The sequence below is a fragment of the Aeromicrobium sp. Leaf350 genome (assembly GCF_916858655.1).
GTDB lineage: Bacteria > Actinomycetota > Actinomycetes > Propionibacteriales > Nocardioidaceae > Aeromicrobium.
The window spans coordinates 166,431-617,834 of the sequence record NZ_CAKASL010000002.1 but is presented as its reverse complement, the minus strand read 5'-3'; the positions used below and the strand labels follow the sequence as shown (position 1 = coordinate 617,834).

The 451,404-nt window shown below is 70.7% G+C and carries 441 protein-coding genes, 1 tRNA gene, 3 rRNA genes, 1 other RNA gene, 1 pseudogene and 1 riboswitch (2 of these 448 running past the window's edge); of the genes and pseudogenes, 144 read left to right on the top strand and 303 right to left on the bottom strand.

The window, feature by feature from the left end; translation table 11 throughout:
- The 28 genes from LO931_RS11925 to LO931_RS11790 all read right to left on the bottom strand — a co-directional run.
- Window positions 1-53 (bottom strand) — tRNA-Pro (locus LO931_RS11925); it reaches 21 nt to the left of the window's first position.
- Between the two features lie 25 nt (window positions 54-78).
- Window positions 79-900 (bottom strand): pseudouridine synthase, encoded by an 822-nt coding sequence (locus LO931_RS11920; RefSeq protein WP_229054290.1) that lies wholly within the window; start codon window positions 898-900, stop codon window positions 79-81.
- A gap of 105 nt (window positions 901-1,005) precedes the next feature.
- On the bottom strand, window positions 1,006-2,355 hold the full coding sequence (gene der, locus LO931_RS11915) for a ribosome biogenesis GTPase Der (RefSeq protein WP_229053813.1): 1,350 nt from the start codon (window positions 2,353-2,355) through the stop codon (window positions 1,006-1,008).
- Complete coding sequence (locus LO931_RS11910; protein WP_229053812.1) at window positions 2,352-3,062, bottom strand: 1-acyl-sn-glycerol-3-phosphate acyltransferase; 711 nt, start codon at window positions 3,060-3,062, stop codon at window positions 2,352-2,354. Before LO931_RS11910 ends, der begins: the two co-directional genes overlap by 4 nt.
- Window positions 3,059-3,724 carry a (d)CMP kinase gene (gene cmk, locus LO931_RS11905; protein WP_229053811.1) on the bottom strand — a complete coding sequence of 222 codons (666 nt, stop codon included), beginning with the start codon at window positions 3,722-3,724 and terminating at the stop codon, window positions 3,059-3,061. Before cmk ends, LO931_RS11910 begins: the two co-directional genes overlap by 4 nt.
- Window positions 3,725-3,731: 7 nt before the next feature.
- Window positions 3,732-4,829: a prephenate dehydrogenase gene (locus tag LO931_RS11900; RefSeq protein WP_229053810.1), complete on the bottom strand. Its 1,098-nt coding sequence runs from the start codon at window positions 4,827-4,829 to the stop codon at window positions 3,732-3,734.
- Window positions 4,826-5,569: a pseudouridine synthase gene (locus LO931_RS11895; RefSeq protein ID WP_229053809.1), complete on the bottom strand. Its 744-nt coding sequence runs from the start codon at window positions 5,567-5,569 to the stop codon at window positions 4,826-4,828. Before LO931_RS11895 ends, LO931_RS11900 begins: the two co-directional genes overlap by 4 nt.
- Window positions 5,562-6,257, bottom strand: coding sequence for an SMC-Scp complex subunit ScpB (scpB, locus tag LO931_RS11890; protein ID WP_229053808.1), 696 nt, complete (start codon window positions 6,255-6,257; stop codon window positions 5,562-5,564). The genes LO931_RS11895 and scpB overlap by 8 nt, the downstream gene beginning before the upstream one ends.
- Window positions 6,250-7,161: a ScpA family protein gene (locus tag LO931_RS11885; RefSeq protein WP_229053807.1), complete on the bottom strand. Its 912-nt coding sequence runs from the start codon at window positions 7,159-7,161 to the stop codon at window positions 6,250-6,252. The genes scpB and LO931_RS11885 overlap by 8 nt, the downstream gene beginning before the upstream one ends.
- Entirely contained in the window at window positions 7,158-7,532 is a 375-nt protein-coding gene (locus LO931_RS11880) for a hypothetical protein (protein WP_229053806.1), read from the bottom strand. Before LO931_RS11880 ends, LO931_RS11885 begins: the two co-directional genes overlap by 4 nt.
- Entirely contained in the window at window positions 7,517-8,362 is an 846-nt protein-coding gene (locus tag LO931_RS11875) for a ParA family protein (RefSeq protein ID WP_229053805.1), read from the bottom strand. The genes LO931_RS11880 and LO931_RS11875 overlap by 16 nt, the downstream gene beginning before the upstream one ends.
- 128 nt (window positions 8,363-8,490) lie before the next feature.
- Complete coding sequence (xerD, locus tag LO931_RS11870; protein WP_229053804.1) at window positions 8,491-9,420, bottom strand: site-specific tyrosine recombinase XerD; 930 nt, start codon at window positions 9,418-9,420, stop codon at window positions 8,491-8,493.
- A 30-nt stretch (window positions 9,421-9,450) separates the two neighbouring features.
- Window positions 9,451-10,059, bottom strand: a complete 609-nt coding sequence (locus LO931_RS11865) for an NUDIX domain-containing protein (protein WP_229053803.1) — start codon at window positions 10,057-10,059, stop codon at window positions 9,451-9,453.
- Window positions 10,056-11,771 carry a CTP synthase gene (locus LO931_RS11860; protein WP_229053802.1) on the bottom strand — a complete coding sequence of 572 codons (1,716 nt, stop codon included), beginning with the start codon at window positions 11,769-11,771 and terminating at the stop codon, window positions 10,056-10,058. The genes LO931_RS11865 and LO931_RS11860 overlap by 4 nt, the downstream gene beginning before the upstream one ends.
- Before the next feature lie 82 nt (window positions 11,772-11,853).
- Window positions 11,854-12,711 carry a copper transporter gene (locus LO931_RS11855; protein ID WP_229053801.1) on the bottom strand — a complete coding sequence of 286 codons (858 nt, stop codon included), beginning with the start codon at window positions 12,709-12,711 and terminating at the stop codon, window positions 11,854-11,856.
- Window positions 12,708-13,886, bottom strand: coding sequence for a putative cytokinetic ring protein SteA (gene steA / locus LO931_RS11850; protein WP_229053800.1), 1,179 nt, complete (start codon window positions 13,884-13,886; stop codon window positions 12,708-12,710). Before steA ends, LO931_RS11855 begins: the two co-directional genes overlap by 4 nt.
- Window positions 13,887-13,944: 58 nt before the next feature.
- A complete protein-coding gene (recN, locus tag LO931_RS11845) occupies window positions 13,945-15,636 on the bottom strand; it encodes a DNA repair protein RecN (protein WP_229053799.1) in 1,692 nt (563 codons plus the stop codon).
- Window positions 15,636-16,574 (bottom strand): NAD kinase, encoded by a 939-nt coding sequence (locus LO931_RS11840; protein ID WP_229053798.1) that lies wholly within the window; start codon window positions 16,572-16,574, stop codon window positions 15,636-15,638. Before LO931_RS11840 ends, recN begins: the two co-directional genes overlap by 1 nt.
- Window positions 16,571-17,386, bottom strand: a complete 816-nt coding sequence (locus LO931_RS11835; protein ID WP_304523508.1) for a TlyA family RNA methyltransferase — start codon at window positions 17,384-17,386, stop codon at window positions 16,571-16,573. Before LO931_RS11835 ends, LO931_RS11840 begins: the two co-directional genes overlap by 4 nt.
- Window positions 17,383-17,604, bottom strand: coding sequence for a hypothetical protein (locus LO931_RS11830; RefSeq protein WP_229053797.1), 222 nt, complete (start codon window positions 17,602-17,604; stop codon window positions 17,383-17,385). Before LO931_RS11830 ends, LO931_RS11835 begins: the two co-directional genes overlap by 4 nt.
- A complete protein-coding gene (locus LO931_RS11825; protein WP_229053796.1) occupies window positions 17,601-18,608 on the bottom strand; it encodes an HAD-IIA family hydrolase in 1,008 nt (335 codons plus the stop codon). Before LO931_RS11825 ends, LO931_RS11830 begins: the two co-directional genes overlap by 4 nt.
- 10 nt (window positions 18,609-18,618) lie before the next feature.
- Window positions 18,619-18,963 carry a single-stranded DNA-binding protein gene (locus LO931_RS11820; protein WP_229053795.1) on the bottom strand — a complete coding sequence of 115 codons (345 nt, stop codon included), beginning with the start codon at window positions 18,961-18,963 and terminating at the stop codon, window positions 18,619-18,621.
- Between the two features lie 103 nt (window positions 18,964-19,066).
- Window positions 19,067-20,038, bottom strand: coding sequence for a tetratricopeptide repeat protein (locus LO931_RS11815; protein ID WP_229053794.1), 972 nt, complete (start codon window positions 20,036-20,038; stop codon window positions 19,067-19,069).
- 72 nt (window positions 20,039-20,110) lie between these two features.
- Window positions 20,111-20,227 (bottom strand): 5S ribosomal RNA (rrf, locus tag LO931_RS11810).
- Window positions 20,228-20,343: 116 nt separating this feature from the next.
- Window positions 20,344-23,448 (bottom strand): 23S ribosomal RNA (locus LO931_RS11805).
- Between the two features lie 336 nt (window positions 23,449-23,784).
- Window positions 23,785-25,302: ribosomal RNA gene (locus LO931_RS11800) — 16S ribosomal RNA — on the bottom strand.
- Together the 16S, 23S and 5S rRNA genes form the textbook arrangement of a ribosomal RNA operon.
- A 494-nt stretch (window positions 25,303-25,796) precedes the next feature.
- Entirely contained in the window at window positions 25,797-27,053 is a 1,257-nt protein-coding gene (gene tyrS, locus LO931_RS11795) for a tyrosine--tRNA ligase (protein WP_229053793.1), read from the bottom strand.
- Window positions 27,054-27,063: 10 nt separating this feature from the next.
- Window positions 27,064-27,648, bottom strand: a complete 585-nt coding sequence (locus tag LO931_RS11790; RefSeq protein WP_229053792.1) for a DNA-3-methyladenine glycosylase — start codon at window positions 27,646-27,648, stop codon at window positions 27,064-27,066.
- 27 nt (window positions 27,649-27,675) lie between these two features.
- Between LO931_RS11790 and LO931_RS11785 the strand changes: the two genes are divergently transcribed.
- Window positions 27,676-28,131, top strand: a complete 456-nt coding sequence (locus LO931_RS11785; RefSeq protein WP_229053791.1) for a hypothetical protein — start codon at window positions 27,676-27,678, stop codon at window positions 28,129-28,131.
- On the opposite strand, the gene LO931_RS11780 is transcribed toward LO931_RS11785, so the two are convergent.
- Together LO931_RS11780 and LO931_RS11775 are read right to left on the bottom strand one after the other, a co-directional pair.
- A complete protein-coding gene (locus LO931_RS11780; protein WP_229053790.1) occupies window positions 28,124-29,449 on the bottom strand; it encodes a M1 family metallopeptidase in 1,326 nt (441 codons plus the stop codon). The two genes, LO931_RS11785 and LO931_RS11780, sit on opposite strands and share 8 nt — an antisense overlap.
- On the bottom strand, window positions 29,446-33,309 hold the full coding sequence (locus LO931_RS11775; protein WP_229053789.1) for a Pls/PosA family non-ribosomal peptide synthetase: 3,864 nt from the start codon (window positions 33,307-33,309) through the stop codon (window positions 29,446-29,448). The genes LO931_RS11780 and LO931_RS11775 overlap by 4 nt, the downstream gene beginning before the upstream one ends.
- A gap of 74 nt (window positions 33,310-33,383) precedes the next feature.
- Here LO931_RS11775 and LO931_RS11770 point away from each other — a divergent pair, with 74 nt between their 5' ends.
- The gene (locus LO931_RS11770; protein WP_229053788.1) at window positions 33,384-34,037 is read left to right on the top strand and encodes a DsbA family protein; all 654 of its coding nucleotides are present in this window, start codon (window positions 33,384-33,386) and stop codon (window positions 34,035-34,037) included.
- A gap of 115 nt (window positions 34,038-34,152) precedes the next feature.
- On the opposite strand, the gene LO931_RS11765 is transcribed toward LO931_RS11770, so the two are convergent.
- Genes LO931_RS11765 through LO931_RS11750 form a run of 4 tightly spaced genes read right to left on the bottom strand, consistent with a single transcriptional unit; the run spans window position 34,153 to window position 37,583 of the window.
- A complete protein-coding gene (locus tag LO931_RS11765; protein ID WP_229053787.1) occupies window positions 34,153-34,560 on the bottom strand; it encodes a universal stress protein in 408 nt (135 codons plus the stop codon).
- Window positions 34,557-36,062 (bottom strand): tripartite tricarboxylate transporter permease, encoded by a 1,506-nt coding sequence (locus LO931_RS11760; RefSeq protein WP_229053786.1) that lies wholly within the window; start codon window positions 36,060-36,062, stop codon window positions 34,557-34,559. Before LO931_RS11760 ends, LO931_RS11765 begins: the two co-directional genes overlap by 4 nt.
- A 1-nt stretch (window position 36,063) precedes the next feature.
- Window positions 36,064-36,597: a tripartite tricarboxylate transporter TctB family protein gene (locus LO931_RS11755; protein ID WP_229053785.1), complete on the bottom strand. Its 534-nt coding sequence runs from the start codon at window positions 36,595-36,597 to the stop codon at window positions 36,064-36,066.
- Window positions 36,594-37,583: a tripartite tricarboxylate transporter substrate binding protein gene (locus LO931_RS11750; RefSeq protein WP_229053784.1), complete on the bottom strand. Its 990-nt coding sequence runs from the start codon at window positions 37,581-37,583 to the stop codon at window positions 36,594-36,596. The genes LO931_RS11755 and LO931_RS11750 overlap by 4 nt, the downstream gene beginning before the upstream one ends.
- An 88-nt stretch (window positions 37,584-37,671) precedes the next feature.
- Between LO931_RS11750 and LO931_RS11745 the strand changes: the two genes are divergently transcribed.
- Both LO931_RS11745 and LO931_RS11740 read left to right on the top strand, forming a co-directional pair.
- Window positions 37,672-39,276 (top strand): ATP-binding protein, encoded by a 1,605-nt coding sequence (locus LO931_RS11745; RefSeq protein WP_229053783.1) that lies wholly within the window; start codon window positions 37,672-37,674, stop codon window positions 39,274-39,276.
- Window positions 39,273-39,959 carry a response regulator gene (locus tag LO931_RS11740; RefSeq protein ID WP_229053782.1) on the top strand — a complete coding sequence of 229 codons (687 nt, stop codon included), beginning with the start codon at window positions 39,273-39,275 and terminating at the stop codon, window positions 39,957-39,959. Before LO931_RS11745 ends, LO931_RS11740 begins: the two co-directional genes overlap by 4 nt.
- A gap of 24 nt (window positions 39,960-39,983) precedes the next feature.
- On the opposite strand, the gene argH is transcribed toward LO931_RS11740, so the two are convergent.
- The 18 genes from argH to infC all read right to left on the bottom strand — a co-directional run bounded on the left by argH (window position 39,984) and on the right by infC (window position 57,741).
- Window positions 39,984-41,441 carry an argininosuccinate lyase gene (argH, locus tag LO931_RS11735; protein WP_229053781.1) on the bottom strand — a complete coding sequence of 486 codons (1,458 nt, stop codon included), beginning with the start codon at window positions 41,439-41,441 and terminating at the stop codon, window positions 39,984-39,986.
- Window positions 41,434-41,946, bottom strand: coding sequence for an arginine repressor (locus LO931_RS11730; protein ID WP_229053780.1), 513 nt, complete (start codon window positions 41,944-41,946; stop codon window positions 41,434-41,436). The genes argH and LO931_RS11730 overlap by 8 nt, the downstream gene beginning before the upstream one ends.
- A 13-nt stretch (window positions 41,947-41,959) precedes the next feature.
- A complete protein-coding gene (argF, locus tag LO931_RS11725) occupies window positions 41,960-42,898 on the bottom strand; it encodes an ornithine carbamoyltransferase (protein ID WP_229053779.1) in 939 nt (312 codons plus the stop codon).
- A complete protein-coding gene (locus tag LO931_RS11720; protein ID WP_255657905.1) occupies window positions 42,895-44,106 on the bottom strand; it encodes an acetylornithine transaminase in 1,212 nt (403 codons plus the stop codon). Before LO931_RS11720 ends, argF begins: the two co-directional genes overlap by 4 nt.
- The gene (argB, locus tag LO931_RS11715) at window positions 44,103-45,095 is read right to left on the bottom strand and encodes an acetylglutamate kinase (RefSeq protein ID WP_229053778.1); all 993 of its coding nucleotides are present in this window, start codon (window positions 45,093-45,095) and stop codon (window positions 44,103-44,105) included. The genes LO931_RS11720 and argB overlap by 4 nt, the downstream gene beginning before the upstream one ends.
- Window positions 45,092-46,255 carry a bifunctional glutamate N-acetyltransferase/amino-acid acetyltransferase ArgJ gene (gene argJ, locus LO931_RS11710; protein ID WP_229053777.1) on the bottom strand — a complete coding sequence of 388 codons (1,164 nt, stop codon included), beginning with the start codon at window positions 46,253-46,255 and terminating at the stop codon, window positions 45,092-45,094. The genes argB and argJ overlap by 4 nt, the downstream gene beginning before the upstream one ends.
- Window positions 46,252-47,304: an N-acetyl-gamma-glutamyl-phosphate reductase gene (argC, locus tag LO931_RS11705; RefSeq protein ID WP_229053776.1), complete on the bottom strand. Its 1,053-nt coding sequence runs from the start codon at window positions 47,302-47,304 to the stop codon at window positions 46,252-46,254. Before argC ends, argJ begins: the two co-directional genes overlap by 4 nt.
- A 36-nt stretch (window positions 47,305-47,340) precedes the next feature.
- Window positions 47,341-48,774, bottom strand: a complete 1,434-nt coding sequence (argG, locus tag LO931_RS11700; RefSeq protein WP_229053775.1) for an argininosuccinate synthase — start codon at window positions 48,772-48,774, stop codon at window positions 47,341-47,343.
- A gap of 73 nt (window positions 48,775-48,847) precedes the next feature.
- Window positions 48,848-49,039, bottom strand: a complete 192-nt coding sequence (locus tag LO931_RS11695; protein ID WP_229053774.1) for a hypothetical protein — start codon at window positions 49,037-49,039, stop codon at window positions 48,848-48,850.
- A 238-nt stretch (window positions 49,040-49,277) separates the two neighbouring features.
- Window positions 49,278-49,712: a hypothetical protein gene (locus tag LO931_RS11690; protein WP_229053773.1), complete on the bottom strand. Its 435-nt coding sequence runs from the start codon at window positions 49,710-49,712 to the stop codon at window positions 49,278-49,280.
- Window positions 49,713-49,754: 42 nt separating this feature from the next.
- Window positions 49,755-50,432 (bottom strand): hypothetical protein, encoded by a 678-nt coding sequence (locus LO931_RS11685; protein ID WP_229053772.1) that lies wholly within the window; start codon window positions 50,430-50,432, stop codon window positions 49,755-49,757.
- 446 nt (window positions 50,433-50,878) lie between these two features.
- Window positions 50,879-53,395 (bottom strand): phenylalanine--tRNA ligase subunit beta, encoded by a 2,517-nt coding sequence (gene pheT, locus LO931_RS11680; protein WP_229053771.1) that lies wholly within the window; start codon window positions 53,393-53,395, stop codon window positions 50,879-50,881.
- On the bottom strand, window positions 53,395-54,513 hold the full coding sequence (gene pheS, locus LO931_RS11675) for a phenylalanine--tRNA ligase subunit alpha (RefSeq protein ID WP_229053770.1): 1,119 nt from the start codon (window positions 54,511-54,513) through the stop codon (window positions 53,395-53,397). Before pheS ends, pheT begins: the two co-directional genes overlap by 1 nt.
- Window positions 54,514-54,556: 43 nt before the next feature.
- Window positions 54,557-55,603: a PAS domain-containing sensor histidine kinase gene (locus LO931_RS11670; protein WP_229053769.1), complete on the bottom strand. Its 1,047-nt coding sequence runs from the start codon at window positions 55,601-55,603 to the stop codon at window positions 54,557-54,559.
- A gap of 26 nt (window positions 55,604-55,629) precedes the next feature.
- Entirely contained in the window at window positions 55,630-56,382 is a 753-nt protein-coding gene (locus LO931_RS11665) for an RNA methyltransferase (RefSeq protein WP_229053768.1), read from the bottom strand.
- A 70-nt stretch (window positions 56,383-56,452) separates the two neighbouring features.
- A complete protein-coding gene (gene rplT, locus LO931_RS11660; RefSeq protein ID WP_229053767.1) occupies window positions 56,453-56,845 on the bottom strand; it encodes a 50S ribosomal protein L20 in 393 nt (130 codons plus the stop codon).
- A 42-nt stretch (window positions 56,846-56,887) separates the two neighbouring features.
- Window positions 56,888-57,082: a 50S ribosomal protein L35 gene (gene rpmI, locus LO931_RS11655; protein ID WP_253024664.1), complete on the bottom strand. Its 195-nt coding sequence runs from the start codon at window positions 57,080-57,082 to the stop codon at window positions 56,888-56,890.
- Entirely contained in the window at window positions 57,082-57,741 is a 660-nt protein-coding gene (gene infC, locus LO931_RS11650) for a translation initiation factor IF-3 (RefSeq protein ID WP_370636126.1), read from the bottom strand. The genes rpmI and infC overlap by 1 nt, the downstream gene beginning before the upstream one ends.
- Before the next feature lie 329 nt (window positions 57,742-58,070).
- On the opposite strand from infC, the gene LO931_RS11645 reads away from it, so the two are divergent.
- A complete protein-coding gene (locus LO931_RS11645; protein ID WP_229053766.1) occupies window positions 58,071-59,048 on the top strand; it encodes a GNAT family N-acetyltransferase in 978 nt (325 codons plus the stop codon).
- 4 nt (window positions 59,049-59,052) lie between these two features.
- Here the strand turns inward: LO931_RS11645 and LO931_RS11640 are convergent, their stop codons facing one another.
- The 11 genes from LO931_RS11640 to fmt form a co-directional block, all read right to left on the bottom strand.
- Window positions 59,053-59,559: an SseB family protein gene (locus LO931_RS11640; protein WP_229053765.1), complete on the bottom strand. Its 507-nt coding sequence runs from the start codon at window positions 59,557-59,559 to the stop codon at window positions 59,053-59,055.
- Window positions 59,556-59,972, bottom strand: a complete 417-nt coding sequence (locus LO931_RS11635; RefSeq protein WP_229053764.1) for a PH domain-containing protein — start codon at window positions 59,970-59,972, stop codon at window positions 59,556-59,558. Before LO931_RS11635 ends, LO931_RS11640 begins: the two co-directional genes overlap by 4 nt.
- A 5-nt stretch (window positions 59,973-59,977) precedes the next feature.
- Entirely contained in the window at window positions 59,978-60,823 is an 846-nt protein-coding gene (hisG, locus tag LO931_RS11630) for an ATP phosphoribosyltransferase (protein ID WP_229053763.1), read from the bottom strand.
- Window positions 60,824-60,879: 56 nt separating this feature from the next.
- On the bottom strand, window positions 60,880-61,143 hold the full coding sequence (locus tag LO931_RS11625) for a phosphoribosyl-ATP diphosphatase (RefSeq protein WP_229053762.1): 264 nt from the start codon (window positions 61,141-61,143) through the stop codon (window positions 60,880-60,882).
- A gap of 12 nt (window positions 61,144-61,155) precedes the next feature.
- Window positions 61,156-61,638 carry a 6,7-dimethyl-8-ribityllumazine synthase gene (gene ribH, locus LO931_RS11620; protein ID WP_229053761.1) on the bottom strand — a complete coding sequence of 161 codons (483 nt, stop codon included), beginning with the start codon at window positions 61,636-61,638 and terminating at the stop codon, window positions 61,156-61,158.
- Window positions 61,639-61,640: 2 nt separating this feature from the next.
- Window positions 61,641-62,915 carry a bifunctional 3,4-dihydroxy-2-butanone-4-phosphate synthase/GTP cyclohydrolase II gene (locus LO931_RS11615; protein WP_229053760.1) on the bottom strand — a complete coding sequence of 425 codons (1,275 nt, stop codon included), beginning with the start codon at window positions 62,913-62,915 and terminating at the stop codon, window positions 61,641-61,643.
- Complete coding sequence (locus LO931_RS11610; RefSeq protein ID WP_229053759.1) at window positions 62,912-63,541, bottom strand: riboflavin synthase; 630 nt, start codon at window positions 63,539-63,541, stop codon at window positions 62,912-62,914. Before LO931_RS11610 ends, LO931_RS11615 begins: the two co-directional genes overlap by 4 nt.
- A complete protein-coding gene (gene ribD, locus LO931_RS11605) occupies window positions 63,541-64,575 on the bottom strand; it encodes a bifunctional diaminohydroxyphosphoribosylaminopyrimidine deaminase/5-amino-6-(5-phosphoribosylamino)uracil reductase RibD (protein WP_229053758.1) in 1,035 nt (344 codons plus the stop codon). The genes LO931_RS11610 and ribD overlap by 1 nt, the downstream gene beginning before the upstream one ends.
- An 87-nt stretch (window positions 64,576-64,662) precedes the next feature.
- Window positions 64,663-64,789, bottom strand: a riboswitch (FMN riboswitch).
- Window positions 64,790-64,862: 73 nt separating this feature from the next.
- Window positions 64,863-65,528, bottom strand: coding sequence for a ribulose-phosphate 3-epimerase (gene rpe, locus LO931_RS11600; RefSeq protein WP_229053757.1), 666 nt, complete (start codon window positions 65,526-65,528; stop codon window positions 64,863-64,865).
- Window positions 65,529-65,570: 42 nt separating this feature from the next.
- Window positions 65,571-66,842: a transcription antitermination factor NusB gene (locus tag LO931_RS11595; RefSeq protein WP_229053756.1), complete on the bottom strand. Its 1,272-nt coding sequence runs from the start codon at window positions 66,840-66,842 to the stop codon at window positions 65,571-65,573.
- Window positions 66,839-67,759 carry a methionyl-tRNA formyltransferase gene (gene fmt, locus LO931_RS11590; protein WP_229053755.1) on the bottom strand — a complete coding sequence of 307 codons (921 nt, stop codon included), beginning with the start codon at window positions 67,757-67,759 and terminating at the stop codon, window positions 66,839-66,841. Before fmt ends, LO931_RS11595 begins: the two co-directional genes overlap by 4 nt.
- Window positions 67,760-67,802: 43 nt before the next feature.
- Here fmt and LO931_RS11585 point away from each other — a divergent pair, with 43 nt between their 5' ends.
- Window positions 67,803-68,084 carry a DUF4287 domain-containing protein gene (locus tag LO931_RS11585; RefSeq protein ID WP_229053754.1) on the top strand — a complete coding sequence of 94 codons (282 nt, stop codon included), beginning with the start codon at window positions 67,803-67,805 and terminating at the stop codon, window positions 68,082-68,084.
- An 18-nt stretch (window positions 68,085-68,102) separates the two neighbouring features.
- Here LO931_RS11585 and LO931_RS11580 read toward each other — a convergent pair whose 3' ends face one another.
- The 8 genes from LO931_RS11580 to LO931_RS11545 all read right to left on the bottom strand — a co-directional run bounded on the left by LO931_RS11580 (window position 68,103) and on the right by LO931_RS11545 (window position 76,688).
- Window positions 68,103-69,848, bottom strand: coding sequence for a proline--tRNA ligase (locus LO931_RS11580; RefSeq protein WP_370636105.1), 1,746 nt, complete (start codon window positions 69,846-69,848; stop codon window positions 68,103-68,105).
- 23 nt (window positions 69,849-69,871) lie between these two features.
- A complete protein-coding gene (locus LO931_RS11575) occupies window positions 69,872-70,246 on the bottom strand; it encodes a hypothetical protein (protein ID WP_229053753.1) in 375 nt (124 codons plus the stop codon).
- A gap of 54 nt (window positions 70,247-70,300) precedes the next feature.
- Complete coding sequence (locus LO931_RS11570; RefSeq protein ID WP_229053752.1) at window positions 70,301-71,143, bottom strand: DUF4081 domain-containing GNAT family N-acetyltransferase; 843 nt, start codon at window positions 71,141-71,143, stop codon at window positions 70,301-70,303.
- A gap of 81 nt (window positions 71,144-71,224) precedes the next feature.
- The gene (gene ispG / locus LO931_RS11565) at window positions 71,225-72,373 is read right to left on the bottom strand and encodes a flavodoxin-dependent (E)-4-hydroxy-3-methylbut-2-enyl-diphosphate synthase (protein WP_229053751.1); all 1,149 of its coding nucleotides are present in this window, start codon (window positions 72,371-72,373) and stop codon (window positions 71,225-71,227) included.
- A gap of 25 nt (window positions 72,374-72,398) precedes the next feature.
- Complete coding sequence (locus LO931_RS11560; RefSeq protein WP_229053750.1) at window positions 72,399-73,697, bottom strand: RIP metalloprotease; 1,299 nt, start codon at window positions 73,695-73,697, stop codon at window positions 72,399-72,401.
- Complete coding sequence (dxr, locus tag LO931_RS11555; protein WP_229053749.1) at window positions 73,694-74,896, bottom strand: 1-deoxy-D-xylulose-5-phosphate reductoisomerase; 1,203 nt, start codon at window positions 74,894-74,896, stop codon at window positions 73,694-73,696. Before dxr ends, LO931_RS11560 begins: the two co-directional genes overlap by 4 nt.
- An 86-nt stretch (window positions 74,897-74,982) precedes the next feature.
- Window positions 74,983-75,780 carry an ABC transporter permease subunit gene (locus tag LO931_RS11550; RefSeq protein WP_229053748.1) on the bottom strand — a complete coding sequence of 266 codons (798 nt, stop codon included), beginning with the start codon at window positions 75,778-75,780 and terminating at the stop codon, window positions 74,983-74,985.
- Complete coding sequence (locus LO931_RS11545; RefSeq protein WP_229053747.1) at window positions 75,777-76,688, bottom strand: ABC transporter ATP-binding protein; 912 nt, start codon at window positions 76,686-76,688, stop codon at window positions 75,777-75,779. Before LO931_RS11545 ends, LO931_RS11550 begins: the two co-directional genes overlap by 4 nt.
- A 130-nt stretch (window positions 76,689-76,818) precedes the next feature.
- On the opposite strand from LO931_RS11545, the gene LO931_RS11540 reads away from it, so the two are divergent.
- From LO931_RS11540 to LO931_RS11530, 3 genes are read left to right on the top strand one after another with little or no spacing between them, the layout of a single operon-like run.
- A complete protein-coding gene (locus tag LO931_RS11540) occupies window positions 76,819-78,003 on the top strand; it encodes a sensor histidine kinase (RefSeq protein WP_229053746.1) in 1,185 nt (394 codons plus the stop codon).
- On the top strand, window positions 78,000-78,656 hold the full coding sequence (locus LO931_RS11535) for a response regulator transcription factor (RefSeq protein ID WP_229053745.1): 657 nt from the start codon (window positions 78,000-78,002) through the stop codon (window positions 78,654-78,656). Before LO931_RS11540 ends, LO931_RS11535 begins: the two co-directional genes overlap by 4 nt.
- Window positions 78,657-78,692: 36 nt before the next feature.
- The gene (locus tag LO931_RS11530; RefSeq protein ID WP_229053744.1) at window positions 78,693-79,685 is read left to right on the top strand and encodes an SDR family NAD(P)-dependent oxidoreductase; all 993 of its coding nucleotides are present in this window, start codon (window positions 78,693-78,695) and stop codon (window positions 79,683-79,685) included.
- A gap of 38 nt (window positions 79,686-79,723) precedes the next feature.
- Here the strand turns inward: LO931_RS11530 and LO931_RS11525 are convergent, their stop codons facing one another.
- From LO931_RS11525 to rpsB, 13 genes are all read right to left on the bottom strand, one after another.
- The gene (locus tag LO931_RS11525; protein ID WP_229053743.1) at window positions 79,724-80,176 is read right to left on the bottom strand and encodes a hypothetical protein; all 453 of its coding nucleotides are present in this window, start codon (window positions 80,174-80,176) and stop codon (window positions 79,724-79,726) included.
- The gene (locus LO931_RS11520; RefSeq protein WP_229053742.1) at window positions 80,176-80,916 is read right to left on the bottom strand and encodes an enoyl-CoA hydratase; all 741 of its coding nucleotides are present in this window, start codon (window positions 80,914-80,916) and stop codon (window positions 80,176-80,178) included. The genes LO931_RS11525 and LO931_RS11520 overlap by 1 nt, the downstream gene beginning before the upstream one ends.
- 44 nt (window positions 80,917-80,960) lie before the next feature.
- Window positions 80,961-82,121, bottom strand: a complete 1,161-nt coding sequence (rlmN, locus tag LO931_RS11515; RefSeq protein ID WP_229053741.1) for a 23S rRNA (adenine(2503)-C(2))-methyltransferase RlmN — start codon at window positions 82,119-82,121, stop codon at window positions 80,961-80,963.
- 69 nt (window positions 82,122-82,190) lie between these two features.
- The gene (locus LO931_RS11510) at window positions 82,191-83,171 is read right to left on the bottom strand and encodes a putative zinc-binding metallopeptidase (RefSeq protein WP_229053740.1); all 981 of its coding nucleotides are present in this window, start codon (window positions 83,169-83,171) and stop codon (window positions 82,191-82,193) included.
- 52 nt (window positions 83,172-83,223) lie between these two features.
- Window positions 83,224-83,745, bottom strand: a complete 522-nt coding sequence (locus LO931_RS11505) for a hypothetical protein (RefSeq protein ID WP_229053739.1) — start codon at window positions 83,743-83,745, stop codon at window positions 83,224-83,226.
- A gap of 59 nt (window positions 83,746-83,804) precedes the next feature.
- Entirely contained in the window at window positions 83,805-84,677 is an 873-nt protein-coding gene (locus tag LO931_RS11500; RefSeq protein WP_229053738.1) for a transglutaminase family protein, read from the bottom strand.
- The gene (locus LO931_RS11495) at window positions 84,674-87,133 is read right to left on the bottom strand and encodes a circularly permuted type 2 ATP-grasp protein (protein ID WP_229053737.1); all 2,460 of its coding nucleotides are present in this window, start codon (window positions 87,131-87,133) and stop codon (window positions 84,674-84,676) included. The genes LO931_RS11500 and LO931_RS11495 overlap by 4 nt, the downstream gene beginning before the upstream one ends.
- 2 nt (window positions 87,134-87,135) lie before the next feature.
- Window positions 87,136-90,504 carry a DUF2126 domain-containing protein gene (locus tag LO931_RS11490; protein ID WP_229053736.1) on the bottom strand — a complete coding sequence of 1,123 codons (3,369 nt, stop codon included), beginning with the start codon at window positions 90,502-90,504 and terminating at the stop codon, window positions 87,136-87,138.
- An 81-nt stretch (window positions 90,505-90,585) separates the two neighbouring features.
- Complete coding sequence (locus LO931_RS11485; RefSeq protein WP_229053735.1) at window positions 90,586-91,476, bottom strand: phosphatidate cytidylyltransferase; 891 nt, start codon at window positions 91,474-91,476, stop codon at window positions 90,586-90,588.
- An 8-nt stretch (window positions 91,477-91,484) separates the two neighbouring features.
- On the bottom strand, window positions 91,485-92,006 hold the full coding sequence (frr, locus tag LO931_RS11480; RefSeq protein ID WP_370636125.1) for a ribosome recycling factor: 522 nt from the start codon (window positions 92,004-92,006) through the stop codon (window positions 91,485-91,487).
- 32 nt (window positions 92,007-92,038) lie between these two features.
- Complete coding sequence (gene pyrH / locus LO931_RS11475) at window positions 92,039-92,773, bottom strand: UMP kinase (RefSeq protein ID WP_229053734.1); 735 nt, start codon at window positions 92,771-92,773, stop codon at window positions 92,039-92,041.
- Between the two features lie 71 nt (window positions 92,774-92,844).
- Window positions 92,845-93,660, bottom strand: coding sequence for a translation elongation factor Ts (gene tsf, locus LO931_RS11470; RefSeq protein WP_229053733.1), 816 nt, complete (start codon window positions 93,658-93,660; stop codon window positions 92,845-92,847).
- 41 nt (window positions 93,661-93,701) lie between these two features.
- Complete coding sequence (gene rpsB, locus LO931_RS11465) at window positions 93,702-94,649, bottom strand: 30S ribosomal protein S2 (RefSeq protein WP_229053732.1); 948 nt, start codon at window positions 94,647-94,649, stop codon at window positions 93,702-93,704.
- Between the two features lie 328 nt (window positions 94,650-94,977).
- Between rpsB and LO931_RS11460 the strand changes: the two genes are divergently transcribed.
- Window positions 94,978-95,871, top strand: a complete 894-nt coding sequence (locus LO931_RS11460) for a peptidoglycan DD-metalloendopeptidase family protein (RefSeq protein ID WP_229053731.1) — start codon at window positions 94,978-94,980, stop codon at window positions 95,869-95,871.
- Window positions 95,872-95,884: 13 nt separating this feature from the next.
- Here LO931_RS11460 and LO931_RS11455 read toward each other — a convergent pair whose 3' ends face one another.
- The 13 genes from LO931_RS11455 to rpsP all read right to left on the bottom strand — a co-directional run bounded on the left by LO931_RS11455 (window position 95,885) and on the right by rpsP (window position 105,774).
- Entirely contained in the window at window positions 95,885-96,805 is a 921-nt protein-coding gene (locus tag LO931_RS11455; protein WP_229053730.1) for a tyrosine recombinase XerC, read from the bottom strand.
- Window positions 96,806-96,858: 53 nt separating this feature from the next.
- Window positions 96,859-97,953: a DNA-processing protein DprA gene (dprA, locus tag LO931_RS11450; protein WP_229053729.1), complete on the bottom strand. Its 1,095-nt coding sequence runs from the start codon at window positions 97,951-97,953 to the stop codon at window positions 96,859-96,861.
- Window positions 97,950-99,527 (bottom strand): YifB family Mg chelatase-like AAA ATPase, encoded by a 1,578-nt coding sequence (locus LO931_RS11445; RefSeq protein ID WP_229053728.1) that lies wholly within the window; start codon window positions 99,525-99,527, stop codon window positions 97,950-97,952. Before LO931_RS11445 ends, dprA begins: the two co-directional genes overlap by 4 nt.
- The gene (locus LO931_RS11440) at window positions 99,527-99,889 is read right to left on the bottom strand and encodes a YraN family protein (RefSeq protein WP_229053727.1); all 363 of its coding nucleotides are present in this window, start codon (window positions 99,887-99,889) and stop codon (window positions 99,527-99,529) included. The genes LO931_RS11445 and LO931_RS11440 overlap by 1 nt, the downstream gene beginning before the upstream one ends.
- Window positions 99,890-99,979: 90 nt before the next feature.
- Window positions 99,980-100,291 (bottom strand): DUF2469 domain-containing protein, encoded by a 312-nt coding sequence (locus tag LO931_RS11435; RefSeq protein ID WP_229053726.1) that lies wholly within the window; start codon window positions 100,289-100,291, stop codon window positions 99,980-99,982.
- The gene (locus LO931_RS11430; protein WP_229053725.1) at window positions 100,288-100,983 is read right to left on the bottom strand and encodes a ribonuclease HII; all 696 of its coding nucleotides are present in this window, start codon (window positions 100,981-100,983) and stop codon (window positions 100,288-100,290) included. Before LO931_RS11430 ends, LO931_RS11435 begins: the two co-directional genes overlap by 4 nt.
- A gap of 21 nt (window positions 100,984-101,004) precedes the next feature.
- On the bottom strand, window positions 101,005-101,691 hold the full coding sequence (lepB, locus tag LO931_RS11425; RefSeq protein ID WP_229053724.1) for a signal peptidase I: 687 nt from the start codon (window positions 101,689-101,691) through the stop codon (window positions 101,005-101,007).
- 57 nt (window positions 101,692-101,748) lie between these two features.
- A complete protein-coding gene (gene rplS / locus LO931_RS11420) occupies window positions 101,749-102,099 on the bottom strand; it encodes a 50S ribosomal protein L19 (RefSeq protein ID WP_229053723.1) in 351 nt (116 codons plus the stop codon).
- A gap of 263 nt (window positions 102,100-102,362) precedes the next feature.
- Window positions 102,363-103,616: an ammonium transporter gene (locus LO931_RS11415; protein ID WP_229053722.1), complete on the bottom strand. Its 1,254-nt coding sequence runs from the start codon at window positions 103,614-103,616 to the stop codon at window positions 102,363-102,365.
- 175 nt (window positions 103,617-103,791) lie between these two features.
- Window positions 103,792-104,472 carry a tRNA (guanosine(37)-N1)-methyltransferase TrmD gene (gene trmD, locus LO931_RS11410; RefSeq protein ID WP_229053721.1) on the bottom strand — a complete coding sequence of 227 codons (681 nt, stop codon included), beginning with the start codon at window positions 104,470-104,472 and terminating at the stop codon, window positions 103,792-103,794.
- Window positions 104,472-105,005 carry a ribosome maturation factor RimM gene (gene rimM, locus LO931_RS11405; RefSeq protein ID WP_229053720.1) on the bottom strand — a complete coding sequence of 178 codons (534 nt, stop codon included), beginning with the start codon at window positions 105,003-105,005 and terminating at the stop codon, window positions 104,472-104,474. The genes trmD and rimM overlap by 1 nt, the downstream gene beginning before the upstream one ends.
- A gap of 11 nt (window positions 105,006-105,016) precedes the next feature.
- Complete coding sequence (locus LO931_RS11400) at window positions 105,017-105,265, bottom strand: RNA-binding protein (RefSeq protein ID WP_229053719.1); 249 nt, start codon at window positions 105,263-105,265, stop codon at window positions 105,017-105,019.
- Between the two features lie 2 nt (window positions 105,266-105,267).
- The gene (gene rpsP, locus LO931_RS11395; RefSeq protein WP_229053718.1) at window positions 105,268-105,774 is read right to left on the bottom strand and encodes a 30S ribosomal protein S16; all 507 of its coding nucleotides are present in this window, start codon (window positions 105,772-105,774) and stop codon (window positions 105,268-105,270) included.
- Window positions 105,775-105,981: 207 nt separating this feature from the next.
- Here rpsP and LO931_RS11390 point away from each other — a divergent pair, with 207 nt between their 5' ends.
- A complete protein-coding gene (locus tag LO931_RS11390) occupies window positions 105,982-106,338 on the top strand; it encodes an ArsC/Spx/MgsR family protein (protein WP_229053717.1) in 357 nt (118 codons plus the stop codon).
- Between the two features lie 12 nt (window positions 106,339-106,350).
- Here LO931_RS11390 and LO931_RS11385 read toward each other — a convergent pair whose 3' ends face one another.
- The 13 genes from LO931_RS11385 to LO931_RS11325 form a co-directional block, all read right to left on the bottom strand.
- Complete coding sequence (locus LO931_RS11385) at window positions 106,351-108,285, bottom strand: ABC transporter ATP-binding protein (protein WP_229053716.1); 1,935 nt, start codon at window positions 108,283-108,285, stop codon at window positions 106,351-106,353.
- Window positions 108,282-110,015, bottom strand: coding sequence for an ABC transporter ATP-binding protein (locus LO931_RS11380; protein ID WP_229053715.1), 1,734 nt, complete (start codon window positions 110,013-110,015; stop codon window positions 108,282-108,284). The genes LO931_RS11385 and LO931_RS11380 overlap by 4 nt, the downstream gene beginning before the upstream one ends.
- A gap of 52 nt (window positions 110,016-110,067) precedes the next feature.
- Window positions 110,068-111,450: a GntP family permease gene (locus tag LO931_RS11375; RefSeq protein ID WP_229053714.1), complete on the bottom strand. Its 1,383-nt coding sequence runs from the start codon at window positions 111,448-111,450 to the stop codon at window positions 110,068-110,070.
- Complete coding sequence (locus LO931_RS11370; protein ID WP_229053713.1) at window positions 111,447-111,986, bottom strand: gluconokinase; 540 nt, start codon at window positions 111,984-111,986, stop codon at window positions 111,447-111,449. Before LO931_RS11370 ends, LO931_RS11375 begins: the two co-directional genes overlap by 4 nt.
- A gap of 60 nt (window positions 111,987-112,046) precedes the next feature.
- On the bottom strand, window positions 112,047-113,591 hold the full coding sequence (gene ffh / locus LO931_RS11365; RefSeq protein WP_229053712.1) for a signal recognition particle protein: 1,545 nt from the start codon (window positions 113,589-113,591) through the stop codon (window positions 112,047-112,049).
- 58 nt (window positions 113,592-113,649) lie between these two features.
- Window positions 113,650-116,007, bottom strand: a complete 2,358-nt coding sequence (locus tag LO931_RS11360; RefSeq protein WP_255657902.1) for a [protein-PII] uridylyltransferase — start codon at window positions 116,005-116,007, stop codon at window positions 113,650-113,652.
- Window positions 115,928-116,266: a P-II family nitrogen regulator gene (locus LO931_RS11355; protein WP_229053710.1), complete on the bottom strand. Its 339-nt coding sequence runs from the start codon at window positions 116,264-116,266 to the stop codon at window positions 115,928-115,930. The genes LO931_RS11360 and LO931_RS11355 overlap by 80 nt, the downstream gene beginning before the upstream one ends.
- A 15-nt stretch (window positions 116,267-116,281) precedes the next feature.
- Window positions 116,282-117,544 (bottom strand): ammonium transporter, encoded by a 1,263-nt coding sequence (locus LO931_RS11350; RefSeq protein WP_229053709.1) that lies wholly within the window; start codon window positions 117,542-117,544, stop codon window positions 116,282-116,284.
- Window positions 117,545-117,651: 107 nt separating this feature from the next.
- A complete protein-coding gene (gene ftsY / locus LO931_RS11345; RefSeq protein WP_229053708.1) occupies window positions 117,652-118,791 on the bottom strand; it encodes a signal recognition particle-docking protein FtsY in 1,140 nt (379 codons plus the stop codon).
- Window positions 118,792-118,800: 9 nt separating this feature from the next.
- Window positions 118,801-120,378, bottom strand: coding sequence for a thiol reductant ABC exporter subunit CydC (gene cydC / locus LO931_RS11340; protein WP_229053707.1), 1,578 nt, complete (start codon window positions 120,376-120,378; stop codon window positions 118,801-118,803).
- Window positions 120,375-122,015: a thiol reductant ABC exporter subunit CydD gene (gene cydD, locus LO931_RS11335; protein WP_229053706.1), complete on the bottom strand. Its 1,641-nt coding sequence runs from the start codon at window positions 122,013-122,015 to the stop codon at window positions 120,375-120,377. Before cydD ends, cydC begins: the two co-directional genes overlap by 4 nt.
- Window positions 122,012-123,004 carry a cytochrome d ubiquinol oxidase subunit II gene (gene cydB / locus LO931_RS11330; protein WP_229053705.1) on the bottom strand — a complete coding sequence of 331 codons (993 nt, stop codon included), beginning with the start codon at window positions 123,002-123,004 and terminating at the stop codon, window positions 122,012-122,014. Before cydB ends, cydD begins: the two co-directional genes overlap by 4 nt.
- Before the next feature lie 33 nt (window positions 123,005-123,037).
- On the bottom strand, window positions 123,038-124,471 hold the full coding sequence (locus LO931_RS11325) for a cytochrome ubiquinol oxidase subunit I (RefSeq protein ID WP_229053704.1): 1,434 nt from the start codon (window positions 124,469-124,471) through the stop codon (window positions 123,038-123,040).
- 127 nt (window positions 124,472-124,598) lie between these two features.
- Here LO931_RS11325 and LO931_RS11320 point away from each other — a divergent pair, with 127 nt between their 5' ends.
- Window positions 124,599-124,970, top strand: a complete 372-nt coding sequence (locus LO931_RS11320) for a BlaI/MecI/CopY family transcriptional regulator (RefSeq protein ID WP_255657900.1) — start codon at window positions 124,599-124,601, stop codon at window positions 124,968-124,970.
- Complete coding sequence (locus LO931_RS11315; RefSeq protein ID WP_229053703.1) at window positions 124,967-125,866, top strand: M56 family metallopeptidase; 900 nt, start codon at window positions 124,967-124,969, stop codon at window positions 125,864-125,866. Before LO931_RS11320 ends, LO931_RS11315 begins: the two co-directional genes overlap by 4 nt.
- Window positions 125,867-125,875: 9 nt before the next feature.
- Here LO931_RS11315 and LO931_RS11310 read toward each other — a convergent pair whose 3' ends face one another.
- From LO931_RS11310 to LO931_RS11300, 3 genes are all read right to left on the bottom strand, one after another.
- Complete coding sequence (locus LO931_RS11310; protein ID WP_229053702.1) at window positions 125,876-126,301, bottom strand: thioesterase family protein; 426 nt, start codon at window positions 126,299-126,301, stop codon at window positions 125,876-125,878.
- A complete protein-coding gene (smc, locus tag LO931_RS11305) occupies window positions 126,298-129,843 on the bottom strand; it encodes a chromosome segregation protein SMC (protein ID WP_229053701.1) in 3,546 nt (1,181 codons plus the stop codon). The genes LO931_RS11310 and smc overlap by 4 nt, the downstream gene beginning before the upstream one ends.
- Before the next feature lie 76 nt (window positions 129,844-129,919).
- The gene (locus tag LO931_RS11300; RefSeq protein ID WP_229053700.1) at window positions 129,920-130,120 is read right to left on the bottom strand and encodes a hypothetical protein; all 201 of its coding nucleotides are present in this window, start codon (window positions 130,118-130,120) and stop codon (window positions 129,920-129,922) included.
- A 232-nt stretch (window positions 130,121-130,352) separates the two neighbouring features.
- Between LO931_RS11300 and LO931_RS11295 the strand changes: the two genes are divergently transcribed.
- Window positions 130,353-130,856, top strand: a complete 504-nt coding sequence (locus LO931_RS11295; protein WP_229053699.1) for a PH domain-containing protein — start codon at window positions 130,353-130,355, stop codon at window positions 130,854-130,856.
- A complete protein-coding gene (locus LO931_RS11290) occupies window positions 130,840-132,183 on the top strand; it encodes a PH domain-containing protein (RefSeq protein WP_229053698.1) in 1,344 nt (447 codons plus the stop codon). The genes LO931_RS11295 and LO931_RS11290 overlap by 17 nt, the downstream gene beginning before the upstream one ends.
- Window positions 132,184-132,193: 10 nt before the next feature.
- On the opposite strand, the gene LO931_RS11285 is transcribed toward LO931_RS11290, so the two are convergent.
- The gene (locus LO931_RS11285; RefSeq protein ID WP_370636103.1) at window positions 132,194-134,290 is read right to left on the bottom strand and encodes a type IIA DNA topoisomerase subunit B; all 2,097 of its coding nucleotides are present in this window, start codon (window positions 134,288-134,290) and stop codon (window positions 132,194-132,196) included.
- Between the two features lie 142 nt (window positions 134,291-134,432).
- Between LO931_RS11285 and LO931_RS11280 the strand changes: the two genes are divergently transcribed.
- The 5 genes from LO931_RS11280 to LO931_RS11260 all read left to right on the top strand — a co-directional run bounded on the left by LO931_RS11280 (window position 134,433) and on the right by LO931_RS11260 (window position 138,440).
- Window positions 134,433-134,660 (top strand): hypothetical protein, encoded by a 228-nt coding sequence (locus LO931_RS11280; RefSeq protein WP_229053697.1) that lies wholly within the window; start codon window positions 134,433-134,435, stop codon window positions 134,658-134,660.
- Between the two features lie 145 nt (window positions 134,661-134,805).
- Entirely contained in the window at window positions 134,806-136,029 is a 1,224-nt protein-coding gene (locus tag LO931_RS11275) for an HNH endonuclease signature motif containing protein (RefSeq protein ID WP_229053696.1), read from the top strand.
- 104 nt (window positions 136,030-136,133) lie between these two features.
- The gene (locus LO931_RS11270) at window positions 136,134-136,958 is read left to right on the top strand and encodes a hypothetical protein (RefSeq protein WP_229053695.1); all 825 of its coding nucleotides are present in this window, start codon (window positions 136,134-136,136) and stop codon (window positions 136,956-136,958) included.
- Between the two features lie 101 nt (window positions 136,959-137,059).
- Window positions 137,060-137,248: a DUF6458 family protein gene (locus LO931_RS11265; RefSeq protein WP_229053694.1), complete on the top strand. Its 189-nt coding sequence runs from the start codon at window positions 137,060-137,062 to the stop codon at window positions 137,246-137,248.
- 259 nt (window positions 137,249-137,507) lie between these two features.
- A complete protein-coding gene (locus LO931_RS11260) occupies window positions 137,508-138,440 on the top strand; it encodes a hypothetical protein (RefSeq protein ID WP_229053693.1) in 933 nt (310 codons plus the stop codon).
- A 139-nt stretch (window positions 138,441-138,579) separates the two neighbouring features.
- Here LO931_RS11260 and LO931_RS11255 read toward each other — a convergent pair whose 3' ends face one another.
- From LO931_RS11255 to LO931_RS11245, 3 genes are all read right to left on the bottom strand, one after another.
- Entirely contained in the window at window positions 138,580-140,034 is a 1,455-nt protein-coding gene (locus LO931_RS11255) for an RNA polymerase sigma factor (protein ID WP_229053692.1), read from the bottom strand.
- A gap of 106 nt (window positions 140,035-140,140) precedes the next feature.
- Entirely contained in the window at window positions 140,141-141,616 is a 1,476-nt protein-coding gene (locus tag LO931_RS11250) for a glutamate--cysteine ligase (RefSeq protein WP_229053691.1), read from the bottom strand.
- A gap of 20 nt (window positions 141,617-141,636) precedes the next feature.
- Complete coding sequence (locus LO931_RS11245) at window positions 141,637-142,680, bottom strand: DUF4192 domain-containing protein (protein WP_229053690.1); 1,044 nt, start codon at window positions 142,678-142,680, stop codon at window positions 141,637-141,639.
- 93 nt (window positions 142,681-142,773) lie between these two features.
- On the opposite strand from LO931_RS11245, the gene LO931_RS11240 reads away from it, so the two are divergent.
- The 3 genes from LO931_RS11240 (at window position 142,774) to LO931_RS11230 (ending at window position 147,316) form a co-directional block, all read left to right on the top strand.
- Window positions 142,774-144,096, top strand: a complete 1,323-nt coding sequence (locus LO931_RS11240; protein ID WP_229053689.1) for a DNA polymerase IV — start codon at window positions 142,774-142,776, stop codon at window positions 144,094-144,096.
- Window positions 144,093-146,258, top strand: a complete 2,166-nt coding sequence (locus tag LO931_RS11235; protein ID WP_229053688.1) for a S9 family peptidase — start codon at window positions 144,093-144,095, stop codon at window positions 146,256-146,258. The genes LO931_RS11240 and LO931_RS11235 overlap by 4 nt, the downstream gene beginning before the upstream one ends.
- A gap of 104 nt (window positions 146,259-146,362) precedes the next feature.
- The gene (locus LO931_RS11230; RefSeq protein ID WP_229053687.1) at window positions 146,363-147,316 is read left to right on the top strand and encodes an RNA polymerase sigma factor RpoD/SigA; all 954 of its coding nucleotides are present in this window, start codon (window positions 146,363-146,365) and stop codon (window positions 147,314-147,316) included.
- An 8-nt stretch (window positions 147,317-147,324) separates the two neighbouring features.
- Here the strand turns inward: LO931_RS11230 and coaE are convergent, their stop codons facing one another.
- From coaE to LO931_RS11215, 3 genes are all read right to left on the bottom strand, one after another.
- Window positions 147,325-147,927: a dephospho-CoA kinase gene (gene coaE / locus LO931_RS11225; protein WP_229053686.1), complete on the bottom strand. Its 603-nt coding sequence runs from the start codon at window positions 147,925-147,927 to the stop codon at window positions 147,325-147,327.
- A gap of 3 nt (window positions 147,928-147,930) precedes the next feature.
- Entirely contained in the window at window positions 147,931-148,764 is an 834-nt protein-coding gene (locus tag LO931_RS11220; RefSeq protein ID WP_229053685.1) for an SH3 domain-containing protein, read from the bottom strand.
- A gap of 162 nt (window positions 148,765-148,926) precedes the next feature.
- A complete protein-coding gene (locus LO931_RS11215) occupies window positions 148,927-149,937 on the bottom strand; it encodes a GlxA family transcriptional regulator (RefSeq protein WP_229053684.1) in 1,011 nt (336 codons plus the stop codon).
- Window positions 149,938-150,031: 94 nt separating this feature from the next.
- Here LO931_RS11215 and LO931_RS11210 point away from each other — a divergent pair, with 94 nt between their 5' ends.
- Window positions 150,032-150,181 carry a hypothetical protein gene (locus LO931_RS11210; protein ID WP_229053683.1) on the top strand — a complete coding sequence of 50 codons (150 nt, stop codon included), beginning with the start codon at window positions 150,032-150,034 and terminating at the stop codon, window positions 150,179-150,181.
- Window positions 150,182-150,230: 49 nt separating this feature from the next.
- Here LO931_RS11210 and rpsA read toward each other — a convergent pair whose 3' ends face one another.
- Together rpsA and LO931_RS11200 are read right to left on the bottom strand one after the other, a co-directional pair.
- Complete coding sequence (gene rpsA, locus LO931_RS11205; RefSeq protein ID WP_229053682.1) at window positions 150,231-151,694, bottom strand: 30S ribosomal protein S1; 1,464 nt, start codon at window positions 151,692-151,694, stop codon at window positions 150,231-150,233.
- 209 nt (window positions 151,695-151,903) lie between these two features.
- Complete coding sequence (locus tag LO931_RS11200; RefSeq protein WP_229053681.1) at window positions 151,904-153,160, bottom strand: M18 family aminopeptidase; 1,257 nt, start codon at window positions 153,158-153,160, stop codon at window positions 151,904-151,906.
- A gap of 66 nt (window positions 153,161-153,226) precedes the next feature.
- On the opposite strand from LO931_RS11200, the gene LO931_RS11195 reads away from it, so the two are divergent.
- Together LO931_RS11195 and LO931_RS11190 are read left to right on the top strand one after the other, a co-directional pair.
- Window positions 153,227-155,041 carry a hypothetical protein gene (locus LO931_RS11195; RefSeq protein WP_229053680.1) on the top strand — a complete coding sequence of 605 codons (1,815 nt, stop codon included), beginning with the start codon at window positions 153,227-153,229 and terminating at the stop codon, window positions 155,039-155,041.
- Entirely contained in the window at window positions 155,038-156,198 is a 1,161-nt protein-coding gene (locus tag LO931_RS11190) for an acyltransferase (protein ID WP_229053679.1), read from the top strand. The genes LO931_RS11195 and LO931_RS11190 overlap by 4 nt, the downstream gene beginning before the upstream one ends.
- On the opposite strand, the gene LO931_RS11185 is transcribed toward LO931_RS11190, so the two are convergent.
- Together LO931_RS11185 and LO931_RS11180 are read right to left on the bottom strand one after the other, a co-directional pair.
- Window positions 156,099-160,214 carry an alpha-(1->3)-arabinofuranosyltransferase family protein gene (locus LO931_RS11185; RefSeq protein WP_229053678.1) on the bottom strand — a complete coding sequence of 1,372 codons (4,116 nt, stop codon included), beginning with the start codon at window positions 160,212-160,214 and terminating at the stop codon, window positions 156,099-156,101. The two genes, LO931_RS11190 and LO931_RS11185, sit on opposite strands and share 100 nt — an antisense overlap.
- Window positions 160,181-160,942, bottom strand: a complete 762-nt coding sequence (locus LO931_RS11180) for a bifunctional 2-polyprenyl-6-hydroxyphenol methylase/3-demethylubiquinol 3-O-methyltransferase UbiG (RefSeq protein WP_229053677.1) — start codon at window positions 160,940-160,942, stop codon at window positions 160,181-160,183. The genes LO931_RS11185 and LO931_RS11180 overlap by 34 nt, the downstream gene beginning before the upstream one ends.
- Before the next feature lie 107 nt (window positions 160,943-161,049).
- On the opposite strand from LO931_RS11180, the gene LO931_RS11175 reads away from it, so the two are divergent.
- Window positions 161,050-162,168, top strand: coding sequence for a glycosyltransferase family 4 protein (locus LO931_RS11175; protein ID WP_229053676.1), 1,119 nt, complete (start codon window positions 161,050-161,052; stop codon window positions 162,166-162,168).
- A gap of 283 nt (window positions 162,169-162,451) precedes the next feature.
- On the opposite strand, the gene LO931_RS11170 is transcribed toward LO931_RS11175, so the two are convergent.
- Complete coding sequence (locus tag LO931_RS11170; RefSeq protein WP_229053675.1) at window positions 162,452-163,687, bottom strand: DUF6716 putative glycosyltransferase; 1,236 nt, start codon at window positions 163,685-163,687, stop codon at window positions 162,452-162,454.
- Between the two features lie 205 nt (window positions 163,688-163,892).
- On the opposite strand from LO931_RS11170, the gene LO931_RS11165 reads away from it, so the two are divergent.
- Genes LO931_RS11165 through LO931_RS11155 form a run of 3 tightly spaced genes read left to right on the top strand, consistent with a single transcriptional unit; the run spans window position 163,893 to window position 167,342 of the window.
- Window positions 163,893-165,128 (top strand): acylneuraminate cytidylyltransferase, encoded by a 1,236-nt coding sequence (locus tag LO931_RS11165; protein ID WP_229053674.1) that lies wholly within the window; start codon window positions 163,893-163,895, stop codon window positions 165,126-165,128.
- On the top strand, window positions 165,121-166,011 hold the full coding sequence (locus LO931_RS11160) for an N-acetylneuraminate synthase family protein (protein ID WP_229053673.1): 891 nt from the start codon (window positions 165,121-165,123) through the stop codon (window positions 166,009-166,011). The genes LO931_RS11165 and LO931_RS11160 overlap by 8 nt, the downstream gene beginning before the upstream one ends.
- Entirely contained in the window at window positions 166,008-167,342 is a 1,335-nt protein-coding gene (locus LO931_RS11155; RefSeq protein WP_229053672.1) for a DUF6716 putative glycosyltransferase, read from the top strand. Before LO931_RS11160 ends, LO931_RS11155 begins: the two co-directional genes overlap by 4 nt.
- Here the strand turns inward: LO931_RS11155 and LO931_RS11150 are convergent.
- Window positions 167,323-167,487 (bottom strand): hypothetical protein, encoded by a 165-nt coding sequence (locus LO931_RS11150; protein ID WP_229053671.1) that lies wholly within the window; start codon window positions 167,485-167,487, stop codon window positions 167,323-167,325. The two genes, LO931_RS11155 and LO931_RS11150, sit on opposite strands and share 20 nt — an antisense overlap.
- Window positions 167,488-167,532: 45 nt before the next feature.
- Entirely contained in the window at window positions 167,533-169,254 is a 1,722-nt protein-coding gene (locus LO931_RS11145; protein WP_229053670.1) for a hypothetical protein, read from the bottom strand.
- A gap of 40 nt (window positions 169,255-169,294) precedes the next feature.
- On the opposite strand from LO931_RS11145, the gene LO931_RS11140 reads away from it, so the two are divergent.
- The 3 genes from LO931_RS11140 to LO931_RS11130 are packed head-to-tail and all read left to right on the top strand — an operon-like array spanning window position 169,295 to window position 173,053.
- Entirely contained in the window at window positions 169,295-170,503 is a 1,209-nt protein-coding gene (locus LO931_RS11140; protein WP_229053669.1) for a lipopolysaccharide biosynthesis protein, read from the top strand.
- A 7-nt stretch (window positions 170,504-170,510) separates the two neighbouring features.
- Window positions 170,511-171,890 (top strand): cystathionine beta-synthase, encoded by a 1,380-nt coding sequence (locus LO931_RS11135; RefSeq protein ID WP_229053668.1) that lies wholly within the window; start codon window positions 170,511-170,513, stop codon window positions 171,888-171,890.
- Window positions 171,887-173,053, top strand: coding sequence for a cystathionine gamma-synthase (locus tag LO931_RS11130; RefSeq protein WP_229053667.1), 1,167 nt, complete (start codon window positions 171,887-171,889; stop codon window positions 173,051-173,053). Before LO931_RS11135 ends, LO931_RS11130 begins: the two co-directional genes overlap by 4 nt.
- Before the next feature lie 19 nt (window positions 173,054-173,072).
- Here the strand turns inward: LO931_RS11130 and LO931_RS11125 are convergent, their stop codons facing one another.
- The gene (locus tag LO931_RS11125) at window positions 173,073-174,194 is read right to left on the bottom strand and encodes a DNA recombination protein RmuC (RefSeq protein WP_229053666.1); all 1,122 of its coding nucleotides are present in this window, start codon (window positions 174,192-174,194) and stop codon (window positions 173,073-173,075) included.
- A 127-nt stretch (window positions 174,195-174,321) separates the two neighbouring features.
- Here LO931_RS11125 and LO931_RS11120 point away from each other — a divergent pair, with 127 nt between their 5' ends.
- From LO931_RS11120 to tgt, 3 genes are read left to right on the top strand one after another with little or no spacing between them, the layout of a single operon-like run.
- Window positions 174,322-174,744, top strand: coding sequence for a tetratricopeptide repeat protein (locus tag LO931_RS11120; protein ID WP_229053665.1), 423 nt, complete (start codon window positions 174,322-174,324; stop codon window positions 174,742-174,744).
- Window positions 174,735-175,412, top strand: a complete 678-nt coding sequence (locus tag LO931_RS11115; protein ID WP_229053664.1) for a M50 family metallopeptidase — start codon at window positions 174,735-174,737, stop codon at window positions 175,410-175,412. The genes LO931_RS11120 and LO931_RS11115 overlap by 10 nt, the downstream gene beginning before the upstream one ends.
- Before the next feature lie 9 nt (window positions 175,413-175,421).
- On the top strand, window positions 175,422-176,630 hold the full coding sequence (tgt, locus tag LO931_RS11110) for a tRNA guanosine(34) transglycosylase Tgt (RefSeq protein ID WP_370636102.1): 1,209 nt from the start codon (window positions 175,422-175,424) through the stop codon (window positions 176,628-176,630).
- Window positions 176,631-176,636: 6 nt separating this feature from the next.
- On the opposite strand, the gene LO931_RS11105 is transcribed toward tgt, so the two are convergent.
- On the bottom strand, window positions 176,637-177,350 hold the full coding sequence (locus tag LO931_RS11105) for a queuosine precursor transporter (protein WP_229053663.1): 714 nt from the start codon (window positions 177,348-177,350) through the stop codon (window positions 176,637-176,639).
- A 36-nt stretch (window positions 177,351-177,386) separates the two neighbouring features.
- On the opposite strand from LO931_RS11105, the gene LO931_RS11100 reads away from it, so the two are divergent.
- Window positions 177,387-178,640: a geranylgeranyl reductase family protein gene (locus LO931_RS11100; protein ID WP_229053662.1), complete on the top strand. Its 1,254-nt coding sequence runs from the start codon at window positions 177,387-177,389 to the stop codon at window positions 178,638-178,640.
- A 38-nt stretch (window positions 178,641-178,678) separates the two neighbouring features.
- On the opposite strand, the gene LO931_RS11095 is transcribed toward LO931_RS11100, so the two are convergent.
- Window positions 178,679-179,239 carry a hypothetical protein gene (locus LO931_RS11095; RefSeq protein ID WP_229053661.1) on the bottom strand — a complete coding sequence of 187 codons (561 nt, stop codon included), beginning with the start codon at window positions 179,237-179,239 and terminating at the stop codon, window positions 178,679-178,681.
- Window positions 179,240-179,367: 128 nt separating this feature from the next.
- Here LO931_RS11095 and LO931_RS11090 point away from each other — a divergent pair, with 128 nt between their 5' ends.
- Together LO931_RS11090 and LO931_RS11085 are read left to right on the top strand one after the other, a co-directional pair.
- Window positions 179,368-180,174 carry an exodeoxyribonuclease III gene (locus tag LO931_RS11090; protein WP_229053660.1) on the top strand — a complete coding sequence of 269 codons (807 nt, stop codon included), beginning with the start codon at window positions 179,368-179,370 and terminating at the stop codon, window positions 180,172-180,174.
- An 81-nt stretch (window positions 180,175-180,255) separates the two neighbouring features.
- Window positions 180,256-181,530, top strand: coding sequence for an MFS transporter (locus tag LO931_RS11085; RefSeq protein ID WP_229053659.1), 1,275 nt, complete (start codon window positions 180,256-180,258; stop codon window positions 181,528-181,530).
- A gap of 58 nt (window positions 181,531-181,588) precedes the next feature.
- Here LO931_RS11085 and LO931_RS11080 read toward each other — a convergent pair whose 3' ends face one another.
- Complete coding sequence (locus LO931_RS11080) at window positions 181,589-183,994, bottom strand: immune inhibitor A domain-containing protein (protein ID WP_229053658.1); 2,406 nt, start codon at window positions 183,992-183,994, stop codon at window positions 181,589-181,591.
- A gap of 381 nt (window positions 183,995-184,375) precedes the next feature.
- Between LO931_RS11080 and LO931_RS11075 the strand changes: the two genes are divergently transcribed.
- Window positions 184,376-184,579 (top strand): cold-shock protein, encoded by a 204-nt coding sequence (locus LO931_RS11075; protein WP_229053657.1) that lies wholly within the window; start codon window positions 184,376-184,378, stop codon window positions 184,577-184,579.
- A gap of 82 nt (window positions 184,580-184,661) precedes the next feature.
- Here the strand turns inward: LO931_RS11075 and LO931_RS11070 are convergent, their stop codons facing one another.
- Window positions 184,662-184,829 carry a hypothetical protein gene (locus LO931_RS11070; RefSeq protein WP_229053656.1) on the bottom strand — a complete coding sequence of 56 codons (168 nt, stop codon included), beginning with the start codon at window positions 184,827-184,829 and terminating at the stop codon, window positions 184,662-184,664.
- A 95-nt stretch (window positions 184,830-184,924) separates the two neighbouring features.
- Here LO931_RS11070 and LO931_RS11065 point away from each other — a divergent pair, with 95 nt between their 5' ends.
- Window positions 184,925-185,317, top strand: coding sequence for a co-chaperone YbbN (locus LO931_RS11065; protein ID WP_229053655.1), 393 nt, complete (start codon window positions 184,925-184,927; stop codon window positions 185,315-185,317).
- On the opposite strand, the gene LO931_RS11060 is transcribed toward LO931_RS11065, so the two are convergent.
- Window positions 185,318-186,139: a dioxygenase gene (locus LO931_RS11060; protein ID WP_229053654.1), complete on the bottom strand. Its 822-nt coding sequence runs from the start codon at window positions 186,137-186,139 to the stop codon at window positions 185,318-185,320.
- A gap of 103 nt (window positions 186,140-186,242) precedes the next feature.
- Here LO931_RS11060 and LO931_RS11055 point away from each other — a divergent pair, with 103 nt between their 5' ends.
- Window positions 186,243-188,834 carry a DEAD/DEAH box helicase gene (locus tag LO931_RS11055; RefSeq protein WP_229053653.1) on the top strand — a complete coding sequence of 864 codons (2,592 nt, stop codon included), beginning with the start codon at window positions 186,243-186,245 and terminating at the stop codon, window positions 188,832-188,834.
- 18 nt (window positions 188,835-188,852) lie between these two features.
- Here LO931_RS11055 and LO931_RS11050 read toward each other — a convergent pair whose 3' ends face one another.
- Window positions 188,853-189,020 (bottom strand): hypothetical protein, encoded by a 168-nt coding sequence (locus tag LO931_RS11050; protein WP_229053652.1) that lies wholly within the window; start codon window positions 189,018-189,020, stop codon window positions 188,853-188,855.
- Between the two features lie 104 nt (window positions 189,021-189,124).
- On the opposite strand from LO931_RS11050, the gene LO931_RS11045 reads away from it, so the two are divergent.
- A complete protein-coding gene (locus LO931_RS11045; protein ID WP_229053651.1) occupies window positions 189,125-189,853 on the top strand; it encodes a hypothetical protein in 729 nt (242 codons plus the stop codon).
- Between the two features lie 101 nt (window positions 189,854-189,954).
- Window positions 189,955-190,377, top strand: coding sequence for a DoxX family protein (locus LO931_RS11040; protein ID WP_229053650.1), 423 nt, complete (start codon window positions 189,955-189,957; stop codon window positions 190,375-190,377).
- A 4-nt stretch (window positions 190,378-190,381) separates the two neighbouring features.
- Here the strand turns inward: LO931_RS11040 and LO931_RS11035 are convergent, their stop codons facing one another.
- From LO931_RS11035 to nrdR, 6 genes are all read right to left on the bottom strand, one after another.
- The gene (locus tag LO931_RS11035) at window positions 190,382-190,849 is read right to left on the bottom strand and encodes a hypothetical protein (RefSeq protein ID WP_229053649.1); all 468 of its coding nucleotides are present in this window, start codon (window positions 190,847-190,849) and stop codon (window positions 190,382-190,384) included.
- 104 nt (window positions 190,850-190,953) lie between these two features.
- Window positions 190,954-191,376, bottom strand: coding sequence for an organic hydroperoxide resistance protein (locus LO931_RS11030; protein ID WP_229053648.1), 423 nt, complete (start codon window positions 191,374-191,376; stop codon window positions 190,954-190,956).
- Between the two features lie 26 nt (window positions 191,377-191,402).
- On the bottom strand, window positions 191,403-191,834 hold the full coding sequence (locus tag LO931_RS11025) for a MarR family winged helix-turn-helix transcriptional regulator (protein WP_255657895.1): 432 nt from the start codon (window positions 191,832-191,834) through the stop codon (window positions 191,403-191,405).
- Window positions 191,835-191,894: 60 nt separating this feature from the next.
- A complete protein-coding gene (locus LO931_RS11020) occupies window positions 191,895-192,254 on the bottom strand; it encodes a hypothetical protein (RefSeq protein WP_229053647.1) in 360 nt (119 codons plus the stop codon).
- A gap of 91 nt (window positions 192,255-192,345) precedes the next feature.
- On the bottom strand, window positions 192,346-195,234 hold the full coding sequence (locus tag LO931_RS11015; protein ID WP_229053646.1) for a vitamin B12-dependent ribonucleotide reductase: 2,889 nt from the start codon (window positions 195,232-195,234) through the stop codon (window positions 192,346-192,348).
- A gap of 102 nt (window positions 195,235-195,336) precedes the next feature.
- Window positions 195,337-195,828: a transcriptional regulator NrdR gene (gene nrdR, locus LO931_RS11010; RefSeq protein ID WP_229053645.1), complete on the bottom strand. Its 492-nt coding sequence runs from the start codon at window positions 195,826-195,828 to the stop codon at window positions 195,337-195,339.
- A gap of 352 nt (window positions 195,829-196,180) precedes the next feature.
- Between nrdR and LO931_RS11005 the strand changes: the two genes are divergently transcribed.
- From LO931_RS11005 to LO931_RS10995, 3 genes are all read left to right on the top strand, one after another.
- Complete coding sequence (locus LO931_RS11005; protein ID WP_229053644.1) at window positions 196,181-196,558, top strand: DUF2256 and DUF3253 domain-containing protein; 378 nt, start codon at window positions 196,181-196,183, stop codon at window positions 196,556-196,558.
- 53 nt (window positions 196,559-196,611) lie between these two features.
- Window positions 196,612-197,025 carry a VOC family protein gene (locus LO931_RS11000; protein WP_229053643.1) on the top strand — a complete coding sequence of 138 codons (414 nt, stop codon included), beginning with the start codon at window positions 196,612-196,614 and terminating at the stop codon, window positions 197,023-197,025.
- Window positions 197,026-197,107: 82 nt separating this feature from the next.
- A complete protein-coding gene (locus LO931_RS10995; RefSeq protein ID WP_229053642.1) occupies window positions 197,108-197,671 on the top strand; it encodes a Dps family protein in 564 nt (187 codons plus the stop codon).
- Between the two features lie 4 nt (window positions 197,672-197,675).
- Here the strand turns inward: LO931_RS10995 and LO931_RS10990 are convergent, their stop codons facing one another.
- A complete protein-coding gene (locus tag LO931_RS10990) occupies window positions 197,676-198,407 on the bottom strand; it encodes a type 1 glutamine amidotransferase (protein ID WP_229053641.1) in 732 nt (243 codons plus the stop codon).
- Window positions 198,408-198,543: 136 nt separating this feature from the next.
- On the opposite strand from LO931_RS10990, the gene LO931_RS10985 reads away from it, so the two are divergent.
- From LO931_RS10985 to LO931_RS10975, 3 genes are all read left to right on the top strand, one after another.
- Window positions 198,544-198,810, top strand: coding sequence for a hypothetical protein (locus LO931_RS10985; protein WP_229053640.1), 267 nt, complete (start codon window positions 198,544-198,546; stop codon window positions 198,808-198,810).
- 98 nt (window positions 198,811-198,908) lie between these two features.
- Entirely contained in the window at window positions 198,909-199,448 is a 540-nt protein-coding gene (locus LO931_RS10980) for a DUF6318 family protein (protein WP_229053639.1), read from the top strand.
- Between the two features lie 341 nt (window positions 199,449-199,789).
- Window positions 199,790-200,140: a hypothetical protein gene (locus LO931_RS10975; protein ID WP_229053638.1), complete on the top strand. Its 351-nt coding sequence runs from the start codon at window positions 199,790-199,792 to the stop codon at window positions 200,138-200,140.
- 167 nt (window positions 200,141-200,307) lie between these two features.
- On the opposite strand, the gene LO931_RS10970 is transcribed toward LO931_RS10975, so the two are convergent.
- Complete coding sequence (locus LO931_RS10970; RefSeq protein WP_229053637.1) at window positions 200,308-200,757, bottom strand: LysM domain-containing protein; 450 nt, start codon at window positions 200,755-200,757, stop codon at window positions 200,308-200,310.
- Between the two features lie 323 nt (window positions 200,758-201,080).
- Here LO931_RS10970 and LO931_RS10965 point away from each other — a divergent pair, with 323 nt between their 5' ends.
- Window positions 201,081-201,983 carry a YihY/virulence factor BrkB family protein gene (locus tag LO931_RS10965; RefSeq protein WP_229053636.1) on the top strand — a complete coding sequence of 301 codons (903 nt, stop codon included), beginning with the start codon at window positions 201,081-201,083 and terminating at the stop codon, window positions 201,981-201,983.
- Between the two features lie 31 nt (window positions 201,984-202,014).
- Window positions 202,015-202,758 carry a transcriptional repressor LexA gene (gene lexA, locus LO931_RS10960; protein ID WP_229053635.1) on the top strand — a complete coding sequence of 248 codons (744 nt, stop codon included), beginning with the start codon at window positions 202,015-202,017 and terminating at the stop codon, window positions 202,756-202,758.
- 3 nt (window positions 202,759-202,761) lie between these two features.
- Here the strand turns inward: lexA and galE are convergent, their stop codons facing one another.
- Window positions 202,762-203,721, bottom strand: a complete 960-nt coding sequence (galE, locus tag LO931_RS10955; protein ID WP_229053634.1) for a UDP-glucose 4-epimerase GalE — start codon at window positions 203,719-203,721, stop codon at window positions 202,762-202,764.
- Between the two features lie 58 nt (window positions 203,722-203,779).
- Between galE and LO931_RS10950 the strand changes: the two genes are divergently transcribed.
- On the top strand, window positions 203,780-204,283 hold the full coding sequence (locus tag LO931_RS10950; protein WP_229053633.1) for a hypothetical protein: 504 nt from the start codon (window positions 203,780-203,782) through the stop codon (window positions 204,281-204,283).
- 6 nt (window positions 204,284-204,289) lie between these two features.
- Here the strand turns inward: LO931_RS10950 and LO931_RS10945 are convergent, their stop codons facing one another.
- The 5 genes from LO931_RS10945 to trpC form a co-directional block, all read right to left on the bottom strand.
- Entirely contained in the window at window positions 204,290-206,236 is a 1,947-nt protein-coding gene (locus tag LO931_RS10945; RefSeq protein WP_229053632.1) for an ATP-dependent DNA helicase, read from the bottom strand.
- 52 nt (window positions 206,237-206,288) lie between these two features.
- Window positions 206,289-207,215 carry a prolipoprotein diacylglyceryl transferase gene (gene lgt, locus LO931_RS10940; RefSeq protein WP_229053631.1) on the bottom strand — a complete coding sequence of 309 codons (927 nt, stop codon included), beginning with the start codon at window positions 207,213-207,215 and terminating at the stop codon, window positions 206,289-206,291.
- Window positions 207,212-208,009, bottom strand: coding sequence for a tryptophan synthase subunit alpha (gene trpA / locus LO931_RS10935; RefSeq protein WP_229053630.1), 798 nt, complete (start codon window positions 208,007-208,009; stop codon window positions 207,212-207,214). The genes lgt and trpA overlap by 4 nt, the downstream gene beginning before the upstream one ends.
- Window positions 208,006-209,154, bottom strand: a complete 1,149-nt coding sequence (trpB, locus tag LO931_RS10930; protein ID WP_370636124.1) for a tryptophan synthase subunit beta — start codon at window positions 209,152-209,154, stop codon at window positions 208,006-208,008. The genes trpA and trpB overlap by 4 nt, the downstream gene beginning before the upstream one ends.
- A gap of 62 nt (window positions 209,155-209,216) precedes the next feature.
- Window positions 209,217-210,023 (bottom strand): indole-3-glycerol phosphate synthase TrpC, encoded by an 807-nt coding sequence (gene trpC / locus LO931_RS10925; protein WP_229053628.1) that lies wholly within the window; start codon window positions 210,021-210,023, stop codon window positions 209,217-209,219.
- A 127-nt stretch (window positions 210,024-210,150) separates the two neighbouring features.
- On the opposite strand from trpC, the gene LO931_RS10920 reads away from it, so the two are divergent.
- Together LO931_RS10920 and LO931_RS10915 are read left to right on the top strand one after the other, a co-directional pair.
- A complete protein-coding gene (locus LO931_RS10920; protein ID WP_229053627.1) occupies window positions 210,151-210,531 on the top strand; it encodes a DUF4190 domain-containing protein in 381 nt (126 codons plus the stop codon).
- Window positions 210,532-210,585: 54 nt separating this feature from the next.
- The gene (locus LO931_RS10915; RefSeq protein WP_229053626.1) at window positions 210,586-210,972 is read left to right on the top strand and encodes a DUF4190 domain-containing protein; all 387 of its coding nucleotides are present in this window, start codon (window positions 210,586-210,588) and stop codon (window positions 210,970-210,972) included.
- 66 nt (window positions 210,973-211,038) lie between these two features.
- Here LO931_RS10915 and LO931_RS10910 read toward each other — a convergent pair whose 3' ends face one another.
- Window positions 211,039-211,527 carry a hypothetical protein gene (locus LO931_RS10910; protein ID WP_229053625.1) on the bottom strand — a complete coding sequence of 163 codons (489 nt, stop codon included), beginning with the start codon at window positions 211,525-211,527 and terminating at the stop codon, window positions 211,039-211,041.
- A 119-nt stretch (window positions 211,528-211,646) separates the two neighbouring features.
- Here LO931_RS10910 and LO931_RS10905 point away from each other — a divergent pair, with 119 nt between their 5' ends.
- Window positions 211,647-212,111, top strand: a complete 465-nt coding sequence (locus LO931_RS10905; protein ID WP_229053624.1) for a DUF4190 domain-containing protein — start codon at window positions 211,647-211,649, stop codon at window positions 212,109-212,111.
- A gap of 16 nt (window positions 212,112-212,127) precedes the next feature.
- Here the strand turns inward: LO931_RS10905 and LO931_RS10900 are convergent, their stop codons facing one another.
- The 8 genes from LO931_RS10900 to priA are packed head-to-tail and all read right to left on the bottom strand — an operon-like array spanning window position 212,128 to window position 218,895.
- The gene (locus LO931_RS10900) at window positions 212,128-212,580 is read right to left on the bottom strand and encodes a DUF2752 domain-containing protein (RefSeq protein ID WP_229053623.1); all 453 of its coding nucleotides are present in this window, start codon (window positions 212,578-212,580) and stop codon (window positions 212,128-212,130) included.
- Window positions 212,581-212,582: 2 nt separating this feature from the next.
- Window positions 212,583-212,774 carry an HGxxPAAW family protein gene (locus LO931_RS10895; protein ID WP_229053622.1) on the bottom strand — a complete coding sequence of 64 codons (192 nt, stop codon included), beginning with the start codon at window positions 212,772-212,774 and terminating at the stop codon, window positions 212,583-212,585.
- A 44-nt stretch (window positions 212,775-212,818) separates the two neighbouring features.
- The gene (locus LO931_RS10890) at window positions 212,819-213,433 is read right to left on the bottom strand and encodes a TIGR02234 family membrane protein (RefSeq protein ID WP_229053621.1); all 615 of its coding nucleotides are present in this window, start codon (window positions 213,431-213,433) and stop codon (window positions 212,819-212,821) included.
- A gap of 1 nt (window position 213,434) precedes the next feature.
- Window positions 213,435-213,773 carry a phosphoribosyl-AMP cyclohydrolase gene (gene hisI / locus LO931_RS10885; protein WP_229053620.1) on the bottom strand — a complete coding sequence of 113 codons (339 nt, stop codon included), beginning with the start codon at window positions 213,771-213,773 and terminating at the stop codon, window positions 213,435-213,437.
- The gene (locus tag LO931_RS10880; RefSeq protein WP_229053619.1) at window positions 213,770-215,602 is read right to left on the bottom strand and encodes an ABC transporter ATP-binding protein; all 1,833 of its coding nucleotides are present in this window, start codon (window positions 215,600-215,602) and stop codon (window positions 213,770-213,772) included. Before LO931_RS10880 ends, hisI begins: the two co-directional genes overlap by 4 nt.
- A complete protein-coding gene (locus tag LO931_RS10875; RefSeq protein WP_229053618.1) occupies window positions 215,595-217,406 on the bottom strand; it encodes an ABC transporter ATP-binding protein in 1,812 nt (603 codons plus the stop codon). The genes LO931_RS10880 and LO931_RS10875 overlap by 8 nt, the downstream gene beginning before the upstream one ends.
- On the bottom strand, window positions 217,403-218,164 hold the full coding sequence (gene hisF, locus LO931_RS10870) for an imidazole glycerol phosphate synthase subunit HisF (RefSeq protein WP_229053617.1): 762 nt from the start codon (window positions 218,162-218,164) through the stop codon (window positions 217,403-217,405). Before hisF ends, LO931_RS10875 begins: the two co-directional genes overlap by 4 nt.
- Window positions 218,161-218,895 carry a bifunctional 1-(5-phosphoribosyl)-5-((5-phosphoribosylamino)methylideneamino)imidazole-4-carboxamide isomerase/phosphoribosylanthranilate isomerase PriA gene (gene priA / locus LO931_RS10865; RefSeq protein WP_229053616.1) on the bottom strand — a complete coding sequence of 245 codons (735 nt, stop codon included), beginning with the start codon at window positions 218,893-218,895 and terminating at the stop codon, window positions 218,161-218,163. The genes hisF and priA overlap by 4 nt, the downstream gene beginning before the upstream one ends.
- Before the next feature lie 91 nt (window positions 218,896-218,986).
- Here priA and LO931_RS10860 point away from each other — a divergent pair, with 91 nt between their 5' ends.
- Window positions 218,987-219,694 carry an alpha/beta fold hydrolase gene (locus LO931_RS10860; RefSeq protein ID WP_229053615.1) on the top strand — a complete coding sequence of 236 codons (708 nt, stop codon included), beginning with the start codon at window positions 218,987-218,989 and terminating at the stop codon, window positions 219,692-219,694.
- Here LO931_RS10860 and LO931_RS10855 read toward each other — a convergent pair.
- The 5 genes from LO931_RS10855 to hisD are packed head-to-tail and all read right to left on the bottom strand — an operon-like array spanning window position 219,687 to window position 223,691.
- On the bottom strand, window positions 219,687-219,995 hold the full coding sequence (locus LO931_RS10855; protein ID WP_229053614.1) for a hypothetical protein: 309 nt from the start codon (window positions 219,993-219,995) through the stop codon (window positions 219,687-219,689). The two genes, LO931_RS10860 and LO931_RS10855, sit on opposite strands and share 8 nt — an antisense overlap.
- Before the next feature lie 24 nt (window positions 219,996-220,019).
- Window positions 220,020-220,664 (bottom strand): imidazole glycerol phosphate synthase subunit HisH, encoded by a 645-nt coding sequence (hisH, locus tag LO931_RS10850; protein ID WP_229053613.1) that lies wholly within the window; start codon window positions 220,662-220,664, stop codon window positions 220,020-220,022.
- A complete protein-coding gene (hisB, locus tag LO931_RS10845) occupies window positions 220,664-221,296 on the bottom strand; it encodes an imidazoleglycerol-phosphate dehydratase HisB (protein ID WP_229053612.1) in 633 nt (210 codons plus the stop codon). Before hisB ends, hisH begins: the two co-directional genes overlap by 1 nt.
- On the bottom strand, window positions 221,293-222,381 hold the full coding sequence (locus tag LO931_RS10840) for a histidinol-phosphate transaminase (RefSeq protein ID WP_229053611.1): 1,089 nt from the start codon (window positions 222,379-222,381) through the stop codon (window positions 221,293-221,295). The genes hisB and LO931_RS10840 overlap by 4 nt, the downstream gene beginning before the upstream one ends.
- Entirely contained in the window at window positions 222,378-223,691 is a 1,314-nt protein-coding gene (hisD, locus tag LO931_RS10835) for a histidinol dehydrogenase (protein ID WP_370636101.1), read from the bottom strand. The genes LO931_RS10840 and hisD overlap by 4 nt, the downstream gene beginning before the upstream one ends.
- Window positions 223,692-223,731: 40 nt before the next feature.
- Here hisD and LO931_RS10830 point away from each other — a divergent pair, with 40 nt between their 5' ends.
- Together LO931_RS10830 and ybaK are read left to right on the top strand one after the other, a co-directional pair.
- Window positions 223,732-224,913 (top strand): benzoate/H(+) symporter BenE family transporter, encoded by a 1,182-nt coding sequence (locus LO931_RS10830; protein ID WP_229053610.1) that lies wholly within the window; start codon window positions 223,732-223,734, stop codon window positions 224,911-224,913.
- Window positions 224,910-225,386, top strand: a complete 477-nt coding sequence (gene ybaK, locus LO931_RS10825; RefSeq protein WP_229053609.1) for a Cys-tRNA(Pro) deacylase — start codon at window positions 224,910-224,912, stop codon at window positions 225,384-225,386. The genes LO931_RS10830 and ybaK overlap by 4 nt, the downstream gene beginning before the upstream one ends.
- Here ybaK and LO931_RS10820 read toward each other — a convergent pair.
- The 9 genes from LO931_RS10820 to LO931_RS10780 all read right to left on the bottom strand — a co-directional run bounded on the left by LO931_RS10820 (window position 225,330) and on the right by LO931_RS10780 (window position 236,167).
- Window positions 225,330-225,890 carry a hypothetical protein gene (locus tag LO931_RS10820; protein ID WP_229053608.1) on the bottom strand — a complete coding sequence of 187 codons (561 nt, stop codon included), beginning with the start codon at window positions 225,888-225,890 and terminating at the stop codon, window positions 225,330-225,332. The genes ybaK and LO931_RS10820 overlap by 57 nt on opposite strands.
- Window positions 225,887-229,453 carry a DNA polymerase III subunit alpha gene (gene dnaE / locus LO931_RS10815; RefSeq protein WP_229053607.1) on the bottom strand — a complete coding sequence of 1,189 codons (3,567 nt, stop codon included), beginning with the start codon at window positions 229,451-229,453 and terminating at the stop codon, window positions 225,887-225,889. Before dnaE ends, LO931_RS10820 begins: the two co-directional genes overlap by 4 nt.
- A 130-nt stretch (window positions 229,454-229,583) precedes the next feature.
- The gene (locus LO931_RS10810) at window positions 229,584-230,687 is read right to left on the bottom strand and encodes a hypothetical protein (protein WP_229053606.1); all 1,104 of its coding nucleotides are present in this window, start codon (window positions 230,685-230,687) and stop codon (window positions 229,584-229,586) included.
- A gap of 50 nt (window positions 230,688-230,737) precedes the next feature.
- On the bottom strand, window positions 230,738-231,958 hold the full coding sequence (locus LO931_RS10805; RefSeq protein ID WP_229053605.1) for a pyridoxal phosphate-dependent aminotransferase: 1,221 nt from the start codon (window positions 231,956-231,958) through the stop codon (window positions 230,738-230,740).
- 82 nt (window positions 231,959-232,040) lie between these two features.
- Complete coding sequence (locus tag LO931_RS10800) at window positions 232,041-232,859, bottom strand: ABC transporter permease (protein ID WP_229053604.1); 819 nt, start codon at window positions 232,857-232,859, stop codon at window positions 232,041-232,043.
- The gene (locus LO931_RS10795; protein ID WP_229053603.1) at window positions 232,856-233,839 is read right to left on the bottom strand and encodes an ATP-binding cassette domain-containing protein; all 984 of its coding nucleotides are present in this window, start codon (window positions 233,837-233,839) and stop codon (window positions 232,856-232,858) included. Before LO931_RS10795 ends, LO931_RS10800 begins: the two co-directional genes overlap by 4 nt.
- A gap of 384 nt (window positions 233,840-234,223) precedes the next feature.
- Window positions 234,224-235,150, bottom strand: coding sequence for an RluA family pseudouridine synthase (locus LO931_RS10790; RefSeq protein ID WP_229053602.1), 927 nt, complete (start codon window positions 235,148-235,150; stop codon window positions 234,224-234,226).
- A gap of 4 nt (window positions 235,151-235,154) precedes the next feature.
- Entirely contained in the window at window positions 235,155-235,793 is a 639-nt protein-coding gene (gene lspA / locus LO931_RS10785) for a signal peptidase II (protein WP_229053601.1), read from the bottom strand.
- Window positions 235,766-236,167, bottom strand: coding sequence for a TraR/DksA family transcriptional regulator (locus LO931_RS10780; protein WP_229053600.1), 402 nt, complete (start codon window positions 236,165-236,167; stop codon window positions 235,766-235,768). Before LO931_RS10780 ends, lspA begins: the two co-directional genes overlap by 28 nt.
- An 83-nt stretch (window positions 236,168-236,250) precedes the next feature.
- Between LO931_RS10780 and ileS the strand changes: the two genes are divergently transcribed.
- Window positions 236,251-239,409 (top strand): isoleucine--tRNA ligase, encoded by a 3,159-nt coding sequence (gene ileS, locus LO931_RS10775; RefSeq protein ID WP_229053599.1) that lies wholly within the window; start codon window positions 236,251-236,253, stop codon window positions 239,407-239,409.
- A 69-nt stretch (window positions 239,410-239,478) separates the two neighbouring features.
- Here the strand turns inward: ileS and LO931_RS10770 are convergent, their stop codons facing one another.
- The 14 genes and pseudogenes from LO931_RS10770 to LO931_RS10705 form a co-directional block, all read right to left on the bottom strand.
- Window positions 239,479-240,291 carry a DivIVA domain-containing protein gene (locus tag LO931_RS10770; protein ID WP_229053598.1) on the bottom strand — a complete coding sequence of 271 codons (813 nt, stop codon included), beginning with the start codon at window positions 240,289-240,291 and terminating at the stop codon, window positions 239,479-239,481.
- Window positions 240,292-240,381: 90 nt separating this feature from the next.
- A complete protein-coding gene (locus tag LO931_RS10765) occupies window positions 240,382-240,675 on the bottom strand; it encodes a YggT family protein (protein ID WP_229053597.1) in 294 nt (97 codons plus the stop codon).
- 9 nt (window positions 240,676-240,684) lie between these two features.
- Window positions 240,685-241,185, bottom strand: a complete 501-nt coding sequence (locus LO931_RS10760; RefSeq protein ID WP_229053596.1) for a cell division protein SepF — start codon at window positions 241,183-241,185, stop codon at window positions 240,685-240,687.
- A gap of 87 nt (window positions 241,186-241,272) precedes the next feature.
- Window positions 241,273-241,995: a YggS family pyridoxal phosphate-dependent enzyme gene (locus tag LO931_RS10755; RefSeq protein WP_229053595.1), complete on the bottom strand. Its 723-nt coding sequence runs from the start codon at window positions 241,993-241,995 to the stop codon at window positions 241,273-241,275.
- Window positions 241,992-242,669, bottom strand: coding sequence for a polyphenol oxidase family protein (locus LO931_RS10750; RefSeq protein WP_229053594.1), 678 nt, complete (start codon window positions 242,667-242,669; stop codon window positions 241,992-241,994). Before LO931_RS10750 ends, LO931_RS10755 begins: the two co-directional genes overlap by 4 nt.
- A gap of 167 nt (window positions 242,670-242,836) precedes the next feature.
- Window positions 242,837-243,812 (bottom strand): annotated as a pseudogene (gene ftsZ / locus LO931_RS10745) (cell division protein FtsZ); the annotation flags it as partial.
- A 204-nt stretch (window positions 243,813-244,016) separates the two neighbouring features.
- Window positions 244,017-244,748, bottom strand: a complete 732-nt coding sequence (locus LO931_RS10740) for a cell division protein FtsQ/DivIB (RefSeq protein WP_229053592.1) — start codon at window positions 244,746-244,748, stop codon at window positions 244,017-244,019.
- A gap of 5 nt (window positions 244,749-244,753) precedes the next feature.
- Entirely contained in the window at window positions 244,754-246,169 is a 1,416-nt protein-coding gene (gene murC / locus LO931_RS10735; protein ID WP_229053591.1) for a UDP-N-acetylmuramate--L-alanine ligase, read from the bottom strand.
- Window positions 246,169-247,257, bottom strand: coding sequence for an undecaprenyldiphospho-muramoylpentapeptide beta-N-acetylglucosaminyltransferase (murG, locus tag LO931_RS10730; RefSeq protein WP_229053590.1), 1,089 nt, complete (start codon window positions 247,255-247,257; stop codon window positions 246,169-246,171). Before murG ends, murC begins: the two co-directional genes overlap by 1 nt.
- 76 nt (window positions 247,258-247,333) lie before the next feature.
- Window positions 247,334-248,530, bottom strand: a complete 1,197-nt coding sequence (gene ftsW, locus LO931_RS10725; protein ID WP_229053589.1) for a putative lipid II flippase FtsW — start codon at window positions 248,528-248,530, stop codon at window positions 247,334-247,336.
- A gap of 64 nt (window positions 248,531-248,594) precedes the next feature.
- Complete coding sequence (murD, locus tag LO931_RS10720; protein ID WP_370636100.1) at window positions 248,595-250,076, bottom strand: UDP-N-acetylmuramoyl-L-alanine--D-glutamate ligase; 1,482 nt, start codon at window positions 250,074-250,076, stop codon at window positions 248,595-248,597.
- Entirely contained in the window at window positions 250,058-251,122 is a 1,065-nt protein-coding gene (gene mraY / locus LO931_RS10715) for a phospho-N-acetylmuramoyl-pentapeptide-transferase (protein WP_229053587.1), read from the bottom strand. Before mraY ends, murD begins: the two co-directional genes overlap by 19 nt.
- Before the next feature lie 69 nt (window positions 251,123-251,191).
- Window positions 251,192-252,553 carry a UDP-N-acetylmuramoyl-tripeptide--D-alanyl-D-alanine ligase gene (gene murF, locus LO931_RS10710; protein WP_229053586.1) on the bottom strand — a complete coding sequence of 454 codons (1,362 nt, stop codon included), beginning with the start codon at window positions 252,551-252,553 and terminating at the stop codon, window positions 251,192-251,194.
- Window positions 252,550-254,049, bottom strand: coding sequence for a UDP-N-acetylmuramoyl-L-alanyl-D-glutamate--2,6-diaminopimelate ligase (locus LO931_RS10705; RefSeq protein WP_370636123.1), 1,500 nt, complete (start codon window positions 254,047-254,049; stop codon window positions 252,550-252,552). The genes murF and LO931_RS10705 overlap by 4 nt, the downstream gene beginning before the upstream one ends.
- Before the next feature lie 93 nt (window positions 254,050-254,142).
- Between LO931_RS10705 and LO931_RS10700 the strand changes: the two genes are divergently transcribed.
- Window positions 254,143-254,481 (top strand): Lsr2 family protein, encoded by a 339-nt coding sequence (locus LO931_RS10700; RefSeq protein ID WP_229053584.1) that lies wholly within the window; start codon window positions 254,143-254,145, stop codon window positions 254,479-254,481.
- Between the two features lie 250 nt (window positions 254,482-254,731).
- Here the strand turns inward: LO931_RS10700 and LO931_RS10695 are convergent, their stop codons facing one another.
- The 5 genes from LO931_RS10695 to LO931_RS10675 all read right to left on the bottom strand — a co-directional run bounded on the left by LO931_RS10695 (window position 254,732) and on the right by LO931_RS10675 (window position 259,262).
- Complete coding sequence (locus LO931_RS10695; protein WP_229053583.1) at window positions 254,732-256,498, bottom strand: penicillin-binding protein 2; 1,767 nt, start codon at window positions 256,496-256,498, stop codon at window positions 254,732-254,734.
- Window positions 256,495-256,932 (bottom strand): hypothetical protein, encoded by a 438-nt coding sequence (locus LO931_RS10690; RefSeq protein WP_229053582.1) that lies wholly within the window; start codon window positions 256,930-256,932, stop codon window positions 256,495-256,497. Before LO931_RS10690 ends, LO931_RS10695 begins: the two co-directional genes overlap by 4 nt.
- A gap of 76 nt (window positions 256,933-257,008) precedes the next feature.
- Entirely contained in the window at window positions 257,009-257,962 is a 954-nt protein-coding gene (rsmH, locus tag LO931_RS10685; RefSeq protein WP_229053581.1) for a 16S rRNA (cytosine(1402)-N(4))-methyltransferase RsmH, read from the bottom strand.
- A 148-nt stretch (window positions 257,963-258,110) separates the two neighbouring features.
- Window positions 258,111-258,560 carry a division/cell wall cluster transcriptional repressor MraZ gene (gene mraZ, locus LO931_RS10680; RefSeq protein WP_370636099.1) on the bottom strand — a complete coding sequence of 150 codons (450 nt, stop codon included), beginning with the start codon at window positions 258,558-258,560 and terminating at the stop codon, window positions 258,111-258,113.
- A gap of 279 nt (window positions 258,561-258,839) precedes the next feature.
- Window positions 258,840-259,262, bottom strand: coding sequence for a DUF3040 domain-containing protein (locus LO931_RS10675; RefSeq protein WP_229053579.1), 423 nt, complete (start codon window positions 259,260-259,262; stop codon window positions 258,840-258,842).
- 87 nt (window positions 259,263-259,349) lie between these two features.
- On the opposite strand from LO931_RS10675, the gene LO931_RS10670 reads away from it, so the two are divergent.
- On the top strand, window positions 259,350-260,633 hold the full coding sequence (locus tag LO931_RS10670; RefSeq protein WP_229053578.1) for an NAD(P)/FAD-dependent oxidoreductase: 1,284 nt from the start codon (window positions 259,350-259,352) through the stop codon (window positions 260,631-260,633).
- Window positions 260,634-260,814: 181 nt separating this feature from the next.
- On the opposite strand, the gene metF is transcribed toward LO931_RS10670, so the two are convergent.
- Window positions 260,815-261,723, bottom strand: coding sequence for a methylenetetrahydrofolate reductase [NAD(P)H] (metF, locus tag LO931_RS10665; RefSeq protein ID WP_229053577.1), 909 nt, complete (start codon window positions 261,721-261,723; stop codon window positions 260,815-260,817).
- Between the two features lie 23 nt (window positions 261,724-261,746).
- Here metF and LO931_RS10660 point away from each other — a divergent pair, with 23 nt between their 5' ends.
- The 3 genes from LO931_RS10660 to LO931_RS10650 all read left to right on the top strand — a co-directional run bounded on the left by LO931_RS10660 (window position 261,747) and on the right by LO931_RS10650 (window position 265,507).
- Entirely contained in the window at window positions 261,747-262,835 is a 1,089-nt protein-coding gene (locus tag LO931_RS10660) for a polyprenyl synthetase family protein (RefSeq protein WP_229053576.1), read from the top strand.
- Between the two features lie 78 nt (window positions 262,836-262,913).
- On the top strand, window positions 262,914-264,947 hold the full coding sequence (pknB, locus tag LO931_RS10655; RefSeq protein ID WP_229053575.1) for a Stk1 family PASTA domain-containing Ser/Thr kinase: 2,034 nt from the start codon (window positions 262,914-262,916) through the stop codon (window positions 264,945-264,947).
- Window positions 264,948-264,973: 26 nt separating this feature from the next.
- Window positions 264,974-265,507 (top strand): carboxymuconolactone decarboxylase family protein, encoded by a 534-nt coding sequence (locus LO931_RS10650; RefSeq protein WP_229053574.1) that lies wholly within the window; start codon window positions 264,974-264,976, stop codon window positions 265,505-265,507.
- A 6-nt stretch (window positions 265,508-265,513) separates the two neighbouring features.
- On the opposite strand, the gene LO931_RS10645 is transcribed toward LO931_RS10650, so the two are convergent.
- Both LO931_RS10645 and LO931_RS10640 read right to left on the bottom strand, forming a co-directional pair.
- A complete protein-coding gene (locus LO931_RS10645; RefSeq protein WP_229053573.1) occupies window positions 265,514-266,854 on the bottom strand; it encodes a class II 3-deoxy-7-phosphoheptulonate synthase in 1,341 nt (446 codons plus the stop codon).
- Window positions 266,855-266,896: 42 nt separating this feature from the next.
- The gene (locus LO931_RS10640) at window positions 266,897-267,631 is read right to left on the bottom strand and encodes a 1-acyl-sn-glycerol-3-phosphate acyltransferase (protein WP_229053572.1); all 735 of its coding nucleotides are present in this window, start codon (window positions 267,629-267,631) and stop codon (window positions 266,897-266,899) included.
- A gap of 68 nt (window positions 267,632-267,699) precedes the next feature.
- Between LO931_RS10640 and LO931_RS10635 the strand changes: the two genes are divergently transcribed.
- Both LO931_RS10635 and LO931_RS10630 read left to right on the top strand, forming a co-directional pair.
- The gene (locus LO931_RS10635; protein WP_229053571.1) at window positions 267,700-268,500 is read left to right on the top strand and encodes a carboxylesterase; all 801 of its coding nucleotides are present in this window, start codon (window positions 267,700-267,702) and stop codon (window positions 268,498-268,500) included.
- Complete coding sequence (locus LO931_RS10630; protein WP_229053570.1) at window positions 268,493-268,906, top strand: hypothetical protein; 414 nt, start codon at window positions 268,493-268,495, stop codon at window positions 268,904-268,906. The genes LO931_RS10635 and LO931_RS10630 overlap by 8 nt, the downstream gene beginning before the upstream one ends.
- On the opposite strand, the gene LO931_RS10625 is transcribed toward LO931_RS10630, so the two are convergent.
- Genes LO931_RS10625 through LO931_RS10610 form a run of 4 tightly spaced genes read right to left on the bottom strand, consistent with a single transcriptional unit; the run spans window position 268,818 to window position 271,491 of the window.
- A complete protein-coding gene (locus tag LO931_RS10625; protein ID WP_229053569.1) occupies window positions 268,818-269,858 on the bottom strand; it encodes an ROK family glucokinase in 1,041 nt (346 codons plus the stop codon). The two genes, LO931_RS10630 and LO931_RS10625, sit on opposite strands and share 89 nt — an antisense overlap.
- Complete coding sequence (locus LO931_RS10620) at window positions 269,851-270,789, bottom strand: ROK family protein (protein ID WP_229053568.1); 939 nt, start codon at window positions 270,787-270,789, stop codon at window positions 269,851-269,853. The genes LO931_RS10625 and LO931_RS10620 overlap by 8 nt, the downstream gene beginning before the upstream one ends.
- The gene (locus LO931_RS10615; RefSeq protein WP_229053567.1) at window positions 270,786-271,058 is read right to left on the bottom strand and encodes a hypothetical protein; all 273 of its coding nucleotides are present in this window, start codon (window positions 271,056-271,058) and stop codon (window positions 270,786-270,788) included. Before LO931_RS10615 ends, LO931_RS10620 begins: the two co-directional genes overlap by 4 nt.
- Entirely contained in the window at window positions 271,051-271,491 is a 441-nt protein-coding gene (locus tag LO931_RS10610) for an SRPBCC family protein (RefSeq protein ID WP_229053566.1), read from the bottom strand. Before LO931_RS10610 ends, LO931_RS10615 begins: the two co-directional genes overlap by 8 nt.
- Before the next feature lie 87 nt (window positions 271,492-271,578).
- Here LO931_RS10610 and LO931_RS10605 point away from each other — a divergent pair, with 87 nt between their 5' ends.
- Window positions 271,579-273,306, top strand: a complete 1,728-nt coding sequence (locus tag LO931_RS10605; protein ID WP_229053565.1) for a long-chain fatty acid--CoA ligase — start codon at window positions 271,579-271,581, stop codon at window positions 273,304-273,306.
- Here LO931_RS10605 and LO931_RS10600 read toward each other — a convergent pair.
- The 3 genes from LO931_RS10600 to LO931_RS10590 all read right to left on the bottom strand — a co-directional run bounded on the left by LO931_RS10600 (window position 273,273) and on the right by LO931_RS10590 (window position 275,913).
- The gene (locus LO931_RS10600; protein ID WP_229053564.1) at window positions 273,273-274,517 is read right to left on the bottom strand and encodes a hypothetical protein; all 1,245 of its coding nucleotides are present in this window, start codon (window positions 274,515-274,517) and stop codon (window positions 273,273-273,275) included. The two genes, LO931_RS10605 and LO931_RS10600, sit on opposite strands and share 34 nt — an antisense overlap.
- 16 nt (window positions 274,518-274,533) lie before the next feature.
- Window positions 274,534-275,529 (bottom strand): C40 family peptidase, encoded by a 996-nt coding sequence (locus LO931_RS10595; protein ID WP_229053563.1) that lies wholly within the window; start codon window positions 275,527-275,529, stop codon window positions 274,534-274,536.
- Window positions 275,530-275,682: 153 nt separating this feature from the next.
- Entirely contained in the window at window positions 275,683-275,913 is a 231-nt protein-coding gene (locus tag LO931_RS10590; RefSeq protein WP_229053562.1) for a hypothetical protein, read from the bottom strand.
- Window positions 275,914-276,012: 99 nt separating this feature from the next.
- Between LO931_RS10590 and LO931_RS10585 the strand changes: the two genes are divergently transcribed.
- A complete protein-coding gene (locus LO931_RS10585; RefSeq protein ID WP_229053561.1) occupies window positions 276,013-277,674 on the top strand; it encodes a DEDD exonuclease domain-containing protein in 1,662 nt (553 codons plus the stop codon).
- Between the two features lie 10 nt (window positions 277,675-277,684).
- Here LO931_RS10585 and LO931_RS10580 read toward each other — a convergent pair whose 3' ends face one another.
- From LO931_RS10580 to LO931_RS10570, 3 genes are read right to left on the bottom strand one after another with little or no spacing between them, the layout of a single operon-like run.
- On the bottom strand, window positions 277,685-277,960 hold the full coding sequence (locus tag LO931_RS10580; RefSeq protein WP_229053560.1) for an Lrp/AsnC family transcriptional regulator: 276 nt from the start codon (window positions 277,958-277,960) through the stop codon (window positions 277,685-277,687).
- A gap of 9 nt (window positions 277,961-277,969) precedes the next feature.
- Window positions 277,970-279,007: an anthranilate phosphoribosyltransferase gene (gene trpD / locus LO931_RS10575; protein ID WP_229053559.1), complete on the bottom strand. Its 1,038-nt coding sequence runs from the start codon at window positions 279,005-279,007 to the stop codon at window positions 277,970-277,972.
- Window positions 279,004-279,438: a hypothetical protein gene (locus tag LO931_RS10570; RefSeq protein ID WP_304523507.1), complete on the bottom strand. Its 435-nt coding sequence runs from the start codon at window positions 279,436-279,438 to the stop codon at window positions 279,004-279,006. Before LO931_RS10570 ends, trpD begins: the two co-directional genes overlap by 4 nt.
- Window positions 279,439-279,507: 69 nt before the next feature.
- On the opposite strand from LO931_RS10570, the gene LO931_RS10565 reads away from it, so the two are divergent.
- From LO931_RS10565 to LO931_RS10550, 4 genes are all read left to right on the top strand, one after another.
- The gene (locus LO931_RS10565) at window positions 279,508-280,086 is read left to right on the top strand and encodes a heme-copper oxidase subunit III (protein WP_229054279.1); all 579 of its coding nucleotides are present in this window, start codon (window positions 279,508-279,510) and stop codon (window positions 280,084-280,086) included.
- Window positions 280,087-280,162: 76 nt separating this feature from the next.
- On the top strand, window positions 280,163-281,023 hold the full coding sequence (locus tag LO931_RS10560) for a cytochrome c (protein WP_229053557.1): 861 nt from the start codon (window positions 280,163-280,165) through the stop codon (window positions 281,021-281,023).
- Window positions 281,020-282,093: a ubiquinol-cytochrome c reductase iron-sulfur subunit gene (locus LO931_RS10555; protein WP_229053556.1), complete on the top strand. Its 1,074-nt coding sequence runs from the start codon at window positions 281,020-281,022 to the stop codon at window positions 282,091-282,093. The genes LO931_RS10560 and LO931_RS10555 overlap by 4 nt, the downstream gene beginning before the upstream one ends.
- Window positions 282,093-283,796, top strand: a complete 1,704-nt coding sequence (locus LO931_RS10550; protein WP_229053555.1) for a cytochrome bc complex cytochrome b subunit — start codon at window positions 282,093-282,095, stop codon at window positions 283,794-283,796. Before LO931_RS10555 ends, LO931_RS10550 begins: the two co-directional genes overlap by 1 nt.
- Window positions 283,797-284,312: 516 nt before the next feature.
- On the opposite strand, the gene LO931_RS10545 is transcribed toward LO931_RS10550, so the two are convergent.
- The 11 genes from LO931_RS10545 to LO931_RS10495 all read right to left on the bottom strand — a co-directional run bounded on the left by LO931_RS10545 (window position 284,313) and on the right by LO931_RS10495 (window position 294,729).
- A complete protein-coding gene (locus LO931_RS10545; RefSeq protein WP_229053554.1) occupies window positions 284,313-285,551 on the bottom strand; it encodes an Ig-like domain-containing protein in 1,239 nt (412 codons plus the stop codon).
- Window positions 285,552-285,574: 23 nt separating this feature from the next.
- On the bottom strand, window positions 285,575-285,970 hold the full coding sequence (locus LO931_RS10540; protein ID WP_229053553.1) for a cytochrome c oxidase subunit 4: 396 nt from the start codon (window positions 285,968-285,970) through the stop codon (window positions 285,575-285,577).
- 3 nt (window positions 285,971-285,973) lie between these two features.
- Entirely contained in the window at window positions 285,974-287,728 is a 1,755-nt protein-coding gene (gene ctaD, locus LO931_RS10535) for a cytochrome c oxidase subunit I (protein WP_255657888.1), read from the bottom strand.
- On the bottom strand, window positions 287,728-288,555 hold the full coding sequence (gene coxB, locus LO931_RS10530; protein WP_229053552.1) for a cytochrome c oxidase subunit II: 828 nt from the start codon (window positions 288,553-288,555) through the stop codon (window positions 287,728-287,730). Before coxB ends, ctaD begins: the two co-directional genes overlap by 1 nt.
- 88 nt (window positions 288,556-288,643) lie before the next feature.
- A complete protein-coding gene (locus tag LO931_RS10525; RefSeq protein ID WP_229053551.1) occupies window positions 288,644-289,651 on the bottom strand; it encodes a carbohydrate kinase family protein in 1,008 nt (335 codons plus the stop codon).
- Between the two features lie 114 nt (window positions 289,652-289,765).
- Window positions 289,766-290,140 carry an iron-sulfur cluster assembly accessory protein gene (locus LO931_RS10520; protein WP_229053550.1) on the bottom strand — a complete coding sequence of 125 codons (375 nt, stop codon included), beginning with the start codon at window positions 290,138-290,140 and terminating at the stop codon, window positions 289,766-289,768.
- 121 nt (window positions 290,141-290,261) lie between these two features.
- The gene (locus LO931_RS10515) at window positions 290,262-291,365 is read right to left on the bottom strand and encodes a glycerate kinase (RefSeq protein WP_229053549.1); all 1,104 of its coding nucleotides are present in this window, start codon (window positions 291,363-291,365) and stop codon (window positions 290,262-290,264) included.
- A 23-nt stretch (window positions 291,366-291,388) separates the two neighbouring features.
- Window positions 291,389-292,657 (bottom strand): aminotransferase class I/II-fold pyridoxal phosphate-dependent enzyme, encoded by a 1,269-nt coding sequence (locus LO931_RS10510; protein ID WP_229053548.1) that lies wholly within the window; start codon window positions 292,655-292,657, stop codon window positions 291,389-291,391.
- A 50-nt stretch (window positions 292,658-292,707) separates the two neighbouring features.
- Window positions 292,708-293,274 (bottom strand): hypothetical protein, encoded by a 567-nt coding sequence (locus LO931_RS10505; protein ID WP_229053547.1) that lies wholly within the window; start codon window positions 293,272-293,274, stop codon window positions 292,708-292,710.
- Window positions 293,274-294,176, bottom strand: a complete 903-nt coding sequence (gene htpX / locus LO931_RS10500) for a zinc metalloprotease HtpX (protein WP_229053546.1) — start codon at window positions 294,174-294,176, stop codon at window positions 293,274-293,276. The genes LO931_RS10505 and htpX overlap by 1 nt, the downstream gene beginning before the upstream one ends.
- The gene (locus LO931_RS10495; RefSeq protein ID WP_229053545.1) at window positions 294,151-294,729 is read right to left on the bottom strand and encodes a PspA/IM30 family protein; all 579 of its coding nucleotides are present in this window, start codon (window positions 294,727-294,729) and stop codon (window positions 294,151-294,153) included. The genes htpX and LO931_RS10495 overlap by 26 nt, the downstream gene beginning before the upstream one ends.
- Before the next feature lie 141 nt (window positions 294,730-294,870).
- Between LO931_RS10495 and LO931_RS10490 the strand changes: the two genes are divergently transcribed.
- Window positions 294,871-295,440: a DUF3043 domain-containing protein gene (locus tag LO931_RS10490; protein ID WP_229053544.1), complete on the top strand. Its 570-nt coding sequence runs from the start codon at window positions 294,871-294,873 to the stop codon at window positions 295,438-295,440.
- 22 nt (window positions 295,441-295,462) lie between these two features.
- Here LO931_RS10490 and LO931_RS10485 read toward each other — a convergent pair whose 3' ends face one another.
- Complete coding sequence (locus LO931_RS10485; RefSeq protein WP_229053543.1) at window positions 295,463-295,660, bottom strand: hypothetical protein; 198 nt, start codon at window positions 295,658-295,660, stop codon at window positions 295,463-295,465.
- 11 nt (window positions 295,661-295,671) lie between these two features.
- The gene (gene gcvT / locus LO931_RS10480) at window positions 295,672-296,766 is read right to left on the bottom strand and encodes a glycine cleavage system aminomethyltransferase GcvT (protein ID WP_229053542.1); all 1,095 of its coding nucleotides are present in this window, start codon (window positions 296,764-296,766) and stop codon (window positions 295,672-295,674) included.
- Between the two features lie 39 nt (window positions 296,767-296,805).
- Between gcvT and LO931_RS10475 the strand changes: the two genes are divergently transcribed.
- Window positions 296,806-298,305: a leucyl aminopeptidase gene (locus LO931_RS10475; protein ID WP_229053541.1), complete on the top strand. Its 1,500-nt coding sequence runs from the start codon at window positions 296,806-296,808 to the stop codon at window positions 298,303-298,305.
- A 200-nt stretch (window positions 298,306-298,505) separates the two neighbouring features.
- Here the strand turns inward: LO931_RS10475 and LO931_RS10470 are convergent, their stop codons facing one another.
- Complete coding sequence (locus LO931_RS10470; RefSeq protein ID WP_229053540.1) at window positions 298,506-299,027, bottom strand: hypothetical protein; 522 nt, start codon at window positions 299,025-299,027, stop codon at window positions 298,506-298,508.
- Window positions 299,028-299,231: 204 nt separating this feature from the next.
- Between LO931_RS10470 and lpdA the strand changes: the two genes are divergently transcribed.
- The 3 genes from lpdA to LO931_RS10455 are packed head-to-tail and all read left to right on the top strand — an operon-like array spanning window position 299,232 to window position 303,391.
- Entirely contained in the window at window positions 299,232-300,638 is a 1,407-nt protein-coding gene (gene lpdA, locus LO931_RS10465) for a dihydrolipoyl dehydrogenase (protein WP_229053539.1), read from the top strand.
- A gap of 20 nt (window positions 300,639-300,658) precedes the next feature.
- Entirely contained in the window at window positions 300,659-302,485 is a 1,827-nt protein-coding gene (sucB, locus tag LO931_RS10460) for a 2-oxoglutarate dehydrogenase, E2 component, dihydrolipoamide succinyltransferase (protein ID WP_229053538.1), read from the top strand.
- 3 nt (window positions 302,486-302,488) lie between these two features.
- Window positions 302,489-303,391 (top strand): TIGR01777 family oxidoreductase, encoded by a 903-nt coding sequence (locus LO931_RS10455; RefSeq protein WP_229053537.1) that lies wholly within the window; start codon window positions 302,489-302,491, stop codon window positions 303,389-303,391.
- 6 nt (window positions 303,392-303,397) lie between these two features.
- Here LO931_RS10455 and LO931_RS10450 read toward each other — a convergent pair whose 3' ends face one another.
- Window positions 303,398-303,835, bottom strand: coding sequence for a hypothetical protein (locus tag LO931_RS10450; protein WP_229053536.1), 438 nt, complete (start codon window positions 303,833-303,835; stop codon window positions 303,398-303,400).
- A 77-nt stretch (window positions 303,836-303,912) separates the two neighbouring features.
- Here LO931_RS10450 and lipB point away from each other — a divergent pair, with 77 nt between their 5' ends.
- A complete protein-coding gene (lipB, locus tag LO931_RS10445) occupies window positions 303,913-304,629 on the top strand; it encodes a lipoyl(octanoyl) transferase LipB (RefSeq protein WP_229053535.1) in 717 nt (238 codons plus the stop codon).
- Between the two features lie 7 nt (window positions 304,630-304,636).
- Here the strand turns inward: lipB and LO931_RS10440 are convergent, their stop codons facing one another.
- From LO931_RS10440 to LO931_RS10425, 4 genes are all read right to left on the bottom strand, one after another.
- Entirely contained in the window at window positions 304,637-305,827 is a 1,191-nt protein-coding gene (locus LO931_RS10440; protein ID WP_229053534.1) for an ABC transporter permease, read from the bottom strand.
- Complete coding sequence (locus tag LO931_RS10435; protein WP_229053533.1) at window positions 305,824-306,702, bottom strand: ABC transporter ATP-binding protein; 879 nt, start codon at window positions 306,700-306,702, stop codon at window positions 305,824-305,826. Before LO931_RS10435 ends, LO931_RS10440 begins: the two co-directional genes overlap by 4 nt.
- Window positions 306,703-306,857: 155 nt before the next feature.
- A complete protein-coding gene (locus LO931_RS10430) occupies window positions 306,858-307,496 on the bottom strand; it encodes a response regulator transcription factor (protein WP_229053532.1) in 639 nt (212 codons plus the stop codon).
- A gap of 24 nt (window positions 307,497-307,520) precedes the next feature.
- Window positions 307,521-308,774, bottom strand: coding sequence for a sensor histidine kinase (locus tag LO931_RS10425; protein ID WP_229053531.1), 1,254 nt, complete (start codon window positions 308,772-308,774; stop codon window positions 307,521-307,523).
- 90 nt (window positions 308,775-308,864) lie between these two features.
- Here LO931_RS10425 and lipA point away from each other — a divergent pair, with 90 nt between their 5' ends.
- The 3 genes from lipA to LO931_RS10410 all read left to right on the top strand — a co-directional run bounded on the left by lipA (window position 308,865) and on the right by LO931_RS10410 (window position 310,951).
- Window positions 308,865-309,773: a lipoyl synthase gene (lipA, locus tag LO931_RS10420; protein ID WP_304523516.1), complete on the top strand. Its 909-nt coding sequence runs from the start codon at window positions 308,865-308,867 to the stop codon at window positions 309,771-309,773.
- A 108-nt stretch (window positions 309,774-309,881) separates the two neighbouring features.
- Window positions 309,882-310,589 carry a DUF4191 domain-containing protein gene (locus tag LO931_RS10415; RefSeq protein WP_229053529.1) on the top strand — a complete coding sequence of 236 codons (708 nt, stop codon included), beginning with the start codon at window positions 309,882-309,884 and terminating at the stop codon, window positions 310,587-310,589.
- Between the two features lie 2 nt (window positions 310,590-310,591).
- Entirely contained in the window at window positions 310,592-310,951 is a 360-nt protein-coding gene (locus tag LO931_RS10410) for a hypothetical protein (RefSeq protein ID WP_229053528.1), read from the top strand.
- 17 nt (window positions 310,952-310,968) lie between these two features.
- Here LO931_RS10410 and LO931_RS10405 read toward each other — a convergent pair whose 3' ends face one another.
- Window positions 310,969-311,343, bottom strand: a complete 375-nt coding sequence (locus tag LO931_RS10405; protein WP_229053527.1) for an RDD family protein — start codon at window positions 311,341-311,343, stop codon at window positions 310,969-310,971.
- Window positions 311,344-311,530: 187 nt separating this feature from the next.
- On the opposite strand from LO931_RS10405, the gene glnA (LO931_RS10400) reads away from it, so the two are divergent.
- On the top strand, window positions 311,531-312,952 hold the full coding sequence (glnA, locus tag LO931_RS10400; RefSeq protein WP_229053526.1) for a type I glutamate--ammonia ligase: 1,422 nt from the start codon (window positions 311,531-311,533) through the stop codon (window positions 312,950-312,952).
- Window positions 312,953-313,040: 88 nt separating this feature from the next.
- Here the strand turns inward: glnA (LO931_RS10400) and LO931_RS10395 are convergent, their stop codons facing one another.
- The 9 genes from LO931_RS10395 to LO931_RS10360 form a co-directional block, all read right to left on the bottom strand.
- Entirely contained in the window at window positions 313,041-313,925 is an 885-nt protein-coding gene (locus LO931_RS10395) for a site-specific integrase (protein ID WP_229053525.1), read from the bottom strand.
- A gap of 357 nt (window positions 313,926-314,282) precedes the next feature.
- Window positions 314,283-314,486: an AlpA family transcriptional regulator gene (locus LO931_RS17580; protein WP_304523506.1), complete on the bottom strand. Its 204-nt coding sequence runs from the start codon at window positions 314,484-314,486 to the stop codon at window positions 314,283-314,285.
- Window positions 314,486-315,538 (bottom strand): hypothetical protein, encoded by a 1,053-nt coding sequence (locus LO931_RS10390; RefSeq protein WP_229053524.1) that lies wholly within the window; start codon window positions 315,536-315,538, stop codon window positions 314,486-314,488. Before LO931_RS10390 ends, LO931_RS17580 begins: the two co-directional genes overlap by 1 nt.
- A gap of 48 nt (window positions 315,539-315,586) precedes the next feature.
- Entirely contained in the window at window positions 315,587-315,961 is a 375-nt protein-coding gene (locus tag LO931_RS10385) for a helix-turn-helix domain-containing protein (protein ID WP_229053523.1), read from the bottom strand.
- Window positions 315,962-315,986: 25 nt separating this feature from the next.
- Window positions 315,987-316,931, bottom strand: coding sequence for a hypothetical protein (locus LO931_RS10380; protein WP_229053522.1), 945 nt, complete (start codon window positions 316,929-316,931; stop codon window positions 315,987-315,989).
- A gap of 304 nt (window positions 316,932-317,235) precedes the next feature.
- A complete protein-coding gene (locus tag LO931_RS10375; protein ID WP_229053521.1) occupies window positions 317,236-317,520 on the bottom strand; it encodes a hypothetical protein in 285 nt (94 codons plus the stop codon).
- A 278-nt stretch (window positions 317,521-317,798) separates the two neighbouring features.
- Complete coding sequence (locus LO931_RS10370) at window positions 317,799-318,860, bottom strand: hypothetical protein (protein ID WP_229053520.1); 1,062 nt, start codon at window positions 318,858-318,860, stop codon at window positions 317,799-317,801.
- Window positions 318,861-319,078: 218 nt separating this feature from the next.
- The gene (locus LO931_RS10365; protein WP_229053519.1) at window positions 319,079-320,173 is read right to left on the bottom strand and encodes an Ig-like domain-containing protein; all 1,095 of its coding nucleotides are present in this window, start codon (window positions 320,171-320,173) and stop codon (window positions 319,079-319,081) included.
- Window positions 320,174-320,639: 466 nt separating this feature from the next.
- Window positions 320,640-321,125, bottom strand: coding sequence for a helix-turn-helix domain-containing protein (locus tag LO931_RS10360; protein ID WP_229053518.1), 486 nt, complete (start codon window positions 321,123-321,125; stop codon window positions 320,640-320,642).
- Between the two features lie 54 nt (window positions 321,126-321,179).
- On the opposite strand from LO931_RS10360, the gene LO931_RS10355 reads away from it, so the two are divergent.
- Complete coding sequence (locus LO931_RS10355; protein ID WP_229053517.1) at window positions 321,180-322,538, top strand: MFS transporter; 1,359 nt, start codon at window positions 321,180-321,182, stop codon at window positions 322,536-322,538.
- A complete protein-coding gene (locus LO931_RS10350; protein WP_229053516.1) occupies window positions 322,535-323,314 on the top strand; it encodes an acyl-CoA thioesterase II in 780 nt (259 codons plus the stop codon). The genes LO931_RS10355 and LO931_RS10350 overlap by 4 nt, the downstream gene beginning before the upstream one ends.
- 15 nt (window positions 323,315-323,329) lie before the next feature.
- Here the strand turns inward: LO931_RS10350 and LO931_RS10345 are convergent, their stop codons facing one another.
- Window positions 323,330-323,953: a TetR/AcrR family transcriptional regulator gene (locus LO931_RS10345; protein ID WP_229053515.1), complete on the bottom strand. Its 624-nt coding sequence runs from the start codon at window positions 323,951-323,953 to the stop codon at window positions 323,330-323,332.
- A 79-nt stretch (window positions 323,954-324,032) separates the two neighbouring features.
- On the opposite strand from LO931_RS10345, the gene LO931_RS10340 reads away from it, so the two are divergent.
- From LO931_RS10340 to LO931_RS10325, 4 genes are all read left to right on the top strand, one after another.
- A complete protein-coding gene (locus LO931_RS10340) occupies window positions 324,033-324,203 on the top strand; it encodes a hypothetical protein (protein ID WP_229053514.1) in 171 nt (56 codons plus the stop codon).
- A gap of 95 nt (window positions 324,204-324,298) precedes the next feature.
- The gene (locus tag LO931_RS10335) at window positions 324,299-326,128 is read left to right on the top strand and encodes a hypothetical protein (protein ID WP_229053513.1); all 1,830 of its coding nucleotides are present in this window, start codon (window positions 324,299-324,301) and stop codon (window positions 326,126-326,128) included.
- Complete coding sequence (locus LO931_RS10330; RefSeq protein WP_229053512.1) at window positions 326,125-327,024, top strand: oxygenase MpaB family protein; 900 nt, start codon at window positions 326,125-326,127, stop codon at window positions 327,022-327,024. Before LO931_RS10335 ends, LO931_RS10330 begins: the two co-directional genes overlap by 4 nt.
- Before the next feature lie 30 nt (window positions 327,025-327,054).
- Window positions 327,055-327,741, top strand: coding sequence for a GAF and ANTAR domain-containing protein (locus LO931_RS10325; RefSeq protein ID WP_255657884.1), 687 nt, complete (start codon window positions 327,055-327,057; stop codon window positions 327,739-327,741).
- Between the two features lie 306 nt (window positions 327,742-328,047).
- On the opposite strand, the gene LO931_RS10320 is transcribed toward LO931_RS10325, so the two are convergent.
- The 4 genes from LO931_RS10320 to LO931_RS10305 are packed head-to-tail and all read right to left on the bottom strand — an operon-like array spanning window position 328,048 to window position 331,368.
- Window positions 328,048-328,809 (bottom strand): IclR family transcriptional regulator C-terminal domain-containing protein, encoded by a 762-nt coding sequence (locus LO931_RS10320; RefSeq protein WP_229053510.1) that lies wholly within the window; start codon window positions 328,807-328,809, stop codon window positions 328,048-328,050.
- Between the two features lie 20 nt (window positions 328,810-328,829).
- Complete coding sequence (locus LO931_RS10315; RefSeq protein ID WP_229053509.1) at window positions 328,830-329,504, bottom strand: 3-oxoacid CoA-transferase subunit B; 675 nt, start codon at window positions 329,502-329,504, stop codon at window positions 328,830-328,832.
- The gene (locus tag LO931_RS10310; protein WP_229053508.1) at window positions 329,501-330,187 is read right to left on the bottom strand and encodes a 3-oxoacid CoA-transferase subunit A; all 687 of its coding nucleotides are present in this window, start codon (window positions 330,185-330,187) and stop codon (window positions 329,501-329,503) included. Before LO931_RS10310 ends, LO931_RS10315 begins: the two co-directional genes overlap by 4 nt.
- Entirely contained in the window at window positions 330,184-331,368 is a 1,185-nt protein-coding gene (locus tag LO931_RS10305) for a thiolase family protein (protein ID WP_229053507.1), read from the bottom strand. The genes LO931_RS10310 and LO931_RS10305 overlap by 4 nt, the downstream gene beginning before the upstream one ends.
- Window positions 331,369-331,496: 128 nt before the next feature.
- Here LO931_RS10305 and LO931_RS10300 point away from each other — a divergent pair, with 128 nt between their 5' ends.
- Entirely contained in the window at window positions 331,497-332,585 is a 1,089-nt protein-coding gene (locus LO931_RS10300; RefSeq protein ID WP_229053506.1) for an NADH:flavin oxidoreductase/NADH oxidase, read from the top strand.
- A gap of 87 nt (window positions 332,586-332,672) precedes the next feature.
- The gene (locus LO931_RS10295) at window positions 332,673-333,341 is read left to right on the top strand and encodes a thioredoxin domain-containing protein (RefSeq protein ID WP_229053505.1); all 669 of its coding nucleotides are present in this window, start codon (window positions 332,673-332,675) and stop codon (window positions 333,339-333,341) included.
- A 78-nt stretch (window positions 333,342-333,419) separates the two neighbouring features.
- Here the strand turns inward: LO931_RS10295 and LO931_RS10290 are convergent, their stop codons facing one another.
- Complete coding sequence (locus tag LO931_RS10290) at window positions 333,420-333,983, bottom strand: dihydrofolate reductase family protein (RefSeq protein ID WP_229053504.1); 564 nt, start codon at window positions 333,981-333,983, stop codon at window positions 333,420-333,422.
- Window positions 333,984-334,095: 112 nt separating this feature from the next.
- On the opposite strand from LO931_RS10290, the gene LO931_RS10285 reads away from it, so the two are divergent.
- Window positions 334,096-335,298 carry an FAD-dependent monooxygenase gene (locus tag LO931_RS10285; protein WP_229053503.1) on the top strand — a complete coding sequence of 401 codons (1,203 nt, stop codon included), beginning with the start codon at window positions 334,096-334,098 and terminating at the stop codon, window positions 335,296-335,298.
- On the opposite strand, the gene LO931_RS10280 is transcribed toward LO931_RS10285, so the two are convergent.
- From LO931_RS10280 to LO931_RS10225, 12 genes are read right to left on the bottom strand one after another with little or no spacing between them, the layout of a single operon-like run.
- Window positions 335,284-336,006: a class II aldolase/adducin family protein gene (locus LO931_RS10280; protein WP_229053502.1), complete on the bottom strand. Its 723-nt coding sequence runs from the start codon at window positions 336,004-336,006 to the stop codon at window positions 335,284-335,286. The two genes, LO931_RS10285 and LO931_RS10280, sit on opposite strands and share 15 nt — an antisense overlap.
- Entirely contained in the window at window positions 335,999-336,868 is an 870-nt protein-coding gene (locus LO931_RS10275; protein ID WP_229053501.1) for an alpha/beta fold hydrolase, read from the bottom strand. Before LO931_RS10275 ends, LO931_RS10280 begins: the two co-directional genes overlap by 8 nt.
- 1 nt (window position 336,869) lies before the next feature.
- Window positions 336,870-337,724 (bottom strand): alpha/beta fold hydrolase, encoded by an 855-nt coding sequence (locus tag LO931_RS10270; RefSeq protein WP_229053500.1) that lies wholly within the window; start codon window positions 337,722-337,724, stop codon window positions 336,870-336,872.
- The gene (locus tag LO931_RS10265; RefSeq protein ID WP_229053499.1) at window positions 337,721-338,491 is read right to left on the bottom strand and encodes a dienelactone hydrolase family protein; all 771 of its coding nucleotides are present in this window, start codon (window positions 338,489-338,491) and stop codon (window positions 337,721-337,723) included. The genes LO931_RS10270 and LO931_RS10265 overlap by 4 nt, the downstream gene beginning before the upstream one ends.
- Window positions 338,488-339,309 carry an IclR family transcriptional regulator gene (locus LO931_RS10260; protein ID WP_229053498.1) on the bottom strand — a complete coding sequence of 274 codons (822 nt, stop codon included), beginning with the start codon at window positions 339,307-339,309 and terminating at the stop codon, window positions 338,488-338,490. The genes LO931_RS10265 and LO931_RS10260 overlap by 4 nt, the downstream gene beginning before the upstream one ends.
- Before the next feature lie 3 nt (window positions 339,310-339,312).
- Window positions 339,313-340,266, bottom strand: a complete 954-nt coding sequence (locus LO931_RS10255) for a sugar ABC transporter substrate-binding protein (protein ID WP_229053497.1) — start codon at window positions 340,264-340,266, stop codon at window positions 339,313-339,315.
- Between the two features lie 28 nt (window positions 340,267-340,294).
- Window positions 340,295-341,263, bottom strand: coding sequence for an ABC transporter permease (locus tag LO931_RS10250; RefSeq protein WP_229053496.1), 969 nt, complete (start codon window positions 341,261-341,263; stop codon window positions 340,295-340,297).
- Window positions 341,260-342,753: a sugar ABC transporter ATP-binding protein gene (locus LO931_RS10245; RefSeq protein ID WP_229053495.1), complete on the bottom strand. Its 1,494-nt coding sequence runs from the start codon at window positions 342,751-342,753 to the stop codon at window positions 341,260-341,262. Before LO931_RS10245 ends, LO931_RS10250 begins: the two co-directional genes overlap by 4 nt.
- On the bottom strand, window positions 342,750-343,019 hold the full coding sequence (locus tag LO931_RS10240) for a hypothetical protein (RefSeq protein WP_229053494.1): 270 nt from the start codon (window positions 343,017-343,019) through the stop codon (window positions 342,750-342,752). Before LO931_RS10240 ends, LO931_RS10245 begins: the two co-directional genes overlap by 4 nt.
- Complete coding sequence (locus LO931_RS10235; protein ID WP_229053493.1) at window positions 343,016-343,834, bottom strand: hypothetical protein; 819 nt, start codon at window positions 343,832-343,834, stop codon at window positions 343,016-343,018. The genes LO931_RS10240 and LO931_RS10235 overlap by 4 nt, the downstream gene beginning before the upstream one ends.
- A complete protein-coding gene (locus tag LO931_RS10230; protein ID WP_229053492.1) occupies window positions 343,834-346,044 on the bottom strand; it encodes a hydantoinase B/oxoprolinase family protein in 2,211 nt (736 codons plus the stop codon). Before LO931_RS10230 ends, LO931_RS10235 begins: the two co-directional genes overlap by 1 nt.
- Window positions 346,044-348,170: a hydantoinase/oxoprolinase family protein gene (locus LO931_RS10225; protein ID WP_229053491.1), complete on the bottom strand. Its 2,127-nt coding sequence runs from the start codon at window positions 348,168-348,170 to the stop codon at window positions 346,044-346,046. Before LO931_RS10225 ends, LO931_RS10230 begins: the two co-directional genes overlap by 1 nt.
- Window positions 348,171-348,480: 310 nt before the next feature.
- On the opposite strand from LO931_RS10225, the gene LO931_RS10220 reads away from it, so the two are divergent.
- The 4 genes from LO931_RS10220 (at window position 348,481) to dmpG (ending at window position 352,083) form a co-directional block, all read left to right on the top strand.
- Window positions 348,481-349,263, top strand: a complete 783-nt coding sequence (locus tag LO931_RS10220; protein WP_229053490.1) for an IclR family transcriptional regulator — start codon at window positions 348,481-348,483, stop codon at window positions 349,261-349,263.
- A gap of 77 nt (window positions 349,264-349,340) precedes the next feature.
- Window positions 349,341-350,138, top strand: coding sequence for a 2-keto-4-pentenoate hydratase (locus LO931_RS10215; RefSeq protein WP_229053489.1), 798 nt, complete (start codon window positions 349,341-349,343; stop codon window positions 350,136-350,138).
- Entirely contained in the window at window positions 350,135-351,076 is a 942-nt protein-coding gene (locus tag LO931_RS10210; RefSeq protein WP_229053488.1) for an acetaldehyde dehydrogenase (acetylating), read from the top strand. The genes LO931_RS10215 and LO931_RS10210 overlap by 4 nt, the downstream gene beginning before the upstream one ends.
- Entirely contained in the window at window positions 351,073-352,083 is a 1,011-nt protein-coding gene (gene dmpG, locus LO931_RS10205; RefSeq protein WP_229053487.1) for a 4-hydroxy-2-oxovalerate aldolase, read from the top strand. Before LO931_RS10210 ends, dmpG begins: the two co-directional genes overlap by 4 nt.
- Before the next feature lie 13 nt (window positions 352,084-352,096).
- Here dmpG and LO931_RS10200 read toward each other — a convergent pair whose 3' ends face one another.
- The 6 genes from LO931_RS10200 to LO931_RS10175 all read right to left on the bottom strand — a co-directional run bounded on the left by LO931_RS10200 (window position 352,097) and on the right by LO931_RS10175 (window position 358,689).
- Entirely contained in the window at window positions 352,097-352,867 is a 771-nt protein-coding gene (locus LO931_RS10200; protein WP_229053486.1) for an IclR family transcriptional regulator, read from the bottom strand.
- Complete coding sequence (locus LO931_RS10195; protein ID WP_229053485.1) at window positions 352,857-353,543, bottom strand: GntR family transcriptional regulator; 687 nt, start codon at window positions 353,541-353,543, stop codon at window positions 352,857-352,859. Before LO931_RS10195 ends, LO931_RS10200 begins: the two co-directional genes overlap by 11 nt.
- A 62-nt stretch (window positions 353,544-353,605) precedes the next feature.
- A complete protein-coding gene (locus tag LO931_RS10190; RefSeq protein ID WP_229053484.1) occupies window positions 353,606-354,946 on the bottom strand; it encodes an MFS transporter in 1,341 nt (446 codons plus the stop codon).
- 27 nt (window positions 354,947-354,973) lie between these two features.
- Entirely contained in the window at window positions 354,974-355,915 is a 942-nt protein-coding gene (locus LO931_RS10185; RefSeq protein WP_229053483.1) for a 3-carboxyethylcatechol 2,3-dioxygenase, read from the bottom strand.
- On the bottom strand, window positions 355,912-356,799 hold the full coding sequence (locus LO931_RS10180; protein WP_229053482.1) for an alpha/beta fold hydrolase: 888 nt from the start codon (window positions 356,797-356,799) through the stop codon (window positions 355,912-355,914). The genes LO931_RS10185 and LO931_RS10180 overlap by 4 nt, the downstream gene beginning before the upstream one ends.
- A 12-nt stretch (window positions 356,800-356,811) precedes the next feature.
- Window positions 356,812-358,689, bottom strand: coding sequence for an FAD-dependent monooxygenase (locus LO931_RS10175; protein WP_229053481.1), 1,878 nt, complete (start codon window positions 358,687-358,689; stop codon window positions 356,812-356,814).
- 325 nt (window positions 358,690-359,014) lie between these two features.
- Here LO931_RS10175 and LO931_RS10170 point away from each other — a divergent pair, with 325 nt between their 5' ends.
- Together LO931_RS10170 and LO931_RS10165 are read left to right on the top strand one after the other, a co-directional pair.
- Window positions 359,015-359,608, top strand: a complete 594-nt coding sequence (locus tag LO931_RS10170; protein ID WP_229053480.1) for a cysteine hydrolase family protein — start codon at window positions 359,015-359,017, stop codon at window positions 359,606-359,608.
- Window positions 359,609-359,637: 29 nt separating this feature from the next.
- Window positions 359,638-360,759, top strand: a complete 1,122-nt coding sequence (locus LO931_RS10165; protein WP_229053479.1) for an alcohol dehydrogenase catalytic domain-containing protein — start codon at window positions 359,638-359,640, stop codon at window positions 360,757-360,759.
- A gap of 15 nt (window positions 360,760-360,774) precedes the next feature.
- Here the strand turns inward: LO931_RS10165 and LO931_RS10160 are convergent, their stop codons facing one another.
- Complete coding sequence (locus LO931_RS10160) at window positions 360,775-360,942, bottom strand: hypothetical protein (RefSeq protein ID WP_229053478.1); 168 nt, start codon at window positions 360,940-360,942, stop codon at window positions 360,775-360,777.
- Between the two features lie 77 nt (window positions 360,943-361,019).
- On the opposite strand from LO931_RS10160, the gene LO931_RS10155 reads away from it, so the two are divergent.
- Window positions 361,020-362,480 carry a YdiU family protein gene (locus LO931_RS10155; protein ID WP_229053477.1) on the top strand — a complete coding sequence of 487 codons (1,461 nt, stop codon included), beginning with the start codon at window positions 361,020-361,022 and terminating at the stop codon, window positions 362,478-362,480.
- On the opposite strand, the gene LO931_RS10150 is transcribed toward LO931_RS10155, so the two are convergent.
- Both LO931_RS10150 and LO931_RS10145 read right to left on the bottom strand, forming a co-directional pair.
- The gene (locus tag LO931_RS10150; protein WP_229053476.1) at window positions 362,465-363,601 is read right to left on the bottom strand and encodes a P1 family peptidase; all 1,137 of its coding nucleotides are present in this window, start codon (window positions 363,599-363,601) and stop codon (window positions 362,465-362,467) included. The two genes, LO931_RS10155 and LO931_RS10150, sit on opposite strands and share 16 nt — an antisense overlap.
- Window positions 363,601-365,013, bottom strand: coding sequence for an APC family permease (locus tag LO931_RS10145; protein WP_229053475.1), 1,413 nt, complete (start codon window positions 365,011-365,013; stop codon window positions 363,601-363,603). Before LO931_RS10145 ends, LO931_RS10150 begins: the two co-directional genes overlap by 1 nt.
- Window positions 365,014-365,212: 199 nt before the next feature.
- Here LO931_RS10145 and LO931_RS10140 point away from each other — a divergent pair, with 199 nt between their 5' ends.
- Window positions 365,213-365,701 (top strand): nuclear transport factor 2 family protein, encoded by a 489-nt coding sequence (locus LO931_RS10140; protein WP_229053474.1) that lies wholly within the window; start codon window positions 365,213-365,215, stop codon window positions 365,699-365,701.
- The gene (locus LO931_RS10135) at window positions 365,701-366,477 is read left to right on the top strand and encodes an SDR family NAD(P)-dependent oxidoreductase (RefSeq protein WP_229053473.1); all 777 of its coding nucleotides are present in this window, start codon (window positions 365,701-365,703) and stop codon (window positions 366,475-366,477) included. Before LO931_RS10140 ends, LO931_RS10135 begins: the two co-directional genes overlap by 1 nt.
- Here LO931_RS10135 and LO931_RS10130 read toward each other — a convergent pair.
- Window positions 366,464-367,621, bottom strand: coding sequence for an epoxide hydrolase family protein (locus LO931_RS10130; protein ID WP_229053472.1), 1,158 nt, complete (start codon window positions 367,619-367,621; stop codon window positions 366,464-366,466). The two genes, LO931_RS10135 and LO931_RS10130, sit on opposite strands and share 14 nt — an antisense overlap.
- A gap of 61 nt (window positions 367,622-367,682) precedes the next feature.
- Here LO931_RS10130 and LO931_RS10125 point away from each other — a divergent pair, with 61 nt between their 5' ends.
- Genes LO931_RS10125 through LO931_RS10110 form a run of 4 tightly spaced genes read left to right on the top strand, consistent with a single transcriptional unit; the run spans window position 367,683 to window position 371,085 of the window.
- On the top strand, window positions 367,683-368,684 hold the full coding sequence (locus tag LO931_RS10125; protein ID WP_229053471.1) for a YafY family protein: 1,002 nt from the start codon (window positions 367,683-367,685) through the stop codon (window positions 368,682-368,684).
- A 34-nt stretch (window positions 368,685-368,718) separates the two neighbouring features.
- Window positions 368,719-369,492, top strand: coding sequence for an ABC transporter ATP-binding protein (locus LO931_RS10120; protein WP_229053470.1), 774 nt, complete (start codon window positions 368,719-368,721; stop codon window positions 369,490-369,492).
- Window positions 369,493-369,503: 11 nt separating this feature from the next.
- Entirely contained in the window at window positions 369,504-370,268 is a 765-nt protein-coding gene (locus LO931_RS10115; RefSeq protein ID WP_229053469.1) for an ABC transporter permease, read from the top strand.
- Between the two features lie 25 nt (window positions 370,269-370,293).
- Window positions 370,294-371,085, top strand: coding sequence for a MerR family transcriptional regulator (locus LO931_RS10110; protein WP_229053468.1), 792 nt, complete (start codon window positions 370,294-370,296; stop codon window positions 371,083-371,085).
- On the opposite strand, the gene LO931_RS10105 is transcribed toward LO931_RS10110, so the two are convergent.
- Window positions 371,082-371,735 (bottom strand): helix-turn-helix domain-containing protein, encoded by a 654-nt coding sequence (locus tag LO931_RS10105; protein ID WP_229053467.1) that lies wholly within the window; start codon window positions 371,733-371,735, stop codon window positions 371,082-371,084. The genes LO931_RS10110 and LO931_RS10105 overlap by 4 nt on opposite strands.
- A 69-nt stretch (window positions 371,736-371,804) precedes the next feature.
- Between LO931_RS10105 and LO931_RS10100 the strand changes: the two genes are divergently transcribed.
- Genes LO931_RS10100 through LO931_RS10075 form a run of 6 tightly spaced genes read left to right on the top strand, consistent with a single transcriptional unit; the run spans window position 371,805 to window position 376,681 of the window.
- Complete coding sequence (locus LO931_RS10100; RefSeq protein ID WP_229053466.1) at window positions 371,805-372,617, top strand: alpha/beta fold hydrolase; 813 nt, start codon at window positions 371,805-371,807, stop codon at window positions 372,615-372,617.
- Between the two features lie 9 nt (window positions 372,618-372,626).
- The gene (locus tag LO931_RS10095) at window positions 372,627-373,049 is read left to right on the top strand and encodes a VOC family protein (RefSeq protein WP_229053465.1); all 423 of its coding nucleotides are present in this window, start codon (window positions 372,627-372,629) and stop codon (window positions 373,047-373,049) included.
- A gap of 19 nt (window positions 373,050-373,068) precedes the next feature.
- Window positions 373,069-373,719, top strand: coding sequence for an NUDIX domain-containing protein (locus LO931_RS10090; RefSeq protein WP_229053464.1), 651 nt, complete (start codon window positions 373,069-373,071; stop codon window positions 373,717-373,719).
- A gap of 11 nt (window positions 373,720-373,730) precedes the next feature.
- The gene (locus LO931_RS10085; RefSeq protein ID WP_229053463.1) at window positions 373,731-374,147 is read left to right on the top strand and encodes a hypothetical protein; all 417 of its coding nucleotides are present in this window, start codon (window positions 373,731-373,733) and stop codon (window positions 374,145-374,147) included.
- Window positions 374,148-374,186: 39 nt separating this feature from the next.
- Window positions 374,187-375,641: a cryptochrome/photolyase family protein gene (locus LO931_RS10080; RefSeq protein WP_229053462.1), complete on the top strand. Its 1,455-nt coding sequence runs from the start codon at window positions 374,187-374,189 to the stop codon at window positions 375,639-375,641.
- Window positions 375,642-375,676: 35 nt separating this feature from the next.
- Window positions 375,677-376,681, top strand: coding sequence for a 5'-3' exonuclease H3TH domain-containing protein (locus tag LO931_RS10075; protein ID WP_229053461.1), 1,005 nt, complete (start codon window positions 375,677-375,679; stop codon window positions 376,679-376,681).
- A 12-nt stretch (window positions 376,682-376,693) separates the two neighbouring features.
- On the opposite strand, the gene LO931_RS10070 is transcribed toward LO931_RS10075, so the two are convergent.
- A complete protein-coding gene (locus tag LO931_RS10070) occupies window positions 376,694-377,659 on the bottom strand; it encodes an exonuclease domain-containing protein (protein ID WP_229053460.1) in 966 nt (321 codons plus the stop codon).
- 130 nt (window positions 377,660-377,789) lie between these two features.
- On the bottom strand, window positions 377,790-378,266 hold the full coding sequence (locus LO931_RS10065; RefSeq protein WP_229053459.1) for a hypothetical protein: 477 nt from the start codon (window positions 378,264-378,266) through the stop codon (window positions 377,790-377,792).
- Window positions 378,267-378,522: 256 nt separating this feature from the next.
- On the opposite strand from LO931_RS10065, the gene LO931_RS10060 reads away from it, so the two are divergent.
- From LO931_RS10060 to LO931_RS10040, 5 genes are all read left to right on the top strand, one after another.
- Window positions 378,523-379,680: a DNA cytosine methyltransferase gene (locus LO931_RS10060; protein ID WP_229053458.1), complete on the top strand. Its 1,158-nt coding sequence runs from the start codon at window positions 378,523-378,525 to the stop codon at window positions 379,678-379,680.
- Window positions 379,681-379,831: 151 nt separating this feature from the next.
- Window positions 379,832-380,458, top strand: coding sequence for a GIY-YIG nuclease family protein (locus LO931_RS10055; RefSeq protein WP_229053457.1), 627 nt, complete (start codon window positions 379,832-379,834; stop codon window positions 380,456-380,458).
- A 186-nt stretch (window positions 380,459-380,644) separates the two neighbouring features.
- Entirely contained in the window at window positions 380,645-381,526 is an 882-nt protein-coding gene (locus LO931_RS10050) for an SMP-30/gluconolactonase/LRE family protein (RefSeq protein WP_229053456.1), read from the top strand.
- A 74-nt stretch (window positions 381,527-381,600) separates the two neighbouring features.
- A complete protein-coding gene (locus LO931_RS10045) occupies window positions 381,601-381,984 on the top strand; it encodes a hypothetical protein (protein WP_229053455.1) in 384 nt (127 codons plus the stop codon).
- Between the two features lie 63 nt (window positions 381,985-382,047).
- Window positions 382,048-382,575, top strand: a complete 528-nt coding sequence (locus tag LO931_RS10040; protein WP_229053454.1) for a hypothetical protein — start codon at window positions 382,048-382,050, stop codon at window positions 382,573-382,575.
- 105 nt (window positions 382,576-382,680) lie between these two features.
- On the opposite strand, the gene LO931_RS17635 is transcribed toward LO931_RS10040, so the two are convergent.
- The 3 genes from LO931_RS17635 to LO931_RS10025 form a co-directional block, all read right to left on the bottom strand.
- The gene (locus LO931_RS17635; RefSeq protein WP_370636122.1) at window positions 382,681-382,779 is read right to left on the bottom strand and encodes a hypothetical protein; all 99 of its coding nucleotides are present in this window, start codon (window positions 382,777-382,779) and stop codon (window positions 382,681-382,683) included.
- A gap of 72 nt (window positions 382,780-382,851) precedes the next feature.
- Entirely contained in the window at window positions 382,852-383,289 is a 438-nt protein-coding gene (locus LO931_RS10030; protein WP_229053452.1) for a winged helix-turn-helix domain-containing protein, read from the bottom strand.
- A 43-nt stretch (window positions 383,290-383,332) separates the two neighbouring features.
- Window positions 383,333-384,709 (bottom strand): NAD-dependent succinate-semialdehyde dehydrogenase, encoded by a 1,377-nt coding sequence (locus tag LO931_RS10025; RefSeq protein ID WP_229053451.1) that lies wholly within the window; start codon window positions 384,707-384,709, stop codon window positions 383,333-383,335.
- A gap of 68 nt (window positions 384,710-384,777) precedes the next feature.
- Between LO931_RS10025 and LO931_RS10020 the strand changes: the two genes are divergently transcribed.
- From LO931_RS10020 to LO931_RS10010, 3 genes are all read left to right on the top strand, one after another.
- Window positions 384,778-385,605 carry a nuclease-related domain-containing protein gene (locus LO931_RS10020; protein WP_229053450.1) on the top strand — a complete coding sequence of 276 codons (828 nt, stop codon included), beginning with the start codon at window positions 384,778-384,780 and terminating at the stop codon, window positions 385,603-385,605.
- Window positions 385,606-385,708: 103 nt separating this feature from the next.
- Window positions 385,709-387,265: an HNH endonuclease family protein gene (locus tag LO931_RS10015; RefSeq protein ID WP_229053449.1), complete on the top strand. Its 1,557-nt coding sequence runs from the start codon at window positions 385,709-385,711 to the stop codon at window positions 387,263-387,265.
- Between the two features lie 88 nt (window positions 387,266-387,353).
- Window positions 387,354-387,617: a hypothetical protein gene (locus tag LO931_RS10010; protein WP_229053448.1), complete on the top strand. Its 264-nt coding sequence runs from the start codon at window positions 387,354-387,356 to the stop codon at window positions 387,615-387,617.
- Window positions 387,618-387,645: 28 nt separating this feature from the next.
- On the opposite strand, the gene LO931_RS10005 is transcribed toward LO931_RS10010, so the two are convergent.
- Genes LO931_RS10005 through LO931_RS09990 form a run of 4 tightly spaced genes read right to left on the bottom strand, consistent with a single transcriptional unit; the run spans window position 387,646 to window position 390,431 of the window.
- Window positions 387,646-388,836 (bottom strand): hypothetical protein, encoded by a 1,191-nt coding sequence (locus LO931_RS10005; protein WP_229053447.1) that lies wholly within the window; start codon window positions 388,834-388,836, stop codon window positions 387,646-387,648.
- A gap of 17 nt (window positions 388,837-388,853) precedes the next feature.
- Window positions 388,854-389,669 carry an NAD(P)H-binding protein gene (locus tag LO931_RS10000; protein WP_229053446.1) on the bottom strand — a complete coding sequence of 272 codons (816 nt, stop codon included), beginning with the start codon at window positions 389,667-389,669 and terminating at the stop codon, window positions 388,854-388,856.
- Window positions 389,670-389,691: 22 nt separating this feature from the next.
- Window positions 389,692-390,027 carry a hypothetical protein gene (locus LO931_RS09995; protein WP_229053445.1) on the bottom strand — a complete coding sequence of 112 codons (336 nt, stop codon included), beginning with the start codon at window positions 390,025-390,027 and terminating at the stop codon, window positions 389,692-389,694.
- Between the two features lie 23 nt (window positions 390,028-390,050).
- Complete coding sequence (locus LO931_RS09990) at window positions 390,051-390,431, bottom strand: hypothetical protein (protein WP_229053444.1); 381 nt, start codon at window positions 390,429-390,431, stop codon at window positions 390,051-390,053.
- Between the two features lie 299 nt (window positions 390,432-390,730).
- Between LO931_RS09990 and LO931_RS09985 the strand changes: the two genes are divergently transcribed.
- The 4 genes from LO931_RS09985 to LO931_RS09970 all read left to right on the top strand — a co-directional run bounded on the left by LO931_RS09985 (window position 390,731) and on the right by LO931_RS09970 (window position 395,232).
- Window positions 390,731-391,951, top strand: a complete 1,221-nt coding sequence (locus tag LO931_RS09985; protein WP_229053443.1) for an HNH endonuclease signature motif containing protein — start codon at window positions 390,731-390,733, stop codon at window positions 391,949-391,951.
- Between the two features lie 103 nt (window positions 391,952-392,054).
- Complete coding sequence (locus LO931_RS09980) at window positions 392,055-393,509, top strand: glycosyltransferase family 39 protein (RefSeq protein ID WP_229053442.1); 1,455 nt, start codon at window positions 392,055-392,057, stop codon at window positions 393,507-393,509.
- On the top strand, window positions 393,506-394,396 hold the full coding sequence (locus LO931_RS09975) for a phosphatase PAP2 family protein (RefSeq protein ID WP_229053441.1): 891 nt from the start codon (window positions 393,506-393,508) through the stop codon (window positions 394,394-394,396). The genes LO931_RS09980 and LO931_RS09975 overlap by 4 nt, the downstream gene beginning before the upstream one ends.
- Window positions 394,393-395,232 (top strand): aldo/keto reductase, encoded by an 840-nt coding sequence (locus tag LO931_RS09970; RefSeq protein WP_229053440.1) that lies wholly within the window; start codon window positions 394,393-394,395, stop codon window positions 395,230-395,232. The genes LO931_RS09975 and LO931_RS09970 overlap by 4 nt, the downstream gene beginning before the upstream one ends.
- Before the next feature lie 24 nt (window positions 395,233-395,256).
- On the opposite strand, the gene LO931_RS09965 is transcribed toward LO931_RS09970, so the two are convergent.
- From LO931_RS09965 to LO931_RS09900, 14 genes are all read right to left on the bottom strand, one after another.
- Complete coding sequence (locus LO931_RS09965; RefSeq protein ID WP_229053439.1) at window positions 395,257-395,544, bottom strand: DUF1330 domain-containing protein; 288 nt, start codon at window positions 395,542-395,544, stop codon at window positions 395,257-395,259.
- A gap of 12 nt (window positions 395,545-395,556) precedes the next feature.
- Window positions 395,557-397,215: an FAD-dependent oxidoreductase gene (locus tag LO931_RS09960; protein ID WP_229053438.1), complete on the bottom strand. Its 1,659-nt coding sequence runs from the start codon at window positions 397,213-397,215 to the stop codon at window positions 395,557-395,559.
- Window positions 397,216-397,224: 9 nt separating this feature from the next.
- A complete protein-coding gene (locus LO931_RS09955; protein WP_229053437.1) occupies window positions 397,225-399,639 on the bottom strand; it encodes an excinuclease ABC subunit UvrA in 2,415 nt (804 codons plus the stop codon).
- A gap of 54 nt (window positions 399,640-399,693) precedes the next feature.
- Window positions 399,694-401,493 (bottom strand): glycoside hydrolase family 15 protein, encoded by a 1,800-nt coding sequence (locus tag LO931_RS09950; protein WP_229053436.1) that lies wholly within the window; start codon window positions 401,491-401,493, stop codon window positions 399,694-399,696.
- Window positions 401,486-402,700: a glucose-6-phosphate dehydrogenase gene (locus tag LO931_RS09945; protein WP_229053435.1), complete on the bottom strand. Its 1,215-nt coding sequence runs from the start codon at window positions 402,698-402,700 to the stop codon at window positions 401,486-401,488. Before LO931_RS09945 ends, LO931_RS09950 begins: the two co-directional genes overlap by 8 nt.
- A complete protein-coding gene (locus tag LO931_RS09940; RefSeq protein WP_229053434.1) occupies window positions 402,697-403,749 on the bottom strand; it encodes an NAD(P)-dependent alcohol dehydrogenase in 1,053 nt (350 codons plus the stop codon). Before LO931_RS09940 ends, LO931_RS09945 begins: the two co-directional genes overlap by 4 nt.
- 57 nt (window positions 403,750-403,806) lie before the next feature.
- On the bottom strand, window positions 403,807-404,952 hold the full coding sequence (locus tag LO931_RS09935; protein ID WP_229053433.1) for a PP2C family protein-serine/threonine phosphatase: 1,146 nt from the start codon (window positions 404,950-404,952) through the stop codon (window positions 403,807-403,809).
- Entirely contained in the window at window positions 404,949-405,743 is a 795-nt protein-coding gene (locus tag LO931_RS09930) for an alpha/beta fold hydrolase (RefSeq protein ID WP_229053432.1), read from the bottom strand. The genes LO931_RS09935 and LO931_RS09930 overlap by 4 nt, the downstream gene beginning before the upstream one ends.
- Before the next feature lie 46 nt (window positions 405,744-405,789).
- On the bottom strand, window positions 405,790-406,779 hold the full coding sequence (locus LO931_RS09925) for a glycine betaine ABC transporter substrate-binding protein (protein WP_229053431.1): 990 nt from the start codon (window positions 406,777-406,779) through the stop codon (window positions 405,790-405,792).
- Window position 406,780: 1 nt separating this feature from the next.
- Complete coding sequence (locus tag LO931_RS09920; protein ID WP_229053430.1) at window positions 406,781-407,593, bottom strand: ABC transporter permease; 813 nt, start codon at window positions 407,591-407,593, stop codon at window positions 406,781-406,783.
- Complete coding sequence (locus tag LO931_RS09915; RefSeq protein WP_229053429.1) at window positions 407,586-408,755, bottom strand: ABC transporter ATP-binding protein; 1,170 nt, start codon at window positions 408,753-408,755, stop codon at window positions 407,586-407,588. Before LO931_RS09915 ends, LO931_RS09920 begins: the two co-directional genes overlap by 8 nt.
- Window positions 408,752-409,393, bottom strand: coding sequence for an ABC transporter permease (locus LO931_RS09910; RefSeq protein WP_229053428.1), 642 nt, complete (start codon window positions 409,391-409,393; stop codon window positions 408,752-408,754). The genes LO931_RS09915 and LO931_RS09910 overlap by 4 nt, the downstream gene beginning before the upstream one ends.
- Window positions 409,394-409,569: 176 nt before the next feature.
- Window positions 409,570-409,968, bottom strand: coding sequence for a VOC family protein (locus LO931_RS09905; RefSeq protein WP_229053427.1), 399 nt, complete (start codon window positions 409,966-409,968; stop codon window positions 409,570-409,572).
- Window positions 409,969-409,977: 9 nt separating this feature from the next.
- Window positions 409,978-410,415 (bottom strand): helix-turn-helix transcriptional regulator, encoded by a 438-nt coding sequence (locus tag LO931_RS09900; RefSeq protein WP_229053426.1) that lies wholly within the window; start codon window positions 410,413-410,415, stop codon window positions 409,978-409,980.
- A gap of 82 nt (window positions 410,416-410,497) precedes the next feature.
- On the opposite strand from LO931_RS09900, the gene LO931_RS09895 reads away from it, so the two are divergent.
- Entirely contained in the window at window positions 410,498-412,858 is a 2,361-nt protein-coding gene (locus LO931_RS09895; protein WP_229053425.1) for an excinuclease ABC subunit UvrA, read from the top strand.
- 6 nt (window positions 412,859-412,864) lie between these two features.
- Here LO931_RS09895 and LO931_RS09890 read toward each other — a convergent pair whose 3' ends face one another.
- On the bottom strand, window positions 412,865-413,827 hold the full coding sequence (locus LO931_RS09890) for a nitronate monooxygenase family protein (protein ID WP_229053424.1): 963 nt from the start codon (window positions 413,825-413,827) through the stop codon (window positions 412,865-412,867).
- Between the two features lie 91 nt (window positions 413,828-413,918).
- Here LO931_RS09890 and LO931_RS09885 point away from each other — a divergent pair, with 91 nt between their 5' ends.
- Genes LO931_RS09885 through LO931_RS09875 form a run of 3 tightly spaced genes read left to right on the top strand, consistent with a single transcriptional unit; the run spans window position 413,919 to window position 416,266 of the window.
- Window positions 413,919-414,323: a nuclear transport factor 2 family protein gene (locus LO931_RS09885; protein ID WP_229053423.1), complete on the top strand. Its 405-nt coding sequence runs from the start codon at window positions 413,919-413,921 to the stop codon at window positions 414,321-414,323.
- On the top strand, window positions 414,320-415,087 hold the full coding sequence (locus LO931_RS09880) for an SDR family oxidoreductase (RefSeq protein WP_229053422.1): 768 nt from the start codon (window positions 414,320-414,322) through the stop codon (window positions 415,085-415,087). Before LO931_RS09885 ends, LO931_RS09880 begins: the two co-directional genes overlap by 4 nt.
- A 54-nt stretch (window positions 415,088-415,141) precedes the next feature.
- A complete protein-coding gene (locus LO931_RS09875; RefSeq protein ID WP_370636121.1) occupies window positions 415,142-416,266 on the top strand; it encodes an acyl-CoA dehydrogenase family protein in 1,125 nt (374 codons plus the stop codon).
- Here LO931_RS09875 and LO931_RS09870 read toward each other — a convergent pair.
- The gene (locus LO931_RS09870) at window positions 416,259-416,912 is read right to left on the bottom strand and encodes a TetR/AcrR family transcriptional regulator (protein ID WP_229054277.1); all 654 of its coding nucleotides are present in this window, start codon (window positions 416,910-416,912) and stop codon (window positions 416,259-416,261) included. The two genes, LO931_RS09875 and LO931_RS09870, sit on opposite strands and share 8 nt — an antisense overlap.
- A gap of 102 nt (window positions 416,913-417,014) precedes the next feature.
- Between LO931_RS09870 and LO931_RS09865 the strand changes: the two genes are divergently transcribed.
- Complete coding sequence (locus LO931_RS09865) at window positions 417,015-417,776, top strand: 3-hydroxyacyl-CoA dehydrogenase (RefSeq protein WP_229053420.1); 762 nt, start codon at window positions 417,015-417,017, stop codon at window positions 417,774-417,776.
- Window positions 417,777-417,791: 15 nt separating this feature from the next.
- On the opposite strand, the gene LO931_RS09860 is transcribed toward LO931_RS09865, so the two are convergent.
- Window positions 417,792-418,256: a hypothetical protein gene (locus LO931_RS09860; RefSeq protein WP_229053419.1), complete on the bottom strand. Its 465-nt coding sequence runs from the start codon at window positions 418,254-418,256 to the stop codon at window positions 417,792-417,794.
- 182 nt (window positions 418,257-418,438) lie between these two features.
- Between LO931_RS09860 and LO931_RS09855 the strand changes: the two genes are divergently transcribed.
- A complete protein-coding gene (locus LO931_RS09855; RefSeq protein WP_229053418.1) occupies window positions 418,439-419,602 on the top strand; it encodes an exonuclease SbcCD subunit D in 1,164 nt (387 codons plus the stop codon).
- On the top strand, window positions 419,599-422,547 hold the full coding sequence (locus LO931_RS09850; protein ID WP_229053417.1) for an AAA family ATPase: 2,949 nt from the start codon (window positions 419,599-419,601) through the stop codon (window positions 422,545-422,547). Before LO931_RS09855 ends, LO931_RS09850 begins: the two co-directional genes overlap by 4 nt.
- Here the strand turns inward: LO931_RS09850 and LO931_RS09845 are convergent.
- The 3 genes from LO931_RS09845 to LO931_RS09835 are packed head-to-tail and all read right to left on the bottom strand — an operon-like array spanning window position 422,531 to window position 425,693.
- Window positions 422,531-423,103 carry a DinB family protein gene (locus tag LO931_RS09845; protein ID WP_229053416.1) on the bottom strand — a complete coding sequence of 191 codons (573 nt, stop codon included), beginning with the start codon at window positions 423,101-423,103 and terminating at the stop codon, window positions 422,531-422,533. The two genes, LO931_RS09850 and LO931_RS09845, sit on opposite strands and share 17 nt — an antisense overlap.
- Window positions 423,103-424,572 (bottom strand): NAD-dependent succinate-semialdehyde dehydrogenase, encoded by a 1,470-nt coding sequence (locus LO931_RS09840; protein ID WP_229053415.1) that lies wholly within the window; start codon window positions 424,570-424,572, stop codon window positions 423,103-423,105. Before LO931_RS09840 ends, LO931_RS09845 begins: the two co-directional genes overlap by 1 nt.
- The gene (locus tag LO931_RS09835) at window positions 424,569-425,693 is read right to left on the bottom strand and encodes an alcohol dehydrogenase catalytic domain-containing protein (RefSeq protein WP_229053414.1); all 1,125 of its coding nucleotides are present in this window, start codon (window positions 425,691-425,693) and stop codon (window positions 424,569-424,571) included. The genes LO931_RS09840 and LO931_RS09835 overlap by 4 nt, the downstream gene beginning before the upstream one ends.
- Window positions 425,694-425,779: 86 nt before the next feature.
- Here LO931_RS09835 and LO931_RS09830 point away from each other — a divergent pair, with 86 nt between their 5' ends.
- Window positions 425,780-426,121, top strand: coding sequence for a TraR/DksA C4-type zinc finger protein (locus LO931_RS09830; protein WP_229053413.1), 342 nt, complete (start codon window positions 425,780-425,782; stop codon window positions 426,119-426,121).
- On the opposite strand, the gene LO931_RS09825 is transcribed toward LO931_RS09830, so the two are convergent.
- Genes LO931_RS09825 through LO931_RS09815 form a run of 3 tightly spaced genes read right to left on the bottom strand, consistent with a single transcriptional unit; the run spans window position 426,099 to window position 428,211 of the window.
- Entirely contained in the window at window positions 426,099-426,581 is a 483-nt protein-coding gene (locus LO931_RS09825; protein WP_229053412.1) for a DUF1294 domain-containing protein, read from the bottom strand. The genes LO931_RS09830 and LO931_RS09825 overlap by 23 nt on opposite strands.
- A 6-nt stretch (window positions 426,582-426,587) precedes the next feature.
- Window positions 426,588-427,562, bottom strand: a complete 975-nt coding sequence (locus LO931_RS09820) for a nitronate monooxygenase family protein (protein ID WP_229053411.1) — start codon at window positions 427,560-427,562, stop codon at window positions 426,588-426,590.
- Between the two features lie 25 nt (window positions 427,563-427,587).
- Complete coding sequence (locus LO931_RS09815) at window positions 427,588-428,211, bottom strand: TetR family transcriptional regulator (RefSeq protein ID WP_229053410.1); 624 nt, start codon at window positions 428,209-428,211, stop codon at window positions 427,588-427,590.
- A 162-nt stretch (window positions 428,212-428,373) separates the two neighbouring features.
- Here LO931_RS09815 and LO931_RS09810 point away from each other — a divergent pair, with 162 nt between their 5' ends.
- From LO931_RS09810 to LO931_RS09785, 6 genes are all read left to right on the top strand, one after another.
- The gene (locus tag LO931_RS09810) at window positions 428,374-429,483 is read left to right on the top strand and encodes a ferredoxin reductase (protein WP_229053409.1); all 1,110 of its coding nucleotides are present in this window, start codon (window positions 428,374-428,376) and stop codon (window positions 429,481-429,483) included.
- 30 nt (window positions 429,484-429,513) lie between these two features.
- Window positions 429,514-430,794 (top strand): acyl-CoA desaturase, encoded by a 1,281-nt coding sequence (locus LO931_RS09805; RefSeq protein ID WP_229053408.1) that lies wholly within the window; start codon window positions 429,514-429,516, stop codon window positions 430,792-430,794.
- A gap of 68 nt (window positions 430,795-430,862) precedes the next feature.
- Window positions 430,863-432,131 carry an NAD(P)/FAD-dependent oxidoreductase gene (locus tag LO931_RS09800; RefSeq protein ID WP_229053407.1) on the top strand — a complete coding sequence of 423 codons (1,269 nt, stop codon included), beginning with the start codon at window positions 430,863-430,865 and terminating at the stop codon, window positions 432,129-432,131.
- Window positions 432,128-432,874, top strand: a complete 747-nt coding sequence (locus tag LO931_RS09795) for a DUF1365 domain-containing protein (protein WP_229053406.1) — start codon at window positions 432,128-432,130, stop codon at window positions 432,872-432,874. The genes LO931_RS09800 and LO931_RS09795 overlap by 4 nt, the downstream gene beginning before the upstream one ends.
- Complete coding sequence (locus LO931_RS09790; RefSeq protein WP_229053405.1) at window positions 432,871-434,154, top strand: cyclopropane-fatty-acyl-phospholipid synthase family protein; 1,284 nt, start codon at window positions 432,871-432,873, stop codon at window positions 434,152-434,154. Before LO931_RS09795 ends, LO931_RS09790 begins: the two co-directional genes overlap by 4 nt.
- Before the next feature lie 96 nt (window positions 434,155-434,250).
- Window positions 434,251-434,568 carry a WhiB family transcriptional regulator gene (locus LO931_RS09785; RefSeq protein ID WP_229053404.1) on the top strand — a complete coding sequence of 106 codons (318 nt, stop codon included), beginning with the start codon at window positions 434,251-434,253 and terminating at the stop codon, window positions 434,566-434,568.
- Window position 434,569: 1 nt separating this feature from the next.
- On the opposite strand, the gene LO931_RS09780 is transcribed toward LO931_RS09785, so the two are convergent.
- The 4 genes from LO931_RS09780 to LO931_RS09765 form a co-directional block, all read right to left on the bottom strand.
- Window positions 434,570-437,494 carry a bifunctional [glutamine synthetase] adenylyltransferase/[glutamine synthetase]-adenylyl-L-tyrosine phosphorylase gene (locus tag LO931_RS09780; protein WP_229053403.1) on the bottom strand — a complete coding sequence of 975 codons (2,925 nt, stop codon included), beginning with the start codon at window positions 437,492-437,494 and terminating at the stop codon, window positions 434,570-434,572.
- A gap of 448 nt (window positions 437,495-437,942) precedes the next feature.
- Window positions 437,943-439,283: a type I glutamate--ammonia ligase gene (glnA, locus tag LO931_RS09775; RefSeq protein WP_229053402.1), complete on the bottom strand. Its 1,341-nt coding sequence runs from the start codon at window positions 439,281-439,283 to the stop codon at window positions 437,943-437,945.
- A gap of 81 nt (window positions 439,284-439,364) precedes the next feature.
- Entirely contained in the window at window positions 439,365-439,520 is a 156-nt protein-coding gene (locus LO931_RS09770; RefSeq protein WP_229053401.1) for a hypothetical protein, read from the bottom strand.
- Window positions 439,521-439,549: 29 nt separating this feature from the next.
- Window positions 439,550-440,308, bottom strand: a complete 759-nt coding sequence (locus LO931_RS09765) for a hypothetical protein (RefSeq protein WP_229053400.1) — start codon at window positions 440,306-440,308, stop codon at window positions 439,550-439,552.
- Window positions 440,309-440,653: 345 nt separating this feature from the next.
- On the opposite strand from LO931_RS09765, the gene LO931_RS09760 reads away from it, so the two are divergent.
- Window positions 440,654-442,423 carry an NAD+ synthase gene (locus LO931_RS09760; protein ID WP_229053399.1) on the top strand — a complete coding sequence of 590 codons (1,770 nt, stop codon included), beginning with the start codon at window positions 440,654-440,656 and terminating at the stop codon, window positions 442,421-442,423.
- Here the strand turns inward: LO931_RS09760 and betC are convergent.
- Window positions 442,395-443,900: a choline-sulfatase gene (gene betC, locus LO931_RS09755; protein WP_229053398.1), complete on the bottom strand. Its 1,506-nt coding sequence runs from the start codon at window positions 443,898-443,900 to the stop codon at window positions 442,395-442,397. The genes LO931_RS09760 and betC overlap by 29 nt on opposite strands.
- 81 nt (window positions 443,901-443,981) lie before the next feature.
- Between betC and LO931_RS09750 the strand changes: the two genes are divergently transcribed.
- Window positions 443,982-444,857 carry a formylglycine-generating enzyme family protein gene (locus LO931_RS09750; protein ID WP_229053397.1) on the top strand — a complete coding sequence of 292 codons (876 nt, stop codon included), beginning with the start codon at window positions 443,982-443,984 and terminating at the stop codon, window positions 444,855-444,857.
- A 91-nt stretch (window positions 444,858-444,948) separates the two neighbouring features.
- Window positions 444,949-445,827, top strand: a complete 879-nt coding sequence (gene panB / locus LO931_RS09745; protein ID WP_255657864.1) for a 3-methyl-2-oxobutanoate hydroxymethyltransferase — start codon at window positions 444,949-444,951, stop codon at window positions 445,825-445,827.
- A 12-nt stretch (window positions 445,828-445,839) separates the two neighbouring features.
- Here panB and LO931_RS09740 read toward each other — a convergent pair whose 3' ends face one another.
- Both LO931_RS09740 and LO931_RS09735 read right to left on the bottom strand, forming a co-directional pair.
- The gene (locus tag LO931_RS09740) at window positions 445,840-446,133 is read right to left on the bottom strand and encodes a hypothetical protein (RefSeq protein WP_229053396.1); all 294 of its coding nucleotides are present in this window, start codon (window positions 446,131-446,133) and stop codon (window positions 445,840-445,842) included.
- A gap of 11 nt (window positions 446,134-446,144) precedes the next feature.
- Window positions 446,145-446,336 carry a hypothetical protein gene (locus tag LO931_RS09735; RefSeq protein WP_229053395.1) on the bottom strand — a complete coding sequence of 64 codons (192 nt, stop codon included), beginning with the start codon at window positions 446,334-446,336 and terminating at the stop codon, window positions 446,145-446,147.
- A gap of 50 nt (window positions 446,337-446,386) precedes the next feature.
- On the opposite strand from LO931_RS09735, the gene map reads away from it, so the two are divergent.
- Entirely contained in the window at window positions 446,387-447,241 is an 855-nt protein-coding gene (map, locus tag LO931_RS09730; RefSeq protein WP_229053394.1) for a type I methionyl aminopeptidase, read from the top strand.
- A gap of 19 nt (window positions 447,242-447,260) precedes the next feature.
- Here map and LO931_RS09725 read toward each other — a convergent pair whose 3' ends face one another.
- Both LO931_RS09725 and rnpB read right to left on the bottom strand, forming a co-directional pair.
- Window positions 447,261-447,698, bottom strand: coding sequence for a hypothetical protein (locus LO931_RS09725; RefSeq protein ID WP_229053393.1), 438 nt, complete (start codon window positions 447,696-447,698; stop codon window positions 447,261-447,263).
- A gap of 36 nt (window positions 447,699-447,734) precedes the next feature.
- Window positions 447,735-448,127, bottom strand: an RNA gene (gene rnpB, locus LO931_RS09720) — RNase P RNA component class A.
- 286 nt (window positions 448,128-448,413) lie between these two features.
- Here rnpB and LO931_RS09715 point away from each other — a divergent pair.
- Genes LO931_RS09715 through LO931_RS09705 form a run of 3 tightly spaced genes read left to right on the top strand, consistent with a single transcriptional unit; the run spans window position 448,414 to window position 450,853 of the window.
- Complete coding sequence (locus LO931_RS09715; protein WP_229053392.1) at window positions 448,414-448,995, top strand: TMEM165/GDT1 family protein; 582 nt, start codon at window positions 448,414-448,416, stop codon at window positions 448,993-448,995.
- 31 nt (window positions 448,996-449,026) lie between these two features.
- A complete protein-coding gene (locus LO931_RS09710; protein WP_229053391.1) occupies window positions 449,027-450,079 on the top strand; it encodes an SLC13 family permease in 1,053 nt (350 codons plus the stop codon).
- A gap of 9 nt (window positions 450,080-450,088) precedes the next feature.
- Window positions 450,089-450,853: a YaaA family protein gene (locus tag LO931_RS09705; RefSeq protein ID WP_229053390.1), complete on the top strand. Its 765-nt coding sequence runs from the start codon at window positions 450,089-450,091 to the stop codon at window positions 450,851-450,853.
- Window positions 450,854-450,869: 16 nt separating this feature from the next.
- Here LO931_RS09705 and LO931_RS09700 read toward each other — a convergent pair whose 3' ends face one another.
- Window positions 450,870-451,404, bottom strand: partial view of a histidine phosphatase family protein gene (locus LO931_RS09700; RefSeq protein ID WP_229053389.1) — the 3' portion only. It continues 125 nt past the right edge of the window; the window shows 535 of its 660 coding nt (coding positions 126-660); the start codon falls outside the window, past its right edge; its stop codon occupies window positions 450,870-450,872.

The following is a 451,404-nucleotide window of genomic DNA, read 5'->3' as shown; positions in this document are numbered from 1 at the left end:
CTGCGACCCCCTGACCCCCAGTCAGGTGCGCTACCAAGCTGCGCTACAGCCCGTGAACCGTCGGACACTCTATCGCAGTCACTCGGGCACCAGGGGCAGCACCCTCCGCGAACGGAACCTCCGCTCGGCGCCGTCGACCGGATCGGTGAACGCGAGCTCGTGCGCCAGGAGCTGCAGCGGTGAGCGGAAGTCGTCGACCTCGACGTCGAGCACCTCGGGATACAGCGGATCGCCCACGATCGGGAGTCCGAGCCCGGCCAGGTGCACGCGGAGCTGGTGGGTCTGCCCCGTGCGCGGCGTGAGTCGGTAGACCGCCTGCTCCCCCACCACGTGGTCCAGCTCCACCAGCGTCTCGGCGTTGACCGGGGCGTCCGGCACGACCTCGACCTGCCACGCGCCGCGGGCCTTCCGCAGGTGGTTCCGCACCACGAGAGGCAGCCGGAGCCGCGGATCGTGCCGCGCCAGCGCCAGGTACGCCTTCGCGACCGCCCGCTCCTGGAACAGGCTCTGGTACGCGCCGCGCCAGCGACGCTCCGTCGTCAGCACGAGCACCCCCGAGGTGATGCGGTCGAGCCGGTGCGCCGGCGAGAGCTCCGGCAGCCCGAGCTCGTCGCGCAGACGCACGACGACGCTCTGCGCCACGTGCCGTCCGCGCGGGATGGTCGAGAGGAACGGCGGCTTGTCGACCACCACGAGCCGCTCGTCGCGGTGCAGCACGTCCAGCGCGCCAGGAACGACCGGCTCCTCCCGCAGGTCGCGGTGGAACCAGATGAACGTGTGCGGCCGGTACGGGTCGTCCTCACGCACCGGCGACCCGTCGTCACGCACGAACCGTGCGTCGACCAGCATGCCGCCGACGTCGACGCGGTCGGGCAGCCGGTGTCGCAACCACTCGCCCATCGACTCCCACGCGGGAGGCCCCGGCGAGCGGTCGGGGGTGCGGACCCACGCGGGTCCGAGCCCGTGGCGAGCGGGCAGCGGCGGCCGCGGCGGCATGCGACTCCCCTAGCGGCGCTTGCGCTTCTCGCGGACGCGCTGCGTGAGGTGGATCGGCGTCCCGGCGAACCCGAACTCCTCGCGCAGGCGACGCTCCACGAAGCGCAGGTACGTGTCCTCGAGCTTGCCGGAGGTGAACAGCACGAACGTCGGCGGCGCGGTCTGGGCCTGCGTGCCGAACAGGATCTTGGCCTGCTTGCCGCCTCGCACGGGGTGCGGGTGCTCGGCGACGAGGCGACCGAGGAAGGCGTTGAGCTGCCCGGTCGAGACGCGGGTCTCCCACCCCTCGATCGCGGTGTCGAGCGCCCGGACGAGCCGGTCGACGTGCCAGCCGGTGCGCGCCGCGATGTTGATGCGCGGCGCCCACTGCACCTGCACGAGCTCGCGATCGATCTCGCGCTCGAGGTAGAAGCGGCGGTCCTCGTCGACGAGGTCCCACTTGTTGAACGCGATCACGAGGGCCCGGCCGGTCTCGCGGATCGACTGGACGATCCGGATGTCCTGCTCGCTGAGCGACTGGCTGGCGTCGACGATCATGACGGCCACCTCGGCCCGCTCGATCGCCGACGACGTGCGCAGGCTCGCGTAGTACTCGTGGCCCGAGGCCTCGCGCACGCGCTTGCGGATGCCGGCGGTGTCGATGAAGGTCCAGGTGCGGCCGCCCAGCTCCACGATCTCGTCGACCGGGTCGACGGTCGTGCCGGAGGCGTCGTCGACGACGACGCGCTCCTCACCGGCCAGCTTGTTGAGCAGGCTCGACTTGCCGACGTTGGGCTTGCCCACGATGGCGACGCGGCGAGGCCCGGTGGGCAGCTCGCCGTCCCACTCCGGCGCCTCGGGGAGCGCGTCGAGGATCGCATCGAGCATGTCGCCGCTGCCGCGGCCGTGCAGCGCCGAGACGGGGTACGGCTCGCCCAGGCCGAGGTTCCACAACGAGGCCGCCTCGGCCTCGGTGCGCTGGTCGTCGACCTTGTTCGCCGCCAGCACGACCGGCTTGCCCGAGGCGCGCAGGATCTTGACGACGGCCTCGTCGGCGTCGGTGATGCCCACGGTCGCGTCGACCACGAACAGCACGGCGTCGGCGACGGAGACGGCGATCTCGGCCTGGGCCGCGATGCGCTCGGCCAGACCGCGCGCGTCAGGGTCCCAGCCGCCGGTGTCGACGACGGTGAAGTTGCGGCCGTTCCAGGTCGCGTCGTAGGGCACGCGGTCGCGGGTGACGCCGGGGACGTCCTCGACGACGGCCTCGCGTCGTCCGATGATGCGGTTGACGAGCGTCGACTTGCCGACGTTCGGGCGCCCGATGACCGCGAGGACCGGGGTGGGTCCGGTGGGCTGGTCGAGCTCGATGTCTGTCATGTGAAGGTGTCCTGCTGGGGAGGCGGACCAGGAAGGTCGCGCTGGAGGGTCTCGGTGGCCCACTGGACGTGGGCTCGCATCGCATCGGCGATCTTCTCGCTGGTCGCGGAGACCGATGCAGCGTCGCGCGGCCACGGCGTGGCTGCGAAGGTCAAAGGACTACCGTAGACGACGTCCACACGTTGCCCGGGACTCGGCTTGGTCTCGATGCCCGCACCGGGCTCGCGGGTGCCGATCACGGCGACCGGGACGACCGGGCTGCCGGTGGCCAGCGCGAGGTACGCGGTGCCCCCGTAGACGTCGTGCACGAGGCCGTCGCCCCGCTTGCCCTCGGGGTAGACGAGCAGCACCTGGCCGGCCCGCAGGACCCGCAGCGCCGAGCGCAGGGCACCGGCGTCGGTCCGTCCCCGGTGCAGCTTGATCTGGGCTCCGAGGCGCAGGAGACGGCCCGCGTTGCCCTCGAAGGACTCGTGCTTGACGAGGGCGTGCACCGGCCGGTCGGACGTCAGCACGGTGACCGGGCCGTCGAGCCAGCCGATGTGGTTGCTGGCCAGGATGACCGGCCCTGCCTCCGGCACCTGGCCGATGCCCCGGACGTGGACGTCCCAGCGCCGGCCGACACGGCTGCGCAGCAGCGGCCGCAGCAGCCGGTGCGGCCACTCGCGGAGCCCCGAGCGGACCGGGCCCGCCTGGGCGATCGTCGTCACCGGCGCTCCTGCGCGAGCGCGACGATCCGGTCGATGACCTCGTCGAGGGTCAGGAAGGTCGTGTCGATCTCGACGGCGTCGTCGGCCTTCGCCAGCGGTGACGTGGCGCGGGTCGAGTCGATCTGGTCGCGACGCAGGAGCGAGGCGGCCGTGGCTGCGGTGTCGGTGCCGCCCTCCTCGGCCGCGCGCCGGGCGGCACGGGCCTGCGGGTCGGCGACGAGGTAGATCTTGACCGCGGCGTCGGTGGCGACGACCGTGCCGATGTCACGGCCCTCGACGACGATCCCGGCGTCGGCGGCGGCGATGGTCCGACGCTGCAGGTCGACCAGGTGCGTGCGGACCTCCGGCACGGTCGAGACCGGGCTGACGTGACGCACGACCTCGTCGCTGCGGATCTCCACCCCCACGTCGACGCCGTCGGCGAGGATCGTCGGCGCCGACGGGTCGGTGCCCGAGGCGATGTTGACGTCCGCGACGGCAGCGGCGACCGCGGCGGCGTCGTCGGTGTCGACGCCCCGCTGCAGAAGCGCCCAGGTCACCGCCCGGTACATCGCCCCGGTGTCGAGGTAGGCCAGACCCAGGCGCGTCGCGACACCGCGCGCGGTGCTGGACTTGCCGGAGCCGGACGGACCGTCGAGGGCGACGACGAGAGGCAGGGACACAGAACTCCTATCGGTACGCGGACCAGCCGCGTGCGGTGAGGGACGACGTGAGGTGGTCGGCCCGCTCGGCCGCGACCTCGACCTGCGCCAGACCCACGGGACGACCGTACTCGTGGTCGATGCGGAAGTCCTCGATGTTGACGCCGGACTCGCCGATGTCGGTCATGAGCTGCGACAGCACGCCCGGGCGGTCCTCGACGGGCACGAACACCGAGGCGCTCTCGGTGCGGACCTCGCCGTGCTTGCCCGGGATGCGCTGCGTGCCCGCGCGACCGGCGTCCAGCACGTCGGACAGACGTCCGGTGAGCACGTCTCCCCCGGCGGCGAGCGCGTCGAGCACCCGGTCGAGGTCGCCGCGGAGCGACTGCAGCAGGGCCGTGACGGCAGCGGCGTTGCTGTCGAGGATCTGGAGCCACATGCCGGTGGCGCTGCCGGCGATGCGCGTGACGTCGCGCAGGCCGGGGCCGGCCAGGTCGATGTGCTCGCGCGGTGCGCTGGCGAGCAGCCCCGCCGTGAGCACCGAGACCAGGTGAGGGACGTGCGAGACGAGGGCGACCGCCTCGTCGTGCTGGTCGGGGGTGAACGGGGTCGGCACGGCCTCGAGCGCCTGCACGACCGAGGTCACCAGGGCGACGGCCTCGGGTGCGGACTCCGGGAGCGGGACGACCGCCCACGGCCGACCCTCGAACAGCAGCGCCGAGCCGGCCGTGGGTCCGGAGCGCTCGGTGCCGGCCATGGGGTGGCCGCCGACGAAGCGTGCGGCGCCCGGAGTGCCGGTGACGGCCTCGGTGACCGGTCGCTTGACGCTCGCGACGTCCGTCACCACGGCGTGCGGGAACTCCTCGAGCGCCGCGAGCGCGGTCTCGGCCACGGCCGCGGGCGGCACCGCGACGACCACGAGGTCGGGGGCGACGGCCGGCTCGACCGTGCCCGCTCCGACGCTCGCCGCGACCTCGGCGACACCGGGCACCGCGTCACGCAGGTGCACCCGCACGCCACGGGCGGTGAGAGCGAGGGCCGCCGAGGTGCCGATCAGCCCGCAACCGATGACGAGGGCCGTGCTGGGGAGCGCGCCGGCGTCCTGCGTGGGAGGCGTCGCGGTCATGCCTCCACGCTATCGAAGAGCGCCCCGAGCTCGTCGCGCGTCAGGTCGCGGGTGCGCCCGCTCTTGAGGCTCCCCAGGTGCAGCGGGCCGAACGCCGTGCGCGTCAGCTCGATGACCGGGTGGCCCACGTGGTCAAGCAGGCGCCGCACGATGCGGTTGCGCCCCATGTGCAGGTCGAGCTCGACGAGGGACCGGTCACCGCTGACGTCCTTAACCTGGAAGCGGTCGACCTGGGCCCGGCCGTCGTCGAGGTCGACACCGGCCTGCAGCCGGGCGCCGAGCGTGTCGGCGACCCGCCCCTCGACCAGTGCGACGTAGGTCTTGGTGATCTCGAACGAGGGGTGCGCCAGCTTGTGGGCCAGGTCGCCGTCGTTGGTCATGACGAGCAGTCCGGAGGTGTCGGTGTCGAGCCGCCCGACGTGGAACAGACGGTCGTCCCGGTCGCCCAGGAGCGTGTTCAGGTCGGCGCGCCCGCGCTCGTCGCTCATCGACGTCACGACGCCTCGCGGCTTGTTGACGAGCAGGTACGCGTGCTCGCTGGGCGGCGGGAGGCGACGTCCGTCCACCCGGATGACCGCGCGCAGCGGGTCGACGCGCATCCCCATCTGGTCGACGACCTCGCCGTCGACCTCCACGCGTCCCTCGAGCATGAGGATCTCGCAGGCGCGGCGGCTGCCGAGACCGGCCTTCGCCAGCACCTTCTGCAGGCGGATGCCCTCGTCCGAGGGGCCCTCAGTCATGCGTCGCCGCGTCGTCGGTCGCTGCGTCGTCGTCGGCCGCCGCGGTCGTGGCCGGCTCGGCCTCGGCGACGGGAGGCTTCGCCGGTGCGAAGAAGTCGTCCTCGACCTCGTCGAGCTCGGGCAGCATCGGCGCGATCTCGGGAAGCTCGTCGAGGCTCCCCAGGCCCATGCGCTCCAGGAAGTAGCTCGTGCTGCGGTACAGGATCGCGCCGCTCTCGGCGTCGGTGCCCGCCTCCTCGATGAGCCCGCGCGAGACCAGGGTGCGCACGACGCCGTCGACGTTGACGCCGCGGATCGCCGAGATGCGCGATCGACTGATCGGCTGGCGGTACGCCACGACCGCGAGGGTCTCGAGCGCTGCCTGCGTCAACCGGGCCTGCTGCCCGTCGAGCACGAACCGCTCGACCGCGGCCGCGACCGTCTCGCGGGTGTAGAACCGCCATCCGCCGGCGATCGAGCGCAGCTCGAAGCCGCGCTCCTGCTCGTCGTACTCCGCCGCGAGCGCCGCGAGCGCGTCCTCGACGTCGGTCGGCGGGTGACCCACGGCCTGGGCGAGCGTCAGGTGGTCGAGGGGCTGGTCGGCCACCATCAGCACGGCCTCGAGGGCCGGACGCAGCTCGAGCATCTCGAGCTCCAGCTCGTGGGGGCCCCGAGGGAGGTTGCGCTGGGGCAGGCTGGCGTCACTCATCGGGGGTGTCCTTCTCAGACGGGTCGGCGGAGGTCTCGGGGGCGTCGAGGTCGGCGTCGAGCAGCTCGGCCGGGACGACGTGCGCCTCACCGGTGTCGGGCGGTGCGTCGAACTCGATTCCGACCTCGACCTCGCCGTCGTCGCTCCCGGTCCAGCGCAGGTGAAGGTCGCCGAGCGGGGTCGCCTGCTCGAACGCGACCATGCCCTCGCGGAAGAGCTCCAGCAGGGCCAGGAAGCGGGCGACGGTCGTCATCAGATCGGGTGAGTCGGACGTCAGCGTGCGGAACGTGAGGCTGCGCTCGCGGCGCAGACGGTCGACCACGACGTGGGCCTGCTCGCGCACGCTGACCTGCGGCGCGTGCAGGTGGGCCAGCGACAGGATCATCTCGGGCTTCGGCGTGAGGGCCGCCGCGGCGAGTCGGGCCAGGTCGTCGGGCGTGGCCGAGATCAGGATCTCCGGCAGCAGCTGCGCGAAGCGCGGCTCGAGCGGCACGGCCCGCGGGTAGCGCCGCTGCTCGGTCTCGAGCTTCGCGGCGATCTGGGCCGCGACCTGCTTGAACGCGCGGTACTGCAGGAGGCGGGCGAACAGCAGGTCACGCGCCTCCAGCAGGGCGAGGTCCTCCTCGTCCTCCACCTCGGCCTGGGGCAGGAGGCGAGCCGTCTTCAGGTCCAGCAGCGTCGCCGCGACGAGCAGGAACTGGGTGGTCTGCTCCAGGTCGCCCCCGAGCTCGCCGATGTAGGCGATGAACTCGCTCGTGACCTCCGAGAGCGCGACCGCGGTCACGTCCATCTTGTGCCGGCTGATGAGCTGCAGCAGCAGGTCGAACGGACCCTCGAAGCCGTCGATGCTGATCGAGAACCCGGCCTCGGGTGCCGGCTGGGTCAGGGCCTCGGGCTCGCTCACCGCTGGTCCGCGGCGCCGTCGATCCGGCGCACCAGGTCGCTGTCGGTGCCGTTCGCCTCGAAGTCCTCGAGCGCGGCGGCGAGGGCCGCACGCACGATGCGTCCGCGGTCGACGTTGCGCCCCACGGCCGATCGCACCGCCAGGCGGGTCTGCTCGAGCGCCAGGAGCTCCTCGGCGGTGACGTACACCGTGATCTTCTCGTCGTGCTTGACGCGTCCGCTGGCCGCCGGCTTGGCCGGCTCGGCCGCCTCCGGCTGCGGGGCCGGCGCCGGGTCCGGGGCGGACTTCGCGGTCGAGCGGAACAGCTCGTCGGCGCCCGGCATCGCCGGACGTCGACCGGTGCCGGTCGGCTTCTTCACACCGTCGGGCATCGCACCAGCACTTCCCGCGCCAGCTGGCGGTAGGACGCGGCGCCCGGCGACGTCGTGGCGTACTCGGTGATCGGCTCGCCGGCGACGGTCGAGTCGGAGAACTTCACGGTGCGGCGGATGACCGTGTGGAAGACCAGGTCGCCCCATCCCTGCACGAGGGTCTGGAGCACCTCGCGGCCGTGCAGCGTGCGGCTGTCGAACATCGTGCCGAGCAGACCGACGATCTGCAGGCGCGGGTTGGTGCGCTCGCGAACCTTCTCGATCGTCTCCTTCAGCAGCGCGACGCCCCGCAGCGCGAAGTACTCGCACTCCAGGGGGATGATGACGCCGTCGGAGGCCGTCAGCGCGTTGACCGTCAGGAGTCCGAGCGAGGGCTGGCAGTCGACCAGGATCACGTCGTAGTCGTCGCGCACCTCGTGCAGTGCTCGCGCGAGCGCCTGCTCGCGCCCCACCTCGGTCACGAGCTGCATCTCGGCGGCCGAGAGGTCGATGTTGGCCGGCGCGAGGTCGAGACCGGGCACCGACGTCGGGTGGATGATGTCGCGCAGCGTCAGCGAGCGGTCCATCAGCACGTGGTAGATGCTCTGCTCGAGCTCGTGGGCGTTGAGGCCCAGGCCGACCGTGAGCGATCCCTGGGGGTCGAAGTCGACCAACAGCACCTTGCGGCCCGCCTCGACGAGCGCGGCGCCCAGGCTGATGGTCGTGGTGGTCTTGCCCACCCCGCCCTTCTGGTTGCACATCGACAGGACCGTCGCCGGACCGGGGCGCCGGGGCTGCGGCTCGCCGAAGCTGGGAGTCGGACGCCCCGTGGGTCCGGTTTCCTCACTCATGCTGTTCCTGTCCCGTCCGATGTCGACAATCTTGCTCACCCTACCGCCGCTGCCACGACCCTCCACACCGTTCGCGGCAACACGTCAGGGTACCCGTCGCCGGGCCCCGTCCGGGTCCCGCCCAGGCGTCAGCGCTGGGCGCGGGGATGGGCCGCCGCGTACACCTCGCGGAGCCGGTCGACCGTCACGAGGGTGTAGATCTGGGTCGTCGTGACGGAGGCGTGCCCGAGCAGCTCCTGCACGACGCGGACGTCCGCCCCGCCGTCCAGCAGGTGGGTCGCGAACGAGTGGCGCAACGTGTGGGGCGAGACGTCGACGCCGACGCCGGCCTGCCTCGCGGCGCGGGTCAGGACGGTCCACGCGCTCTGGCGGGACAGGCGCCCGCCGCGGGCGTTGAGGAACAGTGCAGGCGTGGAGACCGTGGCCGAGACCAGCAGGGGGCGCGACGTCGTCAGGTACGCCTCGATCGCGGCGAGCGCGTAGCTGCCGACCGGGACGATGCGCTGCTTGCCGCCCTTGCCGCGCAGCAGCAGGGCTCCCTCGTCGCGGTCGAGGTCGTCGACGTCGATGCCGACGGCCTCCGAGATGCGGGCTCCCGTGCCGTAGAGGATCTCGAGCAGCGCCCGGTCACGGCGCGCCAGGGTGGTGCCCGGGGCGCCAGCAGCCTCCAGGATCGCCTCGACCTGGTCGAGCGGGAGCGCCTTCGGCAGCCGTTGGTCGGGACGCGGTGGCCGGACCTCGGCCGCGACGTCGACCATCACGAGCTGCTCGCGCAGCCAGAACCGGTGCAGTCCCCGCACCGTCACGACGTGCCGCGCCACGCTGGCGGGCCCGAGCGGCGGGTGGTCGTCGTCGCCCGTGCGCAGCACCGCGACGAACGCCTGGACGTCGGCCTCCTCGACCTCGGCGGGCACGGCCCGACCGATGGTCCCGAGGTGCTCGAGGTAGCGCCGCAGGTCGCGGCGGTACGACGACAGCGTGTTGTCGGCCAGCCCGCGCTCCACCCCGAGGTGGGCCAGGTAGTCGAGGATCGCGCGCTCGAGGTCGCCCTCGGTCATCGCCCCACCGAGGTCGTCACGCGGGCCCGTTCATCGCGTCCGCCGGGCGTGCTCGGCCAGGATCGCGCTCACGGCGAGCCCGTTGGTGATGCGTCCGTCGAGCACGGCCCCGACCGCGTCGGCGAAGGGCAGCCACCACTGCTCCATGTCGGCCTCCTCGGCCTCCCGCTCGGTGCGCTGGTCTTGCGGCACCGGCGACAGGCCCGTGGCCCGGTAGACCGTGAGCTTCTCGCTCGTGTAGCCCGGCGAGGAGCGGATGACCAGGAGGTGCTCCCAGTGCGCCGCCTGCACGTCGGCCTCCTCCGCGAGCTCCCGCGCCGCGGTGTCCTGCGGCACCTCGCCCTCGACGTCGAGGACCCCGGCCGGAAGCTCGACCATGCGATGGCCCACCGCGTGGCGGTACTGGGAGACCAGCAGGAGCCGGTCGTCGTCGTCGAGGGCGAGCACGCCCACCGCGCCGCGCGGCTGCACGACCGCCCGTGGGTGCTCCCCGCCGGACGGGTCGACGATCGTGTCGCGCCGCAGCGAGACGTAGACGGTGTCGTAGAACGTCTCCGACCCTGTGACGGGCCAGGCCGCCTCCTGGTCGGCCAGTCCGGCCGGTGCGAGCCGACCCGGCAGCGTGGGGTGCGCGCTCACTCGGCGACGGCCGAGTCGGACGCCGGGACCTCCACCGGGAGGCGCGTCTCCCGCTGGCGTCGCAGCGCCGCCTTGACGAGTCCGGCGAACAGCGGGTGCGGACGGGTCGGACGCGACTTCAGCTCCGGGTGGGCCTGCGTGGCCACGTAGTACGGGTGCACCTCGCGCGGCAGCTCGACGAACTCCACCAGGGTGCCGTCCGGCGAGGTGCCGCTGAAGGAGAGTCCCGCGGCCGCGATCTGGTCGCGGTAGCCGTTGTTGACCTCGTAGCGGTGCCGGTGGCGCTCCTCGACCTTGTCGCTGCCGTAGACCTCGGCGACGATGCTGCCGGGCGTCAGGGCGGCCGGGTACGAGCCGAGGCGCATCGTGCCGCCCAGGTCGCCGGCGCCCTCGACGAACGCCTGCTGCTCGGCCATCGTGGCGATGACGGGAGCCGCGGTGTTGGCGTCGAACTCCGTCGAGCTGGCCTCGGCGATGCCGGCCTCGTGGCGGGCGAACTCGATGACCATGCACTGCAGGCCGAGGCAGAGCCCGAGCGTCGGGATGCCACGCTCACGCACGTACTTCAGCGCACCGATCTTGCCCTCGATGCCCCGGATGCCGAAGCCACCGGGCACGCAGACCGCGTCGACGTCGCCGAGCATGCGAGCGGCACCGGCCTCCGTGGCGCAGTCGTCGGACGGCACCCAGCGCAGGTGCACCTTCGCGTCGTTCGCGAAGCCACCGGCGCGGAGCGCCTCACCGACCGAGAGGTACGCGTCGGGCAGGTCGATGTACTTGCCGACCAGCGCGATCGTGATCTCGTCGGCGGGCTCGTGCACGCGGCGCAGCAGGGCGTCCCACTCGGTCCAGTCGACGTCGCGGAACGGCAGGTCGAGACGGCGCACGACGTAGGCGTCGAGGCCCTCGCGGTGCAGCAGCTTCGGCACGTCGTAGATCGACGGGGCGTCGCTGGCCGTCACGACGGCCTCCTGGTCGACGTCGCACATCAGCGAGATCTTCCGCTTGACGCCCTCGGGGATCTCACGGTCCGAGCGGCACACGATCGCGTCGGGCTGGATGCCGATCGAGCGCAGGGCGGCCACCGAGTGCTGCGTCGGCTTGGTCTTGAGCTCGCCCGAGGGTCCGATGTACGGCACCAGCGAGACGTGCAGGAAGAAGACGTTGGTGCGGCCGATCTCGTGACGCACCTGGCGGGCCGACTCCAGGAAGGGCTGGCTCTCGATGTCGCCGACCGTGCCGCCGATCTCGTGGATCACGACGTCGACGTCCGTGCCGCCCATGGCGAGCATGCGGTCCTTGATCTCGTTCGTGATGTGCGGGATCACCTGGACGGTGTCGCCCAGGTAGTCGCCGCGACGCTCCCGTGCGATGACCTCGGAGTAGACCTGTCCGGTCGTGACGTTGGCACGACCCACCAGGTCCTCGTCGAGGAACCGCTCGTAGTGACCGATGTCGAGATCGGTCTCCGCCCCGTCGTCGGTCACGAAGACCTCGCCATGCTGGAACGGGTTCATCGTGCCGGGATCGACGTTGAGGTACGGATCCAGCTTCTGCATCGTGACGCGCAGACCTCGCGACTTCAGCAGGCGACCCAGGCTCGAGGCCGTGAGCCCCTTGCCGAGCGACGACGCGACGCCTCCAGTGACGAAGACGTGCTTGGTGACGGTGTTCCCGTACGACCTGTTGGCTTCCGACCCGCTAGCGGCCAAGGCGACTCCCGTGGTTCAGTGCCCCGTCAGGGGCCGGATGGACAATCCACCACGGGATTCCAGCCTACACCCCGCGAGCCCCCTACTGAGGCAGCTGGCCGTCCGCGCTGCGTGTCGTTCCCCACGACCCGTTCTGTCCGGCGGCCGAACGCACGAGGGCGAGCACCGACACGAGTCGCCCGGCGGCCAGGTCCGTCACGTCGACGGTCGAGAACGAGCCGGCACCGTCGCTGGAACGCACCTGGTCGAGCACTCCCCCGTCGACGCTGGTCGTCGAGGGTCCGACGAGGGCCGCGCCGGCGCCGGAGGTCGAGAGCTGCGAGGTCACCGCGGCGAGGATCTCGCCTCGCGCGCTGTCGGCCGACGTCGGGCCGATCACGACGAGCGCCAGGTCGGCCCGCTGGGTCGGCGCGCTCGGCAGGTCGATCAGACCGCCCTGCTCGAAGGCGGAGCGGATGGTCGAGGCCTGCTCGTCGAGCTCCGGGTCGCCCGTCAGCGCCCGCGCGAGCGCCGCACCGATGCGGCTGTAGCTGTCGTCGCCGGACTGCACGCCCGGGACGTCGGCCGCCGACTGCTCGGCGATCTGCTCGGCGAACTGACGGTTGGCCGAGTCGAGCAGCTTCGTCGTGAGGGTGACCTCGCCGACGACGGTGCCGCCGGCGTCGGAGATGCGGGCCGTGAGGTCGTCGACCTCCGAGGACCGGGCGCCCGGGGTCGTCACGACCACGACGCGGCGGTCGGTCAGGCCCTGCCCGACGAGGCCGGAGGACGCGTCGGCGAAGGCGTTCTCGAACGCCTGCTCGGCGGCGTCGGCCCGAGAGTCTCCCCCGCCCGCGCCGGCGTCGTCGGAGTCGACGAAGGCGACGCCCAGGGCGACGCCGACGGCCAACGCGAGGAAGACCGCCGCGAGCGAGACGACGTGGTAGCGGAAGTTGATCACGACCTGAGTCCTTCGATCCAGGAGCCGAGGTCGCCGAGCTGGTCGGAGACCCACCCGGTGACGTCGCCTCCGGTGGTGGTGAGCGAGAGCGCGACCGCCATGGCGACGATCGCGCTGAGGATGAGAAGGACGATCGGCCAGGCCGAGATGCGTCCCGTGGTCACGTGGGCGACGACCTTCGCGTCGACGAGCTTGGCCGCCGAGCGGAGGCGCACGACGAAGGCCGGACCGACGAGGCCGGGGCTCTGCCCCAGGAAGTCGCCCAGCGTCGGTGCCGCACCGGCGTGCACGATGACGGAGGCGCCGTTCGCGTCGGCCAGCAGGATCGCCAGGTCGGCGTCCTCGCCGTCGGCGACGAAGCGGACGACGTCCTTCTGGTGCTTCTCCAGGCGTTCGGGCGTCTGGATCTGGCCGGAGGCGGTCGTGACCACGAGCTCGCGGGTCGAGTCGAGCACCGCGGAGCTGAAGCCCTCGACCGAGCCGACGACGACGTCGGGCTGGTAGCCCGCCTTCAGGATCAGGTCGGCACCCTTGCCGGCCCCGACCATGACCGGGTCGCGGTCGAGGACGAAGCGCTTGAGCGCCTTCAGGTCGGCGGCCGCGTCGAACGAGTCCGAGACGACCACGACGGCGCGGCCCTTGAGCCGGGTCGACAGGCGCGGCACCCGTGCACCGTCGAGCAGCATCGCGTGCTCGCGACGCAGGTGCTCGGAGGCGTTGACGGACAACGTGTCGAGGCGGGTCGTGAAGTCGCTGGAGGCCTCGGAGTAGTCGGCACGGACCTGGTCGCCGTCGCGCGCGATGCCGCTCGCGACCAGCACACCGTCGCGGAAGATCTTGCCCTCGTGCACGCGCACCAGGTCGCCGCTGCGCAGCCGGGTGACCACGCCCTCGCCCGCCTGGTCGACGAGCGGGATGCCGGCCTCGGCCAGCAGCTCGGGCCCGACCGAGGGGAACTTGCCGGTCGTCGACGCGGCGACGTTGACGACCGCAGCGACCTTGAGCTTGACGAGCTCGGCGGCGTCGTCGGCGTCGAGGTCGGTGCGGTCGATGATCGCGACGTCGCCGGCGCGGACGCCGGCGGTCACCTCGGCGCCGCCCCGCGCGATGCGCGCGGGGCCGGACACGCCGGGGGCGTCGGAGGAGCGCCCGCCGCCACGCTTGAAGATGGACATCGTCGTCCATCGTGCCACGGGGGCCCCGGTCATCCCGGGACCCGGACGGGCGGGTGTGTCAGGCGTGTCCGGCGAGCTCGAGGAGCTCGCGCGCGTGCTGCTGCGCGGCCGAGGAGTCCTCCAGGCCGGCCAGCATGCGGGCCAGCTCGTCGACGCGGTCCTGCCCCGTGAGCCGGACCACGGAGCTGCTCGTGACGTTGCCGTCGTCGTCCTTGAGCACGCGGAAGTGGTGCCGCGCGAAGGCCGCGACCTGCGGCAGGTGGGTCACGGCGAGCACCTGGGCGTTCTCGGCCAGCACGGCGAGACGGCGACCCACCTCGACCGCTGCCCGACCGCCGATGCCCGCGTCGACCTCGTCGAAGACCAGCGTAGGGACGTCGGAGCGGTCGGCGAGCACGACCTCGAGCGAGAGCATCAGGCGCGAGAGCTCACCACCGCTCGCCCCCTTGGTGAGCGGTCGGGGGGCGGCGCCGGAGTTCGCGGCGAAGAGCAGCTCGACGGTGTCGGCGCCCCACGGCCCCAGCTCGGCCGTGCCGATCTCGACCACCAGGCGGGCGGACTTCATCGACAGCGCCTCGAGCTCCGACCCGACCTCGGTCGCGAGCCGCGCTCCGGCCTCCGTGCGGACCTCGGTGAGCCGGGCCGCCAGCTGCAGCAGCTCGGCGTGCAGGGCGTCGCGCTCGGCCTCCAGCGCGGCGACGGTGTCGTCATCAGCCCCGAGGTCCAGGACCCGGCGCCGCGCGTCGTCGGCCCAGGCCAGCACCTCGTCCAGCGAGGGCCCGTACTTGCGCTGCAGCTGACCGAGCCGCGAGCGGCGCTCCTGGATCGTGGCCAGACCGGCCGGATCGAGGTCGACCGACGCGAGGTAGCCCGCCAGGTCGGCCGCGAGGTCGGTCAGCGAGACCGAGAGCTCGCCCACGCGGACGGCCAGGGCCTCGAGCTCGGGATCGTGGGCCGCCTGGGCGTCGAGCTCGGCGGCGGCCTGCGCGGCCAGCGGCGCGGCTCCCTCGGGCCCGACGGCCTGCTCGACGTCACCCGTCAGCAGGTCGTGCGCGACCTGCGCCGCCCGAGCCAGGGACTCCGCGTGCGCCAGCCGCGACTCCACGGCCTCGAGCTCGGCGTCCTCCCCCGCCACCGGGGCGACCTCGTCGATCTCGGCCAGTCCGTGCTCGGCGGCGTCCAGCTCGCGCGCCCGTTCCTGGGTGGCGGAGCGCAGACGCTGGAGCCGGTCGTCGATCTCGCGCCACCGCCGGTGGGCCGGGACGTAGCGCTCGAGCAGGGTCGCGACCGCGGGGCCGGCGAAGGCGTCGAGCGCGGCCCGCTGGTGAGCCGGGCGGCCGAGCCGGTGCTGGTCGGACTGTCCGTGCACCGCCACGAGCTCGTCGGTCAGCTCGGTCAGGAGTCCGGCCGGCACGGAGGTGCCGCCGGCGTAGGCCCGCGAACGGCCCTGGGCCGAGACGGCCCGCGCGATGACGAGCTCGTCGTCGTCGACCGCTCCCCCGGCGTCGTCGACCTTGCCGGCCAGGCCGGCGCGCCCGGCGACGTCGATGATGGCCTCGACCCGTGCCTGGTCCGACCCGTGGCGCACGAGACCCGCGTCGGAGCGCTCGCCCCGCAGCAGACCGAGCGCCGTGACGACCATGGTCTTGCCCGCGCCCGTCTCACCCGTGATGACGGTGAACCCGGCGTCGAGCGGAAGCTCGGCGTGCTCGATGACGCCGAGCGATCGCAGCTCGAGATGGCGCCACATCAGGCGCCACCCCCGGAGTCCTCGTCGACGACGGCGGCCATGCGACGCGCCGCCTCGCCTCGCCACCCCTCGACCGGGAGGTCGAACTTGCGGACGAGCCGGTCGGCGAACGTCGCCTCCCGCAGGCGGGCCAGGCGCACGCTGTGGGCGCCGCGGCGCACCTCGACCCGGGCGCCTGAGGGCAGATCGGCAGCACGACGTCCGTCGCACCAGAGCACGCCCTCGCCCCGCTGGTCGACGATCTCGATCGCGAGCGTCGAGTCGGGTGAGACGACCAGGGGCCGGGCGAACAACGCATGGGCACTGATCGGCACCATGAGCAGCGCGGCCACCTCGGGCCAGACGATCGGCCCACCGGCACTGAAGTTGTAGGCCGTGGACCCCGTCGGGGTCGCGCAGACGATGCCGTCGCACCCCCAGCGGGAGACGGGCCGACCGTCGATCTCGACGACGAGCTCGACCATGCGCTCCCGGGACTGCTTCTCGACCGTCGCCTCGTTGAGCGCCCAGTTGCGGGCCACGACGTGCTTGCCGACCAGCACCTCAACGTCGACGGTGAGGCGGTCCTCGACGGTGTAGGTGCGGTCGATCACGCCGCGGACGACGTCGGCGGCGTCCTCGGCGTCGGCCTCGGCCAGGAACCCGATGTGGCCCAGGTTCACGCCGAGGATCGGGGTCTCGTGGTCGCGGCACATCTCGGCCGCCCGCAGGATCGTGCCGTCACCCCCGAACACCACGGCGAGCTCGCAGCCGGCCGACGCGGAGGTACCCGGATCCACGGGATCCATGTCGGTCAGCCCGGCTGCTCCGAGCCGCGCTGCCTCCGGACCGAGCACACGGATGGCCATGCCGGCGTCCTGCAGCTCGCGAGCGACCGAGACCGCCAGGGTGTCGGCCTCCAGACGGCTTCCGTGCGTCACGACCAGGACGGTCCTCATGAGCCCACCTCCAGCGGGCCGTCGGCGACGGCCCGCTCGGCCGCGACGGGGTCGACCGGGGCGGCATCGGTGCGCAGCCAGCAGAAGTACTCCACGTTCCCGGCCGGCCCGGGCAGCGGGCTGGGAGCCAGGGCACGGGTGCCCCACCCCTCGACCTGGGCGGCGTGGCAGACGTCGATCACGGCCTGCGCGTGGAGCTGCGGATCTCTCACGACCCCATTCTTGCCCAAGCGTTCACGTCCGACCTCGAACTGCGGCTTGACCATGAGCACCAGGTCGCCGTCGGACCGCGCGCACGCGGTCAGTGCGGGCATCACCAGGCGCAGCGAGATGAACGAGAGGTCGGAGACGACGAGGTCCACGGGACCCCCGATCGTCTCGGGCGTCAGGGTCCGGACGTTGGTGCGGTCGTGCACGTGGACCCGGTCGTCGTTCTGGAGCTCCCACACGAGCTGGCCGTACCCGACGTCGACGGCGACGACCTCCCGCACCCCGCGGTGCAGGAGCACGTCGGTGAACCCGCCCGTCGAGGCGCCGGCGTCGAGACAGCGCCGACCCTCGACCGTGAGGCCCTGGGGCTCGAACTCGGCCAGCGCGCCGAGGAGCTTGTGCGCTCCGCGAGAGGCCCACGACGGCCCCGCGGGCTCACGCACCACGACGGCGGCGTCGGTGCCCACCTGGGTCGCGGCCTTGGTGGCGACGGAACCGCCCACGGTCACCGCGCCCGACTCGATGAGTCCGGCAGCCTGGTCCCGCGACCGGGCGAGTCCGCGGCGCACGAGCTCGGCGTCGAGCCGCACGCGTCGGGTCACGGCGATTCGGGCACTTCCGCGCGACCTGCCTCCGCGAGGGACGTGCGCACGACCTGGTGGATCGCGTCGAACACGACGACGTGCTCGGTGACCGGCTGGTCGGCCAGCAGGGAGAGGGCCGACAGCGCCTCGTCGATGGCGGCGTGCCCGGTCGGCTCGACGGCCGGTGCGACCACCTCGTCGGACACCTCGCTGCCGTGCTCGATCGCGTCGTTCATGCCCTCATCCTCACATCCGGGACGGTCGCCGGGGTACCTCGGTCGCGTGTCGCCCACGCCAGGGCCACGATCGCGCGCAGGGCCGGGACGCTGTCCTGATCGGCGCCGTTCACCTCGATACGGCCGCCCACGACCTCCGCCGTCGCCGGGCCGCACGTCGCGCGGTCCTCGTCGACCTCGACCGGCGGGTGCACCGCGAGCAGACCTCGCAGGTCCGCAGCGACGTAGCCGGGGCGGGCTCCGACGGGCAGGCAGGCGATCTCGTCGAGCGTGCCGACCCCGGTGAGCACGACCATGCTCTCGATGTCGGCGCCGATGGCTCCGTCGATGTCGGTGTCCGGGCGGTCCCCGACCATGAGCGGCGACGTCGCACCGGTGCGGCGCTGCGCCTCGTCGTAGATGGGGCGCTCGGGCTTGCCGGCAACGACCGGACGGGTGCCGGTCGCGAGGGAGACGGCGTTCACCATGGCGCCGTTGCCGGGCGCCAGGCCCCGCGGGGTCGGGAACGTGAGGTCGGGATTCGAGGCGAACCACGGCAGGCCGGCCGTCACGGCGTAGGAGGCCTCGGCGAGCTCGCTCCACCGGACGTCGATGACCCCGCCCTGCACCACGGCTCGGGGTTCGTCGGAGAGGGCCGCCACGACCCGGAGGCCGGCGTCCTCGAGCGCGGTACGCATGCCGTCGGCGCCGGCCAGGAGCACGGCAGCACCGTCGCCGACCTCGCGACGGACGAGCTCGGCGACGACCTGCCCGGCCGTCACGACCGCCTCGTCGTGCAGCTCCAGCCCGAAGGATCGGAGGTGGTCGGCGACGTCGGCGGCCGACCGCGTCGCGTTGTTGGTGAGGTACGAGACCGAGGGTTCCAGGGAGCCGATCGCCTCGACCGCGTGCGGTACCGCGTCCGGTCCGACGTACACGACGCCGTCGAGGTCGAGCATCACGAGGTCGTGGGCGTCGGCAAGAGAAGACGATGCGCTCGTGGAGAGTCCGTGGCCCCGTGTCATGGGGACGAGGCTAACGAGCCGGCGGCTCCGGCCTGACACGGCGGCATGCCGTGAGGTCGACGCCCATGAACGACTGCGCTCCCCCAGCACCCCGCGCGAAGCGCCGGCGGAGCTCACCCGACACCTCGACCACGTCGCCGGACGACAGACGCCCGACCGTGCGGCGCAGGGCCGCGGTCCACGCCGTCAGCTCGATGGTGTCGACGGTCGCCTTCGACCGCTTGCGGGCCGCGGCACTGCGGGGAACCACGAGCCGCAGGCTCACGAGCTCGTCGCCGCTCGGCAGCACTCGTGTCTCCGGGTCCCCGGACACGCGTCCGCGAAGTCGTACGTCGTTGATCGTCGTCTCGTCCATGCTCCGAGCCTGGACGTGCCAGTGCCCCGCCGCCACACGCCTCGAGGACGTTGTGGACGACGGGGTCCTGGGGACATCGGTGGACGTCAGCGGGGCGGAGCGGTCACTCCAGCTCGGCGACACGCTCCTCGGCGTCCGTGGCCTTCTCGCCGTCGACCGCGACCGTGCGGTGGAACCACTCCACGGCCTCCTCGCGGCGTCCGGCCTCGGCCAGGGCGTCGGCGTAGGCGTAGCGCAGGCGTGCCACCCACGGCGCGCGCGACGCCGAGCTCAGCGGCTCGGTCTCGAGCAGACGGATCGCCGCCTCGACCTGACCGAGGTCACGCCGGGCACCGGCGATGACGATGCTCAGCTCGATGTTGCCGGCGTCGTCGAGGTTCTTGCGGACGTCCGCCGTGTCGTAGGCCAGCGCCTTCTCGGGGCGACGGAGTGCGCGCTCGCAGTCGGCCATCATTGGCGCGTACATCTGCTGTCCGCTCAGCCGCTTGGCAGCACGGAACTCCGCCAGTGCCTCGGAGAACTTCCCGGCGGCATAGGCGGTCTCGCCGCAGGCCTCACGGATCAGGGCGTTGCGGTTCGCACGAGCCTTGGCGGCCAGGGCGTGGAGGTACGCGGTCTCGGGATCGCTGGCCATCAGCAGGCCGGCCATCACGAGGTGACGCGAGACCCGCTCGGCCAGCTTCTCCGGCAGACCCTGGAGCGCCTGACGAGCGTGCTTGTCGAGATCCTTGGCGCTGATGTCGTCAGGGATGTCGGGGCCGTCGTAGATCTTCTGGTCGGCGGAACGCTCTTCGCGACCCGGGCGCTCACGCCACGGGCGGTCGCCTCCGGCACCTTGGGGCCGGCCTCCCTGGGAACGGCCTCCGCCTGACTTGCCGCCGCGGCCTCCGGTGCCCTGCTGGCGACGGTTGTCGGCCGGACGGCCTCCCTCGGAGCGCTCGCCCGAGCGACCTCCGGAGGACGAGCGACGATCACTGCCGCCGCTGCTGCTGCCACCGGCGCGCGGGCGGTCTCCACCGTGCGAACCACCGGGACGTCCTTGGCGATCGCCACGTCCTGGACGGGAATCCACCATTGTCCTACCTCCGAAATTGCAGATGAAATGCAGCGAGGCCGCTCCCGAAGGAGCGGCCTCGCGCTAAAAATTGTCCGGCGACGTCCTACTCTCCCACACCGTCTCCAGTGCAGTACCATCGGCGCTGAAGGGCTTGACTTCCGGGTTCGGAATGTAACCGGGTATTTCCCCTTCGCCATGGTCGCCGAAACTCTATTGAGCTGACAAAACCAAGCGAGACGCTGCCACCGATCAATGATCGGCGCAGTTCTCATGGTTCCCGGCCGTAGCTCAGGAACCTCACAGTGGACGCGACTTCGTAGTGGTGAAACAAGCCCTCGGCCTATTAGTACCGGTCGGCTGCATGCATTGCTGCACTTCCACCTCCGGCCTATCAACCCAGTGGTCTGCTGGGGGCCTTACCTGGTTAATCCAGTGGGTAACCTCATCTTGAAACGTGCTTCCCGCTTAGATGCTTTCAGCGGTTATCACTTCCGAACGTAGCTAACCAGCAGTGCTCCTGGCGGAACAACTGGCACACCAGAGGTTCGTCCACCCCGGTCCTCTCGTACTAGGGGCAGCCTTTCTCAAGTTACCTACGCGCGCGGCGGATAGGGACCGAACTGTCTCACGACGTTCTAAACCCAGCTCGCGTGCCGCTTTAATGGGCGAACAGCCCAACCCTTGGGACCTGCTACGGCCCCAGGATGCGACGAGCCGACATCGAGGTGCCAAACCATCCCGTCGATATGGACTCTTGGGGAAGATCAGCCTGTTATCCCCGGGGTACCTTTTATCCGTTGAGCGACGCCGCTTCCACATGCCAGCGCCGGATCACTAGTCCCGACTTTCGTCCCTGCTCGAGCTGTCACTCTCACAGTCAAGCTCCCTTGTGCACTTACACTCGAAACCTGATTGCCAACCAGGCTGAGGGAACCTTTGGGCGCCTCCGTTACATTTTAGGAGGCAACCGCCCCAGTTAAACTACCCATCAGGCACTGTCCCTGATCCAGATAATGGACCTAGGTTAGATATCTAGTACAACCAGAGTGGTATTTCAACGTTGACTCCACCTGAACTGGCGTCCAAGCTTCACAGTCTCCCACCTATCCTACACAAGTTGAACCAAACACCAATACCAAACTATAGTAAAGGTCCCGGGGTCTTTCCGTCCTGCCGCGCGTAACGAGCATCTTTACTCGTAGTGCAATTTCGCCGAGTCCATGGTTGAGACAGCGCCCAAGTCGTTACTCCATTCGTGCAGGTCGGAACTTACCCGACAAGGAATTTCGCTACCTTAGGATGGTTATAGTTACCACCGCCGTTTACTGGGGCTTAAGTTCTGTGCTTCGCTTGCGCTGACACGTCCCCTTAACCTTCCAGCACCGGGCAGGAGTCAGTCCGTATACGGCGTCTTTCGACTTAGCACGGACCTGTGTTTTTAGTAAACAGTCGCTTGGGCCTGGTCTCTGCGACCTTCAACGCTTCTAGGAGCAAGTCCTATAACGAATCCGGTCCCCCTTCTCCCGAAGTTACGGGGGCATTTTGCCGAGTTCCTTAACCATGGTTCACTCGATCACCTTAGTATTCTCTACCTGACCACCTGAGTCGGTTTGGGGTACGGGCGGCTCTGAATCTCGCTAGATGCTTTTCTCGGCAGCATAGGATCACTCACTTCGACTAAAACGTCTCCGCATCGGCTCTCAGGCATGTGAGTGACGGATTTGCCTATCACTCGCCCTACGACCTTGCCCGTGGACTACCATCGCCACGGTTGAGCTACCTTCCTGCGTCACACCATTGCTTGCTTACTACCAGATCGGGTCGTGCGCTCTGCCGGCCAGTGACTCCGAAGAGTCTGAAGGCCGGTTTCGGGCACTTAGCATCACTGGATTCTGCATGGGCGATTCAATGCCGGTACGGGAATATCAGCCCGTTGTCCATCGACTACGCCTGTCGGCCTCGCCTTAGGTCCCGACTTACCCAGGGAAGATTAGCTTGACCCTGGAACCCTTGGTCATTCGGTGGAGGAGTTTCTCACTCCTCATTCGCTACTCATGCCTGCATTCTCACTCGTGTGGCATCCACGGCTGGGTTACCCCGCCGCTTCGCTCGCCACACGACGCTCCCCTACCGATCCATACGGCTGGACCACGAAGGCCTACCTATTATATGAATCCCATAGCTTCGGTGGATTGCTTGAGCCCCGCTAAATTGTCGGCGCGGAATCACTTGACCAGTGAGCTATTACGCACTCTTTCAAGGGTGGCTGCTTCTAAGCCAACCTCCTGGTTGTCTCTGCGACTCCACATCCTTTTCCACTTAGCAATCTCTTTGGGACCTTAGCTGATGGTCTGGGCTGTTTCCCTCTCGACTATGAAGCTTATCCCCCACAGTCTCACTGCTGCGCTCTCACTTATCGGCATTCGGAGTTTGGCTGAGTTCAGTAAGCTTGTAGGCCCCCTAGCCCATCCAGTGCTCTACCTCCGACAAGAAACACGCAACGCTGCACCTAAATGCATTTCGGGGAGAACCAGCTATCACGGAGTTTGATTGGCCTTTCACCCCTATCCACAGGTCATCCCCCCAGTTTTTAACCTAGGTGGGTTCGGTCCTCCACGCGGTCTTACCCGCGCTTCAACCTGCCCATGGATAGATCACTCCGCTTCGGGTCTAGATCCAGCAACTCAATCGCCCTGTTCGGACTCGCTTTCGCTACGGCTACGGCTCTACGCCTTAACCTTGCTACTGAACGCTAACTCGCAGGCTCATTCTTCAAAAGGCACGCTGTCACAGTTCCGAAGAACCGCTCCAACGGATTGTATGCACATGGTTTCAGGTACTATTTCACTCCCCTCCCGGGGTACTTTTCACCTTTCCCTCACGGTACTAGTCCGCTATCGGTCATCGAGGAGTATTTAGGCTTAACGGGTGGTCCCGCCAGATTCACACCGAATTTCAGGGGTTCGGTGTTACTCGGGGTGACGCAAAAGAGCCATGAGCTTACGTGTACGGGGGTCTCACCCTCTGTGCCGCGACTTTCCAGTCGCTTCAACTTCACTCATGGTTTGTGACTCTTTGCTGATTCGGCAGAATCGGCCATGCGGCCCCACAACCCCCCAGTGACAACGCCTGCCGGCTATCACATCACTGAGGTTTAGCCTCTTCCGGTTTCGCTCGCCACTACTTCCGGAATCACGGTTGTTTTCTCTTCCTGTGGGTACTGAGATGTTTCACTTCCCCACGTTCCCTCCAAACGCCCTATGTGTTCAGGCGCAGGTACCTGGACTTTCCTCCAGGTGGGTTTCCCCATTCGGACATCCCCGGATCACAGGTCGGTTGTCACCTTCCCGGGGCTTTTCGCAGACTCCAACGTCCTTCATCGGCTCTCGATGCCAAGGCATCCACCATGTGCACTTAGTAGCTTGTTGTTCATTACTACAAAGATGCTCGCGTCCACTGTGAAGTTCTCAAGATACGGCCGGTACCGTCCCAATGATCCACGCCTACGAGCTGGTGCTCGTGGTTCGAGGGGTGGGCGGTCCGAGAGATCAGCGTAAAGCCTGATCCCTCAGGACCCAACAGTGTGCCTGATTCGATGACGTCGTGCTCCGAGGTTCCGTCCTGGCAAGCCAGGTGTACTGGCGGAGGTTGATCATCACCGAGCCAAATAGTCGACGTCCACTAGTGAGCTGCACTGCGCAAGACATTCGCCTGCGATCAGCGCGCCTGGACCAGGTCCGAAGGCCTGGCCAGTTGCTCCTTAGAAAGGAGGTGATCCAGCCGCACCTTCCGGTACGGCTACCTTGTTACGACTTCGTCCCAATCGCCAGCCCCACCTTCGACGGCTCCCTCCACAAGGGTTGGGCCACCGGCTTCGGGTGTTGCCGACTTTCATGACGTGACGGGCGGTGTGTACAAGGCCCGGGAACGTATTCACCGCAGCGTTGCTGATCTGCGATTACTAGCGACTCCGACTTCATGGGGTCGAGTTGCAGACCCCAATCCGAACTGAGACCGGCTTTTTGGGATTCGCTCCACCTTGCGGTTTCGCAGCCCTTTGTACCGGCCATTGTAGCATGCTTGAAGCCCTGGACATAAGGGGCATGAAGACTTGACGTCATCCCCACCTTCCTCCGAGTTGACCCCGGCAGTCTCCTATGAGTCCCCACCATTACGTGCTGGCAACATAGGACGAGGGTTGCGCTCGTTGCGGGACTTAACCCAACATCTCACGACACGAGCTGACGACAGCCATGCACCACCTGTATACCGACCACAAGGGGGGCTACATCTCTGCAGCTTTCCGGTATATGTCAAACCCAGGTAAGGTTCTTCGCGTTGCATCGAATTAATCAGCATGCTCCGCCGCTTGTGCGGGCCCCCGTCAATTCCTTTGAGTTTTAGCCTTGCGGCCGTACTCCCCAGGCGGGGCGCTTAATGCGTTAGCTGCGGCACGGAGACCGTGGAAGGTCCCCACACCTAGCGCCCAACGTTTACGGCATGGACTACCAGGGTATCTAATCCTGTTCGCTCCCCATGCTTTCGCTCCTCAGCGTCAGGTAATGCCCAGAGAACCGCCTTCGCCACCGGTGTTCCTCCTGATATCTGCGCATTCCACCGCTACACCAGGAATTCCGTTCTCCCCTGCATCCCTCTAGTCTGCCCGTATCGGAAGCACGCTCAGGGTTAAGCCCTGAGTTTTCACTCCCGACGCAACAGACCGCCTACGAGCCCTTTACGCCCAATAATTCCGGACAACGCTCGGACCCTACGTATTACCGCGGCTGCTGGCACGTAGTTGGCCGGTCCTTCTTCTGCAGGTACCGTCACTTTCGCTTCGTCCCTGCTGAAAGAGGTTTACAACCCGAAGGCCGTCATCCCTCACGCGGCGTTGCTGGATCAGGCTTTCGCCCATTGTCCAATATTCCCCACTGCTGCCTCCCGTAGGAGTCTGGGCCGTGTCTCAGTCCCAGTGTGGCCGGTCACCCTCTCAGGCCGGCTACCCGTCGTCGCCTTGGTGGGCCGTTACCCCGCCAACAAGCTGATAGGCCGCGAGCTCATCCTCCTCCGCCGGAGCTTTCCACTTCCTGCCATGAGGTAGGAAGTCATATTCGGCATTAGCCATCGTTTCCAATGGTTATTCCGATGAGAAGGGCAGATTGCTCACGTGTTACTCACCCGTTCGCCGCTCGTGTACTCCCGAAGGAGCCTTACCGCTCGACTTGCATGTGTTAAGCACGCCGCCAGCGTTCGTCCTGAGCCAGGATCAAACTCTCCGTTGAAGTTTTTCCCAGCCGAAGCTGGGTAACAACTTGAGTTGATACTGACAATTTTGATTGCTGACAATCTAATTGTCGGAATTGTCCTCGACGACATTGGACCGAAGTCCTCCGTCGACGGGGGTTTTGTACTGATAATTCGTCGACTTTTGGCACACTGTTGAGTTCTCAAGGATCAGACGCTCACCTGCGGTTCACCCTGGAAGGGCTACCCGCTCGGGGCAACTGTTCTAACCTACACGCTCTGTCTCCGCCCGGTCAAACCGGGTTCGTTTCCCGTGTCACTCTCCGTTGTCAGCGGCCAGTTTCCGGATCTGCCCCAGAGTCAATGCTCCGGGAGGCGTTCCTGGCGTTGGCCGTTTCGGTTTGAGTGGCTGCTAGCTCCGATCGCCCGGCGTTCCCGCCTTGCGCTCCGTCGTGCTGAGCAACAAGAAGAACATTACGCGGCTGTTTCCCGAACCGTCAAATCGAGATGGCGTGACGCCGGTCACAGAATTTCACGGATGTAGTTTCACGCCTGCAATTTGGCGCTTTCCGCGCCGGACGACGAGCCAGGAACCGTGCAGCGGCGTGGTGGCGCCCAGCGTCTGCTCCGGATCGTCCACGCGCACGTTGTTCACGTAGGCGCCCCCCTCGGTCACGGCGCGACGGGCCGCGGAACGGCTGTCGGACAGTCCGGCCGCCACCAGGGCGTCCGTGATGGTCGCCTCCGCCGACAGCTCGGAGACGCCCGCGCCGGCGAGGGCCGCCGCCAGGGTCGACTCCGGGAGGTCCTCCAGCTGCCCTCGCCCGAACAGGGCCGTGGCGGCCAGCTCGGCGGCGTCGGCCTCTGCCTCCCCGTGCACGAGCGTCGTGAGCTCGCGGGCGAGCCTGCGCTGGGGCAGGCGGCGTCCCGGGGCCTCGGCGTGCTCGGCCATCAGGGCGTCCACCTCCTCGACCGGCAGGAAGGTGAACTGCTTGAGGTACTCCCCCACCTTCGTGTCCTCGGCCTGGATCCACGCCTGGTGGAACGCGTAGGGGCTCATGAGGTCCGGATCGAGCCAGATCGTGCCGGACTCCGTCTTGCCGAACTTGGTGCCGTCGGCCTTGGTGATGAGCGGGGTGGCCAGTGCGTGGGCCTTGCCGCCGTCGGAGCGCCGGATCAGCTCGACGCCGGCCGTGAGGTTGCCCCACTGGTCGCTGCCGCCCGTCTGCAGCACGCAGCCGTGTCGGCGGTACAGCTCGAGGAAGTCCAGCGACTGCAGCAGCACGTAGCTGAACTCGGTGTAGCTGATGCCGGACTCGAGGCGACTGCTGACGACGTCGCGGGCGAGCATCCGGTTGACCGGGAAGTGCTTGCCGATGTCGCGCAGGAAGTCGATCGTGTTGATCTGGCTGGTCCAGTCGAGGTTGTTGACCACCGTGGCCGCGTTCTCGCCCTCGAACGAGACGAACTGCGAGACCTGCTCGCGGATGCGTTCGACCCAGCCCGCGACGGTCTCGGGGCTGTTCATGACGCGCTCGCCGGACTGCTTCGGGTCGCCGATCAGCCCCGTCGAGCCGCCGACCAGGACGAGCGGGCGGTGTCCCGCGAGCTGGAGCCGCCTGGCGGTCAGGAGCTGCAGCAGGTTGCCCACGTGGAGGCTCGGCGCCGTCGGGTCGAATCCGACGTAGTAGGTGATCGGTCCGTCGTCGAGTGCCGCGCGCAGGGCGTCGGCATCGGTCGTGTGCGCGAGGAGGCCGCGCGCGTCGAGGTCGTCGAGGACGTGGGTCATGCTCGCGAGACTATCGAGGCGCGCGCGGGGATCGGCGGTAGGCCGAGACGGTCGGGTCGCCGGCGATCCAGAAGCGCCAGGGCACGTCGGCAGCGAGCGAGACGCCGACGCGAGGGCCGGCCACGACGTCGGGGTCCTCGACGCGCTCGCCGAGGCCGAACCCGTCCCCCTCGGTGACGGGCGTGCCGAGGTCGGCCAGCGTGATGCCGAGCGCCTGGGCGAGATTCCCTGGCCCGCGGGCCAGGCGTGGATCGGCGACGGGGCCGCGACGCTCGCGCGCGAGCTCGAGGCCCTCGACGACGCGGCCCGCCCTGAGCAGCACGGCGGCCGCCTGCTCGGTGGGTCCCGTCACGACGTTCGCGCAGTGGTGGATCCCGTATGAGCGGTACACGTACAACCGGCCGGAGGCGCCGTACATGATCTCGGAGCGTGGCGTGCGCGTGAAGGCGTGGGAAGCCGGGTCCTCGGTGCCGCCGTAGGCCTCGACCTCGGTCAGCACGACCGTGACGCCGTGGGCGGTGAAGGTGCGCCCGAGCAGCTCGCGGGCCCGCACGTCCACCGGGCCGTCGAGGCGGACCCGAGCCGTTGCGTCCATGCCCCCACTGTGCCGGACACTGGACAGGTGGAGACGAAGCGCCCGGTCCGCGTCGAGGTGACGTGGGGGCACGCGGACGACGAGCAGCTGCTGCGGCGCGCCGTGGCCACCGCTCTGGGCACCGGCCTCGACCAGGTGGTCGAGAGCCGGGTGTGTCCGGCCTGCGGCGCCAGCGACCACGGACGGCCCGTCGTGCGCCTCGCCGGTCCGGCACCGAGCCCTCGCGCCGGGCACGTGAGCCTCTCGCGCCACGACGACGTCGCGGTCGTCGCGTGGTGCGAGGACGCCGCGGTGGGGGTCGACGTCGACGGCCCCGGCCGCGAGGGATGGGTGCAGCACGAGGCGCGCGGCAAGTGCGCCGGCAGCGGCATCACCGCGCCGCCTCCGGAGCACCTCGTGGCCCGCTCGCTCACGACCCCACCCGGGTGCGTGGCCGCCGTCGCCGTCGACACCGACGGCCCCTGGGAGGTCGTCGTCAGGTGAGCGGCGGCAGCGCCGTGTGGTCGAGCCATGCGCCGAAGAAGTCGGCGCCGTCGACCCCGGTCGTCTCCGCCACCAGGTCGACGAAGTCGTCGGTCGTGACGTTGGCGTGCCGGAACCGCTCCGACCAGGTGCGCAGCAGCTCGAAGAAGGCCTCGTCGCCGAGCCTGAGTCGCAGGGCGTGGAGCATGAGCGCGCCCCGCTTGTAGACCCGGTCGTCGAACATGTCGTCCGGCCCGGGGTCCGACAGCACCAGGTCCTGACGCAGGCCGGACAGGAGGTCGTGGTGCTCCTGCGCCTGCGCGTCTGCCGTGAGCCCCCCGGACTCCTCCGACCAAAGCCACTCCGCGTAGCAGGCGAAGCCCTCGTGCAGCCAGATGTCGCGCCAGTGCTGCAGCGTCACGCTGTTGCCGAACCACTGATGGGCCAGCTCGTGCGCGATGAGGCGCTGGGCGGCCCAGTCGCGATCGGCGAGGTTCGACCCGAAGATCGACAGGCTGTGCGCCTCGAGCGGGATCTCGAGCTCGTCGTCGGTCACGACCGCCGCGTACGTGTCGAACGGGTACGGGCCGAAGAGCCGACTGAAGGCCTCGACCATCGCGGGCTGGTCGCCGAAGGCGTCGGCGACCTGGGACTTGCGCCCCGGCGGGCACCAGGTCGTGAGCTCGACCCCGGCGGCCTTGCCCGTCAGCGCCACGTAGCGACCGACCTGCACCGTGGCGAGATAGCTGGCCATGGGCGACGACTCCGTGTACGACCAGCGGACCGTGCTCCCCCGCCGACGCGTCTGGCCGGCTCGACCGTTCGCGACGGCGGTGTAGCCCTGGGGCACCGTGATCTCGAAGCCGTAGGTGGCCTTGTCGTCCGGCCGGTCGTTGCACGGGTACCAGCTGGGTGCCCCGTGCGGCTGCGAAGCGACGATCAGGCCGTCGGCGAGCTCCTCCCAGCCGGCCTCGCCGTCCGGCCCGGGCATCGGCTGCGGCGACCCGTGGTAGGCCACCTGGACCGTGAAGTCGGTGCCGGCCGGGATCGTGCGCCGGGGCCTCACCACGAGTCGGTGCTGGCGCTGCGTGAACTTGGCCGGGGCGGCGCCGTCGACCTTGATCTTCGAGACGCGCAGCCGGTAGAGGTCGAGCGCGAAGTCGTCGAGGTCCTCGAGCGCGTGGCAGGACAGGGTCGCGACGCCGGACAGCGAGTTCGTGACGAGCACGATCGTCAGGTCCAGGTCGTAGTGCCGCACGCGGAACGTCGGATCACCGTGGTGCGGCACGTAGACGTCGTTGCCCCGGGGGCCCCGCAGGCGACTGAGCGGACCCCTCATCCGGCATCGACCCACGGGCCGATGGGGTTGCCGATCCAGCGGGTCTTGGCCGGGACGCCCTCGCCCCGCATCACGAGCGAGACCGGTCCGACGGTGGCGTGGCGACCCAGCGACGCGGCCGGGAGCACGACGCCGTGAGGTCCGAGGGTGGCTCCCGCAGCGAACCTGACCGTGTCCATGCTGAGTATCCGATCATGGAACAGGTGGGTCTGCACCACGCACCCTCGATTGACCGTGCTGCCGGCGTCGAGCCGGACGAGGTCGGTCTCGGGCAGCCAGTAGGACTCGCACCAGACGCCGCGCCCGATCCTTGCGCCCAGCGAGCGCAGCCACGCGTTGAGCAGGGGCGTCGCCAGGACGTGCCGCGTGAACCAGGGTGCGGCGACGACCTCGACGAAGGCGTCCGCCAGCTCGTTGCGCCAGACGAACCCGCTCCACAGCGGATGACCGCCGGCGCGCACGCGACCGACGAGTGACCACTTCGCGAGCGTCGACACGGACGCCGCGAGCAGGCCCGCGCCCGCGAGCACCAGGCCGCCCACGAGCGCTGTGACGCCGACCGACGTCCGGTCCAGCAGGAGGAGCAGCGCGGCGACGACGAGCACACCGATCCAGGCCGACACCCAGACCGCGGTGATGCGACAGGTCTCGACGAGCGCCCGCAGGACCCGCAGACGTCGCGCCGGGGCGAACGTGCGGGAGGCGTCGCTCTCGCCCGCCGACCGGCGCAGCTGCGTGGGAGGGCTGCCGAGCCACGAGGACCCCGCCTTCGCGGTGCCGCGTCGAGGAGCCGCCGACAGCACGGCGACCAGCCCGCCCTTCGGCACCTTGCGGCCCGGAGCGGTCATCCCGGAGTTGCCGACGAAGGCCCGGCGACCGATCTTGACGCGTTCGACCCGCAACCAGCCACCGCCGAGCTCGTACATCCCGAGCATCGTGTCGTCGGCGAGGAAGGCGCCGTCGTTGACCGTGGTGAGGCTCGGGATCATCAGCACGGTCGACGCCTCGACGTCGTCGCCGATCTTGGCGCCGAGCAGCCGGAGCCACGTCGGGGTGAGGAAGCTGGAGTAGAGCGGGAAGAGCCAACTGCGGGCCTCGTCGAGCACGCGAAGGACCGTCCACGCGCGCCAGGCCTGCGAGCCGTGGATGGGATGCGTGCCGGGCTGCAGGCCGTGCGACTGCAGCCGCACGACGGCGATGATCGCGCCGGCGAGGAGCACTCCAGCGGCGAGGGTCACGAGAGGCACCGCGATGCCCGCCGTCAGCAGCGCCGACCCGAGGTCGTCGGGGAACCCCGCGACGGCGACCCAGGCCAGGGCAGCCACGGCCACGCACAGACCCGGAAGCGCAGCGAGCGCAGGTGCGGTCACGGCGTACGCAACCATCCAGGCGGGACTGCGGCGGGCCTTGGTCGACACCGCCGGACCTCGCGCCGGGCCGACGGCCTCCGCCGGCGCCCCGGACCAGTACTCGCCCTCGGGCACCGGTCCGAACACGGCGGATCCGGGCGCGATCTCGGCGCCCGCCCCGACGCTCGCTCCCCCGGCCAGCGTGCTCCGGGTGCCGACCCGGGCGTTCTTGCCGACCGTGACCCGACCGAGGTGGAACGTGCCGCCGTCGACCCAGTGGCCGGCCACGTCGACCTCGGGCTCGAGCGAGCAGTGCGCACCGAGCGTCAGCAGGCCCGTCACGGGCGGGATCGTGTGGAGGTCGACGCCACGCCCCACCGAGCAGCCGAGCAGCTTGGCGTACACGGTCGTCAATGCGGCGGAGGACAGGCTGGTGGCCCCGACCTCGTCGGCGAGCCGTTCGGCGAACCAGACCCGCACGTGGGTGGCCCCGCCTCGACGATAGGTGCCCGGGCGCACTCCGAGGAGGACGGCGCGGACGAGGGCGGCAGCCACGAGGATCCGGCCCGGCGGCAGCACGAGCAGGACCCAGAGGACCGCCACCCAGGCCCAGGACAGGTCCGGCAGCCACGCCGCGTCGAAGGCCGACCGGGCGGCGAGCACGCCGACCCCCGTCCAGGCGAGCCACCGCAGCCCGCCCACCGTCCGGGCGACCACCGTGGCGACCGAGAGGGCGATCTGCGACCCGACCGGCACGGGGTGGACCGTCTCGTTGGAGCGCGAGTCGCGACCGCGCAGCGACTCCAGCACCGTGGCGAGGTCGCCGAGCGTCGGGTGCTCGTAGACGTCCGCCACGGTCAGCTCGGGGACCTCCTCGCGGACCCGCGCGACGAGCTGGGCCGCTGTCAGGCTCCCGCCGCCGAGGTCGAAGAAGTCGGCGTCCGCCCCGTCGGGGCTGGCCCCCAGGAGGTCGCGCCAGATCTGGGCCAACCAGGTCGCGCCCGGACCGAGATGGGCCGTGGCCGACTCGTCCGCAGGGAGCGGCCACGGCAGCGCGTCGCGGTCGACCTTGCCTGACGTGCGCGTGGGGATCGTGTCGACCTGGGCGAGCCGCGGCACGAGGGCCGCCGGCATCGTCGCCCGCAGGTGCTGGGTCGCCGCGGCGCTGTCGAACGCGTCGTCGACGCGCACGTAGCCGACCAGGACCGTGTTGCCGGCCGCACTCTTGCGAATGGCCGCCGCAGCGGCCACGACCCCCGGAAGGCCCAGCAACGCGCTGTCGAGCTCGCCCAGCTCGATGCGGCGGCCACCGATCTTGACCTGGTCGTCGGCCCGGCCCGTGAAGAGCAGGCCCTCCGGGTCGTTCACGACGACGTCGCCGCTGCGGTACGCGCGGTCCCAGCCGAGCGTCGGCATCGCCGCGTACTTCTCGGCGTCCTTGGCCGGGTCGAGGTAGCGGGCCAGGCCGACCCCGCCGATGATCAGCTCGCCGCTCGCGCCCTCGGGCACCGGGCGGCCCTCGGCGTCGACCACCGCGAGGTCCCAGCCGTCGAGCGGCAGACCGATGCGGACGGGTCCCTCGGGACCGAGCCGGGCGCCGCAGGCGACGACCGTGGCCTCGGTGGGGCCGTAGGTGTTCCAGACCTCGCGGTCCGGCGTGGCGAGCCGGGCGCCGATCTCGGGCGGGCACGCCTCGCCGCCGAGGATCAGCAGGCGAACCCGGTCGAGGGCCGAGGTCGGCCAGAGCGACACGAGGGTCGGGACGGTCGAGACGACCGTGATGCCGTTGGCGACGAGCCAGCCGCCGAGCTCGGCGCCGCTCTTGACGAGCGAGCGCGGAGCGGGGACGAGGCACGCGCCGTGGCGCCAGGCGAGCCACATCTCCTCGCAGGACGCGTCGAAGGCGACCGAGAGTCCGGCCATCACGCGGTCGCCCGGCCCGAGCGGGGCGTCCGCGAGGAACCAGCGGGCCTCCGCGTCGACGAACGCGGCCGCGTTGCGGTGCCGCACGGCGACACCCTTGGGCGTGCCGGTCGAGCCGGAGGTGAAGATGATCCAGGCGTCGTCCTCCGTGGTGGGGAACGCCCGCTCGTCCTCCGTGAGCTCACGGGCCGGACGGCGCAGCGCGACCTGGAGCCCGTCACCGACGACGGCGGCGACCGCCGCCTCGCCGAGCACCGTGCGCGCGCGCTCAGCGGGGTCGTCCACGTCGACCGGGACGTAGGCGGCCCCTGCGACGAGGACCCCGGCGATCGCGGTGTACAGGTCGACGGTCCCGGAGTCGATGCGGACGCCCACACGGTCACCGCGCCCGACCCCGAGTGCGTGCAGCTCGTCGGCCAGGAGCGAGGCACGCTCCCAGAACTCCGCGTAGGTCAGGACCTCGGCCCCGTTGTCGACCGCGGGCGACTCGGGGACCGTCTCGGCCGTCGTGCGGAGCACCTCGACGAGAGTGCGGGGCGACGGGGCGGTCGCGGATCGAAGCAGCGGCGAGGCCGCGGGGTCGGTCACCGGCCGATGCTCCCACGCGCAGGTGAACGCCCGGTGACGGGAACAGGCGCGTCGATCGTGCTGTTGGACGAGTCATGAGCAATGTGGTGAAGGTCGACGTGTGGTCCGACATCGCCTGCCCCTGGTGCTTCGTGGGCAAGCGTCGCTTCGAGCAGGCCGTGGCCCGCTTCGACGGGGAGGTCGAGGTCGAGTACCACTCCTTCGAGCTCTCCCCCGACACGCCCGTCGACTACGCGGGCACCGAGGCGGAGTTCCTGGCGAAGCACAAGGGGATGCCCACGGCCCAGGCCGAGCAGATGCTGGCGCAGATGACCGAGCTCGCCGCGGGCGAGGGGCTGGCGTACGACTTCGGCTCCCTGCAGCACGCGAACACGGTGCTGGCCCACCAGGCCCTGCACCACGCCAAGGCCCACGGGCTGCAGGCCGAGCTCAAGGAGCGGCTGCTCGCCGCGTACTTCGAGCAGGGCCGCAACCTCAACCACGCCGAGGAGCTCGCCGACCTGGCGGCCGAGGTCGGCCTCGACCGTGACGCGGTGCTGAAGGACCTGGCCGACGGCACCTACCTGACCGCCGTCCGGGCCGACCAGGAGCAGGCGATCGAGTACGGCATCGGCGGCGTCCCGTTCTACGTGTTCGACGGTCGGCTCGCGGTCTCGGGCGCCCAGTCCCCCGACGTGTTCGTGTCGGCCCTGGAGCGCGTCGTCACCGAGGCCGGAGCCAGCGCGTGAGCGGCCCGTTCGAGCTCGTGGGCGACGCCGACGCCCCGGTGTGCGTCGACGGCGTCTGCGCGATCCCGGGGGCCGACGCGGAGGCGTCCGAGGACGCCCCCGCTGCCGACTGAGCTCAGATCAGGTCGGCCTCGGGGTCGGGCTTGACCGCGAGGACCGGGCAGGGCGCGTCGAGGATGATGCGCTGCGCGACGCTGCCGAGCAGCATCTTGCCCACCGGCGAGCGGTGGCGGATGCCGACCACCGCCAGCGAGGCCCGCGTCGTGCGGATCTCGTCGACCACGGCCGTCGGCACGTCGTCGACGACGCCGTGGACCACCCGCACCTCCAGGCCCAGCCCCTTCACGGCGGCCGTGACCCGGGCGATCTCCTCGTCCGCGGCGTAGCGCCGGTCGACGTAGGCGTCGCCGCGCGTCACGTTCACGACCACGAGGTCCTCGTGCTTCTGCTCCGCCTGCGCCGCCCCGTGGGCGAGCGCCGCGGCGCCGTACTCGTCGGCTGACCAGGCCACCACGACCGTCATGCGGACACCTCTTCCTTCTTCTCCGGACCCGGGGCGGCAGCGCCGGCGCGCCGGCCCGCCACGATCGTGCCGACCAGCAGCAGCGCCATCACGACGTAGACGACGACCGCGACCGGCTCGCTCCACAGCGTCGAGACGTCGCCCTGCGAGATCGCCAGTGCCTCCGCGAGCTGGTTCTCGACGCGGGGGCCGAGGATCACGCCGATGATGAGCGGCAGGACCGGGAGGCCGAACCGCCGCATCGCCAGCCCGAGCAGACCGAGCACGCCGAGCAGGGCCAGGTCGAACGCGTCGAAGTTGACGCTGAAGGCGCCCAGCGAGGCGAAGAACAGGATCCCTGCGTACAGGTAGGGACGCGGGATCTGCAGCAGCTTGGCCCACACCGGCGCCAGTGGCAGGTTGATGACGAGCAGCAGCGTGTTCGCGATGAACAGGCTCGCGAGCAGGCCCCAGACGAGCTCCGGGTTGGAGTCGAGGAACTGCGGACCGGGCTGCAGGCCGTAGCTCTGGATGGCCACCAGGATGACCGCGGCGGTGGCCGTGGTCGGCAGGCCGATCGCGAGCAGCGGCACGAGCGTGCCTGCGGCGGACGCGTTGTTGGCCGCCTCCGGACCCGCGACGCCCTCGATCGCACCGTTCCCGAACTCCTCGGGATGCTTCGTCAGCCGACGCTCGGTGATGTACGACAGGAAGGTCGGCACCTCGGCGCCACCGGCAGGCAAGGCACCGAACGGGAACCCGAAGGCGGTGCCGCGGAGCCAGGGCTTCCACGAGCGACCCCAGTCGCTGCGGCTCATCCAGGGCTGGCCGACCGGGATGATGTCGAGCGGCTTGCGGCGCAGGTGCGCGGCCACCCAGAGCGCCTCGCCGATCGCGAAGATCGCGACCGCGACGACCACGATGTCGATGCCGTCGGCCAGCTTCGCCTCGCCGAACGTCAGGCGCGCCTGGCCCGTCGTCGTGCCGATCAGTCCGATCGACAGGCCCAGGAACAGGGCGATGAACCCGCGCAGCTTCGAGGTCCCGAGCACCGCGGTCACGGCGAAGAGCGCCAGCAGCATGATCGCGAAGTACGAGGGCGCCCCGAGCTTCACGACGAGGTCGGCGATGTTGGGCGCCAAGATCACGAGCAGCACCGTGCCGATCGTGCCGGCGACGAACGAGCCGATCGCCGCGGTGGCGAGCGCCTGGGCGGCGCGCCCCTTCTTGGCCATCTTGTTGCCCTCGAGGGCGGTGACGACCGAGGACGACTCCCCCGGTGTGTTGAGCAGGATCGACGTCGTCGAGCCGCCGTACATGCCGCCGTAGTAGATGCCGGCGAACATGATCAGCGCGCTGCTCGGCTCGACGCTGTAGGTGACGGGCAGCAGCAGCGCGACCGTCATGGCCGGTCCGATGCCGGGCAGCACGCCGACGGCGGTGCCCAGCAGCACGCCGATCACGGCGAACAGCAGGTTGGTGGGGGTCAGCGCGGTGGCGAACCCTTCGAGGAGGAGATCCATGTCAGAGCACCCCGTCCAGGACGCCGGCGGGGATCGGGATGCCGAGGCCCACGTAGAAGCCGTACCAGGTCAGCAGCGAGAGCGCGGTGCCGATCGCGACGTCGAGGATCAGCGTGCGGCTGCCGAGGACACGAGCGGTCCCGGCGAACAGGAACGCACCGACGATCGCCCAGCCGAGCCAGCTGATCGTCAGCACGACGATCACGAAGACGACCCCGAGCTTCGCGACGGTGGCCCAGTCGCTGCCCTGCGTCAGGTCGATGTCCTCGCCGTCCTCCGCCTCCGCGACGTCGCCACGCCAGGTGGCGACGGCCAGCAGGGCGGCCAGCGCGACGAGCACGCTGCCGATGACGAAGCCGAAGGCGTACGGCTGGACCGGCTGGTCCGCGAAGCCCTTCTCGAGCCCCGCCGCGTCGACCAGGACCACCACGCCGACGACGAGCAGGAAGGCCGCGAGGCCGTACTGCGCGGTGTCGACGACCCTGCCGCGGGAGGGCCCGCTCTCCTCGAGCCTCTGCTCGGTGTGCGCGCTCATGCCAGCCCCAGCTCCTTCAGCGTCGACTCGACGCGGTCGTTCTGCTCGATCAGGAAGTCCTCGAACTCCTGGCCGACCATGAAGTTGTCGATCCATCCGTTGCGCTCGAGTGCTTCCTCCCACTCGGGCGTGTCGTGCATCTCGGTCACGAGGTCGACCAGCTCCTGCCGCGCCTCCTCCGAGATCCCCGGCGGGGCGAGGATGCCGCGCCAGTTGAGGAACTCCATGTCGACGCCGCCCTCGCGGAGGGTCGGCGCGTCGACCGTGTCGAGGCGCTCGGCGCCCGACACCGCCAGGACGCGCAGCTCACCACTCTCGATCTGGCCGGCGAACTCGCCGAGGCCGGACATGCCGACGTCGATCTTCTCGCCCAGGAGCGCCGTCGTGAGCGGTCCGCCACCGTCGTAGGAGATGTAGTTGACGTCGTTGGGGTCGATGCCGACGGTCTGGGCGAGCTGCATCGGGAACAGGTGGTCCGGGCCGCCGGGTGACGAGCCTCCGCCGACCGTGATGCTGCGCGGATCGGCCTTCCAGGCCTGGACGAGGTCGTCGAGCGTCTGGAACGGCGAGTCGGCGGGAACCAGGATGCCCTCGGCCTCGGCGACGAGGCCGGCGATCGGCGTGGCCTTGTCGACGGTCGCGTCGGACTTGTTGGTGAACACCGCTCCCACGACGCCGAGCCCCATCAGGAGCATCACGTCCTCCGAGCCCTCCTCGTTGAGGAGGCGCTGCATCGCGACGGTGCCGCTGGCGCCGATGACGTTGTTGATCTCGAAGCGGCCGGTCAGGCCCTCCTGCTCCATCGTCTGCGCTGCGGCGCGTCCGGTGAGGTCGTAGCCGCCACCGGGGCTGTTGGGGATCATCATCCGCAGGCGCTGGTTGTCGGGGTCGCCGCCGTCGCGGGTCACGCCACACGCAGAGACGGTGGCGACGAGGACGGCGGCGAGGGCCAGCGCGAGTGCGCGGCTCCATCGACGTGATGTCATGGTTCCTCCTGGGTCGGGACCGATCCTGCGCGAAGATGTGGTCTGCGTCACTCTTGTGGACGCAAAGGAGGTTGTGGTCGTTGTGGTCGTGCGTCGGACGCGGTTGACGCTGGCGGGTCAGGTGCTGGTCCTGCAGCTCGTGGTCATGACGGTCGTGCTCGTCGTCGTCGCGATGATCTCGGTCCGCCAGAGCACCACGACGTTCCAGGAGGAGCGCGGCAGCGCCATGCGCTCGGTGGCCGAGTACATCGCGAACGTGTCGGTCGTGCGTGACCAGGTCGACGAGATCGGTGCCACGCGCGCCCTCGCACCGACGGTCGACCGCGGCCTCCAGCTCTCCGGAGCCACGACCGTCGCGATCGCCCGCATCGACGGCACGGTCGTCGCCTCGTCCGACCCGAGCGAGGTCGGCTCGCGCACCGAGCTGGGCGACAGCCGCATCGCGGAGGGGCGGGGCTGGAGCGGCGACCTGGAGGTCGACGGCAACCGTGTCGTCGCGGCTCACGCCCCCGTGATCGCCGACGACGGCACCCTGCTGGGCTTCACGATCGCGACCCAGGAGTACCCGCGGCTCTGGGACCGCCTCACCGACGACGCCACCGACCTGGCGCTCTTCCTCGGCATCGGCGCGCTGGCCGGAGGCCTGGGGACGTGGTGGGTCTCGCGCGTCCTGAAGCGCCGCACCCGCGGCCTGGGCAGCGCGGAGATCGCGACGCTCGCCGACCACCGCGAGGCGTTGCTGCACAGCATCGGCGAGGGGGTCGTGGCGGTCGACACCGACGGCCGGGTCACGCTGCTGAACGACGGCGCCCGGGCGCTGCTGGGCCTGAGGGGCGACGTCGTCGGCCGCCGGGTCGCGTCGCTCGACCTCCCGGCCGACGTGCGCACGCTGCTGGGCGACCACGACGACGCGCACGACGAGGTCGTCGTGGTGGGCGATCGGGTGCTCGTGGCGAACCGCCGAGCGGCCCGGAGCCAGGGTCGGGGCATCGGTAGCGTCACGTCCATGCGCGACCGCACCGAGCTCGTCTCCCTCCGCAACCAGCTGAGCTCGAACCTGTCGATCAGCGACACGCTGCGGGCCCAGACGCACGAGTTCGCGAACCGGCTGCACACCATCTCGGGCCTGGTGGAGCTGGAGGAGTACGACGAGCTCGCGCAGCTGCTGGGGTCGCTGACGCGCGAGACCGCCGACCTCGACGCCAGCATCCGCGACCACGTGGCCGACCCCGCCGTCGCGGCGCTGCTCGTCGCCAAGTCCTCGGCTGCGAGCGAGGTCGCCGTGCGCCTCGTGCTCGACGACGCCTCGACCCTGCCCGAGCTCGACCGCGACCTCTCAGCGGACCTCACGACCGTCATCGGCAACCTCGTCGACAACGCGATCGACGCGTGCCGCGGGCACGATCCGGCCGAGGTCGTCGTGCGCATCGCGCGAGCCGGCGCGGACGTCGAGGTCGTCGTGACCGACACCGGTCCGGGTGTTGCCCCTCAGCTGCGCGACTCGATCTTCGTGCGCGGGTTCTCGACCAAGCCTGAGGTGCTCGGCGGCCGGGGCATCGGACTGCCGCTCGTGCGGCTCATCGCCACGCGCCGAGGTGGCACCGTCGAGCTCACCGACCCGGCCGAGGGCGGCGCCCGCTTCGTCTTCACCGTCCCGCTGCTCACGAGCACGCCGGGGCAGGTGCTGGCATGACGGGCCGGGACCTGCGCGTGCTCGTCGTCGACGACGACTTCATGGTGGCGCGCATCCACGAGAAGTTCGTCGAGCGCACCCCAGGCTTCGAGGTGGTCGGCACCGCCCGCACGGGCGCCGAGGCGATCTCGCAGGTCGAGCACCTCGTGCCCGACGTGCTGCTGCTCGACGTGCACCTGCCCGACTTCGACGGTCTCGAGGTGCTGCGCCGTCTGCGCGGCGACGGCCACGAGGTGGGCGTGATCATGGTGACCGCGGAGCGTGATGCCGAGGTCGTGCGCGCCGCACTGCTGGGCGGCGCGCAGCAGTACCTCGTCAAGCCGTTCGAGCACCCGGCCCTCGCCACCCGTCTGGAGGCCGTCCGGGCGTCGATGGAGGCCCTCGGCGCGCTCGAGGACGTCGACCAGGGCGCGGTCGACCAGGCCTCGATCGACCGGGCCTTCGGCGCGACCCTCATGGCGACCTCCCTGCCCAAGGGCCTGAGCCAGGAGACCGCGGCGGCCGTCGTCGAGGCGCTGCGGGTGCGCGGCGAGCTGTCGGCCCGCGAGGCCGGCGACGCGGTCGGCCTGTCACGCGTCAGCGCACGCCGCTACCTCGAGCACTTCGTCTCGGTGGGCCGGGCCACGGTCCGCCTGCAGTACGGCGCCACGGGCCGCCCCGAGCGCCGCTACTCCCCCAGCTGAGGGGGCGCCGGCTGCGCCCGGGCCTCAGACCCGCCCGCGCAGCTCGGCGAGCTGCTCGGTGACGCGCACCAGGGCGGTGCCGCCGCGGCTGTCGCGCGAGGCGATCGAGCCCTCGACCGTCAAAACCTCGCGCACGCTGTGCCCGTCCCGGGGCGCCAAGTGGGGCGAGATTGCGGCGAAGTCGTCGTCACTGAGCTCGTCGAGCTCGATCCCCCGCTGCTCGCACGCCTGCACGCACGCACCCGAGAGCTCGTGGGCGACCCGGAAGGGCACCCCCTGACGCACCAGCCACTCCGCCACGTCGGTCGCGAGGGCGAAGCCCTGCGGTGCGAGCTCGGCCATGCGGTCGGTGTGGAACGTGAGAGTCGCGACCATCCCGGTGAAGGCCGGCAGCAGCACCTCGAGGGTGTCGACCGAGTCGAAGACCGGCTCCTTGTCCTCCTGCAGGTCACGGTTGTACGCCAGCGGCAGCGCCTTGAGGGTCGCGAGCAGACCGGCGAGGTTGCCGATGAGACGACCGGCCTTGCCCCGCGCCAGCTCGGCGATGTCGGGGTTCTTCTTCTGCGGCATGATGCTCGACCCGGTCGAGTACCCGTCGTGCAGCGTGACGAAGCCGAACTCCTTGGTGTTCCAGAGGATGACCTCCTCGGCGAGCCGGGAGACGTCGATGCCGATCTGCGCGGTCACGAACGCGAACTCCGCGACGAAGTCGCGCGACGACGTGCCGTCGATCGAGTTGGGCGTCGAACCCGTGAAACCGAGGTCGGCGGCGACCGCTTCTGGGTCCAGGCCCAAGGACGTGCCCGCAAGGGCCCCCGAGCCGTACGGCGACTCGGCTCCGACCCGGGCGTCCCACTCGCGCAGACGGTCGAGGTCGCGTACGAGCGGCCATGCGTGGGCCAGGAGGTGGTGCGAGAGCAGCACGGGCTGCGCGTGCTGCAGGTGCGTGCGCCCGGGCATGGCCGCACCCAGGTGCGCTTCGGCCTGGTCGGCCAGGGCCCGCACCAGGTCGCCGACCAGGCGGGCGACGATGCGCGCGTGCTCGCGCAGGTAGGCACGGAACAGGGTCGCGACCTGGTCGTTGCGCGAGCGGCCGGCGCGCAGCCGTCCACCGAGCTCCGGGCCCAGGCGCTCCATCAGGCCGCGCTCGAGCGCCGAGTGGACGTCCTCGTCGCCCGGCTCGGGCCCGAAGGCGCCGGAGCGGACGTCGGCCTCGAGGGCCGAGATACCCGCGATCATGGCGGTGAGGTCGTCGGCGGTCAGGAGCCCCGCAGCGTGCAGGACCCGGGCATGCGACCGGGAACCGGCGAGGTCGTACGGCGCGAGGCGCCAGTCGAAGTGGGTCGAGCGCGACAGCTCGGTCAGCTCCGGTGAGGGCCCGCTGGCGAATCGCCCACCCCACAGCCGCGAGTCGGCGGCCTCGACCTCTCCGCCGGTCTGCGTGTCGATCTCGGTGCTCTTCGGCGTGGCGTCGTCAGTCATCGGTGGGCACCTTACGGGCGAGGTCGGTGAAGAAGGAGGCCAGGTCGTCGCCGCCCGACGGGTCCCGGCAGATCATCATGACGGTGTCGTCCCCGGCGATCGTGCCGAGGATCGCGGGCATCGACGTGTGGTCGATGGCCGAGGCGAAGTACTGGGCGCCACCGGGCGGCGTGCGCAGCACGACGAGGTTGGCCGAGGCCTCGGCACTCACCAGCAGCTCGCGGCAGATCCGGGCCAGCCGCGCCTGGGACGCCGCGCTGTCGGTGGCGGGCTGGGGCGTGCGGTCGCCGCCCTCGGCGGGCACCGCGTAGACGAGTCCTCCCCCGGAGTGACGCACCCGCACCGCGTCGAGCTCGACGAGGTCGCGCGAGAGGGTCGACGGCGTCACCGTGACGCCGCGTTCCTCCAGCAGGGCCACGAGCTCTCCCTGCGATCGCACGGGATGCCGCTGCAGCAGCTCGATCACGAGCTGCTGGCGTCCCACTTTCGTGTCGGGCACGCTCATGAGTGACGCTCGCTCACGATCGCGCCTTCTCCAGCAGCCAGGTCAGGACGGCCTTCTGGGCGTGGAGGCGGTTCTCGGCCTCGTCCCAGACGACGCTCTGCGGGCCGTCGATGACCTCGGCGGCGATCTCGAGGCCCCGGTACGCCGGGAGGCAGTGCAGCACGATCGCATCGGGCTTCGCGAGGGCGAGGGCCTCCGCCGTCAGCGAGTACGGGCCAAACACCGCGAGCCGCTCGGCCTTGGTGTCCTCCAGGCCCATCGAGACCCAGGTGTCGGTGATGACGACGTCGGCACCCGTCAGCGCGGCGACCGGGTCGTCCGTGATCGTGATCGACCCACCCGTCTCGGCCGCGATCCGCTGCGCGTCGGCGACGACGTCGGCGGCGGGCTGGTAGCCGGCGGGCGACCCGATGCGCAGGTGCATGCCCGCGGTGGCGCCGCCCAGCACGTAGGAGTGGCCCATGTTGCAGGCGCCGTCACCCACGAAGGCGACCTGCAGACCTGCGAGGGCTCCCTTGTGCTCGATGACGGTCTGCCAGTCGGCCAGGATCTGGCACGGGTGGAAGTCGTCGCTGAGCGCGTTGACGACGGGCACGCCGGACAGCGCCGCCATCGTCTCGAGGTCGGTCTGGTGGTACGTGCGCCAGACGATCGAGCTGACCATCCGACCCAGGACGCGGGCCGTGTCCTCCACCGACTCGCCCCGACCCGCCTGGGTGGTGCCGCGGTCCATGACCAGCGGGGACCCGCCCAGGTCGGCGATGCCGACGGCGAACGAGACGCGGGTGCGGGTCGAGGACTTGTCGAACATGACCGCCACGGTCTGCGGGCCCTCGAGCGGCCGGCGGCTGTAGGGAGCGGCCTTGAGCTCGGCGGCGAGCGCCAGGACCTCGGCCTGCTCGGCCGGGCTCAGGTCGTCATCGCGCAGCAGGTGCCGCACCGCGGCCGTCATGCGAGCACCTCGTCGAGCACCGCCGAGATCGTGGCGACGGCGTGCGCGGCCTCGTCCTCGGTCAGCACGAGAGCCGGGGCGAGCCGCAGCCGGTCGGGGGTCGGGGCGTTGACGATCAGGCCGGCGTCGTAGGCGGCGGTGACGACGTCGGCGGACCGCGGTTCCGTGAGCACGACACCGCGCAGCAGGCCACGGCCCGTGACCTTCTCGACCCGGGCGTGCCGCTCCAGGCCGTCGGCCAGCTGGTCGCCGCGGGCGACGACGTGGGCCAGCAGGCCCTCGGACTCGATCGTCTCGATGACCGCGAGGGCTGCCGCGGTGGCGACGGGATTGCCGCCGAACGTCGTGCCGTGCTGTCCGGGACCGAGCAGCGTCGCGGCGTCGCCCAGGGCGATCATCGCCCCGATCGGGATGCCACCCCCCAGGCCCTTCGCGAGCGTCACGAGGTCGGGCACGATGCCCGCCGCCGTGTGCGCGAACCAGTCGCCCGTGCGGCCGACACCGGTCTGCACCTCGTCGACCCAGAGAAGGGCGCCGTGGCGGGAGGTGATCTCCCGCGCCGCCCGGAGGTAGCCCTCGGGGGCGTCGACGACGCCGGCCTCGCCCTGGATCGGCTCCACGACGAAGGCCGCGACGGAGTCGTCGACGGCTGCCTCGAGCGCCGCGACGTCGCCGTAGGGCACGAACGTCACGTGACCGGGCAGCGGCTCGAACGGCTCGCGGTACTGCGCCTTCGACGTCAGCGCCAGCGCACCCATCGTGCGGCCGTGGAAGCTGCCCTCGGTGGCGACGACCTTCGTCCGGCCCGTGCGGCGGGCCGCCTTGAACGCGGCCTCGTTGGCCTCGGCGCCCGAGTTCGCGAAGAAGACTCGACCGTCTGCCCGAAGAAGACTCAGCAGCTTCTCCGCGAGCCGCACCTGCGGCTCGGAGATGAAGAAGTTCGAGACGTGGCCGAGTGTCTGCAGCTGCGTCGTGACGGCCTCGACGATCGCCGGGTGGGCGTGTCCGAGGGAGTTCACGGCGATGCCGCCGAGCAGGTCGAGGTAGCGGTTGCCGTCGACGTCCCACACCGTGGAGCCCTCGCCGCGCGCGAGCACCCGCGCGGGCACGCCGAAGGTGTTCATCACGGCACCCTGGTAGCGCTCCGTCAGCTCGGCCCCGGTGACGGGGGTGCCGGCCCAGCCGGCCGGCCGCTCCGCCGTGCTCACGGCTGGTCCTTCTCGACGCTCGTGGAGTACAGCGCCGTGCGCACGCGTGTCTCGGCGCCGGGCACCACCTGCGTGCCGACGCCCTCGTCGGTGAAGATCTCGAGCAGCACGGCGTGCGGCTCGCGGCCGTCGATCACGGTCGCGCGCTCGACGCCGCCCTGCACGGCCTTGAGGCAGGCGGTCATCTTGGGGATCATGCCGCTCGCGAGCGTCGGGATGAGCTCCTCGAGGCCCTCCGGGCTGATCTCGCCGATCACGTCGGTCGAGCTCGGCCAGTTCGCGTAGAGCCCCTCCACGTCGGTCAGCACCAGGAGCTTCTCGGCGCCCAGCGCCACGGCGAGGGCGGCAGCAGCCGTGTCGGCGTTGACGTTGTGCACCTGGCCGTCCTTGTCGGGCGCGACGCTGGACACGACCGGAATACGACCCGCGTCGATGATGTCCTGCACGGCCTCGGGACGGACGTCGACGACCTCGCCGACCAGACCCACGTCGACCGGCACTCCGTCGACGAGCGGCATCGTGCGCTCGGCCGTGAACAGCCCGGCGTCCTCGCCCGAGAGCCCGACGGCCATCGCGCCGTGGCGGTTCAGCAGTCCGACGAGCTCACGTCCGACCTGACCCGTCAGCACCATGCGGACGACGTCCATGGTCTCGGGGGTCGTGACCCGCAGGCCGCCACGGAACTCCGACTGGATGTCGAGCTTGTCCAGCATCGTGCTGATCTGCGGCCCGCCGCCGTGCACGACGACGGGCTTGAAGCCGGCGAGGCGCAGGAAGACGATGTCCTCGGCGAACGCCTGCTTGAGCGTGTCGTCCGTCATGGCGTTGCCGCCGTACTTCACGACCAGGATCTTGTCGTGGTACTTCTTCAGCCACGGCAGGGCCTCGGCGAGGATGCCGGCCTTGACGGTGGCCTTCTTCCAGTCCTCGGGGTGCCACTCGTCGGGCGAGCCGTCCGTGCTGGTGGGAGTCGATTCGTACTCGCTCATGAGCTGTAGGCGGAGTTCTCGTGGACGTAGGCCTGCGTCAGGTCGTTCGTCCAGATCGTCGCCGCCTCCTTTCCTGCCTTGAGGTCGATCGTGACGCTGACGGAGCGCTGCTCCAGGTCGACGGTGGTGGGGTCCTCGGCGGGGCCGCTGTTGCGGCACACCCAGACGCCGTTCAGGGCGACGTCGAGGTCGGCCGGGTCGAAGGCCGCGTCGGTGGTGCCCACGGAGGCCAGGATGCGGCCCCAGTTCGGGTCCTTGCCGAAGATGGCGCACTTGAAGAGGTTGCTGCGGGCGACCGAGCGACCGACGGCCAGCGCGTCCTCCTCGGTCGCGGCGTTGACCGTCTCGATCGCGATCTCGTGGTCGGCGCCCTCGGCGTCGGCGAGGAGCTGCAACGCGAGGTCGCGGCACAGCTCGGTCAGCTGCTCGGTGAACTCCGCGAGGTCGGGCGTGACCTCGGACGAGCCGCTGGCCATCAGGAGGACGGTGTCGTTGGTCGACTGGCATCCGTCGGAGTCGAGCCGGTCGAACGACTGGCCCGTGGCCACGCGCAGCGCGGCGTCCAGGTCGGTCGCCGAGAGGTCGGCGTCGGTCGTGATGACGACGAGCATGGTCGCCAGGGCGGGGGCCAGCATGCCGGCGCCCTTCGCCATGGCGCCGATGGAGTACGAGGCTCCCCCGACCGACGACGTGCGCACGGCCTGCTTGCTGACCGTGTCGGTCGTCATGATCGCCGTCGCGGCCGCCGCTCCCCCGTCGCCACTCAGCGCGGACGCGGCCTCCCGCACGCCACCGAGCAGGTCGTCACGGTCGTTGAGCAGACCGATGAGGCCCGTCGAGCAGACCTGGACGTCGATCGGACCGACGCTCAGGAGCTCTCCGGCGAGCTCGGCCGTCGCGTGGACGATCTGGAAGCCCTCCGCACCGGTGTAGCAGTTCGCGCCGCCGGAGTTGAGCACCACGGCCCGGGCGCTGCCCGTCGTGATGGCCTGCTCGCTCCACAGCACCGGGTTCGCCTTGCAGCGGTTGGACGTGAAGACGGCCGCGGCCGAGGAGATCGGTCCGTCGTTGACCACGAGGGCGACGTCGGGCGCGCCGCTGGTCTTGAGTCCCGCGGTGACGCCGGACGCGCGGAAGCCGAGGGGTGCAGTCACGCTCATGGGGCCACGCCTTCGGTCGGGAGGCCCGTGGTCTCGGGGAGACCCAGGGCGAGGTTCATGGACTGGATGGCACCGCCGGCGGTGCCCTTGACCAGGTTGTCGATCGCCGTGACGGTCACGAGGCGGCCGACCTTCTCGTCGACGGCGACCTGCAGGTGGACCTGGTTCGAGCCGAGGGTCGCGGCCGTCGTGGGCCAGACGCCCTCCGGCAGCAGGTGGATGAACGGCTCGGCGTCGTACGCCTTGACGTACGCCTCCCGCACGGCCGCCACATCGGTGCCGGGACGCAGGCGCGCCGTGGCCGTGGCGAGGATGCCGCGGGACATCGGCACGAGGGTCGGCGTGAACGACAGGCTGACCTCAGCAGCACCGGCACGGGTGAGGTTCTGCACGATCTCGGGGATGTGCCGGTGGGACCCGCCGACCGCGTACGGCACGGCGGACCCGAGGCCCTCGGACGCCAGCAGGTGCGGCTTGGCCGCCTTGCCCGCGCCGGAGTAGCCGTTCGCGAGGACCGCGACGATGTCGGTGCTCTCGACCAGGCCGGCCGCGACCGCCGGCTGGAGCCCGAGCGTCACCGCGGTGACGTTGCAGCCCGGCACGGCGATGCGCGAGACGTCGGCCAGCGCCGCGCGCTGCGTGACCCCGTCGCCCGTGAACAGCTCGGGCAGTCCGTAGGGCCAGGTGCCGGCGTGCTCGCTGCCGTAGTACTCGACCCAGTCGGCGGCGTTCTCGAGCCGGTGGTCGGCTCCGCAGTCGATCACGAGCGTGTCGGGACCCAGCGCGGCCGCGACCTTGCCGGACTCCCCGTGCGGCAGTCCGAGGAAGACGACGTCGTGACCCGCGAGGGTCTCGGGCGTCGTCGCCTCGATCACGCGGTCGTGCAGGGCGACGAGGTGCGGCTGGTGCTCGACCAGGCGCGATCCGGCGCTCGAGGCAGCGGTGAGGGCGCCGATGCGGACGTGGGGGTGCTGGAGGAGGAGGCGCAGGACCTCGCCGCCGGCGTACCCACTCGCGCCGGCGACGGCGACGGTGTACGTGGTGCTCATGTTCTCAACCCTTGCAGAAGTGGTGGGTGTGTGCGCTCAGTCGGCGCCGAGCTCCATGGCGGCGGCGTCGAGGGCCTGGTCGGCCTCGGCGGTCGCGGCCGGGTTCGCCTCGATGCGGACGGCACCGCCGGCCGGGAGCTCGCCGAACAGCGTGCCGTTCTCGACGAGCACCTGGCCCTGGTCGAGCGGCTGCTCGGCGTACATCTCGAGCTTGGCCCGCGAGTCCGCGATGTCGAGGTTGCGCATCGTCAGCTGGCCGATGCGGTCGGTCGGACCGAACACGGCGTTGTCGGTGCGCTCCATGGAGAGCTTGTCGGGGTGGTACGAGAAGTTCTCGCCCTGGGTGTCGAGGATCGAGTAGTCCTCGCCGCGCCGCATCCGCAGCGTGACGCTGCCGGTGACGAGCGAGGCGATCCAGCGCTCGACCGACTCGCGCAGCATCATCGCCTGCGGGTCGAGCCAGCGACCCTCGTACATCAGGCGACCGAGGCGGCGACCGTGCTGGTGGAAGTTGGCGATCGTGTCCTCGTTGTGGATCGCGTTCACGAGCCGCTCGTAGGCGATGTGCAGCAGAGCCATGGCCGGCGCCTCGTAGATGCCGCGGCTCTTGGCCTCGATGATGCGGTTCTCGATCTGGTCGGACATGCCGAGGCCGTGACGGCCGCCGATCGTGTTGGCCTCGTGGACCAGGGCCACGGCGTCGCCCTCGAAGGTGTTGCCGTTGATCGCGACCGGGCGGCCGGCCTGGAAGGTGATCGTGACGTCCTCGGTGTCGATGTCGACCGACGGGTCCCAGAACTTGACGCCCATGATCGGCTCGACGGTCTCGAGCGAGACGTCGAGGTGCTCCAGCGTCTTGGCCTCGTGCGTCGCGCCCCAGATGTTGGCGTCCGTCGAGTACGCCTTCTCCTGGCTGTCGCGGTACGGCAGGTTCCGCTCGGTGAGCCACTGGCTCATCTCGGTGCGGCCACCGAGCTCGCTGACGAAGTCGGCGTCGAGCCACGGCTTGTAGATGCGCAGCGCGGGGTTGGCCAGGAGGCCGTAGCGGTAGAACCGCTCGATGTCGTTGCCCTTGAAGGTGGAGCCGTCGCCCCAGATGTCGACGCCGTCCTCGTGCATGGCCCGCACGAGGAGCGTGCCGGTGACGGCGCGGCCGAGCGGCGTCGTGTTGAAGTAGGTGCGGCCGCCGGAGCGAATGTGGAAGGCGCCGCACGCCAACGCGGCCAGGCCCTCGTCGACGAGCGGCTTCTTGATGTCGATCGCCCGCGCCAGCTCGGCGCCGTACTGCATCGCGCGTCCCGGGATGCCGGAGATGTCCGGCTCGTCGTACTGGCCGATGTCGGCGGTGTAGGTGCAGGGCACGGCTCCCTTGTCGCGCATCCACGCGACCGCCACCGAGGTGTCGAGACCTCCGGAGAAGGCGATGCCGACCCGCTCGCCGACGGGCAATGACGTGAGTACCTTGGACATGCCTCACATTCTTGCACACCCATGCAAGACCTTGCAGTCGGGGTTCTTCCGTCAGACAGTCACCTCCCCGCCGTCAGCTTTTCGGCCCGCCCCCTCGTCGACGCAACCAGGAGACAGAGACCGACGCCGCCAGGACCGCTGCGCCGGAGAGCCCCATTCCCGACCAGAAACCGTAGCCCTTCGGCATCACGAAGAATCCCACCAGGGCTGTGAGCACGACGATGCTGAAGACGGCGGCACATTCGAGGAGCCGAGTCTTCAGCATGAGACCACCTTCCAGCCGACCACCGCGTAGACGGCCGGCGGAACACCCATGAACCCGCCACCACCCCGCAGGCGTACCGCTCGCGAGAGACTTTGTTGCCCCTCGCGAGAGAGCTTGTCTGTGGTCAGGAGACAACAAACTCTCTCGTGACCACGAACAAGGTCTCTCGCGAGGGGCAACGAGTTCGGCACACCGGCCGGGGTGGCGGGACTGCCCGCCACCCCGATGCCGCGCCAGGTCAAACGGCGGCCGATCCCAGTCGCCGCTGGAGCACGCGCTCCCCGACGATGACCAGCATCACCGCACTCCAGACCCACACGAGGTCGCCCCACGGTCCGACGCCGTCGTCGACGAGCCACGCCATGGCGAACACGAGCGCGACGATACTGGCACTCAGAGCCACACGACCCCGTCGATAACGCCGATGCCAGACAACGTCGGATCGATCGGGGACGGGATGACTTGAGCCCCACCAACCGTCGATCTCAAGAATCGCAGCACCGATCGCGGTCGAGACAACGAGGACCCAGAGGGTTGCTCGACCGTCGAAGGCCAGGAGACCCACCACGCCGACAACCACCAGTGCAAGCAGCTCCAACTGGATGCGGGAAGTCCGCCTCGACAGCGACCTGCCGATCACCTCAACCGCGCCCACGAACTGCACCTCCCTCACACCATGACTTCGTCCGCCACGCAGACGACCTGGAGATTCGCGTCAGCACGAGACCACCTTCCAACCGATCAGAGCGTTGACCGCCGGGGGGATGCGATTGAACTTGAGCTCCACGCACTTCCCCTGCGAGGAGCCCATGTTGAACGTCGACTTCACGGAGTTCACCACAGGTCTCAGCACCACAGCGCACCCCACCTTGAGTGCAGGGTTCGGGACGATGGCGCAGATCGCCTTCGTCACCGCTGAGACCCCTGACAGTCCAGCAATGTTTCGGACCTCCCCCTTGGAGAACGTCACACACGTCGCCGTGTAGAGGTTGCAGTTCTTGATCGACGGGTCGGCCGTGATCGGGTAGGCGTAGTCGCCGCTCGTGTGGTCGACGACCTGGATGACGGAGCTGCCCCGCACCTCGAAGTGGGTGGGGACGGCGGCGCCATTTGCGTCGTAGGCCCAAGGCGCCTCGATGAGACCCAGGTCCCGCCCCGACTCGCTGGTCAGCGCGACCTCGCCCGAGTTCAGCAGGGTCGGCAGCACTCCGCCTTCGGAGGCGAAGGTGAACTGGAACTCGGTCGGCGCATCTGACGCGGCCACCTCGACCACGATCTGGACGCCATCGCTCAGCGGGCTTACCGAGAGGCTCACGCCGGAGGCCGGGTCGTCCGTGACGTACCTGCCATCCTCGAGCCGCAAGGGGCCCTCGACCGGGAGGCCGATGGCCACGTCGTCGCTCCCGCCGTCTCCAAGGACGACCTGTCCGCGGAGATGGAGTCCCGCACCGGCGAGGAGGCGAGCGGGACCGGTTCTTGCACGCGCTCGTCGAGGACTTCAGGGTTGGCGACCGAAGCGGGCTCCGGCTCGGGCGGTGTCGCAGCGACGGCCGGAGCGACCACCACCATGACGCTACTGATAAGTATCACGATCGAGCCAACTAGCTGGCTTTTCCGTTGTCGCTTCATGGCGTCCGCCCTCATGCGTCGTGGATGTCGCAAGCAGCATGCGCCTGTCCTGCATCACTCCACAACGACCCGACGCCACCCCGCAGGCATACCGCTCGCGAGAGACTTTGTTACCCCTCGCGAGAGAGCTTGTCTGTGGTCAGGAGGCAACAAACTCTCTCGTGACCACGAACAAAGTCTCTCGCGAGCGGTAAGGGGTGCGAGGGGTGATTAGCGGAGCGTGGCGGAGTGGTGGGTGGCGGCGGCCTGGACGGCGGCGTCGCGGGCCGCCTTGATGTCTGCGTCGGTCAGCGTGCGGTCCGGGGCGCGCAGGCGCAGCGAGAACGCGAGCGAGCGCTGGCCCTCCGGCACCTGGTCGCCGGTGTAGACGTCGAACAGGCGCACCGACTCGATCAGCTCGCTCGCACCGGCCAGCGTCGACCGGAGCGCCTCGGCCTCGACCTCGGTCGCGACGAGGAACGCCAGGTCCTCCTTGGCGACGGGGAACGCCGAGAACGACGGCTTCGGGCCGATCGCGGGCGAGGCCGCCAGCAGCTGGTCGAGGTCGATCTCCAGCACGCCGACCCGACCGGGCAGTCCGTGCTCGGCCGCCACCGCGGGGTGCAGCTCGCCGGCGTGACCCACGACGGATCCGTCGGCGAGCACGAGCTCGGCGCACCGGCCGGGGTGGAACGGGGCGACCTGCGCCGCCCGCACCTGCACCTCGACGTGCAGCGTCCCGGCCACACGGCGCGCGATGGCGACCGCGTCCGACCATGCGACGGCGCGCCCCGGCCCGTCCCAGCCCGAGCGCTCACGCTCGCCGACCAGGACCGCGCCCACGTGCTGGGGCTGGTAGGGCAGCGCCGCGTCGAGCGCCGCGATCTCCTCGGGCGTCGGACGCCGGTCGACGCCGTAGATCGGCGCCGCCGCAGCATCCGGTGACGGCAGGAAGACACGGCCGATCTCGGTGATCTCGACGACGTCGTGGCCGCGGCTCACGTTGAGCGAGGCCGCGCGCAGCAGACCCACGAGCAACGTGGTCGTGAGCCCCGGCTCCTCGGCGGACAGCGGGTTGGCGAGCAGCACCTGACGACGTCGCTCGTCGTCGGCCGGCAGGCCCAGGCGGTCGAGGTCGGCCGGACCCACGAAGGGCAACGTCGTGACCTCGGTCAGACCGGCACCCGCCAGCACGTGACCGACGCGTCGCCGCAGCACCTGGTTGCGGGACAGCCCGCGTCCTCCGGTGGGCGTGGGCAGCACCGACGGAACAGTGTCGTACCCGGCCGAGCGGAGTGCCTCCTCGACGAAGTCGTAGGGGTCGTTGAGGTCGAAGCGCCAGGTGGGAGGCGTGACCGTGAACGTCTCGCCGTCCACCTGCACGGCGCAGCCGTTGCGCTCGAACACGTCGCGCGCGAAGTCCGGCGTGATGTCGACGCCCGAGATGCGCGTCGGCAGGTCGACGGCGAACGACACGGGCACCGACGCGGGCACCGCGCCGACGTGGGTGGCGCCGGGCTCGACCGTGCCGCCGCCCAGCTCGGCGAGCAGCTCGGCCACCCGGGCGGCACCGGCGAGCGTCAGTGCGGGGTCGACCCCGCGCTCGTAGCGCTTCGCGGCCTCCGACGGCAGCTTGTGCCGCCGCTCGCCGCGGAAGATCGTGACCGGGTCCCAGAACGCGGCCTCCACGACGACGTCGGTCGTCTCGGGGCCGATCTCGGTCGAGGCTCCGCCCATGACCCCCGCGAGGCCGATGATGCCGGAGTCGTCGACGATCACGAGGTCCTCGGGCGTCAGCGTGCGCTTCACGTCGTCGAGCGTCGTGACCGTCTCCCCCGCCGCGGCCCGGCGCACGACGATGTCGCCACTGACCTTCGCGCGGTCGTAGCAGTGGTTCGGCTGGCCGAGCTCGAGCATGACGTAGTTGCTGATGTCGACCGTCAGCGAGATCGACCGCATGCCGGCCTGCGTGATGCGCCGGACCATCCAGTCGGGCGCCGTGCGCGTGGGGTCGATGCCGGTGACGACGACCGTCGTGAACACCGGACACCCCTCCGGGTCCTCCACCCGCACGGGGTACCCGCCCTCGCCGACCGGCAGCGTGACCGCGTCGGCCGGGTCGGAGAACGGCAGGTCGAACGCCAGGGCCGTGTCGCGAGCGACACCGCGCAGGCTGAGGGCGTACGCGCGGTCGGGGTTGACCTCGAGGTCGAGCGTCTGGTCGGCGAGCCCGAGCAGCTCGGTCGCCGAGTCGCCCGGCTCCGCGGACCCGGGCTCGAGCACGAGGATGCCGGCCGCGCTGGTCTCGTCGTCGGGAAGCCCCAGCTCCGTGGTCGAGCAGATCATGCCGTCCGACACGTGGCCGTAGGTCTTGCGCGAGCCGATCTCGAAGCCGAGCTCGGGAAGGAACGTGCCGGGCAGCGACACGACGACGAGGTCGCCCACGGCGAAGTTGTGCGCACCGCAGACGATGCCGCGGGAGGGCACGTCCTCGCCCGGCGCGTCGGGCACCGACGCCTCGTTCTGCGCCCCGACGTCGACCCGGCACCAGTTGATGGTCTTGCCGTTCTTCTGCTGCTCGGGCGAGATCGCGAGCACGCGACCGACCGTCAGCGGGCCGGAGATGCCGCCGCCGATGATCTCCTCGAGCTTGAGGTCGTACATCGTCAGGCGGTCGGCCAGCTGCTCGGTCGTGACCTCGGCCGGCAGGTCGACGAGAGTGCGAAGCCACTCGACGGGCACGCGCATCAGAGACCAACTCCGAACGGCTCGGTGAAACGGACGTCGCCGTCCCAGAGGTCACGCAGGTCGGCGATGTCGTAACGGCTCGTGACCGTGCGGTCCAGGCCCATGCCGAAGGCGAAGCCCGAGTACCGCTCGGGGTCGACGCCGCACGCGACCAGCACGCGCGGGTTCACGACGCCGCAGCCGCCCCACTCGATCCAGCCCTCGCCGCCGCACGTGCGGCAGGAGCCGACCTGGGCCGGGTCGTTGTGGCAGACGTAGCAGAGCAGGTCGACCTCGGCGCTCGGCTCGGTGAACGGGAAGTAGGACGGACGGAACCGTGTGGTCATGCCGTCGCCGTAGACGGCCTGGGCGAAGTGGTCGAGCGTGCCCTTGAGGTGCGCCATCGACAGGCCCTCGTCGATCGCGAGGCCCTCGACCTGGTGGAAGACCGGCATGTGCGTCGCGTCGGCCTCGTCGGTGCGGTAGACCCGCCCGGGGCACACGACGTAGATCGGGGGCGTGCGCGTCAGCATGGAGCGGGCCTGCACGGGCGACGTGTGCGTGCGCAGGACCTTGCCGGAGCCCTCCGGGGCGTCGTCCTCGGCCGCGACCCAGAAGGTGTCCTGCATCGTGCGTGCCGGGTGATCGGGCCCGAGGTTCATCGCGTCGAAGTTGAGCCACTCGGCCTCGACCTCCGGCCCCTCGGCGACCTCCCAGCCCATCGCGACGAAGATGTCGCCCACGAGCTCCTGGATCGTCGTGATGGGGTGACGCGCGCCCACGACCTCCCGGTCGACCGGCAGCGTCACGTCGACCGTCTCGGCCGCGAGCTGCGCGGCCGACTCGACCGCCTCGAGCTCCTCGGTCCGCGCCGCGACGGCGCGGTTCACCTCGCCTCGGGCCTGACCGATGCGCTGGCCGGCCTCCTTGCGCGCCTGGGGCGGCAGCGCGCCGATCTCGCGGTTCGCGAGCGCCAGGGGCGACCGGTCGCCGGCGTGGTCGAGCCGGGCCTGCTTGAGGTCGGCCAGCGTCGACGCCGCAGCGACGGCCTCGAGGGCCTCGCGGGTGACGCGGGCGACCTCGTCGGGGTGCAGGGGCGTGACCTCGACGGGGTCGTAGTCGGAGTTCGGTGCGGACACGGAAGTCGAGTCTAGTGGCGACGGGCCGACCGGCCGCGACGGCTCAGTCGGTGAGGGCGTCGGGCTCGTTGACGGGCAGCCACACGTCGATCTGCGCTCCCCCGCCGTCGGCGTCGTCGATCGTCACCACACCGCCGTGCTGGGTCACGATGCCACCGACGATGTACATGCCGAGACCGCTGCCCGCACCGGGTCCGGCCTTCCAGAACCGGCTGAAGACCCGCTGGCGCGACTCCTCGGGGATGCCGGGCCCCTGGTCGACCAGACGGACCCGCACCCCGGCCTCGCCGTCGCGCTTGGCCTCGCCGACCTCGACGCGGCGCAGGCCGTGGCCGTGGCGCATCGCGTTCTCGACGAGGTTCGTCATGACCTGCACGATGCGGTCGGCGTCGCCCCACACGACCTCGACCGGGGAGATCGCGGTGGCCCACGACGGCTCGCTGCCCGCTGCAGACACGCTGCGCAGGACGCGGTCGACGAGCTCGTCCAGCCGCACCGGCCCCCGCTTCAGGGTCAGGCGTCCGGAGTCGATGCGGGCCGCGTCGAGCAGCTCGGTGATGAGCCTCGTGAGGCGGTCGGCGTCGGCGTCGACCGTCTCGAGCATGAACTGACGCTGCTCGTCGGTGAAGCGGTCCCACTTGCTGAGGAGCGTCGCGGTGAAGCCCTTGATGCCCGTCAACGGAGAGCGGAGCTCGTGCGCGACGGTCGCGACCAGGTCGGAGCGCTCGCGGTCGCGCTGGTTGCGGGCGCGGGCGCTGCGGATGCCGACGACGACCTGCTGCACCGGCCCGGCGGGACGATCACGCTGCAGCGACGCGGTGATCAAGTACTCGGAGCCGCGCGGCGAGTACCAGGACTGCTCGGAGATCGCGGTGCGGGTGTTGAGGCCGTCGTAGGGCCTCATGCTCGCCATCCACGTGTGCCCGTTGAGGTCGTCGAACGGCAGGGCGTCGTCGAGCGGCATGCCGATCATCTCGTCGCCGTGAGCGCGGGCCAGCTTGCGCACCCGCTCGTTGACGTACGTGACCCGTCCGTCCGGACCGGCCACGATGAGGCCGTCCGGGAAGTCGGCGAAGTCGTCGTGGCCCACGGACTGACCCTAACCCGGCCGGAGACCTACGCCCGCTGAGCGCGAGCGCTCGCGTACAGGCAGACGGCGGCGGCCGTGGCCAGGTTGAGGCTCTCGGCCTGCCCGAAGATCGGGATCGACACGACCGTGTCGGCCAGCGCTCGGCGCTCCGGGGGCAGCCCCCAGGCCTCGTTGCCGAGCAGCCAGGCCGTCGGGGCCGCCAGGTCGAGATCGGCGTCGAACAGGCCCGCGTCTCCCCCACCGTCGGCTGCCAGGACCCTCAGCCCCGCGGCGCGCACGGCGTCGAGGGCCGTGGCGACGTCGCGCTCCACGACGACCGGCAGGTGGAACAGGCTGCCCGCGGTCGACCGCACGACCTTGGGGCCGAGCGGGTCGACGCAGTCGCCGGCGAGAAGCACGGCATCGGCGCCCACGGCATCGGCGCACCGGATGACGGCGCCGGCGTTGCCCGGGTCGCGCACGTCGGCGCACACCACGACCAGGCGCGCCCCGGCCAGGTCGGTGCCCTGCAGGTCGCGCACCACGCTGCGGCACCGGGCGACCATGCCCTGCGGCGCCACCGCGTCGGCGACCTCGGCGACGACGTCCTCGCTCACGACCTGCCAGTCGGGTGAGGCCGCGACGATGTCGGCGTAGCGCTCGGTGGCCTCCGCGGTGGCGAACACCTCGAGCACGACGCCCGCGGCGACCGCCTCACGCACGGCCTGAGGGCCCTCGGCGACGAACTCGCCGACCTTGGCCCGGAACGCACGAGTAGCGAGCCGCCGAGCATGTCTCACGCGCCCGCTCTGCGGGGTCAGTGCGTGGGACGGCTCAGGGCTCGCCACGGGTGCAGGTTCGACGGTCGCGTCAGGCGACGGCGTCGTCCTTGGGGGCGTTGACGTCGGCCGGCAGGCTGTCCTTGGCCAGCTTGACGAGCGCGCTGAACGCAGCCGGGTCGCTCACGGCGAGCTCGGCCAGGTTCTTGCGGTCGACCTCGAGCTCCGCGGCCTTGAGGCCCTGGATGAAGCGGTTGTAGGTCATGCCCTCGGCACGGACCGCAGCGTTGATGCGCTGGATCCAGAGGCGACGGAAGTCGCCCTTCCGCGCCTTGCGGTCGCGGTAGTTGTAGACCAGGGAGTGAGTGACCTGCTCCTTGGCCTTGCGGTACAGGCGCGACCGCTGACCGCGGTAGCCCGAAGCGCGCTCGAGGGTCTCGCGGCGCTTCTTCTGTGCGTTGACAGAACGCTTGACGCGTGCCATCTGGAACTCCTTAAAACGGGGGGTGTGGGGACGAGCGAGCGGTCAGAGACCGAGCAGCTTCTTGACCTTCTTGGTGTCGGCCTTCGACACGTCGGTCGTGCCGGCGAGGCGACGGGTCCGGGTCGAGGACTTGTACTCCAAGAGGTGACGGCGGTTGGTCTGCTCGCGGCGGAGCTTGCCCTTGCCGGTGATCTTGACGCGCTTCTTCATTCCCGAGTGGGGCTTGAACTTCGGCACTATGCCTCCATGTCTGGGTCGAGGTTCTCGGAACGTCGACGGGGCTTCTTGGGTGTTGCGGTCTCCTGGGCCTGCTCGCGGTGCGCCTTCTCGAAGGCCTCGTCGGCCTCCTTCTGCGCGGTCCGCTCCGCCGTGACCTTGGCCTTCTCGGCCTTGACCTCGGCCTGGGCCTCGGACTTCTTCTTCAGGGGGCCGAGCACCATCGTCATGTTGCGGCCGTCCTGGCGCGCGTTGCTCTCGATGAAGCCCAGGTCCTCGACGTCGGCGGCGAGCCGCTGGAGCAGGCGGTAGCCCAGCTCGGGGCGGTGCTGCTCACGACCACGGAACATGATCGTGATCTTGACCTTGTCGCCGGCCTTGAGGAAGCGCACGACGTGACCCTTCTTGGTGTCGTAGTCGTGCGCGTCGATCTTGGGCCGGAGCTTCATCTCCTTGATGACGGTGTTCGTCTGGTTGCGCCGCGACTCGCGAGCCTTCTGGGCTGCCTCGTACTTGAACTTGCCGTAGTCCATGAGACGGCAGACGGGCGGACGCGCGGTCGGCGCGACCTCGACGAGGTCGAGGTCGCTCTCGGCGGCCAGTCGCAGGGCATCCTCGATACGGACGATGCCCACCTGCTCTCCGCCGGGTCCGACGAGCCGGACCTCCGGTACGCGGATGCGGTCGTTGACGCGAAGCTCGGTGGTGATGGGTCCTCCTGGGGGTCGTGGTGAGGGCCCGAAAACAAAAGGCCCCCGTCAGAAACGGAGGCCACCAGGGGACGCGCAGCGCCACCGCCGTAGCGGTGCACGACACGGGTCGTGGGCCGGACGGATCCGGCCGAACCCCAGGACGGTGAGCCCTGCAGGTGGGAGATGGCCTCCACTTCAGTGCAACAGCGTAGCAGCGCCCATGCTTCCCGCACAAAATGCGGTCTGCTCGCGGCGGGCTCACAGAGCCGTGACACCGGTGTCGCCGACGCGAAACACCCGTGACGCACGATGGTCCCATGCCCTGGCGCGTACGCACGACCCTCGACGACCGACCCGGCATCCTGGCTGAGGTCGCGCAGGCCTGCGGACGCGCCGGCCTGAACATCGTCTCGATGCAGGTCTTCGGGATCGCCGACCGCGTCACGGACGAGTTCGTGGTCGACGGCCCGCTCGACGAGGTGGCGGTGGCCGAGGTCTTCGCCCAGGCCGGCGGCACCGACGTCGCGGTGACGCGGATCGACGACGGGGTCATCGTCGACGCCCCGACCCGCTACCTCGAGGCTGTGCACCAGGTGCTCGAGGAGGGGCGCGACGTCGAGGAGGTCCTGCGCGAGCTGCTCGCCACGGAGCCGCCGGACGTCGCCGACTACGCCGGTCACGACGTGCTGGACCTGGTGCGGCGCGGTGGCACGACGCTGCGCATCAGCCGCGCGGTGCCCTTCACCCCCGCGGAGCGCTCCCGGGCGCAGGCCCTGCTCTCGCTCGTCAGCGACGCCGGAGCCGACCTGCCGCTCATCGCGCCGTCGACGACCCATCCGATCCCGCTCGTGCGCGAGGCGACGCTCGCCGACATCGACGCGGTCGCGGCGCTGCACAGCCGGTGCAGCGTCGAGACCCTCTACGCGCGCTACCAGACCCCGCTGCGGATGCCGATGACCACGCGGCTCGCGCGACGGCTCGTCGTGCCGGAGCAGGGGGTGGCGCTCGTGGCCCAGGCCGGGCTCGACGTCGTGGGACACGCCGTGCTGGAGCCGGGTGAGCCCCGCTGGACCGCCCAGGTGCTGGTGGAGGACGCCTGGGCGCACCGCGGCATCGGCACGATGCTGGTCCGTCAGGCCGCGGCCGCCGCTCGCGCGGCGCACTCCGAGGCGCTCACGTTCCTCTCGGCCGGATCGAACGACGCCCTGCTGCGGTCGGTGGGGAGCGCGGGATTCGTCGCGCGGGTCGAGCGCCGCGACGAGGTCGTCCACATCACCGTCCCGCTGCGCGGCTAGGAGCTCAGGCCTGGGGGCGGACCCACGCCGTGCCGGCGGCGGTGCGGGCCAGGACGTCGCCCACCGCGAGGTGCTGCAGGTCGTCGGTCTCGACGACCTGCCAGTGGGGCTGGCCGAGGTCGAGCACGATCGCCGACGCACCCTCCGCGAGCGCCGACTGGGCCGCTGCCTGCCCGTGCACCGGGACGGGACGCGACTGCGGGTTCCAGGCCTCCATCGCCGCGACGCTCGTGAACGCGAGCAGCGCCTGCCGACCGTCGGCTCCGGTCATCAGCACCGCCGCCATGTCGGCGTTCTTGTCGCTGCCTTCTGCCGCCCGGGGCCCGGCACCCCCGCCGGGGCCTTCCGCCGCCCGCTCCCCCAGCACCGCCACGATCGGCACGAAGACACGCGCCTTGCCGAGCAGCGCCAGCAGCGCGTCGCGGTCGCCGAGCGCGGGACGGAGCGCCGGATCGACCTGGCCGTCGTCGCCGGGGAACGCCGGCTCGGCCAGCGAGCGGTCGTGACTCATGCCGCCCAGGCGCGCAGCTGGGTGATGACCTCGCGGCCGTCGCCGTCGGACGACTGGATCGCGAACAGGATCACGCGGTCGTCGTCCTTCGTGACGAGGGTGGCCCACGGCGCGCCCGACTTCATCGAGATGCCCTCGACCTGGTCCCACGTCAGGTGGTGACGGCGGTAGCCGTTCAGGACGTCGATGCCCTCCGCGTCAGCCTTGACGCTGCTGCGTCCGACACCGTGCAGCAGGGCGAGCACCGCCAGGAGCAGGATCCACATCGTGATCTTCTCCGAGAGCGAGAAGTAGACGTAGTCCGGAAGCGCGCGCCCGATCGCGACGATGCAGACGATCATCAGCACCGCCACGCCGTAAGCGACGATGCGGGGGCCCTGCGGGCGGACCACGAGTCGGTCGTCGGTCGTCATGGGCGTCAGATCCTGCACGCGAGGATGTCGGTGACGAGGATGCCGCGGGCACCCAGCGCGTAGAGGTCGTCCATCACGCGCTGCGCACGGTCGCGCGGGACCATCGAGCGCACCGCCGACCAGCCCTCGCTGTGCAGCGGTGACACGGTCGGCGACTCGATGCCGGGCGTGAGGGTGACCGCCTGCTCGACCTGCTCGGTGCGGATGTCGTAGTCCATCATCACGTAGGAGCGGGCGACCAGGACGCTGTCGAGGCGCCGCTTGAAGACGTCGAAACCAGCGGGGTCGTCCGACCCGGACCGACGCGCGAGCACCGCCTCGGAGTCGAGGATCGGGTCACCGAAGACCCGCAAGCCCGCCTGGCGCAACGTGGTGCCGGTCTCGACGACGTCGGCGATCGCGTCGGCGACGCCGAGACGGATGGAGGACTCGACGGCCCCGTCGAGCCGCACGACCGAGGCCTCGATGCCGCGCTCGGCCAGGTGGGCCTGGACGATGCCGCGGTACGAGGTCGCGATGCGCCGACCCTGGAGGTCCTCGACGGTGTCGATGCCCCCCTCGGGCGCGGCGAAGCGGAAGGTGGAGGCGGCGAACCCGAGGGCCATGACCTCGTCGGCCTTGGCCCCGGAGTCGAGCAGCAGGTCGCGGCCCGTCACGCCGATGTCGAGGGTGCCCTCGCCGACGTAGATCGCGATGTCACGCGGGCGGAGGTAGAAGAACTCGACGTCGTTCTCGGCGTCGACGCAGACCAGGTCCTTGGCGTTGCGGCGCTGGCGGTAGCCCGCCTCGGCCAGCATCAGCGCGGCGGACTCGGCCAGCGATCCCTTGTTGGGAACGGCGACCTTCAGCATGGGTGAACTCTTTTCGGTGGGGGTGACGTGCGGCATCGGCATCGGGGGTCTCCCCCTCACAGATGCGCGTACACGTCGTCCAGCGAGATGCCCTTCGCAATCATCATGACCTGCGCGTGGTACAGCAGCTGGCTGATCTCCTCGGCGGCCCGGGCGGCGTCCTCGTGCTCGGCAGCCATCCACGACTCGGCGGCCTCCTCGACGAGCTTCTTGCCGATCGTGTGCACGCCGGCGTCGAGCTCGGCGACGGTGCGCGAGCCCTCGGGGCGGGTCGTGGCCTTGTGGCTGAGCTCCGCGAACAGCTCGTCGAACGTCTTCATGGCGCCCCCAGTCTAGGGGGCGGTCGAGACGAGCCCGCGCAGCACCTGCCACGCACCCAGCGCGGCCTCGGCCGCCTCACGGCCCTTGTCCTCGCGACTGCCCGGGAGACCGGCTCGGTCGAGGGCCTGCTGGTCGTCGTCGCACGTGAGCAGGCCGAATCCGACCGGCACGCCCGTGTCGAGCGCGACGCGGGTCAGCCCGTCGGTCGCCGCGGTCGAGACGAACTCGAAGTGCGGGGTGCCGCCGCGGATGATGACGCCGAGCGCCACGACGGCGTCGAAGCCGGCCACGGCCGCCCCCTGCGAGACGAGCGGGAGCTCGAAGGAGCCGGGCACGCGGATCAGCTCGACCTCGGTCACGCCCGCCTCGGCGAGGGCGGTCTGCGCGCCGGCGATCAGGCCGTCCATGACCTCGGTGTGCCACAGCGACGCGACGATCGCGACGCGAGCGTCGCTGCCGTCGACCGCGAGGGAAGGTGCTCCGTGTCCGGCCACGATCAGGCCTCCTCGGTCGTCGCGATGGGGAGCGGCAGGTCGTGACCCATCCGCTCGGCCTTGGTCGTGAGGTACCGCAGGTTGTGCTCGGTCGGGGCGATGTGCACGGGGATGCGCCCGGACACCTTGACGCCGTAGCGCTCGAGGGCCGCGGACTTCTCCGGGTTGTTGGTCAGCAGGCGGACCGACCCGATGCCGAGGTCGCGCAGGATCTGGGCGGCCGCGGCGTAGTCGCGCTCGTCCTCGCCGAAGCCGAGCTCGAGGTTCGCGTCGACCGTGTCGCGGCCGCGCTCCTGCAGCTCGTAGGCCTGCAGCTTGTGCAGCAGCCCGATGCCCCGACCCTCGTGGCCACGCAGGTAGACCACGACGCCGGCGCCCTCGTCGGTCAGCGCCGCGAACGAGGCCTGCAGCTGCGGACCGCAGTCGCAGCGCTGCGAGCCGAAGACGTCGCCCGTGAGGCACTCGCTGTGCACCCGGACCAGCACGTCCTCGACGTTCTCGTGGCCGGCGCCGGCGAGGTTGCCGACCTCGCCGTGCACGAGCGCGATGTGCTCGGCGCCGTCGATGCGGTCGCGGTAGCCGAGAGCCTGGAACGTGCCGAACTCGGTGGGCAGCTGCGTGCTCGCGAGACGCTCGACCTGCTGCTCCTCGCGGCGCAGGTGGATCTGCAGGTCCTCGATCGAGACCAGGGCCAGCCCGTGCTCGTCGGCGAACTCCCGCAGCTGCGGCAGACGCTTGAGCGTGCCGTCGTCGTTCATGACCTCACCGATCACGCCGGCCGGCGTCAGACCGGCCAGGCGGGCCAGGTCGACCGCGGCCTCCGTGTGGCCGGGACGCTCCAGCACTCCCCCGGGCTTGGCGCGCAGCGGGACGATGTGGCCCGGCTGCGTGATCTCGAAGGGCTCCGTCGCGGAGTCGGCGAGCACGCGGCACGTGCGCGCGCGGTCGGACGCCGAGATGCCGGTCGTCACGCCGTCACGGGCGTCGATCGAGACCGTGTACGCCGTGCGCAGCCGGTCGCGGTTGTGCGGGGTCATGAGCGGGATCGCGAGGCGGTCGAGGATCTCGCCGGTGATGGGCGCGCAGACCAGGCCGCTGGAGTAGCGCACCAGGAACGCCATGAGCTCGGGCGTCGCCTTGCTCGCGGCGAAGATGATGTCGCCCTCGTTCTCACGGTTCTCGTCGTCCACGACCACGACCGCGCGGCCGGCACGGATGTCGTCGATGGCGCGCTCGATGGGGTCGAGGGCGATGGTGATGTCCGGGGTCTGGGTCATGACGCCTCGGGTCCTTTCCGGTGGCCGAGCATGCGCTCGACGTACTTGGCCAGCACGTCGACCTCGAGGTTCACGAGGTCGCCCTGGCGGAGGTCGCCGAGCGTGGTGTCGGCGAGGGTCGTGGGGATGAGCGAGACGGAGAACCAGGACCCGCCCGCGGCCGGGTCGTCGTCCACGACGTCGACCACGGTGAGCGAGACGCCCTGGACCGTGATCGAGCCCTTCTCGACGAGGTACCGGGCGATGTCGTCCGGCAGCGTGAACCGCAGGACCTCCCAGTGCTCGCTCGGGGTGCGGTCCAGCAGCCGGCCGGTGCCGTCGACGTGACCCTGCACGAGGTGGCCGCCGAGGCGGTCCCCGGCCGCGAGGGCACGTTCGAGGTTGACGCGGGAGCCGACGGCCAGCCCGCCGAGCGACGTGCGGTCGAGCGACTCGGCCATGACGTCGGCGGTGAAGGTGTCGGTGGTGGGGTCGACGACGGTCAGGCAGCAGCCGTTGACGGCGATCGAGTCGCCGTGCCCGGCGTCGGAGGTGACGACGGCGTCACGCACCGTCAGACGCACGGCGTCACCCTGCTGCTCGATCGCGCTGACGGTGCCGATCGACTCGACGAGTCCGGTGAACATCAGACGTAGGTCTCCCTGGGAGCGGCACCGGGGGTGCCGATGATGCGGATGTCGTGACCGACCGTGCTGAGGTCGGTGATCTCGATGGGTCGCAGGTCGGCCAACGTGGCCGCCTCGCCCTCGAGCGCGGCGCGGCCCGAGCCCAGCATCGACGGCGCGATGTAGCCGATCACGCGGTCGATCAGGCCGGCCTTCCAGAAGCCGCCCGCGAGGCGAGGACCCCCTTCGAGCCAGGCGTGCTTGATGCCGTTCTCGCTGAGCTTCGCGAGGACCTCGTCGGGCTCGCGCGACTGGATGAGCAGCGTCGGTGCGACGCGGTCGAAGACCCGGTAGTAGTTCGGGATGCGGGTCTCGCCCACCACGACGCGCAGCGGCTGCAGGTCGTACGGGAGCGGCAGGTCCTCGGCGTCGCGCACCGTCAGACGCGGGTCGTCGGCCAGCACCGCGCCGGTGCCCGCCACGATCGCGTCGCACTGGGCGCGGAACGTCTGCACGTCGCGACGCGCGTCCGGGCCGGTGATCCACTTGCTGGAGCCGTCGGGCGCGGCGCTGAGCCCGTCCATCGTCGCGGCGTACTTCCACGTCACGAAGGGTCGACCGTGCACGACGGCGAAGCGCCATGCCCGGTTGTGCGGCTCGGCCTCGTCGGCCAGGACACCGGTCTCGACGTCGACACCGGCGGCCCGCAGGACCTCGGCACCTCCCCCGGCCTCGGCGTGCGGATCGGTCTCGGCGATCACGACGCGCGCGACGCCCGCTGCGATCAGGGCCTCGGTGCAGGGTCCGGTGTTGCCGACGTGCTTGCACGGCTCGAGCGTGACGACGGCGGTGCCGCCCCTCGCACGGTCGCCGGCGGCGGCCAGCGCCTCGATCTCCGCGTGCGCGCCCTTGCGGACCGTCGCTCCGACCCCGACCTCGCGTCCGTCGGCGTCGAGCACGACGCACCCGACGGTCGGGTTGGGCAGACAGTTGCCGCGCTCACGCGCTGCGTCGATCGCGCGGCGCATCGCCTGCAGCTCGATCTCGCTCGCCATGGGTACCTCCGGTCGGGCTCACCGTTTCCGGGGCGACGGGAGGGCGGAGGACGGCGGCCGTCCACGGTCGACGCACACGGCGCCGACACTCGACTCTTCCCATCCGGACTTTCACCGTCGGTCCCGGAGTTCCACCAGGTCAACCGCGTCCAGGTGGACACGGGTCGCGGACTGTCACCGCCGGCTCGGAATTACACCGACCCCAGAGTCTTGTGAGCGATTTCTCGTTCTCCGAGATTCTACTCAGCCCGTTCCAGGCGCCGACCAGTGCCCACGAACCGAGACGGTCAGGCCCCGCAGGCCGCGGCCGCGGAGCTCCGCAACGCCTCGACCATCGCGTCGGGGTCGTCGGCCCCGAACACCGCCGAGCCGGCGACGAAGACGTCAGCACCCGCCTCGGCGCAGCGCTCGATCGTCTCGAGCGACACCCCGCCGTCGACCTGCAGCCACACGTCAGCGCCGCTGGCCGCGATCAGCTCACGGGTGCGACGGATCTTGGGCAGGCACAGGTCGAGGAACTTCTGACCGCCGAACCCCGGCTCGACCGTCATCACGAGCACCATGTCGAGCTCGGGCAGCAGGTCCACGTAGGGATCGATGGGCGTCGCCGGCTTGAGCGCCATCGAGGCACGGGCGCCCTGGGCGCGGATCTCGCGGGCCAGGCGCACCGGCGCCGCGGCCGCCTCGACGTGGAACGTGATGCTGCCCGCGCCGGCCTCGGCGTACGCGGGAGCCCAGCGGTCAGGATCGGCGATCATCAGGTGCGCGTCGATCGGCTGCGGTGCCGCCTTCGCGAGCGACTCGATGACGGGCAGCCCCAGCGTCAGGTTGGGCACGAAGTGGTTGTCCATGACGTCCATGTGCAGCCAGTCGGCGCCGGGGATGCGGGCGGCCTCGTCGGCGAGGTGCGCGAAGTCGGCGTTGAGCAGGCTCGGGGTGATCTGGAGGCCCATGGTGGGCAGCCTAGTGGTGCCCCGCCACACCCCCAGGCGGGGTCAGCGCTTGCGCAGCAGGGCCACGAACATCGCGTCGGTGCCATCGCGGTGTGGCCACCAGCGGTCGACGCGCTCGAGCACCGCGACGCCTCGCCCGACCGTCTCGATGACGTCGAGCGTCTCCGACGGCGACGGCGAGCAGGTCGCGTAGGCGATGACCCCGCCCTGACGCAGCAGCTCGATGCCGCGCCGCAGCAGCGCCTGCTGCAACGGCACCAGGGCCTGCAGGTCCTCGGGGGTCCGGCGCCAGCGCGCCTCCGGCCGGCGGCGGAGCGCACCGAGGCCCGTGCAGGGAGCGTCGATCAGGATGCGGTCGAACGACCCCGCCTCCCACGGGCCCTCCCGGCCGTCGTGACACGTGACCTCGACGTCGGGCAGCGCCCGGAGCGACTGGCGCACCAGCTCGGCCCGGTGGGGCTGGACCTCGTTGGCCACCAGGTGGGCGCCGCGCTCGGCGGCCAGGGCACCGAGGAGAGCCGCCTTCCCGCCCGGACCCGCGCACAGGTCGAGCCACCGCGTCCGCGGCGGCTCGAGCGGCAGGTCGACGAGCGCCTTCGCGACGAGCTGCGAGCCCTCGTCCTGGACGGCAGCGCGGCCCTCCCGGACGGCCGCGATCTGCCCCGGGTCGCCACCGTCGAGCACCACGGCCCACGGCGAGAGCAGTCCCGGCGTGCCGGGCAGCTCGGCGACGGTGGCGAGCCGGGGTCGCGCCACGAGGGTGACCTTGGGGGCCACGTTGTCGGCCGCGAGCAGCTCCTCGATCTCGTGGGACGCGTCGACCGCGAGCAGCGCACGGCGCAGCTCACGCACGACCCACACGGGGTGCGAGTACCGGACGGCCAGCGCCTCGTCGGTCGCCAGGCCCTGCGTCAGCAGCTCGATCCACGCGTCGAGGTCCCGCTCGGCGACGCGGCGCAGGATCGCGTTCACGAACCCGGCCGGCTTGTGGCCGACGACGCGACGAACCAGGGCCACGGAGGTCGAGACCGCGGCGTGGTCGGGCACGCGCATGGCCAGCAGCTGGTGGGCGCCGAGACGCAGCACGTCGCGGACGGGAGGGTCGAGCTGACGCGGGGCGAGGTGGTCGATGATCGCGTCGTAGGTGCCCTGCCAGCGGATCGTCCCGTGCGTCAGCTCGGTGGCGAACGCCGCGTCACGACTGTCGAGGTTCTCATCGCTCAGCAGCCGCGGGAGCAGCAGGTTGACGTACGCGTCGTCGTCCCGGACCGCCGCCAGGACGTTGAACGCGACACCGCGCGCCAGGTCGCTCACGACAGGTACCCGGCCGGATCGGTGAGGCCGCGGCCCCAGTCGGCAGCCGCCATGGGCTTCTTGCCGTGCGGACGCACCGTGCCGAGGACGACGTCGGTCGTGGTGGTGCCGACGCGCACCTCCTTCTTGCCGAACACGATCTGCCCGGGCTCGAGCGTCGACTCCTCGGCGATCGTGACGGGCTCGATCTTGACCCGAAGGTCGCCCAGCTCGGCCCAGGCGCCGGGTGCGGGCGTGCAGCCACGGATGTGGCGGTCGATCGCGAAGGCCGGGCGGTTCCAGACCACGCGCGCGTCCTCCGTCGTCAGCTTGGGCGCGAGGCTCACGAGCTCCTCGTCCTGCTGCTGCACGCCGATGTCGCCGTCCTCGATGTGGTCGAGCGCGTCGACCAGCAGCCTCGAGCCCTCGACCGCCAGGCGCTCCAGGAGCGTGCCGGCGGTGTCCTCCGGCCGCACGAGCTCGGTGATGACGCCGAGCACCGGCCCCTCGTCGAGCCCCTCGGTGAGGCTGAAGACGCTGGCCCCGGTCACCTCGTCACCCGCCATGATCGAGCGCTGCACGGGCGCGGCACCCCGCCACGAGGGCAGGACCGAGAAGTGCAGGTTGACCCACCCGAACTCGGGGATGTCGAGTGCCGCGCGACGGATCAGCGCGCCGTAGGCCACGATCGGGCAGCAGTCGGGGGCGATCTCGCGCAGCCGGTCCAGGAACTCCGGGTCGGACGGCGTCGCGGGCTTGAGCACCTCGATGCCGTGCCTCTCGGCGACCTGGGCCACCGGCGAGGCTGCCAGGGTGCGCCCGCGACCGGCACGGGCGTCGGGGCGGGTCACCACCGCGACGACGTCGTGGCGGCTGGCGATCAGGGCCTCGAGCGAGGGGACGGCGGTCTCGGGGGTACCGGCAAAGACGATTCTCATCGCGGCCGAGTCTAGGGACTCCGCGCTGTGGCACGATCCCCGCATGAGCTTCCAGGCGTACATCGACGCGATCGAGAAGAAGACCGGCAAGATCCCGCAGGACCTCGTCGACGAGGCCCACGCCCGCGGTTTCGGGCCCGACACGAAGTCGGGCGAGATCATCACCTGGCTCGCCGACGAGTACAGCCTCGGGCGCGGGCACGCGATGGCCCTCGTGCACGTCGTGAAGAACGGTCCGCAGATCTCCGACAAGCACGTCGGCACGGACGGGACCCACAGCGACGAGTCGAACCTGCTGCGCCTGGACGGCATCGCCCACCGCTAGCGGTTCAGTGCTAGCGATTCAGGGAGTCGTCAGGTACCCCACCAGGTCGGCGACGGCGACGTCGCGCCGCTCGCCCGAGGCGCGGTCCTTGACCTCGACCAGGCCGTCGACGTAGCCGCGGCCCACGACGACGATGGTCGGCATGCCGAGCAGCTCGGCGTCCTTGAACTTCACGCCGGGCGAGACCTTGGGTCGGTCGTCGAACAACACCTCGATGCCGGCGGTCTCCAGGTCGGCGACGACCTGCTCCGCACCGGCACTCGTGACGTCGTCCTTGCCGGCGAGCACGACGTGGACGTCGTACGGCGCCAGCTCCTTCGGCCAGACGATGCCGAGCTCGTCGTGCGAGCCCTCGATGACGGCGGCCACGGCCCGGGAGACCCCGACGCCGTAGGAGCCCATCGTGATGGTGGCGAGCTTGCCGTCCTCGCCCTGCACCTGCAGCCCGAGCGCCTCGGCGTACTTGCGGCCGAGCTGGAAGATGTGGCCCATCTCCATGCCGCGAGCCAGCTCGAGCGGACCCGAGCCGTCGGGGGCCGGGTCACCGGCGCGCACCTCGGCCGCCTCGATCGTGCCGTCGGCCGTGAAGTCGCGACCCGCGACCAGGTCGAGGACGTGGTGGCCGGGCTGGTTGGCGCCCGTGACCCACCGCGTGCCCGGGACGACCCGGGGGTCGAGCAGGTACCGGATGCCGGTGCCGCTCTCGGTGCCGAGCGAGCCGGGTCCGATGTAGCCCTTCACGAGGCCGGGATGCTGCCTGAAGGCGGCCTCGTCGAAGGGCTCGACCTCGGCGGGCGAGACCTGCGTCTCGAGTCGCTTCGCGTCGACCTCACGGTCGCCGGGCACGCCGATCGCGAGCGGCTCGGTGGAGCCGTCCGGGTGCCTCAGCATCACGAGCACGTTCTTCAGCGTGTCGGCGGCCGTCCAGGGGCGGTCGTCGCGGGGGAAGCGCTCGTTGAGGTGGTCGACGAGCGTCTCGATCGTGGGCGTGGAGGGCGTGTCCTCGACGTGGGACTCGGGGAGTCCGTCGAGCGGGATCGCCTCGGGCACCACGGTCGTGACGGCCTCGACGTTCGCCGCGTAGCCGCCGGGCGAGCGCACGAAGGTGTCCTCCCCCACGGCCGTGACCGCGAGGAACTCCTCGCTCGCCGAGCCACCCATCGCGCCCGAGTCGGCCTGGACGATGACGTACTCCAGGCCGAGGCGGTCGAAGATCCGGATGTAGGCGTCGCGGTGGTTGCGGTAGCTCGTCTCCAGGCCCTCGTCGGTGACGTCGAAGGAGTAGGAGTCCTTCATGACGAACTCGCGGCCGCGCAGGATGCCCGCGCGGGGTCGCGCCTCGTCGCGGTACTTCGTCTGGATCTGGTACAGCGTGACCGGGAGGTCCTTGTACGACGAGAAGAGGTCCTTGACCAGGAGCGTGAACATCTCCTCGTGCGTGGGGCCGAGCAGCATGTCGGTGCCGCGCCGGTCCTGCAGCCGGAAGAGGTTGGGCCCGTACTCGGTCCAGCGGTTCGTGGCCTCGTAGGGCTCACGCGGCAGCAGCGCCGGGAAGCGGACCTCCTGCGCACCGATCGCGTTCATCTCCTCGCGCACGATCTGCTCGACCTTGCCGAGGACCTTCAGGCCCAGCGGCAGCCAGGTATAGATGCCCGGGGCCGCGCGGCGGACGTATCCGGCCCGGACGAGCAGCCGGTGGCTCGCCACCTCGGCGTCGGCCGGGGCGTCGCGGAGCGTTCGGACGAACAGCTGGGTCATGCGCATGCCGACGACCCTACTGACCCGCTTCACTGGGGCGAGCGGGCAGCCTTGCGCGCGATGGCGATCAGCGGGACCTGCAGCGGCAGACGGGCCACGGTGCCGATCTTGAACCACGTGGGTGCCTTCGTGCTACGGAGCACGTCGGCGGTCATCTGCACGTTGGCCGGGAACACCGAGAGCAGGAGCAGCGCGGCGATCCGTCCACCCCAGTGCCGGGTCTGCGGGCGGGCGAGCAGCACGGCCGAGCCGACCTCCACCACGCCCGACGCGTAGACGAGCTCCTTCTTGTACGGCAGCGCCTTCGGCACGATCTTCTCGAAGGGCTCGGGCTTCACGAAGTGGAGCACCCCGGCGATGCCGAGCAGGACGGTCAGGAACGTGATGTCACGGTTGCGAGCCATGGCGCGACTGTAGTGGTCACCGGCAGCGACGGCAGCGGTGCGCAGGCAGGGGGCCTAGAGCAGGACCGTGGCGAACGTGTCGTGCTGGCGGAAGCCGGCCCGCAGGTAGGTGCGGTGCGCGCGCTCGTTGTGGCGGTTCACGTAGAGGCTCACCGTCGGCGCGACCTCGTCGCGGACCAGGTTCACGACGCCGGCGACCGCCGGTGCCGCGAGGCCCGAACCACGCAGGGCGGGGTCGACCCAGACGCCCTGCAGCTGGCACGTGCCGGGGCCGGTGGCTCCGATCTCGGCCTTGAACAGCACGCGACCGTCCTCGACGATCGCGAACGACCACCCCTGGGCGATGAGCTGGGCGACCCGCGCCCGGTAGAGGTTGCCGTGCGTCGCCTCGGGGTCGACACCGACCTCCTCGGTGAACATCTGCACGCAGGCCGGGTACAGCAGGTCGAGCTCGTCGACCATGACCCGCCGAACCCGAAGGTCGGGCGCGATCGTGGGAGCGTGGTCGATCAGCAGGAACGGCTGGTCGGGCCGCACGGAACGGGCGGGGCCCCACTCGGGCTCGAGGCTCGCCCACAGGCGCAGCACGGCATCGCGCGGTCCGGCGATCGAGGCGGGACGCACGGGGCTGGCACCGATGAGCTCGGCGAAGGCGTCGACCGCGACGTCGTCGGCCTCCCCCGGCACGACGTTGGCGCCGCAGTGGCACACCGACCGCAGACGCCCGTCGACGAAGAACCCGAGCACCTGACCGCCGAGCCAGCGGGGCTCCAAGCGGGTCAGGTCGCCGCGGTGGCGCAGGAAGACGTTGACGTGCGGATCGGCCTCGATGACACGACGGAACTCCGGCAGGTCGTACGGCGTCAGCGGCCGTACCTCCGTGCGAGTGCCGAGCACGACGCGCTCCTCTGGTGGACCGACGCCACCAGGACCGGCCCGGCAGGGGCGCCGAGCGCTGGGCGGCACGATGAGTACAGCCTAGGTGACGGTGACCTGGGCCGCGCCACCCTCGACCGGCTCCATGTCCTCGGCGATGCGCATGGCTTCCTCGATGAGGGTCTCGACGATCTTGCTCTCGGGGACGGTCTTGATGACCTCGCCCTTCACGAAGATCTGTCCCTTGCCGTTGCCGGAGGCGACGCCGAGGTCGGCCTCACGGGCCTCACCCGGACCGTTGACGACACAGCCCATGACCGCGACGCGCAGCGGGACCTCCATGCCCTCGAGGCCGGCGGTGACCTCCTCGGCGAGCGTGTAGACGTCGACCTGGGCTCGTCCGCACGACGGGCAGGAGACGATCTCGAGCTTGCGCGGTCGCAGGTTGAGCGACTGCAGGATCTGGATGCCGACCTTGACCTCCTCGACCGGGGGCGCCGACAGCGAGACGCGGATCGTGTCGCCGATGCCCTTGCCGAGCAGGTAGCCGAAGGCCACCGAGCTCTTGATCGTGCCCTGGAAGGCCGGGCCCGCCTCGGTGACGCCGAGGTGCAGCGGCCAGTCGCCCCGCTCGGCGAGCATCTCGTAGGCCTGGCTCATGATGACCGGGTCGTTGTGCTTGACCGAGATCTTGAAGTCGTGGAAGTCGTGCTCCTCGAACAGCGAGGCCTCCCAGACGGCGGACTCGACGAGCGCCTCCGGGGTGGCCTTGCCGTACTTCTCGAGCAGCCGCTTGTCGAGGGAGCCGGCGTTCACGCCGATGCGCAACGAGACGCCGGCGTCGGCGGCCGCCTTGGCGATCGCGCCGACCTGGTCGTCGAACTTGCGGATGTTGCCCGGGTTCACGCGCACCGCGGCACAGCCGGCGTCGATGGCCGCGAAGACGTACTTGGGCTGGAAGTGGATGTCGGCGATGACGGGAATCTGCGACTTGCGCGCGATCGCCTCCAGCGCGTCGGCGTCGTCCTGGCTGGGACACGCCACCCGCACGATGTCGCAGCCGGCGGCGGTGAGCTCGGCGATCTGCTGCAGCGTGCTGTTGACGTCCGAGGTCAGGGTCGTCGTCATCGACTGCACCGAGACCGGCGCGTCGCCGCCGACGTCGACCGTTCCCACCTTGATCTTGCGCGAGACGCGCCGCGGCACCAGCGTGGGCGGCGGCGCTTCCGGCATCCCCAGATCGATGTCCATGCTGACGAATCTAGCGCGGACGACCTCAGGTCACGCTGACGGGATTGACGATGTCGGCGTAGATGAGGATCACGCTCATGACGATCAGCGTGATGCCGACGACGTAGGCGACCGGCAGCATCTTGGCGACGTCGACCGGGCCCGGATCAGGCTTGCCGTGCAGGCGCGCCCAGCGCGACCGCGCGCCCTCCCACAGGGCACCGGCGATGTGACCGCCGTCGAGCGGCAGCAGCGGCACGAAGTTGAACAGCGCGAGGAACAGGTTGAGGCTCGCCAGCAGGGTCAGGACGCGCTGGGCCCGCTCCGCCCAGGTGGGCTCGTCGACCGTCACGAGCTCGCCCGCGACCCGGCTCGCGCCGACCACGCTGATGGGGCTGTCGTCGGCCCGCTCGGCGCCGAAGGCGGCCCGGACGACGTCGACCATGCGCGAGGGCAGGTGTGCGATCGCCTCGGCCGTGCGCTTCGTGGTCTCCCACATGACCTCGCCGACGTAGAGCGGGCCCTGGCGCTGGTAGGTGAACTCCGGGGAGACACCGAGGAAGCCGACGTCCTCGACCCGCTCGGGGTCGTCGACCGCCAGACGCTCGATCACCGAGGTCGTGACCGGCACGGTCGCGGTGGAGCCGTCGCGCACGTAGGTGATCGTGGAGGTGTCCGAGCCGTTGGCCCGGATCAGGCTCGTCAGCTCGTCCCAGGACTCGACCGGCGTGCCGCCGAACGCGGTGATCTCGTCGCCCGGCAGGAGCCCGATCTCGCTGGCCGGGGTGGGCGGGTCGTCATCGGTGCACGCGCGCCCGGCCTCGGCGTCGCTGATGGCGCAGTCGGAGACGGACGACACGGTCGTGGTGGGCTGCTCGACACCGAACCCCATGATCACGACGGCGAACAGGAACGCCGCGATCACGACGTTCACCATGGGCCCGCCGGCCATGACGATGACCTTCTTCCACCACGGCAGCTTGTAGAACAGGCGCGGCTCGTCGGCGGTGGTGATGGTCTCGTACTCGGCCTCGCGCGCGTCGGTCACGAGCTGCGTGAACAGCCCCGTGTTGGACGAGCGCACGGCGTGCGGGTCGTCGCCCGGCCCGGGCGGCAGCATGCCGACGAGCTTGACGAATCCGCCCAGCGGGACCGCCTTGAGCCCGTACTCGGTCTCACCGCGTCGCGTCGACCACAGCGTCTTGCCGAAGCCCACGAAGAACTGGGTGACCTTCACGCCGAACTTCTTGGCGGGGTACATGTGGCCACACTCGTGCAGGGCGATCGAGATCGCGACGCCCAGCAGGAAGGCGATGACGCCGAGGGCGTAGATCACGGCGGTCATGCGGTCTCGATCCTGTGTCGGGCGCTGGACCGTGCCCACGCGTCAGCGTCGAGCACGCCCTCGAGCGTGAGGTCGGTGGCCTGGGTCCCGGCGGAGGCACAGTGCTCCTCCACGACCGCGGCCACCGTGTCCACGATGCCGAGGAAGTCCAAATCGCCGGCGACGAAGGCGTCGACGCAGACCTCGTTGGCCGCGTTGAGCACGGCCGGGGCCGTGCGCCCGAAGCGTCCGGCGCGCCGCGCGAGCTCGACGGCCGGGAAGGCGACGTCGTCGAGCGGCTCGAACAGCCAGGTGACGGGCGACGTCCAGTCGCAGCCGTTCGCCGCGCCCGGCACGCGCCGCGGCCAGTCGAGGCCGAGCGCGATCGGCAGACGCATGTCGGGCGGCGACGCCTGCAGCATCGTCGAGCCGTCGACGAACTCGACCATGCTGTGCACGACCGACCCGGGGTGGACGACGACGTCGATGCGGTCGTAGTCGATGCCGAACAGCAGGTGGGCCTCGATGACCTCGAGCCCCTTGTTGACGAGGGTGGCCGAGTTGATCGTGATCACCGGACCCATGTCCCACGTGGGGTGCGCTGCCGCCTGCTCGGGCGTGACGTCGGTGAGCTCCGCCCGGGAGCGCCCGCGGAACGGGCCGCCGCTGGCGGTCACGAGGAGGCGCCGCACGTCGGCCGGGTCCTCCCCCTTGAGCGCCTGCGCCAGCGCGGAGTGCTCGGAGTCGACCGGCACGAGCTGACCCGGCCTCGCCGCCGACATCACTAGGTCGCCGCCGACGATGAGCGACTCCTTGTTGGCCAGGGCGACGGTCGTGCCGGTCTCGAGCGCGGCGAGCGTCGGCCCGAGCCCGACGGCCCCGGTCATCGCGTTCAGCACGACGTCGCACGGGGTGCGGGCGACCTCGGTCGCCGCGTCGCGCCCGGCCAGGAGTCGTGGGATGCGGTGGTCGCCCTGCTCCCAGCCGCGACGCTGGGCCTCGGCGTAGAGCGCGAGCTGCACGTCCTGGGCCGCCGTGGCCTGCGCCACCGCGACGACCTCGACCTGGTGCGCGATCGCCTGACGGGCCAGGACCTCGGGCTGTCCCCCGCCTGCGGCGAGGGCCACGACGTCGAACCGGTCAGGGGTCGCCTCGACCACCTCGAGAGCCTGCGTCCCGACGGACCCGGTGGAACCAAGAATGGCGACACGCTTGCGCATGTCGCCATTCTGGCTCACGGGTACTCTCTGCCGCCCGGAGCCCGGCACCCCCGCCACCAGTTCCCCCGAAGCGGTGACGGGAAGTTCTACTTGACCTCGGCCCGCAGGACCGACCAGACGCCGACGATCATCGGGATCACGAACCAGATCGAGCCGGAGACCGCGAGCTGCGCCCACTGCTCCCCGCTCAGTCCGCCCTCGAACAGCGGGGTCTGCGCGAAGCCGAAGTCGACCCACGGCTGCAGGTCGCGGAACCAGTCCTGCAGCTCGGCCAGGATGCTGAGGATCGCCGGCAGCACGAACGAGTACACCAGGTACGCGACGACCGCGGCGGCCGAGTTGCGCAGCAGCACGCCGAACATGAAGCCGATCAGCAGGCCCAGGACGTTGCCGAGGAACAGGTAGAACAGGTCCAGCGGCTCGAGGTTCCACACCGGGTCGATGCCGTTGACCGCGGCGCCCACCACGTTGCCGAGGGCCCCCACGGCGAAGGCGAACAGGATCGCGACGATCGCGACGATGATGGAGGCGACCGCCTTGGCGCCGATCACCGCGCCCCGGTGGGGCGCCAGCGTGAAGGTCACCAGGCCCGAGCGCTGGCTCCACTCCGACGTGACCGCGAGGGCGGCGATGATCGGCAGGAACAGCGCGAGCGGCGTGCCGAACGCGGCACCGAAGAGGCCGAACGTCAGCGACTCGTCAGGCACCACCAGGATCACGATGATCGCGGCGATGACCGAGATGATGAGGCTGCTGGCGATGAGCCAGAAGCCCGACCGGGTGTTGAACATCTTGCGCAGCTCGACCAGGACCAGCCGCGTGAACGGCACGCCGGGACGCTGCGTGTGGATCGTGACGGGTGCGGTGGGGGTTGCGGCGCTCATGCGACACCTCCGGTGGTGACGACACCCTCGCGCTGGGTGGTGGCGGTCAGCTGCAGGAACATGTCCTCGAGCCCGGCGCTGTCGGCGCCACGGAGCTCGACGAGGGCCAGGCCCGCAGCTGCGGCGACCTGACCGATCTGGGCGGGCTCGGCGTCGACCGAGAGTCCGTCACCCTTGGCGCCGGCCGTGAAGCCGGCCTGGGCCAGCGCGGCGGCGAGCGCGGCGTTGTCGGCGGCCTGCACGTACGCACCGGCCCCCTCCAGCAGCTCGGCCTTCGTGCCCTGGGCGACGATCTTGCCGTTGCCGATGACGATGATCTCGTCGGCGATGATCTCGATCTCGTGCAGCAGGTGCGAGGAGAGCAGCACGGTGCCGCCCTGGTTCGCGTACGCCCGCAGGAGGCTGCGCATCCAGTGGATGCCCGCCGGGTCGAGACCGTTGGCCGGCTCGTCGAGGATCAGGATCTTCGGGTCGCCGAGCAGGGCGTTGGCGATGCCGAGGCGCTGGCGCATGCCGAGCGAGTAGTTCTTGACGCGGCGCTTCGACTCCGACGGCGAGAGGCTGACGAGGTCGAGCATCTCGTCGACGCGCGACTTCGGCAGGCCCATCGTGAGGGCGCTGAGCGTCAGGATCTCGCGACCCGTGCGGCCCGCGTGCTGGGCGGAGGCGTCGAGCAGGACGCCGACCTGGGTCCCCGGGTTGGGGATGTCGCGGTAGTTGACGCCACCGATCGTGGCCGACCCGGAGTCAGGGATCGTCAGGCCGGCCATGATGCGCATCGAGGTGGACTTGCCGGCGCCGTTGGGGCCGAGGAAGCCCGTGACGGTGCCGGGCTTGCAGGAGAAGGAGACGTCGTCCACGGCGCGGAAGGCGCCGTACGTCTTCGTGAGGTGTTCGACGGTGATCATGGACCTCACTCTGCCGTCGCCGACCGGCCGAGCACATCCGTCACGGGTCCACGTCTGCCCGCCGAAAGTATGAACCTGCCCGAGCCTCATGGCCGGTCTGCCCAGCCGGCGCCTCACCTAGGCTGACCAGGTGCGTCAGCTCCTCCCCAGCGACCGGCAGCCGGTCTTCTCCCCGCTGCCGATCTCGCGCTGGGGGCACACCTGGCGCATCCTCCTGGTCATCGTGCTGGCGGCCGCCTCGTGGATCGAGGCGGGGATCTGGCAGTGGCAGAACCTGCGCTGGTGGTTCTGGGTCGACCTCGCGATCGGGGTCGCGATGACCGTCGTGGCGCTCGGTCGCCGCCGTCACCCGCTGACGGTGGCCCTCGTCACCAATGCCGCCACGTTCATCTCCTTCTCCTCCGGTGGCGCCGCGACGCTGGCGCTGTTCTCCCTCGCGACCCGGCGTCGCTGGCGCGAGATCGTGCCGGCCGGCCTCGTCGGGCTGGGCGCCGGGCTGGTCAGCCTGCGCAGCGCCCCCGGCTCGCAGGAGGACGACTTCATCGTGACGGGCCCGGCCCTCGTGGCGATCCTGGGCATCATCATCGCCTGGGGCATGTACGTCGGCTCGCGGCGCGAGCTCCTCGGCACCCTTCGCGAGCGTGCCGAGACGGCCGAGTCCGAGCAGGCCGCGAGGGTCGCCCAGGCGCGCACCGGGGAGCGCACGCGCATCGCCCGGGAGATGCACGACGTCCTCGCCCATCGCATCTCGACCGTCACGATGCACGCCGGAGCCCTGACCTACCGTGAGGACCTCACCCCGGCCCAGATGCGGGAGACCGCCGGCGTCATCCAGCAGAACGCGCACCAGGCGCTGGTCGAGCTGCGCGAGGTGCTGGGCCTGCTGCGTGAGGGGCCGGGCGACGCCGCACCCGAGCGGCCACAGCCCGATGCCACGGCCGTGCACGACCTCATCACCGAGGCTCAGTCCACCGGCCTGCGCGTCGAGGCGTCGATCGACATCGACACCGGCGCCGTGCCGCAGGCCACGGGGCGCACCGTGTACCGCGTCGTCCAGGAGGGCCTGACGAACGTGCGCAAGCACGCGACCCACACCGCCGCGGAGATCTCGATCACCGGCGCGCCGGGAGAGGGCCTGAAGGTCGTCGTCCGCAACAAGCTGCCCATCGGTCAGCCCGTGAACGCGCTGCCGCCCTCGGGCCTCGGCCTGATCGGCCTGCGCGAGCGGGTCGAGCTCGCCGGTGGTCGGCTCGAGCGGCACGTCACCCCGAGGCGCGACTTCGTCCTCTCGGCGTGGATACCGTGGCCCGCATGAACGCGGTCAAGGTGCTGCTGGTCGACGACGACGCACTGGTGCGCGCCGGCCTGGCCCTCATCCTCGGCGGGTCGGAGACGATCGACGTCGTCGGTGAGGCCGGCGACGGCCGCGAGGCGGTCGACCGGGTGCGCCGTGGCGGGGTCGACCTGGTACTGATGGACATCCGCATGCCCGTGCTGGACGGCATCGAGGCCACGAGCACCATCCTGGCCCTGCCGGACCCGCCCAAGATCATCGTGCTGACGACCTTCGACGCCGACGACTACGTCGTGCGGGCGCTCGCGGCGGGTGCCCACGGGTTCCTGCTGAAGGACACGGCCCCGGCGGCGATCGTCGACGCGGTCAGCCGGGTCTTCGACGGCGAGCCGATCCTGTCGCCCACCATCACCGCCCAGCTGATCCGCCAGGTCACCGACGCAGCGCCCTCCTCGGCCGTCGACGCGGCGCGGGTGCGGGTCTCGGCGCTGACCGAGCGCGAGCTGGAGGTCGCGATCGAGGTGGGCCGCGGTGCCTCCAACGCCGAGATCGCCGATCGGCTGCACCTGAGCCTGGCCACGGTGAAGGCACACATCGCGCACATCTTCACGAAGCTCGGCGCCACCAACCGCGTGCAGGTGGCGATCAGCGTGCACGACGCCGGCCTGCTCTGAGAAGCCAACTGCCCGGCCCTGACCTAGCGTGGAGGCATGAGCCGCCCCTCCCCCGTCCTCGGAGCCCTCGACGCCGTCCTCGACAAGGTCGTGCCCGCCGGGTACTCCTCGATCGGACCGGCCCTGCGTCGCCGCTGGTGGCCGGCTGACCCGCCTGCGCACGCCCTCGTCGGCAAGCACGTGCTGGTCACGGGCGCCAGCCGCGGACTGGGTCTGGCAGCAGCGACCGACCTCGCTCGGCTCGGTGCCGTTGTGCACCTGCTCGGACGCGACCAGTCGCGCCTCGACGAGGCCGCGGCGGGGCTCCGGCTCGCCGTGCCGAACGCCGACGTGCGGCCCGAGACGTGCGACGTGAGCGACCTCGACGCCGTGCGCGCCTATGCAACACGCACGCTGGAGCAGGTGCCGGCCCTGCACGCGCTCATCCACAACGCCGGGGTGATGCCGGAGGAGCGCAGCGAGTCCGCGCAGGGCATCGAGCTGACCCTGGCCACCCACGTGGTCGGCCCGCTGCTGCTGACCGAGCTCCTGCGTCCGGCGCTCGCCGCTGCCGACGACTCGCGGGTGCTGATCATGTCGTCCGGGGGCATGTACTCCGCGCCGCTGAACGCGGCGCTGGCCGACGACCTGCAGTACCGGGAGGGCACGTACCGCGGCATCCGCGCCTACGCGCGCACCAAGCGCCTGCAGGTCCTGCTGGGCGAGCAGCTCGCCACCCGTCTGGCGGGCGACGGCGTCGTGGTGCACAGCATGCACCCGGGCTGGGCCGCCACCGAGGGCATCGCCGAGAGCATGCCGGGATTCGCCCGCGCGATCCGGCCGATCCTGCGTGACGCGAGGTCCGGGGCCGACACCCTCGTCTGGCTCACCGCAGCGCCGGAGGCCACCGCCACGACGGGCCTGTTCTGGTCGGACCGGCACCCTCGGTCGACGACCTACCTGCCCTGGACCACCGAGGACCCCGTCCTGCGCCGGAAGGTGTGGGACGCCGTCGCCGCCCTGGCCGGCATCGACCACGCCCCGGCCTAGACCTGCAGCCCCATACCTGCAGCGCTAGACCTGCAGCCCTAGACCTGCAGGGTCGCGCCCGCCAGGAGGGCGTCGAACACGTCGGGGTGCTGCTCGCGCCAGACCTCGACGCCGTCCAGGTCCACCGCGGGGGCCGGGAGCGGGTCCGTGCGGCCGATCTGGCGCAGCGACTCCCACGGCACCTGCTCCTCGCCGACGGCAGCCACCACGGGGTCGCCGCCGAGCGTGGCACCTCCCGTGCCGGGCACGACCTGGAGTCGCACGGCGGCCAGCACGGCGAGGACGCGGTCGCGCCCGGTGAGGTCGAGGTGGAGCGGGTCGCCGTCGCCCAGGCCCAGCAGCCGCAGGGCGCCGGCGAGCGAGGCCACCTGGTCGAGCAGCTGCGCGAACGTCAGGCTCCCGCGGCCATCGACGAGGGCGAGCTCGTCGGCCCGGCCGTGCACGACGTGGTGGTCGAGCGTCAGGAACGCCAGGCCCGAGGTGCGCGACATCAGACGCCCCGGAAGACCGGCCGGCGCTTCTCCGCCCGGGCCGCGGCGGACTCCTTGACGTCCTCGGACGCCCAGACGTCGCGGAAGCTCTGCTCGATCCGGTCGTCGTCGTGGTGCGTGCCGTTGAGCACGAGCTTGTTGTGCGCGATCGCGAGCGGGGCCAGCTCGGCGATCTCGCCGGCCCAGACCAGGGCGTCGTCGAGCGTCCCGGCGCGGTCCGCGAGCCCGCAGTGCAGCGCCTCGTCGCGGTCGAGCGACTCCCCCGCGATCATCAGGCGGCGGGCGCGTCCGGTGCCGGCGAGGTCGGCCAGGGTGCGGATGGTCCAGGCGTCGACCGCCATCCCGTTGCGCACGGTGGGGACGGCGAACTTCGCGGACGCGTCCGCGACCCGCAGGTCGCACGCCATCGCGAGCTGCGTGCCCGCTCCGATGGCCGGTCCGTTCACGGCCGCGACGATCGGGACCGGGACGGCGGCGAGGTGGTGCAGCATGCCGTACAGCGCATCGAGGAACTCGTCGCCGTAGACGCCGCCGAGGTCGGCGCCGGAGCAGAACGACGACCCCTCACCGGTCACGACGACGGCACGGGCACCCGTGCCGACGGCCTCGTCGACCGCGCCGTCGATGGCCAGGCACAGGTCGGTGTTCAGCGCGTTGCGCCGATCGGGACGGGTCAGGGTGAGGACGGCGACGTCGCCGTCGCGGCGCGCGTCGAGGACGCTCGTGTCGAGATCCGGCATGGCGATCACGCTAGCGGGACCACCCACCGGACCACCCCCGGGCTCTACTCGGTGGCGGCGAGCTGGCCGCAGGCGGCGTTGATCTCGTCGCCGCGGGTGTCGCGGATGGTCGTGCTGATGCCCTTGGCCTCGAGCCGGCGGACGAACTCGCGCATGTCGTCGCTGCGGGAGCGGGTGAAGACCTGGCCGTTGAGCATGGGGCCGCTGTCGGTCGGGTTGAGCGGGATGAGGTTGACGTGGACCCAGCTCCAGTCGCCGTACGCGTTCAGGACGTCGGCGAGCAGGTCGGCACGCCAGGCCTGGTCGTTGATGTCGCGCATCATGGCGTACTCGATCGAGACGCGGCGCTTGGTCTTCTTCGCGTACTCCCACGCCGCCTCGACGGTCTCGGCGACCTTGAAGTGCGTGTTGATGGGGACGAGCTGGTCGCGCAGCTCGTCGTCGGGCGCGTGCAGCGACACCGCGAGCGTGACCGGGATGCCCTCCTCGGTCAGCTGCTTGATGCGCGGCACCAGGCCGACGGTGCTGACCGTGATGTTGCGGGCCGACATGCCCAGGCCGTCGGGCGCGGGAGCCACCATGCGGCGGACCGCGCCGATGACCGCCTTGTAGTTGGCCATCGGCTCGCCCATGCCCATGAAGACGACGTTGGAGAGTCGGCCGGGGCCACCGGGCACCAGACCGTTCGCCATCGCCGCGGCGCCGTCGACGACCTGGTCGATGATCTCGGCCGTGCTCATGTTGCGCTGCAGGCCGCCCTGGCCGGTCGCGCAGAACGGGCAGGCCATGGCGCAGCCGGCCTGGCTGGACACGCAGATCGTGGCGCGCTCGGGGTAGCGCATCAGCACCGACTCGACCAGCGCACCGTCGAACAGGCGCCAGAGCGTCTTGCGCGTCGTGCCCTTGTCGGCCTCCATCGTGCGGACCGGGTCGAGCAGCGTCGGAAGCAGCGCGGCCGCGATCGCGTCACGGTTCTTCGCCGGCAGGTCGGTCATGTTCGCCGGGTCGCGCTCGAGCCGCGCGAAGTAGTGGTGGGCGACCTGCTTGACGCGGAACGCGGGCTCGCCCAGCTCGGCGGCGGCAGCGACGCGCTCCTCGGCCGAGAGGTCGGCGAGGTGGCGCGGCGGCTTCTGACGCCTCCGCGGCGGAGCGATCACGAGCGGCAACGCGCGCGTGGTGGCGGGCTCCACCTGCTGGTCGGACATTCCCCCAGTGTCTCATCCGACCCCCAGCGCGGCCGAATCCTGCACCGGTGGCTGAGGGCGCGGAACTAGCTAGCGCTGACGGAGGGAGTCGACGAAGTCGAGCTTCGCGAGCACCTTGGGCGGGATCACGAACGGGTAGAGGTCGTCCGAGCCCATGCTGCGGTTGATCTGGTTGAGCGCGTTCGACAGCGGCACCCACACGCCGGTCACGAGGTCGCTGAAGATGCTGAACGCATCGGGCTCCACCGTGATGAGGCCGTTCCAGCGGGCCGTGTCGACGGTGTCCTGGATGTGCAGGGTGTGCGCGAACGACTCCGCGAAGTCCTCGAACGGGTGCATCGTCGCGTAGGTGCTGATGTAGCTCTCGGCCCAGTCCGCGGGCGGGCCCTCGTTGTAGTGGCGCTCGATCTCGTCGGCGTAGGAGATCTCCTCGTTGCCGAACAGCTCGCGCGCCTGGCCGATCCGGTCGCCGCGGACGTGCTGGGCCTCCATGTAGTGGCCGACCTCGTGCCGCAGGTGGCCCAGCATCGTGCGGTAGGGCTCGGCCAGCTCGGCCTGCACCTTCGCGCGGTGGGCGTCGTCACCCTCGGCGAGATCGATCGTGATCAGGCCGTCCTCGTGGCCGATCACGACGTTCTCGTCGACGCTGGACAGCATGTCGAACGCCAGCCCCTGCTCGGGGTCCTCGTCGCGCGTGACCCACCCGAAGCCGAGCCGCGTGAGCTCGATCAGCAGGTGCCGCTTGGCCGCCTCCGCCACGGGGAGCTGCGCCAGGCCGATCGCGTCGTCGTCCGCGGGCCGGGTGCGCGTGAGCGCGCACGACTCGCACGGCTCGCCCTCGATGCGGGTCAGCCAGGTGCAGCCCGAGAGGTTGAGGTTCGGGCACACGTGCCAGACGTAGCCCTCGGCGTCGACGTACTTGCCCTCGTCGTCGACCACGACGATGTCGGCCGTCTCGCGCCAGTAGCCGAGCGCGGACCCGCATGCGACGCAGAGGCTGTTCTCGAGGTAGAGGCGGTTGTCACAGGTCGAACAGCTGAAGTTGCGCACCCGCTCAGTCTGACGGGTGCGGCCCGGTTCCGCGCTCCGGGAGGAGCCTGCGTCAGACGGTCGTCTCGTCGCCGGAGTACAGGAAGCTGGCGTCGTCGATGAGCCACCGGCCGTCGGTGAGCACGAGGTCGTAGGTGTACGTGTCGGAGGTCTCGCGCTCGCGACCGTCGTCGAGGTACTCCCAGCTCTCCTCGGTCGTGATGCGGGCGGTGTCACCCGTGATGCTGACCTCGACGATCTCGATGTCGTACGTGCGCCAGAAGTCGGCCGGCTTGCCGTCCTCGATCTCCTCGAGACCCTCGTAGAACCCGTCGCACGTCGAGTAGTCGGCCTCGGCCTGGCCGTAGTCGGCGCGGAACGCCGCGGTGGTCGTGTCCTGGAACGACGAGCAGTCGCCGATCTTGAACGCCCGGTCCCACAGCAGCACGGCCTGGCTCGGGTCGGGAACCCCCGCCGGCAGTGCACGCCCGTCGCGGCTCGCGAGCCCGGCGACGAGACCCAGCACCACGCCGAGCACGAGCATCGCCAGGCACACCAGGGCCGTGGCGTACGGCCAGAGCGGGCGGGCATGCATGGGGAACATGCTGGCAGATGCCGGGTCACTCGTGGGACGACACACGGTGGAGGGTCGACTCAGACGGGCGCGACGTCGACCTCGACGTCCAGGAGCGAGGTCTTGGCCTCGCTGTAGATGACGCCCTTCACCGGGGGCACGTCCGCGTAGTCGCGGCCCCAGGCCGTCGTGACGTACCGCTCCCCCGCGAGCTGGTCGTTCGTCGGGTCCAGCGCCAGCCACGTGCCCCCGGGCACCCACAGCGACACCCAGGCGTGCGACGCGTCCGCCCCGACGATCCGCTCCTTGCCAGGCGGCGGGTCGGTCGCGAGATAACCGCTCACGTACCGCGCGGCCAGCCCGTGCGACCGCAGGCAGGCCAGCGTGAGGTGCGCGAAGTCCTGGCAGACGCCGGCCCGCGCCTCGAAGAGGTCGTCGATGGTGCTGGTGACCGTGCTGGCGCCCTGCTCGTAGGTGAAGTCGGTGTGGATGCGGTGCATCAGGTCCATCGCCGCCTCGACCAGCGGGCGTCCGGGCCGCAGGGACTCCGCACCGTAGGCGTGGGCCAGCGGGGCGTGAGGGACCAGCTCGGAGCGCAGCACGAGCTCGGTGGCCGACCACGCGTCGACCACGTCGCGGCGCCCTGCGGGCCGGCACGCCTCCCAGGGCTGGGCGTCGGCCTCCTCGTCGCGGACCTCCGTCAGCACCTCGACGTCCGAGACCGCCTCGACCTGCAGCACGCGGTGCGGCTGGTCGACCTGGAAGTACGTGCGGGTGTTGCCGTAGTGGTCCGAGGTCGCCCACTGGTCGGTCGCGCCGGGATCGACCGTGACGTCGTGCTGACCCACGTGCTGCCAGGGCAGCTCGCGCGGCGTGACGTGGGCGATGCCGTAGCTGTCGCTGACGTCCTCGTCGTAGGTGTAGGTCGTGGTGTGGCGGACCCGGTACCTCACGGTGCCACCTCCCGGGTCGGGCGCGTGAGGTCGAACGAGCGCGGGGTCGGCGCGGAGGCGAGGTGCACCTCGAGGACCGCGTCGGCGAAGCGGGAGAGCAGCCCCCGCACCGTCGCGACGGCCTGCTCCAGGTGCGGGCGTCGCTCGCCCTCGATGACGACGAGGCTCGCGAGCTCCAGGCTGGCCAGCTCGCCCTGCAGGTCGGCGAGCAGGCGCTCGGGCCGGGTCGAGCCGGTCGAGGCGGGCAGCGCGCGCAGCAGCTCGGCGGCGCGGTCGACGTTGAACGAGATCGAGCGCGGGTTGTCGGCGTCGAACATGAGCAGCTCGACGACCCCGGCGGGGCGCACGTAGCCCCGGTAGCGCCGACGGTGGGTCACGGCGCTCTCGGCCACCATCAGCACGGTCGTGAGGACGTCGCGGTCGACGTCGATGCCGCGTCGCTCGGTGACCGTGCCGTCGAGCAGGCGGACCACCTGCTGGCACCGCTCGACCGCGCGACCGACCATGATCATGCGCCAGCCGTCGTCGCGCATCATGCTGTCGCACACGCCGTGCAGGGCCGAGATCGCCGTCAGCATGCGGCCGGCCGTGTCGGTCACCTGGTGGCTCAGCGCCGAGTCGGCCAGCGTGCCGGCCGCGCGGTCGATCGCGCCGAAGACCCGCCAGACGTCCGGCGAGAGCTGGTCGCGCACGGCCTGGGCGGCGTCGCGCAGCGAGGCGACGGACTGCGCGACGCTGCCGGGTCGGAACGGGTCGAGCAGCAGCGAGCGCAGCTCGTCGTCGAAGGCGTCCTCCTCGAACGGCGAGGGGCTGAGGTCGCGCAGCTTCCGCGTCAGCACGCGCAGGGTCTGCCCGCCGGCCGACCACGGGCGCGACCGGAAGTCCTGGGCCAGGCCGTGCGCCGAGATCACGAGGCGCAGCGTGTCCTCCGCGCGCTCGGCGTAGCGTCCGAACCAGAACATGTCCTCGAGGACTCGCGGGACCATCGCCGCCGGAGCGCGCACATTGGTCATCGGCAGCACCTCGAGGAGGCGCTGGTCGGGCTCATCGGGCCGTGCCTTGAGCACCCAGACGTCCTTGCTGCGCGGCACGCGGCCGGTCTCCATGATCGACCCGAGGCCGCCCAGCAGCGTGCGGTACGCGGAGCCGTGGCGCACCGTGAAGGTGCGGATCACGACCGGCTCGGGCTGGACGCCGAAGGGGCCCAGCGCGGGCGCCTGCGAGTGGTGCGGACGTTCCTGCGCGACGAACCGGTGGGGCTCGGCCTCGACGCGGCGCAGCAGGTCGTCGCCCTCGAGCGCGCCGGTCGGGTCGGTCCGGTCGATCGTGCGCACCGTGAGCTCCTCGAGCCGCGGTCGTACCTGCTCGAGCTCGTCCGGGTCGCCCAGCCAGTACGAGCGGATCGACGGGAGCCGGAGCGGCTCGTCGAGCAGCACCTCACACGCCCGGGCCAGGAACGGCGCCAGCCCGAGGTTCTCCACGACGCCGGAACCGAGACCGTTCACGACGCGCACCGTGCCGCGACGCACCGCCTCGACGAGGCCGGTCACGCCCAGGTGGGAGTCGCCCCGCAGCTCGAGCGGGTCGGTGTACGAGGCGTCGACGCGGCGCACGATGACGTCGACCCGCTCGAGGCGCCCGAAGGCGCGCATCCAGACGATGCCGTCGCGCACGACGAGGTCGCTGCCCTGCACCAGCGGGAAGCCCAGGCTCGAGGCCACGAAGGCCTGGTCGTAGGCCGTCTCCGACTGCGGGCCCGGCGAGAGCAGCACGACCCGCGGGTCGCTCGCCTCCCCCGGTGCGGCATCGATCATCGCGGCCCTGACGGCCTGGAAGAACGGCGCGACGCGGTGCAGGCCGGCGCCGCGGTAGAGCTCGGGGACGACGCGGCTGATCACGCGGCGGTTCTCCATCGCGTACCCGATGCCGGACGGGGCGCCGGTGCGGTCGGCCAGCACCTGCCAGTCACCGGTCGCCGTGCGCGTGACGTCGCTCGCGCTGACCAGCAGCGGGTGCTGGTCGACCGGACCGCCGCGCAGCTCGCGGAGGAACCCGGCGTGACCGAAGACGAGCTCCGGGGGGATCACCCTCGACGAGAGAAGCGTCTGCGGCCCGTAGAGGTCGACCAAGATCGCGTTCAGCAGCTCGGTGCGCTGCGCGAGCCCCACCTCGAGCGGCGCCCACTCCTCCGCCGAGACCACGATCGGCACGGGGTCGAGCCGCCACCACGAGGGCGACTCTCCCGGCCGCGAGTACCGGACGCCGTCGTCGCTCAGGAAGCGGACGACGTCACCACTGATGCGCTGCAGCTCCTCGCGCGTGAGCCCGATCGCGGCACCCGCGAGCGCCTTCCACGCAGGCCGCAGCGAGCCGTCGGGGGCGACGACCTCGTCGTACCTGGGTGGGCCGGCGGTCAGCGTCGGCTGGGCGACCGCCGCCGAGTAGTCCTGCAGCACCGTCAGTCGCGCTCCCGCTGAGCGCTCCGGGCGCGCTGGCCCGTGAGCTCGTCGGCCGGAACCCGACGCAGGTCGAGCGTGCGCGGGTACTCCGGAGCCATCGCCCGCGCCGCCCGCTCACGCGCCGCGGCGACGTCGATGCGACCGGGCGTGTGGCCGAACGGCTCGAAGCGCGTGGCCCGGCGGGCCTCCGCCTCGGCCGCGTTCACCGGCGGGTGCTCGTAGGCGCGACCGCCGGGATGCACGACGCGGTACGTGCAGCCTCCGAGCGAGACCTGGGCCTGCGTGTCGACGAGGTCGAAGCGCAGCGGCGAGTGCACCTCGATCGTGGGGTGCAGCGCCGACCACGGCTGCCACGCGCGATAGCGCACGCCGGCGTAGTACTCGCCGGGCGTACCGGTGGGGGTCAGTGGCACGGGGACACCATGGCACGTCACGAGGTACCGATCGAGGTCGACTCCCCGCACCAGGACCTGCAGTCGTTCCACCGAGGAGTCGACGTACCGGGCAGTGCCGCTGCCAGTCGCCTCCTCCCCCAGGACGTGCCACGGCTCGATGGCGCTGCGGAGCTCCAGCTCGACGTGCGTGCCCCGTGCCTCGATGAGGGTGCGACCCAGCCGCGGGAACCGGAACTCGACGAAGGGGTCGAGCCAGGTGCGCTCGAACTCGATCCCGTCGGCGCGCAGGTCCTCGACGACGCGACCGATGTCAGCGACGGCGCCCTGGGGCAGCAGGAAGTCCTCGTGCAGCGCGGTCCCCCAGCGCACCAGCGGATCGGTGTTCGGCCGTCGCCAGAACATCGAGACGAGCGAACGCACCAGGAGCGCCTGCACGAGGGCCATCTGCGGGTGCGGCGGCATCTCGAAGCCGCGCAGCTCCAGCAGCCCGAGACGACCCCGGGAGGAGTCGGGGCTGTAGAGCTTGTCGATGCAGAACTCGGCACGGTGCGTGTTGCCCGTGAGGTCGGTCAGCAGGTGCCGCAAGATGCGGTCGACGAGCCACGGCCGGGCCGGGAGGTCGCCGTCGTCCTCGCCATCGGCAGAGCCGTGGGCCAGACGCGAGAGCTCGCGCAGCGCGATGTCCATCTCGTACACGGCCTCGGGTCGACCCTCGTCGAAGCGCGGCGCCTGGCTCGTGGGGCCGATGAAGCGCCCGGAGAACAGGTACGAGAGCGACGGGTGCCGCTGCCAGTACGTGATGAGGCTGCCGAGCACGTCCGGCCGGCGCAGCAGCGGCGAGTCGGCGGGCGTGGGCCCGCCGAGGGTCAGGTGGTTGCCGCCACCGGTGCCCGTGTGGGACCCGTCGAGGTCGAACTTCTCGGTGCCCAGGCGGGTGCGCCGGGCGGCGTCGTACAGCGTGTCGGTCAGGTCGCGCAGCTCGCCCCACGTGCGCGTCGGCTGCAGGTTGACCTCGATGACGCCCGGGTCCGGCGTGACGACGAGCTGGGTGAGCCGGGAGTCCGGCGGCGGCGCGTAGCCCTCCAGCACGACGGGCGTGTCGAGGTCGGAGGCCACCTTCTCGATCGCCGCGACGAGCGTCGCGTAGTCCTCGAGCCGTTCGGTCGGCGGCAGGAAGACGTACACGAAGCCCTCACGGGCCTCGACCGTCAGGGCCGTGCGCGGGGCGTCGTGGGGCTCGACCCTCATGGCGCTCGGCAGCACGGTCGACAGCGGCGGTCCGGCCTCGAGGTAGGACGGGTCGCCCGAGGGCTCCGGCGGCTCCCACGAGACGGCGTCCAGGGGAAGCCGCAGGCCGACGGGCGAGTCGCCGGGCGCCAGGACCAGGCGGCCGCGGCGGAAGGTCCAACGCGGGCTCGTCCAGGTCTCTCCCGTCACGACCGGGACGACCCAGCCGGACGGCTCGGGCACGCCCGCGTCGAGTCCCGCCGCCCAGGTCGGGTCGAGGTGCTCGGGGACGTCGGCCGGCGGCTCGCCGTCCGGGCTGCGGAGGGCGGCCGTGAACGGGACGAGCGGGTCCTCCCACGCCGGGATCACGCGGTCGTCGCCGATGCCCACGGCCGCGGCGAAGGCGCGCGCGAGCGCCTCGGCCCGCGTCGGGGCGTCCGGGAGCGCCTCGGACTCCTGCCACGGGTCGGCGAGCAGCTCGGGACGCGACCAGAGGTCCTCCCCGTCGGTGCGCCACTGCAGGGCGACCTGCCAGCGAGGCAACGGCTCCCCCGGGTACCACTTGCCCTGGCCCCGGTGCACGACGCCGCCGCCGGCGTACGTCTCACGCAGGCGTGCCGCGAGCTCGCCCGCGAGGCGGCGCTTGTCGGGGCCGTCGGCGTCGGTCGTCCACTCGGCCGCCGTCATGTCGTCGATCGACACGAACGTGGGCTCGCCACCGGTCGTGAGCCGGACGTCGTCGGCCAGGAGCCGCTCGTCGACGAGCTCGCCGACTGCGTCGACACGAGCCCAGGCCTCGTCGGTGTACGGCAGCGTGACCCGGGGATCCTCGTGCACCCGGCGCACCACGTTGGAGAACGAGAACTCGACCTCGGCCGGCTCCATCTGGCCCGTGATCGGGGCGGCCGACGCGGGGTCGGGGGTCGCCGACAGCGGGATGTGGCCCTCCCCGGCGAACAGCGCCGACGTCGGGTCGAGACCGATCCAGCCGGCGCCGGGCACGTAGACCTCGGCCCAGGCGTGCAGGTCGGTGAAGTCCTCGACCGCACCCGTGGGTCCGTCGAGGGCCTGCGCCGCCAGCAGCGGGTCGGTCTTGAGCTGCACCAGATACCCGGAGACGAACCGCGCCGCCAGGCCGTACTGGCGCAGGAGCGAGACCAGCAGCCAGGCGCTGTCGCGGCACGATCCGATCGCGCGGGTCAAGGTCGTGTCGGGGGTCTGAACGCCGGGCTCCATGCGCACGGAGTACTCGACGTCGTGGTGCACGGCCGAGTTCAGGCCGACGAGGAAGTCGACGATCGGCACGCCGTCCTCGGGCAGCGCCGGGAGCGCCGACCGCCAGCTCGTGACGACCGGGCCGGGGCCCTCACCTGCTGACTCGGGCACGGGCGCGAGGTACGGGGCCAGGTCGGCGCGCAGGCCGGGCTCGTAGTCGAACGGGAAGCGCTCGGCGTACTCCTCGACGAAGAAGTCGAAGGGGTTGATGACCGTCAGGTCCGCGATCAGCCCCACCGTGACGTCCAGGTGGTCGACCGGCTCGGGGAACACGAGTCGGGCCATCCAGTTCCCGAACGGGTCCTGCTGCCAGTTGATGAAGTGGTTGGCCGGCTCGACCTGCAGCGAGTAGGCCTCGATCGGGGTGCGCGAGTGCGGTGCGGGCCGCAGGCGCACGACGTGCGGACTGAGGCGCACGGCGCGATCGAAGGTGTACGTCGTGCGGTGCTCGAGTCCGACCTTGATCGCCATGTGTCCACCCTGCACGACGCGCGTTACCTCCGCGTGTCGGGGGGAAAGGCAAGCCCGAACCGGTCCACCGGTGGTGGCGACTCAGGCGACGTCGACGAGGTAGTGCAGGACGACCCAGGCCACGGGGGCCACCATGATGAGGGAGTCGAGGCGGTCCATCAGGCCGCCGTGACCCGGCAGCAGGTCGCCCATGTCCTTGATGCCGATGTCGCGCTTGATGAGCGACTCCGACAGGTCGCCGAGGGTCGCCATGACGACGCTGGCGACGCCGAGCAGCACCCCGACCCACCAGTGCCCCTCGAGGGCGAGCACCACGACCGCCACGCCGGCGCCGATGCCGAACAGCAGCGAACCGGTGAAGCCCTCCCAGGACTTCTTCGGGCTGATCGTCGGCGCCATGGGGTGCTTGCCGAACAGGACGCCGGCGATGTAGCCGCCGGTGTCGGAGGCGATCGTTGCGACGATGAACGCCACGATGCGCCACGGGCCGTCGTCCTCGGCCAGCATGAGCAGCACGAAGACGCCCATGAGCGGCAGGTACGACAGGACGAAGAGCCCCGAGCTGACGTCGCGCACGAAGCCGTCGGCACCGTCGGTCAGGCGCCAGACGAGGGTGGCGATGACGGTGAGCGCCATCGCGAACGAGGCGGCCTCCATGTCGGTGTAGTACGACGACAGGAGCATCGCCGTGCCACCGACCGCGACCGGCAGGATCGGGATGCGGATGCCGGCGGTCGCGAACGCGCGCTTGAGCTCCCACATGCCGACGAGCAGCGCGACGACGACGACCGCGACGAAGAGGTCCTTGACGAAGAACAGCGACGCGACGACGGTCGCACCGAGGGTGACGCCCACGCCGATCGCGGCGGGAAGGTTGCGCCCGGCGCGCCCGTGGTCCTTCAGGGGCGCGACCGGGTCCGGCGGCGTGTCACCCGCGGACGGGGTCGAAGCCGCTGCACTCGAGTCGGTCATGGATCGACTCAGACCTCGAGGAGCTCGGCCTCTTTGCCCTTCAGCAGCTCGTCGATCGTGTCGACGTACTTCTTCGTGAGGGCATCGAGTCGCTTCTCCGCGCCGGTGTTGTCGTCCTGCGAGATCTCGGACTCCTTCTCGGCCTTGTCGAGCGTCTGCTTGGCGTTGCGGCGCACGGCGCGGACGGAGACCTTGCCCTCCTCGCCCTTCGTGCGGGCGAGCTTGATGTACTCCTTGCGGCGGTCCTCGGTGAGCTCCGGCAGGGTCACGCGCAGCACCTTGCCGTCGTCGGAGGGGTTCACGCCCAGGTCGGAGTCGCGGATCGCCCTCTCGATGGCAGCCTTGGCGCTCACGTCGTACGGGCTGATGATGACGGTGCGCGGCTCGGGGACCTGGAAGCCCGCGAGCTGCTGCAGCGGAGTGGGCGTGCCGTAGTAGTCGGCCGTGATCTGCGCGAACATCGCAGGGTGCGCCCGACCGGTCCGGATCGCCGCGAACTCCTCGCGGGTGTGCTCGACGGCCTTGCCCATCTTGTCGTCGGCCTCGCGGAGTGTCTGGTCGATCACGGTGCTTCTCCTGTAGTCGTTGCGGATCCTGCGTGGACCAGCGTGCCGATCCTCTCACCCCGCAGGGCGCGGGCGATATTTCCTTCGCCCTCCATCCCGAAGACGATCATCGGGAGCTTGTTCTCCATGCAGAGCGCGAACGCGGCCGCGTCGACGACCTTGAGGCCCCGCTGCAGGGCCTCGTCGAACGTGACGTCGTCGTACTTGCGGGCGTCGGGGGTGGTGCGGGGGTCCGCGTCGTAGACGCCGTCGACCCCGTTCTTGCTCATGAGGACGATGTCGGCCTTGATCTCGAGCGCACGCTGCGCCGAGACGGTGTCGGTCGAGAAGTACGGCATGCCGGCGCCAGCGCCGAAGATCACGACGCGCCCCTTCTCGAGGTGGCGCACCGCGCGGCGCGGGATGTAGGGCTCGGCGACCTGCGACATCGCGATCGCGGACTGCACGCGGGTCTCGACGCCCTGCTTCTCGATGAAGTCCTGCAACGCGAGGGCGTTCATGACAGTGCCCAGCATGCCGATGTAGTCGGCGCGTCCGCGCTCCATGCCTCGCTGGCTCAGCTCGGCGCCGCGGAAGAAGTTGCCACCGCCGACGACGATCGCGACCTCGACGCCGTCACGCACCGCCTCGGCGACCTGGGCCGCGATGCGGTTGACGACATCGGGGTCGATTCCGATGGCACCGCCACCGAAGACCTCACCGGACAGCTTGAGAAGGACGCGGCGAGCCATGGGACGAAATCCTATCGGACGCAGGAACGCCCCCGCCGGTGGCGGGGGCGTTCCTGGAGGGCCTGAGGGACTCAGGAGCCGATCTCGATGTGGGCGAAGCCGCTCAGCGTGACGCCGGCCTCGTCCAGGACGGCCTTGACCGTCTTCTTGTTGTCGGTGACCGACGGCTGCTCCAGCAGGACGACGTCCTTGAAGAAGCCGTTAACGCGACCCTCGGTGATCTTCGCGATCGCCTGCTCGGGCTTGCCCTCCTCGCGGGCGGTGGCCTCGGCGATCTCGCGCTCCTTGGCGACGACGTCCGCGGGGACGTCCTCACGGGTCAGGTAACGAGGACGCATCGCGGCGATCTGCATCGCGGCGCCGCGGGCGGCGTCGACGTTCTCGCCGGCGAACTCCACCAGCACGCCCACCGCGGGGGGCAGGTCGCTGGCGCGGCGGTGCAGGTACGTCGCGACCTGGCCGTCGAAGGTCGCGACGCGACCCAGCTCGAGCTTCTCGCCAATGACCGCGGCGAGCGAGCTGATCGTCTCGGCGACGCTCTTGCCGTCGTCGAGCGTGACCTTCGCGAACGCCTCGGCATCGGCCGGACGCTCGGCGTCGGCCGCCGCAGCCAGCTTGGTCGCGAGCTCGATGAACTGATCGTTCTTCGCGACGAAGTCGGTCTCGGAGTTGAGCTCGACGATCGCGTTGCCGGAGGCGGCGACCAGGCCCGAGGAGGCCTCGCGCTCGGCACCACGCTTGGCGGCCTTGGCCGCACCCGTGATGCGCAGGATCTCGACCGCGCGGTCGAAGTCACCCTCGGCCTCGGTCAGAGCCTTCTTGGCGTCCATCATGCCCGCGCCGGTGGCGTCGCGGAGCTTCTTGACATCTGCGGCGGCAATCGCCATGTGTCTCTACCTCGTTTCGGAGAAGTGAGAAGTGGAGTGGATCAGGACTCGGTGGTGGCGGCGTCCTCGGCGGGGGCGGCCTCGGCCTCGGCGGCCGGAGCCTCCTCGGCGGGAGCAGCCTCGACCGGAGCAGCCTCGGTGGCGGCCTCCGCAGCGGGAGCCTCCTCCGTGGCGGCCGGAGCGGCGGCCTCGGCGGCCGGGGTCTCCTCGGCGGACGTCAGCAGCTCGGCCTCCCACTCGGCCATCGGCTCGTTGGCGCCGAGCTCCTCGCCCGCCGACTCCTCGCCGGTCTTGGCGCCACCGCGGGACACGAGGCCCTCGGCGACGGCGTCGGCGATGACGCGGGTCAGCAGCGCGACGGAGCGGATGGCGTCGTCGTTGCCCGGGATCGGGTAGTCGACCTCATCGGGATCGCAGTTGGTGTCGAGGATCGCGACGATCGGGATGCCGAGCTTCTTGGCCTCGTCGACCGCGAGGTGCTCCTTCTTGGTGTCGACGATCCAGAGGGCCGCCGGCGTGCGCGACATGTCGCGGATGCCGCCCAGGGTGCGCGAGAGCTTGTCGAACTCGCGGCGCATCTGGAGGAGCTCCTTCTTCGTGCGACCCGAGCCCGAGACCTGGTCGAAGTCGACGTCCTCGAGCTCCTTCATGCGCTGGAGGCGCTGGTGCATCGTGGTGAAGTTGGTGAGCATGCCGCCGAGCCAACGCTGGTTGACGTAGGGCATGCCGACGCGGGTGGCCTGCTCCTGGATCGGCTCCTGCGCCTGGCGCTTGGTGCCGACGAACAGGATCGTGCCGCCACGGGCCACGGTGTTCTTGACGAACTCGTAGCCGGCATCGATGTACGCCAGCGACTGCTGGAGGTCGATGATGTAGATGCCGTTGCGCTCGGTGAAGATGAAGCGCTTCATCTTGGGGTTCCAGCGGCGAGTCTGGTGCCCGAAGTGGACACCGCTCTCGAGCAGCTGTCGCATGGTCACGACGGCCATGGTGATCTCTCGTTTCTGGGCACGACGGCCCGATCCTGGTTGACGCACAGACACGGTGCCTGCGCCCTGGTGTCGTGACGGGGCCCACCGAACCCTGAGCTGCGGGGGACGGACCAGGACCTCGCCCGCGGTGACCCTGCTCCGGGCGGGGCCCGGGCAGCATCGGTGCGGATGACGACACGCGAAGTCACCTCCGAGGGAGGTGCTGAGGCCATCGTAGGCCACGAGACCGGGCGGAACGAAATCCGCAGGCGTCCACAGGGCTCCTGCGTCCACAGCGGAGACGGCGGACCTGGCGTCGACCCGCGTCGCGCGCTGACGTGGACCCATGAGATTCCTGCGACCCGCCGTGGCTGCCGTGCTCGTCGCCGCGCTCGCGGGCGGCGCCGCTCCGGCGGCCGGCTCGGACGACGCGTGGACCTGGCCGCTCGCCGGGCGCGCGGTCGATCGCGGGTTCGAGCCGCCCCCGGGGCCGTACGCGGCGGGGCACCGGGGCGTCGACCTGCGCGGCACGCCCGGCGAACCCGTGCTCGCGGTGGCGCCCGGCACCGTGGCCTTCGTGGGCGAGGTCGCGGGGACCCCGGTCGTCACCGTCAGCCACGGCACGGAGAGGTCGACCTACCAGCCCGTGCGGGCGACCGTCGAGGTCGGACGCAGCGTGGACGCCGGCCAGACGGTCGGCACGCTGCTGCCCGGTCACCGCGGCTGTGGATCGTCCGCGTGCCTCCACCTCGGTCGCGTCGAGGGCGAGACCTACCTGGACCCGTCGCTCCTGCTGGCCGGTCGCTATCGCCTCATCAGCCCGGACGGCCCTCCCCCGGCCCCGCCGCGGACGGGCACCGGAGTACTGGCCCTGCCGGTCGACGCACCCGTCACGTCGGCCTTCGGCCTGCGGGTGCACCCCGTCACCGGCGAGTCGCGCCAGCACGACGGTCTCGACCTCGGCGCACCGTGCGGCACCCCCGTGGCCGCCGCCGCCGCAGGAACGGTGCGCAGCGCCGGCCCGTCGGGCGGCTACGGGCTCCGCGTCGAGATCGACCACGGCGGAGGCCGCGTCACCTCCTACAGCCACCTGAGCTCGGCCCAGGTCGCCGCGGGCGGCAGCGTCGCGGCCGGCCAGCCCGTCGCCCGGGTCGGCATCACCGGCACCTCGACCGGCTGCCACCTGCACTTCTCGGTGCACGACCACGGCGCCGCCGTCGACCCGGCCCCGCTGCTGTGAGCCGGCGGCGCCCTCACGCCCGGGGGTGTGCCTGACGGAAGGCGGCGCGGAGGCGTTCGTTGCTCACGTGCGTGTAGATCTGGGTCGTGCCGATCGAGGCGTGCCCCAGCACCTCCTGCACCGAGCGGAGGTCGGCCCCGCCCTCGAGCAGGTGGGTGGCCGCGGTGTGCCGCAGGCCGTGGGGCCCGAGGTCCGCGATGCCCTCGACCTCCCCCAGGCGACGGTGCACGACCTCGCGCACGGTGCGCGGGTCGATGCGCCCCCCGCGCACGCCGAGGAACACGGCCGGGCCGCTGGACTCGGTCACGATCTGCGGTCGCCCGTGCTGGAGCCACGCGTCGAGGGCGTCCTGGGCGGGCAGACCGAACGGCACGGTGCGCTCCTTGCGCCCCTTGCCGAAGACCCGCACCACGCGGCGCCCGGTGTCGATGTCGTCACGGTCCAGACCCACGAGCTCGCCGACGCGGATGCCGGTCGCGTAGAGAACCTCCAGGATGGCGAGGTCGCGAGTGCCGGTCACGGCATCGGTCTCGATGCGCTCGGCCGCCGCGTCCAGGACCGCTCGCACGTCGGTCGCGCTGAGCGTCGCGGGCAGCTCGCGTCGGGCGGCAGGTGAGGCCAGCAACGCCGCCGCGTCGTTCTCGGCCCGGCCGGTGCGGCGGAGCCAGGCGGTGAAGACGCGCAGCGACGTGCTGCGCCGCGCCAGGGTCGAGCGCGCGCGGCCGAGCGACTTCTGCTGCGCGAGATGGCTGCGCATCGTGCGGATCGTCAGGTCGGCGGGGTCCCGGACCCCGAGCCGCTCGGCGTGCTCGGCGAGGCCCCTGACGTCGGTCACGTAGCCGCGGACGGTGTGCGGGGTCAGGTCGCGCTCGAGCGTCAGGTGACGCTCGTAGTCGTCGATCACCCGGTCCCAGGCCGCCTCGTCCTCGCTCACGACACCAGCATGGACGCGCCGCTCGGAGACCGGGGACCGCCACGCCGGGCCCGTCACGCGGGGACGTCGCGCGCGACCACCCACCCGCCGGAGGTCCGTCGGGCACAGCCGCGGCGCTCGAGCATCGAGAGACCTGCTCGCACCGTGCGGACCGGCAGCTCCAGGACGACCGTCAGGTCACCGATGCCGAGCCCGCTCTCGCGAGCGAGGGCCTGGTGGATGAGCCGGGCCTCGTCGGTGAGGGCGTCGCTCGGCGCCTGGTCGGCCCAGCCGAGGCCGTCGAGCTCCTCGGCGACGTCGTCGGACGAGGTCACGAGGACCGCCTCGCCACGCCGGACGGCCAGGTGCGTGCCGCTCGACTGCTGCGAGAGCACGGGTCCGGGGACCGCCATCGAGGCGCGACCGAGCCGGTCCGCCCAGCGCAGGGTGTTGAGCGAGCCGCTGCGTGCCGCCGCCTCGACCACCACCGTGCCCGCCCCCAGGGCGGCGATGATGCGGTTGCGCGTCAGGAAGCGATGTCGCAGCGGCTCGGTGCCCGGTGGGTGCTCGCTGACGATCCAGCCGACCTCGGCGATGCGGTCGAGCAGGTTCGTGTGCGCCCGGGGGTAGGCGACGTCGACCCCGCAGGCGAGCACCGCCACGGTGCGTCCGGACACCCCCAGGGCACCGCGGTGGGCGCAGCCGTCGATGCCGAAGGCGGCACCGCTGACCACCGTCCAGCCGCGGTCGGCCAGGTCGGCCCCGAGGTCGCTCGCGACCTCCGCTCCGTAGGTCGTGCAGGCTCGGGCGCCGACGACGGACACCGCGCGCGTCAGCTCGGGCCGGCCCTCGCCGCGGACCCAGAGACCCCATGGCGCCAGCCCCGGGTCGTCGACGGCGTCGAGGTCGTCGAGCGCGACGGGCCACGCCGACCGCCCGGGGACGACCCAGCAGGCACCGGAGTCGGCGCCAGCCGCGAGGACCCGGTCGGGCGGTGACGACCGGAGGCGCTCCCGCCACTCCCCGGGCACCTCCGGAGTGCCCGACTCGCCGCGGCACGCGGCGGCGACCGCGGTCACGCCGTGCGTGCGGACGACCTCCCGCATCGTCACGTCGAGCGGCTCGGTGGCGATCGACAGCGTCAGCAGGTCGTGCTCGCGGCTCGTCATGCGGCCACCAGAGCCCTCATGGCGGCGTCGAGCGGGAGGTCCGAGCGCAGGCTCAACGCCGTGCGCACGTCGTTGGCGTCAGGTCGGTCGTGCTCGTGCAGGTCGGCGACGCTCCAGGCCAGCCGCAGGACCCGGTCGGCCGAGCGCGGGTTGAGCTTGTCGGCGCGGAGCTGTCGGTCGAGCAGGAGCCGCGCGTCGTCGGTGAGGGGCCAGGAGCGGCGCAGCTCGGGACCCGGGACGTCGGCGTTGACCCGCCACGGCGTGCCGTCGTAACGACGGCGCTGCCGTGCACGCGCCGAGAGCACCATCCCGGCGAGATCGTGCGTGCCTCGGCTCGTGGCGAGCGTCTCGACCAGCTCGGGCCGGCTCGGCGTCGTCAGCGTGCGTCGGATGTCGATGCGGTCGCGGATGGGCCCCGAGATCTTCTCGCCGTACCGCCGCCGCATCGCGGGACTGCACCGACAGGTCGATCCTCGGGTCGCCCCCTGCCCGCACGGGCAAGGGTTCGCGGCAATGACCAGCTGGAATCGCGCGGGATACACGATGGTCTGCGCGGCCCGGGCGACCACGATGCGACCGCTCTCGAGGGGTTGCCGGAGCGCCTCGAGCACGTTGATCGCGAACTCCGGCGCCTCGTCGAGGAAGAGCACGCCCCGATGGGCCAGGCTCATCGCTCCCGGCCGCACCAGGCGGCTGCCCCCGCCGACGATCGCCGCCGCGCTGGCCGTGTGGTGCGGGTCGAGGAACGGCGGGCGGACCAGCAGGGGCACGTCGGACGGCAGGAGCCCGGCCACCGAGTGCACCGCGCTCACCTCGATCGCGTCCGATCGCTCGAGGTCGGGCAGGAGGCCCGGCAGCCGCTGCGCCAGCATGGTCTTGCCCACCCCGGGCGGTCCGACCATCGAGAGGTGGTGCCCGCCCACGGCGGCGACCAGCACCGCGAGGCGGACGTCCTCGTGACCCGCCACGTCGGCGAGGTCGAGCCCGGTGAGTCGTTCGATGGAGCCCCACGGCTGGGCCGACGGCGGGTCGATCGGCGGCACTGGCGGGTCGTCCGGGACCTCGTCGCCCGTCATCATCGCGACGAGCTGACGCAGCGAGCGGACGCCGGTGACGACGATGCCCTCGACCAGCTCGGCCTCGGGGACGTTCACCTCCGGCACGACGATGTGGGTGCACCCGGCCTCCGCTGCCGCCAGCGTCGCGGGCAGCACGCCCGGCACGGCGCGCAGGCGGCCGTCGAGGGCCAGCTCACCCACGAAGGCGGTGCCGACGAGCTCGTCGGCCGGGACGGCGCGTTGCGCTGCCAGCACGGCGATCGCGATGGGCAGGTCGTAGTGCGACCCCGTCTTGGGCAGCGTCGACGGAGCCAGGTTGACCGTGATGCGCTGGTCGGGCCACGGCACTCCGGAGTTCATGACCGCCGACTTGCACCGGTCGCGCGCCTCGTTGACGGTCGCGTCCGGGAGTCCCACGATGACGGTGCGTGGCAGGCCGCCCACGATGTCGGCCTCGACCTCGATCGGCCGACCGGTCAGCCCGTCGAGCGTGACCGAGATGGCACGCCCCGACATCAGGCCACGCCCCGGATCAGGTCGACCTCGGCCGCGCCGCTGCGGGGCACCAGCACGCTGACCAGGTCGATGCGCACGGCGGGCGGGTGCACGTCGTGCGTCTCGAGCCAGGCCTGGGCCAGACGGCGCAGCCGGTTGGCCTTGTGCGTCGTGACCGCCTCGGTGGGTGGTCCGAACGTCAAGTTGCTGCGCGTCTTGACCTCGCAGATCACGAGCGTCGTGCCGTCGCGAGCCACGATGTCGATCTCACCGAACCGGCACCGCCAGTTGCGGTCGAGGATCACGAGGCCGGAGGCCACGAGGTGGTCGGCCGCGATGCGTTCGCCGTAGGAACCGAGGGCCTGGTTGCGCGCGTAGGTCATGCACCGAGCGTCGCTGCGCGCGCGGGCCGGCACGAGGACCCGGAACGGCGCTGTGGACGCCCGAGCCCTGTGGAGGACGAGCATCGCGGACTAGGAGTTGGGCGGCACCTTGAAGTCGGAGTCCTGGAGCTCCTCGACGTTGACGTCCTTGAACGTCAGGACCTTGACCTGCTTCGCGAAGCGCGCGGGACGGTAGATGTCCCACACCCACGCGTCGGTCAGCGTGACCTCGAAGTAGGCGTCGCCCGTCTCGGAGCGCACCTTCACGTCGACCGCGTTGCAGAGGTAGAAGCGCCGGTCGGTCTCGACGACGTACTTGAAGATCTTCACGACGTCGCGGTACTCGCGGTACAGCGCCAGCTCGGCCTCGGCCTCGAACCGCTCCAGGTCCTCGGTGCTCATGTCTGGCTCCCCTGCTCGTTCTGGACGGTCCCGGTCGTGGTGGTCTGGGTCTGCGCCTGGGTCAACGCTCGCACGTTGGCCCAGGTGGCGCGGTGCACGGGGCAGGGACCGTGCTGCTGCAGCGCCGCCTCGTGCAGCGCCGTGTTGTACCCCTTGTGCGTCTCGAACTCGTAGTGCGGGTACTGCTCGTGGAGGTCGACCATGAGCGCGTCCCGGGTGACCTTCGCAACCACCGAGGCCGCAGCGATCGAGGCGGCGACCCTGTCGCCCTTCCACATCGCGAGCCCCGGCACGCCGAGACCGTCGACCGGAAACCCGTCGGTCAGCACGTAGCCCGGGCGCACGTGCAGCCGGGCGAGGGCGCGACGCAGCGCCTCGATGTTGGCGGGCTGGATGCCCATGCGGTCGCAGTCCTGCGGCGAGATCACGACCACGGCGACGTCCACGGCGCGCTCGAGGACGAGCTCGTAGCAACGCTCGCGCCGCGCAGCGGTCAGCAGCTTGGAGTCGGCCAGCCCGGGGATCTCGCGGTCGAGGACCACGGCCGCTGCCACCAGGGGGCCGGCACAGGCGCCACGCCCTGCCTCGTCGACACCGGCGACGGGGGTCAGGCCGCGCCGCTCGAGGGCGCGCTCGTAGCCGTACAGGCCGGCGTCACGACGGATCGTGCGTCCACGCAGACGGGTCGTCATCGCGGGTCAGCCTCGCCCCGGTCAGCTCGGCGGGGAGTCGGGCACGTCGTCGAACGCGTCGACGTCGCCGAGTCCCCCGAGGCGATTGAGCGGCCACACCCGGACCCAGGCGATGCCCACGACGTCGTCGACCTGCACCTGGCCGCCGCCCGGGTCGCCCAGGTGGGCGACCGAGTCGGCCGAGTTGTCACGGTTGTCGCCCATGACCCAGAGGTAGCCGTCCTTGACGACGACGTCGAACTCGCGATTGCGGATGACGGTCGGGTCGAGCACGTACGGCTCGTCGATCGGCTGGCCGTTGACGATGAGGCGGCCGCTGCCGTCGCAGCACTGCACGTGGTCGCCGCCGACACCGATGACGCGCTTGATCAGGTGGTTGCCGGTGGGGAAGAGACCGATCGTCTCGAGCCCCTTCTGCACGAAGTTCGGGTCGGACGGCTCGACCTGACCGGCCAGCCATCCCCCGGGATCGTCGAAGACGACGATGTCGCCGCGCTCGGGCTCACCGGTCCAGAGGGAGACCTTCTGGACGAGGAGCTTGTCGTTGACCAGCAGCGTGGGCTGCATCGACTCCGACGGGATGTAGAACGCCTGGAGGAAGAACGACTTGACCACGATCGCCATGACGGTGGCGATCGCGACCAGGAGCAGGGACTCCTGCCAGATCGGCAGACCGCGCCGCTGACGGTGCTCTTTGCTCGTGGCCACCGGGGAAGCGTAACGGGGCGGGCCGAAGGCCCGCCCCGTGACACACGCTCTGCGCGATCAGATGTCGCGCTTCTCCTTGATCTTCGCGGCCTTGCCGCGAAGGTTGCGCAGGTAGTAGAGCTTCGCGCGGCGCACGTCGCCGCGGGTGGCGACCTCGATCGACTCGATGATCGGGGTGTGGAGCGGGAAGGTGCGCTCGACGCCGACGCCGAAGCTGACCTTGCGGACCGTGAAGGTGCGGCCGATGCCCGAGCCCTGCACCTTGATGCAGACGCCCTGGAAGACCTGGACGCGGGAGCGGTTGCCCTCGACGACCTTGACGTTCACCTTGAGGGTGTCGCCGGCGCGGAAGTCGGGGACGTCGTCGCGGCGGGACTCCGCGGCGAGCTGGTCGACGATGTTGGTCATGATGTGCTCCTCGTGGGTGCCACAGGTCACCGACGGTCGGTCAGAAGATGGTCGCCTCTCGCGCTGGTGGCGAGAGGGAGGTCGGCGTGAGTGGTCGCGACCCCTGTGGCAGAGGCGACCACGCCGAGGGTCAATGTTGCCACACCGCAGCGTTCCCGGAGAAATCGGGGCGTCCTGCGGGTGGACGGCGGAACGCCCGCCGGAGCGTGTCCGACGGGCGTTCCTGATCCAGATCGGGCCCGAGCCCGTTCAGGTGTGTGGGGTCAGTCGAAGGCGTAGCCCTCGCCGTGCAGCACCGTGTCGATGCCGGCGATCTCGTCCTCCTCCTTGGCGCGGAAGCCGATCGTCTTCTCGATCGCGAAGCCGATGATGTAGGCGACGACGAACGAGAACACGATGATCGTGAGCGAGGACAGGATCTGGGCGATCAGCAGGTCCGTCTCGCCACCGAAGAACAGGCTGCCACCCGTGAGCGTCTCCGAGCCGAAGAAGCCGATGTAGACACAGCCGATGAAGCCGGCGACCAGGTGGATGCCGACGACGTCGAGCGTGTCGTCGAAGCCGAGCTTGAACTTCAGGTCGACCGCGAGGGCGCAGACGACACCCGAGACGACGCCGAGCACGAGGGCCCAGACGGGGGTCAGGAAGGCGCAGGCCGGCGTGATGGCGACGAGACCGGTGACGACGCCCGAGGCGGCGCCGACCGCGGTGGCCTTGCCGTCACGGAAGGTCTCGACGACGATCCAGCCGATCAGCGCGGCGGCCGGGGTGATCAGCGTGTTGAAGAAGATCAGCGAGGTCTGGCCCTCGTCGGCGCCGTAGACGCCGGTGTTGAAGCCGAACCAGCCGAACCACAGGATCGCGGCACCGATGAGCACGAGCGGCACGTTGTGCGGCTTCGACTCCTCCTTGGAGAAGCCGACCTTGCGCTTGCCGAGCACCAGCGCCAGCGCCAGGGCAGCAGCACCCGCGGACTGGTGGATGATCGTGCCGCCGGCCCAGTCGAGCGCAGCGCCGAAGCCGAAGACGTCGTTGGCGAGCCAGCCGTAGAAGTTGCCGTCGGCGTCGACGCCGAAGAGCCAGCGGAACGTCGGGAACACGACGAAGGTCGCGAACAGGGCCGCGAAGAGCATCCAGGGCCAGAACCGCGCACGGTCGGCGACGGCGCCCGAGACGAGGGCCACCGTGATGATGCAGAACGCGACGAGGAAGGCGTGGCCACCGAAGAGGTTGCCGGCGTCGCCGCTGCCGGCCGACGTCACGAGGTCGGTCATGCCGAAGTCCTCGAACGGGTTGCCGAAGTACTCGCTGCCGCCGCTCGTGCCGTTGCCGGCGATGCCGGTGCCGCCGTAGAGCACGTAGAGGACCGTGACGACCGCGATCGAGCCGAAGCTCAGCATCATCATCGACACCACGGACTTGGCCTTGACCAGTCCGCCGTAGAAGAACGCGAGTCCTGGTGTCATAAAGAGCACGAGAGCCGTGCAGATCAGCTGCCAGGAAAGATCGACTGACATTTCAACCTCATTTGCCTATTGGGGGAGAGCCATCGTCAGGGCAGCGTCCTTGCTGCTCTCACTGCGCCGTCAGTCTGGCGGCGCGAGATTCCCTCAGGCTTGCCTCAGCATCACGCTGGTGTTACGACATCCGAACCTGTGTGAACAGGAGGTAACGCCGGGCGGTGACGGCGCGTCAAGGCAGGAGGTCGGGGCGACGCTCGCGCGTCCGCTCCAGCGACTGCTCCCGGCGCCAGGCGGCGACGTGGCCGTGGTGGCCGGACAGGAGGACCTCGGGCACGTCACGCCCGCGCCAGGTGGCCGGCTTGGTGTAGACGGGGTACTCCAGCAGGCCGTCGGTGCCGTGCGACTCCTCGGCGATCGACTCCGGGTTGCCCATGAAGCCCGGCAGCAGGCGCACGACGGCCTCGATCACCGCGAGCGCGGCGACCTCTCCCCCGTTGAGCACGAAGTCGCCCAGCGAGACCTCCTCGACGCGCCACCGCGTGCCGGCCTCGTCGATGACCCGCTGGTCGATGCCCTCGTACCGTCCGCACGCGAACACCAGGTGATGCTCATGGCTCAGTCGCTCGGCGTCGGCCTGGCGGAAGGGGCGTCCCGACGGGGTGGGCACGAGGACGACGCAGTCGTCGGTCGTGACGGCGTCGAGCGCCTGTCCCCAGGGCTCGGGCTTCATGACCATGCCCGCTCCCCCGCCGTAGGGGGTGTCGTCGACCGTGTGGTGGCGGTCGGTCGCCCACTGCCGCAGGTCGTGGACACCGAGCTCGATCAGTCCGCGCTCGCGAGCCTTGCCCGGCAGGGACAGGTCGAGCGGAGCGAGGTAGTCGGGGAAGATCGTGACGACGTCGATGCGCATCAGGTCTCCACGACCTCCGCGGCACCCGGGTCGAGCAGGCCGGGCCGGTCGACGACGACCAGGTGGCCGGCGTCGAGGTCGACCTCCGGCACGAGCGCCGTCACGAACGGCACGAGCACCTCCGCGCCGTCGACGTCGACGACCAGGAGGTCCTGGCTCGGCAGGTGGTCGACGCGGACGACCGCGCCGATGGCGGGGCCGTCGGCGCTGCCGACGCGCACGGCGAGGCCGACGAGCTGCCGGTCGTAGTAGGCGTCGTCGTCGGGCACGTCGGCCTCGTCGACGACCGACTCCAGCACCTGTCCGTGCAGGGTCTCGGCGTCGTTGCGGTCAGGCACCTCGGCGAAGCGCACGACGAGCTTGCTGCCCTGCTGCCGCGTGGCGGCGATGGTCAGCGTGCGTCCCCCGGACGCGACGACGGACGAGCCCGGCGCCAGGCGGCGCTCGGGCTCGTCCGTGCGGACGTCGACGGCCAGCTCACCACGGATGCCGTGGGCCCGGCCGATGCGGCCGACGACCACCGAGACGGTCATCGACTCAGACCTCAGCGACGTCGGTCGACGTCGACGAAGTCGATGCGGGCGGCGTCGCCGGCGACCGCGGCGGTCACGGTACGGATCGCCGAGGCCGTGCGGCCCTGGCGTCCGATGACCTTGCCGAGGTCCTCGGCGTTGACGCGCACCTCGAAGAGGTCACCACGTCGGGTCTGCTTGGCTCGCACGTCGACCTCGTCGGGGTGAGCGACGATGCCGGCCACGAGGTGCTCGATGACCTCGACGATGGGTGCAGCCACGATCAGGCCTCGGCGGGCTTGTCGTCGGCGGCGGGCTCCTCGGCCGTGGGCTCCTCGGCGGGGGTCTCCTCGGCAGCAGCCTCGGCGGGCTCCTCGGCCTTGGGCTCCTCGACCTTCTCGGCCTTCTCAGCCTTGTCGGCCTTCTTGGCGGCGGCCTTCTTCGTGGTCGCGTCGGCCTTGGGCTCCGCGTGGAGCTCCTTCAGCGCGGCGTCGAACGCGAGGGCCTTGTCGGCCTTCGCCTCGGGCGACTTCAGGGTGGAGGTGCCACCGATGTCGCCGGTGATCTTGAGGATCGCCGCGACCGACTCGGTCGGCTGCGCGCCGACGCCGAGCCAGTACTGCGCGCGCTCGGAGTTGACGTTGATCGTCGACGGCTCGGTCTTGGGGTTGTAGGTGCCGATCTCCTCGATCACGCGACCGTCGCGCTTGGTGCGCGAGTCGGCGATGACGATGCGGTAGAACGGGGCGCGGATCTTGCCCATGCGCTTCAGACGAATCTTGACGGCCACGGTTGTGGTGTCTCCTTGGTGCTCGGTATGAGTGGACGTCCGTCGCGGGTGGGGAACACACACGTCGGGTGAGTCGAGGGGCCGAGGTCGGTTCGGGTGAGAGGGTCCTCACCGTCCTTCGGACACAAGGAGACATTGTGCCACGCGTCCGCGCGGGCCTCCAAGTCGCCACACGGCCGGGCGCCAGGGGCTGGCACCATGGACCCCATGAGCGACGTGACCGTCCTGCACCACGCCCAGTGCTCCACCTCCCGCCACGCCCTGACGGTGGCCGAGGAGGTCGGCGCCGACGTCGAGGTCGTGCAGTACCTCAAGACACCCCTGACACGGGAGCAGCTCCTCGAGCTGGTCGCGAAGCTCGAGGACTCCCCCGCCGACCTGGTGCGCAAGGACTCCTTCTTCCGCGACCAGGGACTCAGCGCCGACGACTACACGTCGCCCGAGGCCGTGGCCGACCTGCTGGTCGAGCACCCGCGTCTGATGGAGCGGCCCGTGCTCGTGCGCGGCGACCGGGCGATCATCGGCCGCCCGAAGTCGCGCGTCGCCCCGTTCCTGCAGGGGTAGCAGCGACCTCCCCTACTCGACAGGCGCTGCGAACTGGGCCGCGTACAGCCGCTCGTACGCCCCGCCGGCCGCGCGCAAGGAGTCGTGGGTGCCCTGCTCGACGATGTGGCCGTCGGCCATGACCACGATGTGGTCGGCGTCGCGGATGGTCGAGAGCCGGTGCGCGATGACGAAGCTGGTGCGACCCGACCGGAGACGCTCCATGGCCTGCTGCACGAGTGACTCGGTGCGGGTGTCGACCGAGCTCGTGGCCTCGTCGAGCACGAGGATCGCCGGATCGGCGAGGAACGCGCGCGCGATCGTGAGCAGCTGGCGCTGCCCGGCGCTGATGTTGGAGCCCATGTCGTCGATGTGCGTGTCGTAGCCGTCGGGCAGCGTGCGCACGAAGTGGTCGACCGACGCGGCCTCCGCGGCGCGCACGACGTCCTCCTCGGAGGCGTCCTCCGCGCCGTAGGCGATGTTCTCGCGGATCGTCCCGGCGAACAGCCAGGTGTCCTGCAGCACGACACCGAACTGGTCGCGCAGCGCGTGCCGGTCCATCGCCGCGAGGTCGACGCCGTCGAGGGTGATGCGGCCCCCGTCGAGCTCGTAGAACCGCAGCAGCAGGTTCGTGAGCGTGGTCTTGCCGGCGCCGGTGGGCCCGACGATGGCGACGGTCTGACCCGGGTCGGCGGTGAGGTCGAGCCCGGAGATGAGCGGCTCGGCCGGGTCGTAGGCGAACGTCACGTCCTCGAAGGCCACCCGGCCGCGCACCGGCGACGGGAACGGGGCGTCCGCCGGCTCCGGGGACTCCTCGGCCTCGTCGAGCAGCTCGAAGACGCGCTCGGCCGACGCGACGCCCGACTGCACCAGGTTGACCAGGGCCGCGATCTGCGCGAGCGGCTGGGTGAACTGCCGCGAGTACTGGATGAAGGCCTGCACCTCGCCGATGCTGAGCGTGCCCGACGCGACCCGCAGACCACCCACGACCGCCACCAGGACGTAGTTGAGGTTCGACACGAACATCATCAGCGGCTGCAGCGCACCGCTGAGGAACTGCGCCTTGAACGCGGCGTCGAACAGGTCGTCGTTGTGCCGCCGGAACGTCTCGCGCGCCTCGGCCTGGCGGCCGAACACCTTCACGACGTCGTGGCCCGTGAAGACCTCCTCGACGTGACCGTTGAGGCGACCCGTCGCGCCCCACTGCGCGACGAAGTGCGGCTGCGACCGCTTGGCCACGAACCGCATGACGACGGCGACGACCGGGATGGTCACGACCGCGATCAGGGCGAGGAGCGGCGAGATCGTCACCATCATGACGAGCGTGCCCACCATCATCAGCACACTTCCCAGGAACTGGGAGATCGCCTGCTGCAGCGACTGGGCGACGTTGTCGATGTCGTTCGTGGTGCGCGAGAGGATCTCGCCGCGCTCGGACCGGTCGAGGTAGGCCAGCGGCACGCGGTGGAGCTTGGCCTCGACCTCGTCACGCAGGTCGGCGACCATGTGCTGCACGACGGTCGTCGTGGTGCGGCCCTGCAGGTACATGAACCCGGCGCCGATCGTGTGGAGCACCATCACGAGGATCAGCACGAGCGCCAGGGCGCCGTGGTCGATGCCTTCGCCGGGACGCAGGTCGACCGACGAGACGAGCGAGGCGAGCTGGTCGTTGCCGTCGGCCCGCAGGCCGGCGACGACCTCCGACTTGCTCGCACCGGAGGGGAACTGGTTCGACAGGTAGCCCGTGAAGACGATGTCGGTCGCGTGGCCGAGCACGCGGGGCCCGACGACCGCCAGGGCGGTGCCCACGACACCGAAGGCGAGGATCGAGCCGGCCGCGAGGCGGTTGGCCAGCAGTCGCGTGACGAGGCGACGGAAGGTGGGGCCGAACTGCGTGGCCTTCTGCGCGGGTGGGGCCATGCCGGCTCCGGGTCCGCGCATCGGAGGAGCGGCCTGTCGGTTGCTCATGACGCCTCCTCCTCGGTCAGCTGCGAGAGCACGATCTCGCGATAGACCGTGCAGGTCTGCATGAGCTCGGCGTGGGTTCCCGTGCCGGCGACCCTGCCCTCGTCCAGCACGACGATGCGGTCGGCCTGGCGGATCGTGCTGACCCGCTGGGCCACCACGAGCACGGCTGACTCCGCCGTCACCGGTCGCAGCGCGGCGCGGAGCGCGGCGTCGGTGCCGTAGTCGAGGGCCGAGAACGAGTCGTCGAACAGGTACACGGCCGGTCGCTTCACGACCGCACGGGCGATCGCGAGTCGCTGCCGCTGGCCGCCCGAGACGTTGGAGCCGCCCTGGGAGATCGGCGTGGCCAACCCCTCGGGGCGCTTCTCGACGAAGTCGCGGGCCTGCGCGATCTCGAGTGCCTCCCACAGCTCCTCGTCGGTCGCGTCGGGCCGGCCGTAGCGCAGGTTGGAGGCGACGGTCCCGGAGAACAGCAGCGGCTTCTGCGGCACGAGCCCGATCGCCGCCCACACGTCCTCGAGCCGCAGGGTGCGCAGGTCGTGACCGTCGATCTCGACCGTGCCGCCCGTCGCGTCGAACAGCCGCGCCACGAGTCCGAGCAGCGTGGTCTTGCCGCTGCCGGTGGAGCCGATGATCGCCGTCGTCTCGCCAGGGCGGGCCACCAGGTCGATCTGCTGCAGCACGTCCTGCTCGGCCCCCGGATACCCGAAGGAGGCGCCGCGGATGTCGACGCGGCCGCGCGACAGGGTCACGGGCTCCGCGTCCGCCGCGCCGAGCACGCTCGGCTCGGTCTCGAGCACCTCGGTGATGCGCTCGGCCGAGACCTCGGCGCGCGGCCACAGCATGAAGATGAACGTCGCCATCATGACCGACATGAGGATGAGGACCAGGTAGTTCTGGAACGCCGTCAACGTGCCGATCTGCAGGTCGCCGTTGCCGATGCGGTAGCCGCCCAGCCAGGTGGCGAGGGCGACCGAGAGGTTCATGACGAGCATGACGATCGGGAACATCGTCGACATGAGGCGTCCGGCGGCGACCGCGACGTCGCGGTACTCGGCGTTGGCGTCGGCGAAGCGCGCCGTCTCCTCGTCCTCCTTGACGAAGGCGCGGATCACCCGGATGCCCATGATCTGCTCGCGCATGACCCCGTTGATGCGGTCGACGCGTCCCTGCATGAGGCGGAACAGCGGACGCATCTGGCGGATGACCAGGCCGATGCTGAGGACGAGCGCCGGGATCACCACGACCAGCAGTCCCGACATCACGACGTCCTCGCGCAGCGCCATCACGAGTCCGCCGACCGCCATGATCGGCGCGGTCACGAACATCGTCAGCAGCATGAAGCCGAGCAGCTGCACCTGCTGGACGTCGACCGTGGAGCGGGTGATGAGGGTCGGGGCCCCCAGCTCGGCCATCTCGCGGGCCGCGAAGGTCTCGACCCGGTCGAACAGCGCGGCGCGCAGGTCGCGTCCGAGCGCCATCGCGACGCGAGCGCCGACGTACACGGCGGCGACGGTCGCGACGACCTGCAGCAGCGTGACCGCGAGCATCGTGCCGCCCAGGCGCCAGATCAGGTCCGTGTCGCCCTCCACGACGCCACGGTCGATGATGTCGGCGTTCAGGCTGGGGAGGTAGAGGCTCGCGACGGTCTGCGCGAGCTGCAGGACGAGCACCACCAGGAGCGACGCCCGGTAGGGGGCCAGGTAGCGGCGGAGCAGCGGGACGAGCACCGTTGCACGTTACAACCCTCTGCCCACACCCAGGCCGCTAGCACCAAGGCCGCTAGACGACCAGGTCGATGCCGAGCACCACGACCAGGCCCGTCACCGAGAGCACGGTCTCCATGATCGACCAGGTCTTGATCGTCTGGCCGACCGTGAGCCCGAAGTACTCCTTGACGAGCCAGAACCCCGCGTCGTTGACGTGGGAGAAGAAGACCGAGCCCGCGCCGATCGCGAGCACCAGGAGCGAGACCTCCACGCCGGCCAGGTCGCCCGCGACGGGCGCCATGATGCCGGCGGCGGTGATCGTGGCGACCGTCGCCGAGCCGGTCGCGACGCGGATCAGCACCGCGACGAGCCAGGCGAGCAGCAGCACCGAGACGCCCGAGTCGCGCACGAAGTCGGCCATCACCTCGGCGATGCCGGTGTCGACCAGGGTCTGCTTGAAGCCGCCGCCGGCGCCGACGATCAGGATGATGCCGGCGATCGGCGGCAGCGCGTTGTTGAGGACCGTCGCGACGTCGTCGCGGCCCATGCCGGAGCCGCGGCCGAGGGTGAAGATCGCGACGATCACGGCGATCAGCAGCGCCACGAACGGCTCGCCGATGAAGTCGAGCACGGCCCGGGTCGTCGTGCCGTCGTCGACGAGCAGGTCGGCGAGCGCCTTGCCCATCATCAGCACGACCGGCAGCAGCACGGTGGCGAGCGTGACGCCGAAGCTCGGGCGGCGCTCCCGCGTGCTGGTCTCGGGCTCGAAGAGGTCCCCGGCCGGCACCGGCACCCACCGGTCGGCGAACCGCGCGAAGACGGGGCCGGCGACCACGATGGTCGGGACCGCCACGAGGATGCCGAGGCCCAGCGTGATGCCGAGGTCGGCCTTGAGCGCGTCGATCGCCGCGAGGGGGCCGGGGTGCGGCGGCACGAAGCCGTGCATCGCGGACAGGCCGGCGAGCGCCGGGATGCCGAGGGCGATGACCGACCGCTCCGCGCGCTTGGCCACGAGGAAGATCACCGGCATCAGAAGCACGAGGCCGATCTCGAAGAACATCGGCAGGCCGATGATGGCGCCGATCGCGGCCATCGACCACGGCAGCATCCGGGGGCTCGAGCGCCCCACGATCGTGTCGACGATGCGGTCCGCTCCCCCGGAGTCGGCCAAGAGCTTGCCGAACATCGCGCCGAGGGCGATCAGCACGCCGACACCCTTGACCGTGTCGCCGACGCCCGTGCTGAAGCTCGCGACGACGTCGAGCATCTCGCGTCCGGCGATGGCACCGACGACGAGCGAGCCGAGCGTCAGCGCGAGGAACGGGTGCAGCTTGAACCAGGTGATGAGCAGCACGAGCACGGCGATGCCGATGAGCGCTGCGGTGAGCAGCACGCCGGTGCCGGCGACGGCCTCGACCGGATCCCCGGTGGCGGCGACGAAGGACGAGCTGTTCACGGTGTCTCCTCGGGCTCGAGCGCCGACAGCCCGGCGCGCTCCACGAACTCATCGACGATCTGCTCGATCGGCGGCGCGATGTCGAACGACCACCCGCGCTCGTCGTCCTCGAGCGGCTCGAGGGTGCGCTCCTGCGACTCCAGCAGGGTGGCCGGCATGAAGTGGTCGCGCTTCTCCATGCGTTCCTGGATCAGGTCGTGGTCACCCTCGAGGTGCAGGAAGAGAACTCCCTCCGCCCCGCGACGCAGGACGTCGCGGTACGAGCGCTTCAGGGCCGAGCAGCTGATGACCCCACCGCTGTCGGCGTGCTCGGTGAGCCAGCCCGCGACGAGCTCGAGCCACGGCCACCGGTCCTCGTCGGTCAGGGGCGTGCCGGCGGACATCTTCTCGATGTTCGACCGGGGGTGGTAGTCGTCGCCGTCGGCGTACGGCAGGCCGAGCCGGTCGGCGACCGCGCGACCCACGGCGGACTTGCCGGTGCCCGAGATCCCCATGGCCACGACGAGGGGTCGGACCTCGACGGCGTTGTCACCCATGGCCCGGACGTTACGCCCGCTCCGGCCGATCGGCATCGCGGGAGGCGCACCCTGCGAGCCCTACAGCAGGTCCTTGAGCTCCTTGGGGAGCTCGAAGTCGGTGTCGCCGCCCTGGCCGAAGCCGAAGGCACCTGCACCGCCGCCCTGCGAGGGAGCCGGCTTGCCCTGCGCCTCGGCCGCGCGCTTGGCCGGGTTGCCGGAGGTGCGCTTGCCCTTCTTCTTCTGCTGCGGCTTCTGACGGGCGCCGGCTCGCTTGCCGGGCATGCCCGGGAGTCCCTGCATGCCGGGCATGCCGGGGACGCCGCCCCCCTTGGCCATCTGCTGCATCATCTTGGACGCGTCGGCGAAGCGGGAGACGAGCTGGTTGACGTCGCTGACCTGACGGCCGGATCCGGCCGCGATGCGGGCGCGGCGCGAGCCGTCGATGATCTTCGGGTTCTCGCGCTCCTTCGGCGTCATCGACAGGATGATCGCCTTGATCTTGCCGAGCTCCTTGTCGTCCAGGGCCGCGATCTGGTCCTTGAACTGACCCATGCCCGGCAGCATGCCGAGCATCTTGCTCATCGAGCCCATCTTGGAGATGGCCTCGAGCTGCGCGAGGAAGTCGTTGAGGGTGAACGCGCCGCCTGCGAGCTTCTCGGCCGCCTTGGCGGCCTCGTCGGCGTCGAAGGCCTTCTCGGCCTGCTCGATGAGCGTCATGACGTCGCCCATGTCGAGGATGCGCGAGGCCATGCGGTCGGGGTGGAAGACGTCGAAGTCGGTCAGCTTCTCGCCCGACGAGGCGAACATGATGGGCCGGCCGGTGACCTGTCGCACCGAGAGCGCCGCGCCGCCTCGGGCGTCGCCGTCGAGCTTCGTCAGGACGACACCGGTGAAGTCGACGCCGTCGGCGAACGCCTGCGCGGTCTGCACGGCGTCCTGACCGGTCATCGAGTCGATGACGAACAGGACCTCGTCCGGGTCGACCGCGTCGCGGATGTCGGACGCCTGCTTCATGAGCTCGGCGTCGATGCCGAGGCGGCCGGCGGTGTCGACCACGACGACGTCGTGCAGGGTGCGGCGCGCCTCGGCGATCGAGGCCGTGGCGACCTGCACGGGGTTGCCGACGCCGTTGCCCGGCTCGGGCGAGAACACGGTGACCCCGGCCTGCTGGCCGACGACCTCGAGCTGCTGGACGGCGTTGGGTCGCTGCAGGTCGCAGGCGACGAGCATGGGGCTGTGGCCGTTGTCCTTGAGCCACCGACCGAGCTTGCCCGCGAGGGTCGTCTTGCCCGCGCCCTGGAGGCCGGCGAGCATGATCACGGTCGGCGCGGTCTTCGCGAACCGGACGCGACGGGTCTCGCCGCCGAGGATCGTGACGAGCTCGTCGTTGACGATCTTGATGACCTGCTGCGCGGGGTTGAGCGCCTTGCTGACCTCGACCCCGTTGGCCCGCTCGGTGACCGAGGCGACGAAGTCGCGGACCACCGGGACGGCGACGTCGGCCTCGAGCAGGGCGAGGCGGATCTCGCGCACGGTCGCGTCGATGTCGGCCGGGCTCAGCTTGCCCTTGCCGCGCAGCGACGTGAACGCGGACTGCAGGCGGTCTTGCAGAGAGTCGAACACGGAGTTCCTCAGGGAAGGTCGGGATCGTCGGACAGCCCTCCCAGCCTAGCCGAGGGGGTCAGGCCAACGCGTCCGCGACGGCTCCCCGCACCTGCTCGGAGGCCGCCGGGTCCAGCGGGTCACCCGCGTCGTCGACGACGTAGAACACGTCGCGCACCTCGGCCCCGAACGTGCTGACGTGGGCCGAGCGGATCGAGGCGCCGGACGCGTGCACGGCCCGCGCGACCAGGTAGATGAGTCCGCGGCGGTCGAGGGCCCTGACCTCCAGCATCGTGGCGGTCAGGTTGGCACGGGCCACGAGGCGCACGCGGGGGTCGTCGTCGCCCTTGGCCGGCCGGTCGAGCCGCAGGTCGAGGTCGACGTCGCCGGCCAGCACGAGCCGCACGCGGTCGGCCACGATCTGGCGGTCGACGTCCGACCGGGGCGTCTCCCACATCGACACCGCGAACCCGTCGCGCGTGACGGTGCGCAGCGAGTGCAGGTCGATGCCGGCCAGCGCGAGTGCCCCCGCGAGGCGGGCGAGCAGGCCGGGGGCGTCGGGCGCCACGATCGTGAGGAGCGAGCCGCCCTGGTGCTCGACCACCTCGACCCGGACCCCGTCGACTCCCGTCAGCGACGGGAACGGCAGCTGGTCCGGCCAGCCCTCGTAGGCGTCGACCTTCACGTCGCCCTCACCCGTGAGGACCACCCGCACCTTCTCGACGAGGCCGTCGATCAGGCCGCGACGCCAGCGGGAGCGCGCCTCGCTGCTGGTCGCTGCACCATCGGCGTGCGACAGGGCGGCCAGCAGGTCCAGGAAGCTCTCGGTGCGCACGATCTCGGCGACGTTCATGGCCGTCGACGGGTCCTCGATGTCGCGACGCGTGGCGACCGTGGGCAGCAGCAGGTGCCATCGCACGAGGGCGGCGACGACCTCGGCGTCTCCCTCGGTGAACCCCCAGCGGAGCGCGACGTCGCGCGCCATGGGCTCCCCCACCTCGCTGTGGTCACCCTCCCGCCCCTTGCCGATGTCGTGCAGCAGCGCTGCGACGGTCAGCAGGTCGGGACGGTCGACGGTTCGCAGGTGAGCACCGGCCTGGACGCAGGTCTCGATGCTGTGCCGGTCGATCGTGTAGCGGTGCACGGGCGACGACGAGCCCCGCAGGCGGATGTCGGCCCACTCGGGGAGCCAGTGGTCGACCAGTCCGACCACGTCGAGCTCGTGCCAGACGTCGACGAGGCCGGGGCCGGCCGTGAGCAGGTCCACCAGCGCGCGGCGGGCCCGCGCGTCCCACGGCGTGTCCGTCGCCGAGGCCGTGGGCGCCGCCGCGGCCAGGGCTGCGGCCGTCGTCGGGCTGAGCGGCAGACCGGCCTGCGCCGCCGTCGCCGCGGCGCGCAGCGCGAGGACCGAGTCGGCCGGATCGGCACCCGCGGTCAGGACGATCTCGCCGGCGACCTCGTCACCGTCGCGCCCGACACCCGGCGCCACCTGGGCCGTCCGCGCCACGTCGCGCGGCGAGCGGGACGCCGAGAGCGACAAGGTCTGCTGCAGGCGGCGCCAGGTCAGGCGACCGACGTGGTCGAGCCGGCGTCCGGCATCGCGGACCCGGACCTGCAGCTCGGCCCGGGTGACCCCGAGCTCGGCCGCGACGTCCTCGGCGAGCTGCGGGTCGAGTCGGTCGGTCGCCCGTGCGGAGACGGCATGCAGCACGTCGCGCACGTCGAGCAGCTCGCTGCGCAGCGACTCGACCTCGCCGAGGGGCGCGTCCACGAGCCACGTGGCGACGAGCCCGCGCAGCACGACCGCGTCACGCAGGCCGCCGGCGGACTCCTTGAGGTCGGGCACCGCCACGTACGCGAGCCAGCCCGCCCGCTGCTCACGGCGCGAGCGGTCCAGCCGCAGCTCCTCGACGGTGGTCCGCGCCCCGGCGCGCCAGTCGGCGAGCACCTCGGAGCGGAGCCGCAGCACCAGGCCGGTGTCACCCGCCACGGTGCGGGCGTCGAGCCAGCCCATCGCGACCTTGAAGTCGCTGCGCGCCGCCTCCCTCATCCCGGAGGCCGACCTCACGGCGTGGTCGAGCTTGAGCCCCTGGTCCCACAGCGGATACCAGAGACCCTCGGCGAGCCGGTCGACCTCGGCGGTCGGCACCGCGTCGTCGTGCACCAGCACGACGTCGACGTCGCCGTACGGCGTCAGCTCACCCCGGCCGTAGCCCCCGACCGCGACGACCGCCACGCCGGATCCGATCCGCGCGTCGCCCCCGGACGGCACGAGGGCGCTGTACGCCGACCGCACGCACCGGTCGACATCGAGCGTGCGGTCCTGACGCGCGGCCCGCAGGTCCGCGCGCGCGCCGTCAGACAGCGGCTTCGTCGGTCTCGCCGGTGCGGACCCGCACGACCGAGTCGACCGGGATGACCCACACCTTGCCGTCACCGATCTTGCCGGTCTGGGCGGCCGAGGTGATCGTGCCGACCACGGTCTCGACGTCGGCGTCGTCGACGACGACCTCGAGGCGGATCTTCGGCACCAGCGAGACGTCGTACTCCGCGCCGCGGTAGACCTCCGTGTGGCCCTTCTGCTGGCCGTAGCCGCTGGCCTCGGTGACGGTCATGCCCGCCACGCCGGCCGACGCGAGGGCCTCGCGGACCTCTTCCCACTTGTGCGGCTTGATGACCGCGGTCACGAGCTTCATCCTGTGCTCCGATTCTCAGAAGTGCGAGCTGCCGGTGTTCGTGGCGATGTCGTAGGCGGACTCTCCGTGCTCGGCGAAGTCGATGCCCTCGACCTCGTCCTCCTCGTCGATCCGCCAGCCGATCGTGTACTTGATCGCGAAGGCGATCAGGGCCGTGAGGACACCGGTCCAGACGATCGCGAAGGCCGCGGCGCCCGCCTGGTCGCCCAGCGACCCCAGTCCACCACCGTAGAGCAGTCCGTCGATCCCGCCAGGCGCGGACGCCGAGGAGAACAGGCCGATCAGCACGGTGCCGATGATGCCGCCGACGAGGTGGACGCCGACGACGTCGAAGGAGTCGTCGAAGCCGAGCTTGTACTTCAGGCCGACGGCCCAGGAGCAGACCGCGCCGGAGATCGCACCGATCGCGATGGCGCCGACGGGCTCGACCGCACCACAGGCCGGCGTGATGGCCACGAGGCCCGCGACGATGCCGGAGGCCGCGCCGAGCGAGGAGGCCTTGCCGTGCAGGAGCTTCTCGACCGCCAGCCAGGCCAGCAGGGCCGCCATCGTGGCGATGGTCGTGTTGAGGAACGTCACCCCGGTCTCGGTGAGGAACTGAGCGGTGTCGAGCTCGCCGCCGTCGCCTTCGACGAACACGATCGAGCCGACGTTGAAGCCGTACCAGCCGAACCACAGCAGGCCGGCGCCGATCATCGTGAGCGGCAGGTTGTGCGGCTTCATGGGCTCCCGGCCGAAGCCGAGACGCTTGCCGATGATGAGGGCCAGCACGCCGCCCGCGACACCCGCGTTGATGTGCACGACCGTGCCGCCGGCGTAGTCCTGCGCCGGGAAGATCGAGTGCAGGTAGCCGAGGCCGAAGACCATGTGGGCCAGCGGGAAGTAGCAGAGCGTGACCCAGATCGGCAGGAACACGACCCAGGCCGAGAGCTTGACGCGATCGGCGATCGCGCCCGAGATCAGCGCGGCGGTGATGATCGCGAACGTCATCTGGAAGCAGACGTAGATCAGGTCACCGGCCTCGACGCCCTTGAGACCGAAGTGCGTGAACGGGTTCGAGAAGAGCCCACCGAGCAGCTCGTCCTCGCTGAAGGACATCGACCAGCCCCACAGGACGTAGACCAGGCCCACGACCGCCGCGGCGACGTAGGACATCATCAGCATGTTCAGCACGGACTTCGCGCGCGACATGCCGCCGTAGAACAGCGCCAGGGCGGGCACCGTCATGAGCAGGACGAGTGCCGTCGCGACCAGCATGAAGGCGTAGTAGCCGTCCATCGATCCCTCTACTTCCACATCGAGTCAGGTGACGCGACTCTAGGAAGCACACATTTCACGCGCCTGCACGAAGTGTTACGGGCGTGTGACGCGGGGCAGGGACCGGATCAGTCGCCGAGCAGCGCGTCGACGAACTCGGCGGCGTCGAACGGCGCCAGGTCGTCCGGGCCCTCGCCGAGGCCCACGAACTTGACCGGCACGCCGAGCTCACGCTGCACGGCGATGACGATGCCGCCCTTGGCGGTGCCGTCGAGCTTGGTCAGCACGATGCCGGTGACGTCGACGACCTCGCCGAAGACCCGGGCCTGCGTCAGGCCGTTCTGACCCGTCGTCGCATCGATCACGAGGAGCACCTCGGTCACGGGCGCCTGCTTCTCGATGACGCGCTTGACCTTGCCGAGCTCGTCCATCAGTCCGGACTTGGTGTGGAGGCGACCGGCCGTGTCGACCACGACGACGTCGGCCCCGTTGGCGATGCCGGCCTTGACGGTGTCGAAGCCGACGCTGGCGGGATCGCCGCCCTCAGGGCCCCGCACGACCTCGGCGCCGACGCGCTCGCCCCAGGTCTGGAGCTGGTCGGCCGCGGCGGCGCGGAAGGTGTCGGCCGCACCGAGCACGACCCGGCGGTCCTCGGCCACGAGGACGCGAGCCAGTCGGCCCACCGTCGTGGTCTTGCCCGTGCCGTTGACGCCGACGACCAGCACGACTCCGGGCACGCCCTCGTCACCGGTCGTGTGGAGGCGTCGGTCGAGGTCGGTGCCGACGAGGCCGATCAGCTCCTCGCGCAGGATCTCGCGAGCGCGAGCCGTGTCGGTGGAGCCCTCGACCTTCAGGCGGGTGCGCAGGTTGTCGACGAGCTCGGTCGTGGGGCCGACGCCGACGTCGGCGGCGAGCAGCGTCTCCTCCAGCTCGTCCCAGGCGGCCTGGTCGAGGTCGGAGCGGCCGAGGATCGCCAGGAGCCCCTTGCCGAGCGTGGAGTTCGACCGCGCGAGCCGTGCGCGAAGCCGTACGAGGCGACCACCCGGCGCCTCGGGGCGCTCGAGCGTGGCGGTCTCGGCGTGGTCCTGCTCCGGTTCCGGCTCGTCGCCGGTCCCGAGCGCTTCCGGGTGGAGGATCTCCTCCTCGGTCTCGAGGTCGGTCTCGAGCGTCGGGGGCAGCTCGTCGCCCCGTCGCATCAGGAACGTCGCGGCGAAGGCGAACACGACGATCGCGGACAGGGCGATGATCAGCAGGAGCTCGGTCGACACGGTTTCACCCTAGGCGACGGCGGGCGACCGGGCGTCGCGGCGCTCCACGGCGACGACACGGTCGCAGCGGGACAGCACCGCGGGATCGTGCGAGATCAGCACGACGGTGTGCTCCGGCGCCAGCGTGAGGACGTCGTCGACGAGGGCCCGCGCCAGGGGGCCGTCGAGGTGCTCGGTCGGCTCGTCGAGCACGAGCACGCGATGACCGCCGAGGAGGAGCCGGGCGAGCGCGAGCCGCTGGCGCTCGCCGCCCGACAGGCGGTCGCCCTGCTCCCCCGCCGTCCGGTCGAGGTCGAGGTGCAGACCCACGCGGCACATCGCCTCGTGCAGTCGGTCGTCGTCGGCGTCGGGGCGGGCGATGCGCAGGTTCTCCCGCACGGTCGTGTCGAACACCGCCTCGTCCTGCCCGAGCACGCCGACCACCGCCCGCACGTCCTCGGCCCGGAGCTCGGCCAGGTCGGTCCCACCCAGGCGCACCACGCCGTGCCGGGGCGCCACCAGGCGCGCGAGGGTGAGTGCCAGGGTGCTCTTGCCGGAGCCGCTCGGGCCACCGACGCCCACGACCTCGCCCGGGCGAAGCACGAACGAGAGGGGCCTGGTCAGGTCCGTGTCCCAACCGACGGTGACGTCGTCCACCGCGATCGTCGGGTCGTCGGGCACCGGCGCAGGGACGACCGGCGCGCTCACGGCCGGAGCGGCGTCGACCAGGTCCCGGACCCGGCGCTCGGCGGCCTCGACCACCGGGCGTCGTCGCTCGGCGTCGGCCACGGGGTCGAGCGCCTCCGCGAGGGCCAGCGGGGCCAGGAGCACCACGCCCACGAGGAGCGGCGCGATGCCACCGCTCGCCATCGCCGGAGCCAGCACCAGGGCGACCCCGCCCAGTCCGGCCGCCGTCAGGGCCAGCACCACGGCACTGCCACCGCCGCCCGCGTGGGCCTGGCGACGGTCGGCCGCAGCACTGCGCGCGATCTCGCTCCGGGCCCGCTCGACCGCCTCGTCGGCGGCTCCGAGGGCGACGAGCTCGGCGGCGTTCCTCGCCGCCTCGGTCACGTCCGGCGCCAGCGACGAGGCCACCGACCGCCCCGACCACCGCGGCACCGCGAGTCGGAGCACCAGGAGCGTCAGACCCGCCTGGGCGGCCAGCACGCCTCCGGCCGCCGGATCGACCAGCCCCACGACGACGGTCAGGACGACGACGGTCGTGAGCGCCGACCACCACGGCAACCGGATCCGCAGCAGCCGGTCCTGCACGGTGTCGACGTCCTCGACGGCCTGCTGCACGACCTCGCCGTGGCGTCGGCCCGCCAGGCCGTGGGGCGCCAGACGCGCAACGGCGGCGTAGACCGCGACCCGCGTGCGGATCGCCGTCTCGAGCGCGACGTCGTGGGTCAGGAGGCGCTCGGCGTAGCGGGCCGCAGCGCGACCGACGCCGAAGAAGCGCACGCCGACGATCGCGATCATGAGGTAGAGGACGGGGGGCTGCTGCGCTGCCCTCACGATGAGCCACGCCGAGGTCAGCAGCAGGCCCGTGGCCGCGAGCTGGGCGACCGCGGCCAGGAGCACCCCGAGCGCCAGGCGCGCCCTCATCGGACCGGCTCCAGCTCGACGACCCGGTCGGCGGACCTGAGCACCACGGGGTGGTGCGCGACGACGAGCGTCGTGACGCCCAGCTCGCGGATCGTCGCGAGCACGTGCCGCTCACGGTCGGCGTCCAGCCCGGCGGTGGGCTCGTCCAGCAGCAGGAGGTCGATCCCGCCGGAGCGGGCGCGCAGCAGGGCCCGCGCGATCGCCACGCGTCGCCGCTCCCCCGCGGACAGGTCAGCCGCGTCCTCCCGGACGACGCGGTCCGGATCGAGGTCGGCCGCTCCCGCGTCAGCGAGTGCACGGACGACGTCCGCCCGCGAGCCGCTCGCGCCCAGCAGCACGGCCCCCTCGATCGTGCCGGCGGGCACGGTCGGCACCTGGGGCACCCAGGCGACGCGGCGACGCCAGGCCACGACGTCGAGGTCGCGCACGTCGACGCCGCCGACCGTGACGCTCCCCGAGGCCGGCGTCACGAACCCGAGGACGACGTCGAGCAGCGTCGACTTCCCGACCCCGGACGGGCCGGCGACCGCCACCAGCTCGCCGGGCAGCACGACGGCCTCGTCGAGCCCGACCTCGGCGGCGCCGCTCCCGCGATCGACACGCAGTCCGTCGACGACGACGGCCGGCGCGTCCGGGACCGTCGCCGTGCCGGCGTGGCGAGGAGCGTCGAGCAGGTCGAGCGCCTCTCGGGCCGCCGCGACGCCGGCGTCGCTGTCGTGGAACTGCGACCCGAGACGCCGCACCGGCAGGTACGCCTCCGGCGCGAGCAGCAGGACGAACAGTCCTGTCTGGAGGCCGAGCCCGCCGTCGACGATGCGCAGACCGGTCGCCACCGCCACGATCGCCATCGACAGCGTCGAGAAGAGCTCGAGCACGAGTGACGACAGGAAGGCGCTGCGCAGGGCCTCCATCGTCGCGCGCCGGTGCCGCTCCCCTGCGACCCGGATTCCGCGCTCCTGGCGGCTGCCCAGCACCAGCAGCGTCCGCACGCCTCCGACGAGGTCGGAGAAGTGGCGGCCGAGCCGCGCCAGCTCGCCCCAGCGTGCGGACGTGCGGTCCTGCGTCGCCAGGCCCACGAGCACGAGGAAGCCGACGACCAGCGGCACCGTGAGGCCGACGATCACGGCCGACAACGGGTCGACGACGAGCAGCACGAGCACCACGACGGGCGGCACGATCGCCGTCACGACGAGCTGCGGCAGGAAGCGACCGACGTAGCCGTCGAGCGGCTCGAGCCCCGGACCCAGCAGCGTGGTGAGGCGGCCGGACGACGGCCTCGGTCCCAGTCGTCTCGGGTCGAGCACCTCGGCCACGACGGCCTCCCGCAGCTCGGCACGGACCCGCACCGCCGCGCGAGCGGCGACGGCGGCGCTCGCCCACGCGAGCACCGCGCGACCGACCACGCAGCCCACGGCCAGCACGAGCACCCGGGTGTCGAAGCGCTGGTCGACGAACGCATCGTCCACCAGCCGGGCCAGCCACCAGGCCTGCCCGACCAGCAGCAGGATCCCCACCAGCGCCAGGCCCACGCCCGCGGCCAGGATCGTGCGGACCCCGCGCGACCGCCTCAGCAGCCGCGGGTCGACCGGAGGTCCGCCCGATCGTGCCGCCCCTTGCCCGGCACCCCGGCCACTCATGCGGGGATGTGGTGCACGCCGATGCGGCGGCGGAACACCCAGTAGGACCACGCCTGGTAGCCGATGACGATGGGGGTGAACGCCGAGGCCACCCACGTCATGATCTCCAGCGTGTACGGCGTCGAGGCCGCGTTGGTGGTGGTGAGCGTCCCGGTCGCCAGGGTCGACGGCACGACGTCCGGGAACAGCGCCAGGAAGAGCATCGACGAGACCCCCATGATCGCGAGCGCCGTGCCGGTGAACGCCCAGCCCTCGCGTCCGGATCGAGCCGCGAGCATCCCGGCCACGAAGGAGAGGGCCGCGAGGCCGCCGGCCACCCAGACCGCGAGGTCACCGTCGCGAGCGGCGGTCCACCCGACGAAGGCGACCGCGGCGACGGCAGCCACCGCTCCCCAGCGCAGCCCGAGCGCCCGCGCCCGGTGGCGGATGTCGCCGACCGTCTTGAGCGCGATGAAGAAGGCGCCGTGCGTGACGAAGACGCTGAGCGTCACCAGCCCGCCGAGCAGGGCGTAGGGAGTGAGGAGGTCCGCGACCGATCCGACGAAGTCGTGGTCGGCGTCCAGCGGGATGCCGTTGACGAGGCCCGCCAGGGCGACGCCCCAGAGCACGGCGGGCACCGCGGAGCCCCAGAAGATCGCGTGGTCCCAGCCGCGCTTCCACGCGTCGTCGGTGCGCTTGTGCCGGTACTCGAAGCCGACGGCGCGCACGATCAGCGCGACCAGGATCGCGAAGAGCGGCAGGTAGTAGGCGCTGAACAGCGTCGCGTACCACTCGGGGAAGGCGGCGAACGTCGCCCCACCGGCGACGATGAGCCACACCTCGTTGCCGTCCCAGACCGGACCGATCGTGTTCAGCAGGACGCGCCGCTCGCGGTCGTCGCGCGCCAGCACCCGCGTCAGGATGCCGACCCCGAAGTCGAACCCCTCGAGCACGAGGTAGCCGGTCCAGAGGAAGGCGATGAGGACGAACCAGACGGTCGTGAGCTCCATGGTGGTCTCCTTCTCCGGGTTCTCGTCGGGCGGTCAGTAGGCGAACGCGAGGGGCGCGTCCGGGTCGTGGCTCGGCTCGGTCGGTGGGGGGTCGGCGGCCGGCAGCCCCGTGCGGATCGTGCGGAGCATGAGCTTGACCTCGATCACCGCCAGCACGCCGTAGAGGGCGGTGAACCCGATCAGGCTGAACAGCACCGTGCCGGCCGAGACGCTGGGCGAGACGCCGGCCGAGGTCGGCAGCAGCCCGAACACGAGCCACGGCTGGCGGCCCATCTCGGTGAAGATCCAGCCGAAGGAGTTGGCCGCGAGGGGCAGCAGCGGCAGCACGACCGCCCACCGCAGCATCCAGCGGCCCGAGAACGTCGACAGCGACGGCGAGCGTCCGCCACGGGTCGCCCAGAGCATCCAGGTGGCCAGCAGCATCGACACGCCGCCGGCGGTGATCATCGCGCGGAACGTCCAGTACGTGACCGGGATGTTCGGGGCGTAGTCGCCGGGGCCGTAGAGCTGCTCGTACTCGGCCTGCAGCGAGTTGATGCCGCGGATCTCGCCGTCCCACGTGCCCGTCCCGAGGTAGGACAGCAGGTGCGGGATCTTGATCTCCACGAGCGGCTCGGAGCCGTCGAGCGTGCCGACCGTGAGGGCCGAGAAGGCCGCGGGAGCCTCGTCCTCGTACAGGCCCTCGGCCGCCGCCATCTTCATGGGCTGGACCTCGGTCATGACCTTGCCCTGGAAGTCGCCCGAGATCATCGTGCCGAGTCCGGCGACGAGCAGGACGACGGCGCCGAGGCGGAACGACGTGCGGAACGCCCCGTCGTCGTCACCGCCGTCGTCGCCCGGGTGACGCAGCATGCGCCACAGGCTCACGCCGGCCACGAAGGCACCGCCGACCATGAAGCAGGCGAAGATCGTGTGCGGGAACGTCGCGAGCACGACGGGGTTGGTCATGACGGCCATGAAGTCGGTCAGCTCGGCACGACCGCTCTCGGCGTTGAACGCGAAGCCGACGGGGTTCTGCATGAAGGAGTTCGCCGCGAGGATGAAGTAGGCCGACAGCACGGTGCCGAACGCCGCGATCCAGATCGTCGCGAGGTGGATCGCGGGCTTGAGACGGTCCCAGCCGAAGATCCACAGGCCGAGGAACGTCGACTCCATGAAGAAGGCGAGCAGGCCCTCGATCGCGAGCGGGGCGCCGAAGACGTCGCCGACGAAGCGGGAGTAGTCGCTCCAGTTCATGCCGAACTGGAACTCCTGCACGATGCCCGTCACGATGCCCATCGCGAAGTTGATGAGGAAGAGCTTGCCGAAGAACCGGGTGAGGCGGAGGTAGCGCTCGTCGCCCGTGCGGTGCCAGAAGGTCTGCAGGATCGCGACCAGGAAGATCAGGCCGATCGTGACCGGCACGAAGAAGAAGTGGTAGACGGTCGTGATGCCGAACTGCCACCGCGCGATGTCGAGCGCTTCCATCGGGAGACCTCGATCCGACGTCGGAACTACTACCTGATGTAGTAACTACTACAGATCGTAGTACACGGCAGGACCCGCGGACGAGCCGGAACCCAGTGAGTCCTACGTCACGTAGTAGACTTGGACCGTGCCCCGATCCACGACCCGCCCCGGTGAGCTCGAGCGCTCCGTCATGAACGTCCTCTGGGACGCCGACGAGCCGCTCTCCGTGCGCGAGGTCCAGGACGCGCTCGACGCCGACGGAAGCGGTCGCGACCTCGCGTACACGACTGTCATGACGGTGCTGGACCGCCTGGGGGCCAAGCACATGGTCGACCGCGAGCGCGACGGTCGGGCCTTCCGCTACACGCCGAGCCAGACCCGCGAGTCGGCGGCGGCCGAGCTGATCGACGCAGCGCTCGACGCCTCCGGGGACCGCACGTCAGCCCTGGTCCACTTCGCCAGATCGGTCGATCCAGCGGAGGCGGCCGCCCTGCGTCGGGCGCTCGACGAGATGTGACACCGTTCCTGCTGGGCCTCATCGGCATCGCCTTGAGCCTGCCGGTGCCGGCCCTGCTCGGCCGCGCCGACTGGCCCTACCGCTCCCCCGCGGCGGGCATCGTGATGTGGCAGTCCCTCGCACTCGCCGCGATCCTCGCGACGTCCGGCGCGGGTCTCTCGACCGCCCTGTGGCTCGTGTCCGAGGACGACCCCCAGCCGTGGCGGGTGGCCCTGCACGTGCTGCTCCTGCTGGTCGGCGTGCTGATCTGGGCCCGGTTCTGGTGGGCCGTCTGGACCGTCTGGCGCCGCACGGGCGCGCGCCGTCGGCGGCAGCGTCACCTGGTCGACCTCCTCGCCGAGCCCGAGGGCGACGTCTCCGACCGGGTCGGGCCGGCCCTGCGGGTGCTGCAGCACGAGTCCCCCGTCGCCTACTGCCTGCCGGACCGCACCAAGTCCCGCGTCGTCGTGACGAGCGGGGCGATCGAGCACCTGAGCGCCGACGAGCTGCGCGCCGTGCTCGAGCACGAGCGTGCCCACGTGAGCGCCCGCCACGACCTGGTGCTCGAGGGCTTCGAGTTCCTGCGCGCCGCCTATCCGCGCGTCCTGCGCACCGACGCGCCCCTCGAGCAGAGCCGCGTCATGGTCGAGCTGCTCGCCGACGACGCAGCCCGCCGCGTCGCGGGTGACCGCGCCCTCGCCGGGGCGATCGTCGCTCTCGCCGGCTCGCAGACGCCGGCCGGCACCCTGGGCGTGGGGTCGGCGGCCACGATCCGGATGGCGCGCCTGCGCGATCCCCGCAGCGGCTGGTGGGCCGCAGGCCTCGCGTGGGCCATCTCGGTCGTCGTGCTCGTCGTGCCGACCGTCTTCCTCGCGGGGCCCTGGATCTTCCACGCCATCGACGTCCTGCGCGGATAGGGCGCGTCCTCAGACCGCGAGCGGCTCCAGGACGGCGCGGATGAGGTCCGGCACCGGCGTGACGGTGCGATCGGCACCGGTCACGTACACGTGGACGAATCGGCCGACCGCGGCCGGCGTCTCGGCCTCGCCCTGGAACAGGCCGATCTCGTAGACGACGCTCGAGGAACCGAGCCGGGTGACGCGCAGGCCGGCCTCGACGTCGAGCGGGAAGCGCAGCTCGCGCAGGAACCGGCAGCTGGTCTCGGCGACCACGCCGTAGGCGTCGAGCTGGCGCGTGTCGGTGCCGGTGGCCTCGATCAGGTAGCCGTTCACGGCCGTGTCGAAGTACGAGTAGTAGACGACGTTGTTGACGTGCCCGTAGACGTCCTCGTCCTCCCACCGCGTCGTGATCGTGCGGATCACCGGGAAGTCGGACCGGGTGGGCTCCGTCATGCGTTCTCCTGCTCCCGCAGCCGCTGGCTGATGACGGCCGAGACGCCGTCGCCGCGCATGGAGACGCCGTACAGCGCGTCGGCGACCTCCATCGTGCGCTTCTGGTGCGTGATGACGACGAGCTGGGAGTTGGCCCGCAGCTCCTCGTAGATCTCGAGCAGCCGCCCGAGGTTCGTGTCGTCGAGCGCCGCCTCGACCTCGTCGAGGATGTAGAACGGGCTCGGCCGAGCCTTGAACAGCGCCACGAGGAACGCGACGGCGACGAGCGACCGCTCTCCGCCCGAGAGCAGCGAGAGGCGCTTGACCTTCTTGCCGGGCGGACGGGCCTCGACCTCGATGCCCGTCAGGAGCATGCTCTGCGGATCGGTGAGGACCAGACGACCCTCGCCGCCGGGGAAGAGCCGGCTGAAGACGTCCTCGAACTCGCGCTCCACGTCGTACCAGGCCTCCGTGAAGACCCGTTCGACCGTCGCGTCGACGTCCTCGACGATGGCCATGAGGTCGGCGGTGGTCTTCTTGAGGTCGTTCATCTGGTCCGAGAGGTACTGGTGCCGCTCCTCGAGGGCACTGAACTCCTCGAGCGCCAGCGGGTTGACCTTGCCCAGCATCGCGAGGCCGCGCTCGGCGGTGCGCAGCCGCTTGGTCTGCTCCTCGCGCACATAGGGGCGCGGGTCGAGCGGCTCGCCCTCGTCGTCGTGCGTCGGCACGAGGACCTCCGGGCCGTACTCGCCCACCAGGGCGTCGACCTCGAGGCCGAGCTCTTCGAGCGAGCGCGACTGGAGGGCCTCGAGCCTCATGCGCAGCTCGGCGCGGGCCATCTCGTCGCGGTGCACCGAGTCGGTCAGCACCTCGTTCTCCTCGCTGAGCTCGCGCAGGCGGGCGCGCACTTCTCGCAGCTCGGTCTCGCTGCCGGACCGCGACTGCTCGATCTCGGCCCGCAGCGTGGCGGCCCGGTCGATCGAGATGCCGAGGTGCACGAGCACCTGATCGGTCGCGGCGATCACGACACGGGCGACCTCGGCCTCGCGGATCTGACGTGCGCGTCGCTCGGCGGCACGGCGACGGGCCTGGCGCTCGGCCTCGGCCGACTCCACGAGGGCCCGGACCTGCCCCTCCAGGGCGCGAGCCCGCTCCTCGTTGGTGCGCAGCGCGAGACGCGCCTCGGTCTCGGCGCGGCGCGAGGCGGAGGCCGCCTCGGCCAGGGCCTCGAGCTCGGTCGTGTCGGGCTCGGTCTCTGGGGCGGACTCGGCCTGGGCGAGACGGTCCTCCAGCTCGGCGAGCCCCTCCTGGTCGCGCTCGCGGGCCGCCGTGGCCTCCGCGATGGACTGGGCGGCACGCTCGGCCTCGGCCCGCGAGGCCCGGGCCGAGGAGCCGAGGCGTCCGAGGGACTCCGCGACGGCGGCCATCTCGGCGTCCGACTCGTGCAGCTGCTCGAGCACGGCATCGACCGCGGCCTGCGCCTTCTGCCGCTGGTCGGCCAGGGCCTGCTGGCGGAAGCGGAGCCGCTCGAGCTCGTGGCGCGTGCGCTCCAGGTCGGCCACGGACTCGTCGACGGCGGCCTTGACCTCGATCAGGCTCTCGGTGGTCGTGGAGCCGCCCGAGGCGAAGTGGGCACCGAGCATGTCGCCGTCGAGCGTCACCGCGGTGACGTCGGACGCCTGGCGCACCAGGGCTCGGGCGCGGTCGAGGTCGTCGACCACGGCGACCTTGAACAGCAGGCGCCGCAGCGCGGACGTGAGGGTGGCCGGACCGTCGACCACGTCGACGGCATAGGTCGCGAAGTCGGGCAGACCCGGCCAGCCCGAGTCGTCCCCGGAGTCGTCACCGCCGCCGAGCAGCAGGCCGGCCCGTCCGAGGTCCTCGGACTTGAGCTTCTCCATCGCGCTGACGGCCGTGTCGAGGTGGTCGACCGCGACCGCCTCGGCGGCCGAGCCGAGCGCCGACGCGATGGCACCCTCGTAGCCGGAGCGCACGGTCAGCAGGGCCGCGACCGACCCGAGCAGACCGCTGAGCTCGTCGGAGGCCGCGAGCAGCGCACCGGCGCCGTCCTTGCGGGCCAGGCCGATCTCGAGCGCCTCCTTGCGGGCGACGAGGCCCGCCTCGGTGCGCTCGAGCTGCTGGACCTGCGTCGCGATCTCCGCCACCTCGGCGTCGACGCCGTTCAGGGTGGTCTCGGCCGCGGCGAGCTGGTCGTCGAGACCGGACTCACCGGCCGAGAGCCCGGCGATCTGCGACTCCAGCGCCGTGAACTCCTGCTGCGCCGCGTCGGCGCGGGCGACGGCGTCGTCGCGCGACGTCGTGAGGCGGCCCAGCTCGGCCTCGGTGGCCTCGCCGCGCAGCTTGATGGCGTTGACCTGGCCGTGGAGGCGCGCGAGTCCCTCGCGCTGGTCGGCCGCGGCGCGGAGCAGCCCGGCGATGCGGCGCTCCTCGGTCGTGTAGGCCGACTCGGCCTCGCTGCGGGCCGCGACGACCTCCTGCAGGCGGGTGGTGGCCGCGGCGACCTCACGGGCGAGCACGTCGTGCTGCTCCTGGGCGCGGCGCGCGTCGGCCTCGAGCTCGTCAGGGTCGCGGCCGTGGTGCTGGTCGTCGGCCTCGACCGCGGCCAGGCGCACGCGCTCGGTGGCCAGCCCGGCCGTGCCGCGCAGGCGCTCGCGGACGCCCGACAGCGCGTACCAGGCTTCCTGGGCGGCCGACAGGCGCGGCGAGTCGTCGCGCAGGCGGTCCTCGAGCTCGGTCTCGGCACGTCGGGCGTGGGCGATGGCCGCCTCGACCGCGGCGCGCCGCTCCTTGAGCGCCGACTCGTCGGCCAGCTCGGTCGCGATGACCTGCTGCGCGCTGACGACGTCGTCGGCCAGCAGGCGCGCGCGGGCATCACGGACGTCGGCCTGGATCACGGCGGCTCGACGGGCCACCTCGGCCTGCCGGCCGAGCGGCTTGAGCTGCCGGCGCAGCTCGTTGAGCACGTCGGCGAGGCGCGTCAGGTTGCCCTGGGTCGCCTCGAGCTTGCGGACCGCCTTCTCCTTGCGCTTGCGGTGCTTGAGGACGCCGGCGGCCTCCTCGATGAAGCCGCGGCGCTCCTCGGCGGTCGCGCGGAGGACGGAGTCGAGCTGTCCCTGACCGACGATGACGTGCATCTCGCGCCCGATGCCGGAGTCGCTCAGCAGCTCCTGCACGTCGAGGAGGCGCACGGTGTCGCCGTTGATCGCGTACTCGGAGCCGCCGTTGCGGAACATCGTGCGCGAGATCGTGACCTCGCTGTACTCGATGGGCAGGGCGCCGTCGGAGTTGTCGATCGTGAGGACCACCTCGGCGCGGCCCAGCGGGGCGCGCCCGGAGGTGCCGGCGAAGATGACGTCCTCCATCTTGCCGCCGCGCAGCGACTTGGCGCCCTGCTCGCCCATGACCCAGGCGAGGGCGTCGACGACGTTGGACTTGCCGGAGCCGTTCGGGCCGACGACACACGTGATGCCGGGCTCGAGCTCGAGCGTCGTGGAGGAGGCGAAGGACTTGAACCCGCGGAGCGTCAGGCTCTTCAGGTACACAGCGGCTCCAGGGTCACGTCAGGGTCGACCGGGACCGGTCGAACGGGTGGGAGCCACCCTAGTGCGGGTCGGGCTCTCAGTGAGAGACCGGCTCGAGCAGGTCGGCCGTGGTCACGGCGTCGACCTGGTCGTGCAGGGCCTTGAGCAGGCCGTCGTTCTCGATCTTGAGGCGCAGGACCTCGGCCTCGAGGTCGGCGACGCGGCGCTTGAGCAGCGCCGTCTGGTGAAGCTGGGCGGGCGTCGGGCCGCCGAGGTGACCCATGAGTGCCTTGGCCATGGAGATCATCCACGCTTTCTGATGAACACGAGTGAGGTGAACCAGCGATCGCCGCACGACTGCGCCGCGTGATGACGACGGTGCCGGAGCGAGGGGAGCGCCGGTGGGCGCCCGCGGGGCCGGAAGATGAATTCCTGCGTCTCCGAGTGTCCCACCGCGCCTCGGCGTCCGTCAAACCTCGAGGACCCGCGCGCCCCGGGACGACGGCTCTCGTGCGCGTAGGTTGGGCACCATGGCTGATCCCTTCGATCCCGGCGAGCCGGGCTGGTCACCCGTCTCACCCCGGCTCGCCACGGCCCGTCTCCTGATCGGCTCGGTCACGACGCTCGTGGCGGTGGTCGTGGTCGCGGCCCTGCTCGGCATCATCGCCGCGACCACGACACTGCCGCCGTGGTGGGTCGGCCTGCCGGTGGTCCTGGGTCTGCTCGTCCTGGGGTGGCTCGCCTGGTGGGCGCCGCGGAACCAGCGTTCGTGGGGCTACCGCGAGCAGGAGGAGGAGCTCGTGGTGCGGCGTGGGCTGATGTTCCGGCGCGTCGTGTCGGTGCCGTACGGCCGCATGCAGTTCGTCGACCTGCAGCAGGGCCCGCTCGCGCGGCGGTTCGGGTTCGCGAGCCTGAGCCTGCACACCGCGAGCACCAAGACGGCATCGACGATCCCGGGCGTCCCCCACGACGAGGCCCTGCGGCTGCGGCTCCGGCTGACCGAGCTCGGGGAGTCCCGTGGCGCCGGGCTCTGAGGTCGCTCCCCTCGATGCGGGGCGCCGCACCCACCCCCTGACGTCGGTCGTGCTGGGCCTCGGCTGGTCGGCAGCGGCCATCGTGGGGCTCGTGAGCTCGCTCGTCCAGGGTGGCGGGTTCGAGTCGTGGGGCCTGATCGCGCTGCCGGTCGCCGCCGTGGGCGGTGTCGTGGTGGGTAGCATCATCGGCTGGATCAGCTGGCGGTTCACGCTGTTCGTGATCAATGACGCCGAGGTCAAGGTCGACAGCGGCATGCTGTGGAAGAAGTCGCGTCGGGTGCCGTTCGAGCGGCTGCAGTCGGTCGACATCCACGAACCCTTCGTGGCGCGTCTCTTCGGGCTCGCCGAGCTGCGGCTGGACTCGGCCGGCGGCTCCGAGTCGCGGACCGCCGTGCGGTACCTGAGGCTCACCGAGGCCCAGGAGCTGCGCGCCCTCCTCGTGCGGCGGGCGCACGCGAGGGCGACCGGCACCCCGGAGGAGTCGTCGGGAGACGTGGCACCTCCGCCCGATGCGCTCGCTCCCCCGCTCGAGGTCGTCGCCGAGGTGCCGCCCTCGCGGGTCGTGATCGGCACGCTGCTGTCGCTCGACCTGCTCGCCGCCGTGACCGCAGCCGTGCTCGCGGTCGCCGCGTCCATCTGGTTCGCGGAGCCGCTCGCGTTCTTCGGTGGTCTGCTCGGTGCCGGTGGCTGGGCGGTGCAGATCGTCGGCAGTCGGGTGCTCGACCAGTGGGGCTACCGCCTGAGCCGGGTGCCGCACGGGCTGCGGGTCGAGCGCGGCCTGTTCACTCGGACGTCCGAGACGATCCCGTTCGACCGCGTGCAGGGCGTCGCGGTGGTCGAGCCGCTGGTGTGGCGCCAGCTCGGCTGGCGCCAGGTGCTGGTGGCCGTGGCCGGTGCCGGTGGGCAGGGCGAGTCCGGTGAGCAGGACAAGGCCGCCACGGTGCTGCCCATCGCGGACCCGGAGCTCGCCCGTCTGGTGGTCGACCTGCTGGTGCCGGGCGCTGTCGAGCAGCTCGACGAGCGCCACACGCCGCCGCGCTCGGGCTGGGTCTTCGCCCCGATCGGCCGTCGCTTCCGCTGGATCGGCGCCGACGACGTCGCGATGGTCTCGAGCACGGGATGGGTCACGCGGCGCACCAGCATCGTGCCGCACCGCAAGAACCAGTCCGTCGCGGTCGAGCAGGGTCCGCTGCAGCGACGCCTCGGCGTGGCGTCGGTGTCGGTGCACAGCCCCGACGGCCCGGTCGACGTGGCCGGCCTGCACCTGGGCCGCGACGACGCGTTCGCGGTGGCGACCGAGGCGTCGAGGCGGTCTCGCTCGCGGTGACTGCTGCCGTTCAGGCGTCGATGCGGTCGGGATCGAGCTCGTAGGCGCCGGCGACGATGAAGTCCTTGCGCGGCGCCACCTCCGAGCCCATCAGCAGCTCGAAGACGTCGCTCGCCTCCTCGGCGTCGTCGACCGTGAGCCGGCGCAGCGTGCGGTGACGCGGCTCCATCGTGGTCTCCGCCAGCTGGTCGGCGTCCATCTCACCCAGACCCTTGTAGCGCTGCACCGGGTCCTTCCACGACACGTTCTTCTTGCGCAGCTCCGCGAGGGCTCGCTGCAGCTCGGCGTCGGAGTAGGTGTACCGGTACTTGTCCTGTCCCTTCTTGGGGCTCGAGAGCTCGATGCGGTGCAGCGGCGGCACCGCGGAGTACACCCGGCCCGCCTCGACGAGCGGACGCATGTAGCGGAAGAACAGGGTGGCGAGCAGGCAGCGGATGTGCGCGCCGTCGGAGTCGGCGTCGGCCATGAAGATGATGCGTCCGTAGCGAGCCGCGTCGAGATCGAACGTGCGACCGGAGCCGGCGCCCACCACCTGGATGATCGAGGAGCACTCGGCGTTCTTCAGCATGTCGCCGATCGAGGCCTTCTGGACGTTGAGGATCTTGCCCCGGATCGGCAGGAGCGCCTGGAACGCCGAGTCGCGCGCGCTCTTGGCCGTGCCGAGCGCGGAGTCGCCCTCCACGATGAACAGCTCGGAGCGCTCGACGTCGGTGCTGCGGCAGTCGGCCAGCTTGGCGGGCAGGGCGCTGGACTCCAGCGCGTTCTTGCGGCGCTGGGTGTCGCGCTGCTGACGCGCCATCAGCCGGGTGCGGGACGCACCGACGACCTTCTCCATCACGAGCCGGGCCTGCGCCTTGTCGGCGCCGCGCGTGGTGGTGAGGAAGCTGCGCAGCTGCTCGGTGACGACCTTCTGCACGATGCGGGTGACCGCAGGCGTGCCGAGGACCTCCTTGGTCTGCCCCTCGAACTGGGGCTCGGCCAGACGCACCGTCACGACGGCCGAGATGCCCTCGAGCACGTCGTCCTTGATGACGTCGGGGTCGCCGGTCTTGAGCAGACGTGTGCCGCGCAGGACCTCGTTGAACGTCTTGGTCATGCCGCGCTCGAAGCCCTGCACGTGCGTGCCGCCCTTGGGCGTCGCGATGATGTTGACGAACGAGCGCAGGTCGGTCTCGTAGCCCGTGCCCCAGCGCAGCGCGACGTCGACCCCGAGCGTGCGGTCGACGTCCTGCGGCGTCATGTGGCCCTTGCCGTCCAGCATGGGGACGGTCTCGGTGAAGGTGCCCTCCCCCTGCAGCCGCACGACGCCCGTGACGGGCTCGTCGGGGGCCAGGTACTCGACGAACTCGGCGATGCCGCCCTCGTGCTTGAACGACTCCTCCACGACCTCGTCGGTGCGCTCGTCGCGGATCGCGATCTCGAGCCCCGGCACCAGGAAGGCCGTCTGCCGCGCGCGGCGCGTGAGGTCCTCGTAGGAGAACTTGGCGCCCTTGATGAAGATCTGCGGGTCGGCCCAGTAGCGGACCCGGGTGCCGGTGCGGGCCTTCGCGACCTTGGCCACCTTGGCGAGCTCACCGTCGGGTGCTCCGCGCCGGAAGGTCAGCGCCCACGTGGCACCGCCCTTGTCGACCTCGACGTCGAGCCGCTCGGAGAGCGCGTTGACGACGGCCGCACCCACGCCGTGGAGGCCGCCGGACGCGTTGTACGCACCGCCGCCGAATTTGCCGCCGGCGTGCAGCTTGGTGAACACGACCTCGACGCCGGTGAGACCGGTCTTCGGCTCGATGTCGACGGGGATGCCTCGCGCGTTGTCGTGGACCTCGACGGAGCCGTCGGCGTGCAGGATCACGTTGATCTTGTCGCCGAAGCCCGCGAGCGCCTCGTCGACCGCGTTGTCGATGATCTCCCAGAGGCAGTGCATGAGACCGCGGGTGTCGGTGGACCCGATGTACATGCCGGGCCGCTTGCGGACGGCCTCGAGGCCCTCGAGGACGAGCAGGTTGCGGGCGTCGTACGTGCTGATGTCGGGTCTCCTCGTCGTCCCACGTGGCGGTCGTGGCTGATCGTCAGCGTATCCGCGCGGAAGAATGTCACGTGGTTGTGACACGCGTTCGCGCGTGGCTGCCGCAGTCTTGTCGTGATCAGGCAGTATCAATGAGGTACGTCACCAAGACCGGCGAGGAATACCGCCTCGTGATTGGATGTTGGTGGCACTGAAGGCAATTCCCCCCGAAGGAAAGTAGGTCACCGTGACGGCTCTAGCTGAACGCCCCGCGTTGAACGCGACCGACCGCTGCGATCGCTGCGGCGCCCAGGCCTACGTCCGAGTCGAGCTCTCGAGCGGGCTCGAGCTGCTGTTCTGCGCCCACCACGCGCGTGCGTACGAGGACAAGCTGCGCGACGTCGCCGCCTCCATCCACGACGAGTCCGGACAGCTCGCCTCGACTCCTGCGGCGGGCACCGACGCAGAGGTCTGAGACAGACCGCACTCCCAGACACCCACGAACGCCCCGGCCCTCGCTCGGCCGGGGCGTTCGTCGTCTCCTGACGGTTCTCCCCGGTTGTCCCCAGGGCTCTTCGTGGCCGGGGGCGGGTGTCGGTGGGGGCGGGTTGGCTGGTCTCATGTTCGAGGACCTGGCACCGGCGGAGGTGCTCGCCGCCGTGGCGGGCACGGACCTGTCGATGGCCGATCCGGTCGACGTGATGGGTGGCAAGCGGATCGACGCGATCGCCGCTCTGGAGCGTCTGGTGCGTGCGGCGCAGGCCATGCTGGCCGAGCAGACCGCGCTGCTGCTGGCCGAGCGCCGCAGTGCGACGCCGTTCGGGATGGGTGATCCGTTCGTCTCGGTCGCGGCCGAGGTCGCGATGTCCCGCGGCATGTCCCCCAGCTCGGGGATCGCGCTGCTGAACGTGGCCCTGGGGCTGCGGCCGATGGTCAACGTCCGCACGGCCCTGACCAACGGGGTCATCAGCGAGGCCACGATGCGCGCGATCGTGCGCGAGTCCGACACGCTCGACCCGGCAGCCGCCGGTGACCTGGATGCGGCGATCGCCGAGCACCTGCCCGGCCTGACGCCTCGGAGGGCGGCCGAGCTGACGCGCTCGTTCGTGGTCACGATCGACATGGAGGCCGCCATCGAGCGGGAGAAGCAGGAACGCAAGAACCAGTACGTGACCTACGTCGGTGAGGCGCACGGCATGGGCACGCTCATCGCGCGGGGGCCGGCCGAGCAGCTGCTGCTGATCCGCGACTCGCTGCAGAAGCATGCCGACACGCTGCGGGCCAAGGGCGATCCGCGTGATCGGGGTCAGATCATGCTCAACAGCCTGTTCGAGCGCGCCACCGGTCAGGTCGTCCTCGACGGCCCCGATGTCCACCTGGACATCCTGATGCCGATCAAGGCCATCGGCGGCCAGCCGGTCGCGGCCGAGATCGCCGGCCACGGCCCGATCACCCCGCATCTGGCGGCCGAGCTCGTCGACCAGGCCGGCCAGGCGTGGTTCCGGCGCCTGTTCACCGACCCCACCGGCACCCTGGTCGGCCTCGACACGAGAAGACGCTGCTTCACCGGCCTGCTGGCGAAGTGGATCCACACCCGCGACCACCACCGCTGCCGACAGCCGGGTTGCGAATGTCGTTCGAGAGAGATCGACCACATCCAGGCTCACAGTCGAGGCGGACCCACCACCCAGGCCAACGGGCAGGCCGTCTGCACGCTCTCCAACCAGCTCAAGGGGCTCCCCGGCTGGACAGCCGCTCCCGGAACGGATGGCGAGATCACCTGGACCACCCCCACGGGGCACCAGTACGTCTCATCGGCACCGAGACCGAGGCAGCAGGAGTGACCCGGTGGGGTTTTCCCGCAAGCTCGCACGATGTCTCCCGCGCCGCAGCGGCCGCGCTCATAGTGAGCCGACGGCAGTGGTGCCGTCCCGTGAGAGGAGGCCTCATGAAGAAGACGTCTGCCGTGATCATCGCCCTGCTGATGGTGCTCGCGACCGGAGCGCCGGGCGCGGCCGCTCCGTCCCGCACGCTCTACTCCGACTACCCCGGCTGGAAGGCACCCGGCTACTACGGCGTGGCCTACTCCGGCGAGATCTGGCGCGTCGAGCCCGGCGCCGAGCAGGCCTACGCCCTGACCTATCCGCAGTGGGTCTCCGCGGGCCAGCCGGCCCCGATCCCCGCCCAGACCGACTACGTGAAGTACCCGTGGTCCGACCGCATCTACGGCGTCACCTACTTCGGGTCGCACGGCACGCAGTGGCTGTGGGACCACCTCACGGCCGCGCAGTGGTCGGTCGTCGGCAAGCCGAAGCCACGCGCGGCGGGTTTCATCGCCGGGTCCACCTACTACCGCTTCAACGGCACGACCGAGCTCTTCGTCTCCGAGGCCGCAGACCTGCCGGGCCATCGGCTGACCTTCGCGGAGTGGCAGGCGGCCGGTTCACCGAACGTGCCGCCGGAAGCCATGCTCGGCGACGTCTTCCGCCTGTCGTGGGACTCCAGCGGCACCTTGCTGTTCGACGACTTCGACGCCGACGTCTACCCCATCCATCCGCTCACGTACGCGAGCTGGCGACAGCTCGGGTTCCCGACGCCGCAGTCCTACCTGCGCGGCACCGGCGACGTCGCGCCCCACTTCAACGTCTACCGCACCTCGCCGTCCGACCCCACGCTGAGCTACATCAACAACGCCATGGACTACAGCAAGGTGCTGACCTTCGCGGAGTGGAAGGCGCTGGGCTCCCCGCCCCCGGCTGACTACTACCACTGACCCGGGGACGCTGCCGACGTGCGCGGTCGGGCCGCGCGTGCCATCGTCAGGAGGTCCGGTCCCCCGCCGCGCTCGCGCGGCCCGTTCCCCCTGGAGGCATCATGCAGATCGGCGGATCCCTGTTCCTGCTCGCGGTCGGCGCGATTCTCGCGTTCGCCGTCCGCGATTCCATCGACGCGGTCGACCTCACGATGGTCGGCTACATCCTCATCGCCGTGGGCGCGCTCGGCCTGATCATCTCGTTGATCGTCAACGGCCAGCGCCGCGACCGCGAGCCCCCCGTGCGCTGAGCTCGAGCACCAGCGACAGCGGCCCATCCCTCACGGGGTGGGCCGCTGCTGCGTGCAGGCGGCGGTACCCAGCCAGGACCAGCCAAACTGGTTCATCAGGACCATTTACGACTGATCCCTCCGAGTGATCTTTGAGCCATGTATGGCCGACAGGACGCCTGCGTTCCTGATTGCGGGGCACGCGCGTGTGATCCATGTCACGGTGAGAATCGGCGGCCCGCCTGGACCGTCAACTCCCTTACAAGGACAGGTGCAGCAGATGAGAAAACTTGCACTCGTGGCCGCGGGCTTGATGCTGGCGGCCTTGGCGTCCCCGGCTCAGGCACTCGAGCCCCAGGACCCGCGAGCCCTCGAGACGTCGGGGCAGTACATCCCCGACGGCTTGTACCGGGTCGCCTACACCGGAGAGATCTGGCAGGTCGAGAACTTCGACGGTGGCGGCTACACCCATGCCCTCACCTTCGAGGAGTACAGCGCCCTCGAGGACAAGAGCTTCAAGCCCGCGCCCACGGACTACGTCAAGTACCCCTGGTCGCAGAAGCTCTACGGCGTCACGTTCTTCGGCTCCAACCCCGAGTCGTGGCTGTGGGACCCGCTGACGCTCCAGCAGTGGCAGGCCGCCGGTTCACCGGCCCCGCGCAACGCCGGCTACATCAAGGGCTCGGAGATCTTCAAGTTCAGCGGCTCGTCCGAGCTGTTCCTCGAGGAGGACACCTCGATCTACGGTGAGGAGAGCGAGGAGGAGATCCTCGCCTCGATCCCGGCCCACAAGCTCACGTTCAACGAGTGGGCTGCGACCGGCTTCCGCGGACCGGTGGAGCTCACGGCCGAGATCAAGCGCCTCTCCTGGGACTCCTCCGGCGCCATCTTCATCGACTACAACGGCTACGGAGACCAGCTGACCCTCCAGGAGTACCAGTCCATCGGTTCGCCGACCCCCCAGGTCGTCGCCCACCTCCCGGGTGACAACCCGGCGAGCTACAGCGTCTACCGCCAGGAGAACCCGGCCGACGCGCGACTCGTGTACTACAACGGCAACTTCGACTACAAGAAGATCCTGACGTTCAACGAGTGGAACGCCTCGGGTCGACCGACCCCGGGCAGCCCGGTCGGATCCTGCAGCGAGGCCGACGCACCGATCGACGACTGCAACTACTGGGATGCCAGCATCCCCGAGCTCGCGCTCGAGTGATGTCGCCTGACGTGACCTGACGTCACGTCTCGCAGGTGCCCCGGACCGCTTCGGTCCGGGGCACCTGTCGTTCAGCCGAGTGGCACGTCGAAGGCCCCGGTCCAGTGGACCGGGGCCTTCGTCGTGGAGCGGGTGCGACTCAGTCGAGGTAGTCGCGCAGCACCTGCGAGCGCGACGGGTGCCGCAGCTTGCTCATCGTCTTGGACTCGATCTGGCGGATGCGCTCGCGGGTGACGCCGTAGACCTTGCCGATCTCGTCGAGGGTCTTCGGCTGGCCGTCGGTCAGGCCGAAACGCATCGAGACGACGCCCGACTCGCGCTCGCTGAGCGTGTCGAGCACCGCGTGCAGCTGCTCCTGCAGGAGCGTGAACGAGACGGCGTCGGCCGGGACGATCGCCTCGGAGTCCTCGATGAGGTCACCGAACTCGCTGTCGCCGTCCTCGCCGAGGGGCGTGTGCAGCGAGATGGGCTCGCGGCCGTACTTCTGGACCTCGACGACCTTCTCGGGCGTCATGTCGAGCTCCTTGGCCAGCTCCTCCGGCGTGGGCTCGCGGCCCAGGTCCTGGAGCATCTGGCGCTGGACGCGCGCGAGCTTATTGATGACCTCGACCATGTGCACCGGGATGCGGATGGTGCGGGCCTGGTCGGCCATGGCGCGCGTGATGGCCTGACGGATCCACCACGTGGCGTAGGTCGAGAACTTGAAGCCCTTGGTGTAGTCGAACTTCTCGACGGCGCGGATCAGACCGAGGTTGCCCTCCTGGATCAGGTCCAGGAAGAGCATGCCGCGACCGGTGTAGCGCTTGGCCAGCGAGACGACGAGTCGCAGGTTGGCCTCGAGCAGGTGGTTCTTGGCGCGGCGACCGTCCAGGACGATCCAGTCGAGCTCCTCGCGGACCTTCTCGGAGATGCGGCCGCCGGCGGCCAGCTTCTCCTCGGAGAACAGGCCGGCCTCGATGCGCTTGGCGAGCTCGACCTCCTCGCCGGCGGTCAGCAGCGAGACCTTGCCGATCTGCTTCAGGTAGTCCTTGACCGGGTCGGCGGTGGCGCCGGCGACCATGACCTGCTGGACGGGCTCGTCGGACTCGTCGGCCGCGCTCAGCGTGAAGGCGGACTGCTCGTCCTCCTTGATGGTCGGATCGTTCTTGACGTCCTTGACGAACTGGTCGTCGGAGATGTCCGGCAGGATCTTCTTGCCGTTCTCGTCGACCGCGACCGGCTGGCCGACCTCGACCACGACCTCGTCAGCGGTGATCTCGACGGAGATCTCCTGCTTCGTGCTGCCCTTCTTCGCCGGAGCCGCGGAGGCGGCCGCGGCTGCCTTCTTCGCGGGCGCCTTCTTGGCTGGAGCCTTCTTCGCCGTGGTGGTGGCGGAGGCGGGCTTCTTGGCGGGGGCCTTCTTGGCCGGCGCCTTGGCCGAGGTGGAGGAGGATTTCGTCACAGTGTCTTCCGGGGTCGAACGGGACGGATCAGGGCCAGGGCTGGCAGCGGTGTCGTCGGCGGCCGAGGTGGCCGCTCCCGCTGCATCCTTGATCGTCTTCGGGATGAGCCTGCCCACCGTCTTCATGGCTGAAGCAGCTGGATTCACCGGCATGTTTCCACCTCTCGAACGGTTCAAGGGCGCGACGAGGAGACCTCTGGTCAACCTCAGGTCCTAGTCTGCCACGAGCCTGCAAGGCGCGTGACGCCGCCACGGCCTTTCAGGCCGGCAGGGACCAGGCGTGCACGGGTTCGCCCCCGTGCATCCGCTCCCGGTACGCCACCACGAGACGGCGCATCGCACCCTCCGGATCGCTGGAACGGTCGAAGGCGTCGGCCGCGTCGATCTGCCAGGTGGCTCCGTTGACGCCGAGCGCGCACCGACGCTCGATGATGCCGAGATTGCGGTCGCGGACGTCGCCGTCGACGCCGAGCCGGTCCAGGCCCTCGGCGGCCAGGGGCAGCAGGTGGTGCAGCACGAGGTCGCGCACCCGCACGGTGCCGAGGCCCGGCCAGCGCTGCTCGGCCTCGATGCCCCGCCGGGCCGCGGCGTAGAAGTTGTCCGAGGCCACCGCGAACGGCATGCGCGACCACACGGGGCGATCGGCGGAGGCCATCGCCGAGACGAGGCCGTAGAACAGGGCCGCGTTGGCCACGGTGTCGGCGACCGTGGGTCCGGCGGGGAGCAGCCGGTTCTCGACCCGCACGTGCGGTCGCCCGTCGACGACGTCGTAGATCGGCCGGTTCCAGCGGTAGATCGTGCCGTTGTGCAGCCGCAGCTCACCCAGCTGGGGCACCCCGCCCGCCGCCATCACCTCGAGCGGGTCCTCGTCGTCGACGATGGGCAGCAGCGCCGGGAAGTACCGGACGTTCTCCTCGAACAGGTCGAAGACCGAGGTGATCCACCGCTCGCCGAAGAACACGCGCGGTCGGACGCCCTGCGCCTTGAGCTCCTCGCTGCGGGTGTCGGTGGACTGCTCGAAGAGCGGGATGCGCGTCTCGTGCCAGAGCTGGTGGCCGAGCAGGAACGGCGAGTTCGCCGCGGTCGCCGCCTGCACGCCGGCGATCGCCTGGGCGGCGTTCCACACGGCGGCGAACCGCTCGGGCGCGACCTGGAGGTGCAGCTGCGTGCTGGTGCAGGCAGCCTCCGGCATGATCGTGTCGGTCCGCATGTCGAGGCGGTCGACGCCGTCGATGAGGATCTCGATGTCCTCGCCGCGGGCCGCGAGGATCTGCTCGCTCAGCAGCGTGTAGCGCGGGTCGGGCGCGATCGCCTCGCGCGAGAAGTGCTGCTCCTTCACGGTGGGCAGGATCCCCACCATGACCAGTCCCGATCCCGTGGCCGCCGCCTTGCGCTCGGCCTCGTTGAGGTCGTCGCGCAGGGTCTTCTCGAGCTCGGCCAGGCCCTGGCCCGCGATCGGCTTCGGCGGCACGTTGATCTCGAGGTTGTAGCGACCGAGCTCGGTCTGGAAGTCGTCGTCCGCGATGGCCTCGAGCGTCTCCGCACTGGTCATGGCGGCGTCGCCGACCTCGTCGGCGAGGTTGAACTCGATCTCGATCCCCACCTGCGGCTCCCCCACCGAGAAGTCGCGCTCGGTGAGCATCCGCGCGAGCACGTCGAGGCACCGGCGCACCTTGGCCCGGTAGCGCCGGCGGTCCTCGCCCGTGAAGTCCTGGTGGTCGACGTCCTGACCCATGCCGCCAGCGTAGGGCCGGGTCAGGCAGAACGCTCCCGCTGCGACTCCAGCTCCATCGCCTCGGCGATCGTGAGCTGCCCGAAAGCCACGTACTGCTCGGGGGACACCCCACCTTGGACGAGCTGCATCAGGAGGCCCGACATGCGGTGCGCCGGATCGGCCTCGAGGGCCCGCTCGAGCGCAATGACCGCCTGCGCGCCGTCGCCGACCATGTAGGCCGCGAACCCGGCCAGGCACAGCACGGAGGGAACAGGCGGGCCGAGGACGCGCCCGGAGAGGTCGGTCAGGACCCGGAGCCAGTCCTCGGCGTTGTCGAGGTCGATCCGTGCCCAGAGCTCGTCGCGCACCATGACGGAGGTGCACCACAGCGAGACCAGCGCGACCTCCTCGTCCGAGAGCCGCTGCTGGTCGCGGAGCGCCCGGTCGAGGACGGGGTCGATCTCGGCCGTGGCAGCGCTCACCAGGCTCGCGTCGGTGGGGTTCTGCCCGAAGAGCCGGAGCACGCGGTCGAGGTGGACGGCGTACGCCTCGACCATCCGGTCGGCCACGTCGCCGTCGCACGGCGCGAAGCGACGCACGAGCTCACCACGGTCGGCGAGGATCTCCTGACCAGCGGCGACGGCCTGGACGATCGCGAGGTCGTGGCGCGAGGCCTGGTAGCGGACCCCGTGGCGCGGGAACCGCGGCAGCGGCTGCCAGTAGCGGTGCCCGTCGGCCCAGACCACGACGATCGGCTCGATGTCGGGCTCCAGGCGCTCGTAGGCCGCCCGCACCATCGCCTCGGCGCGTTCGTGGTCGCTCGACAGCGCGATGAGCATCGCGCCCTCGGCCCCCTGTCGGCGCAAGTGGTGGAGCGCCAGGTCGGCCGCCACGTCGACGTCGTCGAGCTCCGGGAGGTCGATGCGGAGCCGGAACCCGAAGCGGTTGCGGGGACCGGACGTCGCGACGGCGATGAACGACTCCTCGGGCACGAAGCCGAACAGGATCGGGACGGCGGCGAGCACGTCTCCGACGCTGTGGGCGGTGAAGACGGACTCGGGTTCTGCGCGGCGGCGTCGGCTCATGCCGTCCACGTTCGGCCGTCGCGGCTGACCTCGGGGCGGTCGACGTCGTGCCTGTGGACGGCCGGGGCCTGTGGAGGGAGGGACAATGGACCCATGCGGTCCACGGCCTCGATCCTCCACCTGGATCTCGACGCCTTCTTCGCCTCGGTCGAGCAGCGCGACAAGCCCTCGCTGCGCGGAAAGCCCGTCGTGGTGGGTGGCGTCGGAGCCCGCGGCGTCGTCTCCACCGCCTCGTACGAGGCCCGGAAGTTCGGGGTCCGATCGGCGATGAGCTCGGCCGAGGCGCGGGCGCGATGCCCGCACGCCGCTTTCCTCAGCGGACGCTTCGAGGCCTACCGCGAGGCCAGCGGCATCGTCATGGCTCGCCTGCGTGAGCTGTCGCCCGTCGTGCAGCCGCTGTCGCTGGACGAGGCGTTCGTCGACCTTGCGGCCGACGAGGACTTCGACCCCGAGCGCATCGACGACCTCGTGGCCGAGCTGCGCGCCGACGTCACCCGCCTCACCCACGGCCTGACCGCCTCGGTCGGCGTCGCCTCCAGCAAGCTCATGGCCAAGATCGCGAGCGAGATCAACAAGCCCGACGGCGCCTTCGTCGTTCAGCCCGGCACGGAGGCCGACGTGCTGGGTCCGATGCAGGTCACCGCGATCCCGGGGGTCGGACCCGCGACGACCGAGCGACTGCGCCGCCTCGGCGTGGCGACGGTCGAGGACCTGCGCCGGTTCACGGCCGACGACCTGGGCGCCCACGTCGGCCCGACGACCGCGACGTCGCTCTACCGACTGGCCCGCGCCGACGACGACCGCCCGGTCGAGGCGTCACGCGAGACGAAGTCGATCAGCGTGGAGGACACCTTCGAGACCAATCTCGTCGACCGTGCGCAGCTGACCGCGATCGCGGAGCAGATGGCCCGCCGCGTCGCCCAGCGGCTGCGCAAGAACGGCCTCTCGGGACGCACCGTGACCCTGAAGGTGCGCTACCACGACTTCGAGACGCACACCCGGTCCACGACCCTCAGCGGCCCCACCGACCACGGCGGCGTGCTGGCGGAGACGGCGCGTCGCCTGCTCGACGCGGAGGACCTCGGCGGTGGGCTGCGGCTGCTGGGCGTCGGCGTCAGCGGGCTGGCCGACTGGGTGCAGGACGACCTGTTCAGCGAGCCGGAGCCCGAGGAGGACCTCGTGCCGCTCCCCTCGCGCGACGACCGCAGCCGCAGTCGTGGGTGGTCGCCAGGCCAGGACGTGACGCACGCCGAGCACGGCGACGGCTGGGTCTGGGGCAGCGGGCTCGGACGCGTCACGGTGCGCTTCGAGACCCGGGAGTCGCCCTCCGGCCCGATCCTCACCTTCGCCGCCGACGACCCGGCCCTGTCCCACCGCTCCGCCGTCGTGGGCGGTACGGCTAGCGTCGACCCATGACCGGTACTCCCGACCTGCCCTCCGTCGTGGCACCGCCCGTCGCGGACGTCCGTCCGACCGTGCGCCGCTTCCACGGTGACGAGTTCACCGACGACTACGAGTGGCTCCGCGACGTCGAGGACCCGGACGTGCTCGCGCTGCTCGAGGCCGAGAACGCCTACACCGAGGCGCGGACGGCGCACCTGGCCGACCTGCGCGAGACGATCTTCGGTGAGATCAAGGCCCGCACGCGTGAGACCGACCTCTCGGTCCCGGTGCGGCACGGCGACTGGTGGTACCTCACCCGCACGGTCGAGGGCCTGTCGTACGCGATCCGCAGCCGCTGCCCCGCCACCCCGGCCGACTGGACTCCCCCGGCCGTCGAGGCCGGTGTGGAGGCGCCGGGCGAGCACGTCCTGCTCGACTCGAACGTGCTGGCTGATGGCCACGAGTTCTTCTCGCTCGGCGCGTTCAGCCTGACCGACGACGACGCGATGCTGGCGTACAGCACCGACACGACGGGCGACGAGCGCTACACGATCCGCTTCCGCGACCTCCGCACGGGCGAGGAGCTCGCCGACGAGATCCCGGGCACCAGCGGTGGCGCCACGTGGTCCGCCGGCGGCACGCACGTCTTCTACACGACCGTCGACGACGCCTGGCGGCCTCATCGCGTCTGGCGCCACCGGCTCGGCACGCCCGTGAGCGACGACGTGCTGGTGCACGAGGAGACCGACGAGCGGTTCTTCACGGGCATCGGCCGCACGCAGTCCGAGAAGTACCTCGTGATCGTCGCCTCGTCGAAGGTCACGAGCGAGACCCGGCTCCTGCCGGCCGACGACCCCGAGGGCGACTTCCGCGTCGTGCTGCCCCGCGCCACCGGTGTCGAGTACTCCGTCGAGCACGCGATCGTCGGCGGGCAGGACGTGCTCCTGCTGCTGCACAACGACGGTGCGGCCGACTTCGAGCTCGTCGCCTTCGACCTCGAACCCGTCCTGACCACTCCCCTGTCCTCGGCCCGCGACGGCCGCGTGGTCGTCGCCGCCGATCCGGGCATGCGCCTGGAGGACGTCGACGTCTTCGCCCGCCACCTGTTCGTGTCGTACCGCCGCGCGGCGCTGACGCGTCTCGGCGTGCTGAAGATCGACGCGGAGCGCACGGAGACGGGTGGCTTCGGCGAGATGCGCGAGGTCGACTTCGACGAGGAGCTGTTCTCGTGCGGCCTCGGCGCGAACGCGGAGTGGGACCAGCCACTCATCCGCATCGGCGTCGGCTCCTTCGTGACGCCGTCGTCGGTGCTCGACCTCGACCCGGACACGTTCGAGACGCACCTGCGCAAGCAGGCCGAGGTCCTGGGCGGCTACGACCCGGCCGACTACGTGCAGCACCGCAGCTGGGCCACCGCCGACGACGGCACTCGCGTGCCCGTCTCGGTCGTGGCCCGGGCCGACACGCCGCGGGACGGCACGGCACCCGCCCTGCTCTACGGCTACGGCGCGTACGAGATCAGCATCGATCCCGGCATGTCCGTGGCCCGCCTGTCGCTGCTCGACCGCGGCTTCGTGTTCGCGGTGGCCCACGTCCGAGGTGGCGGCGAGATGGGCCGCGCCTGGTACGACGGCGGGAAGATGGCGCAGAAGCGCAACTCCTTCACCGACTTCGTCGCTGCGGCGCACCACCTGGTCGACGAGGGCTGGACCAGCCACGACCGGCTCGTGGCCGAGGGCGGCAGCGCCGGAGGCCTGCTGATGGGCGCCGTCGCGAACCTCGCTCCCGACGCGTTCCGGGGCGTCCTGGCCGCGGTGCCGTTCGTCGACGCCCTCACCACGATCCTCGACCCGTCGATGCCGCTGACGGTCATCGAGTGGGACGAGTGGGGCGACCCGCTGCACGACCCGGAGGTGTACGCGTACATGAAGTCTTACACCCCCTACGAGAACGTGCAGGCGCGCCCGTACCCGGCGATCCTCGCGGTCACGAGCCTCCAGGACACGCGCGTCAGCGTGGTCGAGCCCGCCAAGTGGGTAGCCCGTCTGCGGGCCACCGCCACGGGCGACGCACCGATCCTGCTGAAGACCGAGATGCACGCCGGCCACGGCGGTGTCAGCGGCCGGTACGACTCCTGGCGCGAGCGCGCCTTCGAGCTGGCGTGGATCATCGACACCGCCGCGGCCCCGGGGTGAGCCGCGACACGCCTCGAATTCCGGCCTAAGAACCGGCTGAGAGGGGAATCCTCCGGGCACCCTGTGCGTTGACCCCCCGTAGAGACACCACCGGGAGGCGCATCATGAGCACGAAGACCGACACCCGAGTTCGCGAGTCCGAGGGCAAGGACAGCGTCGGCATGTACCTGGCCGAGATCGCCCGTACGCCGCTGCTGGACGCCCAGCGCGAGGTCGAGCTGAGCCGCACGATCGAGGCCGGCCTGTTCGCGCACCACCTGCTCGAGACCGGCCGCATCGGCCGCGCCAAGGGCGGTGCGCCCAAGCGCGCCGAGCGCGAGGAGCTGGAGTGGATCGTCGCCGAGGGCGAGCGCGCCATGCAGGAGTTCGTCCAGGCGAACCTGCGACTGGTCGTCTCGATCGCCCGCAAGTACGGGCGCTCCGCGATGCCGATGCTCGACCTGGTGCAGGAGGGCAACACCGGCCTGATCCGCGCCGTCGAGAAGTTCGACTACAGCAAGGGCTTCAAGTTCTCGACGTACGCCACGTGGTGGGTGCGTCAGGCCATCACCCGCGGCATCGCCCAGCAGGCGCGTGTCGTGCGGCTGCCCGTGCACGTCGTCGAAGAGCTCAACCAGGTCACGGCCGCGCGCCGCAACCTCGAGCGCGAGCTCGGCTACGACCCCGACCCCGCCGAGATCGCGATGGTCCTGGACATGGACGTCGACCGGGTCATCGACCTCATCTCGTGGGGCCGCGACCACGTCAGCCTCGACACGCCGGTCGACGAGGACGGCGACACCTCGCTGGGCGACCTCATCGCCCGCGAGCAGGCGCCGGGTCCTGACGAGAGCGTCATGTCCGACGCCACGCGCCAGCTGCTCGGCGGTCTGATCGACCACCTGGGCGACCGCGAGGCCGACATCGTGCGCTCGCGCTTCGGCCTGGTCGACGGACGTCAGCAGAAGCTGGCCGACATCGGCAAGCGTCACGGCATCAGCGCGGAGCGCGTGCGTCAGCTGGAGCGCGAGTCCCTCGCGACCCTGCGTCGCATCGCCGATCCTGACCTGGCGGCCTGACGAGGTCGCTAGCGTCCGACGAGGTCCCGCCAGACGTCCCCCACCCTGGCGGTGAGCTCGTCCACGGAGCCGCTGTTGTCGACGATCACGTCGGCGACAGCGGCTCTGTCGTCCCTGGAGGCCTGCGTCGCGATCCGCGCCTGCGCCTCCTCGGGCGTCATGCCCCGGTCGCGCACGAGGCGCTCGACCTGGACCTCGACGGGCACGTCGACGACCACCACGACGTCGCACGCGGTGTGGGCGCCCATCTCGATGAGCAGAGGGTTGTCGTGCACCACGACGGCCTCGGGGCCGGCCTCGTGCTCACGACGGGCCGCCAGATCGCGGATCGCCGGATGCGTGATGCCCTCGAGGTCGCGGCGGGCCGACTCCTCGGCGAACACGATCGCGCCGAGCGCGGGACGGTCGAGCGTGCCGTCGGCGGCGATCACGCCGTCACCGAAGCGCTGGGCGATGGCCTCGAGCGCCGGAGCCCCCGGCTCGACGACCTCACGGGCCAGCAGGTCGTAGTCGACCACCACCGCCCCGTGCTCGCGGAGGAGACGACTCACGGTGCTCTTGCCGGAGCCGATGCCGCCGGTCAGGCCGACGCGCAGCGCGACAGGAGCCACGGGTCAGCCGGTGGCGGCGTCGCCGGACGTCGTGACGTGCACGTGGTCCATGTGGTTCGCCGTGGCGCTGCCCCGGCTCTCCATGCCACGCCAGCCCGAGCCCGGCTCCCAGATGCGCTGGCGCCAGATGACCTGCGTCACGCCGAGCTTCTCGTGGTTGTCGATCGCGAACTGCGCGATCGCGTCGCCACGGGCCTTGTCGGAGTTCATGATGTCGAGCGCACGGCCCGTCGGGTGGCCGGAGCTGTTGGACCGTGCGGCGCGACCGCCGTAGGTCGTGATCTCGGGGAACTTCGCGCAGACGGCGCGGTACACCTTGATCGTGTCGGGCTGGAGGCCCTTCTCGACACCTGACCCGTGCGAGCACGGCGCCGTGCCCAGGGGCTCCTCGGCGGTCAGCGTGCTGGTGGCGACCCATCGCGGCACGTCGTTGTAGAGCACCTGCGTCCAGTCACCCTCGACGACGCCAGTGACGAGCACCTGGGTGCCGCTCTCGGCCTGGCCGAGGACGACGGCGTCGGGAGCTGCGTCGGAGCGGATGTCGGACGTGTCGGCGACCCAGAGGGCGCCGGCGGCCTGCTGCGCCGTGGCGGCCGGGGCCGCGAGCACGGGACGCTCTCCACCGCGGCTGACCTCGCTGGCCGCGACCGAGACCCGGTCGGGGCCGACCGGCAGGTCAGCGCTCGGGCTCGTGGCCACGGCAGCCGTCGCGATCGCGATGGCGCCGACGCCCAGCGTCGGCAGGACCACACGCCGGATCTGCTGCTGCCAGAAGGTCGAGCCCCGGCGATCTGGGGTCGCTCGTACGTCCGCCCGTCGCTTGCCGGGAGAACCCACTGTCGAACCACCTTCGTACATCGAGGACATGGAACGAGGCGCGGACCGATGTCTCGGCCGCCCCTCGACTGAACCATACTGCCATGCCCCTGGTGAGCCCTGGGGTCGTTTCAGGCGAAAGCACGTGATGCACGTCACGCGATCTCGGTAGTTTTCAGGCCCTCACGCCGTCTCGAGACAGGTGAACTGCTTGCGGTACGCGAGCGGGGCCAGCCCGCGGACCTGGGTGAAGTGGTGGCGCAGGGTCGCGGCGTTGCCGAAGCCGACGCGGGTCGCGATCTGCTCGACGCCGAGGTCGGAGTTCTCGAGCAGCTCCTCGGCGACCGCGACACGCTGCCCGGTGACCCACTGCAGCGGGGTCGTGCCCGTCTCGTCGCGGAAGCGCCGCGCGAAGGTCCGGGGTGACATGTGCGCCTGCCGGGCAAGCCGGTCGACGGTGAGGGACTCGTCAAGGTGCTCCGTGGCCCAGGCGAGCAGCGGAGACAGGGTCTCGGCCTGCTCGGCCCGGACGGGTGCGCGGACGAACTGGGCCTGTCCACCGTCGCGGTGCGGCGGCACCACGATGCGTCGCGCCGTGGTGGCGGCCACGCGGGCGCCGTAGTGGCGCCGCAGGAGGTGGAGGGCCGCGTCGATGCCGGCGGCCGATCCGGCGCCGGTGACGATGCGGTCGTCCTCGACGTAGAGCACGTCCGGATCGACCTTGGCATCGGGGAACGCCGCCTGCAGCCGCTCGCCGTAGCGCCAGTGCGTCGTGCAGCGTCGGCCCTGGAGGAGGCCCGCATCGCCCAGCAGGAAGCTGCTCGAGCAGTGCGCGTAGATCCAGGCGCCGCGCGCGTGCGCCCGAGCGACCGCCTCGGCGACGACGGGCGAGTGGTCGAGGTAGTCGTGCTTCGGCGCGATGCAGACGAGATCGGCGTCCTCGAGCTCCTCGAGCCCGTGGTGCACGACCAGGTCGAAGCCGGCGCGCCCCTTCACGACCCCGGGGTTCTCGGTGCACACCACGAAGTCGAAGACCGGGTTGTCGTCGTCCGGGTGGTACGGCTCGGCCCAGACCTCGCAGATCGATCCGAGTCCGAACGGCTCGACGCCGTCCTGCACGACGGCCACGACCTTGCGCAGCGGGCCCGAGGGCGCGGGCACGTGGCGGGGATCTCCGTACGGCTCGATGTCCATGGACCCCATCGTGCCACAGAGATGGCAGTTATTCGATGGGCGCTGTCATTGCTGCCACTGGTGGCAGGAACTGGCTGGGAGAAGAATTACTGCCATGATCCTTCTCACCGCGCTCCTGTTCCTGTCCTTCCTCGTGCTCGTCGAGGTCGTGCTGCTGCTCGTCCGCGGCGACGGCCTCGGCCACCGCACTCCCCCGCGCAGCCACCATGCAGACGCGTTCGAGCCCGGCCACCGCGTGCGGTGACCGGGCTCGGACGGAACTGCATCAGGGCTGAGGCTGGCTCAGCCGGCGATCACTCGCCGCCGGTGAGCTTCTCGCGAAGCGCCTGCAGGGCCTCGTCGGACGCCAGCGAACCGGCACCGCCGCCGTCGGCGGCCTCCGGGACCTCCGAGGAGTAGTTGCTGGCCTCGCTGGCCTCGATCGCCGCCTTCTCGGAGTCCGCGATCTGCTTCTTGTGGGCCTCCCAGCGCTCGTGCGCCTCGGCGTACTGCTTCTCCCACGTGGCGCGGGCCTCTTCGAAGCCCTCCTGCCACTCGCCGGTCTCCGGGTCGAAGCCGTCGGGGTAGATGTAGTTGCCCTCCTCGTCGTACGAGGAGGTCATGCCGTAGAGGGTCGGGTCGAAGTCGTCCGCGACCGCGGCCTCGGTCTCGTTGGCCTGCTTGAGCGACAGCGAGATGCGGCGACGCTCGAGGTCGATGTCGATGATCTTGACCATGACCGAGTCGTTGATCTGCACGACCTGCTCGGGGATCTCGACGTGACGCTCGGCGAGCTCGGAGATGTGCACCAGGCCCTCGATGCCCTCCTCGACGCGCACGAACGCACCGAACGGGACGAGCTTGGTGACCTTGCCGGGCACGATCTGACCGATCTGGTGGACCCGGGCGAAGTGCTGCCAGGGATCCTCCTGCGTCGCCTTCAGCGACAGCGAGACGCGCTCGCGGTCCATGTCGACGTCGAGCACTTCGACCGTGACCTCGTCGCCCACGGCGACGACCTCGTTCGGATGGTCGATGTGCTTCCAGGACAGCTCCGAGACGTGCACCAGGCCGTCGACGCCACCGAGGTCCACGAAGGCACCGAAGTTGACGATCGAGCTGATGACACCCTTGCGGACCTGGCCCTTCTTGAGCTCGGTCAGGAAGTTCTGGCGGACGGCCGACTGGGTCTGCTCGAGCCAGGCACGACGCGACAGGACCACGTTGTTGCGGTTCTTGTCGAGCTCGATGATCTTCGCCTCGAGCTTCTGGCCGATGTACGGGTCCAGGTCGCGCACGCGGCGCATCTCGACGAGCGACGCGGGCAGGAAGCCACGCAGGCCGATGTCCATGATGAGGCCGCCCTTGACGACCTCGATGACGGTGCCCTCGACGACGCCGTCCTCTTCCTTGATCTTCTCGATGTCGCCCCAGGCGCGCTCGTACTGTGCGCGCTTCTTGGACAGGATCAGACGGCCTTCCTTGTCCTCCTTCTGGAGGACGAGGGCCTCGACCGCGTCGCCGACGGTGACGACCTCGTGGGGGTCGACGTCGTGCTTGATGCTCAGCTCGCGGGAGGGGATGACACCTTCGGTCTTGTAACCGATGTCGAGGAGGACCTCGTCACGGTCGACCTTGACGATGGTGCCTTCGACGATGTCGCCGTCGTTGAAGTACTTGATGGTCTTGTCGATCGCAGCGAGGAAGTCTTCCTCGTTGCCGATGTCGTTGACCGCGACCTGCGGTGCGGCAGCAGGTGTAGCGATACCAGAAGTCATAGCCGGTGGGCTCCGATGGATGGATGGAATTGGTGGACACGTCGAAGGCCCCGGATCATGGGGACCGAGGTCCCCGGAGAAACACGAGCGCCAGTCTGCTCAGGTCCGAGACGGACGCAGGCCATCAACGCCCCTCCAGGGTACGCGACGCCCCCGCCTCCGGTACATCCGGGGCTGGCCCGAGTTCCCGGGCAGATCGACCCGTCCGGTCAGGCGATCGGAGCGAGGAACGCGGCGAGCGCCCGGACGTACGGCGTGACGTCGGCCACCGCCATCTGCTCGCGGGCCGAGTGCATGGCCAGCTGGGGCGCTCCGACGTCGACCGTGGTGATCCCGGTGCGGGCCGCGCTCATGGGTCCGATGGTCGAGCCGCAGGGCAGATCGGCACGGTGCACGTACCGCTGGAGCGGCACGCCGGCCTGCTCGCACGCCAGCGCGAAGGCCACGGTGCCGCGCGTGTCGGTGGCGTAGCGAAGGTTCTGGTTGACCTTGAGCACCGGTCCCCCGCCCGCGACGATGCGGTGCAGCGGCTCGTGGCGCTCGGCGTGGTTCGGGTGCGTCGCGTGGGCCATGTCGCCCGAGGCGCAGATCGACCCGGCGACGGCGCGGTGCACGTCGTCGCGCGTGCCCCCGGCGGCCAGGACGGTGCGTTCGACGACCGTGGCGAGCAGGTCGGACTGCGCGCCGCGCTCGGAGGTGCTGCCGACCTCCTCGTGGTCGAACATCACCAGGACGGGGCGGACACCCTCGACGGCAGGGGCGTCGATCAGCGCCTGCACCCCGGCGAAGCACGTGGCCTGGTTGTCGAGGCGCGGCGCGGCCACGAAGGAGCCGTCGGCACCGACGCGACGGCTCGGCAGGGTGTCGGTGGTCATGAGCTCGAACCCGAGCACGTCGTCCGGGTCGAAGCCCTCGCGCCGGCCGAGCCACGTCAGGAAAGGCTCGTCGCCCGTGCCCCACACGGCGTCGAGGTGACGCTGGCGGTCCGGGGCGTTCGCGGCGTCGCGGTCGAGGTGGATGGCGAGGTTGGGCACCCGCAGCACCGGCTCGTCGACGTGCACGAGGCGTTCGCTCCCGTCACGCAGGCCGATGCGCCCGGCGATGCCGAGGTCGCGGTCGAGCCAGGTCGTCAGCAGGGGCCCGCCGTACGGCTCGAGCGCGAGGACGGCGAGGTTGCCGAACGTGCGGTCGTGGTGCTGCTTCAGACGCAGGTTCGGACTGTCGGTGTGGGCGCCGACGACGCGGAAGGCATCGGCCGGAGCGGTCGCGGAGACCGTCGACCACGCCGCGAGGGAGCCACCGCGGCGCACCAGGTAGCGACCCGGCTCGGTGGGCCACGGGTCACGCTCGTCGACCTCGACCCAGCCCGCCTCGGTGAGCCAGGCGGCAGCGGTGGCGCAGGCGTGGAACGGCGAGGGCGAGGCATCGATGAACTGCAGCATCCGGTCGACGGCGTCATCGCTCATGGGAGCCGAGCCTAGCGCCGCCGACGCCGCCTGCCTGCTCCAGTGGTGTGCGACGATTTCCGCACGATGACCGAACAGTGGACCGGAGCGGCGCGCACCGTGCTGCGCGACCTCGATCTCATCGACCGGGTCCGCCTCGCGAGCTGGCTCGCGATCCTCGCCCACGCGGCGATCACCGCCTGGGCCCTGGCCGGCAGCTGGTTCTACAGCGACGACTTCATCTTCCTCGCCGATGCCCACGGAACGCCCCTGAGCCTGGACTTCCTGTTCACCCCGCACGACAGCCAGCTCATGCCGATCGGCGTGCTGGTCTCGTGGATCGTGGCCCAGGTCGGTCCGTTCTCCTGGACCGCCGCCGTGGTCTCGAGCGTGGTCCTCGCGACCGTCGCCGCCTGGGCCTGCGCCCGGATGCTGCGAGTCCTGTTCGGCGAGCGACCGCTGGTCCTCGTGCCGCTCGTCTTCTACGCGATCTCCCCCATGGCGATCGAGGGCTGGGTGTGGTGGGCGGCAGCCCTCAACACCCTGCCGCTCCACATCGCCTTCTTCCTCGCGATCACGGCCGTCGTGCAGTGGTGGCGCAGTCGCCGTCCGGTGCACCTCGCCACGACGCTCGCGGCGGTGGCCCTGGCCGCCCTGAGCGGCCCCCGGGGGCTCGTCGCCGTGGTGCCGCTCGGACTGCTCGTGCTGCTCCTGCTCGTGCCGCCTGCGACGTGGCGCACCCCGGGCCGGCTGCTGCGCGACCTGTGGTCGCTCGTGGTGCCGGGCGCAGCGGTGGCCGTCGCCTACCTGCTGGTGTACCGGGCGACGACGCCCTCACCCGTCGCCGTCGACGGGTCGGCCCCGGCGGCGGGCATCACCAGGAACCTCCTCGTGGAGTCGTGGCTGCCCGCGCTGATCGGCGGTCCGCTGCGCTGGAACGAGAACAACCCGCCCATGAACCAGCCGACGGCACCGGTCGTCGTCACGGTGGTCAGCGCCCTCGTCGTGGCGGCGTTCCTCGGGTGGAGCTGGCGCCGCCACCGCCGGGTCACCGTCGCGGCCGTCCTGATCCTGCTCGCCCAGCTCACCGCGACGACGCTGGCGCTGATCTTCGGTCGCGGCCTGCAGCTCGGCACCGACGCGGGACTGATGACGCGGTACCTGACCGACACGCTTCCGGTCACCGTGCTCGTGCTGGGACTGCTGCTGATCCCGCTCGCGACCACCGACGGCGAGGCGGTCGGCGTTCCCGCGGTCCGCTGGCCCCGCTGGGCCACGGTGGTGACCGCCGCGGCCTTCACGGCGATGTGCCTCACCACCACGGTCACCTACATGAACAGCTGGCACGCGGACTACCCGGCTCGCGCCTTCGTCGAGAACGCCCGGGACGGCCTGGCCGAGGACCCCGGCCCCGTCGCCGACATCACGGTCCCCGCCCTCGTGCAGTCGCCCCTGAGCTATCCGAACAACCTCCCGTCGTACCTCCTCGCGCCCCTGGGCGACGCGGTCGACGCCGTGACGATGGGCACCAACCTGCGGGTGCTGGACGACGAGGGCATCCCCCGCACCGCCACGGTCTTCGCCTCGACCTCGGCCGAGCCGGGCCCGGAGCCGGGGTGCGGCTACGCCGTGTCGGACCGGTGGACGCGTGTGACACTGGATCCGGATCGGACCAACTTCTTCTGGTGGGTGTCTGTGGGTTACCTGGCGTCGAGCGATGGTGAGGTCGAGGTCCGCGTCGACGACCGCGACCCGTTCACGATGCCGATCCTGCAGGGCCTGAACACGGGCTTCTTCTCCGGCGAGGATCCCGTCGAGACGGTCATGATGCGCTCCCTGACCCCCGGCCTGACGGTGTGCGTCGACACGCTCGCGCTCGGCGACCTGGTGCCGCTGCCGTGACCGCGCGTCCGACCTTTCCCGGCCTCGACACGATGCGGGCGATCGCCGCGGTCGTCGTCGTCGCGACCCACACGTTCTTCTGGTCGGGCTTCTACTCCCGCGGGACGCTGGGCGTCGCGGCCCACCGCCTCGAGGTGGGTGTCCCGATCTTCTTCGTCCTGAGCGGGTTCCTGCTCGCGTACCCCTACCTGGCCCGCCTGCAGAACGGCGCACGGCACGACGACCTCGGGCAGTACGCCGTCAAGCGGGTCGCCCGCATCGTCCCGGTCTACCTGGTCACGGTCGTGCTGGCCCTGGCGCTCGTGCACCAGGACACGGGCCCCGCCGTCCGCACCTGGTTCTCCAACCTCCTGATGTACGACTACTACCTGAGCGAGAACCTCCCGCGCGGGCTGGCGCAGATGTGGAGCCTGTACATCGAGGTCGCCTTCTACGCGGCCCTCCCGGTGCTGATGTGGCTCGCCGCCGTCCTGTGCGGTCGCCGCTGGCAGCCGCGCCGCCTGCTGCTCCTGCTCGCCGCGCTGACCCTGGTCAACGTGGCCTGGCTGCTGGCCGACCAGTCGCTCCGGGCCCTGCCGGGCTACCTGCTGTGGTTCAGCGTCGGCATCGCCCTGGCCGTCGGGCACCTGCAGCTGCGAGCAGCCACCGGGGATCCCGGTCGGTCCCTGCGCGTGCTCACCGCACTGGCGGCTGCCCCCGGCATCTGCTGGCTCATGGCGATCGCCGCCTTCGCACTGGCGAGCACCCCGCTCACGGGGCCCGCGTCGCTCGCTCCGCGGTCGACCGGAGAGCTCGTCATGCGGCTCGTGCTCTACGCCGCGGTGGCCGGACTGATCGTGCTGCCGAGCGTCCTGGGCCCCACCGACACCCGCTACGCGCGAGCCATGGCCACACCGTGGGCGCGCCACCTCGGGCACATCTCCTACAGCCTGTTCTGCGTCCACATCGTCGTGCTGGAGCTCGTCGCGCCGGCCCTCGGCTTCCGGCTGTTCGACAGCAACCCGCTGCTGCTGTTCGTCGCGGTGCTCGCGATCAGCCTGGTCGCCGCGGAGCTGCTCTACCGACTGGTCGAGAAGCCGGTCATGGACCTCGTCCACCGGCGACGCCGGAGCCACGGCGCCAGGACGGCACCGATCAGCACCAGCACGCACGCCTGAGGGAAGGCCTCGACGCCGGCCCAGCCGGCCGGGTCCCCCCACGGCCGGACCAGGTAGGCGACTCCTCCGGCGACCACGGCCCCCGCAGCCACGGCAGGTCCCGCTGACGTGCCCCTCCAGCTGACGAAGCCCGCCAGGGCACCGCCGACCGCGAGCGCGACGCCGACCCAGCCGCCGAGGAGACCCGCCACGGCGACGAGCACGACCCAGCCCACGTACCCCGCCTGCTCGGTGGACGCGGCCTCAGGCACCTCGACCGGACGCTCGCGACGACGCCACAGCACCGTGAGGCCGACCAGGGCGAGCAGGGCCACCGCACCGCCGGCGAGCCCGGCCCGGAACGGCAGCTGCGGCGAGAACGATGTCGACACCGGGGCGTCCCCGTCGAGGACCCACCCCTGCTGCCAGCCGTTGAGCACGAGAGGCGTCAGCGCGCGGCCGTCCTGGGTGGCCGTCCAGCCGGTGTTCGTGTTGTGGGTCCTCACGAGGGCGTCGGTCGCCGCACCGCTCGACGCGCTCGCTCCGGCCTCTCCGCCCGTGGCGTCCAGCAGCAGCGCGGTCGCCTCGACCGCTCCTGCACCGGTCACCTGCACCCGGTTCTCGCCGGCGGTCAGCTCGATCGGAGCCGGGTCGCACAGCTCCACCCCGACCGCGCGGCCGGAGAGGAGGTCGGAGGGGGAGGTCACGAGCCGGCTCTGGACCAGGCGCTCGCCCACGACGATCGTCGGTCCCGAGCCGCACTCGTACGCGCGCGCCTCGAGGGACGGACTGATGCCGCCGCCGGTCACCCCGGGGACCCCGATCTCGACCAGACCGATCGGGAGGGTCTCGAGCGAGCCGTCGTGGTTGACCGACGTCGTCTCCGTCGCGGACCCGAGCGTGACCCGCACCCAGGTCGCCTGCGACGCCGGGAAGGTGGCTCGTCCGTCCTCGACCTCGACGTCGTGGACCGACCCGTCCGAGAGCTCGATGCGTGCGCTCAGCGGGGTCGCGGCCGCCAGGGCACCGGTCTCGAGGTCGACCGCCGACACCTCCTGGGGCGCGGCCCAGCGGACCGTGACGGTCGGCGCCGGGTCGTCGGGATCGGCACTCCATCCCGTGCCCTCGTCACCGTCGATCAGGCTGGCCGCGCCGGCCTGCGGGGCATCGCTCGCCCGCGAGGAGACCGTGGCCTCGATCGGCAGGCCGCTCTGCACCAGCCGGTCGAGCTCCGGACCACCGACGGCGGCCACCTCCAGGTGGGCGTCCAGCTGCTGCGGCTCGCGCAGGGCCACGACCCGGTCCAGCAGCGAGCCCTCGTCGCCGCGCACCTGCGAGCCCGGCCGGCACTGGGTCACGTCCTCGAACACCAGGCACCCGGTGCCGACCGGGACGTCACGACTCAGCAGGATCGCCGACGGGTCCGCCAGCGACTCCGGCGGTGTCGGCAGGACGAGGGGACGGCTGACGTCCACACCCGAGAGCGTCACGTCGACCAGGTGCAGCGGCCTCTCACCGCTCGACGGACCCGACACGCGGACCCGCGCGACCGTGCCGACCTCCACCTCGGTGGGCTGTCGTCCCTGCACCGTCACGGTGCGGTCGCCCTGCTCGGTCGTCACGACGAGGTCGAGCCGCTCGTCGGACGCGAGGTCGGCCGTGATGCTGGCGGTGCCGACGTCACGCCGCTCCCCGATCTCGAGCTCGACCCACGCCTCGGTGTCGCGGGATCCCGGGTCGGCGCTCCACAGCGTGGTCGGGTCGCCGTCGAAGGCCGCCCAGGTGCCGCGGTCCGACCGCGGGAACGGGAAGGCGTCGACGTCGGACTGGGACGACGACGACGAGATGCGCTCGGCGCCGACGAGCCGCGCCACGGTCTGGAAGGGCGAGCCCTCGTGGTAGCCGTGGATGCGCCGATCGGCCTGGAACGGCTCTCCGTCGGTCAGCGTGGCCGACCGTTGGTTGAACACCGCGCCGATCTTCGTCTCCTGGCTGCGCTGCCCGTCGGTCAGGACGACCGGACCCTCGGTGACCGACGACGGATCGTCGGGGTCGACCAGCACGACGTCGAGCCCCGTGGGCAGTCCCATCACGTCGAAGCCGAAGCGGTCCAGGGTCGCCAGGGTGCCGGCATCGCCGATCACCGTCGGAGCCGTGTCGAGGTCGATGCGTCGCTCGTCCGGGACGCTCGCGTCGAGCTGGAACACCTCGACCGCCGACCGCGTCGTCTGCCAGCCGTGCTCGACGAACAGCGTCTCGCCCGCCTGGCCCTCCAGAGTGGGAGGTCCACCGACCAATGGACCGAACTCCGCGACCCGGTCGATGCCCGGTGTGGAGGCGAGCGTCGCGCGAGCGAGCTCCGGGTTCGGCACGTCCGAGCTCAGGGCCAGGTCGTTGCGCACCACGATCGTGCCGATGCCGGCGCGGCGCAGGGTGTCGGCGAGCGCTGGACTCCCCTGCCCCGTCAGGAACTGGTCCGAGAAGGCGTCGAGCTGCTCGATCGTGCCGGTCGGGGTCAACGGCACCAGGTTGCGCACGATCCACGGCGACTCGGCCAGGGGCTGCAGCGGCTCGTCGCCCGTCCTGCCCCAGAGGTAGTCGCCGAACGGCGAGGCCGGAGCCAGCAGCGTCGCACCGTGCGGATGGTCGGCGAGCCAGTCCGTCGTCTCCTCCCAGTAGGGAGGGATCTCCACGAAGGACCGCTCCGGTGCCAGGGAGGCGGACCAGGCGGGAACTGTCGCGCCCCACACCGCCGCGAGCGCCAGGACCGAGACCCCGACGAGCCGCGCCGCAGCACCGGAGTCGGCGTCGTCGCGCTCGCGTGCGTCCAGGAGGTGCTGCAACAGGAGGCCGGCACCGAGCACCAGCGGCAGGCGCAGCACCAGGTCGAACTTGTGCGTGTTCCGCAGGGGGGCCAGCGTCCCGTCGAGCAGGTCACCGATCGTGCCGGCGCCCCAGCCGGACAGCTCGCTCGCGTGCCCGGCCGTGACGGCGAGCAGACCGATCAGCACGCCGCCGACGAGGAACCGCCGGTGCGGCGTCCCGCGCCGGGCCAGGGCGACGACCCCGAGCGCCAGCACCGCGACGCCGTTGGCGATGAGCACCGGCTCGCTCACGAGCCGTCGACCCGCGTCCGCGTTCCCGTCGACGTAAGGGACCCAGTTCGAGGTTCCGCGGAGGGCGTCGAAGGCCGTCGCCGCGAGGGACGCGTTCGACGCGCTCTCGATGAGGTCCAGGAAGGGCGGGCTGTACGCACCGAGCACGACCAGCGGCACGATCCACCACAGCGTCGCCATCAGCACGCAGACCGGCCACCACAGCATCAGACGCCGCCGCACCCGCCCGGCCGGTCGGGTCAGGATCCACCACGCCGCCAGCGGCACGACCGCGAAGGTCGCGGCCGCGTTGACGCCGCCGACGCAGGCCACCGCGAGGGCCGACAGGGCTGCGCCGGTCCGGACACGACCCGAGGTCGACGCCACCACCAGTGGGATCAGCACCCACGGGGCGACGGCGCTGGGCCAGACCTCGATCGAGGACGCGCCGATGACGCTCATCATGCGTGGCGACAGGGCGTAGAGCAGCCCGACCACGATGCGCACCCACGGGGCGCGGACGCCCAGGAGGCCCGCCAGCTTCACCGCGCCCAGGAACGCCACGACCATCACGAGGCTCCACCACAACCGCTGCACGACCCACGGGTCGAGGCCCAGGGAGTGCCCGAGACCGAAGAACGGGCCCATGGGGAAGAGGTAGCCGTAGGCCTGGTTCTGCAGCTGGCCGAGGGCGCCGTTGGGGTCCCAGGCGCCCGTCGCGCGCCCCAGGAACGACCAGGGGTCGACGACGAGGTCGAGCTTGGTGTCGGTGACGACGCGGCCCGGCGCCTGGACGAAGGCGAGCGCGGTCAGGGCCACGCTCCAGGCCACGAGTCGAAGCCGCCACGTGAGGGCGGGGTCGCGCCCGGTCGGGTCGCTCGGTGCCGGGTCGTTCGGTGCCGGGTCGCTCAGTGCTTGCGCATCACGATCGCGAGATTCCATGTCACCGCCTCGCGCAGCAGCGGGACCCGGACGACCCAGTGGGCCCATCGCGGGAGGTACCGCGGCGCGAGGGAGAGCAGCTCGACGTCGGCGCGTCCCCTCGCCCACCGGATGCCGGGGGCGGCCTTCGCCGGGAACATCGACTCGCCGTACACGTTCTTCGGCGGGTGCCCGTGCTTGCGCTCGTAGCGTCGCCGGGCTCGATGACCGCCCAGCACCAGGTGCCACGGCGAGGTCTCGTGCCCCCCGTGCGGGCCGAACCAGAGCGTGTAGGAGCAGAACACCAGGCCGCCCGGTCGGGCGACCCGCACCAGCTCGTCGGCCATGACCCACGGCTCGGGCACGTGCTCGAGCACGTTGGAGGAGTAGACGACGTCGAAGGAGCCGTCGGCGAACGGCAGCTGCATCCCGCTGCCGATCACGGTGCCGGGCTGCAGCGACCCGAGCCCGGAGAGCTCGCCGACGTCGGAGTCCAGCGCCGTGTACCGCGCTCCGGCTCCCGTGAACGCGTCGGCGAAGTAGCCCGGTCCGCCGCCGACGTCGAGGACCCAACGACCGTCGAGACCGTCCGGAAGGAACGCCGACACGTGGGCGACCGAGTCCTGCGCCAGGAGCCCGTAGAACGCTGCCGGGTCGGTCTGCTCGAGCTTGAAGCCGCGCCAGAGTCGCCACGCCCGCGAGGTCGTGTGGCGGAACGGACGAGCCGCCGCCGGGTCTGGATCGGGCACCGCGACACGATAACCCGACGAGGACCAGGCGGGTGTTACGGTGGTCCCCAGGTCGTGACCTACGTCACGACCGGCGCCGAGTTGAGGGACTCGGATGCGCAGTGTTCTTGAGGGAGAACCCCATCACCATGCACGTGCTGTTCTGCAACTGGCGCGACACGCACCACCCCGAGGGTGGCGGCTCCGAGTTCTACGTCGAGCAGATGGCTCGCGGCCTCGCCGAGCGCGGGCACCGCGTCACGATCGCGGCCGCCGGCTTCGAGGGCTCCCCCGCCGACGAGACGATCGACGGGGTGCGCTTCGTCCGCAGCGGCGCCAAGTTCGGCGTGTACCTGCACATCTTCGCCCGCCTGCTGACCGGTCGCTACGGCCGCGTCGACGTCGTCGTCGACGTGCAGAACGGTCTGCCGTTCTTCACCCGCTGGGCCACCCGCAAGCCCGTCGTGGTGCTCCTGCACCACGTGCACCGGGAGCAGTGGCCCGTGGTCTACCCCGGCCTCGTCGGCCGCGTCGGCTGGTGGATCGAGAGCCGGCTCGCGCCGCGGCTGTACCGCCGCTCGCGCTACGTCACGGTCTCGCAGGCGACGCGGCTGGAGCTGGTCGACCTGGGCGTCGACCGCGACCGCATCGCGATCGTGCACAACGGCACGATCCCCGCGCCGCGCCTGGGCGGCCCGCGCAGCACCACGCCGCGGCTGTGCGTCCTCGGGCGCCTGGTCCCGCACAAGCAGGTCGAGCACGCGATCGACACGCTCGCCGACCTGGCCGACCTCCACCCGGAGCTGACTCTCGACGTCGCCGGCGACGGCTGGTGGGCCGACGAGCTCCGCGCCCACGCCGAGGCCCGAGGCGTGGCCGCACGCGTCACCTTCCACGGCTTCGTCGACGACGCCACGAAGCACCGTCTGCTCGCCGAGGCCTGGGTCATGGCGATGCCGTCGCTCAAGGAGGGCTGGGGCCTCGTCGTCGGCGAGGCCGGCCTCCACGGCACCCCCACCGTCGCCTACGCGTCGGCCGGCGGCACGCAGGAGTCGATCGACCACAAGGACACCGGCATCCTGGTCGACACCCCCGAGCAGCTCACCTCCGCGGTCCACGACATCCTGTCCGACCCGAGCTGGCGGCGCTTCCTCGGTGACGGCGCCCGCACCAAGGCGGCCTCCCTGTCCTGGGAGGCGTCGCAGTCCCGCTTCGCCGAGGAGATCGCCCGCGCCGCTGGCGAGTAGGTCCGCACCTGACCGCTCCCGTCGGATCCGACAAGCGGCATGGACCAGGAGCGGTGGGCTCCGGCTCTCGTTCGCCCTCCGCCCGCCGTGGCGTAACCGGAGATGATGCATTGCGGCAGCGATCACAACCCGCATGCATCATCGCTTCTCGGTCAGTGGCCGGGCATGATGCTTCGGGGTAGCCAGAGGGCCCTCGATGCATCATTGCCGGTCCCCAACGACGGTCAGCCGAACGGCGGCGGCCCGACCGCACCCTCGTCCGTGCCGCTTGTCCCCCACCCACCTACAGTGCGCGTCTGACCAGCCGCCGCACGTCGCCCGTGGCCTGCACGACCTTCCGGCGCCCGGCGGACGGCACCCGGCGCCACAGGGGCGCACGCCGCGACGGCGCCGAGGCGCCCACGGCGTCGCGGGCCGCCCACACGCCGCGCACGTAGGTGCTGGCCCAGACGTCGCGCGAGGGTCGCTCCGCCGTCGCCAGCAGCTTCTCGACGCGGTCGGCGAGCACCTGCGCGGGCGGGAGGTCCCGCCCGCCGAAGTAGCTGTCGCGGAAGCTGTCCGACATCGAGCCGATCTCGTCGGCCGCGACCTGCTCGAAGGTCCGCAGCAGACCGCTGTCGAGGAACACCTGGTTGCCGTACCGCTCGTGGATCCCGAGGTCGGCGACGAGCGCGACGTCGAGTCCGCGGTCGAGCGCCTCGAGGCACGCGGTCGAGGAGACCGTGAGCAGCAGGTCGGTGTCGTCGAGGAGCTGCGTGATCGGGTCGTAGACGATCGCGAAGTTCTCGGGCGTCGGCACTCCCTCGAGCACGTCCTCGGGGTGGTGCTTCATGCGATGGAACGTGTCCTCGCCCGGACGGTGCCGCGGCTTGAGCATCACCGTGCGGTCCGGGTGCTGCTCCGCGTAGGCGATGAGGCGGTCGTAGACGTGGCGGCGCTCGCGCGGAGCTGCGGGCACGGTCGGCTGGTCGGCCCACAGCACCGTCCGGGGCGGGCGCTGAGCACGCGGCGCCGCCGGTCGGCTCGACAGGAACGGCAACCCGGTCAGCACCAGGTTCTCGCTGCCGATGCCCAGCGCGGCGCCGACCTCGGCGAAGTGCCGCAGGTCCGCGCCCGAGTTCACGGCCACGACGTCGGTGCAGGCGCGGTCGAGGTAGCCGGCCGTGATCTTCTCGATGATGATGCCGACCCAGCCGGACACCAGCACCGGTCCGACCTCGCGCGAGCTCTCGAGCTGCTCCGCCAGGTCGTGACAGAGCCGCTGCACGAGCGGACCGGCGAGCGCGACCACCACCACGTCACAGCCCGCGGCATCGCGCACGATCTCGTCCCACGGCCGCAGGTCGACGTGGTCGAACCCGGCGTCGGCGATCTGTGTCGGCGACAGTGCGGACTTCAGGTCCGACGGGGCCACCGCCTCGCACGTGAAGCCCCGCTCGGCCAGCTCGGTGCGCAACGACGAGCACCACTTCAGCTGGGAGTCGTAGGCGGCGATCAGCAGCGCGCGCGGAGTCGTCATTCTCCCCACGGTACGGGCGGATCCGCCGAGGACGCCGTCGTGCCGCGAACCGTTCACCGAACGTTCCCCGATCCCGCCGCGACACGCCGTGAACACGCCGTAAATGCCAGTCCTAGCAAGGATTTCGATGCCTCGTGCGCTCGTTCGCCGCGGGTTGCCGTGCCGTTCATCGCGCGGACGTCGGGCGCTCGTAGCGTGCCGAAACATGACCCACCTTGCCCCGGCTCCCTCGCCGGCAACCCCCGTGGAGTCCACGGGCGGCGTGGTCGCGGTGATCCCCGCCCGGGGAGGCTCCAAGGGCGTCCCGCGCAAGAACCTGCGCGAGCTCGGGGGCGAACCGCTGATCGGTCGGGCCGTGCGCACGCTGCGCGAGGTGCGCGGCATCAACGCGGTCATCGTCTCCACCGACGACGAGGAGATCGCCGACGCCGCCCGCGGCTACGGCGCCCTCGTGATCGACCGTCCCCGCCGGCTCGCCGGCGACCTGGCGTCGTCGGAGTCCGCCCTGCGGCACGCCCTCGACGAGCTCGGCAGCTACGGCTCGGTCCCCGAGGTCACCGTCTTCGTGCAGGCGACGAGCCCCTTCATCGAGCCCGCCGACGTGGACCGCGCGATCTCCGTGGTGCAGCAGGACCTCGCCGACGTCGCCTTCAGCGTCGCCCCCAGCCACGCCCACCTGTGGACGACGAGCGAGGACGGTCCGGTCGGCATCAACCACGACTCCTCGACCCGCCTGCGCCGCCAGGACCGCTCCCCCGAGTTCGTCGAGACCGGCGCGTTCTACGCGATGCGCACGCGCGGATTCCTCGAGCACGACCACCGCTTCTTCGGTCGCCTGCACATGGTGGAGGTCGACCCGGCCGACGCGATGGAGATCGATACCACCGACGACTTCTCGCTCGCCGAGCTCGCCCTCGCCCACCGCGAGGCCAGCCGCCCCACCCCGCTGCGGGTCAAGGCGGTCGTGACCGACTTCGACGGCGTGCACACGAGCGACCGCGTCACGGTCGACGAGAACGGCATCGAGTCCGTCACGGTCAACCGCTCCGACGGCATGGGCGTCTCGATGCTCAAGAAGGCCGGCATCGAGCTGCTGATCCTGTCGACCGAGACCAACGGCGTCGTCGCCGCCCGGGCGGCCAAGCTCGGGGTCGAGGTCATCCACGGCTGCGACGACAAGCCGACCGCTCTTCGCGCCTGGGCCGCCGAGCGCGGCCTCGCACTGACCGACATCGCCTACCTGGGCAACGACGTCAACGACATCGGCTGCCTGCGCCTCGTGGGCTTCCCGGTCGCCGTCGCCGACGCCCACCCCGCCGCGCTCCATGCGGCCCACATCGTGCTCCGACGCCATGGCGGCGACGGAGTCGTCCGCGAGCTCGCCGATCGCGTGCTCGCGGGGACCACGTCACACCATCGAGAGGGACGAGACCATGGCTGAATGGCAGCAGATCGGCAGCGAGATCGTCGGCCCGAAGCGCCCCACCTACGTCATCGGCGAGATCGGCATCAACCACAACGGTGACCTCGACGTCGCCAAGAAGCTGATCGACGTCGCGGCGCTCGCCGGCGCCCAGGCGGTCAAGTTCCAGAAGCGCACGCCGGAGATCTCCACGCCGCCGGCGATGCGGGACACGATCCGGGAGACCCCCTGGGGCGAGATGACGTACCTCGACTACCGCTACAAGGTCGAGTTCGAGAAGGACCAGTACCTCGAGATCGCCGAGTACGCGCACGGCAAGGGCGTCGAGTGGTTCGCGTCGCCGTGGGACGTGCCCTCGGTCGACTTCCTGGAGGACCTCGGCGTCGTGACCCACAAGGTCGCGTCCGCCTCCGTCACCGACCTGGAGCTCCTGCGCGCGCTGGCCGCGACGGGCAAGCCGATCATCCTGTCGACCGGCATGAGCACCCTGGAGCAGATCGACCGTGCGGTCGAGACGCTCTCGACCGACCGCCTCGTGCTGATGCACGCGACGTCGACGTACCCGCTGCCGGCGCAGGAGGCCAACCTCCGCATGATCCACACGCTGCAGCAGCGCTACGGCGTGCCGGTCGGCTACTCCGGCCACGAGCCGGGTCTGCAGATCTCGCTCGCCGCGGTCGCGATGGGCGCGTGCTCGGTCGAGCGTCACATCACGCTCGACCGCACGATGTGGGGATCGGACCAGGCCGCGAGCCTGGAGCCGCACGGCTTCATGAGCCTCGTGCGCGACATCCGCATCCTCGAGATGGCGTTCGGTGACGGCGTCAAGCGCATCATGCCGGGCGAGGAGGCCCCCATGAAGCGCCTGCGTCGCGAGCCGGCACCCGCACCGACGGCGTGACACGCGTCCTGGTCCTCACGGACTCGGACTCCTACGTCAAGTGGGGGGCGGCACTCGCTGGTCGAGTGCCGCCCTCGTGGCACGTCCGCTTCGCCATCGCGCGGGGCTCGGCGGAGCCCTCGGCGCGACAGGTGGCCGAGGCCGTGGCGGGAACGGTCATCGAGCCCGACACGATCGAGCGGGTGGGCCTGGAGGACGTCCGCACGATCCTGCAGACGTGGCGCCCTGACGTGCTGGTGACCGCCGCCCGCGGACTCGCGGTCCAGACCGTCGTCGAGCTCGCCGTCGACAACCGTCCCGACCGCCCCGTCATCGTCAGCGGCCTGCCGGGCATCGCCCTGCCCGTGCTGCCGTACGGGCTCGGCTTCCGACGCTCGGTCGACCTCTTCGTGCTGCACAGCCACCGCGAGGTCCGCGCCTTCGCGGAGGCGAGCCGGGCCCTCGACATCCCGCACCGGTACGCACTCGCGCGGCTGCCGTTCCTCCCGGACTGTGCTCATCCTTCCGCCCAGGGCCCGGCATCCCTGCCGCGCTCGCGGATCGTGTTCGCGGCTCAGGCGCTCGTGCCCGAGACGCGCGAGGACCGCGTGCGGATGCGTGACGCGCTCGTGCGCACGGCGCGTGCCCACCCCGAGCTGGAGGTCGTGGTGAAGGTGCGGGGCACGGTCGACGAGCCCCAGACCCATGCCGACCAGCACCCCTACCCGGCGCTGCTCGCGGAGATCGACGTCCCGCCGAACCTCGTCGTGGAGTCGGGCCCGATGGCCGGCCACCTGGAGCGCGCGGTGGGGCTCGTGACGGTCAGCTCGACGGCGCTGCTGGAGGCCGTGGCCTCCGGCGTGCCGGCCCTCGCCCTGACCGACTTCGGCGTCGAGGCACGCCAGATCAACCTCGTCTTCGAGGACAGCGGCCTGCTGCACGACTCCTCGGAGCTCGTCGCGGGGCGTTTCCACCACCCGGATCCCGCCTGGCAGGCCGACAACTACTTCCACGACCCGGCAGACGACACGTGGCTCACCGAGCTCGCCGCCCTGCTCGAGCAGCGAGAGCGCGAGGGACTGGCCCCGTACCCGACGGCGCCCGACGGGCTGCGCAAGCGGGTGACGATGCTCTTCTACCGCCACCAGGCGTTCGCCGGGGACTCCGGACCCGTCATGCGGGTCGTCGAACGAGGGGTCGTCGCGATCGCGCTCCGCGTGTCGCGCAGCTCGTGGGTGGTGTCACGACGCTTCAAGCCGGCCCGGACCGCCCCGATGGGCGACTCCGGACCGGCTGAGACAGGTCCTGCTGACCGTGGGGCGGGCCCCAGCGTCAGTTCGAGCCGTAGTTGACCGACTGCACGGTGTCGGAGCCAGACCCTCCGTCTGAGCTCGACGCCGTCTGCACGGACTGACCGATGCCGTAGGCCGTGGCACCTGCGAGGAGCAGGCCGACGGCGAAGGCAACGATGGCGATGGAACGCTTCGGAAGTGTCACGTTTTCTCCCTCTCTATGACGGAGATCACGATACCAGTCGCGAGGTCACTCCCCGTACGGCCGCGAGAGTGCGCGGGCCGCGGCGCGCAGGCGCCGCGGCAACCGGCTGAGCGCCAGGAGCAGGGCCAGGCCGACGGTCAGCGCGGCCAGGCCCCAGGCGACCGTCACGGCGGTGCGCACCTCCTCGGTGCCGGCGATGCGTCGGGCACCGTCGATCTCCAGCACGCGCAGGTCGTCCGAGGCCGCTCCGAGCTCGCGTGCACCGCCGACGGCGGCTGGGAGCACGTCGCCCCCGGGCGCCTCGACGTCGACCACGACCAGGCCGATGCCGAGGCGTGCGAGGTCGGCGGTGGTCGCAAGCGGGTCGTCCAGCACAACCGCGACGTCCATCGCTCGGGGGTTCTCGGAGGCGAGCGTGACGCCGGAGACGGTCAGCGCGTCGTCGACGACCGTCTCGCGGTCGAAGTACCGCCCGGCCGGGTCGAGGACGCTGCGCCCGTCGTTCCACGAGGGCGCGCGGTAGGGGTCGAAGGGCAGCACCAGCAGGTCGCCCGGCACCTGACTGGCCTCGATCGTCGCGGCAGCCGAGTCCCAGGAGTCCGGGTACTCGACAGGCGTGAGGCGTCCGCCCACCCCGTTGGCCAGGTCTGGGAGAGCGGCGAGTGGGAGCGCCAGCACCGCGACCACCCCGACCGTCGACCAGCGGACGTCCTCGGCGAGGGCCGCGACGCGCGTGCCGAGGTAGCCGGCACCGTGAGCCAGCGCGAGCGCGTGGAACGGCACGGCGAGGGCGAGGTAGCGCGTGCCGTCGCGCAGCACGCCGGCCGCGCCCTGCCAGGCGATGAGGTCCTCGAGGGTGCCCGGCGCGAGCCAGCCCCAGGCGGCGAGGGCGTGGCCCAGCACGGCGAGGACGGCGAGCGGCACGAGCAGACGACGGTCGGTGCGCCACCAGCGCACGGCGCCGAGCGCCACCACGAGGAGGAGGACGACGACGAGCACCGCCGTGACCACCGACGTGCGTGACGTGGGCACGACCTCGGTGTTCCAGATGCCCCCTAGGGACGCGAGCGCGCCGAGACGTCCGAGCGGTCCCTCGGGCTGGGCGGCGAAGGCCGTCACACCGCCGGGGTCGCTGGTCACGGGCTCGAACCGCGCCACGGTCGCGACGATCCACGGCGCGTTCACGAGCAGGCCCAGCACCGCGATGCGGAGCACGCCGGCGCGCCACCCGGCGACCAGGGCCACGACCAGGCCCATGAGGCCCGTCGCGATCGACAGCGCCGTGCCGGCCAGGGCGAGCGTCAGGACGACGCCTCGCACCGCCTTCGGGTCACGCACCGCGACGACGATCCACGGGAAGCAGGCCAGCGCGACGAGCACGGGCCACTGGCCCAGCACGAGGCGCTCGGCGACGAACGGGTTCCAGAGCGCGTAGGTCGCCGCGACGAGCCGCACCCCGAGACCGCAGTGGTCGAGCAGCCGTGCGGCACCGACGCCGCCGAGGGCGATCGCGCCGATGAGCACGACCCGTTGCAGCACCACGGGGTCGACGACCTCGGAGAGCACGGCGACGACCCCGTCCGAGGGAACGGCCCGTGGGACCGCGCTGCCGACGCCCCACAGGTCCTCGCGCTCCAGCGTCCAGTGCGGGATCCAGACCATGTCGTACGACAGCAGGAATCCGGGGCCGCGCCACGGCAGGGCCACGACGAGGGCGAGCAGCAGGGACCACTGCACCACGACCAGGTCGCGCCACCGCTGCATCACGGCGCTCACCCTAGACCCGGACGTCCTCTACCGTGGGGCCGTGAGCCGAGCCAGGGGGATGCTGTCCGGCAGCACCGCCGTCGCCGCCGGCATGATCGGGTCGAACGTCGCCGTCTACGCCACGACGATCCTGGCCGCCCGGCTGCTCGTGCCGGCCGATCTCGGCGCCGTGACGGCGCTGCTCGGCATCATGCAGATCGGAACGGTCGTCTCGCTGGGCCTCCAGGCCGTGACCGCTCGACGCATCGCGGTCGATCGGGCCCACCAGGACGCCACGATCAACACCGTCGGTCGCGTCGCCCTCGGCGTCGCCGCCGGCACCGGGCTGGTGGTCGGAGGTGCCAGCGCGATCCTGAGCGGGCCGCTCGAGCTGGGGTCGATCTGGCCAGGGCTGCTCGCCGGCGCGACCCTGGTGCCCTTCACGATCGTCGGAGCGATGGCCGGAGTCGCCCAGGGCGCCGAGCGGTGGCGGGACCTGTCCCTCATCTATCTCGCGAACGGCCTCGGGCGGCTGCTGTTCGCCGGCACCGCGATGGCGATCGAGCCGTCGGTGACTGCCTGCCTGATCGGCATGGCGATCGGCGGCTGGGTGCCGGTGCTGATGGGTCTGTCCCAGCTGCGCGGGTCGTCCGACGGCCCGCGGACCAGTCGCCGGCCGTTCGTGCGTGAGGCCGTGCTCGGCTCGCACGCCCTGCTCGCCTACTACGCGCTCAGCAACGCCGACGCCCTTCTCGCCCGGCTGCTGCTGAGCCCGCACGACTCGGGCCTCTACAGCGCGGGCCTGATCCTGTCGAAGGCCGCGGTCTTCCTGCCGCAGTTCGTGACCATCGTGTTCTTCCCGCTGCTCGCCCGCGACGAGACGTCCCGCTCCCGGCACCTGGCCGTGCTCGGCGTGGCGGGCCTCGGACTCCTCGCGACCGTCGCGACGGCGCTCCTCCCCCGGCTCGCCCTGGTCGCCGTCGGCGGCGACCAGTACGCCGAGATCGCCGACCGGCTGTGGATGTTCGTGCTGGCCGGATCGCTGCTCTCGATCGTCAACCTGCTGGTGTGGGAGGCCATCGCGCGCCACGCCCACGGCATCGTGACGTCGGTCTGGATCGCCCTCACCTCGCTCGTCGTGGCCGTCGCCGTGCTGCAGGTCGGGATCGTCGGCCTGGTGGGCAGCGTGACGGTCGTGGCCCTGCTGCTCGTGGCCTTCGTGCTCGTCGCCCCCACCGCGCGGACGCAGGTGAGCACGCCGGGGGCATGATGGAGCCATGCGCATCGCGAACCACGTGGCCGACCTCATCGGCGGCACGCCGCTGGTGCGGCTGAACCGGGTCGTCGCACCCGGTGCCGGCGTCCTGGCGGCCAAGATCGAGTACATGAATCCCGGCGGCAGCGCCAAGGACCGCATCGCCGTCAAGATGATCGACGCGGCCGAGCAGTCCGGTGAGCTGAAGCCCGGCGGCACGATCATCGAGCCGACCTCCGGCAACACCGGGGTGGGCCTGGCGATCGTCGCCCAGCAGCGCGGCTACCGCTGCATCTTCGTGTGCCCCGACAAGGTCAGCGAGGACAAGCGCAACACGATGATGGCCTACGGCGCCCAGGTCGTCGTGTGCCCCACGGCCGTCCCGCCCGAGCACCCCGACAGCTACTACAACGTCTCGGACCGTCTGGTGCGCGAGACCGAGGGCGGGTGGAAGCCCGACCAGTACTCCAACCCGGCCGGCCCGCAGTCGCACTACGAGACGACCGGCCCGGAGATCTGGGCCGACACCGACGGCCGGGTCACGCACTTCGTGGCGGGCATCGGCACGGGCGGCACCATCAGCGGTGCCGGCAAGTACCTCAAGGAGGTCTCCGAGGGCCGCGTGAAGGTGATCGGCGTCGACCCGGTGGGCTCGGTCTACTCCGGCGGCACCGGTCGTCCGTACCTCGTCGAGGGCGTGGGCGAGGACTTCTGGCCCAGTGCCTATGACCCCAGCATCCCCGACGAGATCATCGCCGTCAGCGACGCCGACTCCTTCGACATGACGCGGCGTCTCGCCCGTGAGGAGGGACTTCTCGTCGGCGGCTCCTGTGGCATGGCGGCCGTGGCTGCCCAGCAGGTCGCGGAGCGTGAGGGACCCGACGCGGTCGTGGTGGTGCTGCTGCCCGACGGTGGCCGCGGGTACCTCTCGAAGATCTTCAACGACGACTGGATGAGCTCCTACGGCTTCCTGCGCGAGCCGCTGGACCCGACCCGCTCCCCCACCCCGACCGTGGGCGCGGTGCTGCGCCGCAAGTCCGGCGAGATGCCCGACCTGGTGCACACGCACCCGCAGGAGACCATCCGCGACGCGATCAGCATCCTGCACGAGTACGGCGTCTCGCAGATGCCCGTCGTCGGTCCGGAGCCGCCCGTCGTGATCGGCGAGGTCGCGGGCAGCGTCAGCGAGCGCGCCCTGCTGAGCGCGGTCTACGAGGGCCGTGCGCAGCTGACCGATCCCGTGTCCCAGCACATGGAACCGCCGCTCCCCCTCCTCGGTTCCGGTGAGAGGCTCGACGCGGCCCAGGAGCTGCTCTCGGAGAACGACGCCGTCATGGTGATCGAGGACGGCAAGCCGCTCGGCGTCCTGACCCGCCACGACCTGCTGGGAGTGCACGTATGAGCGACGAGTCGACGGAGCGTCTCGAGGCCGAGGGCTTCGCCACCCGCGCGATCCACGCCGGGTACACGCCTGACCCCGGGCACGGCGCGGTGAACCCGCCCATCGTCGCGAGCTCGACGTTCGCGCAGGACGGCGTGGGCGGCTTGCGCGACGGCTTCGAGTACGGCCGCACGGGCAACCCCACCCGCACGGCGCTCGAGGGGGCCCTGGCGTCGCTCGAGGGCGCCGCCCACGGGCGGGCGTTCGCCTCCGGCATGGCCGCCACCGACACCGCCCTGCGCACGCTGCTGCGCCCCGGCGACCACATCGTGATCCCCGACGACGCGTACGGCGGCACGTTCCGCCTGATCGACAAGGTCTTCTCGCAGTGGGGCATCACCTACACCCCTGCGGCGGTCGGTGACCTCGACGCGATCGCAGCGGCCGTCACCCCCGCGACCAAGGTCGTCTGGATCGAGACGCCCACCAACCCGCTGCTCTCGATCGGCGACATCGCCGCGATCTCGAGCATCGCGCAGAGCGCCGGGGCCCGGTTCGTGGTCGACAACACCTTCGCCTCGCCCTACCTGCAGCAGCCGCTCGCGCTGGGCGCCGACGTCGTGCTGCACTCCACGACGAAGTACGTCGGCGGTCACTCCGACGTCGTCGGCGGAGCGCTCCTGACGTCCGACGAGGAGCTCGACGCGGGCTTCGGATTCCTGCAGAACGGCGCGGGCGCGGTGGCCGGGCCCTTCGACGCCTACCTGACGCTGCGTGGCGCCAAGACGCTCGCGGTGCGCATGGAGCAGCACTGCACCAACGCCGAGGCCGTCGTCGACGACCTGACGCGCCACCCCAAGGTCGCGCAGGTCCTGTACCCCGGTCTGCCCGACCACCCCGGCCACGTCGTGGCGGCGCGGCAGATGCGCCGCTTCGGCGGGATGATCTCGATCCGCCTCACGGGAGGCCGCGAGGCGGCCCTCGACCTGTGCCGGCGCGTCCAGCTGTTCACCCTGGCCGAGAGCCTCGGCGGCATCGAGTCGCTCATCGAGCACCCGGGCGCGATGACGCACGCCTCCACCGCCGGCTCCGCCCTCGAGGTTCCGGACGACCTCGTCCGCCTGTCGGTCGGCATCGAGGACGTCGTCGACCTGCTCGCCGACCTCGACCAGGCCCTGCGCTGAGCGAACGGAACGCGACCCGTCAGCGCCCCAGCTCGCCCGGGACGAGCTCGGGCTGGACGAGTGCCTTCGGCTCGACGTCGACCAGGCCGGGCGTGCCGATGACGGTGGACTCGTCGAGGACGTCGAGCTTGCGCGCCGTGACGAGGACCCGGGACTCCAGGGAGCTGGCGAACCGGTTGTAGCTCTCGACCGTGGTGGTGAGGGACCGCCGCAGCTTGTCGGCGTGGTCGCTCATCGTGGACAGGCGCCCGTAGAGCTCCTTGCCGACCGTGAGGAGCTGACGGGCGTCGTCGCTGAGGGCCTGCTGCTGCCAGGTCAGCGCGACCGTCTTCAGCACCGCCCACAGGCTGACGGGCGAGGCCAGGACGATCCGTCGGGCGAAGGCGTGCTCGAGCAGGGCCGGGTCGCGCTCGAGCGCCGCAGCCAGCACGGGCTCGCTGGGGATGAAGGCGATCGTGAACTCCGGGCTGGTCTCCAGCCCCGTCCAGTACTGCTTCGCGGCCAACGCGTCGACGTGCGCCCGCACGGCTCGGGCGTGCTCGGTCAGCAGGCCGTCGCGGTCGACCACGCCGTCGCCTGACGCCTGCAGGTAGGCCGTGAGCGGTGCCTTGGCGTCGACCGCCATGCACTTGCCGCCCGGCAGGCGCAGCACCATGTCGGGTCGCCGCTGACCGGTCTCGGCCGTGATGGTGGTCTGCGTGTCGAAGTCGACCCGGTTCAGCAGGCCGGCGGACTCCACGAGCGTGCGCAGCTGGGTCTCGCCCCACACGCCCCGCGTGCTGTTGTTGCTCATCGCCGACGCCAGCGCCTCGGCCGCCTCGCGGGAGCGCTCGGCCGTGGCCTGCGTGTGCCGCAGCTGCTCGGCGAGCTGACCGTGCTGCGCGTGCCGCTGCTGCTCGAGGTCGCTGACCGTCTTCTGCATCGTGCGCAGCGTCTCGTGCACCGGTGCGAGCGCCTGCAGCACGAGCCCCTCCTCGGCGTCGACCTGGGCCGCCCGTCGGGCCTCGGCGTGCAGGGCGTCGACCTGCTCGCGCAGCCCCGCGGCCGTGGCCGAGGCAGCCGCGGCCCGGGACTGGACCACGAGCGCTCCGAGGGCCGCGCCCAGCACGAGCCCGATGACGAGTCCGATCACGATGTCCATGGCGTCAGTGTGGTCGTGCGCACCGACAGTTCGGCCCGTCGACACTCGTCGGCGCGGCGGGAACAACCCGGGACGTCGCATGGTTGGACGGGTCGAACCCCTGAAGCGCCTCGGAAGGAGGAGCACCATGACCATCTACATGAAGCCCACCATCACCGAGGAGAAGATCGCCTCGCTGGAGGTCTACGACGCCTACCGGTACGGCGAGGAGCTGCTCTCCTCGCGCTTCCCGCGCGAGGCCGCGATGGTGCTCGCCAAGGTCGTCGACGCCGAGCCGGAGCACGCCGGTGCGTGGGAGCTCGTGGGTCGCGCGCACTTCGCGGCGGCCCACCTCGAGCCGGCCGAGCAGGCCTTCCGCCGGCTCGTGGAGCTCGAGCCCACCAGCGCGTGGGCGCGCACCGCGCTCGGCCTGTGCCTCGACCGCCAGAGCCGTCACCGCGAGGGTGCCGCGCAGCACCGCATCGCGGAGGGCCTGGGCGTGACTCCTGGTGACGCCCACCGCATCGAGCTGGTCGATCCTGCGCCCAGCGATCCGACCCTGTGGACCTGACCCAGCTGCTCGAGAGCCGATGGCTCCCGACCGTCGTGGGCGCGGCCCTCGTGGCCGTGCCCACGGCGTGGCACTACACCCGCCACGCCGTGACGCTGGTGCACGAGCTCGGCCACGCCGGCGTCGCCGTGCTGACGGGACGGCGCCTGAACGGGATCCGTCTTCACGCCGACACCTCGGGCCTGACCGTCTCGCGCGGCAAGCCCCGAGGCCCCGGCATGGTCGCGACGGCGGCCGCGGGCTACCTTGCCCCCTCCACCGTCGGCCTCGCCCTCATCGGGGCGGTCCACGCCGGATGGGTGCAGGAGGCGCTCTGGGTCGCGCTCGGGCTGCTGGCGCTGACCCTCGTGTTCATCCGCAACGGCTTCGGCCTGCTGGTCGTGCTGCTCGCCGGCGCGGCCGTCGGCCTCACGGCGTACCGCGCGGACCCGCTCTGGCAGGTGCGGGTCGTCGAGACGGCTGCCTGGTTCTGGCTCCTCGCCGGGCCTCGCACCGTGGTCGAGCTGTTCTCGCACCGCCGGCGCAGCCGCACCGCGACGAGCGACGCCGACGTCCTGGCCCGGCTCACCCACGTGCCTGCCGTCGTGTGGAACCTCCTGCTCCTGGCGCTGACCCTCGCTGCCGTGTGGCCCGCGGTGGAGCGGCTGCTTGACTACGGTGCTGATTGAATCGTGGGCATGTTCGAGATCACCGGCCAGGCCCACGACTCCCGTGCCCGCGCGGGCGTGATCTCGACCCCACACGGCGACATCGCGACACCGGCGTTCGTGCCCGTCGGCACGCGCGCGACGGTCAAGGCGGTGCTGCCGGAGACCATGACCGAGCTCGGCACGCAGGCTCTCCTGGCCAACGCCTACCACCTCTACCTGCAGCCCGGGGCCGACGTGATCGACGAGGCGGGCGGGCTGGGCCGCTTCATGAACTGGCCCGGACCCACCTTCACGGACTCCGGCGGCTTCCAGGTGCTGAGCCTGGGCGCCGGGTTCAAGAAGACCCTCGCGATGGACGCCACGGGCGTGACGTCCGACGACGTCATCGCCGAGGGCAAGGACCGGCTCGCCGTGGTCGACGACGACGGCGTGACGTTCAAGAGCCACCTCGACGGGTCGAGACACCGGTTCACCCCCGAGGTCTCGATGCAGATCCAGCACCAGCTGGGCGCCGACATCATCTTCGCGTTCGACGAGCTGACGACCCTCATGAACACCCGCGGCTACCAGGAGCGCTCGCTCGACCGCACCCAGGCGTGGGCACGGCGGTGCGTGGTCGAGCACCAGAAGCTCACCGAGCAGCGCGCGGGAAAGCCGTACCAGGCGCTGTTCGGCGTGGTGCAGGGCGCGCAGTACGAGGACTTGAGGCGCAAGGCCGCCCGCGACCTGGCCGCCCTCGAGGTCGACGGCCGCGGCTTCGACGGGTTCGGCATCGGCGGCGCGATCGAGAAGGAGAACCTGGGCACCATCACCGGCTGGGTCACCGACGAGCTGCCCGACGACAAGCCCCGCCACCTGCTGGGGATTGGCGAGCCCGAGGACTTCTTCACGGCGATCGAGTCCGGCTGCGACACCTTCGACTGCGTCAACCCGTCGCGCGTCGCCCGCAAGTCGCGCCTCTACGCGGCCGACGGCTGGTTCAACCTCAAGGTCGCCGCCAACAAGCGGAGCTTCGACCCGATCGACGCCGAGTGCGACTGCTACACGTGCCAGAACTACTCCCGCGCCTACCTGCACCACCTCTACAAGACCGGCGAGTACCTGGGCTCGACGCTCGGCACGATCCACAACGAGCGGTTCGTCGTGCGCCTCGTGGACCGCATCCGGGCCAGCATCACCGACGGCACCTACGCCGACCTCAAGGCCGACTTCCTCGGGCGGTACACGCGGGCGTGAGGTTCCTCAGTACGTCGGCTCGCGGCGCTTCAGCCAGCCGATGACGGCGACGGTCAGCGGCATCACGATCAGCTCGACGCCGATCTTGTAGACCACGCCCACGACGAAGTAGTTCCAGAACACGCCCATCGACGTGATGCCGATGGCGCTGGCGGCGATGGCGCAGAACAGGAACGTGTCGGCCATCTCGCCGACGCCGGTCGAGGCGGCGAGGCGGCCCACGAGTCCGCGCTCCTTCGTGCGCGCCTTCATCCTCACGAGGACCCACGAGTTCAGCAGCTGGCCGACGACGTAGCCCGCGACGCTCGCGAGCACGATCTGGGCGACCGGCCCGGCGACGCTCTCGAACGCCGCCTGGTTCTCGTAGAAGCTGGCTCCCGGGGCGATCTCGACGAGCCAGAAGGTGAAGGCGGCCAGGATCGCCATGGCGAAGCCCATCAGCACGGCCCGGCGGGCGGCCTTGAAGCCGTAGACCTCGCTGATGACGTCGCCGACGATGTACGCCAGCGGGAAGAGGAAGGCGCCGCCGTCGGTCACGATCGGCCACAGCTGGACCGATCCGATCGAGAACGAGCCGGAGCCGAACTCGATGCTTTTGGTCGCGGCGATGTTCGAGACCACGAGGACCACGACGAACAGGGCCAGCAGGACGTCGAAGTGCGAGGAGCCGCGGGAGGCGAACCGGGCCTCGGTCGGGGGTGCGGCGGTCGGGGTTGTCACCGCCACATCTTCGCAGGCTCTGGAACAATCGCTCACATGTCCCTGCCGACCCGTACCGACGTCCTCGTGATCGGCGCCGGGCCGGCGGGATCGGCCGCCGCCGCGTGGGCCGCGCGCGCCGGCCTCGACGTCGTCCTGGTCGACGCCGCCGAGTTCCCGCGCGACAAGACCTGTGGCGACGGGCTGACCCCGCGAGCCATCGCCGAGCTCGACCGGCTGGGCCTCGGCGACTGGGTCCGCTCCCACACCCGCAACCGCGGCCTGCGCGCGGCCGGCTTCGGCGTCGAGCTGCTGCTCCCCTGGCCCGGCGGCTCGCTGCCCGACCACGGGTCGGCCGTGCCCCGCACCGAGCTCGACGACCGCATCCGCCAGGTCGCGCTGGAGTCCGGCGTCACCGGCGTCGACCACGCCCGCGCGATCGACGTCGACCGCGACAGCCGCGGACGCGTCACCGCCGTCCACCTCCACCTGGGTCGCGAGCGCGTGCCGCACACGATCTTCTGCGACCGGCTGGTCGTGGCCGACGGCGTGAAGTCGTCGCTCGGCAGCGCGCTCGGTCGCGAGTGGCACCGCGAGACGGCCTACGGCGTCGCGGGACGCTCGTACGTGAAGTCGACCCGCGCCGACGACCCGTGGATCAGCTCGCACCTCGAGCTGCGCGACGCGAACGACGAGCTGCTCCCGGGCTACGGCTGGATCTTCCCCCTGGGAAGCGCCCAGGGGGAGGTCAACCTCGGTGTCGGCGCGCTGGCCACGGCCAAGCGTCCGGCCGACCTGCAGATCCGTCCGCTGATGGAGTACTACGCGACGCTGCGCCGCGACGAGTGGGACCTGGCCGGCGAGCTGCGCGCGCCCAAGAGCGCCCTCCTGCCGATGGGCGGCGCCGTGTCCGGCGTGGCCGGACCCAACTGGATCCTGATCGGCGACGCCGCAGGATGCGTCAACCCGCTCAACGGCGAGGGCATCGACTACGGGCTCGAGACCGGCCGCGTGGGTGCCGAGCTGCTCCTGAACGAGGACCGGCTCGACCTCGCCTGGCCGCACCTGCTCACGACGCACTACGGCGAGGCGTTCTCCATCGCCCGCCGCCTGGCCGGGCTGCTCACGCTCCCCCGGCTCCTCCCCCTCGCCGGACCGGTCGGCATGCGCTCGCACCGACTCATGACCGTCGCCCTGCGCGTCATGGGCAACCTCGTCACCGAGGAGGACCGCGACGTCACCGCCCGGCTGTGGCGCTGGGCCGGCCGTCAGTCGCTGAAGATGGACGAACGCCCGCCCTTCACGGCGTGAAGGACGGGCGCTCGGTCAGCGTCTAGCTGCGACCAGGCTCAGGGAGCCGGGGGCGCGGGCGGCGTGGGGCCGGCCGGCGGAGCAGCGGGCGGGGTCGGACCCGAGGTCGGCGGCGCCGGAGGCGTCGGACCCGCGGGCGGCTGGCCGCCACCGGCGTTGTAGTTCGGGAGCTGCTCGCCGGACTCCTTGAAGCCCAGCGCGGCGAGCACCGTCAGCGCGATCGACGTGATGAAGACGGCGAAGGCCGACCAGCCCGGGCCCACGTCGACGCCGAAGCCGCCGTCGTAGGTGAACGCGCGCAGGATCAGCAGCAGCGTGCCGAGACCCGCAGCAGCAGCGGCGACCAGGTTGATCGGGATGGCGGGCGGCAGCACCTGCGGCGCGAACACCTTCACGGCGATGGCAGCCGTGGCGATGAGGATGAGCAGGACGCCGAGGACGCCGAGGCCGGAGTCCCACGCGTTGACGCCGTCGGAGAAGTCGGCGCCGCCGAGGTCGGCCGAGATCGTGACGAAGGACGGGATGAACGAGAGGATGAACGTGAGCCCACCGGCGACCAAGGCGCCGAGGTTGAGCGGATTGATCTTCGAGAGATCCACGGCTTTACCTGATTTCTTCCTGAGGATGAGGTCGGTCGGGACCTGACAGTACCGCTCAGGACGGCCCGAGTCACGGGTGCTCGCCCCTCGGACGCGGCGTGTCCGACGGACTCGTTACGGTGGGGCGCGTGCTTCGTCTCGCCACTGTGAACGTCAACGGCATCCGTGCTGCCTGGAACAAGAACCGCGGACAGACCTCCGGGCTGTCGGAGTTCCTCGCCGAGCGCGAGTGCGACATCGTCACCCTCCAGGAGGTCCGGGCGCCCGACGAGCTCGTGCGCGAGATGCTCGCTGACACGGGCTACCACGTGGCGCACACCGAGGCAGCGGCCAAGGGGCGAGCCGGCGTGGCCGTGCTGAGCCGGCACGAGGCCACCGCCGTCCGCGTCGGTGTGGGTGAGGGCTTCGACGACGCCGGGCGCTGGATCGAGGCCGACGTCCCGCACGGCGACACGAGCGTCACCGTCGTCTCCGCGTACGTCCACTCGGGCGAGGCGGGCACGCCGCGCCAGGAGGAGAAGTACCGGTTCCTCGAGAACATGACCGTGCGACTGGCCGAGCTGCGAGCCGCCGGTCACGCCGTCATCACGGGCGACCTCAACGTGGCCCACACGCCGCTCGACATCCGCAACGCCAAGGGCAACGTCAAGAAGGCCGGCTTCCTGCCCGAGGAGCGCGCGTACTTCGACCGCTTCTTCGGCGAGCTGGAGTGGGTCGACGTCGCGCGGCGCCTGGCCGGTGAGGTCGACGGTCCGTACACGTGGTGGTCCATGCGCGGGCAGGCGTTCGACACCGACACGGGCTGGCGCATCGACTACCAGATGGCCACCCCGGAGCTCGGGGCGTCGGCCACGTCGGCCGTCGTCGACCGCGCCGTCAGCTGGGCCGAGCGCTGGTCCGACCACGCGCCGCTCGTGGTCGACTACGACCTCTGAGAGCACCCCCGGCGTGTGCGGAGGTCGTTGCCGTGGTTAAGTAGTTGCGTAACGCAACCTCATTGCCATGACAGGAGTCGCATGTCCTCCGAGCGGTCCTCCCTCACCTCACAGCCGGCAGCGGTCTACGCCGTCGCCTTCGCCTGCGTCGTGTCCTTCATGGGCATCGGCCTGGTCGATCCCATCCTCCCCGCGCTCCGCGACGATCTCGAGGCCAGCGAGAGCCAGGTGACGCTGCTGTTCACCAGCTACCTGGTCGTCACCGCCGTCGCGATGCTCGTGACGAACGCGGTCTCGAGCCGGCTCGGCGCCAAGCGCACCCTGGTCGTCGGCCTCGTGCTGATCATCGTGTTCGCGGCGGCCGCCGGCTCCTCCGGCTCGATCGAGGGCATCGTGGCGTTCCGCGCCGGCTGGGGCCTCGGCAACGCGCTCTTCATCGCCACCTCGTTGTCGGCGATCGTCTCGAGCGCCCGCGGTGGGTTCGCCGGGGCGATCATCCTCTACGAAGCCGCCCTCGGGCTCGGCATCGCCGCTGGCCCCCTCCTCGGTGGCGCCCTCGGCAACGTCAGCTGGCGCGGACCGTTCTACGGCGTCGCCGTGCTCATGACGATCGCCCTGGTCGCGATCGTCTGGCGCCTGCCCGACACGGGCCGGCCGCCGGAGCGCACCTCGATCACCGCTCCCCTGCGCGCCCTGCGCCACCGGGGCCTCCTGACGATCAGCATCGCCGCGCTGCTCTACAACTGGGGATTCTTCACGATGCTCGGCTACGCGCCGTTCCCGATGGACCTCGGCATCACGCAGCTCGGCCTGGTGTTCTTCTGCTGGGGCCTGCTGGTCGCGTTCTTCTCGGTCGTCGGAGCGCCGTGGCTGCAGGACCGCCTCGGAACCGCCACCACGCTCTACCTCGCCTTCACGGCCTTCGCGATCGACCTGGCAGCCATGGCGATCTGGACGACCCACGCCGGCATCATGGCGGGCTGCGTCATCGCCGCCGGCATCGCGATCGGCATCAACAACACGCTCACGACCCAGGCCGTCATGTCCGTCTCACCCGTCGAGCGTCCGGTCGCGTCGGCCGCGTACGGGTTCGTGCGCTTCATCGGCGGCGGGCTGGCGCCGTTCGCCGCCGGCCGGATCGTCGAGCACAGCTCGGTCCACGTGCCGTTCGCGATCGCCGCGGTGGTCGTGCTCCTCGCGGTCGGCGTGCTCGCGACGGCGCACCGCATCCTGGCCGAGGCCGATGACGACCTGAGGCACCCGCACGCCGAGGCCGACGAGGACGTCGCGGGCGAGGTCGCCGACGAGTTCGGTGGCGCCGCGGGTGCGATCGACGAGGTCGTCCACACTCGCTGACCCCGGACGCACCCCGACGCCGGCCCGTGAGGACCGGCGTCGGGACACCCCGAGGGCTCTACTTGTTGAACTGCACCGTCATGTTGGTGCCGTTCTGCTTCGTCACGGTGACGGTGAACCCGGTGGCCGGGAGCTTGACGCCGTGGTTGGGCAGCGACTCGTAGAAGTACTTCCCGGTGTCGTCGAAGGTCGGCGCCGCGGCGTCACCGCGGATCCTCGACTCCTTGCCGTTGTGGTGCAGCACCAGGGTGTCGGCCGCCTTCTTCGAGAACGGCGCGTCGTACACCTGGATCCGGGCCCGCCAGGGCGCACCCGTCCACAGGTTGATGTCGGGCACCGGGCGGGAGTCGATGATCAGGTTGCGACCCTCACCCGGGTGCGCGCTCGTGTTGTTGTCGAGCTGGGACGTGTCCCAGTACGAGATCAGCAGACCCTCCTGGTACGCGTAGTGCTCGACCCAGTCGGGCTTAGTGTCGGCGTACCCGAAGTTGTACGGGCCCGTCTTGAGGTACTGGTCGTAGTCGACGTACGACCGGCTGCCCATGATGTAGAAGTGGTCGAACAGCTGGGTGGTCGACGCCCCGACGACGGAGAACCCGTCACCCACCCAGGCTCCGCCCTCGGCCTCGGCGCCGTCCTTCGACACCTCCGCACCGTCGGCGCTCACCACGATCTCGTCGGCGTAGAAGCCCGGGAGGGCCAGACCGCCGTCGGTCTTGTAGTAGAAGCGCACCTGCACCGACTGTCCTGCGTAGGCGTCGAGCGGCACCTCGAGCGGAGCCCACTCGGCCTGCTCGCCGTCGATGCCGGGGCGGCCGGAGGTGTCGTTGCCGATCGGCTCACCACCGATCGTCCCGCCGAGCGCCGTCCAGGTCGCGCCACCGTCGGTGGACGCCTGGAGGTACAGGTAGTCGTAGCCCTCCTCGATCTCGTACCGCACCTGGGCCGAGAGGCTCGCCGTGGTCTTGCCGGTGAGGTCGACCGTGGTGGTCAGGGAGTTCGCGAGATCGTCGCCGGAGCCTGAGAAGAACTGCTTCTCCCCCGCGAACGGGGCGCCGTTGTCGGTCGTGACCTCCTTGTCGGGCAGGGGCACGACCGCGGCCTGGGGACGGTTGGAGTTGTACTCCTGCGGACCGAGGTCCAGCGATCGCGTGTCGTCGTGGGCGACGACCTCGTAGTCGAGCCAGCCGAGCTGCAGCTTCTCCCACGCCCCGAAGTCGCCGGGGCGGGTGCCGAGCGGTTCACCCTCGGCGTTGAGGCGGCTCTGGGCCATCAGGGTCCAGTGCTCGTTGTTGTTGTCGCCTCCACCGGACGTGTCGTACGCGTCGGGCAGGCCCAGGTCGTGCCCGTACTCGTGGACGAAGACCGACAGACCGCCGTTCTCGGGCTGGATCGTGTAGTCACCGACCCACACGCCGGTCGTGCCGACCTGCGTGCCGCCGAGCTTGTTGTCGGCCGGACCGGTCAGGCCGGCGTCGGTCAGGAAGGCGTACCAGCGGTGCGACCAGATGGCGTCCTCGCCGTAGGAGGAGTCACCGTCCTCCTCGCCGGGGCCGGCGTGGACGATCTGGAAGTGGTCGATGTAGCCGTCGGGCTCGTCGAACACGCCGTCACCGTCGAAGTCGTAGCGGTCGTAGACGTCGTACTCCGCGATCGACGCGGCGATCTGCTCGTCGGTCTGGCCCTTCGCCTTCTGGTCGGCGATCCAGGCCTCGAGCGCGTCGGCGACGAGCTGCCAGGTGTCGGCGTCCTCGCGGCCGTAGCGCGCGGTGTTGAACGGCACCTTGACCCAGTCCGAGACCACCCCGTCGACCGTGTAGCGGCCCGAGGACTGCTTCTCGTAGTACGTCTTGACCGACTCGACGCCGTCTCCGGTGCCGAAGTACAGGCCCTGGTAGTGCTCGCGGTTGTAGTCCGCCTGCCACACCGTGGTGTTGTCCTTGGTGCGGTCGGGCTCGGCGATCGTGTTGTGCAGCGGTCCGTCGAACTTCTCCGGACCGGGCGTCTCGGGGTCCGTGTCGGCGTCCGGGTAGTCGGGGTGACGCTCGTCGCCGAACTCGGCGAGGATCACGAAGACCTTGTCGGCGCGCTCCTGGCTGAGCTCGACGTACTGCGCCTGCTTCGGCTTGGCCTGCGCCTCGGAGCGCTTGGCCTGGGGCGCGTCCTCGTTCAGCGCGAGCGCGGCGTCCTGCGGTGCGGCTCCCTCGCCGACCTGCACGACCTGCGTGCCGGCGACGGTCTGCGGTGCCAGCTCGCCGTCGACGACGGCCGCCACGGCCTGCTCGCGCAGCGCGGTGCGCTTGTCCTCCAACGGGTGCGGCAGGTCGGGCTCACTGGCCTTCTCGACTGGCGCGGTGGCGGGCACGCCACCACCACTCGGTGCTGCGCTGACTGACGTGGAGCCCAGGACGGCCATCGATGCCGTCAAAGCCACGCCGGTCGTCGCGATGATGAGTCGCTTCACGAACGGTTCCCCCCTCGGGATGTCCGGTGGGGACCGGGTTGCCCCACCAGGCTGGCCCGCCGGAGTGGGGCGCGTCAGCACTGAGGACAAAGTAAGGAGTTCCTGAGGGCAATGACAGTCTTGACTTTGGTGCCAAGTGACTATACGGAACTAGTCCTTTCGAACTAGGTCGAGCTCCCTGGTCGTGTTACCCAACTTTCATCTGATGACGTGTTCTGAGGGTGCCGCGACGGGCTTCCTGTGCTCTAGGCTGTTCGCCAGTTGCAAGGTTTGACTGTTCGGCGACGATCTCGGGATGCCCCTTCGGTCGGTTCGGTGGAACGTGAAAGCTGCGACCACCGGGCGGAAGTGCCGCCCGGAACTCGCTGAAGGAGAAAGACAATGGCCACCGGTACCGTCAAGTGGTTCAACGCCGACAAGGGCTTCGGCTTCATCGCGCCCGACGACGGCGGCGCTGACGTCTTCGCGCACTACAGCGCGATCCAGACGTCCGGCTTCCGCACGCTGAACGAGGACCAGAAGGTCGAGTTCGACGTCGAGGAGGGCCCGAAGGGCCTGCAGGCCGCGAACGTCCGCGTGCTCTGAGCCACTCACACCACGACGAAGCCCCCCGCCATCGGCGGGGGGCTTCGTCGTTCTCGCTCCGATGCGTGATCGGACCGGTGGTCTAGTGGCCGCTCTCGTCCCAGGCGTGCTCGCCGAACGAGGTGGGGGTGGCGAGGTAGGCCAGGCCCGGGGACGTGTGCACGCGCTCGGGCGCGGGTCGGTGGGCCGGGAACCGTCGCGAGGCGGCGGCGAGGTCGGACTGGTCGACGTCGAAAGCGGTGTCATCCATAACTTGAGGATACCCTCATGTTTGCCGTCCGACCACCCCTACGCGTCGGTAGTGTTGGTCGGAATGTTCCGGCGCGGCGTTCGGTTGACCCCTGCATGAGCACCGTGAACCTGACCCAGGCCACGATCGACGACCAGCTCGGCGGTGAGGGCATCACCCTCGTCGACTGGTGGGCGTCGTGGTGTGGCCCGTGCCGCCAGTTCGCCCCGGTCTACGAGGCCGCGAGCGAGAAGAACCCGGACATCACGTTCGGCAAGATCGACACCGAGGCCGAGCCGCAGCTCGCCGGCGCGGCGCAGATCTCCTCGATCCCCACGATCATGGCGTTCCGCGACGGCGTCCTCGTCTTCGCCCAGCCCGGAGCCCTGCCGGCGCCGGCCCTGGACGACCTGATCGAGAAGGTGCGCGGCCTCGACATGGACGACGTGCGTCGCCAGATCGCGGAGCAGGAGAAGGCCCAGTCCGGCGGCCAGGCCCCCCGGGCCTGATCAGACCGTCAGGAACGACCGCATGCCGATCGATCCCATGTCGATCTGCTCGTTGAAGAACGACAGGTCCTCATCGGGGTCGAGCAGCGACAGCGCCGCCACCATCGGGCGGTAGTGGTCGTCGGTGGGCACGGCGATGCGCGCCGTGTCCCACGTGCGGAACGGATCGAGCAGCTGGTCGACCCGGCGCTCGCGCAGGGCCTCGCCCGTCACGCGGTCGAACTCGGCGGCCCAGTCCCAGGCCTGCGCCTGCGGCTCCCACCGGGCTCGGCCGAGCGCGTGGACGATGTTGCCGCTGCCGATGAACAGCACACCGCGGTCGCGCAGCGCGCGCAGACGAGCGAACATCGCGTGCAGCTCCGGCAGCGGCATCGCGTAGTCGAGGCTGATCTGCAGGATCGGGACGGTCGGCTCGGGCTCGAGGTGCACGAGCACCGACCAGGTCCCGTGGTCGAGACCCCATTGCGCGTCGAGCTGCGCCTCGTAGTCGAGGAACTGCTGCTGGATCGCACGGGCGACGAGCGGGTCGCCCTCGCTCGGGTACGGCACCTGCGACAGCGCGTCCGGGAACCCGCCGAAGTCGTAGATGACCTTGTTGCGCGGCGCGTCGGTGATGTGCGTCGAGCCCGGTGTCAGCCAGTGCGCGCTGATGACGACGATGGCCTGCGCCTCGGGAAGGTTCGCGCCGATCCGGCTCCACTCCCGCGTGAAGGCGTTGTCGCTGATCGCGTGCATCGGGTTGCCGTGGCCGACGAAGAGCACGGGCATCCGTGGGCTCGGCTTCAGGCGGGACTCGAGATCCGCGATCGAGTACTGGCGCATGTCGGGTCCTCGGGCCAGGATCGGGTCACGATCCACTGTAGTTGATGGTTCAACCATACCATGTCGGCGACCGCCATTGGGAGGCGTGCGTCAGAATGGTCGGATGACCACCCGGGACGAGCTGGTGCCCCTGCTGCGCCATCCCGTCCGGTTCGAGGTGGCCGACGAACCGGCCAAGTCGCACTTCGTGATCGACGCCCCCGACGGCGAGCACCAGGTCTCCGCGTTCGACGCCGTCGGGCCGCTCAGCCAGGGCATCCGCCTCGTGAACGCGCACGCCTCCGTGCGGGCCTGGGCGACCCCCGCGATCATCGCGCTGCGCCTCATGACCACAGGTCATCTGCTGCAGCCGCCCGGCTCCTCCGTCGACCAGCTGCGCAACGCCGGCAACGCGATCGGTCCCGACGCCGGCTCCGGACAGAAGTCCGTCTTCGCCTTCCTCGAGGCCCTCGCGGTCGACGCCCCCACCGTGGCCACCACGCCGCAGGAGCCGGCACCACGTACCGTGCTGCCCCGGCAGCGTGAGACGACCTTCTCCTACGCGTTCGAGGTCACCTTCCTTGAGACCCCGACCGACACCGAAGCAGCGGTCGTGCGCCTGCGCATCATCCCCCGCGCCCAGGTCTCCTCCCCCTTCGACGCCTCCGAGCTCACGAGCGGCCCGGAGCGTCCGATCGTGGTCGACGCGCGTGAACCCACGCGCGAGATGCTCGAGCGGGTTGCTCGCTGGTGGGAGCCCGCGGCGCGACTGGCCGAGCCGCACGCCCGCGGTGGTGTCACCGTCGGCGCGGACGCCCTGGCCGAGCTCGGCAGCAGCCGCCTCACGGCGACTCTCCTGGCCAACCGCATCGACGTCCGGTGGCCCGAGTCGCTCGTGCGCCAGCTCGACACGCGCGCCGTGCTGCGGGCCGACGAGTCGCCGCGGCACGACCGGCCGGCCGCATTCACGCACCAGCAGCTCTTCCGCTTCAACTGGCAGGTCGCCGTCGGCGACCAGGTGCTCAGCGAGGCGGAGGTCGAGCAGCTCGCCCGCGACCACCGCGCCGTGATCCGACTGCGCGACTCCTGGGTCATGGTCGACCGCGCCAAGCTGCAGCGCGCTCTCCACGGCGGGTCGACGGAGGTGCGGGCGGGCGAGGCACTCCGCGCGGTCGTGACGGGCGAGATGCTCGTCGACGGCCGGCGCACGGTCGTCGAGACGGTCGGCTGGCTCGACGACGTGCGTCGCCGTCTCTCCACGATGGACCGCGATCTCGTGGCCGCGCACCAGCCCGACGCGCTCTCCGGAGCCCTGCGTGACTACCAGCTCCAGGGCCTGCGCTGGATGAGCCAGCTCACCGAGCTGGGGCTGGGCGGATGCCTCGCCGACGACATGGGCCTGGGCAAGACCGTCATGCTGATCGCGCTCCAGCTGCACCGCGCCGAGCGCGCCGCCGCGCTGGGCGTGCCGCACGGCCCGACGCTCGTCGTGTGCCCCGCCTCGGTCATCGGCAACTGGGAGCGTGAGGTCGAGCGCTTCGCCCCCGACGCCGAGGTGCACCGCTTCCACGGTCCGCGCCGCTCGCTGGCCACGCTGCGCAGCGGCTTCGTCATCACGACCTACGCGACGATGGTCAGCTCCGCCGCCGAGCTGAGCGACATCGGCTGGGACCTCGTCGTCGCCGACGAGGCGCAGAACGTCAAGAACCCGCGCACCAAGGCGGCGCGCGTCCTGCGCGGCATCGAGGGGCTCTCACGGCTGGCGCTCACCGGCACCCCGGTCGAGAACCATCTCGGCGAGCTGTGGTCGATCCTCGACTGGACGACCCCCGGCCTGCTCGGCTCGTGGGAAGAGTTCCGAGCCACCTGGTCGCGACCGATCGAGTCGGGTCGGGAGCCGCACCGGGCCGCCGAGCTGGCCGAGCTCGTGCAGCCCTTCGTGCTGCGGCGGCGCAAGACCGACCCGGGCATCGCTCCGGAGCTGCCGCCGAAGATCGAGACCGACTACCGCGCGAACCTCACGCGCGAGCAGATCGGGCTGTACGAGGCCGCGGTGCGCGAGACGATGGCGGAGATCGAGGCGGCCGAGGGCATGAAGCGCCGCCAGCTCGTCGTCACGATGCTGACCCGCCTCAAGCAGATCTGCAACCACCCCGCCCACTTCCTGCGCGAGGCCGACGGCAAGCTCGAGGGCCGCTCCGGCAAGCTCGCGGTCTTCGACGAGCTGCTCGAGGAGATCGTCGACGAGGGTCGAGCCGCGCTCGTGTTCACGCAGTACACGACGATGGGCCACCTGCTCACCCGCCACCTCACCGATCTCGGCATGTCGCACCGGTTCCTGCATGGCGGCACGGGTGTCCGCCAGCGCGAACGCATGGTCGAGGACTTCCAGGCCGGTGAGTTCAACGTGTTCGTGCTGTCGCTGAAGGCCGCAGGCACGGGCCTCAACCTGACGCGGGCCGACCACGTCATCCACTACGACCGCTGGTGGAACCCCGCCGTCGAGGACCAGGCCACCGACCGCGCGCACCGCATCGGGCAGACCCGAGCCGTCCACGTGCACCGTCTGGTCAGCGAGGGGACGATCGAGGAGTCGATCGCCGAGCTCATCACGAGCAAGCGCGCCCTGGCCGACGCGGTGGTCAACGCCGGCGAGACGGCCCTCACGGAGCTGAGCGACGACGACCTCGCCCGCCTTGTGCAGCTGCGTCGCTAAGCGGTCCGTTCGCCGACGTCAGCCGCGGCGGAACCAGCGCCGCTTGTCCGAGTTGCCCTGCTCGTCCTGGGGCCCCTCTGGCGGCGGGGGCGGACTGTCGACCCGACGGTGTCGCCCCTCGCGTGCGACGCCGGAGTCGACGGGCACACCGGCGCGTCGTCGTCCCTCGTTCACTGTGTCGTTCATCGGGTCTCCCTCCCTCGACGTCTCCCGATCATGCACCGATCGGGGGTCACCGCGGCCGAAGCCGGTCTAGACTCGCCGGGCTGTCGATCGTGAATGAGGTGCCCATGAGCCTGCTGCCGTCCCTGTCACCCGGACCCGTCGGACTGCTCCGTGAGCTGGCCGGGATGCCCGTGACGTTCGCGCGGCTGGCCGCAGGACTGAGTGGACTCACCAACGCCAGCCCCCGCGGGGACGGCCACATGGTGCTCGTGCTGCCGGGCTTCACGGCGACCGATCACACGACCCTGCCGATGCGGCACTACCTGGAGGACCTGGGCTACCGGACCTCCGGCTGGAACCTCGGGTGGAACCTGGGCATCACGCCCGACGACGAGCTCAAGCTCGAGCAGCTCATCGCAGACCTGGCGGACGAGCACGGCCCGATCACCATCGTGGGCTGGAGCCTGGGCGGCGTGTACGCCCGCGAGGCCGCACGACGCCGCCCGGAGCTGGTGCGTGCCGTCGTCACGATGGGCACCCCGATCCGAGGCCGCGAGGGCACGGAGTGGATCGTGCGGTGGTTCCGCCTGCTGAACCCGGCGGCTGCCGACGACCTGACGCCGGAGGGTGCCGAGCGCCACGCCCAGCCCCTCCCCATGCCGATGACGGCCATCTGGTCGCCGCGCGACGGCGTGGTCTCCGGCCCGGCCTGTCGCGTGCGCGAGGAGGACGAGGGACCCCTGGCCCACAACGTCAGGGTCGACGCCGCCCACTTGGGCATGGGCTTCGATCTGGGTGTGCTGCGGGCTCTCTCAGAGGCCCTGGCTGCTACGGCCGCCGTCGCCGCTGCCTGACTGAGACCTGTCTCACGCTCCCGGCCGAGGCGGAACTCTCACTTACACTCGCTCGTCGTCTCATGGGGCACGAGACACGTGCCTGGATGCGGAGGGGTGCCATGTCCGCAGCAGCTCGAAGCCTGACCACGCCGCCCAAGGGAGGCGCCGACCTGGGTCTGCTCCTCGGCCGGGTGGTCGTGGGAGTCGCGTTCGTCGCGCACGGTTGGCAGAAGTGGAGCGACGGGATCGGCAGCACGCAGGCCGGTTTCGACGCGATGGGGATCCCGGCTGCCGACGCGGCCGCGATCGTGCAGGCGTCGCTCGAGGTCGGCGGCGGAGCGCTGCTCGTGCTGGGGGCCCTGACACCGCTGGTCAGCGGGTTGCTCGGGCTCTCGATGCTGGGCGCTGCCTGGTTCGCGCACCGTGACGCGTTCTTCGTGGCCGACGGCGGAGCGGAGTTCGTGCTGGTGCTGGCGGCCGCCTCCTTCCTGTTCGCCCTCGTCGGGCCAGGTCGGTTCAGCGTCGACGCAGCCCGCACCTGATCGCTCAGGCGGCATCGCGAGCGTCATAGACTGACTGCCGGGCCTCGTAGAAGGCGCAGGCGACCACCGACATGTCGATGAGTCCGCGCCGACGCAGGTACTCGAGCAGGCGTCCGGTGAGGGCGATCTGAGCCCGCCGTTCCGAGGGGACCGGCAACAGCCAGCTGGGGTCGAGGAATCCCGGGAGGCAGCACACCAGGCCCTCCAACCCGAAGATGCGGAGCAGCGCTCCACGGGGTGCGAACTGGCGCTCCGCCTCGAGGATGGCGGAGTACTGCCCTCCGATGTACGGCGTGATGTCGACCGAGGCCAGATAGGCGTCGAGCCGATCGACGACCGCGCCGTAGGTACGGACGGTGCGGCGCGTGACGCGGGCTGCTTCGATGGCGAAGAATCGCTCGACGATGTCGATGGGGGCGAGCTCCAGCTCCTCGCGGGGCGGCTCGGCGTCGGGATGGCGGGTGACGGTCATGGAAGGTCCTCTCGTCTGTGTGGTGAGAGAGACGCTAGGAGCCGGCACTGACACGCGGCACAGCCCCGACTCCGCGGGAGTCGGGGCTGTGGAGAACGGCGGGATCAGTCGTCGACGACGGTGACCTCGACCTCGATGTTGCCCCGCGTCGCGTTCGAGTACGGGCACACCTGGTGGGCCTTGTCGGCGAGCGCCTGGGCCTCGTCGTGGGGCAGGTCGGGGATGACGACCTCAAGCTTCACGGCCAGCTGGAAGCCGCCCTCGCCGTTCGGGCCGATCGAGACCTTGGCACCGACCGAGGAGTCACCCAGCGTCGCCTTCTCGGCGCGCGCCACGGCCTGCAGGGCGCCGTGGAAGCAGGCGGAGTAGCCGGCAGCGAAAAGCAGCTCGGGGTTCGCGGCGCCACCCTTGCCACCCATGCCCTCCGGCACGGCGAGGTCGAGATCGAGCTGGCCGTCGCCCGTGCGGACGTGGCCGTCGCGGCCGCCGCCGGTGGCGAGGGCTTCAGCGGTGTACAGGGTTTCCATGGTGATCTCCTTGGGTTGGTTCGTGGTCAGGACTGGAGTGGTTCGAGGTCGGCCACACGGCGGGCCAGGGCGCGGAGCGCGACGAACTCGTCGGCGTCGAGGTCGATGGCGTCGGCCACGCACTGCTGCAGACGACCGACTTCCGCGCTGAGCTCTCGGCCGGCATCGGTGAGGTGCACGTGCACGCGGCGCTCGTCCTCCGTGGACGGACGACGCTCCACCAGACCCTGGACCTGCAGCCGCTTCAGCAGCGGCGAGAGCGTGCCGCTGTCGAGGCTGAGCCGCTCCCCCAGGGCCGAGACGGTGATGCCGTCGTCCTCCCACAGCACCATCAGGGCGAGGTACTGCGGATAGGTGAGTCCGAGCTCGGTCAGCGTGCCGCGGTACGCCGTCGTCAGCCGGCGCGATGCCGCGTACAGCGCGAAGCAGAGCTGGTCGTCGAGGCGTGCCGTGGTCATAAAAGAAAGCATTGCACGCAATTCGATTGTGCGCAACTCATTATCGACGTGGCTGCCGACTCACCAACCGGGCGGCCGCACCACGTTCGCGGGCGCCTCGGCGAACCAGTGCTTGACCTGGTCCTCGTCGTACCCGGCGATGCCGCAGCCGACCTTGGTCAGCAGGAACGTGAGGTGCGGCAGGGCCGCGGCGACGTCGAGGAAGTGGGCAGCAGCCGACCTGAAGGCGGCCTCCCCCTCCATCGTCGGCAGGGCGTACGTGCGACCGGTCAGCCCCTCACCCACGCCCCACTCGGCGCCGAAGCGCTCGTGTGCGACCTTCGCCGCGCCTCCCCCGTGCTCGCCGGTGACGTTGCTGCCGAAGACGAAGACCTCGTCGTCGGCCAGCTCGGTGATGTCTGACGGTGTGGTGCGAACCATTCCCCCATCGTGCGCCGGGATCGGCCGGTGCGCACGCACGACAGCGCCTGCGGTCCGGCCGAAGCCGATCCGCAGGCGCTGTCGGGCTGGCTCAGCTGCAGCCGCTGGTCGAGCCGCAGCCCTCGCACACGTGGCAGGAGCCGGCGGGGCGCATCTTGGTGCCGCAGGTCATGCACAGGGGCGAGTCGACCGCGGAACCGGTGATGACCTCGAGCAGCTCGGCCGAGGTGTGAGCCTGGGCCGGAGCCGCCTTGGCGGTCTCCTCGACGACGTTCTCGACCGGGGTGGCCTCCGCGGCCGGAACCGGGGAGCCCTTCTCGGTCGGCGCCGACTCGACGAGCTCGGCGGCGGTCGTGCCGTCGTTGATCGGCTGGTACGAGCCGGTGTCGAGGTGACGCTGACGCTCGTCGGCCGAGAAGATGCCGAGGGCCGAGCGGGTGTCGAAGTCCAGGTAGTCCAGCGCCAGGCGACGGAACACGTAGTCCATGATCGACTGCGCCATCCGGACGTCCGAGTCGTCGGTCAGACCGGCCGGCTCGAACTTCAGGTTGGTGAACTTGCTGACGAAGGTCTCCAGCGGCACGCCGTACTGCAGGCCGATCGAGGTCGCGATGCTGAAGGCGTCCATGACACCGGCCAGCGTCGAGCCCTGCTTGCCGAGCTTGAGGAAGACCTCGCCCAGCTCACCGGTCTCGTGCGCACCGGAGGTCATGTAGCCCTCCGCGCCACCGACGCTGAAGCTCGTGGTGATCGAGGCGCGCGACTTCGGCAGACGGCGACGGATCGGCTTCTCGACGACGACCGTCTTGACCTCGGTCGCGGCCGTGGCCGACGCGTTGGTCTTGTCGTCCTGCGACTTCTGGCTGGACAGCGGCTGGCCGACCTTGCAGTTGTCGCGGTAGACCGCGAGCGCCTTCAGGCCGAGCTTCCAGCCCTGCAGGTAGACGTCGGCGATCTCCTCGACCGTGGAGGTCTCGGGCATGTTGACCGTCTTGGAGATGGCACCCGACAGGAACGGCTGGGCCGCCGCCATCATGCGCACGTGACCCATGGGCTTGATGGCCCGCTCGCCGACCGCGCAGTCGAAGACCTCGTAGTGCTCGGTCTTCAGGCCGGGGGCGTCGATGACGTGACCGTGCTCGGCGATGAACTCGACGATCGCCTCGATGGTCTCGTTCGTGTAGCCGAGCTTGGTGAGCGCGGCCGGGACCGTCTGGTTGACGACCTGCATGGAGCCGCCGCCGACGAGCTTCTTGAACTTGACCAGCGAGAAGTCCGGCTCGATGCCGGTCGTGTCGCAGTCCATCATGAAGCCGATCGTGCCGGTGGGCGCCAGGACGGAGGCCTGGGCGTTGCGCCAGCCGTTCTTCTCACCGATCTTGAGGTTGTCGGCCCACTGCTTGGTGGCCTCGCGGTGCACGGCGATGTCCATCGAGTGCAGCGTGCGGATGTCGTCGTTGGCGGCGAGGTGCTTGCGCATGACCCGCGTGTGCGGGGCGGCGTTCTGCGCGTAGCCGTCGTAGGCGCCGACGATGCCGGCCAGCTCGGCCGAACGGCGGTACGAGGTGCCGGTCATCAGCGAGGTGATGGAGCCGGCCAGGGCGCGACCGCCGTCGGAGTCGTACGCGAGGCCCGAGGCCATCAGCAGCGCGCCGAGGTTGGCGTAGCCGATGCCGAGCTGGCGGTAGGCCCGCGTGGTCTCGCCGATCGGGTCGGTCGGGAAGTCGGCGAAGCAGATCGAGATGTCCATCGCGGTGATGATGAGCTCGACGCTCTTGACGAACTTCTCGACGCCGAACGAACCGTCCTCGTTGAGGAACTTCATCAGGTTCAGGCTGGCCAGGTTGCAGCTCGAGTTGTCGAGGTGCATGTACTCCGAGCACGGGTTCGAGGCCGTGATGCGGCCCGCCTCCGGCGTCGTGTGCCAGTCGTTGATGGTCGAGTCGTACTGGATGCCCGGATCGGCGCAGGCCCAGGCGGCCTTCGCGATCTTGTCCCAGAGCTCGTTGGCGTCGATCTGCTCGATGACCTCACCGGTCATGCGACCACGCAGGCCGAAGTCGGTCTTCTCCTCGACCGCGCGCATGAACTCGTCGCTGACGCGGACGGAGTTGTTGGCGTTCTGGTACTGCACCGAGGTGATGTCGGAGCCACCGAGGTCCATGTCGAAGCCGGCGTCGCGCAGGACGCGGATCTTCTCCTCCTCCTTCTCCTTGGTCTCGACGAACTCGACGATGTCGGGGTGGTCGACGTCCAGGACGACCATCTTGGCCGCGCGACGCGTGGCGCCACCGGACTTGATGGTGCCGGCGGAGGCGTCGGCGCCGCGCATGAAGGAGACCGGGCCCGAGGCGGTGCCGCCCGAGGAGCGGAGCAGCTCCTTGCTGGAGCGGATGCGCGACAGGTTGAGGCCGGCGCCGGATCCACCCTTGAAGATCAGGCCCTCCTCGCGGTACCAGTTGAGGATCGAGTCCATCGAGTCGTCGACGGCCAGGATGAAGCAGGCGCTGACCTGCTGCGGGCTGGACGTGCCGACGTTGAACCAGACGGGGCTGTTGAAGCTGAAGACCTGGTGCAGGAGCATGTGCGTCAGCTCGTGCTCGAAGACCTCGGCGTCGGCGTCGGTGGCGAAGTAGCCGAAGTCGCGGCCGGCCTTCACGTAGGTGAGCACGACGCGGTCGAGGAGCTGCTTGAGGCTCTGCTCACGCTCGGCCGAGCCGACCGCACCACGGAAGTACTTCGTGGTGACGATCGTGGAGGCGTTGACGCTCCAGAAGTCGGGGAACTCGACGCCCCGCTGCTCGAAGACGTTCTCGCCGGTCTTCCAGTTGGTCTGGACGACGTCGCGACGCTCCCACGTGACGGCGTCGTACGGGTGCACGCCCTCGGTCGTGTAGATGCGCTCGATCTTCAGGCCGGCGCCGGCCTTCGAGGCGTTCTTGCGCTGGGATCCGGTGGATCCGCTGACCGTTTCCGTCATGGGGTGCTCCTGTGCTGAAAAAGGGTGATGGCTGCTGCGTGCGAGGTGGTGCGGCGTGCGGTGACGTGCGGGGTCGACACCACGACGGGTGCCGGCCCTGGACTACGGGGTGGTGCGGCTGGCGGCCTCTTCGGCGAGCTCGCCGTCGGCCGAGCGGGACATCAGGCTGGCGATCTCGGCGGCGAAGTCGTCGGCGGAGTCGAAGGCCTTGTAGACGCTCGCGAATCGCAGGTAGGCGACCTCGTCGAGCTCCTTCAGGGGTTCGAGAACGGCGAGGCCCACCTGGTGGGCCTCGATCTCGGCGCAGCCCGAGGAGCGCAGCGCGTCTTCCACGCGCTGACCCAGCCGGGCGAGGTCGTCGTCGGAGACCGGGCGGCCCTTGCAGGCCTTGCGGACACCGGCGACGGCCTTCTCACGGGCGAAGGGCTCGGTGGCCCCCGACCGCTTGAGGACCATCAGCTGCATCTGCTCGATCGTCGTGAAGCGCTTCTCGCAGGACGAGCAGGTGCGACGGCGACGGATCGAGCCACCCTCGTCGGCGACCCGGCTGTCGAGCACTCGGGTGTCGGTGTTCTTGCAGAACGGACAGTGCATGTCGGGCCTCCTCGGGGGCTGGTTTCGAGCGACGGGCTGTGGATGGATCTGGGGACTTCCTGTGGAGCAGTGGCCCGAACATGTGGGTAACACCGCCTGGGCTGTGCACCTATATGTGGAGAACTACACGCGTGTAAGTCCCAGATGTAGTGGCTACCGTACGTGGTCAACCCAGGCCCGCGCAAGCATCTTCCCGCGCGCCACTGACTATTTTTGGGACGGACGTATCTGTGCAGGTCAGGGCCCTGGAGCCGTCACATCCGTCACACGAGCCTCAGGAGTTCGACCCCGCGATGGCCCGTCCGGACCATGCCGGCGAGCCTCTCGGCACCTCCGCGCCCACACTGGAGGGGTGACTCCCCCACCCAAGACCTGCGCCTCGTGCGGGCGCACGATCGAGTGGCGCAAGAAGTGGGAACGCGACTGGGACTCCGTGCGCTACTGCAGCGACGCCTGCCGCCGGCGCGGCGTGAGCGAGGAGGACCGTCGACTCGAGCGCACGATCGTCGAGCTGCTCGACCAGCGAGCCGCCGACGCGACGATCTGCCCGTCCGACGCCGCTCGCGCCGCCGGCACCGAGGACGGCTGGCGCGACCTCATGGAGCCGACCCGCCGCGCCGCCCGCCGCCTCGTGGACGCCGGGACCGTGGAGATCACCCAGGGCGGACACGTCGTCGACCCGTCGACCGCGAAGGGCCCCATCCGCATCCGGCTCGTGCGCCGCGGCTGATCGACCCCGGAAGGACCTTGTGGACTGTCGGTGTCCGGGTGGACGCTGTCCACATGGCGATCCGACTGAACCCGTACCTCAACTTCTCCACCGAGTCCCGAGAGGCGCTCGAGTTCTACCACGCGGCGCTCGGCGGCGAGCTGACGATCATGACCTTCGGCGACTCCGGCATGAGTGACGACCCGGCCCAGGCGCACCTGGTCATGCACGGCCAGGTCGACACCCCCGTCGGCCTCACGCTCATGGCCTCCGACACCCCTCCGGGCGGTGACCAGCCGCAGCACGGCACCCACGTCAACGTCTCGCTCAGCAGCGACGACACCGACCTGCAGCCCTATTGGGACAGGCTCACCGAGGGCGCCGAGATCGTCGAGCCCTTCGCGCTGGCACCGTGGGGCGACAAGTTCGGCCTGTTCAACGACAAGTTCGGCATCGCCTGGCTCGTCAATCAGGCTAGCCTCGGCTGACCCGAATCCACCGGAATCCCGGCGTTTCAGAGGTTGGACCGCTCGGCTTGCGTAACGCGATCCGCGGCGTAACGTCGAAGGCATGAGCACCCCCAAGTTCACGATTCCCGGACTCACCGACGCCGAGGGCGAGAAGCTGGCAGGCATCCTGCAGGAGCGCCTCCACGCCCTCAACGACCTGGCCCTGACGCTGAAGCACGTTCACTGGAACGTCGTCGGCCCGCACTTCATCGCGGTGCACGAGATGATCGACCCCCACGTGGTCGAGGTCCGTGACGCCGTCGACGAGACCGCCGAGCGCATCGCCACGCTGGGCACCTCCCCCAACGGCCTGACGGGCGACCTCGTCAAGACGCGCACGTGGGAGGACTACTCCCTCGGCCGCGCCACGACCAACGAGCACCTCGGTGCCCTCGATCTCGTCTACCAGGGCGTCATCAAGGACCACCGCAAGGCGCAGGAGGCGGTCGCCGACCTCGACGCCGTGACCGAGGACATGCTGATCGCGCAGCTCCGCGCCCTCGAGCTGTTCCACTGGTTCGTCCGCGCCCACCTGGAGAACACCGGTGGCGAGCTCAGCAGCGCCGGCGCCGGCTCGGAGAAGGCGGCCGCCGACCAGGCCAGCGCCGCCGACACCGTCAGCTGATGCGCTAGCGCGCCGACGCACCACCGCCGCCGCCCTCGACCGCCTCGACACCGAGGTAGTCGAGGGCGGCGTCCGTCAGGGCGAACGCGCGCGTGCGGGCCTGCGGCGCGAGTCGCTGCGCCTCACGCTTCAGGCCGTCGCCGTCGGCCTCCGCGGCTCGCACCGTCGAGGCGTCCTCGTCCACCCATCGCGCGTAGACCTCGGGGACGACCTCGGGATGGAACTGCCACGCGATGGCCTTGGCGCCGTGGGTCTCCTCGATGAAGCACTGCGGGCCGTACCAGGTCGAGCCGAGCACGCGGGCGTGCTGCGGCGGCACGAACGTGTCCTGGTGGAACTGCCCCCACGGACCCGGCGGGCACAGCACGTGGTCGGTCGAGTCGACGCGCACCCAGCCCACCTCGGGCTCCGCCATCCGGTACGAGTGGCCGCCGAGCGCGCGGGCCATCAGCTGCGCGCCGAAGCAAATGCCCATCACCGGCGTGCCGGCGGCCAGTGACTCCCAGACCCAGTCCGACTCCGCCATCACCGCGTGCACGTGCCGCGGATCGTGGGCCGAGCGACTGGAGCCGAGCAGCAGGAGCAGGTCGACCTCGGGCCCCTCGGCGACGTAGTCGGAGCGGGCCGGCAGGTCGCCGCGGTCGACGAACTCCACCGCGGCCCCGTGCTGGCGCAGACGCTCGGTGACGTAGCCGCCCTCGCGGTCGGTCTCGTCGGCGATCACCACTACGCGCATGCCGCCATTCTGTCGTGTCCGCCCAGAACGTCGTCATCCACAGGGGTTCGTCGTCCACAGGGCGCTCGATCTCACCCTCGAGGTCGTCCGTCGCTTCCTACGTTCGGGTCTCACCCGACCGAGAGGAACGACGATCATGAGACTCGTACGACTGCTGGCGGCCACCCTTCTGAGCCTGACCCTCGTCGGCGCTTGCGGCCCCGAGGAGACGGTGCCGACGGACGGACTCCTCAAGCACGTCCGACCCTCCGGTCCCGCCACGGAGCGCGGATCATCCTGGTGGACCGATGCCGCCGGCCCTGGTTGTGGCGCCTCCATGGGCAGCGCCTCGCAGCACGACGGCGACCCCGCCCTGTGCTCGCCGGCGGAGGAGCCGACCGCGCCCCCGACGCCCGCGCCGTGATCCGCTCCCGCGGGTTGTCCACAGTCCGGACGTCGGGTGGCTGACAAGTGCGACCACCGCTGCCTACGTTGCTCGATGCCACGACATCGGGGGATCTCATGGGCCGAACACGCCTCGCACGATTCGCAGCCATCGGGCTGATCGCCGCACTCACCACCGGGTGCACCAGCGACCCCGAGCCGAAAGAACCCGATTCGACAGCATCAGCGACGGCCCTCACGCCGCCAGAGCTCCCCGAGGCCGCCACGGAGGCAACTTCCGAGGGCGCCTCGGCCTTCGTCGGCCATTACCTACAAATGATGAACTTTGCCGCTCACTCCGGCGATACGACTCAACTACGAGAGTTGAGTGGTCCGGAGTGTGGCTCGTGCAGGAGGTACATCGAGGCCGTTGATGCAACCCACAACGCGGGCGGTGAATACCTCGATGGTGACTGGTCAGCCAAGAACCTCGACGTCTCTCAGATGGACGGCTACTGGGCGGTCACCGGAGATGTGACTACGGCTGCAGGTCGCCAGAAAGACAACGCTGAGAGCGACTACAGGGAGACCAGCATGAGCGTGACGCGCATGGAGTTCATAGTCCTTCCAGACCAGCACGGCTGGACTCTCTATAGCTTCGCTGGAGTAGCCCGATGATGGGTACGACGGTCGGCCTTGTCGTTGTGTTGATTCTCGCTCTCACGGGACAGGACTCGAACGTCAGCCCGTCCGATCGAGATGGCGCAGTGATCATCGAGGGTCAGACGCAGACCCTTCCGCGAGCCCACCCTGGCCCCGATGGCGGTTCCTCGTCGATTGGCACATGTCCGGACTATCGGGCTCCGGGGTGCGGCGCCGGCATGGGCGACGCGTATGTCGATGGCTCTCCGGCCACCGGTCCTGGCGGTCCGAGCACTGCATCGGAAGTCCTCCGGGCGGTGGAGGAGGTGGGGCTGCCGGCATTGGCGGTGCGGATCCAGCCGGGGAGCCGGACGCTGGTGAACGCCGAGACGATCTTCTTCACCGAGGCTCCCGAGTTCCGGCACTCCACCGTGCTGCTCGGGCAGGCCGTGGAGATCGTGGCCGTGCCCGCGTCGTTCACGTGGCACCACGGGGACGGCACCAGCCAGGTCACCTCCAAGGCCGGAGCGCCGTACCCGGCGAAGGACGTCACGCACACCTACGCCAAGGTGGCCACCGGCCTGACGCCCCGCGTCGACGTGGGCTACCGCGTGAGCTATCGCGTCAACGGTGGGCCGTCGCTCGAGATCGACCAGCTCATCACTGCAGCCGGTCCCGCCGCTCGCCTGGACGTGGCCGAGGCGCGGCCCGTCATCGTGGCTCCCTGACCCTCAGGGGACGAGGACTGAGTCGCGACGCGACGCGACACCGGGCAGTCGCGGCCTTCCCCAGCGCGTGACTGCCCGGTGTCGGGATCCGGGTCGATGACCCGGGGTCGTGCCGGTCGGCGGGCGTCAGTCTCAACCCAAGGCCCGCCGACCAGATCGTGGCGCCGTCAGTCGGCGTACACCGGAAGGGCGAGCTGCGTGCCCATCTGGAGCGTCTCGCCCTTGACGAGCGAGTTCAGCTGGACGATGTCGTCCATCGTGTCGCGGACGTCGCCGCCCGGGTTGGCCTCGCCGGCGATCGACCACAGGGTCTGCCCCGGCTGCACCGTGATGGTGGTGGTGCCGGTGATCTCGGCGGCGTCGCTCGTGGCGGCAGTGCCCGAGCCGAACACGACCATGAGCGCCGTGACGACGAGGAGCGCGAGCACCGTGAGCAGCACCCGACCGCGGCGCGTGAGGCGCAGGCCGCCCGTCGTCGCGGGACGCGGCGCGCGCGCCGTGCGGCCCGGGACCGCGGTGTGCGGGACCAGAGCGAGGTGACGGTCGCGGGCCTCCTCGGTGCCGCGGGAGTACGGCGCGAGGTCGATCAGCGGAAGCTCGTCGTGGGTGATGCTCATGGTGGTCTCCGTGGGGAAGAGGAGGAAGTTGGTGTGTTCTCTCGAACGTCCGCTCGGGCCTCAGCCGAGGGATGTCATTCGATCGGGGGTTGGTGCGAACGGACGTTCGATCGAACACATGAACGACCATACGGGCAGGGTCGGACAAAAGTGAAGACCTGATTCGAACAAATTTGCGAACGATTGCTCGAGAAGCCTCTGACCTGGGCAAATGGGGCGACTGTGACCTGTGGCACATGCCAGAAGCGGCCGATCGCGCGTCGAACAGAGCCGTGGCGACCGCCGAGAGGCGCGGCGCGGAACTCCCGCCTAGGGTCGAAGACATGTCCGCCGTCACTCGCCTGAAGACCGCCTGGAAGCTCGCGTCCGAACGCAACGCCTCGCTGCTGGCGGCCGGGGTGGCGTTCTACGTCTTCCTGGCCCTCTTCCCCGCGATGATCGCCGGCCTGCTCACGTACGGCCTGGTGGTCAGTCCCGAGACCGTGGCGCGACAGTCCGACAGCATCGCCGACGCCCTGCCCGCGGACGCCGCCTCGGTCATCACCGGCCAGCTCGAGTCGCTGGCTCAGACGTCGTCGAGCTCGCTCAGCATCGGATTCCTCATCGCCGTCGTGCTCGCCGTCTACAGCGCCAGCGGCGGCATGGCCAACCTCGTCACCGCGATCAACGCGATGCTCGGCAACCTGCAGACCCGCAACTTCCTCAAGCAGAAGCTCCTCGCCCTGGGCCTGACCGTCGGCGCCGGAGTGTTCCTCGCCGTCACGGTGACCCTCGTCGCCGTCGCTCCCCCGATCCTCGACAGCCTGATCGACGTCCCGGGCACCCGCGTGCTCCTGGACGTCGGACGCTTCCTCCTGCTGGCCGTGGCGATCGTGCTCGGGTTCGGCCTGGTGATCCGCAGCGCGCCGGACGCCGAGTCGGGCCAGGAGAAGCCCAAGCTGTGGTCGCCGGGCGTCACCGGTGCGGCCGTCGCGTGGCTCATCGCCTCGGTCGGCTTCTCGCTGTACGTCGACAACTTCGGCAGCTACGGCAAGACCTACGGCGCGCTCGCCGGCGTGGTCGTGCTGCTCCTGTGGCTGTGGGCCGGGTTCTTCGCCCTCCTCATCGGCGCCTCCTACGAGGCCGTCGGCGAGGGCGAGCGTCCGCGCGACGCCGAGGCCGACTCCCTCGAGCGCGAGCTCCAGCGGGACGCCGTCGCCGACACGCCCACTCGAACAGATGTTTGATCTCGTCGAACATCTGTCCTAGCGTTGCCCCATGAGCACCGAGGACACCGACGAACTCTCCAACGTCAGTGAGCTGCCTGACGGACCGCCCGACGCCGACGGACTGACCGCGCGTCAGCGTCGCGTCCTGGAGTTCCTGCGCGACGAGGTGGCCCAGCGGGGCTACCCGCCGAGCATGCGCGAGGTCGGTGCCGCAGTCGGTCTGCACAGCACGTCGTCGGTCTCCCACCAGCTCAAGCAGCTCGAGAAGATGGGCTACATCCGGCGCGATCCGTTCCGCCCCCGCGCGATGGAGATCTTCCTGCCCGACGGCATCGGCGCACGCCCGGCCGTCAGCCCCGCGGTCAGCTCGGCCGACGAGACCGTGGTCGACGAGACCGGCATCCGCGACTCGTTGCCCACCGCCACCTATGTGCCGATGGTCGGCCGCATCGCCGCCGGTGGGCCGATCCTCGCCGAGGAGCGGGTGGAGGACGTCTTCCCCCTGCCCAAGTCGCTCGTCGGCGACGGCACCCTGTTCCTGCTCGAGGTCAGCGGCGACTCCATGATCGACGTCGCGATCTGCGACGGCGACTACGTCGTCATCCGTCAGCAGCCCGTCGCCGAGAACGGCGAGATCGTGGCCGCGATGCTCGACGGCGAGGCCACGGTCAAGACCTTCCAGCGCAAGAACGGCGAGGTCTGGCTGCTGCCCGCCAACCAGGAGTACTCCCCCATCGACGGCACCCACGCCACGATCCTCGGCAAGGTCACCGCGGTCCTGCGTCGGGTGTGATCCTCAGGCCTGCGGGCCCGCGTCCCAGGCGCTGCGGAACATGTCGACCAGCGAGTGCCGCACCTCCCAGTCGAGGTCGCGAGCGGCGAGCTCGCCGGCGGCCACGATGCGGGCCGGGTCACCGGGCCGACGGGGGCCGATCTCCGGCGTGAAGTCGATGTCGGAGACCTCGCGGGCCGCGTCCATGATCTGACGCACCGAGACCCCGTCGCCGCAGCCGAGGTTGTAGACCCGCTCCAGGTCGCGACCCTCGAGCAGCGCCCGGGCGGCGACGACGTGCGCCTCCGCGAGGTCGGCCACGTGCACGTAGTCGCGCACGCACGTCCCGTCGGGCGTGTCGTAGTCGTCGCCGTTGATGCGCGGCGTGCGACCCTCGCGCAGCGCCTTGATCACGACCGGGAAGAGGTTGTGCGGGCTGGAGTCGTAGAGCTCCGGCACGGCCGAGCCGACGACGTTGAAGTACCGCAGCGACGTGTGGCGCGTGCCGCCCGACCGCTCGGCGTCACGCAGCAGCCACTCCCCGATCAGCTTCGTCTCCCCGTAGGGCGACTCGGGAGCGGTGGGCGTCTCCTCGGTCACGATGTCGACGTCCGGCGTGCCGTACGTGGCTGCGCTGGAGGAGAACACGATCGCGTCGACCCCGCTGCGGTCCATGGCCTGAAGCAGGCTCACGGTTCCCTGCACGTTCTGCTCGTAGGTGTGCAGCGGACGCTCCACCGAGACCCCGGCGTACTTGTAGCCCGCCAGGTGCACGACGGCCTGCACGTCGTAGTCGGCCATCGTGGCCTCGAGCGCGGCCGTGTCGAGCAGCGACGCCTCGACGAACGGCACGTCGGCCGGCACGAACTCCCGGTGACCGCTCGACAGGTCGTCGACGACGACGCAGTCCAGGCCGGCGAGCCCGAAGGCCCTGACGACGTGCGATCCGATGTAGCCGGCGCCGCCGGTGACCACGATGCTCATAGAGGGCGAGTCTAGGAGGTCGGCAGACACGCGGGCCCCAGGCACGTACGGTGCGTCCATGGATCGCCGGCTCGTCGCAGGTCTCGGTGTCGCCGGCATGCTGACGCTGGTGGCGTCGTGCAGCGTGCCGAGCGTCGGTGAGATCGCGATCAGCCGCGACCCCGACGGTGGCTTCGTGGCGCACGTGCGCATCTGCGACGGCTCAGATCGGGTCGATGGCCTGACCCTCTACGACTCGGACGACACCACGATCGACGTCGAGCCCGTGATGGGGCTGTCCGACCGGTCCGCCTGGAGGATCGGACCGATCATTCATCGACACGCGGGCATGGGGGCCGTCGTCCCGGACGGGGAGCTCACCGTCTACGGCTGGACGCGCGACAACACCGGCTCGCTCGACGGTCCGGGCGCCGACATCCAGACGTGGCTCGGGCTCGGTCCCGGCGACCTGATGCACCTGGAGGTCGTCGACCACGACGGTCTGGACCTGCTGGAGTCGACGATCAGCCGCGGCAAGACCGCCGACGAGTGGTTCGACGAGGCCTGCGAGGGCTGGGACTGATCCCGCTCAGACCCGTGCCTCCGAGGCGACCTGGTCGAGACGCTTGAGGGCGCCGATCACGGTGGCCTTGTCGGTCGTGCGCCACATCGGCGGCAACGAGGCCGCCAGGTAGCTGCCGTAGCGGGCGGTCGCGAGGCGGGAGTCGAGCACGGCCACCACGCCGCGGTCGTCGACGCGACGGATGAGGCGGCCGGCACCCTGGGCGAGCAGCAGCGCGGCGTGACTGGCGGCCACCGACATGAAGCCGTTGCCGCCGTGCTTCTCGACGAGCCGCTGCCGAGCCCCCATGAGCGGGTCGTCGGGTCGCGGGAACGGGATGCGGTCGATCAGCACGAGCTGGCACGTGGCGCCCGGGACGTCGAGCCCCTGCCAGAGGCCGAGCGTGCCGAACAGGCAGCTGTGCTCGTCCTCGACGAAGCGCTGCGTCAGCTCGCTGAGATGGGCCTCGCCCTGGACGAGGATCTCGAGGTCCGGGAGCCGGTCGCGCACGATCTCGGCCGCAGCCTCGGCGGCGCGTCGCGACGAGAACAGCCCGAGGGTGCGCCCGCCGGCGGCCTCCACGAGGTCGACGAGCTCGTCGGCGAGCTGCGTGCTGGGGCCCTCGCGGCCCGGGGGCGGGAGGTGCTTGGCGACGTAGAGCACGCCCTGCTTGCCGTAGTCGAACGGCGAGCCGACGTCGATGCCGGTCCACTCGTGGTCGCCGAACCCCAGACCGACCGACCGCACCACCGCGTCGAAGCTGCCCCCGAGGGAGAGCGTGGCGCTGGTCAGCACCACCGTGCGGTCGGAGAAGACGCTGTTGGCGAGCATGCTGGCGACGTCGAGCGGCGCCAGGTGCAGCCGGGCGCCGGAGCGTCCCTCAGCCGCCCACAGCACGTCCGAGGCGCTGCTGGCCGCCATGCGCTCGGCCACCAGACGCACGTCGTCGACAAGTCCGCGTGCCTGCTGCCGGGCGGCGTCGGGCTCGCCGCCCTTCTCGGAGCTGAAGTCGGACATGCAGGCGCGGGCGGAGTCGCGCACGAGCGAGAGCACGTCGAGGAGCTCGTCGGTGGGCCGGTCGATGCGACCCGGCTCGGTGCGGGTCAGCACGTCGGCGAGGGCGTCGGAGGCGTCGGCCAGGTCGTCGGCGGCCCGTCCGCCCTTGAGATGGCCGCGGGCCCGCCGGGCCGCTCGCTCGACGACGACCGGCTCGAGCTCGACCGTGGCGGCCTGCGTGACGCGCGAAGCCAGTTCGTGGGCCTCGTCGATCACGACGACGTCGTGCTCCGGCAGCGTGGGGACGTCGCCCTGCGCATCGATCGCGAGCAGCGAGTGGTTCGTGACGACGAGCTGGGCCGCGTGCGCCTTGGCCTTGGCCTTCTCGGCGAAGCACTCGAGCGCGAAGTCGCACTTGGAGGCGCCGAGGCACTCACGAGCCGTGACGCTGACCTGACGCCAGCCGCGGTCGGTGTGCGAGGGCGCCGACTCCCGGTCGCCCGGACCCGCGTTCTCGGCCTGGTCCTCGGCCCACTCGCGCAGCGAGACGACCTCGGCACCGAGCGTGCCCTCGGGGATCTCGACGAGCGTGCCCTGGTCGTCGGGCACACCGACCCGCAGCCGGTGCAGGCACGCGTAGTTCGAACGCCCCTTCAGCACGGCGTGCGACGGGACCTCGTCGAGCACGTCGGCCGCACCGCTCAGCAGGGCCGGGATGTCGCGCTGCACGAGCTGGTGCTGCAGGCCCAGCGTGGCCGTCGCGATGACCACGCGCTTGCCGTGCAGCAGGCTCGGGACGAGGTAGCCGAGGGACTTGCCGGTGCCGGTGCCCGCCTGCACGAGCAGGTGGCGGCCGTCCTCCATCGCGGCTGCGACGGCCTCGGCCATCTCGACCTGGCCCGGTCGCTCGACGCCTCCCACGGAGCCGACGGCGGCGTGGAGCACGTCACGGACGCGGCTCGTCTCGGCTTCGGGCATGCGCGTCACCCTAGCCGCGGACCGGCGGGCCGCGGCGTCGTCGTCCACATGGTCAGGGCGTGTCGGGGCGACGCGGCGCGTCGGCGTCGGCCGAGGGGGAGTCGTCGTCGACGGAGCTGTCGACCTCGACGTCGTCCGAGGTCTCGGCGTCGGTCGTGTCACCCGACTTCTCGACGTCGCCGCCTGCCGCGCCGCGCGAGCGGAGGAAGAGGAACGTCGCGACCGCGAACACGATCAGCGAGGTCCAGACGTTGAGGCGCCAGAACCCGATCTCGTTGACGTCGTCGATGCGCAGCTGCTCGATCCAGAAGCGCCCCGCGGTGTAGAGCATGACGTAGAGCCAGAACGCCCGGCCGCCCGTGAAGCGGTACTTCTTGTCGAGGTAGACCAGCAGCGCCGCGGCTGCGAGGTTCCAGAGCAGCTCGTAGAGGAACGTCGGGTGGAACGTCGCGTACTGGATGTAGTCGAGCGGACGGTTGCCCGGATCGATCTCGAGCCCCCACGGGAGCGTCGTCGGCTTGCCGAAGAGCTCCTGGTTGAAGTAGTTGCCGAGCCGGCCGACCGCCTGCGCGACGAGCAGTCCCGGGGCGACCGCGTCGGCGACCGCCGAGAACGACACGCCGGAGCGCTTCGCGGCGATGATCGCGCCGATGGCACCGCCGGCGATGGCGCCCCAGATGCCGAGACCGCCCTGCCAGATCTTGAGCGCGTCGATCGCGCTGCGCCCCTCGGCGAAGTAGAGCTCCGGGTCGGTGGCCACGTGGTACAGGCGGGCGCCCACGATGCCGAACGGGATGGCCCAGATCGCGACGTCGGCGATGACGCCCTCCTGGCCGCCGCGCGCCTGGAACCGGCGCTCACCGATCCAGATCGCGAGCAGGGCACCGATGATGATGCCGAGCGCGTAGGCACGGAGCGGGAAGGGACCGATCTCCCAGACGCCCGTCTCGGGGCTGGGGATGTAGGTCACGAAGTTCACGATCGCTCCATTCCGGCACGCAGGTCTCGGGTCAGGGCCGCCAGCGCGTCGAGGCCCTGCTGCTCGTCCTCGGCGTCCAGGAGGCAGCGTACGAGGGCGCTCCCCACGATGACGGCGTCGGCGAACGCGGCCACCTCGGCGGCCTGGGCGCCGTTGCTGACGCCGAGGCCCACGCCGATCGGCTTGTCGGTGACCGCACGGAGGCGGGCGACCAGCTCCGGCGCGAGGCTGGAGGTCTCGGTGCGCTGGCCCGTAACGCCCATCACGGCCGTGGCGTAGATGAATCCGCTGGCCGCCTCGGCGGTCAGCGCCATGCGCTCGTCGGTCGACGACGGCGACACGAGGTAGATGCGGTCGAGACCGTGGGCGCGCGAGGCGCGGTCCCACTCGGCGCCCTCGTCGGGGATGAGGTCGGGCGTGATGAGGCCGGCTCCCCCGGCGTCCGCGAGCAGGCTGGAGAAGAGGTCGACGCCGCGGCGCTCGACAGGGTTCCAGTAGGTCATGACGACCGTCGGCACCCCGAGGGCCGCCGTGGCCCGCACGACCTCGATGACGTCGTCGACCTTGGTGCCGCCCGCCAGCGCGGTCTCGGCGGCGGCCTGGATCGTGGGACCGTCCATCACCGGGTCGCTGTAGGGCAGCCCCACCTCGACCAGGTCGACACCGTTCTCGACCAGGGTGGCGATGGCGCGCTTGGACTGCTCGACCGTCGGGAAGCCGGCCGGCAGGTAGCCGACCAGGGCGGCGCGGTTCTCGGCGCGCGTGCGCGCAAAGAGGTCGTCGATGAGCGTCACGGGCGGTCCTCGGCCAGCAGGCCGAAGTACTCGGCCGCGGTGTGCACGTCCTTGTCGCCACGGCCCGAGAGGTTCACGAGGATCGTGGCGTCAGGACCGAGCTCCTGGGCGAGGTCGATCGCCCCGGCCAGCGCGTGCGCGGACTCGATCGCCGGGATGATGCCCTCGGTCTTGCAGAGCAGGGCGAAGGCCGACATCGCGGCGTCGTCGGTGGCCGGCACGTACTGCGCGCGGCCGGTCTCGGCGAGATAGGCGTGCTCGGGCCCGACGCCCGGGTAGTCGAGGCCGGCACTGATGGAGTGCGACTCGATCGTCTGGCCGTCGTCGTCCTGCAGCAGGAACGAACGGGCCCCGTGCAGCACGCCGACCTGACCGCCGGTGATGGTGGCGGCGTGGCGGCCGGTCTCGACGCCGTCACCACCGGCCTCGATGCCCACCAGGCGCACCTGCTCGTCGGGCACGAACGCCGTGAACATGCCGATCGCGTTCGACCCGCCGCCGACGCACGCCACGACGGCGTCCGGGAGGCGGCCGTCGAGCTCGAGCACCTGGGCGCGCGACTCGTCACCGATGCCACGGGTCAGCTCGCGCACCATCGACGGGAACGGGTGCGGCCCGGCAGCGGTGCCGAAGAGGTAGTGCGTCGTGTCGACGGTCGTGACCCAGTCGCGCAACGCCTCGTTGATGGCGTCCTTCAGCGTGCGGCTGCCGGTCGTGACGGGGATGACCTCGGCGCCCAGCATGCGCATGCGGGCGACGTTCAGCGCCTGGCGCTCGGTGTCGACCTCGCCCATGTAGACGGTGCACTCCAGGTCGAGGTACGCGCAGGCCGTGGCCGAGGCGACCCCGTGCTGCCCGGCACCGGTCTCGGCGATGCAGCGCGGCTTGCCGATGCGCTTCGCGAGCAGCGCCTGGCCGATCACGTTGCGGATCTTGTGGGCGCCGGTGTGGTTGAGGTCCTCGCGCTTGAGCAGGATGCGGGCACCCACCGCAGCACTGAAGCGGTGCGCCTCGTACATCGGGCTCGGCACGTTGGCGTACTCGCGCAGCATGCGGGCGAGCTCGGCCTGGAAGACGGGGTCGACCTGCGCGGCCTCCCACTCCCGGGTGATCTCGTCGAGCGGGGCGATCAGTGCCTCGGGCATGAAACGACCACCGAAGCGGCCGAAGTGTCCGGGGCCGTCGGGGAGGACTGCACTCACCAGCGTCAGCTCCTGTGCTGCAGGGCGGGGTGCGAACCGGCGGCGACCAGGTCGGCGACGGAGGCTCGCGGGTCGTCGTCGCGCACGAGGGTCTCGCCCACGAGCACCACGTTGGCACCGTGACGGCCGTACTCGATGACGTCGTGCGGACCGCGCACGCCCGACTCGGCCACCGACACGGCGGTCGACGGGATGCGCGGGGCGAGGCGCGCGAACGTGCCGCGATCGACCTCGAGGGTCTTGAGGTTGCGGGCGTTGACGCCGATGAGGTCGGCTCCCGCACCCACGGCGCGGTCGACCTCCTCCTCGTCGTGCACCTCGACGAGCGGCGTCAGGCCGATCGAGACGGCGCGCTCGATCAGGCTGACGAGCGCGTTCTGCTCGAGGGCGGCCACGATGAGCAGGGCCATGTCGGCGCCCGCGGCACGGGCCTCCCACAGCTGGTACGAGGTCGTGATGAAGTCCTTGCGCAGCACCGGGACGTCGACCGTGCCACGCACCGCGCGAAGGTCGTCGAGGGTGCCGCCGAAGCGGCGCTGCTCGGTGAGCACGCTGATGGCGGCCGCGCCGCCGGCCGCGTAGTCGGCCGCGAGCGACGCGGGATCGGTGATCGTCGCGAGGGCGCCCTTGCTGGGGCTGGACCGCTTGACCTCGGCGATGACCGAGACGCCCTCGGCACGGAAGGCCGGCATCGGGTCGCGCGCCTCGGGCTGACGTGCCGCCTTGGCCTTGAGGTCGTCGAGCGTCGTGACGGCCATGCGCTCCTCGAGGTCGGCGGCTGCGCCGGCGAGAATCTCGTCGAGTACGGACATGGCACCTCCTCGGGCTTCGGTCGATCGGGCCACCTCGTGGCACGAGGGGCTCGCCTTAGCGTAAACCCGCGCCGGGGTCGTTCCCGCACGGGTGCCCTGGGGCGGGATCTCCACTACTCTCCCGTGCATGTCGACCAGCGATCCGAACAGCAACGCCGGCCTGCCCAGCTACGGCTCCACGCCGCCTCCCACGGGTGGCTACCCGCCCCAGGCACCCGGCGGATACGGGATGCCGGCCCAGAACAACAGCAAGGCCGTGGTCGCGCTGGTCCTCGGCATCCTGGCGTTCGTGTGCTGTGGCCCGTTCACCGGCATCCCGGCCTTCATCGTGGGGCGCAAGGCGAAGCGCGAGATCGAGCAGTCGCAGGGCACCCAGTCAGGTGCCGGGCTGGCCACGGCCGGCTGGATCCTGGGCCTGGTCTCGTCGATCCTGTTCGTCCTCGGAGCCATCCTCTGGGGCATCCTGCTCGCGACGGGCAGCGCCGAGTTCACGTTCGAGACGTACTGACGGCCATCTGCGGAGCGGATGCCGACCCACGCGACGTCCACTAGTCTCCCGAGCATGTCGACCAACGACCCGAACAGCTCCTCGGACCTTCCCAGCTACGGCTCCACGCCGCCTCCCGAGGGCGGCTACCCGCCCCAGGCTCCCGGTGGCTACCCGCCCCAGGCTCCGGGTGGGTACGGCGCTCCGCAGAAGACCAACGGCAAGGCCACGGCCTCGCTGGTCCTCGGCATCGTCAGCTTCTTCTGCTTCGGCCTGGTGACCGGCATCCTCGCCATCGTGTTCAGCCGCATGGCGACGCAGGAGATCCGCAGCTCCAACGGCACGCAGAGCGGTGAGGGACTCGCCAAGGCGGGCTTCATCCTCGGCATCATCGGTCTTGTCCTTTGGGCGGCGTACCTGCTCCTGGTCCTGACCGGCGCGCTGGACAACGCGTTCGCCTGATCCACCCCACGACGAAGAACGGGTGCCGGACCTCGGTCCGGCACCCGTTCTTCGTTCGTCGGCGGCTCAGCGCGGCTGGGGCGCCGTGTAGAACGCGTTGCTGTCAGGCCGCCAGAGGAAGACCAGCACGGCGACGCTGACGACGAGGCTGACGATCCCGAGCAGCAGGAGCGCGACCGGCTGGCTGCCGAACAGGCCGTAGATCCCGAAGAGGATGCCCAGACCGGTCAGCACCGAGTAGACGATGCGGGCCCAGTTGGCGCCCTTGTTCAGGAAGTAGATGAACAGGATCGCGATGCCGACGCCGAACGCGATGCCGACGACGGCGCCCACGATGACGCTGACCCGCGCGGTGTCGTCGCTGATCGTGCCGTCGCCCCCGTTGACGAGGTCGTGGACGAGGTCGTCGAGAAAGACGATCGTGAGGATCGTCGAGAGCACGCTGAGGCCGACGTTGACCCAGATCAGCTTGACGGCCGTCTGGACGGACGCGGGGGCCGGTCCCTTCGTCGGCGGGACGTACGGCTGCTCGGGTCCAGCGGGGTAGGGCTCCATCGGACGGTCCTCTCGATCTCGGGAGTAGGGCCATGCGGCCCGGCCCGATCGTCTCGCAGAAGCTGGGCGGATGCACCTCTTCGCGCCTGCTCGACACCGCGATCCACTACGGTCCTGCCATGTCGACGCACGAGCCGGACCAGCCCGAGCAGCCCGAGCAGCCCGCCCCGCCGAACCCCTACGCCCAGCCCGACCAGCACGCCCAGCCGCCGCAGCAGCCCTACCCGCCGCAGGGCTACTACCCGCCGCAGGCCTACGGGTACCAGCAGCCGATGTATCCGTACTACGTCCAGCGCACCACGAGCCAGAAGGCGATCTGGGCGATGGTGCTCGGGATCGTCTCCATCTTCGGCACGGCGTGCTTCTACATCGGCGGATTCGCGATGGGCATCCCCGCGATCGTCCTGGGCGTCATCGCCCGCAAGGAGATCGCGGCCTCCAACGGTCAGCAGGAGGGCGGCGGGTTCGCCGTCGCGGGCCTGGTGACCGGCATCGTCGGACTGGTCCTCAACCTGCTGATCGTCGGGTTCCTCATCCTCGTCTTCGCGACCGAGGGCTTCGGCGACCCGTCCTGGGACTACTGAGCGGAGCGACGGGGCGTCAGGGCCGGAGCCCGACGCCCCACGGGGTGTACCGCAGGATCGCGAAGGCGGCCATGCAGACCGCGGCCGCGATCGCCCACGGCTTCGACAGCCGGATCCAGGGGACGTCCTGACCCTGCCAGCGGCGCACGACCCAGAGCACCCAGGCCACGCCCATCACGACCACGAAGACCACGGCGGCGGCGTTGCTGCTGAGGGCGGCCGCGACGTCGCCGCGCGTGAGGTCGTTCATCGCGCGCAGACCACCGCAGGCCGGGCACGGCTCACCCGTGACCAGCAGGAACGGGCAGAAGCCCCAGGAGCCCGAGGCGTGAGGATCGCGGAAGTGCAGAGCCACGATCGCAGCAGCACCGGCGGCGCCGATCGCGAGCGGCACCCGGACGAGCTCGGCGCGCGAGCGCTCCGCCCGAGGCGACCCGGGCGGTGAAGGCGGCAGGACCGCCTGCGACATCGTCAGTGGCTCTTCGCGCCGCGACCGGACTTGGACATGATCAGACCGACCGGGCCGGCGAGGACCGCGAGCACGCAACCGATCGTGAAGACGACCCAGTTGGGCTCGGGCACGAGGCCGATGCCACCGATCGTGGTGCCGAGGAGGGCGAGCAGGACGGCGGTCCAGGCAGCGGGCGAGGATCCGTGCGACATGGGCGAATTCTCCTGGCGGTATCGATCGGGAGGACGGGGTCAGCCTACCGGTCGCCGGTGGGGTCCTCGCGGTCAGCATCCGACTCGGTCGGGTCGACTCCCGCGTCCATCGCCTTCCAGAGGTCGGAGCCGTCGGGATCGGCAGCGACCGGTGCCGTACCCGCCGTCGGCGCGTCGTAGCGGCTGCTCATGGTCGGCCAGGCCGCCCCGTAGCGGATCACGAGCAGGCCGAGCAGCGCGGCCACAGCGAAGGCGGCGGCCGCGAGCCAGGGGCCCTGGTGGGTCACCGACGTGACGTCGACGCCCTGGCCGAACGCCACGCTCTCCTGCACGGCCGCGTCGACGACACCGTCAGGATCGGTACGGGTCGCGACGACGCCACCGACGGCCGAGACCACGATCAGCGCCCCGACGACCCGGCGGAACCAGCCGCTGGAGGCCAGCACCGCCAGCGCTGCGGCCACCACGACGATGGCGAGGCCCGGCACCAGCGGGCTCACGTCCGAGCCCTTGGTCAGGATCGTGGCGCCGGCGCCCTGGCCGTCACCCAGCGTGGTGGTGACCCACGTCCGGCGTCCGGCGACGAAGGCGCCGCCCCCGGCGGCGAGGACGCCGAGCACGGTCGGGCCGTACCAGCGACGGGGGTTCGAGAGCGCCACGTCAGAGCAGCCGGTCGGCGTCGAAGCAGGTGGTGGCGCCGGTGTGGCACGTCGGACCCGCGGGCACGGCCGTCACGAGCACCGTGTCGCCGTCGCAGTCCAGGCGCACTTCCCGCACGGCGAGCGTGTGGCCGGACGTCTCGCCCTTGACCCAGTACTCGCCCCGGCTGCGGCTCCAGAAGGTGGCGGCACCGGTCGTGAGCGTGCGGTGCAGTGCCTCGTCGTCCATCCAGCCGACCATGAGCACGTCGCGCGAGTCGGCGTCCTGGACGACGGCGGCGACGAGCCCGTTCGCGTCCCGCTTCAGCCTCGACGAGATCGCAGCATCCAGTGAAGTCACGGTGCCAGTGTCCCAGCCGGGGTGACGCCCCCGCCGAGGGAGGCCTGGGCGACCCAGCTGGCGTGAAGTCGCTGGTACACCCCTCCGGCGTCGACGAGGTCGGCGTGGGATCCGTCCTCGACCAGACGTCCTGCGTCGAACACCAGCACGCGGTCGGCGTTCTCGGCGGTCGAGAGGCGGTGCGCGATCGTGACGCTGGTGCGGCCGTCGAGCAGCACCTCGAGCGCGCGGGTGGCCCGCAGCTCGGTCTGCGGGTCGACGGCGCTGGTGGCCTCGTCGAGCACGAGGAACGCGGGGTCGGCGAGCGCCGAGCGCACGAGCGCGACGAGCTGGCGCTCCCCCGCCGACAGCGACTCGCCCCGCTGGCCGACGCGGGTCTCGAGGCCCCGCGGCAGCGCCTCGAACCAGTCGACCAGGCCGAGGTCGCCGATCGCGGCGACGAGCTCGGCGTCGGTCGCCGAGCGGCGTCCGTACCGGAGGTTCTCGGCGAGGGAGGAGTCGAACAGGAAGCCCTCCTGCGGCACCATCACGACGTGCCGGCGCAGGTCGGCGAACGAGACCTGGGCGATGTCGGCCCACTGGTCGTCACGCCCGAGAGAGACGGTGCCCTCGACGGGGTCCATGAGGCGGGTGAGCAGCTTGGCGAACGTGGTCTTGCCCGACCCCGTCTCCCCCACGACGGCGACGCGCTGTCGCGGCTCGATCGTGACGTCGAGGTCGGCCAGCACGGTGGGGCCCTCGGGATAGGCGAACCGCACGGCGGAGAAGCGCGCCCCGAGGTCGCCCGTCGGCAGGGCGGCGACGCCCGGCCCCGGGTCGACGACGTCGGCCGGCGTCTCCAGCAGCTCGATGACACGACGCCACGACGCGACCGCGTTCTGCGCCTCGGTGATGACCTGCGTCGCCATCTGCGCCGGACCCACGAACAGCGTGATGAGGAAGATGAACGCGATGACCGTGCCCATCGACAGGTCGCCGACGACGCCCAGCCAGACGCCGACGCCCAGCGCCGCGGCGTTGGCGACGCCGCCGACCAGGATGGCCGACGCGAACGTCACCGAGACGATGGTCTGGGCCTTGACGTTCGACCGGTAGTTGGTCTGGATGGCGTCGTCGATGCGCTGCTGGGTGCGGCGCTCGATCGCGTAGGAGCGCACGACCGAGGCACCGACGACCGGTTCGGCGATCGTGGTGAGGAGGTCGGCGACCGTCTGGCGCACGCGGTCGTACGCGATCGACATCCGCTCGGCGAAGATCTTCAGGCTCAGCGCCAGCGGGATGAAGACGCCGATCACGACGAGCGTGAGCTGCCACGACAGGAAGGCCATCACGACCGTGGCCACCAGCATCTGGCCGGCGCTCAGCACCAGGATCATGCCGGTCGACTGCAGGAACAGCGAGATCTGGTCGATGTCGGAGGTCACCCGGGAGACGAGCGATCCCCGACGCTGCGTGTTTTGCGTGAGCATCGACAGGTCGTGCACGTGGCGGAAGGCGCGCACGCGCAGCTGCGTGAGACCACGCTCGGTGCCCGTGAAGATGCGGACCTTCGCGGCCCAGCTCGCGACCCCCGAGACACCCAGCAGGACGGCCGCGAGCACCACGACCAGCACGATGCGACCGGAGTCGACCCCACCCTGCGTGTCGCCGAGGCCGGAGTCGACGGAGCGCTGGACGACGATCGGCACGAGCGAGCTGCCGGCGGTCCCGAGCAGGGCCAGCAGCACGGTGCGCCGCCAGCCCTCGACGATGGCCGGGCTCAGCGAGAGGCCGCGCCGGATGATGCGGAGGCTGCCCTCGCGCGGGTCGGACTTCTTCTTCTCACTCATGGTCGACCTCCTCCCGGGCCTGGTCGTACGCATCGACGAGGTCGCGGTACGCCGCGGACCTCTCGCGCAGCTCGGCGTGGGTGCCGCGGTCGGCGATCCGCCCGTCGGCCAGGTGCACGACCTGGTCGGCCAGCGCGATCGTGGCCTTCCGGTACGCCACGACCAGGACGGTGGGGCCGCCCTCGCCCTGCGACCGCTCGGCGAGCGCCCGCAGGATGCGCTGCTCGACGGCGGGGTCGAGCGCACTGGTGGCGTCGTCGAGCACCAGCAGCCGCGGGTCGCGCACCAGGGCGCGGGCCAGGGAGAGTCGCTGGCGCTGGCCGCCCGACAGGGACGTGCCCCGCTCCCCCAGCTGCGTGTCGAGCCCCTGGGGCAGGGCCTCGACGAAACGGTCGGCCTGCACCGTGCGCAGGACGTCCCAGACGGCCTCGTCGCTGATCTCGGCGTCGAGCGTCACGTTGCTGCGCACGGTGTCGTCGAAGAGGAAGGTCGCCTGCGGCACGAGCGCGACCGCTGCCGCGAGCTCGTCGTGGTCGATGTCGGGCGCCGGTCGGCCGTCGAGCAGGACCTGGCCCTCATCGGCGTCGAGGAGCCGGGTGACGAGCGACGCGAGCGTGCTCTTGCCGCTGCCCGTGGACCCCACGACGGCCGTGACGCTGCCGGGCGTGATCTCGAGGTCGAGGTCGGCGAGCACCGGCTCGCCGGGCTCGTAGGCGAACCCGAGACCCTCGGTGCGCAGCCCGACGGGGCCGGATCCGGGCAGGTCAGCGGTGCCGTACGGGAAGCGGGTCGGGTCGTCGAGCACGCCCCGCACGCGGTCCCAGCCGACGACCGTGCGCGGCAGCTCGGCCAGCACCCAGCCGATCGCCCGCACCGGCATCGCGACGATCGTGAACAGGTAGGCGATCTGGACGACGTCACCCGGGTCGGTGGCGCCGGACTCGATGCGGCCGATGCCGAGCAGCACGACCAGCAGCACGCCGATGCTGGGCAGGGCCTCGAGCACCGGCTCGAACACCGCACGCACGCGCCCCACGGCGATGTTCGCGTCGCGCAGCTCCTCCGACGCGCTGGCGAACCGGGCGGTCTCCTCGTCCTCGCGGCCCAGCGACTTCACCACGAGTGCGCCGTCGAAGGACTCGTGCGCGACGGACGAGACGTCACCGCGCAGGCTCTGCGCCTGGGCCATGCGGGGGCCCTGACGGCGCTGGTAGACCACGTTGAGGACGAACAGGAGCGGGAAGACCACCAGTCCCACGAGCGTGAGCACCAGGTCGGCGGCCAGCATCGTGGCAACTGCGACGACCAGCATCGCGATGACGCCGATCGCCATCGGCAGCGGCATGAAGACGCTCCAGATGGCCTCGACGTCCGCGTTGGCGTTGGACAGCAGCTGACCCGTGGGGTGCGCCTGGTGCCAGGAGACCGGAAGCCTCAGGTACTTCCGGGTGACGCGGCGACGATCGCCCGCGACGAGGCGGTAGAACACGATGCCGCCGACGAGGCGCCGCCCGACGACGCCGATCATCCGCAGGATCGACACGCTGATGAACAGCAGGACGCCCGTGACGAGTGCGCCGGTGGCCACGTCGCCGTCCTCGAACGACGGCCGGATCACGTGGTCGGTGGCCCAGCCGAGCACCCAGGCGTCGGCGACGGTCGTGGCGCCGAACAGCACCGAGAACACGATCGACAGCGTGAACAGGGCCTTCTGACGGCCGATGCCGATGCCGAGCACACGGAAGCCCCGACGGGTCAGGTCGGTGGTGTCAGTGCCTCCGAGGTTGTCCAGGGAGGTCGTCATCGAACGGTGTGGCCGGCGGCGCGCAAGGTGCTCTTCACGTCCTGGATGGTCAGGCTCCCGAAGTGGAACACACTGGCGGCGAGCACGGCGTCGGCGCCGGCCTCGACCGCTGGGGGGAAGTGTTCGAGCTTCCCGGCGCCGCCACTGGCGATCAGTGGCACTTGTGTAACGCTGCGGACCGCCCGAATCATTTCCAGGTCGAAGCCCTGTCTCGTGCCGTCGGCGTCCATCGAGTTCAGCAGGATCTCGCCCGCGCCCAGCTCACTGGCCTGACGCACCCACGCGACGGCGTCGATCCCGGCGCTCTGGCGACCTCCGTGGGTCGTGACCTCGAAGCCGCTCGGCTGGTCGGGCGCGCGGCGTGCGTCCACGCTGAGCACGAGCACCTGGTTGCCGAACCGCCGCGAGATCTCGCCGATCACGTCGGGGCGCGCGATCGCGGCGGTGTTGATGCCGACCTTGTCGGCGCCGGCGCGCAGCAGGCGATCGACGTCGTCGGGCGTGCGCACGCCGCCGCCGACGGTGAGCGGGATGAAGACCTGCTCGGCGGTCTGGCCGACGATGTCGTAGGTCGTGCTGCGGTCGCCGCTGGAGGCCGTGATGTCGAGGAAGGTCAGCTCGTCGGCACCGGCGGCGTCGTAGACGCGCGCCATCTCGACGGGGTCACCCGCGTCGCGCAGGTCGACGAAGTTGACGCCCTTGACGACGCGGCCCGCGTCGACGTCGAGACACGGGATGACACGGACGGCGAGGCTCACACGGCGCCCTTGGTGAGCGCGAGCGCCTCCTCGAGCGTGAACTGGCCCGTGTAGAGCGCGGTGCCCGCGATCGCGCCCTCGACCCCGAGGTGCACGAGGCCCGAGAGGGCCTTGATGTCGTCGAGCGTGGTGACACCGCCGGAGGCGACGACCGGGCGGTCCGTGCGGGAGCAGACGTCGCGCAGCAGGTCGAGGTTGGGGCCCTGCAGCATGCCGTCCTTGTTGACGTCCGTGACGACGTAGCGGGCGCAGCCCTCCCCGTCGAGGCGAGCGAGGGTCTCGTAGAGGTCGCCGCCGTCGCGGGTCCAGCCGCGGGCCGCAAGGGTCGTGCCGCGGACGTCGAGGCCGATCGCCACCCGGTCGCCCCAGGTCGCGATGGCCTTCGCGCACCACTCGGGCTGCTCGAGCGCGGCGGTGCCGATGTTCACGCGCCGGCAACCCGTCGCCATCGCGGCCTCGAGCGACTCGTCGTCGCGGATGCCACCGGACATCTCGACCTGGATGTCGAGGCGGCCGACGATCTCGGCCTGCAGCTCGCGGTTCTGGCCGTGGCCGAACGCGGCGTCCAGGTCGACCAGGTGGAGCCACTCGGCGCCGGCCTCCTGCCATCGCAGCGCAGCCTCGATCGGGTCGCCGAACGCCTTCTCCGACCCGTCGACGCCCTGCACCAGCTGGACGGCCTGACCACCCTTGATGTCGACGGCGGGCAGCAGCTCCAGGTAGTCACTCACGCCCGCGAGCCTATCGCTGAGCCCTCCCGCCCCCGCTGGGCGGTGAGCCGAGGGTGGTGGGTTGTCGGTGGGCGGTCGTAGCGTCGGCGGCATGACCACCGTGATCCTCGTGCCCGGGTTCTGGCTGCAGGCCGACTCGTGGAACGACACCCTCCCACCGATCGTCGAGGCCGGCCACACCGCGGTGCCGCTGACCCTGCCGGGCCTGGAGTCCGCCGAGGCCGACCGGTCCGGCGTCGGGCTGGCCCAGCACGTCGCCGCCGTCGTGGCCGAGATCGACCGCCACGACGAGCCGGTCGTGCTCGTGGGGCACAGCGGCGGCGGCACCGTCATCCACGCGGCCGTCGACCAGCGGCCCGACCGCGTGGCCCGGGCCGTCTACGTCGACTCGGTGCCCATCCCCCACGGCCTGGCCACCAACGCGAACCTGCCCGCGGCGGCCGCTGACACCCCGCTTCCGCCGTGGGACCTCTGGGGCGGCACCGACGCCAAGGACCTCGACGGTCTCGACGACAGCGCGCTCGCCGCGTTCCGTGCACGGGCCGTGCCCCACCCCTCCGCGGCCGCCACCGACGTGCAGCAGCTCTCCGACGAGCGACGCTACGACGTCCCGGCCACGGTCATCCTCTCGACCTTCACGCAGCAGCAGATCGACGAGTTCGTCGCGGCGGGCGAGGACGAGGTGGCCGAGCTCCCGAAGGTGCGCGACCTCACGTACGTCGAGCTCCCCACGGGCCACTGGCCCCAGTTCTCGCGTCCCGACGACCTGGGTCGGGCCATCGCCGACGCGATCAGCTGAGTGCCGTCACCACCAGCACGACGGCGACCACCATCTCGAGGCCTGCTGCGACCCGGAAGGCGGTCGTGCGCGAGAGCATCCAGACGACTCCCGGGCCCACCAGGGTCAGCGCGATGCCGACCCACATGACCGTCCGCCACAGCACGTAGTCGCCCGAGGCCACCGGGTCTCCGTCGAAGCTGGTGCTCGACAGCCCGCCGATCACCACCAGGAACGGGCCGGACACCCACACGACCAGCAGCACCAGGGCCACGGTCTCGCGCACCACCGAGCGAGGACGCGTCGGCTCGGGCTCGCTCATCCGTGAAGCGTAGGCCGCGATCGGCTAGAGCGTCGCGATCCAGTTCTCGAGGAGTCGGCGGCCTGCGTCGGCGGACTTCTCCGGGTGGAACTGCGTGGCCCACAGCGGACCGTGCTCGACGGCCGAGACGAAGCGATCGCCCTCGTAGCCGGTCCACGTGACCTCGGGCTGCTTGACCGGACCACCCGGCGTGATTTCCCACGACCTGACGCCGTAGGAGTGCACGAAGTAGAACCGCTCGTCCGCCAGGCCCGCGAACATGCGCGAGCCCGCGGGCGGCTCGACGGTGTTCCAGCCCATGTGCGGCACGATCGGCGCCTGCAGCCGCTCGACGGTGCCAGGCCACTCACCGCACCCGGCCGTGCGCACGCCGTGCTCGATGCCCTCGGCGAACAGGATCTGCATCCCCACGCAGATGCCGAGCACCGGACGGTTCGCGATGAGTCGACGCTCGATGAGCCGCTCGCCGTCGACCGCCGACAGCCCGTTCATGCATGCCTCGAACGCACCGACGCCCGGCACGAGCAGTCCGTCGGCCTCGTACGCCAGGGTCGGGTCGGCGGTCAGCGTGACGGTGCAGCCGCGGGCCTCACCGGCACGCTCCACCGCGCGCACGGCGGAACGCACGTTCCCCGACCCGTAGTCGAGGACCGCGATCGAGACCGGCACTACAGCGCACCCTTCGTGGAGGGAATGCCCGTCTCGCGCGGGTCGATCTCGACGGCCTCGCGCAGCGCGCGCGCCAGTGCCTTGAACTGGCACTCGGCGATGTGGTGCGGGTCGCGCCCCGAGGTCAGTGTCATGTGCAGCGTGAGACCCGCGTGGTGCGCGATCGACTCGAACACGTGTGAGGTCAGCGAGCCGGAGTACTGGCCACCGATCACCACGGTGATCTGTCGCTCGGGCTCGCCGGTGTGCACGAAGTAGGGGCGTCCGGACACGTCGACGGTGCACGTGGCGATGGCCTCGTCGAGCGGCACGGTGGCCGTGCCGTAGCGACGGATGCCGGACTTGTCGCCCAGGGCCTCGCGCAACGCGTCGCCGATCGCGATCGCGGTGTCCTCGACCGTGTGGTGGGCGTCGATGTGCAGATCGCCCTCCGTGCGCACGGCGAGGTCGATCAGGGAGTGACGCGACAGCGCGGTGAGCATGTGGTCGTAGAAGCCGACGCCCGTGGAGATGTCGTGGTGTCCGGTGCCGTCGAGGTCGACCTCGACGACGACGTGGGACTCGGAGGTCTTTCGCTCGATCCGAGCACGGCGGGGTCCGCGCTCGGGGGCGGTGTCGGCGCTGTGGCTCATGTCGTGGTCACCTCCTGGAGGGCTGTGTGGAACGCATCCATCTCGTCCGGCGTGCCGATCGAGACGCGCAGCCATCCTAGGGGGCCGGTCTCCCGGATCAGGACGCCGCGGTCGACGAGGGCCTGCCAGACGGCGTGCCGGTCCTCGAAGGTCCCGAACAGGATGAAGTTCGCGTCGGACTCGGCGACGCGGAAGCCCGCATCCCGCAGTCGCTCGGCCGAGCGGTCGCGCCCGACGCGCAGCGCGTCGACCTGGGCCAGCAGCTCGTCGGTGTGCCGCAGCGCCGCCTCCGCAGTGGCCTGCGTGACCGACGACAGGTGGTACGGGAGCCGCACGATGCGCAGCGCGTCGACGATGGCGGGGTCGGCCGCGAGGTATCCGAGCCGGCCGCCGGCCAGCGCGAAGGCCTTGCTCATCGTGCGTGTCACGACGAGCCGCGGGAACTCCGCCAGCAGCTCCAGCGCCGACGGCGTCCCTGCCCTCCGGAACTCCGCGTAGGCCTCGTCGACCACCACGAGGCCAGGGGCCGCCTCCAGAACGGCCCGCGTGTGAGCGGGATCGAGCGAGGTGCCGGTCGGGTTGTTGGGCGAGGTGAGGAACACGACGTCCGGGCGCTCGGCCTCGATCAGGGCCACGGCGGACTCGGCATCGATGCCGAAGTCCTCACGACGCTGACCCGCGACCCAGCGCGTGTGGGTGTTGCGCGCGTACTCGGGATACATCGAGTAGGTCGGCGCGAACGACAGCGCCGTGCGCCCGGGGCCCCCGAAGGCCTGGAGGATCTGCTGCATCACCTCGTTCGAGCCGTTGGCGGCCCACACCCCCGCCGCCTCGATGCCAGGGGTCTCGCGCGACAGGTAGGCCGCCAGCGCGGTGCGCAGGCCCCACGCCTCACGGTCCGGATAGCGGTTGAGCCCCAGCGTCGCGGCCCTGACCGACGTGGCAACGTCGCCGGCCACCGTCTCGCTCGGGCCGTAGGGGTTCTCGTTGGTGTTGAGGCGCACCGGCACGTCGATCTGCGGCGCGCCGTACGGCTCCTCCCCCCGCAGCTCGTCACGCAGCGGGACCCACTCAGGCACGCTCATTGGGAGATCCGGACGGTGACCGCCGCGCCGTGCGACGGCAGGTTCTCGGCCTCCGCCAGCGTCACGACGTGCGGACCGACCTCACGCAGCGCGCCCTCGGAGTACGTGATGACCTGCATGTTCTTGCAGAACGCCCGCACCGACAGTCCCGACGAGTGGCAGGCACAGCCCGCCGTCGGCAGCACGTGGTTGGAGCCGGCCGCGTAGTCACCGAGCGACACCGGGCTGAACGACCCGACGAACACCGCACCGGCGTTGACGATCAGCTCGGCGACGGCCGAGGCGTCCTCCGTCTGGATCTCCAGGTGCTCGGCGGCGTACGCGTTGGCCACGTCGACGGCCTGGTCGACGTCACGCACCAGGACCGTGGCGGACTGCGGGCCCGACAGCGCGGTGCGGATGCGATCGACGTGCCGGGCAGCGGTCACCTGGGCGGGCAGGGCGGCGTCGACACGGTCGGCGAGGTCCTCGCTGTCGGTGATGAGCACCGAGGCGGCCATCGGGTCGTGCTCGGCCTGGCTGATCAGGTCGGCGACGACGAGCTCGGCGTCGGCCGAGACGTCGGCGATGATCGCGATCTCGGTCGGGCCGGCCTCGGAGTCGATCGCGACGGTGCCCTGCAGGTACCGCTTGGCGGCCGCGACGTAGATGTTGCCCGGGCCCGTGATCAGGTTGACCGGGGCGCACTCGCCTCCGCCGTACGCCAGCAGCGCGAGCGCCTGCGCGCCTCCGGCGGCGTAGACCTCGTCGACGCCGAGCAGCGCGCACGCCGCCAGGATCGAGGGGTGCGGCCAGCCGTCGTGGTGCTTGCTGGGCGGGCTGGCGAGCGCGATGCCGGTGACGCAGGCGACCTGGGCGGGCACCGTGTTCATGACCACGGTGCTGACGAGCGGAGCCAGGCCGCCCGGGACGTAGAGACCGACGCGCTGCATCGGCACGATGCGGCGCTCGACGACCGCGCCGTCGGCGACGGTCGTCGTGACGCTGTGCTCGAGCTCGGCCTCGCACGTGACGCGCAGCCGCTCGATCGAGACCTCGAGCGCGGCCCGGATCTCGGGATCGAGACCCTCGAGCGCGGCGGCCAGCACGTCGGCGGGAACCCGCAGCTGGGACGGTCGCACGCCGTCGAACCGCTCTCCGGCGTCCAGGACGGCCTCGACGCCGCGTTCACGGACGTCCTCGCAGATCGGACGGACCGCCTCGAGCGCCTGCTCCACGTCGACCTCGGCCCGCGGCACCGCATGGCCGTAGACCGACGCCCGTTCCTGGGGCTCGGGGGTCAACTGGCGCAGGTCGAGACGTCGCATCACGGGCTGAAGTCTACGGAAGCGGCGGCGTAGGCTGCGCCCCGTGTCAGACGCACCCTCCCTGCGCCAGCCCGTCGTGGCCGGACTCGTGGCCGCCCTGGTCGGGTTCACGTCCTCCTTCGCAGTCGTGATCGCGGGTCTGCGGGCCGTCGGGGCCGACCAGGCGCAGGCGGCCAGCGGCCTGCTGGCGCTGTGCCTCGTGTTCGGTCTCGTGATGCTCGTGCTGGCCACCTGGACCCGCCTGCCGCTGTCGTTCGCGTGGTCGACGCCCGGCGCCGCCCTGCTCGTGAGCACCGGGACCGTCGAGGGCGGCTGGGCCGCCGCGGTCGGCGCCTTCCTCGTCACCGGCGTGCTCCTCGCGCTGACCGGCCTGGTCCCGGCCCTCGGTCGCCTCATCGGGCGCATCCCGGTGCCCCTGGCCCAGGCGATGCTCGGCGGGGTCCTGCTGCAGCTCTGCCTCGCCCCGTTCGTCGCCGTGGCCGACTCCCCCGCCCTGATCGCCCCGATCCTCGTCGTCTGGCTGCTGGCGACCCGCTGGGTCCCGACCTGGGCCGTGCCGATCGCCTTCGGTGTCGCCCTCGTCGTCATGGCGACCGACCTCGCGGCCTCCGGGGCGTCCGTGCCGCGCAGCGAGCTGGTGCCCGCCCTGACCTGGACCTCGCCGACGTTCACCGTGGCCGCCGTCGTCGGTATCGCCGTGCCGCTGACCGTCGTGACGATGGCGTCGCAGAACATCCCGGGCGTGGCCGTGATGTCGTCCTACGGCTACCGCGTGCCCTGGACGCCGAGCATGGTGGCGGCGGGTGCGGGCACCGCGGTGGTCGCTCCGCTCGGCGGGCACGCGATGAACCTCGCGGCCCTGTCGGCAGCCCTGACCGCGGGAGACGGTGCCGGCCCGAGAGATCGCCGTTGGATCGCGGCGGCTACGGCCGGCATCGCGTACCTCGTGCTTGGACCGTTGTCCGGAGCCCTGGTGGCGCTCTCCGAGGCCGCCGCCCCCGGGATCGTCGAGTCCGTCGCGGGGCTCGCCCTGCTCGCGGCCTTCGCCGCGGCGCTCAAGGGCGCCCTCGACGACGCCGAGCACCGCACCAGCTCGGCCGTCGCCTTCCTGGTCGCCGCCTCCGGGCTGACGATCCTGGGCGTCGGCGGCGCGTTCTGGGCCCTCGTGCTCGGGCTCGCCGTCCGCTGGGGCATCGAGCGGCCCCGCACGGAGGAGCCCGTATGACGAGCACCGGCACCCCGGCCACCGAGGCGGTCCGCGCTGCGGGGGTCGCTCACACGCTGCACACGTACGAGCACGACCCGCGCGCGACGTCGTACGGCCTGGAGGCGGCCGAGGCGCTCGGGATCGACCCCGACCGGGTCTTCAAGACCCTCATGATCGACGTCGACGGCGCGCTCGCCGTCGCCGTCGTGCCGGTCAGCTGCACGGTCGACCTCAAGGCTGCCGCAGCCGCCCTCGGCGGCAAGAGGGCCTCGATGGCCGACCCGAGCGCCGCCCAGCGGGCCACCGGCTACGTGCTCGGCGGCATCTCGCCGCTCGGCCAGAAGCGACGGCACCGCACGGTCGTCGACGAGACGGCCGAGCTCTGGGACACCGTGCTGGTCTCCGGAGGCCGGCGCGGGCTCGACCTCGAGCTGTCAGCGACGGACCTGATCGCCCTCACCGAAGGGATCGTGGCGGGCATCGGCCGCTGAGACGGCCGCCTGCCACCGGAGCTCGTCGTCCTTCGCCTCGGCACGGGCCGCCGGGTTGAGCGCGACACCGGGCAGCAGCCCGGCGATGGTCGCGATGGGCCAGGCGAGGAATGCCGCCGGGAACGTCAGGGCGAGGACGTCGGGCACGGTGTCGCCCTGCGCCAGTCCGGTGACCGAGCTGGGATCGGGCGGGCCCCACAACAGGCCGAGCTGCCAGCTGATGAGGGTGGCGACCACGCCGGCGACCGCAGCGATCGGCACGAGCGGCCACGACACCGGTCGGGCCAGCACGCCCAGCAGGAACCCGAGCACCAGGCCTCCGACGACGGCGACGAACACGAAGGTCAGCGTGACGCCGAACTGGGCCGCGACGGCCACCTGGTCCATCTGCAGCCCCTGCTCGGCCACGGTCCAGCGCGCCGGGTCGGCGATCTGCGACCAGGCCACGGCGCCGGCGACACCGGCGAGCACCGTCGTGACGAGCGCGGTCAGCGGCCACCTCATGCGAGACAGTTCGGGCCGAGGAGCTCCTTGAGGTCGGCGATGAGCGCCGACGACTGCGTCACGCGATAGGCCTTGTCCAGGCGCATGACACGGGTGCCCGAGGAGCCGACGAGGCGCAGGTGCACCTCGCTCGCCCCGGGGTGGGCACCGAGAACCTGCTTGAATCGCGCGATCATGTCTGCGGTACAGCGTGCCACCGGCATGGTGACGGCGATGGGCATCTCGCTGCCGCCGGTGCTCATGGCCGGCATCGTGACCTCGGTGGCCATCAGGTCGATGCCTTCGTCCTTGCGCCGCACGCGGGCCTTGACCGCGACCACGGTGTCGTTGCGGAGCACGTCTGCCGCCAGCGCGTAGGCGGCCGGGAAGACCATGACCTCGATCGAGCCCTCGAGGTCCTCGATCGTGACCGAGGCCCACGTGTCGCCCTTCTTGGACAGGCGTCGCTGGACCCCGGTGATGAGTCCGCAGAGCTTGACCATCGAGCCGTCGGCCCGCTCGGTGTCGGTGACCAGGTCGACGATCGAGACGTCGCGGCTGGCCTGGAGCACGTGCTCGAGCCCCAGCAGCGGGTGGTCGGAGACGTACAGGCCGAGCATGTCGCGCTCAAACGCCAGCAGCTGGGTCTTGTCCCACTCCGGCACGGGCGGGATCGTGATCGTGACGCCGCCACCGGAGTCGTCGTCGAGCCCGCCGAACAGGGAGTCCTGACCGATCGCGGCGTTGCGCTTGAGGTCGAGGTGCTGGTCGACGGCCTCCTCGGCGATCGTGACCAGCGCACGGCGGCCGTGCTTCATCGAGTCGAACGCCCCGGCCTTGATGAGCGAGTCGAGCACGCGCTTGTTGCAGACCGTGAGCGGCACCTTGTCGAGGAAGTCGGCGAAGTCGACGTACGCGCCCTTCTCCTCGCGCGCCTCGATGATGCCGCCGACGACGTTCTCGCCGACGTTGCGGATGGCGGTCAGGCCGAAGCGGATGTCGGTGCCGACCGAGGCGAAGTTGGCCTGCGACTCGTTGACGTCGGGCGGCAGCACCTGGATGCCGAGGCGGCGGCACTCGCTGAGGTAGATGGCGGACTTGTCCTTGTCGCCGCGCACGCTCGTGAGGAGTGCCGCCATGTACTCGGCCGGGTAGTTGGCCTTGAGGTAGGCGGTCCAGTAGCTGATGACGCCGTAGGCGGCGGAGTGGGCCTTGTTGAAGGCGTAGTCGGAGAACGGCAGCAGGATCTCCCACAGCGCCGTGATGGCCTGCTGGGAGTAGCCGCGCTCGAGCATGCCGCCCTGGAACCCGGCGTACTGCTTGTCGAGCTCGGACTTCTTCTTCTTGCCCATGGCGCGACGCAGGTTGTCGGCCTGGCCCAGGCTGAACCCCGCCAGCACCTGAGCGATCTCCATGACCTGCTCCTGGTACACGATCAGGCCGTACGTCTCGCCCAGGACCGTCTCGAGCGGCTTCTCGAGCTCGGGGTGGATGGGCTCGATCGGCTCGCGACCGTTCTTGCGCCGCGCGTACTTGTTGTGCGAGTCGGCGCCCATCGGGCCCGGACGGTAGAGGGCACCGACGGCCGAGATGTCCTCGAACTTGTCGGGGCGCATGCTGCGCAGCAGGGCACGCATCGGACCGCCGTCGAGCTGGAAGACCCCGAGCGTGTCGCCGCGGGACAGCAGGTCGTAGGTGGCCTGGTCGGTGAACTCCAGCTCCTCGAGCACGACCTCCTCGCCCCGGTTCAGGCGGATGTTCTCGAGGGCGTCGTCGAGGACCGTGAGGTTGCGCAGGCCCAGGAAGTCCATCTTGACCAACCCGAGCGCCTCGCACATCGGGTAGTCGAACTGCGTGATGATCGCGCCGTCCTGGTCGCGCCGCATGATGGGCACGATGTCGATGAGCGGCTCGCTGCTCATGATGACGCCGGCCGCGTGCACGCCCCACTGGCGGATCTGGCCCTCGAGGCCGAGCGCGGTGTCGTAGATCGTGCGGACCTCGGCGTCCTGCGAGTGCATCTCGCGGAACTCCTTGGCGTCGTTGTAGCGCGCGTGCTGGTCGTTGAAGAGGTCGCCGAGCGGCACGCCCTTGCCCATGATGTCGGCGGGCAGCGCCTTGGTGATCTTCTCGCCGAGCGGGAAGTCGTAGGAGAGCACGCGCGTGGCGTCCTTGATGGCCTGCTTGGACTTGATGCGGCCGAACGTGGCGATCTGCGCGACGCGCTCCGAGCCGTACTTGCGCGAGACGTAGTTGATGACCTCGCCGCGGCGACGCTCGTCGAAGTCGATGTCGAAGTCGGGCATCGACGGGCGCTCGGGGTTGAGGAACCGCTCGAAGATCAGGCCGTGGGTCAACGGGCAGAGGTCGGTGATGCGCAGCGCGTACGCCGCGATGGAGCCGGCGCCTGAGCCACGACCCGGGCCGACGCGGATGCCGTTCTCCTTCGACCAGTTGATGAAGTCGGCGACCACGAGGTAGTAGCCGCAGTAGCCCTTGGTCTTGATGACGTCGAGCTCCATCTCGACGCGCGCGCGGACGGCGTCGGTGAGCGCGTCACCGGGGTAGCGGGCCTCGATGCCTCGCCACACCTCCTCGACGAACCAGGACTCCTCGTCGTGGCCTGCCGGGACGTCGGCCTTGGCCATGTAGCCGCCGGTGTTCTCGCTGAACTCCATGTCGCAGCGCTCGGCGATCAGGAGCGTGTTGTCGCACGCCTCCTTCATGCCGTAGGAGTCCTCCCAGAGGGAACGCATCTCCTGGGCCGACTTGATGTAGTAGCCACCGCCGTCGAAGGCGAAGCGCTTGCCACCCTGCGCGTACGTGGGCTCGGAGAGGCGGCTGCCGGAGTTGACGCAGAGCAGCGCCTCCTGGGCGTCGGCGTCCTCGGGGTTGTTGTAGTGCGAGTCGTTGGTCGCCACCGGCGGGATGCCGAGCTCCTTGCCGAGGCGCAGGAGGTCGTCGCGCACGACCTTCTCGATCGAGAGGCCGTGGTCCATCAGCTCGAGGAAGAAGTTCTCCTTGCCGAAGATGTCCTGGAACTCGGCTGCGGCGGCCCGGGCCTCGGCGTACTGGCGCAGGCGCAGGCGGGTCTGGATCTCGCCCGACGGGCAGCCCGTGGTGGCGATGATGCCCTTGGCGTACTGGTTGAGCAGCTCGCGGTCGGCGCGCGGCTTGAAGTAGTAGCCCTCGAGGCTCGAGCGCGACGACATGCGGAACAGGTTGTGCATGCCCTCGGTGCTCGTGGCGAGCATCGTCATGTGGGTGTACGAGCCACCGCCCGAGACGTCGTTGCCGCCCTCCTCCTCGGAGTCGCCCTTGCCCCAGCGGACCCGGCGCCGCTCGGAGCGGTGCGTGCCGGGCGTGAGGTACGCCTCGAGGCCGATGATGGGCTTGACCCCGTGCTGGCGCGCCTTCGACCAGAAGTCGTAGGCGCCGTGGAGGTTGCCGTGGTCGGTCATCGCGATGGCCGGCATGCCGAGTCCGGCGGTGCGCTCGAACAGGCCGTCCAGCAAGGACGCTCCGTCGAGCATCGAGTACTCGGTGTGGACGTGCAGGTGCACGAAGGACGAGTCACTCGGCATCGCGTGGACGGCCTCCTCGACACTGGCGCGCGACGGTGGTCGCGGCGGGGCTCACGGCAAGGGTGTCAGCCTAGTCGAGGCCACTGACGGGATGCGGGCGCCACGCCTGCGGCGGGCGCCGACCGGGCGTTCATGCCCGACGCATCGCCTCGAAGTCGGCCACGACGGCGGCGACCTCGGCCGCGTGCCGCTCCTCCGTGGCGAGCAGCAGGTTCTGCAGCTCGGCGATCTCGGCCGAGCTGCGGCGCTCGGACTCCGAGAGGTGCCGCTCGACGGTGTGGATCTGGACGTCGCGCGTGGCGAGCTGGGCCCGCAGGTCGTCCACCTCGCGGAGTCGGCGGGTGGCGTCGGTGAGGTCGTCCTCGCGGTCGGACAGCGTCCGCAGCAGCACGCCGACCCGCGACTCGAGGTCGGCGATCGTGTCGCGCGAGCGGGTCAGGTCGGCCGTGACCTGGTCGGCCCGGCCGGCCTGCGCGATGAGCTCGGAGATGCGGGTGTCGCGCTGCTGCACCTCGGTGCGCAGGGTGCTGACGACCTCGGCACGGCGGGCGAGGTCGGCGCGGAGCTCGGCCACGACGGCCTCGCGGTCGGTGTCGCCCGAGCGCAGCTCGGCGAGCACGGTCTGCTGCTCGGCCATCCGCCGCTCACGGTCGCCGAGCCGGGCGCGGAGGTCCTCGATCTGCTCCTGCTGGTCGGCGAGCCGACGCTCGCGGTCGGCCAGTCGGACGCGGAGGTCCTCGAGCTCGTGGGAGCCCGCCGTGGCGCCGGCCTGCTGGGTGTCCAGCTCGGCCCGGAGCGCACGGATCTGGGCGTCGCGGTCGACCAGGAGCGACTCCCGCTCGTCGAGGAGGCGCTGGACGCTGTCGACGGCCGCACCGCCGTCGACCATCGCGGTCTGGGCACGCTGCAGGTCGCCGTCGCGCTCGTCGAGACGTGAGCGGAGGTCGGCCGCCTCGCCGCGCACCCGCGCGAGCTGGGCGTGCAGGTCGGTCTCGGCCCGGCGCATGCCGTCCAGCTCGGCGCGGAGGCGATCGACCTCGCCGTCGACGACGGGCTCACCGGCCCGTCGTGCCCCGTTGGTCGGGGCGGGCGCGGGGGTGCGCGCGAGGTCCGCCGGGGCCGCATGGCGACCCGGGTCGGTGTCGTGCAGGCGCGACTCGGTGTCCTGCGGCTCGTCCAACGCCATCAAGGCGCGTCGCAGGATCAGGTCGTCGGCGTTCACAGGCTGGTTCACGGGTGCTTTCTCGGGTCGTCCCTCCCCTGGCCCATGGTAGGGCTCGGGTGTCAGGTCTGTCGGTAGGTCGACAGAAATTCGCCGAGCCGGCCGATGGCCTCGGCCAGGTCGCGCGACCACGGCAGCGTGACGATGCGCAGGTGGTCGGGGTCGGGCCAGTTGAACCCGGTCCCCTGGGTGATGAGGATCTTCTCCGACTCCAGCAGGTCGAGGGCGAACTGCTGGTCGTCCTTGATCTGGTGCACCTCGGGGTCCAGCCGCGGGAAGACGTACAGCGCGCCGCGCGGCTCCACGACCGAGACGCCCGGGATCTTGCGCAGCTCGGACACTGCGGTGTCGCGCTGCTCGAGCAGGCGTCCGCCGGGCAGGATCAGCTCGCGGATCGACTGGTAGCCGCCGAGCGCCACCTGGATCGCGTTCTGCGCCGGCACGTTGGGACACAGCCGCATCGAGGCCAGCAGCGTGATGCCCTCGAGGTAGTCGCGGGCGCGCTCCAGCGGTCCGGTCACGGCGAGCCACCCGGCCCGGTAGCCGCACACGCGGTACGCCTTCGACAGGCCGTTGAAGGTCAGCGTCAGGACGTCGGGCGCGAGCGTGGCCAGGGCGTGGTGCACCGCGTCGCCGTAGAGGATCTTGTCGTAGATCTCGTCGGCCATCAGCACGAGGTCGTGCTTGCGGGCGAGCTCGACCATGCGCTCGAGCGTCTGCTGGCTGTAGACCGCGCCGGTCGGGTTGTTCGGGTTGATCACGACGATCGCGCGGGTGCGGTCGGTGATCTTCGCCTCGAGGTCGTCGAGGTCGGGGTTCCAGTCGTTGTCCTCGTCGCAGCGGTAGTGCACCGGGGTTCCGCCGGCCAGGTTCGTGACCGCGGTCCACAACGGGTAGTCCGGGACCGGGATCAGCACCTCGTCGCCGTTGTTGAGCAGCGCCTGCAGAGCAATCTGGATGAGCTCCGAGACGCCGTTGCCGATCCACACCTGGTCGATGTCGAGCGGGGGGAAGCCCTCGATGAGCTGGTAGTGGTGCACCACGGCGCGACGCGCGGACTGGATGCCGCGGGAGTCGGAGTAGCCCGCCGAGCCCGGCAGCCCGGCGATGACGTCCTGCAGGATCTCGGCCGGCGCGTCGAAGCCGAACGGCTGCGGGTTGCCGATGTTGAGCTTGAGGATGCGGTGCCCCTCGGTCTCGAGCCGGGCGGCTCGGGCGCTGACGGGTCCCCGGATGTCGTAGAGGACGTCTCTCAGCTTCTCGGACTGGCGCACCACACTCATGTCGCCATTGTGGCAGCACCCCCGCCGCTCCCCGTGCCCGCGCAGGAGGCCACCTGCGAACCCGTGGCCTCCTGCGGGGACCTCAGCGGCTGCTGGCGATGCGGTACTGGCGCACCGACAGCGGCACGAAGACCACCAGGATGAGGGCGACCCAGATCAGCGTGTAGAGCACGGGGTTCTGCATCGACCACGCGTCGGGCACCGGCACGGCGGCCGAGGTGTTGCCGAAGAGCTCGCGCACCGCCTGGGTGACCGCCGAGACCGGGTTCCACTCCACGACCGTGCGCAGGCCGTTCGGGAAGGACTCCAGCGGCACGAAGGCGTTGGACACGAAGGTCAGCGGCATGATGACGAGGAACGAGGCGTTGTTGATGACCTCGACGCTCGGCACGAGCAGCCCGATGTAGCCCATGACCCAGCTGATCGCGTAGGCGAACAGGATCAGCAGCGCGAACGCCGCCAGGGTGTCGAGCACGCCCTCGCGCGCCCGCCAGCCGACCAGCAGGCCGGTCAGCGCCATGATGACCAGCGACAGCACGTTGTAGATGATGTCGCTGGTGGTGCGGCCGACCAGGACCGCCGAGCGCGACATCGGCAGCGACCGGAAGCGGTCGATGATGCCCTTCTGCATGTCCTCGGCCAGACCCGCGCCGGTGAAGGTGGCACCGAACACCACCGTCTGGGCGAAGATGCCACCGATCAGGAACTCCTTGTAGTCGAGCCCGGCGCCGGCGTCGATCGCGCCGCCGAACACGTAGGCGAACAGCAGCACGAACATGATCGGCGAGAGCAGGACGAAGACCAGGATCTCGGGGACCCGCTTGATCTTGATGACGTTGCGCTTGGCCACGACCCAGCCGTCGGTCGCGACGCGCAGGGGGCTCGTGCGGGTGGTGCTCATGAGCGGACCTCCTCGGTCTCGGAGTCGGACGCGTCGTCCTCGGCGGCACGTCCGGTCAGGGTCAGGAACACGTCGTCGAGGGTCGGCCGCCGCAGTCCGACGTCGAGCAGCTCGACGCCCTCGTCGCGGAGCGCCTGCAGCGCCTGCATCAGCCGGCCCGCACCGTCGTCCTCGACGGCGGCCGTGACGGAGCGTCGTGCGGCGTCGCGCTGCACCTCGCCGTGGGCCACACCGGCGAGCGCCCGCGCGGCGTCGTCGAGCCTCGCCACGTCGGCCACGACGGCCTCGATGCGCTCGCCACCGGTGTGCGACTTCAGCTCGTCGGCGGTGCCCCGGGCGATCTCCTTGCCCTGGTCGATCACGACGATGTCGTCGGCCAGGAGGTCGGCCTCCTCGAGGTACTGCGTGGTGAGCAGCAGCGTGGTGCCGTCGGAGACGAGGTCGCGGATGACGCTCCACATCTGCTGCCGGCTGCGCGGGTCGAGGCCCGTGGTGGGCTCGTCGAGGATCAGCACGGGCGGCTCGGCGACGAGCGCCCCCGCGAGGTCGAGACGCCGACGCATGCCGCCGGAGTAGGTCTTGGACGGGCGGTCGCCGGCGTCACTGAGCGCGAACCGGTCGAGCAGGTCACGCGCCCGCGCCGAGGCCTTCTGCCGGCTCATCCCGTAGAGCCGCCCGACCATCTCCAGGTTCTCGAACCCGGTCAGGTGCTCGTCGACGGCCGCGTACTGGCCCGACAGGCCGATGCGGGCCCGCACTCCCATCGGGTCGGCCAGGACGTCGATGCCCGCCACCTCGGCAGAGCCCTCGTCAGGCCTCAGCAACGTGGCGAGGATGCGCACGGCCGTGGTCTTGCCCGCACCGTTCGGGCCCAGCAGGCCCAGCACGGTGCCCTCGGGCACGACGAGGTCGAGCCCGGCCAGGGCGGTGGTGTTCTTGTAGCGCTTGACCAGTCCGGTCGCGCGGATCATGTCAGCCATACGGACAGACTGCCGCAGTGCGCGGACAGTTTCCTGCGGTTTCGGGGTGGATTCCGCGGAGCACGGTTGGCGGGGGCGGGGTCGGGGTCGAGGCGGGGCCGGGATCCGACCGCTGCTCGTGGATCCGACAAGCGGCCACGGACCACACGGCGGGGCGGACCGGCGATGATGCGTTGCGGCAGCTCCAGCCACCGAAAAGCCTCATTCCCCGCCTCCGACGACGAAAGTCGAGGGAATGCGGTTGCCACAGCAACCACGACCCCTCGAGTTCCGTCGCCCGGCAGCGCGCGGGCACGACGTCACCCCTCCGCCGCTGTCCTTGCCGCTTGTCGGATCCGACCAGAGCGTTCAGACGACCGCGGTCAGCCGACGCGGCCGAGTCGCTCAGTCCAGGTCGCGGATGGTGTCGAGCGCGTGCTGGAGGTCGGCGGGATAGTCCGACAGCAGGTCGACGGGCTCGCCGGTGCGGGGGTGGACAAAGCCGAGGCCGACCGCGTGCAGCCACTGGCGCTCGAGGCCCACCTTCTTGGCGAGCGTGGGGTCGGCGCCGTACAGCGGGTCGCCGACGCACGGGTGCTTGAGCGCGCTGAGGTGCACGCGGATCTGGTGCGTGCGACCCGTCTCGAGCTTGACGGTCAGCAGCGAGGCGTAGCGGTGCGCCTCGAGCGTGTCGTAGTGGGTGATGCTCGGGCGGCCGTCGGCCCGCACCGTGAACTTGAAGTCGTGCTTGGGGTGCCGGGCGATCGGGGCGTCGATCGTGCCGGTGTGCGGATCGGGGTGGCCCTGCACGAGCGCGTGGTAGGTCTTCTCGACCACCCGGTCGCGGAAGTACTGCTTCATCACGGTGTAGGCGTGCTCGGACTTCGCGACCGCCATGAGGCCGCTCGTGCCGACGTCGAGCCGGTGCACGATCCCCTGACGCTCGGGGGCGCCCGAGGTCGAGATGCGGTAGCCCCGGGCCGCGAGCGCGCCGAGCACGGTCGGACCGGTCCAGCCGACACCCGGGTGGGCGGCGACGCCGACGGGCTTGTCGACCACCACGAGGTCGTCGTCCTCGAAGACGATCGTCAGGTCGTCGACCGGGATGGCCTCGACCTGCACCGGGGCGACGGTCGGGATCGTGGCCTCCAGCATCGCGCCCTCCCAGACGCGGTCGGACTTCGCGGGCGCCGAGCCGTCGAGCACGACGTGACCGTCGGCGACCAGCTCGGCGGCGCGGGAGCGCGACAGACCGAGCAGTCGCGCCAGGGCGACGTCGACCCGTTCTCCCTCGAGACCCTCGGGGACGGAGATCACCCTGTGTTCGCTCACGGGGTCATTCTCCCCGATGATCGCCCACGCTCGGACCGTCGGTGTCCGCATCGTCGTCCGAGGCCCGGTGCAGGGTCTTGGCGCCGCGCTGCGTGTCGGTGAGCCCGTCCAGGCCCACGCCCTTCCAGGACTGCCACAGGATCAGCACCGCCGCGACGGTCAGGTAGATGTCGGCGACGTTCCCGACGAAGAGCCCGCCGTAGTCGATGAAGTCGACCACGTGCCCGTGCAGCGGCTCGGGCTCGCGCAGGAGCCGGTCGGTCAGGTTGCCCGTGGTTCCGGCGAGCAGCAGACCGAGGGCGACGGTCCACCCGCGGTCCTGCAGACGCGGTGCGAGCCGGATGACCATGACCGCGACGCCGATCGCGATGAGCGTCAGCACGATCGTCATGGAGTCGCCGAGACCGAACGCCGCTCCGCCGTTGCGCAGGAAGCGCAGCTCCAGGACGTCGGGCACCAGGCGGATCGGGTCGCCGTCCTCGAGCCGGGCGACGGCCCAGACCTTGGTGAGCTGGTCGATCGCCCAGGCGGCCACGACCCCGATGGCGAAGCCGATCAGCAGGCGTCGGTGCGACCCTCTCGCGCCGGCACCGCTGCCCCCGGGGGCCTCCGTGCTCAGCGACGCTCCTCGCGCTGCTTGCACGGGATGCACAAGGTGGCGCGCGGGAAGGCCATCAGGCGGTTCTTGCCGATCGGCTCGCCACAGGACTCGCACTTGCCGTACGTGCCGTCGGCGAGGCGGTCGAGCGCCTTCTCGGTCTGGTAGAGCAGCTCGCGCTGGTTGGCCGCGAGGGACATCTCGGCGTCGCGCTCGAGGCCCTTCGAGCCGACGTCGGCCTGGTCGTTGCCCGCACCCTCGACCCCGTCGTCGAGGATGTCCTGCAGGTCGCGGGCGGTCTGCTCGAGCTCGCCGCGCAGACGATCGCGATCGGCCTCCAGCTCGGTCTTGACCTCGGCCAGCTCGGCATCGGACCAGGGGTCCTCGTCGCTGCGGACCAGGAGCGTCGTCTTCGGCATGCGCCGAACAGTAGAAGCCTGCGCCAACCCTGGCAACTCGGCTCCCCGTCGGGCTCCGAGCACCGCTCCGTAGAATCGCGCGTGTGACCTCTCCCGCCTCGCCCGACACCGGTTCCGCCACCCGCTATCGCGCGGTTCCTGCACAGATCGACCTCCCGGGGCTGGAGCGCGAGATCCTCGACCTCTGGGAGCAGCAGGGCACCTTCGCCGCGAGCCTGTCCGAGCGGGCCGACGCGCCCCGCTGGACGTTCTACGAGGGACCCCCGACCGCCAACGGCGTGCCGGGCACGCACCACGTCGAGGCCCGCGTCTTCAAGGACGTCTTCCCGCGCTTCAAGACGATGCAGGGGCACCTGGTCGAGCGCAAGGCCGGCTGGGACTGCCACGGCCTCCCGGTCGAGATCGCGGTCGAGAAGGAGCTGGGCTTCAACGGCAAGCCCGACATCGAGGCGTACGGCATCGCGGAGTTCAACGCGAAGTGCCGCGAGGCCGTGCTGCGCAACGTCGGCCAGTTCGAGGACATGACCGACCGCATGGGCTACTGGACCGACATGGCCCACCCCTACCGGACCATGGACCCCGAGTACGTGCAGAGCGTCTGGTGGGCGCTGCGCCAGATCTGGGACAAGGGCCTGCTGGTCGAGGACCACCGCGTCGCCCCGTACTGCCCCCGCTGCGGCACCACGCTGTCCGACCACGAGCTGGCGCAGGGCTACGAGACGATCGTGGACCCGTCGGTCTACGTGCGCTTCCCGCTCACGAGCGGCCCGCACGCCGGCACCGACCTGCTGGTCTGGACCACCACCCCGTGGACGCTCGTGTCCAACACGGCGGTCGCGGTGCACCCCGACTACACCTACGCCGTCGCCAGCAACGGCGACGATCGCGCGATCGTCTTCGAGGGACTCGTGGCGAGCGCCCTCGGCGAGGGATGGACCGTCGAGGAGACCTTCACGGGCCGCGACATGGAGCGCTGGACCTACCAGCGTCCCTTCGAGCTCGTCGAGGTGCCCGACGCGCACTACGTCGTGCTCGCCGAGTACGTCACGACCGACGACGGCACGGGCCTCGTGCACCAGTCCCCCGCGTTCGGCGCCGAGGACATGGCGGTCTGTAAGGCGTACGGCCTGCCGGTCGTCAACCCGATCGAGGCCGACGGCCACTTCCAGGCCGACGTGCCCCTCGTGGGTGGCGCGTTCTTCAAGGAGGCCGACGCCACCCTGGTCGCCGACCTGAAGTCGCGTGGCCTGCTGCACGCCAAGCTCGACTACGAGCACTCGTACCCGCACTGCTGGCGCTGCCACACGCCGCTCATGTACTACGCGCTGCCGGCCTGGTACATCCGCACGACGCAGATCAAGGACCAGCTGCTCGCCGAGAACGAGGCCACGTCCTGGTTCCCGGAGACGATCAAGCACGGCCGCTACGGCGACTGGCTCGACAACAACATGGACTGGTCGCTGTCGCGGTCGCGCTTCTGGGGCACTCCCCTGCCGATCTGGCGCAACGACGCCGACCCGTCGAAGGTCGTGTGCGTCCAGTCGCTCGCCGAGCTCTCGGAGCTGACCGGCCGCGACCTGGCCGATCTCGACCCGCACCGCCCGTACATCGACGACGTGACCTTCGAGGTCGAAGGCGAGTCCGGCACGTACCGCCGCGTGCCCGAGGTCATCGACGTCTGGTTCGACTCCGGCTCGATGCCCTTCGCCCAGTGGGGCTACCCCCACGCCCCCGGCTCGGTCGAGAAGTTCGAGCGCGCCTACCCGGCCCAGTACATCTGCGAGGCGATCGACCAGACCCGCGGCTGGTTCTACTCGCTGATGGCCGTCGGCACGCTCGTGTTCGACAAGTCGTCCTACGAGAACGTCGTGTGCCTGGGCCACCTGCTGGCCGAGGACGGCCGCAAGATGAGCAAGCACCTCGGCAACATCCTGCTGCCCATGCCGCTGATGGACGAGCACGGCGCCGATGCCCTGCGGTGGTTCATGGCGTGCTCCGGCTCGCCGTGGTCGGCGCGCCGCATCGGCCACGTCACCCTCACCGAGATCGTGCGCAAGGTGCTCCTGACGTACTGGAACACGGTCGCCTTCCACGTGCTCTACGCGCGTGCGGCCGACTGGTCGCCGGGGCAGGACGCGCCGGCCCCGGCCGACCGCGACGTGCTCGACCAGTGGGTGCTCTCGCAGCTGCAGGTGCTGACCGCCGACGTCACGACCGACCTCGAGCAGTTCGACACGCAGTCGGCGGGCGCCCGCATCGCGCGCTTCGTCGACGACCTCTCGAACTGGTACGTCCGTCGCTCGCGGCGCCGCTTCTGGGCCGGCGACCCCGCCGCGCTCGCGACGCTGCACGAGACGATCGACGTCCTGACCCGTCTCATGGCCCCGCTCGTCCCGTTCATCACCGAGCGCGTCTGGCAGGACGTCGTGCGGCCGGTCGACCCGTCCGCGACCAGCTCGGTGCACCTGGCGGCGTGGCCGGTCGCCGACCCGAGCCTGGTCGTCGAGGGCCTCGACGCCCGCGTGCACCTGGCCCGGCGCATCACCGAGCTCGGACGCGCGGCCCGGGCGGAGGCGAAGGCCAAGGTCCGCCAGCCCCTGCGCCGTGCGCTCGTGGCGTCCTCCGCCTGGCGTGCGCTGGGCGAGGACCTGCGCGCCCAGGTCTGCGAGGAGCTCAACATCGGCCGCCTCGACGCGCTCGGCGAGGACGGCGGCGCCCTGGTCGACCACTCCGTCAAGGGCAACTTCCGCGCGCTGGGCAAGCGCTTCGCCAAGCAGACGCCCCGCGTCGCGGAGGCCATCGCCGCCGCCGACCCGACGGCGCTGGCGACGACGCTGCAGGCCGGTGGCCCCGCGACGGTCGAGGTCGACGGCGACACCGTCGAGATCACCCTCGACGACGTCATCATCTCGGAGCGTCCTCGCGAGGGCTGGTCGGTCGTCAACGACCAGGGTGAGACGGTCGCGCTCGACCTCGAGCTCGACGACGACCTGCGCCGCGCCGGGCTGGCCCGCGAGGTCATCCGCGCCGTGCAGGAGGCCCGCAAGTCCTCCGGCTTCGACATCACCGACCGCATCACGCTGCGCTGGAACGGCTCGGACGCTGTCACCGACGCGTTCGCCGTGCACGGCACGGAGATCGCCGAGGAGGTCCTGGCGACCGAGGTGACCCGTGACGACGCCGAGGGCCTGACCTTCACCGAGGACGAGATCGACCTGGCGTTCGCCGTGACGAAGGCCTAGCAGCAACGACGAAGGGCCCCGACCAGCGAGTGCTGGTCGGGGCCCTTCGTCGTTCAACCCTGGTGCGGCTCAGACGTCGTCGTCACCCAGCAGCGAGCGCATGCGGCGCGGCTGCGGCTCGGCGGGGGCGCTGCTCGGGTTCGAGCTCACGCCGTTGCCGTTGGCGGCCGGGGCCGCGTTGGCCTCGGGGGTGTTGTCCGACGACGCGAGCTGCTCGAGCTGCGTCTGGAAGTAGTTCTTCAGACGGGCGCGGTACTCGCGCTCGTAGGCACGCAGGTGCTCGACCTCGCGCTGGGCCTCGTAGCGCTCGCGCTCGATGCTGGCGAGGGCCTGCTCGCGACGCTGCTTGGTCTCGTCGTCGAGCTTCTGCGCGCGGATGCGGGCGTCGGTCTCGAGACGGTCGGCCTTGCCACGCGACTCGGTCTCGAGGCGCTCGGCCTTGGCACGGGCCTCGCCCACGATGCGGTCGGCCTCCTCCTTCGCCGCCTCCATCAGCTGGTCGGCGTTGGTCGAGGCGATCTCGAGCAGGCGCGCCGCAGCCGAGGACGCGTCGGCGACCGACGGTGCTCGCGTGGCGACCGGCTCGGCCGCGACCGGAGCCGGCTCGGGAGCCGGCGTGGGCTCGGGGATGACGGGGGGCGCGGTGACGGCGGGCGCCGGCGGCTCGTGCACGGGCGGAGCGACCTGCGGGATGAGTCCCGTGGGCTCGCCGGTCGACGCCGCGGCCACCTTCGCTCGCAGCTCGTCGTTCTCCACGGTCAGGCGCTCCAGCTCGGACTCGACTTCGTCGAGGAACTGGTCCACCTCGCCCATGTCGTAGCCCTCGCGCAGGCGCACGGGCGTAAAGCGCTTGTTGCGCACGTCCTCGGGAGTCAGGGGCATCAGTTCACCTCAGGGTCGGGTTGAGACTTTCGATCGATCCTACGCTACCCGTGGGTCGGCCACTCCTGCCACACCCGTCCCACTGGTGACTCAGACGGTGGTGGCGCGCACCACGCTGATGAGGATCTGGATGACGATCAGCAGGATCAGCGGAGACAGGTCCAGAGCGACCTGTCCGAGCCGCAGCGGGGGGATGACACGACGGATCGCCCGCAGGGGCGGATCGGTCACGACGTAGATGCCCTCGCACAGGACGGCGACCCAGCCACGGGGCGCCCAGTTGCGTGCGAAGACCTGGATCCACTCGATGACGAATCGCGCCAGGAGCAGGACGATCGCGATCCAGAGGACCAGCAGGACGATGTCGGCGACGCCGGCAGGCATACGTCGGCGTCAGTTGTGGTCGTAGAGGCCACCGCCGGCGATGCGCTGCTTGTCCTCGTCGGACACCACCACATTCGCCGGGGTGAGCAGGAAGACGCCCGCGGTGACGCGCGTGATGGCACCGTGCACCGAGAACACCAGGCCGGCACCGAAGTCGACCATGCGCTTGGCATCGGCGTCGTCCAGCTCGGTCAGGTTCATGATGACCGGGACGCCGCTGCGGAAGTTCTCGCCGACGACGCGTGCGTCGTTGAACGTGCGGGGCGTGACGGTCTCGATGCGCGTGACGTCGGAACCGACGGCCGCGACCTCGCGGCGGCGACGGTCGTCGATGTTGGCGACGGCAGCCGGCCGGATGACGGCGGGCGTGCGCGCAGGGCGCGACGGCGCAACCTCGGCACGGGGCTCCCGCTCCCGGGTCGGGGTGGGCTCCTCGTCGTACATCTCGTCGTAGTCGGCCTGCTCGACGAGGCCGAGGTACTCGCCCATCTTTCGCATTGCGCCAGCCATGACTGCCCCTCAGGTGTGTGGTGCGGCGGGGCCGCACCGTGGTTCGTGGTGGAGACCTGAGAATTCACTCAAATCACATCAGTGACATTACCCGAGCGGTGCCCGTTCGCCGAGGATCGCGCGCCCGACACGCAGGTGTGTCGCGCCGGAGGCCACGGCGGCCTCGAGGTCGCCACTCATGCCGGCCGAGATCGTGGTGGCGCCGGGGTGGTCACCGCGGAGCCGTTCGGCGATCGACGCGAGGCGCTCGAAGACCGGCACCGGGTCGATGCCGATCGGCGCCACGGTCATGACCCCGCCGAGGCGGAGCCACTCCGTCGCGGCGACCGTGTCGGCGAGGGCAGCGAGGTCGTCCGGGGCGGCGCCTGATCGGCCGTCGGAGGGCTGGTCGAAGTCAGGGCCGAGGTCGACCTGCAGCAGGACCTCGAGGTCACGCTCCGCGGCCACGGCACCGCGGCCGAGCGACGCGACGAGCTTCGCGCGGTCGACCGAGTGCACGACGTCCGCGTAGCGCGCCACGGCGCCGGCCTTGTTGGTCTGCAGACCGCCCATGAAGTGCCACCGCACGGCGGCGTCGACGCCCATCTCGCTCACTGCCGCGGCCTTCTCCCCCGCCTCCGGGTGACGGTTCTCGCCGACCTCGGTGACGCCGAGCTCGGCGAGGAGCACGACGTCGGCGGCGGGATAGGTCTTGGTGACGACCACGAGCGTGAGCTCCGAGCGGTCGCGTCCGGCGTCGGCGCAGGCCGCAGCGATGCGCTCCTCGACCGCGGCCAGGTTGGTCCGCAGCTCCTCGAGCCGGTCGCTCATCGCACGACCACCACGACCCCGTGGCGGCCCGCGGCGTCGCCGTCACGGCGGTGCGAGTGGTGCCGGCGATCCTCGATCGTGCAGCCGCCGAGGTCGACGACCTCGACCCCGGCCGCCTCCAGCTGGGAGATCACCCCGGCACCGATGTCGAGCGCGGAGGTGTCCCACGACGTGCGTGAGCGGGTGCCGGGCACGGCAGCGTCGACCTCGGCCGCCATCGCCTCGGGCACCTCGTAGCAGCGACCGCAGGCGCGCGGGCCCACCCAGGCGCGCAGGCGCACGGACCCGGACTCGCGCAGGGCGTCGACCGCAGCCGGCACCACGCCTGCCACGAGCCCCACGCGCCCCGCGTGCACGACGGCCCCGCGGGCGGAGTCGAGGTCGAGGATGCCGATCGGCACGCAGTCGGCCGCGCGCGCGACGGCGGCTCCCGGGGCGTCGACCAGCACCGCGTCGGCGTCGGTCAGCTCGTCGTCGAGCTCACCGCCCCGGATCGGGAGCGTGGCCCCGAGCGTCGCGACCGTGCGGCCGTGCACCTGGTGCACGGCCCCGACCGTCTCGACGCCGAGCTCGCGGGCCAGCCGCGGGTACGACGCCGGGTCACGCAGGTCGAGGCTGGCGTCCGTGAACGCCACCTCGACCCCGTGCGCCAGGCGCTCGTGCCGGAGGAACACTCAGCGCAGGAAGTCGGGGATGTCGAGGTCGTCGTCGTACTCGACCTCCACCGGCTCCAGCGGGCCGTCCAGGTGCGGGTCGGGCTTGAGGTAGTCGGACGCCTTGGTGGGCGTCGACTCCGCAGCGGCTGCAGGAGCGGCCGCCGCAGCGCCACCCTCCTTGAGCAGGGCCGGCTGCGACGCGTCGCGCACCTTGGGCTCGCCGCCGTCGAAGCCGGCGGCGATGACGGTCACGCGGACCTCGTCGCCGAGCGCGTCGTCGATGACCGCACCGAAGATGATGTTCGCCTCGGGGTGCACCGCGTCGGCCACCAGGCCGGCCGCCTCGTTGATCTCGAACAGACCCAGGTCGGACCCGCCCGCGATCGACAGCAGCACGCCGCGCGCACCCTCGATGGAGGCCTCGAGCAGCGGGCTCGAGACGGCCATCTCGGCCGCGACCGCGGCACGCTGCTCACCGCGGGCCGAGCCGATGCCCATCAGCGCCGACCCGGCGTCGGACATGACCGACTTCACGTCGGCGAAGTCGAGGTTGATCAGGCCCGGCGTCGTGATGAGGTCGGTGATGCCCGAGACGCCCTGGTGCAGCACCTGGTCGGCCTGCCGGAAGGAGTCGAGCAGGCTCACGTTCGGGTCGCTGATCGACAGCAGCCGGTCGTTCGGGATGACGATGAGGGTGTCGACCTCCTCGCGCAGCGCCTGGATGCCGGCGTCGGCCTGGCCCGAGCGGTTGCGACCCTCGAACTTGAAGGGCCGCGTGACGACGCCGATCGTGAGGGCGCCGAGCGAGCGGGCGATGCGCGCGACGACCGGCGCACCGCCGGTGCCCGTGCCGCCGCCCTCGCCGGCCGTCACGAAGACCATGTCGGCGCCCTTGATGGCCGCCTCGATCTCCTCGGCGTGGTCCTCGGCGGCGCGCTTGCCGATGTCGGGGTTGGCGCCGGCGCCGAGCCCGCGGGTCGAGTCGCGGCCGACGTCGAGCTTGACGTCGGCGTCGCTCATGAGCAGTGCCTGGGCATCGGTGTTGATCGCGATGAACTCGACACCCTTGAGCCCCACCTCGATCATGCGGTTGACGGCGTTGACGCCGCCACCGCCGATGCCGACGACCTTGATCACGGCGAGGTAGTTCTGGACCGCCATGGTGTTCCTTCCGGGCGATGTCCACCGAGGCGGTGGAGGTGCGGCTGGGGTTCGAGTGACTGGTGGGAGGTGGCCTAAACTGTGACCCTCACGTGGAGAGTTATAGTTATGTCAACCTCGTGCTGGTCCGACGGTACGTGTCTGCGCCTGACCGCATCGGGACGACACGCCGAGCACTCCCACGCTGATTGGCGGGTCTGCGTCTCACTCGCGCGTGGTGGGCTGCTCGGGGGCGCTGACGTCGTACTCGGTGGCCTGCACCGACGCCAGCAGGGCCGTGATGACCTCGAGCTTGCGCTCGGAGTCCTCCGAGCTCCCCCACCGCACGCTGCGACCGTCCAGGAGGTGCAGCGTCACGGAGTCCTGGCTCTCGGCCTCGCCGTACGCGACCTGGGCCAGCAGGTCGGGCGCCTTCTCCCGCAAGGTCGAGACGACCGACCCGAGACCCTCCAGCGACTGCTGGCGGTCGCGCGGGTCGTTGGTCTCGATGCGGATCTCGGTGAGCTGGGGCGGCTCGTCGAACGACCGGAAGTCGGCTCCGAAGCGGTCGACGCCCCGGATCTCGCCCTGCGCCTCGATCCAGGCCACGGCCGTGCGCTCGGTGACGCGGATCGTCACGGTCCCGGGCCACGAGCGCGAGACCTCCGCGGACTCGACCATGGTCAGGGTTCGCACCCGCTCCTCGATCGCGTCGAGGTCGAGGCGCGCCAGCGGCCGGCCGAGCGGGACGTCGGCGGCGGCCTCGACCTCGGCCTCGCTGAGCTGCTCGGTGCCCGTGACCTCCACCTCGTCGGCCGCGAGGAGCGACGAGAACGCGACCACCCACGCACCGGCTCCGAGGACCAGCAGCACGACGAGCACGATCAGCACGCGCACCGCGCGGTGCAGGCGCGCCTGTCGGCGGCTCCGGCCGAACAGGCCTCGGGTGTCGGACATCGGCGTCAGCCCCCGGTGGGGGCGGCGCCGAGCCTCTCGAGCACGCGCGGCCCGACCGTCGTGATGTCACCGGCACCGAGGGTCAGCAGCACGTCACCCGGTCGCACCAGGTCGACGAGCACCGTGTCGAGCGTGTCGATCGGCCCGCCCTCGCTGGCGGGAGTGCCGACCACGGCGGAGACCACGAGTGCAGACGTGACGGCGGGGTCGGGATCCTCGCGAGCGAGGTAGAGGTCGGCGACCACCACGCGGTCGGCGCTCGAGAGGGCCGCGCCCATCGCCCGACCGAAGATGCGGGTGCGGCTCACGAGGTGCGGCTGGTAGGCCACGACCAGGCGGTCGTCGCCGGCCACGGCACGCGCGGCGGCCAGGTCGGCGGCGATCTCGGTGGGGTGGTGGGCGTACGAGTCGTACACCCGGACCCCGCCGGCCTCGCCGAGCAGCTGCATGCGCCGCGCCGCGCCTGTGTAGGTGGCGAGGCCCGCGGCCGAGGCCAGGAGGTCGGCACCGAGCCGGTGGCTCGTCGCGAGCGCCAGCAGGGCGTCGCGGGCGTAGTGGGCGCCGACGACCCCGAGGACGACCTCGACCCGCGCACCGCCCGGCCCGGTCGCGGTGAAACGCGTGCCGGCGGCCGAGATCTGCAGGTCCGAGCCGTGCCAGTCGGCGGCCGGGTCGCCGAAGCCGCAGGTGAGGACGTCGAGCCCGCGAGCCGTGCCCGTCGCGACCAGCGCGGCGGATCCCTCGTCGTCGACGTCAAGCACGAGGAACTCCCCCACCGTGCCGACGAACTCCTCGAAGGCACCCGCGTAGGCCTCCGGCGTGCCCCAGACGTCGAGGTGGTCGGCGTCGACGTTGGTGACGATCGCGCCCGCGGGGCGGTAGACGAGGAAGGCACCGTCGGACTCGTCGGCCTCGACCACCAGGTCGTGGCCGCCACCGAGGCGGGCGTTGGTGCCCAGCCGGGCGACCTCCGCGCCGATCGCGAACGAGGGGTCGACACCCGCCTCGAGGAGGGCGCAGGTGAGCATCGCGGTGGTGGTGGTCTTGCCGTGCGTGCCGGCGACCGCCGTGGTGCGGCGCCCCGCCATGAGCGAGGCGAGCCCCGCGGAGCGCGGCCACAGCCGGACCCCGGCCTCGCGGGCGGCGACGACCTCGGGGTTGTCCTCGCGCACCGCGGTGGAGACCACGACGGTGTCGGCGCCGGCGACGTTCTCGGCACGGTGGCCGAGGTGCACCGTGATGCCCTCCTCGGAGAGCGCTCGGGTGATGGCCGAGCGCGCCTGGTCGCTGCCGCTGACCTCGACCCCGTGCTGCCGCAGCAGGCGGGCGATCGCGGACAGACCGGCGCCGCCGATGCCGACGAGGTGGACGTGGCGGAGTGCCGAGGCGGGCTCGATGACCTCCGGGACGGGAACGCGCATCAGGGGATCCCGGCCGACGACCCGGCGGCGAGCACCATCTCGGCCAGGCGACGGTCGGCGTCGCGCGGGAGCTCGTGCTGGGCGGCGTCGCTCATGGTCGCCAGGCGGTCGTGGTCGCTCAGCAGCGGCACGACGACCTGCTCGACCCAGCGCGACGTGAAGGCCTCGTCGTCGATCAGGAGGGCGCCGCCGGCCTGCACGACGGGGTGGGCGTTGACGGCCTGCTCGCCGTTGCCGATCGGCAGGGGGACGAATGCGGCGGGCAGGCCCGTGACCGCGACCTCCGTGACGGTGTTGGCTCCGGCGCGGCACACGATGAAGTCGGCCGCCGCATAGGCGAGGTCCATGCGGTCGACGAAGCCCTCGACGACGTACGGCGCGTCGCCGTCGCGGCGGTCGGGCAGCGCCTCCTCGACGCGACCGGCCACGTGCAGCACCTGGATGCCCGCCGCGGCGAGCTCGCGGGCAGCACCGGAGACCGCGAGGTTGATGCGACGGGCACCCTGCGACCCTCCGGTCACGAGCAGCGTCGGGCGGTCGGGGTCGAGACCGAAGAACTCGCGGGCCTCGGCCCGCAGGGCGGCACGGTCGAGCTGCGAGATCAACCGGCGGATCGGCAGGCCGATGAGCCTCGCGTGCGGCAGGTGCGTGTCGGGGAAGCTGGTCGCGACGTGGGTCGTGAAGCGGGCACCGAGCTTGTTCGCGATGCCGGGCCGGGCGTTGCCCTCGTGCACGACGATCGGCACGCGCTTGCGCGCAGCGAGGTAGGCCGGGACGGACACGTAGCCGCCGAACCCGCACACGACGTCGGGCTGCACGCGCTCGATGATCTCGCGCGCGGCAGCCACGGAGCGGCGCAGGCGGACCGGCACCTTCGCCAGGTCGGCCCCGGGCTTGCGCGGCAGCGGCACGGGCGGGACGAGCTCGAGCGGGTAGCCGGCCTGCGGGATCAGCGTGACCTCGAGACCGCGCGGCGTGCCGAGGCACGTGACCTCCGCCCCGGACTCGCGCAGCACCTCCGCGGTCGCGAGCAGGGGCGAGGTGTGTCCGGCGGTTCCACCGCCGGCGAGCAGGACCTTGAGGGTCATCGTGCCGCCCCCGTGAAACAGCAACGATACGGAGCCATCACGCTGACAATCCGATGGTTCACTCGCTGGCGCTCGTTCATCGTGCCTTCCGCTGTCGTGAGGCGAGGGCGCGCTCGGCGCCCGGTTCGGTCAGGGCGCACCTGGCCAGCAGGCCGAGTGCGGTCATCGTGACGAGCAGGCTCGACCCGCCGTACGACATCAGGGGCAGCGTGATGCCGATGACGGGCAGCAGGCCGAGGACCATGCCGATGTTGATCGCGGCCTGGACGCTGATCCACACCGTGATGCCGATCGCGAGGTAGTGCGCGAACTGGTCCTTGGTGCGCAGCGCGATGCGGACCCCGGTGACGACGAGCACGACGAAGAGGATCAGCACGATGAGGGTGCCGAACAGGCCGAGCTCCTCGCCCACGACCGCCAGGATGAAGTCGGTGTGCGCGTTGGGCAGGGCGCCCCACTTCTGGCGGCTGCCACCGAGGCCGACGCCCCAGAAGCCGCCCGTGGCGAGCGCCATCATGGAGTGGATGGCCTGGTAGCCCGTGCGATCGGGGTCGGACATCGGGTCGAGGAAGTTCATGAGGCGGTCCATGCGGTGCGGCGCCGTGGCGACCAGCAGGACCAGGGCCACGCCGAGCAGGGCGACACCGCTCGCGACGAGCTTGCGCGGCAGCCCGACCGCCAGGAGCATCCCGAAGATCACGGCGAACAGCACGAGCGCGGTGCCGAGGTCCTTCTGCAGGACCACCAGGCCGGCGACGAAGCCGGCCACGGGCAGGACCGGCATCAGCATCGCGTGGGTCGAGCGGCGACCGTGCAGCGCCTTCTGCCGGTTGGCGTAGAGCGCCGAGATCCAGATGATCAGGGCGAGCTTCGCGAACTCCGACGGCTGGAGCCGGAAGCCCCCGACCAGCGGCAGCCAGTTGCGGTTGCCGCCGACCTCGACGCCGATGCCCGGCACGAGGGTCAGCAGCATGAGACCCAGCACGGCCACGAGCAGGATCGTCGCCAGCTTCTTGATGACTGCCAGCGGCATCTTCAGGGCGATGTACGCCCCGCCGAGCCCGAGGACCGCGAACAGCCCCTGCTTGATGACGATGCCGTAGGAGTTGCCACCCGAGCGGTAGGCCAGCACCGAGCTCGAGCTCAGCACCATGACCAGGCCGAGCCCGACGAGCAGCGCCGAGGCACCGAGCACGAGCTGGTACGACGCGAGCGGACGCTCCAGCACACGACGCAGGGCCTCGGCGGGCCGACGTTCGGTGGAGGTGCTCACGAGGTGCTGCTCCTGGTGCGCGCTTCAGGCGGGGTGCGTGGGGAAGGGTGCGGTCCAGGTCCGGTCAGGAGCGGGTGAGGCGCCTGGCGGCCGCAGCGAACGCTTCACCGCGGTGGGCGTAGCTGCGGAACTGGTCCATGGACGCGCACGCGGGGGCCAGCAGCACCGTGTCGCCCTCGCGGGCGAGCGACGCCGCAGCCCGGGCGACCGCGTCCATGAGGTCAGTCTCTACGCTCTCGACCTCGATCACGGGCACATCGGGCGCGTGTCGCCGCAGGGCCTCGGCGATGAGCTCGCGGTCGCGGCCGATGAGCACGACGCCCCGCAGGCGGTCGGCCACGTCGAGCACGAGCTCGTCGAACGTGGCTCCCTTCGCGAGTCCGCCCGCGACCCAGACGACGTCGTCGCTCGAGCGGATCGCCGCACGGGCCGCGGAGACGTTGGTGGCCTTGGAGTCGTCGATCCAGCGGACTCCGTCGGCCTCGGTCACGAACGCCATGCGGTGCGCGTCGAGCCGGAAGGCCCGGAGACCGTCGCGCACGGCGCGCTGCGACACGCCGTGGGCGCGCGCCAGGGCCGCGGCGGCCAGGGCGTCCGCGACGACGTGCGGGGCCGCGGGGACCCCGTCCCGCTCCAGGTCGGCGAGGGTGCCGATCTCGGCGGCGCTCGTGTGGCGGTCCTCGACGAACGCGCGGTCGGCGATGACGTCCTCGACGAGCCCGATCATGCTCGGGCCGGGCATCGCGAGGGTGAAGCCGACGGCGCGGCAGCCCTCCACGACCTCGGCGTCCATCACGAGCTGCTCGGTGACCGGGTCCTGGGCGTTGTAGACGCAGGCGACCTGCGTGTTCTCGTAGATGCGGCCCTTCGCGGCCGCGTAGGCCTGCTCGTCGCCGTGCCAGTCCAGGTGGTCGGGCTCGACGTTCAGCACGACGGAGGCCTCGCACGAGATCGACGAGCTCCAGTGGAGCTGGTAGCTCGACAGCTCGACCGCGAGGACGTCGTACGGCTCGGGGTCCATCACGGCCTCGAGGACGGGGCGGCCGACGTTGCCGACGGCGTCGCTGCGCAGCCCCTCGGCCAGCAGGATCGCGTTCAGCATCTGCACCGTGGTGGTCTTGCCGTTGGTGCCCGTGACGGCGAGCCACGGTGCGGCCCCGGGTCCGCGCAGCCGCCAGGCCAGCTCCACCTCGCCCCAGACCGGGACGTCGTGGGCCGCCGCCTCGACGAGCAGGGGGCTCGACGGCGGCCAGCCGGGCGAGGTCACCACCAGGTCGACGTCGCCGAACGTCACCCCGGCGTCCGGGCCCATGCGCACGTCGACGCCGAGGATCTCCAGCAGCGTGGCCTGCTCGCGCTGCCGGCCCTCAGGCACCGCGTGGTCGACCACGACGACGTCGGCACCCAGGTGCTGCAGCGTGTCGGCCGCCGCGTACCCGCTGGCACCGAGCCCCGTCACGACGGCGCGCACGCCGGACCAGGAGGACTCCCGGCCGAGCGTCCGGGGGTCCTTGCGGGGAACGAGGCTCACAGTCCGGTGACCCATTCCCAGTAGAAGATGCCGAGGCCCGTCGCGACGCACAGGCCGCTGATGAGCCAGAATCGCACCACGATCGTGATCTCGGCCCAGCCCAGCAGCTCGAAGTGGTGCTGCAACGGAGCCATCCTGAAGATCCGTTTGCCGCCGGAGAGCTTGAAGTACCCCACCTGCAGGATCACCGAGGCCGTGATGATGACGAACAGGCCGCCGAGCACGACGAGCAGGAGCTCGGTGCGGGTCATCAGCGCGAAGCCGGCCATCGCGCCGCCGAGCGAGAGCGAACCGGTGTCGCCCATGAAGATCTTGGCGGGCGAGGTGTTCCACCACAGGAAGCCGAAACAGGCTCCCGTGAGGGCCGACGCGACGATCGCGAGGTCGAGGGGGTCACGGACGTCGTAACACTTCGCGCCGCCCTCGATCGCGCAGCTCTGGTTGAACTGCCAGATGTTGATGAGCACGAACGCGCCGAACACCATGACGGACGCCCCGGTCGCGAGGCCGTCGAGCCCGTCGGTCAGGTTGACGCCGTTGCTGGTGCCCGCGATCAGGATCAGCACCCACACGACGAGCAGCACGGTCGGCAGCTCCCAGCCGGCGAGGTCGCGCGTGAAGCTGATCGCGTGGGTGATCGGCGTGTCGCCGTCCTCGTTCTCGAACCGGATCGCGAGGAGCGCGAAGACCAGGCCGACCGCCACCTGACCGATCATCTTGGCCTTGCTGCGGAGCCCGAGGCTGCGCTGGCGCGAGATCTTGATGTAGTCGTCGAGGAAGCCGATGGCACCGAGCCCGACGAACAGGAAGAGCAGCAGCAGCGCGGAGGCACTGGGCACGTTGCCGACCTGGAGGCGTCCGGCGGCGTAGCCGAGCACGACGCCCACGATGATGACGAGGCCACCCATGGTCGGCGTGCCGCGCTTGACGTGGTGCGAGGTGGGTCCGTCGTCGCGGATCAGCTGCCCGTAGCCCTTGGAGACCAGCACCTTGATGGCCAGGCGCGTGCCGAGCAGCGTGCTCATCAGCGCGACGGCTCCGGCGATCAGGATGGCCAGCATCGGGGGTGGTGTTCCTCTCGATCGAGCGACAAGCAGGTCCAGTGGTCCCCAGGCAGTATGCCGGGTCCGTCAGCGAAGGGCGTCGGCGACGCGCTCCAGACGGCAGCTCCTCGATGCTTTCACGAGCACCACGTCGCCGCGACGCAGGCTGGCCCGGAGGTGGCTGACGGCCTCCGTGACGTCGGCGACGACCGTGCCGATGGAGCCTGCGGCCTCTGCGATGGGCGCCGCCTCGGGTCCCACCGCGACGACGGCGCGCAGCCCGGAGCGGGCCGCGAGCTCGCCGACCGCCCGGTGCAGCCCCTCCGACTCCGAGCCGAGCTCGAGCATGGGTCCGAGGACGGCGACACCGCGCTCCCCCGCCGCAGCGGCGAGCCAGCTGACGGCGGCGGCCATCGACTCCGGGTTGGCGTTGTAGGCGTCGTCGACCACGACCACGCCGTCGTCGGTGACGTGGCGCGCCATGCGGTGCGGGGAACGGGCGGCGGCCGAGGCCAGCCGCTCGGCGGCGACGGTGAAGTCGATGCCGACCGCGACGGCCATGGACACGGCAGCAGCGGCGTTCGCCCCGTGGTGCAGGCCCAGCTGCGGCAGCACGACGTCGACCGTGCGGCCACCGTGCTCGAGCGTCAGGGCCGGGAACCCCGACGGATCGAGCTCGAGCCTCGTGAGCCGGACGTCGGAGGTCGGGTCCTGGCCGAAGCCGAGGACGTGAGCCCTCGTGCGGCCAGCCATCGCGCGGACCCGCACGTCGTCGAGGTTGAGGACGGCGGTGCCCGTCGGCGCGAGCGCCTCGACGATCTCGCCCTTCGCGCGCGCCGTGTCGTCGAGGCCGCCGAACTCCCCGACGTGGGCCGAGCCGACGTTGAGGACGGCCGCGACGTCGGGCGGGGTGATGGCGCAGAGCGTCGCGATGTGGCCAATTCCCCGCGCTCCCATCTCGACGACCAGGAACCTCGTCGCGGGCGTGGCCCGCAGGACCGTCAGCGGCACGCCCCACTCGTTGTTGAACGATCCCTGCGGGGCGACCGTGGGGCCCTCGGCCTCCAGGAGGTGCGCCAGCAGGTCCTTGGTGCTGGTCTTGCCGGCCGAGCCGGTCAGGGCGATTGTCGTCAGCCCGCCGGCCGACAGGACGTCGTGCACGTGTCTAGCCAGGCGTCCGAGCGCGGCCGTCACGTCGCTCACCACCACCAGCGGCATCGTGGAGCCGGGGAGCTCGCGCTCGACGAGGGCCACGGCCGCGCCGCCCGAGGCCGCCGCGGCGACGAAGTCGTGGCCGTCGGCGTGCTCGCCCGACAGGGCGGCGAACAGCCCGCCCGGCTGCACTTCGCGGGAGTCGATCACGGCGGGCGCCGTGACGGCGGTCGAGCCGTCACCGACCACCCGGCCGTCGACGACGCGTGCGAGGTCGTCGATCGTCAGCGGGATCACGCGGGACCACCCCGACCCTCGAGCACCGCTCGGACGACCTCGCGGTCGTCGAAGGGGTGCACCACTCCGTCGATCTCCTGCCCCGTCTCGTGCCCCTTGCCGGCGACCACGACGGTGTCGCCGCGTCGCGCCAAGGAGACGGCGTGGGCGATGGCCTCGGCCCGGCCCCCGATCTCGATCGTCTCGGCGGGTCCGGCAGCACCCGCCAGCACCTCGCGCCGGATGCGTGCCGGGTCCTCCGACCGGGGGTTGTCGTCGGTCACGACCAGGACGTCCGCGAGCTCGGCAGCGGCCGCACCCATGATCGGGCGCTTGCCGGCGTCGCGGTCGCCGCCAGCCCCCAGCACGACGATCAGCCGCCCTGCCGTGACCGGCCGCAAGGCGTGCAGGACCGCGGTGACCGCATCGGGCTTGTGGGCGTAGTCGACCACCACCGTGAAGTCCTGCCCGGCCTCGACGTGCTCCATGCGTCCCGGCACCCCCGGCGACGACGCGAGCCCTGCGGCCAGCTCGTCGAGGTCGCGGCCCTCTCCTGCCAGGGCGACGAGCACGGCCACGGCATTCGAGACGTTGAAGGCACCCGGCAGCGGCACGGTGACGTCGACGGCCTCGCCGTGCGGACCCACGAGCTGCAGCTCGGACCCGAGCCGGTGGGAGCGCACGTTGACGGCACGCCAGTCGGCGGGCGACCCCTCGGTCGAGTAGGTCGTCATCGGCACCCCGGCGGTGCGCGCCAGCTTCCGTCCGTGCTCGTCGTCGAGGTTCACGACGCCTCGGCGGGCGTGCTCGGGCGTGAAGAGCATCGCCTTGGCCGCGAAGTAGTCGTCGACGTCGACGTGGAAGTCCAGGTGGTCGCGCCCGAGGTTGAGGAACACGGCCACGTCGAAGGCGAAGCCGTCGACGCGCTGCTTGACCAGCGCGTGGCTCGAGACCTCCATCGCGCACGTGCGCACGCCCTCCTCGCGCATGACGGCGAACAGGGCCTGCAGCTGGGGCGCCTCTGGCGTCGTCAGCGAGGAGGCGACGGGGCGGCCGAGGATGCGGGTGCCGATCGTGCCGACCACGGCCGACGGCGAGCCCGCCGCGGCCTCGGCGAGGTAGGTCGAGGTCGTCTTGCCCTGGGTCCCGGTGACGCCGAGCGACGTGAACGACCGGGTCGGGTGGTCGAAGAGCTCCGCGCTGAGGCGGCCGAGGGCGGCCCGCGGGTCGTCGAGCACCACGACCGGGACCTCGGTCGCGTGCGGGCCGATCTCCGCCGCACCGGCGGGATCGGTGAGGACGGCGACGGCGCCGGCCGCTGTCGCGTCGGCGGCGAACCGGGCTCCGTGGGCACGCGCACCGGGCAGCGCCGCGAAGAGGTCCCCGGGCACGACCTGGCGGCTCCCCAGGCTGATGCCGCTGATCTCGACGCCGGCCGGGGCCGTCGCGGTCGGATCGACCGTCCGGAGAAGGTCGGACAGGTCTCGTCGGGGCGACTCCTGCGGTCGGTCACGCATCAGATCAGCCACCGCTCGAGACTACCGGTCGGCCGGACCGACCGAGCGGCGCCTGAATTGTCGAATTCGTCGATAAACCGTATTCTCGCGTTTATGGCAAAACGCACGATTGCGAAATACTTCTCCGACCTCAGCGGTCAGGAAATCGAGTCGAATTCCCCGACGGTGCATTTCGCGTTCGACGGCGCGAGCTACGAGATCGACCTGACCGACGCCGAGGGAGCCGAGCTGCGTGAGGCCCTGGCGCCCTACGTCGCCGTCGCCCGCCGGGCCTCCGGCACCCGTGCCGCGCGCAAGGCCAGCAGCACCGGTGGCCCGAGCCCGAAGGACGTCCGCGCCTGGGCCGTTGAGCAGGGCCTCGACGTGCCCGCCCGCGGCCGCATCCCCGCGACCCTCACCGAGGCCTACGAGTCCGCCCACTCCGGCGGCTGAGCGCTTTCGAGGCACGCGACCACGCCCGCTTGACTTCGTCCTGTGGTGACGGACAAGCGGCATGGACCAGGCGCGGTGGGCTCCGGCTCTCGGTTGCCTGCGGGCCGTCCGCCGCCACAACCCTCAGATTGCGTCCCAGCGGACCGGGAATGAGGCATTGCGGTAGCTCGGGCAGCCGAGGCGCATCATCGCTCCCCCGCCGCCCTCGTCTGTCCCTGCCGGCTTGTCCTCAGCCGCCAGAGGCCGCCGTCTACCAGGTCTGCGGAGTGCCCGGGTTCGCGGCGCCGGTCGGCAGGATGCCGAAGCGCTGCAGGGCCATCGACATGATGTCGCGGAAGACCGGGGCGGCCGTGCCGCCGCCGCTGGCCGCGGCCGTCGGGTTGTCGATCACGACGTAGGTGAGGAAGCGCGGGGCGTCGGCCGGGGCGAACCCGACGAACGAGACCGTGTGCTCGCCGCTGACGTAGCGACCCGTGTCGGGGTCGACGCGCCAGGCGGTGCCGGTCTTGCCGGCCACGCGGTAGCCGGGGATCTGTGCGACCGGGGCCGAGCCGTCCTCGGTCACGACGGCCTCCATCATCGTGGTGACCGACTTGGCCGCCTCCGGCGAGATGATCTGCTGCGGCTCGTCCTGCGCCGTCGCCGTCGTGGTGCCGTCGGGCGCCTCCAGACCGCTGACGACCGTCGGGTCGCAGATCTGGCCGCCGTTGGCGATCGCGCCCACGGCCCGCACCATCTGCATCGCGGTGACGGAGATGCCCTGGCCGAACGAGATCGTCGCGTGGTTGGCCTTCGACCAGCCGGCCGGATCGGTCAGGATGCCCACCGACTCACCCGGGAGGTCGATGCCGGTCTTCTGCCCGAAGCCGAACTTGCTCAGGTAGGAGTGCATCGTCTCGTCGTCCATCTGCTGGGCCGCGAGGATCGTGCCCAGGTTGGAGGACTTCGCGATGACGCCCGCAGCGGTCAGCTGCAGCACGCCGTGGTCCCAGGCGTCGCCGATCGTGAAGCCGTCGATCGTCATCTCCGCGGGCACCCGGATCGGGGTGGTCGGCGAGATCTTGCCCTGGTCGGCGAGCGCCGCCATCGTGACCGTCTTCATGACCGAGCCGGGCTCGTAGACCGTCTGCAGGCCGCGGCTCACGGTCATGGCGTCGGTCAGGTCGGTCTTCGCGTCGGCGTCGAACGTGGGCACCTGCGACATCTGCATGACCTCGCACGTCTGCACGTCGAGCGTCACGGCCAGGCCCCAGTCGGCACCGGCGGACTGCACGGCCTGCGAGAGCACGTCGTCGGCGTACCACTGCAGGTCGCTGTCGATCGTGGTCGTGACGTCGCTGCCCGGCACCATGTCGGTGACCTGGCTCTCGGCGAGCGGGATCTTCTCCCCCGTCGGCGAGACCGAGTAGGTCGCGGAGCCGTCGGTCCCCGACAGCAGCTCGTCGTACTTCTGCTCGAGTCCTCCGACACCGTCCCCGTCGGCGTTCAGGCGGCCGATCAGGTTCGCCGCGACCGAGCCGTTGGGGTAGGACCGCAGGCTCTCGTGCTGGACGAAGACCCCGTTGAGGTCCTCCTCCTCGAGCTGGTCCATGACCTGGTCGGCCTGCCAGGCCGGGATGTCCTTGACGACGTACACGAACCGGCTGTCGGGCTTGCGCAGCTGGTCGATGACGTCGAAGTAGTCGATGTCCGAGCCCAGCACCTCGCGCAAGATGCCCGCGATCTGCGGCGCGTGCTCGCCCGTCAGCTTGGGGTCGGCGGTCAGCGTGATGCCGTCGTAGCTCGTCGCGAGGGCGACGCCGTTGCGGTCGAGGATCTCGCCACGCTCCGCGGGCACGACGGTGGACCGGGTGCCCGCGTCGCTCGCCATCGCGGCGTACGCGCTGGTGTCGAAGCCCTGGATCTGCAGGAGGCGTGCACCGAAGGCGAGGAAGACGGCCAGGACGATCACGAGGCTCATCCGCACCCGCTTGCGCACGATGCCGGCGCGCCGGGTGCGCGTCGAGGCCGCGCTCATGGCTGGGTCCCAGCCGGGGTCGGGACGCCGATGATCTCGCCCGTGTCGGGCTTGAGGAAGACAGGGGTCGCGTTCGGCACCATGCCGAGCGCCGTCGCCGCGGCAGCCAGCGAGGCCGGGTTGCTGAGCCGGTCGGCCTCGTACTCCAGCTGCTGCTGCTGCACCTCGAGGCTCTGCGCCTCGGACTGCAGCCGCGCGAGCTCGAACGCCTGGTCCTGCAGCGCCGTGCTCATGACGACCAGGCCCACCAGGCCCGCCGAGAGCATCGTCACCACGACCACCACGAAGGGTGCACGGCGTGCGCGGGCGCGGGCCGGTGCGACGATCCGGAGGGCGCGCTCACGGGCCGCACCGGCGCGGGACAGGTCCCGGGTCGGAGCGGCGGCAGTGCGGGCGGACGACCGCACCGTCGACCGCGCAGGCGAAGCGCTCATGCCGCCACCGCCTGGAAGTGCGTCAGGGTAGGCGGCAGCGTCATGAGGAGACCCACGTTCACTCGCTGGCGCTCGCTCATGCCGCCGTCCTCTCCACGGCCCGCAGACGCACGGAGGCGGCGCGGGGGTTGGCCTCGATCTCGGTGGGAGACGCCGTCTCGGCGCCTCGGGTGAGCAGACGGAACCGGGGGCGCTGGTCCTCCGGGACGATCGGCAGGTCACGCGGCGCGGTGCTCGTCGTGACGGTCGCGAAGCCGCGCTTGGTGATGCGGTCCTCCAGCGAGTGGTACGACAGCACCACGACTCGCCCGCCCACGCCCAGGACGCCGAGCGAAGCCGGGAGCGCGCGCTCGTACACCCGCAGCTCGTCGTTGACCTCGATGCGCAGCGCCTGGAACGTGCGCTTCGCCGGGTTGCCGCCCGTGCGACGGGCCGCCTGCGGGATGCTGTCGCGGACCAGCTCGACGAGCCGGGCGCTGGTGCTGAACGGCTCGATCGCGCGAGCCCGCACCACGTTGTCGGCGATGCGCTTGGCGAACTTCTCCTCGCCGTAGACCCGCAGCACGCGGGCCAGGTCGCGGGCGTCGTACTCGTTCAGCACGTCGGCCGCGGTCAGCGGTCCGCTCGCGTCCATCCGCATGTCGAGGGGTGCGTCCTGGGCGTACGCGAAGCCGCGCTCGGCCTCGTCGAGCTGCATCGAGGAGACCCCGAGATCGAAGAGGATGCCGGCGACCGACGTGACGCCGGCGTCGGCGACCACCTCGGCGATGTCGTCGTAGACGGCCTCGGCCGCGGTGAACCGCGCGCCGAACGGGGCGAGCCGCTCGGTCGAGAGACGCAGCGCGTTCGGGTCCCGGTCGATGCCGATCACGCGAGCCTGCTCGAAGGTCCGGAGGAAGGCCTCGGAGTGCCCGCCCAGACCCAGGGTCGTGTCCACGACCACGGCTCGCTCCCCTGCGGCCTCGACGGCAGGCGCCAGCAGCTCGAGCACACGCTCGAGCGCCACCGGCACGTGGGTCGGGGTGGTCATGGCCGCTCCTGGGGGAAGTCAGGTCGTACGGGGAAGAGGTGCTGCGGGTGCGGCCGTGGGTCCAGACCCCCGGCCGTGCAGGTCTGGCGCCGGGGAAGTGCGCCAGAACCGCTCGGTCGGAGATCTCGCTCCACGGACGGGGTCGTGGTCAGAACAGGTCGAAGTCGTCCTCCTCGCCGAGGTTCGCGAAGGCCTCGTCCTGCTCGGAGGTGAACTGCGTCCAGCGCTGCTCGTCCCAGATCTCGATCCGGTCCATCGCACCGATCACGGCGCAGTCGCGCTCCAGGGAGGCCCACTCGCGCAGCAGGCCCGGGATCGCGATGCGTCCCTGCTTGTCGGGCACCTCGGTCGAGGCGCTGGCGTACAGCGAACGCTGGAAGAAGCGCACCTGCCGGTTCGTGAACGAGGACGCCCGCAGCTTCTGCGTGAGCTCGGAGAACGTCTCGGGCTTCCACCCGTAGATGCAGTTCTCCTGACCCTTCGCCAGCACGACGCCCTCGTGGAACATCGCGCGGAACTTCGCCGGCAGGAAGATCCGGCCCTTCTCGTCGAGCTTCGGGGTGAACGTGCCGAAGAACTGCGCGGACTCGACGGTCACGGCGCACCTCCTCGACATCGCGTCGCGTCACCGCGACTGCTCCCTTTTGCTCCACAGTACTCCACTTTGCACCACTCGGGGTCGGATCTGCGGGCATGACAGGACGTTCGACGTCGGCGTGTCGCCGCGACGACGGCGCAAGGGGCCCGGGAACACGCGAAAAACCCGTCCCGGGAAGGGACGGGGAGGACCGTGGAGGGGCGATGGACGCAGAACGCCCCCGCCGACCGGGCTCAGCCGGTCACGGGGGCGTCAGGTGGTGCGGGGTGGAGCGCGGGGTCAGCGGCCGCCGTCATCGTCGCGACGGTGCTGCCAGCGCTGCTCCATGCGCTCGACGAAGTTGCCGGAGCGTTGGGGCTTGGCCGACTTGCCACCGCCGCGCGGCGCCTTGGGGCCTCCGCGACCCGCGGGGCCCGAGTCGGAGCCGGAGCCGAGGCCACGACGCCAGGCGGTCACGACCAGGTAGCCGCTGCCGATCATCAGCACGAAGCCGATCACGGCGAGCCACGTGTAGGTGAGCATCGTGCCGTAGAACAGGACACCGAGGCCGGCGAGGAAGCCGATGCCGGCGACCACGGCGATCCGCCGGTTGCGGGCCTCGAGTGCGGACCCGCGCAGTGTCGAGGCAAAGGCCGGGTCCTCGGCAGCGAGCGACTGCTCGAGCTGCTGGAGAAGTCGGGCTTCCTCGTCTGACAGCGGCACGGTTTGCCTCCTGGGCGAATGGCTTTGGTCAAAGTCTAGGTCCCCATCGGTCAACGGACCACCCGGATGCCCGACTAAGGTGCTCGCATGGCTCGGATCGTGGTCGTCGGAGCGGGATTCGCCGGGCTGTCAGCGGCCGCTCGGCTCGCCAAGGCACGCCACGAGGTGACCCTCCTGGAGGCGTCCGACCGCCTCGGCGGTGCGCTCCACGGGCTCGAGATCGACGGGCACCGCTGGAACCTCCACCCCCAGACGGTCACGACCCCCGGCGTCTTCCGCGACCTGTTCCGCAAGTCCGGTCGCACGATGGAGGCCAGCCTCGGGCTCACGCCGGCCGGCCCGCACCGGCACGTCTTCACCGACGGCTCCGTGCTGGACCTCCCCCACGGTCGCCGCAGCGAGCAGCACGACGCCGTCGAGGAGCTCGCCGGGTTCGACACCTGGTCGCCGTGGGTCGACTCCCTGGCCGAGGTCTGGGAGGTGCTGCGCCGCCAGGCCTACGACCAGGTGCTCACGGGGCCCGACGCGTTCGACCGCGAGGCACGCCGCCTCCTGCACCCGCGCCGGATGCTGTCCTCGTTCGGCAAGCGCAGCTTCGGGGACCCGCGCCTGCTCAAGCTCGTCCTCGACCCGGTGCGGCACGCGGGCCTGGACCGCGGCTCGACCCCCGCGTTCGTCTCGGTCTGGCACTACGTGGAGCGCGCGTTCGGGCACTGGTCCTTCGACGGCGACTGGCTCGGCCTCGCCGCGGCGCTCGAGAAGCGCATCACGGAGCGCAAGGTCGACGTGCGCCTGAACACCCGGGGGCTCGCCCTGGTGCGCGACGGCGGCCAGGTGGTGGCGGTCGAGACCGAGAACGGTCGCCTGGAGTGCGACACCGTCATCTGGTGCAACCGCTCGGTGCCCGCGGGTGAGCAGCGGGCGCCCGGCATCCCCGCGGTTCCCGCCTCGCGCACGCTGCTGCGGCTCGACGGCGACCCGCCCGAGCTGGCGCACGAGACCACGATCCACGCCAACCCGCCCGTCGTCGCCCACCGCACCGCCCCGGGGTTGTGGACGCTGGAGCACCGCAGCGGCGAGAACGTCCTCACGGCCCTGGCCCGCGTCGGCGTCGACCTGCGCGATCGGGTGATCGAGCGCCACGACCTCCGCCCGGCCCAGGTCGTGGCGCACGTCGACGACGGGTGGACCTGGACCGGTTGGACCTCGATGTTCCGCCGACCCGGCGTCGCCCCGCGCGGCGGCCTGTTCCACGCCGGTGCCCACGCGCACCCGGGTCCGCGCCTCGAGCACATCGGCATGGCGACGGCCGCGATCGCCGCCGCCCTGGGCGACGTCCCCCGCGTCCCCCGGAAGCAGGACCAGGTCTAGAAGTCCGACCGGCCCGGCTCATCCGCGGGTCATCGGCAAGATGTGTGCACCAACCGGCCGCTATGGCGCAGATCGAGGTCGGTTAGCGCACACATCGTGCGGCTGAGGGCTGCCGTGGCGCGCCGCTGCTGTCCATGCCGCTTGTCCGGCACGTGCGCCGGGCAGCTCCAGCCGAAGCGCCCTAGAGCACGCCGTCGGCGCGGAGGGCGTCCCAGATCTCCCGCGTGGCCTTGGAGCGGTTGAGCGTGATGAAGTGCAGGCCCGGTGCTCCGCCGGCGATCAGGTCGCGGCACAGCTGCGTGGCGAGCTCGATGCCGGCCGCGCGGACCTTGGCTGAGTCCTCGGCGAGCGGCTCGATGACGTCGAGCACCTCACGCGGCATCTCGGCGCCCGACAGCTCGGCCATCCGGGCCACCTGGCCGAAGTTCAGGATCGGCATGATGCCCGGGATGATCGGCATGTCCGAGCCGTGCGCGCGCACGCGCTCGACGAGGTCGAAGTAGTCCGAGGCGCGGAAGAACATCTGCGTGATGGCGAACTCGGCGCCGGCGGCACCCTTCTCGGCCAGCACACGGGCGTCGTCGTCGAGCGATCCCGCGTCGGGGTGGCCCTCGGGGAAGGCGGCGACACCGACCGTGAAGGTGCCACGCTCGCGCGCCATCTCGACGAGCTCGATCGCGTAGGTCATGCCGCCGGGGTGCGACTCCCACTCCGCGCGCGGACCGCCCGGCGGGTCACCGCGCAGGGCCAGGACGTGCTCGACCCCCGCCTCGGCGTACTGGCGCAGGACGTCGTCGACCTCGTCGCGGGTCTGACGCACCAGCGTCAGGTGCGCGACGGGGCACAGGCCGGTCTCCTGCGAGATGCGCGAGGTGACGCGGACCGTGCGGTCCTGGCTCGTGCCGCCGGCACCGTAGGTGATCGACACGAACGTGGGCTGCAGGGCCTCGAGCTCGGTGATGGTGTCCCAGAGGACCTCCTCGCCGGCGTCGTCCTTGGGCGGGAAGAACTCGAAGGACACGGTCGGCTCGCTGCTGCTCAGGTGGTCGAGGAGCTCGCGGTTCCGGTCGGGCACGAAACGGTCAGGCACGGGGCAACGGTATCGTCCGCCGCGTGAGTCCGACGGACAACTCCCCCCTCGATCTCGTGACCGTTGACACGGCACTGGCCGAGTTCGTCGACCGACAGCGGGCGCGTTGGGCGGGCGTCGATCCCGAGCTGACCGGCTTCATCGACGCCGCGGCCGACTTCGTCGCGGACGGCAAGCGCATGCGACCGTTGTTCTGCCTGGCCGGCTGGCGGGCCGCGTCGGGCACCCCGGCCGACTCCCCCGCTCCTGCGGGCGTGGTCACGGCCGCGGCCGCGTGGGAGTGGCTCCAGGGCAGCGCCCTCGTCCACGACGACCTGATGGACGCCTCCGACACGCGCCGGGGTCGGCCGAGCGTGCACCGGGCGTTCGAGCAGCGCCACCGTGACGAGCTGCGGGTCGGCGACCCGGTGGGCTTCGGCGCCGGCACCGCGATCCTGCTCGGCGACCTGATGCTGTCGTGGTGCGACGAGATGCTGCGTCACGCGGCCACGGTCGACCCGTCCCTCGCGAGCGGCGAGGGCGCCCTGCGTCTCGCCGAGGCCTTCGCCGTGCTCGACACCTGCAAGAGCGAGGTGACCTTCGGGCAGTACCTCGACATGGTCGCGCAGACGCGGGCCGAGGTCGACGCGGACGCGGCGATGCTGGTCGTGACGTTCAAGTCGGCCAAGTACACGATCGAGCGCCCGCTCCACCTGGGCGCCGTCCTGGGCGGGGCCGACCAGTCCCTGCTCGACCGGCTCAGCGCCGTGGCGATGCCGCTCGGTGCCGCGTTCCAGCTGCGCGACGACGTCCTCGGCGTGTTCGGCGACCCGGCGACGACCGGCAAGCCCGCAGGCGACGACCTGCGGGAGGGCAAGCGCACCCTGCTCGTCGCACGAGCCCTCGCCCGCCTGCCCCTGCAGGACGCAGAACGGCTCTCCACCGTGCTGGGCACCCCCGAGGGCGTGGGCGAGGCGACCGCCCTCGTCCTGGCCAGCGGAGGGCTCGACGACGTCGAGGCCGCGATCGATCGGCACGCCGCCGAGGCGACCGCAGCACTGTCCGCGCTGCCCGACGTGGCACGGGCGACGCTCGAACCGCTCATCGAGCGCTCGGTCCGCCGAGATCGCTGACCCACTCACTAGACTCGCCCGACAGGGCCGTCTGACCGTCGGCTCATCGGATCGCGCTCGCGGCAAGGAGGTGGCGGCATGGCAGTCGTGGGTGACGACGCGATGATCGGCCAGCTCGTCCACGGCCGGTACCGCATCGTCGAGTTCATCGCGCGCGGCGGCATGGCCAGCGTCTTCCGCGCCCAGGACACCCGCCTGGACCGCGAGGTCGCCGTCAAGATCATGCACCAGGGTCTCGGCGATCCGGAGCAGTTCACCGAGCGGTTCCAGCGCGAGGCCAAGTCGGCGGCGCGACTCAACCACCGCAACGTCGTGGCGGTCTTCGACCAGGGCAGCGACGGACCGATCACGTACCTCGTGATGGAGCTCGTGCCCGGCCGCACCCTGCGCGACGTCATGCGGCACGAGTCCCCCATGCCGACCTTGCGGGCCCTCGACCTGGTCGAGCAGGTCCTCATCGCTCTCGTCGCGGCGCACGACGCCGGCATCGTTCACCGCGACATCAAGCCCGAGAACGTGCTCATCACGCCCGATGGCAACGTGAAGGTCGCCGACTTCGGCCTCGCCCGCGCGGTCAGCGCATCCACGACGGCGACGGGCAAGACCCTGATCGGCACCGTCTCGTACCTCGCGCCCGAGGTGGTCGTGAACGCCGGCACGGACGCCCGGTCCGACGTCTACGCGGTCGGCGCCATGACCTACGAGATGCTCACGGGGGTCAAGCCGCACCACGCCGACACCCCCATCCAGGTCGCGTACAAGCACGTCCACGAGGACATCGGTCCCCCGTCGGACGCCCGACCCGGACTCCCCGACTACGTCGACGCCCTCGTGGCCCGCGCCACGAGCCGCGACCGCGACCGCCGCTCGGCCGACGCTCGGGTGCTGCTGCAGCAGCTGCGCCAGGTGCAGCACGCGCTGCGCGAAGGCGTCGAGGACGACCCCGAGCTCGCTGCAGACCTGCGCCCCTCCCTGGTCCCCCCGCCGTCGGTCGACGGCGACGAGGACACCGCTCCCGTCGGGCCGGCCTCCGGCGCCGGTGAGGGCGTCGACACCGAGCTGGTCGCCGGGTCCGCAGGCGTCGGCACGTCGACGATGGTGCTGGGCGGCGCGACCGCTCGCCCCCCGGCGCCTCCCGGCCAGGACCCCAGCCGCGGAGCGCCGTCGCCGCCGCGTCGTCCCGAGCCCCGCACGGCCGCTCCCCAGCCGCCCGGCAACGACCGCCAGCACTCCAAGCGCGGCCGGGTCCTGCTGGTCCTGGCCCTCCTGCTGACCCTCCTGGCGGGCCTCGGCGGCTGGTACTTCGGCATCGGTCGCTACGACCCGGCGCCGAGCCTGGTCAACATGTCCGAGCAGCAGGCCAAGGCGGAGGCCGAGGAGGCCGGGTACTCGTTCTCGGTCGACTCGCGCGACTTCTCCGAGACCGTGCCGCTCGGCACCGTGATCTCCACGAGTCCCGGCCCCGGCGACCGCATCCTGCCCGGCGACACGATCGACGCCGTGATCTCCAAGGGCCCCGAGCGCTACGTCGTGCCGGACCTGCGCGGTCAGACGCCGGAGGCCGCCGAGACGATCCTGGCCGACACCAAGCTCGAGCTCGGTGACGTCGCGGAGTCGTACGACCAGGAGGTCCCAGCCGGCCAGATCATCGGCGTCCAGGGCGTCGCCGTGGGCGACCAGGTCAAGCGCGACACCGCCATCGACGTCATCGTCAGCCTCGGTCGTGAACCGCTCGACGTGAACGACTACACCGGTCAGAGCAAGGACGCCGCAACGTCCGGGCTCACCTCCGACGGGTTCGTCCCCCAGGTGCAGGAGCAGTTCAGCGAGACCGTCGCTGCCGGCATCGTCATCAGCCAGAACCCCAACGGCGGCCAGGCCCTGCGCGGCGACCCGGTCACGATCGTCGTCTCGAAGGGCCCGGAGCTCTTCGCGGTTCCGAATGTGGTCGGCATGAAGAAGGACGAGGCGATCAGGACCCTCGAGGCCGCCGGATTCGTTCCCGATGCCGCCTCCTTCGGCAACAACCGCAACTACACGGTGATCGGCCAGACGCCCAGCGGCGGCTCGCAGCAGAAGAAGGGCACGACGGTCAGCTTCTTCGGCGTCTGACCTGGACGATCGTCTAGGATTTGTCCATGGACGAGACCCCGCGGATCGCACCCGGTGGACTGCGCGAGCTCGGGCTCGTGAACCACGGCATCAGCACGATCGCCGGCAAGGTCGTGGGTGGGCCCCGGCCGAACATCTTCACGACCCTCGGTCGCCAGCGCGGCCTCTTCCGCGCGTGGCTCTGGTACTCCGGTCGGCTCATGCCCGGCGGCAAGCTCCCCCGTCGAGAGACCGAGCTCGTGATCCTGCACGTCGCCTCCACCCGCGAGTGCGCCTACGAGCTGAACCACCACCGCCGCATCGGCCGCCGGGTCGGCCTGACCCGTGAGCAGGTCGACCGCGCCGGCGACCGCGACTGGACCGGGTGGACCGACCGCGAGCGCGCACTCCTCGAGGCCGCGCACCAGTTCGTCACGACGCGCGACATCGACGACGCCGCGTGGGCCACGCTCCGCGACCACCTCGACGAGGCGACCGCGATCGAGTTCTGCCTGCTCTGCGGTCAGTACGACTCGCTCGCCACGACCCTCATGACCCTCCGCGTCCAGCCCGAGGCCTGACGAGCGTCAGTCGGTCGCCTCGCCCAACATCTGGGCGACCAAGAACGCGAGCTCGAGCGACTGCGCGCGGTTGAGGCGCGGGTCGCAGAGGGTCTCGTAGCGCGTCGACAGGTCGGCGGCCGACAGCCGGTTGCCGCCGCCGATGCACTCGGTGACGTCGTCGCCGGTCAGCTCGACGTGCACGCCGCCGGGCCACGTGCCGAGCGAGCGGTGCACCTCGAAGAAGCCCCGGACCTCGTCGATCACGTCGTCGAACTCGCGCGTCTTGTAGCCGTTGTCGGTGGCGAACGTGTTGCCGTGCATCGGGTCGCAGACCCACGCGGCCTCGATGCCGGCAGCGGTGACCTTCTCGACGATGCCCGGGAGGCCGTCGCGGATCTTGCCCGCGCCGAAGCGGGTGATGAAGGTCAGCTTGCCCGGGATGCGGTCGGGGTTGAGCTTCTCGGCCAGCGCGATCGCGTCGTCGGCCGACGTCGTCGGACCGAGCTTCACGCCGACCGGGTTGGCGATGCGGCTCAGCAGCTCCACGTGGGCGCCGTCGAGCTGCCGCGTGCGCTCACCGATCCACAGGAAGTGGGCCGACACGTCGTACGGCTGCTCGGTGCGCGAGTCGATGCGCGTGAGGGCGTGCTCGTACTCGAGCAGCAGGGCCTCGTGCGAGGAGTAGAAGTCGACCGTGTGCAGCTGGGCGGGATCGACGCCGATCGCGTCCATGAACGACAGCGCCTTGTCGATCTCGCGGCCCATCGACTCGTACCGCTGGCCCAGGGGGCTGCTGCGGACGAAGTCGTTGTTCCACGAGTGCATCTGCCGCAGGTCGGCGTAGCCGCCCTTCGTGAAGGCACGCGCGAGGTTCAGGGTGGCCGAGGACGCGTTGTAGACGTCGACGAGGCGCTGCGGGTCGTGCGCGCGACTCGCCGGGTCGAAGTCGAAGCCGTTGACCGCGTCGCCGCGGTACGCGGGCAGCGTGACGCCGTCGCGGGTCTCGGAGTCGGAGGAGCGCGGCTTGGCGTACTGGCCGGCCAGGCGGCCGACCTTGACCACCGGCACGCTGGCCGCGTACGTCAGGACGACGGCCATCGACAGCAGGACCCGCAGCTTGTTGCGGACGTTGTCGGCGGTGACGCCCTCGAAGGTCTCGGCGCAGTCGCCACCCTGGAGCAGGAACGCCTCGCCCCGTGACACCTGGGCAAGGCGGTCGCGCAGGGCGTCGCACTCGCCGGCGAACACCAGCGGCGGCATGCGACGCAGGGTGTCGACGGCCGCGTCACGCGCGACCGGGTCCGGGTACGTGGGCTGCTGCGCCGCGCCGATCGCGTGCAGGTCAGCCAGGGTGGGGATGCTCACGCGCCCAGGATATCCGCCGGGCGAACCGGCCGACGCCGCGGCTCAGCGCCCGCTGCCCAGCTCCTCGTGCACCTCGGCGGCCTCGGCGTCCTCCTTGGCCTTGCTGGCGAGCTTCTTCGCGTCCTGCGCGTACAGGTCGACGTACTCCTGGTCGGAGAGCCGCATGATCTCGTACATGATCTCGTCGGTGATGGCGCGCAGGATGTAGCGGTCGCCCTCCATGCCCTCGTAGCGGCTGAAGTCGAGGGGCTGACCGAAGCGCACGCCGGGACGGATGCGCTTGCCGAAGACCTTGCCGGGCGGCGCCACGACGTCGGTGCCGATCACCGCGACGGGGACGACCGGCACGCCGGACTCCAGCGCGATGCGGGCAACACCCGTGCGGCCCCGGTACAGCCGGCCGTCGTGCGACCGGGTGCCCTCGGGGAAGATGCCGCACATCTGGCCCTCGTCGAGCAGGCGCAGCTGGGTCTTGATCGCGCCGGCGGCGGCGGAGCCGCTCGTGCGGTCGATCGGGACCTGGCCGGAGCCGGAGAAGAACGTCTTCTGCAGCCAGCCCTTCACGCCCGGCCCCTCGAAGTACTCGGCCTTCGCGACGAACGTGACACGGCGCGACAGCACGAGCGGCATGAAGAGCCAGTCGCTGTAGGACAGGTGGTTGCAGGCCAGGATCACGCCGCCGTCCTTCGGCACGTTCTCCAGTCCGTCGGCCCACGGTCGGAACACGACGCGCAGCAACGGTCCCAGGGCAAGAAACTTGAGGAACCAGTAGAACAACGCGGCCTCCTTCGGCGGGTCCGCGCCGACTCTACTCCGACGTGACGTCCGCGACATACGATGGCGTCATGGCGAGCCGATCAGCAGCATCCAGCACCGCGGTGCGATCCGAGGCGTACCCGCTCGTGCACGACGGCGGGTCGGTCGGATTCCTGCTCAGTCACGGCTTCACCGGCTCCCCTGTCTCCATGCGTCCGTGGGGCGAGCACCTCGTCGAGCAGGGCCACTCCGTGCGCGTCCCGCGCCTGCCCGGCCACGGCACGACGTGGCAGGACATGAACCGCACGCGGTGGGAGGACTGGTACGCCACCGTCGAGCGCGACCTGCTCGACCTCCGCGAGCGCTGCGACCACGTCGTGGTCGGCGGCCTGTCGATGGGCGGCTGCCTGGCCCTGCGGCTGGCCGAGCAGCACGCCGACAAGGTCGACGCCGTCGTCGTCGTGAACCCGGCCGTCGCGTCGCTCCGCAAGGACATCAAGCTCGTGCCGCTGCTGCAGCACGTGCTGCCCTCGATGCCGGGCATCGGCAACGACATCAAGAAGTCGGGTGCCGACGAGTACGGCTACGACCGCACCCCCCTGAAGGCGCTGGCGTCGATGACGCAGCTCTGGAAGGACGTCCGCGACGGGCTCGGGTCGATCACCGCTCCACTGCTGTTCTTCCGCTCCACCGACGACCACGTCGTCGATCCCCTGAGCCGCGAGCTCGTGCTGGCCGGCATCTCGTCGAGCGTCGTCGAGGACGTCACCCTGCACGACAGCTTCCACGTCGCGACGCTCGACCACGACGCGCCGTTGATCTTCGAGCGCACCGACGCCTTCGTGCAGCAGCACGTCACGGGCGCGCCCACGGGAGGGTCCGGTGCCTGACGACGCCGACCGCATGCGCACGCGCTTCGACGAGATCGTCGAGGGGCTCGAGCTCGAGCTGCCCGACGACCTGACACCGGCCGAGCCCGTCCGCCCTCCCGAGCCGAGACGGGCCGAGGTACCGCCCGAGCTCGAGGTCGAGTTCGACGACCTGCCGGACGAGCAGTTCTACCGCGACGTCGAGCCGCTGCACCTGCCGAAGATGGCCTGGCCCACGACCCTCGCGTGGGTCGCGGCGGTCGGCGTGCCGGCGCTGCTGGTGGTCTGCACCATGATCGGCGTCTTCCTGCCGCGCGGCGTGGTGCTCGGGGCCGGCTTCATCGCCGTCGCCGGGGCGACCTACCTGTTCTCGCGGCTACCCGCGCGCGGCCGGCCGGATTCGCCGGACGACGGCGCCGTGCTCTGACCCTGGCCATGTCGGCCGCACCCACGAGTCCGGCGTCGGGCCCCAGGTGGGCGCGCACGATGCGGGCCTCCGACCGGAAGCCGCGTCCGACGAGCTGATCGGCGTGCGCCGCGCGCGCCGGACCGAGCAGCATCTCGTCGGCGTCGCTCAAGCCACCGCCGATCACGAACAGGCCCGGGTCGATCGAGGCCGAGAGGTTCGCGAGTCCGACGCCCAACCACCGTCCGACCTCGGCGATCCACTCCAGGGCCGTCTGGTCGCCGGCGGCGGCGAGGCGGGTGACGTGGGTGCCGTCGACCTCGGTGGAGGCGGGGTCGTCGAGGCGGGCCAGCTCGAGCAGGCGAGCCCCCGCAGGGGTACCGGCGGCCACCTCGGCGGCGGCGCGGCGCGTGAGCACGCGGCCGGAGGCGTACTGCTCCCAGCAGCCCCGGTTGCCGCACTCGCACGGCAGCCCGTCGGGCACGACCTGCTGATGACCGAACTCGCCGGCCATCCCCTGGGCCCCGCGGTACGGGTGCCCGTCGATCACGATCGCCCCTCCGATGCCCGTGCCCAGCGTGACCGTCACGACGTCCGGCACGTTCTGGGCGGCGCCGAAGCGCCACTCCGCCCAGGCGCTCGTGTTGGCGTCGTTGTCGACCAGGACGGGCAGTCGGGTGCGGCGGGCCACGCGGTCACGCAGCGGCTCGTTGCGCCAGGCGAGGTGCGGCGAGAACATGACGGTGGACTGCGAGACGTCGATGAAGCCGGCCGCACCGATGCCGACGGCCTTGACCGGGTACTCCGCCCGGAGCTCCTCGGTGAGCTCGGCGATCGCCGTGAGCACCAGCTCGGCATCGGTCGACGGGGTCGAACGACGTCGACGGGCCAGGATGCGGCCGTCCTCGTCGACGACCCCGGCCGCGATCTTGGTGCCGCCGATGTCGATGCCGACGGCGAGCCGATCAGGCATGGACGTCGCTCGGGCGACCGACGGGGATCCCCGCGAGGTCGGAGGCGCCGACCAGGCCCGCCTCGTTGCCGAGCTCGGCCGCCACGACCCGTGGGCCGGGCCGGTCCGTGCCACCCGTGATCGAGGCCGCGAGGCCCTCGCGCACCGGATCGAGCAGCAGGTCCCCGGCCTCGGCCACCCCGCCGCCGATCACGACGACCTCGGGATCGAGCACCGCCACGAGCGTCGCGATGCCCTCGCCGAGGTCGCGGCCGAACTCCGCGAGCAGGTCGCACGCCTCGGGGTCGCCGGCGATGACCAGGCGGGTGATCTCCGGGCCGGACACGGGTCCGCCGTCGGCGGACGTGAGCCGCCCCTGGGCGCGTCGCACCAGGGCCGTGCCACTGGCGTACTGCTCCAGGCAGCCGTGAAGTCCGCAGCCGCACAGCAGGCCGTTCCGCTCGAAGCGGACGTGCCCGACCTCGGCGGCGATGCCATGGGCGCCGCGCACGAGCTGGCCGCCCACGACGAGCCCGCCACCGACACCCGTGCCCACCGTGACGGCGAGCATGTGGTGGGTGCCGCGGCCGGCACCGAAGCGGTACTCGCCCCACGCAGCGGCGTTGGCGTCGTTCTCGACCACGACGGGGACGTCGAGCAGGCGCGCGACGTCCTGGCCCAGCGTGGCGTCGTTCCAGTCGATGTTGGGGGCCGTCAGCACCGTGAGCCGGTCGGCCGAGATGAATCCAGCCGCACCGATGCCCACGCCCGCGACCGTCTCACCGTCGGCCACCTCGGCCACGAGCTCGGCGATCGCGGCGGGGATGTCGGGCGCGTCCGGGGTGGAGCGCCGGGCCGAGCGGTGGATCACTCCGTCGCCGTCGACGATGCCGGCGGCGATCTTCGTGCCCCCGACGTCGACCCCGATGCGCAGTCCGCCCTGCTCGCTCATGGTTGCTCCTCCCGGCTGCCGGTGGCCTTCTCGACCGCGTCGCGCACGACCTTCAGCAGCTCGGCGCCCGCCACCAGCACCTGCGCCACGACCTCCGGGTGCTCCTGCAGGTAGTCCGCCGCCTGGCAGAACGGGCACCACCCGTGCGGGCACGCATGGCTCGACGCGCTGGCGGCATCGGAGGCGGGCTCGCCGCCGGTCACGACCGCAGCGAACAGGCGCGCCGCTTCCTCGGCGAGGCTTCCGACCGGCTCCTCGGAGTCAGGCACCGGCGGCCTCGACGTGCTGCTTGAGCCCCTTCAGGGCGGAGTCGATCACGACCTTCTCGGCCTTGCGCTTCAGCATGCCCAGCAGCGGGATCGAGACGTCGACCCGCAGCTGGTAGGTGACCTTGGTGCCGCCGTCAGCGGGCTCGAGCACGTACGTGCCGTCCATCGAGGTCAGGACCTCTCCGGCCTCGACGATCTCCCACGAGACGCTCGCGTCGCCGTCCCACGTGTACCCGAGCGTGTACTCGTCGCGGATCGGCGTCGCGTCCAGCGCGAAGCGGACGGTGCCGGGGCGGCCGTCGGCGTCGGTCGTGAGCACCGCGCTCGATCGCACGCCGGTGGCCCAGTCGGGGTACGCCGCGAAGTCGGCGATGACGGCCATGACGTCGGCCGCGGGTGCGGCGACGACGATGTCACCCGAGGTGCGCGCCATCGTGAAACTCCTGACTCGTGGTCCTGGGTGGTCACTCTATCGGCGGGCTCGAGCAACGGGGGCGCGCACTCCGAGTAGCCTGCCGGAGTGAGCTCCGATCCCTTTCTCGGCAACCTGACACTCGACGTCATCGACCGCCTCGGGGAGCCCGACTCCCCCGCTCTGTCCCGCCGCACGGCGAACGGCTGGAGCGAGGTCTCGATCGGGACGTTCCACCGTGAGGTCACGGCCGTGGCCAAGGGTCTGGTCGCCAGCGGCGTCCAGCCCGGCGACCGCGTCGCCATCCTGTCCAAGACCAGGTACGAGTGGACGCTGCTCGACTACGCGATCTGGTGGTCCGGTGGCGTGACGGTGCCGATCTACGAGAGCTCGTCCACGGCGCAGATCGCCTGGATCCTCGGCGACTCCGGAGCGGTCGCGTGCGTCGCGGAGTCGTCGGCCCACGTCGAGCGCGTCAACGCCGCGAGCCCCGAGGCCCCGGACCTCCGCTCGGTCTGGTCGCTCGAGTCCGATGCCGTCGCGGCCCTGACCGCGGCCGGGCACGACATCAGCGACGCCGAGCTCGAGGCGCGTCGCTCCACGCTCACGCCGGAGACGCCCGCCACCCTCATCTACACCTCGGGCACCACGGGTCGCCCCAAGGGCTGCGTGCTGACCCACGGCAACTTCCGGGCCGAGCTGGCCGGCGCGCTGGAGCGGCTCCCGCAGCTGTTCAGCGTCGAGGGCGCCTCGACCCTGCTGTTCCTCCCGCTCGCCCACGTGTTCGCGCGGATCATCCAGATCGGCTGCATCCGGTCCGGTGCGGTCCTGGCCCACACGGCCGACATCACCGACCTCACGACGCACCTCGGCGAGTACCGGCCCACCTTCGTGCTCGCCGTGCCGCGCGTGTTCGAGAAGGTCTTCAACACCGCCAGCACCCGCGCGTGGGCCGACGGCAAGGGCAAGATCTTCGACAAGGCCGTCTCGGTCGCGATCGCGGTCAGTCGTGCGGAGTCCGACGGCCGCAAGGCGTCCCTGGCCCTGCGCGGCCAGCACGCCCTGTTCGACCGGCTCGTGTACGCCAAGCTCAGGGCCGCGCTCGGCGGCCGCGCCGAGTGGGCCATCTCCGGCGGCGCGCCGCTGGGCGAGCGGCTCGCCCACTTCTACCGCGGCATCGGGGTCTCCGTGCTCGAGGGCTACGGGCTCACCGAGACCACGGCGGCCCTCACCGTCAACACGCCCGACGCGCACCGCGTGGGGTCGGTCGGCCAGCCCTTCCCCCGCACCGAGGTCCGCGTCGCCGAGGACGGCGAGCTCCACTTCCGTGGCCCGCAGGTGTTCACCCGCTACTGGAACAACGACGAGGCGACGGCCCAGGCGCTCGACGCCGACGGCTGGTTCGCCACGGGCGACCTCGGTGACGTCGACGCCGACGGCTTCGTGCGCATCACGGGTCGCAAGAAGGAGATCATCGTGACCGCCGGCGGCAAGAACGTCGCCCCGGCCGTGCTCGAGGACCGCGTGCGCTCACACCCCGTCGTGAGCCAGTGCCTCGTGGTGGGCGACGGCAAGCCGTTCATCGCGGCGCTCGTGACGATCGATCCCGAGGGCTGGGAGGGCGACCTGGACGCGCCCGAGCTCAAGGCCAAGGTGCAGGAGGCGGTCGACGACGCCAACACCCTGGTCTCGCAGGCCGAGTCGATCCGCAAGTTCGTCATCCTCGACGAGGACTGGACCGAGGAGAACGGCTACCTGACCCCGTCGTTCAAGGTCAAGCGCACCGCGGTGCTGCGCGACTTTCACGACACGGTCGAGGCGCTGTACGTCAGGTAGTCCTGCCACTCGGTCGTGAGCTCGGCGAGCGAGGTGTCAGCCGCTGCGAGCGCCTGCTCGAGCGGCGTGCCGGCGATGACGGCGTCGTAGACCTGCAGCACGGTGGCGTCGCCTCCGTGCTCGCGCCCGAGGACGTCGACCGCCAGCCAGGCACCCTGGTAGGCCGCGCCCGACGTGGGGCCGGCGAGGTCGGCTGCCGCGGGCAGCGCGCCCGGTGCACCCGCGCCCGCCACCTGCTGCAGGAGCGCCCCGGCGGCGATGCTCAGAGGCGTCGTGTCCTCGCGCAGCGCCACCCAGTCGGCGAACCCCTCGACGATCCAGGGCTCTGCCGTGGACCCGACCGCGCCGGTCATCGCGTGGGTCAGCTCGTGGGTGACGACGAGCTGACGACCCCGGGCGTCCATGCGGTCGAACTCGCCGGGGTTGAGCACCACGACGGGCACGTCGCCCCCCGGCAGGTCGATCGCCACCCCGGCCACCGGTCCCAGCGCGTCGACCGTGCGGCCGAGCACGGCCGCTGCCAGGTCTGCCGTCGGCGGCACGACCACGACGGCAGGACCGGCCTGCCCCGTCAGACGCGCGACCTGCGCCTGCGCGACCTCCACGAGTGCGGGCGCCTCGGGGATGCCCGCACCGTCGACGCCGTCGACGGTCACGAGCGTCACGCTGCCGGCCGTCTGCAGCGTCAGGCTCCCGCTGAGCCACAACGGAAGGGGGTCGGTGCCGGCACCGTCCGCTCGAGGCTCGAAGCCCAGCAGGTCGACCGTCTCGGCTCCTGCGGACGGCCGGACCCTGAGGCCGAGCGTCGCGGTGACCTCGTCGGACGCGCCCAGGACCGCGCCGGGTGCGACCGTCCATCGGACGCGGACGACGGCCGACCTGCTGCCGTCGCTGCGGTCGGCGGCGTCGGCCAGGCTGACGAGGGCCACGTCGACGCCGTCGACCCCGAGCGACTGGCGGGCCTGCCAGGTCGTCGCCGCGAGGTCACTGCCTCCCGGTCCGAACCCCTCGGCCCAGGTCGACGGGTCGACCGCGTCGGCCAGCGACACGAGCTGCGATCGCAGGCTCGTGTCGAGGTCGGACTCGTCGCCGCCGGCGGCAGCGTCGTCCGACGACCACGGTTGCTGCCAGACCAGGAGCACCGCGACCAGGGCGACCAGCACCGCGGCCGCGACGACCGTCGGCGTGAGGCGACGCGGCGTGGTGCTCACGGGCGAGCGAAGCGGGTCAGCCGACCCGGCCCGCCTTGGTGAAGTTGCTGCGCAGCGACGCGACACGCACCGAGCTGCCCGAGCTGGGTGCCTCGACGACCTGGCCGTTGCCGAGGTAGATGGCGACGTGCGACATGTCGCCGTAGAAGACGAGGTCGCCCGGCTGGATGTCGCTCATCGAGATCTGCTGCGAGGCGCCGTACTGGGTGCGAGCGGTGCGCGGCAGCGAGACGCCGGCGGCCGCGAACGACGCCTTGGTCAGGCCGGAGCAGTCGTAGGAGTCGGGGCCGTTGCCGCCATAGCGGTACGGGGTGCCGATGCGCGAGAGGGCGAAGTCGATGGCCGAGCCGGAGAACCCGCTCGGCGCGGCGGCCGGGTTGGCGGGGATCGAGGCGTTGTTGGCCGTGTCGAACTGGGCCCGCTGCGCCTCGTCGAGGGCGGCGAGCTGCGACTGCGCGGCGTCGTAGGCGTTCTGGACCTCGGCCTGCTTGGCGTCGGCGTCGGCCTTGTCGGCGTCGAGCTGCGCCTTGAGCTGCTGGAGCTGGGACTGCCGGCTCTGCAGGTCCGCGGAGGTGGCAGAGAAGGACTCCAGCGCCTCGACCTGCGTGGAGTTGAAGGCCTGGACGGCGCTGAGGCCCTCCAGGAACGTCTCGGGATCGTCGCTGCCGAGGAGGCTGGCGGTGGCGCCGAGCGGGGTGTCGATCTGCTGCTGCACGATCACGGCACCGAGGGCGGCGCGCTGCTCGTCGTAGGTCGACTGGATCGTGGCGATCTCGGTGTCCAGCGCGGCGATCGAGGCCTCGGCGGCCTGGATGTCGCTCGTGAGCTGGTTGACCTCTTCGTTGACGGCGGCGGCGGTGTTGAACGCCTGCTCGACCTGCGCGACGGCGTCGGCGCGATCAGGCTCGGCCTGGGCCGTTCCGCCGACGAGGCCGGCACCGAGCACGATGGCCGTCAGGGCCACGAGGAGGCGACGAGGGGTGTTTCGGGCAGGGTGGTGAGTGGAGGCCACGCACTTCTCCAGACGATCGGACACCGTGCCGCCTCGGGCGTCTTCCCCACGCCCGTCCAGCACGATGGTGCGTCCGACGCCGATCGGGGGGATCGGCGTTCTCCGGACGCACAAGGAGTCACCTTACGCGCCCGACGGTGGGGTCTTCAAACTTCAGGCGGAATCGGTGCGGCGCTCGGGGATGCCGACGACGAGACGCAGCGGCGGCACGAGACCGCCCGCCGCGAGGGCGTCGAGCGCTGCCTGCTCGTCCGCCGCGATCTCGATGCCGACGGGCGGTCCGCCCAGCAGCACCGTGACGACGCAGTCGCCGCAGGCGGCCGGACTGCGCACGACGCACCGGTCGCAGTCGATGCCGACGGGCTCGTGGGGTTCTGTGTTCATGTCGGCGACGCTAGGTCGCCCCTCGGACAGTTTCGCCTGGCGACGGGCCGTGACCAGGACGCACGGAACTGTCCGAGCCGGCGCCTACCGTGACGCTCCATGAAGGACGCGCGATGGCATCAGGGCGCGATCGACGACCTCGGACGGCTGCTCTCGGACATCACGTTCTGCGTCGTGGACCTCGAGACCACGGGCGGTTCGCCCGCCGGAGGGTCGAAGATCACGGAGGTCGGCGCGGTCAAGGTGCGCGGAGGCGAGGTCCTCGGCGAGTTCCAGACGCTGGTCAACCCCGACGAGTCGATCCCCGCCTTCATCACGGTGCTGACCGGCATCACCGACGCCATGGTCATCAGCGCGCCCCGCATCGCCGAGGTGCTGCCGAGCTTCCTGGAGTTCGCGCACGGCACGGTGCTCGTGGCCCACAACGCCCGCTTCGACACCGGGTTCCTCAAGCACGCCGCCCGCGAGCTCGAGATCCCGTGGCCGAAGTTCGAGGTGCTCGACACCGTCGTCCTCGCTCGCCGCGTGCTGCTGAAGGACGAGGTGCGCAACGTCAAGCTGTCCACCCTGGCCGCCCACGTCGGCGCCACCACCACCCCCAACCACCGCGCCCTCGACGACGCCCGAGCGACCGTCGACGTCCTCCACCACCTGATCGGCCGGCTCGGCTCGTTCGGCGTGCACTCGCTCGAGGAGACCCGCGACTTCACCTCGACCGTCACGGTCGAGCAGCGGCGCAAGCGCCACCTCGCCGACAAGCTGCCCCACACCCCCGGGGTCTACCTGTTCCGCGACCGGCGCGACGAGGTGCTCTACGTCGGCACCTCCGGAGACGTGCGCACGCGGGTCCGCTCGTACTTCACGAAGGCCGAGACCCGCACGCGCATGGGCGAGATGGTCAATCTCGCCGAGCGGGTCGAGGCCGTCGTCTGCGCCACACGGCTCGAGGCCCAGGTCCGTGAGCTGCGGCTGATCGCCCGGCACCGCCCGCCCTACAACCGGCGCTCGAAGTTCCCCGAGCGCACGACGTGGATCCGCCTGACGAACGAGCCGTGGCCCCGACTCTCGATCGTCGGCACGGTCACGGCCGACGCGGTCCACGTCGGCCCCTTCCGTGGTCGGGCTGACGCCGTCAGCGCCCTCGACGCCCTGCACGAGGAGTTCCAGGTCCGCCAGTGCACGCAGCGCCTCGGCCGCGCTCCTCGCTCCTCCCCCTGCGTGCTGGCCGCGATGGGCCGCTGTCTCTCGCCGTGCGACCAGTCGGTCACGCCCGAGCGCTACGGCGAGGAGGTCGAACGGCTGCGAGCCGCGCTGGAGTCCGACCCCGAGGCCGTCGTGACCCGGCTGGGCCAACGCATGAGCGCACTCGCAGGCGAGGAGCGCTACGAGGACGCCGCGGTCGTGCGCGACCGCCTCGCGGCCCTCGTGCGCGGCGTCACGCGCACCCAGACGCTCCTCGAGGTCACCCGCGAGCCCGAGATCGTCGCGGCCGCCCGGCGGGCCGACGGCTGGGAGATGCACGTCGTGCGGCACGGTCGGCTGGCCGCTGCCGGGGTGCTCCCCCACGGACGCCCGTACGAGCCGTGGCTCGACCAGCTGCTCGCGACGGCCGAGTCCGTCGAGCCGGGCGACGGGCCGGTGCCGGCCTGCACCGTCGAGGAGGTCGAGGTCGTGCGCCGGTGGCTCGTCTCCCCGGGCGTGCGCATCGTGCGCGGCGGCTGGCACGCCACCTTCCCGGGCGCGGGCCGGCACGTGCGCTGAGGCAGGAGCCTCAGAGACCGATGCTGAAGGCGGCGTCGAGGTCGTGCTGGCTCACGGTGCGGAAGGCGATCTGGGTCTGCGTCGCCTCGACGCCGTCGACCGTGTTGATGCCGTCGGTCACGGTGGTGGCGACCGCGTCGATCGAGCGCACGCGCACCATCGCCACGAGGTCGAGGTCACCCGTCACGGAGTAGACCTCGCTGACGCCCTCGACCTGCGAGATGGCGTCGGCGATGCTCGACAGGCGAGCGACGTCGGCATGGATGAAGACGATCGCGGTGATCACGTCAGCAGCCTACGCCGACAGCTCGGCGGTGGCGGCCGCCCACTTCGTCAGCACCTCACGGGCCGCGCCGGAGTCGATCGACTCGCGGGCGCGCTCGATGCCGGAGGCCAGCCGCTCGGTCAGCGTGCCCGGCTCCGCGGCGTGCGCGGCGATGCCGGCGCCGGCGTTGAGCAGCACCGCGTCGCGAGCGGCACCCTCCTCGCCCTCGAGCACGCGCACGAACACGTCGGCGTTGTAGGCGACGTCCCCACCGGCCAGGGCGCCGGCCGGAGCGAGGGCGAAGCCCAGGTCGGTCGGGTCGAGCGTCTCCTCCGCCACCTCGCCGTCTGCCACCACCCACACGCGCGAGGTGGTGGTGGTGGTCAGCTCGTCGAGGCCGTCGTCGCCGCGGAACACCAGCCCGTCGCAGCCGCGCTCCGCGAGCACGCCCGCCATGAGCGGCGCCATGCTCACGTCCGCGCAGCCGATCGCGATCGCCGACGGCGACGCCGGGTTGGTCAGCGGGCCGAGGAAGTTGAACGTCGTGGGGATGCCCAGGGCCGAGCGAGCAGGACCGATGTGGCGGAACGACGGGTGGAAGACCCGCGCGAAGCAGAACGTGATGCCGGCGCGGTCGTAGACGTCGACGATGCGGTCGGCCGGCACGTCGAGCCGCACGCCCAGCGCCTCCAGGACGTCGGCCGAGCCGCTCGTGCTCGACGCCGAGCGGTTGCCGTGCTTCACGACGCCGGCGCCGGAGCCTGCCGCCACGACCGCCGACATCGAGGAGATGTTGACGGTGTTGGCGAGGTCGCCGCCGGTGCCCACGATGTCGAGCACCCGGTCGGTGACGGTGAGCCGCACGGCCGACTCGAGCATCTGGTCGGCCAGGGCCTGCAGCTCGGCCCGGGTCTCACCCTTCGTGCGCAGCGCCACCGCGAAGCCGGCGATCTGCGGGTCGGACGCCTGCCCGTCCAGGATCTCGCCCATGGCCCAGCGGACCGCGTCGGGCTCGAGGTCGCGACGCGCCGTCAAGGTGGACAGCACGTCGGGCCACGTGAAGGTCATGAGGTCTGTGCGACGACGGTGCGGAGCACGCCGATGACCGTCTCCGCGAAGGTCAGCGGATCGATCGGGTGGCTCGCGACGGCATCGGCCCGCGACCAGTGCGCGAGCCAGGCGTCGCCCGGCCGCCCCGTCACGACGACGACGGGCGGGGCGTGGAAGATCTCGTCCTTGATCTGTCGAGCGATGCCGAGTCCGCCGACGGGAACGGACTCGCCGTCGAGGATCACGAGGTCGACCTGGTGCGACGCGCGCTTCTCGTCGAGGTGCTGGAGGACGACGGCCTCGGTCGCGACCTCCACGAATTCCAGGGCTGGCAGATCGGGGTGGGGCCGCGGTCCGAGCGCCTGCAGCACGGAGTGTCGGACGTCGCGGTCGTCGCTGTACACGAGGACACGCAGGGGTCGGTCATGAGCCACGTTCGGATCGTACATAATGATCGCGTGGCGACTACTTCTGCGATCCCCGCGTCCCGACTTCACGGCCAGGAAGGCCGCCCGTCCATGGTGACGGTCGGCACGATCATCTGGCTGGCGAGCGACCTGCTGTTCTTCGCGGCACTGTTCGCCGCGTACTTCACGGTCCGCAACGTGACTCCCGAGCTCTGGGCGCAGGAGACCGAGCTGCTCAACGTTCCGTTCGCCACGGCCAACACCACGATCCTGGTGCTGTCCTCGGTCACCTGCCAGTTCGGCGTCTTCGCCGCGGCACGGGGCAAGGCCGGCCGCAGCGGCTCGATCCTCAACGTCGGCCAGTGGGGCATGCGCGAGTGGTTCATCCTCTCCTTCCTCATGGGCTCGATCTTCATCGGCGGCCAGGCCACCGAGTACGCCGAGCTCGTCGAGCACGGCCTGACGCTCGACTCCTCGGCCTACGGCAGCCTCTTCTACCTCGCGACCGGCTTCCACGGCATCCACGTCGTGGCCGGTCTGCTGTGCTTCCTGCTGGTCATCGGACGCACGTTCGTGACGCGGAAGTTCACGCACGAACAGGCCATCTCGGCGATCGTCGTGTCGTACTACTGGCACTTCGTGGACGTGGTCTGGGTGGCGCTCTTCGCCTCCATCTACCTCCTGCAGTGAGCAAGGCTCACCTAACCCGTTCTACCCGCCCTCGCGGGGTTAGTCTTGGTCCACGACACGCTGTAGTAGTCATGACATGGAATTGAGGTTCCCGGTGCGCACCTTGTCGACCCGGCGGCGGCATCCCCTGGCCAACGTCCTCGTGATCCTCGGGGCGCTCGCGGTGGCCGCCGTGCTCTACATGGCGTTCGCGCCCAAGGGAGCCACGGCGGAGACCTCGTCGCTCGACGATATCGAGGCCGGCCGCGACCTGTTCGTGATCGGCTGCGCGAGCTGCCACGGCCAGAACGCCGAGGGCATCACGACGACGAGTGACGGCAACTACGGTCCGTCCCTGATCGGCGTCGGCGCGGCCGCCGTCGACTTCCAGGTCGGCACGGGCCGCATGCCCATGGCGCAGAGCGCTCCGCAGGCGCCCCGCAAGAGCGTGGAGTACACCGACGAGGAGATCACCCAGCTCGCGGCGTACATCGCCTCGCTGGCGCCCGGCCCGGCGATCCCCGAGGACGAGTACCTCGAGTACGAGAGCGCCTCGGCCGAGGAGATCAGCCTCGGCGGCGAGTTCTTCCGCACCAACTGCACCGCCTGCCACAACTCGGTCGGCGCCGGCGGCGCCCTGCCCGACGGCCGCTACGCCCCGACGCTCGAGAACGTCAGCGCGAAGCACATCTTCGAGGCCATGCAGACCGGCCCGCAGCAGATGCCGGTCTTCTCCGACGACGTCATCACGCCCGAGGACAAGCGCGCCGTCATCTCCTACATCAAGGCCGTCCAGGAGCAGCCCAACTACGGCGGCTTCGGCGGCGGCGGCATCGGCCCGGTGGCCGACGGCGTCTGGGTCTGGCTGTTCGGCATCGGAGGCCTCGTGGGCTTCGCGATCTGGATCTCCGCTCATGGCACGCGTTCGAACAAGAAGCCGAAGGGGGCCGAGAAGTGACCGACCTCGACCAGCACACCTCGAACCTCCCCGCGGCCGAGCCGATCGCCGACCCGGGTCTGCCCGAGCACACCTACCGCGTCACCGACGTCGACGAGTCGCAGGCGCGTCGCACCGAGCGCCAGATCTCGCTCATGTTCGGCATCGCCACGGTGCTCGCCCTGGGCTTCGCGGTCGCGTACTTCACGATCGACTTCGACCAGACGTTCCTCGGCTGGTCGGCGCAGAACTTCGCCCTGGGCTTCACGTTCGGCGGCGCGCTGCTGCTGATCGGCATCGGCATCATCCAGTGGGCCAAGAAGATCATGCAGGACCACGAGATGGTCGAGATGCGTCACCCGGCGAAGTCGTCCGACGACGACCGCCTGGCGGTGCTCGAGGACCTCAACGCCGGCATCAAGGAGTCGCAGATCGGACGCCGTCCGCTCATCCGCAACTCCCTGCTCGGCGCGGTCGGCGCGCTCGCCATCCCCGGCGTCGTGCTGCTGCGCGACCTGGGTCCGCTCCCCCACGGCCAGTCCCACACGGTCTGGAAGAAGGGCATGCGGGTCGTCAACGACATCTCCGGCCTGCCGATCCGTCCGGCCGACCTCGAGGTGGGACAGCTCGTCAACGCCGAGCCCGCCGTCTTCTTCCCCGCCGAGGGCGAGGAGGAGGCCGAGATCCACGGTCACGAGCTGCTCGCGGCGAAGTCGAAGGCCGCCGTCATCGTCGTGCGCATGCGCCCCGACGACATCACCCCCGACGCCGAGAAGGCGAACTGGGGCATCGACGGCATCCTCTGCTACTCCAAGATCTGCACGCACGTCGGTTGTCCGATCTCGCTGTGGGAGCAGCAGACGCACCACCTGCTGTGCCCGTGCCACCAGTCGACCTTCGACCTCGCCGACAACGGCAAGGTCATCTTCGGGCCGGCGTACCGTCCGCTCCCCCAGCTCCCGCTGGGCCTGGACAGCGAGGGCTACATCATCGCGATGAGCGACTTCCTCGACATCGTGGCCCCGAGCTACCCCGAGCTGGCGCGTGACCAGAAGAAGCTCGACGAAGAGAACAACCGGGACGGTGCGTGATGGCGACTGACACCTACACCGACATCCAGGACACGAAGGTCGGCCAGAAGGCCGCCGGACCTGTCGGATGGATCGATGACCGACTTGGCGTGGCCGGCATGGCACGCAAGAACATGCGCAAGATCTTCCCCGAGCACTGGTCGTTCATGCTCGGGGAGATCGCGCTGTGGAGCTTCGTGGTGCTGCTCATCAGCGGCACGTTCCTGACGCTGTGGTTCCAGCCCAGCATGGGTGAGACGGTCTACAACGGCTCCTACGAGCCCCTCAAGGGCATCGAGATGTCGCAGGCGTACGCCTCGACGCTCGACATCTCCTTCGACATCCGTGGCGGCCTGCTCATGCGGCAGATCCACCACTGGGCCGCCGCCCTGTTCGTCGCGGCGATGATCGTGCACATGCTCCGTGTGTTCTTCACGGGTGCGTACCGCAAGCCGCGCGAGGTCAACTGGCTCATCGGCGTGGGCCTGCTGATCCTCGGCATGGTCGAGGGCTTCGCGGGCTACTCGCTCCCCGACGACCTGCTCTCGGGCACGGGCCTCCGCTTCGTGGACGGCCTGATCCGCTCGATCCCGCTGGTCGGCTCCTACGTGGAGTTCTTCCTGTTCGGCGACGAGTTCCCCGGCGAGCTCATCATCCCCCGCCTCTACATGGCGCACATCCTGCTGATCCCGGCCCTGATCCTGGGCCTGATCGCGGCGCACATGCTCCTGCTCGTCTACCACAAGCACACGCAGTGGCCTGGGCCCGGACGCACCAACGACAACGTCGTCGGCTACCCGATGCTCCCGGTCTACGCGGCCAAGGCGGGCGGCTTCTTCTTCGTCGTCTTCGGCTTCACGGCGCTGTTCGCGGCCATCATCCAGATCAACCCGGTCTGGGCGTACGGCCCGTACAACCCGTCGGAGGTCACGGCCGGTTCGCAGCCTGACTGGTACATGGGCTTCTCCGAGGGCATGGTCCGTCTGATGCCGGGCTGGGAGAGCACGTTCTTCGACCGCACCTGGAGCTGGAACGTCGCGATCCCCGGCCTCGGTGGTCTGGGCATCCTGTTCACCTCGCTCATGCTGTGGCCGTTCATCGAGCGCTGGATCACGCAGGACAACCGCGAGCACCACCTGCTCGAGCGTCCGCGGGACGCTCCGACGCGCACGGCGCTCGGCGTGGCCGGCATGACGGCGTACGGCGTCGGCTGGGCCGCGGGCGGCAACGACATCATCGCGATCCAGTTCGGGCTCGACATCTACACGCTGACGTGGATCTTCCGGATCGGCCTGTTCGTCTTCCCGGTCATCGCGTTCCTCATCACGCGTCGGATCTGCATCGGTCTGCAGCACCGTGACCACGACAGCGTGCTGCACGGCTTCGAGACGGGCGTCATCGAGCGGTCGCCCTCGGGCGGCTACAGCGAGCGTCACGCCCCGCTGCCGGTCGCGACGCAGTACACGCTCACGACCCGCGAGCGCCTCCCCGAGCTGGAGGCGGCCGAGACGGTCGACGCGAACGGTGTGGCCTCTCCGGCCGGGCGCAAGGACAAGCTGCGCGCTCGCCTGCGGCACTTCTACTACCAGGGCGTGCTCGACAAGCCCACGGTCGAGGAAGTGCACCACGCCGAGGAGCACCTGGGCGACTTCCAGGGTCACCCGAACCAGATCGGCGACGAGTTCGGTGGCGTCTCCGACGCGGGTGTTCCCAAGTCGCACTGACCCCAGCGTCACCACGGTCGAAGGCCGGCTCCCCCACCGGGGAGCCGGCCTTCGCCGTTCCCCACCCCACCCCCGGGCGGTGAGCTAGTCGCCTGTCCCGACCCCGGGCGGTGAGCTCGTCGCCCATCCGGCCCTGCGAAGGACGACTCACTCACCGCTCCCCCGGGAAAAGGGGACTAGCTCACCGCTCCCGGCCCTGCGGGCGACCAGCGGCCCGCACAGAACCGCCCACCGACCACCGCCCCGGGCGGTGAGATAGCGACCAGTGCCGAGGCCGGGCGGTGAGTGTGGGACCTGTCCAGAGGCTCCACTGGTCCCACACTCACCGCCCGGCGCCGGCACTGGTCCGAGACTCACCGCTCCCCCGGGCTGGTGGTTGGGCGGTGAGTGAGAGGCGGCTCGCGGGTCCGGGCGGTGAGCCTGTGACGTCTCAGGGGCGTTGAGACGTCCCTAGTTCATCGCCCTGCGAGCGCAGACGCCTCTATCTCACCGCTCGGGGCGGCGCGAGGGCGAGGGTCAGGCGGCGGGGGGCTGGTAGAGGGCGGAGCCCTTCTGGTACTCCTCCCACGGCACGTTCCAGTCGGTCCAGCCGTTGTTGGCCTCGAGCTGACGGGTGCCGTTGACGAAGTTGACGACGTCACCGCGCAGCGCACTGGCGAAGACCGTGCCCGCGTTCTCGGTGCTCATGCCGACGCAGCCGTGGCTCACGTTCGCGCGGCCCTGCTGGGCGACCGACCAGGGCGCGGCGTGGATGAACTCCCCCGAGTACGTCAGGCGCATCGCCCAGCGGACGCCCTCGACCCGGTAGTAGTTCGGGTCGCTGCTGTCGACGCCGGTCGTGGCCGCATCCATGTCGATCGACTCGTGCTTCTCCATGATGATCTTCGTGCCGATGCGCGTCTGGTGGCTCGAGTCACCTGTGGTGATCGGGTACGACGCGGACGCCTGGCCGTCGCGCTCGACCGACATGGTGTGTCCCGCGATGTCGACCGTGAAGATGTTGGAGGCGCCCACCGTGAAGTCGATGACGCGGCTCTCCTGCCCGTACATGCCCTCGCCGGCCGGGACGCTGTTGAGGTCGAGCTGCACCTGTACGGACGAGCCGGCCTGCCAGTACACCTGCGGGCGCCAGTGCGCCTCGGAGTCGTTGAGCCAGTACCAGCTGCCCGCCTGCTGGGGCGTGCTGACGACGTTCATGTGCCGCTCGAAGGCGGCGTGGTCGGTCACTGGGTGGTCGAAGAGCACCACGACCGGCATGCCGACGCCGACGGTCTCGCCCGCGAGCGGCGCGACGGAGGGGAAGATCTCGTTGGCCTCGGCCACCGCCACGGACGTGAAGGTGCGGCTCAGCTCGACGGGCTCGCCGTCCTCGCCCGTGGCCACAGCGGCGAGGGTGTAAGTCGTACCCGGCTCCAGGCGGTCCGCCGCGGCCCAGACGACCTCGCCCTGCACCGGAGCCGGCTCGTCGGTCGGCGCGGCGCTGGCACCGGAGGTCGTGTCGCTGCCGCCCTCGGTCATCGGCGCGCCCTCGATCACGGTGCCGTCGGCGGCCGTGAGGCTGACCGAGTCGAACGTGCCGTGGTCGAGACCGACCTCGACGACGGTGGAGACGTCCACGTCAGCGGCGGCGTCGTCGACGTTCGCGGTGAGCACCGCGGCAGCCTTCGCGTCACCGCGGCCGGACTCGGACGAACCGCTCGTGCAGGCAGCCAGGACCAGCAGCGTCGCCAGCAGGACGAGGGAGAGCTTCTTCACCCGACCATGCTACGTGGCAGGTGTCAGTGCTTGTGGACGCCGCGGTAGAACTCGAAGACCCAGCCGACCAGCGCGACGGCACCGACGCCGGCACCGATGATGAAGAGCCACCAGCCGAACACGACACCCAGCACGATCGTCGCGAACGCCAGGGCCGCGAACAGCGGCCACCAGCTGGAGGCCGGGAAGAAGCCCAGCTCGCCCGCTCCGTCGATGATCTCGGCGTCACTGCGGTCCTCGGGACGCTCCGGGATCTGCCGGGCGACGACCGCCAGGTAGAAGGAGATCAGGACGCACAGCAGGGTCGTCATGACGAGCGCCACCGAACCGGTGACGTCGCCGGACAGCACCCAGTAGATCGGGGCGATCAGGGCGAAGAACACGCCGCACGACAGGATCGTCCAGAGCTCGGCCTTCATCGATCAGGACTCCTTGGACTCGGTGGTGCCGGGCTTGCCGTTGACGTCCGGTGCGTCGGCGAACGCCGACTGCTCGTCCGGGTTGTCCTGCAGCTCGAGCGCGGCGATCTCCGGGTGGTGCAGGTCGAACGCCGGGCTCTCCGACCGGATGCGCGGCAGCGAGTGGAAGTTGTGACGCGGCGGCGGCGAGCTCGTGGCCCACTCCAGCGAGCGACCCCAGCCCCACGGGTCGTCCAGGCCGACCTTCGGGGACTTGCGGGACTTCCAGACGTTCAGGAAGAAGGGCAGCATCGAGGCGCCCAGCAGGAAGGCACCGACCGACGAGATCTCGTTGAGCGTCGTGAAGCCGTCGCTCGGCGAGTAGTCGACGTAGCGGCGCGGCATGCCCTCGACGCCCAGCCAGTGCTGCACGAGGAAGGTCAGGTGGAAGCCGATGAACAGCAGCCAGAAGTGGATCTTGCCCAGCTTCTCGTCGAGCATGCGCCCGGTCATCTTGGGCCACCAGTAGTAGAAGCCCGCGAACATCGCGAACACCACCGTGCCGAACACGACGTAGTGGAAGTGCGCCACCACGAAGTAGGAGTCGGAGAGCTGGAAGTCCAGGGCCGGCGAGGCCAGGATGACGCCCGTCAGACCACCGAAGAGGAAGGTCGTGAGGAAGCCGAGCGAGAAGATCAGAGGGGTGTCGAATGACAGAGATCCCCCCCATAGCGTGCCGATCCAGTTGAAGAACTTCACGCCGGTGGGCACCGCGATGAGGAACGTCATGAAGCTGAAGAACGCCAGGTCGACCGCGCCCGTGACGTACATGTGGTGAGCCCAGACCGCGACCGACAGGGCGGCGATCATCAGCGTCGCTCCCACGAGCCCGACGTAGCCGAAGATCGGCTTGCGGGCGAAGACCGGCAGGATCTCGGTCACGATGCCGAAGAACGGCAACGCCAGGATGTACACCTCTGGGTGTCCGAAGAACCAGAACAGGTGCTGCCACATGATGGGTCCGCCGTTGGCGGCGTCGAACACGTGCGCACCGAACATGCGGTCGGCGCCCAGGGCCAGCAGCGCGGCACCGAAGATCGGGAAGGCGATCAGGGCCAGGAGGCTCGTGACGAGCGCGTTCCAGACGAAGATCGGCATCCGGAACATCGTCATGCCGGGCGCGCGCATGCAGAAGATGGTGGTCGTGAAGTTGACGGCACCGAGGATCGTGCCGACACCCGACATGTACAGGCCCATGACCCACAGGTCACCGCCGACGCCGGGCGAGTTGATGCCGTCCGACAGCGGGGCGTAGGCGAACCAGCCGAAGCTCGCGGCACCGCTCGGGGTGAAGAAGCCGGAGACCGCGATCAGCGAGCCGAACAGGTACAGCCAGTAGCTGAACATGTTGAGCCGCGGGAACGCGACGTCGGGCGCACCGATCTGCAGCGGCATGATCACGTTCGCGAAGCCGAAGAACAGGGGCGTCGCGAACATCAGCAGCATGATCGTGCCGTGCATCGTGAACAGCTGGTTGTACGTCTCGTCGTCGACGAACGTGGTGCCCGGGCGCGCCAGCTCGGCGCGGATCACCAGGGCCATGACGCCGCCGATGATGAAGAACGCGAACGACGTGACCAGGTACATGTTGCCGATGACCTTGTGGTCGGTCGTCGTCAGGCAGTTCACGATCTTCTGCGGGATCGTCTTCTCGACATGGCCGTGCGCCGGAGCCGCTGCGTGAGCGTCACCGATGTCGAAGGTCGCGGTGGTGGCCATCAGTCCTCGGCTCCTTCGGGATCAAGTCCGGCGATCGTGTCGGCCTCGGCGGCGCCCGTGGGACGGCCGGTCTGGCCGTCGCTCTCGAGCTCGGCCAGGTGGGCGTCGTACTCGGCCCGCGAGACGACGTTGACCTTGAAGATCATCCGCGAGTGGTACAGACCGCAGAGCTCCGCGCACCGTCCGGTGAACGTGCCCTCGCGGGTCGGCGTGACGTCGAAGGAGTTCACGCGCCCGGGGACGACGTCCATCTTGAAGTAGAACTCGGGGATCCAGAACGAGTGGATGACGTCGGGCGACTTGAGGTCGAAGCGCACGGACTCGTCGACCGGGAGCCAGAGCTCGGCCGGCGCGTCGGGCGTGCCGAAGTCGTAGACGTCGACGCCCGAGGTGGCGTCTTCCTCAAGGTAGTTGAACGCCCACTGCCACTTGGAACCCACGACCTCGATCGTGTGGTCGGGCTCGTCGACCTTCTCGAGGATCGCGTTCTGGGCGGTGACCGTGTGGAAGAAGAAGACCGCCACGATGATGACCGGCGCGAACGTGTACAGCGCCTCGATCGGGAGGTTGTAGCGCACCTGGATGGGGATCTCGTCGTCACTGCGACGGCGGTATCGGATCATGCACCAGACGAGCAGGCCGAAGACCAGCACGAAGATCACCGCGGTGGCGATCCACGCACCGAGCCAGAGGTCCCAGACCTCGTCGGTTCGGTCGCTTCCGGCCACCGGCAGCGCCAGGCGCTTGATGTCGGAGTCGTCGACAGGAGAGCAGCCGCTCAGCACGACTGCCACAAGGGCGAGAACCGCCAACTTCAATCGACCCACGGGGCGCCTTTCTGGTTCAAGATCGTCACGTGATGACAGGTGCACACTACTCCAGCGGATGCCTGTCACCGAGGTAAGGGCAGCCTATCTACGACAAGATGTCGGACACGGCTCGCGACACCGCGACGGCCGCACCGACGCGCTCCGCCGCGGGCTCGCCGTAGGCGCTCTGCAGGCGGGCCAGGAAGGCCTCGCGATCCAGCGTGTACTCCTGCGTGCCCGTGGTCTCGACGACGCTGGCGGCGATGGTGCAGCCGATCTGCGCGCACGTCGTGAGGTCGAGTCCGGCGGCCAGTCCGGCGAGGAATCCGCCGCGGAAGCTGTCGCCGACACCCGTGGGGTCGACGGCCTCGACACCGGCGATCGCCGGGACGTCGAAGCGGGTGCCGTCGGTGTCGATGACGGTCACGCCGTCCTTGCCCCGCGTGATGACCTGGACGCCGACGGCGGCCTTCACCTCGTCGGCGGACCAGCCCGTCTTCTGCTCGACGAGGGCGGCCTCGTAGTCGTTGGTGAACAGGTAGGCCGCACCCTCGATGAGCTGGCGGATGAGGTCTCCGTCGGCCCAGGCGAGCTGCTGCGACGGGTCGGCCACGAACGGCACGCCGATCTCGCGGGCGGTCTGCGTGTGGCGCAGCATCGCGCCCGGGTCGTCGGGCCCGATCAGCAGAAGGTCGATCGGCGCCTCGGCGTGCAGCGCGGCGACGTCGATGCTGCTGGCCTCGGCCATGGCGCCCGGGTAGAACGTGACGATCTGCGCGTGCGCCTCGTCGGTCGTGATGGTGCACAGCGCGGTGTGCAGGCTCGGCGAGACGTGCACCCGCGAGCAGTCGACGCCGGCCGACTCGAGCCAGCCCTGGTAGCCCTGCTCGGCGAAGTCGCGGCCCACGGCGGCGACCAGCGTCGGACGCTGGCCGAGGTTCGCCAGAGCGAAGCTGATGTTGCCGGCGCAGCCGCCGCGACGGATGTCGAGGTCCTGCACGAGGAACGAGACCGACAGCTTGTCGAGCTGGTCGGGCACGAGCGAGTCGGAGAACCGACCGGCGAACGTCTGCAGGTGGTCGGCCGCGATGGAGCCGGCGATGGCGAGATGCATGGGAGCGAGCCTAATGCGTGCCGATGACGGTGACGTGGCGGCCCGGTCACAACGCAAACGGCTCCCCGCACCACCACGAGGGTGGAACAGGGAGCCGTCGGCTCGTGGCGTCGATCAGTGGAAGGAGTCGCCGCAGGCGCACGAACCCGTGGCCATGGGGTTGTCGATCGTGAAGCCCTGCTTCTCGATCGTGTCGACGAAGTCGATGGACGCGCCGTGCAGGTACGGGAGGCTCATGCGGTCGACGACCACGTTGACGCCGTCGAACTCACGGATCTCGTCGCCGTCGAGCGTGCGCTCGTCGAAGAAGAGCTGGTAGCGCAGGCCGGAGCAGCCACCGGGCTGCACGGCGATGCGCAGGGCCAGGTCGTCGCGACCCTCCTGCTCGAGGAGGCTCTTGACCTTGGCAGCCGCGAACTCGGACAGCGTGATGCCGTCGGCCGGGGGGCTGGACTGGATCTCGACGTCGGTGGTGCTGTCGACGCTCATGTCATCTCCTGCGAGGTGGGGTACGGGTGTCACGAATCTGGTGCTCACGGGGGTCAACCGCGTGCTGCACGATTCTGTTCCCGCTTGTCCCCATCGTACGCCCCAGGCGTGACAGGACGGCTCACGGCGACCACGTGCGAGCCACGCGCGCGGCGAGGTCGGCCAGGTGGCGGGCCGGATCGCGCAGCGCCGCCTCCTCCCCCACGACGTCGGCGACCGCGTAGGCGGACTCGACGCCCATGGCCCGCATCTCGCGGGCGCCGACGTCGACCCGCCCCGCGAGGACGATGCACGGGCGGGCCCGCTGGGCTGCCGCCTCGGCGACCCCGAAGACCGCCTTGCCCGATCGCGACGTGATGTCGTACGCGCCCTCGCCCGTCACGACGAGGTCGGCCTCCGCGACGTGGGCGTCGAGGCCGATCGCGTCGAGCACGACGTCGGTGCCCGGCACGAGGGAGGCGCCCAGGACCGCGAGCGCGAAGCCCAGGCCCCCGGCGGCGCCTGCACCGGGCTCCTCGGCGACGCGACGCTCGTGGGGGGCGCTCCCGCACACGGCCTCGACGAAGGCGTCGAGGATGCGGTCGGCACGCCAGATCTGGTCGTCGTCCATGCCCTTCTGCGGTCCGAAGGTGCGTGCAGCGCCGAACATGCCGAGCAGGGGCGCCGTCACGTCGACGGCGGCGACGAGGTCGATGCCCGCCAACGCCTCACGCACGGCCGAGAGGTCGACGTCGCCGACGCCCTCGAGGCCCTCCGGACCTGCGTCGAGGCCCACGTCGGCGGTGGCGCCGAGGGCGGCCAGCATCCCGGCTCCCCCGTCGGTCGTGACCGATCCGCCGAGTCCCACCACGACGCGGCGTGGGCGGAGGCGGGTCGCCGCGAGGATCGCCTCGCCGACGCCCACGCTGGACGCCCGCATCGGTTCGACGGTGGGCTCCAGCCCGTGACCGCACGCCTGCGAGGACTCGAGGTAGACCGTCCCGGCGGCCTCCACGAGCTCGATCGGCACCGGCGTGCCGAGCGGACCGCGCACGACCACGGCCTCGAACCTGCCCCCGAGCGCCTCGGCGAGCACGCCCGCGAATCCCGGACCGCCGTCCGCCACCGGGACGCACGTGACGACGTCGTCGGGGGCGTGCCGCTGCCAGCCCTCGGCGATCGCCGCCGCGGCCTCGGCGGAGCTCAGCGTGCCGGCGAACTTGTCCGGCGCGACGAGCACCCTCATGTCGGGCCCACGTCAGGCCGGGGTCACGGCGTCAGGGCCTTCTCGGCGGCGGCGAGGAGCACGCAGGTCGCGAGCGCCTCCATGGCCGCCTCGACGTCGGCGAGCGACGGCAGAGTCGGGGCGATGCGGATGTTCTGGTCGCGCGGGTCGGTCTTGTACGGGAAGGACGAGCCCGCAGGCGTCAGCGCAAGGCCGACGTCCTTGGCGAGCTGGACGACCCGGTTCGCCGTGCCCTCGGTGACGTCGAGGCTGACGAAGTACCCGCCCTTGGGCTGCGTCCAGGAGGCGACGTCGTGCGGTCCGAGCCGCTCGGAGAGCACCCGCTCGACGATCGCGAACTTCGGCTCGAGGATCGCGCGGTGCTTCTCCATGTGCGCGAGCACTCCGTCGGCGTCGCCGAAGAAGCGGGCGTGACGCAGCTGGTTGACCTTGTCGGGACCGATCGTCCGGAAGCCCAGGTGGCCGAGGTACCAGGAGACGTTCTCGGGCGAGCCGCCCAGGAACGAGACGCCGGAGCCGGCGAACGTGATCTTCGAGGTCGAGGCGAACACGAGCGGACGGTTCGGGTGTCCCGCCGCCGAGGCGAGCCCGAGGATGTCGGGGGTCTTGACGCGCTCGGCCGTCAGGTGGTGCACCGCGTACGCGTTGTCCCAGTAGATCCGGAAGTCCGGGGCGCCCGTCTCCATCGCCGCGAGCTCGGCGGCGACGGCCTCGCTGACCACGCCTCCGCTCGGGTTGGCGTAGGTCGGGACGATCCAGATGCCCTTGACCGCCGGGTCGGCCGCGTGCTGACGCACCTGGGCGACGTCCGGGCCGTCGTCGTTCAGGTCGACCGGGATCAGGCGGAAGCCGAGGTGCTCGGCCAGCGCGAAGTGCCGGTCGTAGCCCGGCGAGGGGCACAGGAACGCGATGTCCTGTCCCGCCCACGGCGTCGGCGACTCGGGCGTGCCGTGCAGCAGCGCGAAGGCCAGCGTGTCGTGCATCAGCGAGAGGCTCGCGTTGTCGGCGGCGAGCAGCTGGTCGACGGGCACGTCGAGCAGCTCGGCGAAGATCGCGCGCAGCTCGGGCAGGCCGTGAAGTCCCCCGTAGTTGCGGGTGTCGGTGCCGTCGGCGGCCCGGAAGTCGTCACCAGGCAGCGTCAGGAGGGACTGGGAGAGGTCCAGCTGCTCCGGGGAGGGCTTGCCGCGGGTGATGTCGAGGGACAGTCCCGCGGATCCGAGCTCCGCGTAGGCGGCCTCCTGCTCGGACTTGAAGGCGGACAGCTCGTCGGTGGTCAGTGACGTGAGGCTCACGCTCGCCAACCTACAAGGCGCCCACGGCTCCCGACAGGGGTCCCTGGGCCTCAGGACAGGTGGGGCGCGCCCCACAGGGCGAGCCAGCGCGAGAGGTCCGACTCGACCGGCACGTCGTTCGCGACGGCGCCCCGTACCTGCAGCTCGAGCGCGTTGTCGCGCTTCTGGTCGCCGCGCGGCGCGAACGGGTAGAACGTGCCGCGCTTGAAGAGGTAGACGAGCCCGAGCGGTCCCCCGTCGGGCGCCGTGAACACGACGGTCGAGCACAGCAGGGAGCTGCCGAAGCCGGCCTGGTCGAGGCCGGAGTTGACGGCGTGGAGGTCGGTGCACAGGCCGGGCGCGTCGCCCGGACGCGTGACGGTGATCCAGTGGAAGCCGAAGTCGTCGTCCGAGCGCTCGACGGTGGCGGCACCGTCCAGGCGCACGAGCTGCTCGGCCTCGTCGACCGAGACGTTGTCGGCGTTGCCCTCGACGTCGCGGAAGCACACGCCGCCCGAGCCGGTGAACGTGAAGCCCTGCGCCTCGAGCGACAGCACGGCCTGCGGCACCTGGAAGAGGATGTCGAGGTCGGCCTGCGGAGGCTTGCTTCGGCCGAGGATCGAGTCGAGGAAGCCCATCACTGCTCACCCAGCTCGGCGCTGATCTGGGCCAGCTGGGCCAGACGCTTCTCGAGCGGCGGGTGGGTCGAGAACATCGCCGAGACTGAGTCGCGGTTCAGCGCGGGGGCGAAGAAGAAGGCGCTCACCGCACCCGTGTCGCGCAGGTCGCGCGAGGGGATCTGCGCCATCTCGCCGGAGATCTTGCTCAGGGCCGACGCGAGCTGCGAGGGACGGCCCGTGATGTAGGCGCCGGAGCGGTCGGCGCTCAGCTCGCGGTAGCGCGACAGCGAGCGCGTCAGCACGAAGCTGATCGCGTAGACGACGATGCTGACGAGGAAGACGATCAGGAACCCGATGGCCCCGTTGCGGTCGCGCCGCCCGGCGCCCAGATACATGCCCCAGCGGGTGATGAAACCGGCGAGCAGACCGAGCGTGGAGGCGACGGTCATGACGGTGACGTCGCGGTTCGCCACGTGCGCCAGCTCGTGGGCCAGGACGCCCTCGAGCTCGTCGGCCGTGAGCCGCTTGAGGATGCCGGTCGTGACGCACACGGCCGAGTGATTCGGCGTGCGTCCCGTGGCGAAGGCGTTGGGGATGTCGGTGTCGGCGACGGCGACGCGCGGCTTGGGCATGTCGGCCAGGGCGCAGAGGCGGTCGATCATGGCGTGCAGCTCGGGAGCCTGGTGCGGCTCGACGACCTGGGCGCGCATCGACTTCAGCGCGAGCGTGTCGGAGAAGTACCACTGGCCCCAGGCCAGGCCGAGCACGATGGCGAGCACCAGCACCGCGGCACCCGGGGAGCTGCCGAGGGCGAAGAACAGCACCAGGCCGAACACCACGTAGAGCAGGCCGAGACCGAAGGTCACGCCGCCCATGCGCAGCGTCAGTCCGCGGTCACTGCGGAAGCGACTTCGGGCCACGGCCGTCTCCTTCGTCGAGGGATGGCTGGGAGCCGGCCTCGAAGGCCTTCTCCCAGTTGGCGGCGTCGGTGGGGTCGGCCAGCTCGTCGTAGGCCGCGGCGGTGGCCTCGGCCTCGCGGGTGTGACGCTCGACGTCGTCCAGGTCGCCGGCGATGGCGCCCTGGTCACGGTTGATGCGGTGCATCTCGGTCTTCGCCGTGGCGGCAGACTCGCGGGCCACGAGGGTGTCCTTGCGGATGCGGAAGTCCTCGATCTGCGTCTGCACCTGGTCGGCCGTCGCCGTGAGCTTCTGCTCGTCGGCCTGCAGGGTGGCGTGCCGCTCGGCGAGGTCGGCGATCGCCTTCTCCATCGTGACCTTGCGGGTCAGGGCGGACCGCGCACCCTCGTCGTCGCCGGCGGCGACCCGCTCGGCAGCGGTGGCCTCGAGCTGGTCGGCCTGCTGCTTCAGACGGTTGAGCTGCAGCTCCACGCGGCGGCGGTTGGTGGCGAGGTCGGCCAGGGCCCGGCGCAGCTGCGCGAGTGTGCCCTGCTGGTCGCGCACGGTGGTGTCCATGCGCTCGCTCCACGCCTCGTTCCCGTCACGACGTGATCGGCTGATGCGGCGTACCCGGTCCCACAACCCCATGGCGGCAGCCTACGGGGCTCGGCGAAGCCTGCGCCGGGACGACTCGTGCGCGACAGATAAGGTGACGCCGTGACCGACCACGAGCAGACGCCCGAGGCCGGCGGCAAGGGCCGCCCGACGCCGAGCCGCAAGGACGCCGAGATCGCGCGTCGCCAGGAGCGCAAGCCGGCGATGACGCGCAAGCAGCGTGCCGAGCAGGACCGCAAGCGGCGCCAGGAGATCCGCACCAAGCAGCGCGAGGCGCTGAACACGGGCCGCGGCGAGTACCTCCCCCCGCGCGACCAGGGCCCCATGAAGGCCCTCGTGCGCGACCACGTCGACCGTCGTCACAACATCGCGGAGTTCCTGCTCCCGATCCTGGTCTTCATGCTGCTGTTCAACATCGTGGGCCCCAACTTCCTCAACGCGGCCGCGGTCGGCTCCGTCGTCGCGGGACTGTGGTCGTTCACGATCATCGGCACGGTCTTCGACGAGATCCTGCTCGTGCGCAGCCTGAAGAAGGAGCTCCGCTCCCACTTCCCCGACGCGACCTACAAGGGCACGACCTCCTACGCGGTCCTGCGCAGCAGCCAGATCCGTCGTCTGCGGCTGCCGAAGCCCGTCATCAAGCGCGGCGAGCCCCTCAAGAACCGCTACTGAGGTTCACGGCACGGCGGGGTTGCTAGTCCCCCGGGCTGAGGGACATGGGGCCGTAGACCTCGGTGCCGTCCTCGAGGAGGCGCACCTGCGCGACGCCGTCGTCGACGAGGTCGGGGAACGCCTCGCCGATCCACGACTCGGCGTCGCCGCGGGCGTCGAAGGTCTCGGACGTGCCGACGGTGTCGCCGTCGGCGTTCTCGTAGGTCCAGCTCCAGGCCATGGGGGTCTCCTTCAGCTTCCGCTGGTGGTCGCGGTGACGAACGGGGGCTTGACCACGGTGAACGCCTCCGAGCGCTTGCGCACGTCGACCGTGACGGCGGCACCGTCGGGGACGCCGGGCTCGATCAGCGCGAGGCCGATGCCCTGGCGCAGCGTCGGCGAGAAGGTGCCGGAGGTGACCTCGCCGATCGCGGTGCCGTCGGCGTCGCGCACGACCATGCCGGGGCGCGGGATGCCGCGGCCGTCGGATCGCAGGCCGCGGAGGGTGCGGACGGTCTTCTCCTCGCGCTGACGCTCGAGTGCCGCCTTGCCCCAGAACTCGGGCTTCTTCCAGCCGACGGCCCAGCCCGCGCGCGCCATGACCGGGCTGATCTCGTCGGAGAGCTCGTGGCCGTGCAGCGGGTAGCCCATCTCGGTGCGCAGGGTGTCGCGGGCGCCGAGCCCGCACGGCGCGATGCCGTGCGGCTCCCCGGCCGCGAGCACCGCGTCCCACACCGCGCCGGCACCGTCGAACGGGACGACGAGCTCGTAGCCGCGCTCGCCCGTGTAACCGGTGCGGCAGACGGTGAGCTCGTGGCCGTCGATCGTCGCGGAGTCGAAGGACATGTACTCGTGGTCGACGGGCAGGCCCAGCGCGGTGAGCACCTCGTCGCTCTTGGGACCCTGGATCGCGATGACGGCGAGCTCGCGGTGCTGGTCGACGACCTCGATGCCCTCCGGAGCGGCGGCCTTCAACCGTGCCACGACGGCTGCGGTGTTGGCGGCGTTGGGGATCAGGAAGACCTCGAAGTCGCTGCGCAGGTAGACGATCAGGTCGTCCACGGTGCCGCCGTCGTCGGAGCAGCACAGCGTGTACTGGGCCTTGCCGGGCGCGATGCGGCCGAGGTCGTTGGTCAGGCACGCGTTGACGAACTCGGCGGCGCCCGTGCCGCGCACGACGGCCTTGCCGAGGTGGCTCACGTCGAACACGCCGACGGCCTCCCGCACGGCGGTGTGCTCGCTGACCACACCGGTGTACTCCAGGGGCATCTCCCAGCCTCCGAACTCGGCGAGCTTGGCGCCGAGGGCGACGTGGCGATCGTGCAGGGGCGAGTGCAGCAGATCCATGCCGGTCAACCTACTAGCGGGTCAGGCTAGGTTGAGGACATGGCTGCCGCTCCCCAGAACAGCACTGCCCGCACCGACCTGCCCGGCGTCTCGCTGAGCACGGCCCAACCGCTCACCGCGAAGGCCGACGTGCTCGTCCTCGGCATCCGCGGCGACGGGGCCGACACCGGTGACCGCGAGGGCGTCTCCGAGGCGCTCGACCTGCTCGGCTTCGCCGGCAAGGACGACGAGGTCGTGGTGTTCCCCGCCGGCGACGCCGTCGCCGCGAAGGTCGTCGTGGCCGTCGCGCTGCCCGCCGAGCCCACCGCGGCCGACCTGCGTGCCGCCGCGGCTCGCGGCGTGCGACGCGCCCCGAAGGGCTCCGTCGCGGTCGCGCTGCACCCGGCGAGCATCGAGGAGACCGTGGCCGTGGCCGAAGGCGTGCGCCTGGGTCGCTACCGCTACACGGCCTACCAGACCCCGTCCCCCGACTCCCCCGCTCCCGTCCCGGCCGAGCACGTCGTGCTCAGCTCGTTCGCGCGTCAGTCGGCCGCGACGCACGCGGTCGAGGACGCGGCCGTCGTGACCGAGGCCGTCGCGCAGGCTCGCGACTGGGTCAACACGCCCCCGGGCGACCTCCGTCCGCCCACGTTCGCCGACTCCATCGCCGAGCTCTCGGCGAGCGTCGCGGGGACCGCGGTCAAGGTCGACGTCTGGGACGAGAAGCGTCTCGCGAAGGAGCGTTGCGGCGGCATCCTCGCCGTCGGCCGCGGCTCCGAGACCCCGCCCCGCCTCGTCACGCTGACCTACGCCCCGCGCGGGGCGAAGCAGCACCTCGCGCTCGTCGGCAAGGGCATCACCTTCGACTCCGGCGGACTCTCGATCAAGTCCGGTCCCGGCATGTCGACGATGAAGATCGACATGGCCGGCGCCGCCGCGGTCGTCACCGCGACCCTCGCGATCGCAAGGCTCGGGCTGCCGATCAAGGTCACGGCGTACGCGTGCCTGGCCGAGAACATGCCCAGTGGCACGGCCACCCGTCCGGGCGACGTCCTCACGATGCGCAGCGGCGCGACGGTCGAGGTGCTCAACACCGACGCGGAGGGACGCCTGGTCCTGGGCGACGGTCTCGCTCTCGCGACCGAGGGCACGCCCGACCTCGTGGTCGACGTCGCCACGCTGACGGGCGCCTGCGTCGTCGCGCTCGGTGAGCGCACCAGCGGCATCCTCGGCAGCGACGACGCCACGATCGAGCGCCTCGCCTCGGCCGCCGGCACCGCGGGCGAGCCGATGTGGCCGCTCCCGATCCCGGCCGAGATCGGCGCGGCGGTCAAGACGTCGAAGATCGCCGACCTGCGCCAGCACAACCCGAAGCCGTACGGCGGCACGCTGTTCGCCGCGGCCTTCCTGCGCGAGTTCGTCGGCGACACTCCGTGGGCCCACCTCGACATCGCGGGCCCGTCGTTCAACGACGGCGCTCCCTACGGCGAGATCCCCAACGGCGGCACGGGCGTCGCCGTCCGCACCCTCGTCCAGCTCGCGCGGGACCTGGTGGGCTGAGCGTCTGATCCGGCCGCTCCGGGTCGCTCACGACAAGCGGACACGGACTACCCGGCGGGGCCGGGACCGGAGATGATGCATTCGGGCGCCCCTGGCAACCCCGATGCATCATCGGCGGTCACCGGACGGTGGGCCGGACCCGGCTGGGTCGTCCATGCCGCTTGTCGCCCGCCGCGCAGGGCGGTCGGGGAACGCAGGACCTAGCTGTCGAGCCCCAGCGCGCGGGCAGCGCTCTCGACCTTGTCCCACGCGTCGCGCTTGCCGCCACGACGATCGGGGTGGGCCTTCGAGCGGGCCTGGCGCCAGAGGTGCACGAGCTCGTCCCTCGAGGCGTCGTCGGCCAGGGGGTCGACCCCGGCGATGACCTCGAGGGTCATGACGGCGGCCTTCTCCTGCGGCGTCAGGTCGGGAGCGGGCGACGGGTTCACCGTGGCACGCGCCGTCGGGTTCTGCCGCTGGCGCTGGTCGAAGTCGCGCATGCGCTGCGGGTAGCCCACGCGGTTGGTGTCGTAGACGGGGATCTCGAGCTTGCGCGCCAGGTCGGCGGCGGCCTTCGCCGACGGGATGCGCCGCCGCGTCCACTCGCCGTCGCTCGCGACGAGCACGACCGTGATCTGCGTGACCGAGGTCGCCGGCTCGACGAACGCCTCGACGCCGGAGCGCGAGCGTGCGAACTCCCGGAGGTGGTCGAGGTCCGCGCGACTTGCGTCACGGTCCGACACAGCAGCACCCGATGCCGTACGCGAGGCTCTGCGCCTGCTCCACCAACCCATGGCAGACAGTGTGCCGGACGGGCGGTCGAGAAGTGACTCCGGAGTAGGTGCGAGAGGCCTCCAGCCCCCTCGCGCGACGTCACCGACGGAGTGCAAAGATGGCTGTCAGGTGAGTGATCACCACTCGACGACGACGCTTCAACGGAGGACATCGTGGCGGACGCCCCGAACGGCCCTGGCACCTACGACATCGTGATCCTGGGCGGCGGGAGTGGCGGGTACGCCGCTGCGCTGCGCGCCACGCAGCTGGGGCTGACGGTGGCCCTGGTCGAGAAGGGCAAGCTGGGCGGCACCTGCCTGCACAACGGCTGCATCCCGACCAAGGCGCTGCTGCACTCCGCGGAGGTCGCCGACGCGGCCCGCGAGGGCGAGACCTTCGGTGTGCAGTCCTCCTTCGAGGGCATCGACATGAAGGGCGTCAACGCGTTCAAGGACGGCGTCGTCGAGCGCCTCTACAAGGGCCTGCAGGGCCTCCTGAAGTCGTCCAAGGGCCTCACGGTCGTCGAGGGCGAGGGCAAGCTCACCGCCACCAACCCCGACGGCGGCGGCACGGTCGAGGTCAACGGCGAGTCCTACACGGGCAAGAACGTGATCCTCGCGACCGGCTCCACCGCCCGCACCCTGGGGCTCGAGATCGGTGGCCGCATCGTCACCTCCGACGAGGCCCTCACGATGACCGAGGTCCCCGAGCGGGTCGTCATCATCGGCGGCTCCGTCATCGGCGTCGAGTTCGCGAGCGTCTGGAAGTCGTTCGGCGCCGACGTCACGATCATCGAGGGCCTCAAGACCCTCGTGCCGCTGGAGGACCCGTCGCTGAGCAAGCAGCTCGAGCGCGCGTTCCGCAAGCGCAAGATCGCCTTCAAGACCGGCGTGAAGTTCAAGGGCGTCGAGCAGACCGACAACGGTGCCACCGTGACGCTGGAGAACGGCGACACGATCGAGACCGACCTGGTGCTCGTCGCCGTGGGCCGTGGCCCGCGCAGCGAGGGCATGGGCTACGAGGAGGCCGGCGTCACGGTCGACCGAGGCTGGGTCCCCACCGACGAGCGTCTCGCCACCAACGTCAAGGGCGTCTTCGCCGTCGGCGACCTGGTTCCCGGCCTGCAGCTGGCCCACCGCGGCTTCGCGCACGGCATCTTCGTCGCCGAGGAGATCGCGGGCCTGAACCCGCAGCCCGTCATCGACTCCGGCATCCCGCGCGTCACCTACTGCGAGCCGGAGATTGCCTCCGTGGGCATCACCGAGCCGCAGGCCAAGGAGAAGTTCGGCGACGACAACGTCGAGATCGTCGAGTACAACCTCGGTGGCAACGGCAAGTCGCAGATCCTCCAGACCGCCGGCAGCGTCAAGCTCGTCCGCGAGAAGGATGGTCCGATCGTCGGTGTGCACATGATCGGCACGCGTCTCGGCGAGCAGGTCGGCGAGGCGTCGCTCATCGTGAACTGGGAGGCGTACCCCGAGGACGTCGCGCAGTTCATCCACGCGCACCCCACCCAGAACGAGTCCCTCGGCGAGGCCGCACTGGCTCTGGCCGGCAAGCCCCTCCACTCCCACGCCTGAGCCGGCAGAAGGAACACATCATGGCCACCGAAGTCACCCTGCCCGCACTTGGCGAGAGCGTCACCGAGGGAACCGTCACCCAGTGGCTCAAGGAGGTCGGCGACACCGTCGAGGTCGACGAGCCCCTGCTCGAGATCTCCACCGACAAGGTCGACACCGAGATCCCCTCCCCCGTCGCCGGCACCCTGCTCGAGATCAAGGCCGCTGAGGACGACACCGTCGAGGTCGGCGCGATTCTCGCGATCATCGGCGACGCCGACGAGTCCGGCAGCGACGACGCCCCCTCCGAGGAGCCCGCCGCCGAGGACGAGGCTCCCGCCCAGGAAGAGGCTGAGCCCGAGGAGACCGAGGACGCGGCGGTCGAGAAGCCCACCGAGGACGCGACCGACGAGCCCGAGGCCGCGGCACCCGCCAACGAGGCGGACGAGCCGGCCGAGGCCCCCCAGGCCGAGACGAAGCCCGCCTCCGGTGACACCGAGGGCACCTCGGTCACCCTGCCCGCGCTGGGCGAGAGCGTCACCGAGGGAACCGTCACCCAGTGGCTCAAGGAGGTCGGCGACACCGTCGAGGTCGACGAGCCCCTGCTCGAGATCTCCACCGACAAGGTCGACACCGAGATCCCCTCCCCCGTCGCCGGCACCCTGCTCGAGATCAAGGTCGCCGAGGACGAGACCGTCGAGGTCGGCGCCGAGCTGGCCATCATCGGCTCGGGCGACGCCAAGCCCGCCGAGCCGAAGGCCGAGGAGAAGGCCCCCGAGCCGGAGCCCGAGAAGGAGCCCGAGCCGAAGGCGGAGGAGAAGGCCCCCGAGCCCGAGCCTGAGCCGGAGCCGAAGGCCGAGGAGAAGGCGCCTGAGCCCGAGCCGGAGCCCGCCAAGGCCGAGTCGTCGAGCACGAGCTCCTCCAGCAACGAGGGCGAGGGCTACGTCACGCCGATCGTCCGCAAGCTCGCCAAGGAGCACGGCGTCGACCTCTCCGGGGTCACGGGTTCCGGCGTCGGAGGCCGCATCCGCAAGGCCGACGTCCTGGAGGCTGCCGAGAAGTCCAAGGCCTCCGCGCCCGCCGCGGAGGACAAGCCCGCCGCCGCAGCACCGGCCGCCAAGGCGCAGGCCCCCGAGCCGTCCGCGCTCCGCGGCAAGACCGAGAACCTCTCGCGCCTGCGCAAGGTCATCGCCTCGCGCATGGTCGAGTCGCTCCAGGTCTCGGCGCAGCTGACGCAGGTGCACGAGGTCGACGTCACCGAGGTCGCCCGTCTGCGCACCAAGCACAAGAACGCGTTCCAGGAGCGCGAGGGCGTCAAGCTCACGTTCCTGCCGTTCTTCGCCAAGGCCGCCGTCGAGGCACTCAAGGCGTACCCGCAGCTCAACGCGGCGCTGGACGTCGAGGCCGGCACGGTCACGTACCCCGACGGCGAGCACCTGTCGATCGCGGTCGACACCGAGCGGGGTCTGCTGGCGCCGACCATCCGCGACGCCGGCGACCTGTCGATCGCGGGCCTGGCCCGCAAGATCGCGGACGTCGCGGATCGCACGCGCACCAACAAGATCAAGCCCGACGAGCTGTCCGGTGGCACGTTCTCGATCACGAACCTCGGCAGCAACGGGGCCCTGTTCGACACGCCGATCATCAACCAGCCGCAGGTCGCGATCCTGGGTGTCGGTGCGGTCGTCAAGCGTCCGGTCGTCACCACCGACGAGCAGGGTAACGACAGCATCTCGGTGCGCAGCATGGCCTACCTCGCGCTGACGTACGACCACCGCATCATCGACGGCGCCGACGCGGGTCGCTTCCTGCAGGCGGTCAAGCAGCGCCTCCAGGGCGGCCAGTTCGAGGCCGAGCTCGGGTCCTGACCCATGGCTGACGCGCTGCGGATCGTCGTCGGAGGGGCTTCCGGGTTCCTCGGCGGCCCGCTCGTCGACGAGCTGCGTGACCGCGGACATGCAGTCACGCGGCTCGTCCGCGGCACGGCGCACGACGCGGACGCGTCTCACTGGGACCCCTACGGGTCCGACCTCGACCAGCGGCTGATCGACGACGCCGACGTCGTCGTCAACCTCAGCGGCGCGCCGATCCAGCGGTGGCCGCGCACGGCGAAGTACCGCGAGGAGATCCTGCGGTCACGCCTGGCGGCGACGTCCACCCTGGCTCGCGCGGTGGCCCGCTCCAAGCGGCCCGCCGCCCTGCTCTCGGCCTCCGGCATGTCGTACTACGGCGCCGACCGTGGCGACACGCTGCTGCCGGAGTCGGGCTCGGCCGGCGACGGCTTCCTGGCGTCGGTCTCGCAGCAGTGGGAGGCCGCCACCGCCCCGGCCGTCGAGGCAGGCGCGCGCGTGTGCCTCCTGCGCACCTCGCTCGTGCTCGACGAGTCCGGTGGCGCGCTGAAACTGATGGCCATCCCGTTCCGTCGCTACGGCGGAGCGGTGCTGGGCTCGGGCGACCAGTACATGTCGTACATCTCGCGCGTCGACTGGGTGCGCGCCGTGGTCCACCTCGCGGAGGGCACCGCCTCCGGACCGGTCAACATGGCGACGGCCGACCCGGTCACCAACCGGCAGTTCACGGCGGCGCTCGCCGAGGCGGTCGACGCCAAGGCGTTCCTCAAGGCTCCGGCTCCCGTCCTGAAGCTCGCCCTCGGCGGCTTGTCGGACGAGCTGCTCGGCTCGTTGCGCCTGGAGCCGCTCGCCCTCTCGCAGTCGGGCTTCACGTTCGAGGCACCCGACATCGGGTCGACGCTCAGGCTCGGCCTGAAGGACTGACCGGCCTCAACCCCCCAAGGTCCCACCGGCGTAGCGCCAGCGTCCGTCGACGTGGTGGAGCACGACGGAGCGCCGTGACCAGTCGTCCTGAGGAAGGTCGGTGAGGCCGCCGAACGTGTCGACCGCGCGGGTCGGCGCGAGGCGGTCGACCACCTCCAGCACCACCTGCCCGGCATCGCCGGCGGCCACGGTGCACGAGCCGACGACGAGCATCGCCGACTCCAGGACCATCCCGCGGTCGCTCCACTGCCGCAGAGCCGCGAGGTCCGGAGCGGCCGCGGCGTCGTCGACGAACAGCTCGGCCAGGCCCTCCGGCGACACGGAGCTGATCGCCTGGCTGCGCTGCAGGTCGAGCCCGGCCAGCGCGAGGCACTCCGGCCCGCCCGACGCAGCCCCGAGCAGCGACAACAGGTAGGCGACGGCGGTGAGGCCCCAGGGATCCATCCCCCGAGGGTGGGCCGCGACGCAGCCACGACCAAGCGCCCATCCACAGGCAGGGTGGCAAGCGTACGCTGGACGACGTGAGCGAGCTGCTGGTGCGCGACGACTGGTTCGGTGAGAACGCCCTCGACTACCAAGAGGCGTGGGACCTGCAGCGTGCGCTGCTCGACCAGCGCGCGGCGGACGAGATCGGCGACACGGCCCTCTTCCTGGAGCACCCGCCGACCTACACGGCGGGCCGTCGCACCGAGCCGTTCGAGCGACCGCAGGACGGCACCCCCGTCATCGACGTCGACCGCGGCGGGAAGATCACCTTCCACGGTCCGGGCCAGCTCGTCGGCTACCCCATCACCAAGCTGCCGTCGCACGTGCTCGTCGTCGACTACGTGCGCCGCGTCGAGGAGGCGCTGATCCGCGCGGTCGCCGACCTCGGCGTGACTGCCGGTCGGGTCGAGGGTCGCTCGGGCGTCTGGCTCGCCGCCACTCGCGGCCGCCAGGAGCGCAAGGTCGCCGCGATCGGCATCCGCGTCTCCCGCGGCATCACGATGCACGGCTTCAGCCTGAACGCGAACGTCGACCTCGGCTGGTACGACCGCTTCGTGCCGTGCGGCATCGCCGACGCCGGCGTCACGACTCTGTCGGCCGAGCTGGGGCGCGACGTCACGGTGGCCGAGGCGGCCGCCGCAGTGCGTCCGCACCTGGTCGAGCTGCTCCGCTGGGAGCCGTACGTCTCGAGCCCCGACGTGGACCGTGAGCACGAGCACCTCGCGGTGCCCGTGCTCACGCGCCGGGTCTGACTCGGACTCAGTCGGCCGAGAGGCTCAGCGCCTCGCGGTAGCCGAGCTTGTTGCCGGTCCGCAGGAGCGAGCGCTCGTAGATCCGCACGCCCAGCTTGACCAGCAGGATCGCGGCGACGATCGTGCCGCCGATCGCGACGCCCAGCTGCCACACGGGCACGGTCTCCGTCGCGAGCCGCATCGGCATGACCATCGTGGCCGAGATCGGCAGCATCGAGAACACCTCGGTGATGGAGTCGTTACCCGCGAACACCGCGAAGTACGGCAGGAACAGGAGCCCCTGGATGGGCAGGGTCGTGGAGTTGATGTCCTGCACCCGGGCCGCGAGCGAGCCGGCCACGGCCCAGAGGGTCGCCATCGCGATGAAGCCCAGCAGGAACAGCACCAGGAACCACACGAGCGACCAGCCCACGTCCCCGATGAACGCGGTCTCCCCCATCGCGATGCCCGCACCGACGCCGGCGACCACGACCAGCAGCACCTGGGACAGCGCGAGCACCGTGTTGCCGGCGATCTTGCCCCAGAGCAGGGCCCGGATCGGCACGGCCGCGGCGAGGATCTCGACGACCCGGCTCTCCTTCTCCGAGGTGACGCTCTGCGCGATCTGCAGGCCGAAGATCATGACGGTCAGCAGGAACAGCACGACCATGACGGTGGCGATGGCCGTGCGTGCGCCGTCGTTCTCCGGCGCGGGCTCGAGGACGCTCGTGGTGGTCGTCGTGCCGGCGCTCAGCTCCTCGAGGTCGATGTCCTGCGCCGACGCGTTGTTCTGCAGCACGGTCTGCGACACGGCTGCGGTGATCGCCTGCTCGGTCACGCTGTCGACCGAGGTCAGGCCGATGATGCGGTAACCACCGTCGTCGTCGGGCACGAGGGCGGCATCGACCTTCTCGGTCTCCACGGCCCGCTCGGCCTCGCCGACAGAGTTGTACTCGGTCGGCTCGAACGAGGTGTTGTCGTTCTCGGCGATCGCTCCGCCGTCAGCGGTCTGGACGATCGCGGAGGCCTCGGGCCCGACCACGCCGATCTGCTCGGTGCTCGCGCGGCCCGACAGGAGTGACGCGGCCACGACGGCGCCGGCGACGATCACGACCGTGACGGCCACGCCGATCAGGAAGGACTTCTCGCGGACGCGGGTCGTGATCTCGCGCTCGGCGACAAGGCGCCAGGCGCCGCGGACAGGTGTCGTGGTGCTCATCGGATGACCTCCCGGAAGATCTCGGACAGGGGCTGGCGGGCTCGGCTGATCTCGACGATGGGGCCGCGCTCGACGGCTGCGCGGGTGAGCTCGGTCGGCGAGATGCCGTCGAGGTCGACGAGGGCGGTGCTGCCGTCGACGTCACGCACGGTGATGCCGCGCAGGTCACGCAGCCAGGCGGCGTCGCTGCCGTCCATCACCACGCGGTAGCGGTCGGCGCCCTGGCCGCGCAGCTCGTCGACGGCTCCGTAGGCGACGAGCTTGCCGCCGGACAGGATCACGAGGTCGTCGCAGAGGCGCTCGACGAGGTCGAGCTGGTGGCTCGAGAAGAGCAGCGGGAGGTCCTTGGCCTCGCGGCGCAGCAGGTCGACCATCGCGTCGACCGCGAGCGGGTCGAGGCCGCTGAACGGCTCGTCGAGCACGAGGGCGGACGGCTGGTGGATCAGGGCCGCGGCGATCTGGATGCGCTGCTGGTTGCCCAACGAGAGATCGTCGAGCAGGTCGTCGGCGCGGTCGATGATGCCGAAGTGCTCCAGCAGGTCATCGGCGCGCGCCGTGGCATCGGTGCGATTGAAGCCGTGCAGCCGCGCGAAGTAGACGAGCTGCTCGCGGATCTTCATCCGCGGGTACAGCCCGCGCTCCTCGGGCATGTAGCCGAAGGTGCGGCGCGTGTCGGCCGTGATGGGTTCCCCGTTCCAGAGCACCTCCCCACCGCTGGGCGCGAGGACACCCATGATCATCCGCATGGTGGTGGTCTTGCCAGCGCCGTTGGCGCCGACGAAACCGGTCATGCGGCCGGGTCGGACACTGAAGCTCACGTCGTCGACGGCGAGGTGGTCGCCGAACTGACGGCTGAGGGAGGTGACGTCGATCATGGTTCCAACCTAGGAGGAACGGCGCCGTGCCACATCGGCCGCGAGAGCGGTTCGTGACGTCACCCGTGCCGCCGAGCTGCCTCATCCTTTCGACGGAGGGAACCCACCGATGGTTGCCGCCAGGGTCGGCCGACCGCGACCGGCTTCGCCGGTGTCTACTGCATCAGGCCGGCGCGGTAGGCCGTGATGACGGCCTGCACGCGGTCACGCGCGTCGAGCTTGGCGAGCACGTGCGAGACGTGGGACTTGACCGTGGCGGGGCTGACGAACAGCTCCTGTGCGATCTCGGCGTTGCTCATGCCCTTCGCCATGGCGACGAGCACGTCGCGCTCCCGCTCGGTGAGCTCGTCGATGCGCGGGTCGGCGGTGACGCTGCCGCGCGCTGATCGCGCGATGACGCGCTCGGTGACCTCGGGAGCCAGCAGCGAGTGCCCGCCCGCGGCCAGGCGGATGGCGCTGATCAGGTCGTCGGCCGGGCAGTTCTTGAGCAGGAACCCGCTGGCGCCGGCGTCGAGCGCGTCGAACAGGTACTGGTCGTCGTCGAAGGTCGTGAGGATGACGACCTTCGTGTCGGGGTGGGCCTCGACGACGCGACGCGTGGCCTCGATGCCGTCGACCCCGGGCATCTGCACGTCCATCAGCACGACGTCGGGCTGGAGGGCCTCGACCTTCGCGACCGCGTCGGCACCGTCGCTGGCCTCACCGATGACGTCGATGTCGTCCTCGACGCCGAGGATCATCGTGAAGCCCTTGCGGATGAGGTCCTGGTCGTCGACCAGCAGGACCGTCGTCATCGTGTCTCCCTCATGTGGTGGTGCTCAGGCCGTCTCGCGGGGCGCGCGCACGCGCACCCGGTAGCCGCCGTGGGGTCGGTTGCCGATCTCGAGCTGCCCGCTCAACATCGCGGCTCGCTCGCGGATGCCCGCCAGGCCGAAGCCGCCGTGCTCGGAGGTGGACGTCGGGGCGTCGCTCGCACCGATTCCGTCGTCGACGACCTCGACCTCGACGGAGTCGTCGAGGTACCGCAGCGTCACGAGGACGCGCTTGGCGCGGGCGTGCCGCCGGGCATTGGTGACGGCCTCCTGGGCCACGCGGAACAGGTTGAGCGAGATCGTCGCGTCGATGTCGCGTCGATCGCCCACGAGCTCGACCTCGACGCGGGGCGTGCCGTGCGGCTCGGCCAGCGTGAGGATGTCGCACAGGCCGGGCTGCGGCTCGCGGGAGGAGTCCTCGTCGCCCTCGCGCAGCAGCCCCACGAGCTGGTGCATCTGCGCGACGGCCTGGCGCGAGGCGGACTCGATGGTCTCGAGCGCGTCGGCCGCGCGGGCGGGGTCGCGCTCGAGCACGCGGCGCGCGCCGGTGGCCTGGATGCCCATGCCGCTGACGTGGTGCGCCACGACGTCGTGGAGGTCGCGGGCGATGCGCACGCGCTCGGCCTGCACGGCCTGACGACGCTCGGCCAGCTGTCGCCCTCGCTCACGCTCGAACTGGGCCTCGAGCAGGCCGCGGCGACGCGCGCTCATCCAGGCGGCCTGGCCCCAGGCGATGGCGCCGAAGAAGTAGAGGATGTTGATGGCGGTGCCGTAGACGATGATCGCGGCGTTGCGCGATAGGAACGAGACCCCCTCGCCGCCGGGCAGCATGTCGGCGCGCGAGTAGTCCCAGGCGATCCAGGCGAACATCCCGACCACGACCAGCACCGTCGTGACGTGCAGCGCGCGCGAGTGGCGTGACCAGGCCCAGGCGGCGTAGATCGAGGCGAACAGCGTCATCTGCACGGTGATGTTGCCCGTCAGGTCGCTGAACCGGATGCCCACCACGGCGAAGATGACGGCGCCGCTGACCATCACCGCGAGGGGGAACCGGCGCCGGAACGCGAGCAGCGCTCCCCCAGCGGCGAACCAGAGGTAGGCCTCGTTGCCGTGCTCCGGCGAAGCGGAGCCCGCGGCGCTGCGATACACCGACAGCGAGAGGATCGAGAGCAGCGTGAGGACGACGCCCACGACGAGGTCGTTGCGCAGCTGACGGGGTGTCGGCAGGGGCCGCTGCCAGTCGCGTGTCAGCCAGGTCACGATCCGAGACTACGGGTTCCGGCCGACGTCCCGCGGCTGGAGTGCAGGCGTACAGTTGAGCGCGTGACCATCGCACCTGACGGACGCAAGATGCTGCGACTCGAGGTCCGCAACGCGGAGACCCCGATCGAGAAGAAGCCCGAGTGGATCAAGACCCGCGCCAAGATGGGTCCTGAGTACTCCGAGCTCATGGGGCTGGTGAAGGGCGAAGGTCTTCACACGGTCTGTCAGGAAGCCGGTTGCCCCAACATCTACGAGTGCTGGGAAGACCGCGAGGCCACGTTCCTCATCGGCGGCGAGCAGTGCACGCGCCGGTGCGACTTCTGCCAGATCGACACCGGCAAGCCCTCGGCCCTGGATCGTGACGAGCCGCGCCGTGTGGCCGAGAGCGTGCAGAAGATGCAGCTGCGGTACTCGACCATCACCGGCGTCGCCCGCGACGACCTGCCCGACGGTGGCGCGTGGCTGTACGCCGAGACGGTCCGCAAGATCCACGAGCTCAACCCTGAGACCGGTGTTGAGAACCTGATCCCCGACTTCAACGGCATCCCCGAGCTGCTCACCGAGGTCTTCGAGTCGCGCCCCGAGGTCCTGGCCCACAACCTCGAGACGGTGCCGCGCATCTTCAAACGCATCCGCCCGGCGTTCCGCTACGAGCGCTCGCTCGACGTCATCACCCAGGCCCGCGACTTCGGCCTGGTCACCAAGAGCAACCTGATCCTCGGCATGGGCGAGACCCGCGAAGAGGTCTCCGAGGCCCTCCAGGACCTCCACGACGCCGGCTGCGACCTCATCACCATCACCCAGTACCTGCGCCCCTCCAAGCGCCACCACCCCGTCGAGCGGTGGGTCAAGCCCGAGGAGTTCGTCGAGCTCTCGCAGGAGGCCACCGACATCGGCTTCGCCGGCGTCATGTCCGGCCCCCTGGTCCGCTCGTCGTACCGCGCCGGCCGCCTCTACCAGCAGGCCATCGAGGCCCGCGAGGCCGCCCGCGCCTGACCGCCACCCCCGGTGGTTGAGGTGCGAGTGCCGCCCGCGGCGCGAGCCTCGAAACCTCCATCTGCGGCCGCACTGAGCGCTGTCTGGGCCACCACCTAGACTGACCTCATGTCTGCAGGTAATCCCGCCCCGGCCACTGGTCGTATCGCCCAGATGCGTCAGGCCTACCGCATCACCAAGGCCTCCGACCCCAACATCGGGCTGATCCTGCTGCTGTGGTTCCTCGTCGTCGGTGGCCTGATGGCGACCGCGAGCATCCTGTTCATCAGCAACGGCGTGCTGAGCATCGTCCTGGCCGTCGTGTTCGGCCTCCTGTCGGGCACGCTCGCCGCCCTGATCGTCTTCGGCCGTCGCGCAGAGCGGGCCGCGTACGCGCAGGTCGAGGGACAGCCGGGCGCCGCCGCCAGCGCGCTGCAGATGCTGCGTCGCGGCTGGAACGTCAAGCCGGTCGTCGCGTTCACGAAGAACCAGGACATCGTGCACCGCGTCATCGGCAAGCCCGGCGTCGTGCTCGTGGGTGAGGGCAACTCCAACCGCGTGAAGTCGCTGCTGGCCTCCGAGCGTCGCAAGCACCAGCGCATCCTCGGCGACGAGGTGCCCGTGCTCGAGGTCGTCGTCGGTCGCGAGGAGGGGCAGATCCCGCTCCCCAAGCTGAACCGTCATCTGCAGAAGATGAAGAAGAACCTCAAGCCCGCCGAGCAGACCTCGATCATCAACAAGCTCAAGGCGCTCGACGCGATGCGCCCCGCCGCGCCCATGCCGCGTGGCCCCGTGCCGACCTCGATGAAGGCGGCGCGCAAGATGATGCGCGGCTGACCGTGATCCGTCGGGTGATGGTGCTCGCCGCCGTCATCGTCGCCCTCGCCGCCTGTGGTGGCACCGCGTCCGAGCTCGAGCCCGGCGAGATGACCTCACAGAGCTACGTGGACCTCATCTCGCAGGACGACCTCACCATCAAGGACGTCGAGGACGCGGGTGCCATCGTGTCCGAGGACCTGGAGAGCACGTTCGTGGACGAGGGCGGTCTCGCCGCCAGGGACGTGAACCAGTGCCGATACGCGCGGACGCTGGACCTGAGCAAGGACGACGACGAGCAGTACCGAGGCACGGCCCGCTTCTGCTTCGACGAGCAGGGACGCTCGGTCGCCGTCGAGCGGAACCCGCTGGACGAGGGCTGACCTGGACGGGGGCTGGCTCAGCCCTTCGGCACCCGCACGACCCGCGATCCCGCGGCGAGGTCGTGCAGCCCGCGCTTCTCGTTGGTCATGAGAATGGCCGGCAGCACGAGGCACAGCAGCGCCGTGCGGAGCGCCGCGCGCGGGAGGCCGATGGGGCGTCCGTCGCGGTTCTCGATGCGCAGCCCGACGAGCCGCTTGCCGATCGAGAAGCCCAGCAGTCCGGTCAGGATCGTGATCTGTCCGAAGAAGAACGCCGTGATGATGACGTTCTCGGCGATGTCGGCCGGGGGGTAGCTGACCCCGGTGAACAGGGACGCGGCGAGGGCGGCGACGATCCAGTCGATCAGCAGCGCCAGCAGTCGCCGGCCGAGGGAGGCTTCTCTGTCGTCCACGTCGGAAGCCTAGCGAGGCGCGCGCAGCCGGTCGGGCGGGGCCGGACGGTCACATGTAACTTGGCCGAAACAAATCGTTGACGGTCGGGAAACTGCTTCTGCCTACATTCGTCATCAGGCAGGGGCTCCGCGCTCCTGGCACGTGAAACCCGACTACCTGAGCCGCGGGAGCGGCCGAGGAGGCCCAATGTTCGGCAATGCCGACGAGTTCTTCAAGTTCGTCAAGGACGAGGGTGTCGAGTACCTCGACGTCCGCTTCACCGATCTTCCCGGCATCCAGCAGCAGGTCACCCTGCCGGCGTGGACGTTCGACGCCGACGCCGCAGAGAACGGCGTGGCCTTCGACGGCTCGTCGATCCGTGGCTTCCAGAGCATCGACCAGTCCGACATGGTGCTGTTCCCGGACTTCGGCACGGCGTACCTCGATCCCTTCAAGCGCCGCAAGACGCTGGCGATGGAGTTCTTCGTCCACGACCCGATCACGGGCGAGGCCTACTCGCGCGATCCCCGCAACGTGGCCCGCAAGGCGGAGGCCTACCTGGCCACCACCGGCATCGGCGACACGGCGTTCTTCGCCCCTGAGGCCGAGTTCTACATCTTCGACCGCGTCAGCTACGGCACCAGCGCGAACAAGTCGTTCTACGAGATCCAGTCGGCCGAGGCTGCCTGGTCGACCGGCAACGAGATCGACGACAACCGTGGCTACAAGGTCCGCTACAAGGGCGGCTACTTCCCCGTCGCGCCGACCGACCAGACGGCCGACCTGCGCAACGACATGATGACCAACCTCTCGAACGCGGGCCTCGTGCTCGAGCGTGGTCACCACGAGGTCGGCACGGCCGGCCAGGCGGAGATCAACTACAAGTTCGACACGCTGCTCAAGGCGGCCGACGACGTCATGAAGTTCAAGTACCTCGTGCGCAACACCGCGTGGGCGAACGACAAGACGGTCACCTTCATGCCGAAGCCGCTCTTCGGCGACAACGGCTCGGGCATGCACGTGCACCAGTCGATCTGGAACAACGGCGAGCCGCTGTTCTACGACGAGGCCGGCTACGGCGGACTCTCGGACCTGGCGCGCTACTACATCGGCGGCATCCTGAAGCACGCCCCGAGCCTGCTGGCGTTCACGAACCCCTCGGTCAACTCGTACCACCGTCTGGTGCCGGGCTTCGAGGCCCCGATCGCGCTCGTGTACTCGGCCCGCAACCGTTCGGCCTGTGTGCGCATCCCGATCACCGGCTCGAACCCGAAGGCCAAGCGCATCGAGTTCCGCTGCCCCGACCCGTCGAGCAACCCGTACCTGGCGTTCTCGGCGCTGCTGCTCGCCGGTCTGGACGGCATCAAGAACAAGATCGAGCCCGCCGCCCCGATCGACAAGAACATCTACGAGCTCCCCGCCGAGGAGTACGAGGCCATCGACATGGTCCCGACCTCGCTCAACGCGGTGCTCGACAACCTCGAGCAGGACCACGAGTTCCTGACGGCTGGCGGTGTCTTCACCCCCGACCTGATCGAGACGTGGATCGACTACAAGCGCACCGAGGAGATCCTCCCCGTGCAGCTGCGGCCGCACCCGCACGAGTTCGAGCTGTACTACGACATCTGAGTCGTCAGTAGCGAGAAGCCCTGCCACATACGCTGTGGTGGGGCTTCTTGCTGCAATGGCAGACATTTGGGCTGTCCATCGTTTTCCATCATCGACCACCACTTGCCGTGGTCTCGTGCGCCGACGGTGCGCCAGCGATGGGAGCGGCTTCGGCGGGCCTCCGGCCCTGGCCGAATGCCGCTTCCATCGCCATGCGCGCCCGGTCACCGGACGAGGGCATGACATGGGTGTAGACCCGAAGCGTAAACCCCGGATCCGCGTGGCCGAGGTACTCGGAGACAGCTTTGATGCTCACTCCCCCTTCGAGCCACATCGATGCGCAGGTGTGCCGGAGTGCGTGCATTCCGTTAGCTCGGCCCCTCGGGACGCCGGCAGCATCCAGGGCTGGACGCCACACGTGGGTGTTGAAGTAGTTCTTGTTCAGCGGTTTCCGATGCCGGCTGTAGAACAGCAGACCACCGAGGGACGGCCCGGTTGAGAGGGCTCCCTCGAGCGGCTCCTGTCGATCCAGATGAGCGGCGAGCTCCTCGAGAACCCACGTCGTCGCTGGGACGATCCGCGTCCTTTGGTACTTCGGCAGCGCCGGGAGAGGCAGTCCCGCTTGGAGCGTGATCTGTTGATGTACTCGAATCTCGGCACGGTCAAAGTCGACGTCCTGCCGCCTCAGCCCGAAACACTCCCCCTGGCGAAGTCCACACGTGGCAGCAACGACACCAAGCGCGCGGACTTCGGCCGGAAGCTGATCGAGAACCGCCTCGACGCGCGCGGCTTCCCACGGCTGAACTTGCCGAGGCTGGGACTTTGGGAGCTTCACCAGCCGCGATCGCACCGGATTCGAATCGAGAAGTCCTTCTTCCACGGCAGCCGCAAGAGCGGCTCCGAAGTTGACGAAGATCAACCGGACATAGCCGGGCGAGAGCGTGCGGCTGAGCGTGATGAGCCAATCCTGAACGTCGACCGGGCGGATGTTCACGAGCGGAACGTCCGCCCACGTCGGGAGCACATGCACTCGAAAACGCATCTCCACAGCGGCGCGTGAGGTCTCACTGAAAAGCTGTCTCCGAAGCCATGCCGACGCATACTCACCGAACGGGATGCGGCCTCGATTGCGATCCACATACGAGCCTTGAAGCAGGCGACCGGCGAGTTCGACCTGGAATCGTTCCGCATCGGACTTGCGATCGAACGAGCGATTCCGCGATTGGCCGGCAGGATCCCGGTACCGGACTTGCCAGCGCTTCCCAGTTCCGTACCGAGCGGACCGAGTCTTCCGACCGGTTGCCCGGTCCGTGATGTGCCAACGGTCAGAGATCGATGCCACCGCTCCCCCCTACGCCATGTCCGGAAGGAACGTGTGCCGCCGAAGCCATGCAGCCACGTCTCGCGGGTCGTACCGGCAGCGCCTACCCACGCGGAAGAACGCCGGAACGGTTCGCTTGTGGTTGAGCTTGTAGAGCGTCGACACAGGTATGGAGAGGAACGTCGCCGTCTCCTCAAGAGTCCAGAGCCGGTCGGGCAGCGAAGGGCTGCTCATCACGCCAGCCCCAACTCAAGCGCCTTGCGAGAAAGACGATCCCCGAACGCGATGCCGGTGCGATCTTCCTCCAGCGCCAGGAGCCTACGGACCCTGGACATCGTGTCCTCGAGCGAGCCGGCTCCGAGAAGCGCCCCGGCCGAGGTCAGGTAGCCCTGCAGAGCGGGAAGCAGCTGCCGGATCGATCCTGCGCGGGCCTGCTCGTACACGCGCTCGAGCCCGATTGCCGATCCACGAAGCTCGGCCTGTTGAATGTGCGTCCACTCCGGCGACAGAGGCCATCTCGACCTGGTGGCGTCCGACGAGACCGAGCGAAAAGTGAGCCACTCGTCGGTCAAGTACGCCCAGAGTCTCGGCAGCTCCCGCAGTACATCATCGGGAGCGCTCAGACCGACTTGCCTGATGACCTGACGCCGTACCTGAAACTCGACTCGCAAGACCCGTTCAGTTGGCACGAACGACTCGCCCCAAACCGTTGGCCACCAATCTGTGCCCTTTTTTCGGGACTCCTCGGTCTTGTCGTAGATGCGAGCCATCACCGACTTGCCCGATCCGAACGCGAGGCCGGTCATCTCAGCGTCGCGCTCGTACACCTGGCGGTCGCGTGCCCGGCACACAAACTGGTCCCGATCCTCGGCGTCCAGATCCCAGCCCTGCGAGTCCATGAACAGATCGACTCGGCTGACGTTCCAACGGACGGTACCGGCGATACCTTCAACCAACTCCGTGAACCATGCCGTGGCCGCCTCTATCCCCACGGCATGGATGAAGCTAGCGCGAGGCTGAACGTAGACGGGCGGCAGCGACTGACTGGGGGTGCAGGCAAGAATGCCGTTGCTGTGCTCAAGTGCGAACGCGTACTTCTGAATACCGCGCCCGCTTACGGCGAACCTCGCGTCGCCAAGATGAATGTCTGTTGCTTGCCCCGACTCGCCCGCGTCAGCCCGAGCAGCCGCGAGGTCCTCGAGGAACGGGATCGGCAGAACGCACGCACCCGTGAGGTAGAAGGCGTCCACTCCAGACGCCAACTCCACGAACGCATCGAGTCTCATATGTGAGACTCTAGAGATCCGATCGCACCTTGTCTACATTATGCGACTTCAGTCGTCGTCGGGCGTCGCTTTCGCTCTCGTTGACTCCACATGCTCCCGGTACGCCGCGAAGTCGATCGTGAGGCCAGGAAAGTCGAACTCATCGGGGTGCATCTTAAGATACTTCCGGCAGGCCGCGATCTTGCGGTAGATCGAGGCTCGACTCATGCCCAGCTTCTCGAGACCTTCGAACCCACCCTCGAGCTGCCAAACGACTGCGAATCCGATCAAGTCCGCGACCTTGTTCGCCGCGTAGCTTCCGAACAAGACACGAACGCCAGGATCGAGAATCTTGTGAGCCTGACGCTCGTATGCCTCCCACGCCTGCCGGGCTATGCCCCGGCCTTCGGCAGAAGGCATCCGGTCGGATCTGAAGTCGCTCACCGACCCACCGTACCGATCGTTGCAGTCAAGACACTGAAGGTCTGCCAGGTGTGAGGTCGCGGCTGATCGCTGAGAAGGTCGGCTTCAGGTTGTCCGGGATCTTGGTTCGCAACGCCACCACCGCTGACGCTTCGATCCCGTAGCTAGCCGGAGGCGGCCAGGGGGCTAGCAGTAGGGAACCAGCAGAGCGACCAATCTCCGAGAGGACAACTTGGCGGGCGCCATAGTCATCAGCAGACTGGGATGGCAACTCTTCAAGGAGACCTGAGTCAATCAGGGGTTGATCAGCCATGTTATGGCTCAAGCCCGGAGCAGATCCGGCGATTCTTGACCTGACGTAGTCCACAACCGCGATACAGAAGTTGAAGTAAGACCCATCGGGCACTTCTTCCAGCTTCCGGAGCGCCAAGGACATATCTTCGTCACCCTTCGGCCAGGCCGCAGGCGGGAATCTCCTTACGCGGGTAACGCGGAATGCCTCGTCGGAGGCCAGGTCGGGCTTCGGGGCACCGAGCGAGACCGACGGAGTCGATTCAGCGACCGGAAGCGGTGCGGTGATTGGGGCCGGCTCCTGCAAGTCGGACTCGGAGTCACCGCCTTCCAGCTCTCCGGGATCAACATCGTGATTCTTCAGGGCCTCAATCGAGTCCTTCTCACGGGAGAGTCGGAGCATCTCCTGATGCTGCGACTGCACCATCGTGTGCGTGTCCTCGATGCGCACACGTGCATCACTGATGAGCCCCGCCGTCGCCGAATAGAGGTCCTCGGCGCGCCGAAGCTGCTCACTACCTTGCCAAGTTTGGACGGTGTAAACGATCAACTGGCACACGAAAGCAATCACAGCCAACGACAATGCGACTGTGTTTAGTGCTCCCGCGTTGTTCGTAACTGCGACCGTGCTCACAACCGCGATGGCCGCCAAGTTGAACAACAGGCTGCCGATAGCGATCGTCCGCCACCTGATGGTCATCCGACCGTGATCATCTGAATCCGTCACCAGTCCACCGATCGCTGTCGTCGCCGAAAGTCTCCAGCGAAGCCTACGCCCGCGCGAGGACGCGCGAGGAGTTTGAGATCGGCATAGATAGGAGCCCGGCGCGATATTCGGTTCACACAGGCACGCAGTTTGCGGGTGCTGTGTTACAGGAACGCACCCGCAGGACGAGGCGCTGACCGTGCGCGGGCTGGGGCAGGCCGCGCCCCTCCACACGCCGCAAAGAACGCGGCGCGCGGAGCCTCTGCGCACCCGAGACGCCCCACCCCATCCCGCGCACTCACACGTCGAGCATCAGCCGCTCGACTCGATCGATGAAGCTCTGAATCTCAAACGGCCGTAATTCAACGGCAGGATCGAGGAACCGAACCTCATCGGCCTTTTCAGATGTGATCGCACGCCACTTCTCCAGCGAGGCCAGACGGTGCTCGCGGCAAAAGCCAAGAATCGAAACATCCGTGAAGGATTCGTCGCCAGCGACGTAGACCGCGGCAGCGCCCCAGAACCTTGCTACACGCCGGAAGCAGATCAAGCAGGCCTCGGGGTGTTCAAGTGTGGCGCTCACATGCCCCCCAACCCATCGTCGCCGCCGCCTCTCGTGCGCCGACGGTGCGCCAGCGAGTAGATGCTCGCCACATCACTGCAGGTCAGGAAACGATTCATCTCGCGACACTCCTCTACTACGACATCTGAGTCGTAGGGACTGAGATTGCGGCGTTTTCCTCACGCAGGATCACCCGCAGTCCGCGAATAGTCCGCAACGATCGGCACCTGGGCCGCGATCACGTCATCGATCGCGGCCCAGGTGCTGTCGTAGGACTTAGCGCGGAGACATGTTCCGCGTCACCACTCCGGCTCCGGTCGTACTGGTCGGTGCTCGAGGTTCGGCTGCGGCTGCACCACGGGTCCGACGCTGGTGACCCAGGCGGGGTCGACATCCTGTGCCTTCGCGACGTGCAAGGTGATGTCTGCCTTGAGGGCGTTGCCCCGAAGCGTTGCTCGGCCGACGGGCACGTTCCCGGACGCGTGAACGTGCTTCACCAAGGGCAGCAGGTTGTCAGAGGAGACCTTCGACAGAACGCCGACCGCCTCACCGTCGACCCTGACCTGGACAGTTTCGACGGCGCTGCGCGGCCGGATGTCCGTGATGGCATGCAGCGTCGCCGCTAGAGAGACCTCCCCGCCGGCAGGATCGAGCCATGGCGTGATGGCCTCCATGTGCTCGTCCTCTTTGGTGACTTGGATTGCGCTTCCCACCGGCAGATGAATGCCAGCCGGGACGTCGTTGTCAGGGAAGATCCCGTTAGCGTCAGGAAGGCGCAGCGATACGCGGGCACGGATGGTCCCGGTGTGGTCGATGCGAGCCCACTGCCGGGAGTCGACCACAAGACTGAGACCGAGCTCTCCGAGCGCGGAGACGTGCGGGAAGTAGGGGTCAGCATCTTCGCGGGAGAGGTAGCCGACGTGCAGACCGCTGACGAAGATCGCGACCGCACGGCCGTGATACGTGTTGCTTGGATCCGCTGAGAGCACGGCGCCATGGGCAAGCTCTAGGCCACGATCACCATGGAGCGGGTGGCCGCGGAAGAGCCGAGCCAAGTTCTCGCGTCTATAGGATTCGCCCACCACCTCGACGTTCCGCGTTCGCGTGGACCATGCCTCGTACAACTCGCCCCGTGGTGGCGGTGGGCCATGTCGGTCCACGACGTCAGCGGAGTACGCGCGAGGGCTCGGCGGTGGCGGCGGGGTCACAAGCGCAGGAGGTGGAGGCTGGCCGTTCCTGCTCGCCTTCGCCGCCTTGTGTGCGGCGAGTTCTTCCGGCGTCACGCTCCTTACCTGCCGCACGATGAACCAAATGAGCCCGACGATCGCCGCGATGCACAAGAACCCGAGGAACGCATCCATGACCGGAGCGTAGAACGCGACAGGGTCGACCGGACACGTCCGACGCAACGCAGGGCGCCGATCCCCCGTGGAACGGAGGGGCGCCCTGCTGGGTCAATCATACGCCGATACGGCTGGCTCCGAACGTGACGACAGGGTGCCAATCCCCCGCGGAGCGGAGGGGCACCCTGTCGAGTTCAGTGCACCGAGGAGCAGCGGGTGCGCTTCTCGGTTTGGTGTCAGGCGGTGCGGGCGTTCCTGCGTGAGCGCCCGACCACGAAGGCTGTCGCGCCGGCCATGACCAGCGCCGCGCCACCGAGGAGACCGATCAGACCCGGGCCACCGGTTCCCGGCAGCAAGCCGCCGCGGTCGACCTGAGCAGCAGGACCAGCAGGCGGTGCGGCCGCTCCAGGCCCAGCGGCAGGCGGAATGACCTGGATGACGACGGACCCGGTCAGCCCCGTGACCGGGTGGGTCCCGGTGATGGTGTGCGGTGATGCTGTCGGGAACGTGACCTGGTTGCCGACGACCACGTCGGTTGCGACGTTCGAGGTGAAGACCACGTCGTCAGTGACATTCTCGATCGGCTCGCCGTCGGCATCGAGGGTCGAGGCGGTCAAGGTGACGGCGCCGCCCTGGTCGACCGACGGCGCCGAGGCCGTCACGAGCAGCGTCACGGCTGCCGGGAGATCGACGTCGATCGACACGCTGGCGGTCGAGGTCGCTCCGTCGTTGTCGGTCAGCGTGTACTCGAGCGAGTCGGTCCCCACGAAGCCGGTGTCGGGCGTGTAGGTCACCGTGCCATCGTTCTCCAGCACGGCGTCACCGTTGGTCGGGGCGGTCGCGATGGCGACTGCCGTGCCGCGGTTGGCGATGGGCACCTCGGTCAGGTCGTCCTGCGTCGCCAGCTCGGCGGGCGTCGGCCGGACGGACGCGATGACACCGGAGTCCCAGGTCGCGTCGTCGTTGGCGAGGACGTCGATCGTGATGGGCTCGTCGCGGGTCGTCGCGTCGGTGTCGTCGACCGTCGTCGGCGCTGCGTTGACGTAGAGACCGACGATGCCCTCACCCGGAGCCGTCGTGCAGGTAGCGGTGGTGCCGAGGTACTCGTAGTAGCGTGAGTCAGCGCGGGCCTCGATCACGGTGCCGTCGGCGTTGGCCGGCACGACGAAGTTGGTCGACGCGATCGTCGCGCCCGTTGTGTGCCCTGGAATGGCTCCGCCCTCGACCGTGGTGTTCTGCGTTCCGAGGCTGAAGGCGACGCGGTTGACTGTCGTCGGAATCTCGCCGTCGGTGAGGACCAGTGACAGGTCTACCCCGTCGCCGGTGTTCACGTCGTTGTCGCCGTCAGGGCTGGGGTCGAAACTGGCCCGTGTCCCGAAAGCCGGAACGCTGTCGTAGTACCCGCCGACACACTGCGCCTGCCCGTAGGCGAACAGTGACGATGTCACCGGCGGGGCAGCCCCGGCACCAGCCCCTGCCACTACGAAACCCAAGGACGCCAGCGTTGCCACAGCAACACGAAGAACACGCACGAAAACTCCCACCAGCAGTGACTACCTATGAACAGCCGGAGCATAGCCTCTTACAGGCGCACCGTCGGCCGATCGGCTGCAACATCGCGAGGAGTCTTGAGGGTCATCGGTGGGAGAGGCTGCGAGGCGAAGTCTGGTTCAGCAACGCGACAACGCCCCGGGACAAAGTCGGGGCGTTGCGGATCCTGGCGAAGGGATCGAACTGACGGTTCGAGAAGGAGGGCCCCGGCATCGCCGGGGCCCTCCTTGCCGTTGCGCGCGAGCCTTAGCCCGCCAACTCCGGCACCAAGGGCGTGTCGCCCACCACCCAGCCGGGCCCGTGGCGGAGCGTCTGGTCGCGCCCTCGGAGCGGCTCGTCGCAGTGGGTGCACTCCAGCCGCGCCTGCAGCACGTGACCGCACGCGTCGTGCACCGTCTCGACCGGGGCACCACCCGGCGCGAGCCACTTGTCGCCCCACTGTCGAAGCATCTGGAACGTCGGCCACAGCTCACGACCCATCGGCGTCAGCAGGTATTCGTGCCGCACGGGGCGCTCCTGATACGGCACCCTCTCCATAAGCCCGTGCTCGACCAGTGAGTCGAGTCGCTGGGCCAGGACGTTGCGGGCGACGCCCAGACGGGTCTGGAACTGCTCGAACCGCGTGATGCCCATCAGCGCGTCACGCAGGATGAGCGGGGTCCACCACTCCCCCATGATCTCCAGGCTCTGCGCCACGGAGCAGTTCATGTCCGAGAAGCTCGTCCGTCTCATCCCCCGAGAGTAGTGGGTTGCGTGAAGAAACGCACGTGCCCTACTGTCCGTTGCGTGACGCAACTCAGCGAGTCGACCCGCACCCATCGGTTCGTGATGCCGATCGTCGCTGTCGGCGTCCTGCTCTCCGGATTCGACCTCTTCATCGTGAACGTCGCGATGCCGGACCTCGCCCGCGACCTGGGGATCGGGCCGCTCGCCGAGCTGTCGTGGATCCTCAACGCCTACACCGTCGCGTTCGCCGCCCTGCTCGTGCCCGCCGGACGCGCCAGCGACCGCCTCGGCGCCAAGCGCGCCTTCCTGACCGGCCTTTCCGTCTTCGTGATCGCCTCCGCGCTCTGCGCCGCGAGCCCCGGTCTCGGCCTGCTGATCGCCGCCCGCGTCCTCCAGGCCGTCGGTGCCGCCGTCATGATCCCGGCGTCCCTGGGCCTTCTGCTGGCCACCACCCCCCTGGAGCGCCGCGGCAGCGCCGTACGACTCTGGGCCGGGCTGGGCGGGGTGGGTGCCGCGCTCGGTCCTGTCATCGGCGGGGTGCTCGTGGCGATCGACTGGCGCTGGGTCTTCCTCGTCAACGTGCCGGTCGGTCTGGTCGCGATCGTCGTCGGATGGCGGACCCTGCCCCACGTGCCCGGCCACGCCGGTCCGCCCCCGCGCCTCGGCGGCTCCCTGCTGCTCGTGGCCACGGTGGCTGCCGCGGTGTCGGCGCTGGTCAACGGCCCGGAATGGGGCTGGGGCTCGACCACGACGATCGCCTTCGCCATCGGTTCCGTCGTCGGGGCGGTCCTCGTCGCGGACTCGACCCTGCGTGGCAGGGATCCGATCGTCGACCTCGCGGTGCTCCGCGCCCCAGCGTTCGTCTCCTCGACCGTGACGCTCCTGGTGTTCCACGTCGCCTTCGGGGCGATGCTGCTGTCGGTCGTGCTGTGGATGCAGGGCGTGTGGGACTTCTCGGCCCTCCAGGCAGGGCTGGCGATCGCGCCCGGGCCCCTGCTGGTGCCGTTCGTCGCCGTGCTCGCCGGTCGGCTGGGGGGATCGCTCGACGTCCGCCTGCTGGTCGTCGCCGGGGCCACCGTCTTCGCTGTCGGCGTGGCGTCGTGGGCCGCACTCGTCGGTGCCGACACGTCGTACGCCGGGACGCTCCTCCCGGGCATGATCCTGACCGGGGTGGGAGTCGGACTCGTCGTGCCCGCCTCGATGGCCCGTGGCACCGCGCACCTGCCCGCCCACCGGTTCTCGACCGGCTCGGCCGTGCTGTCGACGGCGCGACAGGTCGGCATCGCCCTGGGCGTCGCCGTGCTGGTGGCCGTCCTCGGACCGACCCCCGACGACGCAGCCTTCGCGACCGCCTGGTGGGTCACGGCAGGGGTCTCCCTGGCAGCGGCAGCGACCACGACCACCAGGAGCGCGCGATGAGCGTCAGCACCGACCCGTCCATCGCCGACGTGCTCGCGGGCACGGTGACCGACCTCGGCCCCTTCCACGGATTCGGCGGCCTGCACGGTGGCTTGATGGCGGGTCTCCTGCTGCGCGAGGCGCGCCGACGTGCCGGATCCGGACGCGTCCCGGTCGAGACCACGGTCCACTTTCTGCGTCCGTCACTCACGGTCCCGGACCTCACGGGCGATCTGCTGCTCGACGGACGCAGCACGGCAGTCGCGACGACCTCGGCCACCTCGAGCGGCGCCGTGACCGCGACGGCGACGTCCGTGCTGAGCACGCCTCGCGCCGGCTCGACCCCGGGCGTGACAGCAGGAATCCCGGAAGACATCGTGCCCCTCGACCAGGCGGAGCTGTTCGTCATTCCTGCGGAGTTCGTGCCGATCTCGACCCGGATGCAGGTCCGGCCGGCCACACCCGCGCTCCCGTTCACCGGCGCGCCACACCCTCGGCTGTCCGCCTGGATCCGACTCACCGAGCCGGTGCCCGACCCGTACGAGCGCCTGCTCCTGCTGGCCGACACGCTTCCCCCGTCCTACGCCGCCATCCTCACAGAGATGCATCTCGTCCCGTCGGTCCGCATCACGGTCAGGTTCACCCCCGCCGTCGCGACCACCGCCTTCGAGTGGGTGCTCGTCAGCGCCGAGACGGTCGAGGCCGACGACGACGGATGGCTCAGCGAGGAGCTCAGGATCTGGGCCGCCGACGGCACCCTCCTGGCGACCTCGACCCAGCTCCGCGCCGTGAGGTGAGACGCGCGATGACGGTCACGACCGCCCACCACCGATCGTGGCCGCGGCCTGGACGCCGACCGCGACCATGTGGTCGACCAGCTCGTCGCGCGTGAGGTCGAGACGGCCCTGCAGCCACAGGGCGACGACGTGGGTCGAGCCCGAGACCAGCAGGTGACCGGTGACCCGGTCTGCTGGCACGATCGGATCGCCGGCAGCGAGCTGCTGCAGGAGCTGGTCGACGAAGCCCTCGACCGCCCGGTCCCGGGTGGCCAGCAGAGCAGCATTGCCGGCCGACTCGAGATACAGCCGCGCGACCCGCGGATCGTCCATCGCGTCGATCGCGCCGCCCACGGCCGCTCGGACCAGCTCCTCCGGCGTGGCGCCTGCCCTCAGCGCCACTGACGCGATGGCTTCCCCGACCCGGTCGAAAACCTGCTGCAGAGCCGCGGACAGCAGCCCGTCGAGCGAGTCGAAGCTCTCGTAGACGTAGCGCTTCGCCACTCCGGCGCGCACGCTCACGGCTCCGACCGTCAGGGCGACGACGCCCTGGTCACCCACGGTGTCGAGCGTGGCCTCCAGCAGCTTCTGTCGGCGGTCGGAGCGACGCGCCTCCTCCGAGACTCCCCCGTACATCCGGGCCGGTCCATCGGTGGGCATGGCCTCATCTTGACAGCGCCAACCGGTCGTGCCAAGTTGATCAGGAACTGCTACGACACAGTTCCTGATTGGAGCTCCCATGGTGTGCTGCATCGCCGCGATCGCCGTTCTCGCCGCGTTCGGCAAGGTGACCCGTCGCCCGTGGGCCTGGATCCGAGGCCGCGACGTCGCTCCGCCCGAGGGCACCATGCCCCCGCCCGCGCGGTACGACGTCGTGCCGACCGACACCGGACGGGTGGCGGCGCGATGACCGCACCCTCCCTGGACCGTGTGCAGACTCAGCCGGTATCGGCACCACCCCTGGACGATCACGCTCCGACCCTCTCCCCCGTCACGCGTCGCGCCATGGGTCGGATGCTCGGCCTGTACGCCGTCGTCTGGACCGTCGCCACCGGCATGGTCGCCACCGGCCGGCAACCGCTGGTCGACATCGGCGCGAGCCTGTACCTCCCGGGCGGCGCACACCTGGCACACGGACACGTCCTGCACGCCGCCGTGGTGCTGGCCGGCTTCGCCGTCTGCGTCCTGCTGTGGTGGATGATCGGCGCGTTCGCCGCTCCCCTGGCCGCGTGGGTGCTCGACGTGGTCGTCGTGTCGTTCGTCAGTCACGGCGAGGCGAGCGGCGTGGGCCTCGTGCTGGTGGCGGCGTCGCTCCCGGCACTGGTCCTCGCCTCGTACGTCGGGCACGCCGTCCGGCACTGCCGACGACTCCACCGAGCCGGGCGGCTCAACGAGCGCCTCGCCACGCAGTCGTTCTCCGTCGCGACGATCCCCTCGCAGACCACCCTGCCCGTCCGGGAAGCCTCGCCCGACGACCTGACGCGACTGAGGTTCGCCCTCGACCTCGCGCTCCAGCCGCTCGACGAGTTCGCCGGGTTCGACCGTCGCGACCAGTTCCGCGAGGCGGCCCTGCGGTACCAGCTGTGCATCCTCGGCTACGCCCTGTCGGCGTTCCAGTACAACTACACGCCGGCGTTCGGTGGCTACCTGACCGAGGCCCACGCTCGTTCCATCGCCAAGATGAGCGACCGTCGCGTGTGGGGCTACTGGGCACTGGAGAACGCCTGGGGGCGGTTCTCGCTCGGCCGCGACCCGGTCGAGAACGACGACAACATCATGCTCACGGGCTGGCAGGGCGCCTCGGTCGGCATGTTCGAGACGCTCTCCGACGACCGGTTCTCCCGGCCCGGCTCCCTCACGTACCGCTGGTCCGACCAGGAGGAGTACGCCTACGAGTTCGGCTCCCTCGCGTCATCGATCCGGCGCAACATGGAGCGCTCGGAGTACACGCTGTACTCCTGCGAGCCGCGGTGGATCTACCCCGTGTGCAACACCTTCGGCGTGAACACCCTGGCGCTGCACGACCGCCTGCGCGGCACGACCTACTTCGACGAGCTCCAGGACCGGATCCGGCACGCCTACCTCGAGGAGTTCCACCGTCCCGACGGACGGGTCATCGGCGTGCGGTCGGAGACCCTCGGACTGTCGTGGAGTCCCTGGTCCGGCGACGGCGTGTGGCTGCCCACGACCTACTGGATGCACCCGACGATGCCGGACCTCGCCCACCGCTCGTGGTGGCTCATGCGCGAGACCGTCCTGCAGGAGGACGACGGCCGCTTCTCGCTTCCGCCCAGCCTGGCCAACCGGTGCGACTCGGGGTCGTACGTGTTCGGCAAGGCCACCTTCGGTCAGATCCTGCTGGCGATGGCTGCCCGCGAGATCGGCGACGAGCAGGTCGCCGCCAGCGTCCTGCACCACCTCGACCAGGACGAGTCGATCGAGCGCTCCGGCGGCGCTGCCCGCTACACCGGTGTCTCGACGCAGGGAAACCTCTACGCGCTCATGGCCCGGTTCGGACGTCACGCCGGAGTGCGCGACCTCGTCCGCCACGGCCTGCCCGAGACGTGGCAGACCGGCCCCCGGCTCGCCGAGGCCACCTACCCGGACGTGCTCGTGGCCAAGGCCGTGACCGATGGCCGGGCGCTGGACTGCGTGCTGCTGCCCGGCGACGGACCGGTGCGCACCCGCGTCCAGGTCGACCGGCTCCGCGCAGGTGCCCGCTACCTCGTCCGCGGCGCCACCCCGACCGAGGTCGTCGCTGACGACCAGGGCACGGTCGTGCTCGACGTCGACCTCGGCGGTCGGACCGAGCTCACGGTGGAGCCGGCATCGTGACGCGCCTCTCCGGCCGAGGGCTCCGGCGCCGAATCGCTGCCCTCGACCCCGACCGCGACGCCGACGAGATCGCCCGACTCTCCCTCGTGACCCTGCACGGGCATCCGACGCTGGTGTACGCGCTGTTCACGGTCGCCTTCATGAAGCAGGTCGCGGTGCCGACAATGGCCCGGATCCTGTATCGCCGTGGCACCGGCGACATCGTCGTCGAGACGATCCGGCGCAACGACGACACGCTCGTGTTCTTCGGCCAGCTCCTCGACCACGGCCCGGGCTCGCCGACCGGACGGGAGTGGATCGAGCGCCTCAACCGGATCCACGCCCACTTCCCACTTCGCAACAGCGACTCCCTCTACACCTTGGCCACCCTCGCGCTCGACGCCGAAGCCATCACCGCACGTGCGGGCATCACCCTCTTCTCGCCGTCAGAGCTCGAGGCCCACTGGCAGTTCTGGCGCTCCGTGGCCGAGCACCAGCACCTGACCGACATCCCGGACACTCGCGAGGACCTCCGGGCCTGGGCCGCCGACTACGAGGCGACCGAGTACGCGACCACCCATGACGGCCGGGAGATCGCGACCGCGCTCGTCACCGGCTTCGGCGAACGGTGCCTCCCGCGAGCCCTGCGCCGCTGGGACGGACAGATCATCGCCGCCCTCTGCCCACCCCGACTGCGGGAGGTGCACGAGCTCCCCGCCCCCTCGATCGTCGTCACCTCGCTCGTCCGCGTGGCCCTCCGCCTCTACGCCCTCACCGTGGACGTTCGCCGTGTCCCGGCCGAGCGCTCGATGGCACAGGACTTCGGTACCGCCCGCTACGGCGAGCGGCCGCCCGAGGACGTGGGATACCAGCGTCACCCCACCCAGGGCGCGACCCGGAGCAGGTCGCATCGCTGATCGCGAGATCGTGTTCTAAAGTGCCGCCTCATGGACAGCTTTCGGGATCGGTTCGGTGATGTTCCTCGCGGCCTCAGCGGCGCCGGAACGTTGGAGGAGACGATGCAGTACGCGGTCGAGGCGGCGACCCAGCTGATCGCGGGATGCGAGTGCTCAGAGATCTCCGTCGTCGAGAACAAGAAGTCGTTCGTCACCATCGCCACCACGAGCGACGCCGTCCGCCGCAGCGCGGAGATGCAGCGGGAGCTGAACGAGGGACCCATCCTCGACGCCCTGGGCGACTCCGAGATCATCTACGTCGCCGACCTCAGCGACGACGAGCGCTGGCCCGTCTGGGGACCCAAGACCTACGACCTCGAGCTCCGCAGCATGATCGGCATCCAGCTCTACGTCGGCGAGCGGACCTACGGGACCATGAGCTTCTACTCCGAGGAGGTCGACGGGTTCTCACCCACCGACCGTGACGCCGCGTACGTGTTCGCCTCGCAGGTCTCCGCCGCGATCGCCTCCGTCAAGAACACCGAGAACCTTCAGGCCGCGCTGGCGAACCGACTCGTCATCGGACAGGCGCAGGGCCGGCTCATGCAGCGCTTCGGCGTCACCGCCGACCAGTCCTTCGCGATCCTCACCCGTGCCTCGCAGGACCGGAACCGCAAGCTGGTCGACATCTGTCGCGCGATCGTGGTCAGCGGGCCCGAGGCCACGTTCGGCGAGTAGGACCTTCTCGCCGTCACGATCGCCGTGCGGCCCCGCGACGGCGGCGCGGCTTGGCGGGTCGAAGGTAGATCGCACACGCGATGCTGACCGGGAGGCCACTGACGCCCACCGCGAGCGCCCACCAGGGTCCGGAGCCGTACCCCCACCACGCGACCAGGAGCAGGACGACGGCGAGTATCGCGGCGCCGGCTCGTGCGTATCGATACCTGACCTCGACCGACTCTGGGGCACTGATGTTCACCCGGACAGCATCCGCCCGATCGTGCCCTGCCGCGCGTCGAGCACTGCGTCACCACGGCCCTGGGCTCAGGTCGTGCTCGCCAGGTCCGACGTGATGGACGCGGCGGCCGCGAGCAGGTGCTCGAGGTACTCGGCGGCGGGGTCGTGCGCCGTGGTCGAGGAGACGTTGACGGCGGCGACGACCTCGGACCCGCGACGGATCGGTGCGGCGACCGAGCGCAGGCCGGGTGCCAGCTCCTGGTCCGTCGCGGCCCAGCCCTGCTCGGCCGCGACGCGCAGCGCATCGCGGACAGCAGCCTCGTCGCCGGCGGGGCGCTCGGCCGTGCCCGAGAGGTCGGCCCCGGCGAAGTAGACGTCGAGCTCGGCGGGCGGGAGCGCGGCGAGCAGCACACGGCCCATCGAGGTCGCGTGCGCCGGGAACCGCGTGCCGACGGTGATGCCCACGCTCATGATGCTGCGGGTGGCGGCACGGGCCACGTAGACGATCTCGGCACCGTCGAGCACGGCGACCGACGACGACTCCCCCACGCGTGCGGTGAGCACCTGGAGGTGCGGCTGGGCGATCTCGGGGAGGCCGAGACCCGAGAGGTAGGCCGTGCCGAGACGAAGCACCTGCGGGGTCAGCGCGAACTCGCGTCCGTCCGACCGCACGTACCCGAGCTCGACCAGCGTCAGCAGGAACCGGCGAGCCGCCGCCCGGCTCAGACCCGTGGTGGAGGCGACCTCGCTGAGGGTCATGCGCGGACGGTCGGCGTCGAACGCGCGGATGACGTCGAGCCCGCGGGCGAGCGACTGGACGAACTGGTCGCTCGCCGCCGGTCGCTCCACGCGCTCGAGCATAGTGACCGTCAGCCCTTGGCCCGGCGGAGCGGGACGTCGAGGCGTTCGGCCAGCTCGTCGACCGTGAGGCTCCAGGTCTCGAGCACCGTGACGCCGTCGGGGCCGACCTCGAACAGCGCGAGATCGGTGTAGACGCGGCTCACGCAACCCACCCCGGTGAGCGGGTAGGTGCACGACGGCACGAGCTTGGAGGAGCCGTCCTTCGCGAACAGCGTCATCATCACGAGCACGTCCTTGGCGCCGATCGCGAGGTCCATCGCGCCACCCACCGCGGGGATCGCGTCGGGGGCGCCGGTGTGCCAGTTGGCGAGATCGCCGTGCTCGGAGACCTGGAAGGCACCGAGGACGCAGACGTCGAGGTGGCCGCCGCGCATCATCGCGAACGAGTCGGCGTGGTGGAAGTACGAGCACCCGGGCGTCTCGACGACCGGGACCTTGCCGGCGTTGGTCAGGTCGGGGTCGATCTCGTCGCCCTCGGCGGCGCGGCCCATGCCGAGCATGCCGTTCTCGGTGTGCAGCACGACGCCGCTGTCGGCGTCGAGATGGTCGGCCACGAGCGTGGGCTGCCCGATGCCGAGGTTGACGTACGACCCGCTCGGGATGTCACGCGCGATGATCGCTGCGATCTCGTGCTTCGAGAGCGGCTCCCGGTCGGTGTGCTCGATCGTGCTGGTGGTGGTCATGCAACGGCCTCCCGGATCGCGGCGAGGTCGAGGACGTGGTCGACGTAGATGCCGGGCGTCACGACGTTCTCGGGATCGAGGGCACCGGTCTCGACGACGGCCCGCACCTCCACGATCGTGCTCGCCGCGGCGGTCGCCATGACCGGACCGAAGTTGCGGGCCGTCTTGCGGTAGACGAGGTTGCCCGTCCGGTCGGCGCGATGGGCGGCGATCAGGGCGACGTCGCCCTTGATGGGCAGCTCGAGCACGTAGTCGCGGCCGTCGATCGTCCGGGTCTCCTTGCCCTCGGCCAGGGGCGTGCCGACGCCGGTCGGGCTGAAGAACGCCCCGATGCCGGCTCCCGCGGCGCGCATGCGCTCGGCGAGGTTGCCCTGGGGCACGACCTCGAGCTCCAGGGCGCCGGAGCGGTAGAGCTCGTCGAAGACGTACGAGTCGCTCTGGCGAGGGAACGAGCAGACGACCTTGCGCACGCGGCCGGCCTTGAGCAGGGCTGCGAGACCGGTGTCGCCGTTGCCGGCGTTGTTGCTGACGACCGTCAGGTCCGCGGCGCCGTGGCGGATCAGCGCGTCGATCAGCGTCACGGGCATGCCGGCCATGCCGAAGCCGCCGACCAGCACCGTGTCACCGTCACGCACGCCTGCGACCGCGGCGTCGGCGTCGTCGTGGAACGCGGTGCGGCTCATCGAGTGGCTCCCGAGTTCTCGAGGACCACGGCCAGACCCTGGCCGACGCCGATGCAGATCGCGGCGACGCCCCAGCGATCGCCGCTCTCGCGGAGCCGGTGAGCCAGGGTGCCGAGCACGCGGGCGCCCGAGGCGCCCAGCGGGTGGCCGATCGCGATGGCGCCACCCTTGGCGTTGACGATCTCCGGGTCGATCTTCCAGGCGTCGACGCAGGCCAGCGACTGCACGGCGAAGGCCTCGTTGAGCTCGACCGCACCCACGTCGGACCACGAGATGCCGGCCCGGGCGACGGCCTGGTTCGCGGCCTCGACCGGCGCGAAGCCGAACCGCTGCGGGTCCAGCGCCGTGGCGCCGCGACCCGCGACGCGCGCCAACGGGTCGACGCCGACGCCGGCCTTCTCCGAGCCCATCACCAGCGCTGAAGCGCCGTCGTTGAGCGGCGACGCGTTGCCGGCCGTGATCGAGCCGTCGGGCCGGAACGCGGGCTTGAGGCCGGCCAGCTTCTCGGCGGTCGTGCCGACGCGGATGCTCTCGTCACGCTCCAGCTCCACCCCCGGCACCGCGACGACGAGGTCGTCGTAGAACCCGGCGTCCCAGGCCGCGGCCGACAGCTCGTGCGAGCGGGCCGCGAACGCGTCCTGACGGTCGCGCGAGATGGAGAGCTCCTCGGCGAGCTGCTCGTTGCACTCCCCCAGCGAGATCGTCCACTCCTTCGGCATCTGCTGGTTCACGAGTCGCCAGCCCAGCGTGGTCGAGACCGCCTCGACGTTGCCCGCCGGGAACGCGCGCGACGGCTTGGGCAGCACCCACGGCGCCCGGGTCATCGACTCCACGCCACCGGCGATCACGACGTCGGCGTCGCCGGACTCGACCGTGCGCGACGCCATCATGGCCGCGTCGAGGCTGGAGCCGCACAGACGGTTGACCGTCGTCGCGGGCACGCTCGTCGGCAGTCCGGCGAGCAGCACGGCCATGCGGCCGACGTTGCGGTTGTCCTCGCCCGCGCCGTTGGCGTTGCCCCACACCACGTCACCGATCGACGCCGGATCGAGGTCGGGGGTCTTCGCGAGCACACCGGACAAGGCGGTCGCAGCCAGGTCGTCGGGGCGGACCCCGGCGAGGGCGCCGTTGAATCGGCCGAAGGGCGTGCGGGCGGCGGCGTAGACGTAGGCGTCAGTCATCGTTCCTCGTGTTCGTGATGCGAACGAGCGTTCATCATGCGAACAGCCTACGCGGGAGTGACCGAACCGACAACCCTGCGAGGCCCTCCTCTCGGAATCGTCCCGCCCCGCCGCCGGTTGACCCCGACGTGACTTCCCTCTTCGAGCCCCTGACCCTCCGCGGCCGCACGGCCCGCAACCGCATCTGGCTCTCCCCCATGTGCCAGTACTCCGTGCCGAAGCAGGACGGCGTGCCGACCGACTGGCACCTGGTCAACCTCGGCCGACACGCGACGGGTGGCTTCGGGCTGGTCACGACCGAGGCCGCCGCCGTCGTGCCCGAGGGGCGCATCAGCCCCGAGGACGCCGGCATCTGGAACGACGATCAGGCCGACGCCTGGGCGCGGGTCGCGAGCTTCGTCCAGTCGCAGGGCGCACTCGCCGCGATCCAGATCGCGCACGCCGGTCGCAAGGCCAGCACGTACGCTCCGTTCGCCGACGGCGACGGATCCGTGCCGGAGGCCGAGGGCGGCTGGGAGACCCAGGCGCCGTCCGCCGCCGCGTTCGAGGGATACGACGAGCCCACCGAGCTGACGACCGCGCAGATCGCCGACCTCGTGCAGGCGTTCGCCGACGCCGCCGTGCGCGCCGACCGCGCCGGCTTCGACGTCCTCAACGTCCACGCCGCCCACGGCTACCTGCTGCACGAGTTCGTCTCGCCGCTCGCCAACCACCGCACCGACGAGTACGGCGGATCGTTCGAGAACCGCACCCGCGTCGTCGTCGAGGTCGTCGACGCCGTGCGCGCCGTGTGGCCCGACGACAAGCCCCTGTTCGTGCGCATCTCGGCCACCGACTGGGCCGACGGCGGCTGGGACGTCGAGCAGTCGACCCGCCTCGCCGCGGTCCTGAAGGAGCACGGTGTCGACCTCGTCGACGTCTCCTCCGGCGGCGCCGTCGCGCACCAGCAGATCACCGTCGAGCCGGGCTACCAGGTGCCGTTCGCTGCCGATATCCGCAAGGGCGCCGACCTCCCCGTCTCCGCGGTCGGCCTCATCACCGAGCCCGCGCAGGCGCAGGCCGTGCTCGACGACGGCTCCGCCGACGCGATCATGCTCGCCCGTGTCGCGATCCGGGAGCCCTCCTGGCCGCTGCGCGCCGCGCACGAGCTCGGCATCGCCCCCGCCGACGCCCCGTACGCGCCCCAGTACGAGCGCGGAGCCTGGCGCAAGGGCTGACCAGGCGCCCGGAGGTCGGCAGCGACGACGCTCGGGAACTCCGCCGACGACCGCGCCGTTGAAGGTGTCGACGCCCGAGGAGAGTCCATGACGTCATCCACCGCCCGCCGCACCACCATCACGACCTCGCTCGTGGCCCTGAGTCTCCTCGTGCTGGGAGTGTTCGTGGCCCTGGAGGTCCGCGACCAGCCCGAGGTCCAGGAGTCCACCGGCAGCACGGACCCGCGCATCGTCCGCGACGACAGCCACGTGCTCCAGGAGGCACCGGCCGGGTCTCCGGTCGTCGTCGAGTTCCTCGACTTCGAGTGCGAGGCGTGCGGCGCGCTCTACCCCGCCATCGAGCAGCTGCGCGAGGACTTCGCCGGCGAAGTCGAGTTCGTCGTCCGCTACCTCCCCCTGCCCGGCCACCTGAACTCGCGCAACGCCGCCCACGCCGCGGAGGCGGCGGCACGGCAGGGCAGCTTCGAACCGATGTACCGGATGCTGTTCGAGAACCAGGCCATCTGGGGTGAGAGCCAGGACGACCAGTCGCCCCTGTTCCGCAGCTACGCGGAGGAGCTCGGGCTCGACCTCGCCCAGTACGACCGCGACGTCACCAGCGACGACGTCGCGGCCCGGGTGGAGGCGGACTTCCAGGACGCCCAGTCCCTCGGCCTCAGCGGCACACCGAGCCTGTTCCTGGACGGTGATGTCCTCCAGCCGCGCACCTTCGGCGACTTCAGCGACGCCCTCGCCGCCGCCGTGGCCGCGAGCTGAAGCTGCACGCCCTCATCGAGGAGTCCGACCGCTCCTCCGCTCGCCTGCGCTGCCTCGAGCTGTCGAAGGCCCTACGAGTCAGCCCGCAGCAGCCCGGCGGTAGTGGAGGGCCACGGCACCGTTGCTGAGCGGCTGCGCCGAGACGAGGTCGAGGCGCCGACTGCTGGGCAGCCCTCCCTGGTAGAGCGTCGGACCGTGGCCGGCGACGACGGGGTGCAGCAGCAGCCGGTACTCGTCGACGAGGCCGAGGCGATCGAGCTCCGTCGCGAGCAGGCCGCTGCCGAGGAGCACCCCGCCAGGGGTGCGGTCCTTGAGGTCCTGCACCGCCGTCCGGAGGTCGCCGTCGAGGTGGTGACTACCGGACCAGGGGAAGTCGCTCCGTGTCGATGACACGACGTACTTCAGCTTGGCCTCCAGCTTGACGGCCCAGTCGACCAGCGCCGGGGGTGCGTCGACATCGCCCCGGGCGACCGACGGCCAGTAGCCCTCCATCATCTCGTACGTGGTGCGCCCCCACAGCATGGCGCCGCTCTCGTCCATCAGCCGGGTGAAGAGGGCGTGCGTCTCGTCGTCGGCGATGCCCTCCTCGTGGTCGACGCAGCCGTCGAGGGTGACGTTGATGCTGAAGGTCAGAAGTCCCATGAGCCGATTGTGCCGCGAGGGGGCTCTGTAGATCTGCAGTTCCCGCCCAGATCAGTATCGTCGTGAGCGCCACCGCCCTGGTCGAGACCCCGTGACGCTCGAGGAGCACTGCATGACGGAGCTGAAGCGTGTCCTGGTCACCGGCGCCAGCGTCGCCGGACCCGCAGCCGCCTTCTGGCTGGCGCGCGCCGGCTACGACGTGACGGTCGTGGAGCAGGCTCCCGAGCTGCGGCCCGGCGGTCAGAACATCGACATCCGCGCGAGCGGGCGCGACGTGCTGCGCCTGATGGACCTCGAGGACGCGGTGAAGGACCGCAACACCGGCGAGATCGGCACACGCTTCTACGGCGAGGACGGCACGGTCGTCTCGGAGTTCGCCGTCCAGGACGGCGACGGGCACGAGGGTCCGACCGCCGAGCTCGAGATCCTCCGCGGCGCCCTGGCCCAGATCCTCGTGGACGCCTGCCCGAGCGAGGTCACGTGGAAGTTCGGCGTGAGCGTCGTCGCCGTCGACGGCCAGGCGGACGGCGTCACCGTCGACCTCTCGGACGGCTCCACGGAACGGTTCGACCTGCTCGTCGTCGCGGAGGGCGTCGGCTCCCACACCCGCGCCCTCGTGTTCGGCGACGAGCCGCGCGAGAAGCCCCTCGGCATGTACATCTCCTACGCGACGATCCCCCGCACCGCCGACGACGACCAGTGGTGGAACTGGCTCATCGTCCCCGGGGCGCGTCAGGCCGGGCTCCGCCCGGACGACGAGGGCACCACCCGGGCCATGCTGAACTTCCGGACGGACACGCCGGTGCTGGAACGCCTGCGCGGGGCCGAGCTCGTGGAGGCCCTCCGCCGGGAGTTCGCCGACCTCGGCTGGCAGGTCCCGCGGATCCTCGACGCCCTCGCGGACTCCGACGACCTCTACGTCGACTGGTCGCGCCAGGTGATCGCGCCCACGTGGCACCGCGGCCGGGTGTGCCTGCTGGGCGACGCCGCCTGGTGCGTGACCTCCCTCGGAGGTGGCGGCACCTCGCTCGCCATCACGGGTGCCTACGTGCTCGCCGCGTACCTGACCCAGCACGAGGACCACGCGGACGCCTTCGCCGCCTACGAGGACTGGATGCGCCCGATCGTCGAGGACGCGCAGGACCTTCCTCCCGGCGTGCCCCGCATCGCCACCCCCACCAGCCGCGCCGGGGCCGAGCTCCTCAAGTGGGGCACCCGGCTCGCCGCGCTGCCCGCGGTCCAGACCGTGGCGAGCAAGCTGACCTCGGGCCCGACCGCCGACCGCGAGCTCCCGACGTTCTCACCGCGCCCCTGACGCCTCGCCACCACCGTCGAGCATGCGCCGCAGGTAGCCGGCACCGTGCTCCATCTGCGTCGGCGAGTAGCACCGGTCGCGCTTCGCGAGCGCCTCGTCCTCGGACGAGACGAGCAGGCGTGCGCCCGGAGCAGCGGACATCGCCGCGAGCTGCATGCGGCACGCCTTCTCCAGCAGCACGGCCGCCAGCACGGCCTCGTCGCAGGACGACCCGACCACCACGATGCCGTGGTTGACGAGCAGCAGGGCGTTGCGCGCCCCCAAGGACGTGGCGACCGCCCGACCGAGCTCGGCGTCCCGGATCAGGTCGCCCGTCGCCGTGAACCTGGCGACGTCCGGCGGAGCGAACAGCGTGGCCTCGTGGGCGATCGCGACCAGAGGGACCCCGAGCGAGGCGAAGACGACCGCCGCCTCGGGATGGGTGTGGAGCGAGCACGTCACGTCGGGCCGGGCCCGCATGACCTCGGTGTGGATGTGGTGCTCGAGATGGACCGACCCGTGGCCGTCGAGCAGCGAACCGTCCCAGCCGACGAGCTGCACGTCCTCCGGCTGCACCTCCTCGAACCCGATGCCGGAGCGCTTGATCCAGATCCCCTGGCCCGCGGGGTCGCGCAGGGCGACGTGCCCCCAGACGAGGTCGGAGTGTCCGTGGCCGGCCAGGACCCGGCCGGCCACGGACACCTCACGCCGACACTCGTCGTCAGTCACGCAGGAACTCGCCCACGATCGCGTTGAACTGCTCCGGCTGCTCGAACATGGGCCAGTGGCCCGCGTCGGTGATCAGGTCGAACCGACCGTTCGGGAGCAGCTCGCTCGCTCGGCGACCGACCTCGGCCGGCGTCGTCGGGTTCTTGTCGGACCACAGCACCAGCACCTCGTGCTCGATCTTCACGAGGTCGTCCTCGGTCAGCAGGTAGGCCCGGTTCTCCTCCGACGGCTGCTCGGCCACCAGCTTGGGCATCGCCTCGCGGCTGTCCGGGAGCGTGTAGATCCGGTGCCGGGCCTGCACGAGCTCGTCGGTCACCGAGGCGGGATCGGCCATGAGCCACTCGAGCCGGGTGCGGACGCTCTCCAGCGTCGGGGCGTCCACGGCCTTCTTGGTGACGCTGCCGACGCGGGCGTGCACCTCGGCGCTCTGCGCCCGGCTCGCCTCGTCGTCCAGCAGGATGCCCGCGCCCGTCGCGAACACGATCTTGCCCAGGCGGTCGGGGTTCGTCCTGGCCGTGTGGAGCGCCGTCCAGCCTCCGAGGCTCTGGCCGACCATGTGCGCCTTCTCGATGCCGAGACCGTCCATGAAGGCCAGGAGGTGCTCGGTGAACAGCGGCGCGTGATAGGTCACGTCCAGCGGCTTGTCGCTGAAGCCGTGGCCGATGGCGTCGATGGCGTGGACCTGCAGTCCCAGCTCGGCGAGCGGGACGACGTTGCGGACGAATCCTTCGACGTGGCCGGTCAGCCCGCCGATCATGATGACGTGCTCGCCCGAGGTGCCGGCCTCCAGCGAGCGGGTGCGCCAGGGTCCGGCCTGGTGGTAGCGGATCTCGGCGCCGAGGGCGCTGCTCCAGAAGGTCATGTCAGTTCTCCAGGTAGGTGAGGATGTGGCGGTTGACGGTGGACGATTGCTCGTAGTGCGGCCACTGCTTGGCGTCGGCGACGGTGGCCAGGGTCGAACCGGGTGCGGCGTCGAGGCAGCGCTCGAAGACCGCCGGCGGGATGTGGCCGTGCTGGCCGCGGATGAACAACAGCGGCCTCGCCAGCGACGTGAGCTGGTCGGTGGAGACGAGATGGCGGGAGTTGTCGGCGTTGCGGACCGCGCGGTGGACGTCGGTGGCGCCGGGGATCGCGTAGAGGCGACGGCGCAGCTCGACCATCTCGTCGTCGATCGTCGACGGGTCGTGCAGCAGCTGCGCGAACCGGCGTCGGACGCTGTCGGAGCTCGGGTCGTCGAAGGCCTTGCCTCCCTCGGCGAACGCCTGCTTCACGCGGGGGTCGGCCATGCGGTCGCCCTCGGGCTGGAGACCGGCCGGCTCGATCAGCGCGATCTTGCCGAACGCGTCCGGCGTCCGGCTCGCGGCGTGAAGTGCCGCCCAGCCGCCCAAGGACTGACCGACCAGGTCGAACCCCCGGCCGTCGTCGAGGTCCTCCGCCACCGAGGCGACGTGGTCGGTGAGCTCGCCGACGTCGTAGGCGACCCCGGCCTGCTCCGTCAGCCCGTGGCCCAGGAGGTCGATCGCGACGACCGGGCCCCGCTTGGCGAGCACGCCCAGGTTGCGGGCGAACGTCTCGAGGTGCCCGCCCCGACCGTGCAGCATCAGGACGGGCCTGGCGGTCGACGCCGGGTCGCCCATCGTCACGGTGCGCGTCAGCACGCCCCGGACGTTGATGCGCCGGACGACCGCGGTCTGGAAGGCGTCCCAGAGGAGGCTCACCGGAGATGCGTCCGCAGGAACTCGAGCGTGCGGTCCCACGTCAGCCGAGCGGCGTCGGGATGGTGGTTCGGGTGGGTCTCGTCGTGGTACGCGTGTCCGGCTCCCTCGTAGCGGTGGAAGTCGGCTCCCTGCGCCGCCGTGGGACACGCCTGCTCGAGCAACGAGATCTGGTCCTGCGGGATCGCCTCGTCCGCGCCGCCGAAGTGGAACTGCACGGGCGCCTTCAGCGTCGCGAGCAGCGGGATCCGTGAGTCGGGCTCGCCGGTCGGCGAGTACTCAGGAGGCAGCACGGGGATGCCGTAGAGCGAGACGATCGCGTCCAGGTCCGGCGTCTGGCTCCCCCAGACCAGGACGGTCCCGCCGCCGAGGCAGAACCCGAGCGCGGCGGCCCGGTCGGGCAGCGCCTCGGGCAGCGACCGGGCGAAGTCCAGGCCGGCCTGGAGGTCGGGCACGGCGCGACTGTCCCGCGCGGCGAGGAACGCCATCGACCGACGCTCGTCGACGCTCGAGAAGTTCTGCGGCGGCATGCCCCCGAAGCGGCTGAAGAGGTCGACCGTGAGGCTGACGAATCCCTCGCTCGCAAGGGCGCGGGTGACGCCCTGACGGTGCGGGGTCACGCCGAGGTTCTCGTGAGCGGTGATCACGACCGGGAACTGGCCGGGCCGGTCAGGGACGGCGAGGAAGCCCCGCACGAGGTCCGTGCCGGAGGTGAAGTGGACCCACCCCGCGCGCACGCCCTCTCCCGTCGGCTGGATGTTGACCGTCATGGCAGCTTCCTTCCTGCGCCGGACGACTCCGCGTCCTGCGCTGACTTGATGGCTCGTTGGACCAGCCCACTGAGGTTCTTGCCGAGCTCGTTCAGCCGCGTGGCCGACGCCCTGGCGGTGGGCAGGATGATGGAGACGGCCCCCAGGGGTCGTCCCCCCAGTCCCACGGGGACGGCGATCCCCGAGACACCGGCGATGTACTCGTCGGACTCCGACGCCCACCCCCGCTTGCGGGCGCGGTCGACGTGTCGCCGCAGCTCGTCGGAGTCCGTGATGCTGCGGTTGGCGCGCTTCACGAGGTGGATGTTCGGGAGCAGCAGCTCCACCTCCTCCTCGGGGAGCCCGGAGAGCACGGCCTTGCCGATGCAGCCGGACCCGAGCCCGGACCGCTTGCCGACCGGCGACGTCACGTTCAGCTCGTGGGTCGACTCCCGCTTCTGCGTGATCAGCACCGTGTTGTCGATCCAGTCGACCTCACCGAGCAGCAGCGCCTCCCCCGTGTGGTCGGCCACCGTCCGGATCACGCCGGCGCTCAGCCGGCTCAGCGTGCTCGTGTTCGACACGAGGCCGCCCAGCTCGAGCAGGCGCGATCCGAGGGCGTACGCCCCCTTCTCGTCCTGCCGCAGGAACCCGCGCTCGACGAGCGTGCGCGCGATCCGGTGGGTGCTGGAGAGCGGAAGGGCCACCGCGTCGGCCAGCTCGCCGAGCATGAGGGCGGGGTTGGCCGCGGTGAACGCGAGCAGGATGTCCGCTGCGCGTTCGACCGACTGGACGGGCGGCACCGAGCTCTGGCTCGGTGCCGCCGACTTCAGCACCATCGGTCAGCCGCAGTACGACGGCGCGTCAGCGACGTTGTCCTTGGTGACGACCGTCAGCGGGATCTCCCCGATGGCCGGCTCCGGGGCATCCGCCTCGAGCTGGTCGACGGTGGTCTCGAGCGCCTTCTTGCCGAGGTCGGCCGGCGAGCTGGCGACGAGCATCGCGAACTGGCCCGACTCGACGGCCTCGAGGCCCTCGGGAGTTCCGCCGTTGGCGATGATCTTGATGTCGTCACGTCCCGCGTTGGCGAACGCGGTCGCGGCGCCGAAGGCCATCTCCTCGTTCGGCACGAAGACGTAGGACACGTCGGGGTTGGACTGCAGGAGGTTCTCCGCGACCTCCTGGGCCTTGGCCCGCTGGAACATGCCGGGCTGCTCGAAGACGACGTCGACGCTGTCGGGCAGCGCCTCGCGGAATCCCTTCACGAACAGGTCGGAGGCAGCGCCGGGCGCGCCCGCGATGATGGCCGCGTCGACGTCGTCGCCGGCCGCGTCCTCCTCCAGCCACTGCGCCGCGAGCTCGCCGTTGTGGAAGACGTCCGAGAGCTCGGCGCCGAGGATCTTGGTCTTGTCGGGCCCGCTCACCGAGGTGAGGAAGATCGGGATGCCCGCGGCGTTCGCCTGCGCCACGGCGCCGGTGAGCGAGTCGATGTTGACGGTCTGCAGGATGATCGCGTCGACCTGACGGACGATCATGTCCTCGATGTTCGACTGCTCCTTGCCGGGGTCGCGGGCCGAGTTGGCCGAGATGACCTCGACGGACGCACCGTCGGCGGCCTTCGTCAGGCCCTCCTCGAGGCAGGTGTGGAAGTCGAGCGTGTCGGAGTTGACGAACCCGATCGTGTACGAGTCCTCGCTCGACCCACCTCCTTCGCCGGAGTCGGTGCCGCACGCGGCGAGCGAGCCACCGGCGAGGGCCATGCACGCGAGCACGCGGGCGGTGAGGTTGATCTTCATGATGGTGCCTTTCTTCGGGGGTCTGGTGTCAGTGCGCGCTGCGGTGCCGGAGGTGGTTCACGATCGCGGCGACCAGGAGGACCACGCCGACCGAGACCGGCTGGTAGAACGAGTCGATCTGGAGCAGGTTGATCCCGTTCGCGACGACGCCGAGCAGGACGACGCCGAGCACCGTGCCGAGCACCGTGGCGCTTCCGCCGTAGAGCGCGGTCCCGCCGATCACGACGGCCGCGACGACGGTGAGCTCGAGGTGCAGACCGGCCGTTCCGGGGCTGGCTGCGCCCAACCGGGAGAGCAGCATGATGGCCGCGACCCCCGCGAGAACTCCGTTGAGCACGTAGAGCGAGATCGTGTGGCGCATGACGGCGATGCCGCCGAGCCGCGCGGCGACGTGGTTGCCCCCGATGGCGAGCGCGTCGCGACCGAACCGGGTCCAGCGCAGGACGACCGCGGCCGCGGCGCAGACCACACCCGCAATGACCAGCAGCAGCGGGAGCCCGAGGACCTCCCCCGTCCCGAGCCACGTGAGCTGGTCGCTGATCGAGATGGCCTGACCCTGCATCGCGACCAGCGCCACGCCGTCGAGGATCGTCGCGGTCGCGAGGGTCGTCACGAAGGGCGCCACCCCGAAGAACGTGATGACGAACCCGTTGACCAGCCCGAAGACCGCACCGAGGGCGAGCCCGCAGACCATGGCGACCGGCGTGCTGGTGCCGTTCGCGATGAGCTGGGCGGCGACCGCGGTGATGACCGCCACCTGGCTGCCGAGCGAGAAGTCGAGCCCACCGGAGGCCATCAGGAGCGTCAGACCCGCCGCCAGCACGCCGATCACGGCCACCTGACGCAGCACGTTGATGATGTTCGGCGTGGTGGCGAACACCTCGGTCGAGACCGAGAGGTACAGACACACGGAGACCAGGACGGCGAGCAGCCCGCCGTGCTGGACCAACCAGTCCGGGACGGCGACGCGGCGGCGCGAGATCGTGAGCGCGGTCATGAGATTCCTCCGAGTAGTGCGTGGTTGATGTCGTGATGGTTGGCGTCGTCGGCGTCGTGCTCGTCGATCACCACGCCGCCCCGCAGGACGATGACGCGGTCCGCGAGGCGCAGGACCTCGTCGACGTCCGAGCTCGCGAGGAGGACGGCGACGCCGTCGGCCGCCATGGCCTCGATCAGCTCGTGGATGTCGGCCTTGGCGCGCACGTCGACGCCTCCGGTCGGCTCCTCGAGGAGGCAGGCCCGGAGCCCCTCGCCCGAGAGCCACTTCGCGAGCAGCACCTTCTGCTGGTTGCCGCCCGACAGGCTGGTCACCGGCGGATCGGCGTGCAGGGTCACGACGTCGAAGCGCTGGCGGAGCTCGAGGGCCTCCCGGCGGATCCGCGACCAGCTGATGAGTCGTCGCCGCGAGACGGGGGCCAGCGCAGCGATGTTCTCGTTGACGGTGGCGAGCGGGTTGAGGCCCGATCCGAGGCGGTCGCCCGACACCGATCGCAGGCCCTGCTGGAGCGTGCGAGCGATGCGGCGAGGGTCCACACGATCGCCGTCGAGGGTCACCGTTCCGGCGTCGGCCGGAGCAAGACCGCTGAGGTGGCGGAAGAGTGCCGTCTGGCCGTCACCGGCCGGCCCGAGCACGGCCACGATCTCACCGGCACCGACCGTGATGTCGAGCGGCTCGAGGACGCCGCGGACGGCGAGGCCCGTGATCGTCAGCATCGGGCGTCGCTCTCGGCGCGGGCGCGAGGGTCGCTCGACCACCACGTCGGAGCCGACCATGGCCTCCACCAGGTCGCGCATGGTCAACGAGCTGGTGGGCGACGTCAGCGCCACCTCACCGTCCCGCAGGACCGTGACGCGGTCGCTGAGCTGCATGACCTCCTCCAGGTGGTGGGAGATGTACACGACGGCGCGCTTGCGCTCGGCCAGACGACGGACCAGGTCGTGGATGAGGGCGGCATCGGCGCCGCCGAGCGACGCCGTGGGCTCGTCGAGGATGATCACGTCACCGCCGCGGCGGACCTCGCGGGCGATCTCGACCAGGGTCTGCTGACCCGGACCGAGCCGGTCGACCCGCGTGCGCGGGTCGATGTCGATGCCGAGGTCGGAGAGCGCCTCGCGAGCGCCCTCGACGACGCGCCGCCAGTCGACGGCCCCGGATCGACGCGGCAGCTCGCCGAGGAAGATGTTCTCGGCGACGCTCAGGGACGGGACGAGCGTGCGCTTCTGGTAGACGGTCGAGATGCCGGCCTCGCGGGCGCCTCGCGGCCCTGCGTGGTGCAGGTGCGTGTCGCCCAGCTGCACGGAGCCGGCGTCGGCCCGGATGGCTCCGCTGAGCACCTGCACGAGGGTCGACTTGCCGGCGCCGTTCATGCCCAGCAGCGCGTGGATCTCGCCCGGCGCGGCGTCGAAGTCGACGTCCTGCAGCGCCACGGCGCCGCCGAAGCGCTTCGCGATCCCCCTCATGGCGAGGGCGCGGGGCTGCGAGCTCATGAGTCGGCCCTGTCCAGCAGGCTGGTCGAGTGGGTGTACATCTGCCCGTGCGGGATGCCCAGGAGGACCAGCAGGTTGCGCAGTGCCACTGGGTTCATGCCCAGCTCCAGGAGGGCGGTCGCGTCGAGCTGCTCGACGGCGCGGGCCTCGGTGTCGCTCACGTCGTAGCGGCTCATGAAGGTGCGGGGGTCGCCCAGGAGCTCGTCGACGTGACCGTCGAGGTGCTCCAGGTCCCACGTCATCTTCGTCAGGCCGAGGACGCTCATGCGCCGACCTCCATCCGGACGATCCCGATGCCGATGGCCCAGTCCGGCATCGGCTCGTAGGCGTAGGTCTCGGCGCCGGTCGCACCAGCGCAGGCGAGGGCGGCCACCCACGTCCGGATCTCGAGGGCGCCGTTGCCGGCCTCCTCGAGCACCTCCTCGTCGGACAGGGACACGATCGCGTCGAGATCGCCCTCGTCGACGGTCGCGAGGAACCGGCGGTCCCAGGCGTCGTTGACCTGACCGAACTGCGGCAGACCGACCCAGTGCGAGACACCACCGGTCGCGATGACGGCCACGCTCACGTCGCCGGGCAGCGACTCCACGGCTGCGCGCAGCGCCGAGCCCAGCTGCGCCGCACGGTCCAGCGTCGGCAGCGGTGCCGTGTTGCAGTTGACGAACAGCGGGAGCACCGGACGGTCGACGAGCCCGAGCCGGATGATCGGCACCATGAACGCGTGGTCGAGCAGCATCTCGTGGCTCCGCGACACGTCGAAGCCGTGCCGGACGAGGTCCGCGAGGATCGCGGCTCCCGTCTCCGGGGCACCGGCCACGGTCCCCTCCGGGTTGCCGTACTCCCCCCACGCGTCGTACGACTCGGCCAGACCCAGGCAGAAGGTCGGGTAGTGCTCGAGCCGGAACGTCTCGTAGTGGTCCGTCGCGATCACCAGGACCACGTCGGGGTCGGCCTCGGAGATCTCGGCCGCCATGCGGTCCCACGCAGCGTGGAGCCGCACCGACGACTCCGGATGGGCGTCGGGGTTCTTGAGGATGGCACCCACGTGGGAGGTGGCTCCCGCGAAGACGAGGCGCCCCATCAGCCGACGACCTCGATGTCGTGGGCCACCGGCGCGCCGGGGCGCGCGACGTCGGTCGACAGCAGCGTGCCGCACGACGGGCACGCGTACTGGCGCACCTCGAGCTTCTCGGACAGACGGGTGGCGAGGCTGACCTCGTGCACCTCCCTGATGCGACGCTCGCCGGCACGCTGACGCCACGGGCCGCTGCCCTCGGCGAGCACGTGACCGCACCGGCACCGCGTGAACTCGGCTCCGTCCGTGCCGGCGGCGAGCTCCAGCGCGTGGCCGAGCGGGCGCACCCGCTCGAGGTCGCCCGGAGCCGTCACGTCCTGCTGCTCGGCGCGGGACCAGGAGCGACGATCCGTGCGGATCTCCTCCCGCCGGCTCGCCGTGGCCGCGTCGTCGAGATGACCGTCGGCGTCGAGGACCGCGCCGTAGAGACGCACGGCAGCCTCGGGCGAGATCGCCCGCGTCCGCAGGTCCTCCTCGAGCGCACTCGTCGCACGGGCGATCGGGTCTCCCCAGCCGCCGCCCGACTGGTGCACCGAGGCCAGGACGTCACCCGTGCTGAGCGGGAACGCGCCCTGACGCCCGTGCATCGTGGGGCGCTCGCCCTCGATCGCGTGGACGTCCTGGGGCACGGACCCCTCGGCGAAGGTCGCCGCGACACCGCTGTCGACCACCAGGTCGCGGATGTTCTGCGTGCCCGGCAGGCCACCGAAGATGCCCGTCGAGTTCGGGGCCTCCCAGCCGTGGCCGTTGCACGTCGCCTTCAGCGAGGAGCCACGGTGCACGAGGAAGGTCGAGCCCATGCTCTGGCCGCCGCGGTACTCGCCGGCTCCACCGGAGTCGGTCACGAGACCCCGCCGCAGGTACAGCAGCGGCGTCTCGAGCTCCATGTCCTCGGCGTTCGAGATCTTCTGGCGCTCGATGTTGTGCTGACCCTGCGTCCAGACTCCGTCGCGATGGGCGTAGGCGCCCCCGCCGGTCGCCAGGCAGTCGAGGATCACGTGGGTGAACGGGTCACCGTGCGCGTTGACGCCGCTGAGCACGAACTGGTCGGGACCTCCCGCGGGTGCAGCCTGGGCCTCACCGATCAGCTCGTCGGAGCAGGCCACCAGCTTGGACAGGGCCTCCACGGCCGTCATCTCCACGAGCCAGCCCGCCTCGAGCGCACCGCCCGAGACCGCGGCCGGACGCTTCGCGTTGCAGATCAGTCCCTCGGGGGCGTGCACCTCGACGGCCCGGAACAGGCCCTCGTTCCAGGGCGCGTCGTACGCCAGGGTCGGCAGCAGGGCGGCGTTGATGCCCGCCATGAGCCCCGACGACGTGCAGTTGATGTAGCCCTCGACCTGGGGTGAGGAACCGGAGTAGTCGAAGTGCAGGGTGTCGCCGGTCTTGGTCAGCACCAGGTCGACCTCGTAGACCTCGTTCAGTCCTCCGTCGTTGTCCAGGTAGGCCCGGCTCCGCACGACCGCGTCGGGCAGCGTCTCCAGACGGTGGCGGAGGCGGCGGTCGGACAGGTCGATGAGTCCACCCATGACGGCCTTCACCGTCTCGACGCCGTAGCGCTCGGCCAGCTGCGTCATGGCACGCACGGCGGTGTTGTTGGCACCGATCAGGCCCCGCAGGTCGAGGTTGACCGCGGGAGCTGCTCGCGTGTGGGCCATGATCAGGTTCCACACGTCGCTGCGGATCTTGCCGTCGGCGATGAGCTTGGTGGGCGTGAGCTGCAGCCCCTCCTGGTAGCACTCGGTCGCGTCGTTGCAGAAGCTGCCGGGGCGCGAACCGCCCACGTCGGGCATGTGGCACATCGCGCCGGTCCACGCCAGCAGCTCGCCGTCGAAGAAGATCGGCGCCACGACGCCCATGTCCTGCGCGTGGATCGATCCCTTCCAGGGGTTGTTGACGACGAACATGTCGCCCGGGTTGATGCCCGGATCGTCCTCGCAATCCTCGATCACGTGGCGGGTGATCAGCGCCATCGAGGCCGAGTGCAGCAGGATCGTGCGTCCCATCGCGGCGACGGAGCCGTCCGGCAGGTAGAGGCCGACGTTGAAGTCGTTCGCGTTCACGACGTGCGGCGACCCGGAGATCGCGGCCAGGGTCGCGCCCTGCTCGTCGGTGATCGCGAGCAGACGGTGACGGATGACCTCGAAGGTCACGGGGTCCACGTCGACCGACGGGCCCACCGGATCGCTGGGACGGTCGAGGATCTCGGTGTTCATCAGTTTCCTTTGCAGTTGATGACGATGTTGGTGCGCGCGTCGACGTGCAGCTCCTGGCCGGGGCCGACGACGATGGTCGTGCCCTCGAACTCCAGGACCGCCGGACCGATGAGCTGCGCGCCGGGGCCGACCTTCTCGCCGCGCAGGACGGGGACGTCCACGCGACCCGCGTCGGCGAAGGTGACCTTGCGGGTGCCGATCCGTGCGTCCTCGACGGTGCCGCTCGGCGGGTCCTCCCCGTCGTCGAGCCCGGCGACGGCGACGCGCCCCTCGACCCGGAGCGTGTTCAGCTCGAGTCCCGCGCTGCGCAGGGCCGTGCCCTTGCCGTAGATGCGCTCGTACGTCTCGAAGAACTCCTCGACGACCGCGCGGAGCGTCTCCACCGTGACGGGCCCGTCCGGCAGCACGACGGGCAGCTCGTGGGTCTGACGGCGGAACTTCAGGTGCACGGACCGGCTGAACCAGGCTCCGCTGTCGCGGTCGAGGTCCTCGTGGCAGCGGGCGACGAGGTCGTCCAGGTTGCGCGTGAGCCGGGCCAGGTCGATGTGGGCGGCCGGGTCGTCCGCGCCCGCAGGGGTGCGCTGCAGGTCGGTGACCTGGAGCGAGCGGAAGCGGTCGGCCGTGACCGTGCCGTAGGCGGAGTGGACCGTGGAGGTCGGCGGCACGACCAGCGTGTTGATGCCCGCCGCCTGCGTGTAGGAGCAGGCGTGGGTCGGGCCCGCACCGCCGTAGGCGAAGACGGCGAAGTCGCGAGGATCGCGCCCCTGCTCGACCGTCACCTTGCGCAGCAGGTCGGCCATCTGGTTGTCCGCGACGGTCCGGATGCCGAGCGCGGCCTCCTCGACGGTCATGCCGAGCGGCTCGGCGATGTGGGTGCGGATCGCCTCCTCGGCGAGGTCGCGGTCGAGCTTCATCCGGCCGCCGAGGAAGTACTCGGGGTCGATGATCCCGAGCACCACGTCCGCATCGGTCACGGTGGGCCGCAGGCCACCCCTCGCGTAGCAGGCCGGGCCGGGGACGGATCCTGCGCTCTCAGGGCCGACCACCAGCGCGCCGACCTCGTCGACCCAGGCGATCGAGCCGCCGCCGGCGCCGATGGCCGTGACCTTGATGCGCGGGATCGAGAGGTGGTAGTTGCCGACCTCGCTCTGCCGCTCCACGAGCGGCTCGCCGTCCAGCACCAGGCCGACGTCGAAGCTCGTACCGCCCATGTCGCTGGTGATGACGTTCTCGAAGCCCAGGGTCTCGGCGAGCTTCGACGTGGCCAGCACGCCGCCGGCGGGGCCCGAGGTCAGCAGCGACGCGGCGCGGTAGGCCGCGTCGATCGCCTTCATCACGCCGCCGCCCGAGTCCATGACCGAGAGCTCGCCGACGAAACCCGTCTCGTGGAGCCGTCCCTCGAGGTTCTCCATGTAGTCCCGGATCACGGGGCCCAGGTAGGAGTTCACGACCGTCGTGGCCGTGCGCTCGTACTCCCCGATGACCGGGGCCACCTCGTGCGACAGCGTCAGGTAGACCTCGGGCCACTCGGCCTCGACGATCTCGCGCACGCGGGCCTCGTGGTCCGGGTTGAGGAACGACCAGAGGAACGAGACGGCGAGCGCCTCCACACCGGCGGCTCGCAGTCGCGCGATCGCGTCGCGGACCTGCGACTCGTCCAGCGCCACGAGCGCCTCGCCCGAGGAGTCGATGCGCTCGTCGATCTCGATGATCAGGTCGCGGTCGACGATCGGGGTGGGGTTGCTCCGCTGGCTGTAGTGGCCGGTGTTCGCCCCCATGCCCACCCACGACGTCATGCTCCGCTGGATCAGCATGGTGTCGCCGAAGCCCGCGGTCGTCAGGAGAGCGGTCCGTGCACCCTTGCGCTCGATGAGCGCGTTGGTCGCCGCCGTCGTGCCGTGGGCGAAGTACCGGATCTCGGAGGCGAACTGCTCGAGCGGCTTGCCGACGGCATCGGCCGCGAGCCGCAGGGCGTTGAGGATGCCTTCGGAACGGTCGCTCGGAGTGGTCGGGGACTTGAACAGCCGGGGGCGGCTGCCCTCCTCCAGGAGCACCAGGTCGGTGAAGGTGCCGCCGATGTCGGTGCCGATGAGGTACCCCCCGTGGGGGGTGGATGCTGAGCTCACAGTCGTGTCTTTCGCCGGGGGTCGGGAACGCGTGCTCAGCCTCAAGCGCACGAGAATGTGACGCAAGGCACATTCCGCGTAGCGGAAAGCAGGGGGGTCTCCATCCCCACTTTCGAGCATGCGCCGCAGTGACACCGACCAGGCGAAAGCACTGTCATTGCAGCGCTTTCGCGGATCTGATGCATTGCGCGGCTCGTGTTCCGGAAATGTTTCCTCACGCGTCTCGACGCCGATCGGCGCCGGCCAGGCACCGACTCGCGTTCCGCAGAACGGAAATCGACGCCCCTCGGATTCTGGTAGACACGGACCCATGGAGCAGCCGCCGCAGCGACCCGGCGTCCAGTCGGTCGATCGGGCGCTCGACATCCTCCTGGCGTTCAGCTCGGAGCACCCGGCACTCACGCTCGGGGAGCTCGCCGCGGCGGTCGGCCTCCCGGGATCGAGCACCCACCGGCTCGCTCGCAACCTGGTCCAGCGCGGGTTCATGCGGCAGGAGCACGACGGCCGCTACTCGCTGGGCGCGCGTCTCCTCGAGCTCGGCGGCCTCGTGTCGAACTCGAGCGTGCTGAGCACGATGTGCCGCAACCTCCTGGAGGAGCTGTCGGCCGAGCTCGACGAGACCGCACTGCTGGCCGAGGTCGACTGGATCGACTCGACGGTGACCATCATCCACAAGTGCGAGGCCGACCAGACCCTGCGCGCCACGTCCCCGGTCGGGCGCCGATCGGGCATCGGCTCGGGATCGCTCGGGATCGCGATCCTCTCGAGCCTTCCGGAGACCACCTTCGAGACGTTGGCGCCCCAGCTCTACCTGGCGGCCCGGACACCGCACAGCCTCACGGAGGTCGACGACCTCCGGACGGCGGTCGCCCTGGCGAGACGCAAGGGGTGGGCGGCTCGGCGCAACGACTACATCGACGGCATCTCCGGCGTCGCCGTGCCGGTCAGGATCTCGGACATGACCCTGGGAGCCATCGCGATCGTGGTCCCGACCGTGCGCGGCAGCCACCGCCGCCTGAGCGAGATCGGCGCCCTCATGGCGCGACTCGTCGGCGACGCCCAGGCGCGGTACGAGTCGACCCAGTTCCGCTGAACGGAACTCCCTCCTCGTCGACTCCCCCACCTGGTCGGAGACTGACACCTGACACCCGCACGAGGCAGGAGAGCCGCATGACCCTGACGGCATACCAGATCGAGGCCGCCGACCGACTCGACCAGGCGCGCACCGGCATCAAGCCGACCGCGCCCGTGCGGGACGTGCTCGGCTCGACGGACGTGGACAGCGCCTACGTGGTCCAGGCTGAGCTGACCCGTCGCCGCGTCGAGGCCGGTGGTGTGGTCGTCGGGCGCAAGATCGGCCTGACGTCACCGGCGGTGCAGAAGCAGCTCGGCGTCGACCAGCCCGACTTCGGCGTGCTGTTCGCCGACATGCACGTCGCCGACGGCGGCACGGTGCCGACGGCGACCCTGCTGCAGCCCAAGGTGGAGGCGGAGGTCGCCTTCCTCCTCGGTGCCGATCTCGACGGTCCGCTCGACCTGGCCTCCGTGCGCGCCGCCGTGACCCACGCGGTACCCGCGCTCGAGATCGTCGACAGCCGAGTGGACGACTGGGACATCACGATCGTCGACACGGTGGCCGACAACGGCTCGAGCGCGGCCTTCGTGCTCGGCGAGACCGCTGTCCCGATCGCGGAGGTCGAGCCTCGCGAGGTCCAGATGCAGCTCACCGTCGACGGTGACGTCGCCTCCTCCGGCGACGGTGCCGCCTGCCTGGGCGACCCGTTGGAGGCCCTGCTCTGGCTGGCCCGCGCAGCGCAGGACCTCGGCGACCCGCTGCGTGAGGGGCAGATCATCCTGTCCGGCGCCCTCGGACCGATGGTGCCGGTGACCCCGGGCAGCACGGTCCGCGCCGTCATCACCGGCCTCGGCGACGTCTCGGTCGCGTTCGACCAGGAGGTCCGTTCATGAGCACGACGAAGGTCGCCGTGATCGGTTCCGGCAACATCGGCACCGACCTGATGCTGAAGGTCATCCGTCTCTCGGACACCCTCGAGATGGACGTCATGGTCGGCATCGACCCCGAGTCCGACGGGCTCGCCCGCGCGCAGAAGAACGGGGTGCGCACCACCGCCGAGGGCGTCGCCGGGCTGATCGCGATCGACGGCTTCGACGACATCGACATCATCTTCGACGCCACCTCCGCCAAGGCCCACGAGGCCAACGCGACGGCACTCGCGCCCTACGGCAAGCAGCTCATCGACCTGACCCCCGCGGCCATCGGCCCGTACGTCGTGCCGCCGGTGAACCTCGAGGAGCACCTCGATGCGGACAACGTGAACATGGTGACCTGCGGCGGACAGGCGACGATCCCGATCGTCGCCGCGATCGCCCAGGTCGTGCCGGTCGCCTACGCCGAGATCGTGGCGTCGATCGCCTCGCGGTCGGCCGGGCCCGGCACTCGCGCCAACATCGACGAGTTCACCGAGACCACCTCGGCGGCCATCGAGGCCGTCGGCGGCGCCGGTCGCGGCAAGGCGATCATCATCCTGAACCCGGCCGAGCCGCCGCTGATCATGCGTGACACCGTGCTCGCCCTGGTCGGCGACGCCGACGAGAGCGCGATCCGCGAGTCGGTCAGCGCGATGGTGGCCAAGGTCGCCCAGTACGTGCCGGGCTACCGCCTCAAGCAGGAGGTCCAGATCCGCAAGCTCGAGGGCGACGAGCCGGTCCACACGCTCGTGCCGGAGGGCTCCGCGCCGGTCACGACGCAGGTCTCGGTGTTCCTCGAGGTCGAGGGCGCTGCGCACTACCTCCCGGCCTACGCCGGCAACCTCGACATCATGACCTCCGCCGCCCTGCGGGTCGCGGAGTCCAAGGCCGCACGCACGCAGGGAGACGCCCGATGACCCAGGTCTTCATCCAGGACGTCACGCTCCGTGACGGCATGCACGCCATCCGCCACCGCATCGACCCGAAGGACGTCCGCCGCATCGTCCGTGCCCTCGACGACGCCGGGGTCGACGCCCTCGAGGTCGCCCACGGCGACGGCCTGGCCGGCGGCTCGCTGAACTACGGCCCGGGCAGCCACACCGACTGGGAGTGGCTCGAGGCCGCCGCCGACGAGGTGAAGAACGCCCGGCTCACGACGCTCCTGCTGCCAGGCATCGGCACGATCCACGAGCTCCAGCGCGCCTGGGACATCGGGGTGCGCTCGATCCGCATCGCGACGCACTGCACCGAGGCGGACGTCTCGGCCCAGCACATCGCCTATGCCCGCGAGATCGGCATGGACGTGTCGGGATTCTTGATGATGAGCCACATGGCCGAGCCCGCGAAGCTCGCCGAGCAGGCGAAGCTCATGGAGTCCTACGGTGCCCACTGCGTCTACGTGACCGACTCCGGTGGACACCTCACGATGCGTGCCGTCGCTGAGCGCGTCACGGCCTACCGCGACGCGCTCGACCCGTCGACCGAGATCGGCATCCACGCCCACCAGAACCTCAGCCTCTCGGTGGCGAACAGCGTCGTCGCGGTCGAGAACGGCGTGACCCGGGTCGACGCCTCGCTCGCCGGTCTCGGCGCCGGGGCGGGCAACTGCCCCATCGAGCCGTTCATCGCGGTGGCCGACCTCGAGGGCTGGGAGCACGGGTGCGACCTCGCCGCCCTGGAGGACGCCGCCGACGACATCGTGCGGCCCCTCATGGACCGCGCCGTGCAGGTCGACCGCGAGACCCTCACGCTCGGCTACGCCGGTGTCTACTCCAGCTTCCTGCGCCACGCCGAGAACGCCTCCCGCCGCTACGACGTCGACGTGCGCGACATCCTCACCGAGGTCGGGCGCCGCAAGCTCGTCGGCGGCCAGGAGGACATGATCGTCGACATCGCGCTCGATCTCGCCGGCTCACCGTCCTGATCCGGGCGTCGAGTCAGCGACGCCGTGCGGACCGGCGACCGTAGGTCGCACCGATGCCCAGCGCGGCCGACCTCACCGCTGCCGCATGGGTCGCGGGGTGGAACCGGGTCACGGGTCCGGCGACGCTGACGGCAGCGATGACCGCACCGGTGGCATCGAGCACCGGAGCCGCGACACAGACGACGCCGACCGCCGACTCCTCGTACTCGAAGGCCACACCGCTGCGGGCGCACTCGTCGAGCTGCTCGCGCAGGAGTCCCGGTGAGACGACGGTGCGCGGCGCACGGCGCTCGAGCGGACCCGACAACAGGGCGTCCTGCTGCTCGCGCGGCGCGTGCGCCAGCAGCGCCTTGCCGATCGCGGTGGCGTGCAGGGGCATCCGGCCGCCGAGCCGGGACGGCGCCGCGGCCTGCTGGTGCCCCGACATCTTCAGCACGTAGACGACCTCGTCCCCGTCGCCGACGCCGAGATGCACCGTCTCGTGGGTGCGCTCGTACAGGTCCTCCAGGAACGGGGTCGCGACCTCGATGAGGTTGCGACCGACCGACGCCCGCATGCCGAGCTCGAAGACCAGCATCGACAGGCGGTACCGGTCGTCACGGCGGTCGATCAGTCCCACAGCCTGGAGGTCCGAGAGGTGGCGGTGCAGCGTCGCCTTCGGCAGGCCCGTCGCAGCCTGGAGGTCGGAGAACGTCAGTGCGGTGCGGTCGACGGTGAAGCTCTCGAGGATCGCCATGGCCTTGCCGAGCACGCTCGGGGGCGGGGGCGACTCGTCAGACGCCATCGCCGGACTCGAAGATCGCCACGGTCTCCTCGATGTGGGCCTGCATGGCGACGCGGGCGATCTCGGCGCTGCCGGTCCGGATCGCGCCCCGGATGACGTCGTGGTCGTGGTTGCGATGGTCGACGGCGTTGCCGATGGCGACCTTGCCACCGACGGTGCTGATGAAGAAGTCGCTCATGTCCCACATGCGCTCACTCAGCTCGGCCATCACGCGCGAGTGAGCCATTCGGTGAATGGCCAGGTGGAACTCCCGATTGCGGAATCGGTACTGCCGGGATCGCTGCTCCGCCGGCATCTCGTCCGAGAGCTCGGCGATGGCGTTCCAGGCCCCGTCGAGCTCTGCGATCTGGGCGTCGGTCCGCCGGCTCGCCGCGGCTGCGGCGATCTCGCCCTCGAAGCGTCCGAAGAGCTTGAAGAAGTCTCGGATCTCGCGCGGGGAGTACTGCGCGACGCGGCAGCCGCTCTGGGGGACGATCTGGACGATCCCGATCGCCTCCAGGCGGCGCATGGCTTCCATGACCGGCTGCTTGCTGACGTCGAACTCTGCCTTGACGTCCTCGATCGAGATGCGTGACCCGACGGCGTAGTCCCCGTCGAGAAGACGCTCCTTGAGCACGTCGAGGACGGCGACCGAGAGGCGCTGGCCCCGGTCGCGGACCGGTCCGGCATCACTCATCGGAGGTCACCACATCGAGCGAAGCTCCGTGTGCGTCGTCGCAGTTCGACCATGACCATGCCTCATTGTGTCGCGAGCTCGCGCTCCGACCGCTTCAGGTCACCATCGAGCACGTCGGCGTGTCCCAGCTTGCCGGGCATGAGCGACACCGAGGCGACAGAGATGACGGCGACGACCACGAGGTAGAGGACGACGAGGTCGGTCGAGTCGTTGACGGCGAACAGAGCAGTGGCGATGGTCGGTGCGAAGGCGGCGCCTGCGACCTGAGAGATCGTGTAGCCGACGGAAGCGCCGCTGTACCGGACCTCAGGAGCGAAGGCCAGGCTGAACAGGGACCCGGTCACTCCACCGGCGGGCGCCATGGCGATGCCGAACACCAGCGTCAGGGCGATCGCGAAGTTCACCGGGTTGGCCGTATTGATCAGCTCGAAGGCCGGGACGATGACGACGAGCATCGAGACGGCACCGAGGAGGTAGATCGTCTTGCGTCCCCATCGGTCCGAGAGGGCGCCGAAGACGGGGTACAGGAGCGTGGCGATCACCGCGGCGACGAACACGCCCATCAGGACCTGGTTGCGGTCCATGCCCAAGCCGTTGCTGCCGTAGCCGACGAGGTACGACATGCAGATGTAGGCGAAGACGCCCTGCGACAGATAGGTGCCGGCGACGAGGAAGATCTCCTTCGGGTGGCGCCGGAAGGCCTCTGCGACGGGCAGCTTGACCTGCTTCTCCTGCTTGCTGCGGACGGCCTCGAACTCCGGGCTCTCGTCGACCGATGCGCGGATGACGAGGCCGACGATCACCAGGATCGCGGAGGCGAGGAACGGTAGGCGCCATCCCCACGACTCAAAGGCCTCGGGCGAGAGCTTCGAGGCGAAGTAGAAGGCGATCGTCGCCAGCCCGACGCCTGCGGGAGCGCCCATCTGCGGGAAGGCGCCAAAGAATCCGCGGCGACCCTTCGGGGCGTGCTCGACCGCCATCAGGGTGGCTCCACCCCACTCACCGCCGACCGCGAAGCCTTGGATCAGCCGCAGCAGCGTCAGCAGGATCGGCGCTGCGATCCCGATGGTGGCGTAGGTCGGCATCAGGCCCATGAGGACCGTGGCCGAACCCATCAGCACGAGCGAGATGACGAGCATCTTCTTGCGACCGACCCGGTCTCCGTAGTGGCCGAAGACCACGCCACCGACGGGGCGCGCGAGGAAACCGACACCGAGCGTGGCGAACGACAGCAGCGTGCCGACGAGGGGACTCGAATCCGGGAAGAAGAGCGTGGGAAACACCAGCGCCGCGGCGGTGCCGTAGATGAAGAAGTCGTAGTACTCGACCGTGGTGCCGATGAAGCTGGCGAGGGCGACCTTGACCGGCGAGGTCTTGGTGGGCCGATCTGCGGTGGTGGTCATGATGGTGCTCTTTCGGTCGGTCCGAGCTCAGTCGAGCGTGACGGTGGTGAGGGCGAAACCGGCGATGAGTTCCTTGATCGGCCGGTAATACGAGTGGGTGACGGTGTACGAACCGGCCGCTGACATCGCCGCGTAGCCGGCGATCCAGGTGCGCACCTCGTGCGAGGAGTTGCCGGCGATGCGGGTCATCTCGTCGGGCGACCACGCGTCGAGTGGCGTCAGGTCACCGGAGGCGACGATCTCCAGGAACTCGCGGTCCCACTCCGGTGCGAGCTCCTGGATCGTGGCGGTCCCGGCGGCGAAGTCCTTCGCCGCCTGGATCACGCGCTGCTGCCGTACAACGCGAGCCTCGGGGCTCAGAGGCCCGCCCTCACCCATGAGCATCCTGCGCTGCTGCTCGGTGGCCGTCGCGATCCGCGGCACGGGCGGGTCATGCGAGAGGCCACCCGATGCGATGAGTAGGACCTTCTGGTCCAAGGTCGCGAGGTGGCGCCCGACGGACTCACCGAGCTGCCGGACTCTTTGTACCGGCGTGAAGGGAGGCGCGACCGAGTTGATGAAGATGGGGACGAATGGCTTGGCCGTGATGTCGCCGTAGACGATCTCCATCGGTTGGACGGCGCCGTGGTCGACCTCCATCTGCAGCGACACCGACAGGTCGATGCCGTCGGCGATGACGGCTTCGGCGAGCGAGCGAGCGAGGTCTTCCGGGACATTCAGCGGGCCGGCCTGGCTGCCGTAGTCACCGATGCTCGTTGCGGCGTAGCCGATGCAGAACGCCGGCATGAGGTTGTAGAAGAACCCGTTGTAGTGGTCCGGTCCGAAGTTGATCACGACGTCGGGGTCGTAGTCGGCGACGAACTTCCGAGCGATGTCGAAGTTCTGCTCGAGCTCGTCGGCGACCTCCTTGTCGAGGTCGGCGTACTCCAGGAGCGGACTGTGGCTCGTGGCCAGGAGGGCAAGCGTCACGACGGGTCACCGCCGTCTCGACCGAGCAGGAAGTCGAGGTGGATCCGGTTGAACGTCGGAGCATCCTCGTACTGGGGCCAGTGGCCGCACTCCTCCATGACGGCCAGCCGGCCGTTCGGGATGAGCTCGGCGATGCGGCGTCCCTCGTCGACAGGGCCGGACGGGTCCTTCGTGGTCCACACGACGAGCGCCTCGGCCTGGATGGCCCGGAGGTCGTCGTCGGAGATCATGTTCCGCTTGCGGGTCTCGAGATCCTGCAGGGCCATGTTCGACTCGGCGGCCTTGAGCCAGTCGGACTGCTCGAAGATCGCCTGGCGCGTGCGGATCAGGTCGTCGGTCACCATGGTGGGATCGGCCATCAGCCATTCGAGGCGAGCCTTGACCCGCTCCCAGGACGGATCCTTCGCCGCCTCCATCGACAGGGTGTAGAGCCGCTCCATCACCTTCGGGTTGGCCATCGTGCCGCCCATGGTGTTGAGCACGATCTTGTCGACACGCTCGGGGTGGAGCTGGGCGAACTTGGCGGTGACCCAGCCGCCGAGGGACTCTCCGCTGAAATTGGCCTTCTCGACGCCGAGGGCATCGAGGATGGCGCTGACCTGGTCGATGTAGTGGGGGATCTCCAGGGGGTGGTCGGGCTTGCTCGAGTAGCCGTGTCCGATGAAGTCGATTGCGTAGACGTTGAAGTGCTCGGCGTGGACCTGCAGGTTCCGGACGTACGCCTCGGCGTGACCGGTGATGCCGTGCAGGAAGAGCAGGAGCGGCTTGGAGGGGTCACCTGCGTGCAGGTACCGGGTGCGGTAGTTGCCGGCCTGGAGGAATCCCTGGCTGAACTCGACCTGGTTCAGGTCGTTCCAGACGCTCGTGTAGGGGCGCGTGGTCATGTGGGGTGCTCCTCAGCGGGATTCGGACGTGGTCTGCGGGACGGTGATCGGTCGCGCACGGGTGCTGTAGTCGGGGTTGTCGGTGGCGCTCGTGGCGTCGTGACGGTGAGGTCGGTCGAGCACGCTGGACAGCGCGTCCTCGAGCTGGTGCAGGGCATCGGTGTCGTCCCAGACGGCGTCGGTCTGTCGCCAGGCGATGTATCCGTCGGGGCGGACGAGAAGCGCGCCGGCTTCGTCGATCTCCCGGACCTGGCGCCAGTAGCCGTACGGATCTGTTGCGCCAGGCGTCCCGACCACGACCGTGCGAAGGAAGGGGAGGTCGAGCTTCTCGGCGGCGGTGACCCAGGCGGCTCCCGACAGACCCGTCAGGAGCGTCATTCGGCCGTGGCCGACGACGTCGAGGGTCGAGACGCGCTTGCCTTCAGTCCCGACGAGCCATGCGTGGGGGATCTTCGCGCCCGGCCGGGTCGTGGCCTGCAGGTAGAGCTCGCGGTCGCGGGCCCACACCTCGTCACCGTCTGCCGGGACCACAGCGGTCGAGATGTAGCGCTGGTTCAGCTCCACGCCCTGGGCGTTGAACTCGGTGTTCTTGAGTTCGAGCGCCTTGTAGAGCTGCTCGCGTGCGGCAGCGCCCTCCGGCGTCGGTGCCTTCAACTTCTCAAGCCCGGCGGTGACGGGGTCGTCAGCGTCACGGTCGAAGAACTCGCGCAGGCCTGCGTAGTCCTTGCGGGACTGATTGGCGCGAGCGACGATCTGCTTGCCCACGGGGACTCGCTCGTCGCCGTAGGTCTCGAGCAGGTCAGCGCCGGCGTAACCCTTGACGCTGTAGGCGACCTTCCACGCGAGATTGAAGGCGTCCTGCATGCTCGTGTTCGAGCCGAGTCCGCTGCTCGGAGGGTGACGGTGCACGGCGTCGCCGCCGCAGAGGACGCGACCCCTCGAGTACTGCGTGGCGTGCTGTTGGTTGACGTACCAGAGCGACTTCGTGACGATGTCGATCTCGAGGTCGGGGTCTCCGACGAGCGTCCGGATCTGCGCCTTGACCACGTCGTCGTCGAGGTTCGGCTCACCAGCGGCCATGTCGAATCCCCACCCGGCGATCCACTGGTTCCACGGCTTGATGGCCCGCAGGAGACCCATGCCGATCTCTCCGAAGCCGGCCTTGGAGTTCATGACCCAGTGCAGGATGCTCGGCCGGTGCTCGACGTAGCGGCTCAGGTCGGCGTTGAAGAGGATGTACGCGGTGCCGGCTCGGGCGAGCTCGCCCTCGAAGGGCAGCTCGATCTGCTCCGCGATGACTGAGCGCGCACCGTCGAAGCCGAGCAGGTAGCGGGCGCGCTGGGTGAACACGTGGCCTGAACGGTTGTCGCGAAACCTGACGGTCACGCCGTCGGCGTCCTGCTCGTGGTCGAGGTACTCGGTGTCGAAGCTGACGATCGCGCCGCGCTCGGCTGCCTTGTTGATGAGGATCGGCTCCATCAGGGGCTGCGGAATGTCGAGCATGGTGCACGGGCTGCCGGTCAGGTAGTCCCCGGAACGGCCGTCGCCAGTGCCCCACGTCTGCAGGCGGACGATCTCCTCACCGGCCAAGCTGGTGGTAAAGAGGGTGTCGCCCATCTGGTCCCAGGGTGTAGCGAAGCGTCGCGCCTCGCCCTCGAGCCCGAGGTCGCGGAGCACCTCGACGGCCCGCTGGTTGGTGATGTGCGCTCGAGGCGAGTTCGCCACCCACGGGAACATCGAGACCGCGTGGACGCGCACGCCATAGGTGGCGAGAGCCACGGCGGCGATCCCGCCTCCGGGGCCCAGGCCGACGACCACGACATCGGTGTCGTAACCGCTCCCGTCGTCGGGGAACGGCTCGAAGATCGGGCTGGGCAGCTGCTGCGTCATGGATGGCTCCGCGTGTCGGCCGGTCAGGGGGTGAGGGAGGTCGAGGTGATCGCCGTCACGTCATCTTTCTAGCATGCTAGTTTGCGCGATGGCAATACCCCGCCATGCCTACAGTCCGGCCAGGGACAACGACTATCGACTGCTATTGCAGAGCAACTGGCACCTTCCGTGTGACGGATCGCAGGAATGGGGTTGTGGTCCCGGTCACAACGCTCTACCGTGACTGGCACGCCAGTTATCGAGAAGGCGTGACTGACACCACCCCCGCAGCCCGGTTCGGTCACCGCGAGCGGCGTTTCCTACCCACTCCAGAACGGACAGCACCATGGATCTCAACGCCTCCACCACGGCGTTCATCGCCTGCCACTTCGAATACGACATCGTCGGCCCCGACGGAGCCTTCGCCCCGTTCTTCCGTGAGCAGATCGAGCAGCGCGGCGTCCTGTCCGTTGCCAAGCGTCTGGTCGAGGGCGCCCGCGCCAAGGACGTCCGGGTCGTCTACACCCGGGTCGCGTTCCAGGCCGGCCACATCGACCTCGTCACGAACATTCCGCTCCTCGGCGCCGTGGGACAGCAGGGCTCGCTCCTCGACGGCAGCCACGGCGGCGACATCGTCGACGAGGTCAAGCCCGGCGGTGACGATTGGGTCGTCACCAACCCCAAGGTCAGCGGGTTCGCCAGCAGTGATCTCGATGCTCGCCTCCGAGAGGCCGGCATCGACACGGTCGTCCTCTTCGGCGTCGCGACCAACCTCTCGGTCGAGAGCACTGGCCGCTCCGCAGGCGACCTCGGCTACCGCGTGGTCGTCGTCTCCGACGCATGCTCAGCCGCATCGGACGCCGCCCACGACGCGACGCTCGAGACGTTCGGCCTCCTCGGTGAGGTCGCCACCGCTGACGACGTCCTCGCCGCCCTCTGAACCGCACCGCTCACCCAAGGAGAATCCAGATGACTGACATGCTTGCGGCCCGCCTCCACGAGATCGGTGGAGCCATGCAGCTCGAGAGAGTCCCTCGCCCGACGGCCGGCGCCACCGACGTCGTCGTGAGGGTCGAGGCCTGCAACGTCGTCCCGAACCTGAAGAACGTGCTCGCGACGTACGCCGAGTGGTTCCCGTACCTGCCCCTGCCGAAGCTCCCGGCGATCTTCGGACTCGACTCGGCCGGGGTCGTCACTGAGGTCGGCGACCAGGTCTTCGACGTGCAGGTCGGGGACCGGGTCTACGTCAACCCCGGCGTCTCGTGCGGGTCCTGCCGAGCATGTCGCCGGGGCGAGGAGCCGAACTGCGACCGTTACACCTTCATCGGATACTTCTCGTTCGGACCCGACGGCCAGAAGATCTTCGACGCCTACCCCTACGGCGGCCTCGGCGAGTACCTGACCGCTCCGCAGCGCAACGTCGTCAAGCTCCCCGACAACGTCTCCTTCGAGGAGGGTGCGCGATTCGGCTACCTCGGCACCTCATACTCCGCGCTCAAGAAGGCCGGCGCGGGCCCGGGCAAGACCGTCCTGATCGACGGTTCCAGCGGCACTCTCGGCATCGGTGGGGTCCTGAACGCGCTTGCTATGGGCGTCACCAAGGTCTTCGGCACGGGCCGCAACGCCGACCTGCTCGCGGACGTGAAGGCGATCGCACCCGACCGCATCGAGGTCCACGCCACCGGAGACGGCGATCTCGGCGAGTGGGTCCGCGCGAACAACGACGGCTACGGCGTCGACATCGTCATCGACGCCCTCGGCCCTGGGGCTCCCGCCGAGACCTTCCAGGAGGCCATCGGCGCCCTCGCCCGCGGAGGCGTGGCGGTCGACATCGGCGGCATGATGGAGCATCCCCCGCTCAACCTGTTCGAGATGATGTGCAGCCAGCAGTCCGTGCTCGGAAGCCTGTGGTTCACGACAGGTGAGGCACAGGAGATGTCAGACCTCGCCGGTAGCGGGGCGCTCGATCTCTCCGTGCTCGAGCACCACGTCTTCCCGCTCGAGAAGATCAACGAAGCACTCGACGAGGGTCTGCCCGCGCGCCATGGAGGCTTCACGAACTTCATCTCGAAGCCCGAGCACTCCGGCTGACCAGACCGGCAGGGGCTAGCGACCTCGCTTGCTCCTGCCGGCCTGCCAGGACGGCGTGATCAGGAACAGCACGCCCGCCAGCGCCAGCAGGGCGGCCGGTACCCAGTTGCCGGTCGCGGCGTTGACGGCGGCGGCCACGAGCATCAGCACGCCGGCCAAGAACCAGATTCGCTTGTCGTTCATGAGCCGACGGTAGATCGGAACCAGGGGGCGCGCCCGTCGACCGCGCGCCATGCGTGCCGCGTCCGTAGGCTCGACGGGTGACGACGACTCCGGAGACGATGCGGGTCGCGAGCGGCTTCGCGACCGACCTGCCCGAGCTCGCCGTGCCCTGGCAGGCCGAGGAGGCCCCGGACGCTCGGGTCGTGGTGCTGAACGAGGCCCTGGCGACCGAGCTCGGCATCGATCCGCAGGAGCTGCACGGATCGACGGGTGCTCAGCTGCTCACCGGCAACCTCCTGCCGCCCGGGTCCACCCCCGTCGCCCAGGCCTACGCCGGCCACCAGTTCGGCGGGTACTCACCGCGCCTCGGCGACGGTCGGGCGCTGTTGATCGGTGAGCTGACCGATCGCGACGGCACGCTCCGCGACCTCCACCTGAAGGGATCGGGACGCACCCCGTTCTCCCGTGGCGGCGACGGCCGCGCCGCGGTCGGGCCGATGCTGCGCGAGCACGTCGTCAGCGAGGCGATGCACGCCCTCGGCATCCCGACGACCCGGTCCCTCGGGGTCGTGGCGACCGGACGAGCGGTGCGCCGCGAGACCGACCTGCCGGGTGCGGTCCTCGCCCGCGTGGCGAGCAGCCACCTGCGGGTGGGCTCGTTCCAGTACGCGGCGTCGACGGGAGACGTCGACCTCCTGCGGCGTCTCACCGACCACGCGATCGCGCGTCACCATCCCGCCGCCGCGTCCGCCGAGCACCCGGCCCTGGCACTCCTCGAGGCGGTCGCCCGCGCCCAGGCCGACCTCGTCGCCCGCTGGATGCTCGTCGGCTTCGTGCACGGCGTCATGAACACCGACAACATGACGATCTCCGGCGAGACCATCGACTACGGGCCGTGCGCGTTCCTCGAGGCCTACGAGCCCAGCACCGTGTACAGCTCGATCGACACGGGCGGTCGCTACGCGTACGGCAACCAGCCGGTCGTCGCCGAGTGGAACCTCGCCCGCTTCGCCGAGTCGCTGCTCCCGCTGATCTCCGACGACCAGGACACCGCGGTGGCGCTCGCGACGGAGGTGCTCGGCACCTTCCGCTCGCAGCACGGCACGTCCTACGCGAGAGGTCTCCTCACGAAGATCGGGCTCACCTCGCCCACGGACGACGGCGCCGCCGTCGAGCTCGCCGAGCAGCTGCTCGCCCTGCTGCGCGAGAGCCACGTCGACTGGACGAGCGGGTTCCGCGCCCTCGGCGCCGCGGTACGCGGCGATGCCGAGCCGTTCCGCGGACTGTTCCTCGACCTGCCCGCGGCGGATGCGTGGCGGATGCGCTGGCGACAGCACGGGCCCGACGCTGCTCTGATGGACCGCACGAATCCGCTCTACGTCCCGCGCAACCACCTCGTCGAGGAGGCGCTGCAGGCCGCGACGGCTGGTGACCTCGGCCCGGTCCTCCAGCTCGTCAGCGTGCTGCAGCGCCCCTTCGACGAGCGGCCCGGCCTGGAGCGCTATGCCGCGCCTGCACCGCAGGACTTCGGGCAGTACACGACCTACTGCGGCACCTGAGAGGGCGGCCACGGTCCGGCGAGGGCCGAGGTCGGCAGCGCCGGGCTGCGGTGGCCGTCACGACCCACGGTGGTGCGCGCGGCCACCAAGGCGTTGAGCACCGACTCCTCGGTGGCCTGGACGACGGCCTCGTAGAGCGGGTCCATCGCTCCCCAGGGCAGGAACTCCAGGTTCCTCAGCTCTGAGCCCTGGTCGTGGATGGAGCTGTCGAGACTGCCGGGGTTGGCCGTCGAGAACGCCAGGAAGATGTCGCCGGAGAAGTGACTTCCCGTCGTCCCCGTGCGGGCCAGGCCGAGCCCGACCCGGCGGGCGAGGGCCTTGCACTGCCCCGGCAGCAGGGGTGCGTCCGTCGCGACGATGCCGATGCACGAGCCCGCGCCGGGCGGGGCGAGCCAGGAGTCGTCCTCCATGGGGTTGTCGTCGAGCAGGTCGCGCCCGACCCGCCGCCCACAAACGACGAGCTCCTTGCGCGACCCGAAGTTGGCCTGCAGCAGCACGCCGACCGTGTACTCCGACCCGCCCATCCGGACGCGGCGTGAGCTCGTGCCGGTGCCGCCCTTGAAGGCGTAGCAGTTCATGCCCGTGCCTCCGCCGACCGAACCCTCCTCGATCGGGCCGCTCGCGGCGGCATCGAGCGCAGCCACCGCGTGCTCCGGCTGGACGTGGTCGCCGTTGATGTCGTTCAGGTAGCCGTCCCACGTCTCACCCACCACCGGCAGGTGCCACGCGGGCTTGAGGGCGGGGTTGGTGCGGAGCGACCACCCGAGGATGCCGCGGTGCGCCGCCCCGACCGAGTGCGTGTTGGTGATCCCGATGGGCAGCGACAGGCTCCCGGACTCCTCGAGCCAGTGGCTGCCGGTGAGCTCGCCGTTGCCGTTGAGCGAGTGGAAGCCGGCGGCGCACGAGGTGCCGACTCCCTCACGGCCGCGGGGCAGGATCGCCGTGACGCCCGTGCGGACGGGTCCCTCCCCCTCGCGCAGGTCGCCGTCCCCGGCGACGAGGGTCCGGAAGCCGACCTCCACGCCGGCGACGTCGGTGATCGCGTTCCACTCCCCCGGCTCGCCCTCGAGCGGAAGACCGTGGTCGCGGGCCCGCCGCGTGTCCTGGGGGCTGCTGCTCATCAGATGTCCTCCTCGGGTGCACCGGCCAGCATGGTCCACCGATCCGCGTGACGCGGCCGCAGGTAGACCTGGTGGTAGACGAAGCCGAGACCGAGCGCACTGAGAGCGATGACGATCTGCCACGGGTTCACGTCCCACACCTGGTAGGTCACGTAGGCCAGGGCGACGATGATGGCCAGCGGCGGCAGCGGGAACAGCGGCATCCGGTACTGCGCCCCGGCGGTCGACCCCGTGCGACGCCCGACGAGAGCACTCGTCGCGACGAACACGTACACCACGATCAGCGTCGCGCCGGTGGCCGTGATGAGCGAGCCGATGGGCACGAACGCGGCCAGCGTGGCGGCGACGACGCCGATCAGGATCGTCGCGAACGGCGGGGTCTGCAGCACCGGGTGCACGTAGGCGAGGCGACGACCCACGGCGTCGGGGAAGGCCCGATCACGAGCGGCGCTGTAGAGCGTGCGTCCGCCCTGCAGGATGATCGCGACGGTCGCGTTGATGATCGCGACGGCGATCGCCAGGCTGACCGCGACGTTGACCGCCTCCGACCCGCGCGTGGTCATGAAGTACTCCATCGGGTTGCCCGCACTGACCAGGTCGGTCAGGTCGGGGGCACCCAGCAGCACCGCGGCCAGCGGGAGCATCTCGGCGACGACGGTGACGCCCAGGCACACGAGGATGACCTTCCCCATGACCTTGCGTGCACCCTGCGTCTCCTCGGCGAAGTAGATCGCCGCCCCGTAGCCGTTGTAGGCGAACAGCGCCGTGGCGGTCTGTCCGGCGATCAGGCCGAGACCCACGCCGACCAGGGTGCCGTCGTCGCCGATGGTCTGGGCGTCGAAGAGGGTGCTGACGGGACGCGACACGTTGACGAAGCCCAGGATGGAGACGACGACGATCGCCGCCATCTCCAGCGCCAGGAACACACCGGTGATCCAGGCGTTCGTGCGGATGTTGAGGATCGCCACCCCCGAGCAGACCAGGATCACCGCGACGCCCACCCACTTGGAGTCGGCGCCGTCGAACGCGGCCGCCAGGTACTCCCCCGTGCCGAGCGCGATGACGCCGATGATCATCGTGAGGCTGAACGCGTTCATGAGGAACAGCGAGAAGCCCGCCGCCTTGCCGAGCACGCGGCCCGCGAAGGAGTACTCCCCGCCGGCGATCGGGAACGCGGACGACAGCTCGGCGTAGCAGAGCGCCATGCAGGCGGCGACGGCCGCTGCCATGAGGAAGGCCAGGAACGACGCTCCCCCGACCGCGGCGATGACGGTCGGGATGATGATGAAGACGCTCGACGCCGGCGTGACGGCCGAGAGCGTGATCAGCACGTTGCCGCGCAGGTTCAGGGAGCGGGACAGCTCCTGCTCGTAGTGCTCGCTCGTCCCGGGTGGGGGCGTGATGGGTGACATGGCTTCCTCGTTCGTTCAGGTGACGCAGGACACGTTGGTCGACTCACCATCCCGGCGTCCCGGAGGTTCTCGGGCGACAGATCGTCAGACGTTGTGACTCGTGCCTGACACTTCGTCGGCAGGGCGGTGCGGCCCCCGCCTCGATGCTTCTGGGAGGCGCCTCGGTCGAGGAGCCCACCACCCCGGAAGGACTCGTCCCGTGACCCGACCTGCCCGCCCCGCCCCTCCGTTCCCGGTCCTCCTCGTGCTGGCTGCGCTGACCCTGGCCGGCTGCTCGTCCGAGCCGGAGGACGACGCCCCGCAGCCGGACGCGACCGCCACCAGCAAGCAGCTCGTCACCGACTTCTACACCCAGGCCTTCGTCGAGGGCGACGTCGAGGGGGCCGCAGCCGCGTACGTCGACGACGACTACGCCCAGCACAACCCGCAGGTCGACGACGGACGCGACGCGTTCGTCGAGGCTCTCGGCCCGTACCTCGCCGAACCGGGCGTCGAGTTCGTGATCGCCCGAGTCGTGGCCGAGGACGACCTGGTGGTGGTGCACGCGCTCAACACCGTCGAGGGCGGTCCCCCGACCGCTGTCGCCGACGTCTTCCGCGTCGAGCGCGGCAAGATCGTCGAGCACTGGGACGTCCAGCAGGAGGTCCCCACCGACTCGGTGAGCGGCCGCGACATGGTGCTCGACTGATGGTCGCGGCGACGGGGCGCCTCGCGGGCAAGGTGGTGCTGATCTCCGGCGGTGGCTCCGGCATGGGGCGCGCCTCGGCCCTGCTGTTCGCCGAGGAGGGGGCGAGCGTCGGCATCGTCGACATCGACGGCGACGCCGCCCAGGCCACCGCTCGAGACGTCACGAGCGCGGGCGGGCGGGCCGCGGTGGCGGTCGCCGACGTCTCCCAGGAGAACCAGGTCCGCAGCGCCGTGTCGTCGATCTCGTCCGAGCTCGGCGCCGTGACGACCCTGTTCAACCACGCCGGCACGATCATCGTGAAGCCGTTCCTCGACCTCACGGTCCAGGAGTGGGACTGGCTGCACGGCATCAACGTGCGGTCGATGTTCCTCATGACGCGGGCCGTGCTGCCGCAGATGCTGGCGAACGGCGAGGGCTCCATCATCTGCACGTCGTCGATCTCCGCCGTCGCCGCGACACCCAACGAGGTGCTCTACGACACCACCAAGGGCGCGTGCCACATGTTCGCGCGCGCCATCGCCGTGGAGTACCGCGACCGGGGGATCCGCTGCAACGCGATCTGCCCGGGGTTCATCCGCACCCCGCACGGCCTGCACGAGATCGAGGCGCTCGGCGAGCACGGCGTCGACACCTCGAGCAGCGCACTCGCCGAGCAGCAGGGGCGCATCGGTGAGCCGGAGGACGTCGCGAGGGCCGCGCTGTTCCTGGCGAGCGACGACTCCCGGTTCGTGAACGGCCACCACCTGTTCGTCGACAACGGGTTCACCGCGGTGTGACCGCCGGCGACCCACCCTCGAGCTCAGCGACGAAGGCCCGGACGTCGTCGACGAGGAGCTCCGGCTCCTCCAGGGCGGCGAAGTGCCCGCCTCGGTCGTCGACGTCCGTCCACCGCACGATCGTGTTGCTCTGCTCGGCCAGATGACGCAACCCGATGTCGTGCGCGAACTGGATCGCTGCCGTCGGGACACCTGAGCTCTCCGGCACGGCGCCCCAGCCCTGCTCCTGCGCGTAGCCGACGTAGGCAGCCGATCCGGCCGACGCCGTCAGCCACCACAGCGTGGCGTTGGCCAGCACGAACTCCTCGCCGAGCACGTCCGTCGCGGCGACCTCGGCCGGGTGGCTCCAGGCCTGGAGCTTGTCGAGCATCCAGGCGAGCTGCCCGACCGGGCTGTCTGCTGCCATCGCCCCGACCAGGCCCGGCCGCGTCGACTGGACCGCGATGTAGCCGAACTCGTTCTGCATGAACTCGCCCACCCGCCGCATCCGATCGACCTCGATCGGCGTCATGCGGGCCGCGGTGTCGTCGTCGAGCTCGCCCGCGAAGGCGCCGAGGGCTCCGTTGACGTGCACGCCGCGCACGCGGTCGGGGGCGAGCCGTGCGATCTCCGGAGCCACACCCGCACCGACATCGCCGCCCTGGACGACGAACGTCTCGTGGCCCACTCGGGTCATCAGCTCGAGCATGACCCGGGCGATGCGATCGACTCCCCAGCCTGCGTCGGACAGGGGCGTCGAGAAGCCGAAACCGGGCAGCGACGGGATCACGACGTCGAAGGTGTCCACCAAGAGATCGATGACCTTCTCGAACTCCAGGAACGACCCGGGCCAGCCGTGCAGCAGCAGGAGGGGTGTCGCGCCCTCGTGACGGGACGGCACGTGCACGACGTGGATCTGCTGTCCGTCGATGTCGGTCAGGTACTGCGTCCGCGCGTTGAGTCGCTCCTCGGTAGCGCGCCAGTCGTGGGTGGCCCACCGGGCGGCGTGGTCACGGAGGACTTCCACCGGCACGCCGGTGTCCCAGCCGTCGCCGGGTAGCGGAGCGGGAAAGCGGGTCCGCCGCAGGCGGTCTCGCAGATCGGCGAGGTCGGCCTCCGGCACGTCGATGCGGAAGGGAATGAGTCGGGCGTCATGTGGGGTCATGGCTCCACCCTCCCCCCTATTCCGGTCACAATACGGCCGGAATCTGGTCCATGATGGAACTATGTCGAGGACGACCGGACGCACGATGCAGCTGCTTAGCCTGCTCCAGGCTCGGCGGGAGTGGACGGGTTCCGAACTGAGGGACCGCCTCGAGGTCAGCGACCGCACGCTCCGCCGCGACATCGATGACCTGCGCGAGCTCGGCTACGGCGTCGAGGCAACGCGGGGCGTCGGCGGCGGCTACCGGCTCGGAGCGGGCGCATCGGTCCCGCCACTCGCGCTCGCGCAGGACGAGGCCGTCGCGATCGCCGTGGGCCTGCGCAGCGCGACCGGTCATCTCGTCACCGGCCTGGAGGAGGCGTCGGCCCGAGCGCTCGGCAAGCTCGAGCAGTCGCTGTCGAAGCACACGCGCGACCACATCGTCGCCGTCGGACGGTCAATGACGGTCCTCACCTCCCCCGGCGACCCGGTCGACGTCGACCTCGTCGCGGACCTGGCGGCGGCGATCGGAGACACCCGGGAGCTCGACCTCGAATACCGACGAGGCGATGGCACCGATCGCCGCCTGCGCGCGCAACCGCACCGCATCATGCGGACGACCCGTCGGTGGTACCTCGTCGCCTGGGACCCCGAGCTCGGCGAGTGGCGAACGCTCCGGATCGACCGCATCACGTCGGCGCGGACCCTGCGGACGACCTTCGCGGCTCGCGACGTCCCCGAGGACGAGCTGCGCCGTTTCACCACGCGCAGCATCACGACCGATCCCTACCCCGTGCGGGCTACTGTGCGAATGCACGCCCCCGTCGACGTCGTGCGGCGCGCCTTCGGGCCGACCGTCGCCCAGGTCGAGGAGATCGACGCCGAGTCGTCGATGCTCACGGCCGGCACCCGACGCGCCGAGGAGATGGCCCTGTACCTCGGCACCAGCGGGATCGCCTTCGAGGTCGTCGAGGGTGATGAGCTGCGCGAGGCGTTGCTGCGGCTCGCCGACCTCTTCCGAGTCGCCGCGGAGCAGCCGTCCCTGCCCTTCGCGACCGGAGGGAGTCCCACCGACGACGCTTGACCTTGACGCTGGGTCAACCTCCCAGACTCGCGTCATGACCACTTCTCCCCCACTCACCGCCACCGCCATCGCCGTCGCCGGACTCACGAAGTCCTACGGTGACCAGCGCGTGCTGGACGGCGTCGACCTGACCGTCCGGTCCGGCTCGATCCACGCGCTGCTGGGCTCGAACGGAGCCGGCAAGACCACGGTCGTGCGCATCCTGTCGACGCTGCTCAAGGCCGACGGCGGCACGGCGACGGTCGCCGGACACGACGTCGCGACGCAGCCCGCGGAGGTACGTGCCGCGATCAGCCTGACCGGCCAGTTCGCTGCCGTCGACGACATCCTGACCGGGCGCGAGAACCTCGTGCTCATCGCGAAGCTGCGCCACGTCGACGACCCGCGCGGCGTCGCCGACCAGCTCCTGACGCGCTTCGACCTGGTGGACGCCGCCGATCGTCGGGCAGCGACGTACTCCGGCGGCATGCGGCGCAGGCTCGACATCGCGATGAGCCTGATCGGCGACCCGTCCGTGCTGTTCCTCGACGAGCCCACCACGGGGCTCGACCCGCAGGCTCGGCTCGAGGTGTGGCGCACGATCGCCGAGCTCGCCGCCGGCGGGACCACGGTGCTGCTCACGACCCAGTACCTCGACGAGGCCGAGCACCTGGCCGACCGGATCGCGATCCTGCACGGCGGCCGCATCATCGCCGACGGCACCTTCGCCGACCTCCAGGCGCTCCTGCCTCCGACCGAGGTCGAGTACGTCGAGAAGAAGCCCACGCTCGAGGACGTCTTCCTCGCCCTCGTCCGTCACGAGCAGTGAGGACGACCACCATGACCACCACCGCACACCTCAGCGACACGACGACCCTGCTCGGCCGCTCCCTGCGCCACATCTCGCGCAGCCCCGACACGATCATCACCACCGCGATCACGCCGATCGCCATGCTGCTGCTCTTCGTCTACGTGCTCGGCGGCTCCATCTCGGTCGGCCAGGAGAGCTACGTCAACTACCTGCTGCCCGGCATCCTGCTGATCACGATCGCCTCGGGCATCAGCTACACCGCGTTCCGCCTGTTCACCGACGTCTCCACCGGACTGTTCGAGCGGCTCCAGTCGATGCCGATCACCCGCTCCGCCGTGCTCTGGGGACACGTGCTCACCTCGCTCGTGGCGAACGCCGTCTCGCTCGTGCTGGTCGTGCTCGTCGGCCTGCTGATGGGCTTCCGGTCGGGTGCGGGCGTCGTCGCCTGGCTCGGCGTGGTCGGCCTGCTCGCGCTGTTCACGCTGGCGCTGACGTGGCTCGCGGTGATCCCGGGCCTGACGGCGACGTCGATCGACGGGGTGAGCGGATTCTCCTACCCGCTGATCTTCCTGCCGTTCGTGAGCTCGGCGTTCGTCCCGACCGACGGCATGCCCACCGCGGTGGGGTGGTTCGCCGAGCACCAGCCGGTGACCTCGATCGTCAACACGCTCCGCAACCTGCTCGCCGAGCAGCCCGTCGGCGACGACGGGTGGATCGCGCTGGCGTGGTGCGTGGGTCTGCTGCTGGTCGCCTACGCCCTGGCGATGAGAACCTATCGACGACGCATCTCGTGAGCGGCCGCTGCTGGAGGAGGACATCGTGCTGACGATCAGCCAGCTGGCCTCCTACGCCGGGGTGACCGTCCGGGCGGTGCGGCACTACCACGCGAAGGGCCTGCTGACGGAGCCTCCGCGCGACCACTCCGGCTATCGCCGCTACGACGCACGCGACGTCGTGCGGCTGATCCGGATCCGCACCCTCGCCGAGGCCGGGGTTCCGCTGTCGCGGGTGCAGACGATGCTGGACGCGGATCCGGACGCGTTCGCCGCGTCCGTGGCGGAGATCGACCAGCGCCTGCGCGACGAGGTGCGAGAACGGCAGGAGCACCGCCGGCGCATCGCCCGCCTCGCAGCGGGTGACAGCCTCGCGCTGCCTTCGGAGGTTGCTGAGTTCGTGGCCCGCATGCGGGAGCTCGGGTTCCCCGAGCGCGTGATCGAGATCGAGCGCGACAGCTGGATCCTCATCGCGGCGCAGATGCCCGAGGCGATCCCCGCGCTCATGGACATCAAGCGCGCCCAGATCGAGCTCCCCGACCTGCGGCGGCTGTACCTCGACTTCGACTTCGACGGCTTCCTCGCGGTCGACCTCGACGACGCCTCGATGTCGGCGCTGGTCGACCGGGTCGTCGCCTTCGTCGAGGCCGCCAGCGCATCGGCGCACGGACTGGCCGACCCGGAGACCGTGCCGGTCGTCGGCGACGACCTCGTGCGGCTCCTCGACGAGGCCTTCATCGCCACCTTCCCCGGCGCGAGCCGCATGCTCGAGCTGCTCGAGGAGCGCGGCTGGGTCGGCTGGACCGACATGCGCTGGGTCGGACCCTCGCAGGACTAGTGGTCTGCCGCCCGGTGGTCGTCGAAGGCCGTCAGGAGCTGCCGCAGCAGCTCTCGGTCGCCCTCGACACTCACTGTTCCGCCGCGAACGGACTCGTCCAGGTCTGCCCCGTCGAACACCAGGTCCTGCACGGCGCGGACAGACGACATCAGGACGGCATCGGTGTCAGTCTCACCCCGCTTCGCCTCCAGCCGGCCGTCGACGACGGTGAGGACGAACGCGTCGCCCGGCAGCCGTAGCTGCACGGTGCCGCGCAGCGACGACGCCGCCCCGGCGTCGAAAGTGGTGCGCAACGCGGTGACCAGCGCGTCCGGACTCAGCTCCTCGGCCGAATCAGCTTGCGGCGGACGAGGGCTGCCCCAGCGCCCCAGCGCCAGGAGAACCGGCTCGAGCGCCCGGCCACTCTCGGTGAGCTCGTAGATCAGTCCCGCCGCCGGGGGCAAGGCGCGGCGGCGCACCAGCACACCGGAGTCCTCGAGCTCGCGGAGCCGCTGGGTCAGCACGTTCTGGCTCATGCCGGGCAGCCCGCGGTGCAGGTCGGCGAACCGCTTGGGGCCGAGCAGGAGCTCGCGCACCACCAGCAGCGCCCAGCGCTCCCCCACCACGTCGAGCGCACGAGCGATGCCGCACAGGTCCCGGTAGCTCCGCATGCCAGCAGCGTACCTTGCATTCGACACCAGTTACTCCTACTTTAGGAGTACCTCGACCCAGGAGATCCGATGGCACACGTGAACTCAGCCGACGGCACGCCGATCGGCTACGACCGACTCAGCGACGAAGGGCCCGTCGTGGTGCTCGTCGGCGGCGGTCTGGACGACGGCTCCGAGAACCTCCCGCTGGGTGAGCACCTGACGGACGGGTTCACCGTCGTGAGCTACCGCCGTCGCGGTCGTGGCGACAGTGGCGACCACCAGCCGTACGCCCTGGAGCGCGAGGTCGAGGACCTCGCGGCGGTGATCCAGGCCGTCGGCGGACGCGCGCATCTCTTCGGCGCCTCGAGCGGCGGGGCGCTCGCGCTCGAGGCGGCCGCCGCCGGACTCCCGGTCGACCGCCTCGCGATCCACGAGGTGCCGTACCAGGTGCAGGACGCGATGGTCACGACCTGGCAGACCTACCGTCACGAGCTCGACGAGGCGCTGGACGCCGGCGACCCGGACCTCGCACTCCGTCTGTTCATGCGCCTGGCGGGTTCGTCCGAGCAGGACATCGCCGGCGCGGAGGCCGCTCCCGTGTGGCCCGCCCTCCGCGAACTCGCGCCGACACTGCGCTACGACGCGGCGTGCCTCGGCGACGGCCCGGTGCCCGTCGACCGCCTGGCCACGGTGCAGCAGCCGGTGCTCCTCACGACCGGCGTCGTGATCGACCCGCACATGGGTGGACTCCCCCTCGACTTCTTCGGTGCCGCGGCAGACGCTGCAGCGGCTGCGCTGCCCGATGCCCGGCGGGACACGCTCGAGGTCCAGGGACACGTGGCCGACCCGACCGTGCTCGGTCCCCTGCTCCGTGGCTTTTTCGACGGTGCGCGTGACTAGGTTGTCGGCATGACGCCTCGCACTCATCTCGGCCAGGTGGCCACCGTGGTGGTCCCGGTGACCGATCAGCAGCGGGCCCTCGAGTTCTACACCGAGGTCCTGGGCATGACGAAGGTCAACGACTTCACCTACCCCTCGGGCGAGTGGTGGCTGGAGGTCTCGCCCGCCGAGGGAAGCTCCAACCTCTGCCTCGTCGCGGCAACCACGTCGCGACCCGCGGGAGTCGAGACCGGCATCGTGCTGTCGAGCACCAGCGTCGAGCAGGACCGCCGGGCACTCGCCGAGCGCGGGGTCGACGTGAGTGACGCCCTGCTGCCGACCGACCAGGTGACGACCTGGAGCGGTGCGCCGCTGGCGGGTTTCCCCGACCAGTTCCTGCTGCGCGACAACGACGGCAACTCGTTCCTGGTCGTCGCCGCTCCGACCGCCTGACCATGGCAGGCTCGTGCGCGTGACTGCAGGAATCGACGAGCCCGACCGCCGCGGACGCACAGGGCTGCACCTGACCGGCCGTGACCTCACCCGCAACCCCGACATCGTCGTGCGCGACGTGGAGGTGCTGGCGAACGACTGGTACGTGCTGCGGGCGACGACGTTCGACCAGCGTCATTCCGACGGCACCTGGCGGACCGAGCGCCGCGAGACGTACGACCGCGGCGACGGCGCGACGATCCTGCTGTACGACGTCGAGCGTCGGACCGTGCTGCTCACCCGGCAGTTCCGGTTTCCCGTGTACGTCAACGGCCACCCCGACGGGATGCTGCTCGAGACCGCCGCCGGGCTCCTCGACGAGGACGACCCGGTGGCCGCCATCCGCCGGGAGGCGGTCGAGGAGACCGGGGTGGAGGTCGGCGAGGTGCAGCACGTCTTCGACGTCTTCATGAGCCCCGGTTCGGTCACCGAGCGCCTGCACTTCTTCGCCGCCCCGTACCGTCGCGACGACCTCCGCGGGTCGCACCACGGCGTCGCTCACGAGGGCGAGGACATCCAGACCGTGGAGCTCGACGCCGACGACGCCCGCGCCCGCATCGGCACGGATCTCGTCGACGCCAAGACCGTGATGCTGCTGCAGTGGGCCTTCCTCGACGGCCCCTTCGCCTGAGATCATCGACCGTGGTCGGAACGCCGCGCTCCCGCACAGGCACGGCGCTGCTGGCCGCCCTCGTGGCCGTGGCCGTAGCCGTCGACGGATGCTCGTCTGACTCCGACACTGGCACCGACGAGCCGCGCGACACCGTTCTCGTGGCACCCGGGACGACGTGCGACCGCGAGCTCAACACCGACAGCGCGGCGACGACCAACGAACAGGTCGGCGGCCTCCGGAACGACGACTTCAGCGTGCGCTTCTCGCAGACGACCCGGCTCGGCAACGTCGCCCTGGTCACCGGCGACCTGCAGAAGGCGTTCCGTCTGCTCACCGAGGAGTACGGGGTCGCCCTCGTCGCGGAGTACGAGCCTGACGACTCCGGACTCGTGGTCGGCTTCGCGCAGATTCGTGCGCTGGTCGACGAGTACTGCGCCGAGAGCTGACCAGCGGGCGCGACCGTCGTCCCGGTGATGGGATGAGGTGTGCGCCGCGTCCACCTCGTCCTCCCCCACCAGCTGTTCGTGCAGAACCTCGAGGTCGAGGCCGATGCGTTCGTGCTGGTGGAGCACGACCTGCTGTTCCGGCAGTACCCGTTCCACGCGCACAAGCTGGTGCTGCACCGCGCCTCGATGGAGCACCACGCGAGCGAGCTCGCCGACGCCGGGAAGACCGTCGAGTGGGTGCGCACGGACGGCCGGACGAGCAGCAGACTCGCCGTCGCTCGAGCCCTGGAGGGTGCGGACGTCGTCACCTGGCACGACGTCGTGGACGACTGGCTGGAGCGTGACCTGCGCGGTGCAGCCGAGGATGCGGACGTGGAGGTCGAGGTGCTGCCGACGCCCAACTTCCTGACCTCGGCCGAGGACGTCGCCGAGCAGTTCAAGGGCAAGCGGACGCGCATGGCGCACTTCTACTCGTGGCAGCGCCGCCGACTGGAGGTGCTGGTCGACGAGGGCGAGCCGGTCGGCGGCCAGTGGTCGTTCGACACCGAGAACCGCAAGAAGCTGCCCAAGAACCATCCCGTTCCCGAGACCACTCGGCCTGAACCGGACGCGATCACACAGGAGGCCATCGCCTTCGTGCGTGACCGCTTCCCCGACGCGCCGGGCGATCCCGCCCGCTTCGCCTGGGCCGTCACGCGTCAGCAGGCGGACGAGATGCTGCAGGAGTTCCTCGAGCAGCGTTTCCACGAGTTCGGCCCGTACGAGGACGCGATCTCCGGCGACCACGGCTTCGTGTTCCACGCCGTCCTCACGCCCGCCCTGAACGTCGGTCTGCTGGATCCTGCTGAGGTGCTGGACCGGGTCGTCCACCATGCCGAGCGCAACAGCGTGCCGATCGCCTCGTACGAGGGATTCGTGCGTCAGCTGATCGGGTGGCGCGAGTACATGCGCGGCAGCTACGTCTCGCGCGGACGGAAGCTGCGCACCGCCAACGCCCTCGACCACTACCGCGAGCTGCCGCCCGGGTGGTGGACCGCCGAGACCGGGCTCGAGCCCGTCGACACGGTGCTGCGCCGGGTGCTCGACACCGGTTACGCCCACCACATCGAGCGGCTCATGGTGCTCGGCAACGCGCTGTGCCTGCTGCGGGTCGACCCCGACGAGATCTACGCGTGGTTCATGGCGATGTTCGTCGACGCCTACGACTGGGTCATGGTGCCCAACGTTTACGCGATGAGCCAGTACGCGTCCGGCTCCGCCATCACGACCAAGCCTTACGTGTCGGCCAGCAGCTACCTCCGCAAGATGTCGGACATCCCCACCGGCGAGTGGACCGACGTCTGGGACGGCCTCTTCTGGACGTTCGTGCGCGACCACCGCGACGTCTTCGAGTCGAATCCGCGCAGCACGATGATGGTGCGCCAGTGGGACGGCTTCGACGACGCGAAGCGGAGGAAGCTGGTCGCGTCCGCGAGGCCGTGGTTGAAGGACTGACGGTCCGGCGGCGGCCCGTAGGATGACGAGCGCTCATGCCTGCCCCTGAAGATCGCCCCCGTCGCCTGCTGCTCGTGGTGGATGCGCCGTCGCTCCTGCACCGCAACCACCACGCGCGCGCCCACACCAAGATCGTCGACCGGGCCGGGCGTCCCGCGTGGGCGCTGCACGGCATGCTGCGCCAGATCCTGGAGGCGATCGACGGGTTCGCGCCCGACGCCGTGATCTTCGGGCTCGACGACCGGACCGCGTCCGTGCGGCGTGACTTCTTCCCCGAGTACAAGGCGGGGCGGACCGAGAAGGACGCGGCGCTGGTCGAGCAGCTCGACCGCGCGGGCGCGCTGCTCGACGCCCTTGGTCTCGCCACACTCACTCCCCCGGGCCTCGAGGCGGACGACGTCAGCGCCACGGCCGCCACCTGGGCAGGCGACCACGGCTGGGACTGCGTGATCATCACGTCCGACCGGGACGCGTTCGCCCACATCAGCGACCACACGCAGGTGCTGCGCCTGATCAACGGCGGCATCAGCGGATCCCCGCTGCTCAACCCGGCGCGGCTCCTCGCCCTCTACGGCGTGCCGGCCGACCGCTACCTCGACTTCGCGGCCCTCCGCGGTGACGCCAGCGACAACCTGCCCGGCGTCGACGGCATCGGTGAGAAGACCGCAGCGGCCCTTCTCACGCAGGTGGGTCCGATGCAGACCGTCTGGGCCGACATCGACCACCAGGAGGGAGTCGCCGTCGCGGCGACCCTCGACTCCTGGGCAGCCGAGGTCGGATCACGCCGTATGGGCTCCACCGTCGTCCGCCGGCTGACCGCGCCGGGCGCGCGCGAGCGGTTCGACTTCAACGTGCGGGTGATGACGGGCCACGACGACCTCGACCTGGGCATCACCCCCGACATCCCGGGGACACCGGGACTGCTCCCGCTCGACACCCACCGCGTGAACAAGGTGGTCAGCTTCCTCGACGTGGAAGCGACCACCGCGCTTGCGGTCCGCGTCCTCAGCACCGACCCGGCGTCAACCGCCGCCCGCTGAGCGATATGAAGCTCAGGGCACGACGATCGGCGAAGCAGCGCCGATCGCGTCCGCACTGTCGAGTACAGCTAGAAAATCCGACTCCGTCAGCAGCTCGATCTGCTGACCTTTGCTCTGGAGAGCGAACGCCTTCTGCGCCTTGCCTGAGTAGTCAGCACCCGGCCGCAGGTTTCCAGGGTTGAAGCTTCCGAGGACGAGGACGTTGGTGCGCTTGGTCATGTTCTCCTCGGGGCGACCACCAGCGCGCACCACCTCATCCCATGCTTGCTGCCGGACCATCGCGGTCAGTGTCCCCGTGAACACCACGACGCGTCCGTACAGGTATCCATCCGGATCGGCCTCCGGATTGGCTTCAGCCGCGATCAGGTCGCGTCCTCCGCCAGCGGCGATGCTGGCGGAGCCCTCGTACATTCCTGACGCCATCGCTCCGAGCCGGACCCCGTGCAGGCTGGCGATGCCGCCCACATCCGAGGCACCTCCGGCGCCCGCAAGCGCCAGAACAATGTGCACCACAGCGCGAGCGTCCGCCAGGGCATGGTGATGATCGAAGGCGAAGTCACCGCACGCCTCGACGACGAACGGCAGACGGTAGGAGGGTAGAGCGAAGGCTCGGCGAGCAGTCACCAGCGTGCAGAGAAACGTCAGCGAGGGCCACTCGATCTCGTCTGCCACGCAGGCGAAGCGGATGACACCAGTGTCGAAGGCGGCATTGTGGGTCACCACGACGTCTTCCCCAATGAACTCCACGATCTGAGGAAGAACATCACGCCAGGCGGGCGCACCGGACACCATCGCCGCAGTGATTCCATGAAGGCGCACGTTGAAGGGTTCGAAATGGGCGACCCGCTCTGGCGGCCTGATGAGCCAATGTCGTTCGTCGACAATCGCTCCATCGCGCACCTTGACCAGACCGACTGAGCACGGCGAGCCCCGGTATGAGTTCGCAGTCTCGAAATCGATAGCGGTGAAGTCGAGCATCCGGCCCCCAGTTGTCGTGACCTACTGCCGCCGAATCGACGGTGCACGCAGGCTAGTCCGACATTCGCCCGCGCACAGGAAATCGACAGATTCGGTTGGCCCACAGGCCGCCCGCTGAGCCGGGACGCACTCAGCGCTCGCGCGTCAGGTTTCCCACCGCGTCGCGCTTCCAGCGCTTCCCGTCAGCGTCGCGGAACGCCACGGCCGCCACGATGTCGCTGAAGGCGCGGTCGGGCTCGCCGCGGTCCTCGCCCTGGCGGTCGCGGAAGGCTGTCTGCGTCTCGCCGTTCAGCGTCACCACGTCGCGTCCACCACCGGGCACGGTCTGTCGCACGCGGGTCTCGCCGATGAGGTGGTCCCGGTAGTAGTACTCGACGTGCCAGTCGTAGATCGGCTGACTGCTCTGGTTCGCGACGACCAGGCACGGCGCCCCCACTCGCGAGGAGGCGACCAACTCGTCCGGCTCGTGGTACGAGACCCACGCCGAGATCTGCTGCGCCTGGGCCGACCGGTCACGACGGATCGTGCGAGCCAGCGCGACGATCGAGACGACGAGGGCAAGGGTGGCGATGACCGCCGAGGGCCAGTCCGTGTTGCCGAGGTTCACGTGAGTGATGCTCCCACTCACGGGAGCGTGGGTCATGCACCGTCACGACACATCGACGCGATCGACTACTCGTCGGCGGCGCTCAGCAGGAGGGTCGTGCGGCACGGGCAAGTCCGAATTGTCACCTTCTGAGCCTGACCGTTCAGTAGGCAGTTCCGCGAAGGCACCGACCATCTGCCGGCCGGCCCGGGCTTGTCCAACGATAGCGCGGCGAGCCTGGCGAAGACTGTCTGAAGCCCCACCTAGAATCGATCGTATGTCTCGTCCAGCCAGCCTGATAGAGCTGTTCAGCGGTGATTCTCAGGCCCCCCGGGTGGCGGAGTTCTTCGCTGGCATTGGGCTGGCGAGACTCGGCCTCGAAAAGGCTGGGGCCGAAGTCGTGTGGGCAAACGACTTCGATCCGAGCAAGACGCTGATGTACACGTCACAATTCGGCAGCGATCACTATCACGAACGGGACATCGCAGGGATTCTCGGGGACGACGTGCCCGACGTCGAGATCGCATGGGCAAGCTTTCCATGCACTGACCTCTCCCTCGCCGGGAACCGTCGCGGCTTGAGCGGGAAGTCGTCATCGACTTTCTGGCAGTTCACTCGGATCCTCGAGGAGATGGGATCGCGTCGACCGAGCGTGGTAGCCCTCGAAAACGTTACTGGTTTCGCAACCTCGCACGGCGGCGATGACATGACGGCCGCGATCGGCGAGCTCAACCGATTGGGGTATTCGGTCGATGTCGTCACCTTAGATGCGAGGCGCTTCGTACCACAATCTCGCCCCCGCCTGTTCCTCGTTGGTGCGACGACACCCCCGCCAAGTTCTCACAACTCTGGCCGAGAGCTCCGACCGGACTGGCTGCAGACGGCTTTTGGCGATCCGGCGTTGTTAACGCATCAGGCGACTCTGCCGGCCCCCCCGGCACCGATGACGTCTGGCCTCATTCGGGTGATCGACCGTGACGCGGACGACTGGTGGGACGAGCAGCGGACTGAGGCATTTCTGCAATCCCTATCCCCACTGCAGACGGAGCGCGTGCGCGCACTACGCAACGGAACGGAGGTCTCGTTTCGGACTGCTTATCGACGGACCCGCAAGGGCGTCGCGACGTGGGAAGTCCGTGCCGACGACATCGCCGGCTGCCTTCGGACAGCCCGTGGCGGATCTTCCAAGCAGGCTGTCGTAGAAGCCGGCGCTGGGCGGGTAAGAGTTCGGTGGATGTCAGGTCTGGAGTATGCCCGCCTGATGGGGGCCGACGACTACGACCTCAGCTCCGCTCGCCCTTCGCAGGCACTCTTCGGGTTCGGGGATGCTGTGTGTGTGCCTGCTGTCAGCTGGCTCGCGGAGAATTACCTAGTGCCTCTCGCGAGCGGCGCCTTGACCGACGAGATGCCCGTACTGGAACTAATCAATGGCTAGCACAGGTCGATCGTCCGCGAACTACTCAAGTTCTAAGCCCAGCCGGAAATCGCTGCCCGCGAATGATGTGCGGGATTTTCGCACTCTCCTTACCGAGGCGCTGGCGCATCCCGTTCCGGGCAGCGGACGCGTTCGGGAGTCGCAGTGGGGCGTGTACGCCTTCTATGACTATGACGGCGAGCCGATTTACGTGGGGCAGACGAAGGAAGGGCTCGGAGTTCGCGTTAATCGTCACTTGACGAATCAGCGAACGGATGCGGTGGCGATGCGCATCCTCGACACATTCGAGGTGGCGGAGATCGAGCTCTGGCCACTCTGGGATCTCGCTGCAGCGATAGGGAGCCGATCTGCAGCGCAGGTCATCTTGGACGCGACGGAGTACACCGCCTACATCCTTGCGATCGAGGGCAGCAGGTTCCGAGCGATCCTCAACGAGAAAATTCCTCCCGTGAGTGAGCCGGTGGAGATGCCCACTTCATATCGCTTCACGTTGATCTCGGACGAGACTCGCGCTGACCGAGGGCATCCAGATATTCGAATCGCGCGTCGCGCGGAGACTCTGTCTCGACTGGCCGCCGTGGCGCGGGAGCGGGGTGAGGTTAGCGAAGGCCTCCGACGGGTCCTTGTGATTCAGGCCGTTCGACTCGCCTACTTGTCCGCGGTGCGGCTGGCCTACGCGGAAGGTAGACCCGAGCCATCGGCATCTGCAATCTCGGTCGAGGGGCTGGTCGGCTCGGTGCTCTGGGACGCTGAAGAAGACGACGAGCAGTTTGGATAGCAGTCCTGTCGTTTGATCTCTGCGGCGACATTGCCGGCCCGGAGAACGCGCCGGCATTGAAGAACTGCTGTGCGAACCCGGCAAGATGAGTAACAGCAGAGTGGAGCCCTTTCCTCCGCTCGAGGCACCAGGCACGATCGGGGCACGGGCCTCAACGCGGCGGTCCGTCGGGAGGAGCAGTCACCCATGTCCCACGACATCACGACCGTCATCGACGGACTCAGCTTCAGCGAGTGCCCCCGGTGGCACGAGGACCGGCTGTGGTTCTCCGACTTCTACACGTCCGAGGTCTCCTCGGTACTCGCCGACGGCAGCGACCGCCGGCTCGAGGCCACGGTGCCGAACCAGCCCTCCGGTCTCGGCTGGCTGCCGGACGGACGCCTGCTCGTGGTGTCGATGCGCGACCAGAAGATCCTGCGCCGTGAGCACGACGGAGCGCTCCTGCTGCACGCCGATCTCTCGCAGCACGCGCGTGGGCACCTCAACGACATGACCGTCGACGCGCAGGGCCGCGGCTACGTCGGCTGCTTCGGCTTCGACCTGATGGGTGGCGAGCCGTCCGCCGCTGCGCCGCTGCTGCGCGTCGATCCGGACGGATCCGTCACGGAGGTGGCGACCGATCTGTGGTTCCCGAACGGGATCGTCATCACGCCGAGTGGCACGCTGCTCGTCAACGAGACGTTCGGCAACCGGGTGACCGGGTTCGACGTCGCTCCTGACGGCGCGCTGGAGAACCGGCGCGTGTGGGCCGAGCTCGGCCCCCTGCCGACGGAGCGCGAGTTCGAGAAGGTGCTCCCCCAGGTCGTCGTGGCGGCCGACGGCTCGTGCCTCGACGCCGGCGGTGGGCTGTGGGTCGCGGACGCCACTGGCGGTCGCCTGCTGCGGCTCGTCGACGGGGCGATCGACACTGAGATCGAGACCGGCACGCCCGTCTACGCCTGCGCTCTCGGAGGTCCTGACGGCACCACGCTCTTCGCGTGCGCCGCTCCCGACTTCTTCGAGCACGCCCGCCGCGACGTGCGCGAGGCCTCGATCATCGCCCTGACCGTCGACGTGCCTGCGGCCTGATCTGACAGGCTGTCCACAGACGAGCTCGATCGCCGGGAGCGGTTCCCAGCGGCTGGTGCGGAAGTGGGTCGCTGATGACGAACGCAGTGTCGGGGGTTCTCCGGCTACTCGGACCGAAGGTCGCCACGATCGTCGGGCCCGCCGTGGTGGCCTGGCTGGCGCGACCGGAGAACCGGGAACAGGCCGCCGAGGTCATCCGCGGCCTGCAGGCCCGGAGCGCGACCCAACGACTGCTCGCCCGGATCGACCTGGCCGTCGTCTCGTTCCACGAGGTCGCCCAGACCACCGAGGCTGGCTCCGACCGGTTCGAGCTCGCGTCCTCGGCGATCAAGGAACTGCACTCGCTGCGCCTGCGCCTGCAGCTGCCGTTCTCGTCGCTCAAGGCCCGCCGCGACAACCGCCGGCTCGTGGCCTCCCAGCTCGACGACCTGCTGCTCCGCACGAACAGGGCGCTCTGACGCCCGAGCTCGAACTTCGCCGAAACGCCAACATGAGCACGTCGCCGGCTTCAAGCTTTGCAGATGCCAACCCTGCGCCACATCTACGTGAACCCCGAGTTCGAGGCCACCGCGGAGTACACACAGGTCTCGCGGGTTAGCGATGCGCTACTCGCTCACCTGAACGAAGACGATGCTCGCGCGCTGCTGGCGGCCGCGAACCTTCCTGGCATATCGAGCGCGATGGTCCAGAACTCGTTCGCAAAGTTCACCGATGGCCTTGGATTCGTGAGCGAGGCAAAGGGGCTGTTCTCAACGTATGAGAACAAGGCATTGAGGCCAGACTTCTACCTCGATCTCGGGAGCAACGGGATCCTAATGGAGGTGGAACGCGGTAAGACCACCACCAACAACATGGATCTGCTCGATGTCTGGAAGACGCACCTATGCCTGCACGCGGACTACCTCTTCCTGATGGTTCCGCAGGCGCTCAAGCACAACGACACGATGAGCCCGAAGAAGGAGTACGCGTCGGTCGTCAAACGACTGAGCTCATTCTTCGTGCCAGGGAACTTCATCAATGTCCGCGCGCTCCACATTTTCGGGTACTGATCCTCCGGCACCTGAACGAAGTCGAACATCCCCTCACGCTTGCGCGACCATCAGCGCGTGCGCGTTTACGAACTCCTTGAACCAGGCTTCGCCGTGCTCGCGGCCCTAGCCGGAGTCCTTCACGTCGCCGAACGGCAGGTTCGGCCGGGCAAGGTTGAAGCCGTTGATATTCACCATGCCCGTGTCGAACTCGGTGCGAGCCAGTTCGATGGCGCGCTTCTCGTCGCGCGAGAAAGTGCCGCCGCGAAGGCCATGTCGGGTCAGACGTCAACGACCTCAGGCCTCGGTGAGACCTGACGGCGTCAGCTGCCAGACACCACGTTCGATCACCGGCTCGATGAGACCGGCCTCGACCATGCCCTTGCGCTCGAACCGGGCAGCACGCCGCCAGCGCGCCTCGCCCTGCACCTCTTCGTAGTCGCCGTCGCGGAGGCGGGGGGCCAGACGACGTTCGACCTCGGCGAGGATCTCGTCTGCCTCGCCCCGGCCGCCCATGTCCCGCATGACCTCGAGGATCGCGAGACGGTAAGCCGTCGTGGCCGTGCGCTGGGCAGTCGGGACCCGACGAGTCTCGACCCGCGGCTGCGTCGGCTTGGCCCGCCGGGGTGCTGGCGGCTTCTTCAGCTCGGCGGCCTTCGGCACCACGACCGGCTCGGGGCGACCGTGAACGCACTGGTCGAAGGCCAGGTCGCACAGATCGCAGTACTCAGGCACGACCCTAGTGTGCCGCGTGCCTACGAACGGTCGGGTTCGCGGGTCACGCCTCCGCGATCATCAGCGTCTTCACGTTCACGAACTCCGTGAACCCGGCCTCGCCGTGCTCGCGGCCGTAGCCGGAGTCCTTCACGCCACCGAACGGCAGGTTCGGCTGGGCGAGGTTGAAGCCGTTGATGTTGACCATGCCCGTGTCGAACTCGGTGCGGGCCAGCTCGATGGCGCGCTTCTCGTCGCGCGAGAAGATGCCGCCACCGAGGCCGTAGCGCGAGTCGTTGGCGATGCGCATCGCGTCCTCGTCGTCCTTCGCGCGGATCAGCGCCGCGACCGGGCCGAAGAGCTCGTCGTCGTAGGCGGGCTGGCCGGGCTTCACGTCGTCGATCACCGTGGCCGGGTACCAGGCACCGGCGCGATCGGGCTTCTCGCCGCCCAGGAGGAGGGTGGCGCCGTCCTTGACCGACTCCTCGACCTGGTCGTGGAGCTCGTCACGCAGCTGCTCGCGCGACATCGGGCCGAGGGCCGTGCCGTCCTGCATTGGGTCGCCCAGCTCGACGGCCTTCATGGCCTCGACGTAGGCGTCACGGAACTCGTCGTAGATCGCGTCGACGATGATGAACCGCTTGGCGCCCACGCACGTCTGACCGTTGTTGGTGATGCGGCCCTGCACGCTGACCTCGACCGCGAGGTCGACGTCGGCGTCGGAGAGCACGAGGTAGGCGTCGTTGCTGCCCAGCTCGACGACCGACTTCTTGAGGTTCTCCGCCGCCTTCACGGCGACGTGCTTGCCCGCCACGTCGGAGCCGGTCAGGGTCACGCCTCGCACCTTCGTGTGGGCGATGACGTCATCGGACTGGTCGTGATCGATGAGCAGCGCACGGAACGCGTTCTCCGGCAGACCCGCCTCGCGGTAGAGCTCCTCGAGGCGCAGCGCCGTGCCGAAGACCGAGTTGGCGTGCTTCAGCAGCACGGTGTTGCCCGCAACGAGCTGCGGGACGCTGTAGCGGATGACCTGGTAGATCGGGAAGTTCCACGGCTGGATGCCGTAGATGACGCCGATCGGCGAGTTGGTGATGATCGCCCGACCGCCCTCCATGGGCTGGTCCTGGTCGGCGAGGGCGTCAGCGGCGTTGTCGGCAGTCCAGTCGCAGATCGCGGCGCAGAGCTGCACCTCCTGCGCACCCTGGTCGATGGGCTTGCCCATCTCGGCGGTCATCAGCTCGGAGAGCTCGCGCTCGTTCTTGCGCAGCCGCTCACCGATGGCGCGGATCGTGTTCGCACGCTCTTCGATCGGCACCGTGCGCCAGGACCGGAACGCCTGGTGCGTCGCCTCGATGATCTGGCCGACCTCCGCGTCGGTGTGCATCTCGTAGGTCTTGAGGTCCTCACCTGTGGTGGGGTTGATCGTGGTGGTGGAAGCCATGCGGGAGGAGTACCCGTCGACGGAGGGCGCACGCGTGAGGTGACCCTCTTCACGACTACCGTCCGCTCATGGAGAGGGAGACTCCGGCCGGTGACAAGCGCATGCGGCTGCGGTACGACGGCGTGTGCCGTGTCTGCGAGACCGCGCTGCCTGCCCAGACCGAGGCCATCTACGAGCGATCCAGCAAGACCGTCCGCTGCCCCACGCACGAGGCGGCCGTCGCTGGGCCTGCTGCCGGACCTGGACCCATCGACATCGGCGTCCCGGGCGCGTCCGCCCGCCGCGAGTTCGAACGTCGCAAGGCGTCGCGCGAGAAGCGCATCCGGGCGAGGAACCCGCGGATCGGCGGTCTCATCCTCGCTCTGAGCGACGCCCCGCAGAGCACCACCTCGTGGGAGACCGGAGCAGTCGGCGAGGAGCGGGTTGGCCAACGACTCAACGAGCTCGCGAACGACGATCTCCGAGTGCTCCACGACCGACGCGTCCCCGGCTCTCGGGCGAACATCGACCACGTCGTCGTGACCGGCAACGGCGTCTTCGTCATCGATCCCAAGCGGTACCAGGGGCGGCCGAGGCTCCAGGTCGAGGGCGGCCTCATCCGCCCGCGCGTCGAGAGGCTGATGGTTGGCTCACGGAACTGCAGCAAGCTCGTCGACGGTGTCCTGAAGCAGGTCGCACTGGTGGAGAGCCTCGTCTCCGAGGACGTGCCGGTCCGCGGTGTCCTTTGCTTCGTTGAGGCGGACTGGCCTCTCTTCGGCGGCGCCTTCGCCACGCAGGGCGTCGACGTGCTCTGGCCCCGGAAGCTCTACCCGCTTCTCGAGGCCGCCGGCCCCCTCGACACCGGCTCAGTCCGCGAGACTCATGAGCGCCTGGCCCGAGCTCTTCCTCCCGCCTGACGACAAGAATTTGCTCAATAGTTTCCCGATTCCTGTGACGCGCCAATGAGGTACATGAGAACGTTCCGCTGGGCATGGGGAGTGCCCGGGACGGGAGATCTCGATGTTCAGCCGCAAGCTGGCGATGGCGCTGTCCAGCGCCGTGCTCGCCACCGGGTTCGTGTCCGTGCTCGTCGCTCCGACGGCGGTCGCCGCGACCAGCACCGCGCGTGATGTCGTCGCCTCGCTGCCGGGCGCACCGGCCGAGACGCAGGGCTACGACCGTGAGCTGTTCCAGCACTGGATCGACGCCGACAGCGACGGCTGTGACACCCGATCCGAGGTGCTGCAGGCCGAGTCTGCCGTCGCGGTCACGTTCGGGAACGGCTGCACCGTGGCCACCGGCCAGTGGACCTCCCCCTACGACGGCGCGACCTGGACCCAGGCGAGCCAGGTGCAGATCGATCACGTCGTCGCGCTGAGCGAGGCGTGGAAGTCCGGTGCCTACGCCTGGACACCCGAGAAGCGTCGCGCGTTCGCGAACGACCTCGACGTCCCCTACGCGCTCGTCGCCGTGACCAGCTCGGTGAACTCGTCCAAGGGAGACAGGGACCCGTCCGCCTGGCTGCCGCCCCTCGCGGCGGCGCGCTGCCAGTACCTCACCGACTGGGTGCTGGTGAAGTACCGCTGGAGCCTGGCGGTCGACGACGGGGAGCGCAGCTCGATCCAGACCGCCCTCCAGTCGTGCCCCAACGTGGCGGTCGAGCTGCCGCAGCAGGTCGACACCTCGAACGCCGATGCCCGTTGGCCACTCCGCATGACCGCCTACGACGGCGCCATCTACGAGCTCGTGAACGGCTCCCAGCCGACACCGCTCTCCTACCAGCGCTGGCAGAACCACTACGGCTTCCAGTCGCCGTCGCCTGCACCGACGAGCTATGTCCGCTACCCCTGGTCACCGGCAATCTATGCGGTGACCTTCTGGACCACGCAGGAGTCGACCTGGCTCTGGCAGCAGCTGTCCTTCGGGCAGTGGCAGAAGGCCGGACAGCCCGCCGCCTGGGCGGCCGGCTGGATCCAGGGCAGCACTTACCACCAGTGGTCCACCTCGTCGGAGCTGTTCGTGCGTGAACCCGCCGGGATCACGCACAAGCTCAGCTACGCCGAGTGGCAGGCCTCCGGGTTCCGTCGCTTCGACGTGATCCAGAACCAGGGCTTCCAGAAGCTCAGCTGGGCCGATCCGATCGCGCACATGAACAACGTCGCCGGCGGCCAGGGCGGGCCGATCACCTACGCCATGTGGGGCGGCGAGGACTTCCCGAGCCCGCAGCCCGTCCAGCGCTTCCCGGGCGATCGCTTCTCGCGCGACGCCTGCAGCGACCAGGTGATCTACCAAGGTCCGACAATGTTCCGTGCGATCAACTTCAACGAGTACCGCGCTGCCGGTTCTCCGGCTGTGGCGATCGACAACCCGCGAGCCTGCCCGCCCCCGCCCTCGCCGGGAGGTTCGGTGCCACCCGTCTCGCGGTACGACTGCCCGGGGTATGCGCCGATCAAGGGAAACCAGTCCGGCATCTATCACGTGCCCGGCGGTCAGTTCTATGCCCAGACGACGCCGGAGAGGTGCTTCCGCACTCCGGCCGACGCCGCCGCAGCCGGTTATCGTCCGTCGCAGCGCTGAGACTCTGACGAAGTGAGCATCATCCGACGTGCCGAAGTCACACACGCTCGTCCTAGATTCGTCGCACGCGACGGCTTCAGGAGGGTCGATGAGCGACGGAGACTTCGGCGGCTATTACGGGCGAGGACCGACGACGACGTGGGGCCACTACCTCTTTGCGGCGGGGAGCGTGGCGGTAGGTGTTGCTGTCATCGTGATGGCGCCCGACTCGTGGTGGCTGGGTCTGCTGTTCTTCGTCGTGGCTGCGCTTTTCATCGTCATGGCGCACACACGACATCGCATCCAGGCCTGGGCCAAGGAGAAGCGCCGCCGCAAGCCCGGCGATCCACCGACTCTGTACGACCTGGAGTGACACCGCCGGGAACGACGACTGAGTGGCGTCAGACCGGGGGCATCGCGGCGACGACCGTGCCGTCGGCGGTGAAGCCGGCGATCACCACGTCGGGCAGGAAGTTGTCGGTGCCGACCACGGTGGGGACCACGATCCCGGCTCCCACGACCGCGGTCGAGGTCGTCGCGACCCTGACCTCGATGCGCTCGGTCCCATCACCCCCGGCCACCACCAGGTAGGGCGCGGTCTCCTCGGACGTGATCCAGGCCGACCCCACCCAGGCATCAGTGCCGTCGTCGTAGCCGAGACGCGCGACGACGAGCTCCGAACCCGGCTCGCCGGATGCCACGGCCACCACGGCACGCGACCAGCGCACGCCCGTGCCGGTCGCCTCGAGCACCAGGACCAGGGCACCGTCCGGGGCCTCCAGCTCGCCGGCGATGCCGACCTCGGGCAGCTCCAGACGGCCGCCCTCTTGGTCGGACCGCGGCCCGACGACCTCACGCAACCCCGCCCGCAGCGCCTCGGCGCGGTCGGGATCAGTCAGCAGGCTCCAGATCCGGTCGAGGTCGTCGTCGACCCGGATGACGCGTCCCTCGACGTAGACGCCGGGCCGATCGCTGCTCGACGAGACGCTGGTCTCGTCGAGCCGCAGCGCGAGGAACTCGTTGGACTCCGTGGAGCTGATCAGACCGTCGTCGGACTCGGCTGTCAGCTCCGATCCGTCCAGGTCGGCCGCCTCGTACGAGCTCGGCATGCCGGACGCCGCCAGGGCCAGGTTCCCGGCGAGCGGGATGATCGGGCTCGGGTAGCTGCTCAGCTCGCGGATGCCGAGACCGTCCACGTCCTGGCCGTCGTCCCTGATGACGAACGTCGCGACCTTGGATCCCGACCGCAGCACCACGACCGGCACCGATTCCGGCGTGTCGTCGCCGACGGACACGCCGTCGACCACCTCCGCCCGCACCTCGCCGGCCCAGAGCAGCTCGATCGCGCCCTCGGGCTCGGTCCGCACGTCGCGACTGTCACCGCTGCGCCAGGCGTCCGCGGCGGCGTCGACCAGATCGGTCTCGTCGGCGAAGTCACCGCGCGTCGGGAAATCGCGGTCCGACGACTGGGCGACACCCTCGTCGGCCGAGTCGCCCTCCCACGGGGCGACCACGACCAGCGCAATGACCACGGACACGACCGCGATGGCCGCCAGCACGACCAGACCGCGGCGACTCCCCTTGAGCGACATGGGGAGACCGTACGCGGTCAGTGCGGGAGGTCGAGATCCCGCAGGCTCCGAGAGGACCGGCCGGTGAGCCGCTCGACGGTGTCAGTGACAGGTGCGAAGCGGCCTGCGGTGACACGCTCGAACGTGAGCGCGTCGAGCTCGCGGGCGAACCCGGTGGAGTCGCCGAGGGCCTCGTCGATCGACAGGTCGCGGTGCACGACCTGCCGGCCCAGGAGCGTCGAGAGCACCTCGGCAGTCTCCGGAAGCGTGAGGGCCTCGGGGCCGGTGATCTCGTACGTCTGGCCGTCGTGACCGTCCTCCGTCAACGCGACCGCAGCGACGGCGGCGATGTCGCGGGCGTCGATCCAGGCGACCCGCCCGTCACCGGCCGGGAACGGCAGCTCGCCGTCGTCGAGCACGGCGCCCGCGAACAGGCGCGGGTCGGTGAAGGACTGCGAGAACCAGCTCGGCCGCAGGATCGTCCACGGCCGACCACTCCCCCGCACGGCCGCCTCGTTGCGGGGCGACCAGCCGTCCGGTGCGGTGTAGTCGGCGTCCTGCTCCGACAGGAACACCACCCGCGTGGAGGGCTCGGCCTCCGCAAGGAAGGCCTCGATGATCTCGGGCGCGTTCTCCCAGTCGGGGCGCACGAGGTAGACCGCGTCGACGTCGCGGAGTGCCGGCGCCCAGGTGTCGGGCTCGTCCCACGCGAACCGGACCGGCGTGACTCCCGCCAGGCGCAGCGCCTCAGGATCGCGGGTGCCGCCCAGCACCTCCGCGCCTCGCTCCACCAACAGCGCCGACAAGGGCGCCCCGGTCTTGCCACGGACCTGCGTCACCAGTACTTGCGTCATTGCACCACCCCACCACGGCGGATCAAGCCTCCTGGCGTCGCGTCAGCGCGACCACCCCGCTGGCGGCGAGAACCCCCGGCACCAGCGTCGCGAGAGCCCATGGCTCGCTCCGACCAGCCACGGTCAGACCGGTGGCACAGACGCCGGTCAGCACCACGAGTCCGAGGAGGTAGGAAACCGTGGCGCGACGCGAGGCCAGGAGAGCCACCCATCCGAGCACGACGAACACCGCCGCCGGCCGGGTCGTGTGCTCAGCCACCAGGAGCATCGCGACGATGCAGGCGACAAAGGCGACGGGCGCCACGATCGGCATTCCGCCGGTCCAGGACCGCGTGGAGGATGGGATGCGTCGGATCATGATCGCCAGACCGCCTCGGTCGCTCACAAGTACTTCCAGACGATGCCACCCATGCACGACACCGCGCCTACGACGCCCAATCGTCGGACCACGAACTTGACGGCCTTTTTCCAGCTCGTGAGCTGCTCCACGATGGCTGCCCAGAAACCGGTCGCTGCAACTGACACGCCCAGGCAGGCCGCCACGACTTCCTTGATCTTCTTCGGAATCACCCCGCGAGCAGCGGTTGCAGGCTCGTCTTCCGCCGTTCGCTCGACCAACGACCCTGCCGAGGTCACCGCCGCGAACGACTCACCGCTGTCGCGAAGTGCAACGGTGTCGGTTGGGAGGGGAGCTCGACCAGCCGTCGTGAGCCCCGCGTTGATCATCAGCAGCTCGCTCGCGGAGACCGGCAGATCGGCCACGTTCGCGCCCTCGTCTTGGGCTGCCGCCGGGACCGCGGTAAGCAAGGTTGCAGTCACAGCTCCTGTGAGGGTGCTACTCAGCACGGTCTTCGTCCACGTTCGCATGACATCTCCTCGATTGTTCATTCGCCCGGCCGGTCACAAGACGCCCTCCACGTCATTCCGCCACCGTAAGGAGAGGTTCGCCACCACCAGCGCCACGAACGTCATCTGACTGCGGTGCGCGGCAGTCGGCGGGATTTCCACAGCCCCTGTCGGCGACTTCGGGCGTTGTCCGAGGGCGCTTCTAGGTTGGAAACATGGCGAAAAGGACTGGTCCGTGGGTGGAGGTCACCCGTGCGCGCGCCCGTGCCGAGTTCGCCGAGTGGGACTGGCTGCTCAACGAGTACGAGGCCGGGGTCGCCGCCATCCACGACACCTCCTCGTGGCGGCAGCGGTCGGAGGAGATGGGCGTGGTGAAGGACCTCGCGCTCGCCACCGGCCTCAGCGACCGGCAGGTCGAGGCCCGCGTGTCGGCGATGCGCATCGCCCGCGACCAGCTGCCCATGACCTGGCTGGCGTTCCGCAGCGGGCACCTCGACTCGGTCCGCACCGTGCAGCTCAGCAACGCGGCCGCGAAGCTCGAACGCCCCGACTCGCACATCCCGCTCGACCAGCGCGGGTCGGAGTACGCCGCCACCCACACCGCGGCAGAGCTCCGTCGCTGGCTCATCCGCTTCTGCGCCAAGATCGAGCCGCTCGAGACCATCGAGGCCGCCGAGAAGGCGTACAGCCTGCGCCACGTGAAGGTCGACCACGACGGCGACGGCATGGCCTGGATCGGCGCCTTCATCCCCTCGCCCATCGCCCAGGCCGCCGACAACCGGCTCACCCAGGCGGCACGCCTGCTCGACGACCCCGACGACGACCGAACCCTCGCCCAGAAGCGCGCCGACCTCCTCGGCTCCTGGCTCAGCAACGGCGACGCCTCCGTCTGCGAGCCGCGCGTGCACATGGACATCGCCGTCACCGTTCCCGTCGAGGCGCTCGCGGGCCACACGCAGATGCCGGCCGCCGCCGACGACCACAGTTGGACCATGCCCGTCGACTGGCTCGCCCAGCTCGCCGCGACCGCCAACCCGCTCTGGCACCGCATCGTCCACGACCCAGCGGGAGGCGTGCTCGACCACACCTACCTGGGCCGATTCGCGCCCACCGTCCTTTCCACCGCCCTCGCGTTCCGCGACGGCGTCTGCACCACCGACGGCTGCACCACGCCGGCCCGGCGATGCGAGAAGGACCACCTGATACCCCACCCCGAAGGCCCCACCGCCGGGCACAACCTCGACTGCAAGTGCAGACGCTGCCACCGCATGAAGGGCAGCGGCGTGCTCTCGTCATCCGGCCTCACCCGCCGGCGACACAGTCAGCCCCGTGCCCCCGACGACCCAGAACCAGCCGTCTGCAGCTCGCTGCTCGACCACCACCTCGCCGAGAGCATGGTCGAGGCCCTCAACAGCACCCTGCGCACCGCCGCCTGACGTGCCGGTCCCGAACCTCCTTCACCCCGACGACGTGTTCGCGTCACCGGCCGGACCCCTGGCGGCTAAAGTGCTGCACGTCCACCGAGGGGAAAGGGCACGCATGCAGCAGGAGCGTCGCGCGTCGCTCCTGACTGTCCTCGGCCTCGCAGCCCTCACCGTCGCCCTCCGCCTCCCGTTCCTCGGAGCGCCCGCCGGGAACGACGAAGCCGGCTACCTCATCGTCGGCGACTCCTGGGGGTCCGGCAGCTCCCTCTACGGCGACTACTGGGTCGACCGCCCGCCGCTGCTGCTGTGGATCTTCGACGCCGCCGGCGACCTCACGACCATCCGCCTGCTCGGCTGCCTCGCCGCCGCGGTCACGGTGCTGGCCGTCGGTGCGACCGCGGCCGTGGCTGCCGGACGCCACGCAGCGCCCTGGGCCGCCGGCACGGCCGCCGTCCTGTGCGCCTCGCCCTGGCTCGGCACCGTGCGGGTCAACGGCGAGATGCTCGCCGCACCCTTCGTCGCCCTCGCCCTGCTCTGCACCGTGCTCGCCCTGCACCGACCGCGCGACGCGTGGTGGGCCGCCACTGCCGGAGTGCTCGCGACCTGCGGACTGGCCGTCAAGCAGTCGACCGTCGACGGCTTCGTCTTCGCCGTCGTCGCGATCAGCGTGCTGGCCCTGACGCAGCCGAGCGACCGACACCGGTCGCTCCGCGTCCTGGCCGGCGGAGTCGGTGGTGCTGTCGCGACGACCGCACTCCTCGTGCTCGGCGCCGCGCTGCGTGGCACCGATCCCGGCGAGCTGTTCGAGGCCCTGATCGTCTTCCGGGTCGACGCCGGCCGGGTCATCGGTGACGCGGCCAGCGAGGCCACGACCGAACGCTTCCTCGTGCTCGTCGGTACCTGGGCCGTGAGCGGTCTCGCGATGGTTAGCATCGCCGTGCTGGTGCTCGCGGTCAGGCGTCGACGGGAGCCCGTGATCGTCGCCACCGCCGCGACGATCCTCGCGGTGAGTGCCGTGGCGGTGCTCGGCGGCAGCTACTGGGCCCACTACCTCCAGCAGCTCGTGCCGGCCGTGGCGCTGGGAGCCGGCCTCGTGGCCGCGGCCGTCGCGCCCTGGCTGCGGCGCGCCGGAGCCGTCCTCGTCGTCGCAGGACTCGTCGTCACCATGACGTACTCCGTCGCCGCCGGCAGCCAGGCCAACACCGACGCCCAGGACCTGGGACAGGCCGTCAGGGACGTCAGCGAGCCCGGCGACACGATGGTCGTCGCGTACGGACAGCCGAACGTGCTGCTCGCTGCCGAGATGCAGAGCCCCTACGAGAACCTCTGGAGCCTGCCGATCCGCGTGCGCGACCCCCAGCTGACCGAGCTCGTCGACGTGCTGCGCGGTCCGGACGCCCCCACCTGGGTCGTCGAGTGGTCCGACTTCGACACCTGGGCCGTCGACGCCGAAGAGCTCAAGATCGCCGTCGCCGACCGCTACCGTCCCGTCGCGACGCCCTGCGGTCACGTCGTCTGGCTGCGGCAGGACCTCGACCGGGGCACCGTCGAGGAGAGGGACTGCGGATGAGTGTGCGCGTTCTCGCGATGACCGCCTACGCCCTCGCCCTGTCGGCCTGGATCGTGCTGGTCGGTCTGCCGTCGGACCCGTTCCAGATGTTCGTCTGGCTCTGGCTCGCGGCGATCGCCTGGTACGCCGGCGAGCCCGGCGCCAAGCACCTGCAGTTCCTGCGCGACTGGTGGCCCGCGTTCGCCGTCCTCGTGCTCTACCTCTACAGCCGCGGCCTGTCCGACGAGGTCATCGGCATGCCCGTGCACTGGACCATGCCGATCGACGTCGACCGCTGGATGTTCGGCGGCCACCTGCCCACGCAGGAGCTGCAGCACGCGCTGTGCGGCGACCCGTGCCTGCGCACCGACGACCCCCGTTGGTACGACGTGCTGCTCACGACGGTCTACTTCAGCCACTTCGTGGTGGGCCTGGGCCTCGCGTTCGTGCTGTGGGTGCGCGACCGTGCCGCGTGGGCCGGATGGCTCACGCGCTACCTCGCCATCAACGTCGCCGGTCTCGTGATCTACGTGCTCTACCCGATGGCACCGCCCTGGCTCGCCGCGAAGGAGGGCTACCTGACGGAGGCCACCCCGCGGCTCACCGGCCGCGGATGGGAGGTGCTCGGGCTCGACAACTTCCACGTCGCCCTGGCTGCCGTCGGCAACCCGGTCGCCGCGATGCCCTCGCTGCACAGTGGCATCGCGATGCTCGTGGCGCTCTGGTTCATCGCCCGGCTCCGCTCACCGTGGCGGTGGCTGATGCTCCTGTACCCGGCAACGATGGGCTTCGCGCTGGTCTACTACGCCGAGCACTACGTCATCGACCTCATCGCCGGATGGGCCCTTGCCGGGCTCGTGATGGTCGCGGTCGCGCGCTGGGAGCATCGTTCTACGGTGGATGCATGACCTCCGCGCCTGCTCTGACCCTCAACGACGGCAACACCCTCCCGGCCCTCGGCCTCGGCACGTACTCGCTCGACGACGCGGACGGCGTCACCGCGATCCGCTCCGCCCTCGACGCCGGCTACCGCCTCCTCGACACCGCCGTGAACTACGGCAACGAGGAGACCGTCGGCGAGGCCCTCAAGGCGTCGGGTCTCCCCCGCGACGACGTGAAGATCACCAGCAAGATCCCTGGCCGGCACCACGGCTACGACGACGCGATCACCTCCACCAAGGAGTCGCTGCAGCGCCTCGGCCTCGACCACCTCGACCTGCACCTGATCCACTGGCCGAACCCGAGCGTCGGAAAGTTCACCGAGGCCTGGCAGGCGCTCGTCGATCTCCAGAAGCAGGGCCTCGTCCGCTCGATCGGCGTCTCCAACTTCACCGAGGCCCACCTCGACACGATCATCGCCGAGACCGGCGTGACCCCTGCGGTGAACCAGATCGAGCTGCACCCCTACTTCCCGCAGGAGCACATGCGCGCGGTCAACGCCTCTCGCGGCATCGTCACCGAGTCCTGGAGCCCCATGGGCAAGCGCCAGGCCCCGTTCGACGAGGCCCCCGTGGTGGCCGCAGCGCAGGCTCACGGCGTCTCCCCCGGGCAGGTCATCCTGCGCTGGCACGTCCAGCTCGCGGCCCTGCCCATCCCGAAGTCGGCCACCCCGGCCCGCCAGGCGGAGAACATCGACGTGTTCGGCTTCGAGCTGTCGGACGACCAGGTGGCCGCCATCACGGCGCTGGGTCGCCCTGACGGACGTCTGTTCGGCGGCGATCCCGACACCCACGAGGAGATGTGAGTCGGGCAGTCGTGTCCTGAGTCGTCAGACCCCGGGAACGATGCGCAGGTCGCGCGTGACGCCGTCGCCGAGCGCGGCCAGGGCCGCCTGGTAGGCCTCACCGTCGTGCGCGGCCACGGCAGCGTCGACGGAGTCGAACGCGATGACGACCGAGCGCTCGGAACGCCCCTGCTCGTAGTAGGCCTGCGGCAGGCCGCGAGCGAGGAACGTGCCGCCGGCGGCCGTGAGGGCCGGGCCCGCGAGCTCGGCGTAGGCGGCGAGCTTGTCGGCGTCGTGCACCTCGAGGTACGTGCTGATCCAGTAGGCAGTCATGCCTCCATCGTGTCAGGCCGTGCCCGCGCCGAGGTGGGCATGCACGAGCGACACGACCGAGGCGCCCTCGCCCGTCGCCGACGCGACCCGCTTCATCGAGCCCGCGCGCACGTCGCCTGCGGCGAACACCCCCGGCACCGAGGTCGCCAGGTTCGCCGGCGGAAGACCGTCGACCCAGCGCTCCTTGGGCACGTCGCGCCCGGTCAGCACGAACCCGTCGGCATCCTTCGCGACGACGTCGGGCAGCCACTCGCAGTGCGGCTCGGCGCCCAGCAGGAGGAACAGCCCGCCGGCCTCGACCCGCTCGCTCCCGCCCTCCACCTCGGCGATCTCGAGCCACTCGAGGCGCCCGTCACCTCCGCCGTCGACGACGCGGCTCGACGGGCGCACCGAGATGCGTCGGTTCAGGTCGATCTCGTCGACGAGGTAGGACGACATGGTCTCCGCGAGGTCGGGGCGCCGCACGACGATCGTGACCGAGCGGGCGAACCGCGCCAGGTGCACCGCGGCCTGGCCGGCGGAGTTGCCGCCGCCCACGACGAACACGTCGCGACCCTCCATCTCCCGGGCGGCCGACATCGCGGCGCCGTAGTGGACCCCGAGACCCACGAGCTCCTCGAGCGGCTCGACGCGCAGCTTGCGGTAGGCGACGCCGCTGGAGATCAGGACGGCACGGGCCCGCACCTCACCGGTGTCGGTGCACAGCACGTGCGGCTCGTCGCCACCGACCCTCAGCTCCTCGACGACCTGCCCCGCGAAGAACCGGGTGCCAAACCGGAGCGCCTGGTTGCGGGCCCGCTGCGCGAGCCGCATGCCCGAGATGCCCCGCGGGAAGCCGAGGTAGTTGCGGATCATCGAGCTCGTGCCGGCCTGCCCGCCGATCGCCTCGGCCTCCAGCACGATCGTCGACAGTCCTTCGGACGCGGCGTAGACGGCCGCCGCGAGGCCCGCCGGCCCGCCACCGACCACCGCGAGGTCGACGACCTGCTCGACGTCGATCGCGGTGGGCTCGCCGTACACGGCCCGGGCCACGTCGCGCACGCTGGTGGGCTGGATGACGCGGTGATCAGTCGTGGTGACCAGCGGATACACCGGCTCGCCGTCCCACAGGTCCAGGACGTAGCGGCCCGCGTCGGAGTCGGGCTCCCACTGCCGGTTCGGCAGACCCATGCGGTCGAAGAAGTCGCGGATCGCGAGCGTCAGTCCGTCGCGCACGGGCGAGATGATCTTGACCGAGACCACCTCGGGATCGGGCACCGTGGCCCCCCAGTCCGAGAGCAGCTCGGTGACGGCGTAGTGGAACTCCTCGTCCCGGGTGCCGCGCGGCATCAGGAGGAAGGCGTCGAACTCGCCTCGCGCCATCGCCGAGCGCAGGGCGGGAGCGTCGGTGAGGAACCGGTCCCAGTGCGCAGCGATGAGCCGGCGGGCCGTCGGGACCTTCTCGCGCAGCTTCGCGAAGCAGTGCAGCACCTCGGCGTCCGGCAGCACCGACTCGCTCGCGACCAGGGCGACGGTGCCCCCGGCCACGAGGATGTCGCGGGTCGTCACGAGCGCCTCGACGCAGGAGCCCGTCACGCGGACGTCGTACTCCTGCACGTAGCGGGCGAACCCGGCGAGCATCTCGTCGGGATGATCGGGGGCGATGAGCACGATCGCGGGGCCTGAGGTCACGGCACCAGCCTAGGAGCCGAGGTCACGCGCTGTCGTGAGAAAGCGGTCGAGATACGGCGCGGTGACGCTGGCCTCGAGGTGGCGGACGTCGTCCGGCGTGCCGGTCGCGATGACGCAGCCCCCGCGGTCCCCGCCGCCGGGCCCGAGCTCGATCACCCAGTCGGAGGCCGCGATGACCCGCATGTCGTGCTCGACGACCACCACGGTGGCGCCCGTGTCGACGAGTCGCCCGAGCACGCGCACGAGGTCGCGGACGTTGACGGGGTGCAGCCCACCGGTCGGCTCGTCGAGCACGAACACCGTGCCGTCGCGGCGCGGACGCTGCAGCTCGGTCGCGAGCTTGATGCGTTGCGCCTCACCGCCCGAGAGCTCGGTCGCCGGCTGCCCGAGGGTGAGGTAGCCGAGGCCGACGTCGAGCAGCGTCGTCAGCGACCGGCTGATGGCGGGGACGTCGTCGAAGAAGGTCGAGGCCTCCTGCACCGTCATCGCGAGCACCTGGCCGATGTCGCGACCCTCGTACTGCACCTCGAGCGTCTCGGGGTTGTAGCGGGACCCGTGGCAGGTGGGGCACGAGGAGTAGCTCGTGGGCAGGAAGACCAGCTCGATGGCGATGAAGCCCTCGCCCTCGCAGGTCGGACAGCGGCCCTCGGCGACGTTGAACGAGAACCGGCCGGCAGCCCAGCCCCGCTCCTTCGCCTCCGGCGTGGCGGCGAACAGGCGTCGCACCGCGTCGAACAGGCCCGTGTAGGTGGCCAGGTTGGATCGCGGCGACCGGCCGATCGGGCGCTGGTCGATCGCGACGACGCGACGGTCCTCGCCCTCGAGACGCTCGGCCACGGCCGTGAGCAGCGACGACTTGCCGGCACCCGACACGCCGGTGACGGCCGTCATGACACCCAGGGGCAACCGGACGGTCACGTCCTGGAGGTTGTTCGTCGCCAGGTGGTCGAGCTCGCGCCACTCGTCGGGCTCTCGCGCCACGTGCTCGGGCGTCTCGTCGCGGCCGAACATGAACTCGGCCGTGGCCGAGTCGTCCACGGACGCCAACGCGTCCGGCGGACCGCTGTGCACGACCAGCCCACCGAGCACTCCCGCACCTGGCCCGACGTCGACGACCCAGTCCGCGCTGCGAGCGATCGACAGGTCGTGCTCGACGACGAACAGGGAGTTCCCGGACGCCACGAGCTCACGCAGTGCGGTGTACAGGGCCTCGGAGTCGGCGGGGTGCAGGCCGGCCGACGGCTCGTCGAGCACGTAGAGCACACCGAACAGACCGGCTCGCAGCTGCCCGGCCAGGCGCACGCGCTGCAGCTCGCCCGCCGAGAGCGCGGTGCTCGAGCGGTCCATCGACAGGTAGCCCAGCCCTAGCGAGATGATCGCCTCGACGCGGGCGCCGAAGTCCTTCACCAGCGACCGTGCCGCAGACGACGCGGCGGCGCCGTGCCGGTCCGTGCCCCGGGCCTGCTGCTCGAGCCCGTCGTCGAGCAGCTGGCACACCGTCGACAGGGGCATCGCGGCCATCTCGGCGATGTCGACCCCGGCGAACGTCACCGCCAGGGCCGCCGGTCGCAGCCGCTTGCCGCGGCACGTCGGGCAGGGGCCGTCGGCGATGAACGCCTCGAGCTTCTCGCGCTGGGTGGCCGACTGCGTCTTGGCGAGGTTGCGCATCAGGTAGGCCTCGGCCGAGGTCCAGTGGCCGTGGTACGCGCTCGCCTCGCCCTGCTTGTTGCCCTGCAGCAGCATGCGAGGGGTCTCGTCGGTAAACAGCAGCCAGTCGCGGTCGGCCTGCGGAAGCGTGTGCCACGGGGCGTGGATGTCGATGCCGAGCTTCGTGACCATGCGGCGGACGTTGAGACCCACCCAGGCCTTCGTCGCCCACACGCCGATCGCGCCCTCGTCGATCGTGAGCGTCGGATCGGGCACGAGCAGCGCCTCGCTCGTGCGGCGGGCGACGCCGCTGCCCTGGCAGGTCGGGCAGGCGCCGACGGCGGTGTTCGGGGAGAACGCGGAGGCCGGGAGGTGGTCGGCGCCCTCGGGGTAGGTGCCGGCGCGGCTGTAGAGCAGACGCAGCACGTCGGACAGCGAGCTCAGCGTGCCGAGCGTCGACCGCGAGCTCGCCGCACCGCGGGACTGCTGCAGCGCCACGGCCGGCGGGAGCCCCTCGATCGTGTCGACCGCGGGCGCGCCCACCTGCGAGAGCAGCCGACGCGCGTACGGCGCCACCGACTCGAAGTAGCGGCGCTGCGACTCGGCGAAGATCGTGCCGAAGGCCAGGGACGACTTGCCCGAGCCGGAGACGCCCGTAAACGCCACGAGGCAGTCGCGCGGCAGGTCGACGCTGACGTCCTGCAGGTTGTGCTCCCGGGCACCGCTGACGCGGATCCATCCCGACGAGCCGGCGGGCAGAGCAGGTTTGTCGGGCATCTCGCCAACGTAGTCCGGGCCACCTCGCGGCGCGCTCCGAGTGGATCGGCCGGCCTACCCCAGCGCCTTGTCGAGGTTGATCGCGGCGCTGATCATCGACAGGTGGGTGAACGCCTGCGGGAAGTTGCCGAGCTGCTCGCCGGTCGCACCGATCTGCTCGGCGTACAGCCCGACGTGGTTCGCGTAGGTCTGCATCTTCTCGAAGGCGATCTCGGCGTCGCGCAGACGACCCGCCCGGGTCAGTGCCTCGACGTACCAGAACGAGCAGAGCGTGAACGTGCCCTCGTCGCCCGCCACCCCGTCCGGCGACTCGTCCGAGTCGTAGCGGAGCACGAGGCTGTCGGTCACGAGGCGCTCCTCGATCGCCTCCAGCGTCGACAGGAAGCGCGGGTCGACCGGGGAGGTGAACTTCACCAGCGGCATCAGCAGCACGCCCGCGTCGAGCGCGGTGCCGCCGGCGGTCTGGGTGAACGTGTCCCCGTTCCAGGAGTCCGCGTGGATGCGGTCGTAGATCTCGTCGCGGACGCGTGACCACGTCACCAGGTCGCCGGGCAGTCCGCGCTTGTGGGCGATGCGGATGGCACGCTCGAGCGCGACCCAGCACATCAGCCGCGAGGTCGTGTGCTCGCGCACGTCACCACGGATCTCCCACATCCCCGCGTCGGGGCGCTCCCAGTTCTCGGCGACCCAGTCGACGACGCGCGCGACGTCCTTCCACGCGTCGTGGCTGATGCCGGGGCCGTGCTTGTCGAACAGGTAGACCGAGTCGATGATCTCGCCGTAGATGTCGAGCTGCAGCTGGCCGGCGGCGGCGTTGCCGACACGCACCGGGGTGGAGTCGCGGTAGCCGCGCAGGTGGTCGAGCTCGATCTCCTCCGCGGGCGGCTTCCCGTCGATGTCGTACATGACGCGCAGCGGACCGAGGTCGCCATCGGCGTCCTCGCCCAGCCGCTCGGAGAGCCAGCGCATGAAGGCGTCGGCCTCCTCGGTGAACCCGAGCGAGAGCAGGGCGTAGAGGCTGAAGGCGGCGTCGCGGATCCACACGTAGCGGTAGTCCCAGTTGCGCTCGCCGCCGATCTCCTCCGGCAGGCTCGTCGTGGCCGCGGCGACGATGGCGCCGCTCGGCTCGTGGGTCAGCAGCTTGAGCGTGATGGCCGAGCGGTTGACGGCCTCGCGCCAGCGTCCCCGGTACGTCGACCCCGCGAGCCACGTGCGCCAGAAGTCGGAGGTGGTCTCGAACAGCGTCGCGGTGTCGGGCGCCTCGCAGGGGTCGAGCTCCGCGTCCGGCGGCAGGACCTCGAGCACGTAGAGCGCGGTCTCTCCCTGCTCCAGCTCGACGTGGCTGACGACGTCGTCGCCGTCGATCTCGAGCTCGGCCGTCGCGCTGATGCCCAGACGGGTGGTGTCGTCGGTGATCATCAGCCCGCCCTCGACGGGCCGCAGCTCCGCGCTGCCGCGGGCGTAGTCGGGTCGCACCGCCAGACGGGTGCGGACGGTGGCCGAACCGCGCACGACCTGCACCCGACGCACGATGCGCTGCCGGTGATGAGGGTCGCGTGCGCACGAGATGGGCATGAAGTCGTTGACCTCCACCACGCCCGCGTCGGTCAGGAAGCGGGTCGCGAGCACGGCGGAGTCGGGCAGGTAGAACTGCTGGGTCCGGCGCACGGTCTCGTCGGGCTGGATCGTCCAGCTGCCACCGCGCTCCTCGTCGAGGATCGATGCGAAGACGCTGGGCGCGTCGAAGCGTCCCGGGCAGAACCAGTCGATCGTGCCGTCCTCCGCGACCATCGCGGCGCTGCGGAGGTCGCCGATCAGGCCGTGCGCGGCGACGTCGCTGTCGTCGTCAGTCACGCGCGAGGCTCCACCCGGCGGCTCCCGGCAGCTCGTCGGCCTCGGCCGGTCCCCACGAGCCGGGCTCGTACGGCACCGGCGGGCGGTCGTCGTCCAGCACCGGGCCGACGACGCGCCAGAGCTGCTCCGCGTGGTCGCCGCGCACGAAACGGCTCGCGTCACCGGCCGCCACGGCCGCCAGCAGCCGCGCGTACGGATCGAGCGCCTCGCCCTCCTCGGCGGCGTCGACGTCGATGACCCGCTCGGACCCGTCCAAGCCCAGGACGGTCACGACCGAGCGGTTCACCGCGAGGTTCTTGCCCGTGCGCACCACGAACGGAATTCCGGACCACGGGCCGTCCTGCAGGTGGAGGATCGTGGCGGCGTAGGTCTCGACCGTCGAGCCGTCGTCGACGTCGTCCTCGTCGCGGTAGCCGACGTACTGGCCGAGCACCGTGTCGTCGTCCTTCAGCGCGGCCATGGCCTCGAAGACCTCGGCCCGGGCGTCACGCCAGGCCTCCCCCTCCGCATCCTCGGCGGCGATGACACCCACCAGCTGGGCGAGGTGCGTGACGACCATGTCGCGCAGGCAGCCGGTGGACTCGTAGAACCCGGCCCGACCCTCGAGCCCGAGCGTCTCGGGCACGTCGACCTGCACCTCCTGCACGCCGTCGGGCGTCAGGGCGGCGAGGTCGGCGATCGCGGCCGAGCCGAGGAAGTGGTCGATGCGGTACACGCGGTCCTCGTCCACGACGCCGTGCAGCGCGGCGTCGAGCGAGCGACCGGACGCGGCGTCGAGGCCGTACGGCTTCTCCACCACGATGCGGGCTCCGTCGGCCAGCCCGGTGTCGCCGAGCATCGCGAGGAGGTCGACCATCGCGGTCGGGGGGACCGACAGGTAGATCAGACGGTCGACGTCGCCGAGCTCCTCCTCGGCGTCGGCGACCTCCCGGGCGAGGTCCTCGCCGTCGTCGGCGCTGGACACCACGAACGAGATGCGGTCGACCACCGGGTCCACGGAGTCCTTCGCCTCGTCCGGGACGGCATCCGCCGCGGCCTCGCGGAGGTCGTCGACCCAGCCGTCGTCCGGAGCGTGCCGTCCGGTGCCGATGACCCGCACGTCGCCAAGGCGGCCCTGGGCGTGCAGGCGCACGAGCGACGGGAGGAGCTTGCGGGAGAACAGGTCTCCCGTGGCCCCGAACATGACGAGGACCAGCGGGCGCGTCACGCGGCGGAGATCGTGTCGGCGTCGATCACGACGCGGTAGCGGGCGTCCCCGTCGACGACGCGGTCGTAGGCGGCGTCGACCTCGGAGGCGTCGATCAGCTCGATCGTCGCGGTGATGCCGTGCTCGGCGCAGAAGTCGAGCATCTCCTGGGTCTGCGGCAGGCCGCCGACCATCGAACCGGCGACGGCGCGGCGCTGGGTCAGCAGCGAGAACGCGCCGACCTCGAGGTTCTCGCTCGGCGCACCGAGGTTCACCATCGTGCCGCCGCGGTTCAGCAGGCCGAGGAAGCTGTCGAGCGGGACGGCCGAACCCACCGTGTTCACCAGCAGGTCGAACGTGCCGGCGAGCTCCTCGAACACCGACTCGTCCTCGGTGGCGTAGTAGTGCGTGGCGCCGAACGCCAGGCCGTCGTCCTTCTTGGCGTCGGTGCGGCTCAGGACCGAGACCTCGGCACCCAGGGCGGCGGCGATCTTGACCGCGACGTGCCCGAGGCCTCCCATGCCGATGACGCCGACCTTCGAGCCCTCGCCGACGTCGTAGCGCTTGAGCGGCGCGTACGTCGTGATGCCCGCGCACAGCAGCGGGGTCGTGGCCGCGAGGTCGACACCGTCGGGCACCTTCACGACGAAGTGGTCGCGCACGACGACCTCGCCGCTGTACCCGCCGTAGGTGATCTCGCCGTCGTAGCCTTCGGCGGAGTACGTCTGCACGACACCCTTCTCGCAGAACTGCTCCTCGCCGTCGCGACAGGCCTCGCACTCGAGGCAGGAGTCGACGAAGCAGCCGACCCCCACGGTGTCGCCCACGGCGTGGCCGGAGACGTCGTCGCCGACCTCCTCGACGGTGCCGATGATCTCGTGGCCGGGCGTCATCGGGAAGACCGCCTGGCCCCACTCGTCGCGGGCCTGGTGGATGTCGGAGTGGCAGATGCCGGCGTAGCGGATCTTGATCCGGACGTCGTTCGCGCGGAGGTCGCGGCGGTCGATCTCGACGGTCTCGAACGACTTTCCGGCGGCCGGGACGGACAGGGCGGCGGTAGTTGAAGTCACTACTTCACGGTAGGACGGAGCGACGGTGTCCGCAGATCGAGGAGGGCGTGAGGAGTCTCAGACGTCCTCGACGCCGTGGTCGGCGGCGAACGTGACGACCGCGATGTCGTCGGCGGCCACCCCTCCCTGGTGGCGCAGCGCCTCGTGCGCGAACTGTTCGGCGATGACCTGCGGGTCGTGCGGGAGCTCCGCGAGGAGGTCGTGCAGGCGGGTCTCGCCGAACAGGCCCGCGGGGCCGCGCGCCTCCGTGACGCCGTCGGTGTAGAAGGTGACGCTCTCGTCGCGCAGGTCGTGGTGCACCGTCGTGAACGACGGCTCGTCGATGAGGCCCACGGGGGTGCCGATGACGCCGAGCTCGATCACGCGGCCGTCCGTGCCGCGCACGAGGGCGGGCGGATGACCCGCGAGCGAGAGGCACACGGTCCATCCCGTCGCCGTGCGCGTCAACCGAGCCAGCACGACGGTGCAGTAGTGGTCGGTGCCGTCGAGGTGCATGGCGCGATCGAGGTGGTGCAGCAGGTCAGCGGGGTCCGGGTGGTCGAAGGCCAGCGCCCGCACGGTGTAGCGCACGAACGAGGTCACGGTCGCGGCGCGGATGCCCTTGCCGCTCACGTCGCCGAGCACGACCCACCAGTCCTCCGCGCCCACCTGGAACACGTCGTAGAAGTCGCCGCCGACGGTGCTGCCGTCGCCCGCCGGCCGGTACGCCGCCGCGATGCTCAGGGAAGGGATCTCCGGTGGCGCCGGCGGGATCAAGGTCTGCTGCAGGGCGTTCGCGAGCGCCAGGGCCTCGCGGGTCGACTGCTCGGCGCGGGAGGTCGCCGACCGGAGGTCCTGCTCGTAGCGGTGCCGCTCCCTCGTCTCGACGACGACCACCCGGTACTCGAGTCCCGTCGCCGGGTCGCCGCCCGTCACGTCGGCGTTGAGGAGCACCGGCACGCGCGAGCCGTCCGGACGGACCAGGTCGAGCGAGACCTCGCGGACCGATCCGTCGTGCTCCAGCACCGGGCGCAGGTGAGTCTCGGTGTAGATCCGCCCGCCCGTCGACATCAGCGACGGCAGCGTCGCGACCCCCTCGAGCTCTGCGGTCGAGCGCCCGACCAGACGGCGGAACTCCGCGTTCGACCGGTCGACGAGCCCGTCCGCGCCGATCAGGGCGTAGCCGCAGGGCGCGAGCTCGAAGAGGTCGTCCGGGTCGTTCACGGGCGCAGGAACTGCGCGATGGCGGCGATGGTCGCGTCCGGAGCCGTCAGGTGCGGGCAGTGGCCGCGGGTCTCGACGACCTCGTAGGCCGCGCCCGGGATCGCGTCGCGCACGTACTCCCCCGCGGACTCCGGCGCGATGACGTCGTCGCTCGACTGCAGCACCAGCGTCGGTACCGACACGAGCGGGAGGTCGGCGCGGTTGTCGCCGCGGAAGGTGACGGCGGCGAACTCCGCGGCGACCTCGGGGCGGGTGCGGCAGAACGCCTGCTCGAGCTCGCCGTGCGTGGCGGAGTCGGGAGCGCCGGCGACCATGGTGGCGAGGGGGTCCTGCCATCCCAGGTGGTTGCGGCTCATGAGGTCGAGCAGCTCGTCGATGTCGGTCTCGGAGTGACCGCCGACGTAGGCGCCGGCGTCGATGTACCGCGCCGACGGCGTCACGAGCACCAGGCGGCTCACGAGATCGGGGCGGGCGACCTGCAGCAGCACGCCGATCATGGCCGAGACGGAGTGACCGACCAGGGTGACGTCGCGCAGGCCCAGCTCGTCGAGCAGTGCGGCGAGGTCGTCGCGGTACCCGTCGAGCGTGCCGTGCCGACCCGAGTCGTAGGCGTCGTCGGCGGCGTCGCCGGACCCCGGGAGGTCGAGAAGCACCACCTGGTGACCACCCTCGAACGACGGGGCGACGTGGCGCCACATGTGCTGGCCGCACCCGAAGCCGTGCACGAACACGATCGCCGGGGCGCCGGCCGGTCCGCGCACGGACGCGTTCAGCAGGTCCGCTCGGCGCATGAGCCGGATCCTAGCGCGGCGGCAGGTCGGGACTAGCGCTTCCGGCTCACGAGACGAAGCCTTCGTTCTTCAACCACTCGTAGGCCACGTCGACCGGCTCGCGGCCCTCGACGTCGACCTGGGCGTTGAGCTCGATCAGGACCTCGTCGGTGAGGGCTTCGCTGACCGGGGCGAACAGCTCCTCGATCTCCGGGTGCTCCTCGAGGACGCCGTCGTCGATCACGAGGGAGACGTTGTACTTCGGGAAGTACTGGCGGTCGTCCTCGAGCACCGTGAGGTCGAGCGCGAGGATGCGTCCGTCGGTCGTGAAGACCTCGCCGAACGTGCACTCGCCCTTGTCGGTCGCGCTGTAGATCGCGCCCGTCTGGTAGGTCCTGAGATTGTCCTCCGGCACCCCGTTGGGGTCACCGAGCGGGATCTCGTACGTCTCGAGCATGCCGGGGAGGCCGTCGGGGCGGTTGGTGAACTCGGACTCGACGCAGAACGTGCGCTCCTCGACCGGGACGTCCTTGATCTGCGACAGCTTCGTGATGCCGAGGCGGTCCGACGTCTCCTGCGTGATCGCGAAGCCGTAGGTGTTGTTCATCGGCGCTGGGGTCAACCAGGCCAGACCGTTGGTCTCCAGGTCCTCGTCGCGCACGGCGACGTACTGCTCCTGCTCGTCCGGGATCGGGTCCTCGTGACCGAGGTACGTGATCCAGCCCGTGCCGGTGTACTCCCACATCGCGTCGATCTGGCCGTCGAGCTGGGCCTGCCGCGCGGCGGCGCTGCCCGGGATGTTGGTGAGGTCGTTGACGTCGGCGCCCGCGGAGGCGAGCAGGCTGACCGCCATCTTGCCCAGGATGATGTTCTCGGTGAAGTTCTTCGAGCCCACCGAGATCTCGAGCCCCTCGAGGTCGACGTCGGAGACCGCTCCGTCGAGGTCGCCCGACAGGATCGGGCCGGCGGCGGTGCCGAGGCCGCAGGCGGACAGGGTCGCGGTCATCAGCGCGGCCGTGGCGACGGCGGTGCGGCGGATCAGTCGGGTACGGGTCATGTCAGATCCCCTTCGGCCGGGTGGCGAGCTCGAGCACGCGTCCCAGCCACTCGATGAGGAGCGCGATCAGCGCGATGAGGACGGCGCCGGTGACCATGAGCGAGAAGCGGAACAGCGTGATGCCGGTCTGCAGCACCTCGCCGAGCCCGCCTGCGTCGATGAAGCACGCCAGTGAGGCGGTGCCGGCGATCAGCACGAGTGCGGTGCGCACGCCCGACATGATGACCGGGACGGCGAGCGGCAGCTCGACCTTCACGAGGGTCATCGCGCTGGTCATGCCCAGGCCGCGGCCCGCCTCGACGAGCGTCGGGTCGATGCCCTGGATGCCGACGATCGTGTTGCGGAGCACCGGCAGGATGCCGTAGAGGCTCAGGGCCCAGATCGCGGTCCAGAAGCCACCGTCGAGCCACAGGAACAGCAGCACGATCAGGCCGACCGACGGCGCGGCCTGCCCGGCGTTCGCGATGCCGATCACGACGGGCGAGGCGGCGCGGAACTTGCCGCGGGTGAGGAGGATGCCGAGGGGCACGGCGATCGCGACGACGATGAGCGCGGCCACGACCGTGAGCTGCACGTGCTCCCAGCCGAGGGACCGGAGCTCCGACCAGCGCAGCTGCTGGGCCTCGACGGAGTCGAGCTCGGCCGTCTGGCGCCACCACACGAAGATGCCGAACACGATCGCCACGAGCACGGGCGGCACGACGAGCATCAGCACCATCTCGCGCGTGATGACCCGCGCCGAGGTCGCGGGGGCGACGTCGTCGTCGCCGACGATCTCGTCGGTGTCCGGGTCGACCGGGCGCGTCTCAGGCATGGTCCTGGGCCTCGCGCTCGGTCTTGCGCATGTGCTCGGTGACGGTCTCGAAGTCGAGCACGCCGAGGTACTTGTCGCGGTCGCCCGTGACGATGACCTTGGAGTGCGCGGCCGTGAGCATCGTGTCGAGCGCGTCGTTGAGGGTGGCCGCCTGGTCGAGCGTCACGAGGTTCTCGCGCGGCTCGCCCTGCACCTTGCCGTGGCTCCGGACCTGCCGCAGCCACGGCCACGCCACCGGTCGGTCGCGGTCGTCCAGCACGACGATCGTGTCGTCGCCGGCCTGCTCCGCGCGACGCACGGCCGGGCCGGTGTCCTCGCCGATCTTCGCCGTCGTCGGATGGATCAGCTCGAGCGACCGCACGCGGGCGAGCGAGAGCTGCTTGAGCGACGACCCGGCCCCCACGAAGTCGTGCACGAAGTCGTTGGCGGGAGCCGCGAGGATCGCGTCGGGGGTGTCGTACTGGGCGATGTTCGCGCCCTCCTGGAGGATCAGGATGCGGTCGCCCAGCTTGATGGCCTCGTCGATGTCGTGCGTGACGCAGACGATCGTCTTGCGCAGCTCGCGCTGGATGCTGATGAGCTCGTCCTGCAGGCGCTGGCGGGTGATCGGGTCGACCGCGCCGAACGGCTCGTCCATCAGGATCACGGGCGGGTCGGCCGCCAGACCGCGGGCGACGCCCACGCGCTGCTGCTGACCGCCGGAGAGCTCGCGCGGGTAGCGGTCGCGGTACCGGTCGGGGTCCAGGCCCACGAGGTCGAGCAGCTCGTCGACGCGCTTGGTGATGCGCTTGCCGTCCCACCCGAGCATCTTCGGCACGACCGCGATGTTGGACGCGACGCTCATGTGCGGGAAGAGGCTGCCGCCCTGGATGACGTAGCCGATCTTGCGCCGCAGGCTCGTGGCACTGTCCTTGCGGATGTCCTCGCCGTCGATCAGGATCGTGCCCGAGGTCGGCTCGATGAGCCGGTTGATCATCTTGAGCGACGTCGTCTTGCCGCAGCCCGACGGTCCGACGAACGCCACGATCTCGCCCGCGGGGATCGTCAGCGAGAGCGACTCGACCGCCGGCGTCTTCTGCCCGGGGTACTTCTTGACGACGTTCTCGAGCCGCAGCTCGGCACCGCTGATGTCTCCCGAGGCGGCCTGGTCGGTCTGCGTCATGCGCGGATTCCCTTCGAGATGGTGACTCGCCCCAGCAGGAGCATCAGCAGGTCGGCGACGAGGGCGACGAGCACGATGCCCACCGTGCCCACGACCGCGTAGTTGACGGCATTGACGCCGCCGGCCTGCGACAGGCCGGTGAAGATGTAGCCGCCGAGGCCCGGGCCGAGGACGTACGCGGCGATCGCCGCGATGCCCATCGACATCTGCACCGAGGTGCGCACGCCGGCGTGGATGACGGGCCAGGCGAGCGGGATGCGGATGCGGAGCAGGACGCCGGCCTCGGACATCCCGAGACCTCGAGCCGACTCGATCAGCGTCTTGTCGACCTGCGCCAGGCCGACCACCGCGTTGCGCAGGATCGGGAGCGTCGCGTAGAAGGCGACGCAGATGAAGGCCGTCAGTGCACCGATCATCGTGAGCGGCAGCAGGAGGCCGACGAGGGCGAAGGACGGGATCGTCAGGCCGATGGCCGAGACCGTGTTCGCGATCGGGTCGAGGAACCGGAACTTGTCGACCACGACGGCGATGCCGACGGCCAGGACGGTGGCCACGAGCACCGCCTGGAGCACGAGATTGGCGTGCTGGAGAGCGTTGTAGGCGATGATGTCGCCGCGCTCGGAGATGAACTCCCACATGCGTTCGGAATCCCCTCGCCGTGCGTTCTTGGACGATTCACCCAATCACGGGTTCGTCGAGGGCGCGAGGCAACCGAGGCGTCCCGGCGGCCGTCGACACCTCGCAGCACCGGCGTCCTGCCCTGCAATCACGGGATGCGTCCGGCGCTCAGGCCGCTCTCAGAATTCTCGACGAGTCACGCCTGGTCGATGCGCACCAGGTTGCCGGACGGGTCGCGGACCGCCCCGTCGCGAACGCCCCACGGCTGGTCCGCGGGCTCGTCCACGACCTCGGCTCCGTGCTCGACGAGCCGGGCGAACGTCGCCTCGAGGTCGGTCGCCCGGAAGTGGACGCCCCCGAAGGCGCCCTTGGCGACGAGGCCGGCCACGGTCGACCGGTCGTCGTCGCTGCCGTCGACGTAGTTCGACAGGATGATCGCGACGTCGGGCTGGTCGGGCGCCACCACGGTGACCCAGCGGAAACCGTCGTTCGGCACGTCGAGCTGCACCTCGAGACCGAGGGCGCCGGCGTAGAACGCCACCGCCGCATCGACATCGGTGACCTGGACGAAGCACTTGGAGATGGAGAGGCTCATGCGGCCAGACTAGGAGCGCGCGGACGCCGGTGGCTTCTCCGAAACTGCTCGGTACACGGGTCGGGTGCCGTACTTGGCGACGCACGTCGGCAGGGCGTCGAGGTCGCCGTGGTCGCGGGCCCGGTAGGCCGTCGGCGTCTCCCCCACGACCTGCGTGAAGCGGGCGCTGAACGAGCCGAGCGAGGTGCACCCGACCGCGAGGCAGACCTCCGTCACCGTGAGGTCCGGCTGCCGCAGCAGCGACTTCGCCCGCTCGATCCGGCGCATCATGAGGTGGGCGTGGGGCGTCTCGCCGTAGGCGGCGCGGAACCGTCGCGTGAAGTGGGCCGGCGACATCAGGGCCACCCGGGCGACGTCGGGAACCCCGATCGGCCGCGCGAACTCCCGGTCCATGAAGTCGCGGGCACGGCGCAGGTGCGCCAGCTCGCTCAGCTCCGCCGGGGTCACGGGTCCAGCGTAGTGAGGATCGAGCAGCATCCGAGAAGTCGAAGGCTCCCGGACTGTCCGCCTGCTCGGGCAGGATGTCGCCATGGCTGAGACGCACCCCGCTGACACCCACGACCTCATCCGCGTCGACGGAGCGCGGGTCAACAACCTCAAGGACGTCAGCGTCCAGATCCCGAAGCGCCGACTGACGGTCTTCACCGGAGTCTCCGGCTCGGGCAAGAGCTCGCTGGTGTTCGGCACGATCGCGGCCGAGTCGCAGCGCCTCATCAACGAGACGTACAGCGCGTTCCTCCAGGGCTTCATGCCCACGATGGCGCGCCCCGACGTCGACCTCCTCGACGGGCTGACCACCGCGATCCTCGTCGACCAGGAGCGCATGGGCGCCAACTCGCGGTCGACGGTCGGCACCGTCACCGACGTCAACGCGCTGCTGCGCATCCTGTTCAGCCGCCTGGGCGAGCCGCACGTCGGCGGGCCGCAGGCGTACTCGTTCAACGTCGCCTCCATCAGCGGGGCCGGAGCGGTGAAGTTCGAGAAGGGCGGCGAGACCGTCAAGGAGCGCCGCGAGTTCAGCATCCAGGGCGGGCAGTGCCCCACGTGCGAGGGCATGGGCCGGGTCAGCGACTTCGACCTCACCGCCCTGTTCGACGCCGACAAGAGCCTGAACGAGAGCGCGATCCTCATCCCCGGCTACACGATGGACGGCTGGTACGGACGCATCTTCCGCGGGGTCGGCTGGTTCGACCCGGACAAGAAGCTCGGGAAGTACACGAAGTCCGAGATGGCCGACCTCCTGCACAAGGAGGCCACCAAGATCAAGATCGAGGGCATCAACCTCACGTACCTCGGCCTCATCCCGCAGATGCAGAAGTCGATGCTGAGCAAGGACCCCGAGGCGATGCAGCCCCACATCCGGGCGTTCGTCGACAAGGCGGTCATCTTCACCGCGTGCCCCGACTGCGAGGGCACCCGGCTCAACGCCCAGGCGCGGTCGTCCCGGGTCGCCGGCATCAACATCGCCGAGGCCTGCGCGATGCAGATCAGCGACCTCGCCGCCTGGGTGCGCGACCTCTCCGAGCCGTCCGTCGCGCCGCTGCTGAAGGGACTGCGCGAGACGCTCGACTCCTTCGTCGACATCGGCCTGGGCTACCTGAGCCTCGACCGCTCCTCCGGGTCGCTGTCCGGGGGCGAGGCGCAGCGCACCAAGATGATCCGCCACCTCGGCTCGTCGCTCACCGACGTCACGTACGTCTTCGACGAGCCCACGATCGGGCTCCACCCGCACGACATCGACCGCATGAATGCCCTGCTGCTGCAGCTGCGCGACAAGGGCAACACGGTGCTCGTGGTCGAGCACAAGCCGGAGACCATCGCGATCGCCGACCGGGTCGTCGACATGGGCCCGAAGGCCGGCACGGCGGGCGGTCAGATCGTGTTCGAGGGCTCCGTCGAGGAGCTGCGGAGCGCATCGACGCTGACGGGCCAGCACCTCGGCTACCGCGCCGCGCTCAAGGACGAGGTGCGCACCGCCACCGAGCACCTGAAGATCCGCGGCGCCGACTCGCACAACCTCAAGAAGGTCGACGTCGACGTCCCCCTGGGCGTCCTGTGCGTCGTCACGGGCGTGGCGGGCTCGGGCAAGAGCTCGCTGATCCACGGATCGGTCGTGCCGACCGAGGGCGTCGTGGCGATCGACCAGGGCGCCATCAAGGGCTCACGCCGCAGCAACCCCGCCACCTACACGGGCCTGCTCGAGCCGATCCGCAAGGCGTTCGCGAAGGCCAACGGCGTCAAGCCGGCCCTGTTCAGCGCCAACTCCGAGGGCGCGTGCCCCACCTGCAAGGGTGCCGGCGTCATCTACACCGACCTGGGCGTCATGGACACCGTGTCGACCCCGTGCGAGGACTGCGAGGGCAAGCGCTACAACGCCGACGTCCTCCAGTACGCCTACGGCGGCAAGAACATCGCCGAGGTGCTGGCCATGCCCGTCGCCGAGGCCGAGGCGTTCTTCGCCGACGGCGACGGCACGCTGCCGGCCGCCCACAAGATCCTGCAGCGCATGAACGACGTCGGCCTCGGCTACGTGAGCCTCGGCCAGCCGCTCACGACGCTCTCCGGCGGCGAGCGCCAGCGCCTCAAGCTGGCCACGCACCTCGGCAACGACGGCGGCGTCTACGTGCTCGACGAGCCCACGACCGGCCTGCACCTGGCCGACGTCGAGAACCTGCTCGGCCTGCTCGACCGCATCGTCGAGTCGGGCAAGTCGGTCATCGTCATCGAGCACCACCAGGCCGTCATGGCCCACGCCGACTGGATCATCGACCTCGGCCCCGGCGCCGGCCACGACGGCGGCACGGTCGTGTTCGAGGGAACCCCCGCCGAGCTCGTCGCCGACGCGAAGACCCTCACCGGCCATCACCTCAAGGAGTACGTGGCCGGCTGAGGTGCCTCACGCCAGCTTGGCGTCCAGCCCCGCGCGGGCCTCGTCGAGCTCCGAGCGGAGGCGACCGACGAGGTCGGCGACGCTGACGACGCCCTCCACGGCACCGACACCCTGGCCGGAGCCCCAGATGTCGCGCCACGCCTTGGAGTCGGTCGAGCCGAAGCTCATGGCCGACGGGTCGGACGTCGGGAGGTCGTCGGGGTCGAGGCCGGAGGCCACGATGCTGCCCCGCAGGTAGTTGCCGTGCACCCCCGTGAAGAGGTTGCTGTAGACGACGTCGTCGGCGTGGGAGTCGACGATCATCTGCTTGTAGCCCTCGACGACGTTGGCCTCGTGGGTGGCCAGGAACGCCGAGCCGACGTAGGCGAGGTCGGCACCGGCAGCGAGAGCGGCCAGGATCGACCGCCCGTGCGCGAGGGCTCCCGAGAGCAGCAGCGGCCCGTCGAACCAGGTGCGGATCTCCTGCAGCAGCGCGAACGGCGACAGCGTGCCCGCGTGCCCGCCGGCACCGGCCGCCACGGCGATGAGGCCGTCCGCGCCCTTCTCGATCGCCTTGTGGGCGAAGCGGTCGTTGACGACGTCGTGCAGCACGATGCCGCCATAGGAGTGCACGGCCTCGTTGATCTCGGGCCGCGCCCCCAACGAGGTGATGACGATCGGCACCTCGTGCTTCACGACCATCTCCATGTCGGCGTCGAGCCGGTCGTTCGAGCGGTGCACGATCTGGTTGACCGCGAACGGGCCGACGGGGAGGTCGGGGTTCGCCGCGGCGAACGTCGAGTTGCTCTCGCGGATCTCGTGCAGCCAGTCGTCGAGCAGCGCCGCCGGGCGCGCGTTCAGGGCGGGGAACGAACCGATCACGCCGGCCTGGCACTGCGCCGTCACGAGCGCCGGCCCGGAGGCGATGAACATCGGCGAGGCCACGACGGGCAGCGCCAGCCGGCTCCGCAGGACGTCGGGAAGCGACATGGGGACTCCTCTAGACAGGGACAGTGCTTGCTAGCCTACAGTCAGTGTTGACTGCGGATCGAGACCGGTCGGCAGACGAGGAAGGCTCACCATGACGACAGACCGGACCCCGACCGTCGTGCGCGCGTGGCACGCGCTGGTCGCGAACCCCGACGCCGGCGCGCTCCGCGGGCTGCTCGCACCCGACGTCACGTTCCGCTCCCCCGCGGTCCACACGCCGCAGGAGGGTCCGGCGCTGACGTTCGCCTACCTCTGGGCCGCGCTCGCGGTGCTCGGGCCCGGCCTGACCTACCACCGCGAGTGGTTCAACGAGGACTCCGCGGTGCTCGAGTTCACCACCACGATCGACGGCAAGGACGTGCACGGCGTCGACATCGTGTCGTGGGACGCCGACGGGCTCATCACCGACTTCACCGTCATGGCCCGACCGCTGCGAGGGCTCGAGGCCCTCATCGCCGCGATGGGTGCCGAGCTGCAGAAGGGACAGTCCTCGTGACTGATCACGCCTTCGTCGCGGGCGGCACGAGCGGCATCAACCTCGCGATCGCGCGCGCCTACGCCGAGCGCGGCTGGTCCGTCTCGGTGCTCAGCCGCTCCCAGGACAAGGTCGACGCCGCCCTCGCGACGCTCGGAGAGGGCGCGCTCGGCTACGCCGCCGACGTGCGTGACGCCGAGGCCGTCGCCGCCGCGATCGCCTCGGCCGCCGAGCAGCACGGGCCGATCGACGCCCTCGTGTCGGGCGCGGCCGGCAACTTCGTCTCCCCCGCCGCAGACCTGAGCCCCAACGGCTTCCGCACCGTCGTCGAGATCGACCTTCTCGGCACCTTCAACGTCATGCGCGGCGCGTGGGACCACCTGCGCAAGCCCGGGGCCTCGATCGTCAACATCAGCGCCGCCCAGTCGTGGCTTCCCGTGCCCGGTCAGATCCACGTCGGCGCGGCCAAGGCCGGCATCGACCAGGTGACCCGCACGCTCGCGATGGAGTGGGGGCCCGAGGGCGTGCGCGTCAACTCCGTGGCGCCGGGCCCGGTCGAGGGAACCGAGGGCATGCGCCGCCTCGCCCCGACGCAGGCCGCGGTCGACGCCTGGACCGAGGCCGTGCCCCTGCGCCGGTTCGCCACCACCGACGACGTCGTCAACGCGGTCACGTGGCTGACGTCGCCCGAGTCCGCCTACGTGACCGGGGTCGTCCTCAGCGTCGACGGGGGCCTCGCCCTCGGCGGCTCCGGAATGATCCACCGTGCCATGCACGCCGAGTGAAGCCGTGCGATGCACGCCGAGTGAAGGAGAAGCCCCGTGCCTGCTGAGCGACTGATGCCGACCGAGGAGTCGGAGGACCTGATCGCGCTGACGCGCGACATCGTCGACAAGGAGCTGCGGCCGATCGTCGACGAGTACGACCGCGAGGCCCGCTTTCCCCGCGAGGTGTTCCGCACGCTGGGGCGTGCCGGACTGCTGGGCCTGCCGTACCCCGAGGCGGTCGGCGGCGGCGAGCAGCCGTACGAGGTCTACCTCCAGGTCGTCGAGGAGATCGCCTCGGCCTGGGCCGCGGTCGGCGTGGGCGTCAGCGTGCACGCCCTGAGCTGCTTCGGACTCTTCGAGCAGGGTACGGCGGAGCAGAAGGAGCGCTGGCTGCCCGAGATGCTCGCCGGCGACCAGCTCGGCGCGTACTGCCTCTCGGAGTCGCACGCGGGCTCCGACCCGGCCGCGATGCGCACGAAGGCCGTGCGCGACGGCGACGAGTACGTGCTCAACGGCGCGAAGGCCTGGACGACCCACGGCGGGCAGGCCGACTTCTACAAGGTCATGGCCCGCACGAGCGACGAGGGCGGCAAGGGCATCTCCTGCTTCCTCGTCCCGGCGGACACCCCCGGCCTCAGCGCCGACACTCCCGAGCAGAAGATGGGCCTGATGTCGTCGACCACCACGACGATGCTGTTCGACGACGTGCGCATCCCCGTCGAACGTCGCCTGGGCGCCGAGGGGCAGGGCCTGCCGATCGCGCTCGCCGGTCTCGACGCCGGTCGCCTCGGCATCGCTGCCGTCGCCACGGGTGTCGCGCAGGGGGCGCTCGACGCCGCGATCGCCTACGCCAAGGAGCGCGAGGCGTTCGGCAAGGCGATCATCGACCACCAGGGCCTCGGGTTCCTCCTGGCCGACATGGCCGCCGCGGTCGAGTCCGCTCGGGCGACCTACCTGGCGGCAGCCCGTCTCAAGGACGCCGGCCGGCCGTACGGACGTCAGGCCTCGATCGCGAAGCTCGTCGCGACCGACAACGCCATGAAGGTCACGACCGACGCGGTCCAGGTGCTCGGCGGCGCGGGGTACACCAAGGACTTCCCGGTCGAGCGCCACATGCGCGAGACCAAGGTCATGCAGATCTTCGAGGGCACCAACCAGATCCAGCGACTCGTCATCAGCCGCCACCTGGCTAGGTGAGCAGGTCGAGCTCCCGGAGGGCCAGGTTCGTCCACGTCGTGAGGTAGGTGTCGACCTCGGGGTCGCGGGGGTCGAAGGAGTACGTCAGGGCGACGCCGCGCATGCTCGAGTTCAGCACCTCGCGGAGCGAGGAGTAGCGCGGGTGCGCCGTGACCTCGGGGCCGAAGAGCTGGTCGACGGCCTCACGGATCGCGGCACCGAGGGCGTGCTCGCGGGGGCGCAGGGCCTCGGCCAGGGCCGTGTTCTGGCGCGCCGCGAGCCACAGCTCGGTGGCGGCCCAGAAGTAGCCCTGGTGGTACGTCGACCACATGGAGCGGATCGCGGCACGCACGCGCTCGGCGGGCTCGGTGGGCCAGCCGCTGCTGCTGTGCGTGGCCAGCACGCGCCCCTCGGCGATGTGCTGCACCGCGGCGACCAGCAGGGCGTCGCGGTGCGGGTACTGGTGCAGCAGTCGTCCGCGGCTGACGCCGGCCCGCTGCTGGATCTTGAGCGTCGAGGCGCCGCTGTAGCCGTGCTCAATGAGCACCTCCACCGCGGTGTCGAGGAGGTGCTGCTGGGTCACCCGGCTGCGCGCCGCGTAGTCGGAGTACGCGATCTCGCCGTCGGCATCGGGCCCGGGGTCGGACGCCTGCTCGGACGGACTCATCACACCTCGATCCTGGTCGCGAGCTGATCGCGCGACCTGTTACAGTCACCGCTGACTGTACCAGCGATCGTCTGCCTGAACCCTAGAGCGAGGACCCTCATCATGGACATCTCGAACACTGTCGCCCTCGTCACCGGTGGCGCCTCCGGCCTCGGCCGCGCGACCGTCGAGGCCCTCGTGGCCAAGGGCGGCAAGGCCGTCGTCCTCGACCTGCCCGGCGCGGGCGACGAGATCGCCGCTCAGCTCGGCGACTCCGTGCGGGTCGTCGGCGCCGACGTCCGTGACGCCGAGCAGGTGCAGACCGCGATCGACGCCGCCGCCGAGCTCGGCGACCTGCGCATCGTCGTGAACTGCGCCGGCACGGGCGACGCGATCAAGACGGTCGGCCGCGACAACGCCCCGTACCCGCTCGAGAAGTTCCAGCGCATCATCGAGATCAACCTGATCGGCACGTTCAACGTCACCCGGCTCGCCGCGGCCCACATCGCCGGCCTCGACCCGGTCGGCGAGGAGCGCGGCGTCATCGTGAACACCGCCTCGGTCGCGGCGTTCGACGGCCAGATCGGCCAGGCCGCGTACTCGGCGTCCAAGGGCGGCGTCGTCGGCATGACCCTGCCGATCGCGCGTGACCTCGCGAAGCTGCAGATCCGCGTCAACACGATCGCGCCCGGCCTGTTCAACACGCCGCTGCTCGCCTCGCTGCCGCAGGAGGCCCGCGACTCGCTCGGCCAGCAGGTGCCGCACCCCTCGCGCCTCGGCGAGCCGTCGGAGTTCGGTCAGCTCGCCGCGCACATCGTGGAGAACCCGATGCTCAACGGCGAGACCATCCGTCTCGACGGTGCGATCCGGATGGCGCCCCGCTGATCGTTCTGGGCTGAGTCACACCGGCGGCGCCGGGAGCGGGGTGACCTGCTCCCGGCGTTCGTCGTTCGCCAGGACCCAGGCCCACACGTGGGAGATCGCGGTCAGGATCACCACGAACGCCAGCGCCAGCATCAGCGCCCCGCCCGTGCCGAGGCTCGGCTCCGGCGTGCTGCTGTACGGCTTGGTGAGCAGCAGGTAGACGCCCGGCAGGCTCAGCACCGCCGCGATGCCCGGCAGCACCGGCACCGACTCGGCGAGCACGGCGCTCGCGACCAACGACGTCACCAGCAGCAGCGCGAGCATGAGCCCGAACGCGGCGATGTCGCCCCCGTGGTTGCCGATGACGGCGCCCTCCCAGAGGCTCATGGTGTCGAACAGCTCGACGTCGGGCGACGACCAGAGCGGCAGGAAGGTCGCGACGAACGCGAGGATCGCCGAGGTCGTGTAGACCTGGGCGAAGAGGCTGTTCAGGCGGGTCATGACGGCTCCGATCGTGGTGGGTGAACCGGTGGCGGGACCGCTCCCGAGTGGTACGGCCCCGCCATCGGCCCCGATGGCCTGGCCGGCTCCCCGGTGGGCCGGCCCGACAACGCTCAGACGCACCGACCGGCGCAGATGTTCCCGGTCCTCACGATGTCCGTGCCTCCGCCTAGGGTTCAGGCATGCGGATCTGGCACACCTCCGACTGGCACGTGGGCCGCACCTTCCACGGCCACTCCACGCTGGAGTCGCTCGAGACCGTGCTGGCCGAGACGGCCGCCACGGTCGCCGAGCTGGGCGTCGACGTCGTGGTGGTCGCGGGCGACGTCTACGACTCCTCCACCCCGTCGGCCGAGGCCATCGGCGTGTTCAACCGCAGCCTGCGCCTGATCCGTGACGCGGGCCCCGAGGTCGTCGTCACGGCGGGCAACCACGACTCCCCCACGCGCCTGGGCTCGATGTCCGACTTCGTGTCGGCGGCCGGCGTGCACGTCATCACGCGGCCCGAGCAGATCACCTCGCCCGTCACGCTCACCGACGAGCACGGCCCCGTGCACCTCTACGGCATCCCCTTCCTCGAGCCGGCTCGGCTGCGGCACGTGTGGGACGTCGAGCCCCTGCGGTCGCAGGCCGACGCGGTGGGCGAGGCGATGCGCCTCGTGCGGGCCGACGCCGCTCGACGCGGCGGTCGGTCGGTCGTGCTGGCGCACACCTTCGTCGCGGGGGCCGAGGGCGAGTCGTGCGAGTCCGAGCGCGCCATCGTCGGCGGCACCGACGTGGGCGGTGTCGACCGCGTGCCGGTGCCGACGTTCGACGGCGTCACGTACGCCGCGCTCGGTCACATCCACGGCCGCTCGGTGCTCTCCGAGCACGTGCGGTACTCCGGGGCACCGCTGCACCTGTCGTTCTCCGAGGAGTCCAAGCCGCGAGGGGCGTGGCTCGTCGATCTCGACGCCGGCGGGCTGGCCTCCGTCGTGTGGGTCGACCTCGCCGTGCCGCGACGCCTCGTCACCCTCACGGGAACCCTCGACGCCCTGCTGACCGACACGGCGCACGCCCAGCACGAGGGCTCGTGGATCCGTGCGCGGCTCACCGATCCCACCCGTCAGCGCGACGCGATGCGCCGGTTGCAGGCGAGGTTCCCGCACTGCGCGCACCTCGAGTACGTCTCGCTCGCCACGCCGCTCGGCGGCGACCGTGCGTATCGCGAGCTGGTGCACGGCAAGACCGACCTCGAGGTCGTCGACACCTTCCTCGGCCGGGTGCGCGGCGCGGGCCTCGACCCCGCCGAGCGCGACATCGTCGACGACGTCCTGGCCCACGGCGCGACCAAGGACCCCGCGTGAGGATCCACTCGGTCACGATGTCGGGCTTCGGTCCGTACCGCGACGAGGTCACGGTCGACTTCGACGCGTTCGCCGACGACGGCATCTTCCTGCTCACCGGTCGAACCGGTGCCGGCAAGTCCTCGGTGCTCGACGCGCTCACCTACGGGCTGTTCGGCACGGTGCCCCGCTACGGCGGCAAGATCGACGAGGAGATCCGCAGCCGGTACCTCGCCCCCGGGGTGGCCACCGAGGTCACGGTCGAGCTCACCGTCGGCGAGACCCGCTACCGGGTCTGGCGCTCGCCGTCGTTCGCGCGACCCAAGAAGGTCGGCACCGGATTCACGACCCAGTCGGCGCGCATCGAGCTCAGCCGCGAGGCCGCCGGTGGGTTCGAGGTCTTCGAGACCAAGATCGGCAACGCCGAGGCCCACGTGCAGCAGCTGCTCGGGATCGACGCGCACCAGTTCCTCCAGGTCGTGCTGCTGGCCCAGGGCCAGTTCCAGGAGTTCCTGGTGGCGAAGAGCGACACACGTCGCAAGCTGCTGCGCCGGCTCTTCGGCACGCAGCGGTTCGACACCTACGCCGCCACCGTCCAGGATCGGGCTCGCCTCGCCAAGCAGGAGCTCGAGAAGGTCCTCACCACGATCGCCGCGAAGGCGGGCACCCTCGCCCAGCAGTCCGGCACCGAGGCGCCCGAGGTCGCCGGCACCACGGCGTGGGCCGACCAGGTCGTCCGCGAGCAGCAGCGGGTGCTGGACGAGGTCACGACCCGCGCCGAGGCCGACCGGCTCCACCTCGCCACGGTCGAGGAGGCCTTCCAGACCGCCCGCTCCACAGCCGAGCGGCAGGATCGCCGCCGCGAGGCGGGCGCGCGACGGACCCTGCTGCTCGAGCAGCAGGCCTCGGTCGACCTCGACCGTCACGTGATCGCCGCGGCGCGTCGCGCCGCCCTCGCCCAGCAGGCGGTCGTGCGGCACCGTCAGGCCACCGAGTCCGCGATCGCCGCAGACCAGGCCCACGACATCGCCCGCACGGCTCTCGAGCACCGGCTTCCGCAGCAGCCCTCCGGCCTCGACGAGCTCCGCGAGCGCGCCGACCAGCTCGCCGAGCACATCGGCGCCCTGTCCAGCGCCGTCGAGCTCGAAGGCCGCCTGCCGGACCTGCGCACCCGTGCCGCCGCCGCGGAAGAAGCCCTCACGACGTTCGGCCACGACATCGACCACCGTCGCACCGAGCGCGAGCACACCGTCCATCGCCTCGACGGCATCCGTGCCGAGCTGGAGTCGACGGCCGACCTCGGCGCCAGGCACGCCGCGACGGAGGCCGAGCTGCAGCGACTGCGGGAGCGGCAGGCTCGCGCCGCCGAGGCCGACGACCTGCGCCAGCGCCTCGCGACGTCCGAGCGCCAGCACCTCGACCTCGCCGAGACGGCCAACGAGGCCGAGCGGGTGGTCAACGCGCTCCGTCGCCGCCAGCTCGACGGGTACTCGGCCGTGCTCGCTCGTGAGCTCGTCCCAGGCGAGGCGTGCCTCGTCTGCGGCGCGACCGAGCACCCGCTCCCGGCCCAGCCGACCGACGACCACGTCGAGGACTCCCACGTCGCCGCGGCCGAGCAGACCGAGGCCGATGCGCGCAGCGCCCTGTCCGCAGCCTCGGCCGGTCTCGAGCGACTGCGCACGTCCCTGCAGGAGGCCGAGCGACAGGCCGCGGGCACCAGCACCGAGCTGACCTCGTCGGTCGACGAGACCACCACGGCGCTGGCCGAGCTCCGCCTCGCCTTGAGCCACCGCGCCGCGCTCGAGACCGAGTCGACGACGCTCCGCGCCACGCTCGACCAGATCGACACCCACCTCGCCGGCATCGACGCCGAGCGCGAGCGGCTCGGCGGCATCGCCACGGCTGCCCGAACCAGCCTGAGCGACGCCGAGGCCGTCGTCACCGGGGCTCGCGGGGAGGCAGCGTCCGTCGAGGCCGTCCGGGCGTCGTTGCGCGACGACCACGCGGCCGTGCGCGCGCTGGTGGCGGCCACCGAGCGGCTGGAGGAGTGTCGCGACGCCGTCGCCATGACGCAGACCGCGATCGACGAGGCGCTCGCCGACGGCGGCTTCTCCTCGCCCGAGGAGGTCGAGGCCGCCGTGGAGCCGGCACCCGAGGTGGATCGTCTGGAGCGCGTGGTGGCGCAGCACGACGCGGCGCTGCTCGCGGCGGAGAGCACGCTGGCCGAGCCCGGCCTGGCCGACCTTCCCGACGAGCCGGTCGACGTCGACACCCCGCGCGCCGCACGCGACGAGGCGCGAGCCCTCGCCACGGCGTCCGGGGAGGAGCGCGCCTCGCAGCAGGGGCGCCTCGAGTCGTACGTCGCACTGGCCGCGGAGATCACGACCGCCGTGGCGGCCTCGGCCGAACAGCTCACCCGTTACGAGACCGTGGCGGCGCTCGACCAGACCCTGCGCGGCTACGGCGCCAACCAGCTCCGCATGCCGCTCGAGACGTTCGCCCTCGTCGCCGAGCTGGAGGACATCCTGGGCGCCGCGAACCTCCGTCTCGCCACGATGACGGGCCACCGCTACGAGCTGCGGTACTCCGACGACGCGGCATCCGCCGGCACCTCAGGCCTCGAGATCACCGTCCTCGATGCCCACACGGGCGACACCCGCTCCCCCAGCTCGCTGTCGGGCGGCGAGAAGTTCCAGGCGTCCCTCGCCCTCGCGCTCGGGCTCGCCGAGGTCGTCACGTCGCGCGCCGGAGGCCTGCGGCTCGACACCCTCTTCATCGACGAGGGCTTCGGCTCGCTCGACCCCGAGACCCTCGCGGTCACGATGGAGACGCTCGACTCGCTGCGTGAGGGAGGCCGCACGATCGGCCTCATCAGCCACGTCGAGGCGATGAAGGAGCAGATCCCGTCGCAGGTGCACATCGAGCTCACCGCCGACGGGTCGAGCACCATCAGGTCGATCGGCTGAGCCGGGCCGCCTGCTCCACCCGCTCGACGTGGGCGGGCCAGTCGACGTCGTCCGGCATGTTGTCGACGTCGGCGCGCATACCGGTGAAGCCGTCGAGGCCTTCGCGCAGGATGTCGACCTGGCCCGTGTGCCGGGCCAGCTCGACGTTCATGTGCACGAGGATGCGGTGCAGCGTCACCTCGCCACGGTCGCCCCACCACGGCACCCGTCCCGGCGCATCGAGGGGCAGCTCAGCGATCGTCGCGTCGGCGTGCGCCCAGGCACGGTGCCAGAGGTCGAGCACGTCCGCGCGCGTCTCCTCGGCCGGGCACCACAGGTCGATCAGGGGGTCGTCGTCGCTCAGCGGCAGGTCGCCGGGGAACGGCCGGTCGAAGACCAGGCCGAAGTAATCGGCGGCGCAGGCCGCGACGTGCTTGACGAGGCCCAGAAGATTCGTGCCCGTCGGGGTCAGAGGTCGGCGCACGTCGTAGTCGTCGAGCCCCTCGAGCTTCCACAGCAGGGCCTCCCTGACCTGGGTCAGGTAGAGCGTGAGGTGGGCCTTCGCGTCCTCCGTCATCAGCGCACGATACCGACGTACTGGTGCTCGAGGTACTCGGCGATGCCCTCACGGCCGCCCTCGCGCCCGAGCCCGGACTCCTTGACGCCGCCGAACGGTGCCGCCGGGTCCGAGACCACACCCGTGTTCACGCCGACCATGCCGAGCTGCAGGCGCGGCACGAACCGCAGCGTGCGGTCGAGGTCGCGGGTGTAGACGTAGCCGACGAGTCCGTACGGCGTGGAGTTCGCGAGGCGCACCGCCTCGTCCTCGTCGGCGAAGGTCTGCACCGGTGCTACCGGACCGAAGATCTCCTCGGTCACGACGCGAGCGTCCGGCGCCACGCCGTCGAGCACGGTCGCGGGATAGAAGTGGCCCGGCCCGTCGGGCAGGTTGCCGCCCACCACGGCGCGGGCACCCTGCGCCACCGCGTCGGTCACGAGGGCGTGGACCCGTTCACGGCTGCGCTCGTCGATCAAGGGGCCGAGGTCCGTGTCGTGCGCAGTGCCGGAACCGACGACGAGCTCGCCCATCGCCGCGGCGAACCGCTCGACGAACGGCTCCTGCACCGACTCGTGCACGAGGAACCGGTTGGCGGCGGTGCAGGCCTCGCCGATGTTGCGCGTCTTGGCCGCGATCGCGCCGGCGACCGCCTCGTCGAGGTCGGCGTCCTCGAACACGATGAACGGGGCGCTGCCGCCGAGCTCCATGGAGCAGCGGAGCACGCCCTCGGCCGCCGCCGCGAGGAGTCGCTTGCCCACCGGGGTGGATCCCGTGAACGAGAGCTTCCGCAGGCGCGGGTCGGCCAGCAGGTGGCCCGTCGCCGCCGCGGGATCCGCGGTGGTGACGACGTTGACCACCCCCGCGGGCACTCCGGCCTCCTCGAGCACCTTGGTGAGCGCGAGCGTCGTCAGGGGCGTGAGCTCGGCGGGCTTCACGACCGCGGTGCAACCGGCCGCGAGGGCCGGGCCGATCTTGCGCGTCGCCATCGCGAGCGGGAAGTTCCACGGCGTGATGAGCAGGCACGGGCCGACGGGTCGCTGGTCCACGAGCATCCGCAGTCGGCCACTCGGCAGGACGCCGGACCGGCCGTCCACCCGCACGGCCTCCTCGGCGAACCAGCGCAGGAACTCGGCCCCGTACGTGACCTCGCCGCGGGCCTCGGCCAGCGACTTGCCCATCTCGGCCGTGATGAGCCGGGCGAACGCGTCCGCGTTCTCGTGCAGGAGGTGGAACGCGGCCATCAGCAGGTCGGAGCGCTCGCGAGCCGGCACCGCGGCCCAGGCCTCCTGCGCACGGTCGGCGGCATCGAGGGCCGCCGAACCGTCTGCGGTGCCGCCGTCGGCGACCTCGCAGATCGGCTGGCCTGTCGCCGGGTCCGAGACGACGAACCGATCGCCCGACGAGGCAGGCCGCCACACGCCGTCGACGTACAGGTCGCCCGGAGCACCGGCCAGCAGCGCATCGATGTAGGCGGCGACGCTGCTCATGCCGTCGCCTCGCCGGTGTCGAAGCGGATGAGCTGGCGCAGCTCGGCCCCGCTCGCGAGCAGGTCCATCGCCCGGTTGACGTCCTCGAGGGCGATCGTCGAGCTGATGAGCCGCTCGACCGGCAGCTTCCCGTCCCGCCAGAGCTCGACGAACCGCGGGATGTCGCGGGCCGGCACCGCCGATCCGAGGTAGCTGCCCACGATCGATCGCCCCTCGGCCACCAGGGCCAAGGGTGAGATCTCCACGGTCTCCTGGGGTGTGGGCAGGCCGACCGTGATGGTCTGCCCACCGGGGGCCGTCAGGGCGAGTGCGGAGGCGAACACCACGCCTCGGCCGACGGCCTCGATCACGGCATCGGCCTTGACGCCCTGCGCGGCCGCCTCCGCCGGCGTGTACGTCTCGTTAACGCCCAGGTCGCGGGCAGCGGCGAGCTTGTGCTCGAGGGGGTCGATGCCGATGACCCGCACGCCTTCGTGGGCCAGGGCCGTGAGTGCTGCCGCCAGACCCACGCCGCCCAGGCCGACGACGGCGACCGAGGAGCCGGGGCGCGGCCGCGCGACGTTGAGCACGGCACCCCCGCCGGTCAGCACCGCGCAGCCGAGCACGGCGGCGACGTCGGCCGGCACGTCGTCGTCGACCGGCACGAGGGAACGGTGGTCGACCACCGCGTGCGTCGCGAAGCCCGAGACCCCGAGGTGGTGGGCCACCTCGGTGACGCCATCGCGCAGGCGGCTGCCGCCGGCCAGGAGGACCCCGGCACCGTTGGCGACCGAGCCGGGCTGGCACGGCGCCAGGCCGTCGGTCAGGCAGCCCGCGCACTCCCCGCAGCGGGGCAGGAACGTCATGACGACCCGCTGGCCGACTGCGAGTCCGGACACCTGGGCACCGACCGTGACGACGCGACCGGCGGCCTCGTGCCCCAGCAGCATCGGCACGGGCCGCGGCCGGTTGCCGTCGACGACCGACAGGTCGGAGTGGCACACCCCCGCGGCCTCGATGGCGACGAGCACCTCGGTCGGACCCGGTTCGGCCAGCTCGAGGTCGACGACCCGCACCGGGCGGGAGTCCTCGAAGGGCGACGGATCTCCGATGCGGTCCAGCACGGCTCCACGGATCTTCATGCGGGTCCTTCCACGCGACGACACTCGATATGTCTGACGTATCGTAGCGGACCGGCCCGTCACCGTGCGTCCGTCACGATGAGCCCATGACCGGAGCCGCAGGACGCCTCGCGGCCGAGCGCGAGCTGACGCTGGGCCGCATCACGGCCCTGACGCGCGACTTCGACGGGGTGGTCGCCGCGTCGCGCGACTCCAACGCCGACGACGAGCACGACCCGGAGGGCGCCACGATCGCCTTCGAGCGCTCGCAGACCGACGCCCTCCTCGGCCAGGCGCAACGGCACCTCGCCGAGATCGACGCCGCCCTCGAGCGGGTCGCCGCCGGCACCTACGGCGTCTGCGAGCGGTGCGGGTCGACGATCCCCGAGGGACGACTCGAGGCGCGCCCCGTCGCCCGCACCTGCATCAGCTGCGCGGCCACGAGCTGACGACGAACGCCGTCAGGACGGCGCCGTTGACGCAGACCGTGAGCCAGAAGACGGTCCGAAAGGGCTGCTTCACGGTCTTGTGCCGCAGGAGGTGGCGGGCGAGCAGTGCTCCCGGCCAGCCTCCGAGCAGACCCGCGAGGTGCAGCACCCGCTCCGGGGCGCGCTGGGCGCCGCGCCTGGCCGCCAGCTTGTCCGCGCGGTACATCAGGAAGGCGAGGACGCTCACCAGGCCGTAGGCGACGAAGACGGCCAACGGCAGCCGCTGGAGCTCCACGAGGATCGCCAGGGCGATGAAGGTGGCCGTGACGACGCGACCGGCCGTCGGACGGCGACCGCTCGGGAACGCCGAGACGTGGGCGAAGACCCGAGGTCCTCCGGCCGCGGGCGCGATGAAGCCGAAGCCGCGATCGTCGTTCCAGGTCGACAGGACGCCCTGCTGCCGCGCGCTGCTCCCGCTCACGACGACTCAGGCCGTGATGAATCCGCCGAGACGGCCGCGGATGATCTCCTCGGCACCGGCGACCATGCGCTCGATGAGCTCCTTGGCCGTGGGCACGTCCTCGATCAGGCCCTGCACCATGCCGACCGACCAGATGCCGGCGTCGAGGTCGCCGTCCTCGTACACCTTCCGGCCCCGGGCGCCCGCGACGAGCTCTTGGATGTCGGGGAACTGGGCACCCTCGTCGAGCATCTCGACGACCCTGGTGCTGACCTCGTTGCGGGCCACGCGTGCGGTGTTGCGCAGCGGACGGAAGATCAGCTCGGTCTCGCGCTCGGAGGCGTCGACGATGCGCTGCTTCACGTCGGCGTGGATCGCCGACTCCTGCACGCTCATGAAGCGCGTGCCCATGTTGACCCCGTCGGCCCCGAGAGCCAGGGCCGCGACGAGGCCGCGCTCGTCGGAGATGCCGCCCGACGCGATGACCGGGATCGTCAACCTGCTCGTGGCAGCGGGGATCAGCACGAGCCCGGGGATGTCGTCCTCCCCCGGGTGCCCGGCGCACTCGAAGCCGTCGATGCTGACGCCGTCGACGCCGACCTTCTCGGCCTTGAGCGCGTGGCGCACGCTCGTGCACTTGTGCAGCACCTTGATGCCGTGGTCGTGGAAGAACGGGATGTGCGGCTCCGGGTTCTGTCCGGCCGTCTCGACGATCGTGATGCCGGCCTCGGCGATCACACGGCGGTACTCGTCGTACGGCGGCGGGTCGATCGTCGGAAGGATCGTGAGGTTCACGCCGAGCGGCTTGTCGGTGAGGTCCTGGGCGCGGCGGATCTCGCTGAACAACGCCTCGGGCGTGGGCTGGGTCAGGGCCGTGATGATGCCGAGGCCACCGGCGTCGGAGACCGCGGCGGCGAGCTCGGCCCGGCCGACCCACTGCATGCCTCCCTGCACGATGGGGTGCTCGACGCCGAACGCCTCCGTGAACTGTGTACGCAACATGGGATCCTCATCTCGGTCTGGAGGGTCAACTCTCCCAGGCCTCGAAGCCGAGGACGATGAGGCGCATCTCGCGGCGGGCCTTCCGCGTGATCTCCTCCTCGCGGTCGGGGCGCCCCTCCGGCATCTGCACGACCTGCTCGGCGCGGTACACCATGTTGCGCACGAACAGACCCGCCGCCAGCTTGACGTCCTCGCTCGACCACGTCTCGATGTTGGGGAGTCGCGCCAGGACGACGGCCAGCTCCGAGATGAACAGCTCGAGCTCCCGCTGGATGGCCTCCCGCACCGCGGCGGAGCCGCTGGCACGTTCTCGGGCCACGAAGGCGAAGTGCATCCGGTTCTGCTTCACGACCCGCACGAGGACCTCGGCCGAGGCGTCGATGATGTTCTCGAAGACCTGGGGGTCGCGCTGCGCCTCCCGGATCATCGTGCGCAGCGTGAGGAACGAGCGCTCCACCAGCGCCAGGCCGAGCTCGTCCATCGACTCGAAGTGGCGGTAGAAGGCGGTCGGCACGACGCCGGCCTGACGCGAGACCTGCCGCAGGCTGATCTGCGCGAACCCGTGCGTGCTCGAGAGCTCGAGCGCCGCGTTGAGGATCGCCTCACGCGTGCGGCCCTTCTGCTCCTGCCGCGACGGCGTCTCACTCACGGCCACCATCCTAGGGATCTCCTGAGCACTGGTCGCATCGGCGCTGGTCAGAGCCTCGATACGCGTCGGGTGTCTCAGGTCACGAAACACCGAACTTGCCAAGCGGCGCTCATCGGACCACAATTTCAGTGTACGCATGTTCACTGAGGAAGGGAGAGTCCGATGGGAGTCGTCCGCACCGCACTCGCGTCGCGTGCCGTCGGCAGCGTCACCTCGCCGCACCACGTCGACCACTACCTCGAGAAGCTCCATCCCCTCTGGACCGCTGAGGCCGTGCGCGCCCGCGTCGTCGGGATCGAGCGCGAGACCGACAACGCCACGACCGTGACCCTTCGCCCGAACGGTGCCTGGAAGGGTTTCACCCCCGGACAGCACGTCGAGTTCGGCGTCGAGGTCGACGGCGTGCGCAAGGTCCGCGTCTTCTCGGTGTCGAGCTCCGCCGCTGCCAAGGGCCGGAACTTCAGCGTCTCCGTCAAGGCCCACCCCGACGGATTCGTCTCCCGCTTCCTCAACAGCCGCCTCGCCTCGGGCGAGCTCGTCTACCTCTCGCAGGCCCAGGGCGACTTCGTGCTGCCGGCCGGCCTGCCGGACGAGCTGCTGCTCCTGTCGGGCGGCTCCGGCATCACGCCGGTCATGTCGATGCTGCGCACCCTGCTCGACTCCGACGCGATCCGCCCGCGTCGCATCACCTTCCTGCACTACGCCCGCTCCCGCGAGGACGAGATGTTCACCGAGCAGCTCGACGGGTGGGACGACCTGCCCGACGTCGACGTCGTTCGCGTGTACACGCGTGAACCGGAACAGGGCGCCGAGCTGACCGGCCGGTTCTCGGTCGACCACCTCAAGCACCTGGGCATCGATCCCGCCACGACCCTCACCTACGTGTGCGGACCGGCCGGGCTCATCGCCTCGGTCCGCGACGCGTACTCCGAGCAGGACGCGGCCGACCAGGTCCGGTTCGAGTACTTCAAGGTCCCCACGATCGACCCCGCCCTGCTGGAGGCCGCGGCTGCCGCGGCCAGCGGCACCCTGACCTTCGACCGCTCCGGGTCTGAGGCCACCAACTCCGGCAACACGATCCTCGAGCAGGCCGAGGCCGCCGGGCTCACGCCCGAGTACGGCTGCCGCATGGGCGTCTGCAACACCTGCGCCATCAAGAAGCTGCACGGCGCCGTCCGCCACGTCATCAGCGGCGAGATCAACGCCAACACCGACGAGACCATCAAGCCCTGTGTCCACGTGCCCGTCGGCGACGTCGCCGTCGCCCTCTGAGACCTCCAGATTTTCGAGAAAGGTGATCCGATGAGCCACAAGCGCACCACGATCCCGGTCCACTACGACGCCACCGGCCACAACCAGGCGCCCGCGCCGTTGTCCGACGCGACCGGCCGCCAGGCCACGATCGGCCTCGACATCATGAGCCGCGAGGAGCTGGACTCCTTCGGCACCGAGCTCGACGCGGTCCGGCTCCGCACGCTGGAGTCGCTGGGCCAGGCCGACGCCAACTACATCCGTCGCATCATCCGCATCCAGCAGTGGTCGGAGATCCTCGGCCGCATCGGCATCTTCACGCCGTTCTTCTGGCCCACGTTCGTCGCCGGCATCATGCTGCTCGGCCTCTCCAAGATCCTCGAGAACATGGAGATCGGCCACAACGTCATGCACGGCCAGTACGACTGGATGAACGACCCGCTGATCGACGGCAAGCGCTACGAGTGGGACAACGTGGCCCCCGCGCAGGACTGGAAGCACGGCCACAACTACCTGCACCACACGTACACGAACATCCACGGCATGGACAAGGACATCGGCTACGGCCTGCTCCGCATCGACGAGGCGCAGCCGTGGTACCCGAACCACCGCTTCAACCTCCCGGCCGCCACCCTGCTGATGCTGTTCTTCGAGTGGGGCGTGATGTACCACGGCCTCGAGCTGGGTGACTACCTCAAGGGCGACATGTCCAAGGAGGAGTTCCTCGCGCGCAAGAAGCGGGCGCTCGCCAAGACCCGCCGCCAGGTGTTCAAGGACTACGTCGCGTTCCCCGTGCTCGCGCTGGCCCTCGTGCCGATGGTCGGCTGGTGGGCGCCGCTCGCCGTGCTCGGTGCGACCTTCACCGCCAACATCATCCGCAACATCTGGACCTTCCTCATCATCTTCTGCGGCCACTTCCCCGCCGAGGTGCAGACCTTCGACGAGGACGAGGCCAAGAACGAGTCGCGCGGCCAGTGGTACCTCCGCCAGCTCCTGGGCTCGGCCAACATCTCCGGCACCCGTCCGTTCCACATCCTCAGCGGCAACCTGAGCCACCAGATCGAGCACCACCTGTTCCCGGACATCCCGGCGCGCCGCTACCCCGAGGTCGCCCGTGAGATCCGCGACATCTGCGAGCGCCACAACCTGCCCTACAACACCGGTCGCCTGAGCAAGCAGCTCCTGAGCGTCGCCCGCCAGCTCGGGGCCTACGGCGCCAAGCCGTCCGATCCCTATCTCGTCGGCAACAGCCCCGAGAGCAAGGCCCTGCGTCGCGCGAAGCGTGAAGCGGCTCGCGCGTCTGCCGAAGGTGCGGAACACTTGACCGCATGACGGCCGGGAGCGACACCGATCACAGCACCCGGACCCATCCGGTTGCGGACTGACAACGAATTACTGGCATGACGTCTTCTGTCGCAGTGATCGGTTCCGGCATCTCGGGACTGACTGCCGCCTACGCCCTGCGCCAGACGCACCGCGTCACCCTGTTCGAGGCCGAGGACCGCTTCGGCGGACACGCCCACACGCACGACGTGGCCGAGGACGGTCGCACCCACCGGGTCGACACGGGCTTCATCGTGCTGAACGACCGCAACTACCCCGAGCTGCAGCGCCTGTTCGCCGAGCTCGGCGTGAAGATCCGACCCACCGAGATGAGCATGAGCATCCGGTGCGACGGCTGCGGACTGGAGTACGCCGGCGGTCGCGGCGGCAAGGGCCTGTTCGCCCAGCGCCGTCGCCTCGCCGATCCCCGCTACATCCGGATGCTGCTCAACGTGAAGCGCTTCCAGAAGGCGGCGCTGGCCCTGCTCGAGACCCCCGACGAGTCGGCCGACGGCGAGGTCCTCACCTACGGCGACTTCCTGCGTCAGCACGACTTCGACGAGTACTTCCTGCGCCACTACGCGATCCCGGTCGTGGCCTGCGTGTGGTCGTCGAGCAACGACGACGCCCGCCTCTACCCGGCCCGCTACCTCTTCGAGTTCCTGCGCCACCACGGCTTCCTGTCGATCAAGGGATCGCCGCAGTGGTACACGGTCGTCGGCGGCTCCGGCACCTACGTCGACCGCGTGACCGAGGAGATCGGTGACGTCCGGCGCTCCACCCGCATCACGGCGGTCAGCCGCAAGCCCGACCACGTGCTCCTGACCGACCACACCGGCGCCACGCACGAGTTCGACCGGGTCGTCATCGCCACGCACGCCGACGACGCCCTCGCCCTCCTGACCGACGCCACCGACGACGAGGTCCGCACGCTCGGCGCGTTCGGGTACTCGCGCAACGAGACCGTGCTGCACCACGACACGGCGCTCCTGCCGCAGGCCGAGCAGGCGAAGTCGGCCTGGAACTACCGCATGGACGCCTGCGAGCCCAGCGACGCCGCCACGCCGGTGACGTACTGGATGAACCGGCTGCAGGGGCTCACGGACGCCCCGCCGTTCCTCGTCACGCTGAACGGCACCGAGCGCCTCGCGGCCGGCACCACGGTCGAGACGATGCACTACACGCACCCGCTCTACACGCCCGAGTCGGTCGCCGCCCAGCGCGACCTCCCGGCCCTGAACCGCGCCGACACGGTGTTCGCCGGCGCGTACCACGGGTGGGGCTTCCACGAGGACGGCTGCCGCTCCGGCATCGCAGCCGCCCGTGCCCTCGGGGCGACCTGGTGAGCTCCACCGTCGCCCTGCCCTCGCTGCCTGCCCTCGTGCACGGCACCGTCTCGCACGCGCGCAAGGGCCCGGTCGACCACAAGTTCCGCCATCGCGTGTACCAGTGGCTCGTCGACCTCGACGCGATGCCGCGCGTACCGTTCTGGCTGCGCCCGTTCGCGACGTTCCGCGCGGCCGACCACATCGGCGACCCCGGCGCGACGATCCGCGCCAACATCGAGCAGTACTGCTCGACCCAGGGCGTCGACGTCAGTGACTGCCGCATCCTGATGCTCGCCAACGCCCGCGTGCTCGGCCACGTCTTCGACCCGCTGAGCGTGTTCTGGGCCATCGACGACACCGGAGTGCGGTGCATCGTCGCCGAGGTGCACAACACCTACGGAGAGCGTCACGCGTACTTCCTCCAGCCCGACGCAGCCGGCAAGGCGCGCGTCGACAAGGCGTTCTACGTCTCCCCCTTCTACGAGGTCGACGGTCACTACGACCTGCTCTTCGAGCTCGGCGAGGACCGCGTCACGACGACGATCGTCCTCAAGCGCGACGGCCGCACGGCCTTCGCCGCGACCTTCGACGGCGCACCCCGACGGGCCTCGGCAGGTCAGGTGCTGCGCACCGTCGTGACCCAGCCCCTCATGACCCAGCGCACCAGCGTGCTGATCCGACTCCATGGCGTCTACCTCTGGTTGCGCCGTCTCCCCCTCGTCACCCGCCCCACACATGACCCCCAGGAGGGCACCTCATGACCGACTCCACCACGGACCTCGTGCCCACCAACCGCACCGCGCTGCCCGCCCCGGACCAGAACGCCTGGCCCGAGCTGTCGGACACTCCCGACACCCCGTTCAAGGGTCGCGTCGCGAAGTCGCTCATGAAGCGCGCCGTGCGCAAGATGCCGGTGCGCGTGACCTTCCCCGACGGCACCGCGTGGGGCAAGGGTGACGCGACGTCCCCCGAGCTCGCCGTGGCCAGCTCGGCCGGTCTGTTCAACCGCATCGGCGACCAGACCAAGATCGGACTCGGCGAGGCCTACATGGTCGGTGACTGGTCCGCCGGTCCCGACACCGACCTGGCCGAGCTTTTGACGCCGTTCGCGGCACGCCTGACCAAGCTCGTGCCCGCACCGCTGCAGAAGCTCCGCGGACTGGTCGACATCGACCTCCCCGGCTCGGACCGCAACACCACCGAGGGATCGCGCGCGAACATCGAGGCCCACTACGACCTCTCCAACGACCTCTTCACGCGGTTCCTCGACCCGACGCTGTCGTACTCCTCGGCGTGGTTCGCCGACGACGACGAGTCGCTCGAGACCGCGCAGGTGCGCAAGATGGACGGCATCCTCGACCAGGCCGCCGTGACCGAGGGCTCGCGGGTCCTCGAGATCGGCAGCGGCTGGGGCTCCCTGGCCATCCGGGCCGCCCAGCGCGGCGCCACCGTCGTCACGATCACGCTCTCGCAGGAGCAGGCTGCGCTCGCGCAGCAGCGGTTCGAGGAGGCCGGCGTCGCCGACCGCATCGAGATCCGCCTGCAGGACTACCGCGAGGTGCCCGAGGCCGAGACCGGCACGTACGACGCGATCGTGAGCTGCGAGATGATCGAGGCGGTCGGCGAGGAGTTCTGGCCCACGTACTTCCAGACGATCGATCGTCTGCTGGCGCCGGGTGGACGCGTGTCGATCCAGGCCATCACGATGGCGCACCACCGCTACCGCTCGACGCGCCGCTCCTACGGCTGGATCCAGAAGTACATCTTCCCGGGCGGGCTCATCCCGTCGGAGAAGGCGATCGACCTGTCGCTCGCGAAGCACACGGGCCTCAAGGTCACGTCCCGGCGGCCGCTGGGCCGCCACTACGCGCGCACGCTGCACCTGTGGCGCGAGGCCTTCAACGCCAACTGGGACGAGATCTCGCACTTCGGCTTCGACGAGACGTTCCGTCGCATGTGGGAGTTCTACCTCGCGTACTGCGAGGCGGGCTTCGCGACGGGCTACCTCGACGTCGTGCAGATCCAGATGCAGCGCCGCTGACGCTCCCCACTCTCGGGGAATCCTCAGGAAGGCCAGCCAATCCGGGAACCTCCGGGCGGCGAATCACCTCTGAAAGGCGAGCACAGGAGGAGATTCATGGCCAGCATCAGTCGGCTCCCCGCACCGCGGCAGGAGTCCTACGAGTGGCAGTACCTGGGCGCCTGCAACGCGGCCGATCCTGAGACGTTCTTCCCGCCCGAGCACGAGCGTGGTCCGCGGCGTCGTCGCCGAGAGGCCGCCGCGAAGTCCTTCTGTGGCGCCTGCCCCGTGGTCAAGGAGTGCCTCGAGCACGCCCTGCAGGTGCAGGAGCCGTACGGCGTCTGGGGTGGTCTCAACGCCACCGAGCGCGAGCACGTGCTCCGCGCCCAGGCCCACCGCCGGACGGTGCGTCCCGAGATCAAGAAGGCCGGCTAGCTCACTCGCCCCAGAAGACCCGCTCGATGACCGAGCGGGCCTGACGGGTGATGCGCAGGTAGTCGTCGACCATCCGCTCGCTCTCGTCCTGGCGGTAGCCCAACAGGTGCGCGAGCCCCGCCTTCTCGCCGGCCTGCTCGACCATCGACTCCGCGGGCTTGGCCCGCATCAGCACGACCCCGTTGCGAATGCGACTGACCAGGCGCCACGCCTCCTCGAGGATGGCCGCGTCCTCGGCCTGCACGAGCCCGGCGCCGGCCGCGGCGTGCAGCGCGTCGAGCGTGTCGGTCGTGCGCAGGCCCTCGACCTCGTGGCCGTGACGCATCTGCAGGAGCTGCACCGTCCACTCGACGTCGGCGATGCCGCCGCGACCGAGCTTGAGGTGCGTGTTCGGGCTGGCTCCGCGCGGGAGGCGTTCGGACTCCACGCGGGCCTTGACCCGCCGGATCTCGCGCACCGCGCTCTCGTCGAGCCCACCCTCCGGGTAGCGCAGGGGGTCGATGAGGTGGCGGAAGCGCTCGCAGAGGTCGGGGTCGCCGATGACGGGCGAGGCCCGCAGCAGCGCCTGCGCCTCCCACACCGCCGACCACTTGGCGTAGTACGCCTCGTACGACGCGAAGGTGCGCACGAGCGGCCCGTTGCGACCCTCCGGACGCAGCTCGGCGTCGATCTCGAGCGGCGGGTCCTCCCCCGCCACCGACAGCATCTCGCGCAGCTTGGTGGCCACGGCGGTGGCGGCCGTCGAGGCGGCCTTCTCCTCGGCGCCGGGCAGGGGCTGGTGCACGAACATGACGTCCGCGTCGGACCCGTAGCCGGCCTCGCGGCCACCCAGACGCCCCATCAGCACGACGGCCATGCGCGTCGGCATCTCGCCTCGCTCGGTCTCGACCTCGCGGGTCGCCGCCGAGAGCGCCGCCCCGATCGTCGCCGCGTTCACGGCCGAGAGGGCGTGGCCGACCGTCACGATGTCGAGCCGTCCGAGGACGTCGGCCATCGCGACGCGTGACAGCTCGCGGCGGCGGATGCGACGGATCGCGCGGACGGCTGCCTTCGCGTCGCCGGCGTGCCGCTTGGCCCCGAGCTCCATCTCGGTGTGGATGCGCTCGTAGTCACGGGGCACGAGCTCGGCGTCGTCGCCGAGCAGCGCCACGGCGTCGGGGTTGCGCACCATGAGGTCGGCCGCGTACCGGCTCGAGGAGAGCAGGCGCGCGAGCTGCTCGGCACCCTCGCCCTCGTCGCGCAGCTTGCGCAGGTACCAGTGCGACTCGCCGAGGCTCTCGGAGATCGAGCGGAACGCCAGCAGGCCGGCGTCGGGGTCGGGCGACTCGCTGAACCACGCCAGCATGGCCGGCAGCAGCGCCCGCTGGATCGCCTTGCGTCGCGCCACGCCGGAGGTCATCGCCTCCAGGTGCGCGAGGGCGCCCTTGGGGTCGCGGAAGCCCAGCGCCACCAGACGCTCGCGGGCGGCCTCCGGCGAGAGCCGCAGACCCTCGGTCGGCAGTGCGGCGACGGCCTCCAGGAGCGGCTGGTAGAAGAGCTTCTCGTGCAACCGGCGGACGATGCGCCGGTGCGACTGCCACTCGGACACGAGGTTCTCGGCCGGCTGGACGCGATAGCCCATGCTGCGCCCGAGGCGGCTCAGGTCCTCCTCGTCGTCGGGGACGATGTGGCTGCGCCGGAGTCGGAAGAGCTGGATGCGGTGCTCGAGCGTGCGCAGGAACTCGTACGCCTCCTCGAGCGCCGAGCCGTCGCGACGGCCGACGTAGCCACCACGCGTCAGCGCCTCCAGCGCGTCGAGCGTGGTCGGGCTGCGCAGCGACTCGTCGGCGCGACCGTGCACGAGCTGCAGCAGCTGCACGGCGAACTCGACGTCGCGCAGCCCACCGCTGCCCAGCTTGAGCTGGCGCTCGCGCTGCGCGGCGGGGATGTGGTCGATGACCCGCCGGCGCATCGCACGGGTGTCGGACACGAAGTTCTCGCGCGTGCTGGCCTCCCACACCATCGGCTGCACGGCGGCGAGGTACTCGCCCCCCAGCTCGGCGTCACCGGCCGCGAAGCGCGCCTTGAGCAGCGCCTGGAACTCCCAGGTCGTGGCCCAGCGCTCGTAGTAGGCGACGTGGCTCGCGACGGTGCGGGTCAGCGGGCCCTGTGACCCCTCGGGACGCAGGTTCGCGTCGACCTCCCAGATCGTGCCCTCGCTCGTGTGCTCGCTGCAGATGCGCATCGTGGCCGAGGCGAGCCGGTTGGCCGCGCGCAGGGCCTTTTGGTCGTCGGCGCCCTCGACCACCTCGTGCACGAAGATCACGTCGACGTCGCTGATGTAGTTGAGCTCGTGGCCGCCGGTCTTGCCCATCGCGATGACGGCGAGACGCACCAGGTCGGCGTCGCCCTCCTCGGACCGCGCGATCTTCAGCGCGGCCTCGAGCGTGGAAACCGCGAGGTCCGAGAGCTCCGAGGACGTCTCGCGGAACGTCGAGTACGCGTTGAGGTCGCGCGCGATGGTGCAGAGCAGCTGGCGGTAGTACGTGACGCGCAGCTCGGTCGCGTCGGTCGCCTCGGCGAGCTCGGCGCGCATCGCGTCGGCCTCGCGGCGCCGCAGGTCGAGCTGGTCGGCCGCGAGCTCGTCGACGTGCTCGGGGTGTCGTGCCAGGAAGTCGCCCATCGCCTCGCTGGTGCCGAGCACCACGAGCAGCCGGGAGCGGAGCTCCGCATCCTCCAGCTTCGCGCGGAGCCGGTCGGCGCCCATCGAGCGGGCGATCGCGGCGAGCGAGGCGATCGCGCTGTCGGGCGAGGCCACCGCGGCGATCTGGTCGATCAGCCCCGACTCCACCAACGTGTCGACGTCACCCAGGTCGGCGAGGTGGGCCGTGGCGGCGTCGGCGTTGCGGAAGCCGCGTCGCGACAGGTCGAGAGACGCAGAGGGCACCGGATCAGATTACGACAGTGTGACCGCGGCTCCGACCAGCCTTCCACCCTGGGGCGGTGGATCCACCACCAAATGGGACCCACCCACCGATGGGCGGTGCCTCAGCCACCGAAAGAACGCTCAGAAGGTGGTAGATCCACCGCGCCATCCCGCATGGCCGGTCAAACGGTGGTGGATCCACCGCCTCGTCTCGACGGGAGCCGGCGGTCATCGCACACCCGAAACCCCGCGGCTCTGGTCCATGCCGCTTGGCCTCAGACAAGCGCTCCGGCGCCAAACGGCGATCGGCGACACCCTGGGGCGGTGGATCCACCACCAAATGGGACCCACCCACCGATGGGCGGTGCCTCAGCCACCGAAAGAACGCTCAGAAGGTGGTAGATCCACCGCGCCACCCCGCATGGCCGGTCAAACGGTGGTGGATCCACCGCCGCACCAGAGGCGACCGTCAGACGATGGGCATGAGCTTGTCGAGCTCGAACTGCGTGACCTGGGTGCGGTAGTCCTGCCACTCCTGGCGCTTGTTGCGCAGGAAGAAGTCGAACACGTGCTCACCGAGGGTCTCGGCGACCAGGTCGCTGCCCTCCATGATGTGGATGGCCTCGTCGAGGTTCTGCGGCAGCGAGGGGATGCCGAGCGCCTTGCGCTCACGCTCCGAGAGCGACCAGACGTCGTCCTCGGTCTCGGGAGGCAGCTCGTAGCCCTCCTCGATCCCCTTCAGGCCGGCCGTGAGGACCAGGGCGAAGGCGAGGTACGGGTTGCACGCGGCGTCGATGCCGCGGTGCTCGACCCGCGCCGAGCCGCTCTTGTGCGGCTTGTACATCGGCACGCGCACGAGGGCGCTGCGGTTGTTGTGGCCCCAGCAGATGTAGCTCGGCGCCTCACCGCCGCCCGCCAGACGCTTGTAGGAGTTGACCCACTGGTTGGTGACGGCGGCGATCTCGGCGGAGTGCCGCAGCACGCCGGCGATGAACGCGCGCCCCGTGCCGGACAGCTGGTACTCGGCGCCCGCCTCGTAGAAGGCGTTCTCGTCGCCCTCGAACAGCGAGACGTGCGTGTGCATGCCGGAGCCGGGGTGGTCGGTGAACGGCTTGGGCATGAACGAGGCCCACTTGTCGTTCGTCAGCGCGACCTCCCGCACGACGGTGCGGAACGTCATGATGTTGTCGGCCATCGACAGGGCGTCGGCGTAGCGGAGGTCGATCTCCTGCTGACCCGGACCACCCTCGTGGTGGCTGAACTCGACGCTGATGCCCATGCTCTCGAGCATCGTGATGACCTCGCGGCGGAAGTCCTGACCGCCACCGCCCTGGGCGGTGTGGTCGAAGTAGCCGCTGTCGTCGACCGGGACGGGCTGGCCGCCGGCCGCCGGCTTGCCCTTGAAGAGGTAGAACTCGATCTCGGGGTGCGTGTAGTACGTGAATCCCGCGTCGGCGGCCTTCTGCATGGCCCGCTTCAGCACGTGGCGCGGGTCGGCGAAGGACGGGGTGCCGTCGGGCAGCTGGATGTCGCAGAACATGCGCGCCGTCGCGGGCGTCTCGCCGCGCCACGGCAGGATCTGGAAGGTCGACGGATCGGGCTTGGCCAACATGTCGGCCTCGTGCACGCGGGCGAAGCCCTCGATCGACGAGCCGTCGAAGCCGATGCCCTCCGCGAAGGCCCCCTCGAGCTCCGCCGGGGCGATCGAGACCGACTTCAGCGACCCCAGCACGTCGGTGAACCACAGCCGGACGAAACGGACGTCGCGCTCCTCGAGCGCCCGAAGCACGAAGGCTTCCTGCTTACCCATGGCGTCAGTCTCGCACGGCGATTGTTACGCCCATGTTTCCCCGTGAGGCGGTCGCGGAACGTTTCCGGACCGATGCCCAGATCAGGACTCGCCACGGCCGATGCGCCGCACCACCAGCTCTGCAATCGTGCAGAAGATCAGGGAGATAGCGCCCGCCTGCCACCACGCAAGGTCTGCAGCGATGGCCACCCCTCCGCCCACGACGGATCCGACGACGAGGATGACGGGGTGCTCCACGGCTGGTCTTCGGTTGGACATTGAACTCTTCATCCTGTGCAGTTCTTGAGGGCGACCTGCTCGAGCTTGCGGTTCGGCGGCACGATCTTGGTCTGATAACAGCCGTTAGCCGTGACCGCTCTGGACTTCGCGATGCTCGTCAGACCCCTGGCGATCGAGAGCAGGCTCGCGCCGCCGACGACCTTGCACGCAACGTCCACCAGCTTTCCCAGAATGGACGGAAGACCTTTGGCGCTACACGCCAACAGGGACGCGACGGCCCCCGTCGTGTAGGAGACAGAAGCAATGGCCTTGACCTCCCAACCACGCAGGTTCAAGTAGACGCCCCACCCATAGGTCACCCGCGGGTCTGCTGTGATTCCGTAGACGAAGTTTCCGTCCCTGTGCTCGACAACTTGCGTCAGCGTCGTGTCGCTCACGACGTAGTGAGTCGGCACAGCCGCACCCTCAGCGTCGTATGCCCAGGGTGTCGCGACCTGGCCTACCGCAACGCCGCCGGCGTTAAACGCCGTAACACTGCCGTCCTCCTCGAGAACGAGGCTGACGATGTCACCGCCCAGCACGAAGTCGAACGACTCAGGAGCGTCGGGCGACTGCACGTCGATGACAGCCCTCACCCCAGTCTCGGTCGTCTGGACCGCGATGCCTGAGTGAGGTGCCGTTCCATCGAACAGGGTCGTACCGTCGCCGGCGGCCACGCCGTGCCCGCTAGCCGGAATGCCGAGCGTTCCGACCCCGTCGTCGCCCGCGATGGAGATGTCCGAGTCACCTTGCTCCGGGACGTCCACCGCTGGGTTCGGCGCTGCGGGAGGCTCACCCGCCAAGTTCGTCGCTTCTGCGACTCTGTCGACCAAGTTGTCGTGAGGGGCGCGTGGATCGGCGCTTGCAGGCGCGTGCAGTCCCGAGAGGCACAACGACAGGACGATACCGATCGTTGCGGAGACCCTTGCCCGTCTTCGAGTTCGCGTGGGTTTCATGGCGATGCCGCCTTCGATGCTGTCCGGCGAACTACGTCCGATGCTCGGAGCGAGATACGCCCACCGTCGCCGCTGACCGTAGGACTATTCGTCACACTCCGGGGAACGGTGGCCAACCTCCGAATCCGCGCGTCGTGACCTCGCTAGGCTCGTGCCGTGCCCCGACTGCGCCTCGCCCTCGCCCAGATGAACCCCGTCGTCGGCGCGGTCGCCGCGAACACCGATGCCGTCGTCGAGCAGGCCCGGGCCGCGCACGTCGCGGGCGCCCACCTGTTCGTCACGCCGGAGATGGTCCTGACGGGCTACCCCATCGAGGACCTCGCCTACCGCTCGACCTTCATCGAGGCGTCCCGGACCGCCGTCACGGGCCTCGCGACCCGTCTGGTCGACGAGGGACTCGGTGATCTCGTGGTGGTCGTGGGTCATCTCGGCACCGCGAAGGAGGCCACGCTCGAGAACCTGCCGGACCGGCTCGGCGTCCCGAAGAACCAGCCGACCAACTCGGCCTCCGTCGTCACCGGCGGCCGTGTCGTCGCGCGGTACGACAAGCACCACCTGCCGAACTACGGCGTGTTCGACGAGTTCCGGCACTTCGTGCCGGGCGACGAGACCCAGGTCGTGCAGGTCAAGGGCGTCGACGTGGCGATCGCGATCTGCGAGGACATCTGGCAGGACGGTCCGTCCGCCGCGGCCGACGCCGCGGAAGCCGGGCTCCTGGTGGTGCTCAACGGCTCGCCGTACGAGGCAGCCAAGGACGACACCCGGTTCGAGCTCTGCGCCCGTCGCGCCCGTGAGGGTCAGTGCGCGCTCGCCTACGTCAACCTCGTGGGCGGTCAGGACGAGCTCGTCTTCGACGGCGACTCCCTCGTGGTCGACTCGGCCGGCGAGCTCGTGGCCCGAGCCGCGCAGTTCGTCGAGGAGCTGCTCGTCGTCGACCTGGACCTGCCGGCAGCGACGGCGCCCATGCCCGAGCCCGGCACCCGGTTCCACGGCCTTCGGGTCGAGCGCACGATCATCTCGACCGAGCCCGCCGAGACGGCCGACGTGCTGCTGCGGCCGGAGATCGCCGAGCGCTGGGACGACGCCGGCGAGCGCTACCAGGCCATCGTGCTGGGCCTGCGCGACTACGTGCGCAAGAACGGCTTCCGCACCGTGCTGATGGGCCTGTCGGGCGGCATCGACTCGACCCTCGTGGGCGCCATCGCGGTCGACGCCCTCGGGGCCGAGAACGTCTTCGGTGTCTCCAACCCGAGCGCGTGGTCCACGGAGCACAGCCTCGGCGACGCCGGCGAGCTGGCTCGTCGTACGGGCCTGACGCTCGACAACGTGGCGATCGCCGGCATCTTCGACACGATCCAGGAGTCGCTGCACCTCGACGGCCTGGCCGAGGAGAACCTCCAGGCCCGCATCCGCGCCGTGATCTGGATGGGCCTGTCGAACCAGCACGGCCACCTCGTGCTCGCCTGCGGCAACAAGTCCGAGCTCGCCACCGGGTATTCCACGATCTACGGCGACGCGGTCGGCGGGTACGCCCCGATCAAGGACCTCCCGAAGACGCTCGTGTGGGAGCTGTCGCGCTGGCGCAACGCCTGGGCCGAGCAGCGGGGCGAGACGCCGCCGATCCCCGAGAACGCCATCAGCAAGCCGCCGTCGGCCGAGCTGCGCCCGGGCCAGCTCGACACCGACTCGCTGCCGCCGTACGAGGTGCTGGACGCCGTGCTCGACGCCTACGTCGAGCGCGACCTGGGCGCCGCCGAGGTCGTGGCCGAGGGATTCGACCCCGCGCTCGTCGAGCGGGTCGTGACCCTGGTCGACAAGGCCGAGTACAAGCGTCGTCAGTACCCGCCGGGACCCAAGGTCAGCCGCCGCAACTTCGGGCGCGACCGCCGACTGCCGATCACGACCCGGTGGAGGGAGTCGCTGTGAGCCGCCCCCGCTCGAGCGCAGTCCAGAAGTCGCCCCGCACGTAGTCCGGTCGCACCGGCGGCTGGTGGTCCCAGGCGGTCGGTGCGCCGCTGGTGAGCGCCCGGTGGACGACCCGACGGCGAGCCTGGCTCTGGCGCACGTCGCGCTCCAGCGCGGTCAGGTCGTAGCGGGCCGCCACCTCGGCACGCAGCTCGCCGAGCACGCCGGCGTGAGCCGGGTCGTCGGCGAGGTTCGTCAGCTCGTCGGGATCGGCCTCCACGTCGAAGAGCTGGTCGGGGTCGCCCGGGCAGCGCACGTACTTGAAACGGCCCTGCACCACAGTGACGTGCGGGCGGGTCGTGCCCTCCGCGAGGTACTCGATCACGACGGGGCGTGCCTCGAGGTCACCGACCAGGCTGCGGCCCGGCCCGGCGACCTGTGCCGCTCCCGCGAGGTCCACGAGGGTCGGCAGCACGTCGATCAGCGAGACCGGCTCGTCGACCCGGCGCGTCGCGAACCGCGACGGCGCGTTGACGATCAGCGGCACCCGGGACGACTGCTCGAAAGGCGACATCTTGTACCAGAGCCCACGCTCGCCGAGCATGTCCCCGTGGTCGGAGGTCACGATGATCACCGTGTCCTGGCGCAGGCCCAGCTCGTCGAGGCGCTGCACGATCCGGCCCACGTGGTCGTCGACGTAGCTGACGCACGCGTAGTAGGCGCGACGCGCACGCTGCACCTGGTCGGCGTCCGGCACCTTCACGTCGAAGCCCGACATCTGCTGCAGTCGCACGCTGTGCGGATCGAGCTGCTCGACCGCCTCGGCGCTCACGCGCGGCGCGTCGATCTCGACGCCCTCGTAGCGGTTCCAGTGCTCGACCGGCGGTTCGTACGGGTCGTGCGGGTGGATGAACGACGACACCAGCAGGAACGGCCGTCCGTCGTCGGCGCGGGCGCGGTCGTTGAGGTGGCGCAGCGTGCGGAACAGCACCTCGTCGTCGAAGTCCTGCTGCACCGTCGCGCGGCTCGTTCCGGCCGTGAAGACACTGCCGGCGTCGTGGTACCAGGGCAGGCGCTCCTCCCCCGGCAGGTCCCAGTCGGGCACCATGTCGAGGCCCGCGGGGTACACGTCGGTCGTCAGCCGCTCCTCGAACCCGTGCAGCTGGTCGGGTCCGATGAAGTGCATGCGCCCGACCAGCGTCGTCGCGTAGCCTGCGCTGCGCAGGTGGTGGGCGAAGGTCGGGATCGAGGCCGGGAAGTCCGAGCCGTTGTCGTACGCACCGATCTGCGACGGCAGCAGGCCCGTCATCATCGACGCGCGCGACGGCGCGCACAGCGGCGAGTTGCAGTAGGCGCGGTCGAACGTGACGCCGTCAGCCGCCAGCGCATCGAGGTGCGGCGACTTCACGACGGCGTTGCCGTACGCGCCGAGCGCCGCTGCCGCGAGCTGATCGGCCTGGATCAGGACGATGTTCGGGCGGCGGGTCGCAGACGTCATGTCTCTGGAGTAACACCGTGACGAGGGTGCTCGCCGCGCATCTTGGTCCGTGAGACGGGGCGGCGACCTAGGATCGAGCGCGTGAGCAGCTGCTGCGGACCCTCGGCGGACCGGGAATCGGCGGCGGTCCCGGAGCCCGGCCGCGACGCCGTGCGTGGCGCACGGCCGAGGGGGCTCGTCGACCTGTCCGGGGGCGAGCTGCTGATGGGCTCGGACTCCCCTGAGGCCTACCCGCAGGACGGCGAGTCGCCGGTGCGGGCCGTTCAGGTCGCAGCGTTCGCGATCGGTGCCACGACCGTGACGGTCGTGGATTTCGCCGCCTTCGTCGACGACACCGGTCACACGACCGACGCCGAGCACTTCGGCGACTCCCTGGTGTTCGAGGCGATGGTCGCCCCCGACGCGGAGCCGCGCGGCGCCGTGGCGGCGACGCCGTGGTGGCACGTGGTTCCGGGTGCGACCTGGCGCAGCCCCGAGGGACCGGGCTCGCACGTCGACGACCGGGCCGACCACCCCGTCACGCACGTCTCGCACCGGGACGCGACCGCCTACGCCCTCTGGGCCGGAGGACGCCTCCCGACCGAGCTGGAGTGGGAGTGGGCGGCCCGCGGCGGACTCGTGCAGCAGCCGTTCCCGTGGGGCGCCGAGCGCGAGCCCGGCGGCGAGGCGCGCATGAACACCTTCGTCGGGGACTTCCCGGTGCCGGACGGAGCGGTCGGCACGATGCCCGTCACCACCTTCTCGCCCAACGCCTACGGCCTGCACGACACGACCGGGAACGTCTGGGAGTGGACCTCCAGCCCGTTCTCGTCCTTCGACCCCCGACCCGTGCTCCGCGGCGGCTCCTACCTCTGCCACGACTCGTACTGCCGTCGGTACCGGACGTCGGCTCGCACCGCGAACACCCCCGACACGTCGCTGGGCCACACCGGGTTCCGGATCGCCGCCGACGCGTGACGCCCGTCACCTACCCGCAGACCAGGTGGTGTGCGACGCTGGATCAGTTCCGTGGACCTCTTCCGAGGCTGCGAGAGAGAAAGGCAGTTCCATGACCGAGCCGACCCCTGCCCAGGTCCCGGCCGAGGAGACGTCCCCCTACGGGGGCGGTCCCACGACCGATCCGTCCGTGAAGCGCGTCCGCACCCACCACCTGCAGCAGTGGAAGGCCGACGGCCACCGCTGGGGCATGCTCACGGCCTACGACCAGTACCTGGCCGGCGCGTTCGACGCCGCCGGCATCCCCGTGCTGCTCGTCGGTGACTCCGCCGCCAACAACGTCTACGGCTACGAGTCGTCGCTGCCCGTCACGGTCGACGAGCTCCTGCCCCTCGTGCGCGCCGTCACCCGCTCGGCGCACCGCGCCCTCGTCGTCGCCGACCTGCCGTTCGGCTCGTACCAGCGCTCGCCGGAGCAGGCGTACGACACGGCCGTGCGGTTCATGAAGGAGGGCCGCGCCCACGCCGTCAAGCTCGAGGGCGGCGCCGAGATGGCCGCGCAGATCGAGCTGCTGACCAAGGGCGGCGTGCCCGTCATGGCCCACATCGGCTTCACCCCGCAGTCCGAGCACGCGCTCGGCGGCTACCGGGTGCAGGGCCGCGGCGAGACCGCCGACCGGCTGATGCAGGACGCGATCGCGGTGCAGGAGGCCGGCGCGTTCGGCGTCGTCATGGAGATGGTGCCGGGCCCCATCGCGGCCGACATCACGCAGAAGCTGCGCATCCCCACGATCGGCATCGGCGCCGGTCCGGAGTGCGACGCCCAGGTGCTGGTCTGGCAGGACATGCTCGGCCTGCGCACGGGGCGCGCCCCCCGGTTCGTGAAGCGCTACGCCGACCTGCACTCGATCGTCGACGCCGCGGCGAAGGAGTTCGCCGCCGACGTCGCCGGTGGCACCTTCCCGGGCCCGGAGCACACCTTCGACTCCTGACGTCGGAGCGGGTCAGAGCCGCCAGTCGAGCAGGAGGACGCCGACGGCGTTGACGGCGATCCAGGCGACGAACGCGGCGACCGCGATCCAGATCGTCGACGCCGGCCGCTCCCGCACACGCCGGGCGTAGAGCGCGACGAAGCCTCCGAGCACGACCAGGTGCAGCAGGACGCCCCACCACGGGGCGTACAGGGTCGAGGAGACCACGAGCCACAGCACGGCCAGCAGGCCGATCGCCGCGATCCACGGACCGGAGCGGTCCAGGTCGAGGCGGCGGCGACCCGGTGCGCGGGTGGCGGGCTTCATCGAGCCGGGCTTCACGCCGTGGTGTCCTCGCCCTTGCTGTCGTTCCACTTAGGATCCTCGTCCCACTCCTCGTTGCGCTCGGCCACCTTGTCGAGCGCGCGCGAGGCGTCGGCCTCGGTGTCGTACGGGCCGAGCCGGTCCTTCGCGCGGCAGCCGTCCTCGCCCTCGACGGTGTGGTGCTTGAGGCAGAAGTAGTAGGCCATGTCCGCATTCTGCCCCAGGGAGCGCCTCACGCACCCCGTAGACTCCCCCGGTGCCGAGCGACCTCCTGACCCCCGGAACCATCAGCCCCCAGCGGGCCGTGCCGAGCAGCATCGAGCGGCCCGAGTACGTCGGCCAGGTCGCTCCCCTGCCGTACAACGGCCCCCTCGTGCGCGACGCCGCCACGATCGAGGCGATCCGCGTCGCCAGCCGCATCGCCGCCCAGGCGCTCGACGCGGTCGAGGCCGCGATCGCTCCCGGCGTCACGACCGACGAGCTGGACCGCGTGGGCCACGAGTTCCTGCTCGACCACGGCGCGTACCCCTCGACCCTGGGCTACCGCGGCTACCCGAAGTCGCTGTGCAGCAGCGTCAACGAGGTCATCTGCCACGGCATCCCCGACGACCGCCCGCTCGAGGACGGCGACATCGTCAACATCGACATCACCGCCTACCGCGGCGGCGTGCACGGCGACACCAACAAGACCTACCTCGTCGGCGACGTCGACGAGACCTCACGGCTCCTGGTCGAGCGCACCCACGAGGCCACGCTGCGGGCCATCAAGGCCGTGCGCCCGGGTCGCCAGCTCAACGTCATCGGTCGCGTGATCGAGTCCTACGCCGCCCGCTTCGGCTACGGGGTGGTGCGCGACTTCACGGGCCACGGTGTCGGCCCCGCGTTCCACGACGGCCTGATCGTGCCGCACTACGACGACCCCAGCGCGACGACCGTGATCGAGCAGGGCATGACCTTCACGATCGAGCCCATGCTGACCCTCGGTGGCATCGAGTGGGACCAGTGGGACGACGACTGGACCGCGGTCACGCGCGACGGTCGGCGCACGGCCCAGTTCGAGCACACCCTGCTCGTGACCGAGTCGGGCGCGGAGATCCTGACGCTGCCCTGACCGCCCGTGACGGATCTGCTCAGAGGGGCTCGGGCGTGAGGCCCGAGACCGACGGCTCGACGGCCGTCCACTTCCAGCGCGCGCCCTTGGTCTCGTTCGGGTCGGTGATCGTCACGAGCGCGTCGCCGATCGGCGTGCCGACCGGCGCGACCGCCTCGGTCGCCTCCGAGATCAGGCAGGTCATCTGTCGGTCCTGGATCAGCTCGATGCGGTCGGGGCACGTGACCTGGACGGCGCGATCGACGGACTTGCCCGCCTGCACCTCGATGGTCTGCTCGAACTCGTCCGACGAGATGCCCGGCAGCGGTGCCTCGGTCGGCGCCGGGGCGTCGGCCGCCTCCTCCTCGGGCGTGGCCGGGGTGATCAGCTGCAGCGTGAGGTACACGAGGGCGACGACGAGACCCCGCAGCAGGATCGACGAGACGAGGGATCGGCGCAGGTAGCGTCGGCTGTTCACGGCACTCCTCGTTCGTCGTCCTCGGTCGTCGTGGGGCGAATGAGCCGGCCTGTAAGCCGGATTCTGTCTGGGCCGGAGCCCTGGGCGACCATCCATCTGGGACGCCCATTGCTGGACGCCTCCTGCAACCTACCCGCTGACCTCGGACGAGCAGCCCGTCAGCGCAGATCCGAAGATCGTCTTGGTCTTGCTCCCAGTGGGGTTTACCGAGCCGACGCCGTCACCGGCACCGCTGGTGAGCTCTTACCTCACCGTTTCACCCTTGCCTGATCCCCTGCTCCGAAGATGAGGGGCCATCGGCGGTCTGTTCTCTGTGGCACTGTCCCGCACGTCACCGTGGGTGGCTGTTGGCCACCACCGTCGCTCTGTGGAGTCCGGACTTTCCTCAGCGCCGCCCGGAGGCGACACCGCGGCCGCCCGGCCGGCTCATTCGCGACGCCATCCTACGCGCGTGGCTCCGTGGCGTCGGCCACAGTTCCTTGCGCCGCCACCCGGGGTGCACGGTAGAGTCGTCGCAGCGAAAGGGAGTAGTCCCCAATCGCTGCATCGACATACTGAGTCGCTCCATCAGGACTCCGGTGCAGTGAGCCAGTCCCGGTGATCGAACCGGGTCAGGCGGACGAGACTTTCGACCAGAGCTGTCATTGCATGACGACCCTGGTCGAGGACTCGTCAGCGCGAGGCTCTTCGTCCAGGAGACGAGGAGCCTTTTTCCATGTTCGACGCACTGCTGCTGAGCACGGCCGTCATCTTCGTGGCCGAGCTGGGCGACAAGAGCCAGCTCATGGCCATGACGTTCGCGTCCCGCTACCGGGCCCGCGACGTCATCCTCGGCATCACGGCCGCCACGGCGATCGTCCACCTCGCCTCGGTCGGCATCGGGTTCTGGATCGGCGACGCGTTCTCCGAGTACCAGGGCTGGATCTCGATCGCGGCCGGCGTGGCCTTCCTCGGGTTCGCGCTGTGGACCCTGCGGGGCGACGAGCTCACGGAGGACGAGGCCCAGAAGGCCAAGAACGCCAGCGGCCGGGCCCTGCTCGCGGTCGGCCTCGCCTTCTTCCTCGCCGAGCTGGGCGACAAGACGATGCTGGCCACGATCACGCTGGCCGTCGACAACGACTGGATCGGGGTCTGGATCGGCAGCACGGTCGGGATGGTCGCCGCCGACGCCCTGGCGATCGTGGTGGGTGCCGTGCTCGGCAAGAAGCTGCCCGAGAAGGCGATCCGCTACGGCGCCGCAGCCGCCTTCGCGATCTTCGCCGTGGTGCTCGTCGTCGAGGGTGCTCGCGCGCTCTGAGCGCTCGCACCGCCCGCGCTAGGTTCGCCAGATGACCCACGACCTCGGCTCTCTCGTCGAGGTCGTCGGTTTTCTCGTGGCCATGACGGTCCTGGGCCGCGCCTGCGCCGACGAGGGTCTGTTCGACGCGTGGGGCGGACACGTCGCCCGCGCGTCCCGCGACCCCCGGCGTCTGACGCTCGCGGCCGGACTGCTGGCCGCGGGCATCACCGTGGTGCTGACGCTCGACGCGACGGTCGTGCTGCTGACTCCCGTGCTGCTGGCCGCCGGACTGGCACGCCGCGGCTCGCTCCTCAGCGTGCGACTGGCCAACTCGGCGTCCACGCTGCTGCCGATCTCGAACCTCACCAACCTCCTCGCGATCAGTGCGATGGGGTGGGGGTTCCTGGAGTTCGCGCGGCTGATGCTCCCGGTGTGGGTCGTCGGTGTCGCCGCCGAGATCGCTCTGGTGGCGTGGTGGTGCCGGCGCGACCCGGCCCCCGCCGCGCCGACCGGTCCGCGGGTGGCGACCCCGCTCGTGCCCGCGGGCGTGGTCATCGCCGTGCTCTTCGGACTGGCTGCCGGCGAGACGCCGTGGATCGTCGCGACGGCCGGTGCCCTGCTGATCGCCGTGCACGCCCTCGTGACCCGCGCCAGCTCGGCACGCGAGCTTCTGGTCGCCGCCAACCTGCCGCTCGCGGCGCTCGTGATCGTCTGGGGCTGGGTCGTCACCTGGGCGGCCGACACCCCGGCCGGCGACTGGGTCACCGAGCTGCTGCCCCAGGACACGTCCTGGGGCGCCCTGGTGGGCATCGCGCTGATCGCCATGGTGACCGCCAACCTCGTCAACAACCTCCCGGCGACGCTCCTGCTGCTCCCGGCCGCCGCGGCCACGGGTCCGGTCGCGATCGCGGCCCTGCTCATCGGCGTCAACGTCGGGGCGAACCTGACCGCGATCGGGTCGCTGGCCAACCTGCTGTGGCGTGGATCCGGCGGTCGCAAGAGCGTCGGCTGGGGCGAGTTCCACCGGCTCGGCCTCCTGGCGACCCCGCTGCTCGTCACCCTCGGCGCCTCGGTGCTCTGGGCCTGGTCGCTGGTCGTCTAGGCTCGACCGGTGCTCGTGCTGCTGCCCCCGTCCGAAGGCAAGACTCCCCCGGAGGAGGGCCCGGCGCTCGACCTCGAGACGCTATCCTTCCCGCGCCTCAACCCGGTGCGCGACCAGCTCGCCCGCGCGCTCGTGAAGCTCGCCTCCGGGAAGGCGGCTCGGGCGGCCGAGGTGCTCGGACTCGGTCCGACCCAGTCCGACGCGATCGAGGCCGACGCCCGCCTGTGGGAGCTCCCGTGCGCCCCCGCAGCCGATGTCTACACCGGGGTGCTCTTCGGCGAGCTCGACCTCGCGACGCTCGACCCCACGGCCCGCGCGCGGGCGTCCGCGACGGTGGCCGTCGCCAGTGCGCTGTTCGGCGTGCTGCGCATCGACGACCCCATCCCCGCCTATCGCCTGTCCGGCAACGTCTCGCTCCCCCGGCTCGGCCCCGTCGCCTCACGCTGGCGGCACAAGCTCCCCGCGGAGCTCACCGCGGCGACCGACGGCGGCCTGCTGGTCGACCTCCGGTCGGGCACCTACGTCGGCCTCGGCAAGCCCGAGCCGGCGATCGCCGACCGCACCGTGACCGTGCGGGTGCTGCACGAGGCCGACGGCGTCCGCAAGGTCGTGAGCCACTTCAACAAGGCCACGAAGGGTCAGCTCGTGCGGGCCCTCCTGCAGTCCGGCGTCGAGCCGACCGGGGTCGACGAGCTGGTCGAGGTCTGGTCCGACCTGGGCTGGACCGTCGAGCGGTCCGAGCGCGTCACCCAGCTCGACGTCGTGACGACCTGACCGGCTTCGCCGGTGTCTACTCCGGCACGACGGAGAAGTTGCGGACCGACGGCAGGGCGTCGGGCCACCACACGACGGTGCTGATGCTGGCCGGGGCGAGCTCGAGCGTGTGGATCGCGGACATCGGCGCCCCGAGGGCGTGCCGCACCATCATCTTGATCGGCGTGACGTGGCTCGTGACCACGATGGTCTTCCCGGCGTAGGTCTCGACGATGCGGTCGCGGGCCGCGACGACGCGCTCGTACACCGCGTCGAACGTCTCGCCCCCCGGCGGCGCGATCGCCGTGGACCCCAGCCAAGCGGTCATCTCGTCGGGCCAGCGCTCCATGATCTCGGCGAAGGTGTGCCCGTCCCAGTCACCGAACGCGGCCTCGGCCACGCCCTCCTCGATCGCGACGTCGAGCCCGAGCTCGCGGGCGACGAACCCCGCCGTCTCCTGGGTGCGCTGCAGCGGCGAAGAGACGACGGCGTCGACCTGGTGGTGACGATGGATCCAGGCGGCCGCGCGGGCGGCCTGCTCCCGGCCCTCGTCGTTCAGGCCCGGATCGGAC

Coding starts and splice junctions, on each gene's coding strand:
- LO931_RS11920 (WP_229054290.1), bottom strand. CDS start 900: ATGGGCGAGTGGTTGCGACACCGGCTGCCCGACCGCGTCGACGTCGGC.
- der (WP_229053813.1), bottom strand. CDS start 2,355: ATGACAGACATCGAGCTCGACCAGCCCACCGGACCCACCCCGGTCCTC.
- LO931_RS11900 (WP_229053810.1), bottom strand. CDS start 4,829: ATGACCGCGACGCCTCCCACGCAGGACGCCGGCGCGCTCCCCAGCACG.
- LO931_RS11895 (WP_229053809.1), bottom strand. CDS start 5,569: ATGACTGAGGGCCCCTCGGACGAGGGCATCCGCCTGCAGAAGGTGCTG.
- scpB (WP_229053808.1), bottom strand. CDS start 6,257: ATGAGTGACGCCAGCCTGCCCCAGCGCAACCTCCCTCGGGGCCCCCAC.
- LO931_RS11880 (WP_229053806.1), bottom strand. CDS start 7,532: ATGCCCGACGGTGTGAAGAAGCCGACCGGCACCGGTCGACGTCCGGCG.
- LO931_RS11875 (WP_229053805.1), bottom strand. CDS start 8,362: ATGAGTGAGGAAACCGGACCCACGGGGCGTCCGACTCCCAGCTTCGGC.
- xerD (WP_229053804.1), bottom strand. CDS start 9,420: ATGACCGAGGGCGACCTCGAGCGCGCGATCCTCGACTACCTGGCCCAC.
- steA (WP_229053800.1), bottom strand. CDS start 13,886: ATGTCCATCTTCAAGCGTGGCGGCGGGCGCTCCTCCGACGCCCCCGGC.
- recN (WP_229053799.1), bottom strand. CDS start 15,636: ATGTGGCGCCATCTCGAGCTGCGATCGCTCGGCGTCATCGAGCACGCC.
- LO931_RS11840 (WP_229053798.1), bottom strand. CDS start 16,574: ATGAGGACCGTCCTGGTCGTGACGCACGGAAGCCGTCTGGAGGCCGAC.
- LO931_RS11830 (WP_229053797.1), bottom strand. CDS start 17,604: ATGAACGACGCGATCGAGCACGGCAGCGAGGTGTCCGACGAGGTGGTC.
- LO931_RS11825 (WP_229053796.1), bottom strand. CDS start 18,608: ATGACACGGGGCCACGGACTCTCCACGAGCGCATCGTCTTCTCTTGCC.
- LO931_RS11820 (WP_229053795.1), bottom strand. CDS start 18,963: ATGGACGAGACGACGATCAACGACGTACGACTTCGCGGACGCGTGTCC.
- LO931_RS11815 (WP_229053794.1), bottom strand. CDS start 20,038: ATGGTGGATTCCCGTCCAGGACGTGGCGATCGCCAAGGACGTCCCGGT.
- tyrS (WP_229053793.1), bottom strand. CDS start 27,053: ATGACCCACGTCCTCGACGACCTCGACGCGCGCGGCCTCCTCGCGCAC.
- LO931_RS11790 (WP_229053792.1), bottom strand. CDS start 27,648: ATGGACGCAACGGCTCGGGTCCGCCTCGACGGCCCGGTGGACGTGCGG.
- LO931_RS11780 (WP_229053790.1), bottom strand. CDS start 29,449: ATGAGGGGTCCGCTCAGTCGCCTGCGGGGCCCCCGGGGCAACGACGTC.
- LO931_RS11770 (WP_229053788.1), top strand. CDS start 33,384: ATGAGCAATGTGGTGAAGGTCGACGTGTGGTCCGACATCGCCTGCCCC.
- LO931_RS11765 (WP_229053787.1), bottom strand. CDS start 34,560: ATGACGGTCGTGGTGGCCTGGTCAGCCGACGAGTACGGCGCCGCGGCG.
- LO931_RS11760 (WP_229053786.1), bottom strand. CDS start 36,062: ATGGATCTCCTCCTCGAAGGGTTCGCCACCGCGCTGACCCCCACCAAC.
- LO931_RS11755 (WP_229053785.1), bottom strand. CDS start 36,597: ATGAGCGCGCACACCGAGCAGAGGCTCGAGGAGAGCGGGCCCTCCCGC.
- LO931_RS11750 (WP_229053784.1), bottom strand. CDS start 37,583: ATGACATCACGTCGATGGAGCCGCGCACTCGCGCTGGCCCTCGCCGCC.
- LO931_RS11740 (WP_229053782.1), top strand. CDS start 39,273: ATGACGGGCCGGGACCTGCGCGTGCTCGTCGTCGACGACGACTTCATG.
- argH (WP_229053781.1), bottom strand. CDS start 41,441: ATGACTGACGACGCCACGCCGAAGAGCACCGAGATCGACACGCAGACC.
- LO931_RS11730 (WP_229053780.1), bottom strand. CDS start 41,946: ATGAGCGTGCCCGACACGAAAGTGGGACGCCAGCAGCTCGTGATCGAG.
- argF (WP_229053779.1), bottom strand. CDS start 42,898: ATGACGGCCGCGGTGCGGCACCTGCTGCGCGATGACGACCTGAGCCCG.
- argB (WP_229053778.1), bottom strand. CDS start 45,095: ATGAGCGAGTACGAATCGACTCCCACCAGCACGGACGGCTCGCCCGAC.
- argJ (WP_229053777.1), bottom strand. CDS start 46,255: ATGAGCGTGACTGCACCCCTCGGCTTCCGCGCGTCCGGCGTCACCGCG.
- argC (WP_229053776.1), bottom strand. CDS start 47,304: ATGAGCACCACGTACACCGTCGCCGTCGCCGGCGCGAGTGGGTACGCC.
- argG (WP_229053775.1), bottom strand. CDS start 48,774: ATGTCCAAGGTACTCACGTCATTGCCCGTCGGCGAGCGGGTCGGCATC.
- LO931_RS11695 (WP_229053774.1), bottom strand. CDS start 49,039: ATGCTGAAGACTCGGCTCCTCGAATGTGCCGCCGTCTTCAGCATCGTC.
- pheT (WP_229053771.1), bottom strand. CDS start 53,395: ATGCGCGTGCCCGTCGAGTGGCTTCGCACTCTCGTCGACCTGCCGGCC.
- rplT (WP_229053767.1), bottom strand. CDS start 56,845: ATGGCACGCGTCAAGCGTTCTGTCAACGCACAGAAGAAGCGCCGCGAG.
- LO931_RS11645 (WP_229053766.1), top strand. CDS start 58,071: ATGCCCTGGCGCGTACGCACGACCCTCGACGACCGACCCGGCATCCTG.
- LO931_RS11640 (WP_229053765.1), bottom strand. CDS start 59,559: ATGAGTCACGACCGCTCGCTGGCCGAGCCGGCGTTCCCCGGCGACGAC.
- LO931_RS11635 (WP_229053764.1), bottom strand. CDS start 59,972: ATGACGACCGACGACCGACTCGTGGTCCGCCCGCAGGGCCCCCGCATC.
- hisG (WP_229053763.1), bottom strand. CDS start 60,823: ATGCTGAAGGTCGCCGTTCCCAACAAGGGATCGCTGGCCGAGTCCGCC.
- LO931_RS11625 (WP_229053762.1), bottom strand. CDS start 61,143: ATGAAGACGTTCGACGAGCTGTTCGCGGAGCTCAGCCACAAGGCCACG.
- LO931_RS11615 (WP_229053760.1), bottom strand. CDS start 62,915: ATGACCCAGACCCCGGACATCACCATCGCCCTCGACCCCATCGAGCGC.
- LO931_RS11610 (WP_229053759.1), bottom strand. CDS start 63,541: ATGTTCACCGGACTCGTCGAGTCGATCGGCACCGTCAGCGCGATCGAG.
- ribD (WP_229053758.1), bottom strand. CDS start 64,575: ATGGCGAGCGAGATCGAGCTGCAGGCGATGCGCCGCGCGATCGACGCA.
- rpe (WP_229053757.1), bottom strand. CDS start 65,528: ATGGGCCTCCAGATCACCCCGAGCCTGCTCAACGCCGACTTCGCGCAC.
- fmt (WP_229053755.1), bottom strand. CDS start 67,759: ATGAGAATCGTCTTTGCCGGTACCCCCGAGACCGCCGTCCCCTCGCTC.
- LO931_RS11585 (WP_229053754.1), top strand. CDS start 67,803: ATGAGCTTCCAGGCGTACATCGACGCGATCGAGAAGAAGACCGGCAAG.
- LO931_RS11580 (WP_370636105.1), bottom strand. CDS start 69,848: ATGCGCATGACCCAGCTGTTCGTCCGAACGCTCCGCGACGCCCCGGCC.
- LO931_RS11575 (WP_229053753.1), bottom strand. CDS start 70,246: ATGGCTCGCAACCGTGACATCACGTTCCTGACCGTCCTGCTCGGCATC.
- ispG (WP_229053751.1), bottom strand. CDS start 72,373: ATGGACATCGATCTGGGGATGCCGGAAGCGCCGCCGCCCACGCTGGTG.
- LO931_RS11560 (WP_229053750.1), bottom strand. CDS start 73,697: ATGACCGCCGTGATCTACGCCCTCGGCGTCATCGCCTTCCTGCTGGGC.
- dxr (WP_229053749.1), bottom strand. CDS start 74,896: ATGCGCAAGCGTGTCGCCATTCTTGGTTCCACCGGGTCCGTCGGGACG.
- LO931_RS11550 (WP_229053748.1), bottom strand. CDS start 75,780: ATGAGCGCCGCAACCCCCACCGCACCCGTCACGATCCACACGCAGCGT.
- LO931_RS11545 (WP_229053747.1), bottom strand. CDS start 76,688: ATGATCACCGTCGAACACCTCACGAAGACGTACGGCGCCTTCCGCGCC.
- LO931_RS11535 (WP_229053745.1), top strand. CDS start 78,000: ATGAACGCGGTCAAGGTGCTGCTGGTCGACGACGACGCACTGGTGCGC.
- LO931_RS11530 (WP_229053744.1), top strand. CDS start 78,693: ATGAGCCGCCCCTCCCCCGTCCTCGGAGCCCTCGACGCCGTCCTCGAC.
- LO931_RS11525 (WP_229053743.1), bottom strand. CDS start 80,176: ATGTCGCGCACCTCGGGCCTGGCGTTCCTGACGCTCGACCACCACGTC.
- LO931_RS11520 (WP_229053742.1), bottom strand. CDS start 80,916: ATGCCGGATCTCGACACGAGCGTCCTCGACGCGCGCCGCGACGGCGAC.
- rlmN (WP_229053741.1), bottom strand. CDS start 82,121: ATGTCCGACCAGCAGGTGGAGCCCGCCACCACGCGCGCGTTGCCGCTC.
- LO931_RS11505 (WP_229053739.1), bottom strand. CDS start 83,745: ATGCATGCCCGCCCGCTCTGGCCGTACGCCACGGCCCTGGTGTGCCTG.
- LO931_RS11490 (WP_229053736.1), bottom strand. CDS start 90,504: ATGGCGATCAAGGTCGGACTCGAGCACCGCACGACGTACACCTTCGAT.
- LO931_RS11485 (WP_229053735.1), bottom strand. CDS start 91,476: ATGACCGACTCGAGTGCAGCGGCTTCGACCCCGTCCGCGGGTGACACG.
- frr (WP_370636125.1), bottom strand. CDS start 92,006: ATGGGCAAGGCCGTCGAGCACACCCGCGAGGAGTTCGCGGCGATCCGG.
- pyrH (WP_229053734.1), bottom strand. CDS start 92,773: ATGGCTCGCCGCGTCCTTCTCAAGCTGTCCGGTGAGGTCTTCGGTGGC.
- tsf (WP_229053733.1), bottom strand. CDS start 93,660: ATGGCGATTGCCGCCGCAGATGTCAAGAAGCTCCGCGACGCCACCGGC.
- rpsB (WP_229053732.1), bottom strand. CDS start 94,649: ATGGCCGTCGTGACCATGCGACAGCTGCTCGAGAGCGGTGTCCACTTC.
- LO931_RS11460 (WP_229053731.1), top strand. CDS start 94,978: ATGAGATTCCTGCGACCCGCCGTGGCTGCCGTGCTCGTCGCCGCGCTC.
- dprA (WP_229053729.1), bottom strand. CDS start 97,953: ATGACGAGCCGCGAGCACGACCTGCTGACGCTGTCGATCGCCACCGAG.
- LO931_RS11445 (WP_229053728.1), bottom strand. CDS start 99,527: ATGTCGGGGCGTGCCATCTCGGTCACGCTCGACGGGCTGACCGGTCGG.
- LO931_RS11440 (WP_229053727.1), bottom strand. CDS start 99,889: ATGACCTACGCGCGCAACCAGGCCCTCGGTTCCTACGGCGAACGCATC.
- LO931_RS11435 (WP_229053726.1), bottom strand. CDS start 100,291: ATGAGCACCGAGGACCTGGAGCGGTTCGAGGCCGAGGCCGAGCTGGCG.
- LO931_RS11430 (WP_229053725.1), bottom strand. CDS start 100,983: ATGACGACCCGTCTGCGTGGACGCACGATCCGTCGTGACGCCGGCCTG.
- rplS (WP_229053723.1), bottom strand. CDS start 102,099: ATGACCAACATCGTCGACCAGCTCGCCGCGGAGTCCCGCCGCGACGAC.
- LO931_RS11415 (WP_229053722.1), bottom strand. CDS start 103,616: ATGTCAGTCGATCTTTCCTGGCAGCTGATCTGCACGGCTCTCGTGCTC.
- trmD (WP_229053721.1), bottom strand. CDS start 104,472: ATGCGCATCGACGTCGTCACGATCTTCCCCGACTACCTCGCTCCGCTC.
- rimM (WP_229053720.1), bottom strand. CDS start 105,005: ATGACCGTCTCGGTGGTCGTCGGCCGCATCGGCCGGGCCCACGGCATC.
- LO931_RS11390 (WP_229053717.1), top strand. CDS start 105,982: ATGAGCGACGTGACCGTCCTGCACCACGCCCAGTGCTCCACCTCCCGC.
- LO931_RS11385 (WP_229053716.1), bottom strand. CDS start 108,285: ATGAGCAACCGACAGGCCGCTCCTCCGATGCGCGGACCCGGAGCCGGC.
- LO931_RS11370 (WP_229053713.1), bottom strand. CDS start 111,986: ATGGGTGACAACGCCGTCGAGGTCCGACCCCTCGTCGTGGCCATGGGG.
- LO931_RS11355 (WP_229053710.1), bottom strand. CDS start 116,266: ATGAAGCTCGTGACCGCGGTCATCAAGCCGCACAAGTGGGAAGAGGTC.
- LO931_RS11350 (WP_229053709.1), bottom strand. CDS start 117,544: ATGGACGGCTACTACGCCTTCATGCTGGTCGCGACGGCACTCGTCCTG.
- cydC (WP_229053707.1), bottom strand. CDS start 120,378: ATGAGGGCGCGCCTGGCGCTCGGGGTGCTCCTGGCCGCGGTCGCCCAG.
- cydD (WP_229053706.1), bottom strand. CDS start 122,015: ATGAGTGGCCGGGGTGCCGGGCAAGGGGCGGCACGATCGGGCGGACCT.
- cydB (WP_229053705.1), bottom strand. CDS start 123,004: ATGGAGCTCACGACCGTCTGGTTCGTCCTCATCGCCTTCCTCTGGACC.
- LO931_RS11325 (WP_229053704.1), bottom strand. CDS start 124,471: ATGGAAGCGCTCGACATCGCGCGGTGGCAGTTCGGCATCACGACCGTC.
- LO931_RS11310 (WP_229053702.1), bottom strand. CDS start 126,301: ATGACGGAGCCCACCCGGTCCGACTTCCCGGTGATCCGCACGATCACG.
- LO931_RS11300 (WP_229053700.1), bottom strand. CDS start 130,120: ATGGCCAAGGCACTCATGGGTCACCTCGGCGGCCCGACGCCCGCCCAG.
- LO931_RS11295 (WP_229053699.1), top strand. CDS start 130,353: ATGGCTGATCCCTTCGATCCCGGCGAGCCGGGCTGGTCACCCGTCTCA.
- LO931_RS11275 (WP_229053696.1), top strand. CDS start 134,806: ATGTTCGAGGACCTGGCACCGGCGGAGGTGCTCGCCGCCGTGGCGGGC.
- LO931_RS11270 (WP_229053695.1), top strand. CDS start 136,134: ATGAAGAAGACGTCTGCCGTGATCATCGCCCTGCTGATGGTGCTCGCG.
- LO931_RS11265 (WP_229053694.1), top strand. CDS start 137,060: ATGCAGATCGGCGGATCCCTGTTCCTGCTCGCGGTCGGCGCGATTCTC.
- LO931_RS11260 (WP_229053693.1), top strand. CDS start 137,508: ATGAGAAAACTTGCACTCGTGGCCGCGGGCTTGATGCTGGCGGCCTTG.
- LO931_RS11255 (WP_229053692.1), bottom strand. CDS start 140,034: ATGCCGGTGAATCCAGCTGCTTCAGCCATGAAGACGGTGGGCAGGCTC.
- LO931_RS11250 (WP_229053691.1), bottom strand. CDS start 141,616: ATGGGTCAGGACGTCGACCACCAGGACTTCACGGGCGAGGACCGCCGG.
- LO931_RS11245 (WP_229053690.1), bottom strand. CDS start 142,680: ATGAGCCGACGCCGCCGCGCAGAACCCGAGTCCGTCTTCACCGCCCAC.
- LO931_RS11240 (WP_229053689.1), top strand. CDS start 142,774: ATGCGGTCCACGGCCTCGATCCTCCACCTGGATCTCGACGCCTTCTTC.
- LO931_RS11235 (WP_229053688.1), top strand. CDS start 144,093: ATGACCGGTACTCCCGACCTGCCCTCCGTCGTGGCACCGCCCGTCGCG.
- LO931_RS11230 (WP_229053687.1), top strand. CDS start 146,363: ATGAGCACGAAGACCGACACCCGAGTTCGCGAGTCCGAGGGCAAGGAC.
- LO931_RS11215 (WP_229053684.1), bottom strand. CDS start 149,937: ATGGACATCGAGCCGTACGGAGATCCCCGCCACGTGCCCGCGCCCTCG.
- LO931_RS11210 (WP_229053683.1), top strand. CDS start 150,032: ATGATCCTTCTCACCGCGCTCCTGTTCCTGTCCTTCCTCGTGCTCGTC.
- rpsA (WP_229053682.1), bottom strand. CDS start 151,694: ATGACTTCTGGTATCGCTACACCTGCTGCCGCACCGCAGGTCGCGGTC.
- LO931_RS11200 (WP_229053681.1), bottom strand. CDS start 153,160: ATGAGCGATGACGCCGTCGACCGGATGCTGCAGTTCATCGATGCCTCG.
- LO931_RS11195 (WP_229053680.1), top strand. CDS start 153,227: ATGACCGAACAGTGGACCGGAGCGGCGCGCACCGTGCTGCGCGACCTC.
- LO931_RS11185 (WP_229053678.1), bottom strand. CDS start 160,214: ATGGAATCTCGCGATCGTGATGCGCAAGCACTGAGCGACCCGGCACCG.
- LO931_RS11170 (WP_229053675.1), bottom strand. CDS start 163,687: ATGACGACTCCGCGCGCGCTGCTGATCGCCGCCTACGACTCCCAGCTG.
- LO931_RS11165 (WP_229053674.1), top strand. CDS start 163,893: ATGACCCACCTTGCCCCGGCTCCCTCGCCGGCAACCCCCGTGGAGTCC.
- LO931_RS11160 (WP_229053673.1), top strand. CDS start 165,121: ATGGCTGAATGGCAGCAGATCGGCAGCGAGATCGTCGGCCCGAAGCGC.
- LO931_RS11135 (WP_229053668.1), top strand. CDS start 170,511: ATGCGCATCGCGAACCACGTGGCCGACCTCATCGGCGGCACGCCGCTG.
- LO931_RS11130 (WP_229053667.1), top strand. CDS start 171,887: ATGAGCGACGAGTCGACGGAGCGTCTCGAGGCCGAGGGCTTCGCCACC.
- LO931_RS11125 (WP_229053666.1), bottom strand. CDS start 174,194: ATGGACATCGTGATCGGACTCGTCATCGGGCTCGTGCTGGGCGCGGCC.
- LO931_RS11120 (WP_229053665.1), top strand. CDS start 174,322: ATGACCATCTACATGAAGCCCACCATCACCGAGGAGAAGATCGCCTCG.
- tgt (WP_370636102.1), top strand. CDS start 175,422: ATGTTCGAGATCACCGGCCAGGCCCACGACTCCCGTGCCCGCGCGGGC.
- LO931_RS11100 (WP_229053662.1), top strand. CDS start 177,387: ATGTCCCTGCCGACCCGTACCGACGTCCTCGTGATCGGCGCCGGGCCG.
- LO931_RS11085 (WP_229053659.1), top strand. CDS start 180,256: ATGTCCTCCGAGCGGTCCTCCCTCACCTCACAGCCGGCAGCGGTCTAC.
- LO931_RS11075 (WP_229053657.1), top strand. CDS start 184,376: ATGGCCACCGGTACCGTCAAGTGGTTCAACGCCGACAAGGGCTTCGGC.
- LO931_RS11070 (WP_229053656.1), bottom strand. CDS start 184,829: ATGGATGACACCGCTTTCGACGTCGACCAGTCCGACCTCGCCGCCGCC.
- LO931_RS11065 (WP_229053655.1), top strand. CDS start 184,925: ATGAGCACCGTGAACCTGACCCAGGCCACGATCGACGACCAGCTCGGC.
- LO931_RS11060 (WP_229053654.1), bottom strand. CDS start 186,139: ATGCGCCAGTACTCGATCGCGGATCTCGAGTCCCGCCTGAAGCCGAGC.
- LO931_RS11055 (WP_229053653.1), top strand. CDS start 186,243: ATGACCACCCGGGACGAGCTGGTGCCCCTGCTGCGCCATCCCGTCCGG.
- LO931_RS11050 (WP_229053652.1), bottom strand. CDS start 189,020: ATGAACGACACAGTGAACGAGGGACGACGACGCGCCGGTGTGCCCGTC.
- LO931_RS11045 (WP_229053651.1), top strand. CDS start 189,125: ATGAGCCTGCTGCCGTCCCTGTCACCCGGACCCGTCGGACTGCTCCGT.
- LO931_RS11040 (WP_229053650.1), top strand. CDS start 189,955: ATGTCCGCAGCAGCTCGAAGCCTGACCACGCCGCCCAAGGGAGGCGCC.
- LO931_RS11035 (WP_229053649.1), bottom strand. CDS start 190,849: ATGACCGTCACCCGCCATCCCGACGCCGAGCCGCCCCGCGAGGAGCTG.
- LO931_RS11030 (WP_229053648.1), bottom strand. CDS start 191,376: ATGGAAACCCTGTACACCGCTGAAGCCCTCGCCACCGGCGGCGGCCGC.
- LO931_RS11025 (WP_255657895.1), bottom strand. CDS start 191,834: ATGACCACGGCACGCCTCGACGACCAGCTCTGCTTCGCGCTGTACGCG.
- LO931_RS11020 (WP_229053647.1), bottom strand. CDS start 192,254: ATGGTTCGCACCACACCGTCAGACATCACCGAGCTGGCCGACGACGAG.
- LO931_RS11015 (WP_229053646.1), bottom strand. CDS start 195,234: ATGACGGAAACGGTCAGCGGATCCACCGGATCCCAGCGCAAGAACGCC.
- nrdR (WP_229053645.1), bottom strand. CDS start 195,828: ATGCACTGTCCGTTCTGCAAGAACACCGACACCCGAGTGCTCGACAGC.
- LO931_RS11000 (WP_229053643.1), top strand. CDS start 196,612: ATGGCGATCCGACTGAACCCGTACCTCAACTTCTCCACCGAGTCCCGA.
- LO931_RS10995 (WP_229053642.1), top strand. CDS start 197,108: ATGAGCACCCCCAAGTTCACGATTCCCGGACTCACCGACGCCGAGGGC.
- LO931_RS10990 (WP_229053641.1), bottom strand. CDS start 198,407: ATGCGCGTAGTGGTGATCGCCGACGAGACCGACCGCGAGGGCGGCTAC.
- LO931_RS10985 (WP_229053640.1), top strand. CDS start 198,544: ATGAGACTCGTACGACTGCTGGCGGCCACCCTTCTGAGCCTGACCCTC.
- LO931_RS10980 (WP_229053639.1), top strand. CDS start 198,909: ATGGGCCGAACACGCCTCGCACGATTCGCAGCCATCGGGCTGATCGCC.
- LO931_RS10970 (WP_229053637.1), bottom strand. CDS start 200,757: ATGAGCATCACCCACGACGAGCTTCCGCTGATCGACCTCGCGCCGTAC.
- LO931_RS10965 (WP_229053636.1), top strand. CDS start 201,081: ATGTCCGCCGTCACTCGCCTGAAGACCGCCTGGAAGCTCGCGTCCGAA.
- lexA (WP_229053635.1), top strand. CDS start 202,015: ATGAGCACCGAGGACACCGACGAACTCTCCAACGTCAGTGAGCTGCCT.
- galE (WP_229053634.1), bottom strand. CDS start 203,721: ATGAGCATCGTGGTCACCGGCGGCGCCGGCTACATCGGATCGCACGTC.
- LO931_RS10950 (WP_229053633.1), top strand. CDS start 203,780: ATGGATCGCCGGCTCGTCGCAGGTCTCGGTGTCGCCGGCATGCTGACG.
- LO931_RS10945 (WP_229053632.1), bottom strand. CDS start 206,236: ATGCCCGAAGCCGAGACGAGCCGCGTCCGTGACGTGCTCCACGCCGCC.
- trpB (WP_370636124.1), bottom strand. CDS start 209,154: ATGCCCGAGGCACTGATCGCCCCGCTCGACGAGATCACCCGGGAGTGG.
- trpC (WP_229053628.1), bottom strand. CDS start 210,023: ATGTCCGTACTCGACGAGATTCTCGCCGGCGCAGCCGCCGACCTCGAG.
- LO931_RS10920 (WP_229053627.1), top strand. CDS start 210,151: ATGTCGACCAGCGATCCGAACAGCAACGCCGGCCTGCCCAGCTACGGC.
- LO931_RS10915 (WP_229053626.1), top strand. CDS start 210,586: ATGTCGACCAACGACCCGAACAGCTCCTCGGACCTTCCCAGCTACGGC.
- LO931_RS10910 (WP_229053625.1), bottom strand. CDS start 211,527: ATGGAGCCCTACCCCGCTGGACCCGAGCAGCCGTACGTCCCGCCGACG.
- LO931_RS10905 (WP_229053624.1), top strand. CDS start 211,647: ATGTCGACGCACGAGCCGGACCAGCCCGAGCAGCCCGAGCAGCCCGCC.
- LO931_RS10900 (WP_229053623.1), bottom strand. CDS start 212,580: ATGTCGCAGGCGGTCCTGCCGCCTTCACCGCCCGGGTCGCCTCGGGCG.
- LO931_RS10895 (WP_229053622.1), bottom strand. CDS start 212,774: ATGTCGCACGGATCCTCGCCCGCTGCCTGGACCGCCGTCCTGCTCGCC.
- LO931_RS10880 (WP_229053619.1), bottom strand. CDS start 215,602: ATGAGTGAGAAGAAGAAGTCCGACCCGCGCGAGGGCAGCCTCCGCATC.
- LO931_RS10875 (WP_229053618.1), bottom strand. CDS start 217,406: ATGACGACCTCCCTGGACAACCTCGGAGGCACTGACACCACCGACCTG.
- LO931_RS10860 (WP_229053615.1), top strand. CDS start 218,987: ATGACCACCGTGATCCTCGTGCCCGGGTTCTGGCTGCAGGCCGACTCG.
- LO931_RS10855 (WP_229053614.1), bottom strand. CDS start 219,995: ATGAGCGAGCCCGAGCCGACGCGTCCTCGCTCGGTGGTGCGCGAGACC.
- hisB (WP_229053612.1), bottom strand. CDS start 221,296: ATGAGCCACAGCGCCGACACCGCCCCCGAGCGCGGACCCCGCCGTGCT.
- LO931_RS10840 (WP_229053611.1), bottom strand. CDS start 222,381: ATGAGCGTGCCTGAGTGGGTCCCGCTGCGTGACGAGCTGCGGGGGGAG.
- ybaK (WP_229053609.1), top strand. CDS start 224,910: ATGACGAGCACCGGCACCCCGGCCACCGAGGCGGTCCGCGCTGCGGGG.
- LO931_RS10820 (WP_229053608.1), bottom strand. CDS start 225,890: ATGAGGTGGCCGCTGACCGCGCTCGTCACGACGGTGCTCGCCGGTGTC.
- dnaE (WP_229053607.1), bottom strand. CDS start 229,453: ATGCCGAGTGACTCGTCCTTCGTGCACCTGCACGTCCACACCGAGTAC.
- LO931_RS10805 (WP_229053605.1), bottom strand. CDS start 231,958: ATGAGTGTGGTGCGCCAGTCCGAGAAGCTGAGAGACGTCCTCTACGAC.
- LO931_RS10800 (WP_229053604.1), bottom strand. CDS start 232,859: ATGAGCACCACCCGCACGAGCCCCCTGCGCGTCGCGACCGACGGCTGG.
- LO931_RS10795 (WP_229053603.1), bottom strand. CDS start 233,839: ATGGCTGACATGATCCGCGCGACCGGACTGGTCAAGCGCTACAAGAAC.
- LO931_RS10780 (WP_229053600.1), bottom strand. CDS start 236,167: ATGCCGAAGACGACGCTCCTGGTCCGCAGCGACGAGGACCCCTGGTCC.
- LO931_RS10770 (WP_229053598.1), bottom strand. CDS start 240,291: ATGCCCCTGACTCCCGAGGACGTGCGCAACAAGCGCTTTACGCCCGTG.
- LO931_RS10765 (WP_229053597.1), bottom strand. CDS start 240,675: ATGCCTGCCGGCGTCGCCGACATCGTCCTGCTGGTCCTCTGGATCGCG.
- LO931_RS10760 (WP_229053596.1), bottom strand. CDS start 241,185: ATGGCTGGCGCAATGCGAAAGATGGGCGAGTACCTCGGCCTCGTCGAG.
- LO931_RS10755 (WP_229053595.1), bottom strand. CDS start 241,995: ATGAGCGACCGGCTCGAGGAGCTGCGGACCAACCTGGCCGCGGTCGAG.
- LO931_RS10740 (WP_229053592.1), bottom strand. CDS start 244,748: ATGTCCGACACCCGAGGCCTGTTCGGCCGGAGCCGCCGACAGGCGCGC.
- murC (WP_229053591.1), bottom strand. CDS start 246,169: ATGCGCGTTCCCGTCCCGGAGGTCATCGAGCCCGCCTCGGCACTCCGC.
- murG (WP_229053590.1), bottom strand. CDS start 247,257: ATGACCCTCAAGGTCCTGCTCGCCGGCGGTGGAACCGCCGGACACACC.
- murD (WP_370636100.1), bottom strand. CDS start 250,076: ATGGGTCACCGGACTGTGAGCCTCGTTCCCCGCAAGGACCCCCGGACG.
- mraY (WP_229053587.1), bottom strand. CDS start 251,122: ATGCTGGCCATCCTGATCGCCGGAGCCGTCGCGCTGATGAGCACGCTG.
- LO931_RS10705 (WP_370636123.1), bottom strand. CDS start 254,049: ATGCGTGACCGACCGCAGGAGTCGCCCCGACGAGACCTGTCCGACCTT.
- LO931_RS10700 (WP_229053584.1), top strand. CDS start 254,143: ATGGCAAAACGCACGATTGCGAAATACTTCTCCGACCTCAGCGGTCAG.
- LO931_RS10695 (WP_229053583.1), bottom strand. CDS start 256,498: ATGAGCGCGGCCTCGACGCGCACCCGGCGCGCCGGCATCGTGCGCAAG.
- LO931_RS10690 (WP_229053582.1), bottom strand. CDS start 256,932: ATGAGCGCTTCGCCTGCGCGGTCGACGGTGCGGTCGTCCGCCCGCACT.
- rsmH (WP_229053581.1), bottom strand. CDS start 257,962: ATGACCACCCCGACCCACGTGCCGGTGGCGCTCGAGCGTGTGCTCGAG.
- LO931_RS10670 (WP_229053578.1), top strand. CDS start 259,350: ATGGCTCGGATCGTGGTCGTCGGAGCGGGATTCGCCGGGCTGTCAGCG.
- pknB (WP_229053575.1), top strand. CDS start 262,914: ATGGCAGTCGTGGGTGACGACGCGATGATCGGCCAGCTCGTCCACGGC.
- LO931_RS10650 (WP_229053574.1), top strand. CDS start 264,974: ATGGACGAGACCCCGCGGATCGCACCCGGTGGACTGCGCGAGCTCGGG.
- LO931_RS10635 (WP_229053571.1), top strand. CDS start 267,700: ATGGCGAGCCGATCAGCAGCATCCAGCACCGCGGTGCGATCCGAGGCG.
- LO931_RS10625 (WP_229053569.1), bottom strand. CDS start 269,858: ATGCCTGATCGGCTCGCCGTCGGCATCGACATCGGCGGCACCAAGATC.
- LO931_RS10620 (WP_229053568.1), bottom strand. CDS start 270,789: ATGAGCGAGCAGGGCGGACTGCGCATCGGGGTCGACGTCGGGGGCACG.
- LO931_RS10610 (WP_229053566.1), bottom strand. CDS start 271,491: ATGGCGCGCACCTCGGGTGACATCGTCGTCGCCGCACCCGCGGCCGAC.
- LO931_RS10590 (WP_229053562.1), bottom strand. CDS start 275,913: ATGAACACAGAACCCCACGAGCCCGTCGGCATCGACTGCGACCGGTGC.
- LO931_RS10585 (WP_229053561.1), top strand. CDS start 276,013: ATGAAGGACGCGCGATGGCATCAGGGCGCGATCGACGACCTCGGACGG.
- trpD (WP_229053559.1), bottom strand. CDS start 279,007: ATGACCTTCACGTGGCCCGACGTGCTGTCCACCTTGACGGCGCGTCGC.
- LO931_RS10570 (WP_304523507.1), bottom strand. CDS start 279,438: ATGTACGATCCGAACGTGGCTCATGACCGACCCCTGCGTGTCCTCGTG.
- LO931_RS10565 (WP_229054279.1), top strand. CDS start 279,508: ATGGTGACGGTCGGCACGATCATCTGGCTGGCGAGCGACCTGCTGTTC.
- LO931_RS10560 (WP_229053557.1), top strand. CDS start 280,163: ATGGAATTGAGGTTCCCGGTGCGCACCTTGTCGACCCGGCGGCGGCAT.
- LO931_RS10550 (WP_229053555.1), top strand. CDS start 282,093: ATGGCGACTGACACCTACACCGACATCCAGGACACGAAGGTCGGCCAG.
- LO931_RS10540 (WP_229053553.1), bottom strand. CDS start 285,970: ATGAAGGCCGAGCTCTGGACGATCCTGTCGTGCGGCGTGTTCTTCGCC.
- ctaD (WP_255657888.1), bottom strand. CDS start 287,728: ATGGCCACCACCGCGACCTTCGACATCGGTGACGCTCACGCAGCGGCT.
- LO931_RS10525 (WP_229053551.1), bottom strand. CDS start 289,651: ATGCATCTCGCCATCGCCGGCTCCATCGCGGCCGACCACCTGCAGACG.
- LO931_RS10520 (WP_229053550.1), bottom strand. CDS start 290,140: ATGAGCGTCGACAGCACCACCGACGTCGAGATCCAGTCCAGCCCCCCG.
- LO931_RS10515 (WP_229053549.1), bottom strand. CDS start 291,365: ATGAGGGTGCTCGTCGCGCCGGACAAGTTCGCCGGCACGCTGAGCTCC.
- LO931_RS10505 (WP_229053547.1), bottom strand. CDS start 293,274: ATGGGCTTCCTCGACTCGATCCTCGGCCGAAGCAAGCCTCCGCAGGCC.
- LO931_RS10495 (WP_229053545.1), bottom strand. CDS start 294,729: ATGGACACCACCGTGCGCGACCAGCAGGGCACACTCGCGCAGCTGCGC.
- LO931_RS10485 (WP_229053543.1), bottom strand. CDS start 295,660: ATGGCCTGGAGCTGGACCTACGAGAACGCCGACGGCGACACCGTCGGC.
- gcvT (WP_229053542.1), bottom strand. CDS start 296,766: ATGGATCTGCTGCACTCGCCCCTGCACGATCGCCACGTCGCCCTCGGC.
- LO931_RS10475 (WP_229053541.1), top strand. CDS start 296,806: ATGGCTGCCGCTCCCCAGAACAGCACTGCCCGCACCGACCTGCCCGGC.
- sucB (WP_229053538.1), top strand. CDS start 300,659: ATGGCCACCGAAGTCACCCTGCCCGCACTTGGCGAGAGCGTCACCGAG.
- LO931_RS10455 (WP_229053537.1), top strand. CDS start 302,489: ATGGCTGACGCGCTGCGGATCGTCGTCGGAGGGGCTTCCGGGTTCCTC.
- LO931_RS10450 (WP_229053536.1), bottom strand. CDS start 303,835: ATGGATCCCTGGGGCCTCACCGCCGTCGCCTACCTGTTGTCGCTGCTC.
- LO931_RS10440 (WP_229053534.1), bottom strand. CDS start 305,827: ATGAGCACCACGACACCTGTCCGCGGCGCCTGGCGCCTTGTCGCCGAG.
- LO931_RS10435 (WP_229053533.1), bottom strand. CDS start 306,702: ATGATCGACGTCACCTCCCTCAGCCGTCAGTTCGGCGACCACCTCGCC.
- LO931_RS10430 (WP_229053532.1), bottom strand. CDS start 307,496: ATGACGACGGTCCTGCTGGTCGACGACCAGGACCTCATCCGCAAGGGC.
- lipA (WP_304523516.1), top strand. CDS start 308,865: ATGCTGCGACTCGAGGTCCGCAACGCGGAGACCCCGATCGAGAAGAAG.
- LO931_RS10415 (WP_229053529.1), top strand. CDS start 309,882: ATGTCTGCAGGTAATCCCGCCCCGGCCACTGGTCGTATCGCCCAGATG.
- glnA (WP_229053526.1), top strand. CDS start 311,531: ATGTTCGGCAATGCCGACGAGTTCTTCAAGTTCGTCAAGGACGAGGGT.
- LO931_RS17580 (WP_304523506.1), bottom strand. CDS start 314,486: ATGAGCAGCCCTTCGCTGCCCGACCGGCTCTGGACTCTTGAGGAGACG.
- LO931_RS10390 (WP_229053524.1), bottom strand. CDS start 315,538: ATGAGACTCGATGCGTTCGTGGAGTTGGCGTCTGGAGTGGACGCCTTC.
- LO931_RS10380 (WP_229053522.1), bottom strand. CDS start 316,931: ATGACCATCAGGTGGCGGACGATCGCTATCGGCAGCCTGTTGTTCAAC.
- LO931_RS10370 (WP_229053520.1), bottom strand. CDS start 318,860: ATGGATGCGTTCCTCGGGTTCTTGTGCATCGCGGCGATCGTCGGGCTC.
- LO931_RS10360 (WP_229053518.1), bottom strand. CDS start 321,125: ATGAGACGGACGAGCTTCTCGGACATGAACTGCTCCGTGGCGCAGAGC.
- LO931_RS10350 (WP_229053516.1), top strand. CDS start 322,535: ATGAGCGTCAGCACCGACCCGTCCATCGCCGACGTGCTCGCGGGCACG.
- LO931_RS10345 (WP_229053515.1), bottom strand. CDS start 323,953: ATGCCCACCGATGGACCGGCCCGGATGTACGGGGGAGTCTCGGAGGAG.
- LO931_RS10340 (WP_229053514.1), top strand. CDS start 324,033: ATGGTGTGCTGCATCGCCGCGATCGCCGTTCTCGCCGCGTTCGGCAAG.
- LO931_RS10335 (WP_229053513.1), top strand. CDS start 324,299: ATGGGTCGGATGCTCGGCCTGTACGCCGTCGTCTGGACCGTCGCCACC.
- LO931_RS10325 (WP_255657884.1), top strand. CDS start 327,055: ATGGACAGCTTTCGGGATCGGTTCGGTGATGTTCCTCGCGGCCTCAGC.
- LO931_RS10315 (WP_229053509.1), bottom strand. CDS start 329,504: ATGACCACCACCAGCACGATCGAGCACACCGACCGGGAGCCGCTCTCG.
- LO931_RS10310 (WP_229053508.1), bottom strand. CDS start 330,187: ATGAGCCGCACCGCGTTCCACGACGACGCCGACGCCGCGGTCGCAGGC.
- LO931_RS10305 (WP_229053507.1), bottom strand. CDS start 331,368: ATGACTGACGCCTACGTCTACGCCGCCGCCCGCACGCCCTTCGGCCGA.
- LO931_RS10295 (WP_229053505.1), top strand. CDS start 332,673: ATGACGTCATCCACCGCCCGCCGCACCACCATCACGACCTCGCTCGTG.
- LO931_RS10290 (WP_229053504.1), bottom strand. CDS start 333,983: ATGGGACTTCTGACCTTCAGCATCAACGTCACCCTCGACGGCTGCGTC.
- LO931_RS10285 (WP_229053503.1), top strand. CDS start 334,096: ATGACGGAGCTGAAGCGTGTCCTGGTCACCGGCGCCAGCGTCGCCGGA.
- LO931_RS10275 (WP_229053501.1), bottom strand. CDS start 336,868: ATGACCTTCTGGAGCAGCGCCCTCGGCGCCGAGATCCGCTACCACCAG.
- LO931_RS10265 (WP_229053499.1), bottom strand. CDS start 338,491: ATGACGGTCAACATCCAGCCGACGGGAGAGGGCGTGCGCGCGGGGTGG.
- LO931_RS10260 (WP_229053498.1), bottom strand. CDS start 339,309: ATGGTGCTGAAGTCGGCGGCACCGAGCCAGAGCTCGGTGCCGCCCGTC.
- LO931_RS10255 (WP_229053497.1), bottom strand. CDS start 340,266: ATGAAGATCAACCTCACCGCCCGCGTGCTCGCGTGCATGGCCCTCGCC.
- LO931_RS10250 (WP_229053496.1), bottom strand. CDS start 341,263: ATGACCGCGCTCACGATCTCGCGCCGCCGCGTCGCCGTCCCGGACTGG.
- LO931_RS10245 (WP_229053495.1), bottom strand. CDS start 342,753: ATGAGCTCGCAGCCCCGCGCCCTCGCCATGAGGGGGATCGCGAAGCGC.
- LO931_RS10240 (WP_229053494.1), bottom strand. CDS start 343,019: ATGAGCGTCCTCGGCCTGACGAAGATGACGTGGGACCTGGAGCACCTC.
- LO931_RS10235 (WP_229053493.1), bottom strand. CDS start 343,834: ATGGGGCGCCTCGTCTTCGCGGGAGCCACCTCCCACGTGGGTGCCATC.
- LO931_RS10230 (WP_229053492.1), bottom strand. CDS start 346,044: ATGAACACCGAGATCCTCGACCGTCCCAGCGATCCGGTGGGCCCGTCG.
- LO931_RS10220 (WP_229053490.1), top strand. CDS start 348,481: ATGGAGCAGCCGCCGCAGCGACCCGGCGTCCAGTCGGTCGATCGGGCG.
- LO931_RS10215 (WP_229053489.1), top strand. CDS start 349,341: ATGACCCTGACGGCATACCAGATCGAGGCCGCCGACCGACTCGACCAG.
- LO931_RS10210 (WP_229053488.1), top strand. CDS start 350,135: ATGAGCACGACGAAGGTCGCCGTGATCGGTTCCGGCAACATCGGCACC.
- dmpG (WP_229053487.1), top strand. CDS start 351,073: ATGACCCAGGTCTTCATCCAGGACGTCACGCTCCGTGACGGCATGCAC.
- LO931_RS10200 (WP_229053486.1), bottom strand. CDS start 352,867: ATGGCGTCTGACGAGTCGCCCCCGCCCCCGAGCGTGCTCGGCAAGGCC.
- LO931_RS10195 (WP_229053485.1), bottom strand. CDS start 353,543: ATGAGTGATGCCGGACCGGTCCGCGACCGGGGCCAGCGCCTCTCGGTC.
- LO931_RS10190 (WP_229053484.1), bottom strand. CDS start 354,946: ATGACCACCACCGCAGATCGGCCCACCAAGACCTCGCCGGTCAAGGTC.
- LO931_RS10180 (WP_229053482.1), bottom strand. CDS start 356,799: ATGACCACGCGCCCCTACACGAGCGTCTGGAACGACCTGAACCAGGTC.
- LO931_RS10175 (WP_229053481.1), bottom strand. CDS start 358,689: ATGACGCAGCAGCTGCCCAGCCCGATCTTCGAGCCGTTCCCCGACGAC.
- LO931_RS10170 (WP_229053480.1), top strand. CDS start 359,015: ATGGATCTCAACGCCTCCACCACGGCGTTCATCGCCTGCCACTTCGAA.
- LO931_RS10165 (WP_229053479.1), top strand. CDS start 359,638: ATGACTGACATGCTTGCGGCCCGCCTCCACGAGATCGGTGGAGCCATG.
- LO931_RS10160 (WP_229053478.1), bottom strand. CDS start 360,942: ATGAACGACAAGCGAATCTGGTTCTTGGCCGGCGTGCTGATGCTCGTG.
- LO931_RS10150 (WP_229053476.1), bottom strand. CDS start 363,601: ATGAGCAGCAGCCCCCAGGACACGCGGCGGGCCCGCGACCACGGTCTT.
- LO931_RS10145 (WP_229053475.1), bottom strand. CDS start 365,013: ATGTCACCCATCACGCCCCCACCCGGGACGAGCGAGCACTACGAGCAG.
- LO931_RS10135 (WP_229053473.1), top strand. CDS start 365,701: ATGGTCGCGGCGACGGGGCGCCTCGCGGGCAAGGTGGTGCTGATCTCC.
- LO931_RS10130 (WP_229053472.1), bottom strand. CDS start 367,621: ATGACCCCACATGACGCCCGACTCATTCCCTTCCGCATCGACGTGCCG.
- LO931_RS10125 (WP_229053471.1), top strand. CDS start 367,683: ATGTCGAGGACGACCGGACGCACGATGCAGCTGCTTAGCCTGCTCCAG.
- LO931_RS10120 (WP_229053470.1), top strand. CDS start 368,719: ATGACCACTTCTCCCCCACTCACCGCCACCGCCATCGCCGTCGCCGGA.
- LO931_RS10115 (WP_229053469.1), top strand. CDS start 369,504: ATGACCACCACCGCACACCTCAGCGACACGACGACCCTGCTCGGCCGC.
- LO931_RS10105 (WP_229053467.1), bottom strand. CDS start 371,735: ATGCGGAGCTACCGGGACCTGTGCGGCATCGCTCGTGCGCTCGACGTG.
- LO931_RS10100 (WP_229053466.1), top strand. CDS start 371,805: ATGGCACACGTGAACTCAGCCGACGGCACGCCGATCGGCTACGACCGA.
- LO931_RS10095 (WP_229053465.1), top strand. CDS start 372,627: ATGACGCCTCGCACTCATCTCGGCCAGGTGGCCACCGTGGTGGTCCCG.
- LO931_RS10075 (WP_229053461.1), top strand. CDS start 375,677: ATGCCTGCCCCTGAAGATCGCCCCCGTCGCCTGCTGCTCGTGGTGGAT.
- LO931_RS10070 (WP_229053460.1), bottom strand. CDS start 377,659: ATGCTCGACTTCACCGCTATCGATTTCGAGACTGCGAACTCATACCGG.
- LO931_RS10060 (WP_229053458.1), top strand. CDS start 378,523: ATGTCTCGTCCAGCCAGCCTGATAGAGCTGTTCAGCGGTGATTCTCAG.
- LO931_RS10050 (WP_229053456.1), top strand. CDS start 380,645: ATGTCCCACGACATCACGACCGTCATCGACGGACTCAGCTTCAGCGAG.
- LO931_RS10045 (WP_229053455.1), top strand. CDS start 381,601: ATGACGAACGCAGTGTCGGGGGTTCTCCGGCTACTCGGACCGAAGGTC.
- LO931_RS10040 (WP_229053454.1), top strand. CDS start 382,048: ATGCCAACCCTGCGCCACATCTACGTGAACCCCGAGTTCGAGGCCACC.
- LO931_RS10025 (WP_229053451.1), bottom strand. CDS start 384,709: ATGGCTTCCACCACCACGATCAACCCCACCACAGGTGAGGACCTCAAG.
- LO931_RS10020 (WP_229053450.1), top strand. CDS start 384,778: ATGGAGAGGGAGACTCCGGCCGGTGACAAGCGCATGCGGCTGCGGTAC.
- LO931_RS10015 (WP_229053449.1), top strand. CDS start 385,709: ATGTTCAGCCGCAAGCTGGCGATGGCGCTGTCCAGCGCCGTGCTCGCC.
- LO931_RS10010 (WP_229053448.1), top strand. CDS start 387,354: ATGAGCGACGGAGACTTCGGCGGCTATTACGGGCGAGGACCGACGACG.
- LO931_RS10005 (WP_229053447.1), bottom strand. CDS start 388,836: ATGTCGCTCAAGGGGAGTCGCCGCGGTCTGGTCGTGCTGGCGGCCATC.
- LO931_RS10000 (WP_229053446.1), bottom strand. CDS start 389,669: ATGACGCAAGTACTGGTGACGCAGGTCCGTGGCAAGACCGGGGCGCCC.
- LO931_RS09995 (WP_229053445.1), bottom strand. CDS start 390,027: ATGATCCGACGCATCCCATCCTCCACGCGGTCCTGGACCGGCGGAATG.
- LO931_RS09985 (WP_229053443.1), top strand. CDS start 390,731: ATGGCGAAAAGGACTGGTCCGTGGGTGGAGGTCACCCGTGCGCGCGCC.
- LO931_RS09980 (WP_229053442.1), top strand. CDS start 392,055: ATGCAGCAGGAGCGTCGCGCGTCGCTCCTGACTGTCCTCGGCCTCGCA.
- LO931_RS09975 (WP_229053441.1), top strand. CDS start 393,506: ATGAGTGTGCGCGTTCTCGCGATGACCGCCTACGCCCTCGCCCTGTCG.
- LO931_RS09970 (WP_229053440.1), top strand. CDS start 394,393: ATGACCTCCGCGCCTGCTCTGACCCTCAACGACGGCAACACCCTCCCG.
- LO931_RS09965 (WP_229053439.1), bottom strand. CDS start 395,544: ATGACTGCCTACTGGATCAGCACGTACCTCGAGGTGCACGACGCCGAC.
- LO931_RS09955 (WP_229053437.1), bottom strand. CDS start 399,639: ATGCCCGACAAACCTGCTCTGCCCGCCGGCTCGTCGGGATGGATCCGC.
- LO931_RS09930 (WP_229053432.1), bottom strand. CDS start 405,743: ATGCGCCGAGCGGACCTGCTGAACGCGTCCGTGCGCGGACCGGCCGGC.
- LO931_RS09925 (WP_229053431.1), bottom strand. CDS start 406,779: ATGACCCGTACCCGACTGATCCGCCGCACCGCCGTCGCCACGGCCGCG.
- LO931_RS09920 (WP_229053430.1), bottom strand. CDS start 407,593: ATGCCTGAGACGCGCCCGGTCGACCCGGACACCGACGAGATCGTCGGC.
- LO931_RS09915 (WP_229053429.1), bottom strand. CDS start 408,755: ATGACGCAGACCGACCAGGCCGCCTCGGGAGACATCAGCGGTGCCGAG.
- LO931_RS09910 (WP_229053428.1), bottom strand. CDS start 409,393: ATGTGGGAGTTCATCTCCGAGCGCGGCGACATCATCGCCTACAACGCT.
- LO931_RS09905 (WP_229053427.1), bottom strand. CDS start 409,968: ATGAGCCTCTCCATCTCCAAGTGCTTCGTCCAGGTCACCGATGTCGAT.
- LO931_RS09895 (WP_229053425.1), top strand. CDS start 410,498: ATGGCTGAGACGCACCCCGCTGACACCCACGACCTCATCCGCGTCGAC.
- LO931_RS09890 (WP_229053424.1), bottom strand. CDS start 413,827: ATGTCGCTTCCCGACGTCCTGCGGAGCCGGCTGGCGCTGCCCGTCGTG.
- LO931_RS09885 (WP_229053423.1), top strand. CDS start 413,919: ATGACGACAGACCGGACCCCGACCGTCGTGCGCGCGTGGCACGCGCTG.
- LO931_RS09875 (WP_370636121.1), top strand. CDS start 415,142: ATGCCGACCGAGGAGTCGGAGGACCTGATCGCGCTGACGCGCGACATC.
- LO931_RS09870 (WP_229054277.1), bottom strand. CDS start 416,912: ATGAGTCCGTCCGAGCAGGCGTCCGACCCCGGGCCCGATGCCGACGGC.
- LO931_RS09865 (WP_229053420.1), top strand. CDS start 417,015: ATGGACATCTCGAACACTGTCGCCCTCGTCACCGGTGGCGCCTCCGGC.
- LO931_RS09860 (WP_229053419.1), bottom strand. CDS start 418,256: ATGACCCGCCTGAACAGCCTCTTCGCCCAGGTCTACACGACCTCGGCG.
- LO931_RS09855 (WP_229053418.1), top strand. CDS start 418,439: ATGCGGATCTGGCACACCTCCGACTGGCACGTGGGCCGCACCTTCCAC.
- LO931_RS09845 (WP_229053416.1), bottom strand. CDS start 423,103: ATGACGGAGGACGCGAAGGCCCACCTCACGCTCTACCTGACCCAGGTC.
- LO931_RS09840 (WP_229053415.1), bottom strand. CDS start 424,572: ATGAGCAGCGTCGCCGCCTACATCGATGCGCTGCTGGCCGGTGCTCCG.
- LO931_RS09835 (WP_229053414.1), bottom strand. CDS start 425,693: ATGAAGATCCGTGGAGCCGTGCTGGACCGCATCGGAGATCCGTCGCCC.
- LO931_RS09830 (WP_229053413.1), top strand. CDS start 425,780: ATGACCGGAGCCGCAGGACGCCTCGCGGCCGAGCGCGAGCTGACGCTG.
- LO931_RS09820 (WP_229053411.1), bottom strand. CDS start 427,562: ATGTTGCGTACACAGTTCACGGAGGCGTTCGGCGTCGAGCACCCCATC.
- LO931_RS09810 (WP_229053409.1), top strand. CDS start 428,374: ATGGGAGTCGTCCGCACCGCACTCGCGTCGCGTGCCGTCGGCAGCGTC.
- LO931_RS09805 (WP_229053408.1), top strand. CDS start 429,514: ATGAGCCACAAGCGCACCACGATCCCGGTCCACTACGACGCCACCGGC.
- LO931_RS09800 (WP_229053407.1), top strand. CDS start 430,863: ATGACGTCTTCTGTCGCAGTGATCGGTTCCGGCATCTCGGGACTGACT.
- LO931_RS09790 (WP_229053405.1), top strand. CDS start 432,871: ATGACCGACTCCACCACGGACCTCGTGCCCACCAACCGCACCGCGCTG.
- LO931_RS09785 (WP_229053404.1), top strand. CDS start 434,251: ATGGCCAGCATCAGTCGGCTCCCCGCACCGCGGCAGGAGTCCTACGAG.
- glnA (WP_229053402.1), bottom strand. CDS start 439,283: ATGGGTAAGCAGGAAGCCTTCGTGCTTCGGGCGCTCGAGGAGCGCGAC.
- betC (WP_229053398.1), bottom strand. CDS start 443,900: ATGACGTCTGCGACCCGCCGCCCGAACATCGTCCTGATCCAGGCCGAT.
- panB (WP_255657864.1), top strand. CDS start 444,949: ATGACCGAGCCGACCCCTGCCCAGGTCCCGGCCGAGGAGACGTCCCCC.
- LO931_RS09740 (WP_229053396.1), bottom strand. CDS start 446,133: ATGAAGCCCGCCACCCGCGCACCGGGTCGCCGCCGCCTCGACCTGGAC.
- LO931_RS09735 (WP_229053395.1), bottom strand. CDS start 446,336: ATGGCCTACTACTTCTGCCTCAAGCACCACACCGTCGAGGGCGAGGAC.
- LO931_RS09715 (WP_229053392.1), top strand. CDS start 448,414: ATGTTCGACGCACTGCTGCTGAGCACGGCCGTCATCTTCGTGGCCGAG.
- LO931_RS09710 (WP_229053391.1), top strand. CDS start 449,027: ATGACCCACGACCTCGGCTCTCTCGTCGAGGTCGTCGGTTTTCTCGTG.